Origin of the sequence: Arthrobacter sp. 08Y14, from assembly GCF_002929455.1 — a bacterium.
Classification (GTDB): domain Bacteria; phylum Actinomycetota; class Actinomycetes; order Actinomycetales; family Micrococcaceae; genus Arthrobacter_B; species Arthrobacter_B sunyaminii.
In genome coordinates this window covers 1-461,373 of sequence record NZ_PJIX01000002.1, presented here as the reverse complement: position 1 = coordinate 461,373, position 461,373 = coordinate 1, and the positions used below count along the sequence as shown (strand labels likewise).

At 64.6% G+C, this 461,373-nt stretch carries 415 protein-coding genes, 9 tRNA genes, 1 rRNA gene, 4 pseudogenes and 2 riboswitches (1 of these 431 only partly in view); of the genes and pseudogenes, 172 read left to right on the top strand and 257 right to left on the bottom strand.

The genetic code is table 11. The features are described 5' to 3' along the window. Together CXR03_RS08735 and CXR03_RS08730 are read right to left on the bottom strand one after the other, a co-directional pair. Positions 1–43, bottom strand: the start of a protein-coding gene (locus CXR03_RS08735; RefSeq protein WP_104103401.1) for a hypothetical protein. 602 nt of this gene lie to the left of the window's left edge; only the first 43 of its 645 coding nucleotides appear in the window; it begins with the start codon at positions 41–43; its stop codon lies off the left edge, out of view. Between the two features lie 111 nt (positions 44–154). Continuing rightward, on the bottom strand, positions 155–1,174 hold the full coding sequence (locus CXR03_RS08730; RefSeq protein WP_104103400.1) for a zinc-dependent alcohol dehydrogenase family protein: 1,020 nt from the start codon (positions 1,172–1,174) through the stop codon (positions 155–157). 218 nt (positions 1,175–1,392) lie between these two features. Here CXR03_RS08730 and CXR03_RS08725 point away from each other — a divergent pair, with 218 nt between their 5' ends. The 5 genes from CXR03_RS08725 (at position 1,393) to CXR03_RS08705 (ending at position 7,329) form a co-directional block, all read left to right on the top strand. Continuing rightward, positions 1,393–2,370 (top strand): LacI family DNA-binding transcriptional regulator, encoded by a 978-nt coding sequence (locus CXR03_RS08725; protein WP_181034534.1) that lies wholly within the window; start codon positions 1,393–1,395, stop codon positions 2,368–2,370. A 47-nt stretch (positions 2,371–2,417) separates the two neighbouring features. Continuing rightward, a complete protein-coding gene (locus tag CXR03_RS08720; protein ID WP_104103397.1) occupies positions 2,418–3,740 on the top strand; it encodes an ABC transporter substrate-binding protein in 1,323 nt (440 codons plus the stop codon). 84 nt (positions 3,741–3,824) lie between these two features. After that, the gene (locus CXR03_RS08715) at positions 3,825–4,841 is read left to right on the top strand and encodes a carbohydrate ABC transporter permease (RefSeq protein ID WP_258073565.1); all 1,017 of its coding nucleotides are present in this window, start codon (positions 3,825–3,827) and stop codon (positions 4,839–4,841) included. After that, the gene (locus CXR03_RS08710; RefSeq protein WP_104103393.1) at positions 4,838–5,725 is read left to right on the top strand and encodes a carbohydrate ABC transporter permease; all 888 of its coding nucleotides are present in this window, start codon (positions 4,838–4,840) and stop codon (positions 5,723–5,725) included. The genes CXR03_RS08715 and CXR03_RS08710 overlap by 4 nt, the downstream gene beginning before the upstream one ends. Next, positions 5,722–7,329, top strand: a complete 1,608-nt coding sequence (locus CXR03_RS08705) for an alpha-amylase family glycosyl hydrolase (protein WP_104103392.1) — start codon at positions 5,722–5,724, stop codon at positions 7,327–7,329. Before CXR03_RS08710 ends, CXR03_RS08705 begins: the two co-directional genes overlap by 4 nt. A 15-nt stretch (positions 7,330–7,344) precedes the next feature. Here the strand turns inward: CXR03_RS08705 and CXR03_RS08700 are convergent, their stop codons facing one another. The 3 genes from CXR03_RS08700 to CXR03_RS08690 all read right to left on the bottom strand — a co-directional run bounded on the left by CXR03_RS08700 (position 7,345) and on the right by CXR03_RS08690 (position 9,773). Beyond that, positions 7,345–8,751, bottom strand: a complete 1,407-nt coding sequence (locus tag CXR03_RS08700; RefSeq protein ID WP_104103391.1) for an amidase — start codon at positions 8,749–8,751, stop codon at positions 7,345–7,347. Positions 8,752–8,760: 9 nt separating this feature from the next. Then, entirely contained in the window at positions 8,761–8,952 is a 192-nt protein-coding gene (locus CXR03_RS08695) for a hypothetical protein (RefSeq protein ID WP_104103390.1), read from the bottom strand. A gap of 251 nt (positions 8,953–9,203) precedes the next feature. Next, entirely contained in the window at positions 9,204–9,773 is a 570-nt protein-coding gene (locus CXR03_RS08690) for a DapH/DapD/GlmU-related protein (RefSeq protein WP_104103388.1), read from the bottom strand. A gap of 195 nt (positions 9,774–9,968) precedes the next feature. Between CXR03_RS08690 and CXR03_RS08685 the strand changes: the two genes are divergently transcribed. Beyond that, positions 9,969–11,048, top strand: coding sequence for an AI-2E family transporter (locus CXR03_RS08685; RefSeq protein ID WP_104103387.1), 1,080 nt, complete (start codon positions 9,969–9,971; stop codon positions 11,046–11,048). Positions 11,049–11,153: 105 nt separating this feature from the next. Here the strand turns inward: CXR03_RS08685 and CXR03_RS18280 are convergent, their stop codons facing one another. The 6 genes from CXR03_RS18280 to CXR03_RS08655 all read right to left on the bottom strand — a co-directional run bounded on the left by CXR03_RS18280 (position 11,154) and on the right by CXR03_RS08655 (position 20,657). Further along, positions 11,154–13,022 (bottom strand): hypothetical protein, encoded by a 1,869-nt coding sequence (locus CXR03_RS18280; RefSeq protein ID WP_181034533.1) that lies wholly within the window; start codon positions 13,020–13,022, stop codon positions 11,154–11,156. Further along, the gene (locus CXR03_RS08675) at positions 13,007–13,768 is read right to left on the bottom strand and encodes an ABC transporter ATP-binding protein (protein ID WP_104103384.1); all 762 of its coding nucleotides are present in this window, start codon (positions 13,766–13,768) and stop codon (positions 13,007–13,009) included. Before CXR03_RS08675 ends, CXR03_RS18280 begins: the two co-directional genes overlap by 16 nt. A 51-nt stretch (positions 13,769–13,819) precedes the next feature. Continuing rightward, positions 13,820–16,996 carry a beta-phosphoglucomutase family hydrolase gene (locus CXR03_RS08670; RefSeq protein WP_258073564.1) on the bottom strand — a complete coding sequence of 1,059 codons (3,177 nt, stop codon included), beginning with the start codon at positions 16,994–16,996 and terminating at the stop codon, positions 13,820–13,822. A 49-nt stretch (positions 16,997–17,045) separates the two neighbouring features. Beyond that, positions 17,046–18,080: a zinc-dependent alcohol dehydrogenase family protein gene (locus tag CXR03_RS08665; protein ID WP_104103380.1), complete on the bottom strand. Its 1,035-nt coding sequence runs from the start codon at positions 18,078–18,080 to the stop codon at positions 17,046–17,048. Between the two features lie 277 nt (positions 18,081–18,357). Next, positions 18,358–19,968 carry a DUF6297 family protein gene (locus tag CXR03_RS08660; protein WP_104103379.1) on the bottom strand — a complete coding sequence of 537 codons (1,611 nt, stop codon included), beginning with the start codon at positions 19,966–19,968 and terminating at the stop codon, positions 18,358–18,360. Between the two features lie 2 nt (positions 19,969–19,970). Continuing rightward, entirely contained in the window at positions 19,971–20,657 is a 687-nt protein-coding gene (locus CXR03_RS08655) for an ABC transporter ATP-binding protein (RefSeq protein WP_181034532.1), read from the bottom strand. Positions 20,658–20,742: 85 nt separating this feature from the next. Here CXR03_RS08655 and CXR03_RS08650 point away from each other — a divergent pair, with 85 nt between their 5' ends. Beyond that, positions 20,743–20,964 carry a hypothetical protein gene (locus tag CXR03_RS08650; protein ID WP_104103377.1) on the top strand — a complete coding sequence of 74 codons (222 nt, stop codon included), beginning with the start codon at positions 20,743–20,745 and terminating at the stop codon, positions 20,962–20,964. 93 nt (positions 20,965–21,057) lie between these two features. Next, positions 21,058–21,876 (top strand): NADPH-dependent F420 reductase, encoded by an 819-nt coding sequence (locus tag CXR03_RS08645; RefSeq protein WP_104103376.1) that lies wholly within the window; start codon positions 21,058–21,060, stop codon positions 21,874–21,876. Here the strand turns inward: CXR03_RS08645 and CXR03_RS08640 are convergent. Then, complete coding sequence (locus CXR03_RS08640; RefSeq protein ID WP_258073563.1) at positions 21,791–22,318, bottom strand: hypothetical protein; 528 nt, start codon at positions 22,316–22,318, stop codon at positions 21,791–21,793. The two genes, CXR03_RS08645 and CXR03_RS08640, sit on opposite strands and share 86 nt — an antisense overlap. A 139-nt stretch (positions 22,319–22,457) precedes the next feature. Here CXR03_RS08640 and CXR03_RS08635 point away from each other — a divergent pair, with 139 nt between their 5' ends. Then, positions 22,458–23,105 carry a DUF1648 domain-containing protein gene (locus tag CXR03_RS08635; RefSeq protein WP_104103374.1) on the top strand — a complete coding sequence of 216 codons (648 nt, stop codon included), beginning with the start codon at positions 22,458–22,460 and terminating at the stop codon, positions 23,103–23,105. Between the two features lie 231 nt (positions 23,106–23,336). Continuing rightward, a complete protein-coding gene (locus CXR03_RS08630; RefSeq protein ID WP_104103373.1) occupies positions 23,337–24,416 on the top strand; it encodes an alkene reductase in 1,080 nt (359 codons plus the stop codon). Between the two features lie 55 nt (positions 24,417–24,471). Here the strand turns inward: CXR03_RS08630 and CXR03_RS08625 are convergent, their stop codons facing one another. The 8 genes and pseudogenes from CXR03_RS08625 to CXR03_RS08595 all read right to left on the bottom strand — a co-directional run bounded on the left by CXR03_RS08625 (position 24,472) and on the right by CXR03_RS08595 (position 30,036). Beyond that, positions 24,472–24,687, bottom strand: coding sequence for a hypothetical protein (locus tag CXR03_RS08625; protein WP_104103371.1), 216 nt, complete (start codon positions 24,685–24,687; stop codon positions 24,472–24,474). A 354-nt stretch (positions 24,688–25,041) separates the two neighbouring features. Continuing rightward, positions 25,042–25,266 (bottom strand): alpha/beta fold hydrolase, encoded by a 225-nt coding sequence (locus tag CXR03_RS18590; RefSeq protein WP_258073632.1) that lies wholly within the window; start codon positions 25,264–25,266, stop codon positions 25,042–25,044. 161 nt (positions 25,267–25,427) lie between these two features. Continuing rightward, positions 25,428–25,796: pseudogene (locus CXR03_RS18585) on the bottom strand (alpha/beta fold hydrolase); the annotation flags it as partial. A gap of 153 nt (positions 25,797–25,949) precedes the next feature. Continuing rightward, positions 25,950–26,354, bottom strand: coding sequence for a GNAT family N-acetyltransferase (locus tag CXR03_RS08615; protein WP_104103369.1), 405 nt, complete (start codon positions 26,352–26,354; stop codon positions 25,950–25,952). Next, positions 26,351–27,277, bottom strand: coding sequence for a pirin family protein (locus CXR03_RS08610; protein ID WP_104103368.1), 927 nt, complete (start codon positions 27,275–27,277; stop codon positions 26,351–26,353). Before CXR03_RS08610 ends, CXR03_RS08615 begins: the two co-directional genes overlap by 4 nt. Before the next feature lie 230 nt (positions 27,278–27,507). Then, positions 27,508–28,374: a CPBP family intramembrane glutamic endopeptidase gene (locus CXR03_RS08605; protein WP_258073562.1), complete on the bottom strand. Its 867-nt coding sequence runs from the start codon at positions 28,372–28,374 to the stop codon at positions 27,508–27,510. A 183-nt stretch (positions 28,375–28,557) separates the two neighbouring features. After that, positions 28,558–29,390, bottom strand: a pseudogene (locus CXR03_RS08600) (alpha/beta fold hydrolase); the annotation flags it as partial. Positions 29,391–29,781: 391 nt separating this feature from the next. Further along, positions 29,782–30,036: a TetR/AcrR family transcriptional regulator C-terminal domain-containing protein gene (locus CXR03_RS08595; protein WP_258073618.1), complete on the bottom strand. Its 255-nt coding sequence runs from the start codon at positions 30,034–30,036 to the stop codon at positions 29,782–29,784. Between the two features lie 35 nt (positions 30,037–30,071). Here CXR03_RS08595 and CXR03_RS08590 point away from each other — a divergent pair, with 35 nt between their 5' ends. Further along, positions 30,072–30,749 carry a DUF4386 domain-containing protein gene (locus CXR03_RS08590; protein ID WP_104103365.1) on the top strand — a complete coding sequence of 226 codons (678 nt, stop codon included), beginning with the start codon at positions 30,072–30,074 and terminating at the stop codon, positions 30,747–30,749. 127 nt (positions 30,750–30,876) lie between these two features. Beyond that, positions 30,877–31,593 carry an NADPH-dependent F420 reductase gene (locus CXR03_RS08585; RefSeq protein ID WP_104103363.1) on the top strand — a complete coding sequence of 239 codons (717 nt, stop codon included), beginning with the start codon at positions 30,877–30,879 and terminating at the stop codon, positions 31,591–31,593. Between the two features lie 50 nt (positions 31,594–31,643). Here CXR03_RS08585 and CXR03_RS08580 read toward each other — a convergent pair whose 3' ends face one another. The 6 genes from CXR03_RS08580 to CXR03_RS08555 all read right to left on the bottom strand — a co-directional run bounded on the left by CXR03_RS08580 (position 31,644) and on the right by CXR03_RS08555 (position 36,865). Next, positions 31,644–32,777 carry a polymer-forming cytoskeletal protein gene (locus CXR03_RS08580; protein ID WP_104103362.1) on the bottom strand — a complete coding sequence of 378 codons (1,134 nt, stop codon included), beginning with the start codon at positions 32,775–32,777 and terminating at the stop codon, positions 31,644–31,646. Between the two features lie 59 nt (positions 32,778–32,836). Next, complete coding sequence (locus CXR03_RS08575) at positions 32,837–33,985, bottom strand: Vms1/Ankzf1 family peptidyl-tRNA hydrolase (protein ID WP_104103360.1); 1,149 nt, start codon at positions 33,983–33,985, stop codon at positions 32,837–32,839. Between the two features lie 196 nt (positions 33,986–34,181). Further along, positions 34,182–34,523 (bottom strand): YciI family protein, encoded by a 342-nt coding sequence (locus tag CXR03_RS08570; protein WP_104103358.1) that lies wholly within the window; start codon positions 34,521–34,523, stop codon positions 34,182–34,184. Positions 34,524–34,571: 48 nt separating this feature from the next. Continuing rightward, positions 34,572–35,534: a DUF2332 domain-containing protein gene (locus CXR03_RS08565; RefSeq protein WP_104103357.1), complete on the bottom strand. Its 963-nt coding sequence runs from the start codon at positions 35,532–35,534 to the stop codon at positions 34,572–34,574. A gap of 54 nt (positions 35,535–35,588) precedes the next feature. After that, positions 35,589–36,287 (bottom strand): nucleotidyltransferase domain-containing protein, encoded by a 699-nt coding sequence (locus CXR03_RS08560; RefSeq protein WP_104103355.1) that lies wholly within the window; start codon positions 36,285–36,287, stop codon positions 35,589–35,591. A 53-nt stretch (positions 36,288–36,340) separates the two neighbouring features. Next, on the bottom strand, positions 36,341–36,865 hold the full coding sequence (locus CXR03_RS08555) for a hypothetical protein (RefSeq protein WP_104103354.1): 525 nt from the start codon (positions 36,863–36,865) through the stop codon (positions 36,341–36,343). Between the two features lie 414 nt (positions 36,866–37,279). Between CXR03_RS08555 and CXR03_RS08550 the strand changes: the two genes are divergently transcribed. Next, positions 37,280–38,017 (top strand): SDR family NAD(P)-dependent oxidoreductase, encoded by a 738-nt coding sequence (locus CXR03_RS08550; protein WP_104103352.1) that lies wholly within the window; start codon positions 37,280–37,282, stop codon positions 38,015–38,017. Positions 38,018–38,093: 76 nt separating this feature from the next. Next, positions 38,094–39,470 carry an LssY C-terminal domain-containing protein gene (locus CXR03_RS08545; protein WP_104103350.1) on the top strand — a complete coding sequence of 459 codons (1,377 nt, stop codon included), beginning with the start codon at positions 38,094–38,096 and terminating at the stop codon, positions 39,468–39,470. 69 nt (positions 39,471–39,539) lie between these two features. Here the strand turns inward: CXR03_RS08545 and CXR03_RS08540 are convergent, their stop codons facing one another. Together CXR03_RS08540 and CXR03_RS08535 are read right to left on the bottom strand one after the other, a co-directional pair. Continuing rightward, complete coding sequence (locus tag CXR03_RS08540; RefSeq protein WP_104103348.1) at positions 39,540–40,040, bottom strand: ASCH domain-containing protein; 501 nt, start codon at positions 40,038–40,040, stop codon at positions 39,540–39,542. 98 nt (positions 40,041–40,138) lie between these two features. Then, positions 40,139–42,037 carry an FAD-binding monooxygenase gene (locus CXR03_RS08535; RefSeq protein ID WP_104103346.1) on the bottom strand — a complete coding sequence of 633 codons (1,899 nt, stop codon included), beginning with the start codon at positions 42,035–42,037 and terminating at the stop codon, positions 40,139–40,141. A gap of 436 nt (positions 42,038–42,473) precedes the next feature. Between CXR03_RS08535 and CXR03_RS08530 the strand changes: the two genes are divergently transcribed. Continuing rightward, complete coding sequence (locus CXR03_RS08530) at positions 42,474–43,982, top strand: M20/M25/M40 family metallo-hydrolase (RefSeq protein ID WP_258073561.1); 1,509 nt, start codon at positions 42,474–42,476, stop codon at positions 43,980–43,982. A gap of 223 nt (positions 43,983–44,205) precedes the next feature. Next, positions 44,206–45,162 carry a D-2-hydroxyacid dehydrogenase family protein gene (locus tag CXR03_RS08525; RefSeq protein WP_104103343.1) on the top strand — a complete coding sequence of 319 codons (957 nt, stop codon included), beginning with the start codon at positions 44,206–44,208 and terminating at the stop codon, positions 45,160–45,162. A 160-nt stretch (positions 45,163–45,322) separates the two neighbouring features. Here CXR03_RS08525 and mtnN read toward each other — a convergent pair whose 3' ends face one another. Together mtnN and CXR03_RS08515 are read right to left on the bottom strand one after the other, a co-directional pair. Continuing rightward, positions 45,323–46,072: a 5'-methylthioadenosine/S-adenosylhomocysteine nucleosidase gene (gene mtnN / locus CXR03_RS08520; RefSeq protein ID WP_258073560.1), complete on the bottom strand. Its 750-nt coding sequence runs from the start codon at positions 46,070–46,072 to the stop codon at positions 45,323–45,325. Then, the gene (locus tag CXR03_RS08515) at positions 46,069–46,536 is read right to left on the bottom strand and encodes an S-ribosylhomocysteine lyase (protein WP_104054847.1); all 468 of its coding nucleotides are present in this window, start codon (positions 46,534–46,536) and stop codon (positions 46,069–46,071) included. The genes mtnN and CXR03_RS08515 overlap by 4 nt, the downstream gene beginning before the upstream one ends. Positions 46,537–46,740: 204 nt before the next feature. Between CXR03_RS08515 and CXR03_RS08510 the strand changes: the two genes are divergently transcribed. The 4 genes from CXR03_RS08510 to CXR03_RS08495 all read left to right on the top strand — a co-directional run bounded on the left by CXR03_RS08510 (position 46,741) and on the right by CXR03_RS08495 (position 49,175). Then, complete coding sequence (locus CXR03_RS08510; RefSeq protein WP_104103342.1) at positions 46,741–47,088, top strand: YnfA family protein; 348 nt, start codon at positions 46,741–46,743, stop codon at positions 47,086–47,088. A 242-nt stretch (positions 47,089–47,330) separates the two neighbouring features. Then, positions 47,331–48,293, top strand: coding sequence for an alpha/beta hydrolase (locus CXR03_RS08505; protein ID WP_146070476.1), 963 nt, complete (start codon positions 47,331–47,333; stop codon positions 48,291–48,293). Between the two features lie 79 nt (positions 48,294–48,372). Beyond that, the gene (locus CXR03_RS08500; protein WP_146070475.1) at positions 48,373–48,618 is read left to right on the top strand and encodes a hypothetical protein; all 246 of its coding nucleotides are present in this window, start codon (positions 48,373–48,375) and stop codon (positions 48,616–48,618) included. After that, positions 48,615–49,175, top strand: a complete 561-nt coding sequence (locus tag CXR03_RS08495; RefSeq protein WP_104103337.1) for a hypothetical protein — start codon at positions 48,615–48,617, stop codon at positions 49,173–49,175. The genes CXR03_RS08500 and CXR03_RS08495 overlap by 4 nt, the downstream gene beginning before the upstream one ends. 30 nt (positions 49,176–49,205) lie before the next feature. On the opposite strand, the gene CXR03_RS08490 is transcribed toward CXR03_RS08495, so the two are convergent. Continuing rightward, positions 49,206–50,051, bottom strand: a complete 846-nt coding sequence (locus CXR03_RS08490) for an aldo/keto reductase (RefSeq protein ID WP_104103335.1) — start codon at positions 50,049–50,051, stop codon at positions 49,206–49,208. 174 nt (positions 50,052–50,225) lie between these two features. On the opposite strand from CXR03_RS08490, the gene CXR03_RS08485 reads away from it, so the two are divergent. The 3 genes from CXR03_RS08485 to CXR03_RS08475 are packed head-to-tail and all read left to right on the top strand — an operon-like array spanning position 50,226 to position 52,054. After that, positions 50,226–50,870, top strand: coding sequence for a rhomboid family intramembrane serine protease (locus CXR03_RS08485; protein WP_104103333.1), 645 nt, complete (start codon positions 50,226–50,228; stop codon positions 50,868–50,870). 10 nt (positions 50,871–50,880) lie between these two features. Beyond that, the gene (locus tag CXR03_RS08480) at positions 50,881–51,261 is read left to right on the top strand and encodes a VOC family protein (RefSeq protein WP_104103331.1); all 381 of its coding nucleotides are present in this window, start codon (positions 50,881–50,883) and stop codon (positions 51,259–51,261) included. Positions 51,262–51,301: 40 nt separating this feature from the next. After that, positions 51,302–52,054 (top strand): glucose 1-dehydrogenase, encoded by a 753-nt coding sequence (locus CXR03_RS08475; RefSeq protein ID WP_104103330.1) that lies wholly within the window; start codon positions 51,302–51,304, stop codon positions 52,052–52,054. A gap of 42 nt (positions 52,055–52,096) precedes the next feature. Here the strand turns inward: CXR03_RS08475 and CXR03_RS08470 are convergent, their stop codons facing one another. Further along, positions 52,097–52,555 (bottom strand): GyrI-like domain-containing protein, encoded by a 459-nt coding sequence (locus CXR03_RS08470; protein WP_104103328.1) that lies wholly within the window; start codon positions 52,553–52,555, stop codon positions 52,097–52,099. A 201-nt stretch (positions 52,556–52,756) separates the two neighbouring features. On the opposite strand from CXR03_RS08470, the gene CXR03_RS08465 reads away from it, so the two are divergent. Beyond that, positions 52,757–54,118, top strand: a complete 1,362-nt coding sequence (locus tag CXR03_RS08465) for a trans-acting enoyl reductase family protein (protein WP_104103327.1) — start codon at positions 52,757–52,759, stop codon at positions 54,116–54,118. On the opposite strand, the gene CXR03_RS08460 is transcribed toward CXR03_RS08465, so the two are convergent. Next, on the bottom strand, positions 54,084–55,457 hold the full coding sequence (locus CXR03_RS08460; protein WP_104103325.1) for a DUF2254 domain-containing protein: 1,374 nt from the start codon (positions 55,455–55,457) through the stop codon (positions 54,084–54,086). The two genes, CXR03_RS08465 and CXR03_RS08460, sit on opposite strands and share 35 nt — an antisense overlap. 161 nt (positions 55,458–55,618) lie before the next feature. Between CXR03_RS08460 and CXR03_RS08455 the strand changes: the two genes are divergently transcribed. From CXR03_RS08455 to CXR03_RS08445, 3 genes are all read left to right on the top strand, one after another. Further along, complete coding sequence (locus CXR03_RS08455; RefSeq protein WP_258073559.1) at positions 55,619–56,773, top strand: S-layer homology domain-containing protein; 1,155 nt, start codon at positions 55,619–55,621, stop codon at positions 56,771–56,773. A gap of 67 nt (positions 56,774–56,840) precedes the next feature. Then, positions 56,841–57,287 carry a VOC family protein gene (locus CXR03_RS08450; RefSeq protein WP_104103323.1) on the top strand — a complete coding sequence of 149 codons (447 nt, stop codon included), beginning with the start codon at positions 56,841–56,843 and terminating at the stop codon, positions 57,285–57,287. Beyond that, on the top strand, positions 57,277–57,900 hold the full coding sequence (locus CXR03_RS08445; protein WP_104103322.1) for a maleylpyruvate isomerase N-terminal domain-containing protein: 624 nt from the start codon (positions 57,277–57,279) through the stop codon (positions 57,898–57,900). The genes CXR03_RS08450 and CXR03_RS08445 overlap by 11 nt, the downstream gene beginning before the upstream one ends. Before the next feature lie 13 nt (positions 57,901–57,913). Here CXR03_RS08445 and CXR03_RS08440 read toward each other — a convergent pair whose 3' ends face one another. The 9 genes from CXR03_RS08440 to CXR03_RS08400 all read right to left on the bottom strand — a co-directional run bounded on the left by CXR03_RS08440 (position 57,914) and on the right by CXR03_RS08400 (position 68,920). Then, positions 57,914–58,480: a GNAT family N-acetyltransferase gene (locus CXR03_RS08440; protein WP_104103320.1), complete on the bottom strand. Its 567-nt coding sequence runs from the start codon at positions 58,478–58,480 to the stop codon at positions 57,914–57,916. A gap of 257 nt (positions 58,481–58,737) precedes the next feature. Beyond that, a complete protein-coding gene (locus CXR03_RS08435; protein ID WP_104103318.1) occupies positions 58,738–60,276 on the bottom strand; it encodes an ATP-binding protein in 1,539 nt (512 codons plus the stop codon). Then, on the bottom strand, positions 60,269–60,478 hold the full coding sequence (locus CXR03_RS18270; protein ID WP_104103316.1) for an alpha/beta fold hydrolase: 210 nt from the start codon (positions 60,476–60,478) through the stop codon (positions 60,269–60,271). Before CXR03_RS18270 ends, CXR03_RS08435 begins: the two co-directional genes overlap by 8 nt. Continuing rightward, positions 60,448–61,110 carry an alpha/beta fold hydrolase gene (locus tag CXR03_RS08425; protein WP_104103315.1) on the bottom strand — a complete coding sequence of 221 codons (663 nt, stop codon included), beginning with the start codon at positions 61,108–61,110 and terminating at the stop codon, positions 60,448–60,450. The genes CXR03_RS18270 and CXR03_RS08425 overlap by 31 nt, the downstream gene beginning before the upstream one ends. 814 nt (positions 61,111–61,924) lie before the next feature. Further along, positions 61,925–63,109 carry a thiolase domain-containing protein gene (locus tag CXR03_RS08420; RefSeq protein WP_104103313.1) on the bottom strand — a complete coding sequence of 395 codons (1,185 nt, stop codon included), beginning with the start codon at positions 63,107–63,109 and terminating at the stop codon, positions 61,925–61,927. After that, positions 63,106–64,443 carry an MFS transporter gene (locus tag CXR03_RS08415; RefSeq protein ID WP_104103311.1) on the bottom strand — a complete coding sequence of 446 codons (1,338 nt, stop codon included), beginning with the start codon at positions 64,441–64,443 and terminating at the stop codon, positions 63,106–63,108. Before CXR03_RS08415 ends, CXR03_RS08420 begins: the two co-directional genes overlap by 4 nt. Continuing rightward, a complete protein-coding gene (locus CXR03_RS08410) occupies positions 64,440–66,281 on the bottom strand; it encodes a GAF domain-containing protein (RefSeq protein WP_146070474.1) in 1,842 nt (613 codons plus the stop codon). Before CXR03_RS08410 ends, CXR03_RS08415 begins: the two co-directional genes overlap by 4 nt. Next, positions 66,278–67,816: a class I adenylate-forming enzyme family protein gene (locus CXR03_RS08405; protein ID WP_219816213.1), complete on the bottom strand. Its 1,539-nt coding sequence runs from the start codon at positions 67,814–67,816 to the stop codon at positions 66,278–66,280. Before CXR03_RS08405 ends, CXR03_RS08410 begins: the two co-directional genes overlap by 4 nt. A gap of 636 nt (positions 67,817–68,452) precedes the next feature. Beyond that, positions 68,453–68,920 carry a MarR family winged helix-turn-helix transcriptional regulator gene (locus CXR03_RS08400; protein ID WP_104103308.1) on the bottom strand — a complete coding sequence of 156 codons (468 nt, stop codon included), beginning with the start codon at positions 68,918–68,920 and terminating at the stop codon, positions 68,453–68,455. 97 nt (positions 68,921–69,017) lie between these two features. On the opposite strand from CXR03_RS08400, the gene CXR03_RS08395 reads away from it, so the two are divergent. Beyond that, the gene (locus tag CXR03_RS08395) at positions 69,018–70,886 is read left to right on the top strand and encodes an ABC transporter ATP-binding protein (protein ID WP_219816231.1); all 1,869 of its coding nucleotides are present in this window, start codon (positions 69,018–69,020) and stop codon (positions 70,884–70,886) included. 48 nt (positions 70,887–70,934) lie between these two features. On the opposite strand, the gene CXR03_RS08390 is transcribed toward CXR03_RS08395, so the two are convergent. Continuing rightward, complete coding sequence (locus CXR03_RS08390; RefSeq protein WP_104103305.1) at positions 70,935–71,783, bottom strand: hypothetical protein; 849 nt, start codon at positions 71,781–71,783, stop codon at positions 70,935–70,937. A gap of 203 nt (positions 71,784–71,986) precedes the next feature. Beyond that, the gene (locus CXR03_RS08385) at positions 71,987–72,358 is read right to left on the bottom strand and encodes a VOC family protein (protein WP_104104056.1); all 372 of its coding nucleotides are present in this window, start codon (positions 72,356–72,358) and stop codon (positions 71,987–71,989) included. 45 nt (positions 72,359–72,403) lie between these two features. Between CXR03_RS08385 and CXR03_RS08380 the strand changes: the two genes are divergently transcribed. Further along, entirely contained in the window at positions 72,404–72,691 is a 288-nt protein-coding gene (locus CXR03_RS08380; protein WP_104103303.1) for a hypothetical protein, read from the top strand. A 22-nt stretch (positions 72,692–72,713) separates the two neighbouring features. Here the strand turns inward: CXR03_RS08380 and CXR03_RS08375 are convergent, their stop codons facing one another. Beyond that, the gene (locus CXR03_RS08375; RefSeq protein WP_104103302.1) at positions 72,714–73,175 is read right to left on the bottom strand and encodes a MarR family winged helix-turn-helix transcriptional regulator; all 462 of its coding nucleotides are present in this window, start codon (positions 73,173–73,175) and stop codon (positions 72,714–72,716) included. Then, entirely contained in the window at positions 73,172–74,905 is a 1,734-nt protein-coding gene (locus tag CXR03_RS08370; RefSeq protein WP_104104055.1) for an MDR family MFS transporter, read from the bottom strand. The genes CXR03_RS08375 and CXR03_RS08370 overlap by 4 nt, the downstream gene beginning before the upstream one ends. Positions 74,906–75,209: 304 nt before the next feature. Further along, a riboswitch (SAM riboswitch) is annotated at positions 75,210–75,308 on the top strand. A gap of 104 nt (positions 75,309–75,412) precedes the next feature. Between CXR03_RS08370 and CXR03_RS08365 the strand changes: the two genes are divergently transcribed. From CXR03_RS08365 to CXR03_RS08340, 6 genes are all read left to right on the top strand, one after another. After that, positions 75,413–77,068: an ABC transporter substrate-binding protein gene (locus CXR03_RS08365; RefSeq protein ID WP_258073558.1), complete on the top strand. Its 1,656-nt coding sequence runs from the start codon at positions 75,413–75,415 to the stop codon at positions 77,066–77,068. Then, positions 77,065–78,066, top strand: a complete 1,002-nt coding sequence (locus tag CXR03_RS08360; protein WP_258073557.1) for an ABC transporter permease — start codon at positions 77,065–77,067, stop codon at positions 78,064–78,066. Before CXR03_RS08365 ends, CXR03_RS08360 begins: the two co-directional genes overlap by 4 nt. Beyond that, positions 78,063–78,956: an ABC transporter permease gene (locus CXR03_RS08355; protein ID WP_104103298.1), complete on the top strand. Its 894-nt coding sequence runs from the start codon at positions 78,063–78,065 to the stop codon at positions 78,954–78,956. Before CXR03_RS08360 ends, CXR03_RS08355 begins: the two co-directional genes overlap by 4 nt. A gap of 2 nt (positions 78,957–78,958) precedes the next feature. Next, on the top strand, positions 78,959–80,656 hold the full coding sequence (locus CXR03_RS08350) for an ABC transporter ATP-binding protein (protein ID WP_104103297.1): 1,698 nt from the start codon (positions 78,959–78,961) through the stop codon (positions 80,654–80,656). A gap of 35 nt (positions 80,657–80,691) precedes the next feature. Then, the gene (locus tag CXR03_RS08345; RefSeq protein ID WP_104103295.1) at positions 80,692–81,921 is read left to right on the top strand and encodes an acyl-CoA dehydrogenase family protein; all 1,230 of its coding nucleotides are present in this window, start codon (positions 80,692–80,694) and stop codon (positions 81,919–81,921) included. Positions 81,922–82,188: 267 nt separating this feature from the next. Then, a complete protein-coding gene (locus tag CXR03_RS08340; RefSeq protein WP_104103294.1) occupies positions 82,189–82,722 on the top strand; it encodes a CarD family transcriptional regulator in 534 nt (177 codons plus the stop codon). On the opposite strand, the gene CXR03_RS08335 is transcribed toward CXR03_RS08340, so the two are convergent. From CXR03_RS08335 to CXR03_RS08320, 4 genes are all read right to left on the bottom strand, one after another. After that, the gene (locus CXR03_RS08335; protein ID WP_104103292.1) at positions 82,719–83,387 is read right to left on the bottom strand and encodes a TetR/AcrR family transcriptional regulator; all 669 of its coding nucleotides are present in this window, start codon (positions 83,385–83,387) and stop codon (positions 82,719–82,721) included. The genes CXR03_RS08340 and CXR03_RS08335 overlap by 4 nt on opposite strands. 61 nt (positions 83,388–83,448) lie before the next feature. Then, positions 83,449–84,630: an NAD(P)/FAD-dependent oxidoreductase gene (locus CXR03_RS08330; protein WP_104104053.1), complete on the bottom strand. Its 1,182-nt coding sequence runs from the start codon at positions 84,628–84,630 to the stop codon at positions 83,449–83,451. A gap of 2 nt (positions 84,631–84,632) precedes the next feature. Then, positions 84,633–84,827, bottom strand: a complete 195-nt coding sequence (locus tag CXR03_RS08325; RefSeq protein ID WP_104103291.1) for a ferredoxin — start codon at positions 84,825–84,827, stop codon at positions 84,633–84,635. Then, a complete protein-coding gene (locus CXR03_RS08320; protein WP_104103289.1) occupies positions 84,824–85,996 on the bottom strand; it encodes a cytochrome P450 in 1,173 nt (390 codons plus the stop codon). The genes CXR03_RS08325 and CXR03_RS08320 overlap by 4 nt, the downstream gene beginning before the upstream one ends. A gap of 299 nt (positions 85,997–86,295) precedes the next feature. On the opposite strand from CXR03_RS08320, the gene CXR03_RS08315 reads away from it, so the two are divergent. The 7 genes from CXR03_RS08315 (at position 86,296) to CXR03_RS08285 (ending at position 94,539) form a co-directional block, all read left to right on the top strand. Continuing rightward, positions 86,296–87,318, top strand: a complete 1,023-nt coding sequence (locus CXR03_RS08315) for a phosphotriesterase (protein ID WP_258073556.1) — start codon at positions 86,296–86,298, stop codon at positions 87,316–87,318. Positions 87,319–87,395: 77 nt separating this feature from the next. Continuing rightward, positions 87,396–88,349 (top strand): aryldialkylphosphatase, encoded by a 954-nt coding sequence (locus tag CXR03_RS08310; RefSeq protein WP_104103288.1) that lies wholly within the window; start codon positions 87,396–87,398, stop codon positions 88,347–88,349. A gap of 77 nt (positions 88,350–88,426) precedes the next feature. Then, positions 88,427–89,545: an NAD(P)/FAD-dependent oxidoreductase gene (locus CXR03_RS08305; RefSeq protein ID WP_104103286.1), complete on the top strand. Its 1,119-nt coding sequence runs from the start codon at positions 88,427–88,429 to the stop codon at positions 89,543–89,545. A 25-nt stretch (positions 89,546–89,570) separates the two neighbouring features. Then, positions 89,571–90,497: an alpha/beta hydrolase gene (locus CXR03_RS08300; RefSeq protein WP_104103285.1), complete on the top strand. Its 927-nt coding sequence runs from the start codon at positions 89,571–89,573 to the stop codon at positions 90,495–90,497. After that, the gene (locus CXR03_RS08295; protein WP_104103283.1) at positions 90,494–91,432 is read left to right on the top strand and encodes an MBL fold metallo-hydrolase; all 939 of its coding nucleotides are present in this window, start codon (positions 90,494–90,496) and stop codon (positions 91,430–91,432) included. The genes CXR03_RS08300 and CXR03_RS08295 overlap by 4 nt, the downstream gene beginning before the upstream one ends. Before the next feature lie 16 nt (positions 91,433–91,448). Next, a complete protein-coding gene (locus tag CXR03_RS08290) occupies positions 91,449–93,191 on the top strand; it encodes a CocE/NonD family hydrolase (protein ID WP_104103282.1) in 1,743 nt (580 codons plus the stop codon). 91 nt (positions 93,192–93,282) lie between these two features. Next, a complete protein-coding gene (locus CXR03_RS08285) occupies positions 93,283–94,539 on the top strand; it encodes a type I phosphomannose isomerase catalytic subunit (protein WP_104103280.1) in 1,257 nt (418 codons plus the stop codon). 79 nt (positions 94,540–94,618) lie between these two features. Here CXR03_RS08285 and CXR03_RS08280 read toward each other — a convergent pair whose 3' ends face one another. Continuing rightward, positions 94,619–96,394 carry a glycerol-3-phosphate dehydrogenase/oxidase gene (locus CXR03_RS08280; RefSeq protein WP_104103278.1) on the bottom strand — a complete coding sequence of 592 codons (1,776 nt, stop codon included), beginning with the start codon at positions 96,392–96,394 and terminating at the stop codon, positions 94,619–94,621. A 113-nt stretch (positions 96,395–96,507) separates the two neighbouring features. On the opposite strand from CXR03_RS08280, the gene CXR03_RS08275 reads away from it, so the two are divergent. Next, positions 96,508–97,506: a sugar-binding transcriptional regulator gene (locus tag CXR03_RS08275; RefSeq protein WP_258073616.1), complete on the top strand. Its 999-nt coding sequence runs from the start codon at positions 96,508–96,510 to the stop codon at positions 97,504–97,506. Between the two features lie 64 nt (positions 97,507–97,570). Here CXR03_RS08275 and CXR03_RS08270 read toward each other — a convergent pair whose 3' ends face one another. From CXR03_RS08270 to CXR03_RS08240, 7 genes are all read right to left on the bottom strand, one after another. Then, positions 97,571–98,281: a hypothetical protein gene (locus tag CXR03_RS08270; protein WP_104054479.1), complete on the bottom strand. Its 711-nt coding sequence runs from the start codon at positions 98,279–98,281 to the stop codon at positions 97,571–97,573. After that, entirely contained in the window at positions 98,278–99,183 is a 906-nt protein-coding gene (locus CXR03_RS08265) for an ABC transporter ATP-binding protein (RefSeq protein ID WP_104103277.1), read from the bottom strand. The genes CXR03_RS08270 and CXR03_RS08265 overlap by 4 nt, the downstream gene beginning before the upstream one ends. Beyond that, entirely contained in the window at positions 99,180–99,542 is a 363-nt protein-coding gene (locus CXR03_RS08260; protein ID WP_104054855.1) for a GntR family transcriptional regulator, read from the bottom strand. The genes CXR03_RS08265 and CXR03_RS08260 overlap by 4 nt, the downstream gene beginning before the upstream one ends. Before the next feature lie 53 nt (positions 99,543–99,595). Continuing rightward, positions 99,596–100,411, bottom strand: a complete 816-nt coding sequence (locus CXR03_RS08255; protein ID WP_104104050.1) for an SDR family NAD(P)-dependent oxidoreductase — start codon at positions 100,409–100,411, stop codon at positions 99,596–99,598. Positions 100,412–100,416: 5 nt separating this feature from the next. Continuing rightward, positions 100,417–101,244 (bottom strand): SDR family NAD(P)-dependent oxidoreductase, encoded by an 828-nt coding sequence (locus CXR03_RS08250; RefSeq protein ID WP_104103275.1) that lies wholly within the window; start codon positions 101,242–101,244, stop codon positions 100,417–100,419. Between the two features lie 119 nt (positions 101,245–101,363). Beyond that, complete coding sequence (locus CXR03_RS08245) at positions 101,364–102,332, bottom strand: bile acid:sodium symporter family protein (RefSeq protein WP_104104049.1); 969 nt, start codon at positions 102,330–102,332, stop codon at positions 101,364–101,366. Positions 102,333–102,542: 210 nt separating this feature from the next. Further along, on the bottom strand, positions 102,543–104,717 hold the full coding sequence (locus tag CXR03_RS08240; protein ID WP_104103274.1) for an ABC transporter permease: 2,175 nt from the start codon (positions 104,715–104,717) through the stop codon (positions 102,543–102,545). 160 nt (positions 104,718–104,877) lie between these two features. Between CXR03_RS08240 and CXR03_RS08235 the strand changes: the two genes are divergently transcribed. Further along, on the top strand, positions 104,878–105,540 hold the full coding sequence (locus CXR03_RS08235) for a TetR/AcrR family transcriptional regulator (protein ID WP_104103272.1): 663 nt from the start codon (positions 104,878–104,880) through the stop codon (positions 105,538–105,540). A 1-nt stretch (position 105,541) separates the two neighbouring features. On the opposite strand, the gene CXR03_RS08230 is transcribed toward CXR03_RS08235, so the two are convergent. Further along, on the bottom strand, positions 105,542–106,540 hold the full coding sequence (locus CXR03_RS08230; RefSeq protein WP_104103270.1) for an NAD(P)/FAD-dependent oxidoreductase: 999 nt from the start codon (positions 106,538–106,540) through the stop codon (positions 105,542–105,544). 115 nt (positions 106,541–106,655) lie between these two features. Here CXR03_RS08230 and CXR03_RS08225 point away from each other — a divergent pair, with 115 nt between their 5' ends. Continuing rightward, positions 106,656–107,255, top strand: a complete 600-nt coding sequence (locus CXR03_RS08225; RefSeq protein WP_104104048.1) for a helix-turn-helix domain-containing protein — start codon at positions 106,656–106,658, stop codon at positions 107,253–107,255. 40 nt (positions 107,256–107,295) lie between these two features. On the opposite strand, the gene CXR03_RS08220 is transcribed toward CXR03_RS08225, so the two are convergent. Together CXR03_RS08220 and CXR03_RS08215 are read right to left on the bottom strand one after the other, a co-directional pair. Further along, positions 107,296–108,711: a YhgE/Pip domain-containing protein gene (locus tag CXR03_RS08220; protein WP_104103269.1), complete on the bottom strand. Its 1,416-nt coding sequence runs from the start codon at positions 108,709–108,711 to the stop codon at positions 107,296–107,298. Between the two features lie 130 nt (positions 108,712–108,841). After that, the gene (locus tag CXR03_RS08215) at positions 108,842–109,330 is read right to left on the bottom strand and encodes an NUDIX domain-containing protein (RefSeq protein WP_104103267.1); all 489 of its coding nucleotides are present in this window, start codon (positions 109,328–109,330) and stop codon (positions 108,842–108,844) included. A 70-nt stretch (positions 109,331–109,400) separates the two neighbouring features. Here CXR03_RS08215 and CXR03_RS08210 point away from each other — a divergent pair, with 70 nt between their 5' ends. Continuing rightward, positions 109,401–110,339: a 5'-3' exonuclease gene (locus CXR03_RS08210; protein WP_104103266.1), complete on the top strand. Its 939-nt coding sequence runs from the start codon at positions 109,401–109,403 to the stop codon at positions 110,337–110,339. Positions 110,340–110,368: 29 nt separating this feature from the next. Here CXR03_RS08210 and CXR03_RS08205 read toward each other — a convergent pair whose 3' ends face one another. The 3 genes from CXR03_RS08205 to CXR03_RS08195 are packed head-to-tail and all read right to left on the bottom strand — an operon-like array spanning position 110,369 to position 113,389. Continuing rightward, on the bottom strand, positions 110,369–111,271 hold the full coding sequence (locus CXR03_RS08205; protein ID WP_104103264.1) for an ATP-binding cassette domain-containing protein: 903 nt from the start codon (positions 111,269–111,271) through the stop codon (positions 110,369–110,371). A 15-nt stretch (positions 111,272–111,286) separates the two neighbouring features. Beyond that, positions 111,287–112,336 carry an ABC transporter permease gene (locus CXR03_RS08200; RefSeq protein ID WP_104054491.1) on the bottom strand — a complete coding sequence of 350 codons (1,050 nt, stop codon included), beginning with the start codon at positions 112,334–112,336 and terminating at the stop codon, positions 111,287–111,289. A 57-nt stretch (positions 112,337–112,393) separates the two neighbouring features. Beyond that, positions 112,394–113,389 (bottom strand): substrate-binding domain-containing protein, encoded by a 996-nt coding sequence (locus tag CXR03_RS08195; RefSeq protein ID WP_104103263.1) that lies wholly within the window; start codon positions 113,387–113,389, stop codon positions 112,394–112,396. A 283-nt stretch (positions 113,390–113,672) separates the two neighbouring features. Between CXR03_RS08195 and CXR03_RS08190 the strand changes: the two genes are divergently transcribed. Next, entirely contained in the window at positions 113,673–114,413 is a 741-nt protein-coding gene (locus CXR03_RS08190; RefSeq protein WP_104103262.1) for a GntR family transcriptional regulator, read from the top strand. Positions 114,414–114,440: 27 nt separating this feature from the next. Continuing rightward, on the top strand, positions 114,441–115,340 hold the full coding sequence (gene iolB / locus CXR03_RS08185; RefSeq protein WP_104103260.1) for a 5-deoxy-glucuronate isomerase: 900 nt from the start codon (positions 114,441–114,443) through the stop codon (positions 115,338–115,340). Between the two features lie 6 nt (positions 115,341–115,346). On the opposite strand, the gene CXR03_RS08180 is transcribed toward iolB, so the two are convergent. Genes CXR03_RS08180 through iolC form a run of 7 tightly spaced genes read right to left on the bottom strand, consistent with a single transcriptional unit; the run spans position 115,347 to position 123,688 of the window. Beyond that, positions 115,347–116,846, bottom strand: a complete 1,500-nt coding sequence (locus CXR03_RS08180) for a sugar porter family MFS transporter (protein WP_308470578.1) — start codon at positions 116,844–116,846, stop codon at positions 115,347–115,349. Beyond that, entirely contained in the window at positions 116,843–117,745 is a 903-nt protein-coding gene (locus CXR03_RS08175) for a sugar phosphate isomerase/epimerase family protein (protein WP_104103258.1), read from the bottom strand. The genes CXR03_RS08180 and CXR03_RS08175 overlap by 4 nt, the downstream gene beginning before the upstream one ends. A 57-nt stretch (positions 117,746–117,802) precedes the next feature. Next, positions 117,803–118,819 (bottom strand): Gfo/Idh/MocA family protein, encoded by a 1,017-nt coding sequence (locus CXR03_RS08170; RefSeq protein WP_104103256.1) that lies wholly within the window; start codon positions 118,817–118,819, stop codon positions 117,803–117,805. Positions 118,820–118,877: 58 nt separating this feature from the next. Next, entirely contained in the window at positions 118,878–119,792 is a 915-nt protein-coding gene (locus CXR03_RS08165) for a sugar phosphate isomerase/epimerase (protein WP_104103255.1), read from the bottom strand. Then, positions 119,785–121,749: a 3D-(3,5/4)-trihydroxycyclohexane-1,2-dione acylhydrolase (decyclizing) gene (gene iolD / locus CXR03_RS08160; protein WP_104104046.1), complete on the bottom strand. Its 1,965-nt coding sequence runs from the start codon at positions 121,747–121,749 to the stop codon at positions 119,785–119,787. Before iolD ends, CXR03_RS08165 begins: the two co-directional genes overlap by 8 nt. 11 nt (positions 121,750–121,760) lie before the next feature. Continuing rightward, positions 121,761–122,699 carry a deoxyribose-phosphate aldolase gene (locus CXR03_RS08155; protein ID WP_104103253.1) on the bottom strand — a complete coding sequence of 313 codons (939 nt, stop codon included), beginning with the start codon at positions 122,697–122,699 and terminating at the stop codon, positions 121,761–121,763. Then, entirely contained in the window at positions 122,696–123,688 is a 993-nt protein-coding gene (iolC, locus tag CXR03_RS08150) for a 5-dehydro-2-deoxygluconokinase (protein WP_104103252.1), read from the bottom strand. Before iolC ends, CXR03_RS08155 begins: the two co-directional genes overlap by 4 nt. 423 nt (positions 123,689–124,111) lie before the next feature. On the opposite strand from iolC, the gene CXR03_RS08145 reads away from it, so the two are divergent. From CXR03_RS08145 to CXR03_RS18790, 4 genes are read left to right on the top strand one after another with little or no spacing between them, the layout of a single operon-like run. Next, a complete protein-coding gene (locus CXR03_RS08145; RefSeq protein WP_104103250.1) occupies positions 124,112–125,338 on the top strand; it encodes a hypothetical protein in 1,227 nt (408 codons plus the stop codon). A 33-nt stretch (positions 125,339–125,371) separates the two neighbouring features. After that, positions 125,372–126,058 (top strand): DUF1326 domain-containing protein, encoded by a 687-nt coding sequence (locus CXR03_RS08140; protein ID WP_104103248.1) that lies wholly within the window; start codon positions 125,372–125,374, stop codon positions 126,056–126,058. After that, positions 126,039–126,881, top strand: coding sequence for a DUF2182 domain-containing protein (locus tag CXR03_RS08135; protein WP_181034527.1), 843 nt, complete (start codon positions 126,039–126,041; stop codon positions 126,879–126,881). The genes CXR03_RS08140 and CXR03_RS08135 overlap by 20 nt, the downstream gene beginning before the upstream one ends. A gap of 19 nt (positions 126,882–126,900) precedes the next feature. Continuing rightward, complete coding sequence (locus CXR03_RS18790) at positions 126,901–131,763, top strand: multicopper oxidase domain-containing protein (RefSeq protein ID WP_104103245.1); 4,863 nt, start codon at positions 126,901–126,903, stop codon at positions 131,761–131,763. 76 nt (positions 131,764–131,839) lie between these two features. Here the strand turns inward: CXR03_RS18790 and CXR03_RS08125 are convergent. Continuing rightward, a tRNA-Leu gene (locus tag CXR03_RS08125) sits at positions 131,840–131,924 on the bottom strand. 128 nt (positions 131,925–132,052) lie between these two features. On the opposite strand from CXR03_RS08125, the gene CXR03_RS08120 reads away from it, so the two are divergent. Further along, the gene (locus tag CXR03_RS08120) at positions 132,053–132,658 is read left to right on the top strand and encodes an ANTAR domain-containing response regulator (protein WP_104054501.1); all 606 of its coding nucleotides are present in this window, start codon (positions 132,053–132,055) and stop codon (positions 132,656–132,658) included. 71 nt (positions 132,659–132,729) lie between these two features. On the opposite strand, the gene CXR03_RS08115 is transcribed toward CXR03_RS08120, so the two are convergent. Together CXR03_RS08115 and pyk are read right to left on the bottom strand one after the other, a co-directional pair. Next, on the bottom strand, positions 132,730–133,122 hold the full coding sequence (locus CXR03_RS08115; protein ID WP_104103244.1) for an SHOCT domain-containing protein: 393 nt from the start codon (positions 133,120–133,122) through the stop codon (positions 132,730–132,732). A 303-nt stretch (positions 133,123–133,425) separates the two neighbouring features. Next, complete coding sequence (gene pyk / locus CXR03_RS08110; RefSeq protein WP_104054503.1) at positions 133,426–134,937, bottom strand: pyruvate kinase; 1,512 nt, start codon at positions 134,935–134,937, stop codon at positions 133,426–133,428. 220 nt (positions 134,938–135,157) lie between these two features. On the opposite strand from pyk, the gene CXR03_RS08105 reads away from it, so the two are divergent. Next, the gene (locus CXR03_RS08105; RefSeq protein ID WP_104103242.1) at positions 135,158–135,790 is read left to right on the top strand and encodes a TetR/AcrR family transcriptional regulator; all 633 of its coding nucleotides are present in this window, start codon (positions 135,158–135,160) and stop codon (positions 135,788–135,790) included. Positions 135,791–135,914: 124 nt separating this feature from the next. Here the strand turns inward: CXR03_RS08105 and CXR03_RS08100 are convergent, their stop codons facing one another. From CXR03_RS08100 to hisI, 10 genes are all read right to left on the bottom strand, one after another. Beyond that, complete coding sequence (locus CXR03_RS08100) at positions 135,915–137,372, bottom strand: glutamate synthase subunit beta (protein ID WP_104103240.1); 1,458 nt, start codon at positions 137,370–137,372, stop codon at positions 135,915–135,917. Next, the gene (gltB, locus tag CXR03_RS08095) at positions 137,365–141,960 is read right to left on the bottom strand and encodes a glutamate synthase large subunit (RefSeq protein WP_104103239.1); all 4,596 of its coding nucleotides are present in this window, start codon (positions 141,958–141,960) and stop codon (positions 137,365–137,367) included. The genes CXR03_RS08100 and gltB overlap by 8 nt, the downstream gene beginning before the upstream one ends. 188 nt (positions 141,961–142,148) lie before the next feature. Next, the gene (lgt, locus tag CXR03_RS08090) at positions 142,149–143,189 is read right to left on the bottom strand and encodes a prolipoprotein diacylglyceryl transferase (protein ID WP_104103237.1); all 1,041 of its coding nucleotides are present in this window, start codon (positions 143,187–143,189) and stop codon (positions 142,149–142,151) included. Further along, positions 143,189–144,022, bottom strand: coding sequence for a tryptophan synthase subunit alpha (gene trpA, locus CXR03_RS08085; RefSeq protein ID WP_104103235.1), 834 nt, complete (start codon positions 144,020–144,022; stop codon positions 143,189–143,191). Before trpA ends, lgt begins: the two co-directional genes overlap by 1 nt. Continuing rightward, entirely contained in the window at positions 144,019–145,431 is a 1,413-nt protein-coding gene (gene trpB / locus CXR03_RS08080) for a tryptophan synthase subunit beta (RefSeq protein WP_258073554.1), read from the bottom strand. Before trpB ends, trpA begins: the two co-directional genes overlap by 4 nt. 77 nt (positions 145,432–145,508) lie before the next feature. After that, complete coding sequence (gene trpC, locus CXR03_RS08075) at positions 145,509–146,342, bottom strand: indole-3-glycerol phosphate synthase TrpC (protein WP_104103233.1); 834 nt, start codon at positions 146,340–146,342, stop codon at positions 145,509–145,511. 3 nt (positions 146,343–146,345) lie between these two features. Continuing rightward, a complete protein-coding gene (locus CXR03_RS08070; protein ID WP_104103232.1) occupies positions 146,346–146,639 on the bottom strand; it encodes an HGxxPAAW family protein in 294 nt (97 codons plus the stop codon). 131 nt (positions 146,640–146,770) lie between these two features. Next, positions 146,771–147,436, bottom strand: coding sequence for a Trp biosynthesis-associated membrane protein (locus CXR03_RS08065; RefSeq protein WP_258073553.1), 666 nt, complete (start codon positions 147,434–147,436; stop codon positions 146,771–146,773). Continuing rightward, positions 147,433–149,025, bottom strand: coding sequence for an anthranilate synthase component I (locus CXR03_RS08060; protein ID WP_104103230.1), 1,593 nt, complete (start codon positions 149,023–149,025; stop codon positions 147,433–147,435). The genes CXR03_RS08065 and CXR03_RS08060 overlap by 4 nt, the downstream gene beginning before the upstream one ends. 20 nt (positions 149,026–149,045) lie before the next feature. Beyond that, positions 149,046–149,447: a phosphoribosyl-AMP cyclohydrolase gene (gene hisI, locus CXR03_RS08055; protein WP_104054512.1), complete on the bottom strand. Its 402-nt coding sequence runs from the start codon at positions 149,445–149,447 to the stop codon at positions 149,046–149,048. A gap of 89 nt (positions 149,448–149,536) precedes the next feature. Between hisI and CXR03_RS08050 the strand changes: the two genes are divergently transcribed. Continuing rightward, positions 149,537–150,181: a TIGR03085 family metal-binding protein gene (locus CXR03_RS08050; RefSeq protein WP_104054513.1), complete on the top strand. Its 645-nt coding sequence runs from the start codon at positions 149,537–149,539 to the stop codon at positions 150,179–150,181. Between the two features lie 49 nt (positions 150,182–150,230). On the opposite strand, the gene CXR03_RS08045 is transcribed toward CXR03_RS08050, so the two are convergent. The 8 genes from CXR03_RS08045 to CXR03_RS08005 all read right to left on the bottom strand — a co-directional run bounded on the left by CXR03_RS08045 (position 150,231) and on the right by CXR03_RS08005 (position 156,982). Continuing rightward, the gene (locus CXR03_RS08045) at positions 150,231–150,983 is read right to left on the bottom strand and encodes an SDR family oxidoreductase (protein WP_104104043.1); all 753 of its coding nucleotides are present in this window, start codon (positions 150,981–150,983) and stop codon (positions 150,231–150,233) included. 142 nt (positions 150,984–151,125) lie between these two features. Next, positions 151,126–152,166, bottom strand: coding sequence for an NAD(P)-dependent alcohol dehydrogenase (locus tag CXR03_RS08040; RefSeq protein WP_104103229.1), 1,041 nt, complete (start codon positions 152,164–152,166; stop codon positions 151,126–151,128). 139 nt (positions 152,167–152,305) lie between these two features. Then, a complete protein-coding gene (locus tag CXR03_RS08035) occupies positions 152,306–152,680 on the bottom strand; it encodes a hypothetical protein (RefSeq protein WP_104103227.1) in 375 nt (124 codons plus the stop codon). Between the two features lie 43 nt (positions 152,681–152,723). After that, positions 152,724–153,494: an imidazole glycerol phosphate synthase subunit HisF gene (gene hisF / locus CXR03_RS08030; RefSeq protein WP_104103226.1), complete on the bottom strand. Its 771-nt coding sequence runs from the start codon at positions 153,492–153,494 to the stop codon at positions 152,724–152,726. A gap of 11 nt (positions 153,495–153,505) precedes the next feature. Beyond that, positions 153,506–154,351: an ATP phosphoribosyltransferase gene (hisG, locus tag CXR03_RS08025; protein ID WP_104103224.1), complete on the bottom strand. Its 846-nt coding sequence runs from the start codon at positions 154,349–154,351 to the stop codon at positions 153,506–153,508. A gap of 87 nt (positions 154,352–154,438) precedes the next feature. Then, complete coding sequence (locus CXR03_RS08020) at positions 154,439–154,702, bottom strand: phosphoribosyl-ATP diphosphatase (protein WP_104054518.1); 264 nt, start codon at positions 154,700–154,702, stop codon at positions 154,439–154,441. Positions 154,703–154,913: 211 nt separating this feature from the next. Continuing rightward, positions 154,914–156,137: an SGNH/GDSL hydrolase family protein gene (locus CXR03_RS08015; RefSeq protein ID WP_104104042.1), complete on the bottom strand. Its 1,224-nt coding sequence runs from the start codon at positions 156,135–156,137 to the stop codon at positions 154,914–154,916. 539 nt (positions 156,138–156,676) lie between these two features. After that, complete coding sequence (locus CXR03_RS08005) at positions 156,677–156,982, bottom strand: EthD family reductase (RefSeq protein ID WP_104103222.1); 306 nt, start codon at positions 156,980–156,982, stop codon at positions 156,677–156,679. A 200-nt stretch (positions 156,983–157,182) separates the two neighbouring features. On the opposite strand from CXR03_RS08005, the gene CXR03_RS08000 reads away from it, so the two are divergent. Then, positions 157,183–157,749: a hypothetical protein gene (locus tag CXR03_RS08000; protein WP_219816212.1), complete on the top strand. Its 567-nt coding sequence runs from the start codon at positions 157,183–157,185 to the stop codon at positions 157,747–157,749. 25 nt (positions 157,750–157,774) lie between these two features. Here the strand turns inward: CXR03_RS08000 and bsh are convergent, their stop codons facing one another. The 5 genes from bsh to CXR03_RS07975 form a co-directional block, all read right to left on the bottom strand. Beyond that, positions 157,775–158,722: a choloylglycine hydrolase gene (gene bsh / locus CXR03_RS07995; protein ID WP_104103221.1), complete on the bottom strand. Its 948-nt coding sequence runs from the start codon at positions 158,720–158,722 to the stop codon at positions 157,775–157,777. A gap of 196 nt (positions 158,723–158,918) precedes the next feature. Then, entirely contained in the window at positions 158,919–160,208 is a 1,290-nt protein-coding gene (locus tag CXR03_RS07990; protein WP_258073552.1) for an MFS transporter, read from the bottom strand. Continuing rightward, complete coding sequence (locus CXR03_RS07985) at positions 160,192–160,959, bottom strand: pyrimidine reductase family protein (RefSeq protein WP_104103219.1); 768 nt, start codon at positions 160,957–160,959, stop codon at positions 160,192–160,194. The genes CXR03_RS07990 and CXR03_RS07985 overlap by 17 nt, the downstream gene beginning before the upstream one ends. Continuing rightward, on the bottom strand, positions 160,956–161,954 hold the full coding sequence (gene folP, locus CXR03_RS07980; protein WP_104103218.1) for a dihydropteroate synthase: 999 nt from the start codon (positions 161,952–161,954) through the stop codon (positions 160,956–160,958). The genes CXR03_RS07985 and folP overlap by 4 nt, the downstream gene beginning before the upstream one ends. A 35-nt stretch (positions 161,955–161,989) precedes the next feature. Then, positions 161,990–162,991, bottom strand: a complete 1,002-nt coding sequence (locus CXR03_RS07975; protein ID WP_181034526.1) for an Lrp/AsnC family transcriptional regulator — start codon at positions 162,989–162,991, stop codon at positions 161,990–161,992. Positions 162,992–163,096: 105 nt separating this feature from the next. Between CXR03_RS07975 and CXR03_RS07970 the strand changes: the two genes are divergently transcribed. The 3 genes from CXR03_RS07970 to CXR03_RS07960 all read left to right on the top strand — a co-directional run bounded on the left by CXR03_RS07970 (position 163,097) and on the right by CXR03_RS07960 (position 166,766). Further along, positions 163,097–164,590, top strand: a complete 1,494-nt coding sequence (locus tag CXR03_RS07970; RefSeq protein WP_104103215.1) for an MFS transporter — start codon at positions 163,097–163,099, stop codon at positions 164,588–164,590. Further along, positions 164,587–165,813, top strand: a complete 1,227-nt coding sequence (locus tag CXR03_RS07965) for a M20 family metallopeptidase (protein WP_104103213.1) — start codon at positions 164,587–164,589, stop codon at positions 165,811–165,813. Before CXR03_RS07970 ends, CXR03_RS07965 begins: the two co-directional genes overlap by 4 nt. Before the next feature lie 155 nt (positions 165,814–165,968). Continuing rightward, on the top strand, positions 165,969–166,766 hold the full coding sequence (locus CXR03_RS07960) for an SDR family NAD(P)-dependent oxidoreductase (RefSeq protein ID WP_104103212.1): 798 nt from the start codon (positions 165,969–165,971) through the stop codon (positions 166,764–166,766). Positions 166,767–167,274: 508 nt separating this feature from the next. On the opposite strand, the gene mscL is transcribed toward CXR03_RS07960, so the two are convergent. Next, positions 167,275–167,703 (bottom strand): large conductance mechanosensitive channel protein MscL, encoded by a 429-nt coding sequence (gene mscL, locus CXR03_RS07950; protein ID WP_104103209.1) that lies wholly within the window; start codon positions 167,701–167,703, stop codon positions 167,275–167,277. 182 nt (positions 167,704–167,885) lie between these two features. Between mscL and CXR03_RS07945 the strand changes: the two genes are divergently transcribed. Beyond that, on the top strand, positions 167,886–168,344 hold the full coding sequence (locus CXR03_RS07945; RefSeq protein ID WP_104054532.1) for a universal stress protein: 459 nt from the start codon (positions 167,886–167,888) through the stop codon (positions 168,342–168,344). Between the two features lie 57 nt (positions 168,345–168,401). Here CXR03_RS07945 and ribH read toward each other — a convergent pair whose 3' ends face one another. From ribH to CXR03_RS07850, 19 genes are all read right to left on the bottom strand, one after another. Continuing rightward, entirely contained in the window at positions 168,402–168,884 is a 483-nt protein-coding gene (ribH, locus tag CXR03_RS07940; RefSeq protein WP_104054533.1) for a 6,7-dimethyl-8-ribityllumazine synthase, read from the bottom strand. A gap of 71 nt (positions 168,885–168,955) precedes the next feature. After that, a complete protein-coding gene (gene ribA / locus CXR03_RS07935; protein WP_104103208.1) occupies positions 168,956–169,624 on the bottom strand; it encodes a GTP cyclohydrolase II in 669 nt (222 codons plus the stop codon). Continuing rightward, complete coding sequence (gene ribB / locus CXR03_RS07930; protein ID WP_104103206.1) at positions 169,624–170,304, bottom strand: 3,4-dihydroxy-2-butanone-4-phosphate synthase; 681 nt, start codon at positions 170,302–170,304, stop codon at positions 169,624–169,626. The genes ribA and ribB overlap by 1 nt, the downstream gene beginning before the upstream one ends. After that, positions 170,301–170,954, bottom strand: a complete 654-nt coding sequence (locus CXR03_RS07925) for a riboflavin synthase (protein ID WP_104103205.1) — start codon at positions 170,952–170,954, stop codon at positions 170,301–170,303. The genes ribB and CXR03_RS07925 overlap by 4 nt, the downstream gene beginning before the upstream one ends. A gap of 3 nt (positions 170,955–170,957) precedes the next feature. Continuing rightward, positions 170,958–172,088: a bifunctional diaminohydroxyphosphoribosylaminopyrimidine deaminase/5-amino-6-(5-phosphoribosylamino)uracil reductase RibD gene (gene ribD, locus CXR03_RS07920; RefSeq protein ID WP_258073551.1), complete on the bottom strand. Its 1,131-nt coding sequence runs from the start codon at positions 172,086–172,088 to the stop codon at positions 170,958–170,960. Continuing rightward, a complete protein-coding gene (gene pnuC / locus CXR03_RS07915; RefSeq protein WP_104103203.1) occupies positions 172,085–172,771 on the bottom strand; it encodes a nicotinamide riboside transporter PnuC in 687 nt (228 codons plus the stop codon). Before pnuC ends, ribD begins: the two co-directional genes overlap by 4 nt. A 103-nt stretch (positions 172,772–172,874) precedes the next feature. Beyond that, positions 172,875–173,020: riboswitch (FMN riboswitch) on the bottom strand. A 108-nt stretch (positions 173,021–173,128) separates the two neighbouring features. Further along, complete coding sequence (rpe, locus tag CXR03_RS07910) at positions 173,129–173,794, bottom strand: ribulose-phosphate 3-epimerase (RefSeq protein ID WP_104103202.1); 666 nt, start codon at positions 173,792–173,794, stop codon at positions 173,129–173,131. A 39-nt stretch (positions 173,795–173,833) separates the two neighbouring features. Next, positions 173,834–175,375: an RsmB/NOP family class I SAM-dependent RNA methyltransferase gene (locus CXR03_RS07905; RefSeq protein ID WP_104103200.1), complete on the bottom strand. Its 1,542-nt coding sequence runs from the start codon at positions 175,373–175,375 to the stop codon at positions 173,834–173,836. Continuing rightward, the gene (fmt, locus tag CXR03_RS07900) at positions 175,372–176,301 is read right to left on the bottom strand and encodes a methionyl-tRNA formyltransferase (RefSeq protein WP_104104038.1); all 930 of its coding nucleotides are present in this window, start codon (positions 176,299–176,301) and stop codon (positions 175,372–175,374) included. The genes CXR03_RS07905 and fmt overlap by 4 nt, the downstream gene beginning before the upstream one ends. 12 nt (positions 176,302–176,313) lie before the next feature. Then, positions 176,314–176,895, bottom strand: coding sequence for a peptide deformylase (def, locus tag CXR03_RS07895; protein ID WP_104103199.1), 582 nt, complete (start codon positions 176,893–176,895; stop codon positions 176,314–176,316). A 185-nt stretch (positions 176,896–177,080) separates the two neighbouring features. Next, complete coding sequence (locus tag CXR03_RS07890) at positions 177,081–177,962, bottom strand: cytochrome (RefSeq protein WP_104103197.1); 882 nt, start codon at positions 177,960–177,962, stop codon at positions 177,081–177,083. A gap of 103 nt (positions 177,963–178,065) precedes the next feature. Beyond that, a complete protein-coding gene (locus CXR03_RS07885) occupies positions 178,066–179,250 on the bottom strand; it encodes a CaiB/BaiF CoA-transferase family protein (protein WP_104103196.1) in 1,185 nt (394 codons plus the stop codon). Positions 179,251–179,388: 138 nt separating this feature from the next. Continuing rightward, on the bottom strand, positions 179,389–180,210 hold the full coding sequence (locus CXR03_RS07880; RefSeq protein ID WP_104103194.1) for an SDR family NAD(P)-dependent oxidoreductase: 822 nt from the start codon (positions 180,208–180,210) through the stop codon (positions 179,389–179,391). A 61-nt stretch (positions 180,211–180,271) separates the two neighbouring features. Then, complete coding sequence (locus tag CXR03_RS07875; protein ID WP_104103193.1) at positions 180,272–181,225, bottom strand: PDR/VanB family oxidoreductase; 954 nt, start codon at positions 181,223–181,225, stop codon at positions 180,272–180,274. A 46-nt stretch (positions 181,226–181,271) separates the two neighbouring features. Further along, positions 181,272–182,480 carry a cytochrome P450 gene (locus CXR03_RS07870; RefSeq protein ID WP_104103191.1) on the bottom strand — a complete coding sequence of 403 codons (1,209 nt, stop codon included), beginning with the start codon at positions 182,478–182,480 and terminating at the stop codon, positions 181,272–181,274. Positions 182,481–183,040: 560 nt separating this feature from the next. Then, positions 183,041–184,273, bottom strand: a complete 1,233-nt coding sequence (locus CXR03_RS07865) for a TetR/AcrR family transcriptional regulator (RefSeq protein WP_104103190.1) — start codon at positions 184,271–184,273, stop codon at positions 183,041–183,043. Between the two features lie 138 nt (positions 184,274–184,411). Continuing rightward, a complete protein-coding gene (locus CXR03_RS07860; RefSeq protein ID WP_104103188.1) occupies positions 184,412–184,828 on the bottom strand; it encodes a MaoC/PaaZ C-terminal domain-containing protein in 417 nt (138 codons plus the stop codon). Beyond that, positions 184,825–185,283 (bottom strand): MaoC family dehydratase N-terminal domain-containing protein, encoded by a 459-nt coding sequence (locus tag CXR03_RS07855; protein WP_104103187.1) that lies wholly within the window; start codon positions 185,281–185,283, stop codon positions 184,825–184,827. The genes CXR03_RS07860 and CXR03_RS07855 overlap by 4 nt, the downstream gene beginning before the upstream one ends. Positions 185,284–185,285: 2 nt before the next feature. Further along, complete coding sequence (locus CXR03_RS07850) at positions 185,286–186,470, bottom strand: lipid-transfer protein (protein WP_104103186.1); 1,185 nt, start codon at positions 186,468–186,470, stop codon at positions 185,286–185,288. A gap of 211 nt (positions 186,471–186,681) precedes the next feature. Between CXR03_RS07850 and CXR03_RS07845 the strand changes: the two genes are divergently transcribed. The 8 genes from CXR03_RS07845 to CXR03_RS07810 all read left to right on the top strand — a co-directional run bounded on the left by CXR03_RS07845 (position 186,682) and on the right by CXR03_RS07810 (position 195,697). Next, positions 186,682–187,509 carry an SDR family NAD(P)-dependent oxidoreductase gene (locus CXR03_RS07845; RefSeq protein ID WP_104103185.1) on the top strand — a complete coding sequence of 276 codons (828 nt, stop codon included), beginning with the start codon at positions 186,682–186,684 and terminating at the stop codon, positions 187,507–187,509. A gap of 1 nt (position 187,510) precedes the next feature. Continuing rightward, positions 187,511–188,383 carry an enoyl-CoA hydratase-related protein gene (locus tag CXR03_RS07840; protein WP_104103183.1) on the top strand — a complete coding sequence of 291 codons (873 nt, stop codon included), beginning with the start codon at positions 187,511–187,513 and terminating at the stop codon, positions 188,381–188,383. A 50-nt stretch (positions 188,384–188,433) separates the two neighbouring features. Beyond that, positions 188,434–189,414, top strand: coding sequence for a hypothetical protein (locus CXR03_RS07835; RefSeq protein ID WP_104103182.1), 981 nt, complete (start codon positions 188,434–188,436; stop codon positions 189,412–189,414). Positions 189,415–189,554: 140 nt separating this feature from the next. Continuing rightward, positions 189,555–190,763: an acetyl-CoA C-acetyltransferase gene (locus CXR03_RS07830; protein ID WP_104103180.1), complete on the top strand. Its 1,209-nt coding sequence runs from the start codon at positions 189,555–189,557 to the stop codon at positions 190,761–190,763. A gap of 35 nt (positions 190,764–190,798) precedes the next feature. Next, positions 190,799–192,952 carry a 3-hydroxyacyl-CoA dehydrogenase NAD-binding domain-containing protein gene (locus tag CXR03_RS07825; RefSeq protein ID WP_104103178.1) on the top strand — a complete coding sequence of 718 codons (2,154 nt, stop codon included), beginning with the start codon at positions 190,799–190,801 and terminating at the stop codon, positions 192,950–192,952. 2 nt (positions 192,953–192,954) lie between these two features. Then, positions 192,955–194,094, top strand: coding sequence for an acyl-CoA dehydrogenase family protein (locus CXR03_RS07820; RefSeq protein WP_104103177.1), 1,140 nt, complete (start codon positions 192,955–192,957; stop codon positions 194,092–194,094). Further along, positions 194,094–195,197 carry a phosphotransferase family protein gene (locus CXR03_RS07815; protein WP_104103175.1) on the top strand — a complete coding sequence of 368 codons (1,104 nt, stop codon included), beginning with the start codon at positions 194,094–194,096 and terminating at the stop codon, positions 195,195–195,197. Before CXR03_RS07820 ends, CXR03_RS07815 begins: the two co-directional genes overlap by 1 nt. Continuing rightward, positions 195,197–195,697 carry a hypothetical protein gene (locus CXR03_RS07810; RefSeq protein ID WP_104103174.1) on the top strand — a complete coding sequence of 167 codons (501 nt, stop codon included), beginning with the start codon at positions 195,197–195,199 and terminating at the stop codon, positions 195,695–195,697. The genes CXR03_RS07815 and CXR03_RS07810 overlap by 1 nt, the downstream gene beginning before the upstream one ends. 42 nt (positions 195,698–195,739) lie before the next feature. On the opposite strand, the gene CXR03_RS07805 is transcribed toward CXR03_RS07810, so the two are convergent. Continuing rightward, positions 195,740–197,701 carry an NAD(P)/FAD-dependent oxidoreductase gene (locus tag CXR03_RS07805; protein ID WP_104103172.1) on the bottom strand — a complete coding sequence of 654 codons (1,962 nt, stop codon included), beginning with the start codon at positions 197,699–197,701 and terminating at the stop codon, positions 195,740–195,742. Between the two features lie 412 nt (positions 197,702–198,113). Here CXR03_RS07805 and CXR03_RS07800 point away from each other — a divergent pair, with 412 nt between their 5' ends. Both CXR03_RS07800 and CXR03_RS07795 read left to right on the top strand, forming a co-directional pair. Then, on the top strand, positions 198,114–199,295 hold the full coding sequence (locus tag CXR03_RS07800) for an acyl-CoA dehydrogenase family protein (protein WP_219816211.1): 1,182 nt from the start codon (positions 198,114–198,116) through the stop codon (positions 199,293–199,295). A 121-nt stretch (positions 199,296–199,416) separates the two neighbouring features. Continuing rightward, on the top strand, positions 199,417–201,237 hold the full coding sequence (locus CXR03_RS07795) for an acyl-CoA dehydrogenase (protein WP_104103169.1): 1,821 nt from the start codon (positions 199,417–199,419) through the stop codon (positions 201,235–201,237). Between the two features lie 300 nt (positions 201,238–201,537). Here CXR03_RS07795 and CXR03_RS07790 read toward each other — a convergent pair whose 3' ends face one another. After that, positions 201,538–203,655 carry an acetate--CoA ligase family protein gene (locus CXR03_RS07790; RefSeq protein ID WP_104103168.1) on the bottom strand — a complete coding sequence of 706 codons (2,118 nt, stop codon included), beginning with the start codon at positions 203,653–203,655 and terminating at the stop codon, positions 201,538–201,540. A 250-nt stretch (positions 203,656–203,905) separates the two neighbouring features. On the opposite strand from CXR03_RS07790, the gene CXR03_RS07785 reads away from it, so the two are divergent. The 4 genes from CXR03_RS07785 to CXR03_RS07770 all read left to right on the top strand — a co-directional run bounded on the left by CXR03_RS07785 (position 203,906) and on the right by CXR03_RS07770 (position 208,162). Then, entirely contained in the window at positions 203,906–204,805 is a 900-nt protein-coding gene (locus CXR03_RS07785; RefSeq protein ID WP_104103166.1) for an alpha/beta hydrolase, read from the top strand. A gap of 115 nt (positions 204,806–204,920) precedes the next feature. After that, positions 204,921–205,472, top strand: a complete 552-nt coding sequence (locus CXR03_RS07780) for a flavin reductase family protein (protein ID WP_104103165.1) — start codon at positions 204,921–204,923, stop codon at positions 205,470–205,472. Then, positions 205,469–206,362: an alpha/beta hydrolase gene (locus tag CXR03_RS07775; protein WP_219816210.1), complete on the top strand. Its 894-nt coding sequence runs from the start codon at positions 205,469–205,471 to the stop codon at positions 206,360–206,362. Before CXR03_RS07780 ends, CXR03_RS07775 begins: the two co-directional genes overlap by 4 nt. A 138-nt stretch (positions 206,363–206,500) precedes the next feature. Beyond that, positions 206,501–208,162: an FAD-dependent oxidoreductase gene (locus CXR03_RS07770; protein ID WP_104103162.1), complete on the top strand. Its 1,662-nt coding sequence runs from the start codon at positions 206,501–206,503 to the stop codon at positions 208,160–208,162. A gap of 190 nt (positions 208,163–208,352) precedes the next feature. Here the strand turns inward: CXR03_RS07770 and CXR03_RS07765 are convergent. Next, positions 208,353–208,424: transfer RNA gene (locus CXR03_RS07765), tRNA-Val, on the bottom strand. A gap of 494 nt (positions 208,425–208,918) precedes the next feature. Between CXR03_RS07765 and CXR03_RS07760 the strand changes: the two genes are divergently transcribed. The 8 genes from CXR03_RS07760 (at position 208,919) to CXR03_RS07725 (ending at position 211,693) form a co-directional block, all read left to right on the top strand. After that, a tRNA-Gly gene (locus CXR03_RS07760) sits at positions 208,919–208,992 on the top strand. A gap of 62 nt (positions 208,993–209,054) precedes the next feature. Further along, positions 209,055–209,128: transfer RNA gene (locus tag CXR03_RS07755), tRNA-Cys, on the top strand. 23 nt (positions 209,129–209,151) lie between these two features. After that, a tRNA-Val gene (locus CXR03_RS07750) sits at positions 209,152–209,223 on the top strand. Between the two features lie 36 nt (positions 209,224–209,259). Beyond that, positions 209,260–209,333: transfer RNA gene (locus tag CXR03_RS07745), tRNA-Gly, on the top strand. Between the two features lie 43 nt (positions 209,334–209,376). After that, positions 209,377–209,448, top strand: a tRNA-Val gene (locus CXR03_RS07740). Between the two features lie 25 nt (positions 209,449–209,473). Continuing rightward, positions 209,474–209,547: transfer RNA gene (locus tag CXR03_RS07735), tRNA-Gly, on the top strand. Between the two features lie 212 nt (positions 209,548–209,759). After that, the gene (locus tag CXR03_RS07730) at positions 209,760–211,325 is read left to right on the top strand and encodes an HNH endonuclease signature motif containing protein (protein ID WP_104103160.1); all 1,566 of its coding nucleotides are present in this window, start codon (positions 209,760–209,762) and stop codon (positions 211,323–211,325) included. 110 nt (positions 211,326–211,435) lie between these two features. After that, positions 211,436–211,693 (top strand): antitoxin, encoded by a 258-nt coding sequence (locus CXR03_RS07725; RefSeq protein WP_104054543.1) that lies wholly within the window; start codon positions 211,436–211,438, stop codon positions 211,691–211,693. 168 nt (positions 211,694–211,861) lie between these two features. Here CXR03_RS07725 and zapE read toward each other — a convergent pair whose 3' ends face one another. Then, positions 211,862–212,899 carry a cell division protein ZapE gene (gene zapE, locus CXR03_RS07720; RefSeq protein ID WP_104104037.1) on the bottom strand — a complete coding sequence of 346 codons (1,038 nt, stop codon included), beginning with the start codon at positions 212,897–212,899 and terminating at the stop codon, positions 211,862–211,864. A gap of 281 nt (positions 212,900–213,180) precedes the next feature. Between zapE and CXR03_RS07715 the strand changes: the two genes are divergently transcribed. From CXR03_RS07715 to ybaK, 3 genes are read left to right on the top strand one after another with little or no spacing between them, the layout of a single operon-like run. Further along, entirely contained in the window at positions 213,181–214,080 is a 900-nt protein-coding gene (locus CXR03_RS07715; RefSeq protein WP_104103159.1) for a sulfurtransferase, read from the top strand. A gap of 35 nt (positions 214,081–214,115) precedes the next feature. Then, positions 214,116–214,583 (top strand): SufE family protein, encoded by a 468-nt coding sequence (locus CXR03_RS07710; protein WP_104103157.1) that lies wholly within the window; start codon positions 214,116–214,118, stop codon positions 214,581–214,583. 25 nt (positions 214,584–214,608) lie between these two features. After that, positions 214,609–215,118 (top strand): Cys-tRNA(Pro) deacylase, encoded by a 510-nt coding sequence (gene ybaK, locus CXR03_RS07705; RefSeq protein ID WP_104103156.1) that lies wholly within the window; start codon positions 214,609–214,611, stop codon positions 215,116–215,118. Between the two features lie 5 nt (positions 215,119–215,123). Here the strand turns inward: ybaK and CXR03_RS07700 are convergent, their stop codons facing one another. Continuing rightward, complete coding sequence (locus tag CXR03_RS07700; RefSeq protein WP_104103154.1) at positions 215,124–216,410, bottom strand: S9 family peptidase; 1,287 nt, start codon at positions 216,408–216,410, stop codon at positions 215,124–215,126. 253 nt (positions 216,411–216,663) lie between these two features. Here CXR03_RS07700 and CXR03_RS07695 point away from each other — a divergent pair, with 253 nt between their 5' ends. The 14 genes from CXR03_RS07695 (at position 216,664) to CXR03_RS07630 (ending at position 227,809) form a co-directional block, all read left to right on the top strand. Then, positions 216,664–217,722, top strand: a complete 1,059-nt coding sequence (locus tag CXR03_RS07695; protein WP_104103153.1) for a dipeptidase — start codon at positions 216,664–216,666, stop codon at positions 217,720–217,722. 55 nt (positions 217,723–217,777) lie between these two features. Continuing rightward, on the top strand, positions 217,778–218,269 hold the full coding sequence (locus CXR03_RS07690; protein WP_104103151.1) for a hypothetical protein: 492 nt from the start codon (positions 217,778–217,780) through the stop codon (positions 218,267–218,269). A gap of 14 nt (positions 218,270–218,283) precedes the next feature. Further along, the gene (gene msrB / locus CXR03_RS07685; protein ID WP_104103150.1) at positions 218,284–218,730 is read left to right on the top strand and encodes a peptide-methionine (R)-S-oxide reductase MsrB; all 447 of its coding nucleotides are present in this window, start codon (positions 218,284–218,286) and stop codon (positions 218,728–218,730) included. A 7-nt stretch (positions 218,731–218,737) separates the two neighbouring features. Then, positions 218,738–219,283, top strand: coding sequence for a flavin reductase family protein (locus CXR03_RS07680; protein ID WP_104103148.1), 546 nt, complete (start codon positions 218,738–218,740; stop codon positions 219,281–219,283). Between the two features lie 180 nt (positions 219,284–219,463). Further along, positions 219,464–219,805, top strand: coding sequence for a hypothetical protein (locus tag CXR03_RS07675; protein ID WP_104104036.1), 342 nt, complete (start codon positions 219,464–219,466; stop codon positions 219,803–219,805). Positions 219,806–219,905: 100 nt separating this feature from the next. Then, complete coding sequence (locus CXR03_RS07670; protein ID WP_104103147.1) at positions 219,906–220,391, top strand: hypothetical protein; 486 nt, start codon at positions 219,906–219,908, stop codon at positions 220,389–220,391. Then, complete coding sequence (locus CXR03_RS07665) at positions 220,388–221,422, top strand: hypothetical protein (protein ID WP_146070473.1); 1,035 nt, start codon at positions 220,388–220,390, stop codon at positions 221,420–221,422. The genes CXR03_RS07670 and CXR03_RS07665 overlap by 4 nt, the downstream gene beginning before the upstream one ends. After that, positions 221,409–222,713 (top strand): V-type ATPase 116kDa subunit family protein, encoded by a 1,305-nt coding sequence (locus CXR03_RS07660; RefSeq protein ID WP_104103144.1) that lies wholly within the window; start codon positions 221,409–221,411, stop codon positions 222,711–222,713. The genes CXR03_RS07665 and CXR03_RS07660 overlap by 14 nt, the downstream gene beginning before the upstream one ends. Further along, on the top strand, positions 222,710–223,171 hold the full coding sequence (locus tag CXR03_RS07655) for an ATP synthase subunit C (RefSeq protein ID WP_104103142.1): 462 nt from the start codon (positions 222,710–222,712) through the stop codon (positions 223,169–223,171). The genes CXR03_RS07660 and CXR03_RS07655 overlap by 4 nt, the downstream gene beginning before the upstream one ends. Then, positions 223,168–223,395: a hypothetical protein gene (locus tag CXR03_RS07650; RefSeq protein WP_104103140.1), complete on the top strand. Its 228-nt coding sequence runs from the start codon at positions 223,168–223,170 to the stop codon at positions 223,393–223,395. The genes CXR03_RS07655 and CXR03_RS07650 overlap by 4 nt, the downstream gene beginning before the upstream one ends. Further along, entirely contained in the window at positions 223,395–223,922 is a 528-nt protein-coding gene (locus tag CXR03_RS07645) for a hypothetical protein (protein WP_104103139.1), read from the top strand. The genes CXR03_RS07650 and CXR03_RS07645 overlap by 1 nt, the downstream gene beginning before the upstream one ends. Beyond that, positions 223,919–225,751: a V-type ATP synthase subunit A gene (locus CXR03_RS07640; RefSeq protein WP_219816209.1), complete on the top strand. Its 1,833-nt coding sequence runs from the start codon at positions 223,919–223,921 to the stop codon at positions 225,749–225,751. The genes CXR03_RS07645 and CXR03_RS07640 overlap by 4 nt, the downstream gene beginning before the upstream one ends. Continuing rightward, entirely contained in the window at positions 225,738–227,213 is a 1,476-nt protein-coding gene (locus CXR03_RS07635; protein WP_104103136.1) for a V-type ATP synthase subunit B, read from the top strand. Before CXR03_RS07640 ends, CXR03_RS07635 begins: the two co-directional genes overlap by 14 nt. Continuing rightward, complete coding sequence (locus CXR03_RS07630) at positions 227,210–227,809, top strand: V-type ATP synthase subunit D (protein ID WP_181034525.1); 600 nt, start codon at positions 227,210–227,212, stop codon at positions 227,807–227,809. Before CXR03_RS07635 ends, CXR03_RS07630 begins: the two co-directional genes overlap by 4 nt. Before the next feature lie 68 nt (positions 227,810–227,877). Here the strand turns inward: CXR03_RS07630 and CXR03_RS07625 are convergent, their stop codons facing one another. From CXR03_RS07625 to CXR03_RS07610, 4 genes are all read right to left on the bottom strand, one after another. Then, entirely contained in the window at positions 227,878–228,534 is a 657-nt protein-coding gene (locus CXR03_RS07625) for a cyclase family protein (protein ID WP_104103132.1), read from the bottom strand. Next, positions 228,521–229,969 carry a cytosine permease gene (locus tag CXR03_RS07620; protein WP_104103131.1) on the bottom strand — a complete coding sequence of 483 codons (1,449 nt, stop codon included), beginning with the start codon at positions 229,967–229,969 and terminating at the stop codon, positions 228,521–228,523. The genes CXR03_RS07625 and CXR03_RS07620 overlap by 14 nt, the downstream gene beginning before the upstream one ends. A gap of 13 nt (positions 229,970–229,982) precedes the next feature. Then, complete coding sequence (locus CXR03_RS07615) at positions 229,983–230,477, bottom strand: nuclear transport factor 2 family protein (protein WP_104103129.1); 495 nt, start codon at positions 230,475–230,477, stop codon at positions 229,983–229,985. A gap of 177 nt (positions 230,478–230,654) precedes the next feature. After that, positions 230,655–231,821 (bottom strand): acetyl-CoA C-acetyltransferase, encoded by a 1,167-nt coding sequence (locus CXR03_RS07610; protein ID WP_104054565.1) that lies wholly within the window; start codon positions 231,819–231,821, stop codon positions 230,655–230,657. A 335-nt stretch (positions 231,822–232,156) separates the two neighbouring features. On the opposite strand from CXR03_RS07610, the gene CXR03_RS07605 reads away from it, so the two are divergent. After that, complete coding sequence (locus CXR03_RS07605) at positions 232,157–233,737, top strand: peptide chain release factor 3 (protein WP_104104035.1); 1,581 nt, start codon at positions 232,157–232,159, stop codon at positions 233,735–233,737. Here CXR03_RS07605 and CXR03_RS07600 read toward each other — a convergent pair whose 3' ends face one another. After that, positions 233,738–234,340, bottom strand: a complete 603-nt coding sequence (locus CXR03_RS07600) for a TetR/AcrR family transcriptional regulator (protein ID WP_104103127.1) — start codon at positions 234,338–234,340, stop codon at positions 233,738–233,740. A 48-nt stretch (positions 234,341–234,388) separates the two neighbouring features. Between CXR03_RS07600 and CXR03_RS07595 the strand changes: the two genes are divergently transcribed. The 7 genes from CXR03_RS07595 to CXR03_RS07560 all read left to right on the top strand — a co-directional run bounded on the left by CXR03_RS07595 (position 234,389) and on the right by CXR03_RS07560 (position 242,077). Then, the gene (locus CXR03_RS07595; protein WP_104103126.1) at positions 234,389–235,099 is read left to right on the top strand and encodes a CPBP family intramembrane glutamic endopeptidase; all 711 of its coding nucleotides are present in this window, start codon (positions 234,389–234,391) and stop codon (positions 235,097–235,099) included. Between the two features lie 96 nt (positions 235,100–235,195). Beyond that, positions 235,196–235,516 carry a hypothetical protein gene (locus CXR03_RS07590; RefSeq protein ID WP_146070472.1) on the top strand — a complete coding sequence of 107 codons (321 nt, stop codon included), beginning with the start codon at positions 235,196–235,198 and terminating at the stop codon, positions 235,514–235,516. 180 nt (positions 235,517–235,696) lie between these two features. Further along, on the top strand, positions 235,697–237,088 hold the full coding sequence (locus tag CXR03_RS07585) for a DUF6421 family protein (RefSeq protein ID WP_104103123.1): 1,392 nt from the start codon (positions 235,697–235,699) through the stop codon (positions 237,086–237,088). Beyond that, entirely contained in the window at positions 237,089–237,862 is a 774-nt protein-coding gene (locus CXR03_RS07580) for an SDR family NAD(P)-dependent oxidoreductase (protein WP_104103122.1), read from the top strand. Between the two features lie 57 nt (positions 237,863–237,919). Beyond that, positions 237,920–239,011 (top strand): low specificity L-threonine aldolase, encoded by a 1,092-nt coding sequence (locus CXR03_RS07575; protein WP_258073550.1) that lies wholly within the window; start codon positions 237,920–237,922, stop codon positions 239,009–239,011. Between the two features lie 1,052 nt (positions 239,012–240,063). Next, a complete protein-coding gene (locus CXR03_RS07565) occupies positions 240,064–240,693 on the top strand; it encodes a DUF3000 domain-containing protein (RefSeq protein ID WP_104104034.1) in 630 nt (209 codons plus the stop codon). A gap of 88 nt (positions 240,694–240,781) precedes the next feature. Continuing rightward, entirely contained in the window at positions 240,782–242,077 is a 1,296-nt protein-coding gene (locus CXR03_RS07560; RefSeq protein ID WP_104103118.1) for a ribonuclease D, read from the top strand. Between the two features lie 102 nt (positions 242,078–242,179). Here the strand turns inward: CXR03_RS07560 and CXR03_RS07555 are convergent, their stop codons facing one another. Further along, the gene (locus tag CXR03_RS07555; RefSeq protein ID WP_258073549.1) at positions 242,180–244,006 is read right to left on the bottom strand and encodes an immune inhibitor A; all 1,827 of its coding nucleotides are present in this window, start codon (positions 244,004–244,006) and stop codon (positions 242,180–242,182) included. 232 nt (positions 244,007–244,238) lie between these two features. Between CXR03_RS07555 and CXR03_RS07550 the strand changes: the two genes are divergently transcribed. The 4 genes from CXR03_RS07550 to CXR03_RS07535 all read left to right on the top strand — a co-directional run bounded on the left by CXR03_RS07550 (position 244,239) and on the right by CXR03_RS07535 (position 246,302). Further along, the gene (locus tag CXR03_RS07550) at positions 244,239–244,670 is read left to right on the top strand and encodes a GNAT family N-acetyltransferase (protein ID WP_104103115.1); all 432 of its coding nucleotides are present in this window, start codon (positions 244,239–244,241) and stop codon (positions 244,668–244,670) included. Then, complete coding sequence (locus tag CXR03_RS07545; protein ID WP_104103113.1) at positions 244,667–245,197, top strand: hypothetical protein; 531 nt, start codon at positions 244,667–244,669, stop codon at positions 245,195–245,197. Before CXR03_RS07550 ends, CXR03_RS07545 begins: the two co-directional genes overlap by 4 nt. Further along, a complete protein-coding gene (locus tag CXR03_RS07540; RefSeq protein ID WP_104103112.1) occupies positions 245,194–245,694 on the top strand; it encodes an NfeD family protein in 501 nt (166 codons plus the stop codon). The genes CXR03_RS07545 and CXR03_RS07540 overlap by 4 nt, the downstream gene beginning before the upstream one ends. A 173-nt stretch (positions 245,695–245,867) precedes the next feature. Next, positions 245,868–246,302: an SRPBCC domain-containing protein gene (locus CXR03_RS07535; RefSeq protein WP_104103110.1), complete on the top strand. Its 435-nt coding sequence runs from the start codon at positions 245,868–245,870 to the stop codon at positions 246,300–246,302. Between the two features lie 18 nt (positions 246,303–246,320). Here CXR03_RS07535 and CXR03_RS07530 read toward each other — a convergent pair whose 3' ends face one another. From CXR03_RS07530 to CXR03_RS07490, 10 genes are all read right to left on the bottom strand, one after another. After that, positions 246,321–248,117: a bifunctional UDP-sugar hydrolase/5'-nucleotidase gene (locus CXR03_RS07530; protein WP_104103109.1), complete on the bottom strand. Its 1,797-nt coding sequence runs from the start codon at positions 248,115–248,117 to the stop codon at positions 246,321–246,323. A gap of 155 nt (positions 248,118–248,272) precedes the next feature. After that, positions 248,273–248,800, bottom strand: a complete 528-nt coding sequence (locus tag CXR03_RS07525; RefSeq protein ID WP_104103107.1) for a GNAT family N-acetyltransferase — start codon at positions 248,798–248,800, stop codon at positions 248,273–248,275. Next, the gene (locus CXR03_RS07520; protein ID WP_258073615.1) at positions 248,797–249,342 is read right to left on the bottom strand and encodes a GNAT family N-acetyltransferase; all 546 of its coding nucleotides are present in this window, start codon (positions 249,340–249,342) and stop codon (positions 248,797–248,799) included. Before CXR03_RS07520 ends, CXR03_RS07525 begins: the two co-directional genes overlap by 4 nt. Positions 249,343–249,439: 97 nt before the next feature. Beyond that, the gene (uvrA, locus tag CXR03_RS07515) at positions 249,440–251,995 is read right to left on the bottom strand and encodes an excinuclease ABC subunit UvrA (RefSeq protein ID WP_104103104.1); all 2,556 of its coding nucleotides are present in this window, start codon (positions 251,993–251,995) and stop codon (positions 249,440–249,442) included. Between the two features lie 57 nt (positions 251,996–252,052). Next, positions 252,053–252,760 carry a hypothetical protein gene (locus CXR03_RS07510; RefSeq protein ID WP_146070471.1) on the bottom strand — a complete coding sequence of 236 codons (708 nt, stop codon included), beginning with the start codon at positions 252,758–252,760 and terminating at the stop codon, positions 252,053–252,055. A 220-nt stretch (positions 252,761–252,980) separates the two neighbouring features. Next, positions 252,981–253,787 (bottom strand): class I SAM-dependent methyltransferase, encoded by an 807-nt coding sequence (locus CXR03_RS07505; RefSeq protein WP_181034523.1) that lies wholly within the window; start codon positions 253,785–253,787, stop codon positions 252,981–252,983. Continuing rightward, positions 253,712–253,918: a hypothetical protein gene (locus tag CXR03_RS18265; protein ID WP_181034522.1), complete on the bottom strand. Its 207-nt coding sequence runs from the start codon at positions 253,916–253,918 to the stop codon at positions 253,712–253,714. The genes CXR03_RS07505 and CXR03_RS18265 overlap by 76 nt, the downstream gene beginning before the upstream one ends. 152 nt (positions 253,919–254,070) lie before the next feature. Further along, positions 254,071–254,466, bottom strand: coding sequence for a hypothetical protein (locus tag CXR03_RS07500; protein WP_104103099.1), 396 nt, complete (start codon positions 254,464–254,466; stop codon positions 254,071–254,073). A 193-nt stretch (positions 254,467–254,659) separates the two neighbouring features. After that, positions 254,660–255,700, bottom strand: coding sequence for a hemolysin family protein (locus tag CXR03_RS07495; protein ID WP_104103098.1), 1,041 nt, complete (start codon positions 255,698–255,700; stop codon positions 254,660–254,662). After that, complete coding sequence (locus CXR03_RS07490; RefSeq protein ID WP_104103096.1) at positions 255,697–257,046, bottom strand: hemolysin family protein; 1,350 nt, start codon at positions 257,044–257,046, stop codon at positions 255,697–255,699. Before CXR03_RS07490 ends, CXR03_RS07495 begins: the two co-directional genes overlap by 4 nt. Positions 257,047–257,342: 296 nt before the next feature. Between CXR03_RS07490 and CXR03_RS07485 the strand changes: the two genes are divergently transcribed. The 3 genes from CXR03_RS07485 (at position 257,343) to CXR03_RS07475 (ending at position 261,322) form a co-directional block, all read left to right on the top strand. Continuing rightward, positions 257,343–258,590: a thiolase family protein gene (locus CXR03_RS07485; RefSeq protein ID WP_104103095.1), complete on the top strand. Its 1,248-nt coding sequence runs from the start codon at positions 257,343–257,345 to the stop codon at positions 258,588–258,590. Continuing rightward, the gene (locus tag CXR03_RS07480; RefSeq protein WP_104103093.1) at positions 258,590–260,731 is read left to right on the top strand and encodes a 3-hydroxyacyl-CoA dehydrogenase NAD-binding domain-containing protein; all 2,142 of its coding nucleotides are present in this window, start codon (positions 258,590–258,592) and stop codon (positions 260,729–260,731) included. Before CXR03_RS07485 ends, CXR03_RS07480 begins: the two co-directional genes overlap by 1 nt. A gap of 300 nt (positions 260,732–261,031) precedes the next feature. Continuing rightward, positions 261,032–261,322: a DUF4287 domain-containing protein gene (locus tag CXR03_RS07475; RefSeq protein WP_104103092.1), complete on the top strand. Its 291-nt coding sequence runs from the start codon at positions 261,032–261,034 to the stop codon at positions 261,320–261,322. 125 nt (positions 261,323–261,447) lie between these two features. On the opposite strand, the gene CXR03_RS07470 is transcribed toward CXR03_RS07475, so the two are convergent. The 6 genes from CXR03_RS07470 to CXR03_RS07445 all read right to left on the bottom strand — a co-directional run bounded on the left by CXR03_RS07470 (position 261,448) and on the right by CXR03_RS07445 (position 268,229). After that, entirely contained in the window at positions 261,448–262,650 is a 1,203-nt protein-coding gene (locus CXR03_RS07470) for a glycerate kinase (RefSeq protein WP_258073548.1), read from the bottom strand. A gap of 27 nt (positions 262,651–262,677) precedes the next feature. Next, the gene (locus CXR03_RS07465) at positions 262,678–264,201 is read right to left on the bottom strand and encodes an SLC13 family permease (protein ID WP_258073547.1); all 1,524 of its coding nucleotides are present in this window, start codon (positions 264,199–264,201) and stop codon (positions 262,678–262,680) included. Continuing rightward, complete coding sequence (locus CXR03_RS07460) at positions 264,198–264,857, bottom strand: response regulator transcription factor (RefSeq protein WP_104103089.1); 660 nt, start codon at positions 264,855–264,857, stop codon at positions 264,198–264,200. Before CXR03_RS07460 ends, CXR03_RS07465 begins: the two co-directional genes overlap by 4 nt. After that, positions 264,854–266,461, bottom strand: coding sequence for a cell wall metabolism sensor histidine kinase WalK (locus CXR03_RS07455; RefSeq protein WP_219816208.1), 1,608 nt, complete (start codon positions 266,459–266,461; stop codon positions 264,854–264,856). Before CXR03_RS07455 ends, CXR03_RS07460 begins: the two co-directional genes overlap by 4 nt. Next, positions 266,458–266,838: a hypothetical protein gene (locus CXR03_RS07450; RefSeq protein WP_146070470.1), complete on the bottom strand. Its 381-nt coding sequence runs from the start codon at positions 266,836–266,838 to the stop codon at positions 266,458–266,460. The genes CXR03_RS07455 and CXR03_RS07450 overlap by 4 nt, the downstream gene beginning before the upstream one ends. A 146-nt stretch (positions 266,839–266,984) precedes the next feature. After that, positions 266,985–268,229 (bottom strand): MFS transporter, encoded by a 1,245-nt coding sequence (locus tag CXR03_RS07445; protein ID WP_104103086.1) that lies wholly within the window; start codon positions 268,227–268,229, stop codon positions 266,985–266,987. A gap of 69 nt (positions 268,230–268,298) precedes the next feature. Here CXR03_RS07445 and CXR03_RS07440 point away from each other — a divergent pair, with 69 nt between their 5' ends. Further along, positions 268,299–268,739 (top strand): cytidine deaminase, encoded by a 441-nt coding sequence (locus CXR03_RS07440; protein WP_104103084.1) that lies wholly within the window; start codon positions 268,299–268,301, stop codon positions 268,737–268,739. A gap of 70 nt (positions 268,740–268,809) precedes the next feature. After that, the gene (locus CXR03_RS07435; RefSeq protein ID WP_104103083.1) at positions 268,810–269,484 is read left to right on the top strand and encodes a maleylpyruvate isomerase family mycothiol-dependent enzyme; all 675 of its coding nucleotides are present in this window, start codon (positions 268,810–268,812) and stop codon (positions 269,482–269,484) included. A 61-nt stretch (positions 269,485–269,545) separates the two neighbouring features. On the opposite strand, the gene CXR03_RS07430 is transcribed toward CXR03_RS07435, so the two are convergent. The 7 genes from CXR03_RS07430 to CXR03_RS07400 form a co-directional block, all read right to left on the bottom strand. After that, positions 269,546–270,163: a dihydrofolate reductase family protein gene (locus tag CXR03_RS07430; protein ID WP_104103081.1), complete on the bottom strand. Its 618-nt coding sequence runs from the start codon at positions 270,161–270,163 to the stop codon at positions 269,546–269,548. Positions 270,164–270,271: 108 nt separating this feature from the next. Continuing rightward, complete coding sequence (locus CXR03_RS07425; RefSeq protein ID WP_104104031.1) at positions 270,272–271,249, bottom strand: aldo/keto reductase; 978 nt, start codon at positions 271,247–271,249, stop codon at positions 270,272–270,274. Positions 271,250–271,304: 55 nt separating this feature from the next. Then, the gene (locus CXR03_RS07420) at positions 271,305–271,622 is read right to left on the bottom strand and encodes a primase-like DNA-binding domain-containing protein (RefSeq protein ID WP_104103080.1); all 318 of its coding nucleotides are present in this window, start codon (positions 271,620–271,622) and stop codon (positions 271,305–271,307) included. An 81-nt stretch (positions 271,623–271,703) separates the two neighbouring features. Beyond that, on the bottom strand, positions 271,704–272,552 hold the full coding sequence (locus CXR03_RS07415; protein ID WP_104103078.1) for an SDR family oxidoreductase: 849 nt from the start codon (positions 272,550–272,552) through the stop codon (positions 271,704–271,706). Between the two features lie 48 nt (positions 272,553–272,600). Further along, positions 272,601–274,574: a 1-deoxy-D-xylulose-5-phosphate synthase gene (dxs, locus tag CXR03_RS07410; protein WP_104103077.1), complete on the bottom strand. Its 1,974-nt coding sequence runs from the start codon at positions 274,572–274,574 to the stop codon at positions 272,601–272,603. Positions 274,575–274,757: 183 nt separating this feature from the next. Beyond that, on the bottom strand, positions 274,758–277,583 hold the full coding sequence (locus CXR03_RS07405) for an aconitate hydratase (protein ID WP_104103076.1): 2,826 nt from the start codon (positions 277,581–277,583) through the stop codon (positions 274,758–274,760). A 293-nt stretch (positions 277,584–277,876) separates the two neighbouring features. Continuing rightward, on the bottom strand, positions 277,877–279,187 hold the full coding sequence (locus CXR03_RS07400; protein WP_104103074.1) for a class I SAM-dependent RNA methyltransferase: 1,311 nt from the start codon (positions 279,185–279,187) through the stop codon (positions 277,877–277,879). A 162-nt stretch (positions 279,188–279,349) separates the two neighbouring features. Between CXR03_RS07400 and CXR03_RS07395 the strand changes: the two genes are divergently transcribed. After that, the gene (locus CXR03_RS07395; protein ID WP_104103073.1) at positions 279,350–280,024 is read left to right on the top strand and encodes a TrkA family potassium uptake protein; all 675 of its coding nucleotides are present in this window, start codon (positions 279,350–279,352) and stop codon (positions 280,022–280,024) included. After that, positions 280,021–280,713 carry a TrkA family potassium uptake protein gene (locus tag CXR03_RS07390; protein ID WP_104103071.1) on the top strand — a complete coding sequence of 231 codons (693 nt, stop codon included), beginning with the start codon at positions 280,021–280,023 and terminating at the stop codon, positions 280,711–280,713. The genes CXR03_RS07395 and CXR03_RS07390 overlap by 4 nt, the downstream gene beginning before the upstream one ends. On the opposite strand, the gene CXR03_RS07385 is transcribed toward CXR03_RS07390, so the two are convergent. From CXR03_RS07385 to dut, 4 genes are read right to left on the bottom strand one after another with little or no spacing between them, the layout of a single operon-like run. Beyond that, positions 280,710–281,468: a DUF3159 domain-containing protein gene (locus CXR03_RS07385; protein WP_104103070.1), complete on the bottom strand. Its 759-nt coding sequence runs from the start codon at positions 281,466–281,468 to the stop codon at positions 280,710–280,712. The two genes, CXR03_RS07390 and CXR03_RS07385, sit on opposite strands and share 4 nt — an antisense overlap. Continuing rightward, on the bottom strand, positions 281,465–281,821 hold the full coding sequence (locus CXR03_RS07380; protein ID WP_104103068.1) for a hypothetical protein: 357 nt from the start codon (positions 281,819–281,821) through the stop codon (positions 281,465–281,467). Before CXR03_RS07380 ends, CXR03_RS07385 begins: the two co-directional genes overlap by 4 nt. A gap of 4 nt (positions 281,822–281,825) precedes the next feature. Continuing rightward, positions 281,826–282,551, bottom strand: coding sequence for a DUF3710 domain-containing protein (locus tag CXR03_RS07375; protein ID WP_104103067.1), 726 nt, complete (start codon positions 282,549–282,551; stop codon positions 281,826–281,828). A 58-nt stretch (positions 282,552–282,609) separates the two neighbouring features. After that, positions 282,610–283,098, bottom strand: coding sequence for a dUTP diphosphatase (gene dut / locus CXR03_RS07370; protein ID WP_104103065.1), 489 nt, complete (start codon positions 283,096–283,098; stop codon positions 282,610–282,612). Positions 283,099–283,287: 189 nt separating this feature from the next. On the opposite strand from dut, the gene CXR03_RS07365 reads away from it, so the two are divergent. Next, a complete protein-coding gene (locus CXR03_RS07365) occupies positions 283,288–283,752 on the top strand; it encodes a DUF3093 domain-containing protein (RefSeq protein WP_104054620.1) in 465 nt (154 codons plus the stop codon). Positions 283,753–283,768: 16 nt separating this feature from the next. Here the strand turns inward: CXR03_RS07365 and CXR03_RS07360 are convergent, their stop codons facing one another. Next, positions 283,769–284,071 carry a DUF4193 domain-containing protein gene (locus CXR03_RS07360; RefSeq protein ID WP_104054621.1) on the bottom strand — a complete coding sequence of 101 codons (303 nt, stop codon included), beginning with the start codon at positions 284,069–284,071 and terminating at the stop codon, positions 283,769–283,771. Positions 284,072–284,384: 313 nt separating this feature from the next. Between CXR03_RS07360 and sepH the strand changes: the two genes are divergently transcribed. Next, the gene (sepH, locus tag CXR03_RS07355) at positions 284,385–285,863 is read left to right on the top strand and encodes a septation protein SepH (RefSeq protein ID WP_104104030.1); all 1,479 of its coding nucleotides are present in this window, start codon (positions 284,385–284,387) and stop codon (positions 285,861–285,863) included. 3 nt (positions 285,864–285,866) lie between these two features. Here the strand turns inward: sepH and CXR03_RS07350 are convergent, their stop codons facing one another. The 5 genes from CXR03_RS07350 to CXR03_RS07330 form a co-directional block, all read right to left on the bottom strand. Beyond that, positions 285,867–286,112 carry a helix-turn-helix transcriptional regulator gene (locus CXR03_RS07350; RefSeq protein ID WP_104103064.1) on the bottom strand — a complete coding sequence of 82 codons (246 nt, stop codon included), beginning with the start codon at positions 286,110–286,112 and terminating at the stop codon, positions 285,867–285,869. A 139-nt stretch (positions 286,113–286,251) separates the two neighbouring features. Further along, entirely contained in the window at positions 286,252–287,004 is a 753-nt protein-coding gene (locus CXR03_RS07345) for a thymidine kinase (RefSeq protein ID WP_104103062.1), read from the bottom strand. Between the two features lie 3 nt (positions 287,005–287,007). Beyond that, the gene (locus tag CXR03_RS07340) at positions 287,008–288,243 is read right to left on the bottom strand and encodes an alkaline phosphatase family protein (protein ID WP_104103061.1); all 1,236 of its coding nucleotides are present in this window, start codon (positions 288,241–288,243) and stop codon (positions 287,008–287,010) included. 6 nt (positions 288,244–288,249) lie between these two features. Then, positions 288,250–288,921 (bottom strand): DUF5998 family protein, encoded by a 672-nt coding sequence (locus CXR03_RS07335; RefSeq protein WP_104054627.1) that lies wholly within the window; start codon positions 288,919–288,921, stop codon positions 288,250–288,252. Positions 288,922–289,010: 89 nt separating this feature from the next. Further along, the gene (locus CXR03_RS07330) at positions 289,011–291,707 is read right to left on the bottom strand and encodes a bifunctional GNAT family N-acetyltransferase/acetate--CoA ligase family protein (RefSeq protein ID WP_104103060.1); all 2,697 of its coding nucleotides are present in this window, start codon (positions 291,705–291,707) and stop codon (positions 289,011–289,013) included. A gap of 113 nt (positions 291,708–291,820) precedes the next feature. Here CXR03_RS07330 and CXR03_RS07325 point away from each other — a divergent pair, with 113 nt between their 5' ends. Continuing rightward, a complete protein-coding gene (locus tag CXR03_RS07325) occupies positions 291,821–294,346 on the top strand; it encodes a DNA topoisomerase (ATP-hydrolyzing) subunit A (RefSeq protein ID WP_104103058.1) in 2,526 nt (841 codons plus the stop codon). A gap of 283 nt (positions 294,347–294,629) precedes the next feature. Here the strand turns inward: CXR03_RS07325 and CXR03_RS07320 are convergent, their stop codons facing one another. The 4 genes from CXR03_RS07320 to CXR03_RS07305 all read right to left on the bottom strand — a co-directional run bounded on the left by CXR03_RS07320 (position 294,630) and on the right by CXR03_RS07305 (position 298,238). Continuing rightward, entirely contained in the window at positions 294,630–297,020 is a 2,391-nt protein-coding gene (locus CXR03_RS07320) for a cation-translocating P-type ATPase (RefSeq protein ID WP_104103056.1), read from the bottom strand. A 79-nt stretch (positions 297,021–297,099) separates the two neighbouring features. Beyond that, on the bottom strand, positions 297,100–297,321 hold the full coding sequence (locus CXR03_RS07315; RefSeq protein WP_104103055.1) for a heavy-metal-associated domain-containing protein: 222 nt from the start codon (positions 297,319–297,321) through the stop codon (positions 297,100–297,102). Between the two features lie 45 nt (positions 297,322–297,366). After that, entirely contained in the window at positions 297,367–297,717 is a 351-nt protein-coding gene (locus tag CXR03_RS07310; RefSeq protein WP_104103053.1) for a metal-sensitive transcriptional regulator, read from the bottom strand. Positions 297,718–297,836: 119 nt separating this feature from the next. Continuing rightward, on the bottom strand, positions 297,837–298,238 hold the full coding sequence (locus tag CXR03_RS07305; RefSeq protein ID WP_104104029.1) for a VOC family protein: 402 nt from the start codon (positions 298,236–298,238) through the stop codon (positions 297,837–297,839). Between the two features lie 34 nt (positions 298,239–298,272). Here CXR03_RS07305 and CXR03_RS07300 point away from each other — a divergent pair, with 34 nt between their 5' ends. Next, positions 298,273–299,346 carry a hypothetical protein gene (locus tag CXR03_RS07300; RefSeq protein WP_104103052.1) on the top strand — a complete coding sequence of 358 codons (1,074 nt, stop codon included), beginning with the start codon at positions 298,273–298,275 and terminating at the stop codon, positions 299,344–299,346. Between the two features lie 34 nt (positions 299,347–299,380). Here the strand turns inward: CXR03_RS07300 and CXR03_RS07295 are convergent, their stop codons facing one another. Further along, complete coding sequence (locus tag CXR03_RS07295; protein ID WP_104103050.1) at positions 299,381–299,851, bottom strand: hypothetical protein; 471 nt, start codon at positions 299,849–299,851, stop codon at positions 299,381–299,383. Further along, positions 299,848–300,189 (bottom strand): PadR family transcriptional regulator, encoded by a 342-nt coding sequence (locus CXR03_RS07290; protein ID WP_104104028.1) that lies wholly within the window; start codon positions 300,187–300,189, stop codon positions 299,848–299,850. Before CXR03_RS07290 ends, CXR03_RS07295 begins: the two co-directional genes overlap by 4 nt. Before the next feature lie 129 nt (positions 300,190–300,318). Here CXR03_RS07290 and CXR03_RS07285 point away from each other — a divergent pair, with 129 nt between their 5' ends. The 3 genes from CXR03_RS07285 to CXR03_RS07275 are packed head-to-tail and all read left to right on the top strand — an operon-like array spanning position 300,319 to position 302,121. Continuing rightward, complete coding sequence (locus tag CXR03_RS07285; protein WP_104103049.1) at positions 300,319–300,801, top strand: SRPBCC domain-containing protein; 483 nt, start codon at positions 300,319–300,321, stop codon at positions 300,799–300,801. Between the two features lie 52 nt (positions 300,802–300,853). After that, positions 300,854–301,558, top strand: a complete 705-nt coding sequence (locus CXR03_RS07280; protein ID WP_104103047.1) for a metal-dependent transcriptional regulator — start codon at positions 300,854–300,856, stop codon at positions 301,556–301,558. A gap of 2 nt (positions 301,559–301,560) precedes the next feature. Next, a complete protein-coding gene (locus CXR03_RS07275; protein ID WP_104103046.1) occupies positions 301,561–302,121 on the top strand; it encodes a hypothetical protein in 561 nt (186 codons plus the stop codon). On the opposite strand, the gene CXR03_RS07270 is transcribed toward CXR03_RS07275, so the two are convergent. Genes CXR03_RS07270 through CXR03_RS07255 form a run of 4 tightly spaced genes read right to left on the bottom strand, consistent with a single transcriptional unit; the run spans position 302,118 to position 309,326 of the window. After that, positions 302,118–303,113 carry a GNAT family N-acetyltransferase gene (locus CXR03_RS07270; protein ID WP_258073545.1) on the bottom strand — a complete coding sequence of 332 codons (996 nt, stop codon included), beginning with the start codon at positions 303,111–303,113 and terminating at the stop codon, positions 302,118–302,120. The two genes, CXR03_RS07275 and CXR03_RS07270, sit on opposite strands and share 4 nt — an antisense overlap. A gap of 34 nt (positions 303,114–303,147) precedes the next feature. Next, on the bottom strand, positions 303,148–306,633 hold the full coding sequence (cydD, locus tag CXR03_RS07265; RefSeq protein WP_104103044.1) for a thiol reductant ABC exporter subunit CydD: 3,486 nt from the start codon (positions 306,631–306,633) through the stop codon (positions 303,148–303,150). Further along, positions 306,630–307,649, bottom strand: a complete 1,020-nt coding sequence (cydB, locus tag CXR03_RS07260) for a cytochrome d ubiquinol oxidase subunit II (RefSeq protein ID WP_104103043.1) — start codon at positions 307,647–307,649, stop codon at positions 306,630–306,632. The genes cydD and cydB overlap by 4 nt, the downstream gene beginning before the upstream one ends. A gap of 18 nt (positions 307,650–307,667) precedes the next feature. Further along, positions 307,668–309,326, bottom strand: coding sequence for a cytochrome ubiquinol oxidase subunit I (locus CXR03_RS07255; protein ID WP_104103041.1), 1,659 nt, complete (start codon positions 309,324–309,326; stop codon positions 307,668–307,670). 220 nt (positions 309,327–309,546) lie between these two features. Between CXR03_RS07255 and CXR03_RS07250 the strand changes: the two genes are divergently transcribed. Further along, positions 309,547–309,924, top strand: coding sequence for a BlaI/MecI/CopY family transcriptional regulator (locus tag CXR03_RS07250; RefSeq protein ID WP_104103040.1), 378 nt, complete (start codon positions 309,547–309,549; stop codon positions 309,922–309,924). Positions 309,925–309,953: 29 nt separating this feature from the next. Then, the gene (locus tag CXR03_RS07245; protein ID WP_104103038.1) at positions 309,954–310,922 is read left to right on the top strand and encodes a M56 family metallopeptidase; all 969 of its coding nucleotides are present in this window, start codon (positions 309,954–309,956) and stop codon (positions 310,920–310,922) included. 67 nt (positions 310,923–310,989) lie between these two features. Here CXR03_RS07245 and CXR03_RS07240 read toward each other — a convergent pair whose 3' ends face one another. Beyond that, the gene (locus tag CXR03_RS07240; protein WP_104103037.1) at positions 310,990–313,101 is read right to left on the bottom strand and encodes a type IIA DNA topoisomerase subunit B; all 2,112 of its coding nucleotides are present in this window, start codon (positions 313,099–313,101) and stop codon (positions 310,990–310,992) included. A gap of 252 nt (positions 313,102–313,353) precedes the next feature. Here CXR03_RS07240 and CXR03_RS07235 point away from each other — a divergent pair, with 252 nt between their 5' ends. Next, the gene (locus CXR03_RS07235) at positions 313,354–313,578 is read left to right on the top strand and encodes a hypothetical protein (RefSeq protein ID WP_104054643.1); all 225 of its coding nucleotides are present in this window, start codon (positions 313,354–313,356) and stop codon (positions 313,576–313,578) included. A 173-nt stretch (positions 313,579–313,751) separates the two neighbouring features. Here CXR03_RS07235 and CXR03_RS07230 read toward each other — a convergent pair whose 3' ends face one another. The 4 genes from CXR03_RS07230 to CXR03_RS07215 form a co-directional block, all read right to left on the bottom strand. Beyond that, positions 313,752–315,041 (bottom strand): RNA polymerase sigma factor, encoded by a 1,290-nt coding sequence (locus CXR03_RS07230; protein WP_104103035.1) that lies wholly within the window; start codon positions 315,039–315,041, stop codon positions 313,752–313,754. Positions 315,042–315,385: 344 nt separating this feature from the next. Next, entirely contained in the window at positions 315,386–316,858 is a 1,473-nt protein-coding gene (locus CXR03_RS07225) for a DUF4192 domain-containing protein (protein ID WP_104103034.1), read from the bottom strand. A 116-nt stretch (positions 316,859–316,974) separates the two neighbouring features. After that, positions 316,975–318,360, bottom strand: coding sequence for a nitrate/nitrite transporter (locus tag CXR03_RS07220; protein ID WP_104103032.1), 1,386 nt, complete (start codon positions 318,358–318,360; stop codon positions 316,975–316,977). Between the two features lie 15 nt (positions 318,361–318,375). Next, a complete protein-coding gene (locus tag CXR03_RS07215) occupies positions 318,376–319,437 on the bottom strand; it encodes a proteasome assembly chaperone family protein (protein ID WP_104103031.1) in 1,062 nt (353 codons plus the stop codon). A gap of 349 nt (positions 319,438–319,786) precedes the next feature. Here CXR03_RS07215 and CXR03_RS07210 point away from each other — a divergent pair, with 349 nt between their 5' ends. The 14 genes and pseudogenes from CXR03_RS07210 (at position 319,787) to CXR03_RS07145 (ending at position 334,109) form a co-directional block, all read left to right on the top strand. Then, positions 319,787–321,316: a leucyl aminopeptidase gene (locus CXR03_RS07210; protein ID WP_104103029.1), complete on the top strand. Its 1,530-nt coding sequence runs from the start codon at positions 319,787–319,789 to the stop codon at positions 321,314–321,316. A 204-nt stretch (positions 321,317–321,520) separates the two neighbouring features. Beyond that, positions 321,521–322,903, top strand: coding sequence for a dihydrolipoyl dehydrogenase (gene lpdA / locus CXR03_RS07205; RefSeq protein ID WP_104103028.1), 1,383 nt, complete (start codon positions 321,521–321,523; stop codon positions 322,901–322,903). A gap of 119 nt (positions 322,904–323,022) precedes the next feature. Next, positions 323,023–324,786 carry a 2-oxoglutarate dehydrogenase, E2 component, dihydrolipoamide succinyltransferase gene (sucB, locus tag CXR03_RS07200; RefSeq protein ID WP_104103026.1) on the top strand — a complete coding sequence of 588 codons (1,764 nt, stop codon included), beginning with the start codon at positions 323,023–323,025 and terminating at the stop codon, positions 324,784–324,786. 142 nt (positions 324,787–324,928) lie between these two features. After that, entirely contained in the window at positions 324,929–325,276 is a 348-nt protein-coding gene (locus tag CXR03_RS07195) for a hypothetical protein (RefSeq protein ID WP_104054651.1), read from the top strand. Positions 325,277–325,356: 80 nt separating this feature from the next. Then, positions 325,357–325,785 carry an OsmC family protein gene (locus CXR03_RS07190; protein ID WP_104054652.1) on the top strand — a complete coding sequence of 143 codons (429 nt, stop codon included), beginning with the start codon at positions 325,357–325,359 and terminating at the stop codon, positions 325,783–325,785. 263 nt (positions 325,786–326,048) lie between these two features. Then, entirely contained in the window at positions 326,049–326,354 is a 306-nt protein-coding gene (locus tag CXR03_RS07185) for an urease subunit gamma (protein WP_104054653.1), read from the top strand. Between the two features lies 1 nt (position 326,355). Further along, positions 326,356–327,270, top strand: coding sequence for a sirohydrochlorin chelatase (locus CXR03_RS07180; protein WP_146070469.1), 915 nt, complete (start codon positions 326,356–326,358; stop codon positions 327,268–327,270). 69 nt (positions 327,271–327,339) lie between these two features. Continuing rightward, positions 327,340–327,645: pseudogene (locus CXR03_RS07175) on the top strand (urease subunit beta); the annotation flags it as partial. Positions 327,646–327,767: 122 nt separating this feature from the next. Continuing rightward, a complete protein-coding gene (gene ureC / locus CXR03_RS07170; protein WP_104103022.1) occupies positions 327,768–329,492 on the top strand; it encodes an urease subunit alpha in 1,725 nt (574 codons plus the stop codon). 9 nt (positions 329,493–329,501) lie between these two features. Beyond that, on the top strand, positions 329,502–330,191 hold the full coding sequence (locus CXR03_RS07165; RefSeq protein ID WP_104103020.1) for an urease accessory protein UreF: 690 nt from the start codon (positions 329,502–329,504) through the stop codon (positions 330,189–330,191). A gap of 45 nt (positions 330,192–330,236) precedes the next feature. Further along, the gene (ureG, locus tag CXR03_RS07160) at positions 330,237–330,872 is read left to right on the top strand and encodes an urease accessory protein UreG (RefSeq protein ID WP_104054658.1); all 636 of its coding nucleotides are present in this window, start codon (positions 330,237–330,239) and stop codon (positions 330,870–330,872) included. Between the two features lie 215 nt (positions 330,873–331,087). Next, the gene (locus tag CXR03_RS07155; protein WP_219816207.1) at positions 331,088–331,966 is read left to right on the top strand and encodes an urease accessory protein UreD; all 879 of its coding nucleotides are present in this window, start codon (positions 331,088–331,090) and stop codon (positions 331,964–331,966) included. Between the two features lie 13 nt (positions 331,967–331,979). After that, the gene (locus CXR03_RS07150) at positions 331,980–333,158 is read left to right on the top strand and encodes a HoxN/HupN/NixA family nickel/cobalt transporter (protein WP_219816206.1); all 1,179 of its coding nucleotides are present in this window, start codon (positions 331,980–331,982) and stop codon (positions 333,156–333,158) included. 21 nt (positions 333,159–333,179) lie between these two features. Continuing rightward, positions 333,180–334,109 carry an urea transporter gene (locus CXR03_RS07145; RefSeq protein ID WP_104103017.1) on the top strand — a complete coding sequence of 310 codons (930 nt, stop codon included), beginning with the start codon at positions 333,180–333,182 and terminating at the stop codon, positions 334,107–334,109. Between the two features lie 7 nt (positions 334,110–334,116). On the opposite strand, the gene CXR03_RS07140 is transcribed toward CXR03_RS07145, so the two are convergent. The 5 genes from CXR03_RS07140 to CXR03_RS07120 are packed head-to-tail and all read right to left on the bottom strand — an operon-like array spanning position 334,117 to position 340,956. Continuing rightward, positions 334,117–335,373: an endo-1,4-beta-xylanase gene (locus CXR03_RS07140; RefSeq protein WP_104103015.1), complete on the bottom strand. Its 1,257-nt coding sequence runs from the start codon at positions 335,371–335,373 to the stop codon at positions 334,117–334,119. Beyond that, positions 335,370–337,742, bottom strand: coding sequence for a beta-glucosidase (locus CXR03_RS07135; protein WP_104103014.1), 2,373 nt, complete (start codon positions 337,740–337,742; stop codon positions 335,370–335,372). Before CXR03_RS07135 ends, CXR03_RS07140 begins: the two co-directional genes overlap by 4 nt. An 8-nt stretch (positions 337,743–337,750) precedes the next feature. Next, the gene (locus CXR03_RS07130; RefSeq protein WP_104054663.1) at positions 337,751–338,623 is read right to left on the bottom strand and encodes a carbohydrate ABC transporter permease; all 873 of its coding nucleotides are present in this window, start codon (positions 338,621–338,623) and stop codon (positions 337,751–337,753) included. Beyond that, the gene (locus CXR03_RS07125; RefSeq protein WP_181034575.1) at positions 338,623–339,618 is read right to left on the bottom strand and encodes a carbohydrate ABC transporter permease; all 996 of its coding nucleotides are present in this window, start codon (positions 339,616–339,618) and stop codon (positions 338,623–338,625) included. The genes CXR03_RS07130 and CXR03_RS07125 overlap by 1 nt, the downstream gene beginning before the upstream one ends. 39 nt (positions 339,619–339,657) lie before the next feature. After that, complete coding sequence (locus tag CXR03_RS07120; protein ID WP_104103011.1) at positions 339,658–340,956, bottom strand: ABC transporter substrate-binding protein; 1,299 nt, start codon at positions 340,954–340,956, stop codon at positions 339,658–339,660. Between the two features lie 118 nt (positions 340,957–341,074). On the opposite strand from CXR03_RS07120, the gene CXR03_RS07115 reads away from it, so the two are divergent. Next, positions 341,075–342,091: a LacI family DNA-binding transcriptional regulator gene (locus CXR03_RS07115; protein WP_104103009.1), complete on the top strand. Its 1,017-nt coding sequence runs from the start codon at positions 341,075–341,077 to the stop codon at positions 342,089–342,091. Positions 342,092–342,164: 73 nt separating this feature from the next. Here CXR03_RS07115 and crcB read toward each other — a convergent pair whose 3' ends face one another. The 4 genes from crcB to CXR03_RS07095 form a co-directional block, all read right to left on the bottom strand. Beyond that, on the bottom strand, positions 342,165–342,542 hold the full coding sequence (gene crcB, locus CXR03_RS07110) for a fluoride efflux transporter CrcB (RefSeq protein WP_104103008.1): 378 nt from the start codon (positions 342,540–342,542) through the stop codon (positions 342,165–342,167). Then, on the bottom strand, positions 342,539–342,997 hold the full coding sequence (locus tag CXR03_RS07105; RefSeq protein WP_104103006.1) for a CrcB family protein: 459 nt from the start codon (positions 342,995–342,997) through the stop codon (positions 342,539–342,541). The genes crcB and CXR03_RS07105 overlap by 4 nt, the downstream gene beginning before the upstream one ends. Positions 342,998–343,236: 239 nt before the next feature. Beyond that, positions 343,237–346,794, bottom strand: coding sequence for a S41 family peptidase (locus tag CXR03_RS07100; RefSeq protein WP_104103005.1), 3,558 nt, complete (start codon positions 346,792–346,794; stop codon positions 343,237–343,239). 121 nt (positions 346,795–346,915) lie between these two features. Continuing rightward, positions 346,916–348,487 carry a protein kinase gene (locus CXR03_RS07095; RefSeq protein ID WP_104103003.1) on the bottom strand — a complete coding sequence of 524 codons (1,572 nt, stop codon included), beginning with the start codon at positions 348,485–348,487 and terminating at the stop codon, positions 346,916–346,918. 136 nt (positions 348,488–348,623) lie between these two features. Here CXR03_RS07095 and lipB point away from each other — a divergent pair, with 136 nt between their 5' ends. The 3 genes from lipB to CXR03_RS07080 all read left to right on the top strand — a co-directional run bounded on the left by lipB (position 348,624) and on the right by CXR03_RS07080 (position 351,210). Beyond that, positions 348,624–349,346 carry a lipoyl(octanoyl) transferase LipB gene (gene lipB / locus CXR03_RS07090; RefSeq protein ID WP_104103002.1) on the top strand — a complete coding sequence of 241 codons (723 nt, stop codon included), beginning with the start codon at positions 348,624–348,626 and terminating at the stop codon, positions 349,344–349,346. After that, a complete protein-coding gene (lipA, locus tag CXR03_RS07085) occupies positions 349,343–350,347 on the top strand; it encodes a lipoyl synthase (protein ID WP_104103000.1) in 1,005 nt (334 codons plus the stop codon). The genes lipB and lipA overlap by 4 nt, the downstream gene beginning before the upstream one ends. 110 nt (positions 350,348–350,457) lie before the next feature. Next, a complete protein-coding gene (locus tag CXR03_RS07080; protein ID WP_104102999.1) occupies positions 350,458–351,210 on the top strand; it encodes a DUF4191 domain-containing protein in 753 nt (250 codons plus the stop codon). Positions 351,211–351,307: 97 nt separating this feature from the next. On the opposite strand, the gene CXR03_RS07075 is transcribed toward CXR03_RS07080, so the two are convergent. Then, positions 351,308–351,748 (bottom strand): RDD family protein, encoded by a 441-nt coding sequence (locus CXR03_RS07075; protein WP_104102997.1) that lies wholly within the window; start codon positions 351,746–351,748, stop codon positions 351,308–351,310. A 250-nt stretch (positions 351,749–351,998) separates the two neighbouring features. Between CXR03_RS07075 and glnA (CXR03_RS07070) the strand changes: the two genes are divergently transcribed. Continuing rightward, on the top strand, positions 351,999–353,423 hold the full coding sequence (glnA, locus tag CXR03_RS07070) for a type I glutamate--ammonia ligase (RefSeq protein ID WP_104102996.1): 1,425 nt from the start codon (positions 351,999–352,001) through the stop codon (positions 353,421–353,423). A gap of 99 nt (positions 353,424–353,522) precedes the next feature. On the opposite strand, the gene CXR03_RS07065 is transcribed toward glnA (CXR03_RS07070), so the two are convergent. The 5 genes from CXR03_RS07065 to CXR03_RS07040 form a co-directional block, all read right to left on the bottom strand. After that, a complete protein-coding gene (locus tag CXR03_RS07065) occupies positions 353,523–354,287 on the bottom strand; it encodes an ABC transporter permease (protein ID WP_104102994.1) in 765 nt (254 codons plus the stop codon). Beyond that, positions 354,284–355,126 carry an ABC transporter ATP-binding protein gene (locus CXR03_RS07060; RefSeq protein WP_104102993.1) on the bottom strand — a complete coding sequence of 281 codons (843 nt, stop codon included), beginning with the start codon at positions 355,124–355,126 and terminating at the stop codon, positions 354,284–354,286. Before CXR03_RS07060 ends, CXR03_RS07065 begins: the two co-directional genes overlap by 4 nt. Before the next feature lie 21 nt (positions 355,127–355,147). Continuing rightward, on the bottom strand, positions 355,148–355,510 hold the full coding sequence (locus tag CXR03_RS07055; RefSeq protein WP_104102991.1) for a DUF1048 domain-containing protein: 363 nt from the start codon (positions 355,508–355,510) through the stop codon (positions 355,148–355,150). Then, entirely contained in the window at positions 355,507–355,860 is a 354-nt protein-coding gene (locus CXR03_RS07050) for a PadR family transcriptional regulator (RefSeq protein WP_104102990.1), read from the bottom strand. The genes CXR03_RS07055 and CXR03_RS07050 overlap by 4 nt, the downstream gene beginning before the upstream one ends. Positions 355,861–356,300: 440 nt before the next feature. Further along, entirely contained in the window at positions 356,301–357,011 is a 711-nt protein-coding gene (locus CXR03_RS07040; RefSeq protein WP_181034521.1) for a DUF2510 domain-containing protein, read from the bottom strand. Between the two features lie 91 nt (positions 357,012–357,102). On the opposite strand from CXR03_RS07040, the gene CXR03_RS18135 reads away from it, so the two are divergent. Then, the gene (locus CXR03_RS18135; protein WP_146070468.1) at positions 357,103–357,327 is read left to right on the top strand and encodes a hypothetical protein; all 225 of its coding nucleotides are present in this window, start codon (positions 357,103–357,105) and stop codon (positions 357,325–357,327) included. A 284-nt stretch (positions 357,328–357,611) separates the two neighbouring features. Here CXR03_RS18135 and CXR03_RS07035 read toward each other — a convergent pair whose 3' ends face one another. The 4 genes from CXR03_RS07035 to glnA (CXR03_RS07020) form a co-directional block, all read right to left on the bottom strand. Continuing rightward, on the bottom strand, positions 357,612–358,340 hold the full coding sequence (locus tag CXR03_RS07035) for an amino acid ABC transporter ATP-binding protein (protein ID WP_104054677.1): 729 nt from the start codon (positions 358,338–358,340) through the stop codon (positions 357,612–357,614). After that, positions 358,337–359,728, bottom strand: a complete 1,392-nt coding sequence (locus CXR03_RS07030) for an amino acid ABC transporter substrate-binding protein/permease (protein WP_237686826.1) — start codon at positions 359,726–359,728, stop codon at positions 358,337–358,339. The genes CXR03_RS07035 and CXR03_RS07030 overlap by 4 nt, the downstream gene beginning before the upstream one ends. A 212-nt stretch (positions 359,729–359,940) precedes the next feature. Then, the gene (locus CXR03_RS07025; RefSeq protein WP_104102985.1) at positions 359,941–362,958 is read right to left on the bottom strand and encodes a bifunctional [glutamine synthetase] adenylyltransferase/[glutamine synthetase]-adenylyl-L-tyrosine phosphorylase; all 3,018 of its coding nucleotides are present in this window, start codon (positions 362,956–362,958) and stop codon (positions 359,941–359,943) included. A 16-nt stretch (positions 362,959–362,974) separates the two neighbouring features. Beyond that, positions 362,975–364,315, bottom strand: a complete 1,341-nt coding sequence (gene glnA, locus CXR03_RS07020; protein ID WP_104102984.1) for a type I glutamate--ammonia ligase — start codon at positions 364,313–364,315, stop codon at positions 362,975–362,977. A 196-nt stretch (positions 364,316–364,511) separates the two neighbouring features. Between glnA (CXR03_RS07020) and panB the strand changes: the two genes are divergently transcribed. After that, positions 364,512–365,399 carry a 3-methyl-2-oxobutanoate hydroxymethyltransferase gene (panB, locus tag CXR03_RS07015; protein ID WP_104102982.1) on the top strand — a complete coding sequence of 296 codons (888 nt, stop codon included), beginning with the start codon at positions 364,512–364,514 and terminating at the stop codon, positions 365,397–365,399. Between the two features lie 34 nt (positions 365,400–365,433). Here the strand turns inward: panB and CXR03_RS18130 are convergent, their stop codons facing one another. Further along, positions 365,434–365,610 (bottom strand): SPOR domain-containing protein, encoded by a 177-nt coding sequence (locus CXR03_RS18130; RefSeq protein WP_146067205.1) that lies wholly within the window; start codon positions 365,608–365,610, stop codon positions 365,434–365,436. Between the two features lie 130 nt (positions 365,611–365,740). On the opposite strand from CXR03_RS18130, the gene map reads away from it, so the two are divergent. Further along, on the top strand, positions 365,741–366,619 hold the full coding sequence (map, locus tag CXR03_RS07010) for a type I methionyl aminopeptidase (RefSeq protein ID WP_104102981.1): 879 nt from the start codon (positions 365,741–365,743) through the stop codon (positions 366,617–366,619). A gap of 38 nt (positions 366,620–366,657) precedes the next feature. Continuing rightward, positions 366,658–367,461, top strand: coding sequence for a polyphosphate--glucose phosphotransferase (ppgK, locus tag CXR03_RS07005; RefSeq protein ID WP_104102979.1), 804 nt, complete (start codon positions 366,658–366,660; stop codon positions 367,459–367,461). A gap of 147 nt (positions 367,462–367,608) precedes the next feature. Here ppgK and nrdR read toward each other — a convergent pair whose 3' ends face one another. The 25 genes from nrdR to dinB form a co-directional block, all read right to left on the bottom strand. Next, positions 367,609–368,094: a transcriptional regulator NrdR gene (gene nrdR, locus CXR03_RS07000; protein ID WP_104102978.1), complete on the bottom strand. Its 486-nt coding sequence runs from the start codon at positions 368,092–368,094 to the stop codon at positions 367,609–367,611. A gap of 201 nt (positions 368,095–368,295) precedes the next feature. Next, positions 368,296–369,648 (bottom strand): histidinol dehydrogenase, encoded by a 1,353-nt coding sequence (gene hisD, locus CXR03_RS06995; RefSeq protein ID WP_258073544.1) that lies wholly within the window; start codon positions 369,646–369,648, stop codon positions 368,296–368,298. A gap of 40 nt (positions 369,649–369,688) precedes the next feature. Next, positions 369,689–373,225 carry a DNA polymerase III subunit alpha gene (dnaE, locus tag CXR03_RS06990; protein WP_104102976.1) on the bottom strand — a complete coding sequence of 1,179 codons (3,537 nt, stop codon included), beginning with the start codon at positions 373,223–373,225 and terminating at the stop codon, positions 369,689–369,691. Between the two features lie 86 nt (positions 373,226–373,311). Continuing rightward, a complete protein-coding gene (locus CXR03_RS06985; RefSeq protein WP_104104024.1) occupies positions 373,312–374,238 on the bottom strand; it encodes an RluA family pseudouridine synthase in 927 nt (308 codons plus the stop codon). Positions 374,239–374,243: 5 nt separating this feature from the next. Next, positions 374,244–374,873, bottom strand: a complete 630-nt coding sequence (lspA, locus tag CXR03_RS06980; protein WP_258073543.1) for a signal peptidase II — start codon at positions 374,871–374,873, stop codon at positions 374,244–374,246. A 139-nt stretch (positions 374,874–375,012) separates the two neighbouring features. Beyond that, a complete protein-coding gene (locus CXR03_RS06975) occupies positions 375,013–375,732 on the bottom strand; it encodes a DivIVA domain-containing protein (RefSeq protein ID WP_104054686.1) in 720 nt (239 codons plus the stop codon). A gap of 155 nt (positions 375,733–375,887) precedes the next feature. Continuing rightward, positions 375,888–376,178: a YggT family protein gene (locus CXR03_RS06970; protein WP_104102975.1), complete on the bottom strand. Its 291-nt coding sequence runs from the start codon at positions 376,176–376,178 to the stop codon at positions 375,888–375,890. Between the two features lie 66 nt (positions 376,179–376,244). After that, on the bottom strand, positions 376,245–376,823 hold the full coding sequence (locus CXR03_RS06965; protein WP_104054688.1) for a cell division protein SepF: 579 nt from the start codon (positions 376,821–376,823) through the stop codon (positions 376,245–376,247). Positions 376,824–376,896: 73 nt separating this feature from the next. Beyond that, a complete protein-coding gene (locus tag CXR03_RS06960) occupies positions 376,897–377,673 on the bottom strand; it encodes a YggS family pyridoxal phosphate enzyme (protein ID WP_104102973.1) in 777 nt (258 codons plus the stop codon). Between the two features lie 92 nt (positions 377,674–377,765). Next, entirely contained in the window at positions 377,766–378,503 is a 738-nt protein-coding gene (locus tag CXR03_RS06955; RefSeq protein WP_104102972.1) for a polyphenol oxidase family protein, read from the bottom strand. A gap of 53 nt (positions 378,504–378,556) precedes the next feature. Further along, entirely contained in the window at positions 378,557–379,753 is a 1,197-nt protein-coding gene (gene ftsZ / locus CXR03_RS06950; protein ID WP_104102970.1) for a cell division protein FtsZ, read from the bottom strand. A gap of 227 nt (positions 379,754–379,980) precedes the next feature. Beyond that, complete coding sequence (locus CXR03_RS06945) at positions 379,981–380,913, bottom strand: cell division protein FtsQ/DivIB (RefSeq protein ID WP_104102969.1); 933 nt, start codon at positions 380,911–380,913, stop codon at positions 379,981–379,983. Continuing rightward, positions 380,906–382,399, bottom strand: coding sequence for a UDP-N-acetylmuramate--L-alanine ligase (gene murC, locus CXR03_RS06940; protein WP_104102967.1), 1,494 nt, complete (start codon positions 382,397–382,399; stop codon positions 380,906–380,908). Before murC ends, CXR03_RS06945 begins: the two co-directional genes overlap by 8 nt. Continuing rightward, the gene (murG, locus tag CXR03_RS06935; protein WP_104102966.1) at positions 382,396–383,505 is read right to left on the bottom strand and encodes an undecaprenyldiphospho-muramoylpentapeptide beta-N-acetylglucosaminyltransferase; all 1,110 of its coding nucleotides are present in this window, start codon (positions 383,503–383,505) and stop codon (positions 382,396–382,398) included. Before murG ends, murC begins: the two co-directional genes overlap by 4 nt. After that, entirely contained in the window at positions 383,502–384,914 is a 1,413-nt protein-coding gene (ftsW, locus tag CXR03_RS06930; protein ID WP_219816205.1) for a putative lipid II flippase FtsW, read from the bottom strand. Before ftsW ends, murG begins: the two co-directional genes overlap by 4 nt. Further along, complete coding sequence (murD, locus tag CXR03_RS06925; protein ID WP_104102964.1) at positions 384,915–386,492, bottom strand: UDP-N-acetylmuramoyl-L-alanine--D-glutamate ligase; 1,578 nt, start codon at positions 386,490–386,492, stop codon at positions 384,915–384,917. Then, positions 386,474–387,577 (bottom strand): phospho-N-acetylmuramoyl-pentapeptide-transferase, encoded by a 1,104-nt coding sequence (gene mraY, locus CXR03_RS06920; RefSeq protein WP_104104021.1) that lies wholly within the window; start codon positions 387,575–387,577, stop codon positions 386,474–386,476. The genes murD and mraY overlap by 19 nt, the downstream gene beginning before the upstream one ends. Further along, the gene (gene murF, locus CXR03_RS06915; protein ID WP_104102963.1) at positions 387,577–389,094 is read right to left on the bottom strand and encodes a UDP-N-acetylmuramoyl-tripeptide--D-alanyl-D-alanine ligase; all 1,518 of its coding nucleotides are present in this window, start codon (positions 389,092–389,094) and stop codon (positions 387,577–387,579) included. Before murF ends, mraY begins: the two co-directional genes overlap by 1 nt. A 6-nt stretch (positions 389,095–389,100) precedes the next feature. Continuing rightward, positions 389,101–390,741, bottom strand: a complete 1,641-nt coding sequence (locus tag CXR03_RS06910) for a UDP-N-acetylmuramoyl-L-alanyl-D-glutamate--2,6-diaminopimelate ligase (RefSeq protein WP_104102961.1) — start codon at positions 390,739–390,741, stop codon at positions 389,101–389,103. Between the two features lie 139 nt (positions 390,742–390,880). Continuing rightward, positions 390,881–392,671 (bottom strand): penicillin-binding protein 2, encoded by a 1,791-nt coding sequence (locus CXR03_RS06905; RefSeq protein ID WP_258073542.1) that lies wholly within the window; start codon positions 392,669–392,671, stop codon positions 390,881–390,883. 34 nt (positions 392,672–392,705) lie between these two features. Continuing rightward, entirely contained in the window at positions 392,706–393,434 is a 729-nt protein-coding gene (locus CXR03_RS06900) for a hypothetical protein (protein WP_258073541.1), read from the bottom strand. Beyond that, positions 393,431–394,429 carry a 16S rRNA (cytosine(1402)-N(4))-methyltransferase RsmH gene (gene rsmH, locus CXR03_RS06895; protein ID WP_104102960.1) on the bottom strand — a complete coding sequence of 333 codons (999 nt, stop codon included), beginning with the start codon at positions 394,427–394,429 and terminating at the stop codon, positions 393,431–393,433. The genes CXR03_RS06900 and rsmH overlap by 4 nt, the downstream gene beginning before the upstream one ends. A 234-nt stretch (positions 394,430–394,663) precedes the next feature. After that, positions 394,664–395,095: a division/cell wall cluster transcriptional repressor MraZ gene (gene mraZ, locus CXR03_RS06890; protein WP_104054701.1), complete on the bottom strand. Its 432-nt coding sequence runs from the start codon at positions 395,093–395,095 to the stop codon at positions 394,664–394,666. A gap of 314 nt (positions 395,096–395,409) precedes the next feature. Further along, the gene (locus CXR03_RS06885; protein WP_104054702.1) at positions 395,410–395,793 is read right to left on the bottom strand and encodes a DUF3040 domain-containing protein; all 384 of its coding nucleotides are present in this window, start codon (positions 395,791–395,793) and stop codon (positions 395,410–395,412) included. A gap of 236 nt (positions 395,794–396,029) precedes the next feature. After that, the gene (gene dinB / locus CXR03_RS06880) at positions 396,030–397,277 is read right to left on the bottom strand and encodes a DNA polymerase IV (RefSeq protein WP_258073540.1); all 1,248 of its coding nucleotides are present in this window, start codon (positions 397,275–397,277) and stop codon (positions 396,030–396,032) included. 86 nt (positions 397,278–397,363) lie between these two features. Here dinB and CXR03_RS06875 point away from each other — a divergent pair, with 86 nt between their 5' ends. Together CXR03_RS06875 and CXR03_RS06870 are read left to right on the top strand one after the other, a co-directional pair. After that, on the top strand, positions 397,364–397,951 hold the full coding sequence (locus CXR03_RS06875; protein ID WP_104102958.1) for a hypothetical protein: 588 nt from the start codon (positions 397,364–397,366) through the stop codon (positions 397,949–397,951). 8 nt (positions 397,952–397,959) lie between these two features. After that, positions 397,960–399,069, top strand: a complete 1,110-nt coding sequence (locus CXR03_RS06870; RefSeq protein ID WP_104102957.1) for a polyprenyl synthetase family protein — start codon at positions 397,960–397,962, stop codon at positions 399,067–399,069. Between the two features lie 161 nt (positions 399,070–399,230). Here the strand turns inward: CXR03_RS06870 and CXR03_RS06865 are convergent, their stop codons facing one another. Continuing rightward, positions 399,231–399,584 (bottom strand): Rv2175c family DNA-binding protein, encoded by a 354-nt coding sequence (locus tag CXR03_RS06865; protein ID WP_104054705.1) that lies wholly within the window; start codon positions 399,582–399,584, stop codon positions 399,231–399,233. Positions 399,585–399,805: 221 nt separating this feature from the next. On the opposite strand from CXR03_RS06865, the gene CXR03_RS06860 reads away from it, so the two are divergent. Together CXR03_RS06860 and CXR03_RS06855 are read left to right on the top strand one after the other, a co-directional pair. Continuing rightward, positions 399,806–401,140 (top strand): LysM peptidoglycan-binding domain-containing protein, encoded by a 1,335-nt coding sequence (locus CXR03_RS06860; RefSeq protein WP_104102955.1) that lies wholly within the window; start codon positions 399,806–399,808, stop codon positions 401,138–401,140. Positions 401,141–401,219: 79 nt separating this feature from the next. After that, positions 401,220–403,418, top strand: a complete 2,199-nt coding sequence (locus tag CXR03_RS06855; protein WP_104102954.1) for a Stk1 family PASTA domain-containing Ser/Thr kinase — start codon at positions 401,220–401,222, stop codon at positions 403,416–403,418. Positions 403,419–403,590: 172 nt separating this feature from the next. On the opposite strand, the gene CXR03_RS06850 is transcribed toward CXR03_RS06855, so the two are convergent. Continuing rightward, positions 403,591–404,985, bottom strand: a complete 1,395-nt coding sequence (locus CXR03_RS06850) for a class II 3-deoxy-7-phosphoheptulonate synthase (RefSeq protein WP_104102953.1) — start codon at positions 404,983–404,985, stop codon at positions 403,591–403,593. Between the two features lie 596 nt (positions 404,986–405,581). Continuing rightward, positions 405,582–406,244 (bottom strand): annotated as a pseudogene (locus CXR03_RS18575) (lysophospholipid acyltransferase family protein); the annotation flags it as partial. Between the two features lie 166 nt (positions 406,245–406,410). Between CXR03_RS18575 and CXR03_RS06840 the strand changes: the two are divergent. Beyond that, entirely contained in the window at positions 406,411–407,172 is a 762-nt protein-coding gene (locus CXR03_RS06840; RefSeq protein WP_104102950.1) for a carboxylesterase, read from the top strand. Then, positions 407,169–407,768: a hypothetical protein gene (locus tag CXR03_RS06835; RefSeq protein WP_104102949.1), complete on the top strand. Its 600-nt coding sequence runs from the start codon at positions 407,169–407,171 to the stop codon at positions 407,766–407,768. The genes CXR03_RS06840 and CXR03_RS06835 overlap by 4 nt, the downstream gene beginning before the upstream one ends. 46 nt (positions 407,769–407,814) lie before the next feature. Here the strand turns inward: CXR03_RS06835 and CXR03_RS06830 are convergent, their stop codons facing one another. Beyond that, positions 407,815–408,885 carry an ROK family glucokinase gene (locus CXR03_RS06830; protein WP_104102948.1) on the bottom strand — a complete coding sequence of 357 codons (1,071 nt, stop codon included), beginning with the start codon at positions 408,883–408,885 and terminating at the stop codon, positions 407,815–407,817. Positions 408,886–409,037: 152 nt separating this feature from the next. On the opposite strand from CXR03_RS06830, the gene CXR03_RS06825 reads away from it, so the two are divergent. Beyond that, positions 409,038–410,846, top strand: coding sequence for a long-chain fatty acid--CoA ligase (locus tag CXR03_RS06825; protein WP_104102946.1), 1,809 nt, complete (start codon positions 409,038–409,040; stop codon positions 410,844–410,846). A 90-nt stretch (positions 410,847–410,936) separates the two neighbouring features. Here CXR03_RS06825 and CXR03_RS06820 read toward each other — a convergent pair whose 3' ends face one another. Both CXR03_RS06820 and CXR03_RS06815 read right to left on the bottom strand, forming a co-directional pair. Further along, positions 410,937–412,349, bottom strand: coding sequence for a mycothione reductase (locus CXR03_RS06820; RefSeq protein ID WP_104102945.1), 1,413 nt, complete (start codon positions 412,347–412,349; stop codon positions 410,937–410,939). 81 nt (positions 412,350–412,430) lie between these two features. Then, complete coding sequence (locus tag CXR03_RS06815; protein WP_104102943.1) at positions 412,431–415,835, bottom strand: pyruvate carboxylase; 3,405 nt, start codon at positions 415,833–415,835, stop codon at positions 412,431–412,433. 247 nt (positions 415,836–416,082) lie between these two features. On the opposite strand from CXR03_RS06815, the gene CXR03_RS06810 reads away from it, so the two are divergent. Beyond that, on the top strand, positions 416,083–416,922 hold the full coding sequence (locus tag CXR03_RS06810; RefSeq protein WP_104102942.1) for a ParA family protein: 840 nt from the start codon (positions 416,083–416,085) through the stop codon (positions 416,920–416,922). Between the two features lie 161 nt (positions 416,923–417,083). On the opposite strand, the gene CXR03_RS06805 is transcribed toward CXR03_RS06810, so the two are convergent. The 6 genes from CXR03_RS06805 to CXR03_RS06780 all read right to left on the bottom strand — a co-directional run bounded on the left by CXR03_RS06805 (position 417,084) and on the right by CXR03_RS06780 (position 421,947). Then, a complete protein-coding gene (locus tag CXR03_RS06805; RefSeq protein WP_104054717.1) occupies positions 417,084–417,671 on the bottom strand; it encodes a MerR family transcriptional regulator in 588 nt (195 codons plus the stop codon). 265 nt (positions 417,672–417,936) lie between these two features. Beyond that, positions 417,937–418,437, bottom strand: a complete 501-nt coding sequence (locus CXR03_RS06800) for a bifunctional nuclease family protein (RefSeq protein WP_104102940.1) — start codon at positions 418,435–418,437, stop codon at positions 417,937–417,939. A 5-nt stretch (positions 418,438–418,442) separates the two neighbouring features. Then, the gene (locus CXR03_RS06795; protein WP_104102939.1) at positions 418,443–419,213 is read right to left on the bottom strand and encodes a MerR family transcriptional regulator; all 771 of its coding nucleotides are present in this window, start codon (positions 419,211–419,213) and stop codon (positions 418,443–418,445) included. Positions 419,214–419,278: 65 nt separating this feature from the next. Continuing rightward, positions 419,279–419,746 (bottom strand): FHA domain-containing protein, encoded by a 468-nt coding sequence (locus CXR03_RS06790; RefSeq protein WP_104054720.1) that lies wholly within the window; start codon positions 419,744–419,746, stop codon positions 419,279–419,281. A gap of 323 nt (positions 419,747–420,069) precedes the next feature. After that, positions 420,070–421,092 (bottom strand): VOC family protein, encoded by a 1,023-nt coding sequence (locus CXR03_RS06785; RefSeq protein ID WP_104102937.1) that lies wholly within the window; start codon positions 421,090–421,092, stop codon positions 420,070–420,072. 66 nt (positions 421,093–421,158) lie between these two features. Next, positions 421,159–421,947 carry an SDR family oxidoreductase gene (locus CXR03_RS06780; protein WP_104102936.1) on the bottom strand — a complete coding sequence of 263 codons (789 nt, stop codon included), beginning with the start codon at positions 421,945–421,947 and terminating at the stop codon, positions 421,159–421,161. Positions 421,948–422,044: 97 nt separating this feature from the next. On the opposite strand from CXR03_RS06780, the gene CXR03_RS06775 reads away from it, so the two are divergent. Both CXR03_RS06775 and CXR03_RS06770 read left to right on the top strand, forming a co-directional pair. After that, positions 422,045–422,551: a nuclear transport factor 2 family protein gene (locus CXR03_RS06775; RefSeq protein WP_104102934.1), complete on the top strand. Its 507-nt coding sequence runs from the start codon at positions 422,045–422,047 to the stop codon at positions 422,549–422,551. Beyond that, positions 422,548–423,717 (top strand): 12-oxophytodienoate reductase, encoded by a 1,170-nt coding sequence (locus CXR03_RS06770; protein ID WP_104102933.1) that lies wholly within the window; start codon positions 422,548–422,550, stop codon positions 423,715–423,717. Before CXR03_RS06775 ends, CXR03_RS06770 begins: the two co-directional genes overlap by 4 nt. Positions 423,718–423,781: 64 nt before the next feature. Here the strand turns inward: CXR03_RS06770 and CXR03_RS06765 are convergent, their stop codons facing one another. Continuing rightward, positions 423,782–424,834, bottom strand: coding sequence for a sorbosone dehydrogenase family protein (locus tag CXR03_RS06765; RefSeq protein WP_104102931.1), 1,053 nt, complete (start codon positions 424,832–424,834; stop codon positions 423,782–423,784). 10 nt (positions 424,835–424,844) lie between these two features. Next, complete coding sequence (locus CXR03_RS06760; RefSeq protein ID WP_219816204.1) at positions 424,845–427,625, bottom strand: AAA family ATPase; 2,781 nt, start codon at positions 427,623–427,625, stop codon at positions 424,845–424,847. A 250-nt stretch (positions 427,626–427,875) separates the two neighbouring features. Here CXR03_RS06760 and CXR03_RS06755 point away from each other — a divergent pair, with 250 nt between their 5' ends. Together CXR03_RS06755 and CXR03_RS06750 are read left to right on the top strand one after the other, a co-directional pair. Beyond that, positions 427,876–428,457, top strand: a complete 582-nt coding sequence (locus CXR03_RS06755; RefSeq protein WP_104102930.1) for a small multidrug efflux protein — start codon at positions 427,876–427,878, stop codon at positions 428,455–428,457. 57 nt (positions 428,458–428,514) lie between these two features. Beyond that, positions 428,515–429,156: a hypothetical protein gene (locus CXR03_RS06750; protein WP_104102928.1), complete on the top strand. Its 642-nt coding sequence runs from the start codon at positions 428,515–428,517 to the stop codon at positions 429,154–429,156. A 63-nt stretch (positions 429,157–429,219) separates the two neighbouring features. Here the strand turns inward: CXR03_RS06750 and CXR03_RS06745 are convergent. From CXR03_RS06745 to CXR03_RS06705, 9 genes are all read right to left on the bottom strand, one after another. Further along, positions 429,220–429,293 (bottom strand) — tRNA-Pro (locus tag CXR03_RS06745). Between the two features lie 115 nt (positions 429,294–429,408). Next, positions 429,409–430,962 carry a ribosome biogenesis GTPase Der gene (gene der / locus CXR03_RS06740; RefSeq protein ID WP_104054741.1) on the bottom strand — a complete coding sequence of 518 codons (1,554 nt, stop codon included), beginning with the start codon at positions 430,960–430,962 and terminating at the stop codon, positions 429,409–429,411. A 200-nt stretch (positions 430,963–431,162) separates the two neighbouring features. After that, positions 431,163–431,864 (bottom strand): (d)CMP kinase, encoded by a 702-nt coding sequence (cmk, locus tag CXR03_RS06735; RefSeq protein ID WP_104102927.1) that lies wholly within the window; start codon positions 431,862–431,864, stop codon positions 431,163–431,165. Further along, positions 431,861–432,970, bottom strand: coding sequence for a prephenate dehydrogenase (locus CXR03_RS06730; RefSeq protein WP_258073539.1), 1,110 nt, complete (start codon positions 432,968–432,970; stop codon positions 431,861–431,863). The genes cmk and CXR03_RS06730 overlap by 4 nt, the downstream gene beginning before the upstream one ends. Positions 432,971–432,973: 3 nt before the next feature. Further along, positions 432,974–434,221: a pseudouridine synthase gene (locus CXR03_RS06725; protein ID WP_104102925.1), complete on the bottom strand. Its 1,248-nt coding sequence runs from the start codon at positions 434,219–434,221 to the stop codon at positions 432,974–432,976. A gap of 25 nt (positions 434,222–434,246) precedes the next feature. Further along, positions 434,247–434,888, bottom strand: a complete 642-nt coding sequence (gene scpB, locus CXR03_RS06720; protein WP_104102924.1) for an SMC-Scp complex subunit ScpB — start codon at positions 434,886–434,888, stop codon at positions 434,247–434,249. Then, a complete protein-coding gene (locus CXR03_RS06715) occupies positions 434,860–435,768 on the bottom strand; it encodes a ScpA family protein (RefSeq protein WP_104102922.1) in 909 nt (302 codons plus the stop codon). Before CXR03_RS06715 ends, scpB begins: the two co-directional genes overlap by 29 nt. 5 nt (positions 435,769–435,773) lie before the next feature. After that, a complete protein-coding gene (locus CXR03_RS06710; protein ID WP_104054892.1) occupies positions 435,774–436,673 on the bottom strand; it encodes an AAA family ATPase in 900 nt (299 codons plus the stop codon). 385 nt (positions 436,674–437,058) lie between these two features. Then, positions 437,059–438,432, bottom strand: a complete 1,374-nt coding sequence (locus tag CXR03_RS06705; protein ID WP_104102921.1) for a cation:dicarboxylase symporter family transporter — start codon at positions 438,430–438,432, stop codon at positions 437,059–437,061. A 225-nt stretch (positions 438,433–438,657) separates the two neighbouring features. Between CXR03_RS06705 and CXR03_RS06700 the strand changes: the two genes are divergently transcribed. Together CXR03_RS06700 and CXR03_RS06695 are read left to right on the top strand one after the other, a co-directional pair. Continuing rightward, positions 438,658–440,394: an ATP-binding protein gene (locus CXR03_RS06700; protein WP_104102919.1), complete on the top strand. Its 1,737-nt coding sequence runs from the start codon at positions 438,658–438,660 to the stop codon at positions 440,392–440,394. Further along, positions 440,391–441,149, top strand: a complete 759-nt coding sequence (locus CXR03_RS06695; RefSeq protein WP_104102918.1) for a response regulator — start codon at positions 440,391–440,393, stop codon at positions 441,147–441,149. Before CXR03_RS06700 ends, CXR03_RS06695 begins: the two co-directional genes overlap by 4 nt. A 43-nt stretch (positions 441,150–441,192) precedes the next feature. Here CXR03_RS06695 and CXR03_RS06690 read toward each other — a convergent pair whose 3' ends face one another. After that, positions 441,193–443,163, bottom strand: a complete 1,971-nt coding sequence (locus tag CXR03_RS06690; protein ID WP_104102916.1) for an acetate--CoA ligase — start codon at positions 443,161–443,163, stop codon at positions 441,193–441,195. A gap of 211 nt (positions 443,164–443,374) precedes the next feature. On the opposite strand from CXR03_RS06690, the gene CXR03_RS06685 reads away from it, so the two are divergent. The 5 genes from CXR03_RS06685 to CXR03_RS06665 all read left to right on the top strand — a co-directional run bounded on the left by CXR03_RS06685 (position 443,375) and on the right by CXR03_RS06665 (position 448,310). Beyond that, positions 443,375–444,028, top strand: a complete 654-nt coding sequence (locus tag CXR03_RS06685) for a GntR family transcriptional regulator (protein WP_104102915.1) — start codon at positions 443,375–443,377, stop codon at positions 444,026–444,028. 103 nt (positions 444,029–444,131) lie between these two features. Further along, entirely contained in the window at positions 444,132–445,652 is a 1,521-nt protein-coding gene (locus CXR03_RS06680) for an MmgE/PrpD family protein (protein ID WP_181034573.1), read from the top strand. Beyond that, positions 445,653–446,558: a methylisocitrate lyase gene (prpB, locus tag CXR03_RS06675; protein ID WP_104054753.1), complete on the top strand. Its 906-nt coding sequence runs from the start codon at positions 445,653–445,655 to the stop codon at positions 446,556–446,558. A 54-nt stretch (positions 446,559–446,612) separates the two neighbouring features. Then, on the top strand, positions 446,613–447,746 hold the full coding sequence (locus tag CXR03_RS06670) for a bifunctional 2-methylcitrate synthase/citrate synthase (protein ID WP_104102912.1): 1,134 nt from the start codon (positions 446,613–446,615) through the stop codon (positions 447,744–447,746). A 114-nt stretch (positions 447,747–447,860) separates the two neighbouring features. Continuing rightward, positions 447,861–448,310: a hypothetical protein gene (locus CXR03_RS06665; protein ID WP_104102910.1), complete on the top strand. Its 450-nt coding sequence runs from the start codon at positions 447,861–447,863 to the stop codon at positions 448,308–448,310. Here the strand turns inward: CXR03_RS06665 and CXR03_RS06660 are convergent. Next, entirely contained in the window at positions 448,307–448,930 is a 624-nt protein-coding gene (locus CXR03_RS06660) for a MerR family transcriptional regulator (protein WP_104102909.1), read from the bottom strand. The two genes, CXR03_RS06665 and CXR03_RS06660, sit on opposite strands and share 4 nt — an antisense overlap. Positions 448,931–449,007: 77 nt before the next feature. Between CXR03_RS06660 and CXR03_RS06655 the strand changes: the two genes are divergently transcribed. After that, positions 449,008–449,484 (top strand): DUF4188 domain-containing protein, encoded by a 477-nt coding sequence (locus CXR03_RS06655; protein WP_104102907.1) that lies wholly within the window; start codon positions 449,008–449,010, stop codon positions 449,482–449,484. A 48-nt stretch (positions 449,485–449,532) separates the two neighbouring features. Here the strand turns inward: CXR03_RS06655 and CXR03_RS06650 are convergent, their stop codons facing one another. From CXR03_RS06650 to CXR03_RS06605, 10 genes are all read right to left on the bottom strand, one after another. Continuing rightward, positions 449,533–449,997 (bottom strand): 8-oxo-dGTP diphosphatase, encoded by a 465-nt coding sequence (locus tag CXR03_RS06650; RefSeq protein WP_258073614.1) that lies wholly within the window; start codon positions 449,995–449,997, stop codon positions 449,533–449,535. Between the two features lie 65 nt (positions 449,998–450,062). After that, on the bottom strand, positions 450,063–451,004 hold the full coding sequence (gene xerD / locus CXR03_RS06645) for a site-specific tyrosine recombinase XerD (protein ID WP_258073613.1): 942 nt from the start codon (positions 451,002–451,004) through the stop codon (positions 450,063–450,065). A 358-nt stretch (positions 451,005–451,362) separates the two neighbouring features. Further along, entirely contained in the window at positions 451,363–452,034 is a 672-nt protein-coding gene (locus CXR03_RS06640; protein ID WP_104054757.1) for an NUDIX hydrolase, read from the bottom strand. Positions 452,035–452,041: 7 nt separating this feature from the next. After that, entirely contained in the window at positions 452,042–453,736 is a 1,695-nt protein-coding gene (locus CXR03_RS06635) for a CTP synthase (RefSeq protein ID WP_104102906.1), read from the bottom strand. Positions 453,737–453,786: 50 nt separating this feature from the next. Continuing rightward, entirely contained in the window at positions 453,787–455,514 is a 1,728-nt protein-coding gene (gene recN, locus CXR03_RS06630) for a DNA repair protein RecN (RefSeq protein ID WP_104102904.1), read from the bottom strand. Further along, the gene (locus CXR03_RS06625) at positions 455,511–456,482 is read right to left on the bottom strand and encodes an NAD kinase (protein WP_104102902.1); all 972 of its coding nucleotides are present in this window, start codon (positions 456,480–456,482) and stop codon (positions 455,511–455,513) included. The genes recN and CXR03_RS06625 overlap by 4 nt, the downstream gene beginning before the upstream one ends. A 47-nt stretch (positions 456,483–456,529) precedes the next feature. After that, positions 456,530–457,408, bottom strand: coding sequence for a TlyA family RNA methyltransferase (locus CXR03_RS06620; protein WP_104102900.1), 879 nt, complete (start codon positions 457,406–457,408; stop codon positions 456,530–456,532). Between the two features lie 3 nt (positions 457,409–457,411). Continuing rightward, entirely contained in the window at positions 457,412–457,618 is a 207-nt protein-coding gene (locus CXR03_RS06615) for a hypothetical protein (protein ID WP_146070467.1), read from the bottom strand. Positions 457,619–457,674: 56 nt separating this feature from the next. Further along, positions 457,675–458,673 (bottom strand): HAD-IIA family hydrolase, encoded by a 999-nt coding sequence (locus CXR03_RS06610; protein ID WP_104102897.1) that lies wholly within the window; start codon positions 458,671–458,673, stop codon positions 457,675–457,677. Between the two features lie 4 nt (positions 458,674–458,677). Further along, positions 458,678–459,544 carry a hypothetical protein gene (locus CXR03_RS06605; RefSeq protein WP_181034518.1) on the bottom strand — a complete coding sequence of 289 codons (867 nt, stop codon included), beginning with the start codon at positions 459,542–459,544 and terminating at the stop codon, positions 458,678–458,680. Between CXR03_RS06605 and CXR03_RS18260 the strand changes: the two genes are divergently transcribed. Beyond that, entirely contained in the window at positions 459,497–460,753 is a 1,257-nt protein-coding gene (locus CXR03_RS18260; protein ID WP_181034517.1) for a hypothetical protein, read from the top strand. The genes CXR03_RS06605 and CXR03_RS18260 overlap by 48 nt on opposite strands. A 489-nt stretch (positions 460,754–461,242) precedes the next feature. Here CXR03_RS18260 and rrf read toward each other — a convergent pair. Continuing rightward, positions 461,243–461,359 (bottom strand): 5S ribosomal RNA (gene rrf / locus CXR03_RS06600). Between the last annotated feature and the right edge of the window lie 14 nt (positions 461,360–461,373).

Sequence of the window (461,373 nt, the reverse complement as noted above, 5' to 3'; positions counted from 1 at the left end):
CGCTGGAGGATTGGTTCCGGGCGTGCGTGGGATGGAGTGTCATGTGGCTCTCTCGCGGCGGGTTCCGACATTTCCTACGTTTTATTCTAGCGTCGGCAGTGTTGGATGGGGAGTCTACACGACCAAGCAATGGCATGGCGCCCGTGCCCGTGGCCTAGAGGGTCAGCAGCACTTTGACGGCGCGGCGTTCATCCATGGCCCGGTAGCCCTCCGCGGCGTCGGCCAGCGGCAGCGTGAGGTCGAAAACCCGGCCCGGATCGATCTGCCGGTCCCAGATCCGCTGGATGAGGTCGGGCAGAAAGCGGCGCACGGGAGCGGGGCCTCCGAGCATGTGGATCTCAGCGAAGAACAACTCCAGCCCGGGAAGAGCGACGTCATGAGAGACGCCCACAAAGCCCATATGGCCGCCCGGCCGAGTGGAGCGAACAGCCTGCATCATTGACTCCTGCGTACCCACGGCCTCCACTACCGAATGGGCGCCGAGCCCGTTGGTCAGGTCCTTGAGCGCAGCCACCCCCGCATCACCACGTTCGGCGATGATATCGGTGGCACCGAAGCCACGGGCGAGCTGCTGGCGTTCGGGGTGCCGGCTAAAAGCGATAATCCGCTCGGCACCGAGCTGTCGTGCGGCCAGGACTGCCAAAACGCCGACGGCGCCGTCCCCCACCACGGCGACGGTTTTACCTGGGCCGGCCTCGGCCGCCACGGCGCCGAACCAGCCGGTGCCCAGGACATCGGAGGCCGCCATCAGTGAAGGCAGCAGGTCCGCCGGCGGAGCTTCCGGGGTGGCCACCAAGGTGCCGTCGGCCAGCGGAATCCGGGCGAACTGCGCCTGGGTTCCCATCATGCCCATGGGCACGGCATTGACGCAGCGGCTCTGGTAACCGGCCCGGCAGATTTCGCAGGTGTTGTCGGAGGCCCAGAAGGAACCGACGACGAAGTCCCCGGCCTTGATGGTCCGCACCTCGGGTCCAACCTCCTCCACCCAGCCGATGTATTCATGTCCCATGGGTGCGTTATGGGCGTCCTCCACGCCCCGGTACGGCCACAGGTCCGAACCGCAGATGCAGGTCGCTGCCAACCTGATCACCGCATCGGTCGGTTCTTCAATCGCTGGATCGGCCCGGTCCTCGACGCGTACATCTCCTGGTGCATGCAGTACTACGCCACGCATGGTCTCTCCTTCTGCGGTGAATTCTCTCCCTTTCAAGGACAGCACCGGCACAGACGCATGGGTAGGTACGGGACCCCCTGAGTTCCCGCTGCCATGGTGATGGAGGCCTGCGTTTACGAAACGTCATGGATCACGCACACCTGCACATAGTGTGGTGACGCAGATCACGAAACCGTTTACGTAAACCGTTTGCGTTCATCATCCAAAGGAGGATGACCTTGGCAACCATCAGGGATGTCGCGAAGTATGCCGGTGTATCACCGGCCACCGTGTCCCGGGTCGTCAATGGTCTTGTGGGCTACTCCGAGGAGACACGCCACCGCGTCGAAGAGGCGGTAACCCGCCTCAACTATGAGACCGATTTCATGGCACGCGGGCTTAAGACACGACAGACGTCGGTGATCGGGCTCCTCGCCCCCATGGTGTCGGACGCTCTCGCCTCCCAGGTCATGCGCGGGGTGGAGGAGGCGGCGCGTGAGCAGGGGTATGCCGTCATGCTCGGCCGGACGGGATCACAGTCGGTCTTTATCGACGGTTACCTGCGGACGCTGCGGACCTACCGGGCAGCAGGCGTCATCCTGATTTCCGCCGTCATCACGCAGGAAATGCGGCAGATCCTCGGCCCGAACATTCCTATTATTTCTGTCGCCATCAGTGACAAGTCCGGCTCCCCCAGTGTCTCCATCGACGACGAGCGGGCGGCCTACGACGCCACCAGGTATCTGTTGTCCCTTGGGCACCAGCGAATTGGCCTGCTCGGCGGAGATCCGGCGTCGGTCTTCGTAGCGCACCCGCGGCAGCGCGGCTACGAACGGGCCATGACTGAGGCCGGCCACTTGCCCGTCGTCGCACACGGAACGTTCTTTTATGACAGCGGCGCCCCGGGCCTCGGTGACCTGTTGCGGCAGGAACCGGACCTCACCGCCGTATTCGCCGTCAGCGACGAAATGGCCGCCGCCGCCGTCAACGAACTGCAAGAGCGCGGTCATCGTGTTCCGGACGATGTTTCAGTGCTCGGCTTCGACAACACCTCGACGTCCCAGCACGTCCACCCGCCGCTCAGCACCGTGGCCCAGCCCCTGGAGGAGATGGGTAAGACGGCGGTCAAAAAGCTTCTGCGCACCCGCGACCTCGGGCCGCGCATCATGCCGCACTCAATCATTGCCCGCGGGTCCACCGGTCCGCCGCGTCAATAAAGCCAGTCCAGATCCCAAGCATCATCCGCCACTACAAGGAGCACAGCATGAGGCAACGACGCCACTCCCGACAGATTCTCCTCGGAACAGCAGCACTGACCATCTCCGCCCTGGCACTCAGCGGTTGCGGCGAAAGCAGCGGGGAAGAACCGGAACCGCAGCAGGATGCAGCCGAGGCCTTCGAGGGTCGGGGCCCCATTAACTACGTCTCGTCCAGGGACGCCTCCGGTGCCGCGCAGGACAGCATCGACAAATGGAACGCAGAGCACCCGGATGAGCAGGTCACGTTCGTCGAACTGCCCGATTCCGCAGACCAGCAGCGCCAGCAGCTCGTGCAGAACGCCCAAATTGAATCGGATACGTTCAGCGTCCTGAACCTCGACGTCGTCTGGACGTCGGAGTTCGCCGCAAACCGCTGGATCCTGCCGCTGCCGGAGGATGCGCTGCCAACGGACACCATGGTCCCAGCTGCGGTGGACACCGCAACATACCGCGATACGCTCTACGGCGCTCCTTATTACACGGACGGAGCCCTGCTCTACTACCGCACGGACCTCCTGCAGGCGGCCGGTATCGATGCACCTCCCACAACGTGGGAGGAGATGACGGCGGCGTGCGAGAAAGTACTCGCCCTCCCCGACACCGAGGGCATGTCCTGCTACGCGGGGCAGTTCGACAAAAACGAGGCCCTGACGGTTAACTTCACCGAGGCGGTCGGATCTGCCGGCGGCCAGGTGTTCGATGCTGAGGGCACCCCGACGGTGAACACCCCGGAAGCGCTCGCCGGCCTGACCCAGCTCACCGACGCCTTCGACGAAGGCCTCGTTCCCAGCGACGCCATCACCTATATCGAGGAGCAGGGCCGCCGCGCTTTCCAGGAAGGCGAGCTGGTGTTCCTGCGCAACTGGCCGTTCGTCTACTCGTCGCTGATTGCAACGGACGGGTCCAGCTCGGTCGCAGACAAATTCGGCATCAGCTCGGTTCCCGGCATCGGTGACAACCCGGGAGTCTCCACACTGGGCGGCCGGAACCTCGCGGTCTCGCCATTCACGGAGAACAAGGCAACGGCACTGGACTTCATCAAATTCTTCACGAGCGAGGAAGAGTCAAAAGCACGCCTGGACAAGAGCTCGCGGGCTCCCGTCTACCCCTCGCTACTCGAGGATCCCGCCGTCGTCGAGAAGCGCCCGTTCTACCCGACACTCCTGGAATCACTGGAGAACGCGCAGGCGCGCCCTCAGGTTGTCCAGTACGGCGCGACGACGACGGCAATTCAGGAGGAGGCGTACGCAGCCCTCGCCGGGGAGAAGGATCCGGAGACGGCGCTCTCCGACATGCAGGCGAAGCTCGAAGAGCTCTCGGCCGAATAGCCGGACCGGCGGCCGCCGGTGTCTGTGTGCCGACGGCCGCCTTTAGGCCCTGATTTCCCCTCCCCATGCCGAGTTAGGAAGCCCATGAGTACCAGTACCGCGGCGCACCCGCGCCCGCATGTTCCCGACGGCCAGCGTCCAGCAAAGCGCAAGCCCGGCAGCCGCACCCTAGGCGAAGGCAGGATGGCCGCGATGCTGCTGTCTCCTACCCTGCTGGTACTTGCACTGGTCATCGCCTACCCCTTGGTGTCCGCCCTCTACCAGTCGCTCTTCCGGGAAGAACCCGGGCTCGACGAGAACGGTTTCGTAGCCGAAGGTGAGACCTTCGTAGGGTTGGCCAACTACACAGACCTTCTTGTTGGTGACTCCGCCGAACGGTTCCTGAACGCCCTCGCAAACACCACCTTCTTCACCATCACCACTGTCACGCTCGAGACCGTGCTCGGCCTGTGCCTGGCACTGGCCATGAACCGGGCATTCAGGGGCCGGGGCCTGCTGCGGGCCAGCATCCTCATCCCCTGGGCCGTCCCCACCGCCGTTTCAGGGTTGCTGTGGCGTTGGATCTTCCAGTCGGACGGCATCGCCAATGACCTGATCGGCAACGAAATCCTCTGGACCGCAGAGGGCTTCCAGGCGAAGGCCGCCGTGATCATCGCTGAGGTCTGGAAGACTGCACCGTTTATTGGCCTGCTCGTCCTGGCAGGCATGCAGGTTATCCCCGAGGAGGTGTACGAGGCCGCGCGCATCGACGGTGCCGGCTGGTGGCGCCAACTGGGTTCGATCACCCTCCCGCTCGTGAAGCCGACGCTGCTCGTCGCCGTCCTCTTTCGGCTTCTCGACGCCCTGCGGATGTTTGACCTGCCCTTCGTCATGATCGGTCCCGGCAAACAATCCGTTGAAACCCTGTCAATGCTCGCCTGGGACGAATCCAACCAACTGCGTTACGGTTCGGCGTCGGCGTTCGCCATCATCCTGTTCCTCTACGTGGCTCTTGTCGCGATCGTCTTCGTGAAGCTGCTCGGCGCTGATGTCGCCGGGACGAAGGAGATGCGCGTCCTCCGCAAAGCTGGCCGCACCCGGAAGGCAAAGGCACTCTCATGACCCAGATTCCCCTCCTGACCCGCACGGACACCCCCACCGGAACCCTGCGAGAACCCAAAAAGCGCGGCTCGAAGACGTACTTCACCTACCTCGGCCTCGCGGCTATCTTCATCTACTGCCTTTCGCCGTTTTACTGGATGCTGGTCTCCAGCTTCCGCCGCACGGCAGACATCTTCGATAACACCCTCCTCCCCCAGCCGTTCTCCATTGAGAACTATCTCAAGGTCTTCGACGGATCCACGTTGTTCGGCAAGGCCCTCGTGAACAGCCTGATCGTCGCCGGCATCACCACAACGGCCGCGCTGGTGCTCGGAATCTTTGCTGCCTACGCCATTTCGCGCCTGAACTTCCGTTTCAAGTCCGTGATCCTCGGGCTCATCATTGCGACGTCGATGTTTCCCGGCATCTCCGTGGTGGTGCCCCTGCTGCGCCTCTTCACGGACATCGGGTGGATCAACACCTACCAAGCCATGATCGTGCCCAATCTGTCCTTCGCCATCCCGCTTGCGGTTTGGAACCTTACGACCTTCATGAAAGCGCTGCCCTTCGATCTGGAGGAGGCAGCGATGATCGACGGTTGTACTAAGTGGCAGGCGTTCCGGAAGATCCTCCTTCCGCTGGCAGCCCCCGGCGTCTTCACGACGGCGATCCTCACGTTCATCCACAGCTGGAACGAGTTCATTATTGCGCTGTCGATGATCAATGATCCGGAGCTGCAGACCGCCACGGTGGCCATTTCTAAGTTCACCGGGGCTACGGAGTTCCAGGCGCCCTTCGGTGAGCAAATGGCAGCCGGCGTGATCGTCACCATTCCGCTGGTGATCATGGTCCTCATCTTCCAGCGCCGCATCGTCGAAGGGCTCACCTCCGGAGGCACCAAATGACCGGATCGACACCCCGGAACCCCAGGCCCGGCTGGTGGCAGGATGCCGTCATCTACCAGGTGTACCCACGCTCCTTCGCCGACGGCGATGGAGACGGGGTCGGCGACCTAGCGGGTCTGCTGGACCGTCTTCCGTACCTTGCCTCGCTGGGCGTGGACGGCATCTGGATGACCCCGTTCCAGCCCTCCCCGCAGGTGGACCAGGGATATGACGTCAGCGACTACTGCGGAGTCGATCCGCTTTTCGGCACCATGGAACAGTTCGACGAACTGCTGGAGGCGGCTCACGCCCTGGGGCTCCGGCTCTTCCTCGACGTGGTGCCCAACCACTGCTCATCGGAGCATCCCCTGTTCCAAGCCGCCGTCGCCGCCGGTCCCGGCTCACCCGAACGGGCGATGTTCCACTTCGAGAACGGGGGCGACGGCGGAGCCCCGCCGAACAACTGGCAAAGCGTCTTCGGCGGCCGTGCCTGGAGCCGCGTGAATCCCGGTTCAGACTCGGACCGGCAGTGGTATCTGCACCTCTTCTCGCCGGAGCAACCGGACTGGAATTGGCGTAACCCGGCGGTGGGCGACTACTTCGAAGGCGTGCTCCGGTTCTGGTTTGAAAAGGGCGTGGACGGCCTGCGGATCGACGTCGCGCATGCCTTGTTCAAGGCGGACGGACTGCCTGACGCTGAAGGCACTGACGCCGTCGTCAACGGCCTGCGCTCCAACCCGAAAGTATCCGATCAGGAGGACGTGCACGAGGTCTACCGGCGCTGGCGCCGGATTGCCGATTCCTACTCCCCCAGCCGGGTGCTGGTCGGTGAAGTGAACCTGGCGCCGGGCCGCGCCGCCCGGTACACCCGGCATGACGAGATGCATCAGGCCTTCGCGTTTGCGTTCGTCAAGCTGGGCTGGGATGCCGCTGCTTGGGCCGCGGTCGGCACTGAACTCGAAGTTGCCCGCCGGACCCACGGGGCGCCGCCAACCTGGGCACTCGAGAACCATGACATCAGCCGTTCCGTGTCACGGTTCGGCGGAGGTGAACGCGGAGCTCTCCGAGCACGTGCCGGCCTGCTCACCATCCTCGGGCTGCCCGGCGGAGCGTACATCTACCAAGGCCAGGAGCTCAACCTTCCCGACGTCGAGGTCCCGCTTCACGCTCGAGCCGATCCCATGTGGACACGGGGCGGGGTCTCCCGTGACGGGGCTCGCGTCCCGTTGCCATGGACCATCGCTCCCGACAACGCCTACGGCTTTTCCCCTGCCGCTGCAGCGCAGCCGTGGTTGCCTACACCTGCCTCGTGGGGGTCGCTATCCGTGGAGGCGCACGGCAGCGACCCCGGTTCAACCCTGCATCTGGTGACCACCGCACTTTCATTGCGCAAGGAGCTGATCGAAAAGGAGATCTTCTCACCGAACGACGCCAGCGCCTGGCACGTCCACGACACCGGATTGCTTATCTGCGAGCGCGGGGAGCAGATCCTGCTTGCCGTGAACATGGGCGGCGAACCCTCCCGCCTGCCCGGCGGAAGCGTTCTGCTGGCGTCCTCCCCCCTGACCCCGGAAGGGCTCCTTCCACCGGACAGCGCGGCCTGGATCCTCAAAGACCAACCTTAACTGGCTACCGCGCCGCTACGCGGGAGCGGTGGACAAATCAGCAATCCGGCCCACGTAATCGCTAGCCAGCTCGTAGGTGCGGGCAACGGCAAGGATGGTGGATTCCTCAAAGGGGCCGCCAATGATTTGCATGCCCAGGGGAAGTCCTGAGGACGAGAACCCGCAGGGCACCGATACCGAGGGCAGGCCGGTCAGGTTTCCCGGTGCCGACAGCCGGACCATCGCGTCCGTAGCTGTCTCTACGGTCCCGTCGGGCCAGTAAACCTGAGGATCATCCGCGGCGACGGCCGGAGCAGGGACCGACGGCGCAATCAGCACATCGATATTGGCGAACATCTGCTCCCACTCCAGCTTCATGAGCTGCCGCATCCGGAGCGCGTCAATGTAATCCGTGGCCAAGATGGTTTCGCCTACTTCCAGCAGCGCACGTACCTCGGCAGTGTAAAGCTCGGGGTTCGCCCTCATGGCGTGCCGGTGATAGGCACTGGCTTCGGGCATCAGAATCCCCCACTCTGCGGCCTGGATACTCTCGGCCCGTGGGATCCGGACCTCAACCACCACTGCGCCAAGTCCCTCCAGCAGCGTCACGGCATCGGAGACGGCCGCCGCAACTTCAGGGTCAACACGGTCCGTGAAGTAGTTCGTGGGGACACCGATCCGCAGTCCCTTCACGCCTCGCTCCAGCCCGGCGGTGAAGTCCGGCACGGGAAGATCCACGGAAGCAGGGTCGCGGCGGTCGTAGCCCGCCATGGCGTTCAGTACCAGGGCGGCATCGGTGACGTTGCGAGTCAACGGCCCCACATGGTCCAGGGACCAGGACAACGACGCCACACCAAACCGCGAGGCGCGCCCGTAAGTCGGTTTCAGCCCCACCGTTCCGCACAGGGCTGCCGGAATCCGGATGGAACCGCCGGTGTCGCTGCCCAGAGCCACCAGGCAGGATCCGGACGCGACGGCGGCTCCTGAGCCGCCGCTGGAACCGCCGGGACTGGTGTTCACGTCCCAGGGATTGCGGGTTGTCGGCGTAACCACACCGAAGGCAAATTCATGTGTATGGGTTTTACCGACCAGAACCATTCCCGCCTCGGTAAGTGCTGTGACGGCGGCACTGTCGGTCTCGGGAATGAAATGCTCCCTCACCCTGGAACTCGAGGTGGTGGAAATCCCTGCCGTGTTATAGAGATCCTTGACGCCCAGCGGGATGCCGTGCAGAGGTCCTCGGCGCCTGCCCGCAGCGATCTCCTCCCCGGCCGTCTTAGCCTGCGCCAACGCCAAGTCCGCGGTCACGGTGGCAAAGGCGTGGATTTGCGGTTCGACGGCGGCAATCCGGTTCAGCGAGGATTCAGCCAGTTCCAGCGGCGACAGCTCTCCGGCACTGATGGCAGCGGAGGCGGCGGCGAGTGAAAGTTCGTACGGTTCCATGGTCTGTTCCTACTTCCAAGCGGCGCTGAAGGCGGTGGCGGGAGGTGTTTCACCCAGGTCCTGACTGCTCAACGTCCTCAGCAGCGCGTGAATCGGTGCCGCCGCTTCCGCCAGGGCAAGGGCACGCTCGGGGCTGAGATCCAATCCCGCCAGCGCTGCCATGCTGCCGAAGATCTCGGTGTTCTGATCAGGTGTCTGCATCGTGATCCTTCTGGTTGCCGGGGACTGCGGTCCGGCGTGCTGGCCGGTCACGGTCTGGAAGGCACAACCTACCCGCAGCAGGACTGATTAGTCATAGGACTCACCGTCTTACGTGCCGGTTGGGAATCCTCCGCGTATGCTTCCAAGCCCGTCCTGAGGTGTACTCATCTGTGCGCCGCCTTCCGGTGAACGCTGTAACGGCCGTCCCATGCAGGGTCAGAAGGGCCCTGCGGTCACGGACACGAAGCCAGCTAGTCCTCGACGCTGCGGATCACCCGGGCCGGGGATCCGACCACCACCGAGCGGGCCGGCACATCCTTGGTGACCACGGCTCCGGCGGCCACCACGGCGTCGTCACCGATGGTCACCCCCGGCAGGACCGTGACGTTGGACCCAAGCCAGACATTCCGGCCAATCGTGATGGGCGCCGGATGCATATCCGCTCGCCGGCTGGGCGACAGATCGTGGTTCAGTGTTGCCAGGACGGCGTTGTGGCCAATCAGGCAGTCGTCGCCGATGCTGATTCCGCCCTGGTCCTGGAACCGGCAGCCGGAATTGATGAACACCCGTTTGCCCAGGGTGATGTTCCTGCCGAAATCCGCGGAAAACGGCGGGAACACGGCAACCGTTTCGTCCACCGGTTTACCGGTCAGCCGGGACAGCAGCTCCCGTACCTGTTCCGGTTCGTGGTAGCCGCTGTTGAGTTCGCCGGTAATCCGCAGGGCGGCCTGGCTGGCATGGTGCATGGCCTCATGCAGGGGCGAGCCGGCGGTTATGGTCTCGCCGGCGTTCAACGCTGTGAGCAGTTCATCGAGTTCCATTGGCTCAGTATGAGTGATGCAGCCATCCGGGGCCGAACGAGCAGGGATTGATTCCCGTCCCCAAGGCGCCGGTATGCAAGGTTGCCTCTGGACGGAGATTGCCCTGTGCGCCAACCTGTGGTGGTAGGGGCCGCCGGGAAGAAGCAGCGGAGGCCGGACTTTAGTGTCGTCGTTCCCTGAAAACTGTGAGGCCGCATGAGCGATCGTGAGCTACCCGGGCAACCCGGGCTTGCACGGCCCACGCGGATTCTGCTGACCCTTGCGGCGGTGGGAGGTGCCTGCTGGACGGTGTGGGCAGGCCGGTCGCTCCTGGGGCCGCTGGTCCTGGCCGCAGCGCTCGTCATTATCGCGCTGCCCGCACGAAAACCATTGGACCGGCGCGGCGCCCCAAGCTGGGTCGGCACACTCGCCGTCGTGGCCATCGCCTGGGGAATCCTGGTTGTTCTGGGCGTGCTGGTCCTTGTGGCGCTGGGGCAGTTTGGGCGCATTCTGACCACCTACGCAGGCCAACTGCAGGAGAGCGCCGAGACGCTTGAGTCGTTTTACCGAAGCCTCGGGTTCAACACCGTGTCGATGGATGAGATTTCCGGAGCAATCCAGCCGTCTGCACTCCTGACCACCGTTTTCAACGCCGGCACGCAGCTGCTGGGCCTGGGCACGGCCCTCTTTTTCGTCTTCGCCTACGTGATGTTCCTGGGGATGGATGCCGCACGGTGGCAAAATCCCCCGGCCGAGCTGACAGAGACGAGCGGGCGCCGGCTGCAGGCCTTCAACCGGTTTACCACCGCATCCAACCGGTATTTCCTCGTCAACTCGATCTTTGGGCTGATCGTCGCAGTAATTGACGGACTCGCCCTCTGGGTCCTCGGCGTACCCGGCCCCTTCGTCTGGGCGGTGCTCGCGTTTGTTACCAACTACATCCCCAACATTGGTTTCGTCCTGGGCGTGGTGCCTCCCGTTGTACTCGCTGTCGCGGTTGGCGGCTGGGAGCTGGGACTGCTGGTGCTGGCCATTTACTGCATCGTCAACGTCACCCTCCAAGTGCTGGTCCAGCCCCGGTTCGTGGGCGAGTCAGTACAGCTGAGCGTCACGCTGACCTTCGCCTCGGTGGTTCTCTGGACAACCCTGCTGGGAGCGGTCGGCTCGCTCCTGGCGGTACCGCTGACCCTTTTTGCACGCTTCCTAATTATCGGCGGGGATCCCGGTGCGCGCTTTGCACAATGGATCAGCGGGGATGACGGCCCGGAGGAGCAAGGTCCTTCACAGCCCGGATAGCCGCCACCGCCCGCGGGAACCCCACATAGGGGAAGCAGTGCACCAGGGCTGCAATGATCACCGTCTTTGAATGTGCCCCACCTGCAGGCAGGACGCACCCGTACGTCAGACCGGCACACGTCTTTCGCCCGGTGCGGGAGCCTTTCCGGGACCGTGTTTTCCTGCCCGCCGGCGCACCGACGCTGCGAGCCAGATCAGGTAGCCGCCGCCTAACATCAGACCGACGGCGGCCAGCCATCCCCACAGGCCCGGCAAGTACATGGCCAGAAACCAGACCCGCACGTCGTCATTGCCCGTAATCTTCAGCAGCAGCGGCACCAGGCCCTGCGGGATGGCCGACAGCGGGCCAACGGTCCAGCCGATCAGCACCACGGCGGCGGCCTGTCCGGTCAGATCCGGCTCGGCTTCCGCGGAAGCCGTTGCCGGAACGGCGCGGCCGGCACGCATCAGCTGCAGGATTTCGGGTCCCGTCCGGTCCAACCGGCGGGCTGCTGCACGGCCCAGGCTCCAGGCGAGGAGACCACCGGTCGCTGCTCCCAGTCCGACGCCGGCCCACTGCAGCACCGGGTCTTCGAGGCGTGCGCCGGCCAGGACCACTGCCAGGCCGGGCACCGGAGGCAGAAGGGCGGCGAAGAACAGGGCGATCGCCTGCCCAACCCCCTCGCCGCCGTCGGCGGGATTCACTGTGCGTTCGCGGGGATCCGGCCGGGGAGCGGGCAACGCCACCGAGGCGTACGCAACCAATCCGGCACCGCCTCCCACCGCTGCGAAGAGAGCGGCCAGCACCCAGGGCCAGGTCCCCTCAACTGAGCTTGCTGCAGTTAGCGCAATGGTTGCCAGCAGTGCAACGGGGCCGTAGACCAGCACGAAGGCTCCCTGACGGGCACGGATATCGGCGCGCTCGGACCCGGATTGCAGGGTTAGCCAGATCCCGGTTCCGTCGAACGAATACAGATTTGCCGCCAGACTGACAGCCATGACCACCATCATGGTCCCGGCCCACGGGAGCAAGTCCACCACACCGAAGGTCAGCGGCAATACAGCGGTGAGCAAGCCCCAGACCACCGGCGTGGTGAGCGCCGTAAACCGGGCAGGATCCCGCCACCAGCTGCGCAGCTCCTTTCCGAGGATTGCGCCTGCGGCGCCTCCGGACAGAATTCGGTGCCGTTTTCGCGGGGCTGAGCCGCGGACAACTTCCCGGTTGCCGCGGGTTCCGCCCAGGGTTGCGATCCACAGAGCCAGCATCGCACCCCCGAGAATCATCATCCCCATGACGATCAGGCCCGCCGCCGGCCATTGTCCCCGGGCCGCGGACTCCACCGCAGCAAGTCCCCACGACGACGGCACCCACCGCAGTGCCTGCGTCACGGACTCCGGAAATCCCTGCTCAAGAACCCCCGAGGCGAGCAATCCCACCACCAGCATCCAGCCGGACTGCGTGAGCACAAGCACCACGGCCAACAGCACGCCGTTGAGCGCGGCCCCGAAACGGGCTCGGGCCAGCCGCCCCAGCTGGATGTGGGCTACCCGGGACATCAATACCAGCAGCACGGCTTGAAGCGCGGCCACCGGCAACGCCAGCACCCCCACCCACAGCCCTTGATGCGAGGCATAAACCACAAGACTGGCGAATAACAGTACCGTCACCGCAAACGTCGGGGCTGCAAAACCAGCCACGAGCAACCCTCCCGCCAGCCTGTGACGGGGCAGCGGCAGCATCGCCAGGTGCACCGGCCGCAGCGGGGGCGCAGACCATACCGGACCCACCAACCACCCGACCATCCAGGTGAGATAGGCGACGGCGAGCAGATCCGCCACCAGCGAAGCGGGCCTCAGCGGCAGAGCTGCCAGCACCACGGCGCCTGCAGCCAAACCAGCGCCGATCGCCGCACCACTCCAGGTCCAGAAGGCTCCGGAGACGCTGGCCGAGTTTCGCGCCAGCGCCCACCTCATCCGGATCAGTTCCCCAACCACGACAGTTCTTCCGCGCCGCCGCTGCCCGGGTCTGTCAGGGCAACCACGGCGTTTTCAAGCGATCCGGCGCCGCGAACCTCCTCAAGCGCTCCTCCGGCGATGACCTCGCCGTTGGACATGACGGCCACGGTGTCGCACAGTTGCTCCACCAGTGCCATGACGTGGCTGGAGAGCAACACAGCACCACCCCGGGCGACGTACCGGCCGAGGATCCGTTTCAGGCTCAGGGCCGACACCGGGTCCACAGCTTCGAACGGTTCGTCGAGCACCAGGACCCGGGGATTATGCAGAAGCGCGGTGGCAAGCCCGATTTTCTTGCGCATCCCGGTGGAGTAATCCACCACGAGGGTACGTTCTTCTCCCAGCAGATCCATCACCTGCAGCAACTCTTCAGCGCGGGTATCCACTACCTCTGCTTCCAGCCCCCGCAACCGGCCGAGGTAGTTCAGCAATTCGCGTCCGGTGAGGAATTCCGGCAGGGCGAGGGCGTCAGGCAGCACTCCCAGGTCCCGTTTGGGTTGGAGCCTGCGGTGCCAGACGTTGGTCCCGAGCACTGCTGACGTCCCCGCGTCAGGGCGCATTAGCCCTACCGCCATCAACAGAAGGGTTGTCTTACCGGCTCCGTTGGGTCCCACTAACCCGAAAAAGGAGCCGGACAGAACCTCCAAGTCCACTGAGTTGACGGCGATCTTCCCGCCGAAGCTCTTGCTCAGGCCGCGGATGGACAGGGCGGGCGCGACGTTCATGTCCAATCCCCCGGGCTCTTGTTATCCAAACAGGCACACCGTCCCGTCCATCTACTCAACCGGTTCAATGTAACCCTCATCCAGTTCTCCGGCCGGCTCCAGCGGGATGTCCACGCTGCCGCCGGGACGCAGCTGGAACAGGGCATTCCCCACCCGGATCCGGACCGGGGGCAGATTACCCGGAGCGGCCGATACCCGCAGGACGGTGCGTTCCAAGCTGATATCCAGCAGCACCCCGCGGTAGCGAACCCGGAAGGACACCCGCCGGAGCCCTGAGGGCAGCCTGGGGGTGAAGACCAGGTCCCCGGACTCCATCCGCAGCCCCGCGAAACTGCGCTGCACGACGTCGATGGTTCCGGCCATTGCGCCCAGGTGCACTCCGGTTCGGGTTGTGCCGCCCTGAGTATCGTCAAGGTCGGCGTCGAGGGCGTCCCTGAACGTGTCCCACGCGCGTTCCGGATCGGAGGCGGACAGAACGGAGGCATGGGCAACCCGGCTGAGCGTGGAACCGTGAATGGTCCGGGACAGGTAGTAGTCCACCATTGCCCGGATCTGTCCCGGCCCGACGTCGTAATCCATCCGCCGCAGGAGGCGCACCAGATCATCTTCACCCAGGACGTAGAGCAGCATCAGCACGTCGGCCTGTTTGGAGAGCTTGTAGCCGTTGGTGCTGTCTCCCTCCGAAGCAAGGATCAGATCCAGCCGTTCGATGTTGCCGTAGCGCCGCCGGTAATGCTCCCAGTCCAGCTCCTTGAGCCGGCCATAGCCTTCGAACTGACTGATCATGCCGTCATGGAAAGGGACGTAAAGCCGCCGGCCCAGCTGCTTCCAAAACGCCAGTTCGGCCTGGGTGATCCCCAGCTTTTTCCGCAGATACTTGCTGTCCTGTCCGTGCAGTTCCTTGAGGATCCGTGCCGGGAGGGCGCACACCCAGGCGGCCATGATGTTGGTGTACGCGTTGTCGTCCACCCCGGAGCCGGGGTGCTCCGGGTAACCGTCGTGGTACTCGTCCGGCCCCACCACGCCGCGCAGGTGGAACCGTCCGCCCTCCCCCGTTTCGGCCATGGACGCGATCATCCGGGCGACCTCCACGATGATCTCCGCTCCGCGGCTGATCAGCCATTGCCGATCCTCTGTGGCCTGGAAATACTGCCAGACGTTGTAGGCGACGGCCAGGCTGCCGTGGCGCTGAAGCCGGGAGTTGTCCCTCATCCATTTCTGGGAAAACCTGTTGTACAGCCACCGGGGCGTTTCTTCGGTTCCATCGCTGCCGCTGCGCCAGGGAAACAGTGCGCCGGCCAGCCCTGCCGAGCGGGCCGTATCCCGGGCGGCGTCCAGACGGCGCCACCGGTAGTTCAGCACCGAGCGCGTGATGGAGGGCAGCCGCGAGGTGACCAGCGGCAAAACGAACAGGTCATCCCAAAAAATGTGTCCCCGGTAGCCTTCCCCGTGCAGTCCGCGTGCCGGAACACCCACGTCCAGTTCCTCAGTGATCGGGGTGAGCACCTGCAGCAGGTGGAACACATGCAGATTCAGGACCAGCTGCGTCTGACCGTCCGCGTGCAGGTCAAGGCTGAACAAATGCAGCAGCCTGCGCCAGGCAGCCTGGTGGCAGGCAAGGACTGCGGTGAAGTCGGCCGGGGTGCGGGCGAGCACGGCGTGCGCTCCGGAGGCCGCCGTGGAAATGGCCCGGTCACGGGAGGTGACGACGGCGGCGGTTTTGAGGACACTCAAAGGCTTTCCACCGCACAGCTCCCCGCGATGGTACTGCAGCCAGCGGGAGGAATCCGCTCCCGCCCCGGATGCTCCGGGCAGCGGGCTGCTGTCCACCGGGGTGTCTGCGCGGAAGGTGACCCGCACGGCAACAGCGATCCGGATCTGGCTTTGAGTGGTTTCAGCTTCAACGCTTTCCGTGCCGGACTGCAGGTCAACGGCAAGGGTATTGAGGTGGCGGTTTCCCAGCGAGGCGTCCTCGGCCACATTCGCGTTGCGGATGTCGTGGTCAATCCCTGTCCTGAACTCCACCGGCCCGTCCCACCCCCGGGCAGTCACCGTGGTCTCCAATACGGCGAGCGCGGGAGAGGCCATGGACACGACGCGCTGCTGGACAACGTCGAGCCGCTGTCCGTTCCCGTCCTCCAGCAGGACACGGCGGGTCAGGACGGCACGTTGCATGTCCAGCGACCGGTGTTCCCGCCGCAGAATCAGCCCGCCTTCGGACCACCAGCCGCCGGAGCCAAAGCGAAGGTCCACCGGAAGCCAGTTCGGCAGATTCACCATGTGCTCGTTCCACGCCGTCTCACCGCCGATGGCCTCCGGAACACGGTTAAAGATGCCCGCAGCGTAGGTTCCGGGATAGTGAATGGAGTCCGCACGGGCTTCGGGTGCTGTTCCCCGGGTTCCCATCCGGCCGTTGCCGAGCGTTGTCAGCGCCTCCCGGTGCCCCTCGTGCCAGGGATCAAAACCGTCGTAAATCAGCTGCCAGGGGTGGGACAGCACGAGGCCGATGTCCAGCTCCCCGGGATCCCGGAGCACCAGATCCGCCCCGGCAGTTTCCAGCTGGGTGCGCTGTTTGGCCCGGTCAATGCCGACCACCAGTCCGAACCCGCCGCTGCGCGCGGCTTCAACGCCTGCGGTGGAGTCTTCGATCACCACGGCCTGCGAAGGGCTGACGCCGAGACGGCGTGCGGCTTCGAGGAACGTCGCGGGGTCCGGCTTGCCCTCCAGCTGCAGGTCCGCCGCAACAGAACCGTCGACGACGGCGTCAAACTTGTCCTCCAGCCCCGCGGCCGCGAGGATGGCCGGCGCGTTGCGGCTGGCCGTAACCAGGGCCACCGGGACCCCGTCCTTTCGCAGCCGGTCCAGCAGACCCACCGTTCCGGGATAGGCGCGAACACCGTCCTGCTGAAGGGCGGCCTGGAACAGCGCGTTTTTGGCGGACCCGAGGCCGTAGGCGGTCCAGGACCAGGGCGCATCATCCGGGGACCCCAGGGGAACGTCCACTCCGCGGGAGCGGAGGAACCCCAGGACTCCCTGTTCGCGCGGGCGCCCGTCAACGTAGGTGTAGTAGTCGCTGTCCTCAAAGGGGCCGCCCGAGGCTACTCCGGCTCTCCTGTCAGCGAGGACGGAGTCGAAGAGGGCTTTCCATACTGAGCGGTGCACCGAAGCTGTGTCGGTGACGACCCCGTCCATGTCAAAGATGACGGCCTGATAGCGCAGGGGTGTCACCGCGGCAGGCAACGGCAGCGCGGGTGACGGGACGGCATCCGGCCGCGGTTCAGCGGGCATCGGCCGGTGACGCGGCTAGGTGGAGGACGGCGGCTCCGGAGACCCGGTCAGCTGCTAGGTCCGTCAGGGCCCGGTCCGCCGCGGAGAAGGAGTACGGCGTGGTGCTCACGCGGACGGGGATTCGGGCCGCGAGCTCCAGAAACTCGCGCCCGTCCTGCCGGGTGTTCGCCGTGACGCTGAGCAGCCGGCGTTCCTGAAAAAGCTCCGCATCGTAGTCAAGCTCCGGAATGGCGCTGAGGTAGATGCCGGCCACGGCCAGGGTCCCGCCGCGGTCCAGGGCGCGGAGGGCGGGCGGCACCAGCGTTCCAGCCGGGGCGAAGAGAATTGCCGCGTCCAGGAGAACGGGAGGTTCGTCGGCGGATCCGCCGACCGACGCCACGCCCAGTTCTTGGGCCAGACGGCGGCCTTTCTCCGAGCGCGTCATGACGTGGACCTGAACGTCCTCGAACATGGCAACCTGTGCGGCCAGATGGGCCGAGGCGCCAAAACCGTAGATGCCCAGTTTCCCGGCGGGCTGTATGCCGGAGCGGCGCAGGGCACGGTAGCCAATGATGCCTGCACACAGCAGGGGTGCTGCTTCCTCGTCCGTGAACGTATCGGGCAACCGGTAGGCGAAGTCCTCCGGAACCGTGGCAAGCTCAGCGAACCCGCCGTCGTCGTCCCATCCCGTAAAGCGGGGAACGAGGCACAGGTTCTCCCGCCCGCTGCGGCAGAACCGGCACTCCCCGCAGGTGGACCGCAGCCAGGCTATGCCCACCCGCTCCCCCCGGGAGAAGCGCGTGCAGCCAGGGCCTGTCCCAACCACCTCGCCCACGACTTCGTGCCCGGGAATCACTCCGTGCCGTTTTGGCGGCAGGTCTCCTTCGGTCAGATGAAGGTCAGTCCGGCAAACACCGCAGACGCGGACACGGACCAGCAGCTCCCCGGGTCGCGGGACAGGATCCGGGCGCTCGCCGTAAACCAGCGGCCGGCCGGCGGCTGGACCGGTCAGCGGGCCGGGATCATCAACCCACCAGGCGCGCATGTTCCTCCCTATCCGGCCGCAGGGATGTACGCGGATTCTCGGCCCGCCCCGTCCTGCAGGTGATTGCCAACTCTAGCGGCGTGAGCGTCCGCCGGACAGGTTGGCCCGTCCCGACGGGTCCTATCAGGAAAGGTTTGTGTTCTCCCCCGCCGAATCCCGGAGACAGGCATACGCTGCAAGGGGCTGCGTTCCCCTGTTCACAGCCCGCCTGATCGGCGGTCCTCACCCGCCCTCCTGACGGCCGTCGCAACGTAGAGGCCCTGGACCCTTTTCGGGCCTACTTCGGGTTTGAGTACATCACCATGAGAAGGCACACCGCGGAGAACCCTGCCTGTGCCAGCAGGAGCACACCGGGGGCATAACCCAGGAACAGGCCCAGCAGCAGCGGAACCAGCGCCAGCAGCGTGGTGTCCAATCCCCTGATCATGGCCCCGGTCTGAGCCGTGGGCACCGGACCGAACACGGTGTCCACCGGCGGAGCCGTCCAGTCCGGCTGGACCCGATACGCTCCCCGCACGGCCGACGCACCAAACCCCACGCCTGCCAGCGCACCCAGAGCAATCAACTCCGGGCTGCCGGCACCCAGCAGCACCAGCACGGCGCACAACAGCGCGGACCACAGTGCAAGGGCACCTGCGGGCAAAGCCGTCCGGCTCAGCCGCACCATGCTCAGCGACAGCGGCAGCAACAAATCCAATCCCGGCATGATCGCAGTCCGCCGCGCCAGCGCACCCAGCGCCGGAACCACCGCAAACACCGTTGCGGCGATCAGAGCCAGCTGTACCGGAACCGGTTGCCTCCCACCGGTCAGCAGCAGAGTCGTACACAGCGAAAGCAGCAGCACCGGGCGGACCCACAAACCCGGTGTCCGCAGGAAGGCGGCGGTATCGGCCCGCAGCAGCGCTCCAAACGGCGTCCGTCCGCCCTTCGCATACCAGCGGCCGGCGCGTGCGGAAACGACGACGCCGGGATCGGCGGACAGCGCACGCGCCACCTCGTTCGGGTCCATGAGATACACCGCTGACCCGGCATGCCCGGACACCGCGCCGCCGCGGATGAGATCCCGGCCCGGAATGTCCCCCAACCGCGGCCGGCAGACCAGCCACAGCGCGACGGCGGCAGCCAAAGTAACGAGCGCAGGTCCACACAGGCCTGCTGCGGCCTGCCGGGGAACAAAGCTCAGCACCGCCAGCAGCAACAGACCGGGCAGCGGCCCCGAGACCACTCGCCGGGCCAGCCCGGGCGCGGTCCGGCTTGCCCCCGCCGGTGTCGCAGTTGCCGGTCCCCCAGGTGTGGCAGGTCCTGCCCCGACCTGCCGCAGGACCGCGAGCAGCACCGCGCAGACAGCAGCCAGGCCAAACACCGCGGCTGCTCCGAACTGTCCGCGCACGCTGGCTGCAAGATCCGTGATGAAGCCGAACGGCAGATACAGTACAGACGCTCCTGCCCAGACCAGGACCAGGCGGCGGATCAGCCGTCCTGACACCATGTGCCGTCGGTCCAGTGGCAGGCTCAGCCACCAGTACCCTTCGGGTCCGCTGACGGCCGCCGGACCAAGTTTTCGGGCCACCACCATGATCGCCGCCAACGCGGAGAACAGCAGCACGGTCGGTGCCGCGCCGTCGGGCAGGGAGAACGACGGCGGGTCCACCAGGGTGCGCCCCGCCGAGTCCGCGGACCAGGCCAGGGCTACCTGCTCGCGCAGCGCCAGGACCAGTCCCGCCGCGAGTGCTCCGATCGTTCCCGCAGTCAGGAGAGCTGTGTAGACATCAACGAAGACATCCCGGATCCGGCGCCGGCCCAGGGTGTAAGCGCGGGATGCCTGCCGCGTGAAGCGAACAGGATCGAAAACTGTCGGTGCCGTTCTGACGGCGGCTCCGGAGGTCATCGCTAGCGTCCCGCGATTTCGGAAGCGGCACGGTCGGGGGCGATCTCGCGGACGTCGTCGTCAATCAGCAGGCACCGGTCGGCAGTGGCCAGGAGCAGCACCGGGTCGTGAGTGACCAGCAAAACCGTACCCCCGCCGTCGGCGTACCCATTGATCCGCTCCCCCAGACGTTCGCGCATGACCGGGTCCAGGCGCTGCTCGGGTTCGTCCAGGATCAGCAGCGAGGACGGCCGGATCAGGGCGGAGGCCAGCAGCAGGCGGCGCCGCTGTCCGGAAGAGACGGAGGCGGGAACGGCGTCGGCGCGCTCCTGCAGGGCGAAGAAGTCCAGTTCGGCGTTCACCGCTTTGTCCGGGTCCGGAACGGAGTGTCCGCGGGCCACCAGCTGGAGATGCTCGCGCAGTGAGAGGGAGGGGAAGAACGCGTCCTCATCGAACAGGGATGCGACCTGGCGCCGGAACGGCAGGGCGTCTTCATTGACCGGCAGGCCGTGCACCCGCACCTCGCCGTCGAGCATCGGCTGCTTTCCGGCGATAGTGCGCGCCGCAGTGGATTTGCCGGCCCCGTTGAATCCCACCACGCCCAGGATTTCGCCGGCCTCCACCCGGGCCGTGATCGGGCCGCACACCGGCGCACCGCCGTATCCTACGGATAATTCGGATATCTCGAGCACAGCCCCCACTGAAGTCATGCGACCAATCTAGCGGACGGGACAACGCGGCCAGGGGCCGCGCAACATCCATGCAGAACTCCGCCGACTGTGGTTGGGTAGACCGATGGAAACCTACGTAAGCTCAGGAACATTCTGGTTCACGGTGGCCTTGATCAACGCCGGTCTCGCCGAACAGAAGAACCGCTCCCGGTGGATCTGGTTCCTCGTTTCGCTGCTGCTTGGGCCCATTGCAACGCTGCTGATCGTCGTGTGGCGGGCGCCGGAGCCGGTGCCTCCGTCGATGACACACCGAGGCGGATGGAAGGAACCGGCCGCGGACCGTTAGCCGGCAGCGCCAAGAGCATCTGGACGGCTGGCAGATCCTTCCGCAGCGGACCGTTTCGGGAATGACGGCGGCGGAGCGCGCGTTGCCGCAGGCATGACCTCTTCACCGGCGGACACCCCGGACACTTCCTTGATTCAAACCCCTGCAGCCGCCTCTGAGCACCTGCACATTGCGGTGGTGGGCGCAGGAAAAGCGGGCACCGCCGTCGCCCGTTCCCTGCTCGAAGCCGGGTACCGGGTTTCGCTCTCCGCCTCCGGCGATCCGCAGACCCTGGCACTGATGGCAGGCATCATCACCCCGGGCGCGGAGCCAAAGTGGACCCGGGACGCCGTGGCCGACGCGGACCTCGTGATCCTCGCGCTGCCGCTCCACCGGCTGCACCTTGTGGACCCGGCCCTGCTGGAAGGCAAGGTGGTGGTGGACGCGATGAACTACTGGCCTCCCGTGGACGGGGACATTCCCGGGTTCGCGGCGAAGGATCTTGGCTCATCAGAGGTGGTGCAGGAGATGTTTCCGGGCGCCGCCGTGGTGAAGACCTTCAACCACACCGGATACTCAAGCCTGGAGCCGGACCGTCGTCCTGCCGGGCATCCGGAGAGGCTTGGCTTGGCGGTGGCCGGGAATCAGCCGGAAGCTGTCGCGCTCGTCTCGGCGGTGGTGGACCGGATCGGCTACGACCCGGTTCCAGTCGACTCTTTGGCCGGGACCCTGTTCCTGCAGCCGGGCGGATCCGCGTTTGGTGCCCGGTTCACCGCCGCGCAGCTGAAGGAACTGGCAGGCGTGACGGTAGAGGTCACCAGCGCGGAAATCCCGTCCGACAACACATTCAGGCCCGTGGTGATTCGGCACGGACGGGCCATTGGCCTGTCACGCGATGATAGTCAATGGCTTTCATCAACGGACTCACATTGAAAGCGCTCGGATTCAGCCTGAGTTTCACTCCGTGGACGGACTTAATTGTCAGATACGAGTGTCCTTTCGCCGTCTGCAAGCGGTAATCAGCTATGTCGCTGTAGGGAAGAACATGTTCCCTACCCAGCAGCAAACTCCTAAAGGCCACTTCATATTTGCCGGCAGCCACATAGAAGTTGCGATACATGACGACGAAGATCAATCCGCCCACAAACATCCCCACAGACGCGATCCGGGCGTCGAGAGGACTTTGGGGGTAGGAATAAGCCCAGAGGCCCGTCAGCAGCCCGAACGTCGCGCATATCCAACCGAAGATCGCCGTCAGCTTGGGCATCCGCAACCGTTCCGGATGTTCCTTAGCGCGGTTGGGATGCTTCCGCATCCACCAGACAAGCGCAGAAACAAACATGAGGGCCGCAGCCATAATGGCGCCATTCAACATTCTGATCTACCTGTCCGGGTTACACGCCTCAAAGCCTAAATGTTGCACGCAAGATATGCCCACTACAGCTGATCATTCTATGCTCAGACCAGTGCCGGAAATTTCGGCCTCTGTTCGTGATTTCGATTAGGGTGAAATTGTGGAAGTCGAAAACGATGTCAAGATTCCCCGCAACCGCACCGGCGTCTGGTTGATTCATGCCGCGGCCGCCCTAATTCTCATCCCGTGCTTCGCGTACGGTGCCATGATTTATGAGTCGCTGCCGGAGACCATCCCAACTCACTGGGGAGCGGGCGGGACGCCGGACGCCTGGGCTGACAAGTCCTTCGGATCAGTGTTCGCGCCTCTCCTCATCGGAGCCGGCACGAGCGTCTTTCTGGTCCTGATCACTGCCGCTGTCCCGCTGATGGTTCCCCCGAGCAAAGATGCCACCGCCTGGGAGCTGTGGCGCCGGGAGGGGATGATCCGCGGCACCGTGGCGACCATGGGCGGAATATCCACCCTGGCAGCAGCCTTGGTTGGCCTGCTGTCGGTGGCCGGTTGGAGAAACCCGGACGCGCTGCCCATGGGGCCGGTACTGATCCTGCTTGCCCTGATTGTCGCCGTCGTCTTCGTTGCATACGCCTTGTCGTCCCGCTGGGCGCGCCGGTCGGCTTTGAAGAGCGGGGTCGTGCCGACGACGGAAGAGCAGGAAGAGGACAAGCTGTGGACAGTGGGCGGCCTTTACAACAACCCTGATGATCCCCACATTCTGGTGCCCAAAGATCCGGTTCGGGCACCGGGATGACGGTGAACGTAGGAAACGGCAAGGGGCGGACCTCCGTCATCGTCTTCCTGGCACTTTTTGTGGGCGTGCCGCTGGTCTTCGGAGTTTTTACGGCGGTCTAGATGGTTCCGGTGTGAGCTCGATCGCTTCGCGGAATAGCACCGATGCCTCCGCCGGTTGTCGCTGGATATACAAATCTCCAGCTCAGGCCACTCCAACGAGGCCGAGCGACGCGACAAAAGGAAATCCTGAGTGAAACTCTTTACCCCGCTCACCGTCGGCACCATGGAACTGCCCAACCGCCTCGTCATGGCACCGATGTCCCGGGTGCGCGCCGATCGCAACGGCGTGCCCACCGACATCATGGTCGAGCATTACCGCCAGCGCGCCTCCCTGGGCCTGATCATCACTGACGGCATCTACCCCTCCTTCCCCGGCCAGGGCAACCCCCTGATGCCCGGCCTGGTCACCGAAGACCACGTCGCCGGCTGGAAGCGCGTCACCGACGCCGTCCACGAAGCCGGAGGCCGGATCGTCGCCCAGCTCATGCACTCCGGACGCGTCGCCCACGAAAACATCAACGGCGGACACCAGCCCCAGGCCCCCAGCGCCATCGCCCTCGAAGGCATGGCCCACACCTACGACAGCAAGCAGCCCTACCCCGTCCCCCACGCCCTCACCGAAGCCGAACTCGCCGGCGTCGTGGCCGACTTCGTCTCCGCCGCGCAAAACGCCATGAAGGCAGGGTTCGACGGCGTGGAGCTGCACGGTGCCAACGGGTACCTGCTGCAGGAATTCCTCTCCCCCGTCTCCAACACCCGCACCGACAACTACGGCGGCTCACCCGAGAACCGGGCCCGGATGGTCATCGAGACCTTCCGCGCCGTGGCCGAAGCCATCGGCGCCGAGCACACCGCCATCCGCATCTCCCCGGAGCACAACATCCAGGGCGTGCTGGAAACCGACCGCGCCGATGTGACTGCCACCTACACCGCCCTGGTGGACGGCATCGCCGACCTCAAGCCGGCCTACCTTTCCATCCTGCACAAGGACCCGGCCGATGACATGGTCCAGGACCTGCGCCGCCGCTTCGGCGGCCCGGTCCTAATGAATACCGGCTTCGGCACCGTCACTACGCGTGATGACGCGATCATGCTGCTCGAGGAGGACCTGGCCGACGCCGCCGTCGTCGGCCGCCCGGTCATGGCCAACCCGGACCTGGCCCGCCGCTGGCAGGAAGACCTCCCGCTGAACGAGCTGGACCAGGCCACCGTCTACACTGACGGTGCCGCCGGCTACACGGACTACCCGGTGCTGGAACCGGTTTCCTAGCCCAGGCGAACGATGACGGCAGGCCTTCCGCGTGACGCGGGAGGCCTGCCGTCGCCTACCGCGTTGACGGTTGCGACGAGCGCTCCTCGCCGGAATATTGCGCTTCTTTATCCTTACTCCAGGCACGCGCGTACAGGCCAAGGGCCGCCTGCTCCCTGAAGCTGAAGCCCAGCCCGTAGAGTGCCATCTGGTTTGCCCCCGTAGCCAGCTGCTGCGCACTGCGACTGATGCGTTGTTTGTCCGCCCGGTACAAATAGTCATCGATGGCCATCATCCTGTGTGGGGGCACAATCCGGGGTGCAATCCGGGCCCTCATTGCCCTGCGCGCCTGCGCAGCGTGCGGGCCAAAAGAACCTGTGCAGGCGTGCAGATGAGCGTTCCAGAAGTAGTCCCAGCTAGTGGTTCTGCAGTCGGGCCAAACCGCGGACCGGGGGCCCCGCATGAAAGGCCCAGTCCGAGAATCGCGGCCAGATTCTTGAAAGATTATTGCTGGGTTACTTGCCCGTGATGATCACGTAAACCAAACACAACAAAGCCTGATCGACGAGAATGTAACAGTGCATAATTCGGCATAATACTCCGCTGGAGAACAGTCATCCTCGACGGGCGCGGCCGACAGAACGTGTCAGACAGTGGGCGTGGGCGGCGCGGACAGGACGGCGTTGCCCATCCAGCCGACCGCTTCGCTGAGGAACGAACGGATCACCGCCGCCGCCGCCTCGAGCCCGGACTCAAGCAAGAAGTGCCCGCCGGGGTGGAGCTCAATGTGCGCGTTGGGGAGGTCCCGGGAGAACGCGTGCGCGCCCTCCGGCCCGAAGATCTCATCGTATTGCCCCCATACGGCCAGCAAAGGGACATGCGTACTACGGAAGTACTCGTGTAGGCGGGGGTATAGCCGTTACGGAACAGGGCGAGCTGGACGAGGTCGTTGCCCGGTCGTCCGATCAGCGAAGCATCCCGTTCCCAAGTTCCGGGGTCCACCAGGGTGGGGTCGGCAACGCCAGTCACGTACTGCCAGCGGATGGCCTCACGCGTGAGCGCGGCCCGCACGGCCGCCTCTGTCTGTGGAGTCTGGGCCCGCGCGTAGGCCCAGACGTCCTTCCAGAACGACTCGACGAAGCCCTCCTCGTAGGCGTTGCCGTTCTGACTGATGATCGCTGTGATCGCCGACGGATCCTCCAGGGCTAACCGCCACCCGATCGGAGCACCATAATCCTGCACGACAATCGCATACTTGGTGATTTCGAGGCTGGCCAGCAGGGAGGACGTGATTCGGGCGAGGGCGTAGAAGGAGTACGAAAACTCGTCGACGCTCGGGGCATCGGATAGCCCAAAGCCGAGATGGTCTGGCGCGACGACGTGGTAGCGGTCCGCGAGCAACGGGTCAGGTTGCGGTACATGGCCGAACTGGTCGGGTACCCGTGGAGCAGAACGACCGTTGGTGACTCGGGAGACCCTGCCTCACGGTAGAAGATCCGGCGGCCCTCGATGGTTGCAAAGCGGTGGTGGACTGCAGACATGACACTAACCTCTCTAGGGGCGGTATGTGCTTGATCGATCAGCCGGCCCTTGCGCGGCCCGTCGCACTGCCGCGAGATGGGCTGGGCGGACCCTGTCGACGGCGTCGTCGACGTCCCGATGCGTCGTGAGCCATCTCGCAACGTAGGGGCAGACCGCCACCAGGCGATACCCCTCCTGGACGCTGGTTCTCAGGGCAGTGCGGGTGAGGACGCTGGCCAGGCCCCGCCCGTCGAACTGCTCGTCGATCACGGTGTGGTAGAAGATGCGCTGCCGCGATGGACCCTCGTCATGGTGGGTATACATCGAGAACCCCGCTAAGACGCCCCCTACCAGAATGTCGAAACGGCTCTCTTCAGAGTTGTTGCGCACCTCGACGGGCTGGGTCTGAGTCGTGCTGCGTTCACTTTCGGTTGTCATTGCTGTCCTCTCGCTCGTGTACGGGGTCTGATCTGGGCATTGGGCAGTTCGGGTGCGGGCAGCGCACCCGAAGGCTCGGAGGGGTATGGGCCGAAGCGCTCCGGTCCCGGTGCAGGACCCGGCTCGGCGCCGATTTCGCGCTGCCATTGGGTGCGGTAGGCGACGATCTCGGCGTGGCTGCGGGCCACGAAGTTCCACCACAGGACGATGTCCTCGTCGAAGGGTGGGCCACCCACGATCACGACGCGGGCGCCTGGTCCGGGCCTGGCGTGCAAGCGCACGCCAGATAGCCCGGCGGGGAGATAGTGCAGCGCGCCGGGCGACAGTGCGGTTCGCGCAGAGGCCTCGACACCGTCTGCTTCCCACGCCGTGAGGGAGACCGACCCGGTATCGAGAAGTAGTCCGTGCTCGCAGTTCGGGTCCAGCGGCAGGTCGAGGCTTTCACCGGGGTTGATGAGGGCTTCGGCGGCGTGAGCCGGCGTCCGGGTGTCGATCGGTGAGCAGGCGCCTGCGATGCGCCCGACATATGTGCGCACGGTACCCCCGGGCCTGATCTCCGGCGTGGGGACATGATGCTGGGCTTCCGGTGGCCCGTGGCGGAGGTCGTCCGGCAGGGCATACCAGAGCTGGATCCCGTGCAGGCGCGTGGTGTCCGGGGTGGAGAACTCGGAGTGGGAGATGCCCCGGCCCGCGATCATGAGATTCACCTCCCCAGGGCGCACAGTGTTGGTGAACCCGGTCGAGTCGCGGTGCAGGACCTGCCCCGAGAACAGAAGGGTCACGGTCGCGAGACCTGTGTGGGGGTGGCGGGGCACGGCCATGCCGCCGTTGGCGGAGACGTCGTCGGGACCGAAGTGGTCGACGAAACACCACGGACCGATGAGGGACCGGGTCCGCTGCGGCAGGGTGCGGCGCACGGTCATGGCCCGCGGCCCGCCCAACGGCACGTTCCGCGGGGTGAGGCGCTCTCCGAGATCGGGGGGGAGGGCCGGGGACGGTGCTGTGTCCCAGGGAGTTCAGAGCGTCGTGGGTCATGGCTGCTCCTGTTGGTGGGTGAGGGGGCGCTTCGCCCCGGGCACGGGGTGGTGGGAGGCGATGGAGAGACGGTTGTAGCCCTGCGCCTGTCGCTCTGGCTCGGGGAACTAACGCTGTATCAAGGTGCCGGGGTGAGCGCAGGCCCGGTATGCCGCGTGCGGTACCAGATCACCCCGGTGATTACCGCCAACAGGACCACGGGGATAAGGAAAGCCATGGAACCCACCCCGGAAGAGCGATCTGTCGTCGCATTGAGGTCGGCGTGAAGCACAAGTGCCAACATCAGGCCAAGAGAATTATTGGCCGCGTGCAGCACGACTGATGTCTCAAGACCACCCGTACGCCACGTGATCAGCGCGAAGGTGATGCCCACGGCCAGGAACTGAAGATTGAGCCAAAGGTCGGTGGACAGGTGGATCGTCGCGAACAGCACCGAAGAGACGACCACCCCCAAGGCCAGGGCTGAGCGAGGGCTTCTCCCCCAGCTAGCAGCCACGCGAAAGATCAGCCCCCTGAACCCATACTCTTCGCCCGCGGTCTGCAGCGGCACGATCAAGACCGTGACCACGAACATGAAGAGGAGGTCGCCTACGGCCCAGTCGGTCATTACGGAAGGCTGAAGAATAGTCAGGACGGTCATATAAACGGCCCAGACGGGCACAAGAACGAGTACTGCCCGACCCAGCACTGCCGCTCGGAACACTCCGGTAACGGAATGCATCGTGCGCCCCTTGACACCGTAGAGCCAGCGCTGGATGAGCATGCTCCACGGAATGAGTAGCGCGCTCGAGGCGAAGGTAGCGGCCAGCGTAACGGTCGTAAATTCCGTGCCGCCAGTGACAATGCTGTCTCGGCCAAGCAAGAGATCAATCTGTCCACTGATCTGCGCGGCGACGGCACCAAATCCCAGCAATCCTCCAAAAAGAAGCACGATGGCAAGAATGCCGCGCGGTATTCCGCGTCCTTTGGTTTTCCGGTCGAGCACCCGGTGGTACGGGGTGCCAGCCGGGATGTCTCCCCCGGCGCGGCTGGGTCGTGATCGGTATCGCGGAGTGTGGATACCTGGTTGATGACATTCTCATTAGGACCCATGGCTGGCCTCTACTTTCGTCTTGTGTGTGGCGAGATGGCCCGGTTCAGCGGTGGCGGAGCCGTCGCCGGGCGAACCTAGGAAGGTGCGCAGGGCGTCATTGACGTCGTCGGCATGCGTCCAGAGCAACCCGTGAGGGGCGCCCTCCACCTCGACGTAGTGAGCAGCGGGCAGTGACCGGGAGAACCGGCGGGCCGTGTTGTCGATGGCAGGATACGGTCGGCAGTGCCGTGCAGGATCAACACCGGTTTCCCGCTCCGGCGCACTGCTTCGACATCACGCCGAAAATCCTCGATCCACGAAGAGACGACGGCGTAGGCCGCCACCGGGGCGCTGGAGATTGCGGTGTTCCAGCTGCCGCTCACCGCTTCCTGGCTGACCCGGGTACCGAGGTTCTCGTTGAGGTTGTAGAAGTCCGAGAAGAACTGCGTGTACCAGGCGTACCGGTCGCTCCTAGCCGCAGCTTCAATTCCATCGAACACCGCCCGCGGCACGCCCTCGGGGTTGTCTTCACGCGCAACAAGGAAGGGCTCCAGCGAGGCGAGGAATGCAAGCTTGGCCACCCGCTCGTGGCCATACTTGGCGACATAGCGGGCGAGCTCGCCGGTCCCCATCGAGAAGCCCACCAGGACGACGTCCTGCAGATCCAGGGCCTCCAGCAGGATGCTCAGGTCGGCGGCAAAGGTGTCGTAGTCGTAGCCGACACTGACCTTCGATGACTGGCCGAAGCCGCGCCGGTCGTAGGTGATGACCCGGTACCCGCTGGCCAGGAGCTCCCGTGTCTGATGCTCCCAGCTGTGTCCGTTCAATGGATACCCGTGAATCAGGACGACAGGCTGCCCCGCACCCTGGTCCTCGTAATACAACTCGGTTGGCGTGCTGTTCTCTGATCCGACGCTGATAAACGCCATGGTCTTCCCTCTCGGTAGTGTGCCCAATGACATGAACGCCCCAGCCTGTGGAGCTCCGCCCCTGGGCCGCGGCTGTGCCGGGATCGGATACCCGTTCACGGCGACGTTGCCAGACTCCCACCGGCGTCGGCGCTCTCGCGTCGGTGGCGAGCACCTAGAGTCGGCCACCAGGCATTACCTAGAACGGCGACAGCAACCAAGAAGGAGCAGAGCTATGCCGCGTTGCACGCAGTCCCGCACCGTCACGGCGCCGGACGGACAGACCGTCACCCTGCCCGACGTCGTTGTGCAGGCCGCGCCGGAGCTAGAGTCCCCCGCTGGAGCTAGAGTCCCCCGCCGGAGCTATGCCACCCTCCAGGACCCCGTGCCCGAGCTCGCCGCCTGGCCGCACCTAGCCGTCGCGCCAGGAACCCCGCAGAACCTCGATGCCATCCAGCAGAACGTCCAGCCCGACGGCGAACTCGGTGTCGTAGTCGTAGCCCTCCTTAGCCAGCTCCTCCACCACTTCGAGCAGGTACGGATACCGGGCAGCAGCCTCCGCCGACTCAGCATCGCCGGTGGCAGCGGCGGCCTCGGCCGACTCCTCCGGGGTCTCGAAGGACAGGGTCTCCTGCTGCAGCGCGAAGCCGTACACGTAGGCGTCCAGCAGGCTGGTGACGTGGACGGTGGTCCGGAAGGAAAATCCGTTCTCCCTTAGGCACCTTCGTCTCGGCCATTGCCGGGGCCGCGCTGTATGCGCCGCTGCTAACGGACCCGGACTACGTCACCGGTTCCGGTGCCGATACGCGGGTCCTGCTCGGCGCCGTCTGCGAACTGGTGCTGATCATCGCGAACATCGGCACCGCCGTCGTACTGTTTCCCGTCCTCCGCCGGCACAGCGAGACCGCTGCGGTCGGCTATGTTGCGGCCCGGATCATGGAGTGCGCCCTGATTGCCGTCGGAATCCTCAGCGTGCTCACCGTGGTGACACTGCGGCAGACCGCCGACGCCGACGCAGATGAGTACCTGCCCGTGGCGCGGGCGCTGGTGGCGCTGCACGGCTGGACCTTCCTGCTCGACCCGGGGTTCGTGGTGGGCATCGGAAACGGGCTGCTGCTCGGGTTCCTGATGTACCGCTCGCATCTGGTGCCGCGGCCGATGGCACTATTCGGCCTGATCGGCGGTCCGCTGATGTCGCTGTCCGGCCTTGCCGTGCTTTTCGGTGCCTATGAACAGTCCTCGGTTCCCTCCGCGCTGGCCACCCTTCCGGAGATTATCTGGGAAGCGTCGCTGGGTATTTACCTGACGGTGGTCGGCTTCCGACGGCCGCGCCCGGTCCGTGCCTTCAGCCCGACGGGAAACGTTGACGCCGGCGCGTAGGTGACCCCCTTCGGGATGGAGCCGCCCCGGGGGGGGAATTCCTCCGCCCCGGCCGCAGTTGCCTCCTTGAGGGACTGGCGGAGTTCACCTCTGCCGGTCAAGCTGACCATCATCGAAGGGATTTATCGTGGCAACATTGGGAATCATCGGAAGCGGAAACATCGGATCCGCGGTCGCACGGCTCGCGGTTGCGGCGGGCATGAACGTTGTCATTGCCAACTCGCGGGGACCCGAAACGCTGACGGACCTGGTCGCCGAACTGGGCCCGCTGGCCCAGGCCGGAACGGCGGAGGACGCAGCGAAACTCGGCGACGCCGTCGTGCTTTCCATTCCGCTGAGCGCGGTCTCCGGCCTTCCCGACGGGTTGCTGGACGGCAAGATCGTCCTGGACACCAGCAATTACTACCCGTCCCGGGACGGGCGCATCGCTGAGCTTGATGACAGCACGGTGACCACGAGCGAACTGGTACAGAGCCGGCTTCCCGGAGCGCAGTACGTCAAGGCCTTCAATAACATCCTTGCCCACCACATTCCGCTGCTGGCCCGCCCTTCCGGGTCCGCAGACCGCTCCGCACTCCCCGTTGCTTCCGACAATCCGGCCGCAAAGGCTGAGGCGGCGGCGCTCATCGATGGGCTGGGCTACGACGTGGTCGACGCCGGCACCCTTGCCGACAGCTGGCGGTTTGAGCCGGACTCCTCGGGCTACACCCGCCTCTACCTCGCGGATGCCGGAACGCCCGACGACCAGCTGATGACCTCGGTTCCGGGCACAACACCCAAGACGAAGGTCGAGTCCGCACTGAAGTCCGCCTCCCGGGTGAACGTGGCCGAGCGCGTCTTCTAAGCCGGTACCGGTGCCCGGTGGAACTCATTCCGGTGAGACGTTCCGCCCGATCATGATGTCTCGGAGCTGATGGAAGCAGATGACGACGGCAGCGCCCGCTGCCACGGCCGCTTGTCATAGATCGCCAGGAGCTGCGCGCCGAGGCCAAAGAACACCATGGCCAGCCAGACGGCGATGTTCAGCCACGGGATATGCAGCGCCACAATGAGGATCACCCCGCCCACAAGTGATTTGACCACGGGATGCTGGTTGCCGCGGAACAGGAGCCTGCCGATGTAGTACGCACCGAAGACGAATGTTGCGAGCGTGAGCGTGATCCATACCAGCAGGCCGGCCAGTGCAAGCGGGGCTCCGATGACCGTCACCAGCAGGACGAGCAGCACCACGGGAACGGCAATGGATGCCACAAAACCTACCAGCAGCGCTTTCCACGGCCGGGGCACCAGCTGATCGGTCACCCGGTGCAGCAAACGGGGCAGGAGCCAGCCGGCGAACACCGTCACAAGGCTCAGGGCGACCAGCGCATACAGCAGGCCGAGCAGCCACGCGACAAACCGCTCCCCCACAGACGGCTCCTCGGGGGTCTCCGGTGCGATGCGCTCCACCGTGCCGCTGACCGCGCCCTGGGCGATCTCTGCCTCGTCATTGGAGGTATACGTGAGGTTGCCCCCAACCACCCCGTCGATGGTGAGGTCTCCAACTCCAACCTGCACATCACGGCCAACTGCGCCGGCTATGTCGATGTCACCCGCGGCGCCCACCAGATCAGTTCCAAGGGAACCGGTGTCGGTGATATCGAGGGTCGAGGCGAAGATGGTGCCGCTGCGCGCGACCTCTCCGCTGATGGTCACATCCTGCCCGGCGAGCCGCACATTGCCGTCAACGTCTCCGGTGATGTTGATGGTCTGGCCGGCAGCGATGACATCGCCCGTGACGTTGCCGGAGATAGTGATGGTCTGGCCGGACGCGTACACGTCTCCGAAGACGTCATCCGGGACGTCGATGGTCAGCCCGCTGTAGAACTGCGGACCCGCGTCGTCGTTCACCACCGCCGGCACAGCGGGGGCGAGCCGGGCGTTTGCGGCCGGGGAAGAGGCCAAGGCCCCGGTGCCGGTCAACAGAATCAGTAGCACAGCGGCAAGAACTGCGGAGAAAGCCCGCCGCGGAGGTGAAGGAAATCTCATGGCGTTGCCTTTCAGATATCTGTAAATGCACGCACCCACACCGCTTCTACTGCTCCTGTCTACGGCAGGGACGCATTGCCTCCGGGAGCGTTGGGGCCGGTCTGCCAGCGCAGCAGAGCCGCGACGTCGCCGCCGCCCGGGAGCACACCGTTAGGCACCAGCAGCAGGCTGGCGTCCGTCAGGGAAGCCGCACGCAGCAGCGCCGCCGACGCCGGAACCTTGCCCAGCACTTCGGCCCCCAGGGCCTGTTCCTCCGCCGTTGCCACCCAAGGCTCGGCACCGAGAGCCAGCAGCGTCCGGTCCGCTAGCGCATTGTCGTTCAGGATCAGCACATCCACCTGGGCCTGCTGGAGTGCGTGCACCACCGCACCGATGCCCGCGGCCGATTCGGGATTGGCCTGGCCCTGCTGCAGGGCGAGGCGGTCCATGATCTGCTCCTGCTCGGCCGCCCATCGAAGCGCAATCAGTTCCCGGACCCGGTCATCGAAACTGTCCTGGTGCGGCCCCGCCGTGCGGGTGTGGGAGTCGAGCATGCTGACCAGCGGCTTATGGGCCTCTGCCAGTTGATCCTGGACCAGGCCCCGCGCGCGGACATCTCCGGCCAGCACAATCAGCCGCACCCCGCTGGCGTCCACTATGCGGTCAATCTGCGCGGCCACCTCGTCCGCATTCCGGCGCCAGACTTGTTCGGTCCGGCGCTGCATCTTGTCCTGCCCCCAGGTGCCGGCGGACAGTTTGTGGATATCCTCGGTGGACCCCTCAACGTCCTCCACGCTGGCACCGGGACGGCCGACGTACTCCAGTCGGATTTCTCCGCCCTCCCGGGACACATCGGCAACAATGTAGGGGAACTCCTCCGGGCGGTGCTTGAACAGCGGCAGCAGATCGGGCACGGGTCCCACATGGACTTGTTTCGGGGTGACCAGCGGCCCCGGCAAAAGCTCATTCAGCTCCACGTTGCCGTCCCGGACCAGGACAAACCGGGACACGGGACCGGGCACACCGCGGGCCGGGTCCACTGCGGTTTCGATGGCCTCCAGGTCCGCGGGCGGAGCGCCCTGCGCAGCCGCGGCGTTCCTGACGTTTCCGGGGCGGACTTCGGCGGCTTCCAAGCCCTCCACTGTTCCGGCGCCGGCGTCGACGTATGCAACGCACCAGGGACCGGTTTTCCGATATAGATCCGCAAATTGGTGGAGCTTCTCCGTCATGTCGATTTCCTTCCCACCTAGGGCGGCCGCGCATCGATTCAATCCGTGTCTCTCCAGCTAACACCGGTTCCTTCGCAGGTTGAAGAGGGACCGCGCCTGAGCGGCCGCTTCAGCCTGAGGACGGCATCAGCGCATCAGCGATTACGGCAGGTACAGCACTATCCCCGTCTTCAGCGGCACATAGGGGCTGTGCTGCTCAGCTGAGGGGATCGTCCTGGAACGCACGCACCTCCTGGGCGCAGCGGCAGGACCCCGCGAACCTTGCGGCCCACTCCAGGGCGGCCTCGCGGGACGGCAGGTCCAGCACTGCATAGCCGCCGTCAATCTGCCGGGTCTGCGGGTACGTCCCCTCGATGACTGTTCCCGCGCCGTCGACCAGTACCGGCGGAACGCTCTCATCGATGCCCCCGCCGAACACCCACACACCGGCGTCTTTGGCCTCCTGCATCACTGCATGAGTCGCTGCCGAGACGGCAGGCAGGTCCTCCATCGGGAAAACCATGGCGCTGCTGGGGAAAGAAATCAGGTACTTGGTCATCGTGTCGGCTCCTTTTTTGTGGTGCTGCAGACTACCGAATGAACTGGGTCAGAGACTCTGGTAGGACTGGCCGTGCGGCCCCGCCAGGCCGCGGGCGCGGCCGTTGACGGCCACAATGGTACGCCCGTTAATGGGCCTGTGAACCTGATCGGTGACGGTTGGCAACACACCGGCGCCCTCGTTGCTGATCCAGACGACGTCCGGATAGGTCCCCATCAGCTCGACAAAGCGTTCCCGGTCCTCGGACCGGAGATAGACGAGCACCGCACTGTGGAACACCACAACCCTGGATCCGGCCGGTGCCTGTTCGATGAGCCCGGGGATGGTATCCAAAAGGTCTCCCCGAACCAGGCGTGCCGGTTCTGACTCCGCAAGCCGCGCAGCAGCGCGGAGACGATGTCGCCGCTCGTCGTGTTCCGGCCACACCAGTGCCTCGAGCCATTCGATCTGGTCCGAGTCATTGACGTTCAACGGGTTGAGGTCCGCGCCGGCCCGCCAAACGACGTCGGGCAGCCGCGCTGGCAGCGCGGCCGCGTTAATGCGGCAGGGCACCACGACGTTGCTCGGCCCGGTGTCCGGGTCAAGGGCCTCGGTCCGGCCGCCGACGTCGTAGCGGTAACTGTACCGATCGGGATACAGGCACAGCCCAGCGGACGCACCGGCCTCAATCAGGCTGAGCGGCCCCTCGAGCCGGCTCAGGACCGGCAGCAGCACGGCACACCGTGCAGCTTCGTTGGTCTGCGTTGAACGGGTCAGGATGACCGGGACCACCTCGTCCCAGTTTTCGATCAGCCAATCCCTCAGCTGTCCGTATCCCTGCTCGGGCGCACCCATCAGGCGTGCGGCGGCGAACACCAGGTTTGGTTGACGCTTGATCGGGGGCAGCGAAGAAATGAGGGTCCATGCCGCCGGATCTTGGGAGATTCCCCGTCCCCACTCCTCGTAGATCGGTGAAACTCCCCGGGCTTCGATCTCCGCGAAACGCTCATATACTCCGGCCACCCCATCCATGCGATCACCATAACAGTGGCGCGTTCGTCCCTCAGCGTTGACGAGATTGGCCGTTTAGCGGGACCCCCGCACGAATCCCTCCATGACATAGCCTCCGGCTTGGCGCAGGACCTCGGAAGTTATCCGTGCCAACGCGAGTTCATCGTGCTGACCGGATCCCGCCCACGCCAGAAGCTGGCGGGCCAACTGGTTCTGCGGAAGCTGGTCAAGACGGCGCACCATCCACTTGCCGTTGCCGAGCCAGGCGTTTTCGTGCAGCAACAGGAGTTCGACAGCTTGGGAAAAGACATCGGCGGAGATAGCGAACTTTTCCGCAGGGTCCGTACTGCCGTGCAGATCGTCAAGGGAATTGCTGAGGCCGTAGAGGCGGATCCCGCGCTCAGTTTCACTCAGGGGCTCCGGACCTTTTTCCATGTAGCGGCGGGCACTGTCTTGAAGTGCTTCTCCGGCCCCTTGATCCGTCAGGAGTACACCCTGAGCGACGATGTCGCCCAAGACGGCGCACCGGGCGGCCCTTTCCTTTTCGTACCAGAAGGAAATTGAGTCGGGGGTGTGAACAAAAGCTTCGACAACCCAGCCTTGGTATCGAGTGGTTTCGGCATAGTTACTGTGTCCGTTGGGGTACAGAATCACGATGTCGAGGTCAGAGTTGGCTGTGGCTTTTCCCGTGCCCGCGCTCCCGCCCAGAATCGACAATTCGGCACCCGGATGGGCGTGGTGAACGAACGCGCGCGCGACAGAGACTGGATCCATTGCTGAATCCTAGCGGGACCGGCCCGGGCGCTGCCCGGCAGGGGTCCGCTCGTTCAGACGGAAGGTGGCGGAAGCTGAAAGATGAACCGGTCCGCGGGTGACCACACATGTTCGTCGTCGCACCGATAGCCGCGCAGCCACGAATGCCCGTTGACGAAGCGGAGATAAAAGCCCTTCGGATACTCATGGTCAGCGCGAAAAGCTTCGGCTGCCACGGTGAGACCGCCGTCGGGCGCCCGCCCGGACGACATGACGGGGTCGCGGGAAGCCGCCTGATCGGTCAGAACCATTCGCAAGTAGGGCCCGGTGTCCATCGGGCACAGCAATAGGCCCTGTTGCTGTGCAGCCTCCAAAATTTGGGGAAGCGTCGCGCCGTTGGAAAGCCCCAGCTCGGCGACCGTCCGCTCCGTGACCATCACGGGATGAGAGTCCCGCTCCTCGAAGACAACGTCCTGCAGCAGGGTTTCCGCATGAACGTTAAGCAGAATGCCATGCGAGTCCAGGCGTCTCATCAGCTCAGGACGGGAAAGCCCACCGACCCATACTTCGAGTTTTTCGATGCGAGTTCTGTCTGGCATGCGGCTCCTTGACTTGATGGTGTTCCGGTTGCTGGGACCCAGGTAGTGGAATCGCCATACCCCGCAAAGAGACGGATAGTTCCCTCAGCTTCATCTGACCCGTCACGCACTTTGATACGCCCCCTGGCCCGTCCTGACATCCATAATGCTGGTACCGATAGTGACCCCGTTACGAGCGAGGGTATCTCAGCGGAGCCAGCTCATAGCCGTTCCTGCATTCCCGGTACGGCGTCCGACCACTGCACGGCTGGTACGAGGCGATGCTGGAGGCCGCCCCTTGTCAGGCGACCAGCCGGAAGGAAAAGTTGTATTGACGTCGCAGTGGCCGTCCCGGCAGTTCCACGGAAAGGACAGACCGTTCATGACTGAGCGAAAAGCGTCCAGGAATGGCAGCAGCCCAAGGAGCGCAAGACTGTGAGGATCCTGGTCACGGGGTCAGCTGACGGCCTGGGCAGATCAGCGGCGGAGTCGCTGCTCACCGCAGGGCACGACGTCGTTGTTCACGCCCGCAACCAGGAGCGGGCGGCAGCGCTCGAGCCGCTGCTCAACCGCGGCGCGGAGCTCGTCGTCGCCGACTTCAGCGACCCGGACGCGGTGCGCCGTGCCGCCGCAGAACTCAAAGCCGGCACCCCGCTGGACTCCGTTATCCACAACGCCGGAGTTTCCCGCGGCACGACCGTCATGCCCGTGAATGTTGTTGCCCCCTACCTTCTGACCGCGCTGCTCGACGGGCCGCAGCGGCACGTCTACCTGAGCAGCAACGACCACTACGCCGGGCGCGCCTCGCTCGCCGGAGTTGACTGGCAGGGCAGGACGGCTGGTTCGTATGCGGACAGCAAGTTGTACGTCACTGCGTTTTCCGCAGCGCTGGCCAGGCTGCGGCCGGATCTGCTGAGCAACTCGGTGGATCCCGGCTGGGTTCCCACCAAGATGGGCGGCCCCGGAGCGCCTGACGATCTGGCGCTGGGCCACCAGACCCAGGAGTGGCTCGCATCCAGCGAGGACCCCGACGCGCTGTCCAGCGGCGGCTACTGGTACCACCGGCGGCGGAGGCAGCCGCACCCGGCGGTGCACGATGTCAGATTCCAGGACAGTCTGCTGCAAGCCCTGGAAGAAGAAACCGGAACGCCGCTGCAGGATTCCGGAAGGTGACGGGATCCCTGCTCACCTCCTCAAAGCGGCTTCAACTCATTGACTCGCGCAGAGGCGGCAGGTCAGGGTTTTGAGCATGAAACAGGCAGCGGACGACGGCGGTGCCGGGTCCGGCGCCGCTTCCACCTCCGCGGGCGGAACGGCTGCGACGGCTTTGGACTGGGCCTTCTTCGTCTTCAGCGGCCTCGCGTCCATCTGGTTCGCCGGATTGCTGCTGCTGCGTGGCTCGTTTGAGCTGGGGTACGTCGGCTTTCTGGTGGTGTTTTGGGTTGTACTTGCCTATCTGGTGTTGCCGCGCGTTGATCGGGTGCTGACGCAGATCTTCATCCCGGACTATTTCATGGGCCGCACGCGTACCAGCGCGGGCCTGTTCGGGGACGCCGTCAACCTGGCATTTCTGGGCAGCGAGAAGCAGCTGCGTGGAGCATTGGAGCGGACGGGCTGGGTGCTCGCTGATCCGGTGACGCTGTCCACCAGCTGGCGGATTGTCACCTCCACACTGCTGCACCGCAGCTACCTACAGGCACCGGTCAGCCCGCTGCTGCTGTTCGGGCGGCAGCAGGACTTTGCCTATCAGCAGGAGGTCAACGGCAATCCGCGGCAGCGACACCATGTCCGGTTGTGGCGGTGCCCCGAAGGGTGGATGCTGCCCGGCGGCATCGCATCTGACTGGTTGGGCGCCGCTTCCTTTGACCGTGCCGTGGGACTGTCCCTGTTCACCCTGCAGGTCACGCACCGGGTGGGCGAGAACATTGATGCCGAACGGGACTATCTGGTCTCCTCCATTCAGCAGGCTTTTCCCAAAGCGTCCGTGAACGTCATCAAGAACTTTTCCACCGGGTACCACTCCCGCAACGGCGGCGGTGACTCCATTGTCACGGACGGCGACTTGCCGGTAACCAACCTCACCGCAATATCGGCGGCAGCTGCAGAATCTGCGCCCTCCCCCGGGCCCGCGTCCTTCTCAACCTCCGTGCCCGGCCGCACCCGCATCCGCCGCCCGGCACCTGTCATCTTCGGTGCCGGCCTGGTGTTCCTGCGCGGGCTCGCTGCGCTGACTGCGGCGGCCCCGTTCCTGGCGCGGCTCACCGAAGTGCCTTGGGTGAGCAGACTGGTGAACGACGTATTGGGCCAGCAAAGCTCCGAACTCGCGAATCTCGGCAGTGCCTACGCGCCAACCAGCTTCACCCTTACGGTGTTCGCCTGCGTGGAAGCTGCGCTGGCTGTGTTGATTCTGCGCGGAAGCAATACAGCGCGGGTTACGGCGATGTTCCTGAGCTCGGCCGCCATTATTCTGCAGGTTACTGCCGTGCTTTCGGGCTCGGTATCCAACCTTGGCTCGAACCTGTTCGGATATTCCTTCGATATCCTGCTGATCCTCGCCCTTTCCAGTGAGCGAGCCAGAATCTATGCACGCACGCACAGCCGCCGCCGCCGGGCACGCAGCCCCTGAGCCAAACCGGGTTTATGCTCACCGACGAACGGCAGCACCCGCTCACCGGCTAAGGTGCTGAGCGGCCCCTCAGGCGTCCGCCCGCCAAACCACCCTGAACCGCTCAAGCACCAGCTCGTCGGACTCGGACCAGCTGATCCCCCGTGCCGCAGCGGTGCGCTCCCAGTACCTGCGGTGTTCGCGCCGCCAGGAATCCAAGCTCAGGTCATCCTCGCCTTCGTCGCGCGCAAAAGCCGCATCGACGTCAAGAAAGGTGCCCAGGCGAAGTTCCGTGGTCCGCAGGATAGCCCGCGGGGCGCCGGTGCTGTCACAGACAATCCAGTGGATGCCGATCCGCGGCAGCTGATCCCCCTCCTCCACGTATTCCGCAACGAGCGAAGAGGTGGCGGTTTTCCTGCCGTCCAGCACCAGTGCGAGGAGCTCATCGGCCAGCCTTGGGGAATCCCCGAAGGTTTCCACGTTGTACTGGCTGTCAGCAGCGGCCTGCTCGGGGTTGGCAGCGGCGTAGGCATCCCAGAGAACGGCCGCGGCGTCGAAGTCCGGTTCAATCGAATCAGTCGGGGTGTCCATGCTTCCCAGTCTGCCACTGCGGCGGGACCTGCGCCCACACCCTTACGCAGTACGACGGCGGCACCCGCGTGCCGCCGTCGACCTACCGTGGATCGAAACTAGACCTGTGACTGCCGGGCCGGCAGCAGCGGAGCAAAGAACTCCCCGAGCTCCGCCGTTGCCGTCAGCGGCAGGACGTTGGCCACGTACTGGTCCGGGCGGACCACCACCATCACGCCGCCGCGGTCCAGGCCGCGTTCCTCGAAAATGTCAGCCTTTGGATCGGCACCGTAAACCTTGGCGAGGTCCGTGAGCTGGTAGGGGCCCACCTCGGGCTTGAACACTGACGGCACCGCGTTGAGGTCGATGCCGGTGTGGTCCTGCTGGTAAATGACCTTGACGTCAAACCAGGCGTCGCGGTCTGCGCCCTCCGGCGTGGCTGCCAGCGGCGATTCGGGAGCGGTGTCCAGCCACCGGGCCAGGTCGCTAACCGGCGAGGCAGCTCCGGCCGGCGCCGCGTCGGCGAAGACGTAGATCCGCCAGCGGCCGTCCGCCTTGGCCTGGTGGCCGAGGTGAACCGGATTGGTGTCCGATACGCGTCGCACGGGTGCGGACTTGAAGCGCTTGCCTACGGGGAAACCGGCGGCCAGGTCCTGGTGCTTGGCTTCGGCGATGACCATCGACGGCGTGTACTCCGTCATGAAACCGGCCGGGAATTCGGCGGTGCGCACGTAAAAGTCCTCAAGATCCGAGGGGTTCTCGAACTCCTCGGGCCGCTTGGCCATCAGTGTGGACCATTCCTTATCGAAATTGATGAGGTTCTGAGCCACCACCTGGCGCTCGGCTGAATAGGTGGAGAGCAGGCTCTCCGGGCTGCGGCCGTCCAGTACATGGCCGAGCTTCCAGCCGATGTTGAAGCCGTCCTGCATAGAGACGTTCATGCCCTGGCCGGCTTTGGCGCTGTGCGTGTGGCAGGCGTCGCCGGTGATGAACACGCGCGGGGTGCGGGTGCCGACGTCTGCGGGCAGAACGTCGTCGAACCGGTCGGTGAGCCGGTGGCCCACTTCGTAGACGCTGTGCCAGGCCACGTTGCGGACGTCGAGCGTGTAGGGGGCCAGGATGCCGTTGGCCTTGGCGATGATCTCGTCGATGGTGGTCTTGCGGACAGCACCGTGGTCATCCTCGGGCACCACACCGAGATCCACGTACATCCGGAACAGGTGCCCGCCCTCACGCGGAATGAGCAGGATGGAACCGCCGTTGGAGGACTGGATGGCGCACTTGGTGCGGATATCGGGGAAGTCAGTGTTTGCCAGGACGTCCATCACGCCCCAGGCATGGTTTGCCTTGTCTCCCTCGAGGGTGCAGCCGATGGCGGAGCGGACCCTGCTGCGGGCGCCGTCAGAGCCCACCACATACTTGGCCTTGACCGTGCGTTCGGTGCCTTCATCCGGACCTGCAGTGCGCAGGAGGGTGACGGTCACCGGGTACTCGGCGTCGTCGTCGACCTCAAGGCCAACAAACTCGAAGCCGTAATCGGGGGCCATGCGGGTGGGTGCGTAGGCCATGACCCGGGCGAAGTAGTCCAATACCCGGGCCTGGTTCACGATCAGGTGCGGGAACTCGCTGATGCCCGCTTCATCATCGAGGGCGCGCCCGGAGCGGACAATGCGCGAAGGGTCCTCGGGGTCGGGGCGCCAAAAGCACATCTCGGTGATCCGGTAGGCCTCAGCGGTGATCTCCTCGGCGAAGCCAAACGCCTGGAAGGTTTCGACGCTGCGGGCCTGGATACCGTCTGCCTGGCCCAGAACCAGCCGCCCGTCGCGGCGCTCCACGATCCGGGTGGTGATGTTCGGGAACTGTGACAGCTGCGCGGCGGTGAGCATGCCGGCCGGACCGGAGCCGACAATCAGGACGTCAACCTGATCCGGAAGCTCCGCAGGGCGGTCAAGGCCCACGCCTGCGGCCGGCTGAATGCGCGGGTCTCCGGATACGTAGCCGTGGTGGTGGAACTGCACGGGTGTCCTCACTTCTTTGTGTCTGTGGACCGACTGGGGTTTCACGTTTCAAACAGCGACTCTGTTCGTTATTTGAACAACCAGTTCAGTATTCGAATCAAGATTGTGTTCACTGTACTGGAAGTATGATGCGGGTCACAAGCAGGCTGCCATGGGTGGCGGTTGGGGAACTGTCGCTTGCTGGACTGATAGAGCAGCCGCGGAAACTTCGCATCCTCTCTTGGCAGGCCTCAGCCGTCAACGGTGTGTGCCTGCAGCCCGGCTCTTTAGACTCTTTTGACCCGTTCCAGCCTTGCAGCCTTGCCTTTGCGCAGCACCCCTGTGAGCGTGGCGGCCCGGGCGTCCTTCACTGGGACATGCCGCCGCACCGAGAGGAAATACCATGCGCACCCCTACACCCCGTGACCATCAATCGTTAGCCGACGATCAACATGCAGTGAGCGTCCGGCGCAGGACATTCCTGGGCGGCGTAGCCGGAACCACGGCTGCCGGACTCGCGGGCCTGAGCCTGCTCACGGCACCTTCGGCCGTTCCGGCACCGGCAGCCCCCGCCATCCCCGGCACGGACACCGATCCGCTGGACCTGCTAAAACGGATGCTGTCCTTCGATACCCAGAACTTCGGAACAGGAGCCAACACCCGCCCCCATGCCGAAATGCTGAGGGAGGTCTGGACCCGCGCGGGAGTTCCGGTCGAAATCATCGACACGCCGCAGCCAAACAATGTGCATCTCATCGCGCGAATCCCGGGCACCGGCCGGGCCGACCCCCTCCTGCTGCTGGGCCACTCCGATGTGGTGCCGGTGGAGCTGGAGAACTGGACAGCCGACCCGTTCAGCGGCGAGGTGCGCAACGGTGAAATCTACGGACGCGGCGCGTTGGACATGAAGGGGGCAAACGCAGCTTCCATCGCGGCCCTGCTGCGCCATCTGAGCGAAGGCGCCCGTTTCGACCGGGACATCATTGTACTCACAGACTGCGACGAGGAAGCGGGATCCTTCGGTTCGCGCTGGCTCGCAGCTAACTACTGGGAGAAACTCGACGCAGGTTCTGTGCTTACGGAGGGAGGCTGGTTCCTGGCCCAGGAGGATCAAACCACCCCCATGCTCATCAGCGCAACGAGGCAGGACAAGGTCTACTTCAATATCGACCTCATCGCACGGGGCACCGCCACCCACTCCTCCAAACCGCTCAGCGATGCCGCCATTGTCACCCTGGCCCGCGCCGTCGCGAAGCTGGGCGACTGGCAGGCTCCGGTCCATCTCACGGATGTGACCCGTGAGTATTTCAGGGCACTGGCGGAGGCCACCAGGAACCGGGGATTCGCCCAGGCGCTGCGGAGGATGCTGGAGGCACGGAACCCTCAAATGCTGGACCGCTGGGCACGCATGGTGATCGCCAAGTCGCCCTACCCGGCATTGCACAGCGCACTGCTGCGCACCACCCACGCCTTTGTCATCGAGAACGCGGGTTACAAGGAGAATGTCATTCCGTCCTCTGCCGAGGCACGCTTGAACTGCCGCGCCATTCCCGGAGGCCAGAAGCCGCGGGAATTCCTGGCCCAGGTCCGCGACCGGCTGTCCGGCAAGGACGTGGAAGTGAGGATCGCGGCCCCTGAAGGCGTCTCCGAAGAGGATTATCTGGCCACGCTGGACCAGACTTGGGCCACTCCTCCGGCGGACACCAACACGGATCTGTTCCGGGCGCTGAAAACGGCGGCCCGGAAGACCTACCCCGGAGCCCGCTTCACTCCCGCCCTGTTCGAGGCGGGAACCAGCCTGGCCCCGTGGCGCGACCGCGGAATCCCGGGCTACGGCGTCTACCCTTATGTCCTCAGCAACGAACAGTTGATTGGGATGCACGGCAATGACGAACGCATTTTCACTGCTGCGCTGGAGCAGGGTACAAACTACATGTACTCCGTCTTTTCCGGCTTCAGGGTTTAAACGTCCGGATACAGAGAGGCTGTGCCCGGCCCCAGTTTGGCCGGGCACAGCCTTTGTCGTGGTGTATGGCCTTATGACCGCTGCGGCCGAGCCACCGCCAGGGCAAGAATGCCCCGTGCCCGCGAGCAGCAACAGTGAGATGACAATCAGGGAGATCCTGAAATGTCTATCAAGCCTCAGTTAATGTCAATTGCATCGCCACCCCGCCGCAAAGGAAAAATGCATGCTTATGAAATGTGCAGTGCTCGACGATTATCAGCATGCGGCCACCCGGTTTGCCGACTGGGGTAGCCTCGGCGAACAGGTGGAGCTGACTGTCTTCACGGATCACCTCACCGGGGAAGATGCCGTGGCAGAGCGCCTGGCCGGGTTCGACGTCGTCGTCCTGATGCGCGAACGGACGCCCTTTCCAGCCAGTTTGCTGGTGCGGCTTCCCCGGCTGAAGCTGTTGGTGACCACCGGCATGCGCAACGCGTCCGTCGATGTGGAGGCAGCCCGCGACCAGGGCATGACAGTGTGCGGCACGGCGAGCAACTCCTCTCCCCCGGCGGAGCTGACCTGGGCCCTGATCCTGGGATTGGCCCGTCATCTGGTTCCCGAAGCGACGGCCCTCAGGGACCGCGGGCCATGGCAGCACACCGTCGGCACGGACCTGCACGGTGCCACCCTCGGGCTGCTGGGACTGGGCAAGATCGGTTCGCAGGTTGCACGCGTTGGAACGGCGTTTGGCATGGACGTGCTCGCGTGGAGCTCCAACCTCACCGCCGAACGGGCCGAGGCAACCGGTGCAAGGCTTGCAGCTTCCAAGGAGGAGCTGCTGGCTGAAGCCGACGTCGTCTCCGTCCATCTGGTTCTCAGCGACCGTACGCGGGGCCTGCTCGGCGCCGGGGAGCTGGCCCTCATGAAGCCGACGGCGCACTTGATCAACACATCGCGCGCCGCGATCGTGGATCAGGCAGCCCTTCTGGAGGCGCTGATGCAGGGGCGGATTGCCGGCGCCGGACTGGATGTTTTCGAGGAGGAGCCGCTGCCGGCGTCGTCTCCGTTCCGGGATCTGCCCAATGTCCTGGCGACCCCGCACCTGGGTTACGTGACGGAGCGGAACTACGCCACGTTCTTTCCGCAGGTGGTGGAGGATATTCAGGGATTCCTGGCCGGTGCTCCCCTGCGGATGCTGTAGTCCACCGGGTCCGGGGCGCCTGCGGAGGAATCCCCGGCGAGATCCCTCCGCTTTGGGAAAAGCGCCCGGTTTGGGCAAAAGCGTCCGGTTTGGGCAAAAACTGCCGGTCCGCAGCGGCAGGGATTTCCCAAAACGGAGGGAAATGCCCCAAGTCTCCGCGCTAGACCGGCTGGTAGGCGCCCGCCACCCCTGCCATAGCGTCCAGCGAGGAGATCACCACGTTGGCCGACTGGGTTGCTGCGTCATCCACCTGGTCCCGGAAATCATCCTCCGCTGCCGGCCCACACAGGTCGGAGATGCCGCGGACAGAAATGAACGGGGCCCCAAAAACGAAGCATGTCTGAGCAATCGCAGAGGACTCCATGTCCGTTGCCAGCGCACCGGGGAAACTACCGGTAATCAGTTCGGCCCTGGCCGGAGTGACAAAGTTGTAGCTGGAAACGATCAGGCCGTGGTGCATGGGAATGGTTCCGCCGGACTGGACCAGGCGAATGGATTCGGTCAGCGGCTCAGGGGCCGGGTAGGTATCGGGCATTCCCGGTACCTGGCCGAGCTTGTAGCCGAAGGCACGGGCATCGGCGTCCACATTGATGTACTGGGTTCCCACCACTACGTCGCCAACACGGACACCGGCTCCCAACCCGCCGGCGCTGCCCGCGCTGATCACGACCGGATGCTCGGTGTTTCCGCTGGCACGCTGTGCTTCGAGAATTGCCGAGGTTGCTGCTCCGGCGGCGTTAACAAGGCCGATGCCGGTTCGAACGAGCACAACGGGGTGGCCAGCCAGAACAGCATCGCGGTGAACCGCATTTCCGATCTGCCGGGCCGGGCCAATATCCTCTGCCCGTTCGATAAAGGGGACAAGCTCGTCTTCCATCGCTACGAGGATGACGAATGCAGCTGAACTCACGCGTACACCACATCCCAGCCGGCGCGTTCCGCAAGGAAGCCTGAAGCCGCCGCCTGCGCCGCTTCGAGGGAGTGGTTGGCGCCCCAGCCGCACTGAACCTCATTGGCTGCAGGTACTTCAGCTGCGCGCAGAACGTCGTTCAACGTCACCTCGATCAGAGCAGCGACCTCTTCAAAGGCAGGAGCCCCCTGCATCATCAGATAGAAGCCCGTCTGGCAGCCCATCGGAGAAAAATCAATCACCTTGTCGGAGTGATTGCGTGAATGTTCGGCGAAAAGGTGCTCCAGGGAGTGCACGGCGTCCATTTCGAGGTGGGCCGCGTTGGGCTGGGTGAACCGGACATCAAACTTGGTAATCACGTCACCGCCCGGAAGCTGCTTTGTGTCGGCAACCCGGATATATGGTGCCGCAACAAGACGGTGGTCGAGGTTGAACGATTCCACATTCATGCGCTCTTGATCCATCTTCATCCTTCTGTTCTGTTCGAGGGGGCGTTCCGCCGTCCGAGCCCAGGGATCCCCCGGCCCCGGCAGCCGCAGTGGCGGCAGGGACAACAGACCAGACTATAGGGTGAAGCTGTTCAAGATTCTGAATATCGCTGACGCACGGCGTAAAGGTGACCAAGAACGCAAACCCCGGACCCTTCGCGGGTGCGGCAGGATGTTCGTATGACCACTGCGAAAACCGTGCTCTTATTCCTCCTGGCCGCCCTGGCCGAAATCGGCGGCGCCTGGATGGTGTGGCAGGCCGTCCGGGAGGATCGCGCCTGGTGGTGGGCCGGTCTCGGAGTCATTGCCCTGGGGCTCTACGGCTTTGTAGCGACGCTTCAGCCCGACGCACATTTCGGGCGGATTCTGGCGGCCTACGGCGGAGTGTTTGTTGCCGGATCGCTGGCGTGGGGCATGGTCTTTGACGGCTTCCGGCCCGACCGCTGGGATGTCATCGGCTCGATCATCTGCCTCGTGGGAGTAGCGGTCATCATGTTCGCGCCGCGCGCGTCGGCGGTTGCCTTGTGACGGCCGACCGCCGGCAGACTCTGGCCGCAGCGTATGCCGACGTCGTCCTGGACAACCTGCGCCGCCCCTACCGCACGCCGCGCCGCATCGGCTGCCTCCGCCAATCCGCAAATCCGCCGCCTGGGCAGGGCGCTGGATCCCTTGGTGGATACTGTGGCACAGCTACCCGAAACCCGGGTCTGATCTGTATATTCAAGCCAGTCGCAACCGGACCGGTTGCCAACTTCCGGGAAGGCGCGGACATGGCGAAGCTGGATTTGCGAGTGCGGTTGATCGGACGGGCCCTGCGGAGGATCTCAGTCACCGGCAAGAGCGAGGAGCAGATCCTCACCGATCAGCAGCGCACCGTCGAACACAACCCGGTGCTGGACTGGGTGCTGGGCGGGCTCGCAGCGGGCGTTGACGTCACCGATGACACCGCAGACGGCGGCGAGGGCCGGCTCCCGGTCCGGATTTACCGCCCGCACAACGCCCAGGGCCTGTTGCCGCTCGTCATCCTGGTTCACGGCGGCGGCTGGACCAGCGGAACTCTGAACACCTACGACTGGCTGGGCAGCAACATTGCGAAGGAAACCGGCGCCGTCGTCGTATCCCTCGATTACCGGCTGGCACCGACGCACCGCTGGCCCGCTGCGGCCGAGGATTGCTACGCGGCCCTGGTGGATGTGGCAGCGCGTGCGGCGCAATGGCAGGCCGACGGCGGCAGGATCGCCGTCGTCGGCGACAGTGCCGGAGGGAATCTTGCCGCGGTTCTGACGCTGATGGCCCGGGACCGGTCGGGGCCGCCGATCACTTTTCAGGGCCTGATTTACCCCGCCACCGACCTGACCCTGGGCAGCGCCTCGCTGGAGGAAAACGCGGACGCGCCCGTGCTCACCAAAAGCGATGTCCTCGCCTTCCGCCGCCACTACGTGCCCGACGACGGCGATCGCAGCAATCCCTATGCCTCGCCCCTACTTGCCGCAGACCACAGCGGACTGCCCCCTGCACTCATCCAGGTGGCCGAGCATGATCCGATCCGTGACGACGGGCTGCGCTACGCCGAAGCCCTGCGCGCCGCCGGTGTTCCGGTCCGTGTCACCACCTACGTGGGGATGCCGCACGGGTATCTGGCGTTTCCCCGGCTCTGCCGCAGCGCCCCGCAGGCCCTGGCGGAACTTTGCAGTGAATTGCAGCTCGCCCTGACCGCTGCCGAAGTTCGGTAGCAGCATTGGAGGGACGGAGAAAGAACAAAAGTGTCAACAAGGTCTTGACAGCGGGTAGGTGTCAAGTTCTAATTGACACATGAAATCTTCACGAGCTGTCATAGCCCTTTTGGCCTTCATCATGCTGGTGGCGGGACTGGCGCTGATCGGCCTTTACCTCATCCTTGACTTGGACGGATTCCTCAAGGGCATGTGCCAGGGGGCAGCGTTCATGCTGATCGTCCTGAGCGTCTATTTTGGTGTTCTCTGTGTCCGCAGACACGGGCTAACCAGCACCCAAGCCGACGACTGGCTCCCCAGCCGGGACCGGACGGACCAGCAGTGACGGACCAGCTTGGCGGCGCAGATCTTCAGGAGCAGATCGGAGCCCTGATACTCGGCGATTACGACGACGCCGGCAACCTCACCGAGGCGGACCATCTCGCCCTGGTTGCGCGGACAGGTGCAGCTGAACGCGCCAGCCAGCAACTTCAGCACCGGGCGGTCGCTGCTGCCCGAAGCGCAGGCGTCAGCTGGGCTGCATTAGGCCGTGAGCTGGGATTGACCCGGCAAGCTGTCCAACAGCGTTTCGGCGGCCGCACGGAGGATGGCATCCCCGATTCTCGGGAACGGTGGCTCGGACCGGTGACTGCCTTCGATGAGATGGGTGAACTTGAGCTTGCCGGGAGGATGGGCTGGCGCACCATCGGCGTCGACTGGCTGCGTCACCGCGTGCTGCGCACCGATACCCAGTGGGAGCACCGCCGGGTGCTGTGGACAAAACCGTCCCACCTCTACGAGACAGACGGCTGGGAAGTCGGCTGCCGGGCCTTCCCCTGGCTATACCTCGTGCGCGACCTACACAAGGCGCCCGAAACTGCCGCAGCCCCCGAGTCAGAGTGACCCGGGTGGTCTGCCGCGGCGGGGGGCGGGCTACTCCATCTTTACACCGCTGAGCTGGCTGACGGCCTCCGGGTCACTGTGGTTGAAGAACTGGGTCTTGCCGGTATCGAGGTCCGCGATGGCTGCCATTTCCTGAGGGCTCAGCTCGAAATCGAACACGTCCATGTTCGCGGCCATCCGGTCCGCCTGAACGGTTTTGGGGATCACCACAATTTCACGCTGGATCAGCCAGCGCAGCACCACCTGGGCCACGGACTTGCCGTGCTCGGAACTGATGGTGCCAAGAGTCGGATTCTCGAAAAGGTTGTTTTTCCCCTCCGCGAACGGGGCCCAGGATTCGTGCTGAACGCCGTGGGTATGCATCAGTTCGTTTTCGACCGCCCGCTGGAAGAACGGGTTTGTCTCAATCTGGTTCACGGCCGGGGTGACGTTGTTGTGGAGGATCAAATCCAGCAGCCGGTCAGATCCAAAGTTGGAGACCCCAATGGCACGGGCGCCGCCGTCGTTGAAGATCTGCTCCATCGTCCGCCACTCGCCGTAGACGTCGCCGAAGGGCTGGTGGATCAAATACAGGTCCACGTATTCCATGCCCAGGTTCCGCAGCGAGGTTTCGAAGGCCTGCATGGTGGTGGCCTCGCCGTTGTCCTGGATCCAGAGTTTGGTGGTGATGAAGAGTTCGTTGCGGGGGATGCCGCTCTTCTGCACGGCGCGGCCCACGGCTTCCTCGTTCTGATAGGCCGCGGCTGTGTCCAGTGAGCGGTACCCGGCGTTGAGGGCATTCGTCACCGCCGCTTCGGTCTTGTCCGGCGGGATTTGGTACACACCGAAGCCAAGGATCGGCATAATGACGTCATTGTTGAGGGTGACGTATTCCATCGGTATTTCCTTTCAGTGGCAGCGTTACTGCCGTTGCGTTCCGAGAGGTGCGGCCGGGGCATTGGCACCCCTTCGACGTTACAAGCGCGGGGTCTGCCCGCGGCAGGCTGGAGGTTCCATTCCACCCCCGGCGACCCGAAGTTTTACCCGCACGGACCACGGGAAGGAGGCCGCATGAATACCGCAGGAGGAGGCACCCTTTCGCTCATCCTCTATGCCGCCGTATACATCGTTGGCGTCCGCTACCTGCTTACGCGAAGGGAACCCCCGGGGCATCCGTCACTCACCGGGGCCATGGTGTTGTGGCTGATCGTCGCAATACCGTCCCTGATCGGACTCGCCTCTCCGGCTCTCTACGATGCTTTGTCCCGCCAACCCGAAGCCATCGAGCAGGGACAGATCTGGCGGCTCCTCACCTCCACGGTGGTTCAGGACGGCGGCGTCGCCGGTACCGTATTCAACCTCATCACCCTCGCCTTCACGGCCGCCCTGGCATTCCGCCTCCTCCGCCCCGGGGCCGCACTGATCACCTTCACCGTCGGCGCCGTCGGCTTCAATGCCGCTGCAGCCTATGTCTGGCATGCCCCGGGCGCGGGCAACTCCGGAGCCACCTTCTTCCTTCTTGCCGCCACCGCCATGATCCGTTCCCTCCAGCGCCGCACCGGACCCGGAGGAATCGTGACCTCGGTCATCGCCGCGGCGGGAATCGTCCTGTCGTTCACCAACGACGCACACGGCACGGCCATCCTCGGCGGCCTCTTGTTCGGCGCCCTCGTGACAGCATTCGGTCATGCCTTACCGGAGTTTTCTGCGTTGTAGGTTTGAAGCCATGACTGAACGTGTGGGACAGCTTGCGTCCATTTCCCTTGATTGCCCTGATCCCGATGCGCTGGCGGAGTTTTATTGCGCTCTTCTGGGACTTGTTGAAGCGTTCGCCACCCCGGACCGCGGCGTGGTGGCGTTGTCCGGGGCCGGCCCCATGCTGACGCTGATGCGTGCCGATGACTACATCCCGCCTTCCTGGCCGGATGGTCCCCAGCGCCAGCAGATGCATCTGGATATTGCCGTGGAAGACGTGGACGACGCGATGAACGCAGCAGTAGTGTTGGGCGCAAAGCCCGCTGACCACCAGCCGGCACCCGAACAGTGGCGGGTACTCCTGGATCCCGCAGGGCATCCGTTCTGCCTGACTGCTGTCCGGCCTAACTGACCCGCCAGGTTGGTTTCACCCACTGTCGAAGGAAGCCCTCATGAGCGATCGACTTAAAGACAAAGTAGCCCTGATCACCGGAGCAGCAAGCGGCATGGGCGCTTCCCATGCCCGCGCCTTCGTGCGCGAGGGTGCCAAGGTGATGATTGCGGATATCAATGACGACGCCGGTGCCGCGCTGGCCGAGGAGCTGGGGGACGCCGCCCGTTACGTCCACCTGAATGTCACCAGCGCCGAGGAGTGGGCCGCCGCCGTCGCAGCCACCCTTGAAGCCTTCGGCGAACTCAATGTCCTGGTGAACAACGCCGGAATCCTCGACGGCGGGGCACTGGGCAAGTATCCGGTGGAGCGCTGGCAGCGGGTCCTGGACATCAACTTGACCGGACCGTTTCTGGGCATGACGGCGTCGGTGGAGGCGTTGAAGGCTTCCGCTCCGTCATCCATCATCAACATTTCCTCCACCGCAGGGTTGGAAGGCATTGCCGGGATGCACGGATATACGGCATCGAAGTTCGGCGTCCGGGGCCTCACCAAGTCCGCCGCCATGGAGCTGGCCGGCTCTCGCGTCCGGGTCAACTCGGTCCACCCGGGATCCATCCAGACTCCGATGACAGCCGTGATGGGCGAACAGAAGCCGATCGACTTCATCGAAACCACGCTCACCCGTCCGGCCGCTCCCGAAGAGGTCACCAGCATGGTCGTGTTCCTCGCCAGCGACGAATCCAGCTTCTGCACCGGGGCCGAATTTGTTGTGGACGGCGGAATTACGGCGGGGAAGATCTATAACGTCTGACCGTGTTCGGCGGACCGGCTCTCTTTGCCGGTCCGCGGAACCTCAGGCCCGCTCAACCGGCTGCTGCAGCTCAGTAACCCAGTCCTGCTGGTCATCGGACACGGCCCGGACATAGACCTCCCGGCACGGACCGGACGGCGAGAAGCCGCGGGCGATCATCTCGGCGTGAATGGCCTGCCAGCTTTCCCCGATCCGCTCCATACTGCCCAAGTGAACGCCGCAGATAGCGACCGGCACCGAGGGCAAATCCACTGCGTCCAGACCGTCGGGCGCGTCCGAGCTGATGGCATAGCCGGCGAGGATGTGCAAACCGTCTTCGGTCATTTCATACTGGGCAATCGGCTGGTCCAGCCGAACACCTGCGGAGGTCAGGATGTCCCCCACGGCGTCGAACAACGGCCCGACGACGCCGGCGACCTCCGGCTGTTCGGCCACCACGGCGCCGCGGGCAGCCAGCCGGACGGCAGGCAGGGACTTGGAGACGATCTCGATCTGTGCCATGGCATGTTCCTTTTCAATGAGGTGGAGGGTGCGCTCAACCGATGAGCCGGGCAGAAGCCGTCCGCTGCCCGCGTTCCACCTCGGCGCGCCGGATGCGGAGCATGTCTGTAATCCGGCCGACCTGAGGCTTCACCTGCGTATGCTGTGCGGCATGAGGACTCCAATGGATTATGACACCCGTTTTGCGCCGGTGGCCGACCAATGAGCGGGCGTATCGTCCTGTTCGGTGCCACCGGATATACCGGTGGGTTGGTGCTGAGCTCACTGCTGCAGCGGGGTATGCGCCCGCTTCTGGCCGGACGCAATACTGATTCATTGGCCCGTCTGGCCCGGGAACACAACGGATTGGAAATCGCCGCCGCAGACGCCGGGAATCCGGAGAGCATCCGCCGGCTGCTGGAACACGGCGACGTGCTGATCAGTACCGTGGGCCCCTTCGAGCGGTTCGGCCTGGGGGTTGCCGAAGCAGCAGTGCAGGCCGGCGCCCGCTACATCGACACCACGGGGGAGGTGGGATTTGTCCGCACGCTGCAGGACCGCTTCGGGCAGCAGTCGGAGGAAACCGGCGCAGTGCTGTTGCCTGCCTTCGGGTATGACTATGTCCCGGGAATCCTTGCCGGCGCCCTGGCAGCGCAGCAGGCGGGGGATGCCGGACGCAAGCTCGACGTCGGATACTTCACGTCCGGCTCGATGCGTCCCGGACTGAGCCACGGCACCCGCAGCACGCTGCGCGACGGACTGTTCCTGCCGGCAGTGCGCTTTAGCAACGGACGCCTGATTGAAGTGCGGACGGCGGCAGACGTCCATGATTTTCCGGTGATCGGAACGAGACGGGGACATAAAACGGGATTGCTGGTCCCGGGCACGGAAGTTCTTTTCCTTCCCGATGCGTTTCCCCAACTGGACAGCGTATCGGTTTACAACGGCTGGTTTTCCCCGTTCAGCCGTGCCATGAGCCTGATGTCCGCGGCCTCTTCTGCGGTAGCACAATCCCCCCGGGGCCGCCGCGTCATGGAGAAACTGGCGGCACCGATCGCCGGGAAACCGGGTGGACCGGACAGCGCCAGGCGGGCAAAAACCCGTACACAGGTGGTGGCCACCGTGACGGGAACGAACGGGGAGCTGCTGTCCGCCGTACAGCTCACGGGCCCCAATGTGTACACGCTGACCGGCGAGCTGATTGCCTGGGGAGCTGAGCAGCTGCGCGACCGGCGAGACCTGTCACCGGGTGTGGCCAGCCCCCTCAGCGCCTTCGGACTTGAGGTCCTGACGCAGGGATGTGCCGACGTTGGGTTGGTGCCAGTGGACAGGCACCGGCCCCTAGGCTTCGCTGGGCGCGGGACTTTCCCCATCTCGCCGAGGCCGCGCTCACGGCTGAAGGTTGATCAACTGACGGACGGTGTGCCGCAGGGAATTCGACCACTTTGGGATTCTGCTGCCAGTTTGGGAAATCCCTGCCGGTTTAAACCGGCAGGGATTTCCCAAACCGGAGGGGATTTCCCTGGACCGGGACTTCCCTGCGCGGCTGCTACACCGAACGGGTCTCTCCCGCCCGGTCGGTGAAGGCCGCCTCCAGGTTCCCCGCGAGCGCCTCCTCCACCCGTCGTCCCATGTCACGGATTTCCTCGTCGTCCGCGACCACCATCTCGTTGCGTGCCGTCTCGAGTACCAGCGAGCTCTGCCGTCGGATCTCTTCGCGCTGTGCATCGTTGACGGCAGTGGCGGCGCAGTCGCGCAGGAGCCGCAGCACCGCAGTGAGCACAATGGGCTCCGAATGGGCGAAACGGCGAACCGGACCGCAGACAAGGTCAAGAAAATACCGGTAGTCCCGGCCCGTGGTCACCAGGCGGAGCACGCCGTCGTCATCCCGGTGGGCCTCGGGCCCCAGCCGGCGCCGCTGCAGATCCACCAGCAGGTCTGCGCAGTACCCGGTGGCGTGGGCCGCAGTGATGGGGTCATTGATACTGGGAGAAATGGCTTTCACAGCTATGTCGGTCAGTTGCCGCAGCCCCAGGGCGGCGTCCTGTTCCGGCGTGCGCTCATAGCCGATGTCCAGGGCCTCTGCCAGGGACTTCTGCACGGCACCCAGCGGCACCGGCCCGCCGTCGTCGGCCCAGACCCGTGCCACCGGGGAGCCAACCGTAACGTGGTCACCCGGCTGAACCATGATCCTCACGGCCAGCCCCCGATCCTGCAGTACTTTCATCAGCGGCCGCCGGTCAATCCTCTGGATGATCCCGCTGCGCCCGCCGGGAACAAGTGTGCCTCCCCCGGGAAGGTCAAACTCCTGCACTTCCCCCGTTTCGGACACCGGATAGGTGTCCCGTAGAACCGCCAGGCAGTCCTGATGTGCGTTGAGCATCATGGTGTCCACCCGCAGGGACCGGGCGATGTGCCCGATGAACAGCAGCAGCACAATCCCGGAAGCAATTCCCAGCACATACACCATGCCGACCACCAGCACCGGCACCGGGCGGTTGGCATCCATCCCGTGCAGGCCGGTGATGCTGACCAGGAACGTACCCAGCAGCACGCCCAGCACAGCCTGGGTCCGTGCGTCACGGGCGAATTCACGCAGCAGGCGGGGCGAGAACTGCTGCGAGGCCAGCTGCAACGCCACCACGGTCAGCGAAAACGTGACGGTTGCGGCCGTCATCACGCTGGTGGCGACGGTCTGCAGCAGGCTGGACGCGGCGTCGACGCCGGTGGGCCAGATCCACTGCGCCCAGGCCACGTCATCACCGGGGCGAACCTGCATCAGCAGCAGGGTCAGGAGCACTGCCGCCAGCGAGGCGCAGCTTGGCCAGAACCACAGGGATGCCCGTAGTCCCTCCCGGGTGACCCGGAACCGCGGCTGCGGTTCGTGCGGATGGCGGGCGGCAGATGTTGAACCATGAGCCATGGGAACCTCTCAGAACAAGGAAAGTAAGCGTGATCCCAGTCTGCCCGGAGGCCGTTGCGGTTCCAATCGGCCGCCGCCCCGCGCCGCGCCTTTAAGAGTGTGCCTCACGGGCACCCGTTAGGCTGAAACCCACCCGCACCACTACTGAGAGGCACTTCCTTATGAGCCCCGGCTCCCGCCGCCCGTCCAAACCCCTGGCCGTCACGGCCTCCCTGATGCTGGCAGGACTGCTTACGGCTGCTCCGGCGTCTGCCGTGGAACCGGCGCCGGTCCCTGCGCCCGCAGAGCTTGCCGCACCCCAAAGCACTCCCGCTCAGAGCAGGCAGCAGATCATCGACGTGTTCAACGGCATCAATGCCTTCCGTAAAGGCAAAGGCCTCAAGCCGCTGCGGATCGGTGCGAACGCTTCACTCGTGGCCCAGGAGTGGTCCACGCACATGGCGGACACAACAACGTTGGAGCACTCCTCAGGCTATGCCAAGGACAAGCGGATTGAGTCCGGTTTTGTCTCCGCTGCCGAGAACGTCGCCTACAACAGCTACGGCACGGGCCAGTCCATGGTGGACCAGTGGATCACCTCCCCCGGACACAACGCCAACATGAGCCGGCCCGCGGACAACGTCATGGGTGTGGGAATCGCGTTCGACAAGCAGGACGGTTTCATGTGGGGAACCACCACGTACTACCAGTACGGGCAGGTCCCGCAAAAGACGTTTGCGACGGCGGAAGAGTACCTCGCCAGCATTGCCCCCATGCCGCCGGCCGTTTTCAAGGACGTCCCGAACGGTTCAGCCTTTGCCGAGGATATCCGCTGGATGACCGAGCAGGGCATCACCACCGGATGGCCCGACGGAACCTTCCGTCCACTGGACACTGTGCGCCGCGACGCAATGGCGGCCTTCCTGTATCGGCTGGCGGAGTCACCCCAGCACAGGCCGCAAAACGTCTCCCCCTTTAAAGACGTCTCCCCCAGCCAGCAGTTCTACAAAGAAATGACCTGGCTTGCCGGAACCAAGATCACCACCGGTTGGCCGGACGGCACCTTCCGTCCGCTGGACACCGTGCGCCGCGATGCCATGGCCGCCTTCCTGTACCGCAGCGCCGGTTCACCGGCCTACACCCCGCCCAAGACATCCGTCTTCACGGACGTCACCACGGGAAACCAGTTCTACAAGGAGATCTCGTGGCTCGCGGACCAGGGCATCTCCACCGGCTGGCGGCAGCCCAATGGCACAAGGACCTTCGCCCCGGAGCAGCCTGTTGCCCGTGACGCCATGGCAGCGTTCATGCACCGCTTCGATCAGCGGGGCTGGTAAACCCACACCGGGTTGGGGGCGATGAGCACCGCTCCCAACCCGGCGTCGATCATGTACCCTCAGCGGCATGACGGCACCCATGGTTTATGTCCTTTTCCCGGGGACTGCGCGCGAAGCCCTGACCTTTTATGCCGGCGTGTTCGGCGGAGAGCTTTCCCTGCACACCAATGCGGACTTCGGCAGCAGCGGTCCGCCCGGTGCCATCGCCCACGGTGTCCTTGACGGTGTGGTCACGCTGGCCGGGGCGGACGCCGGCCGGCAGGAAAAGAGCGTTCAGGTTCAGGGGGTAATGCTCTCCCTGCTGGGGACCGCCGAACCGGCGCTCCTGCATGAATGGTTTGCACAGCTGTCCGACGGCGGCCGGATAGTTGATCCGCTGGCCCCCAAGGCGTGGGGCGCCTCCGACGGGCAGGTGGTTGACCGGTACGGCCTGCACTGGCTGATCGGGTACGAGCCTGCAGCAGCTTCTGCAGCCAAATCCGCAACCGAAGGGAACGGGCTCCATGAATCTTGATGCCAATCCGCAGCGCGCATCGGAAATGTGCCAGGAAGCTCACACACGGCTCCTGCGGAGTGCGGACAAGCTGACGGACTCCGATGTCCGAGCTGCCAGCCTTCTGCCCGGATGGACCGTGGGGCACGTTCTCACGCACGTGGCTCGCAATGCCGATTCCCACGCCCGGCGAATAACGGGGGCTCTGGACGGACTCGATCTGCCTAAGTACCTGGGCGGCAGCAAACAGCGGGAGGAGGAAATCAAGGCGGGTGCCTGGCGATCAGCGGACGAGCTCGTCGCCGATCTGGAAGCCAGCGAATCCCGGCTTGAGCAGGTCTTCGACCGGTACGCAGCGGCAGGATGGCCCAACGGCCATTTCCTCGGTGGATCGGACTACGGCGTGTGGGCGTGCCCGGCACACAGGTTGCGCGAAATCGAGATGCACCATGTGGATCTGGGTCTTGGCTACACCCCTGCGGATTGGCCGGAGGAATACGTGGCGTGGGATCTACAGAATTTGCTGGCCGGCGCTGCCGACCGGCTCATTTCGCCCAGTGACCGGCGAGAGTTCATGGCCTGGCTGTCCGGCCGGGGACCCCTGGACCCGGAAACGGAACTGGCCCCCTGGTGATGACGGTCCCGGGCTACGGCACTGCCTCCCGGACAGCGGCATAGAGCAGCATGTCCCGCCGCACTCCCGCAATCTCCTGGTGGCTGCGGAGCAACCCCTCGCGGGAGAAACCGGCGTTTTCCGCGCTGCGGACGGAGCCGGTGTTCCACGGTTCGATATACAGCTCAATCCGGTGCAGCTCGGGAATGGTCCAGGCGAAACCGCACAGTGCCAGCAGTGCATTGGCGGCTACACCGCGGCCGCGGTCTTCCGGGCTGACCGCATAGCCCGCCTGGGCACGGCCCGCTCCCAGCTCTCGGAGCCAGAGTCCAATCTGGCCCAGACAGCGGCCGGTTTCGGCGTCGGCTATGGAAAACGCGAAGGCCGTCCCGCGGCCATGATGGCGGCGTTGGCGCCCAACCCAGGCCAGGGCCTCATCATGCGTTGCATTCGCCGGGAGGGTTCCCACCGTTGGTACATACGGATCCTTGGAAAGCTCCATCGCCATCGCGGCATCCCCGTCCTCAAACCGGCGCAGGATCACGTTGCCGCGGGAAGGGGCGACGGCCGGCCAAGGCGGAATCTCCGGGCTGATATCCATCCGGATATTCTGACGCACACCGGCCCGGTCTTCCCGCAGCCCCTGGCGTGCGTGTCCCCGATTCCTCGACAATCGGTCCCGGCCGGGGCAACAGGTGGCGGTGCTACCGGCCGAACAACTTCCCCAGCCAGCCGGCACCGGACTTCTCCGGCGCCTGGATGCCTTTCCCGGACTTAGCCGCCCCGCAGCCGCAGGGATCGTTTTCTACGCAGGGATCGTTTTTGGCTACGCAGCGATCGTTTTGGCTACGCCGCGGATCACTTTGCGGGCAGCGTTACTGTGAAAGCGGAGCCCCGCCCGAGTTCACTGGTGAATGTCAGCTCACCATTGTGGTCCTCCACGATGTTCTTGGTAATCACCAGGCCCAGTCCAACGCCGGGAACCGCCGAAGCCACCGCCCTGCGGCTCCGGAAAAATTTAGTGAACACCTGCTCCCGCTCGGCCGGACTCATCCCAATACCGGTATCGGACACAGTCAGACGGATCAATTCGCGTTCCTGCCGGAGACGGACGCTGACGGTGCCGCCGCCGGGCGAATATTTCACCGCGTTGGAGAGCAGGTTGTCGACCACCTGTGCCAGCCGCTGCGGATCCACCTCCACTGTCAGGCACGCAGGAAGATCCTCTTCCAGCGCCACCGCATTGGCCCGGGCTTTGGGCGTCACGGACACCAGGCCCGCGCGCACGATCTCGGCCAGGTTCACCGGCCGGCGTTCCATCTTCTTGCTCCCGGAGGCCACCGACAACAAATCGGAGACCAGGCTCAGCAGCCGTTCGGAATTGCGCAGCGCCACCCCCAGGACGGTGCTGACATGCGGGGACAGGGTTTCGTCCTCGAGGGCAAGGTCGAGGTATCCCATGATAGAGGTCAGCGGGGTCCGCAGTTCGTGGGAAACACTGGCCACGAACTCCTCCTGCGCCGCCACTGCCTGGACCAGCCGGGTGACGTCATTGAAAGCGAGCACCGATCCGGAGAAAATGCCGTCGGTTCGGATCGGACGGGCCGAGACGTCGACGGCCATTTCCTTATCGCTGCCGGGGGCCAACCAAATCACTTCATTGAAGAAGGACTCCCCGGCAGCAGCCCGATAGAACGGCTGTTCCGGAGTTGGAACCAACGTCTCCCGGTCCGGCCGGTAGACCGACTGCTCCATCTCGGCAACGGAGGCATTTCCTACGGCCGCACGCCAGGTGGACACCAGGTGGGCGTTGGTGAGCACCACTTGCCCCTGCTCACCCAGGACAAGCAGCCCGACGTCGGCAGTGTCCAGGAATGTGGCCAGCAGGGCCTCACGCTTCCTGCTCTCCGCCAGATTGGCCTCCAGGATGCGGTCCTTTTCCTCGAGTTCCCTTTGATTTGCCCGAAGTTCAGCCTCCACTGCGGCACGCGACGCTTCTGCGGCCTCCGCTTTGCGCAGGGCGGCAAGCAATTCCTGCTCATAGGATCGGCGCTCAGAGGCGTTGAAGACGGAAATGCGGTCCAGCCCACCGTCGTCGCCCTCGGAGCGGACCCCGGAAAGAAGGGCAGGGATCCGTTTCCCGTCTGCGGAAAGCAGCTCCACTGCCATTTCATTGAAACACCCGGATACGGCCAGCTGGGGTGCTGCATGGGAAGCAAAGAGAATCCGGTCCCCAACCGGCAGCAGGTCCACAATGTTGCCGCCGATCAGCCCGCCACGGGAATGCCCGGTCCAGGAGACCAGTGTCCGGTTGACGTCCACGATCGTGCCGTCTGTTGCCAGGACGAGATATCCGGAGGCAGCCGCGTGGAAATGCTCCTCATAGCTGCTATCCACGAGGGTCGCTTTCGATGTAGGCCAGGATGGCCGACGCGGTTTGGCGAGGGGCGTTCAGATGCGGCATGTTCCCGCGGATGTCCAGCGGCATCAGCGTGCTGCCCGGCAGGTGCTCGTGGAGGTAGCTGGAGGCGGCTTCCGGAGTCAACGGATCAGCCAGCGTTTGAAGGATCAGTGCCGGAGCCGGAACCCGCTCCAGCAACGGCCGGACATCCGCCGCAAAGGACATCCGCAGAAAATCCCGGACGTATTCGGGCCGCAGCCGGCACATCCGCTCGGCCAGTTCGGCGCTGAGCCCGGAGCCGGGCTCCGTTCCCGTGATGCCCGGAGCAGCGGCAGCGGCCCACAACGGATGTTGGCTTCGACGGCCCGCAGCACGTCCTCCACGTTTTCCGGTTCGAATCCGCCCGCGTATCCGTCATGGCTGAGATAGCAGGCGGAGGCGCACAGCAGAACCAGCCGCCCGATGCGGGAGCTTTCCACGGATGCGGCCAAGGCCATCATTCCGGCGACGCTGTGACCCACCACCGTGGCGTTTTCCAGTTCCAGGGCGTCCAGGACCTCCAGCAGGTCAGCTAGGTATCCCTCCAGCGAAGCGTATTTTTCCGGTGAGTAGGCGGTAGGCTCGGCCCACCCTGTTCCCACATGGTCCAACAGCACCACTTTGCAGGTTTCCGTAACCTCCGGCAGAATCCGGTCCCAAATAACCTGGTCACAGCCGAAGCCCTGCACCAGCACCAGTGCCGGCCCGTCCGCACGTCCCAGCACCTTCACGTTGTTTCGTTGGAAAACCGTATCCGCGCTCACCGGGTTGATTGCTGCATCCTCGTTCATCCTGCACCTGCTTCGGGTTGATTATGACTATTCATACGACGCCTGCCAGAGACAATGCGGCCGCCAACCGCACCACCGTGATCAGCAGGCGGCTGCCTGCACCAGTATCAGTTGGAACCTCATCGATGTCCGGCGCAAAAGCAGGCAAGAAATGCCGTCCCGGGCGATGACTTCGCTGGACGGAACATTCGTTAGAGGTCAGATCGGCTCATCGCTGCCGAGTGAGACGCTGGCCGGGGTCTTTGCAGGAACGGGAACTCGACACCGGCAGCCGGAACGGTTTGGCATCCTGCTCATCGGAAGCAGTGAAATAAATCCGGGTTGATTTACGCATGAAAGTTGAGACCTTTTCGAGACAATGCCGATCACCGGTGAAATTCCGGTGACGGGGGCGCCAGAGAAAGAGTTTGATTCCCGCAATCTAACAGAACACTCACATCTGCAGAAATTCATGCACAGGCATATAAATGCATGCAAGGGATAGATAACCTTGTGTTTTCGCGGGGAGGGGTTCCGGTCTCAAACGGAGCCTCCCCGAGCGGATGACATATGTGACTAACGGCACCACAACCTGCAGGGGGCTCTGCTTCCCGCAGGCCCCTGATCGTCGCACGGCAGCGTCACGATCGGCTCAAGTTTGCCGATCGACGAAGGTCCCGCGCGGTCGGCATCTTTATTCTGGTCATGAGCGTCTTTGGACTGACACGAGACCTTCTGGGCCTTCACTGAGGCGGTGCAGACGGAAGGGCCTGCCGAGGCAGTTGTCCCGACCGGTCCTTCTTGTGCTCAGCCAGCGCCGAACGGATTACTGCTACTACAACGATTCCATGATCGTGGCGTAGTTCGCGACCGCTAACCCACCCATGTTGTGAACCAGTCCAATGCCCGCATCGGGCACCTGCATGTCTCCTGCACGCCCGGACAGTTGTAACGCAGCCAAAACGTGCTGGGACACGCCGGTTGCCCCAACAGGGTGCCCCTTCGACTTAAGTCCGCCGGACGGATTCACCGGCAAGCGGCCATCTTTGAGCGTTGTACCCGCATTGACCACCTCCCGGGCACGGCCGGGCTCGGCGAGCCCAATGGCCTCGTACACCAGGAGTTCCGCGATTGTGAAGCAATCATGGACCTCCGCAAAATCCAAGTCAGTGAGCGCACGGTTGGACATCTTGAGCGCCTGCTCTACCGCAGCCTTTGTTCCTTCAAAGGCCAGCGGGTCGCGACGCGCTGCCGGCAAGTAGTCGTTGGACTGGCTATAGCCGACAATTCTCGCCAAACTCCGCACCGCCAGGTTCTCGCGCTGCAGGACGAGTGCTGCTGCGCCATCCGATACGGGAGAACAATCAGTGCGGCGCAGCGGGTGTGCAACCATCGGATTAGCATCAGTAACATCCCTGCAAAAATCAAAGCTGAAGTCCTTGCGCAGGTGTGCATACGGGTTCGCAAGACCGTTGGCGTGATTCTTGGCAGCGATCCACGCCATTTCATCCCCGATAGAGCCGTAACGGCGCTGATACTCGTGAGCGACGGCAGCGAACAAGCCTGCAAAACCGTGACGGGAGGCCGTCCCGGCGGCGTCATAGTCAGCGCCGAGCAACGCTCTTCCGACCGTTTCCGGGGATGAGTTCGTCATCTTCTCGGCCCCTACCACCAACACAGTGTTTGCAGCACCTGCCAGGATTGCCTGGATGCCCTGATGGACCGCCGCGGAGCCCGAAGCACATGCATTTTCCACGCGGGTGGCAGGGACTCCGAGGAGCCCGTCATCAGCCTGGAGCGCCAGTGAGGAACCGAACGCCAAAGGCTGCATCCCCACGTTGAAATTGCCAAAGAAAATTGCGTCTACCGCATCGCCTGGAACATCAGCATCAGCCAATGCCCCACGAACGGCCTCAACAACAAGCGACTCAACGTCCTCCTCATCCAACCTCCCGAAACGGGTATGCCCCACTCCGGAAACCACTATCTCCCGGCAAGGCTGCTTCGTAGCCGCATTCATGGAGCTGCGACCTCTTCCGCCTCCTGCTGTACACCGCCGGAAAGACCGACGAAGTCACTCGACTTCAGAGCAAGGAGGGCCACGATGGAGGCGATGCCTGTAGCCACAAAGAAATAGGCCGGCGAAGAAATGTCTCCCGTGCCGTTCACCAATGCCTGCGCGATGAACGGGGCTGCACCACCGAACACAGCGACAGGGATGTTGTACGCGACGGCAATACCTGTGGAGCGCACGCGCGTGGGCAGAAGCTCGCTCATAGTTGCGTATGTCGAGGAAGCGTAGAGGCCGAAGAGCAGCCCGGTGACGAGCAAAGGCAAAAGGAACGTCCCCGGGGTGGCTCCGGGAGCAACCATAAAGAGCCAGCCCATAGTGATCGTGGCCAGGATGCCGATGACCAGGAGGAAAGGCTTTCGCCCGAACCTGTCGGTGAAGGCGCCCCCGAACGGCATGGCCACCGCGGCAAGGAGGCTCGAAATAAACACATAAACGAGAGTGGTTCCGGGGGAAAACTTGAGCGTCGTCGACATGAAGGTCGACATGTAGGTCAGTACCAGATAAAAAATCGAGCTGTGAAGGGTGATGATGAAGAAAACGAGGACCAGCTGGCGGCGATACTGGAAAACATCCCGCAGCGGTGCTTTGGAGGTTTCACCGTTTGCCTGTAGCTCGCGGAATTCCGGGCTGTCCTCCAACTTCATACGGATGTAGATGGCGATAAGTGCCAAGGGGCCGGCGATCAGGAAGGGAAGGCGCCATCCCCAAGCCGTCATGGCTTCCGAACCGAGCAGATAAATCAGTGAGTTGGCGACCACGCCACCGATCAATAGCCCCACCACGGCGGTGACCATCAACCAACTGGTAGCAAATCCGCGCTTGCCATTCTCCGCGTATTCAGAAATGAAGCTGGTAATAGTGCCAATCTCTCCACCGGCGGAGAATCCCTGAACGCAGCGGATGAGTATCAGCAAGATCGGGGCCATGACGCCGATGGTGTCGCCTGTGGGCAGAAGGCCGATCAGGAAAGTGGATCCCCCCATCAGTACCAGGACCATCAAAAGGGTACGGCGGCGGCCCAACTTATCGGCCATCGGGCCGAAGAACAGACCGCCAATCGGACGCATAAAGAAACTCAAAGCAAAGACCGCGAACGAGCTCAGAAGGCTGACACCTGGGGTATCCGATGCAAAAAAATTTGCGCCCATATAGACCGCCAGAAACCCATATATGCCGTAGTCGTACCATTCGATAAGGTGCCCGGCGGTTGCCCCTAGAAATGCGCGGCGGCGCTTTTTGTCTGTTGTGTGGACTACGACTGGCGTATTGGCCTGCTTCATGACTGGTTCCTCTCTGAACCGGTGGGAAGTACCTGTAGTGATTGACGTTGCAAAGTCCAGACCGTGATGGCCAGGCGTCTTTGAAGATACGAAGCGCCGCCCTTCCAATGGGTTCCAAGCAGTTCATCGATGCGCGCAAGGCGCTGGTGAACTGTGTTTGGATGCAGGAAGAGCTGCTCTGCCGCTTGGCTAATGTTCATTCCGGCGTCGTAAACAGTGGTGAGGGTCAAAACGAGCTGCGTATTGTTTTTGGCGTCGTAACGGAGCAGATCTCCGATAGCCTGGTCAACAAAGGCAACTAGTTGTTCTGCAGTCAAAGTACTCAGAACGGACGGAAGCGGTTCGAGGTCCGCTGCGGTAGCCCATTCGCCTTTCCGGCCGAGGGCGGTCAGGAGGCGCACTGTGCTAAGCGCCTGTTCCGTGGCTTCCCTTAGGTTTTCTGCAGGGGCGGAAAGGATAGCAGCCCCCACTTCGACGGGGCCGTTGACCAAGGAGCTCACTGCCAGATGGACGTTACGGGCAAGCTGTCCCGGCTGGTCTTCACCGAGCCACAGGAGGATATGTCCGGAGTGTTCCGAGGCGAGGGACGGCTGGCCTTCGGCATAGCGGCGGACTGCACTTAATAGCTCAGCCATGGGAACCGTTCCCGACCCGATGGCGACCACGCGTCGCAGACCTGCCACGAACGGGGCAGCTTCGCTAAGCAGGCCCCGGGCAGGGCTGCTCCCCGCATCCCTGAGCAGCTCCTTCATTAGCCGGTCTGCACTGGCTTGGTCCTCAGCGGCCGTAGCGCGCAAAGAACCCATGATCAAACCTGACGTCGCGGCTGCGCGCAACAGAACCTTCGACGCCAAATCATGGCTCGCGTTGGTCGGACCACCAACCGTCTCCAAACGTCCGATCCGGTGTCCCGAAACTACGATGTCCTCCGAACGCCCCGGCTTATCCTCAAGATGTACTCCTTCCGCCTGAGGACTCGAGGCAAGGAGCCGCCCTGTATCGTCAAGGAGCCGGAGAGCTGCTCCTAGCTCATTTGAGGTCAATTCCACGACCGCCGGCATTGACCCTCCATTAAGCAGAATCCCGAACAATCGGTCCTGGAAGTCGATGAGTCTGTGTGTTGCCGACTCCTTCGAACGGAGTTCGGCCAGCGCTTCTTGGAGCTCTGCGCGCGCCTGAAGATCGCTCGCTTGCGCTTCAGCATTCCGAATGACAATGGCGGCATGTGAGGCGAGCTGTTGGAGCAGGTCCACGTCCTGATGCCGGTAGCCGTGCGCTCTGCGGTCCCCCGCCAGCAGTACTCCCAGCACCTTTCCTGCTGTCATTACCGGTACACCAACAAGCGCCGAAAGGCCCTCTTTTACCGTGGCGCTGTCTATGCCTTCTCCATGCTGGTAGGTCCGATCAGCGAGATAATTACTGGTCCAACTGGGTTTCCGAGTCGCGGCTATATGCCCGGAAATCCCCACTCCGCGGTCAACTTCCAACGCCATAAACTCGTCCGTCAGGATTCCGTCTGAAACGGTCATAGATGCCCGGCCGGTCGCCGCATCGAAGGTCAGGAAGTAGGCCACTTCGGAAAGCAAAAGCCTACGTGCCGGGGAGACGATGGCAAAGAGGATTCCGTCAATGCCGCCCGTGCCACTCACCTCCCGTACGGAGTCCAATAAGGCAGTAAACGTCCGCTCACGCTCGGAGAAGGTGTCCAGCCGTGATTGAATGCCGATCGCCGATGACAGCAGCTCCGCCGGAAGATTCTGCACCCTCCTCAGATCTTCAACTGAGGTCCCCGCTGCCAGCATTTCCAGCAACAGCATGGCGCGTTCGTTCGCGGTCACCGCGTCGACGCCAGTTTGAAGCGACGGATTTTTCCCACGGACGTCCGGGGAAGCTCGTCAATAAAATGCCATTCCCGGGGACGTGCCTGGGGCACAAGATGCGCGTCGGCCCACGCACTGAGTGAATCCCCAGTGCATTCCGTTGCGCCGGGTTTTCGGACGACATACGCCACCGGCACGTGATCCCGAATGGGGTCCTCACGGCTAAGGACAGCTGCTTCGAGTACCCCTGGAGCCTGGGCCACTGCAGCCTCAACCTCAGTAAGGCTGACGTTTTCGCCGGCAACCTTAATTACGTCGTCGATGCGGCCGACAAACTTCAGATGTCCATCCGGAGTCTCTTCTGCGAGGTCACCCGTTCTGAACCATTCCCTACCATCTACGTTCACGAACGCTGTGTCATTTGCGGCAGGATTATCGAGATACTCGCAGAACAATGTGATCCCGCGTTGGCCTGACACCATAACCACCCCGGGTGTTCCTGGAGCTACCGGTACAAGATCTACCGGATCGGCAAGATATATCTCACGGCCGGGTATGACGGTCCCAATGGTGTCGGACCGGGGCGTGGCTGAGAGATCGGCAGTCACGATGGCCGTAGTTTCCGTCATCCCGTAAAGCTGGCGCGGCAAGCAGCCGACCAGTTCCGCAAAATCTCCATAATGCTCGCTGCCCAGACTCTGGGCGAACCATACGTGCTGCAGTTGTATGGGGATGGTGTCAGCGGGAGTGCGAGCAAGGATCATGCGGATCGGCGCAGCGAACAGACTGGCATGCGTGGCCTGCAATTCCTGCGCATGGCGAACCCAATTGGAGGCGGAAAACCGTGAGGTGAGCGCAACTGATGCGCCCACATGGATCGCCGAAGAGAAGCAGTAGAACTGCGCATTGCCATGGAAAAGTGGGAGTGTGACCAGCCATCGATCTGATTCCCGCAGGCCAATTAGTTCGGCCATGGTCTTTGCGATGTACGCATAATTTGCCTGAGTCAGGACAACGGCTTTCGGTTCTGATGTCGTCCCGGATGTGAAAAGAAGCGCCAGCTGATCGGCAGCCTGTGGCGCGGCTACCTTCCGCGACTCCCCCAGGAGTGGCGCCCCGTCCAAAGCATCACCTTCGTCTTCGCTCACGAAGATGAGATCGGTGAGCAGACCACGGGCGCCCTCCTCGTAAGTATCCCGACGCCCATCCGCTGCGATGCCGAGAACCGGCGCAGTCCGCTTAATCTGTTTGGCGATATCCTGCGCGGTCGACGCCGGATCAACCGCGACCAGAACAGCTCCCATCTTCGCCAGCGCGAGCCACACGAGCAGAAAGGCAGGGGAGTTTCGGAGGGCAACATGAACCCGCGATCCAGGAACCACTCCCCGCGCAGCCAGCCGGCCGGCGGTTCTTACCACCAGCAGATCGAAGTCTGCATAGGAATAGGACGTATCCTTCCCTGCATCGCTTCGAAAAACCAGGAACGTCTGCTTCCCGTAGGCGGCAACTGCATGTGCCCAGGTTTCGGCAAACGTATGGCTACGGATTTCCACGGCAAGACCCCTCGGTGGTAGTGATGCACATCACAGTACCTCGGGGCGGATAGTCCTCCTATGTGAAAATTCCCACAGATGCCGTCCTATCGTTGGAGATATCCACACAGGCCGCATCTGTCCGGCGATCGATACACCCGCGGCAACGTCGCCAGCGAGCGCTTTCTCGACCCGGCGGCCCATATCCCGACCCTCCTCGTCGTGGGCTGCCAGCATTTTGGGTTGCGCGCGGTTTCCAGCACCGGGGACTTCTGCCGGCAGACTTGCTCCCGGCGCCCGCCGCCCGCCATTGACGGCCATGGCTCCACAGCCCCGCAGCAGCCGCAACACTGCAGTCAGGACAAACGGTTCCGGCTAGGCAAAGCAGCGCACCGGACCGCAGTCTAGATCCAGGAAATAGAGGTATTCCCGCCGCTCCGCGACCAGGCGCACGACCCCGAGGCATCAAGGTCCGCCTCTGCCCCAGCTGCCGCTGCCGGTCCACCAGCAGGTCCGCACAGCATCTCGCAGCTCATGGGGAATCGAGTCGCCATCGCCTGAGCGCTGGTTCCGCGCACATGCAAGTAGCAGGCTTTCTGGGTCGACGTAGAGTACTTACATCGCAAGGCTAAGGCTCGCCGCAGCGATGTTTCGATGTCACACAAGCATCCCCAGAATCCGCGCCAATTCTCCTCGATCTGCGGGCTCCAGCACGGAGAAAAACTCATCAGCCTCCCGCTTCCGGTCCGCCAAAACCTGCTTCCGCAACCTTTCCCCTTCAGCGGTCAGCGCCAGCAGCGTCGCCCGGCGGTCAGTCGGATGCGGCGTCCGTTCAATCAGACCCTTCGCAGCAAGCTGGTCGACCACCTCGGTGGCCGACCGCGGAGCGATCCGCAGCCGTTCCGCCAGCTCCTTCAGCCGCAGCCCCGGAGTATCCTCCGGCCCCGGTTCACCCTTCGATCCAGAGGATGTGAGGGCAGCACGCGCCACGGCATTCAGCGCACGAAACTGGTGCGGCGTCAGATCGAACGGAGCAAGCTGGAGCATCCAGCGCTTCCGAAGTCCGCGGAACGCGGCGTGCATCAGGTCTCCCAGGGCCGCCGGATCGGCGGAGGCATCAATCATGAACCCAGTCTACCCATTTCGTGGTTACCACATAGTGAGGTAACCTCTGTATTAGCTGCCGAGTACATCACCGGCAGCATCAGGAGGACCTTTGGCTATATCAGGAATCGAGAGCCCCGGCGTCGACGGCGGAGGTGGCGGCCGCGGAGGCCGCGGACCCGCGAAGCTCAACCCGGCGGACAAAAAACAGCTCAAGCAGCATCCCGTTTCACTCTCCCGCATCGCGGCGCTGTTCGCACCGCACAAGGGGACCATCGCCGTCGTCGTCCTGCTCATCACCGCAGCTTCAGTGGTGGGGCTCGCGCAGCCGTTCCTGGTGCGCGCTGTGATCGACGACGCCCTGCCCAACGGCAACGTCCGCCTCCTGGCCTTCCTCACCGCTGCCATGGTGGGTGTTGCCGCCGTGACCTCCGCGATCGGCGTGGTGCAGACCTGGCTGGCCACGGCCATGGGCCAGCGTGTCATGCACACCCTGCGCGTGAACCTCTTCACCCACCTGCAGTCCCAGTCGCTGGGCTTCTTCACCCGAACCCGGGGCGGCGAAGTCCAGTCCCGCCTCACGCACGACATCTCCGGCATGCAGTCAGTCGTCACAACCACCGCCACCGGTGTTGCCTCCAACCTCACGACGGCCGTCGCCACCGCGGTGGCGATGGTGGTCCTCTCTCCCGGGCTGAGCCTGATCTCGCTGATCGTACTGCCGCCGGCCATCTGGCTGTCCCGCCGCGTCGCCAAAATCCGCCGTGAGGTCACCGACGAGCGCCAGCGCGAACTCGCCGCCCTGCACACCCAGGTGGAGGAGGGCTTGTCCGTTTCCGGGGTGCGCCTGGCTAAGACCCTGGGCACGATTCCCCGCGACGCTAGCCGCTTTACCGCCCGCTCGGAGAAACTCGTGGGGCTGGAGATGCGCAGCCAGCTCGCCGGACGCTGGCGGATGGCCACCATGCAGATTGTCTTTGCAGCCATTCCCGCCGTCATCTATCTCGCCGCAGGTTTCCCTGCCACGAGCGGCGGCATGACGATTGGCACCCTGGTCGCCTTTACCGCCCTGCAGGGGACCATCTTCCGGCCGGTAATGGGCCTGCTGAACATCGGCGTGCAGTGGGTTACCGCGCTGGCGTTCTTTTCCCGGATCTTCGAATACCTTGACCTGGTTCCGGCCATCAAGGCGCCGGAACATCCCCTCCGGCTGGACCCGGCCACGGTGCGCGGCGAAGTCCGGTTCGAGGGTGTGCGGTTCGCGTACGACGGCGGCTCTGGGGACGGCACTGACGTATTGCGCGGCATCGACCTGACCCTGTCCCCGGGTACCACCACCGCCGTCGTGGGGGCAACCGGTTCCGGCAAGAGCACCCTGGCGTCGCTGCTGCCGAGGCTTAATGATGTCAGTACCGGCCGCGTCACGATCGACGGAGTGGACCTGCGGGAGATTGCACCGGAGGATCTGGCCAGAATTGTCGGCGTAGTATCACAGGAGACCTACCTGATTCATGCCTCCGTCCGCGAAAACCTCCTGCTGGCCGCTCCTGAAGCCACCGATGAGCAGCTGTGGCAGGCGCTGGCGGCGGCCCGGATCGCAGACTCCATCGGCGCCCTGCCCCAAGGGCTGGACACCTTGGTGGGCGCACGCGGACACCGTTTCTCCGGTGGCGAGCAGCAGCGCCTGGCCATTGCCCGCACCATCCTGCGCAACCCGCCGGTACTGGTGCTGGACGAGGCAACCTCGGCACTGGACAACACCACCGAGGCGCAGGTCCAGGCGGCCCTGGAGCGGCTGTCCGCCGGCCGGACCACGCTGACCATCGCACACCGGCTGTCCACCGTGGAGAACGCGGACCAGGTGGTGGTGCTCGACGCCGGAGAGATCGTCGAGCGCGGCACTCCCGCCCGCCTGCGGGAAGCAGGCGGCGCGTTTGCCCGGCTGGCCGCCAGGAGCTCCGCAAAACAGGACACCGGCATCCGGTAATGTCCCCGGTACCGCTTGGAAACAGTTCACCTGGGCCTGCCCGCGGCGCTAGTCCTGCTGCAGGGACTGGAATCCTTCAATGAGAGTCCACGCTATGGAGGCGTATTCACGGATGTCCATTGATGGACTGATGAATTCGCCGTTATGGACCAGAAAGTTCCGAAGTAACCGGAGCTGATCGACGCTGTCAGCGATGTATCTGGGGGTGCCCGAATTTCTCAGTGCCCGGATAAGGTCATGACCCTTTAGCGGCGCCTCGGGCTCTTTCAGTTTCACCCATCCCTGAGCGGCATATTCCACCTCGGAATAAGCTTCTTTAACAGCAGCTGCCGGGGAGACAATGTCTGCAATGTCCTGCAGTCTATTGACCCACGTTGCCCACTTTGAGGTTCCGGCCCGAAGCGTGGCTTCACTAGCGTCTGCCTGTTTCATTCTCTCGATTGCGTCAATCCAGTTTGCGGCCATCTCGGCATATGCAACATGACGCCGGTCGGCCAATCCACTCGCTGCCGAATCGCTCTGGCGAGCGAATCCCCTCCGGATATCCGAACCATGGCTGTCCGGGTTATCAGGGTCCGCCCTTCGGACGATTTTTGGCGTTTCCTCACGGGAGCTGCCAGTGGATGTTGAGGCGGATGCGCGGATACTCCGTTCGGCGGAAGACGCCTCGGCTGCTCCTTCCGTGAGTGTCACGATGGTTTCCTCCACCTGCTCACGGAAAAACTTGACCCCGCCCAGGGGTGACGACACTTCCTTTAACTCCGCTATCCGCTCCGACAGTGCAAGGACAAGGCTGATAACCGGCTTCTTGTAGAGAAACAGAAGCACGACGACGGCTGCCGGCCATGCCAGCAAAGAGACCAGACTAGTGATGAAGACAAGCCATTCTGCGGTCATATCTTCGCCCCCTGCCCCGGCTATCCGGCACCTGCGGCACTAACTGTGCCAAATGCTGGTATAACTGCCGACCGACTAGCTCCTATTATCCTTTCCAACAGATGAATAAACAGGGTCTGTGGCCATATTCAGGGGTTTTGACTCCACATATTGGTACACGCCAATGAATGGACGTCCGCCCGCACCATCAGGGGCAATTACCGCTACGCCAGGCAGAGGCAGAACGGGTGTCCGGCCGGATCCAGAAAAACGCGAAAGGTGGTGCCCGGCTGGTACGGATGCTTGGTGGCACCGAGCTGCAGCACCGCCGCCTCGGCTTCATCCAGATCATCAACATCCACATCAATATGCACCTGCTGTGGAATGTCCTGTTCCGGCCAGACCGGCGCCGTGTAGTTTTCCACCTGCTGGAAGCAATAGCGCTGGCCGGTGACATCGGTAATGTCAGTCCAGCCGTCGTAGGATTCATCCTCATGCAGGTTCACCGTCCAATCCAGCAGGGCACCGTAAAAGGTGGCAAGTGCCGCGGGATCAGGGCAGTCAATGACAGTGGTGGGAGTGCGTGCGATAGCCATGGCTGGAAACATATTCCCTCGGCCTGTATCTGGCAAGATGGAGCCATGAAGATATCCCGCGCCGACACAGCTGCCGACGAAGGCTTCTTTCCGTGGCCCCGTGAGGTGCCCGCGGAATGGATCCTGCGGGCACATCCGATCATCCTCATGGTGTCAGCGCTGGTGCTGTTCCATCAGTTTGCTCCCCTGCCGGCCAGCCCCATGGGCTTCATCAGCGAGTTCTTTGTGCTGAGCACCGCCTTCTCCATGCTGTCCTCCCGCAGCCGCAGGCGAAACCAGAATGCCAGGGGTCCTGAGGCGCCTCATACCGGGTCGGAGCGCCCCGCGGAATAGGAATGCCGCCCAGGGCGGAGCCTCAGCTCGCGTCTGCCAGCGTGCGGGGGCTGCGAAGCCGAGAGAGATAGCCGGCAAATTCATGCAGCTCTTCCGCCGACCAGTCATCCAGGATGTGGCTGTCCAGCATAATGCCGGTTTGGACAGCGCCCACCCGTTCCTCTGCGGCCGGTGTCAGGACCAGCACGCGGGCGCGGCCGTCCCGGGGGTCGGCCTGCACCTCAATCAGTCCCAGTTCCTCGAGCTGTCGTGACTGCCTGCTGATGACACTTTTGTCCACCATCAGCAGGTCTGCCGCCGCTCCGGAATGCAGCGGACCCTCACGCTTGAGCAGTTGCAGCATTTTGAGGCCAAACAGGGGCAGGGTCGGGTCGATGCCCTTGGCTGCGTCCCGCATGCGGCTGCGAACGGTTTCCGTGAGAAGACGCAGGTTTTCCTCAACCTCGTGCAGAGCCTTTGTCCGGCCCAGCTCCCGCGGTGTCACTTGGGCTGACTCTCCGGGTTGGCAGTCCTCACCGGTGAGACCGGATCCACCAGGGCCACGGCGCCCGTCGCCACGTCGGCCAGTGCAAGCTCGGCCGGTGAGGGACGCTCGTTCCGGGCCGCGGAATCCGCAGCGGTGTCGGATGCCTGGGTCTCCACCGCGGCGGAAGCTACGGCGATGCCGGCTGTTGCCGCAAGATCAGCGGTTGCGGCGGCCTTCTTCAGCTGTACGGCATTCTGGCGTCCAAGCTTGGCATTCGGAATGAAGATGACAGCCAGCAGCGTAATGACGGCCAGCGGAACGCTGTACAGGAAGACCGAGCCGACGCCGACGCCGTACGCACTTTCCACCAGCACGGCAATGGTGTCAGGCAGTTCGGAGACCTTGGGGATGGATCCGCTGCCCAGGGCCACGGCGGCCGCAGCCTGGTCAGCCGGGGCCAGCGCACCGATGCCGTCCTTGATTTCGGAGGCAACGATGGTCCCGAGCACCGAACCCAGCACGGAAACGCCCACGGTACCGCCGAGGCTGCGGAAGAAGGTCACCGCACTGGTGGCCACACCGAGGTTCTTCACCTCAATGGAGTTCTGGACCACGAGCACCAGGTTCTGCATCAGCATGCCCAGGCCAGCGCCCAGAACGGCCATGTAGATGCCGACCAGCACCAGGTTGGTGTCATAGGCCAGGGTGCTCAGCAGGATGGAACCCACCACGGTGAGCACACCGCCGGAAATCATGACGGCCTTCCACTTGCCGGTGCGGCTGATGATCGTTCCGAACAGCGTGGAGGAAACCAGCAGGCCGGCCATCATGGGGATGGTCAGCAGGCCGGACTCGGTGGGGGTGGCGCCGCGGGCCAGCTGCATGTACTGCGCAAGGAACACAGAAGTGCCGAACATGGACACGCCCACGGAAATGCTGGCCACGACGGAAAGGGTGAAGGTGCGGTTCTTGAACATGGACAGCGGAATGATCGGTTCCGGGGACTTGAATTCCACCAGCACGGCAGCGATCAGCAGCAAGGCGGATCCGGCGACCATGAGGAAGGAGGCCAGCGAGGCCCAGCCGAACTGGTTGCCGGCCAGGGTCACCCAGATCATCAGCAGCGACACGCCGCCGGCGATCAGGACAGCACCCAGGTAGTCGATGTGGACCTTGCGCTTGGCGTGCTGGGGCAGGTGCAGGGTCATCTGCAGCAGGATGATGGCAGCCACCGCCACCGGCAGGGCAATGAAGAAGTTCCAGCGCCAGCCGAAGGCGTCAGTGACAACGCCGCCCAGCAGCGGTCCGCCCACGGTGCCCAGCGCCATGACGGCACCAAAGAGTCCGGCGTACTTCCCGCGGTCGCGCGGGCTGATGATGTCAGCCATGATGATCTGGCTCAGCGCGGCGAGACCACCGGCACCCAGACCCTGCAGCACGCGGAAGACAATCAGCGTGCTGGTGTCCTGCGAGAAGCCGGCCAGTGCCGAGCCGAGCACAAAGATGCCCAGCGCGAGCTGGATCAGCAGCTTGCGGTTGAACAGGTCGGCAAACTTGCCCCACAGCGGCGTTGACACCGTTGTGGCCAGCAGTGTTCCCGTCACCACCCAGGTGTAGGCGGACTGGTTGCCGTCAAGGTCCGAGATGATCAGCGGCAGGGAGGTGGAAACCACCGTGCCCGCCAGAATCGAGACAAACATGCCAAGGAGCAGGCCGGAAAGGGATTCCAGCACCTGCTTGTGGGTCATGGTCCCGTCCGGGGAGGCGGTCCGCTTGGGCACCTTGGCCTTCTTCTCGGACTTTTTTTCGGGGGGACGTTCTGCGGGGGACATCGGGCTCCTGCTAGTAGTTGATTTAGATCAACTATATAAGTAATTGCCCTTAGTCAACTAATTTCGTGGCGCATCGCACACTCTTGGCCTGGACGCCCGGCCCCGGGTCCAGATGACACCGCCGTGAACCTCTGTGACCGCCGATGACGCACCGAGACGGCGCATGAGGTCAAAAACGGTCATCGCTGGCCCGGCCATGATCCATGGGCTAGCTTTTCCTTAACCATCCCGAGCGGCCGAGAGACCTGGATCGACGACGCCGCAGCAACCCTCCCCGCCCAGCAGCGGGGAACGGTGCTACTGCCAGGACCGATGGAGAAGCTGCGCGCTTTCGTTGGTCAGCTTCGCCCTGCCCCGGCACGGCGAAGCTGCCGCCGGCGAACCTGCGTCGCCCTCCGCCGGGCGATGATTCAGGAGCCTGACGTGAGCACAGCAAGACCTCTCAAACCCCATCCCCAGCTACCCCGCATCCTCGCCGTCCTCACGGCAGGGGCCATGCTCGCCACTGTGGTTTCAGGTTGCGGCGGGCCAGCCGCAGCCAGCGGCAGCGACACCTTTGTCTTTGCCACCGGCAAGGACATTTCGTGCCTGGATCCCCACGTGGACGGCGACATGCCGCAGGCATCCATCGCAGCGAATTACCTGGATTCGCTCGTTTCACAGGACAGCGGCGGCGCCATCCATCCGTGGCTCGCCACAGCGTGGTCAGTGTCCGGCGACGGTCTCACCTACACATTCACAGTGCGCGACGACGTCTGGTTCACCGACGGGACAAAACTCACCGCGGAAGCAGTGAAGGCAAACCTGGACCACATGGTGGATCCAAACACACAGTCCGGTACCGCAGGCGGTTACCTCAAACCCTACGAGTCCACGCAGGTAGTGGACCCGACCACCGCCGTCGTCACCCTGAACCGACCGTATGCGGCGTTCCTGGAGGTGCTCGCCCAGCCCTTCCTCGGCATCCAGTCACCCGCGGCCCTGAAGCGGCCGCAAGTGGAAAACTGCCACTCGCCCGTGGGCTCGGGACCATACAAGATCATGGACTACGTCCCGCAGTCCAAGGTCACCCTGGTCCGCAACGAAGACTACAACTCCGCTCCGCCCTTCGCGCAGCATGACGGCCCGGCACACATTGAGAAGATCGAATGGCGCATTGTGCCCGAAGACTCCACGAGGTACGGCCTGCTGCGGGCAGGCCAGGCGGACGCCCTGGACCTCATGCCCTCGGTCCATTTTGCCGAGGCGGAGGCGGACGCAAATGTGGAGCTGACCCTGCGTGACCGGCCCGGAAACCCTACCAACCTGATCCTCAACACCACCCGTGCGCCGTTTGACGATCTCAACGTCCGCAAGGCTTTCCTGCACAGCGCCCACGTGGACGCTGGCATCAACAGCGTCTACTTTGGCACCGTCACCCGGGCCGGCGGGCCGCTCAGCTCCACCACCGGCTTCTACTCCCCCGATTTTGAGCACGTCTATGACCCGGACCCCGCCGAAGCAGCGCGCCTGCTCGACGACGCCGGCTGGACGGAACACGACGCCGAAGGGTACCGGGTGAAAGACGGCGAGCGCCTGAGAGTTCATTTCCCGTACACCCCCGGCGCCTGGCCCGCTGCGCACCAGGCGTTGGTCACTCAAATCCAGGCGACAGCGAAGCAGGCCGGCTTCGAGGTGCTGATCGAGAACGGCGACGCAGCAACCGTGAGCGAACTGGGCAATACCTTCGAATACGACCTTCGCGCCGATTACTGGAACACCAACACCGCCGATGTGCTGCGCATTGTCTTCTCCTCGGAATACACCGAGTCCGCCGGCTTTGTAGCCAACGGGTCGGGGTTTCGGAATCCCGGGCTGGACTCGATCCTGAACGCGGCACTTGCCACCGACGATGCTGCCGTCCGGAAGGAGCTCTACCACCAGGCCCAGCAGATCGTCAGCGACCACGCCCTCCAGCTGCCGCTCTACAACCAGGCCAGCCAGGTGGCCCTGCGCAGCGACCGCTGGACAAACCTCACCCTTGAACCCAGCCTTTCCCTCCCCTACCTCTACGACGTCACGGCGGTGGATCCCCAATGAGCACCCAATCCCTTGATCCCCTCAACACGGCACCGCGCACAACGGTGTCCGGAGGCAGCACCGGCCGCATTGTCGCTAAGCGGACCGCCGGCAGCGTTTTTGTCCTCTGGGCGGCCGTCACCCTCACCTTCTTTGTCCTGCACCTCACGCCCGGCGATCCCGTAACAGCGATCCTCGGGGGTGCCGGATCCTCCCCGTCGCCCGAGACGGTGGCAGCGGTAAGGGCCCAGTACGGACTCGACCGGCCCGTTCTTCTGCAGTACCTCTCCTATCTGGGCAACCTGATCACCGGGGACTTTGGGGTGTCCTACATCTTCAAGGTTCCCGTGATCGAGATCATCGGTCCGCAGATCCTTCCCACCCTGCAGCTCGCCGGACTGGCGCTGGCCTTCGCCTGGGTCATCGCCCTGGCATTCACGCTCCTCACGGTGGGCCGCGGACGCGTGCTCGACGGCGTCGGCCGGACCCTGGAGGTGTTCTTCGCTTCCCTTCCCCCGTTCTGGGTGGGCATCATGCTTGCGGTCCTCTTCGCCGTCATCCTGGGCTGGTTCCCGGTGGCCGGAGACGACGGCTTCCGCTCGCTCGTCCTGCCGGCGCTTTCACTGGCCATCCCCCTGTCCGGGTTCATCGCCCAGGTCACCCGGTCCTCCTTCGAAGAAGCCCTGGCCCAGCCGTTCATCCTCAGCGCCCGTGCCAGGGGGCTGAGCGACGCCGCCGTGCGGCTGACGCATGCCCTGCGGCACGCCATCCTGCCCGGCCTCACGCTGTCCGCGTGGGCAGTGGGCTCACTGGTGAGTTCCGCCGTCGTCGCCGAGATCATTTTTGCCCGGGCCGGGCTGGGGCGTTCCCTCGTGGACGCCATCATCAACCGCGATATGCCGGTAACCCTGGCCGTGGTGTTCATCATTGCCGCCGTCTACATCCTCGTGAACCTCGCCGTGGATCTCCTCTACCGCGCGGTGGATCCCCGCACCAACCCGACAGGAAGTGCAGCATGACCACGATTGCCAGACCCGCCTCAACTGTGCAAAAGCCCGCCGGCCCGCTGACCGGCGGGACGCCTTCGCGCACCCTACGGCTGGTCCGCAGCACTCCCGCCGGTGTGTGGATGGCCGGCGCGCTTCTGGTGTTCCTGGTGCTCGCCGCCGTCGCCCCTTCCCTGTTCCTGCGGCAGGACCCCTACGAGATTGATCCCGCCAACGCCTTCCAGGCGCCGGGCGCATCCCATCTGTTCGGCACCGACCAGAACGGCCGCGACATCCTGTCCCGGGTGATCGCCGGCACCGGCCAGTCTCTGCTTCTGGGCCTGGCGGCCACGGCTATCGGACTGGTCCTGGGCGGTGCACTGGGCATTGCTGCCGGAGTGTCCGGCAAGCGGGTCGACTCGGCGATCTGCCGTTTCGTCGAAATCCTCTTCGCCTTCCCCGGCCTGCTCCTGGCCCTGATCGTAATCGCCGTCTCCGGCACCGGCGTCGTCACCGCCGCGGTTGCCGTGGGAATCGGATCCGCCCCCGGCTACGCCCGGATGCTCCGCACCCAGGCGCTGCAGGTGGTGGCCGCCCCCTATGTGGAAACGGCTCTCTCCCTGGGCCGGTCACGCTCCCACATCCTCCGGCACACCATCATCCCCAACGTGGCGCGGCCGCTGTTTGTCCTCGTCACGCTCGGCATCGGACAGTCCATTGTCTGGGCATCCTCCCTGAGCTTCCTCGGACTCGGCGCACAGCCGCCGGCCGCCGAGTGGGGCGCAATGCTCGCCGACGGGCGCAACTACCTCCAGATCGCCTGGTGGATTGCCGCGTTCCCCGGGATATTCATCACTCTCGCGGCCCTGACCACCACGGTGGTGGGCCATCACCTGCAGCGCCGACTCGAAGCAGAGGTCTGACCATGACACCGCACATCCCGCAGCAGCCGCTGCTCGCCATCGACAACCTGAGTGTTTCCTTCTCCACGGCGCGGGGCAGCATTGACGTTGTCCGTGATGTTTCGCTGGCCCTTGCCCCCGGGAAGGCGCTGGCCCTGGTGGGGGAATCCGGGTCCGGCAAAACCGTCACGGCCCGCACCCTCGTGGGACTCAATGCGCCCAACGCCCGGGTATCCGCGGACCGCTTGGACGTGCTCGGGCACGATGCAGCCCGGCTTTCCGAGCGGCAGTGGCGCAGGCTGCGGGGAAAGCACATCGGCTATGTCCTCCAGGATGCCCTCGTGTCCCTGGATCCCCTGCGCACGGTCGGCCGGGAAATCGACGAAGCCCTCCGCGCCCACGGTGTCCATGGACGGGAGGAGCGCCAGGAACGGGTTCTTGCTGCCCTGCGCGCCGCCGGCATCACCGATCCCGAGGTCCGGGCGCGGCAGCGCTCCGGTGAACTCTCCGGCGGTCTGCGGCAGCGCGCGCTGATTGCGCAGGCCACCGTACTCAATCCGCAGCTGGTGATTGCCGATGAACCAACCACCGCGCTGGATGCCACCGTCCAGGCCCAGATCCTCGAACTGCTGGAGGGTCTGAAGGAACAGGGCCGCGGGCTGATCTTCATCTCCCATGACCTTGCCGTGGTTAGCCGGCTCGCCGATGAAATCGCCGTGATGCAGCACGGACGGATAGTCGAGTCGGGGCGGGCGGCGCAAGTGCTGGGCAACCCGCGCCACGAGTACACCCGACAGCTGATCGATGCCGTTCCCTCCGGCCGCGGCAAGGGCACCCGGCTCTCGTCCCTGCCCCCGCAAGTGAAGTCCGCAGGCCCGGCACGGGCCTCGGCTTTCTCCGCGGAGGCTCCGGCACTCGAAGCCCGCAACCTGGTCAAGGCCTATGTGTCTCCGGACGGCTCCTCCCGCACAGTGGTCAACAATGTCTCCTTTACACTGCCGGCCGGCAAAACCCTGGGCATCGTGGGTGAGTCCGGATCGGGGAAGTCGACGACGGCGCGCATCGCCCTGGGACTTACGGAACCGGATGCGGGGACGGTCCGGCTCGGCGGACTGCCGTGGGCCGGGAACGTCCAGGGGACGCCGGCCTCTGAAGAGATACGGCGTCCGCACCGGCGGGACATCCAGTTGGTGAACCAGGACCCGCTGAGCTCCTTTGATCCGCGCTTCAGCGTGGAGCGGGTGATTACCGACGCCTTGGAGGCCGGGGGCGCCGGCACTCCCGGTGAACGCCGGGACCGTGCCGCGGAACTGCTCGGTCAGGTTGGGCTGCCCCTGGACCTGATTCGCCGGCAGCCACTCACCCTCTCCGGCGGGCAGCGCCAGCGCGTGGCCATAGCCCGCGCCCTTGCACTCCAGCCCCGCGTGCTGCTGCTCGACGAACCGGTATCCGCGCTGGATGTGTCCATCCAGGCACAGGTCCTGGATCTCCTCGCGGATCTGCAGGAACAGCATGGCCTGAGCTATCTGTTCATCAGTCATGATCTCGGCGTAATCCACCATGTGAGCGACGACGTCCTGGTGATGAAGGACGGCTGTGTCATGGAATCCGGCAGCGCCTCATCGCTTTTCAACTTTCCGACAACCAACTACACCAAGGCCCTGCTCGCTGCCGTGCCCCAGATGCCCCGGCGGCTTTCCGCCACCGACCTGCACGCCTGAATCCCGCTACAGACCTCCCCGAAAGGACCCTTTTCATGACCACCGAGATTTTGGCTTCCCCCGCCCGCGGCTATGCGGAACTGGCGGCCCGGTTCCGCCCGCTGTTTGCCGACATCGCCCGGGGTGCAGCCCGGCGGGAGAGCGGACGCATCCTGCTGCACGATGAGGTCCGCCGCCTTGCCGAAGCGGGCTTCACATCCCTGCGGGTTCCCTCCGTACTCGGCGGCGGAGGTGTGTCCGCCCCGGACTTCTTCCGGCTGCTCATTGAGTTGGCTGCGGCGGAATCGAATCTGGCCCAGGCCCTGCGCTGCCACATCGCCTTCGTGGAAGACCTGCTGTACGCCAACAACACGAAGTGGCTGCGCCGGATCGCAGACGGAGCGGTGGTGGGCAATGCCTGGACCGAAAGCGGGCCGGTTCCCGTGGGCGGGGTCAGCACCACCATCACGGTGGACGGAGCGGGTTACCGGGTTAACGGCACCAAGTCCTACACGACGGGAAGCCTGTACGCGGACTGGATCCAGACGGGCGCCCGCACAGCCGAGGGCATGGACGTCATAGCCCTGGTCCACCGCGATAATCCGGGCGTTGAGGTGATCGATGACTGGGACGGTTTTGGCCAGCGGCTAACCGCCAGCGGAACGTCGGTCTTCACCAATGTGTTCGTCCCCGCTGGCGACGTCATCACGGAGGCGGCGCATCCGCCGTACAGCACCGGCGTATACCAGCTCATCCATGTGGCGACCCTTGCCGGCATAGCCCGTGCGGCACTCGGGGACGTGGTCTCCGAAGTGCGCAAGAGGACCAGGACCTTCAGCAACGGAAACGGCACCCGGCCCAGCGCGGATATCCAGGTGCAGCAGGTGGTGGGGGAAGTATCAGCGCTGGCGTTCTCTGCCGAAGCAGCTTCCCTCCGGGTGGCCGAACTGGTGCAGGAAGCCTACGAGGCGCAGCTCCAATCGTCGCGCACGCTCGCAGACGCCGCGGTCACGGCCGTGGAGTTCGCCTCTTCGCAGGCGCAGATTGTGGTGACCGAGCAGGTCCAGCGGGCGGCCTCCCTTCTCTTCAATGCCCTCGGTGCCTCTTCAACCCGGCAGGAACTGCAGCTGGACCGGCATTGGCGCAATGCCCGGACCATTTCCTCCCATAATCCGGTCATCTACAAGTCACGGATCGTGGGCGACTGGGAAATCAACGGTACGGTACCCGACTTCGTGTGGCGGGCGGGTGAGGCTCCCGCTCCTGCCTCCGCCTCTGCCCGGTGACAAGCGTGCTCCTGCCGGCCCGTCCGGCAGGAGCTCTTTAGTGCAGCCGCATCAGGGATTTAGGTGCAGCGGCCCGCACTTGTTCCCCGGGACTCGGCAGAAGGGGTGGGGGTCGGCGTAAAATGGAGGCAGTGCCAGGCTCGCGGATGTGGGCGGCTCCGTCCGTACGGTTCAGCTGCATCTGCGCTTTCAGATTTGTTTGCCGCTACTCTCCCGGTGAACCGTTGAAACAATCGTCCCGCTGACTGATGACACCGGTTTGGGGCATTGAGCCGGGCCTTCAGCTTCTGCCGGAGGTGCCAATTGTCATTTTCCAAAGGTCAGGTTCTGGTTCATCCCCATCACGGCCCAGCAGTGGTCAGCTCTTTTCAAATCCATCCGCGTCTGCAGAAGGACTGCATGGTCCTGGAAGTGCAGGCCTCCCATCTGATGGTCTGGGTTCCCCTGGATCAGATTGAGCGTGTGGGCCTGCGGCCCGTCCTGGACCAAACCGGTCTCGACACGCTGTTTTCGGTCCTGCGGAGCCCGGCTGACGAGGAGGATCACCAGTGGTCCCGGCGGTTTAAGGACAATACCGAAAAACTGGCCACGGGTGACCCCCTGGTGATTGCCGCCGTCGTGCGCAATCTGATGCTGCGAAACAACTCGCACGGGCTTTCCCAGGCGGAACGGGAAATGCTGCGCCATGCACGGCAGCCGCTGTTGACGGAAGTTTCGCTGGCACTTGCTATTACGGAGCAGGCAGCATCGGACATGATTGACGCCGTGTGGTGCGCTGCCACCGAACCTGAGGCGTCCTAAGGCGTATCAGGATTCTTCGGGCCGGACGCCCGGGGATTCATGTGTTCGGAGGACTCGTCGCCGCACAGTAGGTGGTGCCAGCTGCCGGCAAGCACCTCGAGGGCATGGTCCCGGTTCGGCTCCAGCCTGCGGCGGGTCCAAAGCGTAGCCACGTAATCCAGCTGCGTATACGCAAGGGTTCCTCGGATGTGCCGGGTCTCCGCCGGAAACCGGCCCGCGTGCTCCATGCCGCGGACCATGTCCGAAATAACCTCTTCGTTCCAGGCCTCAAGCATGGATCGAACCTCGGGATCCACGGCTGCCGCATCGCTCAGCACATCCAGGTAGGGGCGGAACACCGGCCACAGAGCAGCGCGTGATTCAATCCAGGCAAGGATGCCCGGCAGCTTCCCCGCCCGGACGACGTCGACCAGCTCTGTTGCAGTCGAAGGCCGCCCGGGGCCGTTGGTGCGGTCCAGCACGGCGTTCACCCGCGCCATGAACTCCTTCATCAGGTCGGTGCGCGAAGGGTAATAGGCATAGAACGTCACCCTTGTGGTGCCGGCTGCTGCAGCGATCTCGTCGATGGTGGTTGCGGCATATCCCTTGGCGGTAAACAGCTCCAGGGCGCGTTCAACAATGGTGTCGCGGGTCAGCTGCTTCTGGGCTTCTCGCAGTGACGGCATGGAATAAACCCTAACAGTCACCGGGGATGAAACCCGTCACAGCGCACCGGCCCATCCCCCGTCAGAGGCCTGCAGGAACTGCTGAACGCAGCGCTCCGGGCCCGGCCTGTGCAAATCTGCGGAGCTTCGGCACCGGAATGCGGTAGTTCAGGGCGACTGCCGTCCCGCCGTTGAGGCCGTGATCCCACCGCAGCAGCACGGAGGTATCTGCTTTGCCCGGCTCTGCATAGTCCGGGGGGCCGGACACCGGCGTGAACCCGGCCGCTTTCAGGGACAATCCGAATCCCTCGGTCCAGAAGTACGGTGTCAGGTCCAGCTCCGGCGCCTCATCCCCGTTCAGCAGAGCACCCGCTGCTGCCTTGGCAGAGTCGATGGCACTGGTCCACAGCGGAACCCGCAGCTGTCCGCGGCGGGTAGGAAATGAGCTCACGTCACCCGCGGCAACGATATTGGGCCGCAGGCGGCCCCTCGAGTCTGCCTGCAGCTGCCCGTCAACCAGCAGACCTGATCCCGCCAGCCACTGAACGTTGGGCGCATCGCCGATGGCCGTGACCACCATTTCGGCATCGAGCACGGCGCCGTCAGCGAGGAGAACACGCACACCGTCTTGGGTGCGGGCAATCCGAGCCTCGCCGCCGGCCACAATCTGAAGCCCCCTGGAGATTGCGGCCGCTGCAAAGATGTCCGACAAATGAGTTCCCAGTTGCCGGGAGAGCGGAGGCACATCGGCGACGAGCGTCACCGCGCAGCCGGACCCCAAACATCCCGAAGCCACTTCCATTCCCAGCGGACCGCCGCCAATGACAATCACCGAGGGACGTGCCGCAACGCGCCGCTTGAGCTCCACCGCATCCTCAATGGTTCGCAGGGTTAGCTCCCGGCCGGAGCCTTCCTCCGCCGGGGAAGGCGGGGTCAGGCGCCGTGCCCGGGAGCCGGAGGCGATCACCAAACCGTCATAGGGCAGTTCACCGCCTCCGTCGAGGTGGACCATCCCGCGTTCGACGTCGAGGCCCGCGGCACTGTGCCCGAGCAGCTCCACTGCACCGTGCGTCGGTTCCGGCAGTTCATGGGCGCCGAGATCAGCGTTCACCTGCAACAGCGCTTTGGACAGGGCTGGCCGGCTGTAGGGCTGGTGCGACTCGGCACCGACCACGGTCAGCTCCCCGTCAAACCCTCCGGCGCGCAGAGAATCGCAGGCCGTCAGCCCGGCGATGCCGTTGCCCACAACAACAACGCGCCGCATGATCACGGCACCGCCAGCCGCAGGGCGGCCACAGGACAGACGCGTGCGGCGGCCTTTGCACGTTCAACGTCGGAGGCCTCAACGTCGGGCACGTCGATGATCAGTTCACCGTCGTCGTCCAGGTGCATCAGGCTCGGCGCAGCTTCCTCGCAGAGGCCATGACCTTCACAGCGGGGGCGGTCCAGCTCGATCCTCATGCCGCCACCACATCTACAATGCGCAGGGTCTCGTGGCTCATGGTGATGTTGCTCGGTACCCGGACCTCTTCGGCAATCGTCATCGTCTTGACGCTGCGCGCCAGGGCTCCGAGGACGGCGTGCCCTTCCAGCCTGGCCAGCCCCTGCCCTGCACAGCCGTGCGGACCGTACCCGAAGGAGAGGTGATCCACGGGGTTGCGGCTCACGTCAAAGGTGTCCGGATCAACGTAGTGGCGCGGGTCGCGATTGCCGGCACCGAAAAGGATGCCCGCTTGGGACCCTGCCGGCACCGTGACGCCGTCCATCTCCACCTCGCGGGTTGTAGTGCGGCCCCAAACATGGATCGGCGGCCAGTAGCGCAGCACCTCGGCAAAAGCCGAAGGCACCAAATCCGGGTTTTCCCGCACCCGTTCCAACTGCTCGGGGTGGCGGCCAAACAGGGCAATGATGTTTCCGATCGAGGCGATGGTGGTGTCCACCCCCGCGCCAAGGTACTGGTGGATGATGTGCCCGGCAGAGCCAGGCGGAATATCTCCCCGGGTCTCGGCATCGAAAATTCCGCGACCAATCGAGCCGAGTACCAGGTCCTCGGCTGTGACCGAGGAGCACCAGCCGTAGAGCTCCCCGGCGATGGGGAAATTTTCCTGGGTGCGCTGGTTCAGCGGCCCCAGAACCTGCATCGCCGCCTGACCCCAGCGCAGCATGTTCTCCTTCACCGTCCCCTTAAAGCCAATCAGGTCCGCCACAATCTCGAGCGGGAAGGCACGGGCCAGGGCGTCCACCGCTTCGAAACTTCCACCGGCCGCGAGTTCGCGAACCAGCCGGTCAGCTTTCTCATCGATGGTCACCTTGAGTCCGCGCAGCGCACGCGGCGTGAGGTTTGCTGACAGCGTGGCACGCAGTTGGGTATGCAGCGGCGGATCCGATGCCAGGGACGTGCCCTGCAGCGCTTCATTCACCATCGGGTTGAATCCCAGGGATGTGGAAGAGAAAGTCTCCGGGTCGGCAAGTGCCGTACGGATCGTGTCATAGCGCGTGAGAACGTACAGATCGTTCTTCGGCAGGTAGACAACTCCGCCCTGCTCCCGCAGTGCCTCATAGGCCGGATAGGGATCGAGGAGGACGTCGTCGTCCCACAGGTCAACAGCCGATTCGGTGGGTGTAGCCACAATGCTCTCCTAGCGAGTATTGGCCCTCGGTGCCGAAACGCGGAAGAAGCGTTGCCGGTCCCAAAGGGGATTGATGATCCAGCCTGCAGTAACGTTTACACTGTGTCAAGGATCACAACGCGTCACCCACTTTAATGTCACTGGAACCAAAAATTCGGTTGCGACGGAATGAATGTTTATTTGACACGGTGTAAAGCTTCCTGTGATGCTTGGCACAGACACTGAAGTGACGGCCGTCTCTATCCGCCGCATTTGCCCATTTCCGAGCAACAAATTTCCGAGCTTCAAAGGAGAGGCCAGTGAGCCAACCCGCAGGCATTGACGCCCCCACTATGTCCGCCCATTCCACTCCAGGCACCGCGACGGTCAACACCGTCCTCGGCCCGGTTCCCGCGGATGCCCTCGGGGTAGTCGCAATCCATGAAGCGCTGTTGTCCGTGGTTCCAGGCGCCGAGTACGCGTTTGACGTAAGCATGGACCGGGCAGAGATATTCGAGATCCTCGCGGGCAAACTCACTGACTTCCGCGAGGCCGGCGGAAACACCATCGTGGACAGCACCGGCATGTTCCACGGCCGGGACCTGCCGCTCTGCGAAGCACTGTCCAGATCCACCGGTGTGCACATTATTGCCTCCACCGGAATGGGCCCGGAGGAGATGCTCGGAGGTTATTTCCTGACGCCGCAGACCAACCCGCCCACTCCCTGGCCGGCAGAGAAGTTTGCCGACCTGTTCACCAGGGAAGTGACCGAAGGAATGGTGGTTCCCCGAGTTGAACGCCGGGCAGCCGCCGGACTCGTGACCACCACGGCCGACCGCGCGGGCATGACGCCCACGGAGGAAAGCCTGTTCCGCGGCGCCGCCCGCACCGGCCGCAATACCGGCATCCCCGTTTCCATTCGCTTCGGTGCTGACGCCCTGCGTGAGCTCGGCGTCGTCCTGGACGAGGGCCTTCGGCCCGGCCGTGTACTCGTTGGCGGGCTGGACCGCAGCGACGCTGCCGCCGGCGGTGCCGCCGTCGAGGTTGCCCGGCTGGGAGTGTATGCGGGACTGGACCACGTTGGCCTAAACGACGACGACGCTTACCTGGATGACGGCGCCCGCGTTGCACTGGTGGTGGACCTTATCCGTGCCGGCCACCGGGACCGGATTCTGCTCTCCAGCAACGCCATCGGTGTTGCCAAGGGACAGCCGGACTATGACCTGCCGTTCAGTTATCTGCTGTCCACCTTCGTCCCCCTGCTTGCGTCGGCGGGCGTCAGCGACGAAGACATCCGGCACATCCTCGTGGACAACCCGCGGGAACTGCTGTCCCGGCGCTGATTCAGCTCCGGCGCCGGGACTGCCAGCGCCGGCCACGCCATCCACTGCGCATTTTTTCTTTCCTGAAGGTGAAGGTTATGTCGAGAGTTAACACCGTGCTGGGAACCATCCCGGCCGAAGAACTGGGTTTGGTCGCCATCCACGAGCACATTGGCTATGGAATGCCCGGCTCCGAGCTGGACACCAAATGGTGGAAGACGCCGGAGGAACGGTACGGGGAAACGGTGCCGAAGCTGCGCCGCTTCCACGAATACGGCGGCGGCACCTTTGTGGATGCCACAGGCATCTGCAACGGCCGGGACATTGATTACTACAAGTCACTGTCCACCAAGACCGGCGTCCACATTGTGGCCTGCACCGGATTTGTCGGCGGGGACACGGCACTGCCGCACTTCGCCCGAGCCACCGTTGACTATCTCGCACAGCACTTTGTTTCCGAGATCACTGTCGGCATCGGCAACACCGGCAGCAAGGCCGGCGTGATCAAGGTGGGCGTGAGCCGCGGCGGACGCATGACCAAACTCGACAAGCGGATCTACCGCGCCGCAGCCCGTGCCGCCGTCGTCACCAGCGTGCCCATCCTGACCCACCTGGCCATTGATCCGCAACCTGCCATCGACATTTTTGCCGAGGAAGGCCTGCCCCTGGACCGGGTCCTGTTTGGCCATGCCGACGACGGCCTCAACGCCGCAGATACCCCCAGCGAATGGATCATGAGCCAGGGCGGACGCATCGGCTTCGATACCTTCGGCTACGAGACCGAATTGGAAGATCCGCCGTTCTGGGCCCGACCCCGCAAGGACCGCCTCGACCACTTCCTGGACCTGGTGGAAAAGGGACATCTCGGGCAGCTCCTGGCCTCCGCGGACGCGAACTGCAGCCCACTGGGCTGGCCGGGAGTCAAAGGACACACCGTCAACTACATCTTCGAAGACCTGATCCCCGACCTAAGGAAGGCCGGCATCGACGAAGCAGCGATCAGAACGCTGTTCGTGGACAACCCGGCAGCGTTCCTGTCCATCACCGTTTGACCCTGCCGAATCCGGCAGGCACTACAGACCACGCCACGGTGCAGAGCCGCGCCGGACAAAGAGAGAGCTGAAAAATCATGCGAATCGAAGACTTCAAGAACCTGCACATTGCCATTGTCGGCGGAGGCTACGGCGGAGCGGCATCCGCCATTGCCCTGAAGAGCATCGGCGCGGAAAACGTCCACGTTTACGAGCAGGCCCCGGCCTTCGGGCAGGTTGGCGCCGGAATCGGCCTGCGGCCAACCACCGTGGAACTGTTTCGCCAGTGGGGCATTTTCGATGCCATTGCAGCTGTGAGCGCACCCAGCGACCGCCTGGAGATTGTCACCGCCGACGGCAAGATGGTCCTGGCCCAGGAGGAATGGCCGGAACTGCACGGCTTCGCGCAGACCAACCACACGCGCATCATCCACCGCGGCGACTTCATCGAGGCCCTCTTTGGCGCCCTTCCCCCGAAAATGGTGCACCTCGGGTACCAGCTCAACGGCATCACCGACCACGGGAACACTTCCACGCTCACCTTTGAAAACGGCGAGAGTGTCACCGCCGATCTGGTCATCGGTGCCGACGGTATCCGCTCCCTGGTCCGCAAGCAGCTCTTCACGGACAAGGCACCGGTGTTCGCTGGCGAGCATGCCTACCGCACAGTGATTTCACTGGACGATACCTTTGACCTGGTGACGGACGACAACCCCCGCTTCTACATCGCCTCCAACGGGACCGTGGCCTACAACCTGCCGCTGCGCCACCGGAACCAGGTTTCCTATGACATCACCGCGCGCTCCGAGGACGATACTTGGGCACCGATCATCACCAATGACTACCTCGTTGCGCTGCTGGAGGGCTTCGACCAGCGGATCCTGGACATTGCCCGCACCCTGGACATCAGCAAGGTCACCAGCCGCTCCGTCTATGACATTGACCCCGTGGACCTCTGGCACACCGATTCCGTAACGCTCCTGGGCGACTCCGCCCACGCCATGCTCCATCACCAGGGCCAGGGCGCCAACTCTGCAATCCAGGACGCCGGCGCACTGGCCAACGCGCTGCTGGAGGCCGACTCCGTTCCGGCCGCGCTCGCCCTGTTCCAGGCCAACCGCAAGCCGCTCACCGATGAACTGCAGCGGCTCTCCCGTCTGGGCTGGACCCCGGAATCCGCAGAAGTTGCGTTCCCCGAACAGTCCGCCGCCAAGTAACAACGCAAGACTGCAAGGAAAAGCTATGACCATTCATCCCGAAATTGCCAAGATCCTCGCGACGCTGCCGGCCCCGCCGGAGGGGCCGCTCAACCCCGGGGCCATGCGTGCCGGTGAGGCAGCCCAGGTTCCTCCGCCCGAGGACAGGATTCCTCTGCACCGCGTCGAGGACAGCACCGCGGCCACGTCTGCCGGCGACGTCCCCATCCGGATCTACACCCCGGCGGACGCGGACGCCTACGGGCTGCTCGTGTACTTCCACGGCGGCGCCTTCTTCCTGGGCAGCGTGGACACCCACGACCACGTGGCCCGATCGCTGGCAAAGGAGACCGGCTGCAAGGTGATCTCCGTGGACTACCGCCTGGCACCTGAAGCAGCCTTCCCCGCCGGGCTTCAGGACTGCTATGGCGTGCTCCGCTGGGCAGCAGAACAAGGCGAAAGCCTGCGTTGGAACGGGCGGACCCTGGCCGTCGCCGGTGACAGCTCCGGCGGCACTTACGCGGCTGCAGTCACAGCCATGGCCAAGGACGACGGCTTTACCGGCATCACCCACCAGGTGCTGTTCTATCCGTCGCTGGATCTGGACTTCGACATCGACCGCTACGCCTCGATGCGGGAGAACGCCGAAGGGTACGGCCTGGAAACTGCGGGCCTCAAGCCGTTCAACGCGTTTTATCTGGACAGCGGCGCGGACCCCGCAGATCCGCTGGTCTCCCCCATCAAGCGGAAGGACCTCGCCGGGCTCCCTCCGGCCCTCATCATCACCGCAGAGCACGACCCGCTGCGCGACGAAGGCGAACTGTACGGGGCACAGCTTTTGGAGGCCGGGGTGGACGCGGTGGTGACGCGCTATCACGGTGCCAACCACGGGTTCGTGGCGAACTTCTCCTGGATTCCGGAGTTTTACCAGGCATTCAAGCAGACCGGCGACTTCCTGCACGGCGCCCGATGACGTCCAAGGCAACTGTTCATCCCCTGATCTCTCCGTGGGGCAGGTTCGGTCTCTACAGCTATTTCATTGATGCGCCCGAACCCGCCATTGTCGACACCGGCATTGCCTCGTCGCCGCTGGAGGGCATGATTCCCGCGCTGGAACAGATGGGGCGCAGCATTGACGAGGTCCGCTGGATCCTGCTGACCCACGGCCACATCGACCATCTGGGCGGAGCAAGGGCCCTGTGGGAGCTCACCGGCGGCAAGGCGAAGGTGGTCATCCACGAGGCGGACGCGCCGCTGCTGCGCTCGCGTCAGGCGCACGTGGAGGAGTACGTCCACGGCCGTCACCGGTACCTGAACGCGCCCGACGGCGTGGAGCAGCAGGCCAGCTCCGCCCAGGCCGTGATTTCCGGCGAGATGGAACCGGATGTGCTGCTGCGCGGCGGGGAAACACTGGCCCTCGGCGGAGACGTGCGGGTACAGGTGCATTCCGTTCCGGGCCACACGGCGGGGTCCGTGGCGTACCAGCTGGACGGTGCCGTCTTCGTGGGCGACGCCGTGCAGATTCACGGTGCCGCCAACCGGTTCCCCGGTTACACGGATCCGGCCGCGTACCGTTCCAGCCTCCTGTACCTCCGGGATGAGGTCCGGCCGGAACGCCTGTACCTGGGCCACCCGTACCGCGGAGCGGACGGTGAGCCCTACGGCGTCGAACTTGATGCGGCGCAGGCACGGCGCGCACTGGACCAGTCCCTGGCGCTGGAAGCACGGATCCGGGCCAGCGTCACCGGGGCGCTCGATGCCGGGCTGGAAGAAACCGGTTCGGTTTACTCGCCCTTCGAAAAGGTCGCCGCGGAGCTCGGCTACACCGCCGAGCCCACGCTTGAGCCCTCGCCCTTCTTCACTACCCTCGACGGCTACCGCAGCCGGTACACCCAGCAGATTTCCTAGAGGAGCCGCACCACTCATGGCCACTTTCCAGACGATTAATGCCGGCGGAATGCCCATCACGGTCCAGAAGGACCTGCGCGTTCCGATGCGCGACGGCGTCGAACTTGCCGCAGACGCCTACCAGGGCGCCGGGGACAAACCGCGCCCGGCGCTGGTTGCGCTGAGCCCGTACGGCAAGGAACTGCAGGCCATGGCACTGACCATGCCGCCGCAGCGCCGGCCCAGCCCCATGTGGGACGGCTGTATCGAGGCCGGGGACATAGCCAGGATCGTGAAGGAAGACTATGTCCACGTCATCGGCGACCTGCGCGGTTCCGGCGACTCCGGCGGCGAGCACATCGGCAACTACAACGCCGGCGGGGTCTCCCTGGGCCAGGACGCGTACGACTTCATCGAGTGGGTGGCCGCGCAGCCCTGGTGCGACGGCAACGTGGGAATGGTCGGCATCTCTTACTTCGGCTCCATGCAGGTCCTTGCCGCCGCCGAACGCCCGCCGCATCTCAAAGCGATCTTCGTCTCCGGCGGCCACTATGACTTCTACGAGACCACCTACCACGGCGGTGTCATGTGGTTCATGCCGCGCGCCGCCCGCGAAGGACGCGGCGGTGACTCCGGCTGGGCTTTCACGGACCGGGTCAAGTCCCGCATGCTGGAGAAGCACTCACCCGGCGAGATCGAGAAACTGGTCGCGGCACGCCTGCAGGATCCGGACGTGGCTGCCTGGCCCAACCTGGTGCACGTGCTGAACTATCCCGTGCACCACGAGGTGTGGTTCGACATCGTCATGAACGAGCTCGACGGCGACTGGTACGAGGAACGCAACCCCATCAACCTCGCGGCTAACATCGATATTCCGGTGTACCTGCAGATCGATCAGGGCCGCGGCTGGACCATGGACGGCACCATCGAGCTGTTCGATACGCTTCAGGGCCCCAAGAAGCTGGACATCGGTCCGTACCCGCCCATGCAGTCGCGGCCCTTTATCGAGGAGCACGACAAGATGTTCCGGTGGTACGACTACTGGATCAAGGGCATCGATAACGGCATCATGGATGAGCCGGCTGTCACCGTCTTCGTGGAGGGTTCACGGGAGCACGCGACCGGTGAACAGTGGCCGCCGAAGGACGTGGAATATCGTCCTCTGTACCTGCGGCCGCGGCGGAAGCTTTCGCCCGAACCCGAACCCATGGGTACCGAATATGCCGCTCCGGACGGCTTCTATCAGGCCCCGCTGACGGTCACGGACAGGGTCGAGATCCTGGACTGGGGCACGGACGTGTTCGAGGAAGACACCGAGCTGATCGGCACCGGCGCCGCCCACATCTTCGTGGAAATCGACCAGGAGGACACCAACTTCATCCTGCGCCTGTGGGACCACGCACCCAACGGCAAGCGGCAGCTGGTCACCACCGGCTATCTGAAGGCGTCCCACCGGGAGCTTGACGGGGACCGGACCACCGAGGGCAACCCGTACCACCCCCACACCCGTGCCGTTCCGGTGGAACCGGGTGCTGTCGAAGAGTACGTGGTGCGCCTCTATCCGTTTGCCACCACGTTCCGGCCAGGGCACCGCCTGGTGGTGGAGCTGTCCAATGACGAGCCGCTGGCGGACGAGCATAACGCCCTGCTGCCGCCGGATTCCTTCCACCTGCCCGTTGGCCGCCCCGTGACGCACAAGATCTACCGGGACGCCGAGCACCCGTCGCGTCTTGTGCTGCCCTTCACCACCGGCGGCACCACCGGCACGTCGGGTCCCTAACCGAGGCTGAACATTCGCTTGGCACAGTTTTCCCGCTGGAGTTCCAACAGGAAAACTGTGCCTCGCTGCGGTGCCTGAAGGTGCTGGATCGATGGGCAGCCTCACAGGATGCCTCCTCCGGATCGGGGTTTACTCTGCTGCTGCAGTGCCTACAATTAAAAAGATCAGATATTTCCACGGCGGACCCTCCGATCCCCCGTCCCTCCGTCTCTGGTCCATTTTGGTGATGCAAGTGACTGTAGTGCGTACCGATTCCGCCGTCTCAAAGTCCCTCACACCTGCTCATCGGTCTCCGCCGCTTCCTTCCCGCGGTTTGCTCATTGAATGGGATCCCGCGACCTTTCGGCAAACGCTCGAACAATTTGCCGGAGACCGGTCGCTTCCGGTCCCCCGCCCTGAAGTCAAAACCGGCTCTCCGTTCCCCTTCAGCCTCCGGGTCCTGGACGCGGATGTTCCGCCTCCGATCATGCTGCACCCGCATTGGGAGCAGGCGCTGACCGGTTTCATACGGGAGCAGGCCCGGGGCGTGCCCCTGAACGCCCGAAACCGTCACTACAAGGACCGCAACCCGAAATGTGAGGTGGCGGTAGCCCTCACTCCCCTGCGCGTGCTTGCCGGAGAACGGAGCATCGAGGAACTTGAGGCCATCGCGTCCGGGCTGGAACTACCTTGGCTGCGTTCCTACCTTTCCTTCCGCCATGAGACTGCCGTCCATTCCGTTCTGCGCATGTCGCCAGACGAAACCACATCTGCCCTGCGGGAAACAGCCGAGGCGGTGGAGCGATGCCGGTCCGTTGACGGACCGGCTGCAGAGGCGGTCGCCACAGTGCGCCGCCTGCAGCAGCTCTTCCCGCACGACCGCGGCATCCTGCTGGCCATCTGCATGAAACTGATCCAGCTAAATCCCGGGGAGGCAACCGTGATCCCTCCCGGATGCCTGCATACCTATCTGTCCGGCCAGGCTGTGGTGGTTATGGGCATCTCCGATAATGCGTTGCACGCCGCCCTCACCACGGAGCAGGTGGACCTCACCGAATTGCTGCAGCTGATAAGCACCGGACAGCCGCAGCCTTCTGCCCTGCCCGTACTCGAGCTCGGTGACGGCCAGCAGCGCATACCGCTGTGGAGCGACGACCTGGACCTGCGACGGGTGGTTGTGGGGAAAGATCCAAAGCCCGTCAATGTGGGGCCGTTCAGCGTTGTGCTGGCTGCTATGGATCCCGCCTCCATCACCGTGGAGGAGGTCACGGCTGAAATGCTTCCCGAAACAAAGATCCTGTACGCCGGGGCGCCCGTGACGGCCACCTTCACCGGCCCGTCCCAGGTCTTCGTGGCGTCGGCACTCTAGCTGCGGCGCCCGGCAGACAACAGCAGAGGGAGGACACCAATGGTGTCCTCCCTCTGCTGTTTGAAATTTTCGTGGGTGCTTAGGCTACCGGCACACCAATCTTCATACCGTGCATGTTCACCAGCAGGTCGCGTGTCGCCTGCACCTGGGTCCGGGCTTCTTCCTCATCCCAGCCCAGCTGGGGAGCAAGCAGCTCCGCCAGCTCGTTGAGCATCTCCTCGGTCACCAGGCCGCGGAAGGCCAGTGACGTGCGGCGGATCAGGATGTCGGACAGACGGGTGATCTGCTCGTTTTCCACCATGTAAGTGAGTTCACGGGTACTCAGCTCGGGAGTGGAGGCCAGCAGCTGGTCTCCACCCTTCGCCAGGAACTCGAGAACATCGGTGGCGCGGGTTCCGTAGCGGGTCAGCAGTACGCGGACGCGGTCGCGGTCGGCAACCTCGCTGGCTGTGCGGTTGACCCACAGGCGCTCTTCCGCTTCGGTGCGCGGGAAGCCCTTGCCGCCGCCGATCTGAAGCTCCGACGTCGTCGTCTTCCGCGGCATGCCCAGTGCGGTCATGGCTTCGGAAGCAAGGTTTTCGGAGAGGGCGCGGAACGTGGTCCACTTGCCGCCCACGAGAGACAGGGTGGTGACGTTCTTGCCGGCGCGGCGGTCCATGCGCTTTTCGATGCGGTAGTCGCGGGAGACGAAGCCGGGCTGCGTGTCATCGTGCTTGGGCAGCGGACGGACACCCGAGAAGGTGTACACGATGTGGTCGCGGCGCACGTCGATGGTCGGGAACACATGCGCAACGAGTTCGAAGAAGTACTCGATTTCCTCATCGGTGCAGACCGAGTCCTCGGTGATGTCGGCGTCGATGTCCGTAGTGCCCACCAGTACGCGGTCACCCATCGGGTAGATGAGGACAATGCGGCCGTCGGTGTGCTCGAAGAACAGTTCGCGGCCGTTGCAGGCTTCAAGCAGTTCCGGGTGGTCCAGGACGATGTGTGAGCCCTTGGTGCCGCCCATGAAGGAGGTGCGCTCGCCGAAGGAGTCGTTGGTTTCGTCCACCCAGGCACCGGTGGCGTTGATGACGACGTCGGCTTCGAACAGGAATTCTTCGCCCGTCAGTTCGTCGCGCAGCAGCGTTCCGGCGTCCGTGGTGCCCACGGCCGAGACGTAGTTGCTGGCACGGGACTGCGGATTGGCTTCGAGTCCGTCGCGCAGCACGTCCAGGGTGAGGCGCTCGGGGTTGTGGACGGAGGCGTCGAAGTACGTGGCGGTGTACTTGACGTCGGAACGCAGCTTGGGCAGTTCCTGCAGGGACTTCTTCTTGCCGACAAAGTTGTGGCGCGGAGCCACGCGGCCGCCGCGGGAGAAGAAGTCGTACATCAGCAGGCCGGCTTTGATGAGCACGGCGCCGCGCTCGGTGTGCTTGCCCTGCTTGTGCGTCAGGAAGCGCAGCGGGGCCGCGGTGATGCCTGAGAAGGTGCTGGTGATCGGGATGGTGGTCTGCAGCGGCTTTACATAGTGCGGGGCCAGTCGGAGCAGCGCATTGCGCTCGACGACGGACTCATGCACGAGCCGGAACTCGCCGTTTTCCAGGTAGCGGATGCCGCCGTGGATCATGTGGGATGAGGCACCGGAAGCGCCCTGGCAGTAGTCCCCGCGTTCCACGAGTGCTACGTCCACTCCCTGCAGCGACAGGTCACGGAACGTGCCTACGCCATTGATGCCGCCGCCCACGATCAGCACTGAGGCCCGGGGGCGGTCCTTCAGCTGCTGCACCACCGGACGGACGGCGGTTTTTCCCTTGTTGGGGTTCACGGAATTGTCCACGACTATCTCCAAACGCTTCTGTGGCGGCTTTGCCATATCCATCCATGCTCGAAGCCTGAGGGCCCAGGCATCGAGCCGATGCACAAACGTGCACCCTGACATAATGGATACATGAGGTTCTTTGCGGATTGGGTGGACAACAAGTGAACATTGGTGTCACCAAGCGTTCCGCTGCACGGCACGGGGAGGGTTTTACCCCTCAGGCGGAACGCGACCGGGACGCCCTGCGGGCGGCACAGATGTACTACCTGCAGAACCTGACCATGGAAGCCATCGCCCGCGAACTGCGGATCTCGCGCTCCACTGTTTCCCGCCTGCTCTCGCATGCCCGGAGCACCGGACTGGTGGAGATCAAGATCAACAGTGCTGCGGACCGGGCTCCGGCGCTGGAGAAGGAAATCAGTTCCCGCTTCGGAATCCACGCCAAGGTGGTGCCCGTGGCGGAGGGGGTTTCCCCCGCCCAGATTCTGCAGCGTGTTGCCGTTCAAGCCGCCCACCACATCAATCCCCTGATTGATTCTGACGCCATCGTGGGTGTTGCCTGGGGCTCCACATTGACCGCCGTCAGCCAGCATCTGGGCGTCAAGGACACCCATGACAGCACAGTTGTGCAGATGAATGGTGCCGGCAATTTCCGCACCTCGGGCATCACCTATGCCAGTGAAATCCTGCAGCGCTTCGGCCATGCCTACGGCGCACGCGTGGTGCAGTTCCCGGTGCCCGCGTTCTTCGACCACACGGAGACCAAGGAAGCCATGTGGCGCGAACGTCCCGTGAAGCGCGTGCTGGATCTGCAGGCCCGGATGAACATCGCCATCTTCGGAGTCGGTTCCATGGAGGCGGGCGTTCCAAGCCACGTTTACAATGGCGCCTACCTCGATGAAGAGGATCTGGAGGATCTGATGGCCGAAGGCGTGGTGGGCGACGTCGCCACCATGTTCTACCGCGTGGACGGCACCTGGGACGGTATCAGCCTCAACGCCCGCAGCACCGGCCCGGAGCTGGGCCAGCTGCGGCAGGTCCCGCGCCGCATCTGCGTGGTGGCCGGGGAAGCCAAGACCACCAGCCTGCTGGGGGCGCTGAGCGCCGGCCTGGTGACGGATCTGATCCTGGATGAAAATTCTGCCCGCCGGCTGGCCTCCTGCTGAACGGATGCGTCTGGCCGGTCCGGTGACAATGGGTCCGGATCCGCCCGGGACTCCAGTGTGCCCGTCAGCGCACAGTGGCCGGCCGCAGCAGCAGCCAGGTTCCGGTGGCGGAGAGCACGACCGCACCGATGGCTGCGGCAGCAAGCCACCAGAGGTGGAAGGCGGCGGCAATTGCTGCCGCCTGGGGCACGAGGATGATTACCGCCACCGCCAGTATGAGGACGACGCCGCCTGCGAGGAGTTGAGGGCCGAGAGCGCCGAAGCGTACCCACGCAGCGGCGAAGACTCCTCCGATGGTAAGTGTGGCAAGTACTCCCAAGAAGACGATCGGCAGCAGGCGCAGTGTGTCGCCGCCGCCGAGGACGTAGATATCGAAGATGTAGAAGCCGGCAAACCAGTGGTTTGTGGCGATCTCGATGGCATTGAGCGCAGCCAGGATCAGGGCGACGTAGGCGGCGGTGAGTGCGTTCCAGATGATGGTGCCGGCGACGAATGACCGCCTGGATGCCCCGAGAGCCAACGCGAACGGGAACGTTGTTCCAACACTGGCAACACCGAGATAGCAGAAGAAACCCACCAGTGCGTAGACAATTCCGGGATTGCTCTGGGAGCCCTGGATCCACGCCTCGCTGCCCGGTTGGCTACCGGAACGCCAGAAGATCAGTGCGGTGAGCACGGAGATGATGGCGACTGACCCGGCGATGGTCAGTGGCACAACGAAGGTTTCCGTCCGCCGGTTGAGGTGGATTTTGACGGTTGAGACGACGGCGCTCATGCGTGCGCCCCTTTCCTGGTGCGAATCGGTTGCGGTGCATCTGCCCCGAATGCTGCGACGAGTTCCTGGAGGGTAGCCGGCGAAACGGTTGCTCCGAGTGAGCGCGCCTGGGTTCGGAGATCGTCGTCGGCGGTCCCGCTGACGGTGACCGATTTCAGGTTGCCGACTGTGTGCGAGAGGAGAAGGACCCTGCCTTCTGAGAGCCGCTCGACAGCGTCTGCGGTCCCGCTCAGGGTAAAGGCAAGGCTGGATGTCTCGTCGCTGTCGCAATCGGCTCGCACCCGGCCCCGGTCAACGATCACAACACGGTCAAAGAGAGCTTCGGATTCTTCGATGAGGTGGGTAGACAGGATGACCGTGCGGGGGTGCTCCGTGTAGTCCCGGAGAAGCATGTTGTGAAAGAACGCCCGGGCTGTGACGTCAAGGCCCAGGTAGGGCTCATCAAGGAGTGTGAGGGGGGCTCGCGAGGCCAGGGCGAGAACAATGGCAACGGAGGAAAGCTGTCCCCGGGAGAATTTCTTGATCGGCGTCCTGTCCGGGATGCGTAATCCCTCCACCAGTTCCGCGGCGAGGCCGGCGTTCCAGTTCGGCGCAAATTCGGGGGCGATGCGCAGGACATGGTGCAACCGGTAGCCGTCGGGATACCGCTGGTTGTCGCGGACAAAGCTGATCTTGGACAGGGCCGCTTCATTCTCAAAGGGGTTCTGTCCAAACACTTCGGCTATGCCTGAGCTCGGCCGGTCCTGGCCGGCGAGAATGGACATGATGGTCGTTTTGCCGGCACCGTTCCGGCCAAGGAGTCCGCAGATGGCGCCCGGCGGAACGGTGAGCGTAATGTCCTCGAGCGCCTTCGAGTGCCCGAAGGTGCGGCTCATGGAGCGGATGTCGATTGCGTTGGTCATGCCGGATCCTGTTCGTCGTCGATCATCGAGTGCAGTTCGGCGGCCGGAATCTCAAGGACCGCGGCTTCGCGAAGAAGCGGCTGCAGGTATTGTTTGCGAAACTCATCACGCCGCCGGGCAAGGAGGACTTTCCGCGCTCCGGTCGCAACAAACATCCCGATGCCCCGTTTTTTGTAGAGCACGCCCAGATCCACGAGCATGTTCACGCCCTTGCTGGCGGTGGCGGGATTCATTTGGTGGAACATGGCGAAGTCGGTGGCCGAAGGCACAGCGGTCTCTTCGGGATAGGTTCCCGCCACGATGTCGTCGGCAATCCTGACAGCAAGCTGCTGGAAGATCGGACCCTCACCTGTGAACATGATCACACCGTAGTCCATTAGTGGACTAATGGACATAGGTACTTAGTGCCGGGTCAGGACTCCAGCATTGCCACGGACCGGTTCCACAACCCCAGTGCCAGCGCTCCGTCCCGGGCCTGGCGGTTCGGGCGCGCCACCTCGCACCGCCGGTAATACTCGCCTGTCGCGTAGTCCTGCCCCGGTACAGCCCCGGCAAGATAGACCAGCGTTCGGGCGCCCTTGTCCGGAGTCAGCACCAGATGCCGCAGGGGTGAATGCCCTGCGGCAGGTGCCACACCGTGCTCCCTTAGGAAATTGGTGGCCACCAGGCCGGGGTGGAAGGTTGTGGAAGTTGCTCCCCGGAGGCGGTAACGGCGGTCAAACTCGCGTGTAAACAGGATCAGTGCGAGTTTGGCTGCCGCATAAGCCCGAAAGGGACGGTACCGCTTTTCCAGCTCCAGATCATCCGGATCGATGCGCCCGAATAAGTTGGCCGCGCTGGAAGTGTTGATCACGGTTCCGCCCGATTCCAGCAGCCGGTCGGTCAGCATCTGGGTGAGCAGGAAGGGCGCCAGGTAGTTCACCTGGAAAGTCCTTTCGTGTCCGTCCTCAGTGATCTGCCGCCTCGAGCCGAACATTGCTCCGGCGTTGTTGGCCAGGACGTCGATGACGCCGCAGTGTGCCAGCAGCTGGAACGCCAGGTTCCGCACAGTGTCCAGCGCGGCGAAATCGGCCACGAGGTACTCGCCGCCGGTGCACCCGGCCACTGCAGCCGTCTTCGACGGCGACCGCCCCACCACCACCACGCGATGACCCTGCCGGGCCAGCTGCCTGGCGGCGGCAGCACCGATACCGTCGCTGGCACCGGTGATCACGATGGTCTTGCGCATCACCCTCAGGACTCCAGCATTGCCACGGACCGGTTCCACAGCCCCAGTGCCAGCGCTCCGTCCCGGGCCTGGCGGTTCGGGCGCGCAACCTTGCACCGCTCAAAGTACTTGCCCGTGGGATAGTCCTCGCCGGGTGTGCCTTCAGCCAGGAACACCAGTGTCCTGGCCCCCTTTTCCGGGCTGGTCAGGAACAGCTTCCCAAGCCGGGTTTGGTAAAGCGCGTGCATGGCGGATCCCCGGACGCCCGAGAAGCCGGAGGCAACGTTGCCCGGATGAAACGCCGTCGAGGTGGCACCGTGTGAGCGGTACCGGCGGTCGAATTCCTCGGTGAACAGGATTTGCTCCAGTTTGCTGTTTCCGTAGGCTCTGCGGGGGTTGTAGTTCTTCTCCGACTCCAGGTCGTCCAGATCCACCCGGGCGAAGAGTCGGTTCGCGATGCTTGAGGTGTTGATGACGGTCCCCCGCGACTCCAGCAACCGGTCCGTCAGCAGGCGGGTGAGCAGGAACGGGGCCAGATAGTTCACCTGGAACGTCATCTCGTGTCCGTCTCCGGTGACCTGCCGCTCCTTGCCGAAGATGGCACCGGCGTTGTTGGCCAGCACATCGATGCGCGGATAACGCTGCAGCAGTTCCGAAGCCAGGTTCCGCACCTGGTTGAGGTCGGCAAAATCAGCCAGCAGAAATTCGCCGCCGGTGTCCTTCGCAACGGCCGCTGTCTTCTCCTGCGAACGTCCCACCACCACAACGTGGTGGCCGTCCGCGGCGAGCCTGCGTGCGGCAGCCGCTCCGACGCCGTCGGACCCGCCGGTGATCACGATGGTCTTGGACGCCATGGGCGCCTGCTTTCCTCGAAGTGCCGGGACGGCATCACCCTAGCGGCTAAGGCACCGCCAACGGTACCCCTGAGCCGGAAGCATCCCCGTTGCTCCCGCACATCCGGACAGGGCCGGGGTCAGCGGGAACTCCTGCTCCGCCAGAAAGCTGCCATCAGGGCACCGGAAACGTTGTGCCACACCGAGAAGACCGCCGCCGGAAGTGCCGCTTCGGGCGTGAAGTACTGCTTTGCCAGTCCGGCTGCCAGTCCGGAGTTCTGCATGCCCACTTCAATGGCCATGGTGCGCCGGGAGGCTACCGGTTGGCGGAAGAGCTTCGCCGCGCCGTAGCCCAGGCCCAGTCCGAGGCCGTTGTGCAGGATGACCGCAAGCAGGATCAGCCACCCTGCGGTGACGATGGCGGCAGCACTTCCAGCCACTACGGCAATCACTACAAACGTAATGGCCAGGACCGAGATCCACGGCAGGACCGGCAGCACACGGTCCACCAGCCGGGGCGCTGCGTAGCGGATCACAAGTCCCAGCACCACGGGAATCAGCACAATCTGGACAATGGACAGGGCCATGGAACCGGCGTCAACCGCCATGTACCGTCCGGCCAGCCACAGCGCCAGCAGCGGCGTCAACAGGGGTGCCAGCAGGGTGGACACCGAGGTCATGGCCACCGACAGGGCAACGTTGCCCCTGGCAAGGTAGGTCACCACGTTGGAAGCTGTACCGCCGGGCGCGCACCCTACGAGGATCACGCCGGCTGCCAGTTCAGGACTCAGCTGCAGTGCCCAGGCGATTCCGGCTCCCAGCAGCGGCATGATCACAAACTGGGCGACGACGCCGAGGAGCACGGGCAGGGGCTGCCGTACCACCAGCGCAAAGTCCGGCAGGGTCAGGGTCAGGCCCATGCCGAACATAATGAGCATCAAGCCCGGATTGATAAACGCGGAGAGACCGGTGAAAGGCTCCGGGAAAAAGAGGGCCACCGCTCCCCCGGCAAGGATGAGCAGGGGAAAGACCGTGACCGCCACGCGCGCACTGCGCTCTTCGCCGGTCCGGGTTTGCTGGGGGGCTGGGGTGCCGGTATTCGCAGACATGCCCATATGGTGGCACTGCCGGCGCTGATCCGCTGATTGTGACACGCGGCACCTGCAAAGCTACGCGGCGACATCGGGAGCGCAAGGCTAGGAAGGGAGTTTCAGCTTTCTTTGAGACTGTTTATCCCGGCAACGCAAAGGGGGCCGCTGCATCAGCAGCGGCCCCCGGGTTACCGGCGCACTTGGACGGGCACCGGGAACTGCGGCGGATTACACCGCGGCAAACTCCTTCTCCGCAGCCTTGTCACCAGCCGGATCCGCCGGGGCCGGAGCCTCGTCGACCGGCCAGGCTTCGGTGCGGGGCGGCTTGATCCGGTCGATGATGATGACAACCAGCAGGGAAGCAGCACCCCATATGCCAAGGGTCAGCAGGTGGGAGGCAACTGTGTCCCCGCCGAAGTACAGGATGGAACGGATGGACTCCACTGCTGCCGGCATCGGCAGTACCTCGTGCAGGAAACGGAAGATCTCCGGCTCCATGTAGATGGACATCGCGGCCCCGGAGGCCGGAACGCCCAGGAACATCAGGATTCCAATCACCGGAAGAATGGCGAGCATCCCGATCAGGCGTTCAAAAACGGCGGTGAACATGGCAACGCAGAAAATTGCGATGGCTCCAACCGCCCACAGCTGGAAAAAGTGCCCGTCTACGGCTCCAACGAAGACGTCGACGATCACCCACAGGAATGCAGAGAAGCCTACCGCCCAACCGGCCGCGATCGGCAGGAGCTTGCGAAGCGGACGGCTGGCCGGCTGGGCGGTCGCGCCCACCACAATGATCATGAACCCGGCCATAATCCAGCCCATGGCCAGGTACATGGTGGCCATGCCCATGGAGTCCTGACCCGGCAGCGGGGCAATGTCCTCCTTGATCAGTTCCATCTGCTGGCCGGCGGACACCTGGCCAAACACCTGGCTGACCACCTGCTGCGCGCTCACGCCCGCGGCCTGGTTGGTAAAGAGGGTTGCGGCGGGGTTCTCTGCCGACGGCAGGACGTAGGCTGCGGTGATCTCACGGTCCCGGACCTGCTCACGGGCCTCATCGGCGGAATCCAGTGCCCGCAGGTCAAAGAGCCCGGACATGTTTTCTTCGAGTCCGGCAACCGCTTGTTCGGCCTGCTCAGTGGTGGCGCCGACGACGGCGACCGGCATGTCCCTGGGCGCGGGCTGGTACATGGCGCCCAGCATCATCGTGAGCATCATCGACACCATGACCAGCGGGAAGAATGCCAGGGTGACATAGCGCCAGACCCGGCTCTTCGGGCGCGGCCCGCCGTGCAGCGACGCCACATTGACGGCCGGCGGCTTGGCATCCGGCTTGCGGCGCCGCTTCAGGGCATCAAGCCCCAGAGTCAGCAGCAGGGAGGCGACGATGCCGATGACCAGCACCAGCAGGTGCCCGGCGGCGCCGTTCCCGTCAAAGTAGAGCACCGATCGAAGCGACTCACCGGTAGCGGCAGCCGGCAGGAAACTGTGCAGGAAGGGGTAGAGGGCGGGCATCGTATGCACGGACATGCTCATGTTGGACGCCGGCACCCCCAGCACCATGAGGAACAGCATGCCCACCAGCACAGCCATCGGACCGAAGATACGGGTCAGGAACAGCTGGACACTGCCGACGGCGAAGACCGACAGCCAGCAGATGCCCAGAACGGCCGCGGTGTGGCCTTCAACCACACCCATGATCGGGCCGACGACGGTCCACACCAGTGCGGCAATCAGAGCGGACCAGCCTGCGAGCAGAGGAACAAACCGGCGGAAGCGGAGGAGTTCGGGCGAGTTGGACAGTACCAGGCTCAACGGCATGTAACCGGCAAGCATCAGGGCGGTCGTCATGAACATTGCCCCCAGGCCGGCCATGTCGTTGTCCGGCAGCGGCTTGAGATCCTCGGTCTGCAGGTTCAGCCCCTGGCCGAGCACCTGCGGGGCCAGGAGCGCGGTGACGGTGCTGGATTGCGAGGCGCCGGCTGCACCGGCGGTGTACACGGTGGCCGAACCGCCGGACAGCACCACGGCACCTGAAACTTCGCGGTCCAGCACCAGCTGGCGCGCTTCCTCTGCCGATGCCGCCCTCCGAACGTCAACAGCATCCGGGGCGGCGGACTCCAATGCCCCGGTGAACGAATCCGCCTGCTGCGAGGGGCCGCTGACTGCTATGGGCATATTTTGCGGTTCCGGTGAATGCATAGCGGCCAGGTAACCGCCCACCAGCATGGACACCATCAGGAGCGGCATCATGAACATGGCGACGTAGCGCCCGATCTTTTCGGCCTTCGCACGCTTGGCGGCCGCCGCGTCAGACAGTGGGCTTTCCGGAGCTTCAGCCTCCGTCGCCGGGACGGTGTCCGGCGGGGAGTCAGCGGAGGTCGGGTGGGGATTGGTCAAGAACGTGCTCCTGTAATAGATCAACGAAGTCGGGGCGGGTACGCCGGGCCGGATGCGGCCGGACGGGTCAGTGGAACCAACTCGTCAAAATTACGCCAAGTGGCGTAAAATTGATAATCGAGGCAATATCGGCGGAACGGCATTGAAAGAGGGATCGGCCATGGGGCAGCACGGTGACAAGGCGCGCGAAGCACTGTTGGACTCAGCCGAGGAACTCTTCGCCCGCTTCGGCATAGACGCCGTCTCCAACCGGCGGATCGCCGAACATGCCGGCACCGCCAACCATTCCGCCGTCGCCTACCACTTCGGTGGCCGGGAGGAGCTCATCCGCGCCCTGGTCACCCGGCACACCGCGGACACGAGCCGCCGCCGGGCTGAACTGGCGGCCGGGCTCAATCCAAACCCTGCCCTTCCGGAGCTGCTGGCCTGCCTGATCCTGCCGTGGGTCGAGCACCTGGGGTCGCTGCCGGTGCCGAGCTGGCGGGCACGCTTCGTCTACCAGCTGCGGGCGGTACCGTCCATGCACGAGGTGCTCGCGGGATCTGTCCTTGCCAACCCCTTGACCGAGGACCTGATTGGGCGCCTGGAGGCGGCTACGGGAGGGCTGGCTCCGACCACGCGATACGGACGCTCCTGGATCCTGGGCAACATGGTGATGGGGGTATCCGCCGAGTATGAGGCACGCATCCAGGACGGGGCGGAAAAGGCCAACTGGACCGGAGTGGGGTACTTCCTCATTGACGCCTCGGCTGGCATGCTCTCCGCACCGGTAACCCATCCGGGTGACTTCCTCACCCAGCCCTCCGCGGTTTATCTGCCCTGAATCACGCCGTAGATCCGGGACGCGCGCGTGCCGCCTCGACGGCGAGCGCCGTATCCTCTGCCGCCAGGTCCCCGTTGATCGCGGCACCGGCCATCAGGCCGGCGGCGGCCGCCGCCATCACCTGCGCTGATGGTGCGGCAAGGTTGCCCGCTGCGTATACACCGGGCACCGGGGTGGCTCCGGTGAAATCCACCGGAACCGCCGTCCCGAAGACCACCTCACCCATGTACTGATTGGCCGGGACAATCCCCAGCTCCGCGAGATACCCGGCCCGGGCCTGCAGGCGGGTAAACACCACCAGGGCATCCCGGTTCACCAGCTTCCCGCCGGCCAGCCGGATACCGGCACCGGCGGCTCCCTCCACGGCAATGACTTCACCGGTAACCGTCCGGATCCCCCGTGCCGCGAGCTGCTCTGCCTGCGCAGCGTCCGGGGTTCCGGCCGTGTGGAGAAACAACACCACGTCCGCGCTCCATTGACGCCACAACAGCGCCTGGTGCATTGCCGCTGCGATATCAGTGGCCAGAATACCGATTGCTTTGTCCCGGACCTCCCAGCCGTGGCAGTACGGGCAATGCAGCACTGCCGTGCCCCAGCGTTCCTCGATTCCAGGCAGATCCGGCAGGATATCTGCCACCCCGGAAGCGGCCAGCACACGGCGGGCGTGGACCCGCTTTCCGTCAGCCAGCTGCACCAGGAATCCTCCGTCGGCGCCCCGCGTCACGGAGGTTACCCGGCCTGTTCTCACGGTTCCGCCGTAGCTGCGCACCTCATCGCGGCCCGCACTGTACAGATCCGCCGGCGCCGCACCCTCCCGGCCAAGATAATTGTGCACGTGGGCCGCCGGCGCATTGCGCGGCTCCCCCGCATCCACCACCAGCACGGACCTCCGGGCCCGCGCCAGGGCCAGCGCCCCGCTCAGTCCGGCTGCGGCACCGCCAATCACGACGACGTCGAACCGGCCGCCGCTTTCCCCGTTCCTGTCCACCGCTGTATCCATAACCGAAATCTGCCCTTCGTCCCTGCGCCGACTGTGCCGGCGCCTTGTCCTTCAAGTCTCCGGCGGGCAGCAACAGGACGGCAAACAATATTGCCGCCATGGCAAAATGAGGCACATGGACGACTCTTTGGAAACTGCCCTTGAGTGTGTCGGCGCCAGGCTCCGCTCACTGCGGACCGACAGACGCTTCACATTGGCCGGAGTATCAGCAGGCACCGGAATCTCGGTGAGCACCTTGTCCCGGCTGGAATCCGGACAGCGGCGGGCCACCCTCGAACTGCTGATGCCCCTGGCCCGGATCTACGGAGTCACCATTGACGAACTTGTCGATGCTCCGGCCACCGGGGACCCGCGGGTGCATATGCGGCCCTTCCGCCGGCACGGGGCAACCATCATTCCGTTGACGGAGCAGGCCGGAGGGATCAGGGCCTACAAATACATCCTTCCGGGCAAGGCCGCCCCGTCCCAGCCGCAGCTCAAGACGCATGAGGGCTATGAGTGGCTCTATGTGCTCAGCGGAAGGCTGAGACTGGTGCTGGGTGAGAAGGAACTGGTCCTGAGCTCCGGGGAAGCCGCCGAATTCAACACCCGTGTGCCGCATTGGATGGACAATGCCACCGGTGACAGCGTCGAGTTCCTCGCCCTCTTCGGACCGCAGGGCGAGCGCGCACATCTGCGCGCCCGCCCTGCGGGAAGCGGCCGGGACCAGAGGTGAGCCCTGTCCGGCCCTGTTTATCGCCGCCCGCGCGGCCTGCTCAGGAGGGCGACGCCGCTGCGACCATCCGTGCGCCCCGCCGGCCCAGCACCTTGTCATAGATCACCGAGAACACCAGTGCCACCACAAGGGCGATGAGAATGATGATGAGCATGCCGATGATTCCGCTTTGCACCCCGGCACCGGCATCGGCGTCGAAGTAGAGGACGGCGCGGTTGGCCATGGTCATTTGGTAGAGCGGCTCCCCGCGCGCGATGAACTGGAAGAAACCAGGCAGCGCTTCCAGCGGCACCACGCCGGTCGCCGAGGGCAGGCCCATGAACACCACGTAAAGCAGGGACAGGACCATGCCTGCGCTGCCGAACACGGCGATCAGCGCGAAGGTCACCGCGGACACCGTCACAATGGAAAGCCACGTGGTGAGGAAGAACAAGCCGCCGTGCGGTATCGGCATTCCGACGGCGGAGGCCACCCACATCATCAGTCCCGCGGTGGGGAGCGCCCCTATGACCACGATGCCCCACTTCACGAGGAAGGTGACCCAGCGGGCAGGGCGCCGCTGGGGTCCGAGGGTGAAACGGGGACCCAGCTCGATCGGCGCCACCCCCAGCCGGGCATCAAGCAGGAAGTGCAGGGCCACCGAACCGCTGACTCCCACCACCATCAACAGAACGGAGTAGAAGAACGCCCCCATCCCCAGGGCAGCACCCTCCGGCGGCGGAGAGTAGACGCTGGTGGTGACGGCAATCGGATCCGCCAGCAAATCGGCTGAGGTGCCGCCGATCTTCGGGGACACCTGCTGCTCCAGCTCGGAGGGCAGCGCCGTGCCCAGCTGCTCCAGCTCACGATCCAGTTCGGCCTGCGCCTGCGCCTGGGCTTCCTCCGCTGATTTTGTGAGCTGCTCCCCCAGCCCGCGGTTGGCCTGTTCCAGAGCAGGATCTATGGCCTCAGTGGCCAGACTGCTGGCCAGCGGTCCGGCTTGGGGATTGGTGTAGACGGTGACCGTGGGCCGGGACACCTCTTCGGCGCTGAGCGAACCGGCGACCAGGGCAGTGGCGTCCGCTGAAAACGACTCGGGAATCACCACTGTCCCGTGGATCTGTCCCTTGCGCATCTGATCCTGAGCCTCGTTCCAGGACAGCACCCGCAGCTCGATTTTGTCCGAGCTGCCAAACCCCTGCCTCATTTGGTCCGTGATATTCCGGCCCAGGTCCTCACGGCCGCCGTCCGGTGTTTCCGTTCCCTGGTCCTGGTTCACCACGGCAATGGGGAAGTGCTTCAGATGATCTCCCGGACTGCCGAGCCCGCCAATGTACAGGGCCGTGCCGGCTCCGCCGAGAATCAGGAGCACCAGCAGCGGGAGCAGCCATGTGCGGGGGGAGGCATAGAACCCGATGCCGCGTGAACGGGATTCAGGAGGATTCTGCGATTCATTGGTAACTGTGTGAGCTGGCATGGAACGCACCTCCGGAAGGCGGACTGATGCTCAGGCTGACGTTGTGGTTCAGCCCCTGCTTCTTCGAGAGTATCCGCGGCACCGGAACGGCGATACGGTCAGGCGCCGCAGTGGACCTTCCGGGGTCGGATCATCCGTGCAGCCCCTCCAGGCGCACTTTCAGTGCGTCCAGAACCTGCACCTGTCCTTTGATGATTTTGGTGCGGGCCGCGGCCTCATCGAACCAGCCGGCGACGTCGATTTCCGGGTACTCCCGGACAGTGCCCGAGCCAGGCGGCCACTCCAGCTCAAACGTGTTGCTGAGAATCCGCTCCGGGGAAAAATCCGCTTCAGCAGCGAAAACCGTAATGGTCTTCTTGGCGGACTGCCGGAAGCTGCCCAGGGATGCGTAGTCTGCAGCCGGTGCCGGCACGCCCATTTCCTCGCCGAATTCCCGCAGCCCCGCAGCAAGCGGCTCCTCACCGGGAAGATACTCGCCCTTCGGAATGGACCAGGCATGCGCATCCTTGCGCGCCCAGTACGGGCCGCCCATATGGCCAAGCCACACTTCCAGCTCACCGGTGAGGTCGTCAGCCGCCGGGGCACGGCGGTACAGCAGAATGCCTGCACTGTGGATCATGGGCTCATCCTAGGGCTTCCTCCCGCGGCCGTCCTACCGTCCCGAAGACGGTCCGTGCAAGGATCGGCGTATGAACCAGCGCCTGATGCTGCTTGACACCGCATCCTTGTACTTTCGTGCCTTCTACGGAGTGCCGGACACCATCCGGCGAAGTGACGGGACACCGGTCAACGCCGTCCGCGGCCTCCTGGATATGATCACCCGGCTCACCGCCGACTACGGGGCGACGCATTTGATTGCCTGCTGGGATGATGACTGGCGTCCGCAGTGGCGCGTGGACCTGCTGCCGACCTACAAGGCGCACCGGGTGGCCGAGACCGTTGACGATGCTCCCGACGTCGAAACCGTGCCGGATCCGCTCGAGGCGCAGATTCCCATGATCCGGCGCACGCTGGAGCTGGCCGGCGTCGCCGTCGTCGGCGCTTCCGGATATGAGGCCGACGACGTGATCGGCAGCTACGCGAGCGGCGCCGATCTGCCCGTGGACGCCGTCACCGGGGACCGGGACCTCTTTCAGGTCATTGACGACGGGCGCGGGGTTCGCGTGATCTACACGGCAAGGGGGATGAAAAACCTCGAGGTGCTGACGGAAGCCTCGATCGTGGCGAAATACCGGGTGCTGCCGCAGCAGTATGCGGACTACGCCACCCTGCGCGGAGACGCCTCGGACGGGCTGCCCGGCGTCGCCGGGATCGGGGAGAAAACAGCCGCATCCCTGCTGGGCGAGTACGGCACGCTGGACGCCCTGCTGGCTGCGGCATCAGACCCGGACAGCGGACTCTCGGCGCCGGTGCGGTCCAAGCTCGCCAAGGCGTCAGAATATCTGGAGGTTGCGCCCGACGTCGTTCGGGTGGTCCGTGACCTGGACCTGCCCAGGCTGGACGAGGCGGGTGCGGAGCTGACGCCGATTACCGGCAGCGAACGCGCCGAGCTGGAGCGCTTGGGCACGGAATGGAACCTCGGCGGATCCGTGAAGCGGCTGCTGGAGGCCTTTGACCGGTTTGCGTAACGGTACCCCTCTGGGGTGAAGGCCCGTTGCTAGGTGCGCGCCGGCCCTCTGCCAACTTCGGCTTGAACCTCCGCAACAACCTCGCGGTGGCTGCCCAGGGCCTCAAGTTCCTGGGCCAGTTCTTCGAGTTCGGCACCACCGGCCATCTGGGCGGTCAGCTGGTCCAGGGTGACGTCCTCTTTGCTGTAATAGCCGATGGAACGCCCGCGCTTCAGCAGCAGGAAGCGGTCCCCCACCGGGTAGGCATGGTGGGGATTGTGGGTAATGAAGATGACGCCGAGTCCGCGGTCACGGGCCTGCAGGATGTAACGCAGGACCACCCCGGACTGCTTGACGCCCAGGGCTGCCGTCGGTTCATCCAGGATCAGCACCTTCGCGCCGAAGTGCACGGCACGGGCAATGGCCACGCACTGGCGCTCGCCGCCGGAAAGCTGACCCACCGGCTGCTCCACGTCACGCAGGTCAATACCCATGTCCTGCAGCTCTTTCCTGGTGATCTCCTTCATCCGCGCAACGTCGAGCCTTTTGAAAGGTCCCGAGCCCGTGGTGAGTTCAGAGCCGAGAAAGAAGTTGCGCCAGATCGGCATCAGGGAAACAACAGCCAGGTCCTGGTAGACGGCGGCAATGCCCAGGTCCAGCGCAGAGCGCGGAGACATGAAGTGGCGTTCCGCCCCGAGCGCCGTGAAGGTTCCTTCATCATGCGGGTGCAGTCCGGCAATGATTTTGATCAGCGTCGATTTGCCGGCGCCGTTGTCGCCCAGCACGCAGGTGACCTTGCCGGCATCCACATCCATGGTGACATCGTGCAGCGCAATGATGTTGCCGTAGTGTTTGCCCACCTTGTCGAGCCGCAGCAGATGCTCCGGAGCCGGCAGCCCAGCCGCAGGTGCAGCGGCTGCACCGCCGTCGGCCTGGTTTTTCCTGCTGTCCATGTGTTGTCTCCGTCTCTAGCTTTGTTCGGCCCGGCGCTTGACCACCATGTTCACCATGGTGGCCAGCAGCAGCATGAGGCCCAGGAAGAACTTGAACCAGTCCGGATTCCATTCCGCGTACACAATGCCCTTGTTGGCCATGCCGAAGATAAACGCCCCGATGGCGCCGCCAATGGCAGAGCCGTAACCGCCCGTCAGCAGGCAACCGCCAATCACGGCTGCAATGATGTAGAGGAATTCGTTGCCGATGCCTTCACCGGACTGCACGGTCGAAAACGCGAACAGGTTATGCATGCCCAGGATCCAAGCGCAGAAGCCAACACCCATAAAGAGGCCGATCTTGGTCTTCACCACGGGAACACCTACGGCGCGGGCTGCGTAGTCATCACCGCCGGATGCAAAAATCCAGTTACCCATTCGGGTGCGCAGCAGGATCCACGATGCCACGGCAACCAGGGCAATCCAGATAAAGACGGTGATCCGGACCTCCACTCCGCCCAGCGTGACGGACGAGGCGAACACGGCCTTGGCGGAATCGAAACCGTCCATTGTCGAGATGGACGGTGAAGATACGCTTCCGCCGATGGCCCGGGTCAGGCCCAGATTGAGCCCGGTGAGCATGAGGAAGGTTGCGAGGGTGACGATGAAGGACGGGAGCTTGGTCTTGACCAGAATCCACCCGTTGATGAAGCCAACGGCCAGCGACACCACCAGCGCCAGCGCAACACCCACCCATACGTTCGTCGAAAAGTACCAGCTGAAAAGTGATGCCGTCAGGGCTGAGCTGATGACGGCAACACCGGTGGACAGGTCAAACTCACCGCCGATCATCAGCAGCGAGACACCCACCGCCATGATGCCGATGGTGGAGGCGCCGTACAGGACGGTGGCAATGGAACCGGGCTGCAGGAACACCGGGGCAACCACTGAGAAGAAGGCAAACAAGGCGATGGCACCCACCAGCGCCCCGATTTCCGGGCGTCCCAGCAGTTTCGCCATCCTGCTCTTGGAGGCAACCCGCTCGTCGGCGGCCGGACCGGCGGGGGTGATGGTATTAGCCGTCATGGGGTTTCACTTTCATCATGTCCGGGGCCGCAATCGTGCCCGGTCCGGACCAGCGCATCAGCGGATGCCGTCAGCGGCAAAGACCGCAACCTGTTCGGCGTTCGAGGAATCGATGATGGTGGGACCGGTGAGCACCGGCTGACCGCCTCCGAGTTCGAAGCCTCCGCGGGAGTTCTGCCAGAGCGCGTCAACCGCTCCGTAGCCCTGAAGCCAGGGCTGCTGGTCCACCGTGAAAATGATTTCCCCGTCGGCAATCCGCTTGGCGAGGTCGGGGTTGAGGTCGAAGGAGGCTACCTTGGCCTCGCTGCCGGAAGACTCCACGGATTTCAGGATGGTAAGCGTATACGGCGCACCCAGGCCGACGACGACGTCGGCATCCGCTGTTGCCTGCAGCTTGGCTGTCACGGTGGACTCGACCTGGGTCATGTCGGTTCCCTGGACATACAGGATTTCCGTGCCCGGCACCTTGGCCTTGACACCGGCGCAGCGGGCTTCGTGTCCCACGTTGCCCTGCTCATGGATCACGCAGATCGGATGAGCATACCCGTCGGACGCCAGCCGCTGCCCCACCGCTTCTCCGGCGAGCTGTTCATTGGAACCAAAGTGGGTGAAGGCGCCGAGTTCAACAGATCGGTCCTCCCCTGAGTTCAGGCTCACCACCGGAATGCCGGCGGCTTCCGCCTTCTGGAGCGCTGATGCGACGGCATCCGGCTTCGCCAAGGTGACGGCAATGCCGTCCACGCCCTGCTCCACGGCCTGCTCAATCAGCTGGGCCTGCCGGCCGCCTTCAGGATCCGAGCTGTACAGAAGCTCAACATTGTCCTTCGCCGAAGCCTCTTCAGCACCCTTGCGCACGATGTCCCAGAAGGTGTCCCCTGGACCCGCGTGGGTAATCAGGGCAATCTTGATGCGGTCAGTGCCGGCAACGGCACCTGCGTTATCACTGTCCGCTTCGGGGGTCCTCCCGCCGGAACTGGAACATCCTGCCAGGGCCAGCGCAGGAACCAGCAGCACCGATGCCGCCAGTTTGCGCAGGGAAAAATTGAGTGACATTAAAGTCTCCTTTGTCTTCACGGCCCGGCCCAGTAGCCAGCAGCCGGCAGCCGGAGGGGCGCCGCCCCGCTTCGGCACTTGGAAGTCCAATATATCGACAAGCATGACCATGTCAATCATTTGTCAGGACATATCCCCCTTACCTGAAGCGCTTGTCAGGAACCAGATTCGCGAGAATTGGTGAGCGATCCCTCCGGCGGAGTGACCGCTGTTACACTCGACAGCAAACGTTTTTGTCCTTACATGGTGCGGTGCAGCACGGGAAAACTACGGAGGTGCAGCAATGAGTCCGGAGCTCAATATTCCGATTGACCGGTCCTCCCCCGTGCCCCTGTACCACCAAGTGGTGCAGGGAATTGAAGCAGCCATCCACAGCGGCGTCCTGGAATTCGGCTCCAAGCTGGACAACGAGATTGACCTGGCCGGCAAGCTGAACCTGTCCCGGCCCACTATGCGCAAGGCAATGGACGAATTGGTCCGTGCCGGGCTGCTCGTCCGCAAGCGCGGTGTTGGCACTCAGGTGGTATCAAACCAGGTTCGCCGCCATCTGGAGTTGACCAGCCTGTTCGATGATCTGCAGGGGTCCGGACAAAAACCCGCCACCGCGGTACTCGACTTCCGGCACGGCCAGACCGCACGGGCCGTCGCAGAGACGCTGGAACTACCCAAGGGCGTGCGCACCTACCACTTCTCTCGGCTGCGCACCGTCGGCGGCAAGCCGCTGGCACTCATGGAGAACTGGGTGCGCGATGACATCACGGAAATCACCGAGGGAGCCCTCCGGGAGCAGGGCCTCTACCAGCTCCTGCGGGATGCCGGAGTGAACTTTAGGCTGGCAACCCAGCGCATCGGTGCCGCCGTTGCCGACAAACGGCAGGCGGAGCTGCTGGACATCGCCACCGGTGACGCATTGGTAACCATGGAACGCACCGCAGTGGACGATTCCGGACGCAACATCGAAACCGGACGCCACGTGTATCGTGCCGATTCCTACAGCTTCGAGATGACACTGGTTCAGCGCTAGGGGTGCACCCCCGGGAAAGAGATTCGAATGTCGGAAGCACCTTGGGTCCATCCGCTGGGTTCGGCCGCCGACGGCGGGTGGCAGGTTTCGCTGGGAGCAACAGACAGCGCCGCCAGGATTCCGGGATGGTCACACACCGGCCTAAAGGTCACGGAACTGGCGCCCGGGGAATCGGTGTCGCTGCCGGCAGCGGATGAAGAGCGGTTGGTCATCCCGCTTGTGGGAGCATTTACGGTCCTGGTTGACGGAACCGCGTATCCGCTGCGGGGCAGGAACTCGGTCTTTGCCGGCGCCACCGATGTCCTCTATTCAGGGGTCCGGACGCCGCTGACTGTCTCCTCGGACAACGGCGGCAAGGTTGCTGTGGCCCTGGCCCCGGCGCACGAGAGTTATCCGGTGCGGCTGGTCACGGCGGAGGAAACCCCGGTGGAGCTGCGGGGATCGGGAACCTGTTCACGGCAGGTCCACAACTTCGGCACCCCGGCCGCGCTGGAAGCGGACCGCTTCATTGTCTGCGAAGTCCTCACCCCTGCCGGCAACTGGTCTTCCTATCCCCCGCACAAGCATGACGAGGAGAAAGACGGGGAGACGTCCCTGGAGGAGATCTACTACTTTGAAACGCGGCCTGCTGCGGGTTCGCCGGTTCCGGAGGACGTTGACGCGGTGGGCTATGCGCGGGTGTACGCCTCTGATGACAGGCCGATCGATGTAAAGGCCGAAGTCCGCAGCGGCGATGTTGTGCTCGTCCCCTACGGCTGGCACGGCCCGGCTATGGCAGCCCCGGGATATGACCTCTACTACCTCAACATTATGGCCGGTCCCGGCCGGGTGCGGGAGTGGCTGATCAGTGACGATCCGCACCACGGCTGGATCCGGAAAACCTGGGACGGACAGCCGATGGACCCGCGGCTCCCGTTCACCTCCTGAGTACACCTACCCGACCGCCGCGGCCCGCGCCGGACCTGGCCGGCGAAGGGCTGCGGCATCCCTGGCGTGGAACTGCTCCTCCAGTTCCTCCAGTGACTTGCCGCGTGTTTCGGGCAGATACGCCTTGACGAAGAGCACGGCAAACACACCGAGTCCGGCGAACAGGAAGAACGTGCCGGAGATTCCAAGGCCCGCCGTGAGCATGGGAAAGCTGAAACCTACGGCAAAATTGACCATCCAGAGGATGAAGGCGGTGCTGCCCATCCCCAGCCCGCGGATCTTCAGCGGGAAGATCTCCGAGAGCATCAGCCATGTGACCGGTGAAATGGCACCTTGCTGGAATGCGAGGAAGGTGACGGTCAGCGCCAGGATCACGAAGCCGCGCCCGGTGCCCTCGGGCAGCAGCAGCGAAAAGAGACCGATCAGGGACAGTGCGGTAATGGTTCCAATCTGGCCGACCATCAGCATTGGGCGCCTGCCGACCCTGCCGAGCAGCCAGATCCCCGCGAAGGTTGCCAGGACGGAGATCACACCGTTGGCGATGTTTGCTGTCAGTGCGGCCTGGGTGCCGAATCCGGACTGCTTCAGGATCTCGGTCCCGTAATACATGATCGAGTTCACGCCGGTGATCTGCTGGCAGATCGCCACCCCTACGCCGATGAAGAATATGTGCCGCATCCACGGCACCCGCAAATCCTTGAAGGATCCCTTCTTCGCCTCATAGTCCTCACGCGCCAGCGCCCGGACGTCGTCAATTTCCTTCCGTGCCACCGCCGCGGTCCGGATCTTCTTGAGCACTTCGAAGGCCTCGGGGAAGCTCCCGATCGAGGCGAGCCAGCGCGGGCTCTCCGGTACCCGGAGCATCCCGATCCACAGTCCGATGGCGGGCAGGGTCGCGAGCACCAGCATCCACCGCCAGATGTGCGTCTCCTCAGCCCAGACATTGCCAAGTACCGCGTTGGTCACGAAGGCGAGCAGCTGGCCGCTGACGATCATCAGCTCGTTCCGGGTCACCATCTGTCCGCGCAGGTGGGCCGGAGCCATTTCCGCCAGGAACACCGGCACCATGGCCGAGGCTCCGCCCACTGCCAGGCCAAGAATGAAACGGAAAGCCACCATGACTGCAACGTTCGGTGCCAGCGACACTCCGATGGTTCCCAGCAGGAACACGGCGGCCAATCCCATGATCAGGCGCCGGCGGCCATAGCGGTCCCCGAGACGGCCGCCGGACAGCGCACCGAAGGCAGCACCGACAAGCAGCGAACTGGTGACCAGCCCGGTGGTCAGCGGCGTCAGGCCCAGATCGTCCTCCATGAAGGGCAGCGCTCCGTTGATGACGCCTGTGTCATAGCCAAACAGCAGGCCGCCCAGCGTACTGACCGCGGTGATGCGTTTGAGCGCCTTGTTGGGTTTCATCCCGGCGTCCGGGGACTGGCCGCGATCCCTGATGCGCCCGGGTTCCTGCTCAGGACTGATGCCCCGTTCGGGCTGGTTGGTCGCGCTCATTGCTTGTCCTCCGTCCGTTCCGGGGCATCCCCGCGTCCGCGGATCATGTCCATCATGGTGGTGAGCTGGTAGCGGGATACTTCGTGGGCGTTTTCATCTTCAGCGAAGACGCTGGAGACCATGACGGATTCCGTGCGGTCCAGGAATCCGTTGCCGGACAGGGCCTCGAAAAGCTCCTGCCAGTCCACGTCTCCGTCACCGATCTTCAGGTGCTGGTGCACCCGGACGGTATTGCCCGGCGGATTGGTGATGTAGCGCAGGCCGTGCGATGCGCGGTGGTTCATGGTGTCCGCCATATGGACAACCCGCAGCTGCTCCCCCACGGCGGCCAGAATGTCACCCGGTGCGTCCGCCAGATGAAAAGAATGAGCAGCGACAAAGACAAAACCGAGATTTGGCGAATTGACACCCCGGATCACCCGCCATGCGGCCAGGCCTTCCTCAACGAAGTCATCGGGGTGGGGATCTATGGCCACGTGGAGTCCCTCGCGCTCAAAGACCGGCACCAGCTCCTCCATGGAGCGGTAGAAAGCGGCCTCGGATTCTTCCGGTTGTTCCGGGCGTCCGCCAAATTCTGTGTTCAGCTGCACGGTGCCGAGGTCAACGGCGATCTGCACGGCCCGCTTCCAGTAGCGCACCGCACTCTCGCGGAGATTTTCGTCAGGCGAGGACCACCGCAACACCGGCAGGATCGAGGCAATCTCAACTCCTGCTTCGGCGCAGGCCTTTTTCAGGTCGGCTACCAGGGCGTCGTCAGCTTTGGGATGGGTAAAGAACGGCAGGAAATCAGGATGCGGGGTGAGCTGCAGGTATTCGTATCCCAAATCCGCGGCGAGCTGCGGAAACTCCAGCAGCGAGTGGCTGTGATGGAACGGCGTTGGGTCCAGGGCAATCTTCATTGTTCGCACTCCTCTTTCGCTGGCAACGCAGTGCACTGCACCGCACCGGCGCCGTGGTCAGCTCTGGTACAGCAGGGGCTTTTCGTGAAGCTCGACGGCAACCGTACGGCCGGTTTTCTGCGCTTCGACGCCGGCTTCGCAGCAGGCCGCCGCCGCGTATCCGTCCCAGGCGCTGGGCCCGCCGATATCCCCCTGCAGCGCAGCGTCCACCCAGGACTGGATTTCGCGGTCGTAGGCGGCGCTGAACCGCTCGGCAAACCCCGGCAGGACGGTGCCGCCCCAGCGTCCGCGGGCGCTCAGGTACGGGCCGGCGTCGTTTCCGATCCGCACTACTCCCTGCTCGAACACCGCCTGGGTGCCCACCTCGTAGCCGTACTGGGCATTGACATAGATCTCCACGTCGGCCAGCACCCCCGAGGTTGTTTCCATCAGCACCTGCTGCGGGTCACTCATGCCCGCCGGGGCGTTGCGGGTGGTCTTGCCGCTGCGCACCCGCACCGAGGTAATCTCTTCCGCGCTAAAGAACCGGACGGCGTCAAACTCGTGCACCACGGAGTCGTTGATCAGCATTTCGTTGCTGAATCCGGGCGGTGTGGCGGGGTTGCGGTGCTGGTGGTGCAGCATCAGCAGCTCGCCCAGTTCTCCGCTGCGGATCAGCTCGGCCAGATGCGCATACTCGGCGTCATAGCGGCGCATGAAGCCCACCTGGATGCGTTTGCGGCCCAGCTTCTCCTCCGCCTGCAGCACCCGCCAGGCCGACACCGAGTCCGGGGTCAGGGGTTTTTCGCAGAGGATGGGGATGTCCCGTGCGAGCGCGGCGTGCAGTGCGTCTTCATGCAGAAAGCCGGGCGTTGCGATCAGCACAGCGTCCGTGCGCGGGTCCTCCAGCGCTGCGCGGATGTCGGCCAGGGCAGCGGCACCGGGAATACCGACGGCTGCGGCGGCGGCCCGGGCAGGATCGATGTCGACGACGGCGCTTACCTCCGCCCCGTGGGTGCGCCGGGCCAGGCGCTGAATATGATCAACGCCCATGCGTCCGGCACCGATGACGGCAACGCTGAGATTCCGGCTCATAGGAGCCTCCTTAGGTGATCCTTGCGGAGCTGGTTGCGGAAGTTGGGAAAGGCGGCAGCTAGGAAACGCGCGTCCGTGAACCGCAGGAGAGCAGGTAGTTGCGGGTCCGGCGGGCGATTGGCAGGGGTACGTCCAGATTGGCCACCGGGTACATGTCCTGCTCCACGATCCCGAACAGCGGCCGGTTCAGTTCCTCGGCCGCCGCGATGACCCGGGACAGATCAGGCAGTCCCCCCGGTGGTTCACTCATGACCCCGGCCCGGTTTGCCGCTGCCCAGGTCAGGTTCTCCCGGCGGACCGTGTCCAGGACCTGCGGATCCACCTGTTTCAGGTGCAGGTAGCCGATGCGCTCCGGGTAGGTGGTCATCAGCTCCACGCTGTCCGCATCTCCGTACTGCGCATGTCCGGTGTCCAGGCACAGGGACACCAGTGCGGGATCGGTTTCCTGCAGGAAGCGTTCAATGTCCGGCTGCGCACATACGTGCGAGTCGGCGTGCGGGTGGAACTGCTGCTGCAGTCCGTAATCCTCGGCGAGCACCTTTCCCAGCCGGTTGTGGCCGAGAAACAGGTCCTGGAGCTGTTCCGGCGAAAGGTCGGAACTCTCGATCGCTTCTCCGGTTACGTCGTCGCGCCACATCGCCGGAATCACCACCATGTGCCGCCCGCCCATGGCCGCCGTGAGTTCGGCGACGCGGCGGGCCGGCTCCTCCGCTTCCTCCCACTGATCGGCGCCGCGGTGAAAGGCCGTGAAGACGGTTCCGGCGGAGACCTGCAGGCCGCGCTGCCCCAGCTCATCCGCCAGCCGGACCGGATCGGAAGGCAGGTAGCCGTACGGTCCCAGTTCGATCCACCGGTAACCGGCTTCGGCCGCTTCGTCCAGGAAACGCTGCCATGGGGTTTGCCGGGGGTCCTGGGCGAACCAGACGCCCCAGGAATCCGGTGCGGTTCCGATGGTGAGCTTGTTCTCAGTCATGTGCCGGTCCTGTCCTTGCGTCACCGATCAACGGTTTCTGTGTGGCCTTGTGCCGGAGGTAGGTGCTGCGGGCATCCCGGGTGGACTCCAGCTCGGAGGCGCCGGCTACGGGAACGTCCCACCAGGATTCGGAATCGGGAGCATCGATCAGCGGATTGGACTCGACGTGAATCAGCACCGGCCCGCTGCCCTCGGGTTCGGCCTTGGCCTTGGCGACGGCCGTCTCCAGATCGGCCACTGCATTGTCACCGGGCTCCACCCGGATGACGCGGACGCCCAGTGATTGCGCATTTGCCGCAAGATCAACGGGCAGCAAATCGCCGTCGTCGAAGGTTCGGTGCACGGGATCCAGCGTCCGGTAACGGGTGCCGAACCGCTGCGAGCCCAGCGACTCGGACAGCGCCCCGATGGAGGCGTATCCGTGGTTCTGGATCAGGACGGTAATGAGCTTGATGCCTTCGGCTACGGCGGTGACCAGTTCGGTGTGCATCATCAGGTAGGAGCCGTCACCCACCATGACGACGACGTCGCGCGGCGCCTCGCCGTTCCCGGCACGGCGTGCCTCGTCAATGGCGGCGCGTTTTACTCCCAGTCCGCCCGGGATTTCATAGCCCATGGTGGAGAAGGCATATTCCACGTGGTAGCCGAAGGGGTCGGCAATGCGCCACATTTTGTGCAGGTCGCCGGGCAGGGATCCGGCAGCGCAGACGACGACGTCGCGTGCGGCGGTAGCGCGGCGAACGGCGCCGATGATTTCGTTTTGGCTGGGCAGCGGAACATGCCGGGTGTCGAAAACCTCGTCCACAGTGGCGTTCCAGCGCTGCCTTTCCGCTGCCACCAGCTGCTCCAGGTCCGCACCAACGCGGTAACCGGACAGGGCCTCCGTCAGTCGAAGCAGCGCCTTGCGGGCATCAGCCACGATTGGCAGCGCGGTGCCCAGCTTGTACGCGTCCAGCGGTGCCACGTTGATGTTCACGAACTTCACGTCCGGATCCTGGAAAGCCGTGCGCGAGGCCGTGGTGAAGTCCTCATAGCGGGTGCCGATGCCAATGATCAGGTCCGCATCGTGTGCGACGGCGTTGGCCGCCGTCGTGCCGGTGGAACCGACGGCGCCGAGGCAATACGGCGCGTCCCAGGGCAGCGAGCCGACGCCGGCCTGGGTGTAGGCAACCGGTATGCCCGTAAGTTCGGCCAGCCGTGCCAGCTGAGCGGTGGCGAACGCGTACAGCACTCCGCCTCCCGCGATGATCAGCGGACGCCGGGCTGAGCGGATCAGCTGGGCGGCGCGGAGGATGTCATCCTCGTCGGGCTCGGGGCGGCGGATGCGCCATTCCCGCTCCGCGAGGAATTCTGCGGGCACGTCGAGTGGTTCGGCCTGGACATCCTGGGGCAGCGAAATGGTGACCGCACCGGTGTCGGCAGGATCCGTAAGGACCCGCAGACCGTTGAGGAAGGCCGAATAGAGCTGTTCCGGCCGGACCACCCGGTCAAAGTACCGGGACAGCGGGCGGAAGGCGTCATTGACGGTGATGTCGTAAGCGTCCGGACGCTCCAGCTGCTGCAGCACGGGATCCGCCGCCCGGGTGGCGAAGGTGTCTGCCGGGAGCAGCAGCACGGGCAGCCGGTTGGTGGTGGCCACGGCCGCCCCGGTGAGCATGTTGGTGGCTCCCGGCCCAATGGAGCTGGTCACGGCATAGGTGGCGCGCCGGCGTGCGTGCCGGGCGTATCCCACCGCCTGATGCACCATCGCCTGTTCATTACGCCCCTGGTAATAGGGCATCACATCCGGGTCCCGGACCTGCTCCTGTTTTAATGCCTGGCCCACCCCGGCAACGTTGCCGTGGCCAAAGATGCCGAAGATGCCGGGGATCAGGCGCTCGCGGTAGTCCACACCCCCAATGCTGTCCACAACGTACTGTTTGCCCAGGAACTCGACCACTGCCTGGGCCACCGTCATGCTGCGCGTTTTCATGGTGCAGGCACTTCCTGTTCGGGGACAAAGTTCCGGGCCGGGTGGTTGTTGAGCAGCGAGGCCGCCGCGGCCACGGCCTCGCCGACGTCACCGCTTTTGGGGTACAGCAGGGTTCGGCCTACGGTCAGGCCCTGGACGCCGGGCAGTTCCAAGGCCGCCTGCCAGCGGTTGAAGGTGTCCTGCGGGGACCCGGACGGGTCTCCGCCGAGCAGGACAGCGGGCATGGTGGTGGCTGCCAGAATCCGCTCCATCTCGGGGACCACGGGCAGCTTCAGCCAGGTGTAGGCGCTGGTGGAACCCAGTCCGGAAGCGATGGCAATAGAGGTGATGACGGCGTCGGCGGTCAGGTCGTTGCGCAGGCGCCCGTGATCCCACACGGACATGAACGGTTCCACCATCGCCACCAGGTGCCGCTCCGCGAGGGCATCGATGGTTTTCGCTGCTGATTCCAGCGTGCTGACCGTTGCCGGGTCTCCCAGGCAGATGCGGACGAGCATTTTGCCCCCGGTGGCGCCCAGCGACTGCAGCGCGGCTGCGGTGTGGCCCGTGAACCGGTCGTCGGGTTCATTGACGGAACCGGCCAGCCCGCCCCGGTTCATGGAGCCGAACAGCAGCTTCCCATCCAAAGCACCCAGTAGGAGCAGGTCATCCATGATGTCGGCAGTGGCCAGCACACCGTCCACGGCCGGATGGGCCAGGGCGGATTGCAGCCGGTCCAGAAGATCATGGCGGTCTGCCATCGCCATGGACCGCTTGCCTACGGCGAGGGCGCCGCGGGCCGGATGATCGGCTGCAACAATAAAGTTCTGTTTCCCCAGCTGTGGTCCGGGGTGGGGACGGCGTTCGGCAGCCGCGCGGCTGACGGCCCCGGGGTCCTCCAGCCGAAGGCGGGTCAGGTGCTCGTAGCGTCGCGGGTTGTCATCGAAGCCGTTCACGTGGTTGCCTCCAGAAGTTCCGGCACCATCCGGCCGCGTTCGGTCAGCAGCTCGCGAACTTCCGTGGGCGTGGGCATGGCATCCGCGCAGGAGATCCGCGACGCCACCAGCGCACCTGCTGCGTTGGCGTATTCCAGCACTACGGCCAGGGGCCACCGCGCCAGCAGCCCGTGGCACAACGCGCCGCCAAAGGCGTCTCCGGCTCCAAGCCCGTTCACCGTCTCCATCGGAACGGGCGGAGAGATCACGCACTCGGTTGGGGTCTTTGCCAAGACGCCGTCAGCCCCGAGTTTGACCACCGCTAGCGCAACACCTTCGGCCAGCAGCCTGTCAGCCTGCTCTTCGGGCGTTCCTGCTCCCACCGCCACCGAGCATTCCTTGGTATTACCCACCGCCACCGTGACGTACGGAAGGATGCGGTGGATTTCTTCTCTGGCTTCATCCTCGCCGGACCAGAACATCGGCCGGTAGTCCAGATCCAGGACCGTGTGCTGTTCCGGTCCCAGCGCCTGCCTCGGCCGGGCACGGTGGGCGGCTAAATGCGCTCCCCGACTGGATTCCTGGCTCAGGCCTGTCACCGTGGACCAAAAGATACCTGCCTGCCGGACGGCGTCCATGTCCAGCTCTTCGGCCGTGATCTGCAGATCAGGCGCCGTTGGAAACCGGCCGTAAAAATACAGGGGGAAGTCCTCCGGCGGCATGATCGCGCAAAAGGTCACGGGGGTTTGCAGCTCCGGAACGGCAGTGACATAGCTGTCGTCGACGCCGAACCTCAACAGTTCCCGGTGCAGGTATTTTCCGAACGGGTCGTCGCCGGTCCGGGTGATGACGGCGGCCCTGCGCCCGTGCCGGGCCGCAGCGACCGCAACGTTGGATGGTGATCCGCCAAGGTACTTGGCAAAGGAGGTGACATCCGCCAGATCCACCCCAATGTCCTGCGGGTAGATGTCAACGCTGATCCGTCCAATGGTGAGCACTTCGTGAGGCACTGTGTCCGCCGGCCTTTCCGCTGGGGACGGCGCGGCCGCCCTTATTGGCTAAAGCATGACCGCAGTCACATGCACATCCTGTCCCCCAAACTTTGTCCTGTCAATGTCTTCGACAGAATCGGCCGATCCAACCGCTCCCGAGGGCAGCATCACTGACTACCGGCGCAGCCACACAGGTGTTCAGGTAGGCTAGGTCAGCCCAGCGGGCGCCGTTTGTCCTGTCATACCTCGCACTGTCAGGCGCAGAGATGAAACCCAGCCAGGCTCGGCAGAAATTGATTCAGATCGATGATGACTTTGATGCCTCAAAGTACTAGCGTTTTCTACACCCGCACGCGCTTGGCGAAGCGCCGGCCCCTTGGAGACGCGCGAACCCGCAGGCGGACGGCTTCAAGTGTGTGGTCGATGTCAGGAGGGACTGACATGCTGGAGAATCCCGAACGTTTGGTTTCTGTGGGTCCCGCCAACCCGAAGACGGGCTTCCCGCTGTGGTACAAAGATGCGGCGGGAATTCGGCTTGACCAGGCGCTGTCCGCCGATGACCTCAACACTCCCGCAGTGGGGATCGATGAAAACTTCATCTCCACCCGCCCCGGCGCTCCCCCCACCCTGCCGGACGAATCCTTTTACTGGCTGGCGGAGGCCCGGATGGTCACCGGGGGCGGGGTGCGCCGCGGCCGGGCCAGGGTGGTTCTGGCGTTGGAGGCGACCTTCGGCGGCACCGGGGCAGTGGTCGACGGGCAGCAGATCGTCTTCGCCCGGATACGGATCCGTATCGATGACGGCGTGCCTTTTGGCGTGTACGAGGTCACCCATCCGTTTGGACAGTCCGGAGAACTAACGGCGGACGATCGGGGGCGGGTTTTTGTCACCGAGGACATCGGCGTGGCACCCCTGCGGTTCGACGATGCCCTGTCCGGGAACGTAGCGCCGTTCCTGAAATGGACGTCCGGCGCGGCCAAGGGACCCGGTGAACCGGATCCCCCTGCGGGGTACCTGGGTGATGGGGCTCTTGCACATACGATCACCGGCAGCCCGTTCGGAACAAACTTTGTCCGCATTACAGGCACCAACATTTCCGAAGGGAACGGACCCCGGGATCCCGCTGACCCGGGAAACCCCAACAAGGCATTTACCAATCTCTTCACCGTCCAGGGACGGCTGGCTACTGTTGTGGGAGTTGGGCTCGACCGGGCCGCCTACACCCGCGACGCGGCCGGAAATGTCGCACTGGACGTCTTTGTCGACTCGGAGCCCGGCCAGACCGTGACCGTTAGCGGGGCAGGAGTACCCGATACCGCGCTCAACGGCAACGGCGGCAGCTACTACGCCCGGGTCAATACCGGAACAACAGTGCCACCTTCGGTAACGGTCACCAATGCCGGTGATGTGCCTCCCAGCACAGTCACCGGAACCGTGACTGACGCCGTAGATGTCAGCAGTGCCAGCTACGACCCGTTGACGCAAACATTGACGGTCACCGCCGTCTCCTCCGACGCCGTTGCCGCGCCGGTCCTCACCGTTTCGGGTGACGACTTGACCGACAACCCTCCGGGGCCCATCCCCGGCATCACCGCTCCCCCTGCCACCGTGACCGTTTCCTCCGCCCTCGGCGGATCGACCAGTCGGGCCGTGACCGGTGTGAACTGACGCTATTCAGCCTTTTCTGAACCGAGGCAAGTCATGAGCTATACGCTTTTCGGCACCTTCATTGAGGCCTGCGACTGTACGGTGATCTGTCCGTGCTGGGTTGACGATGATCCGGTCGGTGGCCACTGCACCGGACTTATTGCCTGGGACATCGACGGCGGGAAACTCAATGGAATCGACATTGCCGGCCGCCGGATCGTCAGTGTCTCCAGCCACTCGGGTAACCGCCGTGCCAGCACCAACACCACCAGCATGCTGTATATCGATCACGAAGCCAGCGAGAGTCAGTTCCGGGAGCTGACTGAGGTCTTCAGCGGGCGGATCGGCGGACCACTGAAGGGACTGGCTGCGGTCAGCGGAGTGGTCCTTGGAAGCGAACGGGCCACTATTTCCGTAGACCCGGCCGACGACGGGCGTTGGCAGGTGCTCGTCCACACCGGCAACCCGGACGTTCCGGTGATCCTGGCTACCGGTGAACCGAAAATGTTCGACGAAGGGCCAGACCCGCTAACCCTGCAACACACTGCCCTCGATAAAGAGCTCGGAGTTCCTGCCGGGCAACCCGCCGTCACCGCCCAGCAGGGACACAGCTTCGCTGTCAACGTGGGTGCGCTGCCTGCGGGCACCTTGACCGTGGAAGGCCGCTCCGGGATGCGGGGGTCTTTCTTCTATACCTTCAATGATTCAGGCAGTGACTCCGATGACGAATCTCGCGGGTAGTCTCAGCCGCCCTCCGCGCAGAATCACTGAACGGACGCTAACCCTGACGATCCTGGCCCTGGCTGCCGCCGCCTGGGTCACCATTGCCTTCACGCACGGCACCTCACTGGATCACCACGCACTGGGTGCCCTCCTGCCTGACGGGGCCGGCCACGATCCTGCAGGCCATGGGACCCACACCGGTGGGTCCCAGCTGTATTCGGTGATGCTGCTGGTGCTCAGCGGCTGGTTCCTGATGATCCTGGCCATGATGCTGCCTCCGGCACTCCCCCTGGTGCAGACAATGCGAAACCTTACGGCTCAGCAACGCCAAGGCCTGTCGCTCCTGATTCTCGGGGTCGTAGCGTTCGTTGCCGTTTGGGTGGCCGTTGGTGCGCTCATGCTCGGCGGAGACGCTGCGTTGCATGCCGTAGTCCAGCAGCAATCCTGGGCAGATCAGGCGGCTCCGTTCATTACCGGCGGTGTGCTTGTTGCCGCGGGCCTCTATCAGTTCTCCCCCCTGAAGCAGGCCTGCCTCCGTGCGTGCAGAAGTCCCCGCAGTTTCGCCCTTGCGCATTGGAGCGGCCGCCGGAGTCCAGCTGTGGAAATGATCACGCTCAGCAGCTCTTATGCAGTGTCCTGCGTTGGCTGTTGCTGGGCCCTGATGGCAGTTTCTCTGGCGGTCGGCGCAGCGGCTTTGCCAGTCATGGTGATGCTGACGGTCGTCATGGCCGCTGAACGCCTTGTCTCCTGGGGCCGGCGGCTGGTTATCCCGGCGGGATTCGCCCTGCTCCTGTTTGGGGTGCTGGTTGCACTCCGGGCACTGCCGGTTGCCACTACTTGACCTTTGTGAGGTGCCCCAAATGCTGACTACCCGGACTTACAACGTCGTAGCGATGTCACTGCCGATCGTCTACACCAAGGACGGAGATCATGATCCCAACGGAATGCTCTTCACCCTGCAGAAGTACAAACCGCTGCTGCAGTTCTTTTCGGAGCAATGGGAGAAGGATGACAACCTGCTGCCGCGCCTGCACCGCCGGCGGCAGCTCATCCAATTGGTGGTTGACGGCTTGGACAGGTTCAGCCGGATGCGGACCAGGCTGGCCGGCGGCAATGCCGGGGACCGCGACCTGCTGGCCGAGCTGGGCGGAGATACGGAGGAAGCTGGCGGGGAGGACGATGAAACCCGGGGAGAAGATCTGGACCCCCGGCGGAGAGCTGTCCGGCAAAATTATCTGGCCACGGTCGAGGAACTTCGTTTGGCCCTGAAGGAGCTCACGCGCGGGCAGATCACCACGCTTGTTGCAGACCCGCTGAAACTCAGGGAGTGGCGGCTTTCCTGGCAGCAGGCCCTCAAGAGCGTTGACGCGGCCATCGCTGTCAGGCTCGCAGCGGTAGACAACGCCTTTGACCTCATGGCAGCCTCCCTCCCGGCCGGCAATTTGCCCCCGCGGCGGGTCCGGCAGCTGATGCTCAACGATCACCGAAGCGCGCAGGCCACCGACGAACACGCACCGCCCTATGACCGCTTCAACCCGCTCAAACCAATCCCGCTGGTCCGCCCGCTGGTACTGCGGGCCTGTGCCGGGGAGACCCTGCAGGTTCGGTTGAAGAATGAGATCAAAGGCCGCCGGGTAGGACTGCATCTGCAGGGAGAGGGCCTTGGCGGCGTGGACTCAGACGGGGCATATGACAGCGGCGTGCGTTTCGGCGACGGCGCCCACGTCGGTGGAAACCCTGACAGCACCGTACCATTCGGTGAGGATCCGCGGACCTACTATTGGCGCGCGGATCACGAGGGGGTCTGGCCCATCAATGATCTCGGTGATGTTCGCGGCACCGAACAGGGGACCAATGTGCACGGACTCTTCGGTGCATTGGTGGTAGAGCCACCGGGGTACACGTGGAAGGATCCGGAAACCGGGGACACTGTTGATGACGGAATGTACGTCGATGTCATCCCGCCCAACGAGCACCCGCATAAAGGAAACGGGAAACTCGATCCGAAGCATCAGGAGTTCGTGGACTTCCATCTGGACAATGTCCCGCGCAGCTTCCGGGAGTTCACCGTCTTCCTGCATGACGAACCGGAGATCCACAGCGGCTACCACCTGACGGGTGAACACACAGTAATGCCGCTGTCCTACCGGGCCGAGCCAATGCCCAACAGGCTGCCGCACAAGATGCGCCGCTACGCAGAGGCCACATCACTTGAACCTGATCCCGGTCAGGAGGGCATCGACTTTGCCGCAGTGAAAATCGAACTCGATGAGGAGCTGAACGAGGTGTTCTGGATCGCCCGGGATGCCGACGGGACTTTCCTGGAACGGGTGGCGGGAGAAGAACAGCACCACAGCTCCTGGCTGTTCGGCGAGCCGGTTACTCCAATCCTTCGCGCGTACCGCGGGGACCCGGCACGGATTCGCCTGGTCCACGCCGGAGTCAAGGAAACCCACGTCTTCCACCTTCACGTCCACCAGTGGCGGGCTGTTCCCGCCGACACCGCGCCCCCGTCGGTGTGGAAGAACGGCCGGCACCGCGGCTCCCAGCTGCTGGACTCAATCACCATTGGCCCGCAAACCGCCCAAACAATTGACCCGTTGTACGGCTCCGGCAGCCGGCAGAAGGCCATCGGTGACGTGATCTGGCATTGCCATCTCTACCCGCACTTTCACCACGGCATGTGGGGTCTTTGGCGCAGCTTTGATCGGCTTGTCGACGGGCACCGCGCATACCCCGATGGCACCCCGTGTCCGGCACTCAAACCCCTCCCCGGACGAATACCTCCGCCGTCAACCAACAAACAGCCGGGATTCCCCTGGTTTATGGATGCGGTTTTCCCACAGAAATCTCCGCCTCCGCCGGCACTGCGACGCCAGGACCTGGGAGGCAGGCGGCAGCTGCTGCGGATGCCGATGCACTCTGCGAAAGAGTTTGCAGCTTTCGATCCAGGGTGCATCGCACACCCGCGCCCGGGAGCCCTGTTCGTCGACCTCGACACCCGGGCGCGCAAGTGGAACAACACCGCAGAGCTGCCCGAGCAGCGGATACTCACCTACGACGTCGAGGTCCGATCCTCAAACGCAGAGTACAACAGTGATGGCTGGCACGACCGCCGCGCCCATCATTACCGAATCACCGGCGTACAGGTAGCCACACTTGCGGCTGACGGCACCGTAGTTGACAAAGCCCGCCTGAAACCGCCTGAACAAACTCCACCGTTCCGCCCCGAACCGTTTTTCCCCCGGGCCAACCACGGCGACATTGTCGAACTGAATTTCTACAACGAACTCGGCTCTTTTCCGGCAGACGATTTTGACCTGGCAACACTGCCGGTGGAGTGCGGGCTGCATGTCCATCTGGTCAAGTTTGATGTGCTGGCCGCCGACGGATCCGCCACCGGCTGGAACTATCTTTCCGGAGCCAGTTCCCGGGAAGCTGTGGGAACCAACGAGCCGGGCTTTCCTCCGCGCAACGTCGGCCGGCACCGATGGGTGGTTGATGAGGAGTTTGGCCCCTGTTTCTTTCACGACCACCTGCTGGCCAATTACCGTCAGAAGCACGGTTTGTTTGCCGCACTCATTGCAGAGCCCCAGCGATCGCGGTGGTATCTGCCCGACCAAACCACAGCCGCCTGGACAGGACAGCAGGCCGTTATCCGGCCGCCGGAAGACTCAGAGCTGCCTCCTTACCGGGAGGCGTGCCTTGCGATCGGGGACTTCATTCCTCTCTACCGTGCCGACGGCGCTCCGCTGAACAGGCCACATGAGCTTGGCGGCGACGATGATCCCGGGGCAATGGGCGTGAACTACCGGAACGCCCCGCTGAGGTTCCGCGGCGACGCTCCCTCGGAGTGGTTCAGCTCCAGCCGCGGCGCTAATGAAGAGGCGGTAGCTGCAGTGGCCGGCATAGACGAGGAGGAAATCGCCGTCGAACCTGAACCGGTACCCGCACCCGGCCGCCCTGCCCGGGACCGCGGTGACCCGGACACCGAAATCATCAACAGCTATCCCGGTGAACGGCTGCGTCTTCGTCTCATCCAGGGCTCGCATGAGGAGCAACACAGCTTTACGCTGCACGGCCTGCGTTGGCGCAAGGAATGGCACAACTCTGCCTCGCCGCTAGTCAACCAGCAGACGGTGGGCATATCCGAGGCCTTCACCCTGGACATCAATCCTGCTGCCGACAGCAGCTACGGCATTGGGGACCATCTCTGGGCTTTCGCGGCCATGGATGATCTTTGGCTGGGCTGCTGGGGACTGGTGCGTGCGCTGGCGCCCAGCGAGCAAAATCTTGCCGTCCTGCATCCGCTGCCCCGGGCGGGGCTCAGCCATCTGCAGGTGCAGGAAGGCATCAAGGCCACCAGGCCCACCCCGCCGCGCCCGACGTTGGTCAAGGGCAAGTGGGTGGACGCGCACAACAACCCTGTTGCGGTCCGTGAGTACACGGTGGCAGCCCGGCGAACGGAGCACCTGTATTCCGGGCACGCGCTCACTGATCCCTGGGGCCTGATTTACGCCCACGCAGACGGCTGGCGCAGGGAACTCGATGAGGAAGGCAAGCCGACGGACAACCGGCGGGGAGTGAACGTGGATGCTTCCGGGCAGCCCCTGGTCCTGCGTGCGCATCCGGGAGAATGGATCCGGCTAACCCTGGTCAACGAGGTGCTGCTTGAGGGCGACGACCCTGACCGGGAAGGGCTGCTGCAGCTGCCGGACTTTGGTCCCGAGATCAGTCCGCCGCGGCTGCCCATCGAGCACGTCGACGAGTTGGGCTACCCGGACGAGAGGGTTGTCAGTCCCCGGGTGTCGCTGCACCCGGGGCTGCTCCGCTTCGACGTAGTCAGCGATGACGGGTCCTACGTCGGCCACAACCACGACAGCACGGTCTCCGCACTGAATATCGACGAGGACCATGACAGCCACCGCGAGGGCGGTCAGGTCGAAGAGCGGAAGGATCACACCGCCGACCACGCCCAGGTCAATTGGCGCGAGTACTGGTGGTATGCGGATAAAGCGCTCGCTCCGGACAACCATTCCAAGGGGCCGGGACAGGTCTGCTACCTGCATGACATGGGCGATATCCGCAACCACCGCCACCATGGCCTCGTCGGGGCCCTGGTGGTCGAGCCGGCCGACTGTGCCCCTGAGGGGAACTGGTGGGGACCTGCTGCCAACATTGTCGACCGAGACGGGAACCCGGTTGCGCGGGAAATGGTTATTTTCTTCCAGGATGGACTCCGACACTTCATCGCCGGCGATCCCGATCTGCCGGTCCGCGACATCGTACCGGGAGACGATCCGGAGGACGCCGGCCAGAAGGGCATCAACTACCGTGCGGCTCTGGTGAACACCTCTGAACGCCTGGCAGTGGAAAACCCACCGACACCAACGTTTACCGCCGCACCCGGGGATGACCTGTGGGTCCGTCTGGTCTGTGCCGCCGACAAACCGCGCAACCACACCTTCACCCTCCACGGGCTGGCCTGGCGGTTCGCACCCTGGGTTAGCAAGGGGCCGTGGACGGACTCGCTGTCCGGACTCACTGCGGGCACCACCAGCGACCTAACGGTCCACGCCGCGGATCCAGGTGACCACGCCTACCGCAGCGGGGTGTTCCGGTGGGCAGTTACCCAGGGTATGTGGGGGCTGATCAGGGTGCAGCCGGCGGAATCCGGGAACACAGCCGACAACCGGGTCAGCGGCCATCAACCCGGACAATAGAAAACACCCCGGTCCGAAGACCGGGGTGTCACCTATGTCGCGACTCATCCGGAAACGATGTCTGGACGATTTCCTTTGGTGCCCGAAGTGGGACTCGAACCCACACACCTCTCGATACTGCATTTTGAGTGCAGCGCGTCTGCCAATTCCGCCATTCGGGCCAGCCCTGCGGTGTGAATCACAAAGTTCACATTCCGTGTTGGGCGCGAATCTACTCTACATGCGGATAGGCTATTTGTGTGAACTGTCAGTTCGCACACGGCAGTCAAACGCATTCTGAGGAGCACCTGTGTCTGAGTCCACCGAGCCCGCCCCGTCCAACACGCCGGCGCGGCGCGTCATTGTCGCCGAAGATGAGACGCTGATCCGCCTCGACATCGTGGAAATCCTCACCGGTGAGGGATACGACGTCGTTGGTGAAGCCGACAACGGCGAGAAGGCCGTTGCCCTTGCCACCGAGTTGAAGCCCGATCTGGTCCTGATGGACGTCAAGATGCCCGTCATGGACGGCATCACGGCAGCTGAACAGATCGTCAAGGCCCGCATCGCGCCGGTTGTCCTGCTGACCGCCTTCAGCCAGAAGGAACTGGTTGAACGCGCCCGCGAGGCTGGAGCCATGGCCTATGTGGTCAAGCCCTTCACTCCCGCTGACCTGATTCCCGCGATCGAGATTGCACTGTCCCGCCACGAGGAAATCAAGGCCCTCGAGGAAGAGGTCAGCGACCTCAAGGAGCAGTTCGCCACCCGCAAGCTGGTGGAGCGCGCCAAGTCGCTGCTGACCACCAAGATGGGCCTCACGGAACCCGAGGCCTTCCGCTGGATCCAGAAGACCTCCATGGATCGCCGCCTGAGCATGCGTGAAGTCGCCGAGACCATCATCAACCAGGTCAACTAAGGCTTCTCAGGCGACCCCGCCAAAGAAAAACCCCGCCCGACGTCGTCGGGCGGGGTTTTTTGCGCTCGGCATCAGGCCGCGGACAGCGCCCTGCCCTTGATGGTTTCGAACTCCTCCGGGGTGATGGCACCGGCGTCAAGCAGGTCCTTGGCCTTGGAGATTTCGTCGCTGGGGCCAGAGGCCGCAACCCGGCGAATGTATTCCTCCGTGGAGTTCTGCAATTCCTGTGACTCCCTCCTGGACCGTTCATTCATTCCCCTCCCGCGGGCGATGAGATAAACGAGAACCGTGAGGAACGGAAACAGCACCAGAAAGATGACCCACACAGCTTTGGCCCAGCCGCTCAGTCCGCGATCACGGAACAAGTCGCTGATCACCGCAAAGAGGGTAAACAAATAGGCAAAGAGGACTGTCACGGTGAAAACCCACCAAAGGATGTCCCAAAAATTGTCCCAGTAGCTCAAAGCTGCTCCTCTCTCAGGCCGTACTCACGATCATCGCCCGCGCGCTTGAGCAGTGCCATGGTCCAACGTCGATACGCAGCCGCGGCTAGCGAAAAAGTCAGGTCATCCCCCGCTGTCCGGGATTCATCCTGGCCCCCCGGGCACGCGTGGTCGAACTGCCGGAGAGTAGGCACTTGGACAAGGAGGGCAGCATATTTGAAAAACTGGATATTGATGGATGGAACTGGATACTTAACAGGAAAAAGCTGCCCGGCCGGAAAATCCCGGCCGGGCAGCTTTTGATGGAACGAGGTGAAGTCCGTGTTAGATGGACTTGGCTTTGCCCTTGTTGGAGTTCTTGATCGGCCACGGGCCAACCTTCTCCTTGACGCGCATCTGGCCGTCAAGGCGCTGACCTGCATCAGCGATGTCCCCTGCCTTGTGGACCTTGATTGAGTTGGTGGAACCGGCCTGTCCGGGAGGCGAACCGGCTGCGATCACCACGATGTCGTCAATATCCACCAGGTCGTTCTCGAACAGCGTCCGGTCCACCTGGGCAGTCATCTGGTCAGTGTTCTCCGCAAACTCCACGAGCATGGGCTGGATGCCCCAGAACAGGCTCATGTAGCGGTAAGTCTCTTCCACAGGGGTGAAAGCCAGCACCGGCTTCTTCGGGCGCAGACGGGAAAGCCTGCGGGCCGAGTCACCGGACTGGGTGAAGGTGCACACGAACTTCGCATCGAGCTGGTCTGCGATTTCGACGGCGGCACGGGTAATGGCGCCGCCGCGGGTACGCGGCTTGGATCCCAGGGCCGGCACACGGTTGAGGCCGTGCTCCTCGGTGGACTCGATGATTCGTGCCATGGTGGTCACGGTCTCGATCGGGTACTTGCCCACTGACGTCTCACCCGAGAGCATTACGGCGTCGGCACCGTCAAGTACGGCGTTGGCGCAGTCGGAGGCTTCAGCGCGGGTGGGCCGCGGGCTGTCGATCATGGATTCCAGCACCTGGGTGGCCACGATGACCGGCTTCGCCCAGCGGCGGGCCAGCTCGATGGCGTTCTTCTGCACCAGGGGAACGTCTTCGAGGGGAAGCTCCACGCCGAGATCGCCACGGGCAACCATGATGGCATCGAAGGCGTCAATGATTTCCTCGATGGCAGCCACGGCCTGCGGCTTCTCGATCTTGGCGATGACCGGAACGCGGCGGCCTTCCTCGTCCATGATTTCGTGGACGCGGCGCACATCAACGGCGTTACGGACGAAGGACAGCGCAACCATGTCCACGCCGCGGCGGATGGCCCAGCGCAGATCTGCCTCATCCTTGTCGCTCATGGCGGGCACGCTTACCGCCACGCCCGGCAGGTTCAGGCCCTTGTTGTTGGACACGGGGCCGGGAACGGTCACTTCGGTGACCACCTTGACGTCATCAACGGCAGTGGCACGGACGGAGACCTTGCCGTCGTCGATCAGGAGGGTGTCCCCCACGTTGACGTCATTGGGCAGTCCCTTGTGCGTGGTGGAGACAATATCCTTGGTGCCCGGAACATCTTCAATGGTGATCGTGAAGACGTCGCCCTTGTTCAGGTAGTGCGGGCCGTCCATGAAGCGGCCAAGACGGATCTTGGGCCCCTGCAGGTCAGCGAAGATGCCTACCGGCTTGCCCAGTTCCTCGGATGCCCGGCGCACGTTCTCATACACAGAGTTGTGTACGTCGTGATCTCCGTGGCTCATGTTCATGCGGGCTACGTCCACTCCGGCGCTGAGAACCGCGAGGGTGTTTTCGTAGCTTGCGATTGCTGGGCCGAATGTGGCCACAATTTTTGCACGTCTCATAAGTTCAAGCCTAGTCGTCCTGCGCCGATTACGCATGGAGACGGGCCGCATAGCCGGCATCCTTGGATACAGCTGCCAGTGTTTCTTGTCTCAGGCACCTGGCGAGGGCAACAAGCAGGCACCCCCAGCTGCCTCTCACTGATCTCGGGAGCTTCCCGGCCGGCGTCCTAGTAAGCTTGAACGCCGGAACAGACAACCGCCAGCCAGTGTCAGGAGCAGCATGTCGGAGAGCGCGTCGGAAAACAGGTCGGGGGCCGACGGCGGCTCAGCCGGCACTCCTGCCCGCGGGCTGAGGGAACGCAAAAAAGCCCAGGTGCAGGCCCAGCTCGTGACAACAGCCTGGCAGCTGTTCGCCGAGAATGGGTTCGCGGCCGTCACGGTGGACCAGATTGTGGAAGCGGCAGGAGTTTCCCGCAGTTCCTTTTTCAGGTACTTCGACACCAAGGACGCCGCACTGTTCCACAACACGAGGCTTGCCTTGGACAACATGGAAGCTGATTTCGAATTCCGCAGCCGCAGCACCCCGCCCCGGCAGGCCCTTCATCAGTCCCTGCTGCAGGCCGCGACGGATTACGAGCCAAGGCGGAGCGAATACCGGACCCTGCGCCGGCTGATGCGGGAGGACCGCGTACTGCGCGCCAGCGCCGCGGCGTACAACCAGTCGCTCCTGGCAGAGATGACCTCGACCTATCTGCGGCAGCTGGGCCGGGGCGACGAGCTCGCCGCGCGCGTGGAGGTGGCGGTCATGTGGGCGGCGGCAACCGTCGCCTTGGAATCGTGGGTACGGGCCGACGGGGAAGACCTGCTGCCCCTGACTGTCCGGGCCCTGGCTGCCCTGCACCAGGACGCCTAGGCACGCAGGCTACCTGGGCATCAGCACAGCTGACCCCCAGGGCAGTCGGGCATGAGGCCGCCGGTCGAGATCCGGCGGCCTCATGCTTGGGAGGCTGTACGGGCGGGCCGCACCATGTGCGGACCTAGAGCACGGAGATGGCCCGGTCGCTGGGCGCCACCGGGGCCGGCAGACGGGTGGAACCGGTCAGCCACTGGTCCACCGCCGCAGCACAGGCACGGCCTTCGGCGATCGCCCAGACAATCAGCGACTGGCCGCGGCCGGCGTCACCGGCGGCAAAGACGCCCGGCGTCTTCGTCATGTAGTAGCCGTCGCGCACCACATTGGAGCGCTCGTCGAACTCGGTGTGCACCTGCTCAGCCAGTCCGGCCGGTTCCGGACCGGTGAACCCCAGCGAGAGGAACACCAGGTCAGCCGGAATAACCCGCTCGGTGCCGGCTTTGGGGACGCGCCGTCCGTCCACGAATTCTGTTTCGGCGATCCGCACTCCGGTCAGCTGGCCGTTCTCGCCCACGAATTCCACGGTGGAAGCCAGGTAGGTGCGCTCCCCGCCCTCTTCGTGTGCGCTGGCAGTTTCGAACAGTGTCGGGTACGTCGGCCACGGCTGATGTGCGGCGCGTTCCGCCGGCGGCTGCTTTCCAATGGCCAGGGTGGTGACGGACGCCGCCTGCTGGCGGTGCGCGGTGCCCAGGCAGTCCGCACCGGTGTCGCCGCCGCCCAGGATCACCACATGCTTGCCCTCGGCGGAAATGGAGTTCTTCACGCGTTCTCCGGCCACGGCACGGTTTGCCTGCACCAGGTATTCCATCGCGAAGTGCACGCCGTTCAGTTCACGGCCGGGGATGGGCAGGTCCCGGGGCACGGTGGCTCCGGTGGCCACCACCACGGCGTCGTACCGCCGGCGCAGCTGTTCCCAGCTGATATCACGGCCCACTTCGACGCCGGTGCGGAAGCGGGTGCCTTCGGCGCGCATCTGGTCGAGGCGGCGGTCGATCTGCGCCTTTTCCATCTTGAAGTCGGGAATCCCGTAGCGCAGCAGGCCGCCAATCTTGTCATCGCGCTCGTACACGGCAACGGTGTGCCCGGCGCGGGTGAGCTGCTGGGCCACGGCCAGTCCCGCAGGTCCGGAGCCGACGACGGCGATGGTTTTGTCCGTGAGCCGCTCGGGAGCGTGCGGGGTCACCCAGTTTTCATCGAAGGCCTGGTCAATGATCGAGACCTCAACCTGCTTGATCGTCACTGCCGGCTGGTTGATGCCCAGCACGCAGGACGATTCGCACGGCGCGGGGCACAGCCTGCCGGTGAACTCCGGGAAGTTGTTGGTGGCGTGCAGCCGTTCAATGGCTTCGCGGCCCTTGTCCCGCCACATCAGGTCATTCCACTCCGGAATGAGGTTTCCCAGCGGGCAGCCCTGGTGACAGAACGGAATGCCGCAGTCCATGCAGCGTCCGGCCTGGGCCTTCAGCACGCCCTTCTCCTGGGCTTCGTAAACCTCTTTCCAGTCCATGATGCGAACGGGAACAGGCCGGCGCGGCTGCGTTTCGCGGTCGCGTACTTTCAAGAATCCGCGTGGGTCAGCCACCGGTTACCTCCAAGATTTTGGTCCAGGCTTCGGCGCCGTCGGGGTCAAGTCCCGCTTCGACGGCAGAGGCGCGGGCGTCGAGCACAGCAGCGAAGTCACGCGGCAGCACCTTGGTCATTCGGGCAATCGTCCCAGTGAAGTCCTCCAGCAGGGCAGCAGCCAGCGCCGATTCGGTTTCTTCCACGTGCCGGATCAACAGACCGCGGACAATGTCCGCGTCCTCGGCATCCAGCGGCTCCAGGCGCAGTTCGCCCTTTTCCAGTGAATCCTTGTTGATCCGCTCAGGGCGGATGTCCAGCAGGTACGCGGTGCCGCCGGACATGCCGGCACCGAAGTTCCGTCCCGTGGGCCCCAGGATCAGTGCCTGTCCCCCGGTCATGTATTCGCAGCCGTGGTCACCGATTCCTTCGACCACTGCCGTGGCGCCGGAATTGCGGACCAGGAAGCGTTCACCCACCTGCCCGCGCAGGAACATTTCCCCGCTGGTGGCGCCGTAGCCGATGACGTTGCCGGCTATGACGTTGCGCGCCGCGTCGAAGACGTTGGCGCGGTCCGGCCGGACGATAATCCGTCCGCCGGAAAGGCCCTTGCCGACATAGTCGTTCGAGTCTCCGAGCAGGCGCAGCGTGATGCCGGCCGGCAGGAACGCACCGAGCGACTGTCCCGCCTGGCCGGTGAGGGTCACGTCGATGGTGTCGGTGGCAAGCGTATCGATGCCGAAGGTCTTCGTCACCGTGTGCCCCAGCATGGTGCCCACGGACCGGTCGGTGTTAACCACGTCCAGCGTAATGCGCACCGGATTCCGGTTGGTCAGGGCGTCCGCGCTCATTTCGATCAGTTTGTTGTCGAAGTGGGCGTCCAGGTCATGGTTCTGCTTCACCATGTTGCGCATCGGCGCGCCGGGTTCGACGACGTCGGCACCGCGCAGGATCGGCTCCAGGTCCAGTCCGTCGGCCTTCCAGTGGTCCACCGCGGCCCTGGTGTCCAGCAGTTCGGTGTGCCCGATGGCTTCTTCGAGGGAACGGAATCCCAGTTCAGCCAGGATTTCACGCACTTCCTCGGCCAGGAACTCGAAGAAATTGACCACAAATTCGGGCTTGCCGGAGAACCGTGCCCGCAGTTCGGGGTTCTGTGTGGCCACGCCCACCGGACAAGTGTCCAGGTGGCAGACGCGCATCATGATGCAGCCGGAGACTACGAGCGGAGCGGTCGCGAAACCGAACTCCTCACCGCCCAGCAGCGCGGCAATCACGACGTCGCGCCCGGTCTTGAGCTGGCCGTCCACCTGCACCACCACGCGGTCGCGCAGGCCGTTGAGCATCAGGGTCTGCTGCGTTTCGGCCAGTCCCAGTTCCCAGGGCGCTCCGGCATGCTTCAGCGAGTTCAGCGGCGAGGCGCCGGTGCCGCCGTCGTGGCCGGAGACGAGAACGACGTCGGCCTTGGCCTTGGTCACGCCGGCCGCCACGGTGCCGATCCCCGCTTCGGAGACGAGCTTGACGTGGACCCGGGCGCTCGGGTTGGAGCGCTTGAGGTCGTAGATCAGCTGCGCCAGGTCCTCGATGGAGTAGATGTCGTGGTGCGGCGGCGGGGAAATGAGGCCGACGCCGGGCGTGGAGTGCCGGGTGCGGGCCACCCACGGGTACACCTTCTGCGCCATCAGCTGGCCGCCTTCGCCGGGCTTGGCGCCCTGGGCCATCTTGATCTGGATGTCCTCGGCGTTGGTGAGGTACAGGCTGGTGACGCCGAAGCGGCCCGAGGCCACCTGTTTGATGGCGGAGCGGCGCTCCGGATCCAGCAGCCGCTCAGGATCTTCGCCGCCCTCACCGGTGTTGGACTTGCCGCCGAGCCGGTTCATGGCAATCGCCAGGGTCTCGTGGGCTTCCTGCGAGATGGAGCCGTAGCTCATGGCGCCGGTGGAGAAGCGCTTGACGATGCTGGCGACGGATTCCACTTCCTCCAGCGGAACGGCAGGCCGCTCCCCCTTGCGGAACTCCAGCAAACCGCGCAGGGTCATCAGGTTCTTCGACTGGTCATCAACGCCGTTGGTGTACGCCTTGAAGATGTCATAGCGGCGTTCGCGGGTGGCGTGCTGGAGCCGGAACACGGTTTCCGGATTGAACAGGTGCGGCGGTCCTTCGCGGCGCCACTGGTATTCGCCGCCGTTCTCCAGCGGGCGGTGCGGGTCCTCGATTTCGTCGTCGGGGTAGGCGCTGGCGTGCCGGGCGGCTGCCTCGGCGGCGATGACGTCCAGGCCGACGCCGCCGAGCTGGGTCTGCGTTCCGTGGAAGAACTCGTCCACCATTTCCTGTCCCAGGCCCAGGGCCTCGAACGTTTGGGCGCCGCAGTAGGAGGCCACGGTGGAGATGCCCATTTTGGACATGATCTTCAGGACGCCCTTGCCCAGGCCCTTGATCAGGTTGGCCACGGCTTCTTCCCGGGTGACCCCGGTGATGTCGCCGTTGCGAACCAGTTCCTCGCAGCTTTCCATGGCCAGGTACGGGTTGACCGCCGAGGCGCCGTAGCCCATGAGCACTGCCACGTGGTGCACCTCGCGGACATCACCGGCTTCGACCAGCAGGGAGATCTTGGTGCGGTTGGCGCTCTTGAGCAGGTGGTTATGCACAGCGGAGAGCAGCAGCAGGGACGGGATGGGAGCCCACTGGGCGCTGGAATCCCGGTCCGACAGCACGATGTACTCGATGCCGCGGTTAACGGCGCCGGAGACCTTTTCGCAGATTTCCGCGATCCGGGCACGCAGTTCCGTCTCGCCGCCCTGCGGCCGGTATAGTCCGCGGACCTTGAGCGCGATCTTTTCGCCGTCGGCGTTGGTCAGCTTGGCAATCTTCGCCAGCTGGTCATTGTTGATGACGGGAAAGTTCAGGGCCACCTGGTGGGTGCGGACCTGGCCGGGGGCCAGCAGGTTGCCCACCGGTCCGATGGAGGCACGCATGGAGGTGACCAGTTCCTCGCGGATGGAATCCAGCGGCGGGTTGGTGACCTGGGCGAAGGACTGCACAAAGTAGTCAAAGAGCAGCCGCGGGCGCTGGGAGAGCACGGCAATGGGGGTGTCCGAGCCCATGGCGCCCAGGGGTTCGGCACCGGTGCGGGCCATGGGGCCCAGCAGGATGCGCAGCTCTTCCTGCGTGTAGCCGAAGGTGCGCTGGCGCCGGTTGATGGAGGCCTTGGTGTGCAGCACGTGTTCGCGTTCGGGCAGCTCTTCCAGGGAAACCTGGTTTTCCTTTACCCACTCCGCCCACGGATTTGCCGCGGCCATCTCCGCCTTGATTTCGGCATCCTCGATCAGGCGGCCGGCGCCGGTGTCCACCAGGAACATCTTGCCCGGGGAGACACGGCCTTTACGGACCACCTTGGCCGGATCAATATCCACGACCCCCACCTCGGAGGCGAGCACCACCAGTCCGTCCTCGGTCACCCAGTAGCGAGCCGGGCGCAGGCCGTTGCGGTCCAGGACCGCCCCCACCTGGTTGCCGTCGGTGAAGGACACCGCAGCCGGGCCGTCCCACGGTTCCATGAGCGTGGAATGGTACTGGTAGAAAGCGCGGCGGGCCGGATCCATAGTGGCGTGGTTCTCCCAGGCCTCGGGGATCATCATCATGATGGCGTGCGTGATCGGCCGGCCGGAGAGCATCAGCAGCTCGGCAACCTCGTCAAAGGATGCCGAGTCCGATGCGCCCGGGGTACAGATGGGGAACAGTTCTTCCGGTGTCTCCCCCAGCAGCGGGCTCTTCAGCTGGGACTGACGGGCGCGCATCCAGTTGCGGTTGCCCTTGACCGTGTTGATCTCGCCGTTGTGCGCGATGGTTCGGAACGGCTGGGCCAGCGGCCAGGACGGGAACGTATTGGTGGAGAACCGGGAGTGGACAATGCCCAGCTTGGTCTTGAAGCGCGGGTCGGAAAGATCGGGATAGAACGGTTCAAGCTGCGCGGTGGTCAGCATGCCCTTGTAGACTATGGTCTTGGAGGACAGCGAGGGGAAGTAGACGCCGAACTTGTTCTGTGACCGTTTGCGGACGCGGAAGGCGCGGGCGTCAAGATCGGAGCCGTCGCCGTCGGCCGGTGCAAGGAACACCTGTTCGAAGTGCGGCATGCAGGCCCGGGACATGGCGCCCACAAGGTCCGCCACCACGGGCACTTCGCGCCAGCCCAGGACCGTCAGGCCCTCGGACTCCGCCATGGCCTCGACGCCGGCGCGGGCGGTGTCCTGTTCCCGGGCTTCGGAGGGAAGGAACGCGGTGCCGACCGCGTAGGTTCCTTGGGCCGGAAGCTCAAACCCGGTGACGGCACGGAAAAACTCATCAGGGACCTGGGTCAGCAGGCCGGCGCCGTCGCCGGTGCCTTCATCGGCACCTACGGCGCCGCGGTGTTCAAGGTTGCGCAGGGCCGTCAGAGCTGCATCCACGATGTCGTGCCCGGGCTCTCCGCGCAGAGTGGCGATAACGGCCAGTCCGCAGGCGTCCTTTTCATTCTCGGCACGGTAGAGACCGGAATCAGCCGGGAAGTTGGCGAAGCGGGTGAACGGCGAGAGTACAGGTGTGCCTGTGCCGCCGGGCGGAAACGGTTCAGTCATGAGAGGTAAGTCCTTCCCCCTGATTGAGCGGTGGGAGGGGACGACGCTGGCCCCACGGCGGAAGGTGAAACGTTCCGCGGTGTCTTGAGTGTTCACGGACAGGCCAACGGTGTGGTTCCCGCGGCCCCGTCCGGGCGGCCACGGCGATGTGGCAGGAGCACCCGCCGCGAGGGTGGCCCGGGCCGGTGCTACTTGGCAGTACCCGGTGTCCCGGGCCGGCGAGAATCAGTGTCCTCGCTTTTTGTCTCTGCGAGATTAGCACGCGTCTGTTCCGATGATGCACCGGATTCGGAACCAAAAGGTTCTGTTTCCGTCTTGTTACCTGACTCACCTTCCGCCGTCGTGGATTCCGGCTCGTGCCCGGGAAGGTACAGGGACCCTTCCTGCCCCTTTTTGGCGCGGATTGTCAGGAAAATGAACATCGCCACAGAGAAGACAAGCAGTCCAATGCTGGTCCATACGTTCAGCCGTTGTGTGACGCCGAAGAACGTAATCATTTCAGCGTCGTCGATCCGCAGGATCTCGATCCACAGCCGGCCCAGGGTGTAGTAGGCAGCGTAGATCCAGAACAGCCGGCCGCCGCGCAGCCGGAATTTTTTGTCCAGGGCAAGCAGCAGGACCACTCCGGCGAGGCACCAGAGCGACTCATAGAGGAAGGTTGGATGGAACAGGGTTCCCGGTGCTGTTCCATCCGGAAAGTTTGGATTGTTCGCGTCGATTTCCAGCCCCCAAGGCACGTCCGTGGGGCTGCCGAAGAGTTCCTGGTTGAACCAGTTGCCCCAGCGGCCCACGGCCTGGGCCAGCAGCAGGCCGGGCACGCCCGCGTCGGCGAAGGTGGAGAGTTTAATGCCGGCGCGCCGGCAGCCGATCCAGGCTCCCACGGCGCCCAGGGCCACCGCACCCCAGATGCCCAGCCCGCCCCGCCAGATCTGCGGAATCAGGGAGAGGTCACCGTTAGCGCCGAAATAGGCGGCCGGCGAGGAGATGACGTGGTACAGCCGTCCGCCGATGATGCCGAACGGGATGGCCCAAATGGCAATATCCCACACGGCCTCCTCAGGCAGTCCACGGCGCTTCCAGCGCACCGACGTCATCCACAGGGCCAGGATGATGCCGGCCAGAATGCACAGTGCGTAGGTGTGGATGGTCAGCGGTCCCAGCGAGAAGCTGCTGAAGTCCGCGGGCGGGCTGGGAATGCTGGCCGGGGCAATCACGGACGTCAGGTGCATTAGTGGCTCTTTCGGGTTCCGGTGCTGAGTTCACGGGTCAGGTCCGCCACGGCGGGGACACCGCCGTCGCGCAGTGCGGCCACCAGGGCGGTGCCCACGATCACCCCGTCCGCGTACGCGCCGATTTCACGGACATGGCCGGAGTTGGAGACTCCCAGGCCTACGCAGACGCGCTCCGCGCCTGCCGCGCGGGCAGCGGAAACGACGTCCTTCGCGGCGGTGCTCACTGATGTGCGTGCGCCGGTGACGCCCATGATGGACACCGCATAGACGAAGCCCCGGCTGGCCGCGACGGTGCTTTTCATGCGTTCGGGGGTGGACGACGGCGCCACCAGGAATACCCTGTCCAGTCCGTACTTGTCCGAAGCCGCCATCCACTCCGACGCTTCATCCGGGATAAGGTCCGGGGTAATCAGCCCGGCTCCCCCGGCTTCAGCCAGGCGGCGGGAAAACTCATCCACACCCATACGGACAACGGGGTTCCAGTACGTCATCACCAGCACGGCGGCATCGGTGGCGGCGGTGATGCCGGCGACGACGTCGAACACCTGGCTGACGCGGAAACCGTGCGCCAGCGCCTCGGTGGTGGCAGCCTGAATGACGTGGCCGTCCATGACCGGATCGGAGTACGGGATGCCGACTTCAATCAGGTCTGCGCCGTTCCGGGCCAGGGCAATGCCGGCGTCGATGGTCTCCTGCACACTGGGGAAGCCTGCGGGCAGGTAACCAATCAGCGCCGCGCGGCCGTCCGCGGCGGCGCGGTCAATGGCGGCAGCGGACTTGCTGACGGCAGCAGTGCCCGCGCCGGATGTGTTGTCGACTGCGGTGCTCACAGCTGTTCCCCTTCTTTGCCGATTTCTGCTTCGGCTGATGTGTCATCCAGCAGGTTGAACCATTCAGCGGCGGTGGCCACGTCCTTGTCCCCGCGGCCGGAGAGGTTTACGAGCACGATTTTTCCGGACACGTCGCCGTCGGCGGACTCGGCCGCCAGCCGCTGCCCCACCTTGATGGCCCCGGCCAGCGCATGTGCGGACTCGATCGCGGGAATGATGCCTTCGGTGCGGCAGAGCAGCTGGAAAGCGTCCATCGCCTCACTGTCGGTGATGGGCTCATAGGAGACCCGGCCGATGTCGGAGAGGTAGGAGTGTTCCGGGCCCACGCCGGGATAGTCCAGGCCGGCGGAAATGGAGTGGGATTCCACGGTCTGGCCGTCTTCGTCCTGCATCAGGTAGGACCGGGCGCCGTGCAGCACGCCGGGGCGGCCCAGGGTGATGGTGGCGGCATGGCGGCCGGTTTCCACGCCGTCGCCGCCGGCCTCAAACCCGTAGATCTTCACGTCCGGGTCATCCAGGAAGCCATGGAAAATGCCGATGGCGTTGGAGCCTCCGCCGATGCAGGCGCACACGGCGTCAGGGAGCCGGCCGGTCTGTTCCAGGATCTGGGCGCGGGCCTCTTCTCCGATGACCTCATGGAAGAACCGCACCATGGCGGGGAACGGATGAGCTCCGGCAGCGGTGCCGAGCAGGTAGTGGGTGTTGTCCACGTTGGCGACCCAGTCGCGCAGCGCTTCGTTGATCGCGTCCTTCAGTGTGGCCGAGCCGTGGCTGACGGGGATGACGGTGGCGCCGAGCAATTCCATGCGCGCTACGTTCAGGGCCTGCCGGCGGCAGTCCTCGGCGCCCATGTACACCACGCACTCCAGGCCCAGCAAGGCAGCGGCCGTGGCGCTGGCCACGCCGTGCTGCCCGGCGCCGGTCTCGGCGATGATGCGGGTCTTGCCCATCCGCTTGGCCAGCAGTGCCTGCCCCAGGACATTGTTGATCTTATGGGAGCCGGTGTGGTTCAGGTCCTCGCGCTTGAGGAACACCCGGACACCGCCGGCATGCTCAGCGAAACGCCTGGCTTCGGTGAGCAGCGAGGGCCGGCCGGAATAGTTCTTGTTCAGGTCCGCAATCTGGGCGCGGAACTCCGGGTCAGCCTTGGCCTTCTCGAAGGTGTCTTCCAGCTCGTCCAGCGCGGCTATCAGGGATTCCGGCATCCAGCGGCCGCCGTACTCGCCGAAATACGGGCCGGAGGCGTGGCGCAGCGAACCATGGACGTTCAGGAACGCTTCAGCCACCTCTTCCGTGACGGTTCCGGCCGCGGCGCGCTGCGCCTCGTCCGCAGGTGCGGTCTCAGTGGAAGTGACTGGTGACCCGGCGTCAGCATGTGCTGAGCCGGTCTGGTCCGGATTCCCGGTCATGGGGCTGGTTCCTGTCCTGCTTTGGTCCGGACGGCGGACCGCCCGGACAGGGAATATGTTGCTCTGTCGGCCTGCCGTCAGTCCTTGCCGTGTGTCTGCCGGGCGGCGATGGCCTTGCGGCCGGTCTGGGCGAAGTCGGCGATAGTAGCCGCCGGATCATTGTGCCGCACCAGGGCTTCGCCCACCAGGACGGCGTTGGCGCCGTCCGCAGCGTACTGCTCCACATCGGCGGCGTCCCGGACTCCGGATTCAGCGATCACGAGTGCACCTGCGGGAATGCTGTCGGCCAGCGGCGCGAAGACCGAACGGTCCACGTCCAGGGTTTTCAGGTTGCGCACGTTAACACCAATGATCCTGGCGCCAACGGCGACGGCGCGTTCAACTTCATGCTGCGTATGCGTCTCCACCAAGGCGTTCATGCCCAGCTCGTGGGTGAGAGCCAGGAAATCCTTGAGCTGCGTATCGTCCAGGGCTGCCACGATGAGCAGCACCAGGTCGGCACCGTGGGCGCGGGCTTCCCAGATTTGGTACTCGTCAACGGTGAAGTCCTTGCGCAGCAGCGGGATCCGCACCGCGTCCCGGACGGCATCAAAGTCAGCCAGGGAGCCGCCGAAGCGGCGCTGTTCGGTGAGCACGCTGATGACTGCTGCACCGCCGCGTTCATAGCTTGCTGCCAGCGAGGCCGGGTCGGCAATGTCCGCGAGGGCGCCCTTGGAGGGACTGCTCCGCTTAACTTCGGCAATAACCCGGAGTTCGCCGCGGGGGTTGTCATTGCCGCCCAGAGCAGCAAAGGCGTCCAGTGCGGGAGCAGCCGCACGGGCGCGCTCCCGCATCTGCTTCAGCGGAACGGCTTGCCGGCGCGCCTCGAGATCCTCGGCGACGCCGGCAATGATGTCGTCCAGGACGCTCATGATTTAGTGGCCGCTGTTGGAGAGCTTCGAGCCGCCTACACCGTAGCCGGCCTTCTTCATGATGAAGCCAATGACCAGGCCGAGGGCCATGACGCCCAGGCCGATGCAGAACCACAGCACGCTGGCGATGATGAAGCCAACACTGGAGATTCCGGCGCCGACAATCATGACCAGGACACAGGTCCAAGCGGCCGGGGTGTTGCCGTGACCGATGGTCTCATCATGGATGCTGGCGTGACGCTCGGCTTCATTTTCGGGCTTGGTATCAACGTTGCTGCGGGTGGCGTTTGAGCTCATGGTAAATCTCCTCTGTACGAATCAGTTTCCATTCTGCCATTGACTGGCGGAAACTCTTTCACATGTTGCGGCGCTTCGGTGGTTCCGGCGCCGGGACCGGAGTCCGGAACGGTGGATCGGGGTAGGTGCGGTCAGCGGTAGTTTGTGGGGTCATCCCCGCGCGTCAGCCGGTCCCAGCTGTCGATGTCATCAACCGGCTCGGGTCCCGCACCGTTGTTGCCGGCGTCGGGCGAACCGGTTCCCGGCGTCGTGCTTTCCGATCCTGGAGCGGCGGACGGCGCTGTGCCGGCCGCCGGGGCCGGTGCGTACCGGCGCGAGGACTTCCAGCTGCGGCTGGCGATAGCCAGCCAGACGCCGGTGAGCGCGATCAGGACACCTGATACCAATGCCGCCCACGGCATGCCCGTGAGCGTAACCACGGTGCCGGCTGCCCCGCTGACACCGATCGCCTGTCCGATGGCTCCGGCGGCACCCTGGGCGGGATCGCTGATGACGGTCCAGCTGGCGGCAGCCACGCCGATACCCGAGACCACCAGGATCACGCTGACGATCCAGCGGGCCACGGACCCGGCAATCGAGGCTGCCAGGCCTGCCGTAATGGCAACGACGGCGAAGGCCGTCACCGCGGTGGCGGCATCGGATCCTGAAACGGCCAGGTCCGGGGTCTGGACGGCCGTCGCGGGCAGTTGAACGTTCAGCCAGGTGCGCGTGGTGGTGGCAAAGGCGGCGATGCCGAAGAGCACCGCCGCCATGATGACGGTTCCCTTGCGCTGCCACCGTTTGGTGGGTGTGCTCACTGCGGTACTTCCTGCTCTGCGGATTGGGGGGTGGAGAAAATTGGTGATGCGGCGACGGTTTCCAGGCTCCGGGCGATCAGTGCTGCGCGCAGCGGTGCGGCTGCCTTGTTGACGGTTTCCTGGGCTTCGGCTTCCAGATCGGAGTCCGCCACAATGCCGCCGCCGGCCTGGACAAAGGCTTTGCCGTTCCGCAGCAGCGCGGAGCGGATGGCAATCGCCATGTCCATGTCGCCGGCGAAGTCCAGATACCCGACCACGCCGCCGTAAATGCCGCGGCGGTGCGGTTCCAGCTCATCCAGCAGGCGCAGGGCGCGGGGCTTGGGTGCACCGGAGAGGGTTCCGGCGGGGAAGGTTGCGGCCAGGACGTCGTAGGCGCTGCGCTGCGGTGCGAGTTCGCCGACGACGGTGGAGACCAGGTGCATGATGTGGCTGAAGCGCTCCACCTCCATGAACTGGGTGACGTCCACGCTGCCGGGAATGCACACCTTGGAGAGGTCGTTGCGGGCCAGGTCCACCAGCATGAGGTGTTCGGCGCGTTCCTTCTCATCCGCCAGCAGTTCCTCAGCCAGGGCGCGGTCCGCATCGATTCCCTTGCCGCGGGGCCGGGACCCGGCGATGGGATGCGTGATCACTTCGCTGCCGGTGACGGTTACCAGTGCCTCCGGCGAGGAGCCGACGACGGCGAACGGGTTGCCGCAGGAGTCCTCGAAGTTGAACAGATACATGTACGGGCTGGGGTTGGTGTTGCGCAGCACCCGGTACACGTCCAGCGGGTCCGAGGCGCACTCCAGCTCGAAGCGGCGGGAAATGACCACCTGGAACACTTCGCCGTCCACGATGGCTTCCTTGCCCCGTTGCACCGCTTTGGTGTATTCGGGTTTGGGCCAGGATTCCTTGACGCCGTCGGTGAGGGTTGAGGTGTCCACGGTGCCGCCGTGCAGCACCGAGACCGGCTGCGGCGTGGGTTCGGCCAACCGCTGCAGCATGGAGTTCACCCGGGCCACGGCGTCATGCCAGGCTTCGTCCACCCGTTCGTCGGAGCCGTCCATGTTGATGGCGTTGGCCACCAGCATCACGGTGCCGTTGGAGTTGTCGTGAATGGCCATGTCCGAAACCAGGTTCATGGCCAGTTCCGGCAGGTCCAGGTCATCAACGGGAGGGTTGGGCAGTTTCTCCCAGTGCCGGACGGTTTCCCAGCCGACAAAACCGACCAGTCCGGAGGTGAAGGGCGGCACGCCGTCCAGCCGTTCGGTCTGCAGCAGTTCGATGGTGCGGGCCACGGCTTCCACCGGGTTTCCGTCCAGCGGCACCCCGGCCGGCGGCTCGCCGAGCCAGTGGGTTTCGCCGTCGTGCGTGGTCAGTGTGGCGCGGGAGGAGGCGCCGATAAAGGAGTAGCGGGACCAGACGCCGCCGGCGGCAGCGGATTCCATCAGGAAGGTTCCCGGCGCGCCCGCGGTGAGCTTGCGGTAGATGCCGATGGGTGTGTGGGCGTCGGCCAGCACGCTCAGGTGCACCGGAACCACACGGTGTTCAGCGGCCAGGGCCCGGAATTCTTCGAGGCCGGGACGGATAACTCCAAGATCCTGCATGTGTCTGGTTTCTTTCCGGGTCAGCTGGCGGCGTCGGTCGCGGCCAGAACGGGGAGCTCCCGGCCGTCAAAGCAGGTGTGCGTTCCGGTGTGGCACGCGGCCCCCACCTGGTCCACGCGGACCAGGAGGGCGTCACCGTCGCAGTCCAGGGCCACGGATTTGACCCACTGGACATGCCCGGAGGTATCGCCCTTACGCCAGTATTCCTGCCGTGAACGGGACCAGAAGGTCACCCGGCCCGTGGTCAGGGTACGGTGCAGCGCTTCGTCATTCATCCAGCCGAGCATCAGAACCTCGCCGGTGTCATGCTGCTGGACGACGGCTGCCACCAAGCCCGCGTCATCGCGCTTCAGGGCGGCGCTGACCGCGGGGTCCAGGCCGGGTGCCGGCGGGAATTCGGAGGAAGAGTTTTGAGGAGACATCGTATCGATTCTAGTGTGTTTGGCCGCAGCTCACTCTCCGGGCCCGTCGCCCGCGCCAAAAACCGCTGAACGTGCTAGTTTCAGCAGTGATGCGATACGTACAACCCTCCCGTGAAGTCCTGGCCGAAACGTTGCTTGCGGCCGGTCCTCAAGCGCCCACTTTGTGCGAAGGCTGGCTGACGAAAGACCTGGCTGCTCACCTGTATTTACGGGAGCACAAGCCTGCCGCCGCCCTGGGGTTTTTCCTGAAACCCTTCGCCGCTAAGACGGACAGGGCCATGGAGGAAACGGCAGCCAAGGCCTCCACCACCGAGGGCTATGCCAAGCTGGTCCGTGCCTTCCGCGCCGGTCCCCCGCGTCTGTCCCCCATGCATCTGAAAGCCGTGGACAACAGCGCCAACCTCGTCGAGTACTTCGTCCACACCGAAGACGTGCGCCGCGCGGGAGACCGCTGGGCGCCGCGCGCATTGGACGCCGGCTATTCGGATGCGCTGTGGGCGGAACTGATCAAGCGTGCCGCCCTGCTGTACCGAGGGGTGGACCTGGGCATAGTGCTGGTGCGGCCCGACGGACCGCGGCACGTTGCCAAGCGCGCTCCGGTGTCCGTGGCGATCATCGGTGAGCCGTGTGAGCTGCTCATGCACGCCCACGGCCGCACCAAGCAGGCACTGGTGATGTTCGAAGGCCAGCCGGACGCCGTCGCCCTTTTGGAAAGCGCCGATATCGGGATCTAGGCGCCGCTGGAATCCGACCGGTGGAAGCTGATTCCCTGCCGCCGCCAGGTCACCATGGCTGGTTGGCGGGCCCGATCGTGAACTCATTCACCGTAGTATCCGGAGGCAGGCCAAGTGCGTAGGCGACGACGTCGGCAACCCGCTCGGGACCGATCCCGTACCGCTGATACAGGGCCTGGGCACCTTCGGCGGTTTTCTCATCGCTGATCGTCTCCAGCAGTTCGGTGTTGATGGCTGCCGGATAGATCGTGGCGGTGCGGATGTTTGTACCTTCCGAGGCGGACTCCATGCGCAGCACTTCCATGAAATCGCGCAGGAACCATTTCGTTCCCCCGTACACAGCGCCGCCCGGGTACGCTTTCAGGCCGGCAACGGACGAGGTGGCTATGACGTGGCCGGACCGCTGGCGGGTGAAGACGGGCAGCACCGCCGCAATGCCGTTGAGTACACCGGTCACGTTCACCTCCACCATCCGGTGCCACTCATCGGTCTTGAGAGCGGACAACGGGCTGTTGGGCATCAGGCCGGCGTTGAGGAAAACGGCGTCCAAACCTCCGAACGCTTCCTGGGCCAGGCTCACGATCTCATCGTTGGAGGCCTGCACAGTGACGTCCAGGACCCGACTCACCGCTTCCCCGCCGGCCTTCTGGATCTGCGTGATGATTCGGTCCAGTTTGTCTTCGCGCCTCGCGCCCAGAACAACTTTGGCTCCCCGGGCGGCGAGCAGCTTCGCAGTTGCTTCACCGATCCCGGACGACGCGCCGGTGATTAGTACAACCTTGCCGGAAAGGTGGTTGGTCATCCGGTCCTCCTTGGTCACCATTCCAGTCTCCTGCCCGCCCGGCGGTTGCGGTAGTGGACGAGGCACGGAGGTGGCTGGCCGCCGCAAGTACGAAGGCGCCCCGCCAAACGGCGGGACGCCTTTGCTTCTACGGTGGTGAGACCTAGATAGTGGCCGCGTCGATGACGAAGCGGTACCGGACGTCGGACTTCAGCACGCGGTCGTAGGCGGTGTTGATTTCGGCGGCGTCGATCAATTCAATCTCCGGAGCAATGTTGTGCTCGGCGCAGAAGTCCAGCATTTCCTGGGTTTCGCCGATGCTGCCGATGCCCGAAGAAGCAAAGGAGCGGCGGTTTCCCATCAGGGCGAACACGGAGACCGGCAGCGGCTCGGGCGGGGCGCCAACGTTGACGATCGTGCCGTCCAGGCGGAGCAGGGACAGGTACTGCTGCATGTCCACCGGAGCGCTGACAGTGTTGATGATCAGGTCAAACGTGTTGGCCAGCTTCTCGAAGGTGCCCGCATCGCTCGTCGCGTAATAGTGCTCGGCACCAAACCGCAGGCCGTCATCCTGCTTGTTCAGCGACTGCGACAGCACGGTCACCTCAGCGCCCATGGCGGCGGCAATCTTTACGGCCATGTGGCCGAGTCCGCCCATGCCGACCACTGCCACCTTCTTGCCCGGTCCGGCGTTCCAGTGTGCCAGGGGCGAGTAGGTGGTGATGCCGGCGCACAGGAGCGGAGCTGCTGCCTCGTACGGGATGCTTTCGGGCACGCTCAGGACGAAGTCCTCAACGACGACGATGGACGTGGAATACCCGCCCTGGGTGATGGTTCCGTCGCGGTCCACGGCGGTGTAGGTTCCGGTGTTGCCCTTGAGGCAGTAATTCTCCATCCCGGCCTTGCAGTTCTCGCACTCGCGGCAGGAGTTGACCATGCAGCCAACGCCGACGCGGTCGCCGACTTTGTGGCGGGTAACGTCGGAGCCGACCTCGGCGACAGTGCCCACGATTTCGTGGCCCACCACCTGCGGATACTTGATGGGCCCCCACTCGCCGCGGACGGTGTGGATGTCGGAATGGCAGACACCGGCGTAGGCAATGTCGATCAGGACGTCGTGGGCACCGACGTCGCGCCGTTCAATGGTGGTGGGGACCAGATCATCGGTGGGCGAGGTGGCAGCGTAAGCGCGTGCGGTAGTCATATTTCTCCATGCTTTGGGGGAACAGTGCCGTAGGGCACTTAAGACACAAGTCCACTGTGACTCCGTTTATTTCCGCTGCACCCGGCAGCTGCGCCGCTTCCTCCGCCCAAGCCGAAAGTGAGCGCCCAAAGGAGCCGGATTAGAAATATGCGTAGGGATCGCTGAGGGCAGAAATCATGCCGGCGGCGACGATGAGGACCGTCACGACTGAGAAGGCCAAAAACGGCCACCATCTCTGGACCCACGTGCCGACCTGCCGGAATCGGAGAGTCGCATACAACGAGACGCCGGCACAGGGCAGCCACACAAAGGAGAAGATCACGAATGCAATCTCCATTCCCCCCTCGTAGCAGCCGGAGCCGTAACCGGTTTCCGGCGTGCACACCATCCGGCTGGGGTAATACCCAAGATTCATCCCGAGCCACAGGGCTGGCAGGGCGCATACCATTGCGCCTGCCAGCACCAGCACTGCAGAGCCCACGCTCAGCACGCTTGAGCGTGTATATATCCCCATGCTGCCACCCTAGCTGGAGGGGACGCTTCTTAGCGTGAGCGTCCTAGCGGACCGGGAACCCAGCCTCGCGGATGGCCTGCTTGACGTCGGCGATGGCATGGTCGGGCCCGAAGTGGAACACCGACGCAGCCAAAACCGCGTCCGCACCGGCGATGACGGCGGCCGGGAAATGCTCCGGCTTGCCGGCTCCCCCGGAGGCGATCAGCGGAACCTTCACCGCGGCGCGCACGGCCCGAATCATTTCGATATCGAAGCCTTCGCGGGTGCCGTCGGCGTCGATGGAGTTCAGCAGGATCTCCCCCACGCCCCGGTCGGCGGCTTCGCGGGCCCAGGCAACGGCGTCGATCCCGGTTCCCCGGCGGCCGCCGTGGGTGGTGATTTCAAACCCCGACGGCGTGGCGCCGTCGTGCGTCCGCCGGGCGTCCACGGAAAGCACCAGCACCTGCGAACCGAAGTGGCGGGTGATTTCGTCGATGACATCCGGGCGGGCGACGGCGGCGGAGTTGATGGAGGCCTTGTCCGCGCCGGAGCGCAGCAGCTTATCCACGTCCGCGATGCCGCGCACTCCCCCGCCGACCGTCAGCGGAATGAACACTTCCTCCGCTGTCCGGGAGACGACGTCGAACACGTTGTCCCGGTTGCCCGAGGACGCGGTGACGTCCAGGAACGTCAGCTCGTCGGCGCCGGCTTTGTCATACCGGTGCGCGAGTTCCACCGGATCCCCGGCGTCGCGCAGGCCCTCAAAGTTGATGCCTTTGACCACGCGGCCGGCGTCAACGTCCAGGCAGGGGATGACACGGATGGCAACACTCATGGCGCGCTCCCCTAGATCCGGCAGGCGTGGATGGTGCTGACGAGGATGGCGCGGGCGCCGATGTCGTACAGCTCGTCCATGATCCGGTTGGTGTCGGTGCGCTTGACCATGGAGCGCACGGCCACCCAGTCGGAGTCCTGCAGCGGGGAAACGGTGGGCGATTCCAGGCCGGGGGTGCGGGCGGCGGCTTCCTCGAGCAGCTCGCGGCGCACGTCATAGTCCATCATCACGTACTGGCGTGCCACCAGGACGCCGCGCAGGCGGCGGATTAGCACGTCCAGGCCGGCCGGGTGCTCGGCGTCCTTGCGGCCGATCAGCACGGCCTCGGACTTCAGGATGGGCTCGCCGAAGATTTCCATGCCGGCGGCGCGGAGGGTGGTGCCGGTTTCGACGACGTCGGCAATCGCGTCGGCGACACCGAGGCGCACGGAGGATTCCACGGCGCCGTCGAGCCGGACCACGGAGGCGGTGATGCCGCGTTCGGCCAGGTAGGCGCGCAGCAGGCCGTCGTAGCTGGTGGCCACGCGCTTGCCTTCGAGCTGGTCAATGGTGGTGAAGTCCCCCACGGGGCCGGCGAAGCGGAAGGTGGAGGCGCCGAAGCCGAGGCTCATCAATTCCTCGGCATCCACCTGGGCGTCGAGGAAGAGGTCACGGCCGGTGAGGCCGACGTCGAGCGTTCCGGCGCCCACGTACACGGCAATGTCGCGGGGGCGGAGGAAGAAGAATTCGACGTCGTTGTCCGGGTCCACCATGACCAGTTCACGGCTGTCGCGGCGCTGGCGGTAGCCCGCCTCGTTGAGCATGGCGGAGGCGGATTCGGACAGGGCACCCTTGTTGGGTACGGCTACACGGAGCATGGGTTGCATCTTTCGCTGGAAGTTTTGTCGCTGCTAAAGGGAGTAATTCGACCGGCGGGCCACACACTGACTGAGGTCAGCGCGCGGCTAGAGATGCTTGTAGACGTCCTGCAGGGTCAGGCCTTTGGCGAGCATCAGGACCTGGAGGTGGTAGAGCAGCTGAGAGATTTCTTCGGCGCATTCGGCATCAGATTCGTATTCGGCGGCCATCCATACTTCGGCGGCCTCCTCAACAACCTTCTTACCGATGCCATGGACGCCCGACTCGAATTCGGCCACGGTGCGTGACCCGGCGGGGCGGTCCTGAACTTTCTTGCTCAGCTCGGCAAAGAGGTCTTCGAAGGTTTTCACAGAGTCAAGGGTACGCTGTGGCGCGGCTTTCACCCCATTTTGGCTTCGACACATGACATCTCACGTGTTGTGGGAACCTCTCCCCTGTTTCATCTTGGATGCAACACGGGGCTACATTGTCTGCGCTCCCGACGGCTGAATCGACCCGGACCCGTTGGATTGCATGACTTTGGGAACCACCCCTTCGGGCGGTCCCCAAAGTCCTCGTTTGCTAGCGGCTGCAAATGTCCTGAAGGCGAACCGCTGACGCCATGGCCGCGTAGCCTGCGTCATTGGGATGCAGGTGGTCACCGGGATCGAACTGGGGCCGGATGCGGCTGCGGTCACGGGGGTCCCGGACCGCGGCGTCGAAATCGATGACGGCATCAAATTCTCCGGACGTACGGATCCAGAAGTTCACCGCCTGGCGGTCCTGCTCGCCCTGGTCGCTGTAGTAGCCGGCACCGCCGTAGGGGGTCAATGTGGCACCAACCACCCTGATGCCATGGTCATGGGCACGGTCAATGAACTGCCGATAAACGGCGATAAGTGAAGCCGGGTCCAGCGCTCCGCCTGTCCGGCCTATGTCATTGATCCCCTCAAGGAGAACCACGCTCCGCACACCCGTCTGGTCAATGACGTCATCCTCGAACCGTGCCAGCGCCGAGATCCCGGCGGTACCTGCATCCTCCAACACCCGGTTGCCACTGATTCCGGAGTTGAGCACACCGCATTGCCGGGCCTCGGGCCGACGGAGCAATCGGTCGGCAACCTGATCGGGGTACCGCCGATTGGCATCAACAGTCGAGGCATATCCGTCTGTGATCGAGTCGCCGAAGAAGACCACCGAACCAAGTGCGTTTGAAGACGTGTCTATTCCTTCCAGGAAGTACCGTGACGTGTCCAGCACGTCATACGACTCCGCTGGGCCGGAGGTTGCGTTTCCTGCCGCACGGTACGACGTCGCCATTCCAAGGCTGTGGACGGACGCCGGTCCTGTTGGGCCGGGCAGATACATGCTGACCGTGAGATCGGAGTTGCTTTTCACCGGCAGCTGCACCGGATCGGAGACCCACTCGGCACCCGCTGGGATAGTCACTGATTCGGCGCCGTCGAACGTCACTTGACGCAGCTGGCCCGGGTCCGGGTCCTCAGCGGCAGAGCCGGGAAATACTGTGGCTGAGCCAACCACCAACGGGGTGGTGCCGAAATCGTTACTGATGCGGATCCGCAAGCTGTCTCCCCCGATGGACAGATGGGCGGTCTGCCGGAGTGTGGCGTCGGTAAACCCGCTTCCGGAGATGCTGTCCGCCGCTCCGGCGGGTGTCATGGCGGCAGCCCAGCTGCCGATCCATGGTGTTGAGGGCCGTGTTCGCCCCGTAATGTGGTCCGGGCCGACAGCGTTGGAGCTGGCTTCATCACCCGGGATTGGTGCTTGGTCGGTTTGATTTGTCATCACCGCACCAGCCGTTGGGAAGCTCAGTGCAGCGGCTAAAAGACCGGCCATGAAGAAACCGGACAGTGTTGATGGTGATTTCACGGTGCACTCCTTTGTGCTCATTTTCCGGGTGGCAGGGGCCAGCCGTGTGGTCACGCTAGCACCGGGATTTGTCGCGGAAATGCTGCAGAGATCAAGTTGCCTCAGCAAAACCAGGGAAACGGGCTACACGGTTGTTTTGACCGGTTCTGTCTCTGAGTGTGGGAGTCCGCGCTGAGTCTCCAGCCTGTCATGGGCCGCACCTTCCCCGGCACCGTGACGAGAACGCCGCTGAGCGGAACGCAGTGGACAATCACAGCACCGGAACAAAGTTCCCCGACACCATGTCCGACTCCAAGGAAGACTTCTTCGCGTGGCTGAAATCGGATTCCTTCAAAGCCCTCGCACTCCGATGACCAGGCTCCGGGCCTGCAGGCACCCAACGCCGTCGCTTCCTACACCGTCATCAAGGACACCGCAGCCTAACCCGGCGCCCCACCCAGCCCCGGCGCCCCGCTTTAGCTTTCTTCGATGTCGGAAAACAGTGCCTTGAACGTTGTTCCCGTCGCAGTCAACTGACCGAACAGGTCGGCAGCCGCCGAGGTCGTCACGGCGGCTGAGGCGTCGTCGTAGCTGTCGAAATAAAGGTCCAGGGTCCGGTGGGCCGGAGTAGGAGAGCCGTTTTCCTTCGGCCAGACCTTCCCTGCCTCATACCGGCGCAGCTTCGGCAGTTGCTTGGCACTGTCTTTGATGCCTATATAAGCGGACTCGAAGGCTTCGGGATCGCCGGGGTTGTCGATGACGAAGGTGATTTTGGTGGGCATGATTCTCTCCTGTTCAGATAGGCGGGGGGGTACATCGTGCCCGACGGCGGCGAGCCAGACAACAGTGATCCGGTCCTGATGGATCGGGAGGCTAGCCTGGCCGGCGCCGGCCTGCATCAACGTCAGAGACCATCATTGCTGACTCGATAGAATTGATGGCGCTCAACAGTTACCCCCATTAGTGAGAACGAGGCGGCAGAATGTCCAACCACCCAACACCCGAACGCCCCGAACCGACGCCGATCCCCAACCCGGGCCGGACCCTCACCGTGTGGGAGGACGGGGTGCAGCTGGACTTCACCTTCGCAGACTGCATGAAGTACCACGGACCGGGATTTCCCGGCGGTGTGGCGCATGCCTTCGCGGCACTGGGACGGGCGTTGCCGGAGCTCGCAGCCCGCAGTGGGAACGGCAGGGTCGAGCGCCGCGATATCCGGGTGCGCACCCCGTTCGGAGGGCCCGGCGCCCGGGACGCTTTCGAGCTCGTCACCCGAGCGGTCACCGGGGAACGCTACGCGGTGCTTCCTGAACTGGCCCGCCCGGAGCGGGGCAACACCCTGGCCCGCTACGTCTTCGAGCTGAGCACCCCGGAAGCCTCTGTGACCTGCGTGCTCCGGGATGACGGCATCGTGGCGGATGAGTTCATCGAACTAACTGCCAAGCCGGACAAAACTGCCGCCGAACTGGCGCATCTGGAGGTCCTCAAGCTTGAGATGCGCGACCGCATCCTTGAGCGCGATCCAGCCCGCGTCTACGACCTGGAGTAACCAGGCGCGGATCAGGTGCCCGATGCTAGACCACCACGAGCTGAGATCCGTCGGTCTTGTAGCTGGACATTGCGGCGCTCTGGATTGCCGGGTCCTCGTAGGTGTTCCAGTAATACGTCATGGTGCGGGCCGAAAATAGACCGGTGTAGGTGGTCTTCTCGAACTCCCCGTCCCCCATGGCGGCGCTGCCCTCCACCATCGCGACCTGCTGGAGGGTATGGAACGCCCGGCTGACGTTCTCCTCCTCGGTGGTCTTCTGCGGATAGTGCGCGTTGACGTAGGCCGCGCGCACAAACCGCGACGGCGAATAATAGTCGCCGGGAATCCCGCGCATCAGCGAACCGGATCCGAACGGAACCAGGTGTGCCTGGTTGAGCACCACCTCTTCCGGGAAGTCGGGTGACGCGTTGAGGTAGTTGCGCAGGTTTTCATGGTGCCAGTTGAAGCCGGGCTGATTCGCCAGGACATCGACGTCGTTGTGGAACACCTGCATACCCTCGCTCGTGTGCTCCACAACAATGGCACGCTTGGAATCGCCAATAATCCAGTGCAGCAGCGAGCTCGGGTACTTGTCATTAATCGGCCGGTCCACAATGACGACGCTCTCCAGTGCCGTCTCCACCTCGTCAACCGTGGCGAACTGGGAGGCTACCCAGAGCGGAAATTCAAAGGCGGGAACATTCGTCTTGCCCTCGACAGGTTCGGGCGCATACTGCGCATAGCCCGGGAAGTTGAGCCCGCCAACGGCCAGGCCGGCATCATTGCCGCAGTCAAAGTAAAGCGGCGTGTCCTCCTGCACAATTCCCATGCCCATAACGGCGTGCTGAATCTTCGGCACCGCGCCAAACGGTGACTTGGTGGCATATCCGGTGGGCGTCACCACCACGCGCTCCCCGAAGTCGGACGTCCAGTCGAGGTTGCGTGCGAAATAGAGGTTGCCGCTGCCATCCGTGAACCTGATGCCTGTGCACATGTTGCTGCTCCCTGTCATTGGCGAAACCCCAACGAAGCTCCGCCTGTTCGGTGGTCCTGCTGCAGTGTTCAGCCTAGGTCCGGACCCTCCGCCCGCGGCAGGCTTCCCCGCCGAATTCGACGCAACCTGGACCATTTTGGGGTGCAGGGCCTTACCGGCTGTGTCGTTCGAATGAGAACCGATCCCTGACGGCCGGTTACCGCCCCGCAGCCTCCACCACTGAGGTACGCCGCGCCCAGACCAGCACGGGAATGAGCAGCAGAGCCAGGATTCCGCCGGACAAGGCAAGCGTGGCGTAGCTGGTTCCGGCCATGACGACGCCGGACAGCATGCCGCCGCCGGCTCCGGCCAGGGCCACCAGCACATCGATTCTGCCCTGCACCTGCGGACGGGTCTCCGGCGCGGTGTGGTCGACCACCAGTGCCGTGCCCGCGATGAGGCCGAAGTTCCAGCCCAGGCCCAGCAGCGCCAGGGCGAGGATCAGCAGGCCCAGCGATTCTCCCGGCGCCAGGGCCGCCGTGACTCCGGCGAGCAGCAGGGTTACGCCCGCAGCCGCCGCCATGGGAAGCCGGCCCACCCGGTCCACCAGCACGCCGGTCACCAGGGAGGGCAGGTACATCGCCCCTATATGAATGCCAATCACGAGGCCCACGTCGGCCAGTCCGTGATGGTGGACCCGCATGTGAACCGGCGTCATGGTCATGATGGCCACCATGGCGATTTGGGTCAGTACCATCACGGCTGCGCCGGCATACGCTCCGTTTCCCGGCCGCGCCGGAGCCGGAGCCGCCGCACCCGCGGCGGCAGCGGCGTCGTCGGCCGCTCCCGCGTTCAACCGTCGGGCGAGCAGGAACGGATCGGGGCGCATCAGCGCCAGCAGTACGACGCCGGCTGCCAGGTACGCTGCTCCGGCCAGCAGGAAGGGACCCGCCAGGGCAGGGATACCCAGGCCGTCGGCCAGACGGCCCATGGGCGTGACCAGGTTGGGACCGGCCACCGCGCCGAGCGTCGTGGAGACCATGGCAATGCTGATTGCCTGGCCGCGACGCGCCGGCGGCGCCAGATCAGTGCCCGCATAGCGGGCCTGCAGGTTGGTGGCGGTGCCCGCCCCATAAACGAAAAGTGCGGCAAACAGCAGCGCCGGGCTGCCGACGACGGCGGCCAGGACCACTCCCAGGGCACCCGCTCCGCCGGCGGCAAATCCGGCCCCGAGGCCCACCCGCCGGCCTGACCGCTGGGTCACCCGTCCCACGAGGTACGCGGTCAGCGCGGAGCCCAGAGTGAACAATCCCGCGGGCAGACCGGCGAGGCCGTCAGAGCCCAGCATTTCCTGCGCCAGAAGGGCACCAACCGTGACGCCGGCGGCCAGTCCTGCCCCGCCGAGGACCTGGCTCATGATGACCACTGTCAGGGTTCGGCGCTGCACGCGGGCACGGGTCGCCTCATCGAGGGCGGCCGGTCCCCCGGCGTCAGGCGGGCGGTTCACTGCGGTACCGCAGAAGCAGTGTGTCGCCGCCGCGGAGGACCTGCATCAGTTCCAGGCGGCGCGGCGGCGCTGCCTCGGGTGCTCCGGCGGTGATGCGCAGGGCGCTGCCCGCCGCCAGAAGCGGGCTGATCGTCAGGCACAATTCATCCACGAGGCCCGCAGCCTGGAAGGAGCCAAAGAGCTGCGGGCCACCCTCACAGAGCACCCGGTCAAATCCTCGTTCCGCGAGGACGCCTGCGGCATGTTTCGGCTCCACGGCCCGTTCCCCTGCCACGACGACGTCGGCAACACGTTCCAGCGCGGCCCTCCTTTCTGCCGCGGCGGTGGCTGCGGTCAGGATCAACGGCCGCACCGGAGCCTGCTCGAAGAGCGGTCCGTCCGGGTCCAGGTCCAGCCGTCCGGAGACGATCGCGACTGCCGGATGGGAGGCCATTCCGCGGGAGGTACGCCAGGCCTGGCTTTCCGCCTCCAAAAGTTCACCCACATATCCTTCGGCGCGTACCGTGCCCGCCCCCACCAGAAGCACGTCGGCGGTGCGCCGGAGCAGCCCGAACACCCGGTGGTCCGCGCCGTCCCCCAAGCCGCCGGAACGCCCGGCCACTGCGGCGGCGCCGTCAGCGGATGCCACAAAGTTGAACCGGAAGTGCGGTCGGCCCGGCGGTGCCTGGGCCATATCCCACGCATAGGCTGCCAGCAGGTCATCATCGCTGAGCTGCCTGGCAGGACCTGCAGCGGTAATCGGCACGGTCATGCCGGCACGGCCGTCTCGTTGAACTCGCCCATATTGTGGCGAAGGTAGGCGGGAGCCCGCCAGCCGAGGATGGCCTCGGTCATTCGGATGGCCCTGGATGCGGCGGGAACGTTGTGCATCCGAAGGATTCTGGCGCCGTTCATAATGCTGGCGACGCCCGCAGCGAGGGATCCCTCCACCCGGTCCGGTTTCGCTGCATCAAGGGTTTCGCCGACAAAGTCCTTGTTGGAGACCGCGGCCAGCACCGGATAGCCCAGTGCCGCGATTTCGGCGAGCCGGCGGGTGAGCTCGAGGGAATGGAGGGTGTTCTTGTTAAGGTCGTGGCCCGGGTCGATGATGATCTTCTCCGGGGAAACCCCCAGGTCCTGGGCATATCCAACCCGCCGCCGCAGGAACTCCGCCACTTCAGCGACCACGTCACCGTACTGCGGACGGGGATAGGCAGTGCGCGGAGCCGCCAGACTATGCGTGATCACCAGATGCACGCCGGCGTCTGCGGCTACGCGGGCAAGATCGGGATTGGCCAGGCCGGTGGTGTCATTGATGACGGTGGCGCCGGCGGCGATGGCTGCTTCGGCAACTGACGGCAGGAACGTGTCCGCGGAAATGATCACGTCAGAGCTCGCCCGAACAGCTTGGATTACGGGGATCACCCGGGCGATTTCCTCCGCGGCGGCCAGCGCCGGCCCGGGGGCAAACGGAACGCCGCCGATATCCACCCAGTCGGCGCCGTCGTGCACTGCCTGTACCGCTGCGCCTACTGCCGCATCCAGCGCAAAGGTGCGTCCGGCGTCGTAAAACGAGTCCGGGGTGCGGTTGATGATGGCCATGAGCGCCACCTGGCGGCGGAAGTCGAGAGTGCGTTCCCCGATCTGCCGGATGGGGTGCAGCAGGGGCGGTTCATACGCGCCTGCGGGCTGGTCCGGGTCCGGGTCATCATTGACGCTGGCGTTGACGCTGTTGCCGGCAGCGGATGCCGGGCGAGACAAACTCATGATTGCATCCTACGGCGCGGCGGCGCGGGAGAGCGCTAAACGGCATGAAGGTTGTTACGTCCGGTGGCCCGCCCTCGAGCGTCCAGGATCTGCCCCAACTGCTTCACGCTGCGCATAACAACGGACCGGTCCACCGTGGAAACCCCGGGCAGCTTCACTTCCAGTTGCTGTTCCAAGCGCTGGATTTCCGCCAGGCTCTTCAGCCAGACGCCCATAATCAGGTCATACGGCCCGATGGTGTGCGTAACCACGCGGAGCTCCTCGAGCTGACGCAGCCGCACTGCAATACCATCCAGCTTGGAGGCAGGAACACGCAGGAAATACCAGGCACTCACCGGCCACCCCGACCCAGCCCGCACCACCTCGGTGCGCTGATTCATCCGCCCGGAAGCTGCCATCTGCGCCATGGTGTCACGTATGTGGCGGGGGCTTAGGTCCAAGGCAGCCCCGATGGCCGTCGCCGGAGCACGTCCGTCCTGGTTCAGGACCGCGATGATCTCCTGTTCCAATGCTGGGTTGCGTCCTGTTGCCCTGCTGCCGGTGACGGTTGCCAGGCGCTGCACCTGCTTCGTCTCACTGGCGTCCAGCGCCCGGATCCGCCATGAGCTGGCCTCGTAGATGTTGCGCGCAATCGGGTGGCTCCGGGCCGATTCTATTCCCTGGATCAACGGCAGCTCCTCCAACAGGTAAGTCCACAGCGCCGCTTCGCTGGGAGCGGCGATAGTGGCCACTAAGTCACGTCCACCCGCTGTGAGATCCACACCGATGGCTTCCGGCGTTTCCGCCAGTGCGGAGGCAACACGCTGGTTCGCTCCCGAATGGCAGTTGACCTCCACCAGCGCGCCCGCTTCCCAGCTGCACGGATCAAAGGTGCTGATCCACGCCGCGCCGGAAGCGCTCAGATCCTGCCATCGGCGGTTGAGGGTGGCGGGGTCAGCCCCGATGACAGGGGCCAGCTGTGCCCACGGTGCCCGCGGGGCGATTTGCAGGGCGTTGATAATCCTTAAATCCAACGGATTTAGATCATAATCATGCACTGGTACCTCATCCTCTGTCTTGATCATGCAATCCAAGCCCTGTAACGGACAATATCTGTATTTTGGGGACGACGATACCAGCACGCCCCCCCCCCGACAGATCGGATGAGCATGAAGTCCTCTCCCATAGCAGGCGCCAAGGCAACGGCAGCCGGCGGCGCCGTCGGCTTCCTGATTGTCATGGAATTCGGCTCCGGCCTGCTGCAGGGCTGGTTTCCGCCGCTGCTGGCCCGGATCGGCACCGAATTCAATGTTGGTGACGCAGCATTGAATTGGGTCAGCGTGGTCTACCTGCTCATGACCGTCGCGTTTGTGCCGATCATCGGCAAGCTGGGTGATCTCTACGGCCACAAACGGTTGCTGCTGGTCACCGTCACCCTGGTGGCAGTCGGGTCGGTGATCGTTGCCTTTGCGCCAAGTTTCAGCATCCTGCTGCTCGGCCGTGCACTGCAGGCACCACTGGGGGCCTTCCTCCCTCTCGAGTTCGCCATCGTCCGCAGCAAGAGCGAGGAAACCGCCGGCCGCAGCATCGCTAAGCTGGTCGGCGCGCTGACCGTGGGCGGAGCGATCGGGGCGATGGTATCCGGCATCCTCCTGGCCATGGTGGACAACCTGACCATCGTTCTCCTGGTGCCGGCGGTGTTCATGTTCCTCTGCATTCCCGTTGTTGCGTGGCTGGTCCCCGAAACCACTCTGCGAAGCGCCGGAACCGTTGACTGGCCTGGTGCAGCCCTTCTCACCACCGGCTTGCTGTCCACGCTGCTGGGCATCGCAAACGCGAGCAACTGGGGCTGGACTTCAGGCCTGACCATCGGCTCGATCGTGTTCGGACTTGTGCTGCTGGCCGTGTGGCTGCAGGTGGAGCGCCGGGTTAAATATCCCCTCGTCGATCTTCAGGTGCTCACCACCTCCGGCATTGGCCTGCCGATTCTGGGCGCATCCCTGTTTGGTGCGCAGATGTTCGGTTCCCAGACTGCGGGCGCGCTGTTCATCATGACCAACCCGGACACGCACGGATTCGGCCTTGGCTTGGATGCAGCCAGTGTTGGCATCGTGTTCCTGGTCCTGGCACTGGCCACCTTCTCCGGTGCCACCCTCGGCGACCGAATCGCCGCCCGCATCACCGCTAAATCCACCGTAGTGTTGGGCTCTCTGCTGGGCGTCCTGTCGTATGCAGCCATGATCGGCGTCTCTGCCAGCACGGTCCCCTTCCTGTCCGCAATGCTGATCGGCGCCTTCGGCAACGGATTAATCCTCGGCGTCCTTCCGGCAATTGTGGTGAAAAAAGCACCTGAGGACTCTGTCGCAGTCGCTTCAGCCCTCTACAACACATCGCGGACCGCTGCCGGGTCGGTGGGCGGTGCCGTATTTGCTCTGGTCATGTCCGCTTTCCTGGTGACCCTCCAGATTGACGGCGAGACCACGACCGCTTCCGGTAACACGTCCTATCTCCTGGTCTGGGGCATCTGCGCAGTTCTGTCGCTCGTCTTGGCACTGGTGGCATTGAAATTCCGCGGCACTGACGAAAACCGCGCACCGCAAAGCGCCGGCACTGAATCAACCCCGTCCGCACCGCCCCAGAAGGAGCACAAAGCATGAGCACGACGACGACGTCCGTCACCGCCAAGGCGGCTGTCCAGGAACGATTGGCCCGGCATCGGTCGGCGCTACTGGCCCTGTCTGCACAGCTGCACGCCGATCCTGAGGTTGCTTTCGAGGAACACCGCTCGGCTGCAAGGGTTTCCGCAGTGCTTGAAGAGGCAGGGTTTGACACCGTCGTGGGCTGTTACGGTTTGCCCACCGCGGTGGAAGCAGTTTACGGATCGGGTTCCTTTCGAGTCGTGATCTGCGCCGAATATGATGCGCTGCCCGGGATCGGCCATGCGTGCGGGCACAACATCATTGCCGCGTCCACCGTAGGGGCAGCGCTTTCTCTGGCTGCAGTAGCGCAGGAGCTGGATCTGACGGTGGTTTTGCTGGGCACTCCTGCGGAGGAAGACGGCGGCGGCAAGGTTCTGCTGTTGAACGCCGGCGCCTTCGCAAATGCCCACCTCGCTTTATCGGCCCATCCCACATCTGGGGTGGATATAGACTGCACCGGAACGTCGTCGCAGGGCTGCGACCGGTTCCACGTACAGTTCCGGGGAAAGGCTTCGCACGCCGCAGTTGCACCGTCAGCCGGGGTCAATGCCCTGAATGCGGCAACCGTGGCACAGGTGGCCATTGGCCTGCTGCGCCAGCAGCTGCCTGACGGCGTCCGCATCAATGCCCTCGTCACCGCCGGCGGTTCCGCCATCAATGTCATTCCAGAACATGCAGAACTGACACTCGAAGTGCGCGCCCGGGATGCTGCCATCCAAAACGACGTTGCACATAAGGTCCTGCTGGCCTGCGAAGGGGCAGCGCTGGCCACCGGATGCAGCTGGTCAACCGAGCAGCCGTCCCCTGCCTACCTCCCGCTCAGGCAGCATGAAGGCCTTCTTGAACTGTGGAACCGGAACCTCTCTGCGACGGGCCGCACCCTGATCCGTCCGCCCGCGGGCGGCAGCGGAGGCGGTTCCACTGACATGGGAAACGTGTCGCAGGCGATGCCTGCCATCCATCCGGTCATTGCAGTGCTCGGATCACAAGGAATGCCGCATACTGCCGCATTTGCCGATGAAACCTGCGGCCCGGAAGCCGACTCGGCCGTAATGGATGCGGCTCTGGCCCTGGCCTGGACCGTTGTCGATGCTGCCGCCGCTCCGGAGCTGCGGGCGTCCCTGTGCCAGGCGCGCGACGAGCGGTGGCGGTTTGCAGACGCATTAGCGGTCGGAGAATAGCTGTTTCTGCCGTACAGGCACTGAGCCGCTGCCAGGCCTTTCCCGGGCTCCCCGCCCGCGGGAGCAGCGGGCAACTCCCCTGCTAGCATGCACTGACGCCGTGACGCACGCGTACGAACGAACTGAACACGAGTTCAACAACCGGAGGATTAACGATGACAGACAATCAGTTGAAGGGCCGGGTGGCGCTGGTGACCGGCGGCGGTGACGGGCTCGGGCAGGGAATCGCCCGCCGCTTCGCACAGGCCGGCGCGGCGGTACTCATTGCAGAGTTCGACGACGCCAAAGGGCAGGCCACGGCCGACGGCATCAACAACGACGGCGGCCAGGCAGCGTTTGTTCACTGCGACATCACGGACAAATCGCAGATGGACGCTGCAGTACAAACTGCCATTGAAGACTTCGGCTCCATCGACATCCTCGTCAACAACGCGTACCGCAGCTGGGGCATCCACCGAGTGGAGGACAAAACCGACGAAGAGTATGAAGCGAACTTCACGATGAACGTGCTCGCACCGAACTGGGCCATGAAAAAGGCCTTTCCCGTCATGAAAGCGCAGCAGTGGGGCCGGATCATCAACATCAGCTCCCTCAACGGTGTCAACGCCCATATGGGCACGGCCGCCTACAACGCCAGCAAAGAAGCGCTGCGTGCCCTCACCCGCACAGCCGCCCGGGAATGGGCTCCGTACGGCATCACCGCGAACATCATGTGCCCCGCCGTGGCGTCAGCGGCTTATCGGAAATACGCTGAGCTTCACCCCGAGGCAGCTGCCGCCACTGATGCCGCACTGCCCATGGGCCGCATGGGAGACGCAGAATCCGATCTGGGCGGCGTGGCAGTGTTCCTCGCCAGCGAAGACGCAAGATACCTCACGGGCAACACCCTCTTCGTAGACGGAGGCAGCCACATCAACGGCTCGCCCTGGGATCCCCGGTTCCAGGAGAAGTGATCCCGGGGGATCGCACGTTGGGACCCGCGGATGACGCTGCGAAACGCTTCGCCTACGAAAACCGAACCTGGGCAGAGTTGCCTCTGTGGCAGCGGAGGTTCTACCTGTGGCTGGTTCTGACCTTCGTACTGGTGGACCCGCTCGCTCGTGTCCTTCTGCAGGTTCTTGGCCTGTCCGAGTCGGCATCTTCGGCTCTGGGGGCGGTCGTGTCCCTCCTGATCCTGACGCCTTTTGGGTTAGCGTCGTGGCGGGAGGCCAAGGAGCGGAAAGCGGCTGGCCTTGTGCCGCCAGCCCCTGAGATCACTCATCGCATACTGGCGGGATGGATTGTCACGGCAATCCTGTTGTGGATACTGTACGGATTCCTGGTCGCGTCTCAGGGGTTCGTTCTTCCGGTGCTCCCGCTCGTTGTGTCATTCCTTGCAGCGCTGCGCTGTACCCAGCGGCGGTCACAAAAAGAGCGCTTCGCTCCTGGGGACCCGGCAGTCCCGGCCCGATCGGATCCCGATTAGTGTTTCGGCCCGCTCTCGGCGTGGGGCGTCCCGTTCGGCGGCTGCGAAGTGAGCGCATCCCGGATCTCGGTCAGCAGCATCACCTGCGGATCCGCTTCCTCCTCCGGGGTGATCCCCAGCCTGCGGTTGCGCCGTTCGATCATTTTGTTCATCGGCAGCACGATCGCGAAGTACACGGCAGCCGCGACGAGCAGGAAGTTCACGACGGCAGTCAGCAGGACCCCGAACTGAATCTGGTTCCCGTTGAAGTCAACCGCCGCGAAACTGTCGAAGTTCGGCGAACCGACGAGCCCGGAAATGAACGGCATAAGCACCGAGTTGACCAGGGCGTTCACGACGGTCGTAAACGCTGCGCCGATGATTACGGCAACCGCCAGGTCCAGGACATTGCCCTTCATGATGAAGTCTTTGAATCCCTTTAGCATCTCGCCAGAGTAACCGCCCCAGGACCTGCGGCGCAGCCCTCACCGAAGATTTAAGCCTTGCGCGGCAGCATTACTGCGCGCGATTATCGGGTCCCGCAACCGCCTAAGCCCCGTGCACCCTGACCACCGCGCAGACGCCGGTCTACGATGCTCAGTGAAGGCCGACGAAAGGTGGAGGACAAATGACCGATAGCAGCTCGTTCACGATTGTTGTTGGCGTTGACGGCTCCCCCGATTCTCGGCTGGCCCTGGAATGGGCCGCTGATGAGGCCCGTCTGCGCAATGGCCGGCTCCAGTTGATTACGGCTTGGAGCAAGCCGCCGTTGGCATGGTATCCGGAGGTGTTGGAGACTGCGGCGGGTGGAATCGCCGTTGCGCCTGCTCCCGAGGAAGACGCCGGCAAGCTGAATGCCGAAGCGCTGAAGTTCGCAGCAGACAAGGGCGCCGCGGCCACGGGCCACGTTGTCCACAACCACTCGCCCGCTGCTGCGATAGTCGACGCCGCCAGGGAAGCGGATCTTATTGTTGTTGGCGCACGCGGATACGGCGGATTCGAAGGGCTGCATCTCGGAGCGGTCTCGCATCAAGTCGTCAATCATGCGCATTGCCCGGTGCTGATCTTCCGCCCGAAGGCCGCCTGAGATCCCTGGAATAGCGGGCAGGCCTCCCCTGCCCGCTTTCCATAGGCCCTTAAGCCCTCAGACCCCGGCGCCGCGCAAGGCTGCCACTGTGTTCACCGCGGCAGCCACCGCCTCGTAGCCCTTGTCTTCGGAGGAGCCGGGAAGACCCGCCCGGTCCAGGCCCTGCTGCTCCGTATCGCAGGTCAGCACGCCGAAGCCGATCGGTGTGCCGGTGCGGACGCTGACGTCGGTCAGGCCGGTAGTTGCCGCGGAGCAGACGTAGTCGAAGTGCGGTGTCCCGCCGCGGATGACGACGCCGAGGGCAACCACGGCATCAAAGTGCGGTGCCAGCCGGGCCGCGGCAACGGGCAGTTCAAAGCTTCCCGGCACCCGGATCAGCTTCGGCAGCAGGCCCGCATCCTCCACGGCGCGCAGGGCGCCGTTGATCAAGCCGTCCATAATCTCGGTGTGCCAGCTGGCGGCCACGATGGCCACCCGGATATCCAGGCCCTTGGCCTTGATGCTGCTGACGTCATTGTCCGGTGCGCCGTGTCCGCTCATCGTATTTACTCCTGGTAGTGGGCTCTTGTGGTGAATTCTTAGGGGGCAGGTCTTGTCTTGGTCAGGTTCAGTTAGCCCTGCTGGACCGGCTGGGTGCGCAGCAGAGTCAGCCGGTGGTCCATCCGGTCCCGCTTGGTCTGCAGGTAGCGCTCATTTTCGGCCCGGACCGGCACTTCCGAAGGCACCATGGCGGCGACCGTAATTCCATACTGCTGCAGCCGGTCGCGTTTGGCCGGGTTGTTGCTCAGCAGCCGGATCCGGTTCAGTCCCAGCGAGTGCAGGATATCCGCGGCGGACTCATAGTCGCGCCCGTCCACGGGAAGTCCCAGCTGCTCGTTGGCATCCACCGTGTCGGCCCCGGCTTCCTGCAGGGCGTAGGCCCGCAGCTTGTTGGCCAGTCCTATCCCGCGTCCCTCGTGGCCGCGCAGGTAGATCACGGTGCCTCCGTGCAGATTGATTAATTCCAGGGCCTGCTCCAGCTGCTCTCCGCAGTCACAGCGGTAGGAGCCAAAAACATCTCCGGTGAGGCACTCCGAGTGCAGCCGTACCAGCGGGGCCGCTGGTCCGCCGTCGGAACCGGCTCCGGCGGCGTCCTGCTGGATGCCTGTTCCCGGCGAGGAGACAGTCATGTGCTCCGCCCCGGTGCGCTGATCGGTCCAGGCCTGGGCAATGAAATCGCCGTAGGGAGTCGGCAGATGAACTTCGGGACCGGGAACGACGCCGGAAACAGGTCCGCTCATCAGTTTCCCTCCGCGTTGGGTGAGTGTGCACGCTCCAGATACGCCACCAAATCGTCGATGGAGATCAGCGGCAGATCGTGCATATCGGCAAACGCGCGCAGTGCAGGCAACCGCATCATGGATCCCTCGTCGTGGACGAGTTCGGCAATCACACCCACGGGTGTGCAGTTGGCCAGCCGCGCCAGCTCCACAGCTGCCTCGGTGTGTCCGCGGCGCCCGCGGACGCCGTCGTCGTGCGCCCTAAGCGGGAAAACGTGTCCGGGGCGATGCAGATCAGCGGCAGACGCGCCCGGATTGGCGAGTACCCGGGACGTAGTGGCCCGGTCCGCAGCGCTGATACCGGTGCTCACACCAACAGCGGCGTCGCAGGACACTGTGTAGGCGGTGCCCTTGGTGTCCTCGTTGACGGCGGTCATGGGCGGCAGATTCAGCCGGTCCGCGTAGGATCCGGGCAGCGGCACGCAGATCACCCCGGACGTGTAACGGACCGTCCAGCCCATCAGCTCGGGTGTGGCATGCTGGGCGGCAAAGATGATGTCGCCTTCATTCTCGCGGTCCTCATCGTCCACGACGACGACGGGACGTCCCAGGGCGATGGCCTCCACCGCTGCGTCAATACTGTCCAGCAGGATCATCTCGGGCGGAACATCAGCGTTAGTGCTCCCGGCTCGGATGCTCATAGTTCTTCTCCTTCGGCAGCGTGGGCTGGTTTCTTCGGGTTGGCGAAGGCAAGCAGCCGCTCTGCATACTTGGCCAGCACATCAACTTCCAGATTCACCGCCGACCCCGGCACCAGCGTCCCGAGGCCGGTTGCTTCCAGGGTGGTCGGAATCAGGCCCACCTCGAACCACTGCTGCGGTTCCTCGGCACCGCTGACCGCAGTGACCGTGAGTGAAACGCCGTCGACGGCGATGGACCCCTTCTCGGCGATGTACCTGGCCAGCTGTGCCGGCACGCCAAAGCGCAGCCGGTCCCAGTTGCCGAGGTTCTCCCGCTCCAGCAGTTCACCGACGCCGTCCACATGGCCCTGCACCACGTGGCCGTCCAGCCGGCCGCCGGCCGGAACGCAGCGTTCCAGATTGACCCTCGTTCCCGGCCGGAGTTTGCCCGTGGTGGTCCGGTCCAGGGTTTCGCCCATGACGTCCAGCGAAATCCGATCTCCGTCCAGGGCCGTGGCCGTGAGGCAGACGCCGTTCACCGCGATGGATCCGCCCAGCTCCAGGCCCACGCCGGTGGCCGGGGCACTGATGACAAGTACAGCCGAGTCATCCTCGGTGTTCGGGTCCAGGGATACAACGCTGCCCTGTTCAGCCACAATTCCGGTAAACACGAGTCATCCTTCCAGTTGTTGGGTGCCGGCGGGTACGTCAACCGGCTGGGCGTCGGCCGGCACGGGCTCAAGCCGCAGCCGCAGGTCAGCGCCCACCAACCGCGCGGCACCGCCGTCGGTCTCGTCCCAGCGCCAGCGGGAGGCATCAGAGAGGGTATGCACGCCGAGGTTGGCGAACGCCGGGGTGCCGGCGCCCAGCAGAACCGGCGCGATGTAGGCGACCAGTTCGTCCGCAAGTCCGGCGCGCAGGAAGGCACCGGCGACAGTGGCGCCGCCTTCGATCATGAGGTGGCGGACCCCCCGTGCGTACAGGTCCCGGCAGATTTCCGCCGGGTCATGCTCAAAGAGCTGGAGGAACCGTCCGTCGGTTCCGCGAATGGCTGCATCATCCGGCACGGGCCGGTGCCCTACGGCTACCCGCAGCGGTTGCTGAACGGCATCCTCACCGTCGGCGTTCCGTGCGGTCAGCTGCGGATTGTCCGCCAGCACGGTGCCGGTTCCGACGACGACGGCGTCCGCGCGGGTGCGGATGGAATGCCCGTCGGTGCGGGCCAGACTTCCGGTGATCCACTGACTGGAGCCGTCTTCGGCAGCGGTTCGGCCATCCAGGCTCTGCGCGGATTTGACCGTCACGAAGGGCCGTTTTTCCTGCGCGGCACGGATCCAGCGGTGATTGAGATCCGTTGATTCGGCTGCCATGAGGCCACCGTCAACGCTCACTCCTGCGGCAGCCAGCGCTGCAGCTCCCCCGGCTGCGTCAGCAGTTGAATCGACAGCGGCATAGATGACCCGCGAGATGCCGGCATTGATGATTGCCTGGGAACAGGGCCCGGTCCGTCCGGTGTGGTTGCACGGCTCAAGAGTCACCACCATGGTTGCCCCGGTGACGTCTGCGCCGCTGGCGGCGGCGTTGGCGAGGGCATCGGCTTCCGCGTGGGCGGTTCCGGCGCCGCGGTGGAAGCCGCTGTTCAGAACCGCCCCCGCGGAGTCGAGGACCACTGCGCCCACCAGGGGGTTTGCACCGCGGATGCCCTTTCGAGCGAGGTCCAGTGCGAGGTCCATGGCGTTGCGCTCGGCAGCTCCGCGTTCGGCAGCGCCGCCGTCAGCCGGGATGCCGCCGTGCGGGCCGGTCACCGCACCACCCTGGGGTCAGGCATCACCGTCTCCACCTCGGGCTTTTCATCCTTTTTGGCTTTGGCCCAGACAAAGAACCCGATCAGGGTAAAGATGCCGTAGAAGACGTACATGAACGCCGTCGCGTAGTAACCGGCGCTGAACAGCAGAGGCACGCCCACAATGTCCACGGCCACCCAGATCAGCCAGAACTCCACCCACCCCTTGGCCATGCCGTACGTGGCGAGGAGGGATCCGACAAAGGTCCAGGCATCGGCCCACACCGGCTCATAGGAGCCCAGGCGGGCGAAGACCGGGGTCAGGGCAACGGTTCCAATCAGCAGGGCTGCCACCAGGCCAAGGCGTTCGGTGCCGGATGCCCATTGGGGCGTGACTGCGGTGCCGCCGTCGTTCTTACTCTGGGACCAGCGGCGCCAGCCGTAGACGGATACGGCGATAAACATGATCTGCCGTCCCGCCTGGCCAAGGAGGGTGGCGGAGTCTGCGTCGCCGAACAGCGAGCCGACGAAAACGGTGAGCAGAAGAGCGTTGCCGATGATGCCCACCGGCCAGGCCCAGACTTTGCGGCGCATGCCGCCCAGGGCGCTGAGGAGCCCGAAAATATTGCCTACGACCTCGCGCACCATCAGGGATGAAGATCCCACCGGTACCTGAGCGTCAAAGAGCCACCGCAAAAAATCCATGTCGTTCCTATCCGTGAGCGGCGGCTCCGGGGGTACGACAGTACGGTGCATCGACAGCTGGGTCCCCGCTTGAGGGGACGTTAACCGTCGGTTCAACAAACTGCACGTGCTTCTCCCATCCAGACTTTAACTGTCGGTACTGGAATTTCACCAGTTCAACCGCACCGCTTTTCCCGATGTTCGGGAGCTGCAGTGCGGGTCGCGGACTATAACCGCCGGTTCGGAATTACACCGACCCCGGAGCACGATTCTTAAACACATTCTTACACAACTTGTCCGGCCATGCGCCACTTTTAGATGAAGGTTCAAGTAATATTCGTCACACTGTGTAGGGGATGCCGACGGCGGCCCGAACCGTCAGCGCGCTGCAGCCTCCGCGGCGGCACGCAGCTTGCTGATGGCGTCGTTCGGGTCTCCGCTGCCGTAAACCGCTGAGCCCGCCACAAACACGTTCGCGCCGGCCTCGGCAGCGCGCTCGATGGTGTCAGCGGAAATACCTCCGTCCACCTGGATGGCAAGCGGCAGGTTCGAGCCGCGGACGGCCTCTGCGGCGCGGCGGATCTTCGGCAGCGTAACGTCCAGGAACTTCTGCCCGCCAAAGCCCGGCTCCACGGTCATAATCAGCAGCATGTCCAGTTCGGAGAGCATGTCCAGGTACGGTTCCACCGGGGTAGCCGGGCGCAGCGCCATGCCTGCCTTTGCACCGCGGTCACGAAGGTCGCGCGCCAGCTTGATCGGCGCGGCGGAAGCTTCCACATGGAACGTGACCGATGCCAGTCCCAGCTCCGCGTACAGCGGAGCCCAGCGGTCGGCGTCGGAAATCATCAGGTGCGCGTCCAGGGGCAGCGCGTTGACTTCCTGAATGCGCTGCACCACCGGCAGTCCGATGGTCAGGTTCGGCACAAAATGGTTGTCCATGACGTCCACGTGGACGGCGTCGGCGGTGCTGATCCGCTCCAGCTCGGCCTGGAGGTTGACGAAGTCGGCCGAGAGGATGCTCGGGTTGATGCAGCACTTGCTCATGGTTCTCCTAGTGAACGGTCAGACTTGCGAACAGTCAGGTTAGACTTTGCGGCGGATCAGGGCCAGGAACATCGCATCGGTCTGATGGATGTGCGGCCACAGCTGCGCGGTGAGCTCGTGGCCGGCCTCCAGATTCCCGGTAAGGCTGGCACTGTCCAGCGCCGCCCCGGCGTCGAGCAGTTCGAGGTCATTGCGCAGGCGCAGCACATCGGCGACGACGGCGGTGGTCTCGGCCGGGTGCGGCGAGCAGGTCACGTAGCCCACCACCCCGCCGGGCTTGACGGCATCGACCGCTGCGGTGAGCAGTTCACGCTGCAGCGCGCCAAGCTCCCCCACGTCGGTGGGCTTGCGGCGCCAGCGGGATTCCGGCCGACGGCGCAGGGCACCCAGCCCGGTGCACGGGGCGTCCACCAGGATGCGGTCAAAGGTATCCGGATACTGCTCGGCAATGCTGCGTCCGTCCCCGGTGCGTACGTCCCAGACCTCGCCCGGAACTGCTTCCAGCGCCTGGCGGACCAGCTTGGCGCGATGCGCTGCCGGTTCGTTGGCCAGCAGGATGGCACCCTTCTCGTTGGCCAGGGCGGCCAGCAAAGCTGCCTTGCCGCCGGGGCCGGCGCAAAGGTCCAGCCACTGCTCGCCGTCGCGGCTGCCGTCAGCGGTTCGGTCGCCAATGTCCACTGCCGCCAGGGCACGTGCCACGAGCTGGGATCCGGCATCCTGGACGCGCGTGGTTCCGGCTCGGACGGATTCCAGGCGGCCGACGTCCCCGGCCGAGTACAGGGCCGAGTCGGCAACCAGCTCACCGTCCACGGCTCCGGCCTCGCGCGCCTCATTCAACGAGCCCAGACCGGGCAGAGCCACGAGGTTCACCACCGGGGCGTCGTTGTCCGCCTGCAGCAGGTCGGTGATTTCCTCGACGCTGCGGCCGTGGGCCACCAGGGACTGGCGCAGGGCGCGGACAATCCATTCCGGATGGCTGTGTTCAATGGCCGCCCGCTTGGTCGCGTCGGTTTCGCCGCGGGTCAGTTCCTCGAGCCAGGAGTCCAGGTCGCGTGCTGCAACCTTGCGCAGCACGGCGTTGATGAGTGCTGACGGGCCGGCACCAATGACCGCACGGGCCAGGCCCACCGTCTGGTCCAGTGCCGCGTGCGCCGGAACGCGCATCGCCAGCAGCTGGTGGGCGCCAATCCTCAGGGCGTCCAGAACGGCGGGGTCCAGCCGCTCCAGCGGGCGGTCCACGCACTTGGCCAGGATCGCGTCATAGGTTCCCTGCCCGCGCAGCGCGCCGTAGGCAAGTTCAGTGGCGAACCCGGCATCCCGTTTGTCCAGGTGGTGCTTGCGGATGCTCTTGGGCAGTACGAGGTTGGCATAGGCGTCATCCTCGGACACGGCGCGGAGCACCTCGAAGGCGACCAGCCGGGCCGGATCCGCGGCACGCGTGCGCTGGCCCGGCGCCTGCTTGGTATAGCTGCGCACGGCGGGACGGCTGCGTTCGTGTCCCTTTTCGTTGCGTGCCTTGTTGCCCTGGGCTGAACGGGCAGAGGGCGTGTTGTTCTGCGGAGTGCTGTTTTGGGGGGTCATTCGAAGACCACGTCCTCACGGTTGGCCAGGCCGCGGGCCCAGTCGGCCCCCGGCATCATTTTCTTGCCCGCGGGCTGCACCTGCGCCAGTTCCAGCCCGGATGAACCGGTGCCGACGACGGCCGCAGCCTGCGCACCGCCGGTGAAGCGGACCTGGCCGGGGGCCAGATCGGTGATGTCAGGGCGCAGCACGGCGGAGCCGATCTTGAAACGGGCGCCGTCCCATGTGGTCCACGCACCCGGTTCCGGCGTGACGCCGTTGATCCGGCGGCGGATAGCCAGTGCAGGCTGCTGCCAGTCAATCCGGGCATCGTCGATGGTCAGTTTGGGAGCCAGCGTGATGTTCCCCGTTTGCGGCACAGCGTGTGCCGCGCCGGTTTCAATAGCACTGAGCGTCTGCGCAAGCAGCACGGCGCCACTGCGCGAGAGCCGTTCCAGCAGCGCGCCGCTGGTGTCTTCCGGGTGCACGGTCTCCGTCAGTTGGCCGTACACGGGGCCGGTATCCAGGCCCTTTTCCAGCAGGAACGTCGAGGCGCCGGTGACGTCGTCGCCGTTAATGACGGCGTGCTGCACGGGGGCTGCGCCGCGCCAGGCGGGGAGCAGGGAAAAGTGCAGGTTGATCCAGCCGTGTTCGGGGATGGTCAGCGCCCGTTCGGGGATGAGTCCGCCGTAGGCAACGATGGCGGCAACATCCGGGTTGGCGGCACGGATGGCGGCCACGGCGTCGTCGTCGATCTTTGCCGCCCGGATCACCGGCAGGCCCAGTTCTTCGGCCCGGGCTGCAACGGGCGACGGCGTGAGGGTGCGTTTGCGCCCCAGCGGTGCGTCGGGGCGGGTGAGCACGGCGACGACGTCGAAGCCTGCTTCCAGCAGGGCGTTCAGTGAGGGGACGGCGACGGAAGGGGTGCCGGCGAAAAGTACGCGCAGAGCCACGGGCCGCTAGGCCTTTCCGCCGGTGCCGAAGGACGCTCCGGCGCCGAAGGCCGAGCCGACAGTCTGGGCGCGCTCCGCCGTCGTGCGTCCGGCAATGGCGTCATAGTCTGCCTGGCGGATGGCGCGAAGTGCCTTCTTGCGGTTTTCGCCTTCGAGCCGGTCAATGTAGAGCACGCCATCCAAATGGTCGGTTTCATGCTGGAAAGCGCGGGCGAGCATGCCCTCGCCTTCGAGCGTCACGGGATTGCCGTCCTTGTCCACACCGGTGACGCGGGTCCAGCGGCTGCGGGAAACGGGATAGCCCAGTCCGGGAATGGAGAGGCAGCCCTCCATCTGGTCTTCCTGGCGGTCTTCGCTCAGCTCAAGGACGGGATTGACAACGTGCCCGGACTGGCCGTCAATCCGGTAGGTGAACACCCGGAGGCTGACACCCACCTGGGGTGCGGCAAGACCGGCGCCGTCAACATCCTCCATGGTTTCTTCCATGTCGGCGACGAGCTTGGCCAGCTCCGGTCCGAAGTCCGTGACCTCCTCAGCGCGGGTCCTCAGGACGGGGTCGCCGATAATCCGGATGTTCAGGATTGCCATCTAGGTTTCGTTCCTTACTGTTACTGCGCATCTGCTAACTGATTGTTGCCCGGAACCAGTCTAGTTGCGCCGGGCGCATTGCGGCTCCCCCGCGCAATCAGGCGCGGGGGCACGAAGGCACAATGGGTGCTCGGTGTGTGTCTACTGAGGTGCTCTACCCTTGGCTATACCCCCGCCCCGCTTGCTTAAGTGGACGAGGTTTGGGGAGCCCGGACTGCATGCGCCCCGACCGGCGGCGGCGCAATGGGCAGGAGCGCGCGGCCTGCGCCCGCGACGTCGTACGAGGTTTGCCAAAGCCGGCGCAGGGCACAGAACTTGAACCAGTGCTGCGGAAGGACAGCGGGGTTGGCGCGCATGGGCCGCACTTCAGTTTGCCCGACGGCGACACCGAGCAGCAGCGGATCCTCGCCGTAGGCCCACGGCTCCCAGATGCCCTTGCCCGCGTCCACCAGGGATTCCTTCGCCTTCATGCCGGCCACCAGCTGCATGACAACCTTGTCATCCAGCGGTTTGACCTGTCCGTCGCGGTCCGTGTTCTTGGTCTTGTAGTCGATCAGGCAGAGCCGGCCGTTGATGCGCGCCACCAGATCAAGGGTGCCGGCGTAGCCGAGTTCGTCATTCCACACGGTGATTTCCGGCGCCAGCGGCTCCACCTGATACAGGTCCCACCACTCATCGAAACGGTCGGCGAACTGGTGCTCGCCGTGTTCCAGCAACGCGGTGCGTGCCGCTTCAAGTTCGTGGGGAAGGTCCAGGGCGCGCAGGGAAACCTGCTCACAGTAATAGTGCACGCGCGTTCCGCGTTCAGCCGCCTGGTCCCGGTAACGCTCCGACGCTCGCGAGGCCTCCTTGACGAGGGAGCGCAGCGCGCCGGGGTTGCCGAGGCTTGCGGGGAGCTTGGGATCCTTGACTACCGCAGTGGCAGCCATGTGGCTGTGCCAGCCGTCCAGCGACGTGGCACCCTGCGCGATCACGGTGGTGATGGACGGTACCGTAGGCGGTTCGGAGAGGGACCGGGAGTACATCCGTCCGAATTCTGTTGAATGTGCCAGAGCTGGTTCAGTCATATCTTCAGTTTGCCATCTCGCACTGACAGAGTTTGCGGGACCCTCCGCAGCGGCTGAAACCGCAGGAGATCAATACCGTCCTGTGCGTTCAGGGAAATGGCTTTCACCCCTGAATCGCGGCTCCGGCGGCGATCAGCGCATCAACTTCCACGTCCTTGAGTCCCCACGACTCGAGAACGCTGCGCGTGTGGACGCCGATCACCGGCGGAGCCTCCGGGATAGGGCTTCCGGTACGGCTGAATCGGGGCGCCGGCGCCGGTTGCATCACGCCGCCTATCTCCACGAATGTCTGCCGAGCGGCGAGGTGCGGATGCTGCGCAGCTTCTGACAACGAAAGTACGGGGGCGACGCAGGCGTCGGTGCCGTCGAAAACCTCAGTCCATTCAGCCCGGGTCCGCGACGCGAAGCGAGCCGCGATCGACTCGCGGAGCCTCGGCCACATCGCCGGGTCATCGCGCTGCGCGGCCTCTTCGGTCAGGCCGATCAGCACGGAGAACTCGGCGTAGAACTTGGGCTCCAGCGCGCCCACGGCCATGTAGCCGCCGTCGGACGTGGCGTATGTGTCATACCAGGGCAGTCCGCCGTCGAGCATGTTGACGCCGCGGCGGTCGTTCCACAGATTCGAGGCCATCATGCCGTGAAGCAGGCCGGTCAGCGAGCTGGCGCCGTCGACGATCGCGGCGTCCACGACTTGGCCCCGCCCTGATCGCTGGGCCTCCCAGACAGCGGCAAGAATACCGATCACCAGGAAGGTTGATCCTCCGCCGAAGTCGCCCACGACATTAAGCGGGGGCGCAGGCGCTTCACCCGGCCGCCCCATCGCTCCGAGGGCTCCGGTCAAGGCGATGTAGTCAATGTCGTGGCCTGCGGTCTGGGCGAGCGGTCCATCCTGCCCCCAGCCGGTCATCCGCCCGTAGACGAGCCGCGGGTTGGCCGCCCGGCACTCCTCCGGACCGACACCAAGGCGTTCGGTGACCCCCGGACGGAATCCCTCGATGAGGACATCCGCCTGCTCCACCAGCCGGAGGACAGTACGGATACCCTCCGGATACCGCAGATCCAGAATGACGGACTTGCGGCCTCTGCGGGTCACGTCGGTCAGCGGCATGCCCCCGTCACCGGCGGTACCGGGCCGCTCGATCCGGACCACCTCCGCACCCATGTCCGCCAGCAGCATCGCAGCGTAGGGCCCCGGCCCGATGCCGGCGAGCTCGACGACCCGCAGGCCGTACAGGGGTCCGCCGCCGGTGTCGGGCACAGGCTGCGGAGCATCGGTACATGTGGTCATGGAGATCCTTTTGTTCTATGGATTCACGCCGATGGGTCACGGCGTCAGCTAAGCGGCAGCGCTGCTCGTGGACCACTTGGTTCATGAGCAGCGCTGCCGCCGATTCAGCCAGCAACGCGGAGCGTTACTTTGCGGGATTTATCCGACGGTCGTCATCATGAGCCGGTTCATGTCCGGAACGAATGGCTGGTGGCTGAGCAGGCCCCCGTCCACACGAATGATCTCACCGTTGATGCCCAGTGACTCGTCCGAGGCCAGGAACAGGAATACCTGTGCGAGACGCTCGGGGGTGTTCATGGCCGGATTGAGAGTGTGCTCGGTGTAGACGTCCTTGATTGCCTGCGGGAGCTGCTGGGCCGGCGGAGTCGTGGTGGTTCCCGGACAGATCGCATTCGCCCGCACTCCCTTCTTGCCGTGCTGGGTAGCGGTGTACTTCGTCAGCGCGATCAGCGCAGCCTTGGTCGCGCCGTAGGCGGACAAAGCCATGTCACCCGCGAAGGCATGGGTGGACGAGGTGTTGATGATCGACCCGCCGTTCTCCTCCAGATGCGGCATTGCGTGCTTGCTCAGCAGCATCGCACCACGTAGGTTGGTGGCGAAGACGTTATCCCAGACCTCCACCTCCATGGAGGCGATCGGACCATCGTTTTGCGGGAAGATTCCCGCATTGTTGATCACAACGTTCAGACCGCCGAAGGTCGAAACGGCTTCCCGGACGAGCGCCTCGATCTGCGCCTCGTCGCGGATGTCGGCATAGACCGCAATGGCCGTCTTGTCGCCGTGCTCATCGTTCAGCCGATCGGCCAACGCCTGGGCGGCTTCGATCTTGATGTCGGCCAGCACCACCTTGGCCCCCTCAGCGGCCAGCGCCGACGCGACGGCCCCTCCGATGTCCAGCCCGCCGGCTTCCACCCACGTGGCTCCGGTGACGATAGCGATCTTTCCTTTTGCGCGGTCCATGGCAAACTCCCTTGTTCGAAATGATGGATGAAACTGGATGGATTGGTACGAGCTGCACGTCCTACATGTCCAGCACCAGGCGTGCGCCCTGGCACCGGGAGACACAGATGAGGATGTATTTGCCGTCTTCACGTTCCTCAGGCGTGAGCACGTTGTCCCGGTGATCGGGGACGCCCTCGATCACCTCCTGTTCGCAGGTGCCGCACATCCCCTGGGTGCACGAGAAAGGCACGTCGATGCCGGCGGCCTGCAGCGTGCCGAGGATGGACTTATCCTCGGGCACCGTGAGGCTGAGGCCTGACCGGTCGAGGACGACCTCGAACGCATGGTCGTTTGCTTCATTAGCGGCGTTCCGGGTGAACCGTTCGGTGCGCAGCGAACCAGCCGGCCAGTCCTTCATGCTGGCTGCCACCGCGTCCAAAAAGCCACCCGGGCCACAGGCATAGACCAAAGTGTCATCGGCTGGAACCGCCAGCAGGCCGGTCAGGTCCATCAGTCCGCACTCGTCCTGCGGCATGATCGTGACGCGCTCGGCCTGAGAGCCCAGTTCGTCCAGGAAAGCCATCGACGCGCGGCTGCGCCCTCCGTAAACCAACCGCCATTCGGCGCCCGCCGCCTCTGCGGCCACGATCATGGGCAGCAGCGGCGTGATGCCGATGCCGCCCGCCAGGAACAGGTACCGCGGGCTGGGAAGCAGCGGGAACTCGTTGCGCGGGATTCCGATGCGGATCTTCGCGCCGACCTCAAGCGTGTGCACTTCCCGTGACCCGCCTCGCGACTCAGGCTCCCGCAGCACCCCGATCCGATAACCCTTCTCCGGATCCGGGTGGCCGCACAGCGAGTACTGGCGCACACTGCCCGACGGGAGCACGACGTCGACGTGTGCTCCCGGCGTCCAGGGCGGGAGTGCCTGCCCTGTAACCGGCCTCAGGATGAAGCTTCGGACCCCCGATGCGACGTCACAGATCGTGTCAACGATGACCTCGTGGTCATCACGGATAGAGCGAATGGACATCGGTGTCCTCTCTCACTGATGGGATGCGCAAGTCCCGCTGAGGATCTCAGCGGTCCCAGGTAACAGGGAGTTCGTGGATGCCGAATATGCGGGCGTCGTTCTTCATCTCGATCTGCTCCGCGGGGATAGCCAGGCGCAGATTCGGCAGACGCTCCAGCAGGAGCGCATAGACAACCCGCAATTCGAGACGGGCCAGCGGAGCACCCAAGCAGGCATGAATGCCGTGACCGAACGTGAGATGACGGCTGGCATCGCGATGGAAGTCCAACACATCGGGATCGGAAAAAACCTCCGGATCCCGGTTGCCCTTCTCGGTGGAGAACATGATCAGCTCGCCCTTCGCAACCGGCTGGCCGGCAATCTCCATGTCCTGTGTGGCGGTCCTCGGCAGGCTGCCGATGATGTCGAGGTGGCGTAGCAGCTCGTCGACCGCTTGAGGCATAAGCTCCAGGTCCGCCTTCAGCTCCGCCAGCTGCTCGGGGTGTTCGAGAAGTGCATACAGCCCCAGGCCAAGCATGTTGCCCGTGGTCTCGTGCCCGGCCATCAACAGGAAGGTCGACATGCCGGCGACGTCAGTGACACTCAAATCGCCTGAGTCGATGTGCTTGGTCAGCAGGGAAACCAGGTCATCCCCGGGGCTTTCCTGCTTGACGACCACAAGTTCGGCCAAATAGCCCATCACCTCACCAATTGCCGCGCCCACCTGCTCAGGGGTGTTGCCGCGCTTCAGCACCGCACGTGTGCGGTCCTGAAAGAAGTCGTGCCGGTCGTAGGGAACCCCGAGGAGCTCACAGATCACCAGCGAGGGCAGGGGCAGGAACAGGGCCTCAACGATGTCCACAGGCCCGTCTGCCTTCTCCATTTCGTTGATCAGGCTGTTGGCGATACGTTCCACTGTGGGCCGCATCGCCGCCATCCGCCGGGGCGTGAACTCTCGCGCCAGGATGCGGCGCAGGTCGTCATGCTGAGGCGGATCCATAGCCACGAAGAACCCCGGCACTGCGGCATCCCCATCGTCTCCGCGGGATGAGTCATCGATACCGCGCACGCTCATCCGCGGGTCGGCCAAGACCTGGCGTATGTTGTTGTAACCCGTGACGAGCCACCCCGGTGTGCCGTTGAATTCCACTTTGTCGAGCTTGTCGTCGCTGAAACCCTCGTACTTGGTATTCGGAGCGAACGGGCAGGTGCGCCCGAACGGAAAGCTGGGCGGGGAGCCGTCTTTCAGCGGGGCGTCGTTCTCAGTGATGGTCATCGGTGCTCCTTCGGTGGCTGGCAGTGTGATTGGAGTTCTAGGCCTGGCAGGCGGGCGTCGTACTGGGAAGTGCCGGAATGAGGCTGCACTGGTAGCTGCCATATGTTTCGACCCATATGTGATGCGCGCCACATTGTTAGTGTTCACATCGTTGCACCAAGGTTTGCGCTAGGTCAACGACTAATGCCATATTTGTTGAAGCTGAATATGCACCGGTGTACGTATAGCCCTAGAATGCGGGTATCTTTCGCAGATTTCTGTGCATCAGCATCCAACTGCCGAGCGATAACTGTTCTCAATCGAGTGTGAAAAGTTAGTCTTGCCTATGACCCGAGGTCCTGCCTGACGTCACTGACATATGGACCTCGCGCACCTTGGCGGCGTAATGCCGCCAAACCGGATCCGGGTTGCCCCACCAGGGGTGAGCACGCCGTCCAAGGCGGTGGTTTGAACACCGTGCTTGAGCAAGAGAAAGCATGAGAAAGGAACCGGTGGGGCACAGATGGCAGCCGGCTTCGACGTCCTTAAGCTCAGGCGGGCAAAAAACCCGAGTTTGGAGATTACTGCCCGACGGGCGCATCCTCTGCTGACAGACGCACCATCGAGTGCGCGAGAACCACGAGTTCCTCGGCAATACCGGGGCGGGCTCGCAGCCGGGGTGTCTTGGAGGCGTCCGTGACCACCCCGATGACGGCCTGAGCCAGGGCGCGGGCGTCAGCAGGCGCCAAGGCTTTATTGAGCGTGCAGATGGCATCGATCCACTCAGCGACATACTCACGCTGGGTCTCACGCAGGGCATCCTGCTCCTCAGGAGTCAGGTACAGCAGGTCACTCGCCAGGATGTGCATGAGACGCCCGTGCACCCCGAACGCCTGCCGGACGTACGTCCGGATCAGGGTGTCGAGCACCGCGTCCGGTGTGGCGGCAAACGCCAGAGCATCGGCGGTCACATACAGCAAGCCTTCGGCGCCGCGTTCGAGGATCGCTTTGAGTACCTGCGTCTTGCCCGTCACGTTTTGGTAAAGCGTAGCCAGGGAAACCTCGGACGCCTTCGCGATGTCGTCGATCGAGACTCCATAGAATCCGCGTTCCCCAAACAGGCGTGCCGAGGCCTCGAGGATCCGCTCACGCCGTCCTGCAGGGCGGCGTGAAACAGGCACAGCCGCCGGCACCGACGTCGGCCCCGGTTCGGGCAAAGGTGCCGCGATCATCGCCTGAACGAGGGCCCCCTGGAGGTACATCAACCGTTGTGGACTGAGGGAGCCCACGATGCTGGGAGTGTTGGAGAACATCGACAGGATGGTGTGGCCGGTGAGCTCCGCGTGGTGCGTCGACATTGCAGGGTAGGCATCAACCAGCAGTTCGGCGAGACGCTTCTGGTTCAGCTCGAACTGTCCATTGAGCCTGATCCGTTCCTCCGGTTGAAGGTGCTGCTGCTCGCGTCGCCACAAGGTGGCCTCGTCGCGATTGGCAGTTAGGTCGCTCAGCCCATCCAGGTAGCGCTGCAGCCGTGCGGCAGCTGTCCCCTCCGCCTGCGCCACGGCGTACAGGCCTTCCACGTCGGCCGACTGCGCCTCGAGGGCTCGCGCCAGGACGTCATGCTTGCCCTTGAAGTGCCGGTATACCGCGGGACCCGTGAGTCCGACGGCCGCACCGATCTGGTCAATGCTGACGTTCTGGTAGCCGTGTTCCTGGAACAGGAAGGTGGCGGCCCTGATGATCTGCTCGGTTCGTTGGGCACCGCGTGCTGAGGATGCCTTCGCGGCGCCGATTGCAGTGGTGGACTTTGCCATTAGATTCCCATCGGCTTGCCGGCTCGGTCCAGGGCGGAACGCGCCGCGGATTGTCATCGTTCATCTTGGCATCTTCTGACCATAAACAGAACCGGGACTCACTTGCTGGATGCTCCGCACACAGCGCGGCACCAGTCCTCAGCCCAAGGCCACCACCGCGGAGCCCGCCAGGGTCTGCGTACCGTCGGCCAGCACTGCCGAAATGTCCAGGACAGCACGCTGCTCGCCGTTGACGGTGATGATCTCACGTACGGCGGCCCGGAGCACCGGTTCCGCCAGCACCGGAGTGATGGCGGTGAACCGGGCCGAAAACTCCCGGATGTGCTCCTGCCGGAAGGTGTCGGTGAGCAGCCTGCCCAAGTATGCCATCGACAGCATTCCGTGCGCGAACACGTCATCCATGCCAGCGGCCCGGGCCGAGTCCACATCGATGTGAATCGGATTATGGTCCCCCGATGCGCCGGCAAAGAGGGCCAGTGTGGTCCGACTGATGGCGCCGGGACGGAGCTCACCGACCTGGGTCCCGGGCGCGAGTTCCTTGCTGTCGGCGGTCATGCCACTCCTCCTGCGGGGTTTTTGATGACGGTGACACTTTCAAGCTCAGCCACCACGGTACGATCGCGCGTCACTGTCGTCCGGCGAACAAGGAAGTCGAGAGATCCGCCAGCCTTGCTGTAGGCGTCCACGTAACGCGTCTGGAACTGGACGCGGTCACCGGCATGCACGTCAGCGAACAAGCGAAACCGCTGTTCACCGTGAAGCACGGAAGCAAGATCGACGCCGTGGGCGGCGAGGTCGGCGAACACAACGGAGTTTTCGAGCTCCAAGCCGAACAGGAAAGTCGGCGGAGCCAGCACATCGGGGTGGCCCGCGCTCCGGGCTGCCGCCTGATCCCGATAAATCGGATTGGTCTCGCCGATCGCAAGTGCAAACTGGCGAATCCTCCCCCGTTCGACGTCGGCATCAATCAGCGCGGTGGCGACGTCTAGGATGGCGTGGTCGAGAGCCATGCTTAGCCCACCTTCTCGTAGAGACTGACCACGGCAGCGCCGCCGAGTCCGAGATTGTGCTGCAACGCCAGCTTCGCACCTTCGACTTGCCGATCTCCGGCCTGTCCGCGCAGCTGCCACACCAGCTCGGCGCACTGAGCGAGGCCAGTGGCGCCCAAAGGGTGGCCCTTGGACAGCAGCCCGCCGGACGGGTTGGTGACAACCCGACCGCCGTAGGTGTTGTCCCCGTCCATCACGAACTTCTCAGCCGTCCCCTCCGGGGTCAGCCCCAGGCCTTCGTACGTGATCACTTCGTTGGTGGAGAAGCAGTCATGCAGCTCCACGACCGGGATATCCACCGGGTCCACTCCTGCCGTCTCGTACACCTCCCGCGACGCCTTTACCGTCATGTCGTAGCCGACAACCCTCATCATGTCCGTGGTGTCGAACGTGCCCGCCAGGTCCGTGACCAAAGACTGCGCCCGCAGCCGAATGGACGAATCGATGCCCTTCGACTTCGCGAACTCCTCGCTGCAGACGATGGCTGCGGCAGCGCCGCTGGTGGGCGGGCAGCACATGAGCAGAGTCAGAGGACCCCAGATGGGCCTGGAGGCCATGACATCGTCCAGGGTGATCTGCTCACGGAAAACGGCGAGGGGATTACGGCCGGCATGTGTGCGGGCCTTCACCGAGACGCGCCCGAACAGCTCGTTGCTGACACCGTACTTTTCCATGTAAGCCAGACCGGCACCTCCAAAGAGCTGCGGTGCCATCGGACCGTTGGCGTCGCCGTCGGGCAGAGCGGCCGCGACGGCCTCACCGCGTGCCGTGGGGCTCGGGCGATCTGCGAAAGCGTTGCCCAGGGCGCCCGGTGTCATCTGTTCAAAACCGAGGGCAAGCACGCACTCGGCCGCACCCGAGGCGACCGCCTGGCGAGCCAGCCACAAAGCGGTGGAGCCCGTGGCGCAGTTGTTGTTGACGTTAACTACAGGGATTCCGGTCATGCCGATCTCATACAGCGCGTTCTGACCGGACGTGGAGCCTCCGAAGACGTAACCGACGTAGGCCTGCTGCACGTCGGTATACTCCAGCCCTGCGTCCTTGAGCGCAGCCAGTCCAGCGCGTGACCCCATGCGGTCATAGGTTTCGCTGGCGCCGGGTTTGGTGAACGGCATCATTCCGACGCCGCTAATGCAGACGTTACGCATGTGGCCTGCCCTCTCGTTACTGGTAGATGATTTGCTAATCAGGGACATCATTCAAAGTGGTGATTAACAATAACCCCAGTTTTCTGCTGAAAACTAGTCATTGACCACGTTCTAAACTGAAGTTACTATTCACTAAAGTGATGTCAGTCACAAACAACCGTGCCAAACGCGCCAGGTCCCCCTTGGCGCGGCACCACTAGGAGGACACGACATGAGCGTTGCAAAGCTGCAGGGCAAGGTAGCCCTGATCTCCGGTTCGGGCCGAGGCATCGGTCGTGCCGTTGCCGTGAAGCTGGCGTCCGAGGGCGCCAGGGTCGTGGTGAACGATCTGGACGCTGAGCCCGCTAAGGAAGTCGTAGCCGAGATCGAGGCTCTCGGCGGCCAGGCCGTGGCCTGCATCGGCAGCGTCACCGACCCCGAGTTCGCTGATCGTTTCGTATCCACGGCGGTTGACAACTTCGGCGGCATCGACATCATCGTGAACAATGCGGGCTACACCTGGGACAACATCATCCAGAAGATGTCCGATCAGCAGTGGGCCGACATTATGGACGTCCACCTCACCGCACCGTTTCGCATCCTTCGGGCCGCCCAGCCGGTGATCAGCGCCGCTGCCAAGGCAGAAAGGGCCGCCGGAGGCCCCGTGCCCTGCCGCAAGGTGGTCAACATCTCCTCCACCTCCGGCCTGCTGGGCAACGCCGGCCAGGCCAACTACTCAGCTGCCAAGGCCGGCATGATCGGCCTAACCAAGACCATTGCCAAGGAGTGGGGCCGCTACAACGTAACCTCCAATGCCGTTGCCTTCGGAGTAATCAGCACCCGGCTCACCTCGGTCACCACCGAGGCCCGGACCATCGAGGTCGAGGGCCGGGTCCTGCCGGTCGGTGTCAACCCGGAGGTCTTTGACGCCGCCACCAAGCAGATCGCCCTGGGACGCGCCGGGTCTGTCGACGAGGCAGCCGGCGCGGTGTACCTGCTGTGCACGCCGGAGTCCAACTACGTCACCGGTCAGGTCCTGGTCTGCGGCGGAGGCCTCTGACATGAGCTTCACCGAGAGCCCCGAGGAAATAATGAAACAGCGCGAGTACATGGATGTGACCTATGCGGTCACCGGCGGCGTCGCCACGATCACCTTGGACGCGCCTGACCGGCTCAACGGAATGCGCGTCGCGATGCTCGAGAACGTCCTGATCGCTCTCAACCGCGCTGACCGGGACCCCGCGGTCCGGGCAGTGATCGTGACCGGCGCGGGCAGTGCGTTCTCGGTGGGTGCCGCCCTCGACGGTCCGGAGACCCTGACCAAGGCGCTGGACGAAGACGTCGCCGGTCACACGCCCACCGGGTATCGCGAGCCGGCCGGCCGCATCTCGGAGCGCCTCGTCGCCATGCAGAAACCCGTCATCGCGGCCATTAACGGCCACGCCATCGGCGGCGGCGCCACCATCGCGGCCGGCATGGACGTCCGGATCGTCAGCTCTGCCGCCAAGTTCGGGTTCGTGTTTACCCGCCGCGGAGTGGTTCCCGAGGGCGCCTCTTCCTGGTTCCTGCCCCGGCTCGTCGGTCTGGGACGCGCCACCGACTGGCTGTTGTCAGGCCGGGTCTTCGACGCCGATGAGGCTCTGCAGTCCGGCTTCGCGACCCAGGTGGTCGCGCCCGATCAGGTACTCGCCGCGGCCCATAGCTACGCAGCTCAGTTTGTGCATGACACCTCCCCCACCTCGGTGGCGCTGACCCGGCGACTGCTTGCCAGCCAGTGGCTGCACTCCCATCCGGCGGCCGCCGCGGCCGACGAGTCGCGCACCTATGCCAGCCGGGTGGACTCCGCGGACGCCCATGAGGGGATCAATTCCTTCCTGGAACGCAGGCCCCCGGTGTTTCCGCCGCTCGATCCCACTGCCGCCGCCAGATTTTGATCACTCCGCTTAGTACAGGCCCCCAGCACTTCCCACTACCAGGAGCGATGATGCCCGCCGAACCGTTCACCGTCTGCAAATACGGCGCCGACGCCGAGAGCACCCATGCGTTTGGCGGCATCAGGAACTTCAACGAGTCGATGTACTTCAACTTCGTCGACCCGGTCTCCCAGCTGGGAGGTCTGGTCCGTATCGGAAACCGGCCCACCAACGGGTATACGGAGATCTCGGTACAGCTGACGCTGCCCGGAGGCGCCATCGCCTTCCGCGCCGGACGCGTGGAGAGCACGACCAACGACGGCTTCTCCGGGCAGGGTCTGGAATTCATCATCACCGAGCCCACGCGCACGGCCACGATCAGGTACCGCAACTCTGTCGCCCGCATCACCCATCCGTCGATGATGGCCGAGCACGGCCGGATCGCTCTCAAGAACGCTCCCGCCGAGGAGTGCGACATCGAGCTCACGTACACCGCGACCAGCCCCCTGTTCGTCACCAATTCCGACGGCGACTGCACCCCCGGCGAGTCGACCATCGCCACCGATCACTACGAGCAGTTCGGCCATCTCTCGGGGACTATCCGGGTCGGCGACCGCACCTGGACGCTGGAGAAGGTCACGTCATTTCGCGATCACTCGTGGGGGCCCCGCGAATGGGCCTCGTACACCGGGGAATGGAGCGCGGGCTGGCTCGCCGACGGAACCGCCTTCAGCGCCTACGGGGAGTACCTCGCCTCGGGCATCCGCGTGAGTGCCGGTGCAGTGCTGACACCGGACGGCGTGGCGCACAGGGTGACCGATTTCAAGATGCTCACCGACTACGCCGGTGAGGCCATTTACACCGGCCGCCATGTCGCGGTCATCCAAGCCGAGGGCCTTCCGACCATTGTGGCCGACGGGTCCATCCGGCACTTCGTCCCGGTCACCCAACGTACAGAGGACCGCGCAGTCCGCATAGCCCAGATGACCTATGACCTCGCAGGCGGCGTCGGGGGCTGGGGCGTGGCCGAGTTCCTGCGGCCGATCCGCTGACTGTATCCGAGCGAAAGGCCCCCACATGTCTTCCGGACGGCAAGCTCCACCAGCAGAAGCTGCGCGACCCCTGCCGGCAGTCACACGCGCCGACCTGACACCTACCCCACTGATCACCACCCCGGACAAAGGAAACTGACATGCCGCACGACGTCTACGTCTACGACGCCATCCGAACCCCCCGCGGCAAGGGCCGGGGCGGCGCTCTGAACAGCGTCAAGCCGATATCCCTGGTGACCGGCCTGATCGACGCTCTTCGCGAACGCAACCCGACACTCGATCCGGCCCGGATCGACGATCTCGTGCTCGGGGTTGTCTCCCCGCTGCGTGACCAGGGAGCCGACATCGCCCGCATCGCGGCCCTCGCAGCCGGCCTGCCCGACACCGTGGCGGGCGTGCAGATGAACCGCTTCTGTGCCTCGGGGCTCGAGGCGGTCAACACCTCGGCACAGAAAATCGCTTCAGGGTGGGAGTCACTCGTCCTCGCCGGCGGTGTGGAGTCCATGTCACGGGTCCCGATGTCGGCCGACGGCGGCGCCTGGGCCAACGACCCGGAGACCAACCTCACCACCGGGTTCGTTCCGCAGGGCATCGGCGCGGACCTCATCGCGACCCTGGAAGGATTCACCCGCGAGGCCGTGGATGCCTATGCTGCGGAGTCGCAGCGCAGGGCTTCGCAGGCCTGGGCAGAAGGTCGCTTCGACAGCTCGGTCGTTCCGGTCAAGGACCGCAACGGCACGATTGTCCTCGACCGCGACGAGCACATCCGGACCGGCACTACTGTGGAGACCCTCGGCACGCTCAAGCCGGCCTTTGCGGGGCTCGGCGCCGCCGGCTTCGACGCGGTGGCACTGAACAAGTACCACTGGGTGCCGAAGATTGACCACGTCCACACCGGAGGCAACGCTTCCGGCATTGTTGACGGCGCCGCACTGGTGGCACTGGGCAACGAGCAAGCAGGCCAGGATCTCGGCCTCACACCCCGCGCACGAATTGTGGCAGGCGCCGTCTCGGGATCCGACCCCACCATCATGCTCACCGGCCCCGCTCCGGCATGCCGCAAAGCGCTTGCCGTGGCTGGTCTGAACGTCGACGACATCGACTTGTTCGAGATCAACGAGGCCTTCAGCTCGGTAGCAATGCGGTTCATGAAGGATCTCGGCATCCCGCACGAGAAGACCAACGTCAACGGCGGCGCCATCGCGATGGGTCATCCGCTGGGTGCCACGGGTGCGATGCTCATCTCCACTGTCATCGACGAGCTCGAACGACGCGGCCAGCGCCGAGCCCTCGTCACCCTCTGCGTCGGCGGCGGCATGGGAATCGCCACCATCGTCGAGCGCGTCTGACCATCCGAGCCGTCCCCGCATCAGGAGCCGTAGACATGAACAACACCATCACCCGCAGCGAGCTCGCCAACGGCGTCGTCGTGCTCACCTTTGACGACCCGGACCAGTCGGTCAACACCATGAACGCCGCGTGGGCGGCCTCTTTTGACGCAGCCCTCACACAGCTGACCGCAGCGCCGCCCAGGGGCGTTGTGCTGACCAGCGCCAAGAAAACCTTCTTTGCAGGCGGTGACCTGCATGACCTGCTGGCGGCAACGCCGGAAACAGCCGAGAACCTCATCTCCTTCGTCGAAAGCACCAAGGCAAATCTCCGCCGGCTGGAGACCCTCGGCGTTCCGGTGGTCGCCGCGCTGGCAGGGACGGCCCTGGGAGGCGGCCTGGAGATCGCCTTGGCCGCTCACCACCGTATCGCCGTGGACTCGCCGGCCCTGCGGATCGGGCTGCCCGAAGTGACCCTGGGTCTCCTGCCCGGCGGGGGCGGCGTCGTGCGCACCGTGCGACTGCTCGGGCTGGAGGCGGCCCTGGACAAGGTACTGCTGCCCGGTACGGCCTTCACCGCGGCGCAGGCCCGCGACCTCGGACTGGTGGACGAGCTCGTCGCCGCCCCCGAACAGCTCGTCGACGCAGCAGTGGCCTGGATCGAGGCCAATCCCCACGCGAAGCAGCCATGGGACAACGGCGCCCCGATCCCCGGCGGCACCGCTTACAGCCCCGCTGTAGAGGCGGCGCTGCCGCTGCGGGCTGCAGCTCTGACCGCTGCTGCCAAGGGATCTCCCAACCCCGCACGCGAGAGCATTTTGGCGGCAGCCGTCGAGGGTACGCAGGTGGACTTCAACACCGCCGCGCTCATCGAGACGCGCTACTTCGTTGATCTGGCTACCGGACCGGTCTCCAAGAACATCATCACCGGCACGTTCTTCGACCGTCAGCAGATTGCAGCCGGCGCATCACGCCCCGAAGGGTTCGACAAGCACACAGCCGAGTTCGCCGCGGTGCTGGGCGCCGGAATGATGGGAGCCGGCATCGCGGTGGCCTGTGCGTTGGCGGGGATGCGGGTGGCCCTCAAGGATGTCGACCAGGCAGCCGCGGAACGCGGCAAGGCCTACTCAGCCAAGGTGCTGGGCAAGCAAGTGCAGCGCGGGCAGCGCTCCCGGGAGTCCGCCGACGAGATCTTGGCACTGATCACCCCGACGGCCGATGTCGCCGACCTGACCGGCGCTGACCTGGTGATCGAGGCTGTTTTCGAAGACCCTGAACTCAAGAAGAAGGTCTTTGCCGAGGTGCTCGAGGTGGTGGCACCCGACGCTCTCCTGGGCTCGAACACCTCGACGCTGCCGGTCACGGACCTGGCCGGGGGCGTGCCACGCCCGGAGGACTTCATCGGGCTGCACTTCTTCTCTCCGGTCGAGCGGATGGACCTGGTCGAGATCATCGTGGGCGACAAGACCTCTGACGCTACCCTGGCCAAGGCCTTCGACGTCGCCCGCCAAATGCGCAAGACACCGATCGTCGTGGGTGACGGACGGGGCTTCTTCACCAGCCGGGTGATCCTGCAGCGGCTTGTCGAGGCTGCCGCGATGGTCGGCGATGGTGTTTCCCCCTACTCGATCGAGCAGGCCTCGACCCGGGCCGGCTACCCGGTTGGCACCCTGGCCCTGCTGGACGAACTCACATTGAGCCTCCCGCTCAAGATCCGGGGCCAGTTCCGTGAGGTCGCCGAGGCCTCCGGGACGCCCTTGCCCGATCATCCGGGCGACGCCGTCCTGACCCGGATGGTCCAGGCTCTCGGCCGCTCCGGCCGGGCTGCGGGGGCAGGGTTCTACGACTACGCGGACGGGGCCCGCGCCGGGATCTGGGACGGCCTGGCCGAAGAGTTTCCCCTGTCCGGCACCGGCCGCGACGAACCGTCACTCAGGGAGCTGAGCGACCGGCTGCTCTTCTCCGAAGTACTGGAGACAGTGCGGTGTTTCGACGACGGCATTCTGCGCACCACTGCCGATGCCAACGTCGGCTCATTGCTCGGTATCGGATTTCCAACCTGGACCGGCGGCACCGCCCAATTCGTGGCCGGATACCCGGGCGGTCTCAGCGCGTTTGTGGCCCGCGCCCAAGAACTTGCAGCGAAGCACGGCGATCGCTTTACCCCGCCGGCGTCGCTCACCTCCCAGCTCTGCGCAGCAGGTGCCTGAGCATGAAACGCACTCTGTACACGAGCGAGCACGAAGCCTTCCGCAGTTCGTTCCGATCCTTCCTGGATCGCGAGGCGGCGCCCCACATCGACCAGTGGGAGGCGGCCGGGACTCCCGACCGCACCTTCATCACCTCGGCAGCTGCTAACGGATACCTGGGTTTCGAGTTCGATCCTGCTGTCGGCGGGCTGGGCATTGAGGATTTCCGCTACAACGCGGTAATGACCGAGGAAGTGGTCGCGTCCGGCATGGCCGGCGATACGTTCACCATGCAGAACGACATCATCGTGCCTTACCTGCGTGAACTTGCGACCGCCGAGCAGCAGGAACGCTGGCTTCCCCGGTTCACAGCCGGAGACCTGGTCACCGCCCTCGGCATGACTGAGCCCGGCGCCGGCTCCGACCTGGCCGCGATCCGCACGTCGGGTGTGCGCGACGGCGACGAACTGGTGATCAACGGCTCGAAAACCTTCATCACCTCTGGTGCCACCTGCGATCTGGCCATCGTGCTCGTACGCACCGGCGAGCGCGACGGCCGGGGCACAACGTTCGTGGCCGTCGAGGCCGGGACACCCGGGTTCGATCGCGGCCGCCCGATGCGCAAGATCGGGCGCAAGGCCCAGGACACCGCAGAGCTGTTCTTCCAGGACTGCCGGGTGCCGTTGTCCAACATCATCGGGGATCCGGGACGAGGATTCGGCCACGCGGTGGTGAACCTCCCCCGGGAACGGCTCTCGCTGGCTGTGGCCGGCGTGGCCTCCGCAGCACACGCACTGTCGCTGACGCTCACCCATGTCAAGGAACGGGTCGCCTTCGGGGCTCCCCTGGCAGCACTGCAGTCGATCCGCATGAACGTTGCCGAGATGCACACCGACATCCAGATCATCCAGTCCTACATCGACCGGTGCATCACCGAACTGAATTCCGGCACGTTGTCCGCCGACGACGCCGCCGGAGCGAAATATAAGGCGACCGACCTGCAATGGGATGTGCTCGACCGGTGTCTGCAGCTGTTCGGGGGGTACGGGTACATGGAGGAATATCCCATTGCACGGATGTGGCGCGACGCCCGGATCCAACGGATCTACGGCGGCGCCAACGAGGTCATGAAGGACCTCGTTGGCCGAGCGGTGGTGGCGTGATGACGGCCCTCGAGGAACGGGATCGAATGATGGCAGCGGCCGATGCTGCACCCGCACCCGGCGGTGACGATCGGGACGCCTTCCTGGACGAACTGCGCAGCGCGCTCGACGCCGCCGTCTCAGCCAACGGAACGCTCCGACTGACCGACGTCGACCAACGCGGCGAGGGGAACTCCTGGGAGACCTATCTCGTCACGGCGACCTGGGCCTCGGCCTCCGGCGAGGCCTCGGAGACCTGGGCAGTGAAGCGGGAACCGATCAGCGGCATTGTGGGCGACTACGACGTGGCCCGCGAGGTTCAGCTGCTGGACGCCGCAGCCGGCATTGGTCTGCGGGTCCCGGGGGTTGTCAGCCACGCCTTGCCAACGCCCTCTTCACGCGGCTGGTTCGCGATGCAAAAGGTGGCCGGTCGCATCCCGATGCCACCGACGATCTCCGTCATGGTGCCCAACCCCGATGCCCGGCTTCGGCTGGGCCGGGACATTGCCGCCGAGATGGCCCGGCTGCACACTGCAGATCCGCGGGGGTTGCACATCCCGGCACTCGGAACAGTGCCGGACGGCAAGGAGGTCGGCAGGATCGAGAACGACCGGTGGCGGGCCGTTTACGATGAGACCGCCCGCATCCGGATTCCAATTCTTGACCTGGCTTTCGCCTGGCTTGACGCCCGGGCGGATCACGTCTCCACCCGGGTGGCTCTGGTGCACAACGACTTCCGGGTGGGCAACCTGGTGATCGGGGAGGACTCGATCACCGGCGTGCTCGACTGGGAGACCGCCCACTTCTCCGACCCCGTCGCAGACATCGCCTGGTTCGCCCAGCGCACTTCACGTGGACGGTCGCCTCAGTGGTGCAAGCTGATCGCTGAGGACCAGTTCCTGGACGCCTATGAGGCGGTGGCCGGGTGGCGGCCGTCATCCCGAGCGCTGACGTGGTGGAACGTGCAGTCGCTCACCAAGACGGCAGCAGGTTGTCTGCAGGCGATCGACATCTACGCCCGCGGGGAGCGCAACGAGGTCCGCTACTCGAATATGGCGCACAGCCTGTACTTCAGCCTCAGCTGGCTAAACCACATGTTGATCAATCGTGAATGGGGCCTCTGATGACCGTCTATGCAACCAACCTGACACAAGTGCTGACGACCGTCCGCACGTCGCTGGCCGAGAGAGTGTGCCCGGCCGTCACCGACCCGGCCGCCAGCCTGGAGCTGCGCATGATTATCGAGCAAATCGACAACCTCATCGGACGCACCGCCTGGGACCCTGCCAAGGTACAGAATGCGTGCGAACTCACCGATCAGCTGGCTGACCGGCTCCGGGCCAACCCCTCGACCCCGGGGCCCGCGTCCGGCGTCAGAAAGTCTGACGTCCCGGGGGCCGACGCCCCCGGGGCAAACGTCCCGGCGGCTGACGATCCGGGCTCCGGCGATCCGGTTGAGGACCTCGTCCAGCGGCGTCGGAACGTCGCGCAGAGGCTCCGAACCACCTATGCCGACGGCGATGCCGCCGACCTTGCCGCCACGGTCGCCGCGGTGGCCGAGTTCTCCAGCACCGATATCCGGGACCAGATCTCTGCCGGGATGCGCCGGGCGCTGCCCTTTTGATCCGTTTGCCCGGGAGTGGAGCAGGGGAATCCGGAGCGCCGGTTACACCTGTTCCTGCACGAGGCGGGTCTCGGAGCGTGCCGTTGCCGTGAAGTCCTCAGGATCGGGATGGGCGGTGCGGCGCCAGTACTCGGCCACCGGCCATGGACTGTTGGTCACCACTCGTCCGGCCGAGTTCCGGTAATAGCTGGAGACCCCTTCCATTGCGTACACCATCGCGTTGTTCGCGCTGTCGAGTTCGGCGGTGTACGCCGCCTCAACCTCGGGCTTCACGTCCAGCGAGCCCAGGTCCTCAGTCACCAGGCGGGTTATCTGCTCGACCACGTAACGTACCTGGGCCTCGGCGACTGTGATCCATGATCCACCCGGCGGGTTTGTGTTGGGTCCGTACAGAAAAAACAGGTTGGGAAAGCCCGGTGTCGCGAGGCCCAGGTAGGCTTTCGGATCGTCCTCACCCCACACGTCCATCAGGCTCACCCCGTCGCGGCCAATGATCTGCAGGGGAAACAGGAAGCGCTGCTGCTGGAATCCCGTGCACAGCGCAAGCACATCGATCTCACGCTCCTCACCGTTGGCAGTGACCAGGCCGGTAGGTGTCAGCCGGGCGATTGAGTCGACCAGGAGCTCCACGTTGTCACGGCGCAGGGTGCGGTACCAGCCGTTGTCGATGAGCAGGCGCTTGCCGAACGGGGGAAACGCCGGCGTGGTCTTGGCGATGAGGTCCGCGTCACCGTCGAGCTGGGCACCGATGTACGTGTTGAACATCTTGCGGTAGGCGTCGTTGAGCGAGCTCACCTGCTTGCCCTTCTCTGCACGCTGGGGGTCCACCGGGAGCGCGGCGAAGGTGCGCTCGGTGTACAGCCAATAGAGACGGAACCGGAACCATTCCCGGTAGAACGGCACATTGTCGTAGAGCCAGTGCTTGGAGGCGTCGGTTTTCTGGAAGTAGTAGTCGTTGGGCGCCACCCATTGGGGCTGGCGCTGCAGCACGCTCAACGCCTTCACCTCATCCGCGACCGCGACGACCAGCTGCATGGCGCTGGCACCGCTGCCCACCACCGCCACCTTCTGCCCGCTCAGGTCCACGTCGTCCGGCCAGATGGCCGAGTGCAGTATCCGGCCCAAGAAGGACTCCTCGCCGTCGAAGTGCGGTATATTCGGCAGGCTGTGCAGGCCCGCAGCAGTGATGAGCGCCGTGGCAGCAACCTCGTGAAGCCCGCCGTCGGGCTCGGCGAAGCGTACGACCCAGTGCTGGTTTTCCTCCCGCCAGGTCGCCGCCTCCACTGTGTGACCGAAGAGTATCCCGTCCAGCACGCCGCATTCAGCGGCCACGTCACGCACATACTCGAAGATCTCGTCACGCTGGGAAAAGTACTCAGTCCAATTCTTGGGACGGAACGAGAACGAATACAGATCACTGGGGATGTCCACTCTCGCACCCGGATAGCGGTTCTCGGCCCATGTTCCCCCCACCCGCTCGTTGCGGTCGAGCATGAGGTAGGGGATGCCTGCCTTCTTCAGGTTGATGGCTGCGATGAGCCCGGAGACGCCCGCCCCGACGATGACAACTCTCAGTTCCGGGCGCGTGGCTGCGATGGCCGCGGACAGGTCTGTCGGCTGATACGCGGCGAAACCGAGCTGCTCTGCTACGACGCCGGAGAATTCCTCGCCGATCGGCTCTCCCATGGCGGCGCTCATCATGGCGGACAGGTCCTCACTGCCCGGGTCGGGGAGAGCCGCCGGCTTGCCCCGGTGCCAGTCTAAGATGGCCGCTGAAGCGGCTGATCTGACCTCCGCCTGCACGTCTGCGGGCAGGCCACCGTCGTTGAGTTCTTCGAAGGCTCTCGTGGGATCCGGTACGAAGGGCTCCGCAAGCCACCTGGTCTCCCCTGTCAGCTGGCGAAGGATCGGCAACAGCGATCCGATGTGGGCGTTAGCCAAAGCCCTGTCCAGCGTCGACGGGTCGAGGGCGGGATTCGGTAAGACGGTGTGTGGATGAGTCATTGGTCGGTCCTCCTGGGCGGTGGCGTCAAAGATCAAGGATGAGAACTAGCTGCTGCTCCGCGGCAGCCATCCGCTCGGCACGGTGCGGTGCGGCTCATGGAAGCAGAGGTACCCGGCATCGGAGTCGAGAACGGCTGCAGGCGCTTCAGGGTGCAGCATGCATGGTGTCCCTCTTCCTTTTCGATCCGCTGGGTCGGACGCGGTGTTAACGGTAGCTATGGCAAATGTACTCGTCAATAGCCGTAGTTAGCTGGTTTTGATCCCTTGACATTAATCCCGGTTCTGTTACTTTGCTCACATAGGGGTTGATTTAACGCATCCGTCCGCGCCACACAATCCCTTCCCGAAAACCAGTTGCATCCCACCGTGCGGGAGATGTAACTGCCGAAGAATCTCGATGAAAGGCACTCACATGACGCAGAACAACAGCAAGACCGCCGACTACCTGGCCCGCGTCCGCAAGCTCACGCCGCTGATCCGCGAGCAGGCCGCCGAGATCGAAGCCGGCCGCACCATCACGAAGCCTGTGGTCGATGCGATAGCCCAGGCCGGGCTGCACGGCATGCTGGTCCCTGAGGCCCTGGGCGGCGGTGGCCTGCTCCCCAGCGAAGGCATGCGCGTGTTCGAGGAAATGACCAAGGCCGATGCTTCGGTGGGATGGGCCTGGATGGCCAGCGAGTGGGGCACCTCCGGCGTGGTGGGCTACCTGCAGCCCGAGACTCTGCAGGAAATGATGAGCGGGGAAGATCCGTTCATCGTGGCCGGCCAACTGCTTCCACGCCACCCCGGCACCCAGGTCGAGGGCGGATTCGTCATCGACGGTGACTACTCCTTCGCTTCGGGGTCGGATCACGCCACCTGGATTGGGGCGGGTTTTTATGTCGCCGACGAGACGGGCGCCCCGATCCTGGGCGAGAACGGCCAGGTCCAGGCCCGCATCGCCCTGATGCCCAAGGCCAAGGTCGATCTCAAGGGGAACTGGGACACCTGGGGACTGGCCGGTACCGGCAGCCATGACTACCGGGTCGACAAAGTCTTCGTCCCGTTCGACCACACCACCCCGACCTTCGGCGGCGTGGCGACCCGCCCGGAGACCATGTACAAGTTTGGCAACGAGTTCGCCGGTGGTCTGCCGCACGCACCGATCGCGCTTGGCATCGCGGCCCGGGCACTCGAACTACTCGCTGCGTTGACAGCCGGCAAAATGCGACCCAACTATACCGTTCCTGTGGGTGAGGCCGACTTCTTCCGCATCGATTTCGCACGCAAGGAGGCGGCCCTGCAGGCGGCCCGCCTGTACGTCTACTCCGTGGTCGAGCAGGCGGAGGGTGCTGTCGAGGCGGGCGAGCCGATCACGGCGGAGATGGTCGCCCGCGCTTCGCAGATGCTGGCATGGTCGCACGAGGTGGCGGCCGACATTGTGGCATTCGCGCATCGCTGGGGTGGCAGCAAGTCCATCGGATCAACCAGTGAGCTCGGCCGCTACAGCCGCGACATGCAGGTCGCCACCCAGCATCTCCTGGTCGACCCGAAGATGCTGGTCGATGCTGCCGGGGTGCTGCTGCCGGAGTACGCTGCGGCAGCCAACGCGTGACAAGGCCAGTCTGCCCCGGTCGGCGGACGTCGCAGGCCTCTCGCCCTTCGGGCCCGGATGCCGTGACAACCGCTGCCCGGGGACCACGCCGTTTCACACCCTAACCTGAGAGGTACCCCTGATGGGCCACTACAAGTCCAACCTTCGTGACGTGGAGTTCAACCTGTTCGAGCTGCTCGGCAGGGACCGCGTCCTGGGCCTGCCACCCTTCGGGGAGATCGACGGAGAGTCCGCCCGGGAGGCCCTGCGGGAGGTGGACCGTATGGCGCGGGAGGAATTGGCCGCTTCGTTCGCGATCGCCGACCGCGCAGCCGTCGTCTTTGATCCCAAAACGCACACGGTAACACTGCCGGAGGCCTATGCCGCCTCTTACAAGAGCTGGTTGGACGCGGAGTGGTGGCGCTTGCGCACCCACACTGATCTCGGCGGCACCGCAGCCCCCAGCTCCTTGAACTGGGCGCTTGGCGAATTCGTGCTGGGCTCCAACCCCACCCTGTGGACTTATCTTGGGTTCCCAACCGCTACGCGGGTGATCTACAAGCACGGCACTGAGCGGGACCGGACGATCGCTATGCATATCGTGGAGAACCGGTGGGGCAACACCATGATGCTGACCGAGCCCGATGCCGGGTCGGACGTGGGTGCCGGCCGTACCCGCGCCACGCCCAATGACGACGGAACGTGGAATATTACCGGCACCAAACGGTTCATCACCTCAGGCGGGTTCAACCTGACCGAAAACATAGTGCACCTCGTGCTGGCACGTCCCGCGGGTGTCGAAGGGGCAGGCGGACCAGGCACCAAGGGTCTCAGTCTCTTCCTCGTGCCTGAGCACCACTTCGATCTTGAGTCCGGTGAACTAACCGGCGAGCGCAACGGGGTCTTCGTGACCGGCGTCGAAAAGAAGATGGGCGTCAACGTCTCCGCAACCTGCGAGATGACTCTTGGAGCCGACATCCCCGCGCGTGGCTGGCTGCTGGGCGAGGTGCACTCCGGCATCGCCCAGATGTTCGACGTCATCGAAGACGCGCGAATGATGGTGGGCACCAAGGCCATCGCCACTCTATCGACGGGGTACCTAAACGCCCTCGAGTTCGCGAAGCTGCGGGTACAGGGGTCGGACCTGAAAAGTTCGGCCGATCCTGCTGCGCCCAAGGTGACAATCATTAACCACCCTGACGTTCGCCGCTCCCTGCTCACTCAGAAGGCTTACGCCGAGGGAATGCGCTCACTGGTGCTCTACACGGCGTCATGGCAGGACGAGATCGCTTTGGCGACCACCGCCGGCGAGGATGCAACCCTGGCCCGGGCAGTTAACGACCTGCTGCTGCCGGTGGTGAAGGGCTATGGCTCCGAGCGGTCCTGGACGACGCTGGGCACCGAGTCATTGCAGACGTTCGGCGGCTCGGGCTACCTGCAGGACTACCCCCTGGAACAGTATGTACGGGACGCCAAGATCGACACGGTCTATGAAGGTACGACGGCGATACAGGCGCAGGATCTTTTCTTCCGCAAGATCGCGCGAGACAGGGGTGCCGTACTGGAACACCTCCTCGCGGAGATCACGCGCTTTAGCGAGTCCGGTTCGGACGATCTGGGCACTGAGCGCGCCCGGCTTGCTGAAGCCGCTGCCGCACTCAGGGCACTGGTCGGGCAGATGATCGACGACGTGACAGCCGGCGACGTGTACAAGGTCGGGCTGGCTGCCACCCGCCTGCTCTACGTGCTCGGTGACGTTCTGGTCGCTTGGCTGTTGCTCCGAAGCGCCTCGATTGCCTTGGAGGCCCTGTCCACGGAAATCTCCATCGCCGACCGCGCCTTCTACCAGGGGAAGATCGCAGCGGCTCGCTTCTTTGTCCATGAGTTCCTTCCAATGACCATCGCGCAGGCAGGCGTTGCTGCCAGTCTCACGGCCATGGAGCTCGACGAAACTGCATTCTGAGTGGTCCGCGGCCTCCAGCGGCAGGGCTCCTTAAAGACCATGACTTTGAGGAGCCCTGCGTCTGGCCGGAATCGTGGCCCGATAAGAGTGGACGCCGTCCCGGGTGCACTCCGCCGGGAACCCCGCCGATAGCTGCGCCTCTTCCGTCCGCAGCCCTGGTAAGGCCTTCGAGGGCAAGCGCCGCGGCAGGCCTGGCAGCAGTCCCTAGGTTGTTGGCGGTGCGCGTCGCTGCCGCAGCGGATCGTTGCCTCGGCACAGGCCGACCTGCCCCCTTCCCCGGCCCGTCTGCTGGTGCGGCGGTCAGCTGCGGATGAGGCAGAGCGCGTCGACGGCGACGAGTCCGGTGTCGGTCACCAGCAGCGGATTGATGTCGAAGGAGTCGATCCAATCGCGGCCGGCGGCTGCCAGCCGTCCCAGCCCGACCAGCAAGTCCGCCAACTGCTCCAGGTGCCAGGGCTGCGCAGCTCGGTAGCCGTGCATCAGCTTGAGATCGCGAAACTCCTCAATCAGCGAGTGCGCATCTGCACGGGTCAGCGGTGCTGGGCGGCCTCCGACCCGCCCGAGCAGCTCAACCAGAATGCCGCCGATCCCCAGGGCCACCATCGGGCCGAGCTCGCTCCCACCCTCGATGCCGAGCAACAGCTCACCTCGGGCGGTGGTCATTGGCTGGATGACCACCACCTCACTCGTGCCGTGGTCGGCGGCGATGGCTCGCATCCGGGCGACCGCTTCCTCCAGCCCTGCACGCGTTACGTTCAGCGCTACGGCGCCCATCTCCGTGCGGTGCGGCACGTCGGCAAGCTTCACGGCGTAAGGACCTTCGAAGTCGACAGTGATCCCCTCGTCAGGAGCGACGACGCTGTACTGCGACATCGGGACGCCGTGCTGCTGGAGCAGGGCTGCGGCCGTGGAGAAGGGCAGGAAGGAGCGTCCATCCTTCGTCTGCGGGTACGGACCCGCAGGCGCCGGTATCCGCTCCACCGGTGCAGCCGGGGTAAGGTCCCGCTCTCGGTCGCGAACAAAGGAGCCCATGGTTTTCAAACCTCTCAGCGTTCCCCGCAACCCCTGCCCAATGGCTGTGAAACCGTCGACGCCGAGCGATTCGCCGGCGTACCGGCCCACAGGGCCTGCTCCAGCCGCAATGGCCACTGGCTTGCCGTGGCGTCGGGCAGCACGGGCACAGTCATCAATGAGCCGGCGATAAACTGGCGAGTCGTCACCCTCACCCCACATGTTCACAAACAGCACGGCGTCCAAATCCGGGTGGCCGACGTACTTTTCCACGATGTCGGCCCAGAAGGTTGCGCCGAACCCGGTCGTGTCCAGCGGATTGGTGATGTTAATCCCGGGAATGGTCTCGCGGACCCATTCGGCCAGGTCGTCCAGCGGCGGCAAGGTTAGCCCCTCCGCCTCGGCCAGGTCGTAACCGAGCGAAGCGAATCCGCCTGTTCCGGCGACGACAGCGATATTCCGGACGTCGGCCCACTTCGCCGGAGCGATCTGCGAGACGAGTGACAATCGGTCGACCATTTCTTCGATGTCGTGGGCCAGCTGGATCCCTGCCTGCGCACAGGCGACGTCATAGGCCCAGGAGTCCCCAGCCAGTGCGCCGGTGTGCGATGCTGCCATTTGCTGGGTGCGGTTACTGCGGCCCAGCTTGAGCACGACCACCGGTTTGCCGGCGGCCCGCGCCCTGCGGGCCGCGGCGAAGAACTTTTCCGGGCGGCGCAGCCCCTCGACAACGAGGCCGATGGACACGGTCTCGTCATCGTCGACTAGAAAGTCCAAGAAGTCGGCAATGTCCGTCACTGCCTCGTTGCCTGCCGAGATGAGCCGGGAGATCCCCACCCCTGTGCGCCGGTTGGCCTCTATGGCCACTCCCCCGATCATCGCTCCGCTGTGCGAAATTACTGAGATTCCGCCCGGCTGCGGGCGGTAGTCAGCCGAGGCGGTGAGGTTGAGGCTGCGCGGGACGCTGATGTAGCCCAGGCTGTTTGGGCCGACCAGGGCCATGCCGCCGCTGTCGGCTGCAGCCACCAGCCGGGACTGCAGCGCGGCACCATTATCCCCAAGTTCCGAAAATCCAGCCGCGTACACGACCATGCCCCCCACATCGAGACCCGCGCATTCTTCGGCCAGTGCGACAGTCCGCTCGGCAGACATCAGCGAGAGCACCGCATCGATGGGGCCGTCGATGTCGCGGATTGAGCGGTACGGGATCCGACCCAGCACTGTCTCCGCCTTCGGGTGCACAAAATGGACTGCTGCGCCGCTGCCCAAGGTGCGCCGAACGAAGGGTGCGGTGGCTGAAGAGTCGCTTAAACCGACGATCACAACCGTTGAGGGATTCATCAAACGCTCCAGGGCGTCCCGCGGGAAGTCCCGCTCCGAGATTGGGCTGGGCTGGGTAACGGTCATGGCGGAGGACCTCCGGTGAGTGGTGTAGGAGTTCGCCTCCCGGCCGGGCCGGCCGCGGGAGGATGGCGGTGGCTGTGCCACGACAGCGTCGATTCAGATAGTGCTACGTAAAGCTCATTCTGACAACCGGCAAATTTATTCTGGGAAAATCATTGGATTGCCATTCCAATGTTAGTACTCATTCTGTAATGTACATCACATTATCCGGCGAATCTGCGCCGACCCAAAGCTTTCAACCGAGGAGTACGCCATGGCCAGGAGTGAAGCACTCAACCGCGCTGAAAAGATGTATCTGGACGGTTTTCCCGACCCCGAGACGGCAACGGTGGAAGACCTCCGAGCCGCTTACGATAACTTGTTCCTGCAGTTCACACTCCCTTCCAGCACCGAAGTCAGCGAAAGGGAGCTCGGCGGTGTCCCGGTACGCGTGATCCGTGCCGACGGCGCAAGCGCCGACAAGGTCCTGGTTTGGTGCCACGGCGGCGGAAACATTATGGGCAGCGCACATGGTTTCCAGGACCTCGGCAACAGCTTCTCCGCGGCTTCCGGGGTGACCACGGTCATGGTGGATTTTCGAAAGGCGCCGGAGAACCCGTTTCCGGCGGCAAACGATGATGCCGTAGCCGCGATCCGGGCTGCCGTGGCACAGTACGGTGCTGAAAACGTGGCCGTGGGCGGTGACTCCGCCGGCGGCGGTTTGACCCTCTCGGCGTTGGCGCAACTCCGCGACCGGGATGAAACACAGCCGGCCGCCGCGGTCTTTGTCTCTGCGCTCCTCGATCTCACAGCCAATGGCGGCGGCTCGATGAATGAGTTCAACGGAATCGACATCGCAGTGTCGCAGGGATCGATTGGCAACATCACGGCTGCGTACCTGCAGGGCGCCGATCCGGCGGACCCGATCGGTTCCCCTCTCTTTGCCGAGCTCCATGATCTGCCGCCCGCTTTGTTCCTGGTGGGTTCGAAGGAGGTGCTGCGCGACGATGCACGCCGCGCTGCCGCCAAGATCGTCGAAGCCGGCGGTCTCGCAACCGTGTCTGAATACGACGACATGTGCCATGTGTGGCCGTTGTTCGCCCAGATTCTTCCGGAGGGCCGCGACGCCGCGGAAGAAATCGGCGCTTTCGTGGCCAAGGGCCTCACGCACTAAGGCCCAGACGTGCCCGGTTCCCTCCGCGAGGTCCGGGCCCGCCCGCGCTTCCACTTCTCCCGCTTGGCAGCGGCTCACGCGGTACAGAACGCATGAAACAGAAAGGCTGTCGAACATGTCGACACAAGCACCTGACGCACTGGCCGTCCAGTTCCGAAACGCCATGGCTGCGGTCTGCACTCCGGTCTCGGTGATTACCGCCATGGACCACGGCCGCCCGCACGGCACAACAGTGAGTGCATTCGCGTCGCTTTCCATGTCTCCGCCTTCGGTGCTGGTGTCACTGGACCAGAATTCTGATCTCCTGTCCCTGATCCTGGCCAGTGACCGCTTCGGGATGAACGTGCTGGCCAGTCAGCAGGCCAAGCTCGCCGGCCAGTTTGCACGCAAGGGTCCAGACAAGTTTTTCGGCGCCACCTGGTCAGTTGACCACGGCGTCCCACGTCTTGCCGGTGTTGCGCACTGGATCGCCGCAGAGGTTCTGGAAACCGTCACGATCGCTGACCGCATCGTCATTTTCGGGCAGGTGGTCGCCCTCGCCAGCGATGCCGTGCCACCCCTGACGTATCACGACCGATCGTTCGGAACCCACACGTCCCTGCCGCCGGTGCTCACCATTCCGGACCTGCCGCCGCGTCTGCGCGCATTGGCCGGGGGTTGGGAGTGAGCGTTGTTCGTGCGGACTCCCTGGAGCGAGCCACGAATGAGTTCGCCGCAGTGTTCGGTGACGGGACAATCTCCCTCAGGCAACTGCGTGAGAATCTGGACTCAATGATGACCCGGTCTCATCTGGATTCCGACGTCGAGGCCTCCCCGGTCACCCTTGGGGGCGTCGGATGCCTGCGCGTGAGCGCCGGTGCGGTGGACGACAAGGTTCTCGTCTGGTTCCACGGCGGCGGTTACGTCATGGGCAGCCCGCAGGGGTATACCCGGACTGCCGCGGCCGTCTCACGGGCCCTGGGAGCTGCCGTCGTCGTGCCGGACTACCGGCTCGCCCCCGAGCACCCGTTTCCCGCAGCGCTCGAGGACGCTGTCCGGGTTGTGGAAGCACTGATCGCAGACCTCGGTGCCGAGCGGTTAGCGGTCGCGGGGGACTCCGCTGGCGGCGGACTGACCCTGGCCGTGCTTGTCGCTCTGCGTGAGCGAGGCCGACCGCGGCCGGCGGCAGCCGTGGCTGTCTCCCCCCTGGCCGACTTCACCGCGTCCGGGAACAGCATGAATGTAAACGAAGCCACTGACCCAGTCATCCGGCCCCAGTCCCTGCCTATGCTGGCCGCCAGCTACCTCGGCCGCCGGGACAGAAAGATGCCGTTGGCCTCGCCGGTGTTTGCACCGTTGCATGACCTTCCGCCGCTGCTGCTGTTGGCCAGCAGCACGGAAACGCTGCTTGACGACGCTGTGAGAATCGCGGCGAAGGTACAAGAGGCCGGCGGCGAACACACGCTGTCAATCTATCCCGATACCTGTCACGCCTGGACTTTGTTCAGTGACTTCCTGCCGCAGGCCAAGGAGGGGGTGACCGAGATCGCGTCCTTCGTCCGCAAGGCCTGGTCCTGAGCCTGCCTCAGGTAACCGGCGAATCGAGTCACGCCCACCCTGCCACCGCTGCCACCTTCATCTGTTATTTCCAACTCAACCATTCTCCTGCCAAGCTACCGCGCCGCCGGTTGGCCAGAAGATGACCTTCGGAGTGCCATGTCATTCGTCATTACACAGTCCTGCTGCAACGACGCCTCGTGCATCCCGGTATGCCCGGTCTCCTGCATCCGGCCCACTCCGGGAGATCCGGATTTCCTGACCTCGGAGATGCTCTATATCGACCCAAAGAGCTGCATCGATTGCGGCGCGTGCATGGATGTGTGTCCGGTAGGGGCGATCTATCCCGCGGAAGAGCTGCCGGAGCCGCTCGATCGCTACGCGGACATCAACGCCGCATACTTCGAACGACACCCGATCACCGAAGGACTCGCACAGGCTGCCGCCCCGATATCCGTGCCGCGCGGCGAGGTTTCGTGGCGAGTAGCCATCGTGGGCTCCGGCCCGGCGGGAACCTTCGCCGCCGCTGAGCTCATGGCCCGCGTGCCTGGTGTGGAGATCGAGATGTTCGATCGTCTTCCCACCCCGTGGGGACTCGCTCGGGCCGGAGTGGCCCCGGACCATTGGGAGACTAAGGAGATCAGTGAGGTTTTCCGCCGAATCGCCTCTCGCCCGGGCTTCGCCTTCCATTTGAATGTTGAGATCGGCAAGGACCTCAGCCACGAAGAGCTGATGAACCATCATCACGCAGTTATTTACGCCACCGGTGCCATGCAGGATCGCACGCTCGGGGTGCCGGGCGACGATTTGCCCGGGAGCGTGGCGGCCATTGACTTTGTCGCCTGGTATAACGGCCATCCGGATTTTGCCGACCGCACGTTCGACCTCACTGGCAGCCGGGCGGTCGTCGTGGGCAACGGCAACGTCGCCCTTGACGTTGCTCGGATACTGCTTACCGATCCCGAGACGCTGGCTCACAGCGATATCTCCGACCGGGCCTTGAACACACTCCGCACCAGCTCGATCACCGAAGTTGTTGTGATCGGACGCCGCGGAGTTGCCCAAGCCTCCTACACCACGCCGGAATTGATGGCCCTGGCCCGGGTGAAAGGGGTCGAGGTTGTTGTTGAGGGCGTGTCGTCCGTCCCCGCTGAGGGTAGCTTCGCTGTTGAATTGAAGCATCAGGTGGCTGCTGAATACGCAGCATCCGGCACTGCAGCGGGCGCCACGAAGAAACTCGTTCTACGGCATCTAACCTCACCAATCAGGATAATCGGCGAGGATTCCGTGACCGGTATCGAACTTGTTCGCAACGAGCTGGTGGCAGACGAGAACCAGCAGTTGCAGGCAGTCGCGACCGACGACACCAGCGAGCTGGCGACATCCCTGGTAATCCGCGCGGTGGGATTCCGAAGTGCACCGGTTCCGGGCGTCCCGTTTGATGACAGCCGGAGCCGCTTCCCTCATTCCAGCGGACGCATCCTCGACGATCGCCGCGGCGACCCCGTATCAGGCGTGTACGTCACGGGATGGGCCAAACGTGGCGCCTCGGGTGTGATCGGCACCAACAAGCGGTGCGCCGCTGAGACCGTGGATGCCTTGGTTCAGGACCTGCTTGACGGCGTCCTGCCCGTTCCCTCCGGTGACCGTGCCGCCCTCACGCAACGGATCTCGGAACTGCCGGTGGACTCCGTCGATCGACAGGGCTGGTTGACCATTGAGAAGCACGAGCGGACGCTCGGCGCGTCACAGGGACGTCCCCGCGTGAAGATCATCGACCGAACGGCCCTAGTAGCGGTGGCCCGCCGGGGCACTGCTTGACCTTTGCGCCGGTCCTCGACGGCTACGGCGAGAACGAGAATGAATACTCACTCTGCGCTTTCCGGTCCACGCTTAGCGGATGGGAGGCCAGACGCACCCTGGTCAAACGACGACATAAACGGGGTTTGTTACCCGAATAGTCCAGAAATGGAAAGAGACCCCCGAAAGGGTCTCTGACCTGGACTTGCTGTGGGCGATACTGGGTTCGAACCAGTGACCTCTTCGGTGTGAACGAAGCGCGCTACCACTGCGCCAATCGCCCCACTGTTGCGGCATCTCGTTTCCAGAACCGCAACGTCTAAAGATGCTAGCCCAGATTTCTCCTTACTCCAAACTGGTCACCGGTGCCGGAGGTGGACGGTCTTTCAGGATGCCACCGACTCCTGCCAGGGGTTGTGCGTAGTTACCAATGCATCCCCAGAAGGCATCAGGCGCAAACTGCGCGCAGGGAGCGGGCGACCCGCTTCAGGGAACATGGCGGCGAGCTTGAGCTGCCTGCCGGGGTGGCGCCGTCGTCGTCATTAGGGTCCGGTGCGTGCCCACACATCCAGCCAGCGCCCTGAAGTGCCGGTGCCGCCATTACGGTGCTCACCTGCGCGGACACACCGGGCGAAGTAAAGTCTCGCCAGGCGGACGGTTTCATCCCGATTGGACGCAGCCCAAAATCTCCAGTAGAGTCTTTCTTCGTTGGAAAGCGGGAGTTCGCCGCGAAAAGCGAAAGCGATTCGAGGTCTAATACTCCCACTTTTACAGCATGCGGACGTAGCTCAGCTGGCTAGAGCACCACCTTGCCAAGGTGGATGTCGCGGGTTCGAATCCCGTCGTCCGCTCGCAAGTCACTGTACAAACCGGTTGATTCTAACTGGTCGGCCTATGCTTACGCAGCGGTCACGGTGGGGTGGCCGAGAGGCGAGGCAGCGGCCTGCAAAGCCGTATACGCGGGTTCGAATCCCGTCCCCACCTCCACAGAGGACTTGCAAGCCCTTTGGGCGCGATTGGCGCAGCGGTAGCGCGCTTCCCTGACACGGAAGAGGTCACTGGTTCGATCCCAGTATCGCGCACTACAGTTTGGCGTTTTTGCGCACAACTGTGTTTTTGCGGACGTAGCTCAGCTGGCTAGAGCACCACCTTGCCAAGGTGGATGTCGCGGGTTCGAATCCCGTCGTCCGCTCTCTTGACTGCATCGAATCCCTTTGGGAGATTTGGTGCTTCAAGCGCGATTGGCGCAGCGGTAGCGCGCTTCCCTGACACGGAAGAGGTCACTGGTTCGATCCCAGTATCGCGCACGGACAACTTCGGTTGTCTTGATTTGCGGACGTAGCTCAGCTGGCTAGAGCACCACCTTGCCAAGGTGGATGTCGCGGGTTCGAATCCCGTCGTCCGCTCGCACAGTTGCTCTTCGGAGCGGTGTTTGAAGGAGCAGGCCATTGAATTGGTTTGCTCCTTCTGCGTTTAACTGCGATTAAGCGGTTGGGTTCCTTCCACGGACAGCCCTCTTCCTCCTCCACAGATGCCGATCGACGCTCCGTGGCCGCCCCTTTTCCACAAACTCGAACATGTGTTCGATGGTGCGGACTGATACTGAGAATCTTGGTCTATGGAAGAGGATCTGAAAGTCCGCACCACAGGAGCTGCATCTGCTGCCCCGGAGGACCAAGCACAGACCTGGTCAGGCGCAGGTGAGACCCACCCCTCCTTTTCGGCAGGCCAGGCAAGCCCGCCGATCCCGGCACTGAGCAGTCTGGTTCCCGCTGCGCAGCGTATTGTCCGCGATCTCGACGAGCGGATTCCCTTCCTGTCATCAGCGGAGCTGGTAACCGTCGCATCTGACGTTGAGTCACTGTCACGACTTGTCGACCATCTTCAGATCGTCGCCGCCGCTGCCCTCGAACGCGCGCGGATATCGTCCGTCGCAACTGATTCATGGACCCTCCCGTCCGGGAAACTCGAGCAAGAATTCAAGAACACGGCAGAGTACCTGCGTCACCGCCTTCGGATCAGTCGGCGAGAAGCATGGAGGCGCATTCGCCTGGGTTCTTCGCTCACTTCCACAACAAGCATTTCCGGGGAAACCCTCGAGCCGGAGTTCCCGGTGGTGGCCGAATGGGCTGGGCAGGGCCGGCTGGCAGGCGAAGCTGCACAAGTGATCAGCATGGCTATGAAGCGCGTACAGGGCTGCGGAACCCGTGAGGATCGTGCGGCCATGGAGGCAGCATTGACTGAAGTGGCAGCCAGCCAGGACCAGGACGTTCTCAACGTAGTGGCCCAAGCCTGGATCAATCATCTCGATCCTGACGGAACAGAGCCGTCCGAGCAGCAAAAAGCCGAGCTGCAGGGATTGTTTATCCGCCGGAGATACCGCGGGCTGCACCGAATAGACATATTTGCCACCGAAGACCAATTTGAAACCCTTATGACAGCGCTGGCGCCGGAGGCCAATCCGCGAGTCGATGCCACCAAGGCCACTGAGGGCTCCTGCGTGGACCTTGAAGGCAAGCCACGTGCAGTCCCGGCTGATCCCCGCAGCTACCCCCAGAAGTGCCTGGACGGACTAGTAAGCTCGTGCCGGTTGGCTCTGCTGTCCGGCAGGCTTCCCGCCAGCGGGGGGTCCAAACCGCAGGTCTTGGCTGTCATTGGCTACGACCAGCTAGGCGACCGTTTGACGACCGCCGGGGCGGGAAGCTCCAAGGCTGCGGGGACAAATCCGGACAGAACTCCCGAAAGCGGAATGCTGGCGTTCGCCGGACCTGTTCCGGCTCGTCAGATCCGCCGCATCGCCTGCGACGCGGATATCATCCCCGTAGTCCTGAGCGGTGAGGGCCGCGTTCTGGACGTTGGTGCCGCGGCCCGTTATTTTCCGCCGCATCTTCGCAAGGCATTGATTGCCAGAGACCGCGGATGTACCTTCCCAGGCTGTACCGCGCCTGCCCCATGGTGCGAGGCACACCACATCGAATATCACTCTCATGGCGGAGCCACGAGCACGGACAACGGCGTCCTGCTGTGCGGGTTCCACCACCACCTCATCCACCGGGAGAAATGGCGGGTGCGGGTCCGGCGCGGTGTCCCCTGGTTCGTGCCACCCACTTATGTGGATCCTTATCAAGCTCCCCTCAGAAACACCTACTTCCATCCGCTCCGGCCACCACAGTCAAGTGCATGAAACAGAATCCAGAAATCCGAAAGCCCCACTCCTTGGTCCTTATAGTCAGCGGGCCTATCATTGGTGGTGAACGGGAAACGTATGGTTTCCCCTGCGAAAGGAGGTGGTCCGTGTCTATATTTGACGGGCTCAAGGGCAAGGCCGGAGAGCTGAAGGGCAAGGCTACCGAGCTTGTGGGTGAAAACGCCGACAAGATCAAGGGCGGCATCGGTCACGCGGGGAAATTCGTCGACGAGAAGACCGGCGGGAAGTACTCGGACAAGATCGACGGCTTCCAGAGCAAGGCCTCGGAAGCGGTAGACAAGGTCGACCGCAATCAGGGGCCCGCCACGGGAACCGAACCCGGACCGACTCCTCCGGCCGTATAAGCTTCAGAGCACGACAAAAAGGACCTGGCTCCGCCTCTTTTGGCGGGACCAGGTCCTTCGTCGTTTATGGAGCGTCTCCGGCCTCCCAGCGGCCGGGCTCTTCCAGCGGCCGGAGTTTCCTGCCGGCCGGGTGTCCCTCCAGCCAGCCGGAATCCTTCAGCCCGGCAGTTAAGCAGCTTCTCCGGTCTGCCCTTCGCGCGCCAGCGCCGTAAGCCGCGAAACCGCACGGAAGTACTTCTTCATATATCCGCCGTTCATCATTTCCTCGGTGAAGAGCTGATCAAAGGGAACACCGCTGGCGAGGATCGGAACATCCTTGTCGTACAGCCGGTCAGCCAGCACCACAAATCGCAGGGCCACGGACTGCTCGGTGATGGTGGTGACGTTGTGCCAGGCAACAGCGTCCACCCCGTCGATGAGCTGACGGTAGCGGCTCGGGTGGACGGTGGAGAGGTGGTTAATGAGGGTGGCGAATTCGTCGTCGGCAACAACCTTGCCGCTGAACTCTTCAGCCACCCGGTCGTTAAGGTCAGCCTCACTCACGGGGTCCGGAGACTGGGGCAGTCCGCGGTGGCGGTAGTCTTCACCGTCAATGCGCACGACATCGAACTGGTCGGCAAGGACCTGGATCTCACGCTGGAAATCGACCGCGGCGAAACGCCCCTCACCGAGAGAACCCGGCAGGGTGTTGGACGTAGCGGCAAGCTTGACGCCGGCGTCGGCCAGTTCCCGCATCAGACGGGACATCAGGACCGTGTCCCCCGGATCATCGAGTTCGAATTCATCGATGCAGACGAGCTTGTATGCGCTCAGGGCTTCAACGGTTTTGCGGAACGAGAGGGCCCCCACCAGATTTGTGTACTCCACGAAGGTTCCAAAAGCTTTCGGCCCCTCAACAGCGTGCCACAGCGAAGCCAGCAGGTGGGTTTTGCCGACACCGAAACCGCCGTCGAGGTAGAAACCGGCCTTGGAGTCAGGCTTTCTTGCACCAAAGAGCTTGCGCAGGCCGGTGGGTTCGGGCACGTCTACGGCGACGGCGAAGTCCCGCATGGCGCTGACGGCCTTGGCCTGTGACGGCTGCGCGGGGTCAGGACGGTAGCTGTCGAAGGAAACTTCACCGAACCGGGGCGAGGGGAAAAAACCCTTGAGAAGTTCGTCGGTCGAGACCTGGGGAGTCCGCTCTGCAAGGTGCTCCACTCGTGCCACTGTGCGCAATTTCCGTCCATCCGATGTTATTAGCCGTCATATTGGGTCCCACGGTAATGCGGCCAGTGGTACCAAGCCCGCCGCCGGCAAAATGCCGCCGTTGCAACGATACGCCAAGAGGGCGTCTCCGCCCGTTACGGGACGCCCTGTTTCGGCGGCCGGCAAGACGCCGGTCCAGCTGCAGGAAGTTTTCGTCCGCCCATATCGTTAGGCTAGAGGTAAGCCCGTGCCGCCGCTTTCGCGTCCGGCAGCAATCATTTAACCCGAAAGAGGCCGCACACATGTCGATTGCCCCGGACACCGCTTCCAAGTTTTCCGAATATGCCCATCCCGAGCGCCTTGTTTCCACGCAGTGGCTGGCCGAGAACTTGGACGCCGACGGCTTGGTGGTCCTTGAATCCAACGAGGACATCCTGCTGTATGAAACGGGCCATATTCCGGGCGCTCGGAAAATCGACTGGCACACCGACCTCAACGATGCCGATACGCGTGATTTCGTGGACGGCGAAGCGTTCGCGAAGCTGATGTCCCGCAAGGGCATCACCCGTGACTCCACCGTGGTGATTTACGGGGACAAGAGCAACTGGTGGGCCGCCTACGCACTGTGGGTTTTCACCCTCTTTGGTCATGAGGACGTCCGGCTGCTCGACGGCGGCCGGGATAAGTGGGTTGCCGAAGGCCGCCCCATGACCACTGACAAGGTTGTTGTTGACGCCACGGATTACCCGGTGGTCGAACGCAGCGACGAGAAGATCCGTGCCTTCCTGCCCGACGTCGTCGGCCACCTGGGCAAGGGGCCGCTGATCGATGTGCGCTCCCCCGCCGAGTACACGGGCGAACGCACCCACATGCCCGATTACATGGATGAGGGTGCCATGAAGGGCGGCCACATCCCCACCGCCAAGTCGGTGCCGTGGGGCAAGGCTGCCGCCGAAGACGGAACCTTCCGCACGCGCGAAGAACTGGAGACGCTTTACAAGGAAGGTGCCGGGCTGAAGGAGGGCGACGACGTCGTGGCCTACTGCCGTATCGGTGAGCGTTCCAGCCACACGTGGTTTGTGCTCAAGCACCTGCTTGGCTTCGACTCCGTCCGCAACTACGACGGTTCCTGGACCGAGTGGGGCAACGCGGTACGCGTGCCGATTGCGCGCGGCGAAGAGCCCGGCAACGCCCCCAGCTAATTGTGACGTCCCAGAATCTGCAGAAAGATCCACCCATGAGTGCCACCACCCCCGAAACGTCCATCCCGGAGCAGCTGGCTGAGATTGTCGATGACTTCCAGGCCATGGAGGAAGCCGAACGCCTGGAACTGCTGCTCGAGTTCTCCCGCAGCCTGCCCGACCTGCCCGCTGAAATATCGGACCGCCCCGAATTGATGGAGCAGGTGGTGGAATGCCAGTCGCCCGTGTTCCTGAGCCTGGATGTGGATGACTCCCCCGAGCACCTGGTGACCCTGTTCTTTAAGGCGCCCCGTGAAGCGCCGACCACACGCGGCTTCGCAAGCGTGCTGTACGAGGGCCTGAACGGGCTGCCGGCGGCACAGATCCTGGCCGTGCCGGCGGATGTTCCGGACCGTTTGGGCCTCACGCGGGCCATCACACCGCTGCGGATGCGGGGAATGTCAGCCATGCTGGGACGTATCAAGCGCCGGCTGGCTGAACACGAAAAGCTCGCCCAGCCGTAGTCCACAGCGAGGAAAGGGCGCAGCCATGGCAGGGAACCGGGACAAGCATTCGGGCAAGGGCGCGACGCCGGCCACTCGGCTGCTCGACGAAGCCAACATTCCGTACACGGTGCGTCACTATGAGCACGACGCCGGGGCGCCCTCGTACGGTATGGAGGCGGCGGAAAAGCTCGGGCTGCCGCCGAAAATCGTGTACAAGACGCTCATGGTGGATTTGGGCGGACGGCTGGCCGTCGCCATGGTCCCGGTGGCACTGAACCTCGATCTGAAGGAGTTCGCCGCACTGATGGGTGCGCGCAAAGCCGTAATGGCTGACCGGCGCGAGGCGGAGAGGCGCACCGGCTACGTGGTGGGAGGAATATCGCCGCTGGGGCAGAAACATCCCTCACCCTCGGGAATCGACAACCGCGTGGAACTGCTGGACACCGTTTATGTTTCGGGCGGACGGCGTGGACTGCAGATCGGGCTCTCGCCCTTTGACCTGATCCGGCTCACCTCCGCCCTCACGGCGCCCATAGCGGCTACGCCGGCGTAAGGCTGTTAACCCCGTTCCTCAGCACGGCGCACAGCCGGATGCCGGGTACGGCCCAGGATGTTGTTGAGCCATACCGACACGGTGGTTTCCCAGCGCTCGGGATCCACGTTGTACTCCTTGGTGTGGCCGGCCTTGGAAAAGCGCTCAAACGTGACCACTCCGGGATTCTTCTCGGCCAGCTCCGCAGACGGACCGCAGGGAACAAACTCGTCGTCCTCGCTGTGCAGAATCAGAGTGGGAATCCGGAGCTCGTCCGCCCGGGAAACCCAGTCCATGCTCTTGAGGTCCAGCGGTGCGGCAAGACCTGTCAGCGCCCGGCCTGCCGTATTGGAGATCAGCCACTGGCCCAGCCGTCCGGCCTGCGCCGGGATTCGATTGAGACGGGCATGGTGGGCCAGCACGTCAACCCAATTGATGACCGGACCGTCCAGTACCAGAGCGCGGATATGCCGGCTCCACGGAGAGCGGTCGGCGGCCTGCAGGCTGATGGCTCCTCCCATCGACCACCCGAACAGAACAACATCCTTGGCACCGTGGTCCAGGGCGTACCGGATGGCGGCTTCGACGTCGTGCCATTCTGTCAGGCCCAGGCCGTACCGGCCGTCGGACGCAAAGGGTGCTTCGCCGTCGTTCCGGTAGGAAATGAGCAGGCTCGTCAGGCCCGCCGCACGGGCGGTGCGCACTGCGCGCAGGCATTCGGTCCGCTGCGCGCCGCGGCCGTGCACCATGATGGCCCAGGTGGCGGCTTCCTGATCAGCCCGGACCAGCCAGGCCGGTGCCATGCCCCCGTCCACGGGAACCTGGACTTCCTCCTCGGCCAGGCCGACGGCGGCGGGCGAGGGATAGATGGCACCGCTCCACCAGCCCCGCACGGCTTTGGCAAGATCTCCGCTGTAGATTTCTTCGACGTCGCGCTGGACGGTTCCTTCACGCGGCACGTAGGAACGGATGGTACCTATCCGCGCGTGGCCCTCACCGCCGTCGAAATACAGGCTGTAGGTTCCGTCCACCGTGGTGTCCTCATTGGCCGGCAGAATGATCTGCTTGCCGTGCTCCGAATCAAACACGGCCAGGATCTCCAGATTGGCGTCCCGGGTCCGGCGAGGGGTGACCACCTGTCGGGCGAAATAGACACCCAGGCCCGACGTCGCGGCGAAAAGTGCCGTGGTTGCGGCCGCGCCCACCCCGGCACCGAATGCCGTCCACTTGATCCACGGGGCGGAAATTCCAGTTGGAGGTGCAGGAACATCGGAAACAGCCGGGAACGAAAGGGCGGGGATCGAGATAGGCATACATCCATTCTTACCGATGCTTCGTCGTGCCGCTGCGCACCCATGCCGCGGGAAGGCCAAATGTCGCTGGCGCCACACCGTCCTGCCTCAAGCAGCTGCAAAATGCCGGAAAACCTGCCGGCGCTCATCGGACCCGCGACCGGTTGCTTCCCTGCCCCGCCAACTTTCACCTTGGCCTCGGATGTAACTGGTTCGAACAAGCACTACGCTCCGCAGTATCCGCAAACCGGTCCCATCCAGCAGGGAGCCACCCATGAGCACCAACCGCCTGCCACCCATTCCCGTCATTGATGGGCACAATGATTTTCCCTGGACGTCACGCACTGCGCGCGGATACTCCGTGGAGGGAATGGAAGATGACAAGCTCAGCCTGCACACCGACATTCCAGCCCTCAGGAACGGCGGTGTTGCGGGACAGTTCTGGTCGGTGTGGGTTCACAGCGCCATCGAAGGTGCCGACTCGGTCCAGGCGACGCTGGAACAAATCGACTTTGTGCACCGCATGGCCGCCCGGTATCCCGAAACGTTTCGTCTCGCGTCTACAGCAGACGAAGTCCGCCGGAGCATGAAGGACGGTCTCATTGCCTCGTTGATCGGGGTCGAAGGCGGCGGCCAGATCAACGGTTCACTCGCCGTGCTGCGCAGTTACGCGCGCCTGGGTGCCCGCTACATGACCCTGACGTGGACCTCCAGCAGCAGCTGGGCCGATTCGGCCACCGGCGACCCGGTAAACAACGGACTCACCGGATTCGGCCGGGAGGTGATTGCCGAAATGAACCGGATCGGCATGCTGGTGGATCTGGCCCACACCTCCGTCAAGACCATGCACGATGCCTTGGACGTCTCGACCAGGCCCGTCATCAACAGCCATGCCGGAGCCTATGCAGTCAATCCCCATTTGCGCAACGTCCCCGACGACGTGATCCGGCGCGTGGCAGAGACCGGTGGTGTTCACATGGTGACCTTCGTGCCGTCGTTCATGAGTGCCGAACGCAGTGCCTGGTCGATCGGCGGCAAGAAAGGCCCGATGCCGCCCGTGGATGTCCGTGCCGTCGCAGACCATGTGGACCATGTGCGGTCCGTCGCCGGCATCGACGGTGTTGGTCTTGGCGGGGACTTCGACGGCTCGGATGTGATGCCGGAAGGGCTGGACACGGTTGCCGGTTATCCGAACCTCTTCGCTGAACTTTCACGCCGCGGCTGGAATAACGATGACCTCAACAAACTTGCCTCTGAAAACGTCCTGCGGGTCCTCGAAAGTGCAGATGAGGACTACCGCTCTTTCCTGCAGACCGGAGCCAGCGCCGGATGACCGCAGAGTGTCAGGAGTCCCCGGCCAGGGGTTTTTCATCACGTAAGCTGGCCGCATGACTGCAACAATCGTGGTGCTGACCGAAGAGTCCCTCAATGAAGTGGACATCACCAACCTGCGGTATCTGGTCCAGGACAACCCGGCCCGCTTTGAGGTGCTGGTACCGGCCGATACCGGACGCAACCTGCTCGTTGATGTGCTGGACAACCTGAGCCTGCTGCAGTTTGCAGAAGCGTTCCGCGACCTGACCGGTGGAAAACCCACGAAGGACCAGGAGACAAAGGCTGCCGAAGTTCAGCTGAGCGAATCGCTGGCACTGCTGGCGTCGGCAGGCCTGGAAGCCGGCGGCTCAGTGACGGGAGACGACCCGGTCCAGGCAGTGGTTGCCGCTGCGAAGGCAACGAACGCACAGCAGGTTGTCGTGATCACCACGCCGCACGCCGTAGAGGACACGTTCCGGACCGATTGGGCGAACGAAGCCCAGGAACGCTTGGGGGTGCCGGTGCTGCACCTCTACTCGGGCTCGGGATTTATTGGCGACTCTTAAGCGTTGACCCGGATATGACGAAAGAGACTACCGGAACCGTGCCCGTGCAAAAGACAGATGATCAGTGGCGTGAGGAACTGACCCCCGAGGAGTACCAGGTCCTGCGGAAGGCCGGAACCGAGCGCCCGTACACCGGCGAGTACTGGGACACGAAGACTGCCGGCGTCTACCAGTGCCGGGCCTGCGGAAGCGAACTGTTTACCTCGAGTGAAAAGTTCGATTCGCACTGCGGCTGGCCGTCCTTCTTTGCCCCGCTGTCAGAAGGCAAGGTGCGCTACCTTCATGACCGCAGCATGGGCATGGACCGGATCGAGGTCCGCTGCGCCAACTGTGACTCCCACATGGGCCATCTGTTCGAGGGTGAAGGCTTTGATACGCCCACCGATCAGCGCTTCTGCATCAACTCCGTCTCCGTGAAGCTGGTTCCGTCGGAGTCCGCCTCCGCAGACGGCGCCAAGTAGCTCCACCGTGGAGCACGGCGTCTTCCCGGGAGAGCTGATTCCCTCCGCGGAAGTTACCGATGAGGCGATCGACAGTTACCGGTTGCTCAGCGCTGATATTGCCTCCGGCGTGGCTGTGGTTTCCACGCGCCTGCGGGGCCGGGACTACGCGGCCACGGTGAGCGGTTTCCTTTCGGTTTCCTACGACCCGCCAACGCTGCTGGTGAGTCTTTATGCAGAGTCGCGGATCGCCGAGGCCGTGGTGGACAGCGGAACCTGGGCGCTGAGCCTGCTCTCCGCCCGCCAGCGCGGCACGGCAAATTGGCTGGCAAGTCCCGGATCTCCTTTGGAAGGACTGCTCAGCCAGGTTGACTACGGCCGCGGGCCCGTCACCGGAGCCGCCGTCATAGAAGGCTGCATCGCCTGGTTCGAGGTCCGCACCACGCAGGTGACGACGGCGGCCACTCACCAGTTGGTGGTGGGTGAAGTGGCGGCTATGGGACGGCGTGCTTCGGCCGACGACGAGGCTGATCCCCTGGTGCATTTCGCGTCCGCTTACGGGCGGCTCGCCTGACCCGAATACCGCTTTCCAAGGCCCGGAAGCACGCTGCATCCGGGCCTTTTGCATGCTATCCAAGGAGGCCGAAGGGCCGACCATTGTTTCCCCGCAGACCCAACCGTAACCTCGAAGGACAGGGCATAACGCGACCGAGCCGGAACCATGGCCGCATCCCGGCCGCACCAGGAGACGAGCATGGGCACAGAGCAGTACCACGAGCCGCCATCGGAACTTCCCGCTGAAACCAGGACCTTCGCCCGAATGTGCGCCAGCCTGAGCGAGGAAGCTGAAGCCATTGGCTGGTATGTCCAGCGCATGGCTGTTGAGCCCGATGCCGAGTCCCGCGCCATCATGCACGATTCCCTGGGCGAAGAGTTCAAGCACTTCAGCATGGAGCTCGAGTTCCTGCTTCGCCGGACCCCGTTGTGGCGGCAAATTGCACGGGGAATCCTGTTTACGGACGGCGACATTGTTCAGCACGGCGAGGCTTCCGAAGCTGATGCAACCGGAGACGGCGACGGCGCCCCCGGGGGATAGCGAAAAAGGTCGCCTCAATCCCCGCTCCCGGCCGTTATGCCGACAGACCCGGTCTGCTTCGAGGCACACGCAGCACTACTGCTTCCCAGGAGGTGCATGAATGGCACGCAACAGCTTGCTCGATCGGTTCCGGCCTGTGGGAGCACCCGGCCCTGCAGGCCCTTCCGGAGTACCCGCAGGCGATGATCAGGGCCCCGAAGCCGAACTTGTTCCGGTCTTTGAGGCGCTGGACCCAACCATCCGCGACGGCAGGATTCTGGTGGACTCCGCGACTGCGAGGGCAGCAGATACGGTTGCCCAGGCACGAACCCAGGCTGCAGCCATGGTGGAGCAGGCCCGGATGGACAGCGGCGCTGTCCGTGCCAACGCCGCGGCAGCCGTTTCGCGGGAAGCTGTTGCCTCGGATGAGCAGATGCTCGGCCAGGCAAACGAAGAGGCAGCGGCACTGAAACGCCGGGGTAAATCCCGCGTGCCGCAGTTGGCCGCTGCCATTGTGGCGGATTTGGTTTCCGATCTGCTTGGCTCCGGCGCAGATCAGGCAAATACCGCGGACGCCGATGAGCACGGAAATGACGCAGCCCCATGAGGTCAGATTGGGTCGCGGCCTCCGTTCGTGCGCGGTCCATGGCCCAGCGCCGCGTCGGCGCGGGGACCTGCCGCGGGATCGCCGCCTCGCCGGACCTGCAGGCCGCCCTGGACCGTCTTGCCGTTACAGCCTATGCGGATGAGCTGGAGCTTGTTCAAACATTGGCCCAGGCACAGCGTGCCACGCGCAGGACAGTCCTGTGGCAGTTGAGGGTCCTTGCCGGCTGGCTCCCGGCCGGAGGTGCGCGGCTGGTTCGTTCTGCCGCTGCCGTGTTCGAAGCCGACAACATTTTGTCTCTTGAGCTTAAGCTGCGGCGGGAGCAGACCGCCCAAACCCGTCAGGACATCCCGAACCCAAGCACGGGTACCGGAGCAGGCACAGGTACCGGGTCAAGCCCGGACACCGGGGCAGGTTCCGGTCGCAGTTCCAGGTCCGGCGAGGACTTTCAGCCCTTTGACCTTGGCGGGCTGGCAACAGCATGGCCCCGGCTTCAAACAGCCAACACCGTGGAAGAGCTGCGGTCCGCACTGAGTTCTTCCCCGTGGGGCGATCCCGGGCAGGACGCTGCACTGTCCGATGTCCTCACCATGGTCTGGCTCCGACGGCTTGCCAACGAGGCACAGCCGGCACGTTCCTGGGCTGCTTCAGCAGCTGCCCTGCTCTGTGCCCGGCTGGTCTTTATTGACAGGTCCTCCCCCGGAGAGCGGCTGCTGTCGCTGCTGCGGCCGCTGATTGGAACCGGCTGGGTGGGCGCCGACAACCCTGACGCCCTGCGCGCCGCCCTTCCCCCGGGACCGGCGCAGGCGCTGGACTCACTGCAGATCCCCACCGAACTCTGGCGCGGTGAAGCGCTGCTGGCGGCACGGGTGGAAATGGACGGGTTTCATCTGTTGCGGGCGGGTTTGCCCGGTCCTGACGTTGTTCTGGGTGCCATGGCTGTTCTGGCCGTGGATGCCTGGCGTGTGCGGGCAGCACTGGCTGCTGCCGCAGTGAACGCCGGAAACAGCGAGGTGCTTGATGCCGTGGCGTGAAACCCTGAGTCCGGTGCGGATGGAGCGGGTGGCACTGGTTGCCCCGCTTCAGGCCCGGCACGAAATGCTGACCGAGGTGGCCCGCAGCAAAGCCGTGGAACTTGATCTGCCGTATGAACCGGGGACCGGACCGGAAGAGTACACGCGGGCAGCGGAAGCCGCCGTCGTCCACGGTCCCGTGGCGGGCCTGGTGGGCTGGTCGCCGTCGCGGGCCCTGCGGGACCTTCAGACGGCGCTGGAACCGCACGGAGCTTCCGCCGTCGTCATCCGGAGGCCGCAGGGTGCGCAGCCGCCTACACTGCTGACCGGCGACGAGCGGCGCCGCCGCCAGGTGCCCGCACTGTCCCGCCTGCTTGTGGACACCTACACCACTGTGCCGTACGCGGATCTTGATCCGGCCCGGCTCGCCGGGGTGGCCTACGTGGTCATGTTCGGAGTGATGTTCGGGGACGCCGGACAGGGTGCCCTGCTGGCCATCGCCGGGCTGCTGATCCGGTTCCTGAAGGTTCCCTGGCTGGAACGGTTCCGCCGGACCTGGCTCTTCATCACCGGCGCCGGACTGTCCGCTGTATTCTTCGGCTTCCTCTACGGGGAATTCTTCGGTCCCACCGGCGTCATCCCGGTGTTGTGGCTGGAACCGCTGGAGGAGCCCATTCCGCTGCTGGTTGCCGCCGTTGTGCTCGGTGCGGTATTGCTGGCCGGGGCCTACACCCTGGGCACCATCAACCGCGTTCGTGAAGGCGGTTGGGGCTACGCCCTGTACGCACGGTCCGGGCTGGCCGGAGCACTTCTGTTCGCCGCCATCGGCCTGCTGGCGTGGGGGTTGCTCGCGTCCAATACCGTGATCCTGGTGATCGCCGGGGTGGCCGCGCTGATTGCCCTGGTGCTCATGTTCATTGGACTGTTCACCGAGTCCGGAGGTGGCGCGACGGGCGGGCTGCAGGCAAGCGTGGAGCTGGTCGACAGCGTGGTCCAGCTGGGCTCCAACCTGGTCTCCTTTGCCCGATTGGCGGCCTTCGGACTCACACACGCTGCCCTCCTGGGAGTGGTGTGGCAGGCAACCACCGCTTTGTGGGCTCCGGACTGGCGGGCGGTTTTGGCCGTCCTGGTTTTCCTTCTGGGCAACATCCTCACCTTCGCCCTTGAGGGACTGGTGGCCGGAATCCAGGCCCTGAGGCTCGAGTATTACGAACTGTTTTCCCGCGTCTTCCAGGAAGAAGGCCGGCGCTTCCGGCCCTGGAATCCCGAAACCGACGAATCTGCATCCCCAGCTGAAAGGCGTCACCCATGAGCCCCTGGTTTGCCGGCCTTCCGCTGGTCCTTATCCTTGTTGTCCTGCTCGCCGTCGGGGCCGTAGCGCTGATGCGCCGCAACAGACGCACCGGCATCAAGGCGCTGCTGGGCCTCAACGCGCTGCTGATGGCCGGGGCGCTGGCCCTCTTTGCCGCGGCGCTGAACGCTGCACCGGCAACTGCCGGAGTGGGCGACGGCGGCGCCGCATCCACAGCCGTCGCCATGGCCACTGAGGGAAGCGACAGCAGTGGTGCCGCTTTGATCGGCGCCGCGATCGCCGTCGCGGGCTCCTCGATTGGTGCGGCCATTGCGGTGGCCTACACCGGATCAGCGGCCCTGGCCGCCATGAGCGAACGGCCGGAAATATTTGGCCGGGCGATGGTGGTGGTGGGTTTGGCCGAAGGCATCGCCATTTACGGGCTGATCATCTCGATCATCCTGATCGGGCAGGCATGAACGACTCCGGAACGGTGGCCGCCCTTGGGGAGCCGGCGCTGCTTCAGGGTTTCCGGCTTGCCGGCGCTGTCCTCTATCCGGCCACGGGTGACGCGGAGGTCAAAGCCGCTTGGTCCCGCTTACCGGACACCGTGTCTGCCGTGATCCTGACACCGGGCGCCGCACGAATCCTGGCGGAGCAGATTAATGAGCCCATCTCTCCCCTGACGGCGGTGATGCCCTGATGAGCCGGCTTCCCTCCGGATCCGAAGCATCCCTTGAACCGGTCCGTTATGCCCTGCGGCGCGGAGCAGACAAAGAGGCCAGCAGGTTGGCCGAGGATGCCCGGGCCCAGTCCGACGCGATTCTCAGCACCGCCCGGGCGGAAGCGGACGAGATCCGGAAAACCGCTGAACAGCAGGGCCGCGAAGCTGCCCGCACGGAAGCTGCCGGACGGTCCGCACGCATCCGGCGGCAGGCGCGGCGCACCGTCCTGGCACAGCAGGAAGCCCTCCGCGCCGAACTGATCCAACAAGTCCAGCAACAGGCACAGGAGCTGCGCAGTGATCCCCGGTATCCGCGTTTGCTGCGAATCCTCACCGAACGGGCGGACAGCATCTTGGGACCCATGGCATCAGTGACAGAGAGCTACAAGGGCGGGGTGACCGCAACGGCAGGATCCAGGCATCTGGACTTCTCCCTGCCCGCGCTGGCAGCACAGGCGCTGGAAAACCGTGCCGGGGAGGTGCACCGGTTATGGGACGCCGAGTGAACACCGCTGGCAGCAGTTCCGGACTCGAAACAGGAACCATCACCAGGGTCAGCGGACCGCTGGTGGAGATTACAGGCCTGCAGGGACTGTCCATGCTGGAAATTGTGGCCATCGGTCCGGAGCGGATTTCCGCCCAGGTAGTGGCGATCAACGGAGAGAATGCCACGCTTCAGGCGTATGAATACACCGGCGGACTGAAGTCCGGCGACCCGGCGGAACGGTCCGGCCACCAGCTTTCCGGACTGCTGGGGCCGGGACTGCTGGGAACAGTGTTTGACGGGCTGCTGCGTCCGCTGTCCTCCGCTCCCCTGTGGCTGACCCAGGACCGGCAGGCTTCGGCGGAAGATCCGACGGTGCTGGAAACCGAATGGGAGTTCACCCCTTCGGTGAACGTTGGAGACACCGTGCAGCCCGGGCAGATCATCGGCACGGTCCCGGGGGCGGGCACCGTGGAGTTCCGCGTGATGGTGCCGCCCGCCGTCGCCGGCGTTGTCCAGTGGCTGGCGGAGGGTTCCGTCCATCCCCTCGATCCGGTGGCACGCGTTGACGGGGTGGAGGTGCCGCTGGCCCAGCAGTGGCCGGTGCATACCGCCCGGCCCTTCGGCGAGCGCCTGACCGAGGCGTTGCCCCTGCACACGGGACAGCGGGTCCTCGACCTGCTCTTTCCGCTCCCCCGCGGCTCGGCAGCGGCCGTCCCGGGCGGCTTTGGCACGGGAAAGACCCTCACCCTGCAGCAGATCGCCAAGTGGTCCGACGCCGACGTCATTGTCTATGTGGGCTGCGGCGAGCGCGGCAACGAAATGGCGGACGTGCTGGACGGCCTCTCCGATCTGGACGACCCCCGCACCGGAGGCAAACTGATCGACCGGACCGTGATCATCGCCAATACCTCCAACATGCCCATGATGGCCCGGGAGGCTTCCATTGCCAGCGGCGTCACCGTGGCCGAGTTCTTCCGCGACATGGGGTACGACGCCGTCGTCATTGCCGATTCCACCTCCCGATGGGCTGAGGCCCTGCGCGAGTTCGCCAACCGCAACGGCGACCTCCCGGCCGAGGAGGGCTATCCCGCCTCCCTGGCCAGCGAACTGTCCGCCTTTTACGAGCGGGCGGCGCGGGTGCGCACGCTCGGGGGCGCGACGGCGTCGGTCACCGTCATTGGCGCTGTCTCCCCTCCCGGCGGCGACATGAGCGAACCGGTGACCACCGACACCCAGCGCTTTGTTCGTTCCCTGTGGGTGCTGGACCGGGACCTCGCCTACTCCCGGCACTATCCGGCCGTCAGCTGGCGGGGCTCCTTCGCCCGTGATGCCGAGGCTCTGGCCCGCTGGCACACAGCGAACGGAGATCCGCTGTGGGCCCAGCGCCGGGCTTCGGCCACTCTGCTGCTCTCCGAAGCGGACCGGCTCACCGCCCTGGCCGAGATCATCGGCACCGCGTCCCTGCCCGGGCATGAGCAAATGGTGCTGCTGGGCGGGCGGCTGGTGCGCGATGGCGTCCTGCTGCAGAACGCGCTCAGCCCCAATGACGGTTACTCATCGGCTGAAAAGGGGTCGGCACTGCTGCAGATTGTGCTGGACGTGGTGGATGCGTGCCAGGCACTGGTGGCGCGCGGTGTCCCGGCAGCCGACGTCGAACGCGTGGACTTCACACCTGTGCTGCGGCTGCGTGAAACCACCGGGCCCACCGACGCAGACGGCGTCTGGACGCAGGGACGCGAGTTTCTGCGCCGGTTGGAGCAACTGGGCGGTGCAGGACCGGACCGTGCAGGACCGGACCGCGCAGATACCGGCAGGGAATCTTCGGGAGGCATCAATGGCGGCACATGACAGCAGGGCAAATCCGGTGCCTGCCGGCTCCACGGACACCAATGCCACCGGCCGGGTGCCGGCCTCCGCCATTCCCGGCGTGGGGCACAGCGGTGTGCGGGAACTGCGCGGACCGTTGCTGGTGCTGGGCGATGCCGAGGGGGTGGGCTGGGACGAGTTCGCCACCGTTGCGGTCAGCGGCCAGCGGGACCGGCATGGTCTCGTGCTTGAGGTGGACGGGGATGAAACCACCCTGCAGGTGCTCGAAGGCACCGAGGGCATGTCACTGGGCGGCATTGAGATCCGTTTCTCTGGCCGCCCGCTGGCGGTTCCCGCAGGCCCCGGGTGGCTTGGCCGGGTATGCAACGGGCGCGGTGAACCGCTCGACGGCGGCCCCCCGGTGACCGGAGGAACGCCGATGCCGGTGGGCGGCTGGCCGCTTAACCCGGTGTACCGCGAGCCTCCCCAGGATCCGGTGCTTACGGGCATCTCAGCCATCGATGCCCTGACCACTCTGGTCCGGGGACAAAAACTGCCGATCTTCTCGGTTCCCGGCCTGCCCCACCTCACCCTGGCGACGCAGATTGCAGCACAGGCCACCACCTCCTCCGGGCGGGCGTTCCGGGTGGTGTTTGCAGCCATGGGCATGACGCACGCGGACATTGCCTTTATCCGGGACCGGCTGGAGGAACGCTCCGCCGCCGGTGAGCTGGTGCTGCTCCTGAACGCCGCCGATGATCCGGTGATCGAACGCATCCTCACCCCCCGCATTGCCCTGACCGTGGCCGAGTCCCTGGCGTATGACCACGGCTCGGACGTTCTGGTGGTCATGTCGGACATGACCAGTTATGCCGAAGCAGTCCGCGAGGTCTCCGCTGCCCGGCGGGAGATTCCGGCCCGGCGCGGCTATCCCGGCTACCTGTACAGCGATCTGGCGACGCTCTATGAGCGCTGCGGCCGGGTGCAGGGCAGGGAAGGCTCGGTGACCATTGTGCCGGTGCTGACCATGCCGGCCGGGGACATCACCCATCCCGTTCCCGACCTCACGGGTTACATCACCGAGGGCCAGGTGGTCCTGGATCCGGACGTCGACGCGCGGGGCATTTACCCTCCGGTGGATGAGCTGTCCTCGTTGTCCCGCCTGATGCGCAGCGGCGCGGGGAAAGGCCGCACCCGGGAGGATCACTTGGACGTGGCCGCCCAGATTCTCTCGGCGATGGCCCGTGCGCGGTCCGCCGCGGAGCTGGCCGAACTGGTGGGCACGGCAGCCCTGAGCGAGACCGATAACGCCTACATTGAGTTCCGCAACGTGGTGGAGCATGACCTGCTCAACCAGGGCAGGGACGAGCTGCGGACTTTCGACGAAACCATGGCACGCGCCTGGCAGGCACTGTCACTGCTGCCCCGGCGGGAGCTGAACATGCTCTCCGCGGAGTTCCTGGACAAGTATCTGCCCGGCCCCGAAGGCGGTGCTTCGCTGTGAGCGGGTTCCGCAGCACCGGCAGCCGCGCCGACAAGGCCGATGTCGAGCGCCGTCTGGCCACCGCCACCCGGGGTGCCGAGCTGCTGGACCGCAAGCAGCGCATTCTCCGGCTCGCGATTGACGGGCTGCAGGAGGAGGCCGATGCCGCCCGCCTCGCGTGGCAAGAGCAGGCCCGCCGGGCGGCCGTGTGGCTGCAGCGTTGCGCGGGTTTGGATGGTGATGACCGCATCATGGAGGCAGCACCGGATAACCCCGCGCGGGTAACGGTTCGGTGGGGCGGTGCCATGGGTATTTCCTATCCGCAGGATGCCGAGTGCCTGCTCCCCGATCCGTCGCCGACCGGCGGGAGTTCGGCTCTGGCCTATGCCGACGCAGCGCATCGGGAGGCCCTGCAGGCCGCGGTCACTGCGGCGAGCACCGAACGGGCTCTGCTCCTGGTGTCCCGGGAACTGCTCGCCACCCGCACCCGGCAGCGTGCCGTGGAGAACCGCTGGATTCCCCTGCTCCAGGATCAGCTGGCCGAGATTGGCCGGCGGATCGCCGAGCAGGAATTGGAGGAGAGCCTGCGGCTGCGCTGGTCTGCCGGACTGGTCTGAGACAGCCGGGCTGGTCTGAGACAGCCGCATGTTTTCCCGGAGCACCGGTCCGGATCAGCCCCCGCTTCTCAGAGCTGGAAGGCTACTGCCCGCACAGGTGAGCCGTCCACCTCTGACAGCCGCAGCGGAAGCGCGGAAAACCAAGGGTCCGTCCAGGTCACGGCATCCAGGTTGGTCAGGTTTTCGATGATGGCCCCGCCCGCTCCCAGGAACTCGTCATGGAAAGGAAGGGCCACCGGTCCACTGGAACCGGGTGCCGGAGTGGGATCCGGATTCAGGGTATCCATACCCACCGTGCGGACGCCCGCGGCAAGCAGTCGGACGGCAATCTCCGCTTCAAAAAACGGATGCCGCAGATAGCGGGGCGTATTGAAGCAGGAGGACCAGCCGGTGCGGAAAAGGACGATCGTGCCGGGCGCGAGGTCATGCATGCCCCCGGCAACGTCCTGCCGCCGGATGCACCCGTATTCGGCCGGTTCCGCTACCGGAATAATCCGGGCCGGTCCCATCAGCGTCTCCAGCGGAAGCCGGTCCACGCCGGCCCCTCCCGGGACCGTGTGCAGCGGTGCATCCAGGTGTGTTCCGGTATGGCTGCCCAAGTGCAGTTCGGCAACTTGGAAACCATCCTGCTCCACGGAGGCGGCGTTCCTCAGGAACACACCGGGGTCACCGGGGAAAACCTGCATGCCGGTGACCACCGGGTGGCTGAGGTCAACTGCCTGCATGCTCGGGCTCAGCCTCGCTCAGGTGCAGGGACACGGGTGAACCCGAGACGCGCCTGCCCCCTGCGGCACACCATCCCCAGTACAGGGCAAAGCTGAACAGGAAGGTTGGAATGGTCGCACCCACCGGGCTGGCAACGGCATAGGTCAGCAGCAGCGAGACGGCTGCGCCCAGCAGCCAGGTCACCAGGGCCGGCACATTGAATCCGCCCCGGAACCAGTAGCGGCCGCCGCGGGCGCGAAGTATGTCTGCACTGTAGGAGGACTTGTTCACCAGGTAGTAGTCGGCAATCATCACGGCGAAGACGGGTATGAACAGTGATCCAATGACCGTGAGGAAGGACGTGAAGCTGTCCAGCAGACCCAGCCAGGTCGAACCCAGGATCGACACGGCACCCAGGATGAACGCGGTGGGAAGGAAACGGATTTTCCGCGACGGAATCATGTTCACCACGGAGGACACCATCCCGTAGACGACCATCGTGTTGGTGGCCATCACGGAGAGGAAAATGACGACGGCGAGCGGGGCGCCGAAGACTCCCACAATGACTGCCGGCTCAAAACCCACGGCTTCCCCGCCGTCGAGCACCACATAGCCAATGGCGGTGGCGCCCAGCACCATTGCCAGGACGGTGGAAAGCAGGTAACCGACGGCGGAACCAGCCACGCCTGCCGCCTGCGTCCTGGCCAGCCGGTTGAATTCGGCGGACAGCACGGTCCAGGAGACTGCGGTGGCAATGACGACGTCGAGCACCGCGACCGCCGACCAGCCGGCCGCGGGATCAGCTTTGATCGCAGCGAAGTCGGCCACCGGGAAGGTGGTGAAGGAAACCGTGAAGATGTAGCCCATGATCGCCAGGATCACCAGCGCCAGCCACGGCTCCACCCGGGCAATGCCCTTGTGGCCAAAGATAGCCAGGGACACGACCAGCAGCTGGCACAGGACGGAGAACAGGATCGGCGAGGAGAATCCGGTGGAACGCTCCACCAGAAAGTTGACCGTGACGCCCGCGAGCATGGCCTGTACCCAGCTCCATCCCATGAGGATCACGACGTTTGCGGCCACGGCCAGGAAAGACCCGCGCAGTCCGAAGGCACCTTTGGACAGGGACATGGTCGGCAGGCCGGTGCGGGTACCCATGTTGCCGATCAACACCAGAACAGCGGCACCGATTACGGTCCCCAGCACGATCATGCCCACGGCTGTAGGCCAGGTGACGCCGGGAACAAACAGGGTGCCGGTCAAGAGGGTGGTCACCACCAGGTTGGCGGCAAGCCAGATCATGCCGATCCGCCCGGTGCCCAGGGTTCCCCGGATCGGGCCGTAGCCCTCGGAATCTTCATCCAGCCGGCGGGACAGCCGGGACCAGGCGGAGGGACGGTTTGTTCCGGCGGCGGTTTTCGTTGGGCGGCCGGCGTTGACCTCAAATGATGACATGGCGGGCCGGCCCTTAGGCTGCCGTGCCGGAGGCAACGACGCCGGCTTCGGGGGTGGAGGACGAGACGGCGGCAGACGCGGCGGAGGATTCCGCTGCACCGGAAGGCGCCGTGGACAGGTGCTCGTGGACGGCCAGGATGCGGCTGCCTTGGCGGGTAAACACTATGGTTTCCCGCTCCCGAAGCGTTTCCGTAATCTCCCCCACGCGGGTGGTGGTTTTCACCGTATGGCTGAAGATGGCGCTCGTGCCGCAGAGCTGTACCCGTGCGTCGGTGCTTTCGCAGCCCGTGACGGACCAGCCGTCGGCGAGCCAACCGTTCCAGAGGTCCTCATACTCGCTGCGGCTTTCAAGGCGCTGCGCTTCAGGGTGAAAAATGAACGTCGCCTCGGGTGAAAACGCCGCGAAGTACGCCTGTGTGTCCGTTCGGGAGAATGCGGAAACGAGCTCCGCCGCCGCAGCGAGGACCTCCCGTTCGGCCAGCTGGTTGACCTGTTGGTGGGAATTCATGACGGTCCTTCCGGCGCTTTACCCAGTGGCCGTGCCGGGGAACAGCACGGGCACTGGGTAAACAATTGGTGCTTATTAGACAACACCAGTGTGGAAGTGACACGAGTCACTTGTCAACTGATGCCGTCGTCGGGCGCCAGCCGCCAGCCTTCCGTTACGTCTTGCGCAAGAGGGGCCCTACAGCCGGAAGCCCTCATCCAGCCGTTCGATGATGGTGACGTTGGCTTGGCCGCCGCCCTCGCACATGGTCTGGAGGCCGTAGCGGCCGCCGGTGCGCTCGAGTTCATGCAGCAGGGTTGTCATGATCCGGGCACCGGTGGCACCGATCGGGTGCCCCAGGGAAATGCCGCCGCCATTGACGTTCACTTTGTCCATGTCCACATCGAGTTCCCGCTGCCAGGCCAGCACCACCGAGGCGAAAGCCTCGTTGATTTCCAGCAGGTCAATCTCATCCAAACTCATCCCGCTCCGGCCCAGGGCATGCCGGGTGGCTTCGATGGGGGCGCTAAGCATCATGATGGGATCGTCACCGCGGGCCGAGATGGAATGAATGCGGGCGCGCGGCTTGAGCCCGTAGCGGCGTACGGCATCTTCGGAGGCCAGCAGCAGGACGGCAGCGGCGTCGGAAATCTGCGACGACGTGGCGGCGGTAAGCCGGCCGCCGTCGGACAGCGGTGCCAGGGACTCAATCTTGGCGCGGTTCGGTTCCCGCGGCCCTTCGTCAGCAGTAATTCCGTTCAGCGGCAGGATTTCGCGGTCAAAGCGGCCCTGAGCCTGGGCTGCGAGCGCCCGGACATGGGATTCGACGGCGAAGTCCTCCATTTCGGAGCGCGTCAGACCCCACTTGTCCACCATCATTTCGGCGCCGATGAACTGGGAGACCTTCTGGTCCCCGTACCGCTCAGCCCAGCCGGCGGACCCGGTAAAGGGATCCGGAAAGCCCAGTTCCCGGGCCGCGCTGTTGGCAAAGGAAATCGGAATGGAGGACATGCTCTGCACTCCGCCGGCCAGGACCAAATCACTGGTTCCGCTCATCACTGCCTGCGCTGCGTAGGACACCGCCTGCTGCCCGGAACCGCACTGGCGCTCCACCGTGGTGCCGGGCACACGCTCGGACAACCCGGCGGCCAGCCAGGAGGTGCGGGCAATGTCCATGGCCTGCGGACCCACCTGGTCAATGGCGCCGAGGATAACTTCGTCAAACTCTGCGGAATCGATCCCGGTGCGACGCACGGTTTCGGCGATGACATGGGCGGCCATGTCGGCGGGATGGACCTTGCTCAGTCCTCCGTTTCGCCGGCCAACGGGAGTACGGACGGCGTCAATAATAAATGCTTCAGCCACGGGAACAGGCCTTTCGTCAGGAAATTGCTGTGTTTTCCACCACCCTAAGTGATGCAGCCCACGCGGGCACCAATCCAGCGGTATGCGTCAGGCGGACGCGCCTGCGCCGCCGCACCGGAAGCTTGTCGGCCGAGCAGGTGCTCACCGATGCTGTTCGGATCCGGGAGGGCAGGGGCGAACGGCTAGAATGGAAAGGCTGTCATTAATGACAGCACCGCCGCGGGCGTTTCTTCCTGCGGCCGCATCCCACCACACGTGAAAGCAGCGGAGTGTCCTTACAGGTTCAGCCCACCGTCAGCGCCACCACCAGTCCGGCCGGCAAAGCGACTGCGGCGATTGTCCGCGAGTCCTCCCGCCGCCGCACCTTTGCGGTGATCTCGCACCCCGACGCCGGTAAGTCCACGTTGACCGAAGCCCTGGCGCTGCACGCCCGCGTGATCGGCACAGCCGGTGCCACGAACGGCAAGGAGAACCGCCGCGAGACGGTCTCCGACTGGATGCAGATGGAAAAGGACCGCGGTATTTCGATCAGCTCCACGGCGCTGCAGTTCGCATACCGGGACACCGTGATCAACCTGCTCGACACCCCGGGCCACGCCGACTTCTCCGAGGACACGTACCGGGTGCTGGCCGCCGTCGACTGCGCCGTGATGCTGGTGGACGCAGCCAAGGGCCTGGAAACGCAGACTATGAAGCTCTTTGAGGTATGCCGCGCCCGCAACCTGCCGATCATCACCGTGATCAACAAGTGGGACCGCCCGGGCCTGGATCCGCTGGCCCTGATGGACGAAATCACCGAACGCACCGGACTCACCCCCATGCCCCTGACCTGGGCCGTGGGTATTGCCGGCGACTTCCGCGGTGTCTGGGACCTGCAGAAGGACGAATACGTCCACTTTGAACGGCAGAACTCCGGCGCGTCCCTGGCCAAGGAAGAACACCTCAGCCCCGAGGACGCCCTCGCCCGCGAAGGCGACGTGTGGGAGGACTCCCTGGGCGAAGCCGAACTGGTCATCGACGGCCGGGAATTTGACCGTGACGCTTTCCTCAACGCCAAGGCCACTCCCATCCTGTTCTCCTCCGCCGCACTGAACTTCGGCGTGAAGCAGATCCTGGACGCCCTGGTGGATCTGGCGCCGTCGGCCTCCGCCCGCGAGGACAAGGACGGCGGACTCCGTCCCGTCGAGGCCCCCTTCTCCGGCTTTGTCTTCAAGGTCCAGGCCGGCATGAACAAAGCCCACCGCGACCACGTCGCCTTTATCCGCGTCTGCTCCGGCATTTTTGAGCGCGGCATGGTGGTCACGCACTCCAACACCGGCAAGACCTTCGCCACCAAATACGCCCAGCACCTGTTCGGCCGCGAACGCGAAGTGATCGACCAGGCCTACCCGGGCGACGTCGTCGGGCTGGTTAACGCTTCTGCACTGCGCGTGGGTGACAGCCTGTACGTGGAGGAGCCGGTGGAGTACCCGCCGATTCCGCTCTTCAGCCCCGAGCACTTCCGCGTGGCCCGGTCCAAGGATCCCAGCCGCTACAAGCAGTTCCGCCGCGGCATCGACCAGCTCGAGCACGAGGGCATCATCCAGGTGCTGCGCTCGGACCGGCGCGGAGACCAGGCGCCGGTGCTGGCCGCCGTCGGCCCCATGCAGTTTGAGGTGGTTGAAGACCGCATGACGCAGGACTTCAACGCGCCCATGCGCTACGAGCAGCTCTCCTACTCGCTGGCGAGGCTCACCACCGCCGACGCCGCGGAGATCCTGTCCAACGTGCACGGCGCCGAGGTGCTGGTGCGGACCGACGGTGCGTATGTGGCTGTGTTCAATGACGTTTGGGCCCTGCGCCGGGTGGAAAAGAACCACCCCGAGGTCTCCCTGACCGTCATCGGTACGGAATCCCCCAACAGCCGCGGCTACTAGTCAGCGCGCCATTTCTTTAGTGCCTGAAGTCGTCAGGGCCAGAATGGCTTCCCGCAGCGGGATCGGCCGTTCCGACAGACCGGCGACGGCGCTTTGCGCCGCTCCGTCGATCAGCCAGCCAATCCAGGCCGCCAGGTTGGGTGCGCTGACGTCCCGCCGGATGGAAGTGTCGCGCTGCCCGATGTCGACATGCCGGACAAGGAAGGCCAGCACGGTTTCGGACTCGGCGGAGAGCATCGCCGCCACCGACGGCTCAGCCGCAACGCCAAGGAGACCGTTCACGAAGGTGGAGTAGGACGAGTCGGCGATGTCGCCCTCCAGGGCAGCGGCGTAGGCCAGGATAGCCGCCAGACCTGATGCTTCTGCTTCGATCCGTTCAAGGTCCGCACTCAGGTCATCAACGTCGGAACTGAGGACCGCGACGAGCAGTTCGAGCTTGGTGGGAAAGTAGTGGAAGAACGTGCCGGAGGATATCCCGGCCGCCTGGCAAATGGCGGCTGTGGTTGCACCTCTGTAGCCATGCTCGGCGAATTGACCCGCCGCCACCCGAACAATGGCTGAACGCTTCGAATCATATTTGTCACGGTCCACTGGGCGAGGCATCCTGCCACTCTAGCTTTCATGGATCTCCCACTCTAGAGTGGGCGCTCTATGAATCAGTTCGGCAGATCGAACCTGCGGCCGTCGAAGATAAGCGCAGCCGCGGCGAACCGGCCCTGGCTGCCTTGGCTGGTCGTCTTCATTGGCCTTGCCCTCTCATATTCGTCCATGTGGCTGCCCCGGGTGTGCCGTGAGCTGGGTATCACTCCGGGGTTGGAGGGCCCTGCCAACTCGATCGTGTGGAACGTCCTCGCCGTCTCACTCCTTCTCGGATACGTGCTGTTGATCGAACGGCGCCCCCTTGCCTCCTTGGGACTGCGGCGTCCGCAGGGCAAAGATCTCGAATGGGCCCTGTATCTGTTCGGGTTCTATATGGCGTGGCAGTGGGTCGTCCTCACCTTTTGGCCGCCCGCCGAGGACTCAGGAACGGCATCCATCACGTCGCTTCCCGTCGTCGCCGTTGCCGGGATGATCGTGTCGGCGGCAGTGTGCGAAGAGATTCTGTACCGCGGCTACCCGATTGAACGCCTCAGTGAGCTGACGCGCCGCCCCTGGCTCGCCTACGGCTTCACCGTGCCGCTGTTTGTCCTTCCACACACCGTCTTCTTCGGACCTCAGTGGCTCTGGACCTCGGGCATAGGAGCCCTGGCGATCTATCTTCTTTACGCCAGGACCCGGAACCTGCCGGCGTGCATGCTGCTTCATCTGTGCATCAACCTGCCCATCCTGATTCCGACGATCGCCCACAGGCTCGGCGGGTAGCGCGGCCCGCAGATGCTCACCGGCTCGCCGCCCCAAAACCGAAACCAAGGTATAGGCTCGCTGCCACACGGGTTATTCGAGCCAGCGAGGGACGCAATGAGATACGTGAAGCAACTCGGGGGAAGCACACTCGTGGTGATGGCGTTAGCCGTCGCCCTTACCGGATGCACCTCGGACGGTGACCTCAGCTTCAGCAACGAGGGGGCCGAAGACGTCACGGTGTCCACCGGCGACCAGGAATTCACCGTCGAATCGGACGGCGGTGTCCACATCCTCGGATACGGCTGCACCGAGGGGGACACCACCGTGCGGTTCCCGACGGGCCGGAAGATTGTCCTCACTGAGCGCGTGTGCCCGGACCGGCAGGTCGTCATTCGGGACGGCACAGTGAATGTGGAGCCGTCTTCGACCGGCTGAGCATCCTGTGACCCGCAGCACACGTTACGGTCATTACCCTGAGATTCAAGGCCCAGCATAAGTAGTGCTTATGTGTCACGCTAAACAGCGTAAGCGTTAGTTTTTCGTGAGTATGCTCGACGCATTACTTCTCTGCCGCTCCACTGATTCGGGGCGGCCTCCCTCCGGAAGGTCGCAGCCATGTCTGTCTCAGCGTTTCCCTCGCTCTCCCACCCCGGCTTTACCGCCGTTTCCGCCGGCAGCAGCCCGGAGACCTCCGAGGCCTGGCAGGCACTCAAGCAGGCCGCCACGGACCTGCAGCCGCTGCAGAACAAGAACGGGTCAGTGGACACTGACAGCCGTGCCGCTGCCGAAGAACTCATTTCAGTGATTGCTGCCGCCGTCGAGGCGCTGGCTCCGGCCTTCGAGCACGACGCCGAATACCTGTCCCTGGTGGTCCAGGACCTGCAGCGCTGGGTCGCCGGCGGCCTGGGCGAACCGGATTTCCTGGATTCCCTGCTCGCGTTCTCCCCGCAGCTGAACCGCACCGACGGCCTGCAGCACCTGGTGCTGTTCCCCATGTACACGCAGAACGGCTCCACGAACCGTCACGTGGAAGCGGTCCTGATCGAGGTTGTCTGGCCCGAGTTCATCGGCGAACTCGAAGCCGGCGAGTACTCCAACAAGCTCTTCGTGCCCATCCGCTTCCTGGACTTCACCCCGGGCTACGACACCAACTCGGCAGTGCTCTTCCCCGAAACGGTGGCCGTCCGCGACACGCCCACCTTCACCTGGGGCGCCATCTTCGCCGACCGCGAGGCTGCCCGGTTCCGCCGCGTCCTGCGCGCTGCCGCTGAGATCACCTCGCTGCAGCTGCCCGAGGATGCCGCCGCCCTGCTGGATGACCAGAAACTGGCACAGGACACCTTTGTCATGTGGGACCTGATCCATGACCGCACGCACATGCGCGGGGACCTCCCCTTTGACCCGTTCATGATCAAACAGCGGATGCCGTACTTCCTCTACTCCCTGGAGGAACTGCGCTGCGACCTCACGGCCTTCCGTGAAGCCGTGAAGATCGAAAAGGACGAGGACGCTTCCCCGGAAGCCCGCAAACATGCCACGCTGGTGCAGTACGCGGTGATCTTTGACCGGATCTTCCGGTTCGCCATTACTGGCAGCCGGGTGCGCAATTATGACGGCCTCGGCGGGCAGCTGCTGTTCGCCTGGATGCACCAGAACCATGTCCTGCACTGGACCGACGGCAAACTGAGCATCGACTGGGAAGACGTGGCCGACGTCGTTGTCCGCCTGGGTGCGAACATCGAGGACCTGTACTGGCGCTCCATTGACCGGCCGAAGACCGCCCACTGGTTTGCCGCCTACGATCTGGTGTCCGCAACGCTGACGCCGAACCCGGCCTCCGTATGGGCCAAGGGTCCGGACGCCCTGCCGCTGGACGGGCCGCCGCGCGGGCTCACCGACCAGGTGCTGGACGACGAATTTCCGCTGTCCATGTTCTACGAAGCGCTGTCCAAGAAGATGGCCCCGGTCATCGAATCCACGTCGGGAATCACAGGGAGTTCGAACTAAATGAGCACAACGCCGGCTGCCGAAACGTCCGCCTCTGACCAGTCTTTGCGGGGCCGTACCGTATTGGTGGCCGGCGCGGCCTCCGCGTCCGGCGGCGCAGTCTGCAAAGCGCTGGAAGCCGCCGGTGCCAAGGTTGTGGGGGTGGGCCGCGATGCGGCCCGGCTGGAAAACACCCTCGCTGACCTGCTCGATGCCGACCTGCGCACCTGCGACCTGTCCAATCCGGGCGACGTGGACGCTCTCTCCCAGGATCTGCAGGAAATGTACGGCGGGATTGACGGGCTGATCCATCTGGTGGGCGGCTGGCGCGGCGGGGGCGGCATCACCGGCCAGAAGGAAGACGATTGGGATTTCCTGCAGACCAACATCCTGCAGACCCTGCGCAACGTCAGCCGCAGCTTTTATGACCAACTGGCAGCCTCCGACGACGGCCGGCTCGCCATCGTTTCCTCGACCTCCGTGGACTCCCCCACCGCCGGAGGCGCCGGGTACGCCGCAGCCAAGGCCGCGGCCGAAGCCTGGGTGCAGGCGATTGCGCAGGGCTTCCGCCGCGCGCAGTCCGGCGCCAAGGAAAACGCTCAGCCGCAGCACTCGGCCGCCGTCGTCTTCGTGGTCAAGGCCCTCGTGGACGACGCCATGCGCTCGGCCGAACCGGACAGGGATTTCAGCACCTACACCGACGTGCAGGCTCTGGCTGATGCCGCCGTCGGGCTCTTTGGCCAGGATGCCGCACAGCTGAACGGGCAGCGCATCTCCCTGGTACCGCAGTCCTGAGCCGCGGTTCTGAGCCCCGGACAAAAACCGAACACCCCGTAAGAGATACTGGACACTGTGACCAACATTTCCCCCCTGCATGACATATCCGTCCGCGCATTTGCCTCGGACAACTATTCCGGAGTCCATCCCGAAATCCTGGACGCGCTGACCGCAGCCAACCAGGGCCATCAGGTGGCCTACGGCGAAGACGTCTACACGGCCAAGCTGCGCGAGGTGCTGACTACGCACTTCGGCTCGAAAATGCGCGCCTTCCCGGTGTTCAACGGCACCGGCGCCAACGTGACAGCGCTGCAGTCGCTGCTGCCGCGCTGGGGCGCCGTCATCTGCGCCTCCACCGCCCACATCAATGTGGACGAAAACGGTGCGCCGGAACGGATCGGCGGCATGAAGCTGCTGCAGATCCCCGCCGCGGACGGCAAGCTGACGCCCGAACTGATCGACCAGGAGGCCTGGGGCTGGGGAGATGAGCACCGCGCCCAGCCGCTGGCCGTGTCCATCACGCAGTCCACGGAACTCGGCACCCTGTACACGGTGGAGGAAATCACCGCCATCGCGGAGCACTGCCACAAGCACGGCATGCTCCTGCACATGGACGGCGCCCGGCTGGGCAACGCCGCCGCTGCGCTCGGCGTGGGCATGGGCGCCATGACCACCGACGCCGGCGTGGACATCCTGTCCCTGGGCGGCACCAAGAACGGCATGATGTACGGCGAGTGCATCGTCTCACTGAATCCGGAGGCCTCCCCCGGCCTGGATTACCTGCGCAAGATGAACATGCAGCTGGCCTCCAAGATGCGCTTCATTTCCGCCCAGTTCGTCACGCTGTATGAGGACGATCTCTGGCTCCGCTCGGCCTCGCACGCCAACGCCATGGCGCAGCGGCTGCGGGCAGCGGTGGAGAAGATCGACGGCGTGGAGCTGACCCAGCCCACCGAGTCCAACGCTGTCTTCGCCAAACTGCCGGCCGGCGTTGCGGACCGCCTGCGCTCCTCGTTCCGGTTCTACGACTGGGACCAGGCGACGGGCGAGGTGCGCTGGATGTGCACGTTCGACACCTCAGAAGCCGACGTCGATGCGTTCGCCGAGGCTATTGCCCGCGAGGTTGCTGCAGATCCCGACGCTCCCGGAGAGTCTGCGCTGAGCTAGCAGCGGTGGTCCCGGAGCTGTTCCTGCAGCTCCGGGACCGGAACCACCTGCTCCGGTATCCGGGAAGGTGGTCCTGTTTCGGCTACGGTGAGACACAACCGTCCGCCGCTGCTGTCCGGAAAGAAGGATCAACATGGGCTCCATCCAGCTCTGGCATCTAACAGTGCTGCAGCGACTGCGGGCCTGGTGTACTTCGTCAAGAAGAACTCCCCTGCCCGGCCCGGCAAAGACGACGGCACGCCCGGGCAAACAATCAGACGATGAAGCTTGAAGCCCTCAACAATCAGCTAGACACAGACACTAAGACTGCCGCCCGCAAAATCGCGAGGATTACCCCTATTAGTATGTCTTCATGGGTTCAGGAAATTTCGGTACATCTTTGAATGGGAAGGTTGTCCGCACCCGGAAAAGGAAGCTGCAGTCAAACAGCACCCCGTGCCCCGAGTGCGGAGCGGGGAAGGGCCAACCTTGCTTCACAAACGTTCCCGGCCGTGGGCTGAGGAACCGGTCCAAGACTCACCGGGCGGAAGCTGAGCGCAAACGTAAGCAGGCCTTAGCTCCGAACCCGCCCGAGAAGAAGCCGGTGGATAACGGCAAGGGCCTTGGCCCGCTCATTCGCGTGTATCCGAAGCGTCTGCGGCTTGATAGAACGCCACGGCTGGAAGAGGGGCAGGCGTACGTCACCGGGGATCGCTCCCGATATCACCTGAACTGGTGCACCGACGTTGCCCTGCAATGGTCAGAGGACCCGCAGGAGCTCTTCCTCATCGAAGTGTCCACGGCTGGCCGGCGGACCCCATGTGGCATCTGCACCGTAACTGCGCAGTGATGCAGAGTACCGTCGAACGGGGCAACGCGGTGCATTTCGGCTTCAAGCATGTCCGGAACCCGTATGCCTGTATCCGTGTGCTCTGTTACACCCCGGAGAAGTGCCACGTCCCTCGCCCTGAGCATGACCGGACGACTAGGCTGGGCAGATAACAAAAGGGACACTTCGGCGAGCCTGAACCTTTGCCCGAGGTCTGCGCCAGTAACCTGCGAAGGTGAGTGCAATCGGTGACTTATCACAAGTACCCCCAGACTTCCTGAAAGCCCTCGGTTCGCTGCGGCGCGCCCGGTGCCGCCCTGAGCTGCATCTGAACGAGATCCCGGCACCGGCCCGGTTGGCGCCTTTTGCGGTGTCGCTGGGTGCGGAGATACTCGCGAGTGGACCGCTGGCACGTGCTGAGGGCCTCGGCCACGGCCCGTCCGGAATCGTCATTCCGGAACAAACCGAGCTGGCCACCGGCCGCTTTATCCTCCTGCATGACCCCGAGGGGTCCGCCGTATGGAACGGAACGTTCCGGATTGTTACCTATATCCGGGCCGAACTGGAACCGGATATGGGCAACGATGAACTTGTCGGCTCAGTCGCCTGGACGTGGCTCGTGGAAGCCCTGCAGGAACACCATGCCGGATACTCCAACGCCGGCGGCACCGCCACCCGAATCCTCTCGGAAAGCTACGGAACACTCGCCGGCCGGGGCGATGCCATTGATATTGAGCTGCGTGCCTCCTGGACACCGGATTCCGCCGATGTGCAGGAGCATTTGGAAGCCTGGTCGGACATGGTCTGCACCTTTGCCGGGCTTCCTCCCCTGCCCGAGGGTGTCACTCCGTTGCCCAGGGTGCGCCGAAGCTAGGGCAACACGCCCAGAATTGGACACCCCGAACCAGGCGGGGGCGCCCGTGTCACTGCGGCACCGCCGGACTCGATAGACTGAAGGTCTTATGACCGCGCAGATACCCGGCTCCCCCGTCCACACCCCTTCCGCTGACCCGAATGACGAGCCGGTTGAGCTCCCGCTGCTGGAGGCACCAAGAGACGGGGTGCCCCTGGTCATCGACACTCCCCGCGGACTGGAACGGGCTGCCAGGGCTCTCGCCGCCGGCACCGGACCCGCAGCCGTCGACGCTGAACGCGCTTCCGGCTTCCGCTACGGCCAGCGCGCTTTCCTGGTCCAGATTCGCCGTGAAGGCGCCGGCACGTGGCTGATTGATCCGGAACCGTTCGACAACCTGGATATCATCAACGACGCCCTGCAGGGCGTGGAATGGATTCTGCACGCAGCCACCCAGGACCTGCCCTGCCTTTCGGAACTGGGCATGTGGCCGGACAAGCTTTTCGACACGGAACTCGCCGCACGTCTTGCGGGACTGCCGCGCGTCGGCCTGGCCGCGGTGATTGAGAACCTGCTCGGTTTTACCCTGGCAAAGGAGCACTCGGCCGCCGACTGGTCCACCCGCCCGCTGCCCGAGCCGTGGCTGCGCTACGCCGCCCTGGACGTTGAGGTCCTCGCCGAGCTTCGCATTGAACTGATCAAGGTGCTCGACGACGCCGGGAAACTCACCTTCGCGGAGCAGGAGTTTGAAGCGATCCGGACGGCACCGCCGTCGGCGCCTCGTGTGGACCCGTGGCGCCGCACCAGCGGCATGCACCAGTTGCGTGACCGCCGGCAGCTGGCCGTCGTCCGCGAACTGTGGACCGAGCGCGAGCACCTGGCCGAGAACCGGGACACCGCCCCGGGCCGGCTCATCCCGGACTCCGCTATTGTGGCGGCCGCACGGGCCATGCCCACCACCGTGCCGCAGTTGCTGGGCACCCCGGGCTTCCACGGCCGCGCCGCACAGAAGGAAGCACCGCGCTGGCTGCGCTGCATTTCCGCCGGCCGGTCCAGCACCGACCTGCCACCGCTGCACATCCCCACCCACGCACCGCCACCCCCGCGGGTGTGGGCCAAAAATGATCCGGAGGCAGCGGCACGCCTGCAAACCGCAAAACCGCGGCTGGCTGCCGTAGCCGAGCAGCTGAACCTGCCCCTCGAGAATCTGCTGACTCCCGACACCCTTCGCCGGGTGGCCTGGCGTCCTCCGGCGCAGATCAACCTGGATTCGATCAGCTCTGCGCTGCGGGACCTGGGCGCACGCCAGTGGCAAATTGAGCAAACGGCTGCAGTGCTTACCGTCGCCTTCCTTGATCCGGACCCGCTGGTGGAAAAGGAAAAAGACAGCGCCGGCTCCCGCTAGTGCGAAGACAGCAGGGACCGGAGGAAACCCTCCGGTCCCTGCTGTATTGGTGCTGCAAAACGAGCTCAGCGGACGGGGCCGCGGGGCTCGGCATGCCGGCAGTTAGTTGACCTTAATGGTCATCATTCCCTTGGGGTTGCTCTGGACCACCTTGATGGTGGTTCCGGTTCCGGCCACCACAACGCTGCCCTGCGGATTTGCCGGGTCATAGTAGGCGTTCGGGTTGCTGTCGTTGAACACGGCAACGCCTGGCCGCGACGGCACGTTCAGCGTTCTCACCCCGGCCGCCGTTTCGCGGTGCAGCAGAATCGGATCCGTGGCTTCCTTGCCGAACGTTGCATCAAAGCTCTGGATGCGGTTGCGGGCCACAACGCCGTCAGAGAATTTCAGCGCCTGAGGCCGTGCGTCCACCGGGAGAACCAAGCCGGCACCGGGATGCTGGCTCGTGTTGTTGTTGCGCTGCCCGGCGTTCCAATAGGTCACCAGGAGTCCGTTTTGGTACGGGAAGTGCTCCACCCGGTCCGGAGAGCTGAGTGCCCAGCCGAAGTTGTAGGGCCCGGTCTCCAAGGTGGCGTCATACCCGACGTACTGGCGGTTCTCCGCGATGTAGTACCGTCCGTTGCCGTTGGCGTCCCGCGGGAGGGTAACCACCACGGCCTGCTGTTTCTTGGTGGCGTGGTAGGACGGGCCGAGCATATGTGTGGATTTCTCGCCCGCGGCGGCCACATCGTAGTCCAGCCAGCCCATCTGCAGCTTTTCCCAGGCACCCATGTGGTTGGGGGTGGAGCCAATGGAGTCTTCACCGCGTCCGAGCCAGGAGCCGGAGCTCATGAGGGTCCAGAAGCCGGTTCCGTTGTCCCCGCCTGCGGTGTCGTATAGATCGGGCAGGCCAAGGTCATGGCCGTATTCGTGGGCGAAAACACCCAGGCCGCCGTTTTCCGGTTCGGTGGTGTAATCGCGGATCCACACCTTGGAGTCCCCGATCCGGATTCCGCCATAGAGATTGGCAGCGGGACCCTGAGTTCCCCTGCCAGCCTGACCCACGGACCAGCGGTGCGACCATATGGTGGATTCCGCCGCCCCGGCTTCTTCACCCTCGCCGGCGTGGATAGCCTGGAAGTGGTCAATGTAGCCGTCGGGCTCATCGAAGTTGCCGTTCTTGTTGTAGTCGTAGCGATCCCACTGGTCGAAGCCGGCCAGATAGGCGTCGATGTCCGCAGCGCTCTTGCCGGCGGCAATCTGCCCGTCGTACCAGGCATCAGCGGCATCCTGCACAAAGCGGGTCATATCCGCCTGGGATTCGGTCTGGCCGTAGCTCGCGGTGTTGTAGGGCACGGTCACCCAGTCGCTGACGTCACCGTCCACTGTGTAGCGGCCGCTGGACATCTCCTCGTACAGGGTCTTCAGGGATTCGCCCTGCGGGTTGAAGAACATGTCCATGTAATGCTCGCGGTCGAACTCCGGGAGCCAATAGGTGGAGTTGTCCGCACTGCGGTTGGGCTGCGGGATCTGGTTATGCAGCGGCCCGGGAGCGGAATCCGGGAACCGCGGGTCCACCTGGTCGCCGAACTCAATCAGGAAGGACAGAATCTGGTCGCTGTCTTCCAGTCCGTACTCCGCCCACTGACCCGGGGCCACCTGGACGGCCTTGGAGCCGCCGCGGTTCTGGACCGGCGCTTCGCCGCGGACGACCTTTTCCACTGCCTGCTGGTTCAGGGCACGCCGTTCGTCTGCGGCGGCATCGGGACGGTCATCGGTTTTTCCGGGACTGCCGTTGGCTCCCGGGGCTCCGGCAAAGGTCCCGCCGTCCCCTGCGTCCGGCTGGGAAGGCGGAGCTGCCACAGCCGCCAAGGGAGAGAGCAAAAGAACGCTGCTGACGGCCAGCACGGCTGCCTTCCGCGCATTCCTGCGCTTGTTTCGACGAATCAAGTGATCCCCTTAGAACAAAACTTCACGGGTGGAAGTGAGATGGGATAAAGGTAAGGCCCGTTTGAATTAGCGCGGAAACAACATCCACAGCGATTGGCTATTTAGGAGAAACGAAGGGAAATATCCATTGGACCCCTTTCTAAAATGTCGTGAACCCTGTAGTGGGAGAGACAATGCGGATTACAGGTGGAATTCCGTGGCCTTTGGCTCGGCGTACAGATAGGCTCTTGCCGTGCCCAGACTCGAATACGCCGCCGGACCCGATCTGCCGCTGAACGACGTCGTGCGGCTGTACGACTCGGTGGGCTGGAGTGCCTACACCAAAGACCCGGGCAACCTGGCCGCTGCCCTCGCGGGTTCCACGCTGCTGGCGGCCGCCCGCGACGGCGTTGACTTGGTGGGCCTGGCCCGGATCATTTCAGACGGTCACTCGATTTGTTACCTGCAGGACGTCCTCGTTGATCCCCGGCACCAGCGAACCGGGCTGGGCAGGCGCCTGGTCGAATTTGTCCTGGCGCCGTACGCCCACGTGCGGCAAAAGGTGTTGCTCACGGATACCGAGCCCGGCCAGAAGGCATTCTACGAATCCCTTGGCTACCGGCAGGCAGGCGGTGACGCCGGCGGCGGATTGCCGCTGCGGGCATTCGTCCGGTTCGATGCATGAAACAGTCCACGCAGCGCGAAGCCGCCGTTGTGCTGCTGTTTACAGCCGCCGCGGGTGTGGTGTTGATTGTCCGCGGCAATGACACCGCGGCCTGGGTGTTTTGTGCGTACTGTTTCGTCTTGGCACTGATGCACATCCGCCGGGAGCGCCGGACCGGGCGCCGTTATGCGGAAAGGAACCAGTTCGAATGCCGGGTCCGGCCGCCCGCTGCTGCGTCCCGGCCGCGGTGGGTGCGTGCACTGGCAACTCCGTATCCGGATTGGCTGACCCTGCAGCCTCTGTCCGGCGGCACACGGGCCGGCGATGACCCGCTGGTGGCGCGAACCTCCGATTTCGCGGGGATGCGCAAGGCCTCACTTTCCGAATCCCTGTTCCGGTTCAACCCAGGCTGGCGCGTGGCATCCTTTCACCGCGACGGCGGCGAATTCCTGATTGCCGCCCCGCCCGCCTTCCTGACGTCATTTACCGGACCCGCCTCTTCTCGCCGCCCGCAGCACAGCTCTCAAACACCGGAGGACAACCAATGATCTGGGCCATTTTCCCCGTGGCGTGGGGGCTCGGAATGTGGGTCCTTCTCAGCAACATCATAAAGGGCCACGGCTATTACCCGCCCTCATGGTGGTGGACCACCCTGCCGTTCAGCATCTTCGGTTTCATGGCTGCCGCGCCAACACGGTCCGCAGTCGCCGGCGTCGCTGTCGGTTCACTTGCTGCCACTGCCGTACATCTCTGGGCCTCGGCCCGCATCAGTAAAAGGTATCTGGGGGCGGCGGAAGTCTCTTCCTATCTGGGAAGGCAAGGCACTGTCACCAAGCCACTTACGAGCCTCGACTACGGGAGAATTAATATGGAAGGCCGGGTCGAAATCGAGGCAGGCCGCATTGTTTATGCCATAACTATAGGAAAAACAGGAAAAGTGGCGCTGCCCAAGGGTACCCGGGTCCGGATTGTCGGCACCACTCCCGGCGACAGGGCCATTGTTGAGCCGGTCGAGAACTTTACCGACGGCTATCTGCTGCACTAGCGACAAACTGCAATCACCGGCATAACAATCCTGCATACTGCGCTGGCGCCGGGCGGCCCGCTGACCTAGTCTCGGCGCACCCGGTCAGGTTACTGCGTTCCTTTCCTCCGGTCTCCGATTCTGGGCCCCCTGCACTTCGGGGGGTCCCTTCACTGTTTGGAAAGGTTGCCGTCATGCCATCCGCCGCGTCCACAGAAACCATTTATTCCACGGCCCTGGCCTGCCCGCCCGAGGACGTGTGGCGCGCTCTGACGGCCTCCAATGTTCCGCGCAGCTGGATGTGGGATTCCAGTCTGCGCGGAACCATGGAGCCGGGCAGTGACTATGCCCTGCACGCCGACGGTAATAACCTCATCGTCGGATCCGTCGAAGAGGCCGACGCCCCGTACCGGCTTGTCCTGACTTTTGACGCCCGGTGGGATGACCGGGTTGCTGATGAGCCCGCCGGTGAGTTGGAGTACCTCATCACACCGACGGGCGAACGGGAATGCATGTTTAGCGTCCGGCTGTCGGGGCTGACCGGCGCCACCGCCGCTGCCGTGGAGCAGGACACCCCTGAGCTGTACTCCCGGTTTAAAACCTGGTTGGAGCAGAGCGACGCCGGCTGAGGGAAGATTCCCGGCAGCTTAGTCGAAGACGGGCACGCCGCCGCGCACCAAACGCCAGTTGTTCTCAGCGAAGTCCGCCGGGTCAACGGTGCCCTGAGCCACCACGTAGTCGATGAGCAGCTGGCGGATTTCCGTCTGCTGATTCACCAGGACGGGCGCCGTGGAGATGTGAGGGAAGTTGCCGCCGCCGGACTGCCGGTAGTTGTTGGTGGCTACGGCAAACCGCTGCGCCGGATCCACCGGAGCACCGTTGAAGCTCAGGTTGACGATGCGCTCTCCCACCGGACGGCTGATGTCGATGTCATAGTCAACGCCGGACATCATGTCGTAGTTGTAGTCAGGAGTGCCGTCTGCGTTGGTCAGGGTGGCCGGATCCACCGGGGCGCCCGGCTCCGTCTGGACGAAGTACTTCGCCGAATACTCCAGGTACTCCTTGATCTGCGCACCCGTCATTTCGACACCAAAGAGGGTGTTGGGGAAGACATACAGCCCGGCCAGGTCACGGATGGTCACCGGACCGGCGGGGATTTCCGCGGTGCGGCTGAAGGGCGCCACCAGCGACAGCACCGGCAGATCGGCGTTGGGTCCGCCGTCGAGCGCCCGGTCCACGGCAGAGGCCTGAACCGAACCCACAAAATCCATGACGGCTGTGTCGCGGTAGCGCGACTCCGCCGCAGGCATGGATTCGGTGGCGGTCCCGATGGGCGTATTGACGTAGTCAATGACCCGCTGGTGCTGTTCGGCCACCAGCTTGGAGATTTCGGGATCCGCCTCAACGGTGTTGGCGTTCAGCAGCGATGCCGACGCCGAGACCACGTCCCACTGGCCGCGCACCTTCTTCAGTTCAAAGTCCATGACGGACAGGCGCATGCCCCAGTTCAACGGCTCGGTCAGCAGCACCTGGTCACCGGTGACCTTGTTCGTCACGAAGCGTTCCGGAATTTCCTGATGGGCGTGTCCCACCAGGACGGCGTCGATGCCGGGCACTGTTTCAGCCAGCTGGGTGGAGGCGTTCTCCAGCGGCAGCTCGGGCCCGTAGGAGGAGGTCCCCGACGTTCCGGAGTGGGCACTGACCACCACCACGTCCGCTCCGCGTGCCTTCATTTGCGGCACGTACTTCTGTGCCTGCTCCACAATGCCCGGGAACTTGAGCTTCCCGTCAACGTTATTTTTGTCCCAAATGGCCACCCCGGGGTTGGTGAGACCCAGAATGCCGACCTTCACGGGTTTGTAGCCCTTGGTCTTCACCGTTTTGATGATGTACGGGGTGAATGCCGGCTTGCCGGACGTTGCATCCACTGCATTTGCGCCCAGCAGCGGGAAATCCAGCTGGCTTTCAAACTTCCGCAACAGATCGAGTCCATAGTTGAATTCGTGGTTGCCCAGCGCCGCTGCGTCATAATCCATCGCGTTCATGGCCGCAGCCATGGGGTGGATTTCCCCGGTTTCGGTAATGGGTTCCGTGTTGGCGAAGTAATCCGTCAGTGAGGTGCCCTGGATGGTGTCACCGGCGTCAATCAGCAGTGTGGATGCACTGCCCCGGTCAGCCCGGATTGTGTCCACGAGGGTGGAGATCTTGGCCAGTCCGACGTCGTTGGACGCGGCGTCGTCGTACTCGCCGTCCTTGAAGTAATCCCAGTTCTCGATGTAGCCGTGCAGGTCCGAAGTGCCCAGGACCGTGACGGAGGTTGTCTGGTCCTTGCCGCCGTGGTGCGGGGGCTTGGCTGCAGCCGGGGTCATTGAAACAAATGTCAGTGCGATGGCGGCGGTGACTGCGGTGGCAGCACCCCGCCGTCGGGCGAATGGAAACAGCATTGTTAACAGCTCCTCATAGTGCGTGCGGTATCCCCCTCAGGCACCCTTGCAGGTGTCGGTGCAATTCGGGAACAGGCGCAACGAAAAGAGCCGCTGATTTCCACAGATGACGGTGCTGGACCTGCTGAACATGTTGCGCTTTTCTACCGGCTCCATTAATGCGTGCGCATTGCGCCGTCGTCCCAGCGTTCCTCGCCGTCCTCATCGATCAGCCCGGTTGCTGCCAGCCCAAGTTTCCGTGCGACGGCCGCTGAGGCACGGTTTTCGGGATGGATGAAGGCGGCGACCGGTCCGGGGGCGTGGATCCGAAGCCAGCCCAGCATCGCCCGGGCTGCCGCCGTGGCTGTGCCCCTGCCTTGGAACGCCTCGCCCACCACCCACGCAACATACGACGTCGGCCCGTCCGTTTCCTGCGACACCGTCGCTTGAACAAAGCCGCACGCCGCGCCGTTGTCCCGGATGATCCAGTTCAGCCAGATCTCCCGCCTGTCCGGTGATCCGCCAACGGTTTGGGCGGCGTACCGTCGTGCCAGTTCCTCCGCTGTCGGCGCCGCGCCGCCGATGTACCGGTAAAGGGCCGTCCCCGCGAGCACGTCAGCCATTTCAGCTGCGTGCTGGACACCCAGCGGTTCCAGCACCAGGCGAGGCGTGGTGATCAATGCGGGCCGGAGTGCCGGGATCATTTGGCCGCCTCGAGGATCCGCTGGAACAGAAGGTGGTCCTGCCATCGGCCGGCGATTTTCAGATATCGGGGAGCAAGACCGATCTGCGCGAACCCGGATTTGTCCAGAATCCGCTGCGAGCCGGCATTGTGCAGCAGGGTCGCGGCTTGGATCCGGTGCAGGCCCAAGTGTTCCCGTGCCGTTTCGACGACGGCGGTCACGCCGGCGGTGCCAAGGCCCCGTCCGGCGTATTCCCCGTCGATCCAGTAGCCGAGATTCGCGGAGAGGAACGGTCCGCGGACAATACCGGTCAGTGTGATGGTTCCGATGATCCGTTCACCGTCGGCAAGGACCCAGGGCACTTCACTCCCCGCCTGAAACAGCGCCAGCTTGGCGTCGATGACGGAGCGCTGGCCTTCCTCGGTGAAGAAGCTGTCCGGACGCAGCGGCTCCCAGGGAGCCAGGTAGTTCCGGTTCCGCTGGTAGGCAGCTGCGAGAGCGGGAGCGTCTTCGGGACACACGACGACCAGCCGGATGCCGTCGGGCAGGGTGATGGCAGGCAGGGCCTGCGGGTCGGTAAGCACGTCACAGCCTAACCCGAACCCCATCCGCCTGAGTCAGTGGCCGGGCACCCCCGCGCCCTTGTCCTGCCCCCGCGCCCTATCCCAGCGTCTTGAGCGCCGCAGTGAGGTACGGAGCGGTGCGGCTGGCGCCGCACGCGGCGACCTCGGCCGGCGTACCCGCACAGATGATCCGGCCGCCGGCGTCGCCGCCGGAGGGTCCCATGTCGATCACCCAGTCCGCGGCGGCCACCACGTTCATGGAATGTTCCACCACCACCACGGTGTTGCCCGCGTCCACGAGCCGGTTCAGCTGGGCCAGCAGCAGGCGCACATCCTGGGGATGCAGGCCGGTCGTGGGCTCGTCGAGCAGGTACAGGGTGTGGCCGCGGCGGGCACGCTGCAGCTCGGTGGCGAGCTTGATGCGCTGGGCCTCGCCGCCGGAGAGTTCAGTGGCCGGCTGGCCCAGACGAAGGTACCCCAGGCCGACGTCGAGCAGCGTCTGCAGGCTCCGCGCCGCTGCAGGGACGTCCGCCAGGAATTCGGCAGCGGTTTCCACCCTCATGCCCAGCACATCGGCGATGTTCTTGCCGCGGTAGGTGACTTCCAGCGTCTCGTCGTTGTACCGCGCACCGTGGCACTGCGGGCAGGGACCGTAGGTGCCGGGCAGGAACAGCAGTTCGACGGCGAGGAAGCCTTCACCCTGGCAGGTGGGGCAGCGTCCACTGGCCACGTTGAAGGAGAAACGGCCTGCGGTGTAGCCGCGGGCCTTGGCCTCGTCGGTGCCGGCGTAGAGCTTGCGCACGGCGTCGAAGAGCCCGGTGTAGGTCGCCAGGTTGGAGCGCGGTGTGCGGCCGATGGGACGCTGGTCCACCTTGACCAGGCGGTCCAGGTGCTCCAGCCCGGCAATGTCGCGCACTGTGGCGCCGGGATCGACGTCGTCCTCCAGCTCCGCTTCCGGGTCCTCCGCCTGGTCTGCAGCCGCGGCGGAGGAGCCGTTGACGTGCACGCCCACGGTTTCTGCCAGCACCTGGCTCACCAGGGTGGATTTGCCTGAACCGGAGACACCGGTGACGGCGGTGAGTACGCCCAGCGGAATCTCGGCATCGAGTTCACGCAGGTTGTGCCGGGTGATGCCCTTGAGGTTCAGCCACCGCTCGGGAGTCCGGTCGGCCGATGCGGGTTCCTCGGCTTCCCGGAACAGGAACGGGCGGGTGGCGCTTTCTTCCACGTCCTTCAGCCCCGCCACGGGACCGCTGTAGAGGACAGTGCCGCCGCCGTCGCCGGCTTGGGGTCCCACGTCCACAATCCACTCGGCGCTGCGGACCACATCCATGTTGTGCTCGACGACGAAGACGGAGTTCCCGGCTTCCTTCAGCTCCTGCAGGACGGCCAGCAGGGGTTCGGCGTCGGCGGGATGCAGGCCTGCGGACGGCTCGTCCAGGACATAAATGACGCCGAACAGGCCCGAGCGCAGCTGGGTGGCGATGCGCAGGCGCTGCATCTCACCCGGCGACAGGGTGGGTGTGGACCGGGACAGGCTCAGGTAGCCCAGTCCCAGGTCGATGAGGATCTTGAGCCGGGACAGCAGATCGCGGGTGATGGTGACGGCAACTTCGGTGTCCTCGTTGGAAGCCGCCGACCGCGACGCCGTTCCAGCGGCCTTCAGCTCCGCCGTCGGCCGGATGATCTCCGCCAGCTCACCCAGGGTGGCGCCGTTCAACTCGGCGATGTTCCGGCCGGCAAACGTAACGGCGAGCGCTTCGGGACGCAGGCCCGCTCCGCCGCAGACCGGACACGGCCCGGACACCATAAATTCGAGCACGCGCTTGCGCATCTGCTCGCTGCCGGAATCAGCCAGGGTGTGAAGAACATAGGACTTGGCGCTCCAGAACCGGCCCTTGTACGGCTTGGCGACCCGGTCACGCTGCGGGGTAATCATCACGACTGGCTGTTCCTCAGTGAACAGGATCCAGTCACGGTCCTTCTTGGGCAGCTTCTTCCACGGCACGTCGACGTCGTAGCCCAGCTGGATGAGGATGTCGCGCAGGTTCTTGCCCTGCCAGGCGCCGGGCCAGGCGGCAATGGCGCCGTCGCGGATGCTCAGGTTCGGGTTCGGCACCAGGGAGTCCTCGGTGACGGTGTGGGCGATCCCCAGGCCCGAGCACTCCCGGCAGGCGCCGGCGGCCGTGTTGGGTGAGAATGCGTCCGAGTCCAGGCTCCCCGGTTCAGCATCCGCCGGGTATGTGCCCCCGCGGGAGAAGAGCATGCGCATCGAGTTGGAAAGCGTGGTCAGCGTCCCCACGGTGGAACGTGAACTGGGCGTGCCGCGGCGCTGCTGGAGGGCGACGGCGGGAGGCAGCCCGGTGATCTCCTCCACTTTGGGCGTGTGCCCCTGGGACAGCAGCCGGCGTGCGTACGGGGCCACGGACTCAAAGTAGCGGCGCTGGGCCTCGGCGTAGATGGTGCCGAAGGCCAGTGACGACTTCCCGGATCCGGATATTCCCGTGAAGGCAACGATCGCGTCGCGCGGAATCTCGACGTCGACATTGCGCAGGTTGTTCTCCTGCGCTCCGCGCACACGGACCATGCCATTGGTGCTCACGTCTGTGTTCGCGGCCGGGGCGATTTTTGGGGAGGACTCAGCGATACTCATCCTTCTCAGGTTACCGAGGAGGGCGGCTCGGAACTAAATAATAAGCCTGCTTTCCGCTTAGCGCGTGACGGCGTCCGACAGTGGCACGCGCTCCGAGAGTTGCAGGCTGTCCGGCAGATGCACGCCCTCGGGCAGCTCAGGAGCTTCAAACTTCTGCCGCTCGCACTCGTCGCGCAGCTGTGGGTAGGTGTCCGCGATGAGGTCAAGGATCCGGTTGCGGACGACGAGGTAGGCCTCCCCCACACCCACGACACCCTTGAATTCCTTGAGCTCCTCCTCATAGGAGGTCTGCTTGTGCCGCAGATAGTTTACGGTCAGCCGGTCCAGCCTCGCCTTGGAGGTGTTGCGGCTGGCCGGGGACTGGCTGCGCCGGAGCCTGCTGTTGAAGTGGGCAATGGCTTTGTCCTGCATCTCCTGCCAAGGCTCCGGAACAATGCTCAGTTCCAGCGCCTGCGCCGCCGCAACGGCTTCCTTCTTTTTCGCCAGCGCTCGGGTGCGGGCGGCAATCTGCCGGGTCCGTGATGCTTCCCGGGCTTTTTGATATTCGGGCGTGGCTTCGATGGCCTCGACGCGTTCCAGCGCGTAGAGCTTCATGGGTGCCGCCTTGCGGGAAAACGGATTGCGCGCGGTCTGGTCCGGCTCCGGCAGGAAGGTCTTGATCTGCGTGTCCGTCCAGCCGCGGTCCTTCTTCAGGTCATTGGCAATCAGCATCCCTTCGCTGTTGGCCGGTTTGGGCCGCGGCGGGTGATGTTTTCCTCGGGACAAGGCAGACTCCACATTTCTGAACGTAAGGCGGGGCGGGAACCGATCCATTCTAATGAGCCTGGGGTCTTCGGCCGAAACGGGATTCCGGCGGGCGCCCGGCGTCAGCGACGACACCCGGCTGGAGGCGGAATCCCTCCGTTTCGGGATTCCGCAGCTATTTTGGGGAATTACTGCCGGTCCGCCGTGGCAGCGATTTCCCAAAACGGCCGCGGAATCCCGATCAGACAGTCCGCGCCATGATGATGCGTTCGGGGCTCTCGCCTGTGGCCGAAGAACCGTCCCAGTTGCCCCAGAAACGTTCTATCGTCAGCCCGGCGGCATCGAGTCCCCGAAGAATTGCGGCATCGTCCGGGAACCGAAGGGTTTCGCGCGTGGTGTAGGTCCGGCAGCCGATGGTCCATTCGTCCACATGGGTAACAAGGTCACCGGTCACGGTGGTGTTTTGACGGACTGACCCGCCAGCCATGGGACGGGGTTTGTTGTCATTCCATTGGCGCCATGCCTCGACGGCGGCGTTGCGAATCTCGAAGGCCACCCGTCCGCCGGGCACCAGGGACCGAACAATCTGCCGCAGGACCTCCGCCCACGCGGCGTCGTCGAGGAAATACTGGGCCACATGTCCGGTCATGAAGACGAGGTCGAAAAATGCTGCGGGCAGGTCCGCAGCCGTGCCATGGACCCATTGGACCCGGTCGGCGAGCGGTTGCCGGCGGGCAATGTCGAGCATGGTTTGCTGCGGCTCCACTCCCGTGATCGTCAGCGTCATGCCGGAACCGGCCAGCAAGCTGCAGAACAGTCCGGTGCCGGCGCCGACATCGGCGACCGAGGCAGGGGTCAACTCCCGGACCAGGGCGAGATAAAACGGCAGGTCGGCGCGGCCCTGCGTATCGGCGTCGTAACGCCGGGCGAGCTCCGGCAGGGCGTAGTAGTCCTCACCGCGCCTGATCCCTATCAGCCCCGCCGCCCACGCGCCATAGACCAGAATCCCAGTGCCGTGAGCAGGACACCGGCCGCTATGGAAACCCACAGGGGAAGCCCCTCGCCGTTGCCCATCTGCGGAAGCGTGATAACAAAAACCGCTGCCACGAAGAACCAGATCGCAGGCGAGTCGTTCTTGTCCGCGGCACGCGGGTTCTCCTTGTTCAGGTGCTCACTCACTGCAGATCACCGCCTCTGTTCATATTGCCGTCCACCGGCCCATGTCGGTGCGTGGGCGCATGACCCGGGAGCCTAACAGATGCCTGTGCAAGACGGCGGGGATAAGTTCCAGCAGTAGAAGGCGCAGGAGCGGTCAGCCCTTGAAGGCCCCATCACAAGAGCATCAGGATGAAGCCTCCCAGCGTGCTGGCTATGCCGACCGCAGCCAGCGTCCACCCCACAATGAGCACAGGGTTTTCCTTTCGGGGCTCTTCGAGGCCCCATTTGCCTGGGTGGCAGGCGTCATAGTGCAGGGCAACTTCCTTTCCCGGCTCCAGCCCGCGGGTCTGTTCGGCGGTGTGCAGGGACTGGCGGGGGGTTCCTTCGCCATCGGACCACCGAAGGCCCGTGAATCCTCCGGCTTCAAAGACTTCGGCCGTGGTGCTGATCCATACGCATCTGCGCCTGCCGATGATCCGGCCAATAAGCACCAGCGGAAGGCCTGCGGCGAGACCCGCCCAGCTCAACACTTCCAGGATGGATCCCATCACGTCTGCGGTTTCCGGCATCCTCAGATTTTATGCCCCGGGGATGCCAGTGGTGGCTGCTCCGCACCGGACAGGGACTTCTCCACAGATACTTTCGCCTGCGGCGCGTCGGTGCATTAAACGCCGATGCCGCCAGCTGCCCGGGAGGGCGGCCGGCGGCATCGGATCCATGTCGGTGTCGGTGTCAGGAACCTGTTGGCTGGGATGCCGGACGCTACACGGTGGTGGCGTCCTGCACCTCACCCACCAGTTCTTCGATGATGTCCTCCAGGAACAGCACGCCGGTGGTGTTGCCCTCGGCGTCGAACACCCGGGCTACGTGGGCACCCGTGCGGCGCATGGTGGCCAGGGCATCCTCGAGCTCGCTGCCAACGAAGGCCGAAGCCAGCCGACGGATGCGCTTGGCAGGCACCGGAGCGGTGAACTTCTCCGGCCTGGTCAGGTCCATGACGTCCTTGAGGTGCAGATAGCCGCTGGGATCGCCGTCGTCATCCGTCAGGATGTACCGCGAGTAGCCGTGGCGGCTCACCGCCTCCTGGATGTCGGCGGGCGTGGCGGTTTCCGGCAGGAGCACCATCCGGCCGATGGGCACCTCAACATCGGCAACGGTCTTGTTGGTGAATTCGAAGGCCGCGCTGAGGGTGCCGCTGGCATCGTCCAGCATTCCTTCTCGGGTGGACTGCTCAACGATGTTGGCCACCTCGTCCATGGTGTAGGCGCTGGTGGCCTCGTCCTTGGGCTCCACCTTGAACAGGCGCAGAATTCCGTTCGCAATCCCGTTCAGCGACCAGATCACCGGCTTGAAGATCCGGGCCACCATCGCCAGCGGAGGAGCCAAAATGAGTGCGGCGCGGGTGGGCACGGAGAAGGAGATGTTCTTGGGGACCATCTCGCCAATGACCACGTGCAGGAACGTCACCAGCAGAAGCGCCACCACAAACGCAATGATGCCGATGGCCTCACCGGACAGCGAGGTCAGGCCCAGCGGGATTTCCAGCAGGTGGTGAATCGCCGGTTCCGAGACGTTCAGGATCACCAGCGAACAGACGGTAATGCCGAGCTGGCTCGTGGCGAGCATCAGCGTGGCATGTTCCATCGCCCAGAGAGTGGTCTTGGCGGCCTTGGATCCGGCTTCCGCCTTGGGTTCGATTTGGGAGCGGCGGGCCGAGATGACGGCAAATTCCGCACCCACAAAGAAGGCATTGACGATCAGGAGGACAAAGAGCCAGATAATTCCGGGAAGATATTCGCTCATGCCAGGTCCTTCGTAAGCTCATCAATGATCTGGTCGTGGGTGCTCGGCAGCGATCCCTCCGTCGGTGTGAAGCGCAGGCGCTCCACATGGGTTCCCACCACGCGTTCCACGCGGAGGACACCGTTCTTGACGGCTACCTCGTCGCCGAGTTCCGGAATCCGGTCCAGACGGTCGGTGACAAAGCCCGCGAGCGTGTCGTATTCCTCGCCGTCGGGCACGACGACGCCGGTGCGGTCCCGCAGCTCGTCCGGGCGCAGCGACGCGTCGAAGGTGAGCGAGCGGCCGGAGCGGACGACGCCAACGCGGGCGCGGTCATGCTCGTCTTCCAGTTCGCCGACGATTTCCTCGACGAGGTCTTCCAGGGTCACGATGCCGGCGGTTCCGCCGTGCTCGTCGGAGACCACCGCCACCTGCAGGCCCTGCTGGCGCAGCAGCCCGAGGAGGGAGTCGACGCCCATGGACTCGGGCACCCGGAGGGCTTCAACCATGAGGTCTCCGGCGGTGATGCCGCTGCGTTCGGGAAGCGCGACGGCGAAGGCCTGCTTGACGTGCAGCACGCCCAGGATGTCATCGGAGTCGCGGCCAATCACCGGGAACCGGGAGTAACCCGTGGAAACCGCCGCCTCGATGACCTGCTCGGCCGTGTCCGTTGCTGCGACTGAGCGCATCCGGACGCGGGGAGTCATGACATCGGCCGCCGTGTGGTCCGAGAACCGCAGGGTGCGGCTGAGCAGCTGTGCATGGTCCAGGTCCAGGACGCCTTCCAGCGCGGAGCGGCGGACCAGGGAGCTCAGTTCCTCGGCGCTGCGGGCACCGGATAGCTCTTCCTTGGGTTCGATGCCGAAGGACCGGATGATCGCGTTGGCGGTGTTGTTGAACAGCAGAATGACGGGCTTGAACACCGTGGTGAACAGGGTCTGGAACGGAATAACCACCTTGGCGGTTGCCAGGGGAAGGGCCAGGGCGAAGTTCTTGGGCACGAGTTCGCCGATGATCATCGAGAACACCGTAGCCAGGAAGATGCCGATAACGGCACCTGCTCCGCCGACAACTGCTTCCGGAATTCCGACGGCCAGCATCGGCTCACGCAGCAGGGAGCTGATGGCCGGTTCAAAGGTGTAGCCCGTCAGCAGCGTGGTGAGCGTGATGCCCAGCTGCGCACTCGAGAGGTGCGTCGACGTGATCTTGAGGGCGTTGATGGTGGGGCCGAGGCGTTTTTCGCCCTGTGCCTGCCGTGCCTCCAGGTCATTGCGGTCCAGATTGACCAGCGAAAATTCCGAGGCAACGAACAACCCGGTGCCGACCGTTAGAACGAGGCCGACCGCGAGCATGATCAGTTCATACATTGGGGCGCCCCTCTCTGGTTGTGGCCGGAATTCCGGTCAGAGCGTGGAGGGGCAAGGGTTTATGTGAGGGAGGGTCATCCATAGTCCGACGATAATACGTGAAAAGACTGGATAAATGCTGAGCAGGCAACCGTTCGCTTAGAGATGAGGACATTTCGGTGCGGCAATGACATCCGTTACGTCTGCCGGCGGTATGTCGGTAGTGTCGGGGGCACGGCGCTTGCAGCCTATGTTACTGACGAGTAACATCGGTCACCGGACAGTGTTCCGTTTCATATCTCAAAGAGGAGTTGCACGTGAGCCCACAAAGCCGAGCACGGCAGATCAGGGACGTAGTTTTCGTTGACGGAGTACGCACCCCGTTCGGAAAAGCCGGCGAAAAAGGCATGTACGCCGGCATGCGCGCTGACGACCTGGTGGTCAAGTGCATCCGCGAACTGATGCGGCGCAACCCCTCGCTTCCTCCGGAACGCATTGATGAGGTGGCGATCGCCGCCACCACGCAGACCGGTGACCAGGGCCTGACCATCGGCCGCACCGCCGCACTGCTGGCGGGGCTGCCGCAGTCCGTCCCCGGGTTCGCCATTGACCGCATGTGTGCCGGCGCCATGACGGCTGTGACCACCACGGCTTCAGGCATCGGCTTCGGCGCGTACGACGTCGTCATTGCCGGCGGCGTGGAACACATGGGCAACCACCCGATGGGTAAGGATGCCGATCCCAACCCCCGCTTCGTCACCGAACGGATCGTGGACCCGGCCGCCCTGAACATGGGCAACACCGCCGAGAACCTGCACGACCGCTTCCCGGACATCACCAAGGAACGCACCGACGCGTACGCCGCCGCCAGCCAGGAGAAGCTCGCCAAGGCTTACGCCAACAACCTGATCCAGCCGGATCTGGTCCCGGTCGCCTCCAAGAAGGCCGGCAAGGGCTGGACGCTGAACTCCGTGGATGAAGGACCCCGTCCCGGCACCACGGTTGAGGACCTCGCCGAGCTGCGCACGCCTTTCCGCGCCCACGGCCGCGTCACCGCCGGCAACGCCTCGGGCCTGAACGACGGCGCGACCACCGCGCTGCTCGCTTCCGCCGATGCTGCCGAAGAACTCGGCCTGCCGGTCAAGATGCGCCTGGTCGGCTACGCCTTTGCCGGCGTCGAACCGGAGGTCATGGGCTACGGCCCAGTGCCGGCCACCGAGAAGGTCCTGAAGCAGACCGGCCTGTCCATCGAGGACATCGGGCTGTTTGAAATCAACGAGGCCTTCGCCGTCCAGGTCCTGTCCTTCCTGGACTTCTACGGCATCGCCGACGACGACCCCCGGGTCAACCGCTACGGCGGCGCCATCGCCGTCGGGCACCCGCTGGCCTCTTCCGGCGTCCGCCTGATGAACCAGCTGGCCCGCCAGTTCGAGGAAGATCCCACCGTGCGCTACGGCATGACCACCATGTGCATCGGCCTGGGCATGGGCGCCACCATCATCTGGGAAAACCCGAACCATCCCGACTACAACACCGACACCGAGTCCACGGAGGCCACGAAGTAATGTCTGCTCCCGATTACCAGCGCCTCGCGGGCCTCTTCCCCACCGAGGTTGTCACCCACTCCTACGTTTCGGACATCGCACTGCCCGGCGGCGCCGGCACCTTTGCACTGATTACCCTGGACAACGACGTCGACCACACCCGCCCCACCACGCTGGGCCCCAACACGCTGCTGGAACTGGGCGAAGTGCTGGATTCCCTGAAGGCACGCGCCGATGCGGGCGAAATTGTGGGCGTCGGCGTCACCGGAAAGCCGCACTACCTGGTGGCCGGCGCCGACCTGTCCGCCACGCAGAAGCTGGCTTCCTACGAGGACGGGCTGGCCATGGCCCGCCTTGGCCACGAGGTTTACGGCAAGCTGCACACCCTGGGCGTGCCCAGCTTTGCCTTCATCAACGGCGTGGCCCTGGGCGGCGGGCTGGAAATCGCCCTGCAGTCCCAGTACCGCACGGTCTCCACCGGCGCCGGGGCACTCGCCCTGCCTGAGGCCTTCATCGGTCTGGTACCGGGCTGGGGCGGCGTCTACATCCTGCCGCGCCTGATCGGCCCGGAGAACGCGGTCAAGGTCATGATCGAGAACCCGCTGAGCAACAACCGCACCCTCTCCGGTCCGGCAGCGTTCAAACTCGGCATTGCCGATGCCATGTTTGAGCCGGCCGATTTCGTGGAGCAGTCCCTCGCCTGGGCCGCCCGTGTCATCACCGGTGAAGTTGCCGTCTCCCGGCCCAACGCCGCGGATCCTGCCGCCAACCCTGAAGCCTGGGACGCCGCCGTCGCACACGGCCGTGCCGTGGTGGAAGCCCGCACCTCCAACGCCGCCCCGGCTCCCGCGAAGGTGCTGGATCTGCTGGAGGCCGGGAAGAACTGGACCGCCGAGCAGTCCCGCGACGCCGAGTGCGAAGCGCTGGCCGAACTGATGCAGACCCCGCAGTTCCACTCCACCGTCTACGCGTTCCTGGACCTCGTCCAGAAGCGCGGCAAGCGCCCCGCCGGTGCACCCGACAAGAAGCTGGCCCATCCGGTCTCCAAGGTGGGCGTGGTGGGTGCCGGCCTGATGGCCAGCCAGCTCGCGCTGCTGTTCGCACGGCAACTGAAGGTGCCCGTTGTCATGACGGACATCGACCAGGCGCGCGTGGACAAGGGCGTGGGCTATGTGCACGCCGAGGTGGACAAACTGCTCGCCAAGAAGCGCATCTCCCCCGATGCCGCCAACCGCACCAAGGCACTGGTCTCGGGCTCGGTCTCGAAGGAAGCGTTCTCGGACGCCGACTTCGTGATCGAGGCCGTCTTCGAGGAACTCTCCGTCAAGAAGCAGGTGTTCGCCGAGGTGGAGGCCGTGGTCTCCCCCGAGTGCATCCTGGCCACCAACACCTCCTCGCTGTCCGTGACGGAGATGGCCGCTGATCTGCAGCACCCGGAGCGCGTGGTGGGCTTCCACTTCTTCAACCCGGTGGCCGTCATGCCGCTGCTGGAAATCGTGCGTGCCCCCAAGACCGACGACGCCGTGCTGGCCACAGCGTTCGTCCTGGCCAAGGCGCTGAAGAAGACCGCTGTGCTGGTCAAGGATGACGCCGCGTTTGTGGTCAACCGCATTCTGGGCCGCATGTTCGGTGAGATCACCGCCGTCTTCGACGAGGGCACCGACGCCGCGACCGCCGACAATGCGCTGCGCCCCATGGGCCTGCCGATGTCGCCGTTCACCCTGCTGGCTTTGGTTGGCCTGCCGGTGGGACAGCACGTGCAGGAATCCCTGCACGCAGCGTTCGGCGAGCGGTTCTGGCTGTCGAAGAACTCGCAGAAGATCATCGACGCCGGCATCAAGTCGCTCTGGCAAAAGGACGAGGACGGGAAGCCGTATATCCCGGCCGAAACGCTGGCGATGCTGGACTTCGGCAACACGCCGTCCACCTCCGAGGAAGTCCTGCGGCGCACGCAGGATGCCCTGGCGGATGAGATTGGCCGGATGCTGGACGAGGGTGTGGTGTCAGGTCCCGAGGATATCGACCTGTGCATGATCCTGGGCGCCGGTTGGCCGATGCACCTGGGCGGCATCACGCCGTACCTGGACCGCGTCGGTGCCTCCGAGCGCGTGAACGGCAAGAAGTTCCACGCTGAGAAGGAGCCGGCTCAGGCCGCTTCCTAGTCTGTTGGGAAGGAGGGCTCCCGCCGGTTTCGGTGGGAGCCCTCCTTTTGTCCGCGCCGGGCGGACTTTCGCACCTTGGCCCGCGCCGGGCGGACCGGAACGGCGGCAACGAAAATCCCTAGCTCGCAGAGCTCGCAGGGATTATTAAAGCCGCCTAACCCGGTCCGTCCGGCGCTTTCGCGTTAAGTCCGGTTCAGCCGCGCACCCAACCCGGTCCATCCGGCGCTTTTGCGTGTAGCGTCAGCCTGTGACCCTCCGGAACGTTTCCTGCCGCGACAACCAGAAAACGAAGGACACGCCATGTCATTCCAGGCCTACCTCGACGCCGTTGAAGACAAGACCGGCCTTACGCCCCGCCAGCTTCTTCACCTAGCAAAAGACAAAGGTCTTGACGCCCCGGAAGTGAAAGCCGGCGAGATTCTCGAATGGCTCAAAACGGATTACGGTCTCGGCCGCGGTCACGGCATGGCTGTGGTGCACATTATCAAAAAGGGTCCCGACATTGATGCCAAGCACGTGGGGACTACAGGCTCCCACCGGGATGATTCCGACGCCCTGTGGCTGGACGGAAAAGACAACAAACCCTCCTGACCGCCCGGCGACCGGAACGGCGGAGCGATCGCAGTCTCCCGATGCGCTGTTCACCGGCGCGAGCTTTGGTGTCAAAGTCACGGCCGCGCTGCCACCCAGCCCCACCGTGGCTGGACCGCGACGGATTAGGCCGCCGCAGCAGCGATTCTTGAGGATATGGCCGAACCCAAAAGCAGGACCCGGAAGGTGCGCTCCGTTGCTTCCTCGAGGAGGATGGCACCCTCTGCGACAGCACGTTTGAGCTCCATCGGAATGGGAATAATGCCTGCAATGGCGTCGATTCCGGCGGCATGGACAACGGCCGCGTCCTTGCCGATCGACCCCGCAAACGCCAGCACCGGCACACCGGCCCGCTGGGCACGGCGGGCCACTTCCGCCGGAACCTTGCCGCGGGGCGTTTGGAAATCAATGGCACCCTCGGCCGTGACCACCAGATCAGCCGTAGCGATTGCCGCATCCAGGTCGATGCCCGCCAGACCGGAATCGAGCAGAAGCTCAAACCGGGGCACCAGCTTTCCGCCGATCGCCGCAAGTCCGGCTCCCAGCCCGCCGGAGGCGCCTGTTCCCGCACCGTAACGCAGCGAATCTTCGGTCATCCCGGAGGCGCCGGCCAACAGCCGGGCCCAGTGCTCCAAACCGTGGGACAGCTCCTCAACCTGCTGCGGTGTTGCCCCCTTCTGCGGGCCGAACACTCTCGCCACCCCCTGCGGACCGCACAGCACATTGTAGGGATTCAGGGCCAGTTCCAGACTGCACCCGGTGAGCCGGGGATCCAGGCCGGAGAAATCGACACTCACAGCATGCGTCAGCGCTGCCCCACCCTCGGGGACCTCAGACCCCGACGAGTCGAGAATCCTTGCCCCCAGCGCCCGGAGGGCCCCGGCCCCGCCGTCGGAGGTGCCGGAATCACCGCAGCCCACCACAATCCTCTTCATGCCCAGGTCCAGGGCAGCCAGAATGAGTTCCCCGACTCCCCTGGTGGTGGTCCGGCCCGGATCGCGCAGTGACGAAGGCACCAGTGCCAGCCCTGCCGCCGCGGCCATCTCGACGACGGCGGTGGGCAACCCGGTCCCGCCAAGGACGGCAAAGTGGGAATCCACCGGCTGCCCGACTGGACCCGTGACCGCCGTATGGACGATCCGTCCCGCCGTCGCACAGGCGAGCGCCGCCGCCGTCCCTTCACCGCCGTCGGCCATGGGGAGCGAGGTGATACTGACACCCGGGATGGCACGCCTGATGCCGGCCGAGATGGCAGCAGCGACCTCCACGGCGTCGAGGCTTTCCTTGAAACCTGAGGGAGCAACCAGAATTCGCTGCGGAATGGTCATGACCATGAGGACACCTTTTCTTGGGGGTTACGGTAAGGAGATGATCGGCAGGCCCAGCAGGGGCCATACCGCAAGGCTGAACAGCAGCACAAGCCCGGCACTGAGCGGTGCCAACCAGACGGAAAGCCGGAGCAGATCGGCAGGGACGTAGTTCACGTGCCCGTCGGTCTCGGCGAAGATCGCGACGGGTTTGGCCGAGCTGGTCAAGGTGTGGCAGAAACCTGCAGCCGCGGTGGACGCGAAGGCTGCCGCCATGGGTTCCACCCCCATCGCACCAGCAGACGCCACAATGACCGGGATAAGGACGGCGGAGCGCGCCGAGCGAGACTGAATGACCAGATGGGCAGCTGTTGAAGCCACGACAACAACCACGACGAAGACATAAGGTTTGGCCGCACCGAAGAAGGAAACCGGCCCGAGGATCAAGGACGCCAGCCAGTCTGCCGCGCCCGTCGACACCAGGCTGGATCCCAGGGCCAGGGTGGCCGCCATGAAGATCAGCATCGACCAGGGCACTGTCTTGAGCGCCGTTCCGAGATCGGTTGCCCCGTAGGCCGGCAGGCAGACCACCAGCGCCCCGATGAGCGCCACCAGGGCCGGGTCCAGTCCGTGAATCGATTCGGTGCACCACAGTGCAACGACGGTGCAGAGCAGCAGCAGGCAACGCTGCTCGGCAAGTGCCAGAGGTCCGCTGATGCGCTGCGGGTTGTCCTCCTGCAGCCGGGCGGTATTGATGCGCAGCGGTTCTGTACGGTCACTCCGGTCCGTAAAGAGCCTGAGGACCAGTTCCGTGGCAAGGAAAGATGCGGCCAAGGCCAGGGGCAGCCCAAGCAGCAGCCAGGAGGCGAAGCCAAAACCGGGATAGCCGGCGGCTTGCAGAATCTGGCTGGTGATCAGGTGCGCACCCGCGCCCAGGAACGAGCTGACGGCGGACAGCAGGATGACCGTAGGAAACAGCACCGCCAGCATCTTCACCACGGCCGGCCGGTCCTGTAGCACGCGCCGCAGCGTGAGGAAGATCGGAAGGACCAGGGCCGCCCGCCCCGATGTGGCAGGAATGGCAAAGGCCGTCACGATCAGGCCCAGGCAGGACAAATGGGCCAGTTGGCGCACTGATCGGGCGCCGGAAATTATGAACGCCGCGCCCCTGCCGGCCAGGCCCGTGGATGCCACAGCGCTGGCGATGACGAAGGCGGCCATGAGCAGCCAGACCGTGTCCTCCCCCAGCGCGGCAAAAAGGCTCTCCGAAGGCAGCACCCCGCTGATCACCAGCGCGACCGCGGCGCCCAGAGCCACATAGGTATCCTCCACCGGTGAGAAAACCCAGAACCATACCGCCGCGATGAAGATGCACAGCGTGACGGCCGCCGGTCCGCCCAGCCCCCAGCCGTTGACTGCGTTGACCACCAGGGCAGCCATCAAGCCGAGTGCGAGTACGAGGGCAACGGTGCCGGCAAGCCTAAGAGTGCCAGGGAAACGCCTGCCGGTGGCGGCGGCCGCCGGACGGCGGTCCGCGTCATGGTCTGCGGTGCTGTAGTAGATTTCGCTCATGTCAGCCGGTATCCCGCGCCGCGGACAGTTTCCAGCCGGCCTGCCCCGATCTTCGCCCGCAATGCGCGCACGTAGACATCCACCACGTTCGACGCCGGATCGAAGTCCATATCCCATGCGTGCGAGATCAGCTGTTCCCGGCTCAGGACCTGTCCGGGATGGCGCAGGAAGACATCCAGCAGGGAGAACTCGCGGGCCGTCAGGTCTGCGGTGTACTCTCCGACGCGCACCCGCCTGCTCCGCATGTCGAGCACCATGTCCCCGTGGGTGAGTGTTGATACCGGCGCGGCATCGGTGTCGTCATGAAGGCGCAGACGGACCCGGGCCAGCAGCTCCGCGAACTGGAACGGTTTGGTCATGTAATCGTTGGCGCCGCTCTCCAGCCCGTACACCGTGTCAGCCACCGAATCGCTCGCCGTCAGGACGATGACCGGAGTTTTGGACCCCTCGCTGCGGAGCCGTTCCAGCACTTCGAATCCGCTCAGTGTGGGGAGACCGATGTCCAGGATGATCATGCCGAACCCGCCCGACCGTGCCAGCAGGAGCGCGCTGGCACCATCGTCCACGGTGATGCAGGTGTAGTTTGCCGCCCGCAAACCCTTTTCAATGAAATCTGCTATCCGCCGGTCGTCCTCAGCGATCAAAACCCTGCTCATCGGTTCTCGTCCTTTGCGTGGTTGGTCGGGCCCCCGGCAGCGCCGTCGTGACGCTGTGCGCTGTCTGCGCTGGATTCGATCAGGTCACAGGGAGGTTCCGGGGAGGGAACTGTCATGCCGAAGGTTGCGCCGTACCCGGGTCTGCTGCGGACCCAGACCGTGCCGTTGTGGGCTTCAGCGATGCCGCGCACGATGGCCAGGCCAAGACCGGCCCCCGGCCGTGCCCCCGCCGTTCCGTTCGCGGCCTGACCGCGGTGGAACCTGCCAAAAATCCGGGAAGCTTCCTGCTCGTCCACCCCGAGTCCCTGGTCCGATACCCATATGGTGAACCGCCGTCCGGACCCTTCTCCCTCGAACCGCGAACCCAGGCTGACGGTGCTTCCCTCCGGTGAATACTGGCAGGCATTGGTGGCAAGCTGCAGCACCGCCTGGGTGATCCGCTGCGCATCCACAGTGATCTGCCCCTCGGCAATCTCCAGGATCGGCCAGCCCCTTGCACCCAGAATTTGAGCCTTGGCTTCAATATCCAGCAGCAGGGCCGCAGTGTCAGTTGCCCGAGGCTGGGCAAAACCGGGGCGGTCCACTTTGGCCAGCAGCAAAAGGTCCGAAACGATCCGGCCCATCCTCGCCAGCTCACTGTCAACCAGGGCCAGGGTCCGGCCTCGGTCCGCTTCGTTGTCCTCCATCAGTTCCAAGTGGCCACGGATCACGGTGATGGGAGTGCGGAGCTCATGCGAGGCGTCATCCACGAACGCACGCTGCGTCAGGTAGGCCGATTCCAGCCGGTCCAGCATGGTATTGAAGGTCACTGCCAGGGCGGAAATGTCGTCGTTTCCGCGCACCGGCACTCTCGCCGTGAGGTCGGTTTCCGAAATGTCCTCAGCGACCCGGCGTACTTCACGGACGGGCGAGAGGATCTGTCCGGCGACGAGCCACGCCATGGCCGCGGTCACCACCAACCCGCCCAGTGACACGAAGAAGATGGTCAGGACGGTGTCGGCGACCTCTTCCTCCCGAGGTGCCATGTAGACGCCGACGATCAGGTGGCCGGTCTCGCTCCCGGAGACGACCGGGAGCCGGGCCCACTGCATCTCCCCCGCACTGGTTTGGGCTATGCCCGAAGCAGCATTGCCGGAGCGGATGCCGTCCATCAGCTTTTCATCTTCGGGGAGGTTGTGGCCCCCGGTGGGCGAGCTAAGCGCCCCAACCGGCGTATACAGAACTCGTTGTCCGATGCTCCCCACGATGACTTCTCCCCGGGCTGCCGCCTGTCGGCTGAGGAAGACTTCCAGCATTTTTTCGATGGAGGTGAATGGAGCGGCGGTGGTGGGGTCGACGCCTTCGGCGGCGAAGGCACGGAATTCCTGCAACTCCTGGGTGATGTCCTGGTGAACCTGCGCACGGGTGCCGTTCAGGAGCAACGATTTCATGGTCAGCAGGACCGCCAGCAGGGTCAGGGCCGTGATCAGGAGAATCCAGCCGGCGATCCGCCAGCGGGCGGGAACCCTGGAGCCGGCCCTCGGCTCGGCACAGCTGCCCAGGGGACGCCGTTCAGGAGGAGCCGGAATGGAAGCGCGGACCTGATCCGCTTTGATCATGGTCATTCGTCGTCCGGCTCTCCGTCGACGGCGTCGTCGTCCGGCGCTCCGTCATCATCGTCGTCGTCGTCATCAATGACCACCGGGGGAAGCACCGGGATGGGAGCCGCGGGAGGCGCAGGGACCGGGACGGGGACTGCCGGCGGGGTCTCAACCGCCGGTGGAGGCGGATCCGGGTTGGCGGAGGGGTGGCTGGGCGCCGGACTTTCCCGGGGCTCCAGGCCGAGAGCCGGAGAACCGTCGGGTCCCGGGCCCAACTGGACCGGGCTCGTGTCCACCTTCGGCGGCCCGGCAGGCGCTGAAAGCAAGCCTCCGGCCACCGCCAGGAGCACGGGCACCAGCAGCATCGCTCCCAACAGGCATACTCGTCGCGTGGTTTGCATGCCTTCATAGTGCCAACCGTTTATGAGGCCACTATGAAACGCAGATTAACAAGTCTTCATCTGCCCGTGAGGGGACCCGGTTCCGGCGGGAGGACGCCCAACGTATGTCATCGCACCGTCAGCCCACAGCGAGACGGGAGCCTGGGTCAACGCGTTACTGCTCTGGCACGGGTCGGTTTGCGGTTGCGCGGGTCCGTTGGCCGGAACAGGAAGACGGCGGCGACGGCGCACACCAGGAACACCAGACCGCCGGCCAACACCGGCAGTGCGATGTGCACGACGGCGAGCACGCCGCCAAGCGCGGATCCGAGAGCGAGGCCGAGGAGCGCCAACACGCGTGAAGCCGCATTTACCCGGCCCCGAAGTTCATCCGGCACCAGGCGCTGGCGAAGCGATGTTGCGCAGATTCCCCAGATGACGGCATGAAGGATGTAGGCCGCCAGCAGGAGTGCTGCCACCACGCCGTTGTCGGTGGCCGACAGGGCGAGAAGGGAGACAGCACCCGTTAGGAGACTGGCGGCGATAGTCCACCGGTATCCGATCTTTGAACGGATCCGGGGTGCTGCAAAGGATCCGGCCAACCCGCCGAGGGCGGAGGCCGCGAGGATGACGCCATACCCGGCGGAATCGACGTCGAGTTGCTGCTGCGCGAAGAGCACCAGAATCGAGAAGGGCAGCATATAGCCCACGCTGGCCAGTGCACCGATGAGCGCCAAGGCGCCGACCACGCGGTTTCCGCCCAACCAGCGGGCACCGGCTGCTGCCTCTGCCCACAGCGTTGCGCGTCCGGACTTCGGCTCGGTGACCCCTGCGATGGCTGCACCCTTGAGCCGCCTGGGCAGCGCCAGCGCCAGGAAACCGGCTGCTGTCCAGAGCCCGCCCATGGCGAAGATCGGAACCGCCGCAGCGAGAGCGAAGAGAAGTCCCCCGAGCGGCGGGCCGGCGAATTCGTCGGCAATAATCTGGGTTGCTGAGATGCGGCCGTTTGCCCGGTCCAGGTCTCGGTCACGAACGAGGGCGGGAACGAGTGACATTGAGGCGTTGTCGGCGGCGCTTTCCAGAGTTCCGATGAGCGCAAACACTATGTACAGCAGAAGCAGGCTGCCTGCTCCGAACTGGAGGCACAGTGCGAACGCCAGGACAGTGCAGCCGCGCAGAATATTGGCGAACGCGAGAAGCGTGGGCCGATCCGCTCGGTCAACCCAGACACCAATGGGCAGCGCCACGAGCAGGCGCACCAGGGCGTAAACCGTTGCGAGACCGGCCACCCACCGCGGGTCATCCGTCAGGGATGCCGCCAGCAGCGGCATGGAAACAAACGCCAGCCCGTCTGCAAGGTTCGATGCAGCGTTGGCGCTCCAAAGAACACTGAATCCGCGGCCAAGAGACATCAGTTGAGCGTACACGCTGGCCGTGTTTACCGGCGCGCTGATGCTGCAGCCAGCGGCTAGCATGGGCCCGTGAATGAAAACCCAAACCAAAGACCCGGCACCCTTCCGGTCATCGAACAGGCACTTATTAAGCTGGCCCGCACGACTATTGATGAAGCTACCGAGGCCGGCCCAGGCGAAGACGGCATTCACACCATGGGCGCAGCGGTCCGGTCCGCCGACGGCCGCATGTTCGCTGGAGTCAACCTCTACCATTTCACCGGTGGTCCGTGCGCCGAACTCGTTGCACTCAGGGCGGCAAGGGCTGCCGGCGCCACCGACCTGACCCACATTGTTGCGGTGGGTAATCACGGACGGGGAGTCAAAAGTCCGTGCGGCCGGGACCGGCAGATCCTCGCCGACTACTATCCGGGCATCGAGGTGATTATGCCAACGGCGGCGGGACCGGTGTGCATCGCTGCCCGCGAGCTGCTGCCCCTGGGCTTCGACACCAGCGGGGAGCACAGCTGAGCACCGTCCGGCACAATCCGGTTGAAGACTGGTCCACCAAACGGCATGGGTTCGGGTTAGAGTCCTGACCATGGTGAAAGCTCTTCCCTTCAGGACATCATCAGGGGCAGGTTCCCGCATCTGGCCTGTGGTGCACGAGGAACGCCGCGCTTTGATTTCTGATCTGGAGCAGTTGCAGCCCTCACTGTGGCAGACTCCGTCCCTCTGCCCGGACTGGAGTGTGCACGACGTGCTTGCTCATCTTGTCGATACGGCGAAAACCAACCGATTAGGCTTTGTCGGCAGCCTCATCGCTGCCCGCTTCGATTTTGACCGCGCCAACGCCCTGGGTGTCGCCCGGGAACGTGCGGAAGACCCCGTCCGCACACTGGACAGGCTGAAGTCAGTCCAAGCCAGAAAAACCGGACCGCCGGTTCCCCTTGCCACCCGACTGGTTGAAGCGTTTATCCACGGCGAGGATATCCGGCGCCCCGTGGGAATTCACCGAACGTATCCCCCTGCCCATGTTGTCACTGCGCTGAAGTACCAACTGAAAACGAGCATCAAAACCGGAGGCGGCAAGGAACGCGCCAAAGGCTGGCGGCTGGTGGCAACGGACGAAGGGTTTAGTCATGGGTCCGGCCCGGAGGTGCGGGGTCCGGCCATCGTGTTGCTGCTTGCAGTGTCCGGACGTCCCGTGCTCCCCCACGAATTGGCCGGTCCAGGGGCCGCGTCCTTCATCCGCGGCACGGAGGAGACCCCGTAATTGCTGCCAGCGGACCGAGAGGTGTTGCATGCAGTTCCTGTGCCTCCCCCCTTCTTCCCCGCTAGGCGCGGCTTCCCGCGTCGAGTCCCGTTACCGGTATGCCGCGTCTCTCGTAAACCAGGCGAAGTGCGCCGGCGGGAAAAGCCTGCGGCTCGCCGGCCAGGTTGAACGCGGCCGGAATACCGGCGCCGTCGGCGAAGATTCGCTTGCCGGCCCCCAGTGTCAGCGGGTACACGAAGAGGTTGAGCCGATCCAGGATCCCGGCAGCGAGCAGCGATCCCGCAAGGGCGCCGCTGCCCACAACGTGAATGTCCTGATACCGGTCCCTGAGCCCGGCCGCCTCTTCAACTTCCCCAAGGACCGCAGTCCCCTGCCAATGGGGATCCTCCAGTGTCCGGGACACGACGTACTTGTCCATGGAGTTGAACTTCTCGGCGATCGGATTGGAGGTTCCTAGCTGCGGCCAGTAACCGGCGAAAATTTCGTAGGTCCTGCGGCCAAGCAGCAGTGCATCCATCTGGTCGATGCCGGCCATGATTGCGCTGCCTGACTCGGTGTCCGCGTAGCCTGCCTGCCACCCGCCGAGAGTGAAGCCGCCCGAAGTGTCCTCATGCGCACTGCCGGGCCCCTGGTACACGCCGTCGAGTGTCATGAACAGGTCAAGAGAGACTTTCCCCATGCTCGCCTCCTCATGCGTCACCGCTTTTGCCGAGCAGAATACAGCACCTTCACCGATCCGGATGCCCCCGTCTGCCGGTCGGGGGCATCCGGCGTTTGGCGAAGACCCTTAGAACAAAGCAACCTTCGGCGTCCGCGGGAAGATCCGGTCCAGTTCCTCCAGATCCTTCTCCGACGGCTCCCAGGAAACGGCCTCGGCGTTCTGCTGCACCTGCTCAACCTTGGTGGCACCGGCAATGACGGAAGCCACTGACGGCTGCGCGGCGAGCCAAGAGAACGCCACCTGCACCTCGGTCAGGCCACGCTCGGCGGCAAAGGAACCGAACTCGGCCAGCTGACCCAGATCCACGTTGTCCAGCAGGTTCTGCCGGGAGTGCGTCAGCCGGCTGCCTTCCGGAGCCGAGCCGGAAGTGTACTTGCCCGTCAGCAATCCGTTGGCGAGCGGGAAGTACGGCAGAATGCCCAACCCGTAGGCTTCCGCTGCGGGAACAACCTCAAGCTCCGCGCGCCGGTCCAGCAGGTTGTAGTGGTTCTGCGCCGAGATGAACGGGGTGTAGCCACCCATCCGTGCAGTGAATTCAGCTTCGGCAATCTCCCAGCCGGCACGGTTGGAGTGGCCGATGTAGCGCACCTTGCCGCTGGTGACCAGGTCATCCAATGCCGCGAGGGTCTCCTCGATCGGCGTGAGCGGGTCCGGTGTATGGAACTGGTAGAGATCAATCCAGTCCGTGCCCAGACGGCGCAGCGAAGCTTCCGCCGCCATAACGATGTACCGGCGCGAACCGCGGGCATCAAAGTCCCGGCCGTTTACGCCCTTCATGTCCATGCCGAACTTGGTGGCCAGCACTACGTCCCCGCGCCGGTTCCCCAGCGCCTTGCCGAGCATTTCCTCGCTGAGCCCCGGAACAGCGCCGTAACTGTCGGCGACGTCGAAGAGGGTGATTCCCGCGTCAATGGCCGCGTTAACGACGGCGTCGGTTCCCTCCTGAACTTCGGTGGGTGTTCCGGGACGTCCGAGGTTGTTGCAGCCCAGTCCCACAGTGGAAACGGTGAGGCCGGAATTTCCGAGTCTGTTGTAAGAAGTCATGGAGCCCACGCTACCGAACCTCAGCGCCCCGGCACGCCCCGCAGCGCCGTAAACCTCAGCCGTTGAAAGGAAACGGATTGGTGTTGGGACCGGGGGCCTTGTCCGTCTCCATGATGTATTGGACGGGGATCGGCCCCGTCGGCAGCACGCCCTCATAGGCGCGTTCGGAGTGACGGGTCACTTCCGGAAGACCCGCCTCACGGACGGCTCCGTAGAAATGGTGAACCGGGGCAGGTTCCCGGCCGCCGTTCTCACACCAAATCATGTACATGCCGTACAGGTCCGCGGCCGGCACCGATTCACTCTCATCAAGCCCGGCCAGGGTGCACTCGTCGAGAAACAGAAGGACGTGGTCAAGGTTCTGCTCAGCCATGGTTTGACACTAGAGAAGAACAGCGGAATCCGATACCCGCTGCGCCCCAAATAGTCATGGCCGGCAGCCGCGCTGGAGCGCTCAGCGCTGCATCAGGTATTCTTCGAGCCCAATCGGAGCGGTACCGGTCAGCTGCTGCACGTCTGCGCTGACCTCCCCCATCTCACCCGCCGCAATGGCCGTGTACGTACTGACCCACGCCTCGATCTGCCACTGCTCTACACCGCTGACCTGCCGTGATTCCAGGGCCTCTTCCACTGTCTCATTGTGGTAGCTCACATGTGAGCCCGTCACCCGCGTCAGGATTTCAGCGATCTCTTCGAAGGTCAGGGCCTGCGGCCCGGTCAGCGTGTAGGCCACACCGGCGTGCGGCAGCGGTTCTGTGAGAATGCGGGCCGCCGTCCGGGCCACATCAGCCCGTGCCACTGCTGCCAGCCGGCCGGTGCCCGCCGGGCCCCTCAGCACAGCGTCGCGGCCAACGAACGACGGCAGCACGTCCTGATAGAGGCAGTTCCGCAGGAAGGTGTACTGCACGCCGCTGGCCTTGATGTATTGCTCTGTGTCCGCGTGGTCACGGGCGAGCGTGAACACCGCATCCGGTGCTGCCCCCATGAAGGAGGTGTAAACGATATGGCGCACCCCGGCGTCGACGGCGGCATCCACGAAGGTGCGGTGGTCCTGGCGCCGGTACCGGCTCTCCGCCGCCGACACCATGAAGAGCGTCTGCACGCCTTCCAAGGCGCGGGTGGAGTGCCCCCGGTCCGAGTAGGTAATCGCGTACGACGGCGTTCCGGGCAGCTCCGGCAGCCGGGCAGTGTGGCGGGCCAGCAGCCGCTGGGGAACGCCGGCCTCTGCCAGCAGCCGCGCGACCGCGCCGCCCAGAGCACCGGTGGCACCGGTGACAGCTATGTCCGGTTGTTGCTGTGTCATGGTCCACCCCTTGCGGTTGCAGCTGCCGCTAGCGGTTATGCGCGGCGCCTACTGGATTTTTGGAATCTGGCCGGTGGGCATTTCCTGCCCGGGAAGCGGGCGGGCGAACGGCACCTTTGTCCCCAGAACCTGCGCGACGACGTCGTTGGCCACCTGCCGGGCAGTCAGCCCTACGCGCTCCAGGACCTCCCCGCGGGTGCCGTGGTCCAGGAATTCCACCGGAAGACCAACCTCGTTCAGCGCGGTGTCCACACCGGCGGCCCGCATTTCCTGCCGGATCCGCGACCCGACGCCGCCGGCGCGCACGCCGTCCTCGATCACAATAACGATCCGGTGTTCGGCCGCCATGCGGATAATCGACCGCGGCACGGGCAGGACCCAGCGCGGATCCACCACAGTGGAGCTGATGCCCTGGTCACCGAGGCGGCTGGCCACCTGCAGGGCCATTTCGGCCATGGCGCCGACGCTGACAATCAGGACGTCATTGGAGTTTTCGCCGGTGGGACGGCGGGCCAGCACGTCCACGCCGTCGGAGGTGCGTTCCAGCGCATCCACGTCGGGGCCAACCGTTCCCTTCGAGAACCGGACCACGCTGGGGGCATCACTGATGGCGACAGCCTCGCGCAGTTCCTCCTTCAGCCGGGTGGCATCACGCGGGGCCGCCAGGTGCAGGCCCGGCACGATCTGCAGCATGGACATGTCCCACATGCCGTGATGGCTCGCGCCGTCGGGGCCGGTGACTCCGGCGCGGTCCAGCACAATGGTTACGCCGGCCTTGTGCAGGGCCACATCCATGAGCAGCTGGTCGAAGGCCCGGTTCAGGAAGGTTGCGTAAAGCGCGACGACGGGGTGCAGCCCGCCGAAAGCCATGCCCGCCGCAGAGGTGAGGGCGTGCTGCTCGGCGATGCCGACGTCGAACACCCGCTCGGGATGCTTCTCAGCGAACCGGTGCAGGCCAACCGGAATCAGCATGGCACCGGTGATGCCCACAATGTCTTCGCGCTCATCGGCAATGTCGGCGATCTCCGTCGCGAAGACCGATGTCCAGGACTGCTTGCTGCCCGGCTCGACCGGCTTACCGGTTTCCGGGTCGATGATGCCCACGGCGTGGAACTGGTCTGCCACGTTGGCACGGGCGGGCGCATAACCGCGGCCCTTTTCCGTCATCGCGTGAACAATCACGGGACCGTCGTAGTTGCGGGCTTTGATGAGGGCACGTTCCACGGCCGCCATGTCGTGTCCGTCTATCGGACCGATGTACTTCATGCCCAGGTCTTCAAACAAACCCTGCGGCGCCCACCAGTCCTTAATGCCGCGCTTGGCAGCATGCAGGCTGTGATACGTGAACCTGCCAACCGGGCCGCCGTGCTGGAGCCGCTGCTTCCACCATCCGAGAGTGTTCTCGTACGCGCGGTGGGTGCGCACGGCGTCCAGTGTGGGGCGCAGGGACGCGAGGTAGTCGGCCAGGCCGCCAATGGTGGGTGCGTAGGAGCGTCCGTTGTCGTTGACCACGATCACGACCCGGCGCCGCTGGTCCGCAGCGATATTGTTCAGGGCTTCCCAGGCCATGCCGCCGGTCAGGGCGCCGTCGCCCACCATCACCACGGTGTAGCGGTCGCCTTCCCCGGTGAGCTGCCGGGCGCGGGAGATGCCGTCAGCCCAGGACAGTGACGAGGAAGCGTGGGAGGATTCCACAATGTCATGCACGGACTCGGCCCTTGAAGGGTAGCCGGACATCCCGCCCTGCTGGCGAAGGGTCGAGAAATCCTGGCGCCCGGTGAGGATCTTGTGCACATAGGACTGGTGGCCGGTGTCGAAAACGATGCTGTCACGGGGCGAGTCAAAGACCCGGTGGATTCCCACGGTCAGCTCAACAACGCCCAGGTTAGGGCCAAGATGGCCGCCGGTTTGGGCAACATTACTGATCAGGAAGGACCGGATTTCCGCAGACAAACGCTCCAGCTGCTCCGTGGTGAGCTTGCTGAGGTCCCGCGGATCACGGATGGTTTCCAGAAGTCCCAACGGGCGTCTCCCTTGCTTTTAGGCAACGGCACTGCACACCGTCACAACGTTTAACTCTAACGCTTGAAGGAGCCGCTCCTGTTCCACGACAGGCAAAGAGCCCCGCCGGCCGAGTTCAAAAAACTCGGCCGGCGGGGCTCCCAAATCCTCAAATCCGCATCAGCTGCGGTGAGGGGCGCCTTGCTACTTAGCGGTGATCTGGCGCAGGACGTACTGCAGGATGCCGCCGTTGCGGTAGTAATCCGCTTCGCCCGGGGTATCGATGCGAAGGACCGCGTCGAAGGTGATGGCTTCACCGTTCTCCGGCGTAGCCGTGACCGTAACGGTCTTGGGCGTGGTGCCGTTGTTGAGTTCGGTCACGCCGGAAACCGCAAAGGTTTCCGTTCCGGTCAGGCCCAGGGACTCGGCGTTGACGCCGGCCGGGTACTGCAGCGGAAGGACACCCATACCAATGAGGTTGGAGCGGTGGATGCGCTCGTAGCTCTCGGCGATGACGGCCTTGACGCCCAGCAGGGCGGTACCCTTGGCAGCCCAGTCACGCGAGGAACCGGAACCGTACTCCTTGCCTGCCAGGACAACCAGCGGAATGCCGGCGGCCTGGTAGTTGACCGAAGCATCGTAGACGGCTGCCTGCGGTGCATCTGCCTGGCTGAAGTCGCGGGTGAAACCGCCTTCAACGCCGTCGAGCAGCTGGTTCTTGATGCGGATGTTCGCGAACGTACCGCGGATCATCACCTCGTGGTTGCCTCGGCGGGAGCCGTAGGAGTTGAAGTCCTTGCGCTCGACGCCGTGCTCCAGCAGGTAGCGGCCTGCCGGGGTGTCGGACTTGAAGGAACCGGCCGGGGAGATGTGGTCGGTGGTGACCGAATCGCCAAGCTTCAGCAGGACGCGGGCGCCCTCGATGTCGGTGACGGGCTCCGGCTGGGCCTTCATGCCCTCGAAGTACGGGGGCTTCCGGACGTACGTGGACTCCGTATCCCACTCGAAGGTTGCACCTTCGGGGGTGGGCAGGGACTTCCAGCGGTCGTCGCCTTCGAAGATGGTGTCGTAGCTGTTGCTGAACATCTCCTTGTTGATGGAGGCGTCGATGATTTCCTGGACCTCGACCGGGTTCGGCCAGATGTCCTTCAGGAAAATGTCGTTGCCGGCTTCGTCCTGGCCCAGCGGGTCATTTTCGAAGTCGAAGTCCATGGTGCCGGCCAGGGCGTAAGCGACAACCAGCGGCGGGGAGGCCAGGTAGTTCATCTTCACGTCCGGGTTGATCCGGCCTTCGAAGTTGCGGTTACCGGAGAGGACTGCGGTGACCGCCAGGTCGGCTTCCTGGATGGCCGTGGAGATTTCTTCTTCCAGCGGACCGGAGTTGCCGATGCAGGTGGCGCAACCGTAACCGACCACGAAGAAGCCAAGCTTCTCCAGGTACGGGATCAGGCCGGACTTCTCGTAGTAGTCGGTGACTACCTTGGAACCCGGAGCGATCGAGGTCTTGACCCACGGCTGTGCGGTGAGGCCCTTTTCGACTGCGTTGCGGGCCAGCACTGCTGCTGCCATCATCACCGACGGGTTGGACGTGTTGGTGCAGGAGGTGATCGAGGCGATCGACACGGCGCCGTGGTCCAGCTCGAAGCTGCGGCCGTCTGCCATGGTGACCGGCACCGAGTTGGTGGAGCGTTCAGCCGGAGCGTCAGCCTTCTCCACCAGGTCGTGCTCGCGGTCTTCCACCTGAGTGGCGTTGGCGTTGAACGACGGCGCGTCCGAGGCCGGGAAGGTCTCTTCCAGCGTCTCGTCGACAGTGCCGCTCTCGGCTTCAACAGTCTCGTGGACGTAGTTCTTCAGGTCCTTGCGGAACTGTTCCTTGGCGTTGGTCAGCTCAACGCGGTCCTGCGGGCGCTTCGGTCCGGCGATGGAGGAAACAACCGTGGAGAGGTCCAGTTCCAGGTACTCGGAGTACTGGATCTCAACGGACGGGTCGTGCCACAGGCCCTGCTCCTTGGCGTAGGCCTCAACGAGGGCAACGCTCTCGTCGGAACGGCCGGTGAGGCGCAGGTAGTCCAGGGTCACGTCGTCGATCGGGAACATGGCGGCCGTGGAACCGAATTCCGGGCTCATGTTGCCGATGGTGGCGCGGTTGGCCAGCGGCACAGCGCCGACACCTTCTCCGTAGAACTCTACGAACTTGCCGACAACACCGTGCTTGCGCAGCATTTCGGTGATCGTCAGAACAACGTCGGTGGCGGTGGCGCCGGCGGGGATTTCACCGGTGAGCTTGAAGCCGACAACGCGCGGGATCAGCATGGAGACGGGCTGGCCCAGCATGGCTGCCTCGGCCTCGATGCCGCCAACGCCCCAGCCGAGCACGCCCAGGCCGTTGACCATGGTCGTGTGGGAGTCGGTGCCGACGCAGGTGTCCGGGTAGGCACGCAGGACGCCGTCAACTTCGCGGGTCATGACGGTGCGGGCCAGGTACTCGATGTTGACCTGGTGGACAATGCCCATGCCCGGGGGAACAACCTTGAAGTCATCGAAGGCAGTCTGGCCCCAGCGAAGGAACTGGTAACGCTCGCCGTTGCGCTGGTATTCGATTTCCATGTTGCGCTCAAGGGCGCCGGAGTTGCCGAAGGCGTCAATCTGGACCGAGTGGTCAATGACCATTTCGGCCGGCGCCAGCGGGTTGACCCGCTTGGGGTCTCCGCCAAGCTCGGCAACGGCTTCACGCATGGTCGCCAGGTCCACGATGCAGGGGACGCCGGTGAAGTCCTGCATGATGACCCGGGCCGGGGTGAACTGAATTTCAGTGCTGGGTTCTGCATTTGCATCCCACTGTGCGAGTGCACGTACGTGATCTGCGGTGATGTTGGCACCATCTTCGGTGCGCAGCAGGTTTTCCAGCAGGACCTTGAGGCTGAACGGAAGGCTCTTTGCACCTTCGACGGAATTCAACCGGAAAATTTCATATTCGTTTCCGCCGACGTTTAGTACGCCTTTGGATCCGAAGCTGTCCACATTAGTCATAATAGGACTCCTCTCGCCACCGTTTTATCTTTGTCCAGCGGTCCGCGGCATGCCAGTTAGGACTCCCTAACCGGCAAACCACAGGGGAAGGCAGGGAAAATGGTGGACTATTTTCCCTGCCGGATTTTGCCCCACTGCCGAACGAAAACTCTGCCCGCCTAAGCAGGCAAAGGCTCCCCAACACGGCGCGGATCTGCACAACTGCTCCCTATACTATCCGTTACACCCCCATGTGACGGGGAGGATAGCCGTGCGGCCTGCGACACGGACCCCTAAGGCCCCGTTACAGACGGTTACGGGCGGGTCAGGACCGCAAAGGACTCCATATGGTGGGTGTGCGGGTAGAGGTCGAAGACCCGCAGCGAATCGACCTGCCAGCCCAAATCCTTGAAGTAGCCAAGATCGCGGGCAAATGACGCCGGGTCACAGGAAACGTAGCCCACTGTGCGCGGGGCGGCGGCGTCAATCCGGCGCACCACGTCCTTGCCTGCCCCGACACGCGGCGGGTCCAGCAGCACGACGTCGAGGCGGCCCTCGTAGGCGGCCAGCGACTTGTCCACGCGTCCCTGCAGGATTTCCACCTGGGGCGAGGCAAACAGGTTCTTGCGGGCGTCGCGGCTGGCTCCGGGAGAACCCTCAACAGAAAGAACGCGTCCCGATTCGCCCGCGGCGTCGGCCAGCGGGGCCGTGAACAGACCGGCGCCGGCGTACAGATCGGCGACCTGCTCACCCGGCTGGATCTGGAGCCCGTCCAGGACAGCCTGCGCCAGGGTCACAGGCGCACTGCGGTGGATCTGCCAGAAACCCGCACCGGTCACCCGGTAGTCATGCCCCAGCACGCTCTCCTGCACCCAGGTGCGGCCGCGGAGCCGGTTCAGGGTTGAGGTCTCCGGGTCCCAGGACGCTATGGAGGTTCCCTCGGGAAGGGCGGAGGCGATGCGGCCCAGTGCCTTGGGGTGCGCGCCTGCAGCGGGGATTAGCAACACCAGGGGTGCGCCGGTTGACGGAACGGCCACCTCCACCCGGGAGACACCGCTGAAGTCCACGTCCCACAGCTGCAGATCGTTCACGGCGTCCACGGCCAGCGGCATCCGCTGGACAGGGATCAGCTCCTCGGAACGGTGCGCGTGCATGGCCAGCCGGCCGCCGGGGGCTACCGAGAAGCTGGCGCGCGTCCGCCAGTGCAGGCCGTCCTCCCGCTCTTCAGCGGCAGGCTCAACCGTCACCGTCCGGTCTTCCTTGGCCAGCCGGCTCAGCTGCTCCGCGAAGATCTGTGCCTTAAGCTCGCGCTGCAAGGGCAGCTCAATGTGCCCAAACTCGGCACCGCCCACGGGCAGCCGCCCGCGGGAAGCAGCGCGCAGCGCATCGGCTTCAGGCCAGAAGTGCTCCACCCGGCCCGGAACGCTTTCGAGCACTTCCACGACGTCCGCACGCCAGAATTTGGCGCCGTCGCCCGCTTCCGTCAGGCGGGCGCGGACCCGCTCGCCGGGCAGGGCATGCCGGACAAAGACCACGCGCCCCTCGTGCCGTGCCACAAAGTGGCCGCCGTGGGCGGGGGTGCCAATAGTGAGTTCGATCTCGGATGCGGTGGTGTCGGTTGTCATAGTGGCGGATACTTCCTGATGGAGCCTAAAAGACCATCACATCATGCCTGCGCCCCGGTGCATATTCGCCGGTCCCGCAGGCCGGACCGCACGCCTGCCTTCACAGGTCTATGCTGGCGGTTGGGTTTTTTCGCAGTCGATCATCAGGAACCGAGGTGGCAGGTGGCCCATTACGTCATCATGGGATGCGGGCGAGTGGGCGTGTCGCTGGCCCACACACTGGACAATGCCGGGCATACCGTGGCCGTCATTGACCAGGATGAGCGGGCGTTCAGGCGTTTGCGGCACACCTTCACGGGCCGGAAAGTCACCGGCGTCGGCTTTGACCGCGTGACCCTCAAAGAGGCCGGGATCGAGGAGGCCTACGCCTTTGCAGCCGTTTCTTCGGGTGACAATTCCAACATTCTGGCCACCCGGGTGGCGCGAGAGACGTTCCACGTCCCGCATGTGGTGGCACGGATCTATGACCCCGGACGCGCGGAAATCTACCAGCGGCTCGGCATCCCCACTGTCGCGGCAGTGCGCTGGAGCGCCGACCAGGTGCTGCGGCGCATCCTGCCGGAGCAGAGCATTAACGGAGACTTCCGCGAGTCATCCGGCCGGCTGATCCTGGGCGAACTGTCCCTGCACGAGGGCTGGCTGGGCACAACACTCAGCGGCATTGAACAGGCAGCCGAGGTCCGTATCGCCTACGTCACCCGGTTCGGAGAGGGAATACTCCCCCGCCCGGACACCAGTTACCAGCAGGGCGATGTCCTGCACGCCATGATGAACGTGGAGCGCACCAGCGAAATCAGCCGCATCCTTTCGGTTGCGCCGGTCAGGGAGAAGCAGTGAAAGTTGTGATTGCAGGCGCCGGGAGTGTGGGGTCCTCCATCGCCAAGGAGCTTCTTTCCCACCATCATGAGGTACTTCTCATCGACGAAAAGCCCGAGGTGGTGGGACGCAGCGGACTGTTGGGCGCCCATTGGCTGATTGGCGACGCGTGCGAGCTGACCACACTGAAGGATGCCCGGCTGGAGGAGGCCGACGTCATGGTCTCCGCCACAGGGGACGACAAGGTCAATTTGGTGGTCTCACTGCTGGCCAAGAGCGAGTTCGGTGTGGCACGCACCGTGGGCCGGGTGAACAATCCCAAGAACGACTGGATGTTCGATGATTCCTGGGGTGTCGACGTGGCGGTGAATACACCGCGCCTGATGACCGCCCTCGTGGAGGAAGCCGTGGAGGTCGGTGACCTGGTACGGCTGCTCACGCTGCAAACCGGAGTGGCCTCGATGGTGGAGTTCACGGTTCCGTCCGATTCACCGTTGACCGGCAAGACTCTCGGGTCCATTGACTGGCCCCTGGACACCACTGTGACGGCCATCCTCCGCGACGACGCCCCCATCACCCCCAGCAGGGATGACGTCATTGAGCCCGGCGACGAACTGTTCTTTATCTGCACCATCGCAGCCGAAGACCAGCTGCGGGCCGTCCTGCTGCCCGAGCGGTCCCGGCCCGATTCCGAGCCTGAAACGTTCTAGCCCGGGTGCTTCCCGGACTCCTGCTGGGTCAACGGCCGGGACACCATCCAGGCCAGCCACAGCCCCAGGGCATACAGCGGAACGCCCATGGCAAGGCGCATGGTGCCCAGCGCCCCCACGTTGTCCGCCAGATACAGCGGAAGCTGAACGCCGAGGCGCAGGGCGAACACCGCGATGATGATCCAGGTGGCCAGTGCATAGGCGCGGACCCGCTTCCGGTTCGCCCGCCATTCCAGGTTCTCACCGCGGATGAATCCGAACAGGAGTCCGGCCACCGGCCAGCGGACGGCAATCGAAACGGCAAACGCCAGGATGTACGCGGCATTGACGAAAAAGCCCGGCAGGAAGAACTCTGTCCCGCTGCCGCTGCGCAGGGCGAAGACGGCGCAGATAATGACGCCGATTACCCCTGTCAGGGCCTGCATCAGGGGACGTTTCTGCACCAGATTGGCTGCTGAGAAGGCTGCCGCCGAAGCCACTGCTGCGCCGAGCGACAAGTACAGCTCCGACGTCAGTGTGAAAAGCAAGGTAAAGAGCAGGCCGGGAACAATGGCCTCAGCGAGCCCGCGCACCCCGCCGACTGACTTGAGCACATCGATCTGCCCGTCGTCTCCGCGTTCCACTCCCGCCTTGGCCGCGTAGGCACCGGCAACGTCGCCGAGTGTCGGCTGTTGCTCCTCGGCCGAAGGGTTCCCGCCGGAAGGCTCAGCCGACCGACGGTATTCGGGCAGGTCGCTGCCGGGTCGCTCAGTCATGTTTCGTTCTCCGGACGTCCGATGATTTCATAACGGGGGTTGTAGATGGTGGGATAGCTTCCCACGGTACTGACCATGCCCTCGAACGCCAGCTGGGTGCCGGCTTCCACTCCGGGCACACGGCGTTGTCCAATCCAGATGAGACGGACCCGGGCACGCGGCTTGCGGGACGCCGGATCGCGGTACGCGGCTTCGCGGTCCTCCACCATGGCGGTGAAGCGCGGAGGCTCCGTCGCCGGAACCACGGTGATGGACTCCACGTACCCGCCACTGTAGACCCGGCCCCGTTCGGGCAGGGAACTGACGGGCACCGGACCCTGCTTGCCGGGGAGCGCGGATTGCTCGGTGGGCATCAGCTCAGCCGATGGTCGTTATCTCAGGGCCGCGCTCCGGCGGACCCGGTTTGACCGGCGCGGCAGGCCGGGGCAGGGGCGAAGCATCACGCGGCAAACGCAGCTGCAGCAGGTCCCGCGGCGGAAGCGGCTGTTCACCGCGGACCACGACGACGTTGCGGAAGACGTCTTCCAGCGGACCGGCCTCCTGCGGATCAAGAGCGGCCGGGCCGCCGAAGACGCCGCGCAGGAACCAGCGCGGTCCATCCACACCGACGAACCTGGCCACGCGGTACCCCTTGGACCCGTCCTGGGCCTGGGCCGGAACCTTCGCCAGGAGTTCGGTGCCGAAAACGCCGTCGAGCTCGTCCACGGTGCCGCCCTGCGAACCTACGGATTTGCCGATCTGTCCGCGGATTTCATCCCAGAGAGTCTCTGAGCGGGGTGCCGCAAAAGCCTGCAGCTGCAGGCTTGAGCCGTTCAGGTCGAGGGTCACCGCAACCACCCGCTGGGTCTTCTCTTCAACTTCCAGGCGCAGCTGGAGGCCCTGGGCTGCCGCAATGCGCAGCGCTCCCAGATCCACATAACCGTCCTCGGACGGCTTGTCGCTGACGTCCCACGGGCCCGTGGCTGCGCCCGTTTCGGAGCCGGCTGCAGCGTCGACAACTTCGTCGGCGCCGTCCTGCCCCTGTTCTTCCTGATCCTGCTTGGCTTGATCCTGCTTGTTCTTCTTCAGTCGCCCAAATGCCATGACCGGGTTCCTCTCTCTTGTAGGAGGCCTCACGCTGCCGGCCCCCGGGACAGCCGCTCTAGGCAGGCAGTGCAGCAAAGCCGCCGGTGGAACCGAATCCGCCGGTGCCGCGAACGGATTCGGACAGTTCATCGACCAGTTCAAAAGACGCAGTCTCCACCCTCTGAATCACCATCTGGGCGATCCGGTCACCGCGCTTCAGGGTGATTGGGGTGGTGGTGTCGGTGTTGAGGAGCGTGACACTGATCTCACCCCGGTAGCCGGCGTCGACAGTGCCGGGAGCATTCACAACGGTGAGGCCGTGTTTGGTGGCCAGCCCCGAACGGGGATGGATGAACGCTGCATAGCCGAAAGGAAGGGCCAAAGCCACGCCGGTGGGAACAAGCCTCCGCTCCCCCGGCTCCAGGACAAAGTCGATCCGGGTGCGAAGGTCCGCGCCTGCGTCGCCCGGGTGGGCGTACGACGGCGGTTCCAGTCCGTCGTCGAGCATCTTCAGCTGCACGGTCATTGTGGGGCCTGCTTCAAGCACCGGTGTCTCCGACTTCATTGATGTGTGGCCCGCGTTCCGATCAGGTCCGCGTGGCTGCGTCTTACAGTTCTGCCCGGGAAGCTCCCGGGGAATACCGCACCTCACTTTAGCGTGTTTTCCTGACGCTTCTCCGAACGTGGCGGAACGGCATTTCCCCCCGCCGAGCACCAAGATGAAATGACGGAACAAAGATGCCAAGCTGGAGGTATGTCATCCCCCTCTGCCCAGACTCCCGCCAGTACCGTTCTCTACTCGGAGCGGCTTCTTCCCTCATTCTGGATCTGGGTGATGGTCCTGGGCGTGTCAGCCTCAAGCATCCTCGTGTTCGTACCCATCAGCATGGAAACCGGGATAATTGCCGCCGTTGTGGTCGCCGTGATTCTGACGGTTTTGCTGCTTCTCAGCACCCCGACCATCCGGGTCACGCCGGACACCCTGCAGGTAGGCAAGGCGGAAATTGAGCGGGTCCATATCGGTTCGGTGGAGGGCTTCCGTGGAGATGATGCCACGTATCAGCGCGGCCGGGGACTGAACGCCACCTCGTACATGTGCATTCGCGGCTGGATTTCGCCGGTGGTCAAGATCGAGATCACCGACCCCGCAGACCGCACGCCGTACTGGCTCACGTCCACCCGTCATCCCGAGGATCTGGTCCGCGCTCTGAACAGCTAACCGCTCAGAGACCCGTTCAGCCCTCACAGTCCGTGCAGTAGGCCAAACCGTCCTTTTCCAGGGCTATCTGCGACCTGTGCCGCACCAGGAAACAGGACGCGCAGGTGAATTCGTCCGCCTGCGGCGGCAGTACACGCACCAGGAGCTCTTCCCCGGAGAGGTCCGCGCCCGGCAGCTCGAAGCTGTCCGCCGCTTCAGCCTCGTCTTCATCCACCACCGCGGACTGCGTGGTCGCAGTGCGGCGCGTCTTCAGCTCTTCAATGGATTCCTCGCTGACGTCCTCTTCTGTCTTGCGCGGCGCATCATAGTCTGTCGCCATAATAAGTACTCTCACCATCCGGTCGAGTTGTTGGAGAAGATTGTGTTGAGCCCGTTCTGCCGGTTCGGAACCGGCCGCTTGCAGGTTCTGAGGTATCAACGCAACGGGGTTGCGTTTTGTGCCCGTAAACCGGAGATTTTTGTCTAGTCGAAAGCGAAAAACCACCATCGGGCTGTCCCGGCGCCTCCGGATGCTCAAAAAAAGCGGCAGCAGGAGGCGGCGATCCGCGCCACGCCCCTGCAAACAGTAGGCTTTCGGCGCTGCGGGTGGCATTGTTTCCAGAAGGAATTGCTATCGGGTGGAGGATTGGTTCATGCAGGATCTGCGTCTCGTGGGTGTCCATGAGGGTGGCGAGCATCTGCTGCTCAGCGGCAAGGGTGGGGAAACATTCCGGCTGCGCATGGATGAAGCGCTGCGGGTGGCGGTTTCCCGCTCGGTGCACCGTTCCACAGCTCCCGCCGAGCGGCCTGAAGGTCCAGCCATGACTCCGCGAGACATTCAGGCACGAATCCGTTCCGGCGCCAGCGCCGAAGACGTCGCTGAGGTTTCCGGTCTGGACCTCGCCCACATCCGCCGCTATGAAGGCCCGGTCCGCGCGGAACGCGACTATGTTGCCCGCCAGGCACAGGCCGTGGAAGTGGCTGCCCCTCTCTCGGCTACGCACGACGGGTACCGCAGTACGTTCGGCGACAGTCCGGTCAATCTCGGCGACATGGTCAATCACCGGCTCAAGGCCTTCGGTGTGGACCCCGACAGCGTCGAATGGGATGCCTGGCGTCGCCCGGATTCCACGTGGGATGTCGTTGCCCGTTTTGATCTCGATGAAAAGTCCCGGGTTTCCGTGGGCGAAGAACCGCCGGCGCGCTGGACTTTCAGCCCGCTGCGCAAGAGCGTGTCCAATGCCAACCGCTGGGCGCAGCTGCTCAGTGAGCTGGAGCCGCTGGACTCCCCCGTACCGTCGCGCCGGCTGACAGCCGTCGCGGACCGCGTCTTCGATTTTGAGGCCGTCCCGGTGCCCGAGGCTGACGGTGTCGATGGAGCACGCGACGAGGAGACCGCAAACCTGCTGGAGGTCCTGCGCTCCCGCCGCGGGCAGCGTCTCGGTGCCGACGAAGACGGCGACGACGCCCTGGCGGCGCTGCTGGCAAAGGGCAGCATCCCTGCGGCACATCCTCGGGAGGGCCGCACCGAAACGGATGACGCCGCCTCCAGCGGTCCCCGCACCGGCCGTCTGACGCTGGCACCGGATGTTGCAGGAATGGATTCGGCGGACCGTCCCGATTCGGTTCGCCTGCCCAACGGTGTTTCCTCCGAGACGCGCGAAATTAGTATTCTGGCCCGGCCTTTCCGCCGCCGCAGCGAGGCAGCTGAAGATACCGGCACCAACACGCCTGCGGACATTTCTTCTGCGCGCACAGGCACCGGCTCCGACAAGTTCCCGGGGTCCGCCAAGGCCGGCGCCGCGGGAGCCGACGTCAAGGCGCACCACCCTGATGCCGCTGACGGCGCCGATGCTGCACGGGCTGCTTCGACCGAGACAGGCAACGCCGCAGAGGCTGCTGAGAGCAGCAAAACCGCACCGGCTGCACGCGGCAAGAAAACCGGAGGCCGCAAGGGCGGCCGGACGGATTTCCCCTGGGACCGGATGGGTTCCGCCAGCAGCCGGACCGATGACGCAGGCAGCGCTGAAGCCGGCAAGGACGAGGACGGCGCAGACCGCCGTCCGATCAAGCCAAAGCGTTCCTCGGTACCCAGCTGGGATGAGATCGTCTTCGGCACCAAGGGCGACTAGCCTTCACGCCGGGGGCGCACCCGGTGCATGGGACGTTCCGGGCGTGCCTGGGGAGTAGTCGTCGGGGATAAACAGGTCTTCGATGGTACTGCCGAAGAGCGACCCAGGCCGGAAGGCCAGCGGCAGGGACGGATCAAACCGTCCGCGTTCAATGGAGATGATGGTTTGGCGCGAGACGCCGAGCTCATCGGTGAGGTGCTGTTGGGACCACTCACGGTTCGCACGGAATTCCTCAACTCGATTGCGCACGTCAGCCTTTGCGCCGCTGCAGCAGATGGCGCACGCCAAAGAGCACGCCGCACAGGATCAGCAGACGTGCAGCGTGCCGGCCCCCGGTATCCGGCGTCTTCGAGGATATGTACGGCCGCCGTGACGGAACCCGAGCTCCTTAGGGGATGCGGGGATGAACCGCGCAGACATCCAGGTCGGCCGGAGAGTCATCAGCAGCGGAGATCGACTCCGCCTGGTGGGCTGTGACCCGGCGCATGTAGTGCCGGCGGCAGAGGGTTTCATATCCCACGACCGGCACGGTTTCGACAGCATCAACCGCAAAGAGCGGTTCCTCTGTGACGGTGTCAGCTGCCGCAGGCGATCCGGCCGCGGGAGCATGCTTGCCCACGTCGCCAACCACAACCTGGTCCCCTTCAACCACCATGACCCCGTCCACGGTGCGGGCATTGTGGGTGGCCCTTCGGCCACACCAGCACAGAGCCCGCACTTGGAGCACTTCCATCCGATCAGCCAGTTCGATCAGGCGCTGCGACCCGGGGAAAAGCCGGGTCCGGAAATCCGACGTGATGCCGAAGGCAAAAACATCCACACACAATTCATCCACCACGCGCGCCAACTGCTCCACCTGGTCCGCGGAATAGAACTGCGCTTCATCGCAAATGAGGTAATCCACCGGCAGACCGGTCCGGCGGCGGCCTGACACTTCGTTCCAGAAGTCCGTGGTGTCCGTGACTTCCACTGCAGGGGTGCGCAATCCCAGCCGGGAAGAGATCATCGAATCCCCCGCCCTGTCGTTGCGGCTAAACAGGATTCCGCCGCGGCCGCGGGCACTGTGATTATAGTCCATCTGCAGGGCAAGCGTCGATTTGCCGCAGTCCATGGTCCCGGAAAAGAAAACTAGCTCGGCCACGGTTTACTTCTTTCTCCCGCCGGACTGTGCCCCGGGATTGCGCTTGGTAGCCGGTGCAGCAAGCTGCAGCAGCGGAACTTCCCGCTCCGCGCGGGTCAGGGAACCGTGCTGGCCCACCACTTCCAGGGACGCGGATTTCATCCGCCGCAGGTCATACAACGCGATCGGCTCGCGTGCCATCACCAGGACGTCACCGATACGCGGCAGCACGGACGGGGAAACAACCGGTCCGAAATAACCGGCGTTGACGGCTTCCTCCCGGGTGGCGATCCAAATTTTGTTGCCGTAGGCACGGCTCCAGGAGTCCATCAGGTTCTGCCGAACCTGCTCGCCTGCCCCGGGTTCCAGATACAGGTGCACCATGCGCGGCTCGCCCGCAGTGTGCCGCACACCGGCAATCAGCGAGGGGTCTGCCGAGAAGTCATGCCGGTGTTCCGGAGCGATATCCACCATGCCGTGGTCCGCCGTGAGCAGCAGCAGCGTATCGGCCGGGAGCCGGGAGGCCAGAAGTTTCAGCGCGCTGTCCAGCTCCTCCAGCTGGAAACCCCACTGCTGCGACTGGGATCCGTGCTTGTGGCCGGCTTTGTCCAGCTCGTTCCAGTACAGGTACATCAGCATCCGCGGCGCTGCGGCCAGAGCCTGGGCTGCTGCCGCCACCCGGGCATGGACGCCGGTCGCGCCGATGAACTCACCCCCGCGCAAAGCGGCACGGGTCATCGCGGAGTCCGCGAACCGCGGCAGGCTCACGGAAGCCACCGGAATGTGCTCCGCCGCCTGTTCCAGAACGGTGGGACAGGGCTGCCAGCGCTCCGGGTCCACACCGGCGTCCCAGTTGCCGAGCATGTTGACGACTTTGTCCTGGTCCGGATCCAGCACGTCGTATCCGACCATGCCGTGTTCGCCCGGCGGACGTCCGGTTCCCAGGGAGGCCAGTGATGCCGCCGTCGTGGTGGGAAAAGCTGCCGTAAGCACCCTGGCCGAGGGTACAAAACTGCGCAGGAACGGTGCGTGCCCGCCGCGCTGCTTGAGCAGGGACCAGCCAAGACCATCCACCATGACCACGCAGACTCGTTTGGCTGCCGGCAGGTTCAGGGTGTTCTCGAAACCGGGAACGCCGAGGACTGCGGCCGAGCTGGTGAGGACGTCGGCAACGCTGCTGCGTCCGTAGCCGGGGGCGGGAGGAAGCGGTTCCCGGGTGATCTTGCCGGATTCGGAGCCTGTTCCGGAGGAGGAGTTCATAACCCCTTACCGCTGGTGGTGGCTGCGGTTGAAGCGGCTGCCGATGCCCGCAACGCGCTGGCGGGCATCCCCGGGTTCCATGGCCCGGGCATTGACTGTGTCTGTGTTGACCTTGCGCAGTGCCCGGGCGAAGTCCTTGGCGTTCTGCACGGCCTGGGCGCCGTCCGCCTCAGCACTGACGCGGAGGACAATGTCCTCCTGGGCGATGGTGCCGGTGTAGCCGTGGTCGGCATCGCACTGCGGGTCCGCGCAGCCTGCGGGGCCCATGTCCAGGCGCTGCCCGCCCGACCAGGCGATGGCCAGGGTCAGTTCACGGGCCTGGTCGGAGGGCTTGTAGTCCTGCGGCTGGGCATACATGTAGCCCAGGACCACGGACCGGATTTGCGTAACCGGCACCGATTCGGTGGAAACCTGGGCCATCATCTGTTCCCCGGCTTCGTCCAGCTGCTGGTCATCCACGTGGGTGATCACCAGCATGTCCTCGGTCAGCACCAGCACGGTGATGTGGCGGTGCACTTCGGTGCGCTCGAAGTGGGTCTCCAGGTGAATCAGGTGGGACAGCGGTTCGCGGCCGTCCAGGGCGTCGTGGACGACGTCGGCCAGAAGCGTGGGATAAAAGCCGGCCCGCTCCATGGAGGCGTCCAGGCTGCGGCGTTCAGAGGAAAGTAACGGCGACATGATTCCAGTTTCCCCCAGAGAGCACCCCAGCACCTAAATGGCGCGCGGAAGGATTGCGAGATCATCCTGCCGGGCCCCCGGACCATGCCTTAGTCCCGCATCGCCCGCCGGGCACTGTCCGTCCGCTGCTGCGGGTTGCCGAGCCTGACGTCCGCGCTGAGGACAGTCACTCCGGTAGTTGAGACCAGCACGGGGTTGATTTCCAACAGCGCTATCTCGGGATGCTCGTCCTTCAACAGTGCCAGCCGTGAAATCAGGTCCTCCAGTGCGGCAACGTTGGCCTTGGGCAACCCCTGGTAACCGAAGAGCTTGCCGGAGGCACGCGGTGCACGCACAAGGTCCGCAACGTCCGTGTCCGTCAGCGGCGGAATTCCGTGGGCCCAGTCATCCAGAAGGTTCACGGCGTCTCCAGCCAGGCCGAAGGACAACACCGGCCCGAGCAGCGGATCTTCAATGGCCCGCACGGTACAGCCCTGTCCCGAGGGCGCCATGGTCTGCACTTCAAGTTCAAAGCTGCCGTAAGGCTCCAGGGACTGTTTCATCTGCGCGATGTTGGTGAGGAGCTCTTCCGGCGTGGAGATGTTCATCCGCACGCCGCCCAAGTCGAGGCGGTGGCGCAGGTGTTCGTCCATGGTCTTGATGACCACGGGCCAGCCCAGGGAATCTGCTGCCGCCACGGCTTCCTCCCCCGTGCTGAACGGAACCGATGGCAGCAGCTGAATGCCGTAGAAGCCCAGCAGCTGCGTGGTTTCCTCGGCGGAAAGCCGCATGAGCCCGTCACCTGAAACCCGGGACAGGAGTTTTTCCACCAGCGCATGGGCGCCGTCGGGATCCACTCCGGCCGGCTCGACGAAGTGCCCGTGGTCGCGGGCGGCCCATTCGGTGTACCGGACCAGGGAGGCGAGCGCCGAGACGGCGGCCCCGGGGCTGGAGAAGCACGGCAGGCCGGACTGCCGCCCGTCCTCCTCCCTTCCCCCTTCGGTCAGCAGTCCTTCCACATGCGCGGTGGGGTCCATGATTCCGGTGAAGGCAGCCACCACGGGTTTGCCGGACTCGGCCACGCACTCCTGCAGGCACTGCGCAATTTTCTCCATCGTCAGCCCGGGAGACGGCAGCAGGGTTACAACGCCGGCATGCACGGCGTCGTCGGCGAGTGCCTTGGTGACAGTGGCGCGCAGCAGCGGCAGGGCGACGCTCATTCCGGTATCCAGGGCCAGATCCGTCTGCAGGCTGCGCACTTCCAGGTCCAGGCCGACGGCGGCATCCGCCACCACCCGGCCCAGGGCAGCGGAGTTGCTGAAGATCGCCAGGGCCCTGCCGGCCGGCAGGGGCTGGCTGACGGCAATCTGGGCAACATCCATCAACTGTTCGTTGGTGTTCACCCGAATGACGCCGGACTGCCGCAGCATGGCATCCAGCGCTCCGGCGGGGGCCTGGGTGGTCCGGACGGCGTGGCCCGGCGGCAGCTGCAGTCCCGTGACGTCTGACTTGGCGACGATCACCGGCTTGGACGTGGCCAGGCGGCGGGCGATCCGGGAGAACTTTCGGGGGTTGCCGACCGACTCCAGGTACATGCCCACCACCCGGGTGTCGGTGTCGTCTTCCCAGTACTGCATGGCGTCGTTGCCTGACACGTCGGCCCGGTTGCCGGCGGAAATGGTGGAGGACAGGCCGAGGCTGCGCCGCTGTGCCGCGGCGTAGAGGAGGACGCCGATGGCGGCGGACTGGCTGAACAGACCCAGTCCCCCGGCTTCGGGCAGGGACGGCGCCATGGAGGCGTTCAGGCGGACCCCGGGGCGGGTGTTAATCAGGCCCAGCGACGCCGGACCCACCACGCGCATGCCGTTGGCGCGGGCGTGCCGCACGAGGCGCCGCTGCCGGGCGAGGCCGCGTTCGCCGTCGTCCGCGTATCCCGCGGTGGCCACCAGCAGTCCCTTGACCCCGGCGCGCGCGCACTCCTCCACCACCGGCTGCACCTGGTCGTAGGGAACGGCGATGATGGCCAGCTGCACGGGCTCGGGCACATCCGAGATCCGGGCGTAGGACACCATGCCGGCCAGCTCGAAGGCCTCCGGGTTCACGGCGTACACGGAACCGGTGAAGCCGCCCTCGATGATGTGCTCGAGCAGCTGGTAGCCCACGGTGCCCCATTCGCGGCTGGCTCCGATGACGGCAACGGACGACGGCGAGAGCAGGTCCGCGACGCTGCGGGCCTCGGCGCGGTGTTCGCGGGATTCCATGACGGCCCGGGATTTGTCCGTGGGGTCGATGTTAAAGTCCAGGGCAATCACGCCGTCGTCGAAGTGGCGGCGCACCTCGTAGCCGGCGTCGGCAAACACACCAATCATTTTGCGGTTTTCCGGCAGCACTTCGGCGGAGAAGCGGCGGATGCCGTTCTCCCGGGCCGCAGCGGCGAGGTGCTCGAGCAGGATGGAACCCAGGCCGCGGCCCTGGTGGCCGTCCGAGATGTTGAAGGCCACTTCGGCTTCGGTGGGGTCATCGAGGCGGTCATAACGGCCAATGCCGATGATTTCCGAGCCGATGGTGATGACAAAGGCCACACGGTCCTTGTAGTCCACGTTGGTGAACCGGGCCAGCTCCTTGTTGCTGAGCTTGGCCTTGTAGGTGAAGAAGCGCAGGTAGATGGAGCTTTGGGACTGGCGCATGTGGAACTCCTGCAATGCCTGCGCGTCCCCGGGTGTCACGGGTCTCAAATGCCCGGTGCCGCCGTCCCGCAACACCACGTCAGCTTCCCAATATTCGGGGTAATGTCCCTGCTCCGCCATAGACTCAGAGTAGTGGGAAATTTTCTCCGCTGTCTGCAGGACGCTTCGGCCGCCGCGCCGGATCCCCCTGCAACCCCGTATAAGCCCTACCAATGCAAGGACCCGACAACAGCATGGCCCGGCGCCAAACCGTCTCCAAAACCGCACCCGGCGAGAAAATCGCCGAGAACATCATCGACATTGATGTCACCACCGAGATGGAAGGTTCCTTCCTCGAGTACGCGTACTCGGTGATCTATTCCCGCGCCCTCCCCGACGCCCGCGACGGCCTCAAGCCCGTCCAGCGGCGCATCCTGTACATGATGGCGGACATGGGCCTGCGGCCGGACCGCGGCCATGTGAAGTCCGCACGCGTGGTGGGCGAGGTCATGGGCAAGCTCCATCCCCACGGCGACTCCGCCATCTACGACGCCATGGTCCGCATGGCGCAGGACTGGGCGCTGCGCCTGCCCCTGATCGACGGGCACGGGAACTTCGGCTCGCTCGACGACGGCCCCGCGGCCGCCCGGTACACCGAAGCCCGGCTGGCAGCTCCGGCGCTGACGCTGACGGACCATCTGGATGAAGACGTGGTGGACTTTGTCCCCAACTACGACAACCAGCTGATGCAGCCGGAGGTGCTTCCGGCGGCCTTCCCCAACCTGCTGGTCAACGGCACCACCGGCATCGCCGTGGGCATGGCCACCAACATGGCACCGCACAACTTGGGTGAAGTCATTGCCGCCACCCAGCACCTGATCGCCAACCCCGAGGCCACGCTGGATGAGCTGATGCGGTTCATCCCCGGCCCGGATCTGCCCAGCGGCGGACGGATTGTGGGACTGGACGGCATCCGCGACGCCTACGCGTCCGGCCGCGGGTCCTTCAAAACACGCGCCAAGGTGGAGGTGGAGCAGCTCAATGCCCGCCGCACCGGACTGGTGATCACCGAACTGCCGTACATGGTGGGCCCGGAAAAGGTCATCGAGAAGATCAAGGACGCGGTCACCTCCAAGAAACTGCAGGGCATCTCGGACGTGGTGGACCTGACGGACCGCAGCCACGGACTGCGCCTGGTCATCGAGCTCAAGAACGGCTTCAACCCCAACGCCGTCCTGGCCCAGCTGTACCGGTACACGCCCATGGAGGATTCCTTCGGCATCAACAACGTCACCCTGGTGGACGGGCAGCCCCGGACTCTTGGGCTGGTGGAACTGCTGCAGGTCTACGTGGCGCACCGCCTTGGCGTCGTCCGCCGCCGCACCGCCTTCCGGCTGCGCAAGAAGCAGGACCGGCTGCACCTGGTCGAGGGTTTGCTCATTGCGATCGTGGACATTGACGAGGTCATCCAGATCATCCGCTCCTCGGATGAGACGGCCCAGGCCCGCGAACGGCTGATGGCCATCTATGACCTGACGGAAATCCAGGCCAACCACATCCTCGAGCTGCGCCTGCGCCAGCTGACCAAGTACTCCCGCATCGAGCTGGAGAAGGAAAAGGATGACCTGCTCCTGGCGATCAAGGAGCTGCAGGCCATCCTCGACTCCGAACAGCGGCTGAGGTCCCTGGTCTCCGACGAACTCGGCGAGGTGGCGGCCAAGTACGCCACTCCGCGGCGGACGGTGCTGCTGGAATCCGAGGCGGCATCACCGCTGAAGGGTGTTGCTGCCGCTCCCGCCGTCACCGGCAAGGGCGCCAAGGCGGCACTGCCGCTGGAGATTGCCGATGATCCCTGCTGGGTCATCCTCACCAGTTCCGGCCAGCTGGCCCGCACCTCCAACCAGGAGCCGCTCACCGAGGCAGGCCAGCGGGTGCGTCACGATGTGTTCCGCTCTGTGGTGAAAACTACGGCGCGCGGGGAGATCGGGGCGGTGACGTCGTCGGGCCGGATGGTCCGTGTCCAGGTCCTCGATATGCCGGCTCTGCCGCCGACGTCGGGCCTGCCGAACATGGCCGGCGGGGTTCCGGTGAAGGATTTCATGACGCTGGCCAAGGGCGAAAAGCTGATTGGCCTGGTGCCGCTGAACGAGATCATTGCGCTGGGCACCCGGAACGGCATCGTGAAACGGGTTAATCCTGAATACCCGCTGAACCGGGACGACTGGGAAGCCATCACGCTCAAGCCCAAGGATGAAGTGGTGGGTGTGGGCGTGGCGGCGCAGGACACCGACGAGCTGGTGTTTATCACCGAACACGCCCAGCTGCTGCGTTTCAGCGCCTCGCTGGTCCGTCCGCAGGGACGCACCGCCGGCGGTGTTGCCGGCATCAAGCTCGGTGCCGATGACCATGTGCTGTTCTTCGGCGTGGTGGCGCAAAACGATCCGGCCGCCGTCGTTGTTACCGTCTCCACCGGGACCGAGACCCTGCCCGGAACGCCCGGCGGGTCGGTGAAGGTGACCGAGTTCGCCGAGTACCCGGTGAAGGGCCGTGCCACCGGCGGAGTGCGCGCACACCGGTTCCTGAAGGGTGAGGATGCCCTCGTAGTCGCGTGGGCCGGTCATGGTCCGGCGAAGGCTGCCGCTGCCAACGGTGTGGCCCGGGCGCTGCCCACGGAGCACGGACGGCGGGACGGCTCAGGCATTCCGTTGACCAACCAGGTTGACCAGGTCGGACCGAGCCACACACCGGTGGAATCGGGTGAGGATCCGGCCGCGGACTGACGCAGGTTATTGTCCGGCGGCTGCCCCGAACTTTCGGGACGGCCGTTGGACAGGCAGGATGTGCCGGCGGATGGTTGGTGAAATCCTTAGTGCAGATAACGGGCCCAAACAGGCCATTTGGGCCCTTGATCTGTACTATGGACTGCACCAAAGCCCGTTATCTGCACTAAGGACGCCGGCGGAGCCATCCAGGGTGCCCGCTGACCCGATAAACACAGCACCTGCCGCCTCGAGGGAGCCTGCAGGTGCTGTGTTTTATCGAGATGAGTCGCTGCCGCGGTGATTATGCATGCTGCCTGCCGAAGTTGCGCAGCCGCAGCGAGTTGCCCACCACCAGCACGGAGCTGGCGGCCATGGCGGCACCGGCAATCATCGGGTTCAGCAGGCCCAGGGCGGCCACCGGAATGCCGACGGCGTTGTAGAAAAAGGCCCAGAAGAGGTTCGTCTTGATGGTGCCCAGCGTCCGCCGGGACAGTTCGATGGCGGTGGCCACCTGACCCAGGTCGTTGCCCATGACGGTCAGGTCCGCCGCTTCAATGGCTACGTCGGTGCCTGAGCCCATAGCGATGCCCAGGTCCGCCTGCGCCAATGCCGGAGCATCATTTACGCCGTCGCCGGCCATGGCCACCGTAGCCCCTTCGGCCTGGAAACGCTTGACGGCGTCCACCTTCCCCTCGGGCCGGACATCGGCCAGCACATCTTCCGGCGTAATGCCGACGGCGTCAGCAACCCGGGCTGCCACCACGGCGTTGTCGCCGGTGAGCAGCACGGGCCGCAGTCCCAGAGCCCGCAACCGCGCAATGGCGGCCACAGAGCCGGGCTTGATGTTGTCCCGCAGGCTGATGATGCCGGCGGCCCGGCCGTCAACGGCCACCAGGACGGCGGTGGATCCGGCTTCCTGCTCGGCCCGCAGCCTCGACCGGACATCCTCAGCCAGGACCACTCCGTTTTCCTCCAGCCAGCCGGGGCGCCCGGCGACAACGGCACGGCCGTTGACGGTTCCGCGGACACCGCCGCCCGGGGCAGAGTCGAACCCTGTCACCGGAGTCAGTGCGCCGTCAGTCACCGCCTCCTGCGCCGCAGCGGCTATGGCGACGGCGATGGGGTGCTCCCCCGCAGCCTCCACGGAGCCCGCCAACTGCAGCAGCTCCGCATCATCAATGGTGGGCTCCAGGGTCAGGGTGCGCACCACCGAGAGCCGACCGTCGGTGACCGTACCGGTCTTGTCCAGCACGATGGTGTCCACGGTCCGGGTGTCTTCGAGCACCTGCGGGCCCTTGATCAGAATGCCCAGCTGGGCGCCGCGTCCGGTGCCCGTGAGCAGGCCCACGGGCGTGGCCAGTCCCAGTGCACACGGGCAGGCAATGACCAGGACAGCGACGGCGGCTGTAAACGCGGCCTGCAGGTCGCCGCTGAAGACCATCCACAGCACAAAGGTGAGCACTGCGACAGCTAAAACGATGGGAACGAACACGGCGCTGATCCGGTCCGCCAGGCGCGCAATCGGTGCCTTGCCGGACTGTGCATCGCTGACCAGTCGTCCCATCTGGGCCAGGGTGGTTTCGCTGCCCACCCTGGTGGCGGTAACCAGCAGCCGCCCGGAGGTGTTGACGGTGGCACCGGTAACGGAATCCCCCGGACCCACTTCTACCGGAACGGATTCACCGGTGATCAGTGAGGCGTCCACAGCCGAGTGTCCGTCGGTGACGATGCCGTCAGTGGCGATCTTCTCGCCGGGCCGGACGACGATGACGTCACCCGCAACCAGGTCCTGCGCCGGTACCCGGACCTCGGCACCGTTGCGCAGCACGGTGGCATCTTTGGCACCCAGGCTCAGGAGTGCTTTCAGCGCGTCACCGGCGCGGGCCTTGGCGTTGGCTTCCAGGTACCGCCCCAGCAGCAGGAAGGTGACGACGACGGCGGCAACTTCGAAGTAGAGGTTGGCGTGTCCGCCGTCGGCCATGCCCTGCATATCAGTCATGCCGGCGTGGGCTGTGAGCGACGGATCCGTCAGGAGGGTTCCCAGCGAGAAGAGATAGGAGGCGATCACACCCAGGGACACCAGCGTGTCCATGGTGGAGGCGAAGTGCCGCGCATTGATGGCTGCGGCCCGGTGGAAGGGCCACGCGGACCAGGTCACCACCGGCAGCGTCAGCAGGGCGGCGAACCAGCCCCAGTTGTTGAATTGCAGAGCCGGGATCATGGAAACCAGAAACACCGGAACTGTCAGCACAGCGGCCAGGATGAGCCGCGGCCGCAGGGCAGCGGCAGTTCCGCCGTGCGCCATGTGGTCCTCGCCGGAGTGCTCCATGCCGGAGTTTTCATGGCCGGCATGCACGGATCCGGAGCGATCGCCTGCTCCGGTGTGACCGGCCCCGCCGTCGTACGCTGCCGTATCCCGCGTTCCCCCGCTGGCACGGGAAGCTCCGGCGGGCCGCACCAGATGTGCTTTGTAGCCGGCGGAATCCACAGCCTGCAGGATCTGCTCGTCGGTTACCCCGTCCGGGACGCTGACCCGTGCGGATTCCAGCGGGAGATTGACCGTGGCTTCGACGCCCTCAATTTTCCCGAGTTTCCGCTCCACCCGGCCGACGCAGGAGGCACACGTCATGCCCTCAACCTTGAGGTCGATGATCCGCGGGTGCGGCTGCCGGAGCAGGTTGTCGGTGTTCATGGGAGTACTGTCCTTCCGGGAATTGCTGGCGCGGCGCGGAACGCAGGTCGCGCATCCGCCGCGGGTGGATCCGGCGGGGCTAGGCGGAGGGTTCCACCACGAGGTAGCCCGCCTCTGCCACGGCCTCACCAAGCTCCACGGGAGAAAGTGTGCGGCTGGAAGTAACGACGGCGGTCGAAACACCGCCGGCGTTGAGATCAACGCTGACGTTATGGACGCCGTCGATCGCTTCGAGTTCTTCAGTAACTGATGCGACACAGTGGCCGCAGGTCATGCCCGAGATGTTCAGTGTGGTTTCCATGGGGTACCTCTTTCTGGATGGGTTCAAAGGTTCGGTAGGACAATTTCAGCGCAGGAGGCGGCCGATGGCGTCGGTGGCTTCCTGAACCTTGGCCTGCACCAGTTCCGGGTTGCCGGTGGCGTCCGCCTCGCGGGCGGCATCCACCACGCAGTGGGCCATGTGGTCCTGGACGAGGCCAAGGCTCACGGCATGCAGCGCCTTGTTGATGGCAGCGACTTGGGTCAGTATGTCGATGCAGTACTTATCTTCCTCGACCATGCGGGCAATCCCGCGGACCTGTCCCTCAATGCGCCGGAGCCGCTTGAGGTAGGCCTCTTTGTCCGTGGCGTACCCGTGGGCGCCGGAATGGTCCTGCTCAGCCAGGCCACCCGGGGCCTGTTCCTGGGTTGTGCTCATGTCCGCTCCTAGAAATCGACCTGCAACGAACATATACCCCCATAGGGTATGGCGTCAAGTACCCCTAGGGGGTATCTCGGTACGGCGTCAGAGGACCTCGGAGCACGTGGTGCCGGGTGTCAAAGTGCCTGCTCCCGCTCGGCATCGCTGCGCAGGATGCAGAACTCATTGCCCTCCGGATCGGCGAGCACCACCCATCCCGTCCCATCGGCCATACGCCGATCCGCAACTTGCCGGGCCCCCAGTGCCAGCAGGCGCTCAAGTTCCCGGTCCCGGGTGCCTTCGGCGGGCCTTAGGTCCAGATGCACGCGGTTTTTGACCTGCTTGCCATCCGGGACCTTGATGAACAGCAGGCGCTGGAAGCCGTCGTCGGAGGCGATCATGCACTCCTCGTCGCCGGGATGGTTCGGGTCATTGGGATCGTCCGGATCGTCATGGAAACCGAGCACTCCGCGCCAGAACACTGACTGGGCGAACGGGTCGAGACTGTCAAAGGACGTATGCGAGATCAGGGCGGTCATGGAGGCAGCGTAACGCTCGTGCAAGGATAAGCCGATGAACGCCGAGACCGAACCGCTCCTCGCAGGCCCCCGGGGCCGCCGCCTGTGCCTCGAGCTCGCGATGGAACTGAATCCGGACGTCAGCCTTTCTGTGTTTCGGCTGGGGTACGAGCTCGATCCCGGAAAGGGAACCTCCCGGGTGATGTTCGCCCTGATGACGCCTGAGGAAACCAACGACGACGACGCGCGCCCGCCTGCCGTTGGCTCGTCCGGTGATCTGGCTGCCCGCCTTGCCTCCCTTGATCTGTCTGGCGTTACCAACGAGTTGGTTCAGCCGGCCCTTGAGCGCTCAGTGGACACTGCCCGGTATTGGCAGCCTCCGGAGGGCGAGGATGTTCTGGCGTCGCTGCCGATCATCAGGGAAGCACTCGTTCCTCTTGCCGCCCGGGTGATGGCCATGCCCTCGATGCAGCGGAGCACTGAGGCCCGCCGGGTGGAGCAGTGGGCCATCGACTGGCGCGGCCCCGATGATCCGGCGCCGCTGGACCGGGACCCGCAGCAGAAATTGGCACAGTGGGGGCGGGACATACGTGCCGATGAGAGGCGGTGGAGGGCAAAGGCCTACGCATTGGACTCGAACATGTCGGGTGACTGGTGGTCCATCCCTCCGGGGCTTGTCGGCACGGTCGGCAGGATCCCCGCCGGACTGAACCTCATCGAGGATCCCCTGGGATGGGAGGACGCCACCACCATTGCAGTCCGCGGTGCCGGCAGGACATATGAAATACGAACCGGGGACGACTGGACAGCCCTATGCCGTAAATTCCCGCTGGAGGTGACGGCGTCCCGCCGCAACGTCTGGTTCCAGGTCACGGGACGGGACGGCCGATGGCTGATCCCGGACTGGGAGCGGGTAGCCGGGGAATGGGATGCCGTTCACCTGAGCGTCCTGGGATATCTCAGCACAGCGGGGCGGGTGCAACACATCGATGAAGAGTGGGCTTCAGTGATCGCAGGCTGGGATCCGGACCGGACCATCTGGCTGACCGATGCTGTCCGGGAGATTGACAGCCCTCGGCTGCACTGGCATCGCCAACAGCACGGCGAAGCGTGGACGCTGGCGGGGTGAGCGCATCCGGCCTGTCCGGATCCAGAAGCTGGCGTCAGAGGATGCTGATCACGTGAAGGCCGTACAGTCCGACCGCAAATACGGCCGACACTGCTGACACCCACAGCGCCGCCCTCTGCAGCGCCTTGTTCCCCTTGTGCTGCCTGATCCGCAGGATTGCCCACACGAGCATTGCGATTGCAACGAAGGGGAACACGAAGAAGAGGAGGCTCACAATGGAGCCCACGAGCAGCCAGATGTCGACCCAGGAACGAGGAACCGCAGGTGCAGGAGTGGCGGGTGCCGAAGTGGTGGCAGCGGCAATCTGCTCGACGGGTCCGAAATCGGCGATGACGCGCTCAGCGGTTTGCTCCGATTCCCCATACCGGCTGAGCATTTCGGCTGCGTGCTCGCGCATGGCCTGGACCGTCTCAGCGCGCTCCCTGGGATCAGTGCCGATGAGTGCTCTATCAAGGTCGGCGAAGTATGCCTCCAGAAGTGCCGGCAGCGGTTCAGTGGTGTTCATGGTGTCTCCTTGATCATGGTGGCAACCTCCGCGGCGAACAGGTTCCAGGTCTGGGTAAAGACCTCCAGGGCGTTCTCTCCCGCATCCGTGAGGTGGTAATAACGGCGGGGCGGTCCAACCGGTGATGACTCAAGGGTCGTAGTGACCCACCCCTGCTGCCGCAGGCGGGAAAGCAGCGGATAGAGAGTGCCTCCGCTGGCAAACAGGACGTCCCCCTCCCGAAGGCGCTCGGCGATCTCCAGCCCATACGCGGGCGCTGAGCGCAGACAAGCGAGAACGCAATAGTCCACCGTGCCTTTGCGGAGCTGAGTCAAAACCGACTCGCGTGTTGGTGTCATGCACTGCACGCTACCGGTAGCGTGCAGTGCATGCAACCGTCCGCTCGACGCCGCAGCCGCCCACGGCCCGAGGCGTTGAGCTTTCCCTGAACCCTTGTGCACTCAAAACAGGCGCATTATTCTCCGGCCATGCCTTTAGTCAGCAGTACGATCGAAACCGTCCCGGGGCGTGTAGCCCTGCAGTGGTCCCTGCCGGCTCCGGCAGACAGGGTCTGGTGGGGCCTGACGGACCCGGAAGCGCTGCCTCAGTGGATGGGATCCGTCACCTCCGGGAAATTCGCCGTCGGAAGCGTAGTGACTGTGGAGCACGCCAAGAACTATTCCTGCATCAGCGAGGTCCTGGACTGCGAGCCCCAGGCGCTGCTGGCCATGACCTGGAAGTTTCCGGACGAGCCGCTCTCATACTTGCGCATCGAGCTCACAGCGGACGAAAACAGCACCCGTTTGGCGCTGACGCACGACGCCCTTGGAGATGAGGCCGCCGGCTATCTGCCCGGCTGGCAGACGCATCTGCTGTATCTCGAAGGTCTGCTTCTGGGACGTCCGCGGCCCATGGCAGATTTCTGGCAGGTGTACGGGAAGCTCGATGACGCCGAAGCGGTTCAAACATAGACGGAGCGTTCGCGTATCCGGCTGGCTTACCCGCAACACGTAAGGTGGAGTCGTGGGTACCAATTCGCTTTCAGCCGCATCCGAGGATTATCTCAAGGTCATCTGGACCGCCCAGGAATGGACTGACGCGCCGGTGACGGTCTCTGCCCTGTCCGCGCACGTGGGCAATTCGCCGTCGTCGGTCTCCGAAGCGGTGAAAAAGCTGACCGCCCAGGGGCTGCTGACCCACGCGCGTTACGGTTCCATCACCCTGACCGAGGAAGGAACCCGCGAAGCTGTTGCGATGGTGCGTCGACACCGGCTGATCGAGACGTTCCTCGTGGAGTACCTGAACTACGGCTGGGACGAGGTCCACGACGAAGCCGAGCATTTGGAACACGCGGTCTCCGACAAGATGGTGAATGCCCTGGACCGGAGGCTTGGTTACCCCGTCCGTGATCCACACGGAGATCCCATTCCAACGCGGGACGGCAGCTTTCCGCCGCTGGCAGCCGTTCGGCTCAGCAGCTGCGAGCCCGGGAGCGTGGTAACCATCGCCCGGGTTTCGGACAACGACCCGGAACTGCTGCGGTATCTGGCCGGGCTGGGACTGCATTTGGACGTGCAGGTCCGCGTGCTCTCGCGCCAGGCCTACGCCGGAACCCTGACGGTGACAGTGGGCGGGGAACAGCTGGAACTGGGTCTTCCAGCTGCCCAGTCCATCTGGGTGCTGCGGGCACCCGGCGCGGAGGCGCCCGGGACTGCCCCCGAGGCTTAGGGATGAACGACGCCGCGGTTCAGCTGTGGTGGCTGCCGGTTGGCGCCGGCGGGCACGTCGTCGTCCATACCAGCAGGTGGTGGGAACGCTTCCACGCTCTCATGGAGCACCGGCCGGAGCAGCCCTTGTTTCACAGCTCCCTCATAGTGGTTCGAGCCACCGGGGAGTGGGTCATCGAGATGGCTCCGGCCTGGGGGCAGCGCAATCCGTCACGGGGCGTAGTGGCCAGCGGGCCGGTGGGTCTGCGCTTTTTGGAACGCTTCAGGCTCTTCCGCTACGAGGTTCGCTGCTGGCCCCAGGGGATACTCCCCGACCGGCAGTACGCTGTGGCGAGCCCGGTGGTCTTTCCTCTCACCGATGCCGCAGCGGCCGGACTGCTGGAGCGTACTGCGGCTGTGCCGTCCCATACCTGGGGACGCCGGATCAATGGTTCCAGGGATATGTGGAACTCCAACTCCCTCACTTCCTGGCTGCTGCAGGGAGCAGGATTGGACGCCGCCGGCATCAGTCCCCCGCAGGGCGGGACGGCACCCGGGTGGGCCGCAGGTATTGCTGCGTCCTAGGGAAGCACGTGCAGGTCGAAGAACACCTCGCGGAAGGTGGGCGTGTAGCCCAGGCTTTCGTAAAGCCCCAGGGCACCGGACGGGTTTTCCGTGTCCACGCCCAGGCCGGCACGCTCCATGCCCGACGCCTTGTACCGGCGCATCGCTTCGCCCAGCATGGCCGGCGCCAGCCCCAGGCCCCGGTAGCTGCGGCGCACACCCAGCAGCTCGGTGTAGCCCTCGCTGTAGCCATTGAGCTTTTCGCCCTCCGGATCAAAGGAGGCAATGTTGTAGCCGGCAATTTCCCCGGCGGCAGTATCCATGACCACAAAGGTCCAGTCCGCACGGAAATGCGGGTGTTCCACGTTGTGCTGCCAGCGCTCGGGATCCCGTTCCTCGCTGCCCCAGTGATCCTGGAACACTTCGTTGTGGGCAAGGCGCAGTGCTTCGGAAATATCCTCGTTGAAGGTCACATATTCCAGGCCGTCCGGCAGCTTGGTGTCCGGGATATCCGCGTCGAGCGGTCGGCTCATCTCCGTAAAGTAGCGCACCACTGACGCATTGGCGGCATGGAATAGAGCTACATGCGAGGCGTTGTCCTCCTCTGCCATAAAGCGCAGCAGACCCTTTTCATGTCCGGTTTCAAGGAGCCGTTCGCGGGCACGCTGCTGCTGCCAGCGCAGCAGGGCAGTGCCGACGCCGCGCCTGCGCCACTGCGGGTCCACTCCCCCGGCACCGTGGATTTTGTCCGATCCTTCGGTCCGGACCAGGTATCCGTAGGCCCGCGGGACGCCGTTGCGGTCAAGTCCCAGCAGGGTGTCCCGAGCCGGGTTGTCCGCACTGGCAGCCAAAACGTGTTCGAGGTCCGCACGCTGTTGGACATATCCCGGCTTGTCCGTTGCAGCGATGCGCCGGACCAGCTCCAGCCAGGCATCAACGTCTTCGGCCGTGATGGCACGCCAGCGCAGGCCCGTAACGGGGCCGGGGATTTCCGGAGGTGTTGAAATGCTCATTTTTCCACCCTATGACACGTGCACCGGGGGCTTCCTAGGAGTGTGACGCGGCACATACCGGCTGTCCCAGCACAATTCGGCGCTGACACCAGGCGGCATCGGCAGGGTTGTGGGTCACTACCACCACTGATTTGCCGCGCAACCCGGCCGCCAAATCGGCCATCAGCTGCTCGCCCGCTTCCGCGTCCAGGTGGGCAGTGGGTTCATCCAGGAGCACGACGTCGGCTTCCGTCAGGAGTGCGCGGGCCACGGCGAGGCGCTGACGCTGCCCGCCGGACAGGAAATGTCCCCCGCCTCCGACGCGGGTGTCCAGCCCCTCCGGAAGTCCGGCGAGGAACGGACCCAGGCCGACGGCGCGAAGGGCCGCAACCATCTCCGCCTCCGTGGGTGCGAGCCGGCGGTCGCGGGCCAGCAGCAGGTTGCCGCGCAGGGTGGAATCGAACAAGTGGGCTTCCTGCGGGCACCATGCCATCCGCCGTGCAGCAGGCGGCAACGTCGCAGCGGCCCGGCCGTTGATGAGGAAGGATCCCTCCTGCGGGGTGAGGAAGCCCAGCAGGACGCCGAGCAGGGTGGACTTCCCGCTGCCGGAGGGCCCGGTCACGGCCAGCCAGCTGCCTCGGCGCAGGTCCAGGTCCAGGTCCTCGAACACCGGGGTCTCTTCGCCTGGATAGGTATAGCTGATGCCGCGCAGCTCAACGGAGTCCACAGCGGGGACCGGCGCCCGGTCCGCGGAATCCGTGTCCGCATCCGGGTCCAGGTCCGGGTCCGGGTCCACAGTGTCGGTACCCAGGTCCGGCAGCACCTTGTCGCCCAGGGTCCGCCAGGCGAAGAACTGCTGGATGGAGCCGTTGACGGCCACGAAGGCTTCGATCAGCGCCAGCTGCATCAGCACGACGACGGCGGCCACCGTTGCCGGGATGTTCCCTGCCACGGTCAGCACGTAGAGGGCCCCCAGTGAGCAGGACAGGGCGGTGAGCGCATTGGCCAGGCCCTGCGCCCATGCGCTGCGGCGCACTGCGGCCGAAGCCCGTGCGTCAAGTTCGCGCTGGCGGGCAAACACCGGTGCGGCGCTGCTGTTGGCTTCCAGATCCGATGCTGCGTCAAGCAACCGCGCCATGGCCGCCATGGACCGCGACTGCAGCCGCACGGTTGCGGCGCGGGCTGCGGCGTCGGCACCCACGGCCACAAGCGGTGCAATCACCAGGCCCACCACACACACCAGGATCTGCACGCCCAGCGCTTCGGGCAACAGCAGACCTGTGGCGATACACGCGGCGACGGCGGTGAAGAAGCCGGTCAGCGGTGCAAAGACAACGCGCGGTGCGATGTCCCGCAGCTCATCGACATCCCCCACCAGCCGTTCCAGCGCTCCTCCGCCGCGGGCCAGCCGCCGCCATCCCTCGGGCCGCTGCAGCAGTCCGTTCCACAGGCGGATGCGGATGGCGTTGGTGGCACGGAAGACGGCGTCGTGCAGGCGCAGCCGCTCGAGGTAGCGCAGCACGGCGCGGCCGATGCCGAAGAACCGCACCCCAACAATGGCGGTGAGCAGCAGCATGATCGGCGGCTGTTCGTTGGCCCGGACAATCAGCCAGCCGGACAGCGACGTGAGCGACACCGCGAAGAGGGTAGCCCCGGTGCCCAGGAGCAGGGCCAGCAGGAACTGGGGGCTCCAGGGCCGCAGCACCAGCAGGTTCTTCCACAGCGGCTGATGCACGGGATGGGATTCGGTCTCCGCAAGCTCGTCCTGCCAGCGCACATCGGTGTGTTCTGCGCCGAGCCCAGTACCGCCGTCAGCGGGGAAACCCGGGCCTGTGCCGGCCGGCAGGGCCGGGGCGGCTGCCTGCGGGGATGCAGCCGGCAGATGTGCGGCGGCAAAACCGGTTTCACCGGGCAACCCGGTATCCACGGGAATCAGTGTGTCGGCAATAGCGGCGGCTGCCCGGTCGTGGGCCACCAGCAGGACAGTGACGGTTCCGCGCAGGTTCTTCAGGGCACGGATGACCGCGGCGGCGCTGGCCGCGTCCAGATGAGCCGTGGGTTCATCTGCCAGCAGCACACGCACCTGCGGCTGGCAGGCAATGCGGGCCAGTGCGCGGGCAACGGCCACTCGGCGCTGCTCGCCGGGACTCAGGTCCGCGGTGCGGGTCTCCAGCAGGTGCAGTGCGCCGATAGCGGCGAGCGCGCTTGCCGCAGCCTGCTGCCCTTCCTCCCCCGGGCCGAGGCCGGAGTAGAGGGCGATCTCTTCCGCGGTGGTGTCTTCCACCAGCACCGGATGCTGCGGGATCCAGGCAATGCCGGCGCGGTCGACGCCGGTTACGGAACCTTCCAGCGTGGTGTCGCCGCCGTTGCGGCGCAGTCCGGCGAGGGTTTCCAGGACGGATGTCTTGCCGCTGCCGCTGGATCCGGTGAGGGCTGCGATGCTGCCGACGGGCACCTCGAAGCTGAGGCCGGACACCGCCGGCCGGGGCCGGCCGGCATACCGGATGGTCAGCCCAACGACAGACAGCGGGGGTCCGGATAATGTTTGCGGACCGGAGAACGTGCCGGCACCCGCGCCGGTAGCAGCCACCGGCACGAGCGGAGCGGCGGCCGGGGCATCGAGCACGGCGTTGGTGCGCTTCAGTGCCTCCAGCCCGTCTTCGCTGGCGTGGTGGGCCGTGCCCAGGTCACGCAGCGGCTGGTAACACTCCGGAGCCAGGATCAGGGCGAGCAGGCCCAGTTCCAGGGACATGGAACCGTTGACCAGGCGTACGCCGATCACTACGGCCACCAGTGCCACCGAGATGGTGGCAATCAGTTCCAGTGCCAGCGCGGACAGGAACGCGATTCGAAGGGTTTCCAGTGTGCGGATGCGGTAGTTCTCGGCTACATCGCGCAGCGCTCGGGTCTGGGCTTTCGCGCGCCCCAGTCCGACGAGCACCGGCAGTCCCTTGGCCAGTTCCAGCATGTTGTCGGAGAGCCGGTTGAGGGCATCCACTGCGGCGGCGGTCTTGTCTCCGGTGTGCAGCCCGATCAGGATCATGAACACCGGAACCAGCGGTACGGTCAGGACCACCACCACCGCGCTGAGCCAGTCCGCGGAGAGGATGCGCAGGCCCACCAGCAGGGGTACGACGGCGCACGTCACCAGGGCGGGCAGATACTTGGCGTAGTAGTTGTCGAGTCCGTCCAGTCCCCGGGTGATCAGCACGCTCAGCGCACCGCTGCCCATGCCGGGAACATTGCCGCCGTCGTTCAGTGCCCGTTTGGTCAGGGAGGCACGCAGCTCTTCCTTAACCCCTGCCGCAGCCCGCTGGGATACCGTCTCGGTGCCCCATACGGCCAGTGAGCGCAGCACCGCTCCGGCGATGCCGTTGGCAAACACCCAGCGCCAGTCGGGACCGCCGGCGGCAAGCCCGGCCACTCCGGCAGCCACACCCGTGGCGAGGAGCACCAGGCCCGCCGCCTTGACGGCGGCCAGCAGGCCCAGGAGGTACAGCGCCCGCCGGCTGGCGGCACTGACCGGAAGAACCGGTTTCACTGAGCGGTCACCGAGTGGGCGGCAGGGATAGAGTCAGCGGTGATGCGCTTGCGGAAGACCCAGTAGGTCCAGCCCTGGTAGAGCACCACCAGGGGCAGGCCGAAGAGGGAGACCCAGGAAATAACGGTCAGCGTGTAATCGGATGAGGACGCGTTGTCCACGGTCAGGCTCCACGCAGGGTCCAAAGTGGAAGGCAGCACGTTCGGGTAGAGCGAGGCGAAGATCGTGAACACGCCCGCCACCAGGAACAGGCCGATCCAGATGAAGCTCCAGCCTTCCCGGCCGCGGCGCGCCGCGGCCCAGGCGAGCACCACGGCCACCACAGCGATGACCAGCGGGATCAGGGTCAGCGCCTTGCCGTTCTGCTGCTGCACCACAATCGCCCAGGCGGCCATCGGAAGAACACCCAGGGGCAGCCAGCGAACGACGGCGCGCCTGGCGCGCATTTCAATGTCGCCGCGGGACTTCAGTGCCAGGAAGGCACAGGCGTGGACCAGGCAGAAGGCAACGACGGCGAATCCGCCCAGGACGGCATAGCCGTTGAACCAGGCGAACGCTCCGCCCACCCTGTCGCCGTTCTCATTCAGCGGCAGCCCGGTGGTGGTCAGGGCCAGGGCAGCGCCCACACCGAAGGCCGAGACAAAGGAGCCCAGGGCCATGGCCCAGTCCCAGCGGCTGCGCCAGCGGTCGTCGTTGTGCTTGCCGCGGTACTCGATGGAGACCGCCCGGAAAATCAGTCCCAGCAGGACCAGCACAAGCGGGATGTACAGCGCCGAGAAGAGCGCCGCGTACCAGAGCGGGAAGGTGGCAAACGTCATGGCGCCGGCGGTAATCAGCCACACCTCGTTGCCGTCCCAGACAGGTCCGATGGTGTTCAGCATGACCCGGCGGTCCTTCTCGCTGCGGCCCATCAGCTTCATAAGCATGCCGACGCCGAGATCGAAGCCCTCCAGGAAGAGATAGCCGGTCCAGAGGAAGGCCAGCACAATGAACCAAAGGGTGGGTAGCGAAATCACTTCTGTGCTCCAGATCGCTTAGTAGGCAAAGCCGAGGACGTCATCGGGCTGCTTGGTCTTGGCTCCGGTTCCGCCGGAGCCGCCGGTGTCGCTGCCGTCGCTGCCGCTGCCGTCGTCACCGCCGGCGGAATCCATGCCGCCGGAGGAACCGCCGTCGTGCCCGCTGCTGCTGAGCAGCTCCGGCATGGCGGACGGAACGCCGCCGCGGGTGAACTTGAACAGCAGCCGCACTTCCACCACCAGCAGAACCAGGTAGACCAGCGCGAAGCAGGCCAGGGAGAAGATCATTTCGGCCCTGGAGACACCGGGTGAGACCGCCGCCGCCGTGAACATAAACACCTGGTCGATGCCGGTGAAGCTCGGGTTGGGTGCCACCACAAAGGGCTGGCGTCCCATCTCGGTGAAGATCCAGCCAGCGCTGTTGGCGCCGAAGGGGGCCAGGATGCCGAACACGGCCAGGCGCATCAGCCACTTGGACTGCGGGACCGTGCCCTTGCGGGTGATCCACAGAGCGAAAGCAGCCGCAGCGGCCGCAATGCCGCCAAAGCCGATCATGATGCGGAAGCCCCAGTAGGTGACGGACATGACCGGCAGGTAGTCAATCTCGGTGCCGGCCTGCGCACCGTACTTGGGATCATCCGGGATGTGCGTGCCGTAGGCCTCCTGATACTCCGGGATCAGGGTGTTGACGCCCTTGACCTCAGTATCGAAGTCGTTGTTGGCCAGGAAGGACAGCAGGCCGGGAACTTCGATCACGGCTTTGACATCGTCGCAGTTCTTGGCGCCTACGTCGCCGACCGAGAGGATCGAGAAGGAGGTGCCGTCGTGGCAGGCGGCCTCGGCCGCTGCCATTTTCATGGGCTGCTGGTCGAACATGAGCTTGCCCTGCAGGTCACCGGTAATCGCGGTCCCGGCGAAGGACACCATGGCCACCACTGCCCCGATGCGCAGCGACTTGATCCAGACGCTGTGGTCCGCCTTGTCACGGCCGGTCTCGGGGCGCTCACCGATGTTCACGGTGCCGTCTTCGTTGACGGTGTCAATCCCGTCACGGCGCCGCTTCCACAAGTGGTACCAGGCAATGCCGAGCAGGAATCCGCCGGCCACCGAGAGAGCGGCAGTGATCTGGTGCGGAAAGGCCACCAGCAGGGTGTTGTTGGTCAGGACCGCCCAGATGTCATTGAGCACGGGACGGCCGTCCACCATTTCCACACCGACGGGGTGCTGCATCCAGGAGTTCGCAGCCAGGATGAAGTAGGCGGACAGAACCGAAGCCAGCACTGCAATCCACAGGCAGGCCAGGTGCAGCTTTTTGGACAATCTTCCCCAGCCGAAGATCCACAGTCCCAGGAACACGGACTCGGTGAAGAAGGCCAGCAGAGATTCCAGCGCCAGCGGGGCACCGAACACGTCGCCCACGAAGCGGCTGTACTCACTCCAAGCCATGCCGAACTGGAATTCCTGGACCAGACCGGTTGCTATGCCCATGATGAAGTTGATGAGGAAGAGCTTTCCCCAGAACTTGGTCATGCGCAGGTATTCGTCTTTGCCCGTGCGGACCCACATGGTCTGCAGGGTCGCTACTACCAGCCCCAGGCCGATCGTCAGCGGCACCATGAGGAAGTGGTAGACGGTGGTGATGCCGAACTGCCAACGGGCAATATCGAGTGCTTCCACGGGAGGTTTCCTTCAGTCGAACCAGATTTCTACAGAGCGTAGAAGATCATTCTGATTCTGATCGTAGATGAGTTCGAAAAAGATTTCTACGCGATGTAGAACCGATCACAAAAAACCTGTAGATTGGAGAACCGGACCTCTTCTCTGCGGGGCATTGACCGGAAGTGGACAGGCTCCGGCGGAGGTTCGAGACTATTAATGCTGAAGGACAGGAACACAGATGGCTACCCTGGGTGAGTTGGAACGGGCAACAATGGACCTCCTCTGGGATTCACCGGAGGCCGCCACGGCAAACGAACTGCGTGAACTGCTGGCTCAGGCCAACCCTGCTGCGGGCACCGGAGACGGCAGGGGTCTTGCGGTCACCACCATCCTCACGGTCCTCTCCCGGCTGGAAAAAAAGGGACTGGTGGAGCGTGAGCGCAACATCCGCCCGCACCGGTACCGCGCCATCACATCCAAGGCCGAACATACAGCCGAGCTGATGCATGAAGTCCTTGGTTCGGTAAATGACCGCGAGGCCGTGCTGGCCCGCTTTGTCGGCTCTGTCTCGGCAACCGAGGCGGAAACCCTCCGCCGCCTGCTCGGCGGCGTCTGACCGGGTAGCGGCCACCTCTCTCCGCCGCGATGTTTTGGGCCTCGTATCTGTTGGCCGCGCTCGCCCTCGTGCTGGCGTGGCCTGTTCCGATTGCCCTTTCGCGCGCCAAATGGCCGGCCCGGTCCCCCTTCACTGCGATGGTGCTCTGGCAGGCCATCGCTCTGGCTGGCGGCCTGTCGATGATCGGCGCCATGCTGACCTGGGGCCTGGAGCCCCTTGGCAACAACCTGATTGACGCGCTGCGCAGCCTCTGGGGCATCCTGGTGCACCGCGAGCCAGCCACCACGCTGGGCCTGGTGCATGTCTTTGCGCTCAGTGCCGCAGTGTTGCTCAGTGCCCACCTGATCTTCACCCTCCTGCTGACCTATTACCGGATCCGCCGCGGCCGGCGCAGGCACCGGGACATGCTGTCCCTGCTGAGTTCCCCTTCAGACACCCGTCCGGCCACCCTGGTGATCAACCACCCCGTACCGGTGGCGTACTGCCTTCCGGGGGGCGCACGTTCGGTCACTGTCCTTTCGGACGGGCTTCTCGAGATGCTCTCGGATGATGAGCTCTCCGCCGTCCTTATCCACGAGAAGGCCCATCTCGCCCAGCACCACCATTTGCTGCTGTGGGCGTTTGCCGCCTGGCGCGCCGCCCTGCCGTGGCTGCCCACCTCCCAGTTGGCCCAACAGTCCGTCAACGAGCTCATCGAGATGCTGGCTGATGACGAAGCATTGCGCACGGTGCAGCCGGGGACACTGATTCGCGCCGTGGCGATTGTGGGAACCGGCGGCGCGGCGCCTGCGGAAAACCTGGCCGTTGCCGAGATTCGGGGCACGCCGCTGCTGGGCAGCCCCGACGAGCAGGAGAAAATCGGCACGGTTCACCGGCTGAGCAGGTTGCTGACGCCCCTGCCCCCGCTACCTGCCTGGCAGCGGGCCGCGGTGCTCATTCTGTCCGGCCTGCTGCTTGCCGTTCCCACCACGCTGCTGGTAGCGCCGGGCGTCGTCTAGGCGGCAGCCCCGGCCCTGAGCCGGGGGCAGGCTGGTTTCCCAGCCCGCCCCGGAGAGCCGACGGCGCTTATGCGTCGATGCGGTCGCGGTCCAGCATGGCCGCTCCCGCAATGATGAAGTCCTTGCGTGGAGCCACCTCACTGCCCATCAGCAGCTCAAACGCGCGCTCGGCGTCGGCTGCCTGGTCGATGCGCACGCGACGGAGTGTCCGGTGGCGCGGATCCATGGTGGTTTCCGCCAGCTGATCAGCATCCATCTCACCCAGACCCTTGTACCGCTGGATAGGCTCCTTGTAGTTCCTGCCTTCCTTCTGCAGCTTGGCCAGCAGCTGGTGCAGCTCCTTCTCCGAGTAGGTGTAGATCATCTCGTTGGCCTTGGACCCGTGGTTGATGACCTCCACGCGGTGCAGCGGCGGCACGGCGGCATATACGCGGCCCGCCTCGACCAGCGGCCGCATATAGCGGAAGAACAGGGTCAGCAGCAGGGTGCGGATGTGTGCTCCGTCGACGTCGGCGTCGGTCATGAAAATGACCTTGCCGTAACGTGCGGCGTCCAGCTGGAAACTCCGTCCGGATCCTGCCCCCACCACCTGGATCAGGGCCGCGCACTCGGCGTTGGAGAGCATGTCCGCAACGGAGGCCTTCTGCACGTTCAGGATCTTGCCGCGGATTGGCAGCAGCGCCTGGTAGTCCGAAGACCGGGCAAGTTTGGCCGTGCCCAGCGCGCTGTCACCTTCGACAATGAACAGTTCCGAACGCTCACTGTCATCAATCCGGCAATCCGCCAGCTTCGCCGGCATGGAGGAGGTTTCCAGGGCGTTCTTCCGGCGCTGGGTTTCCTTGTGCACGCGGGCGGAGATGCGGGATTTCATCTCCGAAACGACCTTTTCCAGCAGCAGGGCCGACTGTGCCTTGTCCTGCCGGGCGCTGGAATTGAGCCGCGCCGTAATCTCCTTGTCCACCACCTTGGCGACGATGGCGCGGACCGCAGACGTGCCAAGGATTTCCTTGGTTTGTCCTTCGAACTGCGGCTCGGCAAGCCGCACGGTCAGGACGGCCGTCAGCCCGGCGAAGACATCATCCTTCTCGATCTTGTCGTTACCGGCCTTGAGCTTGCGGGCGTTGGCCTCAATGACCTTGCGGAAGGTCTTCAGCAGCGCCTGCTCAAACCCGGCCTGATGAGTTCCGCCCTTGGGCGTAGCAATGATGTTCACGAAGCTGCGGATATTCGTTTCGTAGCCGATACCCCAGCGCAGCGCGATGTCGACCTCGCATTCCCGCTCCACCTCGGCGATTTTGCTGTGCCCTGAATCATCCAGAACGGGAACTGATTCCTTGAACTTGCCGCTGCCCTGCAGGCGCCAGATGTCGGTGACCGGCGCGTCCGCTGCGAGGTATTCCACAAACTCCGTGATGCCGCCGTCGTGCTGGAAGACTTCCTCCACCGGGCCGGCCTCGCCGGGGGTTCCGGGCAGGCGGCGCTCGTCGCGCAGGGTAATCCTCAGTCCGGGAACCAGGAAAGATGTCTGGCGGGCCCGGGCCTGCAGTTCCGTGTAGGAGAATTTGGCGTCCGGGGTGAAAATCTGGCGGTCCGCCCAATAGCGGATCCGGGTACCGGTCACGCCGCGCTTGGCCTTGCCCACCACCTCAAGTTTCGAACTCTCCAGGAAGGGAGAGAACTTGGCATCGGGGCTCGGAGACTTGCCGGTGTCAGCAAAATGGCCGGGCTCGCCGCGCCGGAAGTTCATCTGGTAAACCTTGCCGGCGCGGTCCACCTGCACGTCCAGACGGGCGGACAAGGCGTTGACCACCGAAGCGCCGACACCGTGCAGGCCTCCGGAGGCGGCGTAGGAACCCCCGCCGAACTTGCCTCCCGCATGAAGCTTCGTGAAGACCACTTCCACACCGGACAGGCCGGTCTTGGGCTCGATGTCCACCGGAATGCCTCGGCCGTCATCATGGATCTCCACGGAGCCGTCCGGGTGCAGGATGATCTTGATGCTCTGTCCGTAGCCGGCCAGGGCCTCGTCCACGGAGTTGTCGATGATCTCCCAGAGACAGTGCATGAGCCCGCGGGAATCGGTGGACCCGATGTACATGCCGGGACGCTTCCGCACAGCTTCGAGCCCTTCCAGGACGGAAAGGTGGCGGGCGTTGTACTCAGTGTTCGGGGGCGCCACGTGTTTGAAACTCCTCAGGCTTTGAAACCGTTGGCCGGCAGATCGCCGATCCAGCTGCGTACCCGGATTAAACCGGGCTACTACCAAGGTTAAGGCCCGCCGGTGACACTGTCCGCCAGCGACTCAGCATCGGTGAATTTCCTCACAAGAGAACATGAGATTGGTACGCGCAGAGCGAAAGACCCGCCAATGCGCGAAGAACCGGCGCGTAAAGATGGTTATATGAAGTATCAACACCCCAAGGAGGCTTTCATGACAGCAGCAGTAGCTACTCGTGAACTGAATACGCTGGACCGCTGCGACCGCTGCGGCGCGCAGGCGTACGTACGTGCGGTACTTGAATCCTCGGGTGGGGAGCTGCTCTTCTGCGGACACCATGCACGGGCGGTGGAGGCAAACCTTCGCCCCCTGACCTCGGAATGGCAGGATGAAACGTCCCGCCTGATGAAGAAGGCAGAAGCAGTCCCCGCGGACTAGACCGCTTCAGACGCAGCCGGCAAACTCCGGCAGCGCGTACAGCTTGGAAGGCTCCTCCCGCCCGGCGGGAGGAGCCTTTTCCATGAGCGCATCCGGTACCGGCAGATTCGGGTTAAAGCAGAACGCCCCCGGTCCGCTTCGGCGGATTGGGGGCGTTCTGCTTTTTGGCTTGATTAGTCCAGGTAGTCGCGCAGCACCTGGGAGCGGGACGGGTGGCGCAGCTTCGACATGGTCTTGGACTCGATCTGGCGGATCCGCTCGCGGGTAACCCCGTAAACCTTTCCAATCTCATCCAAGGTCTTGGGCTGGCCGTCGGTCAGTCCGAAGCGCATAGCCACAACACCGGCTTCACGCTCGGACAGCGTGTCCAGCACGGAGTGCAGCTGCTCCTGCAGCAGGGTGAAGCTGACGGCGTCTGCCGGAACAACGGCTTCGGAGTCCTCAATGAGGTCGCCGAATTCGGAGTCCCCGTCCTCACCCAGCGGGGTGTGCAGAGAGATCGGCTCGCGGCCGTACTTTTGGACTTCAACGACCTTTTCAGGGGTCATGTCCAGTTCCAGTGCCAGCTCTTCGGGAGCGGGTTCGCGGCCCAGGTCCTGGAGCATCTGGCGCTGCACGCGGGCGAGCTTGTTGATGACCTCGACCATGTGCACGGGAATACGGATGGTGCGGGCCTGGTCTGCCATTGCACGGGTAATGGCCTGGCGGATCCACCACGTTGCGTAGGTGGAGAACTTGAAGCCCTTGGTGTAGTCGAACTTCTCGACCGCACGGATCAGGCCCAGGTTTCCTTCCTGGATGAGGTCCAGGAACAGCATGCCGCGGCCGGTGTAGCGCTTGGCCAGGGACACCACAAGGCGGAGGTTGGCTTCCAGCAGGTGGTTCTTGGCACGCTTGCCGTCGTGGACGATGAACTCGAGCTCCCGCTTGAGCTTGGGGTCCATATTGGGATCCGCTGCGAGCTTCTCTTCAGCAAAGAGTCCGGCTTCGATGCGAAGGGCGAGATCCACTTCCTGCTCAGCATTCAGCAGGGCAACCTTGCCGATCTGCTTCAGGTAGTCCTTGACCGGATCCGCTGTTGCCCCGGCGGACACAACCTGCTGGGCAGGGGCGTCATCATCGTCGGCATCTGAGTAGACAAAGCCCGAGCCTGTAGGCGCTGCTTCCGGAGCGTCAGCAGCATCAGTCTCCGGCTCAGCGGGATCCGTGTCGCTGTGCGACTCTTCCTCTTCCGCTGCGGCGGCGGCCTTTGCGGCCTTGGCTGATTTGGCGGGGGTCTTGCGGCCGGCTGCAGCGGTAGCTGACTTGGAAGCAGCTGGCTTGCGCGCTGCGGCCTTGCGGACGGTCTTTACCGCGGTCTTATCGCCGGCGGCGGCATCTATCGGAGCCTGGGCTTCGTCTACGGCAGTGCGCTTGCTTGCAGTGTCAGTCTCTTCGACTGCAGTTGTCTTTCTCGGCGACACAGAAAACCTTTCATACGGCGGGCTGTGGAATCGCCATTGGGGGCAACACCACTATGACCCTGTCAAGTCCGTGCTTGTTTTCAAGCGATCCCATCAGCAGCGGTGCTCTCATAAAGAACACATCTGCCGTGGTTTCTGTTCCCTGTACAACAGTCTTTGGGAACAAGAAGCGACACTTGATACACGAACCCGACCGGGTCTCGGTTCCCATTGTCTCATGATTTCCTGCTGCCGACAGCATGACCGGCCCCTTTGCCCGGCTGCCCGGCTGCACGGCGCAGGGCCTGCCCCAGCTATCGGGTGAGCCTTGCTGCCGCAGCACAGCCAATAAGCAACGCCCCGCCTTATCTCCGGGCGGCACCCGGCGAGCGCTCCGCTGCCTTCCAAGCCGTCCCCTGGTTTGTCGCCCATACCGGGAATACGCCGGTGGCCAGCAGTTCTTCGAGCAGCTCCGCGAGCCGGTACCCGGGATTCGATTCCAAACAACGGGTCAGGAGCACCTGCGCCCTGGACCCTCTCCCCCGGGCCCATTCGATCCAGCCCATCAGACTCAGCAGGGCTGAAGAAGCTTCCCTATCCTCTTCACCGTCCGCGGCATCGGCCGCCAGGAGTTCAGCAAAAACAGCGAATGCCGCGTCCATGGCACCCCACCGCGGTGACTGTGGATATTGGCCCACCAGCACATCACGGTAGTCTCGCCCCGCGTCTTGGGGGCGCTTGCGGGGCAGGTCATGGGATGACCCCGCAATGACTCTCCCCCCTCTGCCGGGTGCCTGTCCGGATTCACGGCGGGATGCCCCGGCGCCTGCCGAGTCCCGGCCATCCGTCTGCGCAGCCGCGTCCGGGCACGGCGGCAATAAGGGGCGAGGGCCATCCACCGAAAGGAGGCGGCAGGCTTCGGCCCCTGCAAGTGCCTGGTCTTTGCCCAGAGCCGCCATCACCAAGAGAGTGTCCCGCACCGGCCGGGCATGCAAGCTGGCCAGGAGGAAGCCTGCTGTCTCCGGGTCCGTCCGCAGCGGCGCAAATCCCGGTGCGGGTTCACCAGAGACCGGTTCTCCGGAACCTCCCTGGTACCGGCCCCGGGTGGTTTCGGGCCCCGCCGGATTACCGTCGCCTGTCAGCCCCGCCTGCGCCGTCGCCGCCTCCGCACCATCAATCACCGCCTCCCAGACATCCAGGGTTCCTGCAAACTGCAAAGATCCGCACCAGTGTCCCGTCAGCCGGCGGCCGTAAGCGGCACGGTGTACGGCAGCAACCCCACCGGGCTCACCCCAGGGTTCGGGAAGATCCAGGGCCACGGCCTGCTCCAGTGTGGGCGCGTAGGCGCTGCCGCGGTACACCATTTCCGCGCTCAGCGTGCTGTTGGTGATGTCCTGCAGCGGGCGGCCCGGCCAGGGACAACAGCCGCTGTCTGAACAGAAGTACTCCCGCCAGGCAGTGGAGGAAATTACCCACCCGTCCCGGATGGGCAGTCCGCTGCCGGTAAGGCACCGGCTGAGCTGATGGATGAGCCTTCGGTAGGGCGGAGCATCCGGCCGTTTCCATGCCCGGTCCGTATAAAGGGCCATCAGCACGCCGTTTGCGCAAACATCGGAGCGGAGAATGCCACTGACCTTGGCCGCAAACTCCGAGTAATCCAGTGCTGAAGCCGGCAGGTCCAGACGCAGTGTTGCACCTAATCGGGAGGAGTCCACGGTCATGAGGACCAGGGATTCCTTCGGAGTAAAACCGAGGCTGTGCGGAATGTAGGCCAGGATGTCCGCCGGTCCGCTGGCGGGAAACGGATCCTTGGGCCGCCGGCTGCGTGAGTTCGTCATGGTCCGAGGTTCCCGGTTCGGACGCCGGACAGGGAACGAAGGGGCCTGCGTTGTGGACGGATGCAAGTGCCGGACGCCGTTTTGCCTGTGGTGGAGGAGCAGCCGTGCGGCTCCGGTCAGCCGGCGTCCATACCCTCCCGGGACCCGGATGCCCCCTGTTCCTGCCGGACCGCCTGCCGTACCCCACGCTCGGACTGTTTCCGCTGACGCTCGCGGGCGATGGCCTCCCGCAGCGGAGGCAGCTTGAGGCCGTCGTCGGCCATCCGTGCACGCACGCGTGCCCGGGTGCGGAGAATTCCGACCACCCCCACGGCCATCACCAGCAGCTGGACCGCCAGCGCAATGCGGAAGGACTCCAGGGCATACAGGTCTCCCCCGCTAAAGCCGCGGGCATTCAGGATGTCCAGCACCACTCCTATGAGATACATGGAAATCAGGGAGGCAATGAACCCGCCCACGTTGACGATGCCTGTGGCCGTTCCCAGCCGGTGGCCGGGGTTGTAGGTACGGGCAAAATCGAACCCGATCATCGAGCCCGGTCCGCCGATGGCCAGGACCGCCACCAGCAGCGCCAGCAGCCACATCGGCGCCGGACCCGGATAGAGCAGCACGGCCAGCCAGGCACCGGCCATGGCAGCGGCAATCAGAAGGACCATGGTGGAACGGCGGAGCGGATGGCGGCCCACCCAGGAACCCAGCCAGGGTCCGCAGATGATCGCCACCACCACGAAGAGCGTCATCAGTGCAGACGCCCAGGACGATTCCAGTCCCTCTGCGCTGACCAGATAGGGGAATCCCCACATCAGGATGAAAACTGTGCCGGGGAACTGGATGGTGAAGTGCGTCCACATTCCCAGCCGGGTGCCGGGCTGCCGCCACGCTTCGGCCAGCGATGTGGCGCTCTGGCGCAGCGGAAGAAGCACCGGACGCGGCACCCCGGCAGGCCGGTTGCGGACAAAGACCAGGGTGAGGACCAGGATCAGCACGGACAGGGAGGCAGCCGACACAAACGCCGTGCTCCACCCGAACCTGTGCAGGACAAAGGCGAAGGGGACGGCACTGGCGATTTGTCCCAGCTGTCCGATGATGCCGGTCCACTGGGTCAGGACCGGAATGGAACGGCCGCTGAACCAGGCCGGCAGCAGGCGCAGCACACTAATGAAGGTCAGCGCATCACCGGCCCCCACCAAAGAACGGCCGAGAATACCCGCCCCGACGGAATCTGCCGCAGCCAGCTGCAGCTGTCCGGCCACCATGAGGGCCGCGCCTGCCGCTATCAGGAGACGGGGACCGAACCGGTCCACCAGCACGCCCACCGGAATCTGCAGCGCGGCGTACACCAGCAGCTGCACCACCGTAAAGACGGACAGGATGGATGCTGTGGCCTCGAACCGGGCGGTGGCTTCCAGACCGGCAACGCCGAAAGTGGTGCGCTGCGTGACCGCGGCCAAATAGGCCAGGACACTGATACCCCAGACGAACCAGGCGCGCGTTGAATTCACTTGCGCACCGCCTTGCTAATTCTTGGGGCCCGTCCCCTGATCGAAGGGTCCGGAGGTGTCTGCCTGTTCGGACGTCTCAGCTTGCCCGGAAGCATCAGCATTCCCACCAGTTTCTGCGTCCTCCGTTGTATCGGCTGTAGTCTCAGGCCGCAGCGCTTCGGACTCCTCTTCCGCCTGCGGGCTCGCCAAATAGGCCTCGACGGCGGCGCCAAGCTCCTCGGCGTCCGCCAACTCATCATTGTCCTTCACGAGCAGGGAACGGCGCACAGTGCTCTCCGCGTACTCGTCATACCGCTTCTCAAGGGTAGCCACGACACCCTTGACCTCCGCAGACGCCTCCACCTGCTGGGCGATTTGGCGCTCCACGTCACGTCCGGCTTCACGGAGCCTGTCCGTGGGAAGAACCAGGGATGCAGCGGCGCCCAGGTATTCCAAGCCGGCCACGGCGGCCGGCGGGAACTCCGCCTCCGCCAGATAGTGCGGCACGTGCATGGCATGGCCGACGACGTCGAACCCCGCCTGGGTGAGGCGCAGCTCCAGAACGTGTCCCACCGCAGCCTGTATCTGCGCCTGGGGACGCCACGCGCTGATGCCGGCCATGAGATCCGGGCGGTTGCCGTGGACGGTCACGCCCACGGGGCGGGTGTGAGGCACCGGCATGGGAATCGAATGGATCCAGCTCATCATTTTCACATCGAAGGTCCTGGCCAGGTGCACCACTGCGGCGGCAAAACGTTCCCACTGCACGTCCGGTTCGAAACCGGTCAGAAACAGGAAAGGTTCTCCAAGGCCGTCATACATCCGATACAGGTTCAGCTGTGGAGGTTCGTAGTCGGCCAGATGATCTTCCACGAACGAGATCTGGGGCCGGCGGGCACGGTAGTCGATGAGCTGATCCGAATCGAAGGATGCCACCACGTCGTGCTCAAGGTTTTCCAGCAGCTCGTCGCGGATCTGGGAAACCACGTGGCCTGCCTCGGCAAAACCGGTAAAGCCCACGAGAAGCTGCAATCCGTGCAGGGCAGCGTCGTCGGCCACCTCCGGATTCAGATTGAACAGGGTCAGCGGATCAAGCATGTCTTCCCCTTCTGTGCTTCCATGCGCGTTGGACTTTCGACAAATGTGGAGATCTTCCCGCCGTGGGTGAAACCCGGAACGGCGGGTCAGCGCGGATGCACTGTCTTCTCAAGCGTAAACGTCCCCGTCCCCGCATTTCATTCCCGGACCCCGCCCGCGCGCAGGCGCCGTCTGCGCGGGGTCCGCCCACCCGCTGTCCGCTGCGTGTTTGCCCGCCCGCGCCGCCTGACAAACACGCGCCGCAGTCAAGAGACTACGATCGGTAACAAGGAACCGCACCGGCAGGACGCGGGCCGCGCCCCAAAACGCGGCACCAACCAACATTTTGTGAACGTAAGGATGTAACTTCGTGGTGAAAACGAACGAGCCCAATCTAACGGTGACTTCCAAGGACGTGCAGAAGGTGCCCGCCCAAGCCCTCGTCGTGGGTATCGGCCAGACGCCGGGCGGCCCCGTATTGATCGACAGCCCGCTGAGCTCCAGGGCGGCCTCCGCACTCGCGGCATCGCTGCCGCTGCTGGGAGTCACCGGCGCATCCGATGAGATCCACCGCCTTCCCGGGCTGCCGGAACTCGAAGCCCAGACGCTCGTTCTTGCCGGCGTAGGCAAGGTCAGCGCCGGAAATCCCCTGAGCTCCGAAGCCCTGCGCCGAGCGGCCGGATCCGCAGTGCGCCAGCTGGCCGGCACCGAATCCGTTGCACTGGCCCTGCCGGCCGCCACGGTGGCGGACGCCGCCGCCGTCGCAGAGGGCGCCCTCTTCGGCGCCTACGGTTACAGCGAACACCGCACTGATAAGGCAAAGATCAAGGAGCCGGTCAACAACATCATTGTTGTCACGCCCGCCGCCGACGACAAGGCACTGAAGCCGGCCCTGGAACGTGCCCGCATTCTGGCCCGTGCCGTCAACGCCACCCGGACTCTGGTCAACCAGCCCCCAAGCCACCTGTACCCCGAAACGTTCGCAGCTGCGGCGAAGGACCTTGCCAAGCCGCTCTCCGCCAAGGTCAAGATCACCGTGATGGACGAAAAGAAGCTGGAGCGTGACGGTTTCGGCGGCCTTATGGGCGTGGGCAAGGGATCCTCCCGGCCGCCGCGGATGGTCAAGGTTGAGTACGCCCCCCTGCGGGCCAAAGCCAAGCTGGCCCTGGTGGGCAAGGGCATCACCTTTGATTCGGGCGGCCTCTCCCTGAAGCCCTCCGCCGGAATGCAGACCATGAAGTGCGACATGGGCGGAGCCGCCGTCGTTCTGAACGCCCTGCTGGCCATCGCCGAGCTGGGCCTGCCCGTCAAGGTCACCGCGTGGCTGTGCCTTGCCGAGAACATGCCCTCGGGCACCGCACAGCGTCCGGGCGACGTCATGACCACCTACGGCGGACGCACCGTGGAAGTGCTGAACACGGACGCCGAGGGCCGCCTGGTCATGGCCGACGGCCTCGTGGCTGCATCGGAAGAGGCTCCCGACGTACTGATCGACGTCGCCACCCTCACCGGTGCGCAGATGATCGCCCTGGGCAACCGCGTCTCGGCCGTCATGGGCGAGGAAGGGGTGCGCGACGCCGTCAAGGCAGCCGCGGACCGCGCCGGAGAGCTGTTCTGGCCGATGCCCATCCCCGAAGAACTGCGTGCCTCCCTCGATTCCCAGGTTGCGGACATCGCCAACCATGGCGAGCGTTTCGGCGGCATGATGACAGCTGCAACGTTCCTGCGCGAGTTTGTCGGCGAAGTGGACGGCGTCAAGATCCCGTGGGCCCATCTGGACATCGCCGGACCGGCGTTCAACGAGGGTTCCCCCTACGGCTACACGCCCAAGGAGGGCACCGGCGTCGCGGTCCGCACGCTGGTGGCCTACGCGGAAGACGTCGTCGCCCGCTCCGTATAAGACGGGCATATAGCACCGGACTTCTTCGGGAGCCACCGGGAATAAGCAATCGGCGTGGTGTTTCTCCTTACACTTCCCGCCGGCGGGACTTCACTGAGTGGATGCAGCCCAGCCGGCGGGATAGTGTGAGAGACGATCACAACCGCCCAAATCACTAAAACGACGCGCCCATGTGCGTCACCGATTACGCGAGGGAGCGTCCAAGTGGCCGAAAAGGCAACTGCGCAAGAATTCGACATCCTGATCCTCGGAGGGGGAAGTGGTGGCTACGCCGCCGCCCTTCGCTCCGTGGAGCTGGGTTTCTCTGTAGGACTCATCGAAAAGGGAAAGCTGGGCGGCACCTGCCTGCACAACGGCTGCATCCCCACCAAGGCCCTGCTGCACTCGGCCGAGATCGCCGAAAATGCCAAGACCGCATCGAAGTACGGCATCAACGCCACCTTCGATTCGATCGATATGACGGCTGTGAACTCCTACAAGGACAACATCATTGCGGGCAAGTTCCGCGGCCTTCAGGGCCTGATCAAGTCCAAGGGCATCACGGTCATCGAGGGTGAAGGCAAGCTCACCAGCGAAAAGACCATTGAGGTCAACGGCGAGACCTACACCGGCGCCAACATCATCCTGGCTACCGGCTCCTACTCCCGTTCACTGCCGGGACTGGAAATCGGCGGCAAGGTCATCACCTCGGACCAGGCCCTGAAGATGGACACCGTGCCCAAGAGCGCGATCATCCTCGGCGGCGGCGTCATCGGCGTCGAGTTCGCCTCGGTTTGGAACTCCTTCGGCGTGGACGTCACCATCGTGGAAGGCCTGCCCTCCCTGGTCCCGAACGAGGACGCTGCCATCATCAAGCAGCTTGAGCGCGCCTACAAGAAGCGCGGCATCAAGTTCAGCACCGGCATCTTCTTCGACAACGTCCAGCAGAACGACGACGGCGTCGTCGTCACGCTGGCGGACGGCAAGACCTACGAAGCTGACCTTCTGCTCGTGGCCGTGGGCCGCGGACCGGTCACCGCCAACCTGGGCTACGAGGAAGCCGGCCTCACCATGGACCGCGGCTTCGTCATCACCAACGAGCGCCTGCACACCGGCGTCGGCAACGTTTACGCCGTGGGTGACATTGTTCCCGGCCTGCAGCTGGCCCACCGCGGCTTCCAGCAGGGCATCTTCGTAGCCGAAGAAATTGCCGGCCTCAAGCCGGTCATCGTCGAAGACGTCAACATCCCCAAGGTGACCTACTGCGAGCCTGAGATCGCTTCCGTGGGCCTGACCGAGAAGGCCGCCAAGGCCAAGCTCGGGGACGACAATGTCCAGGTCCAGGAATACAACCTTGCCGGCAACGGCAAGACCTCCATTCTGGGTTCCTCCGGCCTGATCAAGATGGTCCGCGAAAAGGACGGCCCCATCGTGGGTGTCCACATGATCGGCGGCCGCATCGGCGAGCAGATCGGTGAAGCGCAGCTCATCGTGAACTGGGAGGCCTACCCGGAAGACCTGGCCAGCCTGCTGCACGCCCACCCCACGCAGAACGAAGCTCTCGGCGAGGCCGCCATGGCCCTCGCCGGCAAGCCCCTGCACGGCTAAAGCAAGAATTACCGCCCGGTGCACCCGGGGCCTCAAAACCCGGGTGCACTAGGCTTTCCACCACCAGCACCAGCGGTACGGCTGGTTCAAAAGATCTAATAAGGAGAAACGGGGACAATATGTCTGAAACCGTGAACTTACCCGCCCTTGGTGAAAGCGTCACCGAAGGTACCGTCACCCGTTGGCTGAAGGCTGTCGGCGACAGCGTTGAAGTAGACGAGCCGCTGCTGGAAGTCTCCACCGACAAGGTTGACACCGAAATTCCTTCCCCCGTTGCCGGCGTCATCGAGGAAATCCTCGTGGCCGAAGATGAAACCGCTGAAGTTGGCGAGGCGCTGGTGCGCATCGGCGACGGTTCCGGTTCCGCTGATGCCAAGAACGACGGCGGCAGTGCCGCTGAGGAAGCACCCGCAGCCGAAGAGGCTCCCGCTTCCGAAGAAGCCCAGGCAGAGGAAGCTCCTGCTGAGTCTTCCGACTCGGCTTCCGCCGATTCCGGCAACGGCGAAGGCACCGAGGTCACCCTCCCCGCCCTGGGCGAGTCGGTTACCGAAGGCACCGTCACCCGCTGGCTGAAGGCCGTGGGCGACGACGTCGAAATGGACGAGCCGCTGCTGGAAGTTTCCACCGACAAGGTTGACACTGAGATCCCCTCCCCCGTTGCCGGCAAGCTGCTGGAAATCCGGGTGAACGAGGATGACACCGCCGAGGTTGGCGCTGTCCTCGCCGTCATCGGTTCCGGTTCCGCCGCTCCGGCCAAGGCAGAGCCCAAGGCAGCCGAGCCGGTTGCAGCAGCATCGAAGGACGAGCGCGAAGCTCCGGCCGTCGAACCGGAGAAGAAGGAAGCTCCCAAGCAGGAAGCTCCGAAGCAGGAGGAGAAGAAGCCTGAGCCCAAGGCTGAAGCTCCCAAGCAGGAAGCTCCCGCTGATTCCGAGGGTACCTACGTCACTCCCCTGGTGCGCAAGCTTGCCAACCAGCACGGCGTAGACCTCTCCACGGTCAAGGGTTCCGGCGTGGCCGGCCGCATCCGCAAGCAGGACGTCCTTGAGGCTGCCGAAGCCAAGAAGGCTGCGGACTCCGCACCGGCCGCCGCCGCTGCTCCCGCAGCGGCTTCGTCTTCGGAAAAGGCTGCACCGGCAAAGATCAGCGACGAAAGCGCAAAGCTGCGCGGCACCACGGTCAAGGCACCGCGGATCCGCCAGACGATCGCCCGCCGCATGGTCGAGTCCCTGCAGGTCTCGGCCCAGCTGACCCAGGTCCAGGAAGTGGACATGACGCGCATCGCCAAGCTGCGCGCCTCGGCCAAGAACTCCTTCCAGGAGCAGAACGGCGCCAAGCTCACCTTCCTGCCCTTCATTGCCAAGGCCGTCACCGAGGCACTGAAGCAGCACCCGAAGCTGAATGCCTCCTACGATTCGGACGCCCAGCAGATCACTTACCACGACTCCGAGCACCTCGCGATTGCCGTGGACACTGAAAAGGGCCTGCTGGTCCCCGTAATCGCGGATGCCGGCGACCTGAACATTGCCGGTCTGGCCAAGCGCATCGGCGACGTCGGCGCACGCACCAAGGCCGGAAAGATCGGACCGGATGAGCTGTCCGGCGGAACCTTCACCATCACCAACATCGGTTCCGTGGGTGCCCTGTTCGACACCCCGATCATCAACCAGCCGCAGGTGGGCATCCTGGGCACCGGCGCAATCGTCAAGCGTCCCGTCGTCCTCACCGACGCCGAGGGCAATGACACCATCGCCATCCGCTCCATGATGTACCTGTCCCTGTCCTACGACCACCGCCTCGTGGACGGCGCCGACGCAGGACGCTTCCTGCAGACGCTCAAGGCACGGCTTGAAGAAGGCAACTTCGAGGCAGACCTGGGACTCTAGTCCTTAGCTCGCTGCCGTTGAGCTGCCATTGAAAGGGCGCTTCCCGTGAGGGAGGCGCCCTTTTCTACATGTTGTCGAATAGTTACCGCAGTTCAGTCCGCTTAGTTCGAAAATGCTGACAGGGTGTCCGTAAGCTGGAGATATGGACTTCCTACAGAGCTTTCTCGTATTCCTGCACATTCTCGGCGCGGCCATCATCGTCGGCCTCTGGTTTGCCAAGATCAAGAACCCCACCGTGATGCCCGGACAGTTCCACGGCGCACTCCTGCAGTTGGTGACCGGCCTTCTCCTGGTGGGCCTGGCTGAGATGGACGACTACGACGTCAACCACATCAAGATTGCCGTCAAGCTCACACTGGCGCTCGTCATCGCCGTCATGGCCTTCATCGGCCAGCGCAAGTACAAGAAGGGCGAGCCTGTCAGCAAGGTTCTCGCCAACGGCGTCGGCATCCTGACGGTGGTCAACATCGCCGTCGCCACCATGTGGTAACAGCTGTACGTCACTGAATAGTATGGGGTGAAGCGCCGGCGCCTGCCGGCCTTCGCCCCATCCGCTTTTAAGGAGCTCCCATGGCTACAGTCCGCTCAGCCCACACCGTCTGGAACGGCGACCTCTTCAACGGCAAAGGGGATGTCACCCTCGACAGCTCCGGCCTGGGCACCTACGACGTCACGTGGAAGGCACGTGCCGAGGAAGCCAACGGCAAGACCAGCCCCGAAGAGTTGATTGCAGCTGCCCACTCCGCCTGCTTCTCCATGGCCTTCAGCAATGGACTGGCCGAAGCCGGCAAGACCGCCGAACGCATCGAGACCTCGGCAGACGTGACTTTTGTTCCCGGCACCGGCATCACCGAAAGCCGCCTGAAGGTCACTGCTGTGGTCCCCGGCCTGACCGCCGAAGAATTCACGGACATCGCGGAGGCCGCTAAGAGCGGCTGCCCCGTGTCGCAGGCACTTGCCGGCATCAAGATCTCGCTGGACGCCACACTGGAGTCCTAAGCCGTGGAGTCCTAAGCCCGAGCCGGCTTGGCACCGGTCCACAAACGGTCCGTGTTCCCTTTGGAGAGTCAAGGGGGGCACGGATTTTTTGTGCCTGTGCGACGTGCAGAATGAACGCCGAGATTTCTCTGCACCGTACCACCCCAGTTCCGGACAGGAGGGTGTTGGCTGCCAATTGCTGCGCGTAGCGTCTCCTTTACGCGAGCTCGGCCGGTGTGCCGAGCACAAACAAAGTGATCGCAACTGCGGCTAAAGGTGAAGCAATGGACCTCACTCCAAAAGAAATAGACAAGCTGTACATATACCAGGTGGCCGATTTGGCCCGTAAGCGGCGCGAGCGCGGAACCAAACTGAATGTCAGCGAAGCCACCGCTCTCATTTGCGAGGCGATTCTGGAAGGTGCCCGCGACGGCCGGACCGTTGCTGAGGTGATGGAGCTCGGCAAAACCATCGTCTCAGAAAGCCAGTGCATGGACGGCGTGCGTCAGCGGCTGCCGCTCCTGCAGGTCGAGGCCACTTTCGTGGACGGCAGCAAGCTCGTCTCATGCCACGATCCCATCGGGGTATGAGTTGACTCAGCCCCCCGAGTCCCAGGCGACCGTGGTGCTGGTCGGAGGACACGAGAGCAACAACGGAGCTGATCTCTCCTTTGCAGCGGATTTGGTTCCCGGTGCTCTCATCACCCCGGCCGGCCGGCCGTTGCACAACACGCTCACGCACCTGCGCGGGAGCAGTCAGATAGGTTCCGGCGCAGAGCCGGCACCGATCGTCGTGCTGCCCATGACCTTCGGCCGCAATCCGACTTTGGTTGCCGATACCGCGAAGACGCTTAGCTGGCTCGGCGTGCAGGGAAGTTCCAGCGGTACCGCATCCTCCCCCGTGCCAATAGTTCTGGCCGACGCCTTTGGCACCGGTGACCATCTCACGGCCTGGCTTCGGGCTGCCGCCACCGAGGTGCGCCGGCGCGCACCGGAGGCGGCTGTCCTGATCTGCGCGGATGCTGCCAACCCCTTCGACGACGCCGAGCTCCACCGCATCGCACATCTGGTGCGCACTCACGGGGCCGGCAACCCGGTGGAGACGGCGACCGTTGACGACACAACCGGACTCCTGACGGCCCTGAACCGCCTGCGGCTGCTCGGCAGCACGCAGACGGTCGTCGTCCCCGCAGGTTTTAGACGGGTGGCGTCCGTGCGCGGGAAACCCGTGCCGTTCGGGGAGGGCGGTTTCGCCGATGCCGGGTTCTACGGTGCACTGCTGAGCGAGCAGGCGGTGCTGCGCGTTATCCGCGAGCGGGTCCGCGACGCTCTGCACAACCTGGGCCACGGCCGAACCGGCATCGAGGCAGGCCTGACAGCTGACCACGGTCACGGTTACGCACACTCACACGCCTTCGAGGAAGCCAACGGTCACTCCCATGCGCATCACCACGGGGCGGCCGGCTCTCACCCGCACAACCATCCCATCCCCATCCGTTCGAGTTGATCGGATCCCTCCTACACCGAACCGCCGTGCGCAGCGACCCCGCTCCGCGCTGCAAGGGAAGGAAACACCATGCTGGGCACCCCCACTTATCACCACAAAGACGAAGACATCGAGATTAACGCCGGTAGGCGAAGCGTCACGCTGCTGGTGAGCAACACCGGCGACCGGGCGATACAAATCGGCTCGCACTTCCACTTCTTCGAGGCCAACAAGGCACTTCTGTTTGAACGGGAACTTGCCTACGGCATGCATTTGGATGTGCCCGCGGGGACCGGCATCCGGCTGGAGGCCGGTGACACCCGTGAAGTGACGCTCACCGCTTTCGCCGGAACCCGGCGGGTGGTTGGCTTCAACAACCTCGTGGACGGCGGGCTCGACTCGGCGGCAACGAAGATCCGGGCGATGGCACGAATGGAAGAACTCGAATTCAAAAACGGTAAACCGAGCGCCACACCCAGTGCCAACGCAACCGGCGACGCATCTAAGGGGAAAAAGTAATGGCTATCATCTCGCGCAAGCAATATACGGACCTCTTTGGTCCCACCGTTGGCGATCGGGTCCACTTGGCCGACACCAATCTGGTGATCGAGATCGAGAAGGATTACAACGAGGGCCATTACGGCGACGAGGTGGTCTACGGCGGCGGAAAAACCGCCCGTGACGGCATGGCAGCGGACCCGTCTGCTACTGACGCGGAGGGCGTGCTTGACCTGGTCATCACCAACGCCATCATTCTGGATCCCGTGCTCGGCGTTGTTAAGGGCGACATCGGTGTGCGCGACGGAAAGATCGCCGGGATCGGCAAATCCGGCAACCCGCACACCATGAACGGAGTAGATCCGCGCCTTGTGGTTGGTCCGGGCACCGAATTGCTGGCCGGGGAGCACCTCATCGCCACCGCCGGCGGCATCGACTCGCACGTGCACTACATCTCGCCGGAACAGGCGCTGGCCGCCCTCTCCAACGGCATCACCACCCTCTTTGGCGGCGGAACGGGACCAACCGACGGCACTAACGGCGTCACCACCACCCCCGGTGTGTGGAACCTGGCCCGGCTGCTGGAATCAGCCGAGGCGATGCCGGTGAACATGGGTTTCCTCGGCAAGGGCAACGGATCGCTGCCCGAGGCCCTGATCGAACAGGTCCAGGGCGGGGCATGCGGACTCAAGGTGCATGAGGACTACGGTTCCACACCCGCCGCCCTCAGCAACGCGCTCTCCGTCGCCGACGCCTACGACGTGCAGATTTCGGTGCACACTGACAGCCTCAACGAGGCCGGTTATGTCGAGAACACCCTCGATGCCATTGACGGCCGCACCATCCACACCTTCCACACCGAGGGTGCCGGCGGCGGGCACGCACCGGACATCATCAAGGTGGCCGGCCACCCCAACGTACTCCCGTCCTCGACGAACCCCACCCTGCCCTACACCGCCAACTCGGTTGACGAGCTGCTGGACATGGTGATGGTCTGCCACCACCTCTCCCATGACATCCCCGAAGACGTAGCCTTCGCCGATTCCCGCGTGCGGGCCGAGACGATCTCGGCCGAGACGGTTTTCCATGACGAAGGGATCATTTCGATGGTTTCCTCCGATTCCCAGGCCATGGGGCGTATCGGAGAGTCGTTCATGCGAACCTTCCAGATTGCCCACCACTGCAAGGACCAGCGCGGAACTCTTCCGGAAGACAGTGCGGACAATGACAACTTCCGGGTACTGCGCTATCTCGCCAAGATCACGATCAACCCGGCCATTACACAGGGTGTGTCCGACTACATCGGCTCGCTGGAAGCGGGCAAGATGGCCGATATCGTGCTCTGGCCTGTGGGTTCCTTCGGCGCGAAGCCCAAGATGATCGTCAAGGGAGGTCTGATCAACTGGGCTTTGATGGGCGACCCGAACGCCTCGCTGCCAACACCGCAGCCGGTGTTTTACCGGCCCATGTTCGGCGCACAGGGCAAGACGCTGCAGAGCACGCGGGCGACGTTCATGTCGAAGGCGGCCATCGACAAGGGCGTTCCCGAGCGGCTCGGGCTGGAGAGCCAGATACTTCCGGTACACGGCTGCCGCGGCCTCGGCAAGGAGAACATGGTACGCAACAGCGCGACGCCGCACATCGAGGTTGACCCTGAGACCTACGACGTGACATATGACGGCACGCTGGCAACGATTCCACCGGCGCAGACCCTGCCGCTGACCCAGCTGTTCTTCCTCGCGTAGGGGGCGCACATGTCGGATGTACAGCAGTTGCTGACCAGCCTGCAGTTCACGGACTCGGCATTTCCCAGCGGCTTCTACACGATGTCGCACGGGCTCGAGGCCTTTAGCCAGGCACGGCTTGTGTCCCGCGACGGAGTGCAGCCGCTGCTCGCCGAACTGCTCCTGCACTCCGTCGGACCAGGGGACGCAACGGCGCTTGCCGCAGCGCACCGCGCTGCGGCGAACGACGACGTCGAGCTCGTCCAGGAGGTCGATCAGCGGTTGTTCGCGTCCAAGTTGAACACCGAGATGCGCACGGTTTCCGTGCGCAGCGGGCACCAGCTGGTCGATCTTGGCGCGGAGCTGATTGACCACCCGCTGCTCACTGAGTACGCCGAGCGGGTGCGGCTGCGCAGGACGCCCGGCTGCCAGCCGGTCGTGACCGCGGTGGTGTATGCCGCCAACAAAGTCGCGACGCGCGAGGCGGTGGCATCGGACCTGTTTGCTTTTTGTGCGAGCTTTGTCGGTGCCGCCCTGAGGCTGCGGCTGACCGATCACCGGCACGCCCAGGGCATCCTGCGGAATACAGCCGGCGTCATTGAACAGGCAACGGAGGCCGCGCTTGAGCGCGATCTCGCTGACCTGGGCGGCTGCGCGCCCATGGCCGACGTCATGTCCGCCCAGCACGAGCGGGCAGAGGCACGGCTGTTTGCCAGCTGAGAACGCAGACATATGAACAGCAGATTTCAAGGAATTGAGGAACGTATGAGCGAGAACGTATTGCGGATCGGCATCGGCGGGCCCGTTGGCAGCGGCAAGACGGCGCTGACGGAGGCACTGGTGCCGCTGTTGATCGAGGCCGGGCGCACTCCCGGCGTCATCACGAACGACATCTACACCCAGGAGGACGCCCACCACGTACGCCGCGAGCTCGCAGGCATCCTTGATCCGGAACGCGTTGTTGGCGTGGAGACCGGGTCCTGCCCCCATACGGCGGTGCGTGATGACCCCACCATGAATCTGGCCGTCGGCGCAGAAATGCTGGAACGGTTCCCTGACATTGACACCCTCATTTACGAGTCGGGCGGGGACAATCTGACGCTTACCTTCTCGCCGGCGCTTGCCGACGTCTTCGTGTTCGTGCTGGACACCGCCGAAGGCGAGAAGATGCCGCGCAAGCGCGGTCCCGGTATCACCGACAGCGACATCCTGGTGATTAACAAGATCGATATTGCGCAGTACGTGCGCACCGACCTCAACGTCATGGAGTCCGATGCACACCGGGTGCGTGAGGACAGGCCCGTGGTGCTGACCAACTCGCTTACCGGGTTCGGCGTCGACGAACTCCACCGGGAGATCATGACGCAGTGGAACGGCGCCAGAACCGAGCTCATCGGATGACGCTCAGAGCAACGGAACCCCGAGCCCTGCCTGAACCCCCCGGGGATGCCCGTACCGGTGATGACGAGCTCGCCGGTGTCAGTCCCCTGCCCCCTCGGGCGGCAGAACAAGCCGGTCAGGACGGACTTCGGGAACCAAACCCGGGCGGATATCGACTCCAGCCGGCGTTCTATGAGCCGGCGAGGGTACCCGAGGAGGTGCTGCGGCATGCCGGGGTGCCAACCCTGCCCGTGGGCAGCCCGGGCAAAGTTGGCGTTCTGCAGCTTGGGTTTGCCCGCAACCGCGGGCGCACCGAGCTGGTGCGGCACTACCAGAAATCGCCGCTTCAGATCATGCATCCGCTGTACTTCAACCAGCTGCGCCCGGACATGCCCTATACCTATCTGATGTCATCGGGCGGCGGCGTTCTGCACGGTGACCGGCTGCGCACAGATTTGAGCTTCGGGTCCGGTACGTCAGCGCATGTGACCAGCCAAACCCAAACACGCGTCTACCGCATGGAGCATGACTACGCGTCCGCGATCATGAACATCACGGTCGAAGAGGACGCGTATGTGGAATACCTGCCCGAACCCGTTGTGCCCTTCGCTAACTCACGCTTTTACCAGCAGACGGCGGTGGTCATCGATGAGTCGGCCTCCCTCCTGCTGGGCGAGACCGTGTACGCCGGCCGGCTCGCGCGCGGTGAGCGGCACGCCTACGACGTGTATGCCTCCGATCTAGAGGTCCGGCGGCCGGATGGCCGCCTGGTTGCCCTGGACCGCCTGCGGCTCAGTCCCGGGACGGGAGAACAGGGGGCCGATGCCGGAGTGCGGGGTCTCGGCGTGCTCGCTGACCACGATGTGCTGGCAATGCTCTATGTCTTCACCCCGCTTGTCCCGCCTGCGCTGCTCGCAGACACCCTGCACCGGGCCATCAGCGACAGCGGGGGTGACCTGATCTTCGGAGTGAGCACGCTGCCCACAGATGCAGGCGTGTGGATGCGGCTGGTGGGCAACGACACCGTGGCAGTAGCGGCGGCCAACACAGCCGCGGCGGCCGCCGTGCACGAACTGTTGACAGGGCAGCAGGCACCCATCATCCGAAAGAGCTAAAGGGGGTCTGACGGTGGACAAGCAGTTAAACGTGCAGGGGCCGTCCCGGGAGCCGGTGCGTTCCTACCGGGCGCAGGTGGTATTCGCCTTCATCCCGGTGGTGCTCCTGCACATCGCCGGTTTCGGCCTGTTCTTCTTTCTGGTCGAGCCGCTGCACCTGCAACTGGGGTCCTCCGTCTTTGGGGTGGGCATTGCCATGGTGGCCTACGTGCTGGGGGTACGACACGCCTTCGACGCTGACCACATCGCGGCGATCGACAACACCACCCGTAAACTCGTGGACCTGCGCAGGCCGGCCGCAGGGGTCGGCCTGTTCTTCTCTCTGGGCCACTCCACCATCGTCTTCCTGATGGCAGCGCTGCTGGCGCTGGGGGTGAGCTGGGCCGTTGGGCTGAGCGACGACGGAAATGACGTGCGCAACGGCCTGGGCGTTTTCGGCACGCTGGTTTCCGGTGTGTTCCTGCTGCTGATCGGCTTCATCAACGCCGTCGCGTTTTTGGGGATCCTCAAAGTCTGGCGGGCTTCGCGCAACGGCGACCTCGACGAGCTGGCGCTGGAACGCCATTTGGAGGGACGCGGCTTCATCAGCCGCCTCATCCGCCCGATGCTGAAGACGATCGATCGACCGGGGAAGATGTACGCTGTCGGGTTTCTGTTCGGGCTCGGCTTTGACACTGCCAGCGAGATCGCCCTCCTGGTGCTGGCCGGAACGGGGGCGGCGACCGGGCTGCCCTGGTACGCCATCCTCTGCCTGCCGCTGATCTTTGCTGCCGGCATGAGCCTGTTCGATACGTTGGATTCCGCCGTCATGGTGAAGGCCTACGGCTGGGCGAGCGTCAATGCGGTTCGCAAGCTGTACTACAACCTCACCATCACCGGACTCTCGGTAGTGATTGCCGTCATGATCGGCGGCATTGAGCTGGTCGGATTGCTGAACGAAAAGCTCGGGCTGCGTGACCCGCTCACCGGGTGGGTGGCCAGCATCGACCTCGAGAATGTGGGCTACATCGTCGTAGGCACGCTGATCCTGGTCTGGTTCACCTCCACCGCCTACTGGCGTTTCGGCCATGTGGAGGAGCGTTGGGCGCTGGCGAACAGCGGGGCGGGCGCCGGGGGCAACGCAGCTGCACGGGGCGGATCCGATCCAGGCCCACAGCCGAAGCCGGAAACAGAAACAGGAGCGCCGCAATGACGCCCCGGGCAAGGACATGACATGAGCAGCGCAGCAGCAGCCACACCAAGCCCGGCTGTCTCAGGCACTGGCTGGCTCAAGGGCTGGTGCGAGGGACTCTCGCAAATCTTCTTTCAAAGCAACATTTACACGGCACTGCTGATCCTGGTTGCCTTCGCCGTAGCGGATTGGCGCATGGCACTTCTCGTGTTGATCGGCTGTGCGGGAAACACCGTGGGAGGACGCCTGCTCAAGGCCGATTCCACCTCGGTGACAACAGGAATGCAGGGCTTCTGCGGCGCCCTCGTTGGTGCCGGGACGTATTCGGCCATTGGCGGTCAGTGGGCCGCCTACCCGATTGCGCTCGTCGGCGGTTTGCTCTGCGCTCCGGTGACGTGGCTGGTGGTTGCCCTGTTCACGAAGACACCGCTGAAGATCTATGCCCTGCCCTCCACCACGGCACCGTTCTGCATCGTGGCAACCGGGATACTGCTCAGTACTCAGGCGCTGCGCGTGAGCGCAGCGCCGTCGGCCACTATCGACTCGGAAGCACTCGCGTTCGCACGCTCGCTGCTGACGAATGTCTCTGAGGTGGTGCTCATCAACAACGAGTGGTCCGGGGCCATCATTCTGCTCGGGCTGTTCCTGGCCAGCTGGAAAGTTGGCCTGGCAGGACTGCTGGGAAGCGTGGTGGGGAGCCTGTGTGCGTTGGCAATGGGCGAGTCCCTCACTGAGACCGCAAACGGTCTGGCCGGATACTCCGGCGTGCTTACGGCCATTGCGCTCGCCGTGGTCTTTCTGCGCAGCAACTCAGTGTCCTGGGTGCTCGCCATCATCGGGACCGTGGTGACGGCTGTGGTCACTGTGGTGATGCACCGCCTTGACGCTCCCACCTACACCTGGCCGTACATCCTCACCACCTGGGTGTTCCTGGTGATCGCCTACTACATTCCGGCGGCCAAGCGCCCCTAAGCGTGCATCAGCGGAATCGGACGGTGGCCGTTTCACTCCCCCGCGAAAGCGAGACCGGTGCGCTCTGCCCGTCGCGCTTAATCACGTAATCACCGAAGAAACCCGTGATCGACAAGCGTGCGTCATAATCCGTGCGCATCGGCGTTCGTGGCAGCCACCATTCGCCCTTAATCAGGGACTGCAGCGCGTAAAATGAGGGTTTCGGCGTGCCGTCGGCGCGAACAAACCCGCCCGGCGCACCGAGCCACGCTCCGTCGTCAGTGAGCCCCCAGTAGGTGATGGCTTGCACCGCCGGGTGGCCAACGAGTGAGCGGTAGTGGCGGACGATCTCGTCCGCTTGCCTGGCCTCTCCCCCGGGTGTCGAGGGCCAGGATGGGATCTGATAGTCGTTGAGGTCGGTGACCTCCGGCGGCATGAGGTCCCCCGACAGCAGAGTCGTCTCCGTCAGATGGAGGGGCAGCCCGAAGCGGGCGAATCGGTCGACCATCGCCAGCATGGTCTCTTCTCCCCAATATCCCTGATGCATGTGCGTTTGCAGGCCGATCGCGTCCACGGTGATCCCCGCTTCAAGCACGCGCTCGATCAGAGCTTCGTAGTCGCTCGACAAATCGAAGTCGTTCAAGACGAGCGTCGCCGAAGGGTTCGAGGCGCGAGCTTCCTCGAACGCGAGTTGAATCATGGGCAAGCGGCCAATGCTCTGTGCAAGCCGGGTGATACCGTTTTCCTCTGCAGTGAACACGGGCATGATGACGGCTTCATTGATGGCGTCCCACGTGTCGATGACCCCGGAAAAGTCGCTCACCTCGCGTCGGATCCTCTCGCGTTGCAGCCGCTCGATCTCCGCTACCGGTAAACCGGTGAGCCACTCGGGCGCAAGCGTGTGCCAGGTAAGCGGATGCCCCTTCACTGTCACTCCATGCTCAGCGAACCACGAGGCGGTCCGGAGAAGTCTTCGGGTGTCCGGCTTGCCGGGGGTCGGCTCAAATCCCCGCCAGTAGAACGGAAGGGTCGCAGTGTTGAAAAGGTCGAGCCACAACGTCTGGAGATCCGGCAGCCCGGCGGCCGCAGCCCCGCCGAAAACGGGCTCCGCGGCCGGATCCTGTCCGGTCTCCCTGTTGGCAAGCGGGATGAAGTCGAAACCGATGTTGCCGAACGCGAAGTGATGACGCTGCTGTTCGACAGTCACCTCCGCGTTGGGCACAGGGTTGCCGGCGGAGTCCAGCACGGTGACCTGCGCAGTCATCCGCCGGTGATCGACACTCACGGGGCGATCCGTGCGGTCTCCTCGAAACTCGGGTGGAAGGCCCGGTCAAAGCCCACGACACGTGCTTCACCGGAGAGCTGCACCGACTGTGTGACGCGCATGTCGGTGCTGGATGCTCCGAGACCAAGGACGATCTCCCCCGGTTCCACGACCCGCTCGCCGTTTCGGCCGGTGAAGCTGGTGACGTCTGCGGGAACGTGGATCGAGAACTCAACGGTTTCGCCCGGCAGCAGGTCAACGCGCTGGAAACCGACCAGACGCTGCACGGGGCGCACCACTGAGGCGACCGGATCGTGGACGTAAACCTGGACGATTTCCGTCCCGGAACGGTCCCCGGTGTTGCGCAGACGGAGGCCGAGGGTTGCTGTGCCGTCGACTCCGATCGTGCCGGACCCGTGCCGGCCGGCACTCCACTCGAAGGTGGTGTATCCGATCCCGTGCCCGAACGCGAAGGCGGCGGTCGGGTCAATGCTCGACACTCCGTTGGAGCGCCCCAGGGGTGCGGCCAGGTAGGTGGACGGCTGCGTCCCCTCCGAGGCCGGGATGCTGACCGGCAGGCGTCCGCTCGGATTGACCCGGCCGGAGAGGATGCCGGCCAGCGCGGAGGTTCCTTCTTCACCTGCGAAGAACACCTGCACGATCGCGCCGGCTTCAGTGACAGCGGATCCCAGCGCGTACGGCCGTCCCGCGAGCAGGGTGACGACGGCGGGAGTTGATGTTGCCAGGACGGCGTCGAGAAGGTCCTTCTGGGCACCGGGCAGACGGAGCGACTCGACGTCGCAGCCCTCACCGCTCGTGCCGCGGCCAAAGAGCCCCGCCCGGTCACCCAGGGCGACAATGACAACGTCCGCCCGCGCTGCAGCATCCACCGCGGCAGAGATCCCGGCGGTTTCTCCTCCGTCAATCGTCGTACCGGGCACGTATTCGATGTCGGCTTCGGGAAACTCGGTGCGGAGGCTGTCCAGCAGGGTGGGCAGTTCGATACCGAGGGGTGTGTCAGGGTGCTGCACGCCAACATGCGCAGGGAACGAATAGCAGCCGAGAACGGCGAAGGGGTCATCGGTTGTCGGCCCGACGACGGCAATCCGGCGCGGGGCGGAGAGCGGAAGGACCCCGTCGTTGCTCACAAGCACGATGGACTGTTCGGCGATCTCGCGGGCGACCGCCCGATTACCGGCGTTGTCCAGGTCGATGGTGCCGCGGATGCCTTCCGGATTGTCGACGTCGACGTCCCGCAGCGCTCCGGGCGTGGCATCCCAGTCAGGATCAAGCAGTCCGAGTTCTACCTTCTGGCGCAGCACACGCCGGAGGGCACGATCGATAATCTCCTCGGACAGGGCTCCTGACCGGACCGCTTCAATCAGCGGCGCACCGAAGGTCTTCACCGTCGGCAGCTCTACGTCCACGCCGGCAGTGAGCGCCAGAGCGGCCGCCTCGCCCCACGAACCTGCGACGCCGTGAAGCAGTTTCAGGAAGGCGATCCCGAAGTAGTCGGCAACGACGGTGCCGTCGAAACCCCAGGTGTCGCGCAGGATACCGGTGAGCAGCGACTCGTCAGCGGCCGACGGCACGCCGTCGAGGTCGGTATAGGAGTGCATGACCGAACGCGGCTTTCCTTCGCGCATGACCATCTCGAACGGAACGAGCAGCACGTCAGCGAGTTCACGCGGACCGACTGAGACCGGCGCGAGGTTACGGCCGGCCTTCGACGCCGAGTATCCGACGAAGTGCTTGAGGGTTGCGACTATCCCTGCGGACTCGAGGCCGCGGACGTACGCCGTTCCGATGCTGCCGATGAGATACGGGTCCTCACCGATGGTTTCCTCGACGCGTCCCCAGCGGGCATCCCGAACCACGTCGAGTACCGGGGCAAGGCCCTGGTGGATGCCGACCGAGCGCATGTCTGACCCGATGCGGCGGGACATCCGCTCAATGAGTCCGGGATTGAAGGAAGCTCCCCAGGCGAGGGGCACCGGATAGGCTGTCGCTCCCCAGGTGGCGAAGCCGGCCAGGCATTCTTCATGCGCAACTGCCGGGATTCCGAACCGGTTGGATGCCGCAATCCGGCGCTGGCTGCGCAGGAGGGACAGCGCGCCGAGTGCCGGGTCAACCGGAGCCGAGCCGAACGGCCGGGTCAGCTGGCCGAGCCCGCTCGGCAGGAGCGCGTCGAGGTCAACGAGGTCGTCCATGTCGTTCTGATGCGGGGCAACGTCACCGCCCTCACTGGACGCGCCAACCCAGACGCCGAACAGCTGGGCAGTCTTCTCCTCGAGTGTGAGCTCGGCGAGGAGTGCTTCGACGCGGTCCGAAGCGGATGCGCTGACGTCGCGCCATGCCGGCGCCGTCGTCGTGGATGTTGTGTTGCTCAAGGAAAGTCCTATCCTTTGACCGCGCCGGTGAGTCCGCCGACGATGCGGCGCTCAAACAGCGTGAAGAAGATGAGTGCTGGAATCATGGACAGCGAGGTGAAGGCGAGTACCTTTGCCGTGTCCACCGAATACTGCGAAGCGAACGCCTGAACTCCGAGCGGGAGGGTGTAGGACGCCTGGTCGCTGAGGATGAACAGCGGCAGAAGATAGCTGTTCCAGCTCGCCACGAAGGCAAGAATGCCCGTCGTCACGACGCCCGGCAGGGACAGGGGAACCACCATCCGGAAGAAGAAGCCCAGGCGGCTGGTACCGTCAATCGCCGCTGCCTCTTCGATTTCGTCGGGGATGGCTTTGAGGAACGGCACCAGGATGATGATCGTCACTGGCAGGCCGAAGGCAATCTGCGGGAGAATCACGCCGCCCAGGCTGTTCATCAGGCCCAGGTCCCTGACGAGGATGTAGAGCGGCGTGATCGCCACAGTCATCGGGAACATGAGCCCGGCGGCGAAGAGCGAATACATCGCCCCGCGGCCGGCAAAGTTGTACCGCGCAAGAATGAAGCTGGCCATCAGCCCGAGCACCACCACACCAACGGTCGTGGCAATCGCGGCAATTGCCGAGTTGCCGACCTGCTGCCAGAAGGTCGGGCTCGCAAGCACCTCCGCGTAGTTGTCGAAATTCCACGGGTTTGGGAGTCCCGCGGGCGAATTGGTGATCTGCGAGTTGTCGCGGAAGCCGCCGAGAATAATGTAGATGACGGGTCCGAGGCAGAGTGAGATGAAGACAAACGCGACGAAGTAGGTCGCGGGGCTGCCCCATGGCTGGCGCTCCCTTGGCGGACGCTTTTTGCGCGGGCGCGTGGGAGTTTCGATAGCAGTCATCACTTCTTTCCTGACGTGAGGGCACCGGCGGTGTCCCGCCGAAGAACGAACCGCTGGTAGATCAATGCGATGACGAGGGAGATCAGGAACATGACGACGGCGACAGCGCTGCCGTAGCCGAAGTTGCCCGATGTGCGTCCGTTGGCAACCATGTAGGTGGCCATGGTCGAGGTCCCGGCTGTCGAGGCGACGTACTGTCCCCAGATGATGAAGACCAGGTCGAACAGCTGCAGCGAGCCGATGATGGACAGGAACGCCCAGATCCGCACGGTCGGCCCGAGAAGGGGCAGCGTAATGGCGCGCTGGGTCTGCCAGTAGCTGGCGCCGTCGATCGCGGCTGCCTCGAACAATTCGCTGGGAATGCTTTGCAGTCCGGCGAGGAAAAGAATGACGGCAAATCCGATGTACTTCCACGAGATGATCACCATCAGGGACCAGATGGCGATCTTCGGATCAGAGAGCCAGTCTGCCTTGAACGCTCCCAGCCCGATGCTGTCCAGCAGCCCGTTGACAGCACCGGATGTCTGCAGCATGAGGCCCCAGCCGATCCCGACTATGACCTCGGAAATGATGTACGGGACGAAGATGAGGACCCGGATGAGCGAGCGGCCCCGGATGCTCCGGTTGAGCAGGAGCGCGAGGACAACCGCAATGGGGCCCTGGATGACCAGGGAGAGCACCAGGATGAACCCGTTGTGCAGCAGCACGTCGTGAAACGCGCTGTCCTGGAAGATGATCCTATAGTTGTCGAAGCCGACGAAGTCTGTGGCCGGCCCAAAGCCCTTCCAACGGAAGAAGCCGTAGTAGCCGGCCAGGACCACCGGGAAGATGACGAAGCCGACAAAAACGAAGATGGCCGGCCCGGCCAGAAGCGTGATCTCGAGGCGTTTGCGCCAGTCCGTTGCACGCCGCCTGGGCCGCGGTGCGGCAGGGGACGACGCGCGGGCGCCGTCCCCTGCCTTAACCGTGCCCCGCGGCGGCTGAGCGTCCGTCATCAACGGAGCGCCGCCTGCAGGTTCAGTCATTGTCTGCTGCTATCCCTTGGCCGCTGCGTCGTTCACAGCGGAGACGATATCTTCGGCGGAGCCCTGACCGGCGAGCATATCGACAACACCCTTATTCAGCGCGTTACCGACGTTCTGGCCGAACAGGGTGTCCAGCCACACTGTCACGTACGGTGCGTCGTTGTATGCCTGGAGGATCGACTGAAGCGCCGGGTCGGTAACAGCTGCCTGGGCGTCCTGATTGGCCGGAAGAGTCTGGAACGCGTCCGCGTAGTCCTCCTGGTACTCCTGCTGCATGAAGAAGTTCAGGAATGCCGTGCACTCTTCCTGCGGCGCCTGGGCGGAGCAGGTGAATCCGTCGACGCCGCCCATCATGGCGCCTTCGGCGCCGTCGCCTCCGTCAACGGCGGGGAACGGGAACCAGTCCAGGTCCTCCAGCGGTTCCTGGTCGGGGGTCAGCGATGCGATGACACCCGGGTTCCAGGCACCCATGAGTTCCATGGCTGCTTTGTGGTTCGCCAGCAGACCTGCAGAGCTTCCGGCGCCCTGCTGTGCCGAGGTGGTGAGGAATCCGTTGTTGAACGGTTCCGTTTCCACGAACGCTTCCATCTCTTTTCCGGCCTCAAGCCAGCACGGGTCGTCAAACTTCTTCGACTCGGCCGCTTCGTTCATCGTGTCCTGCGAGCATGAGCGCAACGCGAAGAAGTAGTACCAGTGGGCAGCGGGCCAGGCGTCCTTGGCGCCGACGGCGATGGGGGCGATACCGGCAGTCTTGAGTTTGTCGACGGCGGAACCGAGCTCGTCCATTGTCGTCGGCGCCGCGTCGACGCCCGCTTCGGCCAAGAGGTCCTGGCTGAAGAAGATGCCGCCGGGCAGCACGGCGGTCGGCATGCCGTAAATCTTGCCGTCAACCTCGAAGGCGTTCAGCACGCCTTCGGGCACAGCGGCCCTGGTGGCATCGTCGATGGAATCGGTAATATCCATGGCCTGTCCGGCCCCAACCACATCCGCAAGCTTGCCACCGCCCCGCGCCATGAAGATGTCGGGCGCATCGCCGGAGTTCAGCGCTGTCTGCAGCTTCCCGTCCATTTCCTCGTTCTGGATGGACTGGATGTCGATCTTTACGCCGGGGTTTGCCTCCTCGAACGCTGCAACCGTCTTCTCCCAGTGCGCCTTGCCGGCGCCCGTCGTCGAGTTATGCCAGAACGTCATGGTGACGTCGCCGTCTTCTGTTGCTCCGCCGTCGGAGCCACACGCTGACAGACCGCCGAGCGCGATTGCGGTCGCCGCCCCGACTGTCAGCAGCTTCCTGATACCGTGCTTGTTCATCTTTGAACGCCTCTCGAAAGTTTCGACATTTGCGTCGAAAGCACCTAATGTGGTGTGAGCCTAGCAGTGGCACAGTTAAAGGCAAGGGTTTCCCCTAACTAATACAGATTGGACCCTAATGGCCGATTCAGGCGGCAAGGTCAAACTCAATGAATTGGCCGTTGAGGCGGGAGTTTCACTCTCCACGGTTTCGAAAGTCCTCAACGGAAGATCAGATGTGTCCGCACAGACGCGGGCAAAAGTCGAGGAGCTCCTCGGCAAGCACGGATATCAGCGGCGCCCGGGCCTGCCGAACAGAGACACACTGATCGAGCTCGTTTTCCCCGAACTCGAGACAGCCTGGGCCATGGAGATAATTCGGGGAGTCGAAAATGTCGCCCGTGCCAACGATTTGAGCGTTGTACTTACCGAGTCAGGTGACCGCCATTCCCCGTCCCCGGCCTGGATCACCGGGGTTCTCCGCCGGCGCCCGGTCGGGGTGGTGCTCCTCTTCGCCGATCTCGCGGCGGAAGCCAAGGCGGCCCTGAAATCCCGCGCCATTCCGTTCGTCATCATCGACCCGGCCGGCGATCCGGCCCCCGATGTTCCCGCGGTCGGCTCGGCGAACTGGTCCGGCGGCCTCGTTGCCACCCGCCATCTCATCGAACTGGGACACAGCAGGATTGCCGCGATCACCGGCCGCGACGACATGATGTGCTCCTTCGCCCGCGTCGACGGATACCGGTCCGCCATGAACTCGGCCGGTCTTGAGATCGATGAACGCTTCGTTCGATTCGGCAACTTCCGGGTGGACGGCGGCCGCCGCATCGCCCTTGAGCTCCTGTCGCTGCCGGACCGACCCACAGCGATCTTCGCGGGAAGCGACCTCCAGGCACTTGGCGTCATCGAGGCGGCCAGAACCCTCGGGCTGCGGGTGCCCCTTGATTTGTCCATCGTCGGTTATGACGATCTGCAGCTCGCCCAGTGGTCCAGCCCTGCCCTCACAACTGTGCATCAGCCGCTCACTGAGATGGCCGAGGAGGCGGCGCGGCTCGTCATCCGCATGAGTGAGGGCACCCTGGAAACCATCCCCCGTATGGACCTCGCAACGCGGCTCGTCATCCGTGACAGTACGGCCGCGCCGGCTGCGGGCTGACGGGCCAAGCAGAGATCAAGCCCTCGGCCTTCATCTCACCTTCGAGTCCTGCTCGGATCTGCACCATTGCTCTTTACAGCTGCGCACCTATCCAGAGGCCAATTACGGCGGCGGCTACGGAAAGAACGAGCATGACGATACCGCTGATGAACGACGCGCCGTAGCGGCCCTTTTTGATCAGCTGCACCGTCTCGTAGCTCGCCGTGCTGAACGTGGTGTAGCCGCCGAGGAACCCGGTGCCGATGACGATGCCGACGTCGGTCGACACAAAGTGCTCGATGGTGAGGCCGGTAAGAAAGCCGAGCACAAGGGAACCGGAGACGTTGATGATCGTCGTAGCCCATGCGAACCGCGTCTTGGAGTGGGCGCGGATGAAGCCGTCCAGCATGAACCGCACCACGGCGCCCAACCCGCCGGCCAGGGCGAGCAGCAGGAAAATTCCCGGGGTCATGTTGCGTCCTCCTGCTCATCTTTACGCGGACTCGAGCTCCGGTTATTGACGGCACTCGCAATGGCGATGCCCGCCCACGTGGCGCAGGCGCCGACGATCACCGTTGCCAGTGCGTAGATCACCGCGGACCCGGGAAGCCCGTCACGAAAGAGCACCGCAGTGTCGGTGGCCAGCGAACTGTAGGTGGTGAAGCCGCCGCAGAAGCCGGTGCCGAGCAGCAGCTTGAGGTTCGCGCCGGTCGGGCGCGCCTTGTCGAGGCGGGTGACGGCTTCATAGAGGTAACCGAGCAGGAAAGCGCCGATCACGTTGATGATCGGGATGGCAATAGGAACCTCGCCGAGGTTCGGGATGGCGAGCGAAAGGCCCTCGCGGCTGGCGGCACCGAATCCACCGCCGACGAAGACAAGCGCAATCGCCGCCCAGCGCAGGTAGGACGGACGCGTAGCGGTATTCATTCGATGCTCCGAGGTTGGGTGGGGTTCCGGGAAACGCCGACGTCCGGGCGCTTCTCGGAAAAGTCGGGGTAAATGCCCATTTTTCGACGGTACCCCTCTGCCCGTGCGCCTTCAATGCTGCAGGCTCTTGGGCGTCTGCGCTGGCCGGAACGCCGCAAAATGAAGGGACTCACAGGCCCGCTGCCCGTGGCCCTGCTTGCGAAGAAGAAGCAGGGCCGCGGACAGCCAAAGACCAGGAGCTAGTGCCGGCCAGGAACCGCAGAGGAAGCCGCAACCGGTCCGGGAACCGTACCTCCGGGCACAGCCGCCGCCCCGGGCGCCGCCTGCGGACGCGGGGGAAGCGGAGCCGGCTGAAGCGACGGATAGCCGGTCATGGCGGGCGGCTGATCCGTGGGTATCTCCGACAGCATTTCGCGCAGGATGCCAACGCCGTGCTCCAGCTGAGGGTCGTCCCCTGCCACATAGGCATGCGGCGGGAACGCCACCTCAATGTCCGGCTCCACTCCGCGGTTTTCCACACCCCAGCCCACGCCGCTCGTGAACCAGAAGGCGTACCGCGGCTGGTTGACGGCGGTACCGTCCATGAGCTGGAACCGCCCGTCAATGCCGACGACGCCGCCCCAGGTCCGCGTGCCGACCACGGGACCGATACTGCGCAGCTTGGCCACTTGGGTGATGATGTCACCGTCGGAACCGGCGAACTCGTCCGTTAGGATCACCACGGGGCCGCGGGGAGCATGATCCGGGTAGGGAGTGGGTTTTCCGCCGCGGGGGTTCGCCCAGGCAGTCACCTTCCGCCCGATCAGCTCGGCCACCAGCTGGGACGTGTGTCCCCCGCGGTTGCGCCGGACGTCCACCACCAGGGCCTGCTTCGATGCCTCCTGGTCCAGGTCACGGTGCAGCTGTGACCAGCCGTTGGCCACCATGTCCGGGATGTGCAGATAACCGAAAGCGCCGTCGGATGCGTCGCGGACAATGCGGCGGTTGGCGTGGACCCAGTTCTGGTAACGGAGGCGTTCCTCGCTGCGCAGCGGCACGACGGCGATACGGCGCTGGGAGGGTGCGCCGTCGTCGTTTGTGGAGACAATGGTCAGCTCCACGGTTCGGCCGGCCGCCCCGGCAAGCAGTGGAGCGGGTCCTTCGCTGGCCGGAACGGGCTGCCCGTCCACAGCGGCGATTATGTCGCCGGGGTGAACGTCCGCACCCGGGGCGCTCAGCGGTGACGTAGCCTGCGGGTCCGAAGACTCGGCGCCAAGAATGCGCACCACCTCCCAGCCGCCGGCTCCCGGCAGCAGGTCAGCACCGAGGAACCCCTGGCTTCCCGAGCCCGGTTCCGTGACGGGAGCCGGAGTGACGTAGGCGTGGGAGGTGCCAAGCTCTCCGTGCATTTCCCAGAGCAGGTCAACCAGGTCATCGTGGCCGCCGAGGTTCTGGACCAGCGGCCGGTAGCGGGAGTGGACGCCTTCCCAGTCCAGTCCGCCCATGTCCGGAGCCCAGAAGAAGTCGCGCTGCAGCCGCCAGGCTTCGTCAAAGGCCTGCCCCCACACCTGAACCGGATCAATCCGCACCCGGATGCGGTCCAACTCCACCCGGATGTCTTCACCGGTTCCTTCCTCCACCTTGGCGGAGGAGGGAACCACCCGGACACCGCCGTCGTGGCGCACCACCACCTTGGTGCCGTCACCGCTGACCTGAAAATCGTCCAGGGCCGGTACAAGGACGGACAGATCCTTCTTCACGAGATCGAAGCGTTCCAGCCGGGAGGCCGGGTCACGGTCAGTGGCTGTGGCCCGGCCATCACCGGTCACACCGTAGATGTCAGCGGCCTGCCAAAGCAGGGCTGAGTCTGCGGTCCGGAGCTTCTCGTAGCGTCCCTGCGGGACGGGAACGGCAATAATCCGGTCCCCTATCCGGTCAGCATCCACCACCACATCAGGAACCGCGGCGGCCTTTGCCCCGCCGTTATCTTTGGCCACGTCCGTTGCGGCAACGGCCGCGATGCCCGAAACCGAAGGCCCAAAGGGTGACGGTGTGCCCGCTGCCAGCGCCACCAGGAACGGCTTGGTGGAGGACGGGAAGCTCAAATCGAAGCGGTGCGTGTCATAGACAGGATCAAAGCTGCGCTCGGAAAGGAAGGCCAAGTAGCGGCCGTCAGTGGTGAACGAGGGATCGTGATCGGTAAACCGGCCGTCAGTCACATCGACCACCGGTGCTTCCGTATCCAGCACGGACCGGAGCCGGATCCGGGTGCGCCCGTCCGCACTGGACGGTTCCGCCCAGGCAAGCCACTGGGAGTCCGGCGAGAAGGCGAGCTGATCTACGGCGCCAAAGCCCGTGGAGGCCACCGGGAACAGCTGGGCCGCAGCGACGTCGAGCACGAAGACTTCACCGTATTCGGTCGCCACGCCCACGCGCTTTCCGTCCGGACTGGGCGCCAGCTGGCTGACCCGGGTGGGCCGCTCGAACTCCACACGGACAGTGCTGTCCACCGGTTTGGGGGCGGATTCGGGCGTGGAGGCGGATTCGGGCGACTGTCCTCCCGCCGGAGATTCTGCAGCCAGCGGACTTTCCTGCGGCAACCCGGCAGACCCGGCGGCGGACACCGGGCTGGGCAGAACCAGGCCGGCGCCGTCTGCGTCTTTCGCGGCAGGTTCAAAAACGGGCGCTTCCTCCGCGGCCCCGGAGCCGGCACCGGATCCAACCGACACCTCGGCGAAGACATCCTTAATGTAAATTGCTTCTTCCCCCTGGCGGTCCGAGACGAACACGGCCCGGGAATCGCCCAGCGGGCGGCCAAGGCGGGCGCGTACCGCGGAATCCGCCTCAATGACCCGGGAGGGCCCGTCTCGGTGGGTGAGCCAGTGAAGCGTGCCGTGGGTTTCCACCACGCTGGCGTTTCCGGCGGCATCGGGGAGAACGCCGGCAAGATGCCTGGCAACGTCCAGCGGACGCGGGCGCCGGGCAGTGCCGGCGGACCCAAGGACGATGTCCAGGGGCTGGGCTTCAGCGTCCAGTGAGGGCAGCAGCCACAAACGTCCTGCCGATTCGAAGACAATGCGGCTTCCGTCCGAGGAAGCGTGGCGGACATAGAAGGTGTCAAAGTCCGTGTGCCGGCGCAGATCCGAGCCCGACGGCGTCACCGAATACAGGTTGCCGTATCCCTCGTGGTCGGACAGGAAAGCAACCCGGCCCTCAATCCACATGGGGTCCGAGAGGTTGCCGTCGAGCTCGGGAACAAGGCGTTCGAACTCCCCGTTGCCATCCGCGTCGATCCACAGTTTTCCGGCCGTGCCGCCGCGGTAGCGCTTCCACCAGGCCTGTTCACGGGTGAGCATGCTGCCGATGACCATGGGGCGTTCATCGCCGACGGCCGGTCCTTCGGCGATGGTTTCCACCGGGCCGTACGGAAGCTTGACGGGCGCCGCGCCGTCCAGGGGAACGGCGAAGGCCCACCGCAGGCGGCTGTCCTCCTGCTCCACGGAACTGGTGGCAATAACCTGCCCCGCCGAGTTGAATCCCTTCATGCGGGTACTTTGACTGCCCCAGAAGGTCAACTGCCGGAAGTTCCCGCCGTTGACATCCGCAGTGACGATCTCCGGAGCACCGCCCTGGACCACCTGCCACGCCACTTGGGTGCCGTCCGGAGAGAACTTCGGGCTGCGGGCCGGCAGCTGCATGGAAGAAACGCGCCAGGCACGTCCGCCGGTAACCGGCGCCATCCAGACGTCGTCTTCCGCCACAAAGGTGACGAGATCGCCATGCAGATCGGGGTAACGAAGGTAAGCAGTTGAACTCATGGATCGATCCTATCTTTCACGGACCGCTCGGCTTTTCAGAAACAGGCCGGCTGCGGCAAATCGCGGAGACGGGGATCAGCCCGATGAGGCCGGCACCGGCGGCACCGCTAACATCCACAATTCAGCCGGGCGGCGCCAAAATGTCCTCGATGCGCCAGCCGTCGGCAGTCCGCACCATAACCAGGACAACGTCTTGGTTGGTTAGTGCCGCCACGTTCCGGACCATTGCCCCCCGTGCGTCACGTTCCGCGTAGGCGGAAGTGGAGACGGCGGCCCGTATGCTGACCCTCCCTTCCTCCCCCGGCACGGCCGGTCCCGCGGACACAATCTCGACCTCCAGTCCGGAGAGCACTGTGCCGGAGGCCTCGAGCTTGGAGATTTCCGCCTGATCCGCTGCCATGGCCGGCGAGCGCGGCGCGTTGATGTCCGTGAGCAACTCCGCGTCAGCTGCGGTGAACGCGCGTGCCCTCAATTCGGCGAGGGCACGCGCCGCCGCCACCGGATCGCTGCCGTTGACCATGAGCTGCAGCTCCGGATCCGTTGTCCGGGCCAGCGATAACTGTTCGGCAGGTTCGTCCGGTTCCGTCCCCGGGTCTGCGCCTGTGTCTGTGTCTGCGCCATTGACGGGGGCGGCACCCGACGCAGGCGGCACGGTTTCGGGTTCCCCTGACGCGGCGCCCTGCAGAATTTCCGGCGCTGCTACCGCCACAGCTCCCAGTCCCATGGTTGCTGCCACGAGTACGGCAGCTGCCCCCAGCAGCGCCCGGTTTGGCCGGTGTTTCTCCTCCCGGTGTTCCGGAAGGGCGCCCTCCCGGTGCGCCTGCCCCGGGTTTGCCCGCCGGACCCACCTCCGCAAACCGCCGGCGGCTCTTCCTCGCTCCAGCCGGGATCGGCGCGTGGGTAATCCATCAGCGGGACCGGGAGCCTTCGCCAGGGCCAGGTTTAACGGCTCGGCGGGCATCGATTCAAACACCCGGCGGGCAAACTCAGCAGCGTCAGGCCGAAGCCCCGCTTCCTCCTGCAGTCCGGCATCAATAGCCTCAGCGAGCGCTGCCGGGATTTCAGGAACCAGGACGGACAGCGGCAGGCGACGTTCAGCCGGGGGCAGGGCCCGTCCCGTCAGGATGAGCCATCCCACCGAGGCCAGGGCCAGGACGTCACCCTCCTGCGACGCCGCTGATACCCGCCCGGTTCCGAGCAGGGCCGCAGTCCCGAGATCGGCCAACAGGGGTTTACCGCTGGAAGTGAAGAGGATGTTGTTGGGCGAAACCTCACCGTGACAGACGTTCAGGGCATGAAGATAAGCCAGCACTGACGCCATCCCCACCAGCACCGTCACGGCCTCTCCCGGCTCGAGAGTGCCCCGGGCCTGCAGCACCCGGCCAAGGGAACCTCCCTGTGCCCACTCCATCAGCAGCCCCGGACCCTGATCCGTATCCAGGACGGTGTGGACGCGCAACAGGTTTTCATGCTCAAAACGGGACAGGATGTTCAGCTCGCGCCGGGTTTCAAAGGTGGTTCCGGGAGCACCCGGTGAGGCAGCGGGAATCTTCAGCGCAAAGCGGGCACCGTCGCTCTCCCTCGCCACGGCCCATACCCGGGCCGTGGCGCCCGAGCCGAGCAGCTGCCCGGCCCGGTACCCCTCATCCACTTCCGGCGGGCGGGCTGGACCAGCCGGTTCATTGAACTCCATGCACTCTGTTGTAGTCCGAACCGCCGCATCGTGCAGAAGTTATCCACAGCTGTTCAAGGCACGGGATCACACTCTCTTTCAGGGTGTGATCAACGCCATAGTCGGAACTTCTGCCGCGGCAGTCTAGGCTGTCCCCATGGCTTTGGAGTTCCTGCGCATCGGCCTTGCCCCGGATTACGTGAATTACCTGGATGGTTGGGACCGGCAACGTGCCCTGCATGAGCGTGTACTGGCCGGCTCGGCACCGGACACGGTGTTGCTGCTGGAGCATTCCCCCGTGTACACAGCCGGCAAACGGACTGAGGACCATGAACGGCCCTTCGACGGAACGCCGGTGATCCCCGTGGACCGCGGCGGCAAGCTTACCTGGCACGGCCCGGGCCAGTTGGTGGGATACCCCATCCTTCGGCTGCCCGATCCCAGCAAGGTCGCAGACTATGTGGCCACGCTGGAGGACGCACTCATCGCCGTCCTCGCCGACTACGGGATCCGCGGCGAACGGGTCGCCGGGCGCTCCGGCGTGTGGGTGCGCGACGGCGGCCCCGACCGGAAGATCGCCGCAATCGGCATCCGGGTCAACCACGGCGTCACGATGCACGGCTTCTCGCTGAACTGCAGCAACGATCTGGCCCCCTACGCGCAGATCGTGGCCTGCGGAATCACCGACGCGGGAACCACTTCCATCTCGGCCGAGACCGGCCAAGTTGTCGCGCCTGCCGATCTGGTGGCCCGGGTGGAGGAAGAACTCCTTCGCCGCAGGGACCATCTTGTCCGCGAACATCCTGTTCGGGTCACGGACACCATCTCTCCGGAACCGGGCGCCACAGCGCCAGGCCGGCTGAAAGGATCCCTCCTATGACTCTCGCCCCCGAAGGACGCCGCCTGCTGCGCATAGAACAGCGCAACGTAGCCGTGCCCGTGGAACGCAAGCCGGAGTGGATCAAGGCCAAAGTGGCCATTGGCCCCGAGTACGTGCACCTGAAGGAACAGGTCAAGAAGGAAGGCCTGCACACCGTCTGCGAGGAGGCCGGCTGCCCCAACATTTTCGAATGCTGGGAGGACAAGGAGGCCACCTTCCTGATTGGCGGCTCCGAATGCACCCGCCGCTGCGACTTCTGCCAAATCGACACCGGCAAACCGTCAGCGGTGGACCTCTTCGAGCCCACCAAAGTTGCCCGTTCGGTGCAGAAGATGAACCTGCGCTACGCCACGGTCACCGGCGTGGCCCGCGACGACCTCGAGGATGAGGGTGTCTGGCTCTATGCAGAAACCATCCGGAAGATCCACGAACTGAACCCGGGCACCGGCGTCGAAATCCTGATTCCGGACTTTTCCGGCAAACCCGAGCACATCGAGGCAATCTGCGCTGCCCGCCCCGAGGTCTTTGCCCACAACGTGGAAACCGTGCCGCGGCTCTTCAAGCGCATCCGGCCGGCCTTCCGCTACGAGCGTTCGCTTGACGTCATCACGCAGGGACAGAAGCTGGGCATGGTCACCAAGTCCAACCTGATCCTGGGGATGGGTGAAACACGCGAGGAGCTTTCCGGCGCCCTCCGGGATCTGCGCGACGCCGGTTGCGACCTGATCACGATCACCCAGTACCTGCGCCCCAGTGAGCGCCACCTTCCGGTGGACCGGTGGGTGAAGCCGCAGGAGTTTGTCGAGCTCAGCGACGAAGCCACGGAACTGGGTTTCCTGGGTGTGATGAGCGGACCTCTTGTCCGTTCCTCTTACCGGGCGGGACGGCTCTGGGCGGGCGCTATGCGCAGGAAAGGCCTTGACCTGCCCCCTCAGCTGGCACATATCGAGGATTCAGGCTCCACCCTCCAGGAAGCGTCCAGCATTCTCGCGCGCCGCTGACCGCCCTGTACGCCCGGCGCGAACCGGCACCGCCCGAACAGCCGGAGTTACGCTTTCGCGCTGTTTCACGGCACGGAGCGGATACGGATATCACGTAGAATTGAACCACTATGGCCAACAGCACAGATTCTGACGCACCCAAGAGCGCCCGCCGCGGCCTCTTCTCCCGCAAGCCCAAAGCGGAAAAGAAGAAAAAAGGCCCGGGCCGCATGAAGCAGATCGCCGACGTCTTCAAGATGACGCGGCGCAACGACCCCAACCTGGTGTGGGTGATGGCAGGTGCGTTCCTGGGCATCATCGCCGTCGGGCTGCTGATCGGCCTGCTGATCGACAACTGGATCACGATGCTCATCATCGCGGTCCCCCTGGGCCTGCTGGCCGCTGTTTTCATCCTGTCCCGCCGCGCCGAACGTGCAGCCTTCACCCAAATTGAGGGTCAGCCGGGAGCTTCCGGCGCCGCGCTCAGCATCCTGCGCCGCGGCTGGATCCTGGAAGAGCAGCCCGTTGCCGTGAACCCGCGCAGCCAGGAAGCCGTCTTCCGTGCCATCGGACGCCCGGGCATCGTCCTGGTGACCGAGGGCGCACCGGGCCGCGCGAAGGCACTGGCCGACGGCGAACGCCGCCGTATGAACCGCATCGCGCCGAACGTACCCGTGCATGTCATCCAGACCGGCAAGGGAGAGAACCTCACGCCGCTGTCACAGGTCGCAAAGAAGGCCAAGAAACTGCCCAAGTCGCTGACCAAGCAGGAAGTTCAGGCCGTCAACAAGCGCCTGGCTGCCCTGGGAACGCGCCTGCCGATCCCCAAGGGCATTGACCCGTACAAGGCCCGTCCGGACCGCAAAGCTTCACGCGGACGGTAAAGGCCTCCACAACACCAAACGAATGAAGGGCCCCTCCTCTGGAGGGGCCCTTCATTGTTGACGGATAAGAAACAAATCAGCGGGTGGGACGGTTTCGCTAGTGCTTGACCTTCACGAGGACGGTTCCCATGGCGCGGTCGTGCAGGCCGCGCTGGTCCTCATCGAAGACAACGGCCGGAATCACCACGCACAGCAGGACGGTGCGGACGACGGCGGCCAGCGGCCCGGCGGGCCGGCCGTCCAGCTTCTGGACCTGCAGGCTGAACGCGCGGTGGCCAATGCCGTATCCCAGCAACGACACGAGCACGATCTGCTCCACGGCAAAAATGGCGAGAATGGCGGTGGAGGAGCCGTCAAAAAACGCATAACCAATGACCGAAGCGATAGCCCAGTCAATGATGATTGCGCCCAGCCGCGGGCCCACGCGCGCGATGCTGCCGGGACCGGTCTTTGGCCGCCCAAGCCGCTTGCCCGGCCAGGAATTCTCGTCGGAGGGAGGGCCTTCAAGCCACGAACCTAAACTTCTTCTATCAACCACCGTTTAAGACTACCCGGCCTGTGTGTTGCGCCGGCCCGGGTGGCAAATGCCCGCCTCTGTTCCGTACACGCTAGGGTGGAGGGGAGACTTCGGTTTGCGTAACTTGGCTGAAACACGGCCGTCACGGATGAGAAATTAGTTGGCCTTAGAGTTCTAAGCAGTTGACAGGGAGCCCGTTTCCAGCCTGCTGCAGGTCAGGATGTGCAGTCCGGAGTCATCCACCCAATCGTGTATAAGGAGCAAAGTACCGATGTTCAAAACTGCGGACGAAGTCCTCAAGTTCATCGCTGACGAAGATGTGAAGTTCGTCGACATCCGATTCACCGACCTCCCCGGAGTGCAGCAGCACTTCAACGTACCGGCGAAGTCCGTAGATGCCGACTTCTTCATCAATGGCCAGCTCTTCGACGGGTCTTCCATCCGCGGGTTCCAGGGCATCGCCGAATCCGACATGCAGCTGATTCCCGACGTGACCACCGCGTTCCTGGATCCGTTCCGCATCGAGAAGACCCTGGCGCTGAACTTCTCCATCGTCAACCCCCGCACGGGCGAGCCGTACCACCGCGACCCGCGCGGCGTTGCTGAGCGCGCCGAGGCCTACCTGGCTTCCACCGGCATTGCCGACACGGCCTACTTCGGTTCCGAGGCCGAGTTCTACATCTTCGACAACGTCCAGTACGAGTCCTCCCCGCAGGGCAGCTTCTACAAGGTTGACTCCATTGAGGCACCGTGGAACAGCGGCCGCGAAGAGGCCGGCGGAAACCTCGGCAACAAGACCCCGTTCAAGGGCGGCTACTTCCCCGTGGCGCCCGTGGACAAGCAGGCGGACCTGCGCGACGCGATCTGCGTGGAGCTGGACAACGCCGGCCTCGAGGTTGAGCGCGCCCACCATGAGGTTGGCGGTGCCGGCCAGGCCGAGATCAACTACAAGTTCACCACCATGACGCACGCGGCCGATGACCTGCTGAAGTTCAAGTACATCGTCAAGAACGTCGCCGATGCCTGGGGCAAGTCCGCCACCTTTATGCCGAAGCCGGTCTTCGGTGACAACGGCTCCGGCATGCACTGCCACCAGTCGCTCTGGAACGGCTCCACTCCCCTGTTCTACGACGAGAAGGGTTACGCCGGACTGTCCGACGTCGCCCGCTGGTACATCGGCGGCCTGCTCAAGCACGCTTCCGCCGTCCTGGCCTTCACCAACCCGACGGTCAACTCCTACCGCCGCCTGGTCAAGGGCTTCGAAGCCCCGGTCAACATGGTGTACTCGCAGGGCAACCGCTCCGCCGGTATCCGCATCCCGATCACCGGTTCCAACCCGAAGGCCAAGCGCCTTGAGTTCCGCGCTCCGGACCCTTCCTCCAACCCGTACCTGGCGTTCGCGGCACAGCTAATGGCCGGCCTGGACGGCATCAAGAACCGCATCGAGCCTGCCGACCCGATCGACAAGGATCTCTACGAGCTTCCCCCCGAAGAGGCCCGCGGCATCCAGCTGGCACCGGGTTCACTGGAAGAGGCACTCGATGCGTTGGAGAACGACAACGAGTTCCTCCAGGCCGGCGGCGTGTTCACCCAGGACCTCATTGACACCTGGATCGAATACAAGCGCGAAAACGAAATCCAGCCGCTGCTGCTGCGCCCGAACCCGTACGAGTTCGAGCTCTACTACGGCTGCTAAGCCCTAGCTCCGGTCGCGGGGCTACCCCGCAGCAGAGCCCCGCATACCCTGCCTCACGGCAAGGGCATGCGGGGCTCTGTGTTTATGAGGGGTCCGGGATCAGTTGAATTTGCCCCGGTATTTGGTGATCGCCAGCGCGTAAGCAACGGCCAGGACTGCCGCTAGCCAGGCCAGGGCAACCCAGATCCCGGTGCCGGCCGGCTCCTGCGCAAACAGGGCGCGGATGCTGTTCACGATCGAGGTGACGGGCTGGTTCTCGGCAAACCATGCGACCGCTCCGGGCATCGTGGTGGTGGGAACGAACGCCGAGCTGATGAACGGCAGGAAGATCAGCGGGTAGCTGAACGCACTCGCGCCGTCGACAGTTTTCGCCGAGAGGCCGGCAAGCACGGCAATCCAGGTCAGTGCCACAGTGAAGAGCACCAGGATTCCCAGCACCGCCAGCCAGGCGGCCACCGATGCTCCGGTACGGAACCCCATGATCACCGCGACGCCGATGACGACGGCGAGGGAGATCAGGTTGGCAGCCAGCGAAGTGAGCACATGCGCCCAGAGCACACTCGACCTCGCGATGGGCATTGAGGAAAACCGTTCGAAGATGCCTCCCTGCAGGTCTAGGAACAACCGGTATGCGGTGTAGGCGACACCTGACGCGATGGTGATTAACAGGATGCCGGGAAGCATGTAGTCCAGATAGGACTCGTCGGATCCGGTGTCGATCGCCCCGCCCAGGACGTACACGAACAGCAGCATGAGTGCCACCGGAGTGACAGCGGTGGTGATGATCGTATCCGGGCTGCGCATGATGTGGCGCAGCGACCGTCCGGTCAGCACGCGCGTGTTGGCAAGGCTGTGCGTAGTCATTTTTGGTCCTTTCTTGCCGGGGCCGGACCGTCGAGACCGTCCCCGAGGCCGTCCCGGTGGCTCCCGCCGTCGCCTACCCCGCCAACGAGGGAGAGGAAGACGTCTTCCAGCGACGGCTGCTTCTCGACATACTCGACCTCGACGGGCGGGAGGAGCTGCTTGAGTTCGGCCAGGGTGCCGTTCTGGATGATCCTGCCCTGGTGAAGGATCGCGATCCGGTCGGCGAGATGTTCTGCCTCGTCGAGATGCTGCGTCGTGAGCAGCACGGTGGTGCCGCCGTCGGCGAGGTCCCTGATGGTCCGCCACACCTCGATGCGCGCCTGCGGGTCGAGTCCGGACGTCGGCTCGTCGAGGAAAATGACGGGCGGGCTGCCAATCAGGCTCATGGCAATGTCAAGCCGCCGCTGCATGCCGCCCGAGTAGGTGCCCGCTCGGCGGCTGCCGGCATCAGAGAGTGAAAAGCGGGCCAGGAGGCGGTCGGCCGTTTGGCCGGGGTCTTTGATCTGCCGAAGTTTAGCCATGAGGACAAGATTCTCCCTGCCGGTCAAAATCTCATCGATTGCCGCGAACTGTCCGGTCAAGCTGATGGATTCGCGGATCCGGGCAGGTTCGCTGCCTACGTCGAAGCCGCAGACAGCGGCTGTGCCGGCGTCGGCCCTTAGGGTAGTTGCCAAGATGCGCACCAGCGTGGTCTTGCCGGCGCCGTTGGAGCCCAGCAGCGCAAAGATGCTCCCCGCCGCCACCTCAAAATCCACGCCCCGCAGCACGTGAATGTTCTTGAACGACTTTTCGATGCCCTGGACCCGTACCGTGGGTGCAGTGGCTTGGTTATGCGTCATGGTCCCGGCCTTCCGCCGTGGTTACGCTTCCTCTGCGGCTTGGTCAATGGCCTCGTTGAGGCGTTTGCGCTCCTTGTTGATCCACTGACCGTCCGTGTAATTCCGGAGAAAGTCCTCGGCGAACTCCACCGGGTCTTCTCCGACGATGCCGCGGATCGGAGTTCCGTCAGCAGCTGCTCCCTCGAACAGATCGGCAAGATCCTCAACCATCTGCAGGAAGACATCACTCTTCGCGATCGTTCCGGCGTACGTAATGTAGCGCTCCAGCCCGTCGATCGCGGTGCGGTAGCCGGCGGGGAGTGCCTCTTTACGGGCCTTGTACCGGCGCCAGCGCTTTTTGTCTTCGAACGAGCCGGTCACCAGCTCGATCCATTTTGCGGTCATGAGGTTCCTTCTTCCTGCACGTTTTCCATCCTGCGGCGGAGCTCCCCGATCCGACCGGCCAGGAAATCCCAGGATCCCCAAAAATCCTCGAGGTATTCCCGTCCCGGAGCATTGAGTGAATAGACCTTGCGGGGCGGCCCCTTTTCCGACGGGATCTTTTCCACGTCCACAAGGCCCCGTTTTTCGATCCGGACCAGCAGCGCGTACACGGTGCCCTCCGCAATGTCGGAGAATCCCTGTTCGCGCAGCCGGGCCGTGATTTCGTAGCCGTACGCCGGCCGCACGGCCAGCAGTGCAAGGACGATGCCCTCGAGCGTGCCTTTGAGCATCTCGGTCATCTGCTTACCCATGAACCAACCCTTGCTACTTGGTGTTACTTAGTACTGGTAGATAGTAACACTGAATAGCTGGCGGGCAATAGTCCTTGGAAGTCGAATACAGTGATCGGATGACAAACCAAGTGGAGACCCGGCCGCCGCTAAGCGACAAGCTTTCAGGCGCCGAGTTCGCGCGGTGTATTCAGGACCCGATGCCTCGGTGACCTCATGAAATGAGCCAAAGCTCCAGCTCCCGGCTCGCGCCGTCGGATAATTCCAGAATCCTCCGGTGCTTGCCACAAATCCCGGATCCGCAGCTCGCTCCCCCGCGGCCCCATCCGCTGCCTCAGCAGCCTGGGATCCGTGTGGGCGCGGAAGACCATGGCGGCAGGCGCGTCAAACTCCCGGGCTGAGAGTTAGGGTTTGGTGTCCGGCTGGAGCACTCGCCACGGGCTTGTTCCGATCCACGGGGGCTAGTAGGAGGAGAACGGATCGGAGAATATCGCTGCGAGGATCAGGACCGAGAGCAGCGTGAAAATGACGCCCAGGATCAGCCCGATGATGCCGAAAACCTTGTACACGGGAGCACGGCCGCTCTGGTTGGAAAGCCCGATGGCGGAGAAGGCGCCGGCGGCAAGGCCAATCGCCGAGCCGACAAACGGGATAAAGAACATGAAGAAAGACAGGATCCCCAGAATGAACCCGGTCAGGGCAAGCGGGTTGGAGCGCAGGGGTTGCTGGCCGTAGCCCGGGTAACCCGGGTACCCGGGATATCCCGGATAGGCCGGATAGGCCGGGGGCTGTCCTGCATATCCCTGCTGATACCCCTGGTAGCCCTGCTGTCCATCCGCAGCCGCCGCCCCCGCGTAGCTTTGGAATTGGGCTGGAGCCTGGAATGCCGGGTAAGCCTGCTGCTGTCCGCCCGGGTAGCCCTGGTTGCCCGGGTAGGACGGGCTCTCTTCGGCTCCGGCGCCGGCGTCGGGTAACGCCCCGGCCTGCGGGACCGCTGGGGTTTCAGGGCCGGGTTGCTCCCTTGCCGGTTCCCCGGCTGCTGCCCGGCCGGAGCCCGCAGACTCAGCCGGCGCCAGCGGCATGGTGTGCATGCTCCAGTCCTGGCCGTTCCACCATTTCTGCTGGTCCGGGTTCGTTGGATCCTGGTACCAGCCTGGCAATGGCGAGGTCATGTGGTGTTCTCCTGGGGTGGCCGGCGGAGCCGGGGTGGTAAATGGGTTGTAGTCCATACGGTAGCCGATCCGGGGTGAAAATCAGCTCTGTATGAACAGCAAGCCGCGTGCCGGTCAGGGCACCATTTGGGTGTTCACCGACGAGGTGTCAGCAGGGAAATTGTTGAGCATACTGATCTCGGCGGCTGAAACACCGCCGGTCACGAGGGCGCAGCCTGCCACGATTGCCGTGATGTGGGCGGTTGCCGAACGTTGGGTGCGTTGTCTGGTTTTTGCGGCATGCCTGAGCATGGATCCCTCCAATGGTTACTGTTGATTTCCGGTGCGGCGCACTGCCGTTGGACCGGAGAGAGTCGGGAGTTCACGGACGGCGCAGGGGCGCTCATCCACTCCGGGGCGGTGTTTGGCGTGCGGATCTTTTTCGCTGGATCGCCAACAAATACCTGCCACCGACAAGTCTAGGAGCGGCTTCTGCAGCAATTCAACGTGGGTCTGATCACCTTCTGATCGGGCCGGCAGCGGCCTTAACGACGACGGCGGCCGCCCCCGAAGGGAACGGCCGCCGTCGTCGCACCAGAGGTGCCGGTGAGGTAAGCGGAGCTAAAGCACCTTGGCCAGGAAATCCTGCAGCCGGGGATGCTTGGGTGAGGAGAAGAACGTCTCGGGGTCGCCTTCCTCCACGATGTGACCGTCCGCCATGAAGATCACCCGGTCCGCCACTTCGCGGGCGAAGCCCATTTCGTGGGTTACCACCACCATGGTCATGCCGGCCTTGGCGAGGTCGCGGATGACCTGCAGCACCTCGCCCACCATCTCAGGGTCAAGGGCAGAGGTCGCTTCGTCGAAAAGCATAATGTCCGGTGCCATCGCCAGTGCCCGTGCAATCGCTACACGCTGCTTCTGGCCGCCCGAGAGCTGCGCGGGGCGGGCATCGGCCTTGTCCGCCAGACCCACCTGGTCCAGCAGGCGCAGGGCGTTGGCCCGCACCTCGGCCTTGGAACCCTTCTTCAGCTCCAGCGGCGCGAGCATGACATTCTGCAGCACGCTCATGTGCGGGAACAGGTTGAAGTGCTGGAACACCATCCCGATATTCTGGCGGACCTTGTTCAGGTCAACCTTGGGATCGGTGATGCTGACCCCGTTGACCTCCACCTCACCGGCAGTGATGTCTTCCAGCTTGTTCAGGCAGCGCAGGAAGGTGGACTTGCCGGAGCCGGAGGGGCCGATAACGCAGACCACTTCGCCTTCGGTAACGGTGACGTCGAGGCCTTTGAGAACCTCGTTGGTGCCGTAGGACTTGCGCAGTCCGCGGGTGACGATCTTGCTCACTTGTTAAACCTCTTATCCAGTACATCCGCCAGCTTGGTCAGCAGCGTGATGACGATGAAGTACAGGGCACCCACGATCAGCAGCACCTCGGCGGTGCGGAAGTTCACGGCATAGATCTGCTGGGCCTGGTACGTGAGTTCGGCAAAGCCGATAACCGCCAGCAGCGATGTGTCCTTCAGGGTGATGACGAATTGGTTGATGAAGGAGGGCGTCATGATCTTCACGGCCTGCGGGATGATGACCTTCTGCATCGTCTTTCCGTAGCCGAGGCCCAAGCTGCGTGCAGCTTCCATCTGCCCCGGATCCACTGACTGGATGCCGCCGCGCACGATTTCCGTCATGTAGGCACCCGCGTTCAGAGACAGCGTCAGCACGCCGGCGGTCAGCACGTCCACCGGCTGTCCGATCAGCTGCGGCAGGCCGAAGTAGAAGAAGAACGCCTGCACCAGGACGGGGGTGCCGCGGAAGATGCTCACGTAGGTGGTGGCTATGCCGCGCAGGATCACGTTGTGGCTGACCTTGAAGAAGCCGAAGAGCACGCCGAGCACCAGGGCAAAGACCAGGGACAGTGCGGTGGCGAGCAGCGTCAGCCCCAGGCCCTTGGCGAAGGCCGGAGCGTTGTCCGTTACTAGGGACCAGAAACTGGAGTCTTCAGCACCTGCTTCGAGGTAGCGGTCCAGGATCTCGTCGTATTCGCCGCTGTCCTTCAGCTCGGCCAGGCCGGAGTTGAAGGCCGCCAGCAGTTCGGGATTGGTGCCCTTGTTCACGGCAAAGCCGTAGGAGGACCCAACTTCCTTGTCCGTGACGGTCTTCAGACCGTTGCCGGACTTGATGCCGTAGGCGAGCACGGGGTAGTCGTCGAAGACGGCCACGGAGCCGCCGGACTTGACGTCGTCGTACATTTGCGCGGACTGGGCAAAGGCCACCACGGTGAAACCGTACTGGTCCTTGATGGACTCCGCGAAGGTCTGGCCCTCGGTGCCCGTCTTGACCGCCACACGCTTTCCGGCGAGATCTTCGTAGCCGGTGATCTCATTGTTGTTCTCGGCGACGGCCATCTGGATGCCGGACTCGAAGTACGGGTCGGAGAAGTCGAAAGTTTTCTGGCGTTCCTCGGTGATGGACATGCCGGCAATGACGCCGTCCACCTGGTTGGACTGCAGCGCCTGGAGCGCCGCATCAAACCCGAGGGAGCGGATGTCGACGGTGAAGCCCTCTTCCTCGGCGATCGAGTTGAGCAGGTCCATGTCGATGCCCACGAGTTCGCCGTCCTGGCGGAACTCAAAGGGCGCGAAAGTGGTGTCCGTGCCGACGGAGAAGCTTTCGCCCTCGACGGTCTTGGGGTCCTCAGCGGCGTAGGCCGCGGTTGCGGGGACGCCAAGGAGCAGTGCGATGGCCGCGGTCGCCGCTATGAACGGGGCGGCGAGCTTAGCCGGGCCTCGACGGGCCCGTGTGCCGGTTTGCAAGGTGAAAACGTCTCCTAGATGTTCCGAATCGGCACAGAAATGCCGATAATGCCTCATAGAGCCTACCCAGCCGGGAGCTCAGGAACTAACCGGGAGGGTGGCGGGCCGGGATTCGCCCGCCGTCGAAGCAGGTGTCAGTGCGTGTTGTAGCCGTAGAACCAGCGCTCAAAAACTGCCCTTGAACGGCGCGTGATCCGGAGGTAATCCTCCTCCAGAACGCCGCCCTGTCCCGCCCCGTAACCGCACCAGCGGGCCACAGCTTCCAGTTCCTGGCGTGAGGAAGGCAACACGTCCGGGTAACGTCCGCCCCTGATGACGTTGGCGCTGCGGATCCTGCTGGCCAGCAGCCAGGCTTCGCGGAGGATCGCTGTGTCCGCCTCGGGAATCAGACCCGCCGCAGCAATGGCATCCAGTGCCGGGAGCGTGGATGTGGTGCGCAGTTCAGGATGGGTGCCTGCGTGTTCAAGCTGCAGCAGCTGCACCAGCCACTCGACGTCGCTGAGCGCCCCGCGGCCGAGCTTGAGCTGCCGCGAGGGATCGGCGCCGCGCGGCAGGCGTTCGTTTTCCACGCGTGCTTTGATGCGCCGGACTTCCACAATGTCGTGCTCACTGACGCCCGCCGAATAGCGGATCGGATCGATCAGGTCGATGAAGTCGGCGGCGAGGTCGTCGCTGCCGGCCATGGGCCGGGCCCGCAGCAATGCCTGCGCTTCCCAGATCAGCGACCAGCGGCTGTAGTACTCGCGGTAGGACCCCAGGCTGCGGACCAGCGGCCCGTTGCGTCCTTCCGGGCGCAGGCCGGCATCCAGGACCAGCACTTTCTCTGCCAGGATGGCAGGCGTGCACGGCTGCTGCAGCAGGGCCGAGAGCTGCCCGACAATGCGCTCGGCCTGGGACTGTGCAGCCCCGGGATCCGCTCCGGGCAGTGCCCGGTGGACGTACAGGACATCTGCATCGGATCCGTAGCCGATTTCCCGCCCGCCCTGCCGGCCCATCGCCACCACCAGCATGTCGGTGAGCTTCTCCTCCTGCTCCAGCACGGCGCCTTCGGCAACGTGCAGTGCCCCCAGGACCGCAGCCCGGTCCGCGTCAGCGAGCGCCTGGCCCACCTCTTCCTGGGTAAGCAGGCAGGCACTGTCGGCAAGCGCAATCCGCAGCATCTCGCGCCGGCGGATCAGCCTGATCAGCCGCATGGCCTCCTGCGGTTTGGGATGGCGGGACATCTTCGACCGGATTTCCTGCCATTGCGCGTCGAAGGTCATCGGCACCAGGAATTTGTCAGTATCCAGCCAGGCCGTGGCTTCCGGCGAGACCTCCAGCAAATCGGTGATGAACCTGCTGGAGGACAGGATGGAGCACAGCCGCTCCCCCGCGGCTGACGAGTCACGCAGCATTCCCAGGTACCAGTGGGTCTCTCCCAGCGATTCGCTGAGGCGCCGGAAGCCCAGCAGGCCGGCGTCGGGATCCACGCCGTCGGCGAGCCAGCCCAGCAGCACGGGCAGGAGCTGGCGCTGCAGGGCAGCCCGGCGGCTGATGCCGGTGGTCAGCGCCTCGATGTGCCGCATGGCCCCCTTGGGGTCCGCATAGCCCAGTGCAGCCAGCCTGGCCTGCGCGGCTGTCGGCGTGAGCCGTACCTCATCCGCGCTGAGGTTCGATGCCGTATTCAGCAGCGGCCGGTAGAAGATACTTTCGTGGAGACGGCGCACCAGCCGCTTGGTGCGCTGCCAGGTCTCGGTGAGCCGTTCCGCCGTAGGACGCCCAACGGCCAGCGATCCGCTGGCGGCCTTGGCCAGTGCCCGCAGGGCCGCTTCGGACTCCGGCATCAGATGCGTGCGCCGCATGTGCACCAACTGGATCCTGTGTTCGAGCACGCGCAGGTACCGGTAGGCGGCATCCAGGTCCACGGCATCGGTGCGTCCGATGTAGCCGCCCTCGCTCAGCGCCGCGATGGCCGCCGTCGTACTGCGCACGCGCAGGGTTTCATCGGTCCGCCCGTGGACCAGCTGGAGGAGCTGGACGGTGAATTCGACGTCGCGCAGACCGCCGCTGCCCAGCTTCAGCTGCCGGGCTTCTTCGTGGGCGGGGATGTTGTCTGTGACCCGGCGGCGCATCGCCTGTACAGCTTCCACGAAGCCCTCGCGCTCGGTGCTGGACCAGATCAGCGGCGCCACTGCCTCCTCATACCGGCGGCCGAGGTCCGGGTCCCCTGCCGCGGCACGGGCCTTGAGCAGCGCCTGGAACTCCCAGGTGTGCGCCCAGCGCGAGTAGTAGCTCAGGTGTGAATCGAGGGTGCGGACCAGGGGCCCGTCCTTGCCCTCGGGCCGCAGGTTGGTGTCCACTTCCCACAGTCCCGGCTCGGGGGCGGAGGCGTTGATGGCACGGGAGATCCCCGCCGCCAGAGCGGTTCCTATCCGCGACGCGAGCGTCTCGTCCAGCCCCGGAGCCTCCATCACGTAGATGACGTCGACGTCGGATATGTAGTTGAGTTCCCGCGCACCGGCTTTGCCCATGGCAATGACGGCAAGGCGCACCCGGGAAATATCCTCTGCCGCGTAGCTGGTGGCCAGCTCGGCACGCGAGACAGCCAGCGCCGCTTCCAGAGCGGCACCCGCAAGGTCTGCGAGCTCGCGCCCGACGGCGGGCAGCACGTCGGTGGGCGAGGCGGAACCGAGGTCCCGCACGGCAAGGTCCAGCAGGTGCCTGCGGTATCTGGCCCGCAGGGCAACGTAGGCTTCCGTTCCCGTCAGTCCGGCCACCGGTGCGCTGCCGGTACCGGCCTTGACGGATTCCAGCAGCGAGGCCCGCAGGGTGTCCCCGGGCACCTCCGCGGGTTCGGCACGCAGCGGAGCGCGCAGGCTGTCCGCTGCCTCAGGGTGGCGCATCAGGAACTCTCCCAGCGCCTCTGAAGCACCCAGGAGCCTGAAGAGGGCCTCGCTTTCCTGTTCGCCCGCCTCAACCAGCTCCCGCAGCGAGGGAACGCGGTCCAGCAGCCGGACCAGCGACTGCAGCGCCATATCCGGATCCGCGGCCTGCAGGAACCCGGTAAACAGCGCCTGCTCATCAAGCCCGTCCAGCTCGGGAGCCTGCAGGAAACGGCTGCTTTTGTCCAGGTCGCTGAAGCCTGCGGCGATCAGCCGGCGGGTGAGACTCACGGGATGCCCTCCATCTCTAGAGAATGCCCAGGTTCTTCTTCAGCTCGAACTGGGTGACGTGCTGGCGGTACTCGTTCCATTCGGCACGCTTGTTGCGCAGGAAGTTCTCAAAGACCTGCTCACCGAGGATCTCGGCCACCAGCTCGGACTCTTCCATGGCCCGGACGGCGTCATGCAGGGATGCCGGCAGCGGATCCAGGCCCATGGCGCGGCGTTCGGCAACCGAGAGGCTCTCAATGTCGTCCTCGGCGCCGGCGGGAAGCTCATAGCCTTCTTCGATGCCCTTGAGCCCGGCACCGAGCAGAACGGCGTAGGACAGGTACGGGTTGGCTGCGGAGTCGATGCCGCGGTATTCAATCCGCGCGGACTGGCCCTTGCCCGGCTTGTACAGCGGCACCCGGACCAGCGCGGAACGGTTGTTGTGGCCCCAGGACACGTAGCTGGGCGCCTCCCCGCCGCCCCACAGGCGCTTGTAGGAATTCACGAACTGGTTCGTGACGGCAGTGAATTCCGGTGCGTGCCGCAGGATGCCGGCAATGAACTGGCGGGCGGTGCGGGACAGCTGGTACTCGGCGCCGGCTTCGAAGAACGCGTTGGTGTCGCCCTCGAACAGGGACAGGTGCGTGTGCATGCCGGAACCCGGATGATCCGAGAACGGCTTGGGCATGAACGTGGCGTAGCAGTTGGTGGTCAGGGCCACTTCCTTGACCACGGTGCGGAACGTCATGATGTTGTCTGCCGTCTGCAGGGCGTCCGCGTACCTCAGGTCAATCTCGTTTTGGCCGGGACCGGCCTCGTGGTGGCTGAACTCCACCGAAATGCCTACGGCTTCCAGCATGGACACCGCGGTGCGGCGGAAGTCCTGGGCCACGCCGCCGGGCACGTGGTCAAAGTAGCCGGCGCGGTCTACGGGGACGGGTTCGCCGTCGGGCCCGAGCTCATCGGACTTCAGCAGGTAGAACTCAATCTCGGGGTGCGTGTAGCAGGTGAAGCCCATGTCCGCGGCCTTGGCGAGCTGGCGCTTGAGCACGTTGCGGGGATCGGCCGCGGAGGGCTGGCCGTCGGGGGTGAGGATGTCGCAGAACATGCGCGAGGTCTGCTCGGAGTCTCCGCGCCAGGGAAGGATCTGGAAGGTGGACGGATCCGGCTGGGCCAGCATGTCTGATTCAAAAACGCGTGCCAGTCCCTCAATGGAGGATCCGTCGAACCCCAGGCCCTCTTCAAACGCGCCTTCGACTTCGGCCGGGGCCAGGGCTACGGACTTCAGCGTGCCCACAACATCGGTGAACCACAACCGCACAAACCGGACGTCTCGCTCTTCAATGGTGCGCAAAACGAATTCCTGCTGGCGGTTCATCCCTACCCTCTTTCTTCAGACGGTGGGACGGCCCGGATCCTCCGGTGCCGTCCCAGCATTACAAGCCTGGGTTCACTCTACCCATCCTCGGGCCTTTTGCCGCCGCAGGCCCTGAAGGGGACCCTGCGTTACGGCGGACGCCGGCGGCTTTCGGGAGAACGGCGGCAACGCCGCGCGTGTTTAGTACGCTCGGGTCATGACCGATGCGCAACAGCCCGCTCCGTACGCGCCGGATCCCGGGAGCCCGCCTCTTTCCGGCACTCCCGGAGATCCTGAGAACCGGCCCGAGCCCCGCCGGATCCGCATCCCGCACCTGCAGCAGTTCAAGGACTCCGGGGAGCACTTTGCGATGCTCACCGCTTACGACCAGTACACCGCCGCCATCTTTGACGAGGCCGGCATCGAAGTGCTCTTGGTGGGTGATTCGGCCGCCAACAATGTCATGGGCCACGCCACCACGCTGCCCATCACGCTGGAAGAGATGCTCGTGTTCGCCCGCTCCGTCACGGCGGGAGCCAGCCGCGCCCTGGTGGTCTGCGACCTGCCCTTCGGCTCCTACGAAGTCTCCCCCGCACAGGCCGTGGAATCCTCGATACGGCTGCTCAAGGAGGGGTTGGTGCACGCCGTCAAGCTGGAGGGCGGGGCGGCTTACGCGCCGCACGTCCGGGCGCTGGCGGCGGCAGGGATCCCCGTCATGGCCCACGTGGGCTTCACGCCGCAGAGTGAGCATGCCCTGGGCGGCTACCGGGTACAGGGGCGCGGGAACGCCCGGCACACAGTGCTCGACGACGCCGCCGCCCTGGCCGAAGCAGGCGCCTTCTGTGTCCTGATGGAAATGGTGCCGGCCGATGTCGCTGCCGAGGTGGATGCCGCCGTCGCGGTTCCCACCATCGGCATCGGCGCCGGCAACGCCACCACCGGACAGGTCCTTGTCTGGCAGGACATGGCAGGCCTGCGCAGCGGCAAGCAGCCGCGGTTCGTCAAGGCGTTCGCGGACGTCCGCTCAGTACTGGCAGCTGCTGCCCGGAGCTATGCGGATGAAGTACGCAGCGGAACCTTTCCCGGCCCGGAGCACAGCTTTTAGCCGGTGCGGTTTGGCCCGCCCGCGGCGGGAGCCGCTACCAGCTGCGGTTTTCTTCGTCCTCTTTGTCCCAGGCTTCGTTGCGCTGCTGCACCTTCAGAAGAGCCGACTGCGCCTCTTCCTCTGTTTTGTACGGGCCGAGCAGTTTCGTCCAGTCGGACTGGGGGCCCTTTTCAACCTCGTGCGTGACAACGTTGAACCAGTATTCGGTCATGATCGGATCTCCTTGAACGTGGTGCGTATTCTTCCCAGAACTTTTGCTCCGGCCGCATACAGACGCTCCGGAGCTCCGGCCGAGGGGTCGGCGTGCCGCGGCACAGCCGTGCGGCGATAAGATCGATGGTATGCCCCACACAGTTGCCACTGCACCCCTTGGCCGTCTCACTCCGGGAATCGTGAGCCGGCGGCGTCCCGTTCCCGCCTCGATTCCGCGACCGGAATACGTGGACAAGGAAGCTCCCACGCCCTTCACCGGTTCAGAGGTCAAGAGCCCTGAAATCATCGAAAAGATCCGGGCGGCCTCAAAGATTGCCGCCCAGGCCATCGTGGAAGTGGGCAGGCACATCGCCCCCGGCGTCACCACGGACGAGCTGGACCGCATAGGCCATGAATTCCTCCTGGACCACCACGCCTACCCCTCCACGCTGGGCTACCGCGGCTTCCCCAAGTCCCTGTGTTCCTCCGTTAATGAGGTCATCTGCCACGGCATTCCGGACACCACGGTGCTGGAAGACGGCGACATCATCAACATCGACATCACCGCGTACATCAACGGCGTGCACGGGGACACTAACTGGACCTTCCTCGTGGGAGACGTGGATGAAGAGTCCCGGCTGCTGGTGGAACGCACGCAGGAATCCCTCCGCCGTGCCATCAAGGCCGTCATGCCCGGACGGGAAATCAACGTCATCGGCCGCACCATCGAGTCCTACGCCAAGCGTTTCGGTTACGGTGTTGTCCGTGACTTCACCGGCCACGGCGTCGGTGAAGCCTTCCACACCGGCCTGATCATTCCCCATTACGACGCCGCGCCCGCCTACAGCAGGCTGATCGAACCGGGAATGGTGTTTACGATTGAACCTATGCTCACTCTCGGCACCATTGAGTGGGACATGTGGGATGACAACTGGACCGTCCTTACCAAGGACCGCAAACGCACCGCCCAGTTTGAGCACACGCTGCTCGTGACGGACTCCGGCGCCGAAGTTCTGACCCTTCCCTGACCTGTTAGTCCGAGCTGAGAACTACTACTGGAGAACCCATGGCCAAGAAGCACAAGTCCGACAAGCATGTCGACGCCGTCATTGGAATTGATATCGGGGGCACTGGCATCAAGGGCGGCATCGTCGACCTGGCCAAGGGCAAGCTGATTGGTGACCGTTACCGCATTCCCACCCCGCAGCCTGCCACCCCCGAAGCGGTAGCCGGCGTCGTGGCGCAGATTGTCGAAGAACTGTCCTCCCGGAAGGGCGGCCCCGGACCCGACGTCCCCGTGGGTGTCACGTTCCCGGCCATCATTTCCCACGGCATTGCCCGGTCCGCGGCCAATGTGGACAAAAGCTGGATTGATACGGATGTGGACACGCTGCTCACCAAGGCGCTCGGCCGCGACGTCCAGGTGATGAACGACGCCGACGCGGCAGGCCTGGCGGAGGCCCGCTACGGCGCCGGCCGAGAGGTGGACGGCACGGTCCTGGTGATCACCCTCGGCACCGGTATTGGTTCGGCGCTGATCTACAAGGGCATGCTGGTTCCCAACGCCGAACTCGGTCATCTGGAAATTGACGGGCACGACGCCGAGTCCAAGGCCTCAGCCTCGGCGCGGGAACGCGACGGCATCAGCTGGGAGGAATATGCGCAGCGTCTGCAGCGGTACTTCTCCCATGTGGAGTTCCTGTTTTCGCCGGACCTCTTTGTGGTGGGCGGCGGCATCTCCAAGCGCAGCGAGGACTTCCTGCCGCTGCTGAACCTCCGCACCCCGCTGGTCACGGCCAACCTCAAGAACAACGCCGGCATTGTGGGCGCTGCACTGCAGGCTGCCCTGCACTTCAAATTCATTAAGTAGACACAGGTAGACACAGGCCGGGAGCGGCTGAGCCGGGCGCCGGACAGCCGCGGCGGCCCATAAGAGAGGCGGCAGCAGGATGATCCTGCTGCCGCCCTTTTTGGCCGCTCCTGGTCCGCGTGCGGAGAAAGATTCGACTTAGCGTTGTCAGCGGCCCCGGGAGCCTGCCGGAGCGGACGAACCGTGCAGGGAATCCTGGCGCAGCACAGCGATGGCGGCCTCAAAGTCCTCCAGCGATTCGAAGGCCTGATAGACGCTTGCGAAACGCAGGTAGGCCACCTGGTCCAGTTTCTGCAGAGGTTTGAGAATGGCCAGGCCCACCTCATGGGCATCAATTTCAGCCACGCCGCTGGCGCGGATGGATTCCTCCACCTCCTGCGCGAGCATGGCCAGGTCATCTTCGCTCACGGGCCGGCCCTGGCACGCCTTGCGCACGCCGTTGATCACCTTCCCGCGGCTGAACGGCTCCCCAACACCGGACCGTTTAATAACGCTCAGGCTGGTGGTCTCAACAGTGCTGAACCTGCGGCCGCACTCCGGGCACTGGCGGCGGCGGCGGATCGCCGAGCCGTCCTCGGCCAGGCGGCTGTCCACGACGCGGGAATCAGCGTTGCGGCAGAACGGACAGTACATCCGGTGTCCTTTCGCTGGGGTCCAGGGTCCGGGACGGCAGCTTGTTGCCGCCAAGCCCCGGAAGGAACTCGTACAAACCGGCACGGCGCCGGCTGCGCACTCATTCTAGGGTCCGGAACGGCCCATCACCAACTGCTCGTCACCATATGTAGTACCCGTCTGCACTACATATGGTGGTTCGGCGTTTGCGTCAGCGCAGCGTCAGGAAGAAAACCGCACGGATACGGCGTCACCGTGCGCGGGCAGGTCCTCTGCACGGGAGAGAGCGACCACATGCCCGCTTACTTCCGCCAGGGCAGCCCGGTCATAGTTGATGACCTGGATCGCGCGCATAAAGGTGGTCACATTCAGGCCGGAAGAGAAGGCAGCAGTGCCCGCCGTGGGCAGCACATGGTTGGAGCCGGAGCAGTAGTCGCCCAAGCTGACCGGGCTGTAGCTGCCGACAAAGACGGCGCCGGCGCTGGTGATGCGCGCAGATACTTCTTCTGCGTTGGCTGTCTGGATTTCCAGGTGCTCGGCTCCGTAGGCGTTGCAGACCTCGATGCCCTGCTCCAGGTTCTCCACCAGGATGGTCCCGGACTGGGGACCGGACAGTGCGGTGGCGACACGCTCGCGGTGGCGGGTCGCCGGTACCTGACGGTCCAGTTCTTCCCGTACCCGCTGCTCCAGCTCAGCGGAGTCGGTGACGAGCACCGAGGCGGCGTTCGGGTCGTGCTCGGCCTGGCTGATCAGGTCCGCGGCCACCAGACGGGCGTCTGCCCCGGCATCGGCCAGGATGGCAATCTCGGTGGGTCCGGCTTCTGCGTCGATTCCCACGACGCCCTTGACCAGGCGCTTGGCGGTGGCCACGTAGACGTTGCCCGGTCCGGTGACCACATCCACCGGTTCCAGCTCGGGGTTGTCCCCCGCGGCGGGAACGCCGTAGGCGAAGGCGGCAATGGCCTGGGCGCCGCCCATGGCGTACACCTCTTCAATACCCAGCAGCTCTGCCGCTGCCAGGATGGTGGGGTGCGGCAGGCCGCCGAAGGCCGGCTGAGGCGGAGAAGCCAGAGCCAGCGAAGAGACGCCGGCAGCCTGGGCGGGGACAACGTTCATGATCACCGACGACGGGTAAACGGCGAGGCCGCCGGGCACGTACAGGCCCACGCGGCGGACCGGAATCCATTTCTGGGCCACGTTGGCACCGGGCCCTATCTGCAGGTCGGTGTTCCGGGGGCGCTGGGCGTCGGCAAACAGCCGGGCGCGGCGGATGGATTCCTCCAGCGCCGCACGGACCTGGGGGTCCAGTTCCTGCAGGGCCTCCTTCAGCGCCGCGCGGGGAACCAGCGGACGGTGCTGCTCCACGCGGTCAAACCGGGCTGCCAGCTCGCTCAGCGCGTTGTAACCGCGGGAGCGGACGTCGGCAATGATGGCGGCGACGGCGTCGGAGGCTACGTCGGTGGTGGTCTCCGCACGCGGCATCGCCTGCTTCAGTGCCGCGGTCGACAGATGCCGGCCGCGCAGGTCGAGGGTTCGGAAGGACGTGCTGACGGCTGCGGGGCTGGAAGAAGTCACGGGTCCATTCTACTGCCCCACCGGCCCCGCTGCCGCTTTGCTACACGTCCAGACAGGTTGGGCCCAGCAGCACCTTCAAGTCGCCGAACAGGGACGGAGTGGGGTTCACCCGCAGGTCAACCCCCAGCTTCATGACTTCCACGGTCCGTGACCCGTTGAGCCGGATCTGCACCTCCGACGTTCCCGGGTGGGTCCGGAGTACGTCACCGAGCTGCGTGACCACGGTTTCCGTGGCTTTGTAGGTGGCCATGGAAATCACCACCGGGCCGGAGTGGCCCTCGCTCAGGTCCGGAACCGTAAGCTCCTGGGCGTTCAGGGTCACGGCGCCGTCGTCGCGGCGCTGGAGCCTGCCGCGGACCACCACAATCAGGTCCTCGGCGAGTACTGCCGCAATCGGCCCGTACACCTGGCCAAAGAACATGACCTCCATGGAGCCGGCCAGGTCCTCAATCTCACAGCGGGCGTAAGCGTTGCCGCTGTTCTTGGCAATCCTGCGCTGCAGTGAGGTGATCATCCCGGCAATGGTGACGATCGCTCCGTCGGGCGGACCTTCCTCGCCCACGATGTTGGTGATGGAAGAATCGGCGTGCTGGCTGAGGATTCCCTCAAGACCCTGCAGCGGGTGGTCGGACACATACAGGCCCAGCATGTCCCGTTCGAAGGAAAGCTTGTCCTTCTTCTCCCACTCAGGCAGGTCCGGAATCTCGATGCTGATCGAGTCCTCCGGCTCCTGGTCCGCGATGGCGGCAAAGAGGTCAAACTGGCCCACGGCTTCGTTGCGCTTGAGCACGACGACGGAATCGATGGCCTCTTCGTGGATCATCGCCAGCGGACGCCGGGCGTGGCCCATGGAATCAAAGGCCCCGGCCTTGATCAGCGACTCAATGGTGCGCTTGTTGCAGACCACTGCAGGGACCTTCATCAGGAAGTCCTTGAAGTTGGTGAACGCACCCTTTTCTTCGCGGGCGGACACCATGGACTGCACCACGTTGGCGCCCACATTGCGGATGGCGCCCATGCCGAAGCGGATGTCCTTGCCCACAGGCGTGAAGTTCACGCTGGACTCATTGACATCCGGCGGCAGCACCGTGATGCCCATCTTGCGGCACTCGTTCAAGTACAGGGCGAGCTTGTCCTTGTCATCACCCACCGAGGTAAGCAGGGCAGCCATGTACTCGGCCGGGTACTGCGCCTTCAGGTACGCGGTCCAGTAGGACACCACACCGTAGGCGGCCGAGTGGGCCTTGTTGAAGGCATAGTCGGAGAAGGGCAGCAGGATGTCCCAGAGCGCCTTGATGGCCGCCTCCGAATATCCGCGGTCAACCATGCCCTGATGGAAGCCGGCGTACTGCTTGTCCAGCTCGGACTTCTTCTTCTTACCCATGGCGCGGCGCAGGATATCGGCCTGGCCGAGGCTGAACCCGGCCACCTTCTGGGCGATGGCCATCACCTGCTCCTGATAGACAATCAGGCCGTAGGTGGTGCCCAGGATCTCCGCCAGCGGTTCCTCGAGCTCCGGATGGATCGGAGTGATTTCCTGCTGACCGGTTTTACGCAGGGCGTAGTTGGTGTGGGAGTTGGCGCCCATCGGGCCCGGCCGGTACAGGGCGATGACGGCGGAAATGTCTTCAAAGTTGTCCGGACGCATGCTCTTGAGCAGCGACCGCATGGGCCCGCCGTCGAGCTGGAACACCCCAAGGGTCTCGCCGCCGGCCAGGAGGTCGTAGGCGGGCTTCAGGTCCAGCGGGAGGTCCTCGAGGATCAGGTCCTCGCCGCGGTTATTCTTGATGTTCTCCACCGCGTCGGAAACGATCGTCAGGTTTCGCAGGCCAAGGAAGTCCATCTTGATCAGCCCCAGGCCTTCGCAGGTGGGGTAATCGAACTGTGTGATGACCTGGCCGTCCTGCTCGCGGCGCATGATCGGAATGATGTCGATCAAAGGGTCCGAGGACATGATGACGCCGGCGGCGTGCACGCCCCACTGGCGCTTGAGGCCTTCCAGTCCCAGGGCAGTGTCGAACACGCGCTGGGAGTCGGGATCGGTGCGCAGCAGTTCGCGCAGTTCTTCGGCCTCCCCGTACCGCTTGGCGTCCTTGTTGTGGACGTCCTGCAGGGACAGGCCCTTGCCCATGACGTCCGGCGGCATGGCCTTGGTCAGGCGCTCTCCCACGGAGAACGGATAGCCCATGACACGGGAGGAGTCCTTCAGCGCCTGCTTGGCCTTGATGGTGCCGTAGGTGACGATCATGGCCACGCGCTCGTCGCCGTACTTCTCGGTGACGTAGTGGATCACTTCGGAGCGGCGCCGATCATCGAAGTCGACGTCGAAGTCAGGCATGGAAACACGGTCAGGGTTCAGGAACCGCTCGAAGATCAGACCGTGCTGCAGCGGATCCAGGTCGGTGATGCCCATGGCGTAGGCGGCCATGGAACCGGCGCCGGAGCCTCGGCCCGGACCCACGCGGATGCCGTTGGCCTTGGCCCAGTTGATAAAGTCGGCCACCACCAGGAAGTAGCCCGGGAAACCCATCTGGGCAATGATGCCCACCTCATAGTCGGCACGTTTGCGGACGTCGTCGCTGATTCCGTTCGGGTAGCGGCGGTGCAAGCCGGCTTCCACTTCTTTGACGAACCAGGATTCCTCATTCTCCCCTTCCGGGCAGGGGAAACGCGGCATGTAGTTGGCCTTGGTGTTGAACTCAACGTCGCACCGCTCGGCAATGAGCAGTGTGTTGTCGCAGGCCTCGGGATAGTCGCGGAAGATGGCGCGCATTTCCGCCGGGGATTTCAGGTAGAACTCGTCGGCGTCGAACTTGAAGCGCTTGGGGTCGGCCAGGGAGGAGCCGGACTGCACGCACAGCAGTGCTGCGTGTGCGGAAGCGTCCTCTGCGTGGGTGTAGTGCAGGTCATTGGTGGCCACCAGCGGCAGCTGCAGTTCACGGGCCAGCTTGATCAGGTCGGCCTGAACGTTGCGTTCAATGTCCAGGCCGTGGTCCATCAGCTCACAGAAGAAATTTTCCGGCCCGAAGATGTCCCGGAAATCCGACGCCGCCTGGACGGCTTCCTTGTACAGGCCCAGGCGCAGTTTGGTCTGGACTTCCCCTGAGGGGCAGCCGGTGGTGGCAATGAGGCCCTTGCCGTAGGTCTGCAGCAGGTCCCGGTCCATGCGGGGCTTGTAGAGGAAACCCTCCAGGGACGCCAGGGAGGACATCCGGAAGAGGTTGTGCATGCCCTCGGTGGTCTCCGCCCACATGGTCATGTGGGTGTAGGCGCCGGCACCGGAGACATCGTTGCGTCCGCCGTCGCCCCACTTCACACGGGTTTTGTCCGACCGTGCGGTTCCCGGCGTCAGGTAGGCTTCAACACCCACAATTGGCTTGATGCCGGCGTTGCGGGCCTTGTTCCAGAAGTCGAAAGCTCCGAACACGAATCCGTGGTCCGTGGTTGCCACGGCGTTCATGCCGAGTTCTTCAGCGTGGCTGAAGAGGTCCGTCAGGCGGGCTGCGCCGTCCAACATGGAGTACTCGGTGTGGTTGTGAAGATGGACAAACGATTTCGAAGAAGTTGCTGAAGCCACCGAACCATTCTAGGCCGGGTTAAAGCGGCAGCCGGACGGCACGCCGCCGTCCGGCTGACAGCCTTCGTCACTTCCGGGCGGAAGCCTCAGACGTCGCCGCGCTGCAGGGCATCCAGTGCGTACTGAAGATCCTGCGGGTATTCGCTGAGAACTTCCACGCGTTCACCGGTGCCGGGGTGCGCAAACGCCAGTTTGCGGGCATGCAGCCACTGCCGGGTCAGGCCCAGCTCAGCCGCAAGCTTAGCCTCCGCACCGTAGGTGAGATCTCCGGCACAGGGGTGCTTCAGGGCGGAGAAATGCACCCGGATCTGGTGGGTGCGCCCGGTCTCCAGGTGCACCTCCACCAGGGACGCCTTGCCAAAGGCTTCCAGCACCTCATAGTGGGTAACGGAGGGCCGTCCGCCTTCCAGCACTGCAAAGCGCCAGTCATAGGAAGGGTGGCGGCCGATCGGTGCGTCGATGGTCCCCCGCAGCGGGTCCGGCAGGCCCTGGACCACGGCGTGGTACATCTTCTCCACGGTGCGTTCCTTGAAGGCCTGCTTCAGCAGCGTGTAGGCATGTTCGGTCTTGGCGACCACCATGGCGCCGGACGTTCCCACGTCGAGGCGGTGGACGATGCCCTGCCGTTCAGGGGACCCGGAGGTGGAAATGCGGTAGCCGGCTGCGGCCAGTCCGCCCACCACGGTGGGGCCTACCCAGCCGGGCGAGGGATGCGCGGCCACACCCACGGGCTTGTCGATGACCACAAAGTGGTCGTCGTCGGCCAGGATCTTCAGGCCTTCCACCGGTTCAACGACGACGGCGAGCGGGTCACGCTGCTCGGGAATGTCAACGCTCACCCGGTCTCCGGCCGAAAGGCGGTCGGACTTTCCCAGCGACCGGCCGTTCATGCTGAAGTAGCCGTCGGTAAACCAGGTGGCGGCGGTGGAGCGGGAGACATCCAGGAGCTTGGCGAGGACGGCATCCGCTCTTCCTCCGTCAGCCTCATCCGGAATCTGCAGGACGGTGTGAATCTCGTTCATTTGTTGTCTTTGCCGTTCTGTATGTCCTTGGTGCCGGTTTCCTCGGTGCTGCCCGTTTCCGGTGCCGTGCCTGAAGGGGTCCGCACACCGTCCAGGCCCACTCCCCGCAGCGTCAGCAGGCAGACGAGAATCACGCCGGAGACCACGCAGGTGTCTGCAATGTTGAAAATTGCGAAGTTGGGCAGAGCGATGAAGTCCACCACGTGGCCCTGCCCAAACGAGGGTTCACGAAACAGCCGGTCCGTCAGGTTGCCCGCTGCCCCGCCCAGGACCAGCCCCAGGGCTACAGCCCAGGACACGGAGCGGACCTTCAGCATGAGGTACACGAGGAAACCGCACACGGCCACCATGATGATGGTGAACACCCATGTGTAGTCGGTGCCGATGGAGAAAGCGGCCCCAGGGTTGAGGATATAGTGCCAGCGCAGCAGCGGCGGCAGCACGTCTGTGACTTGGCCGAGCGTCATGGTGGATTCAACCCACCACTTGGTGAGCTGGTCTACTCCAAGCCCGAGTGCGGCGCACGCCGCCATGATCAGGGCATACCCGGACCAGGCCGGGCGTACATGCTCACCGGTGCTTCCAGCGGATTTCGCGGACACAGGTTCCTCAGAAGATTTCGTCATGGTGCTTTCATTCGTTGTGGCACGGGGCGGGACGCGGGCCGCTGCCAAAACAACGGGCCGGCTGACCGGGGCGTCCCGGCCAGCCGGCCCGTGCTTATATTCAGTTTAGTGCACCAGTGGTGCCGCGGTGGTGTTCCGGTTACGCGTCGGCGGTCTCCGAGGCAACGGATCCGCGGGCATCCAGATCACGCAGCTGGCCTTCAATGTAGGCCTTCAGACGTGAACGGTAGTCGCGCTCGAAGCCGCGCAGCTGCTCAACCTTGCGTTCCAGGACAGCCTTCTGCTGTTCCAGGTTGCTGAGGATCTTACGGCTCTTGTCCTGCGCTTCGCTAACGAGCCCGCTGGCTTCCATCTGTGCTTCTGCGATGATCTTGTCGCGCTGCTCAACACCGGCGCCCACGTAGTCATCGTGCATCTTCTGGGCCATCGCCAGGATGCCTGCGGCGGTCTCGGTGTTGCTGGCAGCAGTTGCCGGAGCGGGTGCGGCGGCTGCGGGAGCCGGTGCTGCGGCGGCCGGGGCCGGAGCAGCTGCCTTGGGCTCTTCAGCCTTGGCGGCGGCGGGGGCCTTCGGTTCCTCGGCCTTGACCGGTTCGGGCTTCTTTTCTTCCTTCACCGGGGCCGTGACCTGCTCGGTCTTGGCCGCAGCCGAGACCGGAGCGGGAACAGCGGTGCTTTCACCGGACTTGCCGGCAAGGCATTCCGCGAGCTGGCTGCGCAGGTCTTCGTTCTCTGCGTTCAGACGGCGCAGCTCAATAACGATCTCATCGAGAAAGTCATCAACCTCGTCCTGATCGTAGCCTTCACGGAACTTGGTCGGCTGGAACCGCTTATTGACAACATCTTCTGGCGTCAGAGCCATCTGGTCACCTCACACTGGTTATAAGATTCGCCTGCGAGTTCAGCAGACGGTTCTACGTACAGAATATCGAACATAAAAATCTAAGGGGTCTTATTCTTTTTCACAGTATATCTTCCGGGGAAGGAACACTAACCGGACCCGCAACACCGCCGCCCCTAGAAGAGGGCGCCCGCGACGATCTGCTTCACAATGGCAACAACGATGAACAACACGATGAAGGCCAGGTCCAGGGAGATCCCGCCCAGGCGCAGCGGGGGAATGAACCTGCGCAGCAGCCGGATAGCCGGATCTGTGGCCCCGTAGACGAGGGACGCCAGCACCAGGGCCGGCCCCTTGGGGCGCCACTGGCGGGCGAAGATTTGGACGGCGTCGTAGACAATCCTCAGGAACAGAGCGAACTGAAAGATCACCAGCAGCACATACAGCAGGGCAAAAATAATACTCACGCGTGTTGTTTCGTTTCAGGGGAGGCCGTAGCGATCCGGGGAGATCCCGCTACTGCGGGCCCGCGGTCAGCTCTGATTGAAGAATGCCGACTGGGATTCACTGACTTTTTTGTCATCCCCCAGCACCTCCACGTAGGACGGCGACAGGAGGAACACCTTGTTGGTCACGCGCTCAATGCTACCGCGCAGCCCAAAGACAAGGCCAGCAGAGAAATCGACGAGGCGCTTCGCATCTGCTTCGCCCATGTCGGTGACATTCATAATCACGGGAATCCCGTCCCGGAAGCTCTCACCGATGATCTTGGCGTCGTTGTAGGAACGGGGATGAACGGTGGTGATCTGGCGCAAGCCAGCCACTTCCTCTCGGGATGACGGGGCTCGCTTGATCGGGGTGACCGGTGCCCGGTATTCTTCGACTGCGGTGCGGACCACAGGTGCCGGTGCAGGCTCGGCGTCACGGTCTGACCGCTCAGTCCGCTCGGCGCGTTCAGCCCGGTCGGGGCGCTCCGTGCGCTCGTACTCGGGGGTGTACTCCTCGGCGCTGCGCACCGGGGCTTCCCGCTGGCTCTTCTGCTCAGACTCGTAGGGCTCTTCACCGTCGGCGAGCCCAAGGTAGATCATTGTCCTGCGCATTGCGCCAGCCATGGTTGCTCCTTCTAGAACTTCAGCGCCGTAGCACCCGCCCCTCGCCAGATGAGGGACTTTCCTGCAATAGACGCTACCGTACCGGGGGCCGGGGCCCGAGAATATCGGAGCCGATCCTCAGGTGTGTCGCCCCGTTTTCCAACGCTGCTTCCAGGTCCCCGCTCATGCCTGCCGAGATCGCGTCCGCCCCGGGATGGTCCCTCTGCAGCTCGCCGGACAGGGTCGCCAGACGGGCGAATGCCTCCCGGGCATCGGCGCCAAGGGGCGCCACCGCCATGACCCCGGCCAGGCGGAGACCGGGGGTTGCCGCGGCTGCCTCAGCCAGCTCGGGCAGCTCCCGCGGCAACGCTCCCCCGCGGGCTGCGCCGGTCCCTGCGCCTCCGCCGGAAGATCCCCCTGCGGGTGTCTGCTCCCGCAGATCCACCTGCAAAAACACGTCCAGGTCAGCTCTGGGCTGCTCCCCTGCCTGGGCCCGGCGCGATTGTTCAGCAGCCATGGCTTTGCCAAGGGCTGTGACCAGCGAGAGCCGGTCCACTGAATGCACCGCGGCAGCATAGCGGACCACGGATTTCGCCTTGTTGCTTTGCAGCTGGCCGATGAAATGCCAGTTCAGACCCTGAGCCTGAACTGACAAAGCTTTTGCAGCAGCCTCCTGGTCCTTGTTTTCACCGACGTCAGTGACGCCCATGCCGGCCAGGAGATCGACATCCGAGGCTGGAAAATACTTTGTGACCACTATGAGGGTTGGTGCGGCCCCACCGGCTGTAGCTGAAGTGATGCGCGTGTGCACCCGCTTGAGCCGGTTCGAAAGTTCAGCGGACCGATCGGCGGGGGTAAGGCTGGCAGTCATGGGGTGCTCCTTGTATCAAGCAGGTATTTCAGGCAGGCGGAGCTGCGGGCCGTCCGGGGTCCCGGGATCCCGGGATCCCGGGATCCCAAACGTCAGTTTCGCCAGATCAGCCCGGCGAAGCGCCCTGCGCTGCTGCTGCGGCGGTGCGAGTAAAGGTCGGTGGATTCGAGGGTGCAGCCGGGGAGCCGGACGACGTCGACCCCCAGAGCTTCCAGCTGTGTCCGGGCACCGGCGGGAAGGTCCAGGGCAGGAGTTCCCCAGCGGGTGGTCGAGCGCAGTTCCGGCATCACCTCGGCTGCCTCCCGCTGCATCACTGCGGGAACCTCGTAGCACTCCCCGCACACGGACGGCCCAATCCAGGCGCGGAGGCTCTCAGCGCCCGCGGCGGCCATCTCCTGCACAGTGTTGGCGAGGATGCCGTCGAGCAATCCCCGGCGTCCGGCATGGGCAACCCCCGTCACCACCCCGGCCCCGTTCCGCCCGGTCAGCACCACGGGCACGCAGTCGGCAACCATGACGGCCAGCGGCACGGAGCCATCCGCGCTGACGAGGGCGTCTGCGGTGAGTGGGTCCGCAGTGAGCGGGTCCGCCATCGGAGCGGCACCCGGCCCGGCAGGTGACGGGCCGGACACCGAGGCGACGGCAGCCGAATGCACCTGGTTCATGAAGCGCAGCGACCCGGCCGGCACACCCATGTGCGCCTCCAGCGCCCGGCGGCGCCGCAATACCAGTGCCGAGTCATCCCCCACATGCAAAGCGAGGTTGCCCGCCTCTGTACTGGTGAACGCGACCGTCAGGCCGTCACCGGCCTGCGTCTGCCACCAAAACATTGTCGAACAACCTCGCTGCGCTAAATGGTCCGGGTCAAGAACCCGGATCGGTGTTACTTCAGGAAGTCAGGGACATCCAGGTCATCATTGCGACCCGTGGACAGATCTGACTCCACGACGGCGGGCAGGTCCACGTCGAAGCCTGCGTCCGCAGGAACATCGCTGTGCTGCGTGGAGCGCTGCGACCATGCCGACAGCCCTGCCGAAGCAGGTGCAGCGGCCGCGTAACCGCCACCGGCCGGTGCGCTGGCCGGGGGCAGCGCAGGTTCGGCCGGCTTGTGCGAGACGGGCTGCGAGGTGACGTCCACCTGGTCAAATCCCGCAGCGATCACGGTGACGCGCGCTTCGTCACCGAGGGCATCGTCAATAACGGCACCAAAGATGATGTTGGCTTCCGGGTGGGCAACTTCCTGCACCAGCCGCGCGGCCTCGTTGATCTCGAACAGGCCGAGGTCGGAGCCGCCCTGGATGGAGAGCAGGACGCCGTGGGCGCCGTCGATGGACGCTTCCAGCAGAGGAGACGCTATGGCCAGCTCGGCCGCCTTGACGGCGCGATCCTCTCCCCGCGCGGAACCGATACCCATGAGGGCGGAACCGGCACCCTGCATGACGGATTTGACGTCGGCAAAGTCGAGGTTGATCAGGCCCGGCGTGGTGATCAGGTCGGTAATGCCCTGGACACCGGAAAGCAGCACCTGGTCCGCCGAGCGGAAAGCGTCCAGCATGGACACGTTCCGGTCGCTGATGGAGAGCAGGCGGTCGTTGGGGATGACGATGAGGGTGTCGACTTCGTCGCGCAGCGTATCAATGCCGGACTCAGCCTGGTTGGAACGGCGGCGGCCTTCGAAAGTAAAGGGCCGCGTCACCACGCCGATGGTCAGGGCGCCAAGGGACCGGGCAATGCGGGCCACGACAGGTGCGCCACCGGTGCCGGTGCCGCCGCCCTCGCCTGCGGTCACGAAGACCATGTCCGCTCCGCGCAGGACTTCCTCGATTTCTTCGGCGTGGTCCTCGGCGGCCTTGCGGCCCACCTCGGGGTCCGCGCCGGCGCCCAGGCCGCGCGTCAGTTCGCGGCCGACGTCGAGCTTGACGTCGGCGTCGCTCATCAGCAGCGCCTGTGCATCGGTGTTGATGGCGATGAACTCCACACCTCGGAGCCCTACATCAATCATCCGGTTTACGGCGTTCACGCCACCGCCGCCGATGCCGACGACCTTGATGACGGCCAAGTAATTCTGCGGTGCTGCCACGTCCTGTGTCCCTTGTTCGAATCTGTGCAACTGATCATTTGTGGCCGGAATGCTCCGGCCGAAAACCTTGAACCTGACCTGTAACGTTCAACCGCAAACCCTAAGCTTCCAGTTGAAGGTTATAGTTATGTCAAGTAATCCTCTACCAGTGACGCTATGGGGCGAAAACTGGTTCTGCAATTACCTCTGCCGCGTGTCGGATTATTCTTTCCCGCAGGAGGAAAAAATTACCGCGTAACCGGAGCGGTTGGGGTGCTGACGTCAAACACGCTGATCGGCGGATCCTTGGGCGGCATCAAAAGCAGGGCTTCCAAAACACGCGCCTTGGCCACATTGGATTCGGCGCTCCCCCAGAATACCGTCTGCCCGTTGACCAGCTTCAGTTCCACCGAATCAACGGATGTCGCCGCGGCGTGGTCCAGCTGGGCGAGAACGTTTTCCGGCAGCACGGACAGTACGGAGGTGACCGTACTGAATACTGCGCTGTTCACCGCCTCGCTGCCTCCATCGATCAGCGGCAGCCTGGCCTCGGCCCGGTTGGCCGCGGTTCCGATCACCAGCCCGTCTTCATCAATCAGCGAAAACGCATCTCCGGTTTGCAGGACCGCCACCGGAACGCGTTCCGTGATGGTTACCACGATCTCGGACGGGGGCAGGGCCACGACGTCGACCCCGGCCACCTCGGGCCGGTCCGCGAGTAGCCCGGCAACATCGTCGTCGTCGATCGTGGTTAGCGGTTCGCCCATGAGCGGCTGCAGGGCACGGTGGACCTCTTCTTCAGGCAGCAGCGAGTTTCCCTGGACCGTTACCGTCTTCAGGGCCAGCGCCGGAGACAGGAAGAGGAATGCCAGGAAAGCGCCCAGAAGAACAACGGCGGTCGACACTGAAATGAGCAGCCACCGGCGGCGTTTGCGGACGGGCGGTTCGGGAAAGGCCAGCACCGTGGCAGTGACCGTTTCACCGTTCCCGGAGCCCGGTTCCGTCCGGGTGTGCCCCTCGGTCCTGGCGTCAGCGAGGTTCGGCCTTCCGGCACCTCCGTGCAGCCTCCGCTCCCGGGAGACGGAATCGCCGTAGCCTGCGGAGCGGCGGACGCTGCTGCGCCCGCCGCCGGCATGGCGGGTGGGATCCACCTCGGGGCGACGGGGTTTTTTGCTAGCCACGGAGTTCCTTCCGCAGCACCGGCTGTGCCGCGTCCGACTCCAGTTCGGCGTCTGCCTCTACTCCGGTCTGAACGCCGGCGTCCCCAGCCAAGGCGGGCGCCGTCCTGGCCAGTTCCTGCACCAGGTGCGCACCGTATTGCGTGACATCTCCGGCGCCAACCGTGAGGATGATGTCTCCCGGTGCGGCGCGGCGGCAGATATCCCGCACCGCCTGGCCGGCATCCGGAGCGTAGCCTCCCGGCCGGTTCACCCTGGAGGCGATGACTTCGCTGGTAACGCCGGGCACCGGATCCTCACGGGCAGCATAAATGTCCAGCACCGTGGCAGTGTCGGCACGTTCCAGGGCGGCAGCGAACTCTTCCGCGAAGGCCAGCGTCCGGCTGAACAAATGCGGCTGGAACAATACATGCACGCGGTGGTCCCCGGCAACGGTGCGCGCCGCCTCCAGCGCGGCCACAAGCTCGGTGGGATGATGCGCGTAGTCATCGAAGACCCGCACCCCGCGCACGGCGCCTTTGGCTTCGAAGCGGCGTGCTGCGCCGGAGAACACCGCGAGGCCTGCCGCGGCCTGGGCGGGGTCAACTCCGAGCCCGAGCCCGACGGCGAACGCAGCTGCGGCATTGCGGATGTTGTGCACCCCGGGGACCAGGAGCCTCAGTTCCTGCTCGCAGTCCAGTCCGTCCAGGCTGAAGCGCAGCATTGACACCGATCCACTGGCGACCGGCCGCGTGTCAGTGATCCGGATGTCTGCGTTTTCGCTGTAGCCGTAGGTGCACACGCGGGCGGCACCGGAGCGGCGCACCACGTCCGCCGCGCCGGGATCATCCGCGCAGGCCACCAGCAGGCCGTCCGCCGGCAGCAGCCGGACAAACCGGTCGAAGGAGGCAAAGACTGCTTCCTCGGTGCCGTAGTGGTCCAGGTGATCGGCCTCGACATTGGTAATAACGGAAATTCGCGGGCGGTAATTCAGAAACGATCCGTCGGACTCGTCGGCTTCAGCGACGAACACACTGCCGCTTCCGAACGCGGCATTCACCCCCAGTGCCGCCACGTCTCCGCCGATGGCGAAGGAGGGATCCAGTCCTGCTTCGCGCAGCAGGACGGTTACCATGGCTGTGGTGGTGGTTTTCCCGTGGGTTCCGGCGACGGCAACCGTGTCCTGCGTCCCCATCGCCGCGGCGAGTGCTTCGGAACGGTGGATGACCCGCAGGCCCAAGTCCCGGGCCGCGGCCAGTTCGGGGTTGTCGGACCGGATGGCGGTGGAAACCACCACGGTGTCGGCGCCCTGCACGTTGGCCGCGTCCTGGCCCACGAACACTGCAGCGCCAAGGGCCTCCAAAGCACGCAGGCCTGCGGAGTCGCGCGAGTCCGAGCCGGACACGGAAACGCCCTGGCCGATCATTACCCGGGCGACGGCGGACATGCCCGCGCCCCCCAGACCAATGAAGTGCACCCGGCCGAGGTCGGAAAGATTCAGGGTGCTCATGCTCGTGACCTTACCTTTGCTTCGAGAATAAACTCCGCCATCCGCCGGTCCGCGTCGCGGATGCCCTGGGCTGATGAAGCGGCGGACATGGCGTCCAGCGCTGCGGGGTCGGCCAGCAAAGGTATTAGTCTGTCCGCTATCCACTGTGCGGTGAAGAGTGCATCCGAAACCACAACGGCTCCGCCGGCCGCCGCCAGCCCGGCTGCGTTCAGTGCCTGTTCCCCGTTGCCGTGCGGCAGCGGAACCAGCACGGCGGGCAGGCCAACGGCGCTGATCTCGCAAACCGTACCGGCGCCCGAGCGGGCGAGCAGCAGGTCCGCAGCAGCGTACGCCTGCTCCATCCCGTCCACATATTCGACCTGCCGGTAAAGCGGCGCCGCCAGCGGCTTGCCCTCGGACGTCAGGAGCTGTTTGCCCCGTCCAGTGATGTGCAGGGTCTGGATGCCCGCTTCCGCAAGGGCCGGCAGGGCAGCCTCGACGGCACGGTTAATGCTGGCCGCTCCGGAAGAGCCGCCGGTGACCACCAGGGTGGGACGGTCCGCCTCCAGCCCCAGGGCAGTACGCGCGCCGGCACGCGCCCGGCTGCGGTCGAGTCCCGAAATTTCGCGGCGCATGGGCATGCCCACCAGTTGCGCGCGGGGCAGCTTCGTCTCCGCGAAGGCGGTGCCGACGACGTCGGCGAACCGTGCGCCCACCCGGTTGGCAAGCCCGGGACGGGCATTGGCTTCGTGCACTATGACCGGCAGCTTCCGCCGGCGGGCAGCAAGATAGACCGGCGTGGAAACGTACCCGCCGACACCCACCACGACGTCGGCAGCGGCTTCATCGAGAATCGCACCGGCCTGGCGAACGGCCTGCAGGAGCCGGCCGGGCAGCCGGACCAGGTCCCCGCCCGGTTTCCGGGGCATCGGGACCCGGTCGATGACGGCCAGCTCGAACCCCGCGGCCGGAACCAGCCGGGTTTCCATGCCGGCGGCCGTGCCCACAACCTTAATGCGGGACTCCGGTGCGGACTCCCGCACAGCGCGCGCCACGGCGAGGAGCGGGCTGATGTGCCCGGCGGTGCCGCCTCCGGCGAGGACGAGGGAAAGGGGACGTTGTGTCATGAAGCTGATGGTTCACTTTCAGAAAGTTTGTGTTCGGGGATTTTCCGGGCGAAGGAGAGCAGGACCCCCACGGCTGCCAGGGTAATGGTCAGGGAAGACCCGCCGTAGGAGATGAAGGGAAGCGGCACTCCGATCACGGGCAGCAGGCCCGTCACCATGGCGATGTTCACAAAGGCCTGGCCGATAATCCAGACCAGGATGGACCCGCAGACAATCCGGATGAACGGATCGGTGTGCCGCATGGTCATGCGGATGGTGGCGACCGCCAGGACGCCGAAGAGCAGCACGATCAGGAGCGTGCCCAGCAGGCCGAACTCCTCGCCGATGATCGCAAAGATGAAGTCATTGTGCGCTTCAGGGATCCAGCTCCACTTCTGCCGGCTCTGTCCGATACCCACCCCAAACCAGCCTCCCGAGGCCAGGGCGTACATGCCGGCGTTTGCCTGGTCGCAGAGCCCGGCACCGCAGTCCTTCCCCAGCCAGGCACTGATCCGGCCCGCACGGTTGTCGCTGACCACCGACATCAGGGCGGCCGCAGCGCCGCCTGCGGCCACCAGGGCCGCGATGAAGCGCAGCGGCGTTCCGGCGAAAAACAGTGCGGCCACCATAATGAGGCCCAGGATGATCACCGTGCCGAGGTCCCTGCCGATCATTACCAGGCCGATGAGGATGGTACCGCCCGGAAACACCACCGGAACCAGGGCATGCTTCCACTGGTTGAGGAGTTTCTGCTTCAGGGACAGCACTGACGCGAACCAGATGGCCATGGCCAGCTTCGCTGCTTCCGAGGGCTGGCCGCCGATCGGTCCGATCTCGATCCAGTTCCTGTTGCCGTTGACCTCTTTGCCCACCCCGGGGATGAACACCAGCAGCAGCAGCACGACGGCCAGGACCAACAGCACCCAGGCCAGCTTCTTGTACGCCTTGGGTCCAAGCCGGGAAAGCATCAGCATGGCCACAACGCCAAAACCGGCAAACATGGCCTGCTTGACGAAGAAACTAAACGTACTGCCCGCGGATTCACCGGCGGAAGCGGCAATGGACTCCACGGAGGACGCGGAGAGGACCATCATCAGGCCGATCGCGGTCAGCGCCAGTGCGGCACCCAGGATGGTGTAGTAGGCCGACCCCGTTGCTTTCCGGCGGCTGCCTTCCAGCAGCACGATCCCGCGTTCCAGCAGTGATGGCTTCTTGTTGGGGTCCTTCTTCGAGCTTCCCGGCGTGCGGGTGCCGCGCGGAGCACGCGTACCGCTCTCAGCCGCCGTCGTAGTCCTGCCGGAAGAGGAGTCAGCGGAGGACTGGCCTGCGGAGGACTTGCGTGTGGAGGACTGGCCTGCGGCTGCGGGGGCGGCCGGGCGCGCGGACCGGAGCACAGGCTTCCGGGGCTTCCCTGAGGACGTAGTGACCATCTAGGGCTCCTTAGGAGTCTGCGCCTGTCCTTCCACGTACCCGCGGACGGCCTCGATGAAAGCGTCTCCGCGGTGCGCGTAGGACGCGAACTGATCCATTGACGCTGCTGCGGGCGCCATCAGGACTGTGTCTCCTGACTGGGCTTCAGCGGCTGCGGCCGCGACAGCCAGAGCCATCACGTCCTCACCGCTGACCGCTGGAGCAGCGGCATGCCTTCCACCAGTGTGCGGCGGAACGGCATCAATCACCCGGACGTCGGGCGCGTGTCGCGCCAAAGCCTCACGGAGGTCTGCGGAGTCCGCACCGATCAGCACGACGGAGCGAAGGCGGGATGCATGGTCGCGGACCAGATCCCCGTAATGGACACCCTTTGACAGTCCCCCGGCGATCCACACCACCGAGTTGAAGGCAGACAGGGACGCGGACGCGGCATGCGGGTTGGTGGCCTTTGAGTCATTGATCCACAGGATGTCGTTGAGGCGGGCAACCGGCTGGATGCGGTGGTCTCCGGGCGCGTAGGTCCGAAGCCCGTCCCGCACCGCCGCCGGCTCAACGCCGTAAGCCCGGACCAGGGCAGCGGCGGCCAGGGCATTGGCCACCATGTGCCGGGGAGCGTACTCGCCAAGATCGGCCATGGAGGCGAGCTCAGCCGCCGAATCCTTGCGCTGTTCAATGAAGGCGCGGTCAACCAGCAGGTTCTCCACCATTCCCACCATGGAGACCGCCGGCATGCCGGTCGTAAAGCCCACAGCGCGGCAGCCTTCCACGACGTCGGCTTCTTCGACCATGTGCTCGGTCTCGATCTGCTCGGCGTTGTAGATGCAGGCGACCTGCGTGTTTTCGTAGATCTTGGCTTTATCGGCCATGTAGGCCTCGTAGGAGCCGTGCCAGTCCACGTGGTCTTCGGCAATGTTCAGGCACACGCTGGCCAACGGTGAGATGGAGTGCGTCCAGTGCAGCTGGAAAGAGGATAGTTCCACGGCGAGGACGTCATAGCCCTGCGGATCCCGAATGGCGTCCAGGATGGGGGTTCCGACGTTTCCGGCAGCGATGGCCCGCAGCCCCGCAGCGCGCAGCATGCTCTCGGTCATCGAGACCGTGGTCGTTTTGCCGTTGGTGCCGGTGATGGTCAGCCATTGGGCGGTCTTGCGCCCTTCACGGATACGGACGCGCCAGGCCAGTTCGACGTCGCCCCATACCGGGATGCCGCCGTCGGCCGCCGCCCGCATCAGCGGATGGCTGGGGCTGAAGCCGGGCGAGGTGACAACCAGCTCAGCCGGCTCGCCGTCAACGGCGGGCAATGCTTCGGCGTGATCGGCGCCCAGCAGGACGTCGGCCGCTCCAACGATCCGCAGGGTGTCGGCCTTGGCCCGGTTTTCCTCTGTGTCCCGGGCATCAACCACCACTACCCGGGCGCCGAGTTCGATCAGGGTATCGGCCGCCGAAAAACCGGAGAGGCCGATTCCCGTGACGACAACGCGCAGTCCGCGCCAGTCGGCATCCCACGTGGTCAGCTCGTCAAGCCGGGACGTCCCGGCAGCGGAGTCAGCTGTTTCGCTCAATTTCCTACCACCCATTCCGCGTAGAAGATGCCAAGGGCCACGGCCACGCACAGTCCGGCCACGATCCAGAAGCGGACCACCACCGTGACTTCCGCCCACCCCTTGAGCTCAAAGTGGTGCTGCAGCGGAGCCATCTTGAAAACGCGTTTTCCGCCGCTGATTTTGAAGTACCCCACCTGGATAATCACGGAAAGCGTGATGATCACGAAGAGACCGGCCAGGATGACCAGCAGCAGTTCGGTGCGGGAGAGGATCGCGAAGGCTGCGATGGCGCCGCCGATGGCGAGGGATCCGGTGTCGCCCATGAAGATCTTTGCCGGTGAAGTGTTCCACCACAGGAAGCCCACCAGCGCCCCGGCCAGGGCTCCGGCCAGCAGGGCCAGGTCCATGGGATCGCGGACTTCGTAGCAGACGGCTCCTGAGCGGGGTGATCCGCAGCTCTGGTTGGACTGCCAGATGCCGATCAGGAAGTAGGCGCCGAACACCAGGATGGAGGCGCCGGCGGCGAGTCCGTCCAGGCCGTCCGCCAGGTTCACTCCGTTGGTGGTTCCCGTGATAATCAGGTTGGCCCAGAGGATGAAGAGGATGGCGCCGATCAGGGTACCTGCGAAGGCCAGGTCGATGCCGGTGTCGCGGATAAAGGAGATCTCCGTGGACGCGGGTGTCCGGCCCTGGGCGTTGGGGAAGTTCAGGGCCAGGATGGCGAACGTGACGCCCACGAGTGTCTGGAGGATGATCTTCGCCTTGGCGTTCAGCCCCAGGCTGCGCTGGCGGGAGATCTTGGTGTAGTCGTCAATGAAGCCCACGAGCCCCATCCCGACCATCAGGAACAGGAGCAGCAGTCCGGAAGCGGACGGGCCAAAACTCCGCGGATTGATCGCGAAGCTGATGAGGTGCGTGATGAAGTAGGACGCCACCACTGACGCCACGATGACGGCGCCGCCCATGGTGGGCGTTCCCCGTTTGGTGTGGTGCGACGTCGGTCCGTCATCGCGGACAAACTGGCCGTAACTCTTCTTGACGAGGAAACGGATAAACAGGGGCGTGCCGGCAAAGGCAAGGATCAGAGCCAGTGAAGACCCGATAAGCAGGGAAACCACTACTGGACGCCTCCGGCTTCCCCGGTGAGGTCCGGGCTGGTGTGCTGCGGCGCGGACGCCGGGGCGGTGGTTGACGAGGGGGCGTTCAAGGCTATCCGATCACCGAGGTGGCGCAGGGCTGCACCGTTTGAGGATTTGAAAAGGACGAGGTCTCCGGGCTGCAGCGAGGACTCAAGGATGCGTTCGGCATCTTCGGGGGTCTCCACGAAGACGGACTCGTCTCCCCAGGAACCCTCCATGACTGCGCCTGTGTGCATGGCCCGGGCACCTGTGCCCACCACTATGAGCTGGGAGATGTTCAGGCGGACCACGTACCGGCCGATCGCGTCGTGTTCGGTCACGGAGGATTCCCCGAGCTCGAGCATTTCGCCCAGCACGGCCCAGGTGCGCCGTCCCCGGCCCAGCTCGGCCAGTGTGCGCAGGGCCGCCCGCATGGATTCAGGGTTGGCGTTGTAGGCATCGTTGATGACGCTCACGCCGTCCGGGCGGTCGGTGCGCTCCATGCGCCAGCGGCTGGCGGCCTTCTGCCCGGACAGTGCGGCTGCGATCCGCTCGGCCGGGACGCCTGCCTCGAAGGCGGCGGCTGCGGCGGCCAGCAGGTTTGCGGTGTGATGGGCACCAATGAGGCCCGATTCCACCGGATACTCGCTTCCGTCGGGGAACCGGAGGGTGAAGACGGGGCGTCCCTGTTCGTCGGTCCGGGCATCCAGCGCCCGCACGGACGATTTGGCGCCGTGGGCTTCCTCGGGTGAGGAGGTGAAGTACAGGATTTCGACGCCGGCACCGGCACGGTCAGCCATGGCGGCCACGCGGATGTCGTCAGCGTTCAGCACCGCGGTGCCGCCTGGGGCCAGGGCCTCCACCATCTCACCCTTGGCGCGGGCAATGTTCTCCACGGAGCCAAATTCGCCGGCATGCGCGGTTCCCACGCAGAGGACGACGCCGATGTCCGGCTTCACCATGGAAGCCAGATATTCGATGTGGCCGACGCCGGTGGCACCCATTTCCATGACGAGGTAGCGGGTGCCGTAGTCCGCCCCGAAAATGGTCAGTGGAACGCCCACCTCGCCGTTGTAGGACCCCACGGGAGCCACCGTTTCGCCTTCGGCGCGCAGGATTCCGGCCAGCAGGTCCTTGGTGGTGGTTTTTCCTGCTGATCCGGTGATTCCGATGACGGTCAGCGGCGACGTTTCCCGCAGCCGCCGGACGATATCCGCCGCCAGGGTGCCCATGGCAAGAACAGCATCCGGAACCAGGACCGCAGGGTATACGGATCCGGAGGCATCCTCGACGGGACGCTCCACGAGGGCCAGGACGGCGCCGCGTTCAAAGGCGGCTTCCACGAAGAGGTGGCCGTCTGAGTTTTCGCCGGGTTTGGCGATGAAGAGGGAGCCGGGTGAGGCTTCCCGAGAGTCGGTTGTGGCCGAGTTCACGATCGTCGCGGATGCCTGTGCGGCACCGCCGATCAGTTCGCCGCCCGTAATTGCCGCTATGTCTGCTGCACTAAGTTCAATCATGACGTTTTAGGACTCTACCCCGTCGCCGGACAGCACAGGGAATCCGTACCGTGTCAAAGCCTGCCGTAGTTCAACGCGGTCGTCGAGGGCCAAATTCACTCCTTTTACTTCTTGGAATACTTCATGTCCCCGGCCGGCGACCAGCACCGTGTCCTGCGGGCGGGCAAGCGCCACGGCGCGGTCTATGGCCGCAGCACGCGGCGCCACCTCGAGGATTTCACACGCCAGTGCGCCGCGCTCCCGGGCGGCGCGTGCTCCGGCCAGGACGTCGGCGCGGATAGCGGCTTCATCCTCATCGTGGGGGTCATCGTCAGTGACGATCACCACGTCAGCGAGCCGTGCGGCGATATCTCCCATCAGCGGCCGCTTTGACTGGTCGCGCTGTCCGGTTGCGCCGAAGACAATGATGACGCGCGGCGGGGTTTCCCCGCTTTCGGAGCCGGTAGGCGCAGATCCGCCCGTGTCCTGGGATTCCCGGCGCACGGATTCCAGGGTGCGGGCCAGTGCATCGGGATTATGGGCAAAGTCGACAATTGCGGCCGGGGCTTCTCCCACCAGCTGCATCCTGCCCGGAACTTCGACAGTGAACGGATCGCTGCGGTCCAGCGCATCCTGGAGCTGTGCGATCTCCACGCCCGAGGCCAGGACCATGACGGCGGCAAGTGCGGCGTTGGAGACGTTGAAGGTCCCGGGAAGTCCGGTTCCCGCCCGGAGAACGGCTCCGTCGGGGCCGCGCAGCACAAAGCGGTGGCCCAGCCCGTCGCGGACGACGTCGGTGACCCGCCAGTGGGCTTCGGCGCCGCCGTCGTGCGTGGCAAGCGTCCAGACCGGCACCGGAGCCGCCGCGGCCATCCGCTCGCCCCATTCATCGTCCACGCAGATGACGGCCCGCTGGGCCCGATCCGGTGAGAACAGGGCGGCTTTGGCCGCGAAGTACTCTTCCATGGATCCGTGCAGGTCCAGGTGGTCCTGGGTGAGGTTGGTGAATCCGGCTACGTCAAAAACGACGCCGTCAACGCGCCGGTACGAAATGGCATGCGAGGAAACTTCCATGGCGGCTGCGTCCAAGCCCTTTTCGCGCATCAGGGCGAGCAGCCCGTGCACCTGGGGTGATTCCGGTGTGGTGAGGGTGCTCGCGATGGGTTCTCCGCCGGCAAGGATTTCGATGGTTCCGATGAGCCCGGTTCTCTTGCCGAGGGCGCTGAGCAGGGAATTGATGAAATAGGTGGTGGTGGTTTTGCCGTTGGTTCCCGTGACTCCGAACAGTGTGAGACCACTGCCGTCCTGCGGGCTGCTGCCGAACACCACCCCGGCCAGCGGACCCACCAGCCGGCGCGGGTCGGAGGTGACGTAAACAGGTACCGGCAGCTCCGTCAGCTGGCGTGCTCCCTCTTCATCGGTCAGCACCGCCGCCGCGCCGGCTTCGGCCGCCGAGGCAGCGAACCGGGCGCCGTGGTGGCGGGCACCGGGCAGCGCCACGTACAGGTCGCCGGCCCGGACCTCACGGGAGTTGATCGTGAGCCCGGTCAGCATGATGTCCGCTTCCCCATCTGCCGCGCGTGCGGGCTCAACGCCGGGCAGGCCGGCGGCTGCGAGCGAGTCCGCTGCTGCCCGCAGGGACACCGGCTGAACTGCTGACGGCCGCATTCCGCTCCCCTGCTGCTGCGGATTGCTTTGATCATTTGTAGGCACTGCACTGCTCCAGAAAAATTGACGTGGTACTCGAAAAAGATCAGTCCGATACGGACGGCCGTCTGGGTGCTTGACCGGCGACGCGCAGCCGGTTTCAGTACTCCACGGGGTACAGCTCCGGTTCCGACGAGGACGGCGCCACGTTTCGGGTGGTGAGGACCTGCTGCATGACCTTCTTGAAGGTCTTGCCGGGGTCCAGGACCTGCAGGGAACCTTCGGGCCGCTGCAGCGTCACCACCACGACGTACTGCGGATCATCCATGGGTGCAATACCAGCATAGGAGAGTGTATAGCCGTCGTATCCACCGTTGGCTCCCGGTGCCTCGGCAGTACCGGTCTTGGACCCCACCCGGTACTGGTCCAGGGCGCCTCCCTTGCCCGAACCTTCGGCTGTGACGGTCTCCAGCATGTGTTGGACTTCACGGGCGGTCTCTTCCGAAACCACCCGGGTGGACTCTGCCTTTTCGGCGGCAGTTTCCGTACCGTCGGCTCCGATGTAGCTGTCGATCAGGCTCGGTGCCAGCCGGACGCCGTCGTTCGCGATCGTTTGGTAGACCATCGCCGTGTGCAGGGCGGTCTGTGCCAGGCCCTGGCCGAAGAGCACAGTGTATTGCTGCCTGCCGTCCCATTCCTCCGGTTTAGCCAGCAGTCCCACCGTTTCACCGTTGAGGCCCACGTTCAGGGGTTCGCCGATGCCGAACTTTTTCAGCCAGTCATAGCGTTCCTGGGGAGTGAGCTGCTGCCCGATCATGACCGTGCCCGTGTTCATGGACTTGGTCAGGATGCCCGCCGCCGTCATGTGCACGGTGCCGTGGTCAAACGCGTCCTTGAACGTCTGCCCGTCGACCGTATACGTGGACGGAATTTCGAACTGGGACAGCGGATCAATGATTCCCTGTTCCAGTGCCGCCGCCATGGTGATGACCTTGGTGGTGGAGCCGGGTTCGAAGGGGACGGTCACGGACAGCGGTTGCCGGGACTCCGCCGGTGTTTGGCCCGGATCGTTTGGATCAACTGTGGTGGACTCTGCCATCGTGATGATGCGGCCGGTCTTGGCCTCCACCACCACCACGTTTCCCCAATCCGCGTTGTACTCCTGGACCTGGCCCGCAATGGTTTGCTGGGCGAACCACTGCAGGTCCTGGTCAATGCTGAGTTTGACGGAGTCTCCGTCCCGCACGGGGACGTCCTCGTTGGTGGCATACGGAATGCGGATACCGTCACCGCCAATTTCGTACGTCCTGCTGCCTGCCTCACCCGCGAGGACGTCATCCTGGGTCAGCTCCATGCCCTCCTGCGGGCCGTCGGTTCCCAGGAAACCAACAATGGATCCGGCCACCGAACCGGACGGATAGGTGCGCAGCGTGGTGCGGTCTGCGTAAATACCGGGAAACTTGACGGCCAGGACCTTGTCCTTGATTTCCGGAGTCACGGTCTTGGCGACGAAATTAAAGCTTGCATCCCCGAGTACCGCACTTCGCAGAGTTTCGGCGTCCTGCCCCAGAATCGCCGAAAGCTCCTCGAAGGCCTGGTCGAAGGAAACAATTTCCTGTCCCTCGGCAGTGCTTCGGCCGTACTCCTGCTCCTCCACATAGGGGTGGGAGAGGGTTTGATCCACCACGATGTCAAAACGCTCCACGCTGCGGGCGAGATAGTTGCCCTCGGAATCGAGGATGCTGCCGCGCAGCGGCGGCACCGCTCTGGTCTGCAGCCGCTCCGCGACTGCAGTTTCCGCCATCCCCTCAGGATCGACGGCCTGCACCTGGAACAGGCGCACGCTGAGCACTGTCAGCAGAACCAGAGCCAGGATCAACCCGGTCCTGAGCCTGCCTGTAACGACGGCTACTCTGTGGTTCCCCTTCGCGGGGTCCTGCACTTTTGCCACAACGTATCCTCGTCACTGCCTAGTAAATCTAAACTTATTGTCCGCTTCTCTGGACCGGAACCGGAATGGTTCCGCCGTTCAGATCCGCTTCCTCTAATGCGGGCGCCGGTTCCGCTTCAGCTTCACCGGCGGCGGTTGATTCTGCTGCAGCCATTTCCCGTTCTTCGGCCGCCCTTGCCGATTCGGCCACTGGTGCCGACTCTGCCTCCGTGGTCGTCACGGCCGGGGCAACCGGCTGCGTCAGTACATTGGGGGCGGGAATGAGGGCCGGCAGTGCTTCGACTTCCTCCGCCGGCACGGGGTCCCCTGTCACAGCCAGGGTCTGCAAATCAATGCTTCCAAACGTGGACGAAGTCACCATCCCCAGTTCAGCGGCTTCGGCTGCCAGTACCTGGGGAGCCTGATGGTTCTCCAGCTGCTGGGTCAATGCCTCGTTGCGCTGGGCAAGTTCCGTGCGCTCGTTCTGCAGCTGGACCAGTTGATACTGGCCGCTGGAAACCGAGATGTTCAGCAGCAGGACTGCTCCCAATCCAAGGATGAGCGCAATGAAACAGAAAATGACAACGGGGGCCCGGCGGCGGCGCCGCACTGCGGGCACCACTGACAGCGGAGTCCTCCGGCGCGGGGCGGGGGCGGCTGCCGGACGAACCGGTACCGGCCGAGCCGGTGCCGGGCTCCAGTCCAGCGCCCTGGCGGTGTTGCCGTGCGTGGTCCGGCGGTGTGCGGCGCTCTCTGCATGGGGCCGGGTCTGTACCTGCGTCATGAATCTGCCCCGTCGGTAGCGATGCGAATCCGTTCCACGGCCCGCAGCTTCGCGGAGGCAGCACGGGGATTTTCGGCAATTTCTTCGTCGGTGGGAACTTCAGTCCCCTTGGTCAGCCGCAACAGCTGCGCCTTGTGCTGTTCCAGTTCCACCGGGAATCCCTTGGGTGCGGAGGACCTGGCACCGGCAGCGAACACACCCTTCACGATCTTGTCTTCCAGCGAGTGGTAGGACATGACCACCACCCGGCCCCCGAGGTTCAGGACCGAGAGCGAAGCAGGAATGGCACGTTCCAGAACGTCCAACTCTTCGTTGACTTCGATCCGCAGCGCCTGGAAGGTCCGCTTTGCGGGATGGCCCCCGGTGCGTGCCGCGCCGGCAGGCACAACGGTACGGATGGCATCGACCAATTCCCCGGTGGTGGTGAAGGGCTTGTTAGCGCGCGTGGAAACAATCGCCGAGGCAATGCGGCCCGCGAACTTTTCCTCACCCCACTTGCGGATGATGGAAACAAGATCCGCTTCGCTGTAGCTGTTAACGATGTCAGCCGCGGTGCGCCCGCGGCTGGTGTCCATCCGCATGTCCAGCGGTGCGTCGTAGGAGTAGGCGAAGCCCCTGTCCCGTTCATCGAGCTGAAGTGAGGACACTCCGAGGTCGAAGAGCGCTCCGTCGATTCCGGTAAAACCCAAATCGCGGACGACGTCGGCGATTTCGTCGTACACGGCGTGCACCAGATCGATGCGGTCTTCGAAGGGCGCCAGACGCGCTCCGGCCAGCGCCAGGGCCTGCCGGTCCCGGTCGATGCCGATCACGTGCAGCTGCGGGAAGCGTGCCAGCATGGCTTCGGTGTGTCCGCCCATACCAAGGGTTGCGTCCACCACCACAGCGCTGCCGTGGTCCGCCACGGCTTTTTCGATGGCCGGCGCCAGCAAATTAATGCAGCGGTCACGCAGCACCGGAACATGCCGTTCCTCGGTAGGGCGTTCTTCGCTCATCTGCTGTCCTTCCGCGTCCGGGACGGCGGCGTAGTTCTTGAATCAGACCCCCATCCGCGCCTCACGCTGCGGCGCCTGGCTCCGGGGAAGTGAAGTCAGGTGCCGGCCTTGCGGGGCGGCTGGAGATCTCATGCAAGAAACCGCTGCATCCGGTCCCTGCGTGGTGGTTGATTGACTTGGTTAGGTTTGCTGGATCTGTGTCTGGCGGGTAGTGCCATTGACCGCGCATGCGGTCTAGAAGATTCCGGGGATGGTGTCCTCGTCGGTTTCCGAGAACGCCGTTTCCTGCTCTTCCAGGTAGGTCTGCCACGCTGTGGCGTCCCAGATTTCCGCCCTGGTCCCTGCTCCGATCACGGCCAATTCGCGGCCGAGTCCGGCGTAGGCCCGCAGCGCCGGCGGAATGGTAATCCGGCCCTGCTTGTCCGGGACTTCATCTGAGGCTCCCGAGAGGAAGACCCGAATGTAGTCACGTGCCTGGCGTGAGGAAAGCGGAGCTTCCCGCATCTGCTCATGCACCCGTTCAAACTCTTTCTGGCTAAAAACGTAAATGCAGCGTTCCTGCCCCCTGGTAAGGACCAGTCCGCCAGCCAGTTCCTCGCGGAATTTTGCCGGCAGAATGAGCCGCCCTTTCTCGTCTAGGCGAGGTGAATGTGTCCCGAGGAACATCAGTCACCACCTGTCCGAATTGGGAGAAGTTCCTCCTGCTATACCTGCCTTACTGCCCGTACGCTCTTATGGCCTCCACTTTACTCCACTTCACTCCACAGTCAACGTTCAAGCCACGTGGTTTGCGGCGCGTCGGACCTTTTCTTCCGCAGAATGACGCGGATCAGGGTCGGTGGAGGATCAGGACGCCCGAGGGCGTCCCGGGACGGGGTTCTTTCATCCTTTCAGCCACAAAAAAGACCCGCCTGGGCGGGTCTTTTCTGGAGCCGTGCGGTCCGGGGAGCGAAGTGGAGCAGACTCTCCCGTCCCGCCGGTTACTGGTCTCGCTTGCGCTCATCCCATTTATTTTCCAAATTGCTCATAAAGTTCTTCGGCGCACTCGTCTCGCGCTCCTTCTTGCGTGCCGGCGAGTTTGGCTGCGAGGCCCGCTTGCCGCGCGTCGTCGCGTAGTAAACCCCCGCACCCATGACCAGGAAGCCCAGTATGCCCAAGACGAGGCTGAACGGCGTATCAGAGGCGACGCCTCCGAGCAGCAGTCCGATCCCCGCAATGGCAACCAGCGCGCCAAGCACAATCCGTCTGGTTGAAATGCCCGTGGTTGCCGGGGTTGCCATGGAATTGGCAAATTTGGGGTCCTCGGCGTGTAATTGCTGCTCCAACTGGTCCAGCAAGCGCTGCTCGTGTTCCGAGAGTGCCATTACTGCCTCCTTGCGGTCCGAAATACCCATGTCAAGCAACCAACGATCCCCGTGCCGGGGCGGTTCCCGCCGCCGGCCGTCCCGGAGACCTTAGGTGATCCCCCCGGTTAGGCCGGGCAGTTCACCTGGACCGACAATCCGGGCAGAACGCGTGTTGTGCTTACGTTCTAGGATAGGTGGCAATGTGATCCGGGGAAAGCGGTGGGGACGCTGCCGTGATCCATTCCGCCTAGGGCTTAGCTGCTTTCCTCCGGCGGCGGGCCCGTCCGGCCCGATGCGCGGCCGGAACGTCCCCGGCGCGCGGGATCCAAAAGCCGGGCAGGCATGACGCCAAGTTCGCCGAACCGGGCATTAATTTTGTCCAGCGCGTCTTCTGCGGACCGCCAGTTGTCGTCGCGGCCGTCCAGTGTCAGCTGCACCGCCGCGCCTTCAGCCGGCTCCAGGCGCTCGGTCCTCAGGCCTATCAGGCGCACGCTCATTCGGCGCGGGCCCAAAGCGGCCAGCAGTGCCCGCGACTCTTCATAGATTAACTGAGCACTGTCCACCGGTTCCCGGAGGGTCCGGGTCCTGGTCAGCGTGGAAAAATCCGCATAGCGCAGTTTGAGGGAAACTGCACGGCACTGCAGCCCGGCCGCCCGCAACCGTACTGCCGTCTTGTGTGCCAGGCGCAGCAGTTCCGTATGCAGCGTCTCATCGTCGGACACGTCCCGCGCGAAAGTCTCTTCCGCACCAATGCTCTTCTCCCGGCGCACCGGAGTGACCGTACGGGGATCCCTCCCCCAGGCCAGCTCGTAGACATGCTCTCCGGTGGCTCCGAGCAGGCGCTTAAGAACACTGACAGGTGTGCGGGCCACGTCCTCCACGGTGGAAATACCCACCCGTGCCAGCGATTCCCGTGTTTTTGCCCCGACACCCCACAAAGCCGAGACGTTCAGGGTGTGGAGATAGGCCACTGTTTCATCCCGTGGAATCAGCAGCAGCCCGTCCGGCTTGGAGCGGGTGGAGGCAATCTTAGCCACGAACTTTGTGGACGCAATTCCAACACTGGCAGTGATGCCGAGCTCCGAAGCCACCCGCTTCCGGATCAGCTCTCCGATAGCCCGCGGTGGACCAAGCAGACGCATGGCACCGGCGATATCCAAAAAGGCCTCGTCAACGCTGAGCGGTTCCACCAGCGGCGTGATGGATTCGAAGATGGCCATGAGCCGGCCCGATACATCACGGTAATCCTCATGGTGGGGCTCCAGGATGACTGCCTGCGGACACAGCCGGAAGGCCTGGGACATAGGCATGGCCGAGTGGACGCCGTAGCGGCGCGCTTCATAGGAAGCGGACAGCACAACGGAGCGGCCACCCAGTCCGCCCACGATGATGGGACGGCCGGCCAGTTCGGGGCGCTTGAGCAGTTCCACCGACACGTAGAAGGCATCCATGTCCACGTGCATGATGGTGCAGTCGCCGTTTTCACTGGGGCCGTTGCTCACTCCTTCATGGTAGACAACGGGTCCGACGTTTGTGCTTCGCCTAGACTGGGGACCAGATCCTGACCTCCCATCAGATGCGGATACCCATGAAAAAGCTCCCGATTGCCCTTACCGCCGCCGCCCTGCTCCTGACGGCTGCAGGCTGCACCTCGGATTCAGACACAACAGATGCCGGAACCGGCACGGCTTCCGCCTCGGCCTCTTCAACGGCGGCGCCCGCTCCCTCGGCAAGCGGCCCGGCTTCCTCAGCCAGTCCGTCAACCTCGGCCAGTCCGTCAACATCTGCCGGGGCCTCGGCGTCAGCCGGCAGTACGGCCACCCCGTCAGCAACCTCCACCTCCGGGGCTATTGCAGAAGGCTTTCCCACGGACCTGATTCCCCTGCTCCCGGGATCCACGGCGCTGACCACCAGCTTTGAGGAGACCAGCACCCTCTTCACCGCTTCACTGAGCGGCAGCACGGATTCCTCCGCCGCGGAGATTCTGGCCTTCTACGCCAAGACGTTCTCCGCGCAGGGCTTCACACCCTCCGACCCGGAAGTACAGGACCCGGCTACCGTGCAGCAGTTTGTCCGTTCCGGCGGTGACGACACAGCCAACGTGACGGTGGTATCCCGCGACGGCAGCTTCTTCTACACCGCCAGCATTAACACACTCCCCGAGTCAGCCAAGTAGGCCCGGCCATGCCAACAGATATTCCCTCACCCGAAGGTGACGCAGCCCGGGAACAGGCCTCGTACCGTGAACACCTCGGTGCGGAACTGGACGCCTTCCTTTCCGAACAGCAGGTAGTGCTTCAGGAAGTGTCCATGGAATCCCTTCCCCTGCTGGATGCCGTCTCGGCGCTGGCCCAGGGCGGCAAGCGCCTGCGGGCATTGCTGAACTATTGGGGCTGGCGCGGTGCCGGCGGAGCCGAACTCGGCCTGCCGGCGGTCCGCTCCGGCGTCGCATTGGAACTGTTCCAGAGTGCTGCCCTGATCCACGATGACATCATCGACCGATCCGACACCCGGCGGGGCGGTCCCAGCGTCCACCGCCGGTTCAGTACGGCCCACAGCGATGCATCCTGGCATCTGGACGGAACGCATTTTGGCTCTTCCGCCGCCATTCTGGCCGGCGACCTGTGTTTGTCGCTGAGCGAGGAAATGTTCGCCGCAGTGGGGGCCCAGGCAGCGCACGGGACACCTGCACGGCGCATCTTCAACCGGATGCGCACGGAGGTCATGGCCGGCCAGTACCTGGATATCCTCGAGGAAGTTGTCGGGCCCACGCACGAGCCCGAGCGTGCCGTCGTCCGGGCCAGGAACATCCTGCGCTACAAATCCGCCAAGTACACCACCGAACATCCTCTGACCCTGGGCGGCGCCCTGGCGGGGGCAACAAACGAATTGCTGGATTGGTACTCGCGGTTCGCGCTGCCGCTGGGGGAAGCCTTCCAGCTGCGCGACGACGTCCTTGGCGTCTTTGGTGACCCGGCACAAACGGGCAAGCCCGCCGGCGATGACCTGCGGGAGGGCAAGCGCACTGTCCTGGTCGCCTACACCTTGGCTTTGGGCGGGCCTTCAGCACAGGAAGCCGTTGCGGCCGGCTTGGGCAGGGAAGATCTGGATGACGACGGCGTGGCCCGGCTGCGCACCCTCATGGAGGACTCCGGGGCGCTGGCCGCCACGGAGACCCTCATTGAGGGCCACACCCGCGCTGCCTTCGACGCACTCGATCAGATGCCCGTCGATGATGTCACCCGGGCCGCCCTGGGCTCATTGGCACATGCAGCGGTGACCCGGACCGCCTGACCTTCGAAGAACTCCGGCCTCCCGGTCAGAGCGCCGGATCAGACCGGCTCATCAGGACCCGGGACTTAAGCAAACAGCGGCTCCCGTGTGAAAACGGGAGCCGCTGTTTGTCGTTCAGCGTCTGATATTGCTCAGCGTCCGAATATTGCTCAGCGTCCGAATTACCAGCCCAGGGCTTGGGCACGGCGACGGATTTCCGTCTTCCGACCCTCGCGCAGGGCGTCAACCGGGCGCCCCGGCAGCGAGTCATCCGCCGTAAAGAGCCAGCGGACCATTTCGACGTCGTTGTAGCCGGCGTCGATCAGCACGGAGATGGTCCCCTTCAGGCTGTCCAGGACAGCGCCGTCGTCAATAAACGCGGCGGGGATGCTGCGGATTTTCCGGTCGCCAAGCCGTACGGCCACCAGCGCACGCTCTTCGAGCATGCTGTGCACCTTGGTAATGGATACGTTCAGTTTTTCAGCCACATCGGGCAGGGTCAGCCAGTCGGAAACCAGTTCCTCGAGTTCAGTCACCCCCCTAGGTTCCCACGGGAACCCGTCCGCGGGCCAGTTGGAACACGTTGTGGAACCGAAACCGGTGCCCAGCCGGTACTCAGGTACTGCTCTGAGCCTGCGTAGTGTAAATTCGCTTAGGTCACAGAAATAACTTCTGTCACACCCGCACCACTGCAAGCAGTGCTTTTCCCGAGTTGCGGTAGAGGCCGCGCCGTTTACAGATGAGGAAACAACCCTTTATGACTGCACAGTCGATTCAGGGAAGCAATTCCCCCCGCTCCGCTTCCAGGGGAATGCCCCGCAAACTGAGTGTCGCCGTGACCACCGCTGCCATTCCCGCGGTCATGATGTCGGCGCTCGCTCTTGCTGAACCGGCTCAGGCAGTCCCCGCCGCTCCGGACGCCGCACTCTTCCCGCAGCTGCCGCTCCAGGCCATCAAGAATATGACCGCCGTCACCACGGCCGGTGTGGTGGCCCCGTCGCAGCTCGCCACTCAGATTCCCTTCACCATTCCCGCCGAGTCCAGTGTCCCGGCTACCCACCGCATCGAAGCCGGAGACACCGTAAGCTCCATTGCGGCCCGTTACGGCCTGTCCCTGGATGAAGTGCTGCGGGTTAACAACCTCCAAAGCAGCTCGCTGATCTTCGCCGGCGAAGAACTGCGGCTGCCGGGAGCGGGCACTGCAGCAGCTCCTGCCGCAGCCGCAGCGGTGTACACGGTACAAGCCGGTGACACCCTCAGTGCCATCGCCGCGGACCACGGCGTCAGCTTGGACAGCGTCCTGGCCGCCAACGGCCTGACCCTGACCTCCATCATCCGCCCCGGACAGGAAATCTCCCTTTCCACTGGCACGGCTCCTTCGGCGGCCCCTGCCGCTGCAGCCGCACCGGCCGCAACCCACACCGTAGAGGCCGGCGACACCCTGACCGGAATCGCCGCCCGCTACAACATGGGACTGGCAGATCTGATGGCCGCCAACGGCATGGATGATTCCTCCGTCCTGTTCCCGGGCGACGTCGTCGCCCTTTCCGCCGGAGGCCAGGTGACAACCCTGTCCGGTGCGCCGGTGGAAGCCGCTCCTGCGGACCTGGTTCCCAACACCTTCCTGCACTACACCTACCCGGACCACGTGGTTGCGGACGCCAATGCGAACAAGCACGCGCTCAACAACACGGCAGTTCCCAGCCAGGCGGACATGCAGCAGATTGTTGCCCAGACGGCCGTACAGATGGGCGTGGATCCCGCCCTGGCCATGGCCTTTTCCTTCCAGGAGTCCGGCTTCGACCAGCGGGCAGTCTCCCCCGCCAACGCCATCGGTGCCATGCAGGTCATTCCCAGCTCCGGCGACTGGGCCTCTGATCTGGTGGGCCGCCAGCTGAACCTGCTTGACCCCTATGACAACGCAACCGCAGGCGTGGCGATCATCCGCTCGCTGCTCCTCACCAGCGACAGCCTGGAGAATGCCGTGGCCTCTTACTACCAGGGCCAGTACTCGGTGACGACCCACGGCATGTTCGAGGACACACGAGGCTACGTTGCCTCAGTGCTGGCCCACCGTCAGTCCTTCAGCTGACAGGCCTGACACCACGCAGGGCAGGGTCCGGATCGGTGTCGATCCGGACCCTGCCCTTTCGCACACGTAGGATCAAAGAGTGCATGAATCCGTGAATGATCCCCTCGTCGGCACCGTAGTGGATGACCGCTACCGGGTGCTGTCCCGTATTGCCCGCGGCGGCATGTCCACGGTCTATCTGGCCACTGACCTGCGACTGGACCGCAATGTTGCGTTGAAGGTCCTGTACCCGCACCTGGCTGCCGACCGGGGTTTCCTGGACCGCTTTGAGCGGGAGGCAAAGTCCGCCGCACGCCTGTCCCACCCCCACGTCGTCGGCGTCCTGGACCAGGGTTTTGCGGAAAACCTTGCTTATCTGGTGATGGAGTACGTGCCGGGCAAGACGCTGCGCGAGCTGCTGGAAACCCGGACACGGCTCTCCCCCAGGCTGGCCCTCGCCCTGCTCGACGCCGTGGTTGACGGACTGGCAGCCGCCCACGACGCCGGGCTGATCCACCGGGATGTAAAACCGGAGAATGTCCTGCTGGCGGACAACGGCAGCATCAAAATTGCCGACTTTGGCCTGGCCCGGGCGGTGTCCACCAGCACCAACACCGGCACCCTGGTGGGAACGGTCGCCTATCTGGCCCCCGAGCTCGTCACGGGCACCGGCGCAGATGAACGCAGCGATGTGTATTCAGCCGGCATCATGCTGTACGAAATGCTCACCGGCTTCCAGCCTTTCACCGGCACAGTCCCCATCCAGGTTGCCTTCCAGCACGTCCACTCCACGGTTCCCGCTCCGTCGGAATCCTGTCCGGGGCTGGCCGCTGACCTGGACGAGCTGGTCCAGTGGTGCACGGCCCCTGACCCGGACAACCGGCCGGTGAACGGCAGGGCCCTGCTGGGCGAGCTCCGCCACATCCGGACCTCCCTGAGCGACGCCCAGCTGGATTTCCAGTGCCCGGACCCCGATCCTCGGATCAGTGGTGACCACGACCGTGCAACCGGGCAAATTCCGGCCGGATCCGGCGCCTCCGGGGTCTCCGACCCGGACGCCACCACCGCTCTGCCGCGTACCCCCGCCGGGGCCACCGAGATCGTTTCACCATCCGCTCAGGCATCCGGCAGCGCCGGCGCGTATCCCACTGAGGTCATTTCCCGCAGCGGCAACCAGACAACGGTGTTTCCTGCCGGCAGCCGAGGGGGCACCGGTCCCCTACCGTCCGCCGGCCCGGACGGGAGGGGCGGAACGGACGAATACGAACCCGAAGACGACGGATCCCCGCAGCGTGCCGCGGCCGGAAGCCGCGCCGAACGGAGACAGGCCCGCCGGGAATTCAAAGCGTCACAGCGTCAGAGCAGCCGCGACGCGCACCGGCCCGAGGTGTCGCTGCGCCGCGGACGTCCCCGGCGCCGCGGCGCGCTTCTGGTAGTGCTGGCTGTGCTGCTCATCGCTGCCGCCGTCTTTACCGGCTGGTTCTTTGGCCGCGGCCCGGGCGCCGTCGTCGCTGTCCCTGACGTGGCCAACGTTTCGCAGGAAGCCGCCGGAGCCCTGCTCAGCGGTGAGGGGCTCAAATACTCCACCAGCGAGATCCATGACGAAATTGTTGCGGCCGGACTAGCCGTGGGAACGGATCCGGATGCCCCGGCGGAAGTCCGGCGCTACCAGCCGGTGACCCTGCTCATCAGCAAGGGACCGGAGCTTTTCGATGTGCCCAACGTGGTGCAGCGCACGTTGGAGGCGGCCACCAAGAACATCACGGACGCCGGACTCACCGTCGGAGCAGTCACCGAGGAATACAGCGAAACCGTCGACGCCGGGAAGGTCATCAGCCAGTTCCCTGCTCCCGACACGCAGCTGCGGCGGGATACGGCCGTCAACGTGGTTGTCTCCCTCGGCCCTGCTCCGGTGGAAGTTCCCTCAGTGGTAGGGAAAACCGAGGATGAGGCCATCCAGCTCCTGGAAGATGCCGGGCTCACCGCGGAGGTGCTTCCCGATCGGGTGAACAGCCGGGACATCCCGGACGGGTCCGTCGCCGTGCAGGCTCCGGCCTCGGGGCTTGTGGACCGCGGCTCCACAGTGACGCTAACCGTGTCCAAGGGTCCGGTGATGGTGCAGGTTCCGAACGTGGTGCGTCAGTCCCCGGACACCGCGCGGGCGCAGTTGGAGGACCTGGGCTTCCAAGTCCAGATCAGTGAATTGCTGGGCGGGCTGCTGGGCATCGTCCAGTCGCAGGATCCCAGCGGCGGATCCATGGCGCCGGAGGGTTCGGTCATTACGCTGCGCGTGGTTTAGGGCCGCGGCGGCTGCGTTCAGCTGAACCTTCGTAACAAGGCAAAAAAGTGCACGCCCCGCGGGGCGTGCACTTTTTGCGTTGTTAGGCACTACCCGTGCTGTGCAGAGCCGTCAGCTGTTCCTTGCGGGACAGGCTAATCCTTGCGGGACAGGCTAATCCTTACGGGACAGGCTAATCCTTACGGGACAGGGCACCGGCAACGAGGAACGCCATTTCCAGGGACTGCATGTGATTCAGCCGCGGGTCGCACACTGACTCGTAGCCCTCGAGGAAAGCTTCCTGGTCAACGGGATCCGCGCCGCCCAGGCACTCAGCCACGTCGTCGCCCGTCATCTCCACATGCAGGCCGCCGGGGAAGGTCCCCAGCGAACTGTGCACCTCGAAGAAGCCGCGGACCTCATCCATCACGTCGTCGAAGTTCCGGGTCTTGTATCCGTTGGGTGACGTGACAGTATTGCCGTGCATCGGGTCCGTTACCCACAGGACCTGGGCTCCGGAAGCGGTGACCCGTTCCACCAGCGGAGGAAGTTTCTCGCGGATGTTCTGCGCCCCCATGCGGGTGATAAACGTCAGGCGGCCCGGCTCGCGTTCCGGATCAAGCTTGTCGATCAGGGCAAGGGCATCCTCGGGTTTGGTGTTCGGGCCCAGCTTCACGCCAATCGGGTTGCGCACCTTGGAGAGGAAATCCACGTGGGCGGAGTCGAGATCGCGGGTGCGTTCTCCGATCCACAGGAAGTGGCCCGAAGTATCGTACGGACGGCCGGTGCGGGAATCGATCCGGGTCAGTGCCCGCTCGTAATCCAGCAGGAGCGCTTCGTGGCTGGCGAAGAACTCGACGCGCTTCAGCGCCTCGAAATCCGCTCCGCAGGCATCCATGAACCGAACCGCGCGGTCAATCTCGCGGGCCAGTGATTCATAGCGTGAATGCGCGGGGTTGGAGGTGAATCCCTTGTTCCAGTGGTGCACCAGACGCAGGTCAGCAAAGCCGCCCTGGGTAAAGGCACGGATCAGGTTGAGCGTGGAAGCGGACGTATGGTAAGCGCGCACCATGCGCGCAGGGTTGTGCTCGCGGGATTCGGGGGTGAAGTCGTATCCGTTCACCATGTCCCCGCGGTACGCCGGCAGGGTCTGTCCCGCCCTCGTCTCATCGTTCGACGAGCGAGGCTTGGCAAACTGCCCGGCCATCCGTCCCATTTTGATCACCGGAAGGGATGCTCCGTAGGTGAGGACAACCGCCATTTGCAGGATGGTCTTCACCCGGGCACTGATCTTGTCTGCGGTGGCACCGTCGAAGGTCTCCGCGCAGTCTCCGCCCTGGAGCAGGAAGGCTTTGCCCTGGGCCGCTGCCGCCAAACGGTCACGGAGGATGTCCACTTCGCCCGCGAACACCAGCGGAGGAACCATTGACAGTTCGGCAATGGCTGCGTCATATCCCGGGTGATCGCGCCAAGAAGGCTGCTGTGCGATCGGCAACGACCGCCAGTCATCCAAGCCCGGATAGTCCGCCGCACCCTGCCGTGCTGCGGAGGAGGAATCTACTGCGTTGTCAACTGGAGTGTAGGTCACGCCTTTAAGGGTACTGTCTGGACGCCGCCCGGGCAGAAGTGTTCAACCTGCGGGCGTAACCTTGCGAGGCTTCGACGCAATATTGTTCCGCCGCCGGCTACCTCATCCACCGGACCCGCCCGGGCCGCTACACGACGGCTAGCTACCTGCCGAGGAGATGCGGCCGGGCGCGCGCTCCGCGCCGGCAGGCCTCAGGCGCTGTGCGGCTCAGTGTCCTCGGGTTCGATGCCGGCGTCCGCCGGCGGCGTTTTCCGGCGGCCGATCGTGGTGACCGTGCCTGGTTTCCGAAGCGACCGCCGCGTGGGCGGCGGTACGGCTGCACTCTTCTCCTGCTCGGCTGCCGGTGCCGCAGGGCCGCCTTCGCCGTCGGCGCTGGCATCGCCGCCCGTGTCTGCGGCTGCCGGGAGCGGCGCAGCAGCAGTTGCCGGCATCGCAGGCCGGGAACGGCCTCCGGGCTGAACCGGCTGCGGTGCAGCCGTTCCGTTAGCAGAGCCCTCACCGGAACGCGTTGCACCGTGGTCGCTTCCGGGCAGGCGCACCGCTGCACTGCGTGCTTCGGACCCCTTGGAGACCTTGCGTGCAGCAGCCTGCTTTTCCTTCATGGTGCTGGCATACACATCCACGTATTCCTGACCCGAAAGCCGCATCAGTTCGTACATGATCTCGTCAGTCACAGAACGCTGGATAAACCGGTCATTCTCCATGCCCGCATAACGGGAGAAATCCAGTGGCTCGCCCACAATAATGCCAATGCGGCGGATATTGGGGATCTTTCGGCCGATCGGCTGGACCTTGTCCGTTCCGATCATGGCGACGGGGATCACCGGCACACCGGTCTTCAACACCAGCTTGGCCACCCCGGTCTTGCCGCGGTACAGCCGGCCGTCAGGGCTGCGCGTTCCCTCGGGATAGATGCCCAGGAGACCGCCGTTCTCCAGCACGTCCACGCCGGCATTCAGGGAACTTGCCGATGCGGCACCGCCGGAGCGGTCCATCGGCAGCTGATTGGTGAGCCGGAAGAAGGCGGCGGTGAGCTTGCCCTTGAGTCCCTTGCCGGTGAAGTACTCGGACTTGGCCAAAAAACTCACGGGGCGCGGCACCGCAAGCGGCAGGAAGATCGAATCGGAGAAGGACAGGTGGTTGCTCACCAGTACAGCCGGCCCTGTTTCGGGCACGTTGTCCATGCCTTTGACCCAGGGCCTGAAGAGCAGATTGACCACCGGCCCGATGAAAATGGTCTTCATCACCCAATAGAACACGTAGCCAGCTCTCCCGTCCGGACATAACAAATCAGGGACCCGGTTTGGTTTCCCACCTCCTACTCTATGCGCCCACTTGCCCCGGCCGTATTTAGGCACTCGGACGCGGCGCAACTTTGAGCGCTGCAGGGGTGGAAAAGCCGGTCCCGGATGCAACCATAGAGATATGACTTCCCCACCGGGCGCAGCCGCCTTTTCCAGCGACGGGCACGGCGCAAACGCCGCCACAGGTGTTCTCCTGAGCCACGGGTTTACCGGCTCTCCGGTCAGTTTGGCGGCTTGGGCCCGGCACCTTGCGGACCAGGGGTACGCAGTGAGCCTTCCCCTCCTCCCCGGGCACGGAACCACCTGGCAGGACCTGGCACGCACCCCGTGGGAGCGCTGGTATGAAAGCTACGACGGCGCTTATCAGCAGCTTGCCGGCCGCACTGACCGCGTTGTTGCCGCCGGGCTGTCAATGGGCGGAACGCTCGCCCTGCGGCTCGCTGCCCACCGCCCGGTGGCCGGGGTGGCGGTGGTGAATCCGGGCCTGACTATTGATGATCCGCGGGCGCGGTACTCCGGGCTGCTCAAATATGTACTGCGGTCCGTGCCTGCCATTGGCAACAACATCAAGCTCGCGGGCCAGGACGAGGGCGCGTACTCGCGGACCCCTGTGGGCGGCGTCCACCAGCTGATGCGGCTGTTCAGGGACACGACGGCGTCCCTGCCGAGGATTACCGCGCCGGTCATTGTCTTTCGTTCCGCAGTGGACCCGGTGGTCCCGGAATCCAGCATGGATGTTCTTCGCCGGCATCTTGGCAGCGGTTTGGAGGTGGTTCCCTTGGAAAACAGCTACCATGTGGCCACCATGGACCACGATGCACCCTTAATTTTTGACCGTTCCCACCAGTTCATCCAAAGGATCAGCGCAGGTGCTGCAGCATGAAAGAACGTGAACCGGAGCGCAACGAATCCACCGACGAGGCGGCTTGGCTTGACCTCGTTTCGCGGCTGCAGAACATGCCGGCCGATGAAACCCACGGTGGACGTGATGCGCCCAGTCCTCCCGGAGCAGCAGGCGCCGACGGACCGAAGGATGAACCGGCTGCCGGGGACAGCCACGACACCGGGGGAACCAGCAGCCTCGGTAAAGAAGACAGTGGCCCGGGTGCTGCCGACGGTGCGGGCGGTGATCCGGTTCCCCGGTCCGCCGCGGAGCGCACGCGCGCCATTTTCGAGAACCAGCCTTTCCGGACAGTTCCTCCCCGGGGACCGCGCGACTACGACGAGCCGGAGGAGCTCGAATCCGAGGGCGAGTTTGTGCCGCCGGAACCGCCGCCGTTCAGCACGGGTGAGCCGCTGGTGGTCCTGGCCTGGACGGGTGCGCTCGGCGGACCGATCCTGCTGCTGCTGTTTGCCATGTTCTGGCGGGGTGCGCCGGTGGCCGTGGTTCTGGGCGTGATCGTGCTCTTTGTGGCTGCGGCCGGTTATCTGCTCTTCCGGCTCCCCCAGCACCACGACGACGACGGCGCAGCCGTCTAGCCCACGGTCCCGCCGCCGCGTCCGCCCCGGAACGGGGCAGCCGTCGTCAGCGCCGGGCGGCGATCCGCGACAGGTCCGCTGCCCCGATCATTCCTGCAGCGGGCCCCAGGGCCGCCAGTTCCAGACGCGCGGCCGGGCGGAACCCCCGTCCGGTCAGGTTTCGGGCAAAGGATCGCCGGGCAGGCTCCAGCAGGAGGTCCCCGGCCGCGCTCAGTCCGCCGCCCACCACAAACATCCCCGGGTCCAGGGCAGCAGCCAGGTTTGCCAGGCCAAGGCCCAGCCACTGGCCCACCTCTTCCAGCAATTCCACGGACGCCTGATCGCCGTCGAGGGCCATTTTGGTGACCACGGCGCCGGTAATGTCGCTGATATTCCCGTCCACGGCACGCAACAGTTCCTGTGCCACCGGAGAGTTGGCGGCTGCCAGTTCACGGGCCTCACGTCCGAGGGCATTGCCGGAAGCATACTGCTCCCAGCAACCGCGGTTCCCGCACTCGCAGCGCTGTCCGCCGGGCATGATGATTTGGTGGCCGAATTCCCCGGCCACGCCAAAACGTCCACGCTCCAGGCGGCCGTCCATGATCATTGCGCCGCCTATGCCGGTGCCGAGCGTGACACAGACCAGCCGGCTCTGCCCCATGCCGGATCCGAACCGCCACTCGGCCCAGGCGGCGCCGTCGGCGTCGTTGACCAAGTAGACACGCCGACGCAGCAGCCGTTCGAGGTTTTCCCGCAGGGGCTCGTTGCGCCATGCCAGGTGCGGGCTGAAAAGTACTGTACTTCCGGCCAGGTCCATCCAGCCTGCAGCACCGATGCCCACGGACCAGACATGGTGGTTGGCAGACAATTCGGCCACCAGGTCCTCGATGACCGACTCAACTTCCCGCGGATCCTGTCCGGGCGTTGATCGGCGCGCCTCCGCGAGGACCCTGCCGTCGCCGTCGACGAGGCCGGCGGCAACTTTGGTGCCGCCAATGTCGATCCCGATGGCCAGCCCGCGCCGGCGCATCCGGTTGGGCAGCCGTATGGGCCGGCGTGCGGGAAAAGGTTCAGTTCCGCGGCGCTGCCACGGGATGGGTGACGAACGGGGTACGGGCGCTGGGGTTACGGGTGGCATCAATAGTCCATTCTATTCGCCGCTGCCCACACTCTGAAAGCGTTATTGGTTCGAGAAGTTACCGTCCGGTACTTAATGTGATCCACGTTATAGGCTGTTCGGTAATGTCTGCGTAATCGTCCGCGGGGCAGCCTGATATCAAAGGAGCTATCGTGCGTGAATACAGTGTTCCCCCTCTGGTGGAGTCTCCGCTGGAGTCCAACACCACCGATTTATTGCTGGAGCAGGCGGCCAAGCCCTCCAATCCCGCCCTATTTTCGGTGCCGGGAGCGGACGGAGCGTGGGCCCCCATTACCGCCACTGAGTTCCTTAAGGATGTCCGGGCACTGGCCAAGGGGTTTGCCGCTTACGGTGTTGAGCCGGGCGACAGGGTGGGCATCATGGCCCGCACCCGGTACGAGTGGACACTGGTGGATTTTGCCCTGTGGTTTGCCGGGGCCGTCTCCGTTCCGGTTTACGAGACTTCCTCACCGTCCCAGGTCGCCTGGATTCTTAGCGATTCCGGTGCTGTGGGCGTGGTTGTCGAAGCTCCCCGGCATGAGAACGTGGTCCGTCAGGCAGCTGTGGAGGAGGATCTGGCCGCTGTAAAGAACGTCTGGCAGATCGACGGCCCGGGGCTCGATGAGCTCCGGGCGGCCGGAACAACGGTGTCGGACGAAGACCTTGAAGCGCGCCGCGCCAAGGCCACCCTGGACGACACCGCCACGATCATCTACACCTCCGGAACCACGGGCAGGCCCAAGGGCTGCGACTTGACGCACGGCAACTTCGTGAATCTGTCCCGCAACGCCGCCGCCGCCCAGCCCGAGGTGTGCCGCGAGGGCGCCCAAACCATCATGTTCCTGCCGCTGGCCCATGTGTTCGCGCGATTCATCTCAGTGTTGTGCGTGACCGCCGGCGCCACCGTAGCCCATACCCCTGACGTGAAAAACCTGCTTCCTGACCTGCAGAGCTTCCAGCCGGACTTCCTGCTGGTTGTCCCCCGCGTCTTCGAGAAGGTCTACAACTCTTCCATGCTCAAGGCCGAAGACGGCGGCAAGGGCAAGATCTTCCATGCCGGAGCCAAGACGGCCATCGAATGGTCCAAGGCAAAGGAAGCCGGCAAGGTCCCGCTGAGCCTCAAGGCCAAGCATGCCGTCTTCGACAAGCTTCTGTACGGAAAGATCCGCACTGCCATGGGCGGACGGGTCAAGTACGCGATCTCGGGAGGCGCACCGCTGGGTGAGCGGCTCGGCCACTTCTTCCACGGAATCGGCGTGACGGTACTGGAAGGTTACGGGCTGACCGAAACCACGGCTCCCGTAACCGTCAACACCCCCAAGCTAACCAAGATTGGCACCGTTGGCGCGCCGCTGCCCGGCAACGCCGTTCGCATCGCGGACGACGGCGAGATCCTGGCCAAGGGCATCAGCGTGATGAAGGGCTACTTCAACCGCCCGGACCTCACGGCTGAGAACTTCACGGACGGCTGGTTCCACACCGGTGACATTGGCCAGCTGGACAGTGACGGCTTCCTGAAAATCACCGGACGCAAAAAGGAAATCATCGTCACCGCCAGCGGGAAAAATGTGGTTCCGGCGCTGCTGGAAGACAGAATCCGCGCCGATGCCATTGTCTCCCAGTGTGTCCTGGTGGGCGATCAGCGGCCTTTCATCTCGGCCCTGATCACCTTGGACGAGGAGGCCCTGCCGGGCTGGCTGGAACGGCACAAGCTGCCGGCCGGGACAACGGCAGCTGCAGCGGGCGAAACAGAGCAGCTGCAAACCGAGATCCAGGCGCTGGTGGACCGGGCCAACAAGCACGTATCCAAGGCCGAAGCCATCAAAGTGTTCCGGATTGTTCCGACTGACTTCACCGAAGCCAGCGGTCACCTGACGCCGTCCATGAAGATCAAGCGCGCCCAGGTTCTGAAGGATTTTTCCGCCGTGGTAGATGAGATCTACAGCGGCCAGAAAGTGTAACTCAGCGATACAGATGCAGGAGGCCGGTCCGGGAATACCCCGGCCGGCCTCCTGCATGTTGCGCTGAAGTTCTTGCGCCGCTCCCGGCCCTTAGCCGACTTTGCCCGTCTTGAGGGAGAGCAGGGCATTCTCCACGACTTCGGTCAGGGCGGGATGGATCCAGTACTGGCCAGACGCCATGGACGAAGCATCCAGCCCGAAGGACATGGCCTGGATCAGCGGTTGGATCAGCATGGACGCTTCATGGCCCACAATGTGGGCGCCAAGGAGCTTTCCACTCTCTTTTTCGGCCAGCAGCTTCACGAAGCCAGTGCTGTCTTCCATGGCCCAGCCGTAGGCGGTGGACCCGTACTCCTGTACGGCCAGTGCCAGTTCCACTCCCCGGGCCTCCGTGTCCCGGCACGCTTCCTCCTCCGTCATTCCCACGGACGCGATCTGCGGACTGCTGAAGACGGCCGAGGGAACAAAGCGGTGGTCGCTGGCCAGCAGATCACCGGGGTGCACCAGGTTGTGCGCCACCGTGCGGGCCTCATGATTGGCGACGTGCTTGAGCTGGAAGTCACTGCTGACATCGCCGAGCCCCCACACTCCTTCAACCGGTTTGCCATCCTTTAGCACACGCTGGAACTCGTCCACCACCAACCGTCCATCGGGGCGCAGGTCAAAACCGGCCGCTTCAACGCCGAGACGGTCGGTGTTGGGCACGCGGCCCGTTGCCACCAGGACCAGGTCGATGTCGAGCGTGCTTTCCCCCTCGGGTCCTCCCAGGGACGCCTGCACGGATCCGTCGGGATTCTCCACCAGAGACCTAACCTCAGTGTTCAGCCGCACGTCCCACTGTTCGGAGGCTGCCACCGTGAAACGCTCGGATACGGTGGCATCCATTGCGCGCAAAAGGGGGCCGGACCGGGCGGCCATGGTCACTTTGGAGCCGAACGCGGAAAACACGAAGCCAAACTCGGCGGCAATGTAACCGCCGCCGATGATCAGGATCCGCTCAGGAAGTTCGGGGATGCGCATGACTGTGTCGGAAGTGTGCACCTGGGGCAGGTTGATGCCGGGAATGTCCGGCAGCACCGGCCGCGATCCGGCCGCCACGACAATCTGGTCGGCTGTGATGCGCCGGCCGTCCTCAGTCTCCAAAGCATGTTCGCTGGTGAACCGGACGTAGCTGTCATAGAGAGTGACGTTTTCCAGTTCATCTGCCCGGTAGCTGCGCCCGCCGGCGGAAATCGCGTCAATACGGGTAAAGATGCGGTCGCGGATATCCCGCCAGTGCACCTTGTCCAGGGTCAGGTCCACCCCCAGACGGGCGGCGTCGGTCCCGGTTGCTGCCAGCTGCGCGGGATAGACGTACATCTTGGTGGGAATGCACCCCACGTTCAGGCAGGTCCCGCCAAAGGTGCCGCCGTCGATCACCGCCACTTTCCTGCCGTCCCAGTCTGGCGTGATCAGGGAGTTGCCGGAGCCTGAACCAATAATGGCCAAATCAAAGTGAGTCACGGTTCCAGTCTAGGGCGCAAAAAGGCCCCGTGATCCGTCAGCGGAATCACGGGGCCTTTCACAGGAGCTACTGGCCGCGGGTTAGCCGTCGCTGGGCTCAATCACCACCAGGAGATCTCCGCCCTGCACCTGTTCGACAGCCGAGATCGCCAGCCGGGCAACCGTTCCGGCAACCGGCGCCGTGATGGATGCTTCCATTTTCATGGCTTCGATGGTCGCCACGGTTTCACCGGCCGCCACTTGGTCCCCCGCCTTTGCGGTGACCGTGACGGCCCCGGCAAACGGAGCCGCGACGTGACCGGGATTGCCCGGGTCCGCCTGCTCGGCAACCTTAACATCGGATTTCACGCTGCGGTCGCGGACCAGCACGGGCCGCATCTGTCCATTGAGCGTGGTCATCACGGACCGCATGCCCTTTTCATCCGGGTCAGAGACCGCTTCCAGGGTGGCGATCAGGCGCACACCCTTTTCGAGTTCAACCACGTGCTCGACGCCCTGCTGGAGTCCGTACAGGTAGTCGCGGGTGTCCAGCACGGAAACGTCGCCGTAGGTCTCGCGCACGGTGGCGAATTCCTTGGCCGGGCCGGGGAACAGCAGCCGGTTCAGCGTTTCCCGCCGGGTGGTCGAATCCCCTGCCAGGCCGGCGCGGTCCACCTCGGTGAGTTCGGCGTCGCGCACCTTGATGTTGCGCCCCTGGAGGGCCTTGGTCCGGAAGGGTTCCGGCCATCCCCCGGGCGGGTTGCCCAGCTCGCCGCTAAGGAATCCGATCACTGAGTCCGGAATGTCGAAGTTCTGAGGGTTCTCTTCGAAGTCTTCAGGCGACACATTGCTACCGACCAGCTGCAGGGCCAGATCGCCGACAACCTTGGAAGACGGGGTGACCTTGACCAGCCTGCCCAGGATGCGGTCCGCAGCGGTGTACATGTCTTCGATGGCCTCGAACCGCTCTCCCAGCCCGAGGGCGATGGCCTGCTGGCGCAGGTTGGAAAGCTGCCCGCCGGGGATTTCGTGCTGGTAGACCCGGCCGGTGGGTCCGGCCAAACCGGATTCGAACGGAGCGTAAACCCGGCGCACCGCTTCCCAGTACGGTTCCATGGCACTGACAGCGTCCAGGTCCAGGCCGGTGTCGCGGTCGGTATGAGCCATGGCTGCCACCAGGGCGGAGGCGGAGGGCTGGCTGGTGGTCCCGGCCAGGGATGCAGTGGCTACGTCAACCGCGTCCACACCCGCGTTGGCCGCAGCCAGCAGGGTGGCGAGCTGTCCCCCGGCGGTGTCGTGGGTGTGCAGGTGCACGGGCAGATCGAAACGTTCACGCAGGGCGGCCACCAGCTTGGCTGCGGCGGCGGGCCGCAGCAGTCCGGCCATGTCCTTGATGGCCAGGATGTGGGCTCCGGCGTCGACCATCTGCTGGGCCAGGTCCAGGTAGTAGTCCAGCGTGTACAGCTTCTCGTTGGGATCCAGCATGTCCGCCGTGTAGCACAGGGCCACTTCAGCAACCGCCGTGCCGGTGGCCCGGACGGCGCGGATGGCCGGTTCCATCTGTTCTACGTCGTTAAGGGCGTCAAAGATGCGGAAGATGTCGACGCCGGCAGCGGCCGCTTCCTGGACGAAGGCTTCAGCCACCTCGGTCGGGTACGGGGTGTATCCCACGGTGTTCCGGCCGCGCAGGAGCATCTGGATGCAGATATTCGGCAGAGCCTTGCGCAGGGACGCCAACCGTTCCCAGGGATCCTCGCCCAGGAAGCGGAGGGCAACGTCGTAGGTGGCACCGCCCCAGGCCTCCACGGACAGCAGTTGGGGTGTCAGGGCGGACACTGCGGGCGCAGCCAGCAGCAGGTCACGCGTGCGGACCCGGGTGGCAAGCAGTGACTGGTGCGCGTCCCGGAATGTGGTGTCCGTGACGGCCAGCGCCTGCTGGGCGCGCAGCTCTGCCGCGAATCCCTCCGGACCCAGCTCCTCCAGGCGCTGGCGCGAGCCGGGACGGACTTCCGGCAGGTTGGTCGGCAGCTTGTCTGCCGGGTTGCTGTGGACGGGGAGCTCTCCGTGCGGCTTATTCACCGTGGTGTCGGCCAGCCAGTTCAACAGACGTGAGCCGCGGTCTGCGGAGCCGCGGGCGCTGAGCAGTTCAGGACGTTCCTCGATGAAGGAGGTTGCGACGTCGCCGGCAATGAAGTCCGGGTCATCGAGGACGGCCTGCAGGAACGAAATGTTGGAAGAGACGCCGCGGATGCGGAACTCGGCCAGAGCCCGCCGGGCACGGTTGACGGCGGCCGGGTAGTTGCGGCCGCGGCAGGTGAGCTTGACCAACATGGAATCGAAGTGCGGGCTGATGTCGGCGCCGGCATAAACAGTGCCGCCGTCAAGGCGCACCCCTGCGCCGCCGGCGGACCGGTAGCCGCTGATCTTTCCCACGTCGGGGCGGAACCCGTTAGCCGGGTCCTCAGTGGTGATGCGGCACTGCAGGGCAGCGCCGCGCACCCGCAGTTCATCCTGGCGCAGGCCAAGGTCCTCCAGTGTCTCGCCGGCTGCGATCCGCAGCTGTGACTGCACCAGGTCGACGTCGGTGATTTCCTCGGTAACCGTGTGCTCCACCTGGATGCGGGGATTCATTTCGATGAAAACGTGCTGTCCGGCGCGTTCTCCCACAGTGTCAACAAGGAACTCAACAGTGCCGGCGTTTTCATACTTCAGCGCCTTGGCGAACTTCACGGCATCCCGGTACAGGGCCTGCCTGATGTTCTCATCCAGGTTGGGCGCCGGAGCGATTTCAATGACCTTCTGGTGGCGGCGCTGAAGGGAGCAGTCCCGCTCGAAGAGATGGATAACGTTCCCCTCGCCGTCGGCCAGGATCTGGACCTCGATGTGACGGGGGCGCAGCACCGCCTGTTCCAGGAAAACAGTGGAATCACCGAAGGCGGTGTCAGCTTCACGCATGGCTGCGTTCAGTGCCTCAGGCAGGTCCTTGGCGGTGTCCACGCGGCGCATCCCGCGGCCTCCGCCGCCGGCAACAGCCTTCACGAAAATGGGGAACCCGATGTCCTCGGCTTCAGCGAGAAGCTTTTCCGGGTCCGAGCTGGGCTGAGTGGAGCGCAGGACCGGGATGCCGGCTTCCCGCGCGGCATTAAGGGCATGGACCTTGTGTCCGGCCAATTCAAGGATGTCCGCTGCAGGGCCCACGAAGGTGATGCCTGCTTCCTTGGCCGCCCGGGCCAGCTGCGGGTTCTCGGAGAGGAAGCCGTAACCCGGGTAAATGGCATCGCACCCGGATTCCTTGGCAACGCGGATGATCTCATCCACGTCCAGGTACGCACGGACGGGGTGCCCTTCCTCGCCAATCAGGTACGCCTCGTCAGCCTTCTGCCGGTGAATCGAGTTGCGGTCCTCCTGCGGAAACACAGCTACCGTCTTGGCGCCCAGTTCATAAGCGGCCCTGAAGGCTCGGATCGCGATTTCACCGCGGTTGGCTACCAATATCTTCGAGAACATTGCGCTCCTGCATCGTTGCGGGTTGACGGCAGCTCGAAAGCGCTGCACTCTTCCGTGATTCTAGACCCGGCACTTCCGGCAGCGGCCAAGAAAGTGTTCCGGATCACCGTAAGTATTCTGCCTATTCTCCGCCACCCTGCAAAACCAGCGCTGCAGGAGTTACCTCCGGGCGTCACATAGAATGAGACAGCAGCCTCACAAGGGCCCCGCTCGTGATCCCTAGACACGTTAGGTTTTGGTTCAACAAGTGCAAGTAGTGAGCATCAGCAGTCTGAAGGGCGGCGTGGGCAAGACTTCCGTGACGCTTGGGCTGGCGTCGGCTGCACTGGCAGCAGGAATACCCACCCTCGTAGTGGACCTTGATCCGCACGCGGATGCGACCACCGGGCTGGGCGTCACAGCGGCAGACAAACCCGGCATCGGCGAAATGCTCAAGAACTCCCGGCGTGCCCAACTGGGGGACAACGTTGTTCCCAGCGGCTGGGTGGCTACTGACCGGCGTACCAAGAACTCCGATCCCAAACACCGCCCTGTCCTTGACGTCGCCATGGGGTCCGCGTTTTCCGGCATCTATGACCGCCCGGATTTGGGCCGCAGGGACCTCAAGCGCCTCTCCACCCTCCTGTCCCGTGTCAGCGGCTACGGACTGGTCCTCATCGACTGCCCGCCGTCGCTGAACGGTCTGACGCGCATGGCGTGGACGGCCAGCAACCGTGTCCTGCTGGTGGCGGAACCCGGACTCTTTTCCGTAGCAGGAACAGAGCGGACAATGCGGGCACTGGAACTGTTCCGCCGGGAATTCGCCCCCAACCTTGCCCCTGCGGCGATCATCGCCAACCGGGTGCGGTCCGGCTCCAACGAGCACACCTTCCGGCTCGCCGAGATGAAGCAGATGTTCGGAGATCTGTTGCTGAGCCCCACTATTGCGGAGCAGGCCAACTGGCAGCAGATCCAGGGGGCTGCGCATTCCGTGCACCACTGGCCCGGGGAATCGGCCAAGCAGGCCGCAGGCACCTTCGATGCGTTGCTGAAGAACATCGTGGAAACCGGCAGTGTCCGCAACCGCGTTATCCGCCGGGCGGGCTAAGCACCCGCCGGGTGACTACCCGCCTGCCTGTTGGAGCTAGTTAAACAGCTGACGCCGCCAGCCCCTCAGGGCGGCGGCGTTAGTTGTAAAGAACAAGTCAGTAAGAATAAGTAGCCACAGGCACCGTCCGAAACGTGCCCGTCCTGCGGAATCCGGCCTGTCTAGCTGATCTTGCGGGCAGTCCGGCGCTGGCTCAGTTCATCGCCGGGAAACTCGTGCTCGCTCACGTGCTCGCTGGGCAGCTGGGCCAGGCTTCCCTCTACTTCGCGCCAGACGCGTCCAACGGCGATTCCAAAAACGCCCTGTCCGCCCTGCACCAGGTCGATAACTTCGTCTGCCGAGGTGCACTCGTAGACACTGGCGCCGTCACTCATGAGCGTGATCTGGGCCAGGTCTTCGACACCGCGCTCACGCAGGTGTTCAACGGCAGTTCGAATCTGCTGGAGGGAAACTCCCGTGTCCAGGAGTCGTTTGACAACTTTGAGGACCAGAATGTCGCGGAATCCGTAGAGCCGCTGCGTACCTGAGCCCGCAGCACCCCGCACAGCGGGTTCCACGAGGCCTGTACGTGCCCAGTAGTCGAGCTGGCGGTAGGTGATCCCGGCCGCCTTGCAGGCTGTCGGGCCGCGGTAGCCGGCGTCCTCGTCGAGAACGGGCAAATCCTCGGTGAACAGCAAGCCCTGGGCTCCGGGAACCTTGCCCGGCGCAGCGGCGTGGATGTGCTCGCCGGCATTGCCTTTCGGACTCACTTGTGCCTCCTTGTAGCGGTTCCCGGTGGGGGGTCCGCACGGGACGCGGAGACGACGGGAACGACCATCTTCAGTGTGCCCCGCTGAGCCTCTCAAGGGAAGAAACCACGAATAGATCATGTGAATAAACCATGGGCTAAATCATGGGCCAAACCCGGGAGCGAGAAGAGCGGAGATCCGTGCATTGGGAACTCTATGCTTCGACGTTAGATCTGACCACGTCCAAGGTCAAAGATGCCCGCTCTTTTTCTCAAGGCGTGTCGGCTCAGCGCTCGAAGTCTTCGGGTTCAACGTCCGCCAGGAACTCACGAAATTGACGCAGTTCCTGCTCGGCGTTCTCCTGTTCCTCCTCTGCGGGATCCTCGTCCGTTGCCTCAGCGATCCGCACCCCGGCTTCGTCAAGGACTGCGTCAGCGCAGAAGATGGGACAGGGGGCCCGCAGAGCCACGGCAATCGCGTCGGATGCCCGGGAACTCACAGTGACGCCGTTATCGAAAACAAGCTCGGCATAGAAGACCGTGTCCTCGACGGTGACAAGCCGGACCTCACTGACGCTGCGGCCCAGCGCAACCACCACCGAGGCCAAAAGGTCATGGGTCATGGGTCGCGGAGGAACGATTCCCTGCTGAACGAAGGCTATGGCGCTGGCCTCCGGGGCACCGATCCAGATCGGGAGGTGGCGCTCACCGTTAATCTCCTTGAGCAGCACGAGGGGCTGGTTGGACGGGAGTTCGATCCGCACGCCCACAACTTCGACTTCGCGCATGCTCTTCAGCTTTCCATTCGTGCGATGTGCCCGTTCACCAGGGCACTGTGCAGGTTGAGGCAGAGATCACTGATTTCCCGGGCTGTCTCCGCGGCGCGGGCTTTGGACGCAACATCGCGCCGGGAAGCCAGCGGTGCCACCACGCTTTCAACCAGCCCCAGCTCACGGTCAGCCGCGGCCCGGAACGGACGCAGGTGCCTGGGCTCAATCCCGTGGGACTGCAGCTTCGCGCAGGCACGTGCAACCTTCAACGCATGTTCGTCGTAGAGACCGTTCTCTGAACTGTTGTCGGGAGCCGCAAGGAGGCCGTAGTTGGCGAGGCTTTTCACCAAATCAGCCGATGCACCGGATTCCCTTACGAGCTCATTGAAGGTCAGCCCGCGGGCGAGCGTACGGGCGGAGAGCTCCCCCGCCAGCTGCTCGGACACCGCGCGCGGAGTCAATGACATGCCGCCGGGCAGCGATTCGGGGCGCTCTCCCCGGTCAATGGCGTCCAGGTAGTCCTTGATGACCTTCAGCGGCAGATACTGGTCGCGCTGCAGCGCCAACACGAACCGCAGCCGCTCGACGTCGGCCGTGGTGTATTTCCGGTAACCGGCTGCCGTCCGCTGCGGCGTCACCAAACCCTTTTCCTCCAGGAAACGGATCTTGGACGCGCTGATTCCGGGGAAATCGGTGCTGAGTTCACCCAGCACCTCCCCGATATTGAGCACACGGCCGCGCAGGCGCTCGTTCCCCGTGCCAAGGGTCCGCCTGATGGGCTGTGATGCTGACATACCTGGTACCTATTCCCTCAGTGTTCCCGTGGACTTCCGGCCGGACACTTCTGTGCCGGTGTTTCCTACTGCTTTGCGGCTGTTGGCCGTGCAGCGTAGAAAGTCAGCCGGAACTTGCCGATCTGGACCTCGTTGCCCGTACGCAGCAGCAGGGAATCCACACGGTCATTGTTCACGTAGGTGCCGTTCAGGCTCATCGAGTCCACCACGCGGAATCCTTCGGGAGACCGGCGGAACTCCACATGCTTGCGGGAGACCGTCACATCATCGAGGAACACATCCGCGTTTGGATGGCGCCCGGCTGTTGTCACATCCTGGTCCAGCAGGAATCTTGCCCCGCTGTTGGGTCCTGAATGCGCGATCAGCAGTGCAGACCCTGCGGGCAATGCGGCAACTGCAGCCCGTTCATCTGTGCTGAGCTTGGGCTCGACAGTCGTATCGCTCTGCGGCGGCAGACTGATTGTAGTGGTGTCCTCGGCGCCCAATTCACGCCGTTCTCCGCTGTGGCCGGCGTTGTTGTCCTCGCGCGCCATGTTCCATCCTCCCCAAAAGATGCGGCCAACCAATTGTCTTGCTGGCTGGCCGCACAGTTCTGCTGACAAATTCTTGCCGTACCGGCTGTCCTAGCCTACCTGTTGGCGGGCGTTCCCGGCACTGAGCGTACTACGGGGGTTGCGGTCCCGAAGCTACAAACACCTGCATGGCGAACAGTGACAGTACGGGCAGCCGGGGTGAAATACCCGGGATGCCAATGAGGCGGGGCCCCAATGAAGGAACCCCGCCTCACCTGCGCTGCTGCGTCCGGGCGCCTGCGGCCGCCGTTCAGCGCCGGCACCCGGTACGGATGACTGCCGTGTTAGTCGTTAATGAGCGTCTTCAAGTCCAGGCCCGCGACAGGCATGGTCTCCTGGTACCTGGAGGTGTCGGCGTGGACGAGGGGATTATCCCCGTACCAGGTCATTCCGTACGCCATGTCCTTGGGCTCCCACACCAGCGGCTCGTGATCCGGGTCGAAGAACGGGTAGCCGCCGGAGTAGAGCTCAATCCGGTAACCCGAGCCCGGGTCGCGGACGTACAGGTACATGGCCTGGCCGACGCCGTGCTTGCCCGGTCCGGCGTCGATCTGGATACCCAGATCCCTCAGCTGATCCACCGCAGTCAGGGCATCGTGCATGTTCTCGAGGGCGAAGGCAACGTGATGGAACTGGGCGTCCTCACCCGTCATGGAAGAGCCGATTGCAATGTCGTGCAGTTTTGAATTCACGGACAGCCACGAGACATACGGAACCTCCGGGTTCTCCGGCAGCACCATTGCCTCACGCCTCTTCATTCCCAGTGATTCACGGAGCCATCCCTCTGCCTGTGCCATATTCCCGGCACTGGTCTGGATATTGAGGTGGTCGATCCGCTGGACACCGAGGCCCCGGCGGATTGAGCTGTTTCCGAAGAGCTTTGAGCGCATCCCCTCCGGCGCGAGGGGGCGCTCGATGCCGTAGTAGAGCTCGAGCGGGTGCCCGCCGCCCGGCAGGAGAAGCCGGACAGCCTCGCCGCGGCCGAGTTCCGTGCCGGCGCCGAGCTGGCGCACTTCGATGCCCTCCTCGACAAACTGGTCATGGAACAGTTCAACATCCTGGGGACGGCTAACGCGCAGGCTCATGGTGTTGATCCGCGCCTCGTCCTGCTGCGTCAGTACCAGGGAGTGGTGGATCCGCTCCTGGTATCCGCGCAGATAGGCAACGCCGTCATCCTCTGCGGTGACCTCCATGCCGAAGATGTCGCGGAAGAACCACAGGGACTTCTGCAGGTCCGGGGTGCCGATGTTGATGCCGCCTGCGTGGGCAATCGTGGGACCGGGATCGTAGGTGGGGCGGGGTGCCATGCGTTTCTCCTTATTGTGTTGTGGTTCCGGGTATGTCTTGTGGTTCAGGCTGAAACCGACGAGGAATTAGGCCGCGGGTGAGCGGTAGTGCGCGTTTGCGGCCTCGACGATGGGACCGCGCGGATGGGCAGAGCGTTTCTCGGCGTCGTCGCCAAAACCGTCGGGGTACCAGCTGGGTCCGTCGCCGAGGTGCTCCAACACCTCCCGGGCCACGGCAGCGGGGTCGGATGCGCGCACGCCGGGGGCGTCAAACTGGTAGCCGAGACGCTCCATGGCGGGCGTGCGGGTCAGGCCCAGGCACAGCTCCAGGACGTCAACGTTGTAGGGACGCATTTCCACCCACAGCGCCTCGGCAAAGTTGTGTACAAAAGCCTTCGCCGCGGAGTAGAAGCCGATTCCCGCGGCTCCCGCGAAACCGCTCAGCGAACCCGTGAGCATGATGCCCCCGCGCCGCCGCTCCTGCATCGGCAGGCCGAACCGGCGGACCAGAGCGGCAGTGACCGTGATGTTCAGGTCGATAACCATCTGGGCGCGGTCCGCGTCGGACGTCACAATCTCGCTGCCGTAGGTGTTGGCGCCGGCATTGGATACCAGCAGGCCCACCTCGCGGTCCCCGAGGCGCTCGGCGATCGAATCAACGGCACCTTCGGCGAGCAGGTCCTGCTCAATGGCGAGCACTTCGACGTCGTAGGCGGCACGAACTGAGGCAGCTACCTCTGCGAGGGGCCCCGGCTTGCGCGCCACGAGGGCCACATTGAGGCCGCGCCCGGCCAGCTCGTGCGCCAGCGCGGCGCCCACGCCCTCCGACCCGCCGGCGATCAGTGCCCAGGGTCCGTACTTCTCGAAACCGCTCATTCCACGTTCCTCTCGTTCCCGGTCAAGCGCTTGTTTGCATCTCGAGCCACTGGTGATATTAGATACAAGCTAAAGGGAATTCGAAGGGGAATAACTGATGAGTCCACTGACCGGGATTGCCGCGCTCGAGGAGCGCATCCAACGCTTGGAAGACCACCTCGAGATACTCGGCGTGCTCGCCGCTTACGGTCCTGCCGTCGACAGCGGCAGCGCTGACGCCGTGGCTGAACTGTGGACCGGGGACGGCAGCTACACCTACAGCCTCGGTGACGGCGAGGCAACGCTGACCGGACCGGCGGACTTCCGCGGCATGGTGCACGGGCCCTCACACCAGAAGATCATCGCGGAGGGCTCCAGCCATTTCCTGGGCATTCCGGACATCCGCGTGTCCGGCGACACCGCCGTCGCCACCGGTTACTCGATGCTGGTGCGGCACCGGGACGGCACCGATCCGGGCTATTACGTGGACCGGCTCTCCGCAAACCGCTGGGAGCTGGCCCGCACCGGATCGGGCTGGAAGGTCACCGCACGCACCAACTCACTGCTGGACGGCCGCGCTTCCTCCCGGCAAATGCTCGCCAAGGCAGGAAGTGCAGCACTGTGACCGCGAACCACGATTCCCTCGAAGCCGGATTCAGCCCCGCGGCAGACCCGCTGTTCCGCGAGTTCAGCGTGAGGTCACTGCACCTGCGCAACCGGATCGTCATGTCCCCGATGACCCGCACCCACTCCCCCGGCGGGGTCCCGGGTGAGAAGGTTGCCCGGTATTACCGGCGCCGGGCTGAGGGCGGCACGGGGCTGATCATCACCGAGGGGGTGGCGATTGACCATCCGGCTTCGGTTGACCATGCGTCGGTGCCCAACATGTTCGCGTCTACTGCGCTGGACGGCTGGCGTTCCGTCGTCGACGGCGTGCACGAGGCCGGCGGACGCATCATCCCGCAGCTGTGGCATGTGGGACCCCTGTGGGGTGCGATGGGCGGAAGCCCGGCAGTCACCCCCATGCGGCCCTCCGGCCTGTGGGGAACACCCGGAATCACGACCTATTCCGATGATTATGTCCGTGCCTCCGAGCCCGTTACCCGTGCCATGACAACCGCAGACATCAACAGTGTCATTGAAGCCTTCCGGGCGGCCGCACGCGGCGCCGTTGACGCCGGTTTTGACGGCATTGCCCTGCACGGGGGCCACGGTTACCTGCTGGATGCGTTCCTCTGGGCAGACACGAACCGGCGGGATGACGAATGGGGCGGTGACGCGGAACGCCGCGCTGCCTTTCCCGCTGCGGTTGTCCGGGCCATTCGGGAGGAGATCGGCGAGGAGCTGCCCATCTTCTTCCGGTTCTCCCAGCACAAGCAGCAGGATTTCGGTGCACGTCTGGCTAATACCCCGGAGGAGCTGGGCGCACTCCTGCGTCCGCTGGTGGACGCAGGAGTGGACGTCCTTGACGCGAGCGCCCGCCGTTTCCAGGCACCGGCCTTCGAGGGCAGCGACCTGAGTCTGGCAGGATGGGCAAAACAGCTCACGGGGGCGCACAGCATGGCTGTGGGCAGCGTCGGTATCGGCTCCGCTATCAAGGACCGGCGAAGCAGCGGCAACCCGATCCTGGACAACCGCGACGAGCTCCTGCGCCGCCTGGCGGCCGATGAATTCGACCTCATCGCCATTGGACGGCTGCACCTTGCCGACCCTGATTTGGTGCGGACGCTGCGCAGCGGAGGGCCGTTGCCCCAGTATGACTACGGGAAGCACGAATCAGCACTGTTGTAACCGGATCAACCAGTCCGAAAACCGTGCGCCCCGTTATCGGAGCGGGAGCGCACGGTCCGTCGGCTCAGTCGGCGACACTGAAACGCAGGATCCGGTCATCGCCGGATTCCGGGTTGCCGCGCCCGTCGGTGTTGTTCGTAAGCACCCATAGGCTTCCGTCAGGGCCGCTGACGACGTCGCGCAGCCTCCCGTACTCCCGCGTCAGATACACGGTGTAAGTGTCTAAACCGGTGAGCGGTACCTCCAGCAGCCGTTCACCGCGCAGGTTGGCGACGTAGATGGAATTGCCGGCGACGGCGATACCGCTGGGGCTGGTATCGGCCGGTGCCCATTGCTGGACCGGGTCAATGAAACCCTCTGCTCCGGCGGCGCCTTCCGCCTCCGGCCAGCCATAGTTTCCCCCGGGCTCTATCACGTTGAGTTCATCCCAGGTGTTCTGGCCGAACTCGCTGGCGTAGAGGACCCCCTCTGCGTCCCACGCAATCCCCTGCGGATTACGGTGTCCGTAGCTGTAAACCAGCGACCCCGGGAACGGGTTGTCCTCAGGCACCCCGCCGTCGGGCGTCATCCGCAGGATCTTTCCGGACAGCGAGTCCGTGTCCTGGGCACTGCCCCTGTTTCCGGCATCTCCGGTGGTGGCGTACAGCATCCCGTCAGGGCCGAAGGCAAGACGCCCTCCGTTGTGGATGGAACCGGCTTCAATGCCGTCCAGAATAGTCTCCGGCATGCCCAGATCCAGTGAACCGGCGGCACCAGAGAGTTCCCGGCGCTCAATCCGGTTCTCCCCGCCGGCAGTCAAGTACGTGTAGAGGTACCCCGCTTGAACGGCGATGCCGAGGAGACCGCCCTCTCCCCTGTTGGCTGCGCCTTCGATGACGCCTGCTTCGCGGCCCACGCCGTCGTCATCGAGCTCCAGAATCCGCGCCGAATCACGTTCGCTGACCAGCGGGGTCCCTTCGTGGAAGGCAATGGACCACGGGGCATCGAGTCCGGCGGCAACGGTTTCAGCCGTTGCGGTCCCGACAGCTGCCCCGTCCTGCGCGGGCCGGGCAGTGCAGCCGGTCACCACCAGACCCACAACTGCCGCGGACATCGCGAGACGTGCTTTGCCTGGCATAGCTCTCCAGTCAGCGGGGAAGGGACAGCTCCCGGAGCTGCCGGCGGGAATTGATGTCCAGCTTGCGGAAGATGCTCCGCAGATGGGCCTCAATGGTGCGGGGGCTCAGGAACAACTGCGTGCCGACCTCCCGTGAGGTGGCGCCGGTGGCCACCAGACGGGCGATGTGCAGCTCATGGGCTGTAAGTGCATCGGCTGGCTGAGCGGTCCGCTTCCGCGGGTACTCGCCGGTGGCGCGCAGTTCACGTGCGGCGCGGGCAGCGAACGCCTCCGCGCCCATGTCCAACAGCATCCCGTGCGCGGTGCGGAGCTGATCCCGCGCGTCCTGCCTACGACCCTCGCGGCGAAGCCACTCGCCGTAGACAAGGTGGGTGCGTGCCAGATGGGCGGCCATCCGGCAGCGCGCAAGCTGCTCAATCGCCTCACGGTAATGCTCCTCGGCGGCTGGCCCGGTGATGGTCAGCGCCCGGGAACGCGCCGCCAGGCCGAGCCCCCAGGGAGTGCCGCTGGCGCGGGCCCGCGAGGTGAGCTCTTCCAGCGCCTCGGCGGCCAACTCCGGCTGCCCGGCACGGCACGCCGCTTCGATAAGTTCGGGATGGGCCAGGTTGTTGAACCTCGACGCTTCTGACTCGAACGCCCGGGTTGCCGCCACCTGAGCCGCCGGGTAGTCGCCCATACCGTTGTGCTGCACCGCCATTGCGTACTGCGCCAGGGACACCTCTGTGGCCTTCGCATTGCCGTCTGCATGCGCGGCAATGGTCGCGTATACCTCGGCAGTCTCGTCCGGACGGCCGCGCCAGGCGGACAGGAAAAGCTGCGCATGGAGCAAGGGTGCCGCCCAGGTCGCGGCCACGATCGCCGTCTGCTCCTCGGCCTGGGCTAACTCACCGGAGAGCACCAACATAACGGACTGGCCGAGAAGTGCGCGTGGGAGTGCGGCCAAGGCGCCGGAATCACGGACCAGCTGGACCGGCCGGGCGGCCAGGGTGTGGAGCATCTCATCGTCGAAGACCGCCATGGCGGTTCGGCAGGCGAGCCATCCCCAGCGGCGGCGATGGGTCTCGCTCACCCCGTCGGTTACGCTCACCCCATGAATGTCCGGCTCGTGGCCGGCCTCGCTGTCGTGGTCGGCAAATGCGGCCAACGCACGCCGCAGTCCGGGCAATCCGGTTGAGTACCCCTCCGTGAACATCGTCACCAGCCCGGCGAGCAACAGATCCGCCGGCCTCGGCGGCCCCGTTGGGGGCGGCGCGGTCCGGGCAGCCTCGGTCACTGTCGGTACGCCGCGGCCGCTGCGGGAGTTGCCGGTGACAATCGCAGCATCCAGCGCACCCAGGTAGGTCTCCCGGGACAGCTCCGGGTCCAGCGGGGCGAGGCACTTGGCAGCTTCCAGCAGCATGGCCTGCCCTTCGGCGTCCCGTGCGAGGTGGAACGAGATCCGGGCGCGCAGCAGTCCGAGTTGAGCCTGTTGCACGTCGTTGAGCGGCCCGGCCGCAGCGACCGCCAGCAGTTCGGAGGCGTCCGCGGAGGCACCGGCCTCATGTTTGGCATGGGCGGCTTCAAGCGCCCGGCATGCACGGGCGGCGGGGTCGGGGGTCAGCTTGGCCGCCTGCTCCAAGAAGGCCGCGGAGACAGCCAATCCGCCACGGGCGTGTGCCCGGCCGGCGGAGCGAATCAACTCCACGGCGGCGCCCTCATCGGTGCCCAGCACCGTTTGCGAGCGGTGCCAGGCGCGGCGGTCGGGGTCGACGTCGGCATCGATGGCCGCGGCCAGCGCACCGTGCGCCCGGCGGCGATCCTGCGGGGCGGCTCCTCGAAGCACAGCCGAACGCACCAACGGATGCCGGAACTGTACCTGGCTGCCGATCTCCAGGAGCCCGGAGGCTTCAGCTGGCGCTGCCCACTCGGAGGCGATCCCCAGGTGCGTGGCCGCCCGCCACAGCAGGGCCGTCTCTCCGGTCGGATCGACCGCGGCAACCAACAGCAGCAGCCGCGACTGCGCAGGCAGGTCTGCTACGCGGCGCCGAAATGTCTCCTCGATGCGGTGTACGGTGCCCGGCACCTCCGGCAGCTCGAATCCTCCGGTCACCCATGGCGCCGGCGCACTGCGGGCCAGCTCCACCAGTGCGAGGGGGTTACCACGTGCCTCCGCGACAATGCGGTCGCACATTCCCTCATCCAGCGGTGTGTGGACCGCTGTGGCCAGCAACGCCCGTGCGTCGGCCTCGTCTAGCCCGCCCAGGCACAGAACGGGCAGTCCGTCGGACCAGGCCGCCTCGCGGTCGGTGGGGTCCCGGAGCGCGAAGACCAGCACCGTCCCTTCGGCAGCCATTCGCCGCGCCACGAAACTGAGGATCTGGGTGGAGGCCTCGTCCATCCACTGCGCATCATCGACAAGGCATAGAAGAGGCCCCTTCTCGGCGACCTCAGCCAACAGGTTGAGGGTTGCCAGCCCCACCAGGAACCGGTCCGGCACAATACCGCTTTGCTGCCCCAACGCCACGCCCAAAGCGGCCTGCTGCGGCTCGGGCAGGGCGCCCACGTGGTCAAGCAGAGGCGCACACAATTGGTGCAAGCCCGCGAAGGCGAACTGGGTCTCGGACTCCACGCCCACAGAGGACACCACTTGAAATCCTGAGGACTCCGCCGCACCGCGGGCGTGCTCAAGAAGCACCGTCTTTCCGATGCCTGCTTCTCCACGCACGACGACTACCCCACTCTCCCCGGCGCGGGCCCGTGAGAGAAGGTTGTCGACTGCTGCGCGCTCGGCGCGCCGGCCCAGGACGTCCACCAATGTCGCTCCTTTCAGAGCTTGCCGGGAGCTTATTAGGCAATTCCCACCTACGCAAACGAAGTGGTGCGAAACCAAGCCCCTAGGCAAGAACCGGGGGAAGTACAGGGAGTTCTACCGATGTGTGGGCACCGCGGCGGGTACGAGTCTGGAGACACGGGCCCTTGCTCTGAAAACAGGGGCGTCGCCCGGGGTCGTGGATCCGACACCGGTCGAATCAACGACCCGCATATGAAAGGAACCCCGAACCATGAACCCCATCCAGGAACTGGTCATCAACTTCCAGGAACTTGCCGCCCAAGTGCCCGAGTTCCTTCGGCCCTTCATCGTCATGCTCGCCGGGGCCGTTCCGTTCATCGAGGGCGAAGTAGCCTCCCTGATCGGCCTCGTCGGCGGCCTGAACCCCATCGTCGCCGGCAGCGCCGCCGCCGCCGGTAATTTCCTGAGCGTGCTCCTCGTGGTGCTCTTCGCCTCCCGGACCCGCACCGCCGTCGTAAAGCACAACCGGGGACGGGCAGCGGCCCGGAGCGCCGCTCTGGTCCCGGGGCCTGGCGGTTATGGCGGGAGTCCCATGTTGGAAGAGACTCCACCGGCCAAGCCCGAGTCCAAGGGCCGGCAGCGCTTCATGAAGTGGCTCGTCCGCTTCGGCGTCCCCGGCGCGAGCATCCTTGGACCCCTGGCTATCCCGACGCAGTTCACCGCCGCGATCCTCATCGCCAGCGGAACCGCTAGAGGCTGGGTGCTGCTCTGGCAAGCGGTGGCGATCGTCCTCTGGACCACCGTCGCCACCGTGTCGATCTGGGCAGCCCTCACTTACGTCGTCGGGGTCTGATCCACAGCGGCCGCCCGGACCGCAGAGGTCCGGGCGGTGAACTCCGAGAGGAACAAAATGGCACCCTATAAGACAATGAAGACCGGAGACGGTCATACGCTTCCGCCCTTCCGCTGGTGGCAGCTGTTCACCCGTTCCCTGCTGCACCTGCACCTCTCCGGCGAAGACGGGGAGCTGCAGACCTGGTCCGTTGATGTTCGGCACGGCGGTGATGAGGATGGGGAGGCATATGTGCAGCTCTACCGCAACGGCATCAATAGGGCCCAATCTTCGCTCCCTGCATCATTCCCGGTGCCGGGCGGAACCATCGAGGTTGAGGTCAGCGGCTTCGGACTCAAACGCTGCCACTACGTAAGGCATGACGGCTCGGTACAGCAGCTGGTACCTGATCCCGCCTCAGCCGAAGGCCGGCGTGCCCGCCTGCAGCAAACCAACCCGGCGCTGAGCCGTGGCTTGGGCACCGCGTCGCTGATCGTCCTCTTGCTTGCCCTCGTGCTGGGCGTGCCCCAGGCCGTCGAACAGATCACGCTGTTCCCACCCATCGCGGAGAACGTGGGCACGTATTCCAGCCCCTTCACCCTTCCGGCTACAGCGAACATCGGGCTCGTCCTGGCAACGCTCGCAGCGAGCACCGAACGCGCACTCCGTCTGCGATATAACCGCATCCTTGACGGCGGTTTTTTCGGAGGCGATGACTAGGTTGCTTGACGGCACTTTAAACGACAAAAGCCCGGCAGAACTTTCGTTCCGCCGGGCTATTTGTCGGGTTGACAGGATTTGAACCTGCGACCCCCTGACCCCCAGTCAGGTGCGCTACCAAGCTGCGCCACAACCCGCTGTTTGGCCGGTTTGAATCCGGCCGAAGCAACTCGAATACTCTACCTCATGATTGGCGGATTTCCCCAATCGGGAAAGCCCCGGACGCCGCTGCGGCGTCCGGGGCCCGAAGTGCTAGCGGTTCTTGCCGCGCTTTTCACGCACGCGCATGTTGACTTCAATGGGCGTGCCCTCAAAACCGAACGTTTCCCGCAGACGGCGGGTGATGAAGCGGCGGTAGCCCGGATCCAGGAATCCGGTGGTGAAGAGCACAAACTTGGGCGGGCGCGAAGAGGCCTGCGTGCCAAAGAGAATGCGGGGCTGCTTGCCGCCGCGCACCGGGTGCGGATGCGCTGCTACCAGCTCGCCAAGGAAGGCGTTGAGCTTGCCGGTGGGGATGCGCTTGTCCCAGCTCTCCAGAGCCTTGTCCAGCGCGGGGACGAGCTTGTCCTTGTGCCAGCCGGTCATGGCCGAGATGTTCACGTGCGGAGCCCACTCCACGTGGGCCAGGTCGCGCTCGATCTCGATCTGCAGGTAACGGCGGCGTTCGTCGTCCAGCAGGTCCCACTTGTTGAAGGCCAGCACCAGGGCACGGCCGGACTCGATGGCCAGCTGCAGGATACGCACATCCTGTTCGCTGAGGACTTCGTCCACGGCCAGGAGCACGACGGCGACCTCGGCCTTTTCCAGCGCGGACTGGGTACGCAGGGAAGCGTAGAAGTCAGCACCCTGTGCCATGTGCTGGCGGCGGCGGATACCTGCGGTGTCCACGAAGCGCCAGGTGCGCCCGCCGAGTTCAATGAGCTCATCGACCGGGTCGCGGGTAGTGCCGGCCGTGTCATCGACAACCACACGCTCGCTGCCGGCCAGCTTGTTCAGCAGCGAGGACTTGCCCACGTTCGGGCGGCCGATCAGGGCGATGCGGCGCGGGCCGCCGGACTTGTCCAGTCCGCCGTATGCCGAGTATTCCGGCAGGACCTCCATCATGGCGTCCAGCATGTCCGCGGTACCGCGGCCGTGCAGGGCCGAGACGGGGTACGGCTCACCGAAGCCAAGGCCCCACAGCTGCGCTGCGTCGGCTTCGTTCTGGATGTCATCCACCTTGTTGGCCACGACGACGACGGGCTTGCCCTTGCCGCGGAGCATACGCACCACGGCTTCGTCGGTTGCGGTGATGCCCACTGTTGCATCAACCACCAGCAGTACGGCGTCGGCAACGTCGACGGCAACTTCGGCCTGGCCGGCCACGCGGGCATGGATGCCGCGGGCGTCGTGCTCCCAGCCGCCGGTGTCCACGAGGGTGAAGTTAACACCGTTCCAGGTGGCCGGGTAGGACACGCGGTCACGGGTCACACCGGGGGTATCTTCCACGACGGCTTCGCGGCGGCCCAAGATACGGTTCACCAGCGTGGACTTGCCCACGTTGGGGCGGCCCACAATGGCGACGACGGGATCCTGGCGCAGCGGGGCGTCTTCGTCGTATTCTTCGAAGCCGCCGGCGAGCAGCGCGGCGTCTTCTTCGTCAAGTTCGTAGTCGGACAGTCCGGCGCGCAGCGTTTCGGCACGCAACTCGGTCTCGGCATCGTCCATGCTGGCCAGGCGTTCGTTAACCTGGTCCTCTCCGGCCGGAACGTATTCGTCCTGGCCAGTCTCGTCGCCGGCAGCGCCGGAGTATGAGGAGTTCGTCATTTTTGCTTTCTTTCCGTTGAGGTCTGCAGCACTGCAAGCAGGCCGTCTCCGGACGTTCAGCCCGGTAAGTTTGTGTGGGGTTCCGCGGGTGATAACACCGCAGTTCCACCAGTCCATTGAAACACGCGCGGCACCGGCAGGGCATTTGAGCCCTGCCGGTGCACTGCCATTGCGCTGGCGCCGGTGGTGTGGTCCTGGTCCTAGTGGGTGCTGGCGTACACCACGTCCAGCACCGCCTGGACAGTCTCTTCAAAGTCCAGATCCGAGGAATCGATGGTGACCACGCCGTCGGCCGCCTGCTGGAAATTGACCACTGTGGAGTCCTTGGCGTCGCGGGTGATCACCTGTTCCTTGAGCTGCGCGGCGCTCTGGGTTCCGCCCAGCTGGACGCCGCGCCGGCGCAGGCGGGCTTCCTCGGACGCGGTGAGCAGGATTCGCACTTCCGCAAGGGGCGCGACGACGGTGGTGATGTCCCGGCCTTCGGCGACGATGCGCAGCCCCGAGTCCTTGATCAGCTGCTGCTGGCGGCGGACCAGCTCGGCGCGCGCACCCAGAGTGGTGGCCACCGCGCTGACCGAGGAGGAGACGATCGGTTCGCGGATGGCGTCGGTAACGTCACGGCCGCTGACGCGGACGAACTCGGCGTCCGGGGACGTGCTGAGCTCAATGTCCGCGGCGCGGGCGGCGGCTTCGACGGCCACAGCGTCATCGAGGTCGATGCCGGCTTCCATGCAGTACAGCGTCACAGCCCGGTACATGGCCCCGGTGTCCAGGTAGGCGGCGCGAAGCCGGCGGGCCGCTTCACGGCTGATGCTGGATTTTCCTGATCCGGACGGGCCGTCGATGGCCACCACGAGTGGTTTTCCCAGCCGGAACTCTGCCGGATTGCGTTCTACAGTCACTGCACTACCTTCCACCCGCGGGCGCTTAGTTCATTTACCAGGCTGTGCGCCCGGCTGGGCAGGACGGAAATCTCCGCCCGTCCCACCTGCTGGCCGGAGGAATGCTCCAGCCGCAGGTCTTCCAGGTTCACGCCAATTTCGCCGATCTCGGTCAGCAGCCGGGCAATCTGTCCCGGCGTGTCATCCACCAGGACGGTGAAGGACACGAAGGACTGCGGCGGAGCACCGTGCTTGCCCGGAATCCGGGCCTGCCCGGTGTTGCCCTCCGAGATCAGCTGCGCCATGTCCAGGCGGGCGCCGTCCGCCACCGGATCCTCCAGCGTGGAGATGAGCCGGTTCAAATCTTCGCGGACGCCGTAGAGAATTTCCACCAGCCGGGGAGCGTTGCCGGAAAGGATCTGCACCCACAGCTTGGGATCGCTGGCGGCAATCCGGGTCACGTCCCGCAGGCCGTTGCCGGCCAGTGCCATGGCCTGTGCCGGCGTGTCCTGCAGCCGGCTGGCCACCAGGGAGGACATGACCTGCGGCAGGTGCGAAATCAGCGCCACGGACTGGTCATGGTCCGCGGCACTCATCCGCGAGACCACGGCGCCGAGATCGATCGCGAGGGCCTCGGCGCACTTGACCGCCTGCGGAGAACTCTCCTCAGACGCGCAGATGACCCACGGCATGGAGGTGAACAGCTCCCCCAGCGCGGCAACCGGCCCGGACTTCTCCCGGCCTGCCATCGGATGGGTGCCCACGTAGCGGGTCAGGTCCGCGCCGGAGGCGCGCAGATCCGCCAGCACTGCCCCCTTGACGCTGGCAATGTCGACGACGACGGCGTCGGGCCAGTCCTTCAGCGCCTGCACGGCAAGCGCTGCAGTGACGTCCGGCGGCGCGGCGACCACAACCAGTTCAGGAGCAAAGCCTTCTTCCACCGTCTCCAGCAGCCGGCCGGCACCGATGTCCTGTGCCACGGCCGCTGTCGACGGCGAAATGTCGGACAACGCAACGTCGATGCCCTGCCCGCGCAGACCCAGCCCGATGCTGGTCCCGAGCAGGCCGGTTCCGATCACCAGGACGGGACCGGACAGGTGCGTGGCTGATCCCTGTGCCGCGCCCACTGCCTAGAGGCCTACAGAGGCGAGCAGGTGGCCAACTTCCGTGCGGCCGAGCACGCGGATGCTGCCCTGGCGCTGGTCGCCCACGCGGATCGGACCAACCTGGGTGCGGACCAGGCGCTCGACCGGGTGTCCGACGGCCTCAAACATGCGGCGGACAATGCGGTTGCGGCCCGAGTGCAGGACAACCTCGACGAGGAGGTGGCCCGGTGTGGAGTCAACCAGCTTGAAGGAGTCCACCTGGGCGAAGCCGTCCTCGAGGTCCAGGCCTTCGCGCATCTGGGCGCCGACACCGTGAGCCATCGGTCCGCGGACCTGGACCAGGTAGGTCTTGGGCACTTCGTAGGACGGGTGGGTGAGGCGGTTGGCGAGTTCGCCGTCGTTCGTCAGCAGCAGCAGGCCCTCGGTGTTGGTGTCCAGGCGGCCCACATGGAACAGGCGTTCGTGCTTGTTGGTGCTCTTGAGGAAGTCGCTGATGCACGGACGGCCTTCGGGGTCGTCCATGGTGCAGACCACGCCGCTGGGCTTGTTGAAGACGTAGTACTTCAGGTGTTCATCCAGCTGCAGGCGCATGCCGTCCACGTGGATGGCAACCTGGGAGGGATCAACGCGGACGCCAACTTCGGTGACAACCTCGCCGTCGACCTCCACGCGGCCCTCGCGGATCATGTCTTCGCAGACACGGCGCGAGGCGACGCCGGCCTGGGCCATGACCTTCTGCAGGCGGATGCCCTCGGGATCATGGTGGTCGGAGATGACGGGCTTGGCCGGGCGGCGGGTGGTGGTGCGCTTGACCACGCCGAGGTTCTGTCCGAAACGCTCGTTGCGGAACGCGCGGTCTCCGCTCTTGCGCTGGCCTGCCTGCGGGCCACCGGTGCGGGAGGCGCCGCCCTTGCTGCCGTACGGCTTGGCCGATTTTGCGGCCCCGGCCTTGTAGCCTTCGGGCTTGAACTGGCCGGCCCCGGGCTTGGAGGCGCCTGAGCCCCCGGGAGCACCTGCACCCTTGCCGTCAAAGGCCCGTGAGGCTGCCGACCGGAACTTTTCGGGGCGGCTTTCAGCGGACTCCTCGCGGGGGCGGTAGCCGTTGGCGCGGAATTCGCCGGCACTCATGCCGGGGTCGCGCTTGGCGGCGGCACGGCCGCCGGTGCGGGAACCGGCAGGCTTGGAGCCCTTGCCGAAGGATTTGCCGCCGGCAGCTCCGCCGCCGCCTCGCGGGTTGTTACGGCCTGATCCGGAGCGGGGTGCCTGTGTCATAAAAAAAGTCCTTCGGGTGTAGCGGTTAGTAAGTAGTGTCTTCAAATTCAGCCAGGTTTTCCAGCCCGGGCAGGTGCGGTGCAAGCCGCGGAAGTTCGTTGAGGTCGCCCAGTCCCAGCCGTTCCAGGAAGTACGGCGTGGTCCGGTACATCATTGAGCCGGTCTCGGGTTCCACTCCGGCATCGTCGATGAGTCCGCGCTGGACCAGGGTACGTACAACGGAGTCCACGTTGACACCCCGGATGGCAGATACCCGCGCCCTGGAGACAGGTTGCCGGTAGGCAATCACTGCCAGGGTTTCCAGTGCAGCCTGAGTCAGACGAGCACTCTGGCCGCCCAGGACGAACTTCGAGACCACGGGCGCAAACTCGGCGCGGGAGTAGATCCGCCAGCCGCCGGCCACATCCCGCAGTTCAAAACCTCGCATTGAAGTAAAACTACGTACTGTGCCACCGGGTCCTCCCCCAGTATAACCGTCATACTCGCGCTGCAGTTCCGTGAGGATGTCCTGCACCGCCGGCACCGGGACCTCCAGCACCTCGGCGAGCTCTGCGGGGGTGACCGGTTCATCCACCACCATCAGGACCGCTTCGACCGCTGCCCGGAGGTCGGCGGGTTCCGGGGCAGAGTCAGCAGAGTCAGGCTGCGCCAACGGGTCCTGCGGCATTTTCCTCCAAAGAGATGTCATGAGGGTCAGTGTTCTTGATAGATCCGCCCCTGCCTGCGTCCTTAACCGCCGGCCAGGCTCCGGGGGCCGCCGACCAGCTGATCGATAGTTCACCCAGCGGATCCGGTTGATCGAAGGAAACAGCGCCGTCCCGGAACAATTCCAGCAGCGCCAGGAACCGGGCTACCGCCACGGAGCTGCCGGCGTCGTCCACCAGTGCCGCAAACGTCAGTTTGCCCGCCGCCATGAGCCGGCGGGCAATAATGTCCGCCTGCTCCCGCACGCTGATCTTGGGGGCGTGCAGGTGGGACAGCCCCACAGCGGTGGGTTTGGCCGCCCGCGGGGTAAGGGCTTTGGCGGCCATGGCGGCGAAGTCCTGCGGACCGGTCCGCCAGATCAGTTCCGGAAGCATGGCCGCAAACTGCGGTTCGAGGGTTGCCCGGCGCGGAAAACGCTCAGCTTCGTCCTGTAGACGGGCATCCAGGATGCCGGCAATTTCCTTGAAGGCGCGGTACTGCAGGAGCCGGGCGAAAAGCAGGTCCCGTGCCTCCAGCAGGGCCACGTCTTCGGCGTCCTCAACGTCTCCGGCCGGCAGCAGGCGGGCTGCCTTCAGGTCCAGCAGGGTGGCGGCAATCACCAGGAATTCGCTGGCTTCGTCCAGCGCCCACGCCTGCTCCGTGTTGCCCAGAGCCCTGATGTAGCCAATGAAGTCATCGGTGACATCGGCGAGGGCAACCTCGGTGATGTCCAGTTCATGCTTGGAAATAAGGCTCAGGAGCACGTCGAAGGGGCCGGTGAAATTCTCCAGCCGGACCCGGAAGCCGCGGACGGGCGGGGATTCGGCTTCCTTGGCCGCGGAATCCACAGTGCCTGCTGCCACAGCGGTTAGGGGGCGCCGCCGCGGGAAATCAGTTCCTTGGCGAGGCGGCGGTAGGAGTCGGCGCCGGGGTGGGTGCCTGCGTAGCTGGTGATCGGCTCGGCGGCCACGGTGGCATCGGCAAACTTGATGGTCCGCTTGATGACGGTCTCGAAGACTTTGTCGCCGAAGGCCTCCACCAGCCGGGAGATAACTTCGCGGCTGTGAAGGGTCCGTGCGTCGTACATGGTGGCCAGCACGCCGTCGATCTGCAGTCCCGGGTTCAGCCGGTCCTGGACCTTCTCGATGGTTTCCACGAGCAGTGCGACGGCACGGAGGGCGAAGAATTCACAGATCAGCGGGATGATGACGCCGTGTGCGGCGGTCAGCGCGTTGACGGTCAGGAGTCCCAGGGAGGGCTGGCAATCGATGAGGATGACGTCGTAGTCGTCCGAAACCTTGCGCAGTGCCCGCTCCAGGACCTGCTCGCGGGCCACTTCGTTAACCAGCTGCACTTCGGCGGCGGAGAGGTCGATGTTGGCGGGCAGCAGGTCAATGTTCTCGATGCCGGTCTCATGGATGGCCTCGCGGATGTCCACCTTGCGGTCCATCAGAACGTTGTAGACGGTGAGGTCCAGTTCGTGCGGGTTGGTGCCGAGCCCGGCGGACAGAGCACCCTGCGGATCGAAGTCCACCAGCAGGACCTTGCGGCCGGCTTCAGCCAGCGCGGCACCCAGGTTGATGGTGGACGTGGTCTTACCCACGCCGCCCTTTTGGTTCACCATCGCGATGATCCGGGCTGGTCCGTGGGAAGTGAGCACCGGAGGTTCAGGGAATTCCGTCAGCGGGCGGCCTGTCGGCCCCATCACGGACTCGGCTGCGTCCTGTGTTGCGTCCTGCAGAGTTGTTGAACTCTGATCGCTGCTCACGTAATAATCCACGCTTCCGTCTCTAGCTGTCCTGCGGGCTGTCCCTGTCAAGATTACAGCTGTGCAACACCTATACCGCGAATCGGCGCGGTGGAACGCCCGCGAGCCTTGACTCTCAACTAGAGGTAGAACGTTGGCTTCGGGCTGCCGTGCTGCGGAGTTCCCGGGACCCCGCACTCTCGATCCTCGTGCATATGACGGGCCCATAATCCTCCGCCTGGCAAAGCCCGTGAGGTGCACGAAGGAAACCCACGTGCCGATGGAGCACGACAATCCTCCGTTCCACGGAGGAAACCGCCCAGCGGAAACGCCGAGGGGCGCTCCCGCTGTTGCGGAAGCGCCCCTCAGTGTTGCGGTGCGGCGTGAGATGAAACCGGCGTAAGCCTTAGCGGGCTGCCGTGGTTTCCAGCTCGGGTTCCGGAACCTGCGGCTCCTCATGAGCGTCGTCCATGGTTGATTCATCGAATGGACGTTCGCGGTTCAGCACCGCATTGACCTGCTCTTTGTCGATTTCCTTGGTCCAGGTACCGATCAGGACCGTGGCGACTGCGTTGCCGGTGAAGTTGGTCAGCGCGCGTGCTTCGGACATGAAGCGGTCGATGCCGACGATCAGGCCCACGCCCTCCACCAGGTCGGGGCGGTGAGACTGCAGGCCGCCGGCCAGTGTGGCCAGGCCGGCGCCGGTGACACCGGCAGCACCCTTGGAAGCAATGATCATGAAGACCAGCAGGGAAATCTGCTCACCCAGTTCCAGCGGCATGTTCATGGCAGAGGCCACGAACAGGGCGGACATGGTGAGGTAGATGGCAGTGCCGTCCAGGTTGAACGAGTAGCCGGTGGGTACGGTCACGCCTACCACGGGCTTGGAAATGCCGAGGTGCTCCATCTTGGCGATCAGGCGGGGCAGCGCCACCTCGGAGGATGAGGTGGAGAAGATGAGCAGGTATTCCCGCCCCAGGTAGCGCATGAGCTTGAAGATGTTCACGCCGGTGCAGAGCTTCAGCACGCCACCCAGGATCACGGCAATGAACAGGGCACAGGTGATGTAGAAGGCGATCATCAGCACTGCCATGCTCTTGATGGCTTCAACGCCGGTTTCGCCCACGACGGCGGCAATGGCGCCGAAGGCGCCGATGGGTGCGAGCCACATGATCATGCCCAGGATGCGGAAGACCAGTTTCTGGATCTGTCCGATCAGGGTGAGGATCGGGGCTCCGGTGGAACCCATCTTCTGCAGGGCGAACCCGACAAGCAGGGCAACAAAGAGGGTCTGCAGAATGCTCTCACCGGTCAGCGAGGACAGCAGCGTGGTGGGAATGATGCTCAGGATGAAGCCCGTCATGCCTTCTGCGTCTTCAGCAACCTTCGGTGCATTTTCGGCACCTGCGGCAATGTTCAGGCCCTCGCCCGGGTGGATCAGGTTTCCAACCACAAGACCGATGGCCAGGGCGAAGGTGGACATGACAATGAAGTAGCCCAGAGCCAGGCCGCCGACTTTGCCGACCGTGGCTGCTTTGGCGATCGAGCCAATACCGAGGACAATTGTGCAGAAGATGACCGGTGCGATCATCATCTTGATCAGGCCGATGAAGGCGGTACCAACCGGCTTCAACTCCTTGGCGAATTCAGGCTGCACAAGCCCCAAAGTGGCACCGAGCACCACTGCAAGAATTACGGCAATGTACAAAAAGTGTGTTCTGTCCTTCTTGCGCGGGCTCTTCGGTGAGCCGGCGCCGCCGGGAATAGTGGCAGATGCCATGTGTACTGCTCCTAGGCTTGGTTTTCTGATGTATCCCTCAGCGGCACCGAGACTGCGGTTCTCCGCCAGATGCGGAGCCGTACGGGAATCGCCGGGAACAAGTCATTCATACACATCGTCAACCGGCGCTGTGATGACTGTCACGGTTGTGGTCATACTGTTCTCGGCCGGGAACAGTTCCCGGTATCGGGCGGCAGCCAGCAAAATGAGCGGGAAAGAAGATCATTGCGGAAATGGAGCCTGGCCAGCCGGCTGCTTATAGGACAGCTGGCGTTTATTGTGTGCCTGTCAGCAGGGCTGTCCCTGGCGCTCTTTCATCAAACTGAACAGCACAGCTTCGAAGAGTCCTCAGAGACGATGCTGGCGGTGGCCGGAACCGTTGCGGCCGATCCCTTTGTCCTGGAAGCCGTGACCGCAGAAACGCCGGACAGGACTTTGCAGCCCTATGCCCGTGCCGTCATGACTGCTGCCCATATCGATTTCCTCACCATCATGGCTCCGGACAGGACCCGGTACACGCACCGTAATGACGAGGAGATCGGCAAACCGTATGTGGGATCGGTGGAGCATGCCCTCGCCGGCCAGTCCTTCACCGAAATCTATACCGGCACGCTGGGGCCGTCGGTCCGCGCCATCGTTCCCGTCTTCGGCGCGGAGGGGGAAGTCAAGGCGCTGGTGGCCGCCGGCATTACCGTTGACCGCGTTGCCATAGCGCGCAACGCCGAGCTGCCTGCCGTGTTCCTCATCTCCCTGGGCGCCCTCGCGTGCGGAACGCTCGCCTCGTACCTGCTATCCCGGTACCTTCGCCGCGCCACCCGGGACCGGCGGCCGGATGAACTCCTGAGCATGTTCGCGTTCCACGATTCCGCCCTGCATTCCCTGCGCGAAGGCCTGGTGCTGCTCAACAACGACGGCGAACTGGTGCTCTACAACGACCGGGCTGCAGAACTGCTGGGGCTCCCGGCCGACGGCGGCAGCCGGCCCACGGGCCCCCGCGAGTTGGGCCTGCCGGGACCGCTGGCCGATCTGCTGTGCGAAGGCCGGACAGCAGAAGATGAATTCCACTTCGCCAGCGACCGCATCCTGGTCGTGAACCAGTCGCCGGTCATGACCCCAAAATCCGCGAACGGCCGTATCCGGCTTATCGGCGCCGCCGGCAGCCGGACAGCAGCACGGGACACGCGCAGGGCACGCATCGGAACCGTAACCACCCTGCGGGACCACACCGACATAGCCGCAATGACCGGAGAACTGCAGTCCATGCACACCCTTACCGAAGCGCTCCAGGCTCAGGCGCACGAGCATGCCAACCGCCTGCACACACTGGTCTCCCTGATTGAGCTCAATCGTCCCGCTGATGCACTCGAATTCGCCACCCGCGATCTGGAGCAGTCCCAGCAGCTGGCCGACGACGTCGTCGCCTCCGTGGGCGAGCCCGCACTGGCGGCACTGCTCACCGGCAAGGCCGCCCAGGCCCGCGAGCGAGGCATCGGCCTGCAGATCGACCTCAAAGACGCGCCCCCCGGGAGAGCCGCTGCCCTGGACCTGGATCCGGGAGATCTGGTCACCATAGTGGGCAACCTGATCGACAATGCGTTTGATGCCGTGGCCGACACCCCGGAGCCGATGGTGACCGCGCGGTTTGCGGTGGTTGAGGACGGCGGCGGCAGGCCCGTTTTTGAGATTGGCGTGCGGGACAACGGACCCGGCATTCCGGAGCCGTCCACCGAGCAGATCTTTCATCAGGGCTTCAGCACCAAGGATCCCAAGGCGCTGCTTCCCTCCGGTACCGGAGGCACCGGCCGGGGCATTGGACTCCCCCTGGTCCGCCAGGCAGTGCTGCGCCTGGGCGGCTCACTGCATCTTGATCCGGGTGGGCAACCGGGCCTCGGTGCCCGCTTCACCGTGCTGATTCCCCTGCCTGCCTCCCTCCCCCTGACTCTCAGTAAGGCGCCCCAGTGAATGCTGAGCGGGATGTCACCGTGCTTGTGGTCGAAGATGAAGGCATTGTTGCGCAGGCCCACGCCGAGTATGTGCGCCGCAGCCCCGGATTCACGCTGGCCGGCGTCGTGCACACGGGTACGGAGGCCATTACCTTTCTCAACGCCTCGGCCACCGCCCGCAGCAGTTCCGTCTATGACACCGGGAAGCGCGGAGACGGCACTGAAAACCCGAAACCCGCCGTGGACCTCATCCTGCTGGACATGAATCTTCCGGACCTGCACGGCTTGGACGTCCTGCGCCGGATCCGCGGTGCGGGCGTGCCCGCCGACGTCATTGCGATTACCGCAGTGCGGGATGTCGCCGTCGTCCGCAGCGCCATGTCCGCCGGGATTGCGCAGTACCTGATCAAGCCTTTCACCTTCTCCGCCTTCAGCGCCAAGCTGGCCTCCTACCGGGAATACCATCTCAACTTGGCGGGGCAGGGAGCTTCCGCCACTCAGTCCGAAGTGGACCGCGCGCTGGCGGCACTGCGGCCCAAGGTGTCGTCCGCATTACCCAAGGGACTGTCCCCCGAAACTCTGGCAACGGTCTCCGAACTGCTGAAGAACGCACGGATACCGATGTCTGCCAGCGAAGTCTCGGAGGCACTGGCCATGTCCCGGATTACCGTCCGGCGTTACCTCGAGCATCTGGACGAGCAGCGTGCCGTAGCGCGGAACCCGCGCTACGGCACGCGCGGCCGTCCGGAGCTGGAGTATCACTGGCGGCGGTGAACCGCTCAGGCCGCAGTCAGAAGCCGGGCGCTTCTGGAGTTCCTCAGATACCCGGCCGCAGCAGGGGAAGCAACGTATCGATAACCCCGGGATCTTCAATGGTGGACGGCACTGTATAGGCATCGCCGTCGGCAATCTGGCGCATGGTCTTGCGCAGGATCTTGCCGGATCGGGTCTTGGGCAGTGCCTCGACCACCTGAACGTCCTTGAAGTCCGCCACCGGCCCGATGGACTGGCGCACCAGCTTCACCAGGTCCGTGCGCAGCTCCTCCACGCCAATGTCAGAGCCGGCCTTCAGCACCACATAGCCGCACGGCCGCTGCCCCTTCAAAGAATCAGCCACCCCGATCACGGCACACTCGGCAACCGCGGGATGCGTGGCCACGATCTGCTCCATCGCCCCGGTGGACAAACGGTGGCCGGACACGTTGATGACATCGTCGGTGCGGCCCATGATGAACACGTAGCCGTCCTCATCCACATAGCCGGAGTCTCCGGTGGTGTAGCAGCCCTCGAAGATTTCCAGGTAGGAGGACCGGAACCGGTCATCGCTGCCCCACAGCGTGGTGAGCGTTCCCGGCGGCAGCGGCAGCCGCAGCACAATGTTGCCCTCCTCGCCGGCCGGAACCTCTGCGCCGTTGCCGTCCACGACGGCGAGTGAGAACCCGGGAACCGGTACCGTGGCGGACCCTGCCTTAATCGGCAGCGGCTCCAGCCCCAGTGGGTTGGCGCAGATCGCCCAGCCGGTCTCGGTCTGCCACCAGTGGTCCACCACCGGCACATCCAGCGCACGCCCGGCCCAGGTGAAGGTCTCCGGGTCCAGCCGCTCCCCCGCAACAAACAGGGTCCGCAGCCGGGAGAGATCGTAATCGGCCATCAGGGCGGCGTCCGGGTCTGCCTTGCGGATCGCCCGCAGCGCAGTGGGCGCCGTGAACAGGACATCCACCCGGTGCTGGTCCGCCACGCGCCAGAAGGCCCCGGCGTCCGGCGTGCCCACCGGTTTGCCCTCATAAAGGACGGTGGTGGCCCCGGCGATCAGCGGCGCGTACACAATATAGGAGTGCCCCACCACCCAGCCCACGTCCGAGGCGGTCCACATCACCTGGCCTGGACCGATGTCGTAAATGTTGCGCATGGACCAGGCCAGTGCGACGGCGTGGGATCCGTTGTCGCGGACAACCCCTTTGGGCGCGCCGGTGGTGCCCGACGTGTACAGGATGTAGAGCGGATCCGTCGCAGCCACGGAGACCGGACCTGCGGGGGAAGCAGCGGCAGCGAGCGCGTCCCAGTCATGCCAGGCGGTGCCGTGGTCGCCGTCGTACTCCTGGGCGGTATGGGTAAACCCGTCGCGTTCGGCAACCACCACGTGGTTGACCCGGTGGGTCGCAGCGTCGAGCGCGTCAGCCACGTTGGGCAGGTATTCCACCGTACGTTTGGGCTCCACCCCGCCGCTGGCCGTAACGACGACGGCGGGCCGGGCATCGTCGATGCGGGCCGCCAGCTCCTTCGGAGCAAAGCCGCCAAAGACCACTGAATGGATGGCTCCCAGCCGGGCTGCGGCGAGCATGGCGATCACGGCCTGCGGAATCATGGGCAGATAGATGATGACCCGGTCCCCTGCCTCCACTCCGAGCCCGCGGAGCACACCCGCAAAGGTCTCCACCTCGGCCAGGAGCTGGCTGTAGGTATAGGTGCGGGTAGTACCGAGCATCGCCGAGTCATAGATCAGGGCATCAGCGTCTCCCCTGCCGGCGGCCACATGACGGTCAAGGGCGTTGTAGCTGGTATTGAGGCGGCCGTCCGGGAACCAGCGGTACAGCGGAGCACCCGACTCATCCAGGGCCCGCTGCGGGACGGTGTCCCATTCCACCAGCGACGCGGCTTCCAGCCAGAAGGCTTCAGGATCGCTGAGGCTGCGCGCATAGGACGATGCGTAGCCGCCGTCCGTGCCCCCTGCGGCTGAACCGGCTGCGGTGTTCGGTGCTTCGTTTCCTGCATCCAGGCCAGAGCTCATGAATCCTCCTCGATTCGCAATGTGATACCGATCACCCTAGGGCAGGTGGACGCCTGGTAACAACTGAGCTGTGTATACATGACACAAAGCGAAGTCTGGTCAGCTAGCAGTTTTTGCACCAAGAACCCGATCTTGTGTATACACTGATGAGGCACATCACATTCAGAGCAGTCCGGTTCCGCCGGCTGGCCACACGCGTAAAGGAGCGCCAATGAGGGCAAGCGACCGCGCCTACCGGGCGCTCCGCGAAGACATCGTGACCGGCAGGCTCCTGCCGGGAACTGTCCTGGGCGAAGTTGAGCAGTCTCAGCGCCTGGGAATTTCCCGCACGCCGCTGCGCGAAGCACTGAGCCGGCTGACTGCGGACGGTCTGGCCGCACCGCACAACGGCCGCGGCGTCGTCGTCACGAAGATTTCACCCGAGACCGTCACCGAACTGTTCGAGCTCCGCCAGGCACTGGAGTGCAAGGCGGCCTCGCTCGCCGCCATCCGCGGAGAACCCGAGCTCTTCACCGCCCTGCGCCGGGACTTCGAGCAGGCAGCGGACCTCATTGTGCAGGAAACCGGGCAGGATCCGTCCCGCTCGGCCTACTACGCCCTGGTGGCCCGGCTGGATGAGGCCATTGATAGCGCCGCGGCCAACGCCTACCTTGCCCAGGCTCTTGCCAACGTTCGGCTGCATCTGGCCCGGGTCCGGCGGCTGGCCAAGGACAATCCGGAACGGCTGCTCGCCACCGCCGGCGAACATGCCACCATTGCCGCCGCCATCGCCTCCCGGGATCCGGCGCTGGCTGCCGCCGCCACCTCGGTCCACCTGCACAAGTCGCTGGAGCACTTCCTTGCGGCTGCCGGTCCGCCCGGCTAAGCGCTGTTCCGGGCGCCCCAACACTTCACGACAGCATCACCAGCAAACGATCACCGACAAACGCTCCGCCACAATCGTTCCCAGAACATCCCCGAAAGGACACATAATGAATCTCCACAAAGTGCGGGTCCACCGCAGCGATGAGAACCTTGCCCGCGAAGACCAGCTGGCCTACAAGATCGCCGAGGTCGCCGCTGACCCCGTTGCCGTCACTGACGAGGTCACGGACATGGTCATCAACCGCATCATCGACAACGCCTCTGTGGCCATCGCTTCCCTGAACCGCGGGCCCATCGTCGCCGCCCGCGCCCAGGCGCTGTCCTTCTCCCCCTCCGCCCACGGCAAGGGTTCGGCCGTCTTCGGCGTGGAGCAGAAGACCTCCCCCGAATGGGCCGCCTGGGCCAACGGCGTTGCCGTTCGCGAACTCGATTACCACGACACCTTCCTGGCTGCCGAGTACTCCCACCCCGGTGACAACATCCCGCCGCTGCTCGCCGTTGCCCAGCACACCGGCGCCTCCGGCGCCGACCTGATCCGCGGCATTGCCACCGGCTACGAAATCCAGGTGGACCTGGTCAAGGCCATCTGCCTGCACAAGCACAAGATCGACCACGTAGCCCACCTCGGCCCGTCCGCAGCCGCCGGCATCGGCACCCTGCTGGGCCTCGACGTCGACACCATCTTCCAGGCCGTAGGCCAGGCACTGCACACCACCACCGCCACCCGGCAGTCCCGCAAGGGCGAAATCTCCACCTGGAAGGCGCACGCTCCGGCGTTTGCCGGCAAGATGGCCGTGGAAGCCGTGGACCGCGCCATGCGCGGACAGACCTCCCCCACCCCGATCTACGAGGGCGAAGACGGTGTCATCGCCTGGATGCTGGACGGCCCCGACGCGGCCTACGAGGTTCCGCTGCCCGAGGCCGGCGAAGCCAAGCGCGCCATCCTGGACACTTACACCAAGGAACACTCCGCCGAGTACCAGGCCCAGGCCTGGATCGACCTGGCCCGTAAGATCCACCGCGAACACCCGGAGGCAGCCGACGCCTCACAGGTGGCCAGCGTGCTGATCGCCACCTCGCACCACACCCACTACGTGATCGGCTCCGGCGCCAACGATCCGCAGAAATACGATCCCACGGCCTCGCGCGAGACCCTGGACCACTCCATTCCGTACATCTTCACCGTTGCCCTGCAGGACGGCTCCTGGCACCACGTGGACTCCTACGCCCCCGAGCGTGCCGGCCGCGCCGACACCGTGGAGCTGTGGAACAAGGTCACCACCGTGGAGGATCCGGAATGGACCCGCCGTTACCACTCACTGGACATCAACGAAAAGGCGTTCGGCGGCAAGGTCACCATCGTCCTGAACGACGGCACCGAGATCACCGACGAAATCGCCGTCGCCGATGCTCACCCGCTGGGCGCCAAGCCGTTTGCCCGCGAGGAGTACATCAACAAGTTCCGCACCCTGGCCGCCGGCCTGGTCTCCGAAGAGGAGATTGAGCGGTTCCTGACCACCGTCCAGCGCCTGCCCGAACTGGCTGCAGGCGAGCTGGACCAGCTGAACATCACCGCAGCCGAGGGCGTCATTGACCCGGCCAACGCCCCGAAGGGACTCTTCTAAATGCTGTACTCCTCCGTAACTCCCGAAGCCAAGCGCATTGCCTTCCGCGAAGGCCTCGCTTCCGGCACGCTCCAGCAGTTCCCGGGAGCGTTCAACCCGCTCTCTGCCCGCCTGATCGAGGAAAAGGGTTTCGACGGCGTCTACATCTCCGGCGCGGTCCTCGCCAATGACCTCGGCCTGCCGGACATCGGCCTGACCACCCTGACCGAGGTGGCCACCCGCGCCGGGCAGATCGCCCGGATGACGGACCTGCCCGCCATCGTGGATGCCGACACCGGTTTTGGCGAGCCGATGAACGTGGCACGCTCCATCCAGGAACTCGAGAACGCCGGCCTGGCGGGCTGCCACATCGAAGACCAGTTCAACCCGAAGCGCTGCGGCCACCTGGACGGCAAGAACGTCGTGGACCTGGACACCGCCACCAAGCGGATCCGGGCCGCTGCGGACGCACGCCGCGATCCTAACTTCCTGATCATGGCGCGCACCGACATCCGCGCCGTGGACGGCCTTGAAGCGGCGCAGGACCGGGCCCGTGCCCTCGTGGACGCCGGAGCGGACGCTATCTTCCCCGAAGCCATGAAGACGCTGGAAGAGTTCGCCGCCATGCGCGACGCGGTGGACGTGCCGATCCTGGCCAACATGACCGAGTTCGGCAAGAGCGACCTGTTCAGCTACGACGAGCTGGCCTCGGTGGGCGTGAACATGGTCATCTATCCGGTGACCCTGCTGCGCAGCGCCATGGGGGCCGCGGAACGCACGCTGGAGACCATCAAGGCCAAGGGCACCCAGCAGGATGACGTCCCCAACATGCTGACGCGTGCACGTTTGTACGATCTGGTGGATTATGAAGCCTACAACCACTTCGACACCTCGGTCTTCAACTTCCAGATTCCGGGCAAGCACTAGCTTTTTCCTGCCGGAATCCCCCGCAACACCACCGCGACAAAGGAGTCTTTCGTAATGTCAGATGATCAGATCCACAAGGGACTGGCGGGTGTCCTCGTTGACACGACCAAAATTTCCAAGGTCAACCCGGAAACCAACTCGCTGCTGTACCGCGGTTATCCGGTCCAGGAACTGGCTGCCCACTGCAGCTTCGAAGAGGTTGCCTACCTGCTCTGGAACGGCGAGCTGCCCACTGCGGATCAGCTGGCCGAGTTCACCTCGGGCGAGCGGGCGCAGCGCGCCCTCACCCCGGAGCTGAAGGCCGTCATCGATGCCCTGCCGACCACGTGCCATCCCATGGATGTGTGCCGCACCGCGGCATCCGTGCTGGGTGCATCGCATGAGCTGGCCGAGGATTCCTCGGTGCAGGCGAACATGGAGAAGTCCGTGAGCCTTTTCGCTGCCATGCCTGCGGTGGTGGCCTATGACCAGCGCCGCCGCCGCGGCCAGGACGTTGTGGAGCCCCGCGACGACCTGGACTATTCGGCGAACTTCCTCTGGATGACGTTCGGCGAGGAAGCCGCTCCCGAGGTCGTGGAGGCGTTCAACGTTTCGATGATCCTGTACGCGGAGCACTCCTTCAATGCCTCCACGTTCACCGGCCGCGTGATCACGTCCACGCTTTCGGACCTGCACTCGGCTGTGACCGGCGCGATCGGCGCACTCAAGGGCCCGCTGCACGGCGGTGCCAATGAGGCCGTGATGCACACGTTCGAGGAGATCACCGCCAGTGCCGGGGAAGGCGACGTCGCGGCTCATGCCGCCGGCTGGCTGGACACCGCCCTGGCGGAGAAGAAGAAGATCATGGGCTTCGGCCACCGCGTGTATAAGAACGGCGACTCGCGCGTGCCCACCATGAAAGCTTCCATGGACAAGATGGTCAAGCATTACGACCGGGCGGACCTGGGCGAGCTGTACGCGGCACTGGAGTCGGCCATGGGCGAACGGAAGAACATCCTGCCGAACCTGGATTATCCGGCCGGGCCGGTTTACCACATGATGGGTTTTGACACGCCCACCTTCACGCCGCTGTTCGTGGCCGCCCGGATCACCGGGTGGACGGCGCACATCATGGAGCAGCTGGAAGCCAACTCCCTGATCCGTCCGCTCAGCGCCTATGACGGCCCTGAGGAACGGCACGTCAGCTAAGCAGCCGACAAGACAGCACGCCAAGCGCCCGTTGCAGGGATTCCTGCAACGGGCGCTTGCGTAGTGAGGCTCTCCTGTCCGTATACACTTCCTGCTAACCCGGAAGGACAGACCGTGACGCGCATTCCTGCACTCGCCTTGATTCTCACTGCTGCCGCAGTTTCCGCTGTCTCCTGCAGCACCGGTGCCGCTGAGCCGCAGACGACGCCGGAGCCCGCGAGTGCGTGGGACGATGAGGTGTATCAGCTGCAGCAGGAGATCACGTCCGAACGCGGTGACCGGGACTTCACGGAGACCCGCATGGGCGGAGGCGCTGTTTCCGCCGGCGAGGAGACGAGCCTGAAATTCCATCCCATTGTTTCAGGACCGATAGCAGCGAGCTTCCTCTGCGACACCGGAACCGTCTCCCTCTCGATAACCGGAGGGCCCCGCACCACCATAGAATGCGGGCAGGTCCAGACCTTCAGCGGTGTGCAACCCTATGAGTTCGACGCTGGGCTCATGGTCACCGTCGGATCCGAACAGGACGCTCGCTGGGCGGTGGAGTTCAGGAGCGAAGACTAGGTCAGCGGAGGTTCCGCCGCGAAGATTCGCGCGGAGGCATCCTGATGCGCCAGCCGCCGCAGCGCCAGCAGCAGCGGCTCCACCAGGACCGTGCCGAGCATGACGTAGCGCAGTGCTTCGGCGGGGCTGCTCCGGGGAACCTCTTCGACCTCTCTGGCAGCCACCTCCCGCATGGCGGAGGCGTACATATCGAGAAACCCCTCCGGAGGCTCAAATCCGGCATCCGCCAGACCCTGAAGTGCCTGTTCCAGGCGGGAGCGGGCATCATGGTCCTCGGGATCAACGCTCCATCCCCATTTCTCCAACAGGGCATCGGCCCGGGGATGGCTCGTCCGGGCCTCCGGCAGCACCGCCGCCGCGTGCGCGGCGACCCCCAGCAGGTCGTGGGCCGATTCCGGCGGGTCATCCAGCTGCTCCAAGACCTTTCCCGCTTCGGCAACGGAAAGGCCGCCCGGCCCCAGGAGAGCCCGGATCAGACGGAGCCTGCCCACGTGCCCGCCGTCGTACTGCGCCTGGCGGGGCGCCGTGAGTCGGCCGTCATGGAGCAGTCCGACCCGCAGGTAGTACTTGATCGTGGCCACCGGAACGTTGCTCTGCTCCGCCAATTCTGAGATGCGCATGCAAACCCCCTTGTGCTGGATAGTGTAACTCTCTAGTGTGGATACCATCACTATCCAGACAGTCGGAGGGAGCCGTCATGGCTCACATCCACCCCCAGCGCAGAAGCCACTCCTACGATGGCCCGCTTGTGGTTTTCCTGATCGGCATGCGCATCAATAAACCCTGGCGGCCGGACCTCTGGCTTCCGGCCTTCACCGCCATGCCTCGGATGCTCGCCGAGCTTTCCGCCGATCCGGAGTCCGGACTGTTGGGCTACCGGATGACGGTTGGTTCCGGCGGGCCATTGGTCATCCAGTACTGGAAGAGCACCGAGCAGCTCTATGCCTACGCATCCCGGCCCAACGCAGAACACCGACCCGCCTGGGCCGCCTTCAACCGGGCTGCTCGAAAAGCACCGGGCAGCGTGGGGATCTGGCACGAGACGTATGTGGTGGACCGCGCTGAGTCCATGTATGTCGGAATGCCGACCACGGGACTGGCCAAGGCCACCGGCGTGCAGGATGCCGCCTTCGGGAGCCGGGCCGCGGACCGGCTGGGGCCGGCCGCGGCCTAATGCGGCGCAGCTCGGTGCCGGACGGCTCGCCTGATGCAGGCTCAGCGGTTAGGAGAAGACCACGCCGGCAACGCTCTCATTGTCGGACGCCAGGGTGACGACGACGTCGAAGTACCGTCCGGCGAGCACCTCCGGCATCCAGTGGGCCGAGTCCGGCCACATTCGGGCGTAAGGGACTTCCCCCACCGGATACCAAGCGGGAACGATTTCCGGCGACGGCGCGGGCTCGCCTTCCCAGGTCCGGGCCCGGTAGACCACAGTGGACATATCCCACTCGGGGCGGGCCGGGAAAATGAACTCGATGGTCCCGGCGAGTTCCAGGTCCGTTTCCGCCACCGTGACGCCGGATTCTTCGAAGACTTCCCGTACGGCTGCCTGGGCCGGGCTCTCCCCCGGTTCCACATGACCCCCGAGCGTGACGATCCGTCCGACGCCGAAACCCGTCTGCTTTAGGCCCATCAACACTTCGGTACCCTGCTCCGGGGTGTCGCGCATCAGGAAGCACAGGACCACCGGCACGGCCCGGGAAGGCGGAACGGGTGAGCCGCTGCCCGGCCCGGCGTCGTTCACGGCCTCGTTCACAGCGCCCGGGGGTGCGCGGCGGCGTAAACCTCGCGCAGGGTTTCGGCGGTCACCAGTGTGTACACCTGGGTGGTGGTCACTGAGGCGTGCCCGAGCAGCTCCTGGACCACTCGGACGTCTGCGCCGCCCTCGAGAAGATGGGTGGCGAAGGAGTGCCGCAGGGTGTGCGGAGAAACGTCCCGGCCGATCTGGGCCTTTTCCGCTGCGTTCTTGAGAATGGTCCAGGCACTCTGCCGGCTGAGCCGGCCGCCGCGGGCGTTCAAAAACAGCGCGGGGGTGCCCTTGCCCTTCACGGACGCGGCCGGCCGGCCGCGGACCAGATACTCGTCCAGGGCCCGGGCCGCGTAGGAGCCCAGCGGCACCAGCCGCTCCCTGGATCCCTTGCCGAACAACCGCACGACGTCGGGACCGTTGGCCGGGATCCGTTCCAGCGACAGGTCATCGATATCCAGGCCGACGGCCTCGCTGATGCGTGCTCCGGTGGAGTAGAGGAATTCCAGCAGGGCACGGTCGCGCAGCCCGGTGGGCGTTTCGGTGGAGACTGCCTCCAGGATCCGCGTGACTTCGTTGACGCTGATGGCCTTGGGCAGACGCTTACCGGGCAGCGGCGGATGCACGTCCGCAGCCGGGTCTGCCGTGGTGAGCCCTTCCAGTGCCCAGAACTTGTGCAGTCCGCGGACAGCAACCACGGTGCGTGCCGCCGAGCGGACACTCAGGGCGGAGGCGCCGTCGGAGCCTTCGACGATGGACTGCGCGAAGGCAGTGACGTCGTGCCGCGAGATGCGGGCGACGTCCTCCACCCCGCGGGAGGCCAGGAAGCGGGCATAGCGGAGCAAATCGCGGCGGTAGGCATCCAGGGTGTTGACGGCCAGTCCGCGCTCCACCGCCATGTGCTGCAGGTAGCCGCCAATTTCGCGGCCGACGGCGGTGGCGCGCAGTTCGTCAGCGGCGGACGGACCCTTGGGAACAGGAGTTTTCTTGGGCGCGGCGGAGTTCTTCGCAGTCGGTGGCGCTGTTTCGGCAGCCGTGCCGCCGGCAGTCTTTGCCTCGGTTACAGTTCCGGCTGCCTTCGCCGCGGCTTCGCCCTCCGCCTTGTCCTGGGCCAAGGCTGCCCGCAGCAGTTCGGCGGGTGAGTCCAGCTTCAGAGTGGCGTTGATGGAGGAAAAGTCGAAAACGACAGTGTCGTTGAGCTGCGCAGCAGACGGCGGCTGGAACGGCGAAGAAGTGCCGGCTGGTACCGGCGCAGGAGTGTGTCCGCCTGCAGGGAGATCGGAGGCGGCCATGGCAGTCTGTGTCCTAAGAAGAAACGGGGCCCTGCGGCCAGGTTGAGTGCTGGGAGTGGTGCTCCGGCCACGGAGCATCGGCAGGGCGGAGGTTCGCAAAACCGGAGGGACGGGCTGCCGCGGCGGCCAGGACACCGGCTACGGCCGAGGGGCTGTGCAGGCGCCCGTCCAACGCTGCTTGGACGGCGTCGTCGAGGTCCACCCACATGGTGCGGATTTCCGCCTCCTCGTGGGTGCGCTCGTGCCGGTCCGCTTCGGGAACCTCGGTGATGCCGCGCGCCAGGTAAATGCGCAGGGCCTCGCGGGAGGAGCCGGGCGAGAGGAAGAGGTCCGTGAGGACATTCCACTGGCTGGCTTCAATATCGGCTTCTTCGGCCAGTTCCCGGGCTGCCCCCACCTGGAAGTCTTCGCCGTCAATATCCAGCAGACCGGCGGGGATTTCCCATAGGGTCATCCGCACCGGGTGCCGGTACTGGTTAATCAGCAGCACCTGGCCGGCGTCGTTCATGGCCAGGATGGCCACCGCGCCGGGGTGGCGGATGTAGTCGCGGACCAGGGGTTCGCCGTCGGCGGTCAGCTGGAACTTCTCACTGACCACGTCCCAGACCCGCCCGGTGTATTCCACGGAGGAACTCAGCAGGCGGCGGGGACTTTGTTCGTCGGCGAACCCTCTGGTCTCGCTCATGGGGTTGTTAGCCCTTTCCGTTCTGGTGTGCCAGGGCGGCCTTCACCAGACCGGAGAAGAGCGGGTGCGGGCGCGTGGGACGGGAGCTGAGCTCCGGGTGCGCCTGCGTGGAGACGTAGTACGGGTGCACGTCCGCCGGAAGTTCAACAAACTCCACCAGTCCGCCGTCAACCGTGGTGCCGGAGAAGGACAGGCCTGCCTCGGCGATCTGGTCGCGGTACTGGTTGTTGACCTCGTACCGGTGGCGGTGGCGTTCGGCCACTGCAGTCTTGCCGTAGGTCTTGGCCACAACCGAACCCTCTTCAAGTTTGGCGTCCCACAGACCCAGGCGCATGGTGCCGCCCATGTCACCCTCGCCGGAGACAATGTGCTTCTGCTCCGCCATGGTGGCGATGACCGGGAATTTGGTGTCCGGCTCGAACTCCGAGGAGGACGCGCCTTCCAGCCCAACCACATTGCGGGCGTATTCGATGACCATGCACTGCAGGCCAAGGCACAGGCCCAGCGTGGGGAGTTTGTTTTCCCGGGCGTAGGTCAGTGCTCCGAGCTTGCCTTCAAGTCCGCGGATGCCGAAGCCGCCGGGAACACAGATGGCGTCGACGTCGGCCAGGGCCTCTGCGGCGCCTTCGGGCGTTGCGCACTCATCGGAGGGAACCCACCGGATGTTGACCTTGGTCTTATTGGCGAAGCCGCCGGCGCGCAGGGCTTCGGTCACAGAGAGGTAGGCGTCCGGCAGGTCTACGTACTTGCCGACCAGGGCAATGTTCACGTGGTGCCTGGGGTTGTGGACAGCCTCGAGGAGCTTGTCCCACTTGGTCCAGTTGACGTCCTTGAACTTCAGGTCCAGGTGCTGGACGATGTATGCGTCCAGGCCCTGGGAGTGAAGGGTCTTGGGGATGTCGTAGATGCTCGGGGCGTCCGGGCAGCCGATCACGGCATCAACATCGACGTCGCACATGCGGCCGATCTTGTTGCGCATGGCGTCCGGCACCGGGCGGTCCGAGCGGATGACGATGGCGTCCGGCTGGATACCGATGGACCGCAGGGCAGCCACGGAGTGCTGGGTCGGCTTGGTCTTCAGTTCCTGGGACGGGCCGATGTACGGCACGAGGGAAACGTGCAGGAAGAAGACGTTGTTGCGGCCGATGTCCTGGCGCACCTGGCGTGCGGCCTCCAGGAAGGGCTGGGACTCGATGTCGCCAACCGTGCCGCCGATTTCGGTGATGATGACGTCGGGGGTCTTCTTCGCCTCGGAGGGCAGGCGCATCCGGCGCTTGATCTCGTCGGTAATGTGCGGAATGACCTGCACCGTGTCACCGAGGTATTCGCCGCGGCGTTCCTTGGCGATAACGGTGGAGTAGACCTGACCGGTCGTGACGTTGGCGGAGCCGTCGAGGCTCTCGTCAAGGAACCGCTCGTAGTGTCCGATGTCGAGGTCAGTCTCGGCACCGTCGTCGGTCACGAAGACTTCGCCGTGCTGGAAGGGGTTCATTGTGCCCGGATCCACGTTGAGATAGGGATCGAGCTTCTGCATGGTCACCGCTATGCCGCGCGACCTCAACAGATGGCCGAGACTTGACGCTGTCAGTCCCTTACCGAGTGAGGACGCCACGCCACCGGTGACGAAGATGTGTTTGGTCGTAGAAGACGACTTGGGAAACCTGGAATTTGATCGCTGCACCACGGAGTTCGAGCCTATCACCTTTTGTAGTTCTGAGTTTGTCGTCATGGAATTCTTCCTGCGGCACTGGACTACTGACGCGGCGGATGTCCCGCCGCTGCCAGGAGTTCGACGGCGTGTGCCCGGGCGGACTCGGAGTCCTCCTGGCCCGCCAGCATCCTGGCAAGTTCCTTGATCCGCTCTGCATCGTCCAGAACGGTAACGTCACTGGCTGTTACGCCACTTCCATCTTCCTCCATTGCCGACATCTTAATCACGCGGATGTGGTGGTCGGCAAAAGCCGCCACCTGCGGTAGATGGGTGACCACAATCACCTGAACATGCTTGGCGAGCATGGCCAGCCTGCGGCCGATTTCGACGGCTGCCTTGCCGCCGACTCCCGAGTCCACTTCATCGAAAATGAAGGTGGGCACGGGGTCAACTTCCGCCAGCACCACTTCGATGGCCAGCATGACGCGGGAGAGCTCACCGCCCGAAGCACCCTTGCCCAGCGGCCGTGCCGGGGCACCGGGATGCGGCTGCAGGAGGAAGGAGATGCTGTCCGCTCCGTGCATGCTCAGCTCATCCACCGCAGTGACCTCGATGACCAGGTTGGCATCGGCCATGGCCAGGGCGGACAGCTCGTCGCTGACCCGCTGTGCCAGGTCAGCCGCGGCTTCGGTCCGCAGCTTGGTCAGGTCAGCTGCGGCTGACGTGAGTCCGGCCTGCAGCTCTGTGATTTCCGCCTCCAGCGCTTCGATCCGGCTGCCGTCGTCGCCAAGCTCCGCCAACCGGGCACGGCTGGTCTCGGCCCATTCCAGGACTTCGTCCACTGACGGAGCAAATTTACGGAGCAGCGCGGAGATTTCAGCCCGGCGGGTTTCCACTTCGGCCAGCCGTTCCGGGCCTTCCCCGTCCAGGGAGGCACTGTAGCTGGCCAGCTCAGCGGCTATGTCGGTCAGGATGTAGCCAACCTCGGCCAGCCGTTTGGCTGAGTCCGCCAGTGCCGGGTCATGTTCGCCGGCCAGCTCAAGCTGGCGTTTCGCCGCATCCACGAGGGAGGTGGCATCGGACCCGTCGGAGAAGTCACCGGCGATCAGAGCCTGATGTGCACCCACGGCGGCGGTGCGCAGCTCTTCGAAGTTGTTGAGCCTGGTTGCTTCGGCCTTCAGGGTTTCGTCTTCGCCCGGCAGCAGTTCCAGGGCATCGATTTCCTCCAGTGAAGCCGAAAGGTACTCCGCTTCCCGCAGGCGCTCACGGGCCTGGTTGCGCAGATCGGCCAATTCGGTGACCGCAGCGCGCCAGCGCGTGTAGTCCGCCTGGTAGGACGACAGCAGGGACGCCAGCACCGAACCGGCGTACTTGTCGAGTGCCTCCCGCTGGGCCGCTGTGCTCTTGAGCCGGAGCTGGTCCGACTGCCCGTGCACCGCCACAAGATGCTGGCCCACTTCGGCAAGGACGCCCACCGGAGCGGACCGTCCTCCTACGTGTGCACGGCTGCGGCCCGCCGCATTGACGGTTCGGGCGAGCATCAGCTCGGTGACGCCGTCGTACGTTTCCAGTTCAGCGCCTGCCTCCTCCGCCCGGGTGACGGCGGCATTTTCCGGCGGAAGCCGGACCACAGCTTCCGCAAGGGCAGCCTTTGCTCCGGTGCGCACGGCTCCGGCGTCGGTCCGTGCACCCAGCAGCATCCCCAAAGCCGTAATGACCATGGTTTTACCGGCACCGGTTTCACCGGTAACCACGGTGAATCCCGGCCCTAGTTCCAGCGTGGCGTCCGTGATGACGCCAAGGTCCCGGATTCGAATTTCTTCAATCATGCCGGTCCTCCGCTGTCTGCAGTGTGCCGTGAAATTTCCACGCTGTCCGAAAGGTCCCCCGGGCTGCCGACCGGGCCGCGCCACCCTTGGGTGGGAAGCTGGAACTTACGCACCAGGCGTTCCGAGAACGGTGTTGAGTGGGTACGGGCAAGCCGCACCGGAATGGCGGAGCGGGTCACTTCCACCCGCGCTCCCGGCGGCAGTTCCACGCTGCGCCGGCCGTCGCACCAGAGCACTCCCGCAGCATCTGTGCGGGTCAGGACCTCCACGGCAAGAATGGACGCAGGGGCGACTACGAGCGGCCGGGAAAACAGTGCATGGGCGCTGATGGGCGCGATCAGGAGCGCTTCCACCTCGGGCCACACCACGGGGCCGCCGGCGGAGAAGGAATAAGCTGTGGAGCCCGTGGGAGTAGCCAGGACCACGCCGTCGCAGCCAAAGGAGCTGATGGGGCGGGCATCCACCTCCACCACTACCTCGAGCATCCGCTGCCGGTCGGCCTTTTCTATGGCGGCCTCGTTCAGCGCCCAGGTGTGGGCAATCAGCTGATTCTCGAACCAGACTTTGACGTCGATGGTCATCCGCTCTTCAACGGTGTAGGCCCGCTCGACCACCCAGTGCACGGTCTGTGCAAGATCGGCACGTTCGCTTTCGGCCAGGAAGCCCACGTGACCCAGGTTCACGCCCAGCAGCGGGACGTTCGTATCACGAACCAGTTCTGCGGCACGCAGGATGGTGCCGTCCCCTCCCAGGACCATGCCCAGATCCACACCGTCAAGGGCAACGTCTTCGTCGAGGATTTCAGTGGGTGCAGTCAGGACGCCGTAAACCGACTGGATATCTTCCAGGTCCTTGCGCCGCATGACCGGAATCAATCCGGAAGTGTGGAGCTGGGTGCACGCTTCCTGGGCGGCAGCCATGGCAGCCTGCCGGCCGGTGTGGGCCAGCACGAGTATCCGTCTGCTCATGTGCGTATCGTCCTGTTCCGCCCCCGAGGGAGCTGATTGGAATTCCGTCAGTCTTCGGCGGGGCGTTCCCCGCCTGCAAACCGATCAGCCGGCTTACTTCCGGCTCCATCAAACCTGTCAAAGGCCTCATCCACCAAACGCCGGGCGGTTCCCTGTGCATTCGCGGGCGGCTCCGCAACCGATGTTCCAGGTGTTGGCACCTGCAGCCACAGGAAAAACTCAACGTTGCCGTTCTGGCCCGGCAGCGGGCTGGGCGCCAGGCCCCCAATACGGAGGTTCGCCGTCAGGGCAGACTCCACCACCCGTGCCACTGCCATTCGATGCTTCTGGGGGTCGAGAACAACCCCCGCCTTCTCCAGCTTCTCACGGCCCACTTCAAACTGCGGCTTGACCATCAGCAGCAGGTTTCCTCCCGGGCGCGTCGCTTTCGCCAGGGCAGGCACCACCATGGTCAGGGAGATAAAGGAGAGGTCGGCCACCGTCAGGTCCACCGGTCCCCCGATGTCCTCCGGATCCAGGTACCGCACGTTCATGCCTTCATGCACATCAACGCGCGGGTCCCGGCGCAGCACCTCCACCAGCTGATCGTGCCCGACGTCGACGGCCACCACGCGCGCTGCGCCTCCCCGCAGCAGGACATCAGTGAAACCACCGGTCGAAGCACCGGCGTCCAGGCAGCGAAGTCCCGCAGGCTGCACCTGCGGGAAAGCGACAAGCGCGCCTGCGAGTTTGTGTCCGGCGCGACTGACATAGTCTGGGACGCCGTCGTCGAGCACTGACAGGATGTCCTCATCTGAGACGGAAGCCGATGCCTTGCCGAGAACGGCGCCCGCCCGGGAAACCCGGCCGGCAGCAATGAGTTTGGCGGCGTGGGTCCGGGAACGGGCCAGTCCCCTGGTTACCAGTTCCTGGTCAAGTCTTGCCACGTTCTAGCGCTCCTCTGAAAGATCGACGTTCAGTTGGGCCAGGAGACCGTCGTGAAGCGCTGTATACACGGCAAGGTGTTCGGTGGTAGGCATTGCCGGGACGTCCCTAACAGCTGCCAGGGCGGCATCAACCGCCGGATCCTGCGTGGTCACCAAAACGGAAGGCCAGGAGCCGGCGGCACCCGCCGAATCTGTCCTTGTGTTCTCCATCTGGCTGTCATCCATCCGGCGTTTGCCCATCCCTTGTCCAACGTTTCGAATCCAGCCTATCCGCCGGCAGCGACAGTCCAGCTGAGCACCGGCGCAGTCGCATTCTCCTCGTGAGGACAGGCGTTCCACCATGCGGCGCAGGCTGCACGCCAGCTATCCAAATCGGTGCTGTCGCCAGTGATTTCCACGGTGTTCCCGTTGACTCTGGCAACGGCAGTACCGCAGCGGCTAACGCCGTCGGCCGTTTCAACCTCGGGGTACGGCCGGTAGAGCGCGTCGAGGTTTTCGACCAGATACGTCGGCCTCTCCTGCCTGCGGGCTGCCAGCGCCGTCTGAGGTGTGTCAACGCCGGTAAGCACCAATGCCGTCGCGAATCCGGCGTTGTTGCCGCCCAAGATGTCAGTGTCCAACCGGTCGCCAACCACCAAAGGCGCCTTGGCATTCAGGTGGCGTGCCGCTGTCAGGAACAGCGGAGCCTCGGGTTTTCCCGCCACCAGGGGCGTCCTGCCCGTGGCTGCAGCGACGGCGGCCACGAGGGTTCCGTTGCCGGGAGCGATCCCCCGGGCCTGCGGAATGGACATATCAGTGTTCGTGGCAACCCAGACAGCGCCGCGGCCGACGGCGAAGGCCGCCTCCGCGAGGTCTTTCCAGCCGAGTGCGGGATCAAAGCCCTGGATGACGGCGTCGGGGCGGTCATCAGCGGAAAGCACCGGGACCAGCCCCTGTTCGCGCACCTGCTCGGTAAGCCAGGCGCTTCCGGTTACCAGGACCGTTGCGCCGGCCGGAACGGAAGCTGCCAGCAGCTCCGCACCGGCCTGCGCCGAACCGAACACGGTCTCCGCTGTTGCCGGCGCCCCGAGTTCGCGCAGATGCGCGGCCACGGTTTCGGAGGAACGCGAGGCATTGTTGGTGACGTAGGCGAGCTGCACACCCACGCCGGCGAGACGCTGCAGCGCCTCGACGGCACCCTCGATGGCGTGCGGACCCGCGTAGACGACGCCGTCCAAGTCCGAGAGGACGGCGTCGTATCCGGCAATCAGCGCGGCGGACTGCATGATGCTACGCGCGGTCCTCGTCGACGTCGCCCGCGGGCGCGTCGGCGGAGAACTCATCATTGTCGTTGCCGTCGTCGTGCAGTTCAACGGTGCTGTCGTCGTCCTCTTCCTCGGCTTCCAAGACGCCGATCACGCCTTCCTGGTCGTCGGAAGGCAACGTGTCGACGTCGTCCGTCAGGTCCAGGTCGCCGTTGGCATCTGCCGGCTCGGTTTCAACCGGAGCAGCGAAGGGGGTGTCCGAACGCTCAGCACCGCGGTGATCGTCGCGGCCTTCACGGTCCTCGCGGCCGCGGCGCGGCTTCTCCGGCTTCTCCTCTTCGTCGTCGAGATCGTAGATGTCGGGCTCGGCGAACTCCCCGATGCCGAGAGCCTTTTCAGCCAGCAGCGCGCGGTTGCGCCACTGCTCGGCTTCTTCGTTGCGGTCTGCCAGCTCGAGGGCGTCAGCATAGGCACGGAAGAGGCGGGGGCTGAAGGAGAAGGCACGGTTCTTGTCCAGCTGCGGGATTTCCAGTGCGGTCACGGCCGCGTCGTACTGCTCCATGTCCATCCGTGCACCGGATGCCACGATGGCCATGTCAACCTGGCCTGCTGTGTCCAGTTCCTTCGCCTCGTCCGAACGTGCAATGTCCAGGGCGCGGTCCGCACGGCCGAGGCCGCGTTCGCAGTCGGCCATCATGGCCAGGTAGGCATTCGAGCCGCTGATGCGGCGGTAGGTGCGGAATTCGCGCAGGGCTTCCGCGAAGTTCTCGGAAGCGTACGCCGTGAGGGCTACTGCCTCACGGACTGCCGCCATGCGGCCGCCGCGGCGGCTGGCAGCCAGCGCATGCTGGAAGGCCAGCTCAGGGTCGATGTCGATCAGGCGTCCGGCCATGACCAGGTGCTTGGAGACCCACTCGCCGTTGACTTCTTCCAGGACACGCAGCTGGGCGCGGGTGACCTTGTCCAGCTCCTGTCCTGTGACATCGTCATCGATCTCGGGGGAACGCTCACGGTCGGGACGGTTGGCGCTGCGCAGATCGCGGGCGTTGTGCTTGTGCTCAACAACCGGCGCATCCTCACCCCGGGCCGGCCGGTCCTTCGAGAAGGACGGCTTACGGTCACCACGGTCACCGAAGGACGGCTTACGGTCGTTGTCGCGTGCCGGACGGCGGTCATCGCCACCGCGGGCCGGACGGTCCCCGAAGGACGGCTTACGGTCGCCACGGTCACCGAAGGACTTGCGCTCACCATCACGCGGCGGACGGCGGTCGTCACCACCAAACGACGGCTTGCGATCGCCGCGATCGCCGAATGCCGGCTTACGGTCGTTGTCGCGTGCCGGACGGCGGTCATCTCCACCGCGGGCCGGACGGTCCCCGAACGAAGGCTTACGGTCGCCACGGTCACCAAATGCCGGCTTACGGTCTCCGCGGTCACCGAAGGACTTCCGCTCACCGCTGCGCTCAGAGAACGGCTTGCGCTCACCATCACGTGCCGGACGACGATCGTCACTACCGAACGAAGGCTTACGGTCGCCACGGTCGCCGAATGCCGGCTTACGGTCGTTGTCGCGTGCCGGACGGCGGTCATCTCCACCGCGGGCCGGACGGTCACCGAACGAAGGCTTACGGTCGCCACGGTCGCCAAAGGACGGCTTACGGTCTCCGCGGTCTCCGAAGGACTTCCGCTCACCGCTGCGCTCAGAGAACGGCTTGCGCTCACCATCACGCGGCGGACGACGATCGTCACTACCGAACGACGGCTTACGGTCACCACGATCGCCAAAGGACGGCTTACGGTCGTTGTCGCGAGCCGGACGGCGGTCATCTCCACCGCGGGCCGGACGGTCGCCGAACGAAGGCTTACGGTCGCCACGGTCACCAAAGGACTTCCGCTCACCGCTGCGCTCAGAGAACGGCTTGCGCTCACCATCACGAGCCGGACGACGATCGTCACTACCGAACGAAGGCTTACGGTCGCCACGATCGCCGAATGCCGGCTTACGGTCGTTGTCGCGAGCCGGACGACGATCGTCGTCACCCCGAGCAGGGCGCTCCCCGAAGGACGGCTTGCGATCCTTCGAGTAAGGCTTGCGTTCTGAGGACGCGCCGCGATCGCCAAAGGACTTCCGCTCACCGTCACGCGCAGGCCTGCCGCCGAAGGACGGCTTGCGGTCTTCGAAACGCTTAGGAGCATTCCGGTCGTTGGTGGCGGGACGTCCGCGGTCATCCCGCTTATCTGACGAGCTGCTGCTGTGGCCGGCGTTGCTTCCGGCGCCGCGCTGATCCCTATTATTTTGCTCTGACATGCTCGTGAGTTCCTCTCGTCGTGAGCCGACCAACGGAATTTACTGCAGTCGCTCGTCACTATGGATATATAAAAGTTGGTTAGAAAGTTTGGGGGGCCTAAAGAGGCACAGTCTGATTCTAGTCCAGGTACGTTCCGGGATGGACATCCCTTACCGTGAAGCGCTGCAGGGAATAGGTGAGTCTTCCCACCTCCGGCCCACGACTGCAACGATCTGTGCCCACGCGTTAAACAGTTGAGGCCCGTACCAAAAGGTACGGGCCTCAACCTCTGAACAAATATTGTCCGGCGGTGACCTACTCTCCCACATCCTCCCGGATGCAGTACCATCGGCGCAGTGGGTCTTAGCTTCCGGGTTCGGAATGGGACCGGGCGTTTCCCCCACGCTATGACCGCCGTAACCCTACCACCCAC

Bases quoted from the DNA above. Each gene is read 5' to 3' on its own strand.
- CXR03_RS08730 (WP_104103400.1), bottom strand. From the start codon at position 1,174: ATGCGTGGCGTAGTACTGCATGCACCAGGAGATGTACGCGTCGAGGAC.
- CXR03_RS08720 (WP_104103397.1), top strand. From the start codon at position 2,418: ATGAGGCAACGACGCCACTCCCGACAGATTCTCCTCGGAACAGCAGCA.
- CXR03_RS08715 (WP_258073565.1), top strand. From the start codon at position 3,825: ATGAGTACCAGTACCGCGGCGCACCCGCGCCCGCATGTTCCCGACGGC.
- CXR03_RS08710 (WP_104103393.1), top strand. From the start codon at position 4,838: ATGACCCAGATTCCCCTCCTGACCCGCACGGACACCCCCACCGGAACC.
- CXR03_RS08705 (WP_104103392.1), top strand. From the start codon at position 5,722: ATGACCGGATCGACACCCCGGAACCCCAGGCCCGGCTGGTGGCAGGAT.
- CXR03_RS08700 (WP_104103391.1), bottom strand. From the start codon at position 8,751: ATGGAACCGTACGAACTTTCACTCGCCGCCGCCTCCGCTGCCATCAGT.
- CXR03_RS08695 (WP_104103390.1), bottom strand. From the start codon at position 8,952: ATGCAGACACCTGATCAGAACACCGAGATCTTCGGCAGCATGGCAGCG.
- CXR03_RS08690 (WP_104103388.1), bottom strand. From the start codon at position 9,773: ATGGAACTCGATGAACTGCTCACAGCGTTGAACGCCGGCGAGACCATA.
- CXR03_RS08685 (WP_104103387.1), top strand. From the start codon at position 9,969: ATGAGCGATCGTGAGCTACCCGGGCAACCCGGGCTTGCACGGCCCACG.
- CXR03_RS08675 (WP_104103384.1), bottom strand. From the start codon at position 13,768: ATGAACGTCGCGCCCGCCCTGTCCATCCGCGGCCTGAGCAAGAGCTTC.
- CXR03_RS08665 (WP_104103380.1), bottom strand. From the start codon at position 18,080: ATGCGCGCCTGGTGGGTTGATGATCCCGGCCCGCTGACCGGTCCAGCC.
- CXR03_RS08660 (WP_104103379.1), bottom strand. From the start codon at position 19,968: ATGACCTCCGGAGCCGCCGTCAGAACGGCACCGACAGTTTTCGATCCT.
- CXR03_RS08655 (WP_181034532.1), bottom strand. From the start codon at position 20,657: ATGACTTCAGTGGGGGCTGTGCTCGAGATATCCGAATTATCCGTAGGA.
- CXR03_RS08650 (WP_104103377.1), top strand. From the start codon at position 20,743: ATGGAAACCTACGTAAGCTCAGGAACATTCTGGTTCACGGTGGCCTTG.
- CXR03_RS08645 (WP_104103376.1), top strand. From the start codon at position 21,058: ATGACCTCTTCACCGGCGGACACCCCGGACACTTCCTTGATTCAAACC.
- CXR03_RS08640 (WP_258073563.1), bottom strand. From the start codon at position 22,318: ATGTTGAATGGCGCCATTATGGCTGCGGCCCTCATGTTTGTTTCTGCG.
- CXR03_RS08625 (WP_104103371.1), bottom strand. From the start codon at position 24,687: ATGGCCATCGATGACTATTTGTACCGGGCGGACAAACAACGCATCAGT.
- CXR03_RS08615 (WP_104103369.1), bottom strand. From the start codon at position 26,354: ATGACAACCGAAAGTGAACGCAGCACGACTCAGACCCAGCCCGTCGAG.
- CXR03_RS08610 (WP_104103368.1), bottom strand. From the start codon at position 27,277: ATGACCGTGCGCCGCACCCTGCCGCAGCGGACCCGGTCCCTCATCGGT.
- CXR03_RS08580 (WP_104103362.1), bottom strand. From the start codon at position 32,777: ATGAGATTTCCTTCACCTCCGCGGCGGGCTTTCTCCGCAGTTCTTGCC.
- CXR03_RS08575 (WP_104103360.1), bottom strand. From the start codon at position 33,985: ATGACGGAGAAGCTCCACCAATTTGCGGATCTATATCGGAAAACCGGT.
- CXR03_RS08570 (WP_104103358.1), bottom strand. From the start codon at position 34,523: ATGACCAAGTACCTGATTTCTTTCCCCAGCAGCGCCATGGTTTTCCCG.
- CXR03_RS08565 (WP_104103357.1), bottom strand. From the start codon at position 35,534: ATGGATGGGGTGGCCGGAGTATATGAGCGTTTCGCGGAGATCGAAGCC.
- CXR03_RS08560 (WP_104103355.1), bottom strand. From the start codon at position 36,287: ATGGATCCAGTCTCTGTCGCGCGCGCGTTCGTTCACCACGCCCATCCG.
- CXR03_RS08555 (WP_104103354.1), bottom strand. From the start codon at position 36,865: ATGCCAGACAGAACTCGCATCGAAAAACTCGAAGTATGGGTCGGTGGG.
- CXR03_RS08545 (WP_104103350.1), top strand. From the start codon at position 38,094: ATGAAACAGGCAGCGGACGACGGCGGTGCCGGGTCCGGCGCCGCTTCC.
- CXR03_RS08540 (WP_104103348.1), bottom strand. From the start codon at position 40,040: ATGGACACCCCGACTGATTCGATTGAACCGGACTTCGACGCCGCGGCC.
- CXR03_RS08525 (WP_104103343.1), top strand. From the start codon at position 44,206: ATGCTTATGAAATGTGCAGTGCTCGACGATTATCAGCATGCGGCCACC.
- CXR03_RS08515 (WP_104054847.1), bottom strand. From the start codon at position 46,536: ATGGATCAAGAGCGCATGAATGTGGAATCGTTCAACCTCGACCACCGT.
- CXR03_RS08510 (WP_104103342.1), top strand. From the start codon at position 46,741: ATGACCACTGCGAAAACCGTGCTCTTATTCCTCCTGGCCGCCCTGGCC.
- CXR03_RS08505 (WP_146070476.1), top strand. From the start codon at position 47,331: ATGGCGAAGCTGGATTTGCGAGTGCGGTTGATCGGACGGGCCCTGCGG.
- CXR03_RS08500 (WP_146070475.1), top strand. From the start codon at position 48,373: ATGAAATCTTCACGAGCTGTCATAGCCCTTTTGGCCTTCATCATGCTG.
- CXR03_RS08490 (WP_104103335.1), bottom strand. From the start codon at position 50,051: ATGGAATACGTCACCCTCAACAATGACGTCATTATGCCGATCCTTGGC.
- CXR03_RS08485 (WP_104103333.1), top strand. From the start codon at position 50,226: ATGAATACCGCAGGAGGAGGCACCCTTTCGCTCATCCTCTATGCCGCC.
- CXR03_RS08480 (WP_104103331.1), top strand. From the start codon at position 50,881: ATGACTGAACGTGTGGGACAGCTTGCGTCCATTTCCCTTGATTGCCCT.
- CXR03_RS08475 (WP_104103330.1), top strand. From the start codon at position 51,302: ATGAGCGATCGACTTAAAGACAAAGTAGCCCTGATCACCGGAGCAGCA.
- CXR03_RS08470 (WP_104103328.1), bottom strand. From the start codon at position 52,555: ATGGCACAGATCGAGATCGTCTCCAAGTCCCTGCCTGCCGTCCGGCTG.
- CXR03_RS08465 (WP_104103327.1), top strand. From the start codon at position 52,757: ATGAGCGGGCGTATCGTCCTGTTCGGTGCCACCGGATATACCGGTGGG.
- CXR03_RS08460 (WP_104103325.1), bottom strand. From the start codon at position 55,457: ATGGCTCATGGTTCAACATCTGCCGCCCGCCATCCGCACGAACCGCAG.
- CXR03_RS08455 (WP_258073559.1), top strand. From the start codon at position 55,619: ATGAGCCCCGGCTCCCGCCGCCCGTCCAAACCCCTGGCCGTCACGGCC.
- CXR03_RS08450 (WP_104103323.1), top strand. From the start codon at position 56,841: ATGACGGCACCCATGGTTTATGTCCTTTTCCCGGGGACTGCGCGCGAA.
- CXR03_RS08445 (WP_104103322.1), top strand. From the start codon at position 57,277: ATGAATCTTGATGCCAATCCGCAGCGCGCATCGGAAATGTGCCAGGAA.
- CXR03_RS08440 (WP_104103320.1), bottom strand. From the start codon at position 58,480: ATGGATATCAGCCCGGAGATTCCGCCTTGGCCGGCCGTCGCCCCTTCC.
- CXR03_RS08425 (WP_104103315.1), bottom strand. From the start codon at position 61,110: ATGAACGAGGATGCAGCAATCAACCCGGTGAGCGCGGATACGGTTTTC.
- CXR03_RS08420 (WP_104103313.1), bottom strand. From the start codon at position 63,109: ATGAATGCGGCTACGAAGCAGCCTTGCCGGGAGATAGTGGTTTCCGGA.
- CXR03_RS08415 (WP_104103311.1), bottom strand. From the start codon at position 64,443: ATGAAGCAGGCCAATACGCCAGTCGTAGTCCACACAACAGACAAAAAG.
- CXR03_RS08400 (WP_104103308.1), bottom strand. From the start codon at position 68,920: ATGATTGATGCCTCCGCCGATCCGGCGGCCCTGGGAGACCTGATGCAC.
- CXR03_RS08390 (WP_104103305.1), bottom strand. From the start codon at position 71,783: ATGACCGCAGAATGGCTTGTCTTCATCACTAGTCTGGTCTCTTTGCTG.
- CXR03_RS08385 (WP_104104056.1), bottom strand. From the start codon at position 72,358: ATGGCTATCGCACGCACTCCCACCACTGTCATTGACTGCCCTGATCCC.
- CXR03_RS08380 (WP_104103303.1), top strand. From the start codon at position 72,404: ATGAAGATATCCCGCGCCGACACAGCTGCCGACGAAGGCTTCTTTCCG.
- CXR03_RS08370 (WP_104104055.1), bottom strand. From the start codon at position 74,905: ATGACCCACAAGCAGGTGCTGGAATCCCTTTCCGGCCTGCTCCTTGGC.
- CXR03_RS08360 (WP_258073557.1), top strand. From the start codon at position 77,065: ATGAGCACCCAATCCCTTGATCCCCTCAACACGGCACCGCGCACAACG.
- CXR03_RS08355 (WP_104103298.1), top strand. From the start codon at position 78,063: ATGACCACGATTGCCAGACCCGCCTCAACTGTGCAAAAGCCCGCCGGC.
- CXR03_RS08350 (WP_104103297.1), top strand. From the start codon at position 78,959: ATGACACCGCACATCCCGCAGCAGCCGCTGCTCGCCATCGACAACCTG.
- CXR03_RS08345 (WP_104103295.1), top strand. From the start codon at position 80,692: ATGACCACCGAGATTTTGGCTTCCCCCGCCCGCGGCTATGCGGAACTG.
- CXR03_RS08335 (WP_104103292.1), bottom strand. From the start codon at position 83,387: ATGCCGTCACTGCGAGAAGCCCAGAAGCAGCTGACCCGCGACACCATT.
- CXR03_RS08330 (WP_104104053.1), bottom strand. From the start codon at position 84,630: ATGCGGCGCGTTGTTGTTGTGGGCAACGGCATCGCCGGGCTGACGGCC.
- CXR03_RS08325 (WP_104103291.1), bottom strand. From the start codon at position 84,827: ATGAGGATCGAGCTGGACCGCCCCCGCTGTGAAGGTCATGGCCTCTGC.
- CXR03_RS08310 (WP_104103288.1), top strand. From the start codon at position 87,396: ATGTCGAGAGTTAACACCGTGCTGGGAACCATCCCGGCCGAAGAACTG.
- CXR03_RS08305 (WP_104103286.1), top strand. From the start codon at position 88,427: ATGCGAATCGAAGACTTCAAGAACCTGCACATTGCCATTGTCGGCGGA.
- CXR03_RS08300 (WP_104103285.1), top strand. From the start codon at position 89,571: ATGACCATTCATCCCGAAATTGCCAAGATCCTCGCGACGCTGCCGGCC.
- CXR03_RS08295 (WP_104103283.1), top strand. From the start codon at position 90,494: ATGACGTCCAAGGCAACTGTTCATCCCCTGATCTCTCCGTGGGGCAGG.
- CXR03_RS08290 (WP_104103282.1), top strand. From the start codon at position 91,449: ATGGCCACTTTCCAGACGATTAATGCCGGCGGAATGCCCATCACGGTC.
- CXR03_RS08285 (WP_104103280.1), top strand. From the start codon at position 93,283: ATGGGCAGCCTCACAGGATGCCTCCTCCGGATCGGGGTTTACTCTGCT.
- CXR03_RS08280 (WP_104103278.1), bottom strand. From the start codon at position 96,394: ATGGCAAAGCCGCCACAGAAGCGTTTGGAGATAGTCGTGGACAATTCC.
- CXR03_RS08270 (WP_104054479.1), bottom strand. From the start codon at position 98,281: ATGAGCGCCGTCGTCTCAACCGTCAAAATCCACCTCAACCGGCGGACG.
- CXR03_RS08265 (WP_104103277.1), bottom strand. From the start codon at position 99,183: ATGACCAACGCAATCGACATCCGCTCCATGAGCCGCACCTTCGGGCAC.
- CXR03_RS08260 (WP_104054855.1), bottom strand. From the start codon at position 99,542: ATGTTCACAGGTGAGGGTCCGATCTTCCAGCAGCTTGCTGTCAGGATT.
- CXR03_RS08255 (WP_104104050.1), bottom strand. From the start codon at position 100,411: ATGCGCAAGACCATCGTGATCACCGGTGCCAGCGACGGTATCGGTGCT.
- CXR03_RS08250 (WP_104103275.1), bottom strand. From the start codon at position 101,244: ATGGCGTCCAAGACCATCGTGATCACCGGCGGGTCCGACGGCGTCGGA.
- CXR03_RS08245 (WP_104104049.1), bottom strand. From the start codon at position 102,332: ATGTCTGCGAATACCGGCACCCCAGCCCCCCAGCAAACCCGGACCGGC.
- CXR03_RS08235 (WP_104103272.1), top strand. From the start codon at position 104,878: ATGGGGCAGCACGGTGACAAGGCGCGCGAAGCACTGTTGGACTCAGCC.
- CXR03_RS08230 (WP_104103270.1), bottom strand. From the start codon at position 106,540: ATGGATACAGCGGTGGACAGGAACGGGGAAAGCGGCGGCCGGTTCGAC.
- CXR03_RS08225 (WP_104104048.1), top strand. From the start codon at position 106,656: ATGGACGACTCTTTGGAAACTGCCCTTGAGTGTGTCGGCGCCAGGCTC.
- CXR03_RS08220 (WP_104103269.1), bottom strand. From the start codon at position 108,711: ATGCCAGCTCACACAGTTACCAATGAATCGCAGAATCCTCCTGAATCC.
- CXR03_RS08215 (WP_104103267.1), bottom strand. From the start codon at position 109,330: ATGATCCACAGTGCAGGCATTCTGCTGTACCGCCGTGCCCCGGCGGCT.
- CXR03_RS08210 (WP_104103266.1), top strand. From the start codon at position 109,401: ATGAACCAGCGCCTGATGCTGCTTGACACCGCATCCTTGTACTTTCGT.
- CXR03_RS08205 (WP_104103264.1), bottom strand. From the start codon at position 111,271: ATGGACAGCAGGAAAAACCAGGCCGACGGCGGTGCAGCCGCTGCACCT.
- CXR03_RS08200 (WP_104054491.1), bottom strand. From the start codon at position 112,336: ATGACGGCTAATACCATCACCCCCGCCGGTCCGGCCGCCGACGAGCGG.
- CXR03_RS08195 (WP_104103263.1), bottom strand. From the start codon at position 113,389: ATGTCACTCAATTTTTCCCTGCGCAAACTGGCGGCATCGGTGCTGCTG.
- CXR03_RS08190 (WP_104103262.1), top strand. From the start codon at position 113,673: ATGAGTCCGGAGCTCAATATTCCGATTGACCGGTCCTCCCCCGTGCCC.
- iolB (WP_104103260.1), top strand. From the start codon at position 114,441: ATGTCGGAAGCACCTTGGGTCCATCCGCTGGGTTCGGCCGCCGACGGC.
- CXR03_RS08180 (WP_308470578.1), bottom strand. From the start codon at position 116,846: ATGAGCGCGACCAACCAGCCCGAACGGGGCATCAGTCCTGAGCAGGAA.
- CXR03_RS08175 (WP_104103258.1), bottom strand. From the start codon at position 117,745: ATGAAGATTGCCCTGGACCCAACGCCGTTCCATCACAGCCACTCGCTG.
- CXR03_RS08170 (WP_104103256.1), bottom strand. From the start codon at position 118,819: ATGAGCCGGAATCTCAGCGTTGCCGTCATCGGTGCCGGACGCATGGGC.
- CXR03_RS08165 (WP_104103255.1), bottom strand. From the start codon at position 119,792: ATGACTGAGAACAAGCTCACCATCGGAACCGCACCGGATTCCTGGGGC.
- iolD (WP_104104046.1), bottom strand. From the start codon at position 121,749: ATGACGGTGGCCCAGGCAGTGGTCGAGTTCCTGGGCAAACAGTACGTT.
- CXR03_RS08145 (WP_104103250.1), top strand. From the start codon at position 124,112: ATGCTGGAGAATCCCGAACGTTTGGTTTCTGTGGGTCCCGCCAACCCG.
- CXR03_RS08140 (WP_104103248.1), top strand. From the start codon at position 125,372: ATGAGCTATACGCTTTTCGGCACCTTCATTGAGGCCTGCGACTGTACG.
- CXR03_RS08135 (WP_181034527.1), top strand. From the start codon at position 126,039: ATGACGAATCTCGCGGGTAGTCTCAGCCGCCCTCCGCGCAGAATCACT.
- CXR03_RS18790 (WP_104103245.1), top strand. From the start codon at position 126,901: ATGCTGACTACCCGGACTTACAACGTCGTAGCGATGTCACTGCCGATC.
- pyk (WP_104054503.1), bottom strand. From the start codon at position 134,937: ATGAGACGTGCAAAAATTGTGGCCACATTCGGCCCAGCAATCGCAAGC.
- CXR03_RS08105 (WP_104103242.1), top strand. From the start codon at position 135,158: ATGTCGGAGAGCGCGTCGGAAAACAGGTCGGGGGCCGACGGCGGCTCA.
- gltB (WP_104103239.1), bottom strand. From the start codon at position 141,960: ATGACTGAACCGTTTCCGCCCGGCGGCACAGGCACACCTGTACTCTCG.
- lgt (WP_104103237.1), bottom strand. From the start codon at position 143,189: ATGCACCTGACGTCCGTGATTGCCCCGGCCAGCATTCCCAGCCCGCCC.
- trpB (WP_258073554.1), bottom strand. From the start codon at position 145,431: ATGACCGGGAATCCGGACCAGACCGGCTCAGCACATGCTGACGCCGGG.
- trpC (WP_104103233.1), bottom strand. From the start codon at position 146,342: ATGAGCGTCCTGGACGACATCATTGCCGGCGTCGCCGAGGATCTCGAG.
- CXR03_RS08070 (WP_104103232.1), bottom strand. From the start codon at position 146,639: ATGAGCTCAAACGCCACCCGCAGCAACGTTGATACCAAGCCCGAAAAT.
- CXR03_RS08060 (WP_104103230.1), bottom strand. From the start codon at position 149,025: ATGCAGGATCTTGGAGTTATCCGTCCCGGCCTCGAAGAATTCCGGGCC.
- hisI (WP_104054512.1), bottom strand. From the start codon at position 149,447: ATGTCTCCTCAAAACTCTTCCTCCGAATTCCCGCCGGCACCCGGCCTG.
- CXR03_RS08050 (WP_104054513.1), top strand. From the start codon at position 149,537: ATGCGATACGTACAACCCTCCCGTGAAGTCCTGGCCGAAACGTTGCTT.
- CXR03_RS08045 (WP_104104043.1), bottom strand. From the start codon at position 150,983: ATGACCAACCACCTTTCCGGCAAGGTTGTACTAATCACCGGCGCGTCG.
- CXR03_RS08040 (WP_104103229.1), bottom strand. From the start codon at position 152,166: ATGACTACCGCACGCGCTTACGCTGCCACCTCGCCCACCGATGATCTG.
- CXR03_RS08035 (WP_104103227.1), bottom strand. From the start codon at position 152,680: ATGGGGATATATACACGCTCAAGCGTGCTGAGCGTGGGCTCTGCAGTG.
- hisF (WP_104103226.1), bottom strand. From the start codon at position 153,494: ATGAGTGTTGCCATCCGTGTCATCCCCTGCCTGGACGTTGACGCCGGC.
- hisG (WP_104103224.1), bottom strand. From the start codon at position 154,351: ATGCTCCGTGTAGCCGTACCCAACAAGGGTGCCCTGTCCGAATCCGCC.
- CXR03_RS08015 (WP_104104042.1), bottom strand. From the start codon at position 156,137: ATGACAAATCAAACCGACCAAGCACCAATCCCGGGTGATGAAGCCAGC.
- CXR03_RS08005 (WP_104103222.1), bottom strand. From the start codon at position 156,982: ATGCCCACCAAAATCACCTTCGTCATCGACAACCCCGGCGATCCCGAA.
- CXR03_RS08000 (WP_219816212.1), top strand. From the start codon at position 157,183: ATGTCCAACCACCCAACACCCGAACGCCCCGAACCGACGCCGATCCCC.
- bsh (WP_104103221.1), bottom strand. From the start codon at position 158,722: ATGTGCACAGGCATCAGGTTCACGGATGGCAGCGGCAACCTCTATTTC.
- CXR03_RS07985 (WP_104103219.1), bottom strand. From the start codon at position 160,959: ATGACCGTGCCGATTACCGCTGCAGGTCCTGCCAGGCAGCTCAGCGAT.
- folP (WP_104103218.1), bottom strand. From the start codon at position 161,954: ATGAGTTTGTCTCGCCCGGCATCCGCTGCCGGCAACAGCGTCAACGCC.
- CXR03_RS07970 (WP_104103215.1), top strand. From the start codon at position 163,097: ATGAGCATGAAGTCCTCTCCCATAGCAGGCGCCAAGGCAACGGCAGCC.
- CXR03_RS07965 (WP_104103213.1), top strand. From the start codon at position 164,587: ATGAGCACGACGACGACGTCCGTCACCGCCAAGGCGGCTGTCCAGGAA.
- CXR03_RS07960 (WP_104103212.1), top strand. From the start codon at position 165,969: ATGACAGACAATCAGTTGAAGGGCCGGGTGGCGCTGGTGACCGGCGGC.
- mscL (WP_104103209.1), bottom strand. From the start codon at position 167,703: ATGCTAAAGGGATTCAAAGACTTCATCATGAAGGGCAATGTCCTGGAC.
- CXR03_RS07945 (WP_104054532.1), top strand. From the start codon at position 167,886: ATGACCGATAGCAGCTCGTTCACGATTGTTGTTGGCGTTGACGGCTCC.
- ribH (WP_104054533.1), bottom strand. From the start codon at position 168,884: ATGAGCGGACACGGCGCACCGGACAATGACGTCAGCAGCATCAAGGCC.
- ribA (WP_104103208.1), bottom strand. From the start codon at position 169,624: ATGAGCGGACCTGTTTCCGGCGTCGTTCCCGGTCCCGAAGTTCATCTG.
- ribB (WP_104103206.1), bottom strand. From the start codon at position 170,304: ATGAGCATCCGAGCCGGGAGCACTAACGCTGATGTTCCGCCCGAGATG.
- pnuC (WP_104103203.1), bottom strand. From the start codon at position 172,771: ATGGATTTTTTGCGGTGGCTCTTTGACGCTCAGGTACCGGTGGGATCT.
- rpe (WP_104103202.1), bottom strand. From the start codon at position 173,794: ATGAGCAAGTGCTGCATCAACCCGAGCATCCTCTCGGCCGACTTCGTC.
- CXR03_RS07905 (WP_104103200.1), bottom strand. From the start codon at position 175,375: ATGACCCCCCAAAACAGCACTCCGCAGAACAACACGCCCTCTGCCCGT.
- def (WP_104103199.1), bottom strand. From the start codon at position 176,895: ATGGCAATCCTGAACATCCGGATTATCGGCGACCCCGTCCTGAGGACC.
- CXR03_RS07890 (WP_104103197.1), bottom strand. From the start codon at position 177,962: ATGACTGAACCAGCTCTGGCACATTCAACAGAATTCGGACGGATGTAC.
- CXR03_RS07885 (WP_104103196.1), bottom strand. From the start codon at position 179,250: ATGACCACATGTACCGATGCTCCGCAGCCTGTGCCCGACACCGGCGGC.
- CXR03_RS07880 (WP_104103194.1), bottom strand. From the start codon at position 180,210: ATGGACCGCGCAAAAGGAAAGATCGCTATCGTCACCGGAGCCACGTGG.
- CXR03_RS07875 (WP_104103193.1), bottom strand. From the start codon at position 181,225: ATGTCCATTCGCTCTATCCGTGATGACCACGAGGTCATCGTTGACACG.
- CXR03_RS07870 (WP_104103191.1), bottom strand. From the start codon at position 182,480: ATGACCATCACTGAGAACGACGCCCCGCTGAAAGACGGCTCCCCGCCC.
- CXR03_RS07865 (WP_104103190.1), bottom strand. From the start codon at position 184,273: ATGGCAAAGTCCACCACTGCAATCGGCGCCGCGAAGGCATCCTCAGCA.
- CXR03_RS07860 (WP_104103188.1), bottom strand. From the start codon at position 184,828: ATGACCGCCGACAGCAAGGAACTCGCGCCCGGGACCCAGGTCGGTGAG.
- CXR03_RS07855 (WP_104103187.1), bottom strand. From the start codon at position 185,283: ATGGCTCTCGACCACGCCATCCTAGACGTCGCCACCGCGCTGATTGAT.
- CXR03_RS07850 (WP_104103186.1), bottom strand. From the start codon at position 186,470: ATGCGTAACGTCTGCATTAGCGGCGTCGGAATGATGCCGTTCACCAAA.
- CXR03_RS07845 (WP_104103185.1), top strand. From the start codon at position 186,682: ATGAGCGTTGCAAAGCTGCAGGGCAAGGTAGCCCTGATCTCCGGTTCG.
- CXR03_RS07840 (WP_104103183.1), top strand. From the start codon at position 187,511: ATGAGCTTCACCGAGAGCCCCGAGGAAATAATGAAACAGCGCGAGTAC.
- CXR03_RS07835 (WP_104103182.1), top strand. From the start codon at position 188,434: ATGCCCGCCGAACCGTTCACCGTCTGCAAATACGGCGCCGACGCCGAG.
- CXR03_RS07830 (WP_104103180.1), top strand. From the start codon at position 189,555: ATGCCGCACGACGTCTACGTCTACGACGCCATCCGAACCCCCCGCGGC.
- CXR03_RS07825 (WP_104103178.1), top strand. From the start codon at position 190,799: ATGAACAACACCATCACCCGCAGCGAGCTCGCCAACGGCGTCGTCGTG.
- CXR03_RS07820 (WP_104103177.1), top strand. From the start codon at position 192,955: ATGAAACGCACTCTGTACACGAGCGAGCACGAAGCCTTCCGCAGTTCG.
- CXR03_RS07815 (WP_104103175.1), top strand. From the start codon at position 194,094: ATGACGGCCCTCGAGGAACGGGATCGAATGATGGCAGCGGCCGATGCT.
- CXR03_RS07810 (WP_104103174.1), top strand. From the start codon at position 195,197: ATGACCGTCTATGCAACCAACCTGACACAAGTGCTGACGACCGTCCGC.
- CXR03_RS07805 (WP_104103172.1), bottom strand. From the start codon at position 197,701: ATGACTCATCCACACACCGTCTTACCGAATCCCGCCCTCGACCCGTCG.
- CXR03_RS07800 (WP_219816211.1), top strand. From the start codon at position 198,114: ATGACGCAGAACAACAGCAAGACCGCCGACTACCTGGCCCGCGTCCGC.
- CXR03_RS07795 (WP_104103169.1), top strand. From the start codon at position 199,417: ATGGGCCACTACAAGTCCAACCTTCGTGACGTGGAGTTCAACCTGTTC.
- CXR03_RS07790 (WP_104103168.1), bottom strand. From the start codon at position 203,655: ATGACCGTTACCCAGCCCAGCCCAATCTCGGAGCGGGACTTCCCGCGG.
- CXR03_RS07785 (WP_104103166.1), top strand. From the start codon at position 203,906: ATGGCCAGGAGTGAAGCACTCAACCGCGCTGAAAAGATGTATCTGGAC.
- CXR03_RS07780 (WP_104103165.1), top strand. From the start codon at position 204,921: ATGTCGACACAAGCACCTGACGCACTGGCCGTCCAGTTCCGAAACGCC.
- CXR03_RS07770 (WP_104103162.1), top strand. From the start codon at position 206,501: ATGTCATTCGTCATTACACAGTCCTGCTGCAACGACGCCTCGTGCATC.
- CXR03_RS07730 (WP_104103160.1), top strand. From the start codon at position 209,760: ATGGAAGAGGATCTGAAAGTCCGCACCACAGGAGCTGCATCTGCTGCC.
- CXR03_RS07715 (WP_104103159.1), top strand. From the start codon at position 213,181: ATGTCGATTGCCCCGGACACCGCTTCCAAGTTTTCCGAATATGCCCAT.
- CXR03_RS07710 (WP_104103157.1), top strand. From the start codon at position 214,116: ATGAGTGCCACCACCCCCGAAACGTCCATCCCGGAGCAGCTGGCTGAG.
- ybaK (WP_104103156.1), top strand. From the start codon at position 214,609: ATGGCAGGGAACCGGGACAAGCATTCGGGCAAGGGCGCGACGCCGGCC.
- CXR03_RS07700 (WP_104103154.1), bottom strand. From the start codon at position 216,410: ATGCCTATCTCGATCCCCGCCCTTTCGTTCCCGGCTGTTTCCGATGTT.
- CXR03_RS07695 (WP_104103153.1), top strand. From the start codon at position 216,664: ATGAGCACCAACCGCCTGCCACCCATTCCCGTCATTGATGGGCACAAT.
- CXR03_RS07690 (WP_104103151.1), top strand. From the start codon at position 217,778: ATGACTGCAACAATCGTGGTGCTGACCGAAGAGTCCCTCAATGAAGTG.
- msrB (WP_104103150.1), top strand. From the start codon at position 218,284: ATGACGAAAGAGACTACCGGAACCGTGCCCGTGCAAAAGACAGATGAT.
- CXR03_RS07675 (WP_104104036.1), top strand. From the start codon at position 219,464: ATGGGCACAGAGCAGTACCACGAGCCGCCATCGGAACTTCCCGCTGAA.
- CXR03_RS07670 (WP_104103147.1), top strand. From the start codon at position 219,906: ATGGCACGCAACAGCTTGCTCGATCGGTTCCGGCCTGTGGGAGCACCC.
- CXR03_RS07665 (WP_146070473.1), top strand. From the start codon at position 220,388: ATGAGGTCAGATTGGGTCGCGGCCTCCGTTCGTGCGCGGTCCATGGCC.
- CXR03_RS07660 (WP_104103144.1), top strand. From the start codon at position 221,409: ATGCCGTGGCGTGAAACCCTGAGTCCGGTGCGGATGGAGCGGGTGGCA.
- CXR03_RS07655 (WP_104103142.1), top strand. From the start codon at position 222,710: ATGAGCCCCTGGTTTGCCGGCCTTCCGCTGGTCCTTATCCTTGTTGTC.
- CXR03_RS07650 (WP_104103140.1), top strand. From the start codon at position 223,168: ATGAACGACTCCGGAACGGTGGCCGCCCTTGGGGAGCCGGCGCTGCTT.
- CXR03_RS07645 (WP_104103139.1), top strand. From the start codon at position 223,395: ATGAGCCGGCTTCCCTCCGGATCCGAAGCATCCCTTGAACCGGTCCGT.
- CXR03_RS07635 (WP_104103136.1), top strand. From the start codon at position 225,738: ATGGCGGCACATGACAGCAGGGCAAATCCGGTGCCTGCCGGCTCCACG.
- CXR03_RS07625 (WP_104103132.1), bottom strand. From the start codon at position 228,534: ATGCAGGCAGTTGACCTCAGCCACCCGGTGGTCACCGGCATGCAGGTT.
- CXR03_RS07620 (WP_104103131.1), bottom strand. From the start codon at position 229,969: ATGTCATCATTTGAGGTCAACGCCGGCCGCCCAACGAAAACCGCCGCC.
- CXR03_RS07615 (WP_104103129.1), bottom strand. From the start codon at position 230,477: ATGAATTCCCACCAACAGGTCAACCAGCTGGCCGAACGGGAGGTCCTC.
- CXR03_RS07600 (WP_104103127.1), bottom strand. From the start codon at position 234,340: ATGCCTCGCCCAGTGGACCGTGACAAATATGATTCGAAGCGTTCAGCC.
- CXR03_RS07595 (WP_104103126.1), top strand. From the start codon at position 234,389: ATGAATCAGTTCGGCAGATCGAACCTGCGGCCGTCGAAGATAAGCGCA.
- CXR03_RS07590 (WP_146070472.1), top strand. From the start codon at position 235,196: ATGAGATACGTGAAGCAACTCGGGGGAAGCACACTCGTGGTGATGGCG.
- CXR03_RS07585 (WP_104103123.1), top strand. From the start codon at position 235,697: ATGTCTGTCTCAGCGTTTCCCTCGCTCTCCCACCCCGGCTTTACCGCC.
- CXR03_RS07580 (WP_104103122.1), top strand. From the start codon at position 237,089: ATGAGCACAACGCCGGCTGCCGAAACGTCCGCCTCTGACCAGTCTTTG.
- CXR03_RS07560 (WP_104103118.1), top strand. From the start codon at position 240,782: ATGACCGCGCAGATACCCGGCTCCCCCGTCCACACCCCTTCCGCTGAC.
- CXR03_RS07545 (WP_104103113.1), top strand. From the start codon at position 244,667: ATGAAACAGTCCACGCAGCGCGAAGCCGCCGTTGTGCTGCTGTTTACA.
- CXR03_RS07540 (WP_104103112.1), top strand. From the start codon at position 245,194: ATGATCTGGGCCATTTTCCCCGTGGCGTGGGGGCTCGGAATGTGGGTC.
- CXR03_RS07535 (WP_104103110.1), top strand. From the start codon at position 245,868: ATGCCATCCGCCGCGTCCACAGAAACCATTTATTCCACGGCCCTGGCC.
- CXR03_RS07530 (WP_104103109.1), bottom strand. From the start codon at position 248,117: ATGCTGTTTCCATTCGCCCGACGGCGGGGTGCTGCCACCGCAGTCACC.
- CXR03_RS07525 (WP_104103107.1), bottom strand. From the start codon at position 248,800: ATGATCCCGGCACTCCGGCCCGCATTGATCACCACGCCTCGCCTGGTG.
- uvrA (WP_104103104.1), bottom strand. From the start codon at position 251,995: ATGAGTATCGCTGAGTCCTCCCCAAAAATCGCCCCGGCCGCGAACACA.
- CXR03_RS07500 (WP_104103099.1), bottom strand. From the start codon at position 254,466: ATGCCGGAAACCGCAGACGTGATGGGATCCATCCTGGAAGTGTTGAGC.
- CXR03_RS07495 (WP_104103098.1), bottom strand. From the start codon at position 255,700: ATGAGCGAATATCTTCCCGGAATTATCTGGCTCTTTGTCCTCCTGATC.
- CXR03_RS07490 (WP_104103096.1), bottom strand. From the start codon at position 257,046: ATGTATGAACTGATCATGCTCGCGGTCGGCCTCGTTCTAACGGTCGGC.
- CXR03_RS07480 (WP_104103093.1), top strand. From the start codon at position 258,590: ATGTCTGCTCCCGATTACCAGCGCCTCGCGGGCCTCTTCCCCACCGAG.
- CXR03_RS07475 (WP_104103092.1), top strand. From the start codon at position 261,032: ATGTCATTCCAGGCCTACCTCGACGCCGTTGAAGACAAGACCGGCCTT.
- CXR03_RS07470 (WP_258073548.1), bottom strand. From the start codon at position 262,650: ATGACCATTCCGCAGCGAATTCTGGTTGCTCCCTCAGGTTTCAAGGAA.
- CXR03_RS07465 (WP_258073547.1), bottom strand. From the start codon at position 264,201: ATGAGCGAAATCTACTACAGCACCGCAGACCATGACGCGGACCGCCGT.
- CXR03_RS07460 (WP_104103089.1), bottom strand. From the start codon at position 264,857: ATGAGCAGGGTTTTGATCGCTGAGGACGACCGGCGGATAGCAGATTTC.
- CXR03_RS07455 (WP_219816208.1), bottom strand. From the start codon at position 266,461: ATGACCATGATCAAAGCGGATCAGGTCCGCGCTTCCATTCCGGCTCCT.
- CXR03_RS07450 (WP_146070470.1), bottom strand. From the start codon at position 266,838: ATGCAAACCACGCGACGAGTATGCCTGTTGGGAGCGATGCTGCTGGTG.
- CXR03_RS07445 (WP_104103086.1), bottom strand. From the start codon at position 268,229: ATGTCTCTTGGCCGCGGATTCAGTGTTCTTTGGAGCGCCAACGCTGCA.
- CXR03_RS07435 (WP_104103083.1), top strand. From the start codon at position 268,810: ATGGTGAAAGCTCTTCCCTTCAGGACATCATCAGGGGCAGGTTCCCGC.
- CXR03_RS07430 (WP_104103081.1), bottom strand. From the start codon at position 270,163: ATGGGGAAAGTCTCTCTTGACCTGTTCATGACACTCGACGGCGTGTAC.
- CXR03_RS07425 (WP_104104031.1), bottom strand. From the start codon at position 271,249: ATGACTTCTTACAACAGACTCGGAAATTCCGGCCTCACCGTTTCCACT.
- CXR03_RS07420 (WP_104103080.1), bottom strand. From the start codon at position 271,622: ATGGCTGAGCAGAACCTTGACCACGTCCTTCTGTTTCTCGACGAGTGC.
- CXR03_RS07415 (WP_104103078.1), bottom strand. From the start codon at position 272,552: ATGACACAGCAACAACCGGACATAGCTGTCACCGGTGCCACCGGTGCT.
- CXR03_RS07405 (WP_104103076.1), bottom strand. From the start codon at position 277,583: ATGACTAATGTGGACAGCTTCGGATCCAAAGGCGTACTAAACGTCGGC.
- CXR03_RS07400 (WP_104103074.1), bottom strand. From the start codon at position 279,187: ATGACAACCGACACCACCGCATCCGAGATCGAACTCACTATTGGCACC.
- CXR03_RS07385 (WP_104103070.1), bottom strand. From the start codon at position 281,468: ATGACTGAGCGACCCGGCAGCGACCTGCCCGAATACCGTCGGTCGGCT.
- CXR03_RS07380 (WP_104103068.1), bottom strand. From the start codon at position 281,821: ATGCCCACCGAGCAATCCGCGCTCCCCGGCAAGCAGGGTCCGGTGCCC.
- CXR03_RS07375 (WP_104103067.1), bottom strand. From the start codon at position 282,551: ATGGCATTTGGGCGACTGAAGAAGAACAAGCAGGATCAAGCCAAGCAG.
- dut (WP_104103065.1), bottom strand. From the start codon at position 283,098: ATGAAGTCGGAGACACCGGTGCTTGAAGCAGGCCCCACAATGACCGTG.
- CXR03_RS07365 (WP_104054620.1), top strand. From the start codon at position 283,288: ATGTCATCCCCCTCTGCCCAGACTCCCGCCAGTACCGTTCTCTACTCG.
- CXR03_RS07360 (WP_104054621.1), bottom strand. From the start codon at position 284,071: ATGGCGACAGACTATGATGCGCCGCGCAAGACAGAAGAGGACGTCAGC.
- sepH (WP_104104030.1), top strand. From the start codon at position 284,385: ATGCAGGATCTGCGTCTCGTGGGTGTCCATGAGGGTGGCGAGCATCTG.
- CXR03_RS07340 (WP_104103061.1), bottom strand. From the start codon at position 288,243: ATGAACTCCTCCTCCGGAACAGGCTCCGAATCCGGCAAGATCACCCGG.
- CXR03_RS07335 (WP_104054627.1), bottom strand. From the start codon at position 288,921: ATGTCGCCGTTACTTTCCTCTGAACGCCGCAGCCTGGACGCCTCCATG.
- CXR03_RS07330 (WP_104103060.1), bottom strand. From the start codon at position 291,707: ATGGCGGAGCAGGGACATTACCCCGAATATTGGGAAGCTGACGTGGTG.
- CXR03_RS07325 (WP_104103058.1), top strand. From the start codon at position 291,821: ATGGCCCGGCGCCAAACCGTCTCCAAAACCGCACCCGGCGAGAAAATC.
- CXR03_RS07320 (WP_104103056.1), bottom strand. From the start codon at position 297,020: ATGAACACCGACAACCTGCTCCGGCAGCCGCACCCGCGGATCATCGAC.
- CXR03_RS07315 (WP_104103055.1), bottom strand. From the start codon at position 297,321: ATGGAAACCACACTGAACATCTCGGGCATGACCTGCGGCCACTGTGTC.
- CXR03_RS07310 (WP_104103053.1), bottom strand. From the start codon at position 297,717: ATGAGCACAACCCAGGAACAGGCCCCGGGTGGCCTGGCTGAGCAGGAC.
- CXR03_RS07305 (WP_104104029.1), bottom strand. From the start codon at position 298,238: ATGACCGCCCTGATCTCGCATACGTCCTTTGACAGTCTCGACCCGTTC.
- CXR03_RS07300 (WP_104103052.1), top strand. From the start codon at position 298,273: ATGAACGCCGAGACCGAACCGCTCCTCGCAGGCCCCCGGGGCCGCCGC.
- CXR03_RS07295 (WP_104103050.1), bottom strand. From the start codon at position 299,851: ATGAACACCACTGAACCGCTGCCGGCACTTCTGGAGGCATACTTCGCC.
- CXR03_RS07290 (WP_104104028.1), bottom strand. From the start codon at position 300,189: ATGACACCAACACGCGAGTCGGTTTTGACTCAGCTCCGCAAAGGCACG.
- CXR03_RS07285 (WP_104103049.1), top strand. From the start codon at position 300,319: ATGCCTTTAGTCAGCAGTACGATCGAAACCGTCCCGGGGCGTGTAGCC.
- CXR03_RS07275 (WP_104103046.1), top strand. From the start codon at position 301,561: ATGAACGACGCCGCGGTTCAGCTGTGGTGGCTGCCGGTTGGCGCCGGC.
- CXR03_RS07270 (WP_258073545.1), bottom strand. From the start codon at position 303,113: ATGAGCATTTCAACACCTCCGGAAATCCCCGGCCCCGTTACGGGCCTG.
- CXR03_RS07250 (WP_104103040.1), top strand. From the start codon at position 309,547: ATGGCTACCCTGGGTGAGTTGGAACGGGCAACAATGGACCTCCTCTGG.
- CXR03_RS07245 (WP_104103038.1), top strand. From the start codon at position 309,954: ATGTTTTGGGCCTCGTATCTGTTGGCCGCGCTCGCCCTCGTGCTGGCG.
- CXR03_RS07235 (WP_104054643.1), top strand. From the start codon at position 313,354: ATGACAGCAGCAGTAGCTACTCGTGAACTGAATACGCTGGACCGCTGC.
- CXR03_RS07225 (WP_104103034.1), bottom strand. From the start codon at position 316,858: ATGACGAACTCACGCAGCCGGCGGCCCAAGGATCCGTTTCCCGCCAGC.
- CXR03_RS07215 (WP_104103031.1), bottom strand. From the start codon at position 319,437: ATGCTTGATCCGCTGACCCTGTTCAATCTGAATCCGGAGGTGGCCGAC.
- sucB (WP_104103026.1), top strand. From the start codon at position 323,023: ATGTCTGAAACCGTGAACTTACCCGCCCTTGGTGAAAGCGTCACCGAA.
- CXR03_RS07195 (WP_104054651.1), top strand. From the start codon at position 324,929: ATGGACTTCCTACAGAGCTTTCTCGTATTCCTGCACATTCTCGGCGCG.
- CXR03_RS07190 (WP_104054652.1), top strand. From the start codon at position 325,357: ATGGCTACAGTCCGCTCAGCCCACACCGTCTGGAACGGCGACCTCTTC.
- CXR03_RS07185 (WP_104054653.1), top strand. From the start codon at position 326,049: ATGGACCTCACTCCAAAAGAAATAGACAAGCTGTACATATACCAGGTG.
- ureC (WP_104103022.1), top strand. From the start codon at position 327,768: ATGGCTATCATCTCGCGCAAGCAATATACGGACCTCTTTGGTCCCACC.
- CXR03_RS07165 (WP_104103020.1), top strand. From the start codon at position 329,502: ATGTCGGATGTACAGCAGTTGCTGACCAGCCTGCAGTTCACGGACTCG.
- ureG (WP_104054658.1), top strand. From the start codon at position 330,237: ATGAGCGAGAACGTATTGCGGATCGGCATCGGCGGGCCCGTTGGCAGC.
- CXR03_RS07145 (WP_104103017.1), top strand. From the start codon at position 333,180: ATGAGCAGCGCAGCAGCAGCCACACCAAGCCCGGCTGTCTCAGGCACT.
- CXR03_RS07130 (WP_104054663.1), bottom strand. From the start codon at position 338,623: ATGACTGCTATCGAAACTCCCACGCGCCCGCGCAAAAAGCGTCCGCCA.
- CXR03_RS07125 (WP_181034575.1), bottom strand. From the start codon at position 339,618: ATGACGGACGCTCAGCCGCCGCGGGGCACGGTTAAGGCAGGGGACGGC.
- CXR03_RS07120 (WP_104103011.1), bottom strand. From the start codon at position 340,956: ATGAACAAGCACGGTATCAGGAAGCTGCTGACAGTCGGGGCGGCGACC.
- CXR03_RS07115 (WP_104103009.1), top strand. From the start codon at position 341,075: ATGGCCGATTCAGGCGGCAAGGTCAAACTCAATGAATTGGCCGTTGAG.
- crcB (WP_104103008.1), bottom strand. From the start codon at position 342,542: ATGACCCCGGGAATTTTCCTGCTGCTCGCCCTGGCCGGCGGGTTGGGC.
- CXR03_RS07105 (WP_104103006.1), bottom strand. From the start codon at position 342,997: ATGAATACCGCTACGCGTCCGTCCTACCTGCGCTGGGCGGCGATTGCG.
- CXR03_RS07100 (WP_104103005.1), bottom strand. From the start codon at position 346,794: ATGAGTTCAACTGCTTACCTTCGTTACCCCGATCTGCATGGCGATCTC.
- CXR03_RS07095 (WP_104103003.1), bottom strand. From the start codon at position 348,487: ATGGAGTTCAATGAACCGGCTGGTCCAGCCCGCCCGCCGGAAGTGGAT.
- lipB (WP_104103002.1), top strand. From the start codon at position 348,624: ATGGCTTTGGAGTTCCTGCGCATCGGCCTTGCCCCGGATTACGTGAAT.
- lipA (WP_104103000.1), top strand. From the start codon at position 349,343: ATGACTCTCGCCCCCGAAGGACGCCGCCTGCTGCGCATAGAACAGCGC.
- CXR03_RS07080 (WP_104102999.1), top strand. From the start codon at position 350,458: ATGGCCAACAGCACAGATTCTGACGCACCCAAGAGCGCCCGCCGCGGC.
- glnA (WP_104102996.1), top strand. From the start codon at position 351,999: ATGTTCAAAACTGCGGACGAAGTCCTCAAGTTCATCGCTGACGAAGAT.
- CXR03_RS07065 (WP_104102994.1), bottom strand. From the start codon at position 354,287: ATGACTACGCACAGCCTTGCCAACACGCGCGTGCTGACCGGACGGTCG.
- CXR03_RS07060 (WP_104102993.1), bottom strand. From the start codon at position 355,126: ATGACGCATAACCAAGCCACTGCACCCACGGTACGGGTCCAGGGCATC.
- CXR03_RS07055 (WP_104102991.1), bottom strand. From the start codon at position 355,510: ATGACCGCAAAATGGATCGAGCTGGTGACCGGCTCGTTCGAAGACAAA.
- CXR03_RS07050 (WP_104102990.1), bottom strand. From the start codon at position 355,860: ATGGGTAAGCAGATGACCGAGATGCTCAAAGGCACGCTCGAGGGCATC.
- CXR03_RS07040 (WP_181034521.1), bottom strand. From the start codon at position 357,011: ATGACCTCGCCATTGCCAGGCTGGTACCAGGATCCAACGAACCCGGAC.
- CXR03_RS18135 (WP_146070468.1), top strand. From the start codon at position 357,103: ATGAACAGCAAGCCGCGTGCCGGTCAGGGCACCATTTGGGTGTTCACC.
- glnA (WP_104102984.1), bottom strand. From the start codon at position 364,315: ATGAACCGCCAGCAGGAATTCGTTTTGCGCACCATTGAAGAGCGAGAC.
- panB (WP_104102982.1), top strand. From the start codon at position 364,512: ATGACCGATGCGCAACAGCCCGCTCCGTACGCGCCGGATCCCGGGAGC.
- CXR03_RS18130 (WP_146067205.1), bottom strand. From the start codon at position 365,610: ATGACCGAATACTGGTTCAACGTTGTCACGCACGAGGTTGAAAAGGGC.
- map (WP_104102981.1), top strand. From the start codon at position 365,741: ATGCCCCACACAGTTGCCACTGCACCCCTTGGCCGTCTCACTCCGGGA.
- ppgK (WP_104102979.1), top strand. From the start codon at position 366,658: ATGGCCAAGAAGCACAAGTCCGACAAGCATGTCGACGCCGTCATTGGA.
- nrdR (WP_104102978.1), bottom strand. From the start codon at position 368,094: ATGTACTGTCCGTTCTGCCGCAACGCTGATTCCCGCGTCGTGGACAGC.
- lspA (WP_258073543.1), bottom strand. From the start codon at position 374,873: ATGACGAAATCTTCTGAGGAACCTGTGTCCGCGAAATCCGCTGGAAGC.
- CXR03_RS06975 (WP_104054686.1), bottom strand. From the start codon at position 375,732: ATGGCTCTGACGCCAGAAGATGTTGTCAATAAGCGGTTCCAGCCGACC.
- CXR03_RS06965 (WP_104054688.1), bottom strand. From the start codon at position 376,823: ATGGCTGGCGCAATGCGCAGGACAATGATCTACCTTGGGCTCGCCGAC.
- CXR03_RS06960 (WP_104102973.1), bottom strand. From the start codon at position 377,673: ATGACTGCCAGCCTTACCCCCGCCGATCGGTCCGCTGAACTTTCGAAC.
- CXR03_RS06955 (WP_104102972.1), bottom strand. From the start codon at position 378,503: ATGTTTTGGTGGCAGACGCAGGCCGGTGACGGCCTGACGGTCGCGTTC.
- murC (WP_104102967.1), bottom strand. From the start codon at position 382,399: ATGAGCACCCTGAATCTTTCCGACCTCGGCCGGGTGCACTTCATTGGT.
- murG (WP_104102966.1), bottom strand. From the start codon at position 383,505: ATGACACAACGTCCCCTTTCCCTCGTCCTCGCCGGAGGCGGCACCGCC.
- ftsW (WP_219816205.1), bottom strand. From the start codon at position 384,914: ATGGTCACTACGTCCTCAGGGAAGCCCCGGAAGCCTGTGCTCCGGTCC.
- murD (WP_104102964.1), bottom strand. From the start codon at position 386,492: ATGGGTGGTAGGAAATTGAGCGAAACAGCTGACTCCGCTGCCGGGACG.
- murF (WP_104102963.1), bottom strand. From the start codon at position 389,094: ATGATTGAACTTAGTGCAGCAGACATAGCGGCAATTACGGGCGGCGAA.
- CXR03_RS06910 (WP_104102961.1), bottom strand. From the start codon at position 390,741: ATGCGGCCGTCAGCAGTTCAGCCGGTGTCCCTGCGGGCAGCAGCGGAC.
- CXR03_RS06900 (WP_258073541.1), bottom strand. From the start codon at position 393,434: ATGACGCAGGTACAGACCCGGCCCCATGCAGAGAGCGCCGCACACCGC.
- rsmH (WP_104102960.1), bottom strand. From the start codon at position 394,429: ATGAGCGAAGAACGCCCTACCGAGGAACGGCATGTTCCGGTGCTGCGT.
- mraZ (WP_104054701.1), bottom strand. From the start codon at position 395,095: ATGTTCCTCGGGACACATTCACCTCGCCTAGACGAGAAAGGGCGGCTC.
- CXR03_RS06885 (WP_104054702.1), bottom strand. From the start codon at position 395,793: ATGGCACTCTCGGAACACGAGCAGCGCTTGCTGGACCAGTTGGAGCAG.
- CXR03_RS06875 (WP_104102958.1), top strand. From the start codon at position 397,364: ATGAAAAAGCTCCCGATTGCCCTTACCGCCGCCGCCCTGCTCCTGACG.
- CXR03_RS06870 (WP_104102957.1), top strand. From the start codon at position 397,960: ATGCCAACAGATATTCCCTCACCCGAAGGTGACGCAGCCCGGGAACAG.
- CXR03_RS06860 (WP_104102955.1), top strand. From the start codon at position 399,806: ATGACTGCACAGTCGATTCAGGGAAGCAATTCCCCCCGCTCCGCTTCC.
- CXR03_RS06840 (WP_104102950.1), top strand. From the start codon at position 406,411: ATGACTTCCCCACCGGGCGCAGCCGCCTTTTCCAGCGACGGGCACGGC.
- CXR03_RS06835 (WP_104102949.1), top strand. From the start codon at position 407,169: ATGAAAGAACGTGAACCGGAGCGCAACGAATCCACCGACGAGGCGGCT.
- CXR03_RS06830 (WP_104102948.1), bottom strand. From the start codon at position 408,885: ATGCCACCCGTAACCCCAGCGCCCGTACCCCGTTCGTCACCCATCCCG.
- CXR03_RS06815 (WP_104102943.1), bottom strand. From the start codon at position 415,835: ATGTTCTCGAAGATATTGGTAGCCAACCGCGGTGAAATCGCGATCCGA.
- CXR03_RS06800 (WP_104102940.1), bottom strand. From the start codon at position 418,437: ATGCGCGAAGTCGAAGTTGTGGGCGTGCGGATCGAACTCCCGTCCAAC.
- CXR03_RS06795 (WP_104102939.1), bottom strand. From the start codon at position 419,213: ATGTCAGCATCACAGCCCATCAGGCGGACCCTTGGCACGGGGAACGAG.
- CXR03_RS06790 (WP_104054720.1), bottom strand. From the start codon at position 419,746: ATGGCGCGCGAGGACAACAACGCCGGCCACAGCGGAGAACGGCGTGAA.
- CXR03_RS06785 (WP_104102937.1), bottom strand. From the start codon at position 421,092: ATGGCACCCCGCCCCACCTACGATCCCGGTCCCACGATTGCCCACGCA.
- CXR03_RS06780 (WP_104102936.1), bottom strand. From the start codon at position 421,947: ATGAGCGGTTTCGAGAAGTACGGACCCTGGGCACTGATCGCCGGCGGG.
- CXR03_RS06775 (WP_104102934.1), top strand. From the start codon at position 422,045: ATGAGTCCACTGACCGGGATTGCCGCGCTCGAGGAGCGCATCCAACGC.
- CXR03_RS06765 (WP_104102931.1), bottom strand. From the start codon at position 424,834: ATGCCAGGCAAAGCACGTCTCGCGATGTCCGCGGCAGTTGTGGGTCTG.
- CXR03_RS06755 (WP_104102930.1), top strand. From the start codon at position 427,876: ATGAACCCCATCCAGGAACTGGTCATCAACTTCCAGGAACTTGCCGCC.
- CXR03_RS06750 (WP_104102928.1), top strand. From the start codon at position 428,515: ATGGCACCCTATAAGACAATGAAGACCGGAGACGGTCATACGCTTCCG.
- der (WP_104054741.1), bottom strand. From the start codon at position 430,962: ATGACGAACTCCTCATACTCCGGCGCTGCCGGCGACGAGACTGGCCAG.
- CXR03_RS06725 (WP_104102925.1), bottom strand. From the start codon at position 434,221: ATGACACAGGCACCCCGCTCCGGATCAGGCCGTAACAACCCGCGAGGC.
- scpB (WP_104102924.1), bottom strand. From the start codon at position 434,888: ATGCCGCAGGACCCGTTGGCGCAGCCTGACTCTGCTGACTCTGCCCCG.
- CXR03_RS06705 (WP_104102921.1), bottom strand. From the start codon at position 438,432: ATGGCATCTGCCACTATTCCCGGCGGCGCCGGCTCACCGAAGAGCCCG.
- CXR03_RS06690 (WP_104102916.1), bottom strand. From the start codon at position 443,163: ATGAGCTCTGGCCTGGATGCAGGAAACGAAGCACCGAACACCGCAGCC.
- CXR03_RS06685 (WP_104102915.1), top strand. From the start codon at position 443,375: ATGAGGGCAAGCGACCGCGCCTACCGGGCGCTCCGCGAAGACATCGTG.
- prpB (WP_104054753.1), top strand. From the start codon at position 445,653: ATGCTGTACTCCTCCGTAACTCCCGAAGCCAAGCGCATTGCCTTCCGC.
- CXR03_RS06670 (WP_104102912.1), top strand. From the start codon at position 446,613: ATGTCAGATGATCAGATCCACAAGGGACTGGCGGGTGTCCTCGTTGAC.
- CXR03_RS06660 (WP_104102909.1), bottom strand. From the start codon at position 448,930: ATGCGCATCTCAGAATTGGCGGAGCAGAGCAACGTTCCGGTGGCCACG.
- CXR03_RS06655 (WP_104102907.1), top strand. From the start codon at position 449,008: ATGGCTCACATCCACCCCCAGCGCAGAAGCCACTCCTACGATGGCCCG.
- CXR03_RS06640 (WP_104054757.1), bottom strand. From the start codon at position 452,034: ATGAGCGAGACCAGAGGGTTCGCCGACGAACAAAGTCCCCGCCGCCTG.
- recN (WP_104102904.1), bottom strand. From the start codon at position 455,514: ATGATTGAAGAAATTCGAATCCGGGACCTTGGCGTCATCACGGACGCC.
- CXR03_RS06625 (WP_104102902.1), bottom strand. From the start codon at position 456,482: ATGAGCAGACGGATACTCGTGCTGGCCCACACCGGCCGGCAGGCTGCC.
- CXR03_RS06615 (WP_146070467.1), bottom strand. From the start codon at position 457,618: ATGGAGAACACAAGGACAGATTCGGCGGGTGCCGCCGGCTCCTGGCCT.
- CXR03_RS06610 (WP_104102897.1), bottom strand. From the start codon at position 458,673: ATGCAGTCCGCCGCGCTGATTGCCGGATACGACGCCGTCCTCTCGGAC.
- CXR03_RS18260 (WP_181034517.1), top strand. From the start codon at position 459,497: ATGCTGGAAGGCCAGCTCAGGGTCGATGTCGATCAGGCGTCCGGCCAT.
- CXR03_RS06605 (WP_181034518.1), bottom strand. From the start codon at position 459,544: ATGGCCGGACGCCTGATCGACATCGACCCTGAGCTGGCCTTCCAGCAT.